We start from the raw sequence: 334,843 nt of genomic DNA on the forward strand, positions 1-334,843 counted from the left end.
GTTCGGACTCCGTACGGAATGACGCGTACCAACGGAGCGCCCCCCCCCCCCCCCCCCCCCCACCCCACCCCCCCCCCCCCCCCCCCCCCCCCCCCCCCCCCCCCCGCCGTCCTGGTCTCAGCCCAGCCGGGCTTCGAGCTCCGCCACGATCTCGTTGACGCCGACGGACGTCTGCTCGCCGGACTCCATGTCCTTGAGCTGGACGACGCCCTCGGCGAGGTCGCGCTCACCGGCGACGATCGCGTAGCGGGCGCCGGAGCGGTTGGCGTTCTTCATCGCGCCCTTGAGGCCCTTGCCGCCGTAGGCGAAGTCCGCCGCGATGCCGACCTTGCGCAGGTCGGTGACCTTGGCGAACAGCACCCGCCGGGCCTCCTCGCCGAGCGGGACGGCGTAGACCGACGTGGTGGACGGGATGTCCAGTTCCACACCCTCGGCCTCCAGGGCGAGGACCGTGCGGTCGACGCCCAGGGCCCAGCCGACGGACGGCAGCGCGGGGCCGCCGATCATCTCGGACAGGCCGTCGTACCGGCCGCCGCCGCCCACCGCGGACTGCGAGCCGAGACCCTCGTGCACGAACTCGAAGGTGGTGCGGGTGTAGTAGTCCAGGCCGCGCACCAGCTTCGGGTCGTCCTCGAAGGAGACGCCCGCGGCGGTGATCAGCTCGCGGACCTCCTCGTGGTACGCCTTGCACGCGTCGCACAGGTAGTCACGCAGCAGCGGCGCGCCGGTCAGCTGCTTCTGGACCGACTCGCGCTTGTCGTCGAGGACCCGCAGCGGGTTGATGTCGACGCGGCGGCGCGTGTCCTCGTCCAGGTCCAGGCCGTGCAGGAACTCCTGCAGTGCCGTCCGGTACACCGGGCGGCACTCCTTGTCGCCGAGGCTGTTCAGCAGGATCCGGAAGTTCCTGAGGCCCAGCGCGCGGTACGCCTGGTCGGCCAGGATGATCAGCTCGGCGTCCAGCGCCGGGTCCTCGGCACCGATCGCCTCGGCACCGACCTGGGAGAAGTGGCGGTAGCGGCCCTTCTGCGGGCGCTCGTAGCGGTAGTAGGAGCCGGAGTACCAGAGCTTGACCGGGAGGTTGCCCGACTTGTGCAGGCTGGCCTCCAGGGCCGCGCGCAGCACGGACGCGGTGCCCTCGGGGCGCAGCGCGAGCCTGTCGCCGCCCTTGGTCTCGAAGGCGTACATCTCCTTGGTCACGATGTCGGTGGACTCGCCGACGCCGCGCGCGAAGAGTTCGACGTTCTCGAAGCCGGGGGTCTCGATGTAGCCGTAGCCGGAGTTGCGCAGCGGTGCGGCGATCGCCTCGCGGACCGCCAGGTACTTCGCCGAATCCGGCGGGATCAGGTCGTAGGTGCCCTTGGGGGCCTTGAAGGTGCTCACGGAAGGTCTCTCGTCACATTCCTCGTCGGGGAGCCTCGGCGGCTCCCTGGCCGGCCGCCACCTGCCGCAGATAGGGGTTGGTGGCGCGCTCCTGGCCGATGGTCGTCTGGGGGCCGTGGCCGGACAGCACCACGGTGGAGTCGTCGAGCGGCAGGCACACACGGGCCAGTGACCGCATCATGTCCTCCATGGATCCGCCCGGCATGTCGGTGCGTCCGATGGAGCCGGCGAACAGCAGATCCCCGGAGAAGAACACCGACGGGACGTCGGCGGTCTCGGGCATCCGGAAGGTCACCGACCCCCTGGTATGGCCCGGTGCGTGCGCGACGGAGAGTTCCAGCCCGGCCAGCTCCAGCTTCGCGCCGTCGGCCAGCTCCTTGACGTCGTCGGGCTCCCCCACGGTCAGCTCGCCCATCAGCGGCATGCCGATGGACCGGCCGAGCGCCTTCTCCGGGTCGCTCATCATGTACCGGTCCTCGGGGTGGATCCAGGCGGGCACGTCGTGCGCCCCGCAGACGGGGACGACCGAGGCCACGTGGTCGATGTGGCCGTGGGTGAGGACGACGGCGACGGGCTTGAGCCGATGCTTCCTCAGCGCTTCCTCGACACCTGGGGCGGCCTGGTGGCCCGGGTCGATGATCACGCACTCCTCACCCGCGGCGGGGGCGACGAGATAACAGTTCGTCCCCCAGGCCCCGGCGGGGAACCCGGCAATGAGCACGATCGTCCTTCGTTGTGTCGGTTACAGGCGGCTTCAGCTGCTGTCGAAGCCTACCGGCGCTGCCGTTTCCTCAGCGAACCCATATACGGTACGGGGCTACACGCAGCGGTCGGATCACGAGGACGCACGCGTACCGCCCGACACACGACACCATGAGGAGAGAACCCGGTGGTCAGCCAGGAGCAGCGGCGGCGTCAGCTCGCCCGGGAGAAGTTCTTGCGGCAGCAGCAGCGGCGCACCGAGGCGCGGCGCAAGGCCCGCCTGCGCAACTCCGTGATCGCGTCGGTACTGGGCGTGGTCGTCATCGGCAGTGTCGCCCTGTACACGACCGGGGTGCTGAAGGACGACGGCGACAAGAAGGAGAACGCGAGCGCCCAGGTCACCCCGAGCGCGACGCCCACCAGCAAGGCCCCGGACCCGTGCCGGAAGCCGGCGGCCGGCTCGGTGGAGAAGCTCAGCTGGAAGAAGGAGCCGGCGATGTCGATCGACACGTCGGCGAAGTACACGCTGAAGCTCGCGACGACGTGCGGGGACATCGGCGTCGCGCTGAAGACGTCGGCGGCCCCGCACACGGTGAACTCGTTCGACTTCCTCGCGGGCAAGGGCTACTTCGACCACACCAAGTGCCACCGCCTGACCACCCGGGGCATCTACGTCCTGCAGTGCGGCGACCCGCAGGGCACCGGCATGGGCGGTCCGGGCTACACGCTCCCGGACGAGAACCTCAAGGACAAGAGCCTGAAGAACAACATCTACCCGGCGGGCACGGTGGCGATGGCCAACACCGGCCAGAAGCACACCGGCGGCAGCCAGTTCTTCCTCGTCTACAAGGACAGCCAGCTGCCGCCCAGCTACACCCCGTTCGGCACGATCGACGCGGCGGGCATGAAGGTGCTGAACAAGATCGCGGCGGCCGGCGAGAGCACGGGAGCCGGTGACGGAGCCCCGAACGCGACCGTTGTGATCGACAAGGCGACGGTCGCCAAATCCTGACGTCACCGGAGGCCCGGGAACGGCCGACTGCCGAATTTCGGTCGCGCTGGATGCGGACAGGCAACCCGCTGGTCGCCTATGTTGGCCGTGACGAAACTGTGGACGATGCCCGGGGGCGCTGAGGCCCCCGCGGGCATCATGTGGAGGAGGCGCTGTGAGCAGCGACCCGTGGGGCCGCGTCGACGAGACGGGGACCGTGTACGTGCGTACAGCCGACGGCGAGCAGGTCGTCGGTTCCTGGCAGGCGGGCTCCCCCGAGGAGGCGTTGGCCTACTTCGAGCGCAAGTACGAGGGCCTGGTTGTCGAGATCGGCCTCCTCGAGAAGCGGGTGCGGACCACCGACCTGTCGGCCAAGGACGCCCAGGCCGCCATCGACCACCTGCGCGAGCAGGTCGACGCACACCACGCGGTCGGTGACCTGGACGCGCTGCGGCAGCGGCTGGACAAGCTGGTGGAGACCGTCGAGGCGCGCCGCGAGGAGCGCAAGGCGCAGCGGGCCAAGCAGTCCGACGAGGCCCGCAAGGCCAAGGAGGCGCTGGTCACCGAGGCGGAGGAGCTGGCGCAGTCCGACCAGTGGCGGGCGGCCGGTGAGCGGCTGCGGTCGCTGGTGGACACCTGGAAGGGCCTGCCGCGGCTGGACCGCAAGTCGGACGACGAGCTGTGGCACCGCTTCTCGCACGCCCGGTCGGCGTTCTCCAAGCGCCGCAAGGCCCACTTCGCGCAGCTGGACGCGCAGCGCGAGGAGGCCCGCCGCATCAAGGAGCGGCTGGTCGCCGAGGCCGAGGCGTTGTCGGGGTCGACGGACTGGGGTCCGACGGCCGCCCGTTACCGCGAGCTGATGGCGGAGTGGAAGGCCGCGGGCCGCGCCCAGCGCGAGCACGAGGACGACCTGTGGAACCGCTTCCGCGGCGCCCAGGACGTCTTCTTCGCCGCCCGCAGCTCGGTGTTCGCCGAGCGGGACGCGGAGCAGTCGGAGAACCTCAAGCTGAAGGAGGAGCTGGCCGAGGAGGCCGAGAAGCTCCTGCCGATCGGCGACCTGAAGGCCGCCCGGGCCGCCTTCCGCTCGATCAACGAGCGCTGGGAGGCCATCGGTCACGTCCCGCGGGACGCCCGGCCGAAGGTCGAGGGCCGGATGCACGCCGTCGAGCGGGCGATCCAGGAGGCCGAGGAGGCCGAGTGGCGCCGGACGAACCCGGAGGCACGCGCGCGTGCCGCGGGTCTGACCGGCCAGCTGCAGGCCGCCGTGGACAAGCTGGAGGCGCAGATCGAGCAGGCGCGCGCCCAGGGCAACAACGCCAAGGCCGACAAGCTGGAGAAGGAGCTGGAGGGCCGCAAGGCGCTTCTGGACCAGGCTCTGAAGGGCCTGCAGGAGTTCGGCGGCTGACCGACGCCGAGCGGCTCCCGCCGTCCCGTCCGGGCGGCCCGGTGGTGTACCGCCCCGGGCCGCCCGGTCGTTTCGGCCCGGCCGGCCCGGGGCGGTGTCCCGGGTTGCCGGGACCCCGGCAGCAGTCCGGACGGGACGCCACGGCAGGGGCCCGGTTCTTGGCGCTCGGGCAGGCTCCGGACGGGACGCCACGGCAGGGGCCCGGTTCTTGGCGCTCGGGCAGGCTCCGGGACCCGGGCACCCTCGGCGTCGCGCACGACGCCGGTGCCGCGCCGTCCGGCGCGCGGGCACCGGTGACGGTCCGCGACCACACGGACCGGCCGTCCGGGACCGCGGCACACGGCCGGCCCGGCCGGCGCCCGCTCCTGCCGCTCCCCCGCCGCCGGCAGCCCTAGGACCGGCTGCGGCCCGAGGTCACACGGTAGACGTCGTACACGCCCTCCACGCCCCGGACGGCCTTCAGGACGTGACCGAGGTGCTTGGGGTCGCCCATCTCGAAGGTGAACCGGGAGGTGGCCACCCGCTCGCGGGAGGTCTGCACGGCCGCCGAGAGGATGTTGACGTGCTGGTCGGACAGGACCCGGGTGACGTCCGAGAGGAGACGGGACCGGTCCAGCGCCTCCACCTGGATGGCGACCAGGAAGACCGAGGACTGGGTGGGCGCCCACTCGACGTCGAGGATGCGCTCGGGCTCGCGGGACAGCGAGTCGACGTTGACGCAGTCGCTGCGGTGCACCGATACGCCGCTGCCGCGGGTGACGAAACCGATGATCGGGTCGCCGGGCACCGGCGTACAGCACCGGGCCAGCTTGACCCACACGTCCTCGACGCCCTTGACCACGACACCCGGGTCGGCGCTGGAACGGCGCTTGCGGCCGCGGGTGCGGGACGGCGGGACCGTCTCGTCGATCTCCTCGGTCGCGGCCTCCTCGCCGCCGAGGGCCTGGACCAGCTTCTGCACGATGTTCTGCGCGGAGACATGGCCCTCGCCGATCGCCGCGTACAGCGCGGAGATGTCCGAGTAGCGCATCTCGTGGGCGAGCGTGACGAGCGAGTCGCCGGTGAGGATCCGCTGGATCGGCAGGTTCTGCTTCCGCATGGCCCGCACGATGGCGTCCTTGCCCTGCTCGATCGCCTCGTCCCGGCGCTCCTTGGAGAACCAGGCGCGGATCTTGTTGCGGGCCCGCGGTGACTTGACGAAGCCGAGCCAGTCGCGGGACGGGCCGGCGCCCGCCGCCTTGGAGGTGAAGACCTCGACCAGGTCGCCGTTGTCCAGGGTGGATTCGAGCGGGACCAGACGGCCGTTGACCCGCGCTCCTATCGTGCGGTGGCCGACCTCCGTGTGGACGGCGTAGGCGAAGTCCACCGGGGTGGCACCGGCCGGCAGCGCGATGACATCGCCCTTGGGGGTGAAGACGAAGACCTCGTTGCGGGACAGGTCGAAGCGCAGGGACTCCAGGAACTCGCCCGGGTCCTCGGTCTCCTTCTGCCAGTCCAGCAGCTGGCGCAGCCACGCCATGTCGTTGAGGTGGTCGTCCTTCTTGCCGGCCTTGGGCACGTCGGTACGGACCTTGGAGGCGCCGGCGACGGCCTCCTGCTTGTACTTCCAGTGCGCGGCGATGCCGTACTCGGCGCGGCGGTGCATGTCGAAGGTGCGGATCTGCAGCTCGACCGGCTTGCCGTTGGGGCCGATGACCGTCGTGTGCAGCGACTGGTACATGTTGAACTTGGGCATCGCGATGTAGTCCTTGAACCGGCCGGGGACCGGGTTCCATCGCGCGTGCACGGTGCCGAGGGCGGCGTAGCAGTCGCGGACCGTGTCGACGAGGACACGGATGCCCACCAGGTCGTAGATCTCGGCGAAGTCCCGGCCTCGCACGATCATCTTCTGGTAGACGCTGTAGTAGTGCTTCGGGCGGCCGGTGACGGTCGCCTTGATCCGGGCGGCCCGGAGATCGGCCTGGACCTCGTCGGTCACTATGGCGAGGTACTCGTCCCGCTTGGGCGCGCGCTCGGCGACGAGCCGTACGATCTCGTCGTACATCTTGGGGTAGAGGATCGCGAAGGCGAGGTCCTCCAGCTCCCACTTGATGGTGTTCATGCCCAGGCGGTGGGCGAGCGGAGCGTAGATCTCCAGCGTCTCGCGCGCCTTCTTCTCCTGCTTCTCGCGCTTCAGGTAGCGCATCGTGCGCATGTTGTGCAGGCGGTCGGCGAGCTTGATGACCAGGACGCGCGGGTCCTTGGCCATGGCCACGACCATCTTGCGCACGGTCTCGGCCTGCGCGGCCTCGCCGAACTTCACCTTGTCCAGCTTGGTGACGCCGTCGACGAGGAGGGCGACGGTGTCGCCGAAGTCACGGCGGAGCTGGTCCAGGCCGTACTCGGTGTCCTCGACGGTGTCGTGCAGCAGGCCGGCCATCAGCGTGGCCGGGTCCATGCCGAGCTCGGCGAGGATCGTGGTGACGGCGAGGGGGTGCGTGATGTACGGGTCGCCGCTCTTGCGCTTCTGCCCGCGGTGCCAGCGCTCGGCGACCTGGTAGGCGCGCTCGATCTGCCGGAGCGTGGAGTTCTCGATCTTCGGGTCGTTGCTGCGCACTATCCGCAGCAGCGGCTCCAGGACCGGGTTGTACGGGTTCGCGCGCTGGACGCCGAGACGGGCGAGGCGGGCCCGGACGCGGTTGGAGGAGCCGGTGCGGGTGGGCGGGGTGGCCGGCTGGCGCACCACGGGGGGCTGGGCGGGGCGCTCGGGCGAGGGGGTGGGGGACGGCTTGGGGCGCGAGGACTCGGCGCTCTTCTCGACGGGCGCCGACTGGGCGTGCTCGACCGTCCCGCGGGGGTCGTTCTTCACGTGGGAAGCGTTCGGCGCGGGTTTCGCCGCGGGGGCCGAGGCGGGCTCGGGCTTGGCGGCGGTCAGTGGCTGGGCCTCGTCTGGCAAGAGGACTCCTCGTGCGCGATCCGGGTCCCCCGGTCAGGCTCCGGAAACCCCAATGGTAGCGATCCTGGGCCCGGTCATCGCCTGCAGGCGCCTGTGAGGACCGTCAAACCGTGAAACGCGGGGGGTGGCCGGGAGATTCCGGCGGGGCTCGGACCGCGGCCTCGGCCGTGCCTGCGCCGGTCCTCTTCGCCGTCGGCGGGTGCGGGTGGCCCCCCAAGGGGCGCGGGCCCCGGGAGCCTGGCGCGGGGGCGGAACGCCGAACGGCCGCCCCGGGCGGGGCGGCCGTTCGGGCGGGTGGGTCAGACCTGGAGGAGGGCTTTCAGGGGGGCTCCGTTCAAGGACGGTTCCAGGCGGGGGCGGCCGGCCAGGAAGGTCAGCTCCATCAGGACCGCGAGGCCGGCGACCTCGGCGCCCGCGCGGTGGATGAGCTGGATCGCGGCCTCGGCGGTGCCGCCCGTGGCCAGGACGTCGTCCACGATCAGGACGCGGTCGCCGTGGGCCAGGTCCTCGGCGTGCACCTCGATCTCCGCCGAGCCGTACTCCAGGTCGTAGGCCTGGCGCAGGGTGGCTCCGGGCAGCTTGCCCGCCTTGCGGACCGGGATGAAGCCCACGCCCGCGCGGACGGCGACCGGGGCGCCGAGGATGAAGCCCCGGGCCTCCAGGCCGACGACCTTGGTGGCGCCGGTGTTCTCGGCGATCCCGGCCAGCTCGTCGGTGAGGGCGGTGAAGGCGGCCGGGTCGGCCAGGAGCGGGGTGATGTCCTTGAACATCACGCCCGGCTCCGGGTAGTCGGCGACGTCACGGATGCGGCTGAGCAGCAGCTCCTGGATGTCGGTCATCGGCGCTTCCCCGAGGGACGGCCGCGGCCCCGGCCGCGGGACGCGGGCTGGTTGCGCGGGCCCACCACGGCGGGCGCGGCCTCGTCGGTGTCGTCGCCGGCGGCGCGGGTCTCCGCGACCTCCTCGTCCGCACCGGTCTGGGCACGCTTGGCCAGGACCCGCTTGCTGAGGGCCTTCATCGCCGGCTCGCGCTCCTTGAGGTCGGCGACGAGCGGCGTGGCGATGAAGATCGACGAGTAGGCACCGGCCGCGAGGCCGACGAACAGCGACAGGGAGATGTCGTTGAGCGTGCCCGCGCCGAGGAAGCCGCCGCCGATGAAGAGCAGACCGGCGACCGGCAGCAGGGCGACGACCGTGGTGTTGATGGAGCGGACCAGGGTGCCGTTGATGGAGCGGTTCGCGATGTCGCTGTACGTCCACCTGGTCTGCTTGGTGATGTCCTTCGTCTGCTCCTTCAGGCTGTCGAAGACGACGACCGTGTCGTAGAGCGAGTAACCGAGGATGGTCAGCAGACCGATGACCGTGCCGGGCGTGACCTCGAAGCCGACCAGCGCGTAGATACCGGTCGTGATGGTGATGTCGTGGATCAGCGCGACCAGCGCCGCGATGGCCATGCGCCACTCGAACGCGATCGCCAGGTAGATCACGACGAGGACCATGAAGATCGCCAGGCCTTCCCAGGCCTTGTTGGCGATCTGCTCGCCCCAGCTCGGTCCGACCAGGTCGGCGGCGAGCTTCTCGGGGTTGAGGTTCAGGTCCTTGGCCAGTTCCTGCTTGATCCGGTCGGACTGGCCGGTGTCGATGCCCGCGATCTGGATGCGCAGGCTGCCGTTGCCGAGCTTCTGCACGACCGCCTGGTGGCCGGAGGCGGCGTTGGCGTACTCCTCGGCCTGGGCGACCGAGGTGCTCATCTTGGTCGGCGTGGTGAAGACCGCGCCGCCCTGGAACTCGATGCCCATGTTCAGGCCGCGCACCGCCAGGCCGACGATGGCCGTGATGGTGATCAGGATCGAGATGCCGTACCAGATCTTGCGCTTGCCGACGAAGTCGTACGAGATCTCGCCGCGGTGCAGTCGAGCGCCGAGGTTGCCGAGTTTCGACATCGCTCAGGCCTCCTTCGGGTCGACAGAGCCGGCGGCAGGACCGGCGGGACGGCGGGTACGGCGCAGCGGCGGCTTGGCACCGAGGCTCTTGGGGTCGAGCCCGGACCACTTGTGGCCGTTCGCGAAGAACTTCCGGCGGGCCAGCAGCGTCATCAGCGGCTTGGTGAAGAAGAAGACCACGACGACGTCGAGCAGGGTGGTCAGGCCGAGCGTGAACGCGAAGCCCTGGACCTTGCCGACGGTCACGATGAACAGCACCGCGGCGGCGAGGAACGACACGAAGTCGGAGACCAGGATGGTGCGCCGGGCGCGCGGCCAGGCCCGCTCCACGGCGGGGCGCAGCGTGCGGCCCTCGCGGATCTCGTCCCGGATGCGTTCGAAGTACACGATGAACGAGTCCGCGGTGATACCGATCGCGACGATGGCACCGCAGACGGCCGGCAGGTTCAGCGCGAAGTGGATGGCCGGACCGAGCAGCGTCATGATCAGGTAGGTGAGCATGGCGGAGACCAGCAGGGACGCCATGGCCACGATGGACAGGCCGCGGTAGTAGACCACCAGGTAGATCACGACGAGGGCGAGGCCGATCGCGCCGGCCAGCAGACCCGCGTGCAGCTGCTCGCCACCGAGCGCGGCCGTCACGGTGGTGACGGACTGCTCCTGGAAGGACAGCGGCAGGGCGCCGTACGACAGCATGTTGGCGAGGCTCTGGGCCTCCTCCTGCTTGAAGCTGCCGGAGATCTCCGCCTGGCCGCCGGTGATGGCCTCGTGCACGACCGGGCTGGAGACGACGTCGCCGTCGAGGACGATGCCGAACTGGTTCTGCGGGTCCGGCTTCTGCGCCAGCTCGCCGGTGATGTCCGCGAACTTCTTGGCGCCGCTGCCGGTGAAGGTCATCTGGACCTGCCAGCCGGCGGCGCTCGTGGTGTTGAAGACGGCCTGGGCCTTCTTCACCTCGGTGCCGTCCACGGCGGCCGGGCCGAGCAGGTACTTGAACCAGGCGCCCTTGTTCTCGCCGCAGGCCACGGTGGTGTCACCGGGCTTGGCGTTCTTGCCGGCCTTGGCGCGGTCGGTGGTCTTGGTGCAGTCCAGGGCCGCGTACTGGGCCTGGAGCTTGGAGTTCCCGGTGGAGCCGCCGGAGGGCGAGGCCGACGGGGTGGACGACGGCTTGCCGCTGCCGGAGGCGGACGGCGAGGGGGTGGAGCCGGCCTTCAGCGCGTCGGTGACGGCGCGGCCCTGGGAGGTGGCCGTGGCCGTGGGGGACGCGGAGCCGGGCGAGGTCGCCTTCTGGCCGGAGGAGGCGGTCGAGGAGGGGCTGCCGCTCGGCTTCGGCGAGGAGCTGCCGCCGGAGGAGGCGCTCGGCGAGGGGCTCTGTGCGGCCGGCCCGCTGGGCTCGGCGGCCAGGACCGGCCGGAAGTACAGCTTCGCGGTGGTGCCGACCTGCTGCTGGGCCTCCTTGGAGTTGGTGCCCTTGGGGATGTTGACGATGATGTTGTCGTTCCCCTGGGTCTGCACCTCCGCCTCGGAGACGCCCAGGCCATTGACACGGCGGTTCATGATGTCGACCGCGGTGTCCATGTTGGCCTTGTTGATCGCGGACCCCTGGTCGGCCTTCGCCTTCAGCGTGATGCTCGTGCCGCCGGCGAGGTCGATGCCGAGACGCGGGGTCGTGTGCCCGGAGAGGAACATCCCTCCGGTGAGCGCCACGATGGCGATCAGGATGAGGGCCAGCGAGCGCCCTGGCTTGCTCTGGGCGCTCGCGCTTCGGCCCCTCTTAGGTGCTGCCACCTTCTCGTACTCCCTCTCGGGCCGCCCCGCGCCCGGTCGGCGCGGTCGGCCATGACATGGAATCGGGCTCCCGTGCGGGAAACGAACGCGCCCGGGATACGCGGGGCGCCATCATGCCGCCGCCGCGCCTCCCGGGGCGTCACTACTTCGCGTCGGAGTCGCCGTCGGTCTTCTTCGGCTCGTCCTGCGCCTTCGCCTCGGCGGCGTCGGCCTTGTCCTCGGCGGCCCGGATCGCGTCCTCGCCGCGCTCGGCGGCGTCCTTCTTACCGAGGTCGATCTTGTCGTCGGAGGCGGCGGCAGCGGCGGCGGATCCGTCGGTCTCGTCGGTCTCGGTGAGGGAGGAGGCGTCGTCGGGGACGAGGTCGCCGTCGGACTTCAGGTCGTGCTCGATGCCGTGGACGATGCGGTTGTACTCGTCGTCGGTGAGGACGGCGCCGATGGCGTTCTTGGCGAAGAGGAGCTCGACGCCCGGTCCGGCGTCGAGGAGGACCGTGTCCTCGTTGACCTCCTTGACCGTCGCGTACATACCCCCGATCGTGCGGACACCGGAGCCGGGCTGCATCTCGTTCCGCATCTGGGCGGCCTGCTGCTGCTTCTTCTTGGCCGAACGCGTCATCAGGAACATCGCCGCGATGAGCACGATGAACGGGAGAAGGGTATAGGCATTCACGGGACGGAATTTCCTTCGCGCGACCGCGCGGGTGAGCGGCCAGTTGGATGGGGGTGTGGTCGGCGCCGCCCGCAAGGGCGGCATCGGCGGAGTCTAAGCGAGTCCGCTCTCATGGAACAACGCTCAGCATGGCACCTGGGTTCCTGCCCGTGCCATTGCCCTCGCCGGGGGGCCGCCCTCACGCCCCGAACAAGTCCTGTTGTCCGTTTCCCGCGGTCTGCGAGCGCGGCGGGGTGAGGCCGAGATGCGCCCATGCGGCCGGCGTGGCGACCCGGCCGCGCGGGGTGCGGGCGAGCAGGCCCTCGCGGACCAGGAAGGGTTCGGCGACCTCCTCGACGGTCTCCCGTTCCTCCCCCACCGCGACGGCGAGGGTGGACAGGCCGACCGGTCCGCCGCCGAACAGCTTCAGCAGGGCCTGGAGCACCGCGCGGTCGAGCCGGTCGAGGCCGCGCGCGTCGACCTCGTACACCGCGAGGGCGGCGGCCGCGATGTCACGGGTGATCAGTCCGTCCGCCTTGACCTGCGCGTAGTCGCGGACCCGGCGCAGCAGGCGGTTGGCGATGCGGGGCGTGCCCCGGGAGCGCCCGGCGATCTCGGCGGCGCCGTCCGGCTCGATCCCGACGTCCAGCAGCTGCGCCGAACGGTGGACGACCCGCTCCAGCTCGTGCGGTTCGTAGAACTCCATGTGCGCGGTGAAGCCGAAGCGGTCCCGCAGCGGCGGCGGCAGCAGGCCCGCGCGCGTGGTGGCGCCGACCAGGGTGAACGGCGGCAGTTCCAGCGGGATCGCGGTGGCGCCGGGGCCCTTGCCGACGATGACGTCGACGCGGAAGTCCTCCATCGCCATGTACAGCATCTCCTCGGCGGGCCGGGACATGCGGTGGATCTCGTCGAGGAAGAGGACCTCGCCCTCCTGGAGGGAGGAGAGGATCGCGGCGAGGTCGCCGGCGTGCTGGATGGCGGGGCCCGAGGTGATGCGGATGGGGGCGCCCATCTCGGCGGCGATGATCATCGACAGCGTGGTCTTGCCGAGGCCGGGGGCGCCGGAGAGCAGCACGTGGTCGGCGGTGGCACCGCGCGCGCGGGCGGCGCGCAGGACGAGGTCGAGCTGCTCGCGGACCTTTTCCTGGCCGATGAACTCGCCGAGGTCCTTGGGGCGCAGAGCGGCCTCGACGGCCTGGTCCTCCCGGTCGGCGACGGAGTCCACCAGCCGCTCGGCGGCGGGGGCGTCGGTCGGGTCGTCCCAGTTCACGAAGATCTCCTAGCGGTGGCGCAGGTCAGCGGGCTCGGTTCAGGGTCTGCAGGGCGGCCTTCAGCAGCTGCCCGACCTGGGGTGCGCCGCCCGCCTGTTCGGCCTGGGGCGCGACGGCGGTCACCGCCTCGTCGGCCTCGCGGGTGGCGTAGCCGAGGCCGATCAGGGCGGCGTGCAGCTGGTCGCGCCAGCCCTGGCTCACGGGCGCGCCGACGGCGGGGGCTCCGACGGGCGCGCCGAGCCGGTCCTTCAGTTCCAGCAGCAGCTTCTGGGCGCCCTTCTTGCCGATGCCGGGGACGGCGGTGAGGGCCTTCTCGTCCGCGGTGGCCACCGCGCGGCGCAGCGCGTCCGGGGTGTGCACGGCGAGCATCGCCTGCGCCAGGCGCGGGCCGACGCCGCTGGCGGTCTGGAGCAGCTCGAAGACCTGGCGCTCGTCGTCGTCCGCGAAGCCGTACAGGGTGAGCGAGTCCTCGCGGACGACGAGGGAGGTGTGCAGCCTGGCCGGCCGGCCGACGCGGAGCGCGGACAGGGTGTTCGGCGTGCACTGGACGGCCATGCCGACGCCGCCGACCTCGACGACCGCCGCGTCGGGGGCGAGTGCGGCGACCGTGCCGCTGACGAAGGCGATCATGCCGTACGGCCTTTCGTTGCGTGGACAGCCTGCCGGGCGACGGCCTGCTGGAGTCGGTTCTGGGCGGGGGCCCGCCAGATGTGGCAGATGGCGAGCGCGAGGGCGTCGGCGGCGTCGGCCGGTTTGGGTGGGGCGGCGAGCCGGAGCAGCCGCGTCACCATGGCTCCGACCTGCGCCTTGTCGGCGCGGCCGCTGCCGGTGACGGCCGCCTTGACCTCGCTGGGAGTGTGCAGGGCGACGGGGATGCCGCGCCGGGCGGCGCACAGCATGGCGACGGCACTGGCCTGGGCGGTGCCCATGACCGTGCGCACGTTGTGCTGGCTGAAGACGCGCTCCACGGCGACGAACTCGGGACGGTGTTCGTCCAGCCACTGCTCGATGCCCTGCTCCACGGCGAGCAGCCGGCGGCTGAGGTCGGCGTCCGCCGGGGTCCGCACGACACCGACGCCGACCATGGTGAGCGGGCGGCCGGCCACTCCCTCGACCACGCCGACGCCGCACCGCGTCAGGCCGGGGTCCACCCCCAGTACGCGCACGCGTCCCTCCCTTCGACGGCCTGTTCGTGCAGGCTATCGGGTGCCACTGACAACGCGACGGGCCGACGGGGTGTGTGTCCCGTCGGCCCGCTCGGTCAGCCGTGCGCGTTACGCGTCGACCTTCTCCATGATCTCGTCGCTCACGTCGAAGTTGGCGAAGACGTTCTGCACGTCGTCGCTGTCCTCCAGCGCGTCGATGAGCTTGAAGATCTTCTTGGCGCCCTCTTCGTCCAGCTCGACCTGCATGGTCGGCACGAAGTTGGCCTCGGCCGACTCGTAGTCGATGCCGGCCTCCTGCAGGGCGGTGCGGACGGCGACGAGGTCGGTCGGCTCGCTGAGGACCTCGAAGTTCTCACCGAGGTCGTTGACTTCCTCGGCACCGGCGTCCAGGACCGCGCCGAGCACGTCGTCCTCGGTCAGCTCGCCCTTGGGGACGATCACCACGCCCTTGCGGTTGAACAGGTACGACACCGAGCCCGGGTCGGCCATGGAGCCGCCGTTGCGGGTCATGGCGACGCGGACCTCGGAGGCGGCGCGGTTGCGGTTGTCGGTGAGGCACTCGATGAGCACCGCGACACCGTTCGGACCGTAACCCTCGTACATGATCGTCTCGTAGTCGGCGCCACCGGCTTCGAGACCGCCGCCCCGCTTGATCGCGGAGTCGATGTTCTTGTTCGGGACCGACGACTTCTTCGCCTTCTGGACGGCGTCGTACAGCGTCGGGTTGCCGTCGAGGTCGACACCGCCCATGCGCGCCGCGACCTCGATGTTCTTGATCAGCTTCGCGAAGAGCTTGCCGCGCTTGGCGTCGATCACGGCCTTCTTGTGCTTCGTCGTGGCCCATTTAGAGTGGCCGGACATCTGCCTGTCTCCTTCGCGTAACCCATCCTGTACGAACGCCCCCTGGTCGAGAGGCCGGGGGGACCCCCGGAGATCCTACAAGGACTCCGGTGCCCGGGTGGCGCGCACCATGTCGACGAAGAGCGCGTGCACGCGGTGGTCGCCGGTCAGTTCCGGGTGGAACGAGGTGGCGAGCGCGTTGCCCTGGCGTACGGCGACGATGTGGCCGTCGTGCTCGGCGAGCACCTCGGCCCCGGCGCCCACGGACTCCACCCAGGGCGCGCGGATGAAGACGCCCTCCACAGGATCGCCCGGGACGCCCCGCACGTCGACCGTGGCCTCGAACGACTCGTTCTGCCGGCCGAAGGCGTTGCGGCGCACGATCATGTCGATGCCGCCGATGGTCTCCTGGCCCGAGCGCGGGTCGAGGATCTTGTCGGCGAGCATGATCATGCCGGCGCAGGTGCCGTAGACGGGCATGCCGTCCCGCACGCGCGCGCGGAGGGGCTCCATCAGGCCGAACAGGACGGCCAGCTTGGAGATGGTGGTGGACTCGCCGCCGGGCAGGACGAGACCGTCGACCTCGGCGAGTTCCTCGGGGCGCCGCACCGGCCTGGCCACGGCGTCGGCCGCGGCCAGGGCGATGAGGTGCTCCCGTACGTCGCCCTGGAGGGCCAGGACGCCTATGACAGGAGTGTTCATGGGGGTGTCGTTACCTGTGTGGGTCACCAGCCGCGGTTGGCGTACCGCTCGGTCTCGGGGAGGGTGTCGCAGTTGATGCCGACCATGGCCTCGCCGAGGTTGCGGGACGCGTCCGCGATGATCTTCGGGTCGTCGTAGAAGGTGGTGGCCTTCACGATGGCGGCGGCGCGCTTGGCGGGGTCGCCGGACTTGAAGATGCCGGAGCCCACGAAGACGCCCTCGGCACCGAGCTGACGCATCAGGGCGGCGTCGGCCGGGGTGGCCACGCCACCGGCGGAGAACAGCACGACGGGGAGCTTGCCCAGCTCGGCGACCTCCTTGACCAGCTCGTACGGGGCGCGCAGCTCCTTGGCGGCGGCGTACAGCTCGTGGTTGTCGAAGCCACGCAGGCGGGCGATCTCGTTCTTGATCTGGCGCAGGTGGCGGACGGCCTCGACGACGTTGCCGGTGCCGGCCTCGCCCTTGGAGCGGATCATCGCGGCGCCCTCGGCGATGCGGCGCAGGGCCTCGCCCAGGTTGGTCGCACCACAGACGAAGGGGGTGGTGAAGGCCCACTTGTCGGAGTGGTTGACCTCGTCGGCCGGGGTGAGCACCTCGGACTCGTCGATGTAGTCGACGCCGAGGGACTGCAGGACCTGGGCCTCGACGAAGTGGCCGATGCGGGACTTGGCCATGACCGGGATCGAGACGGCGTCGATGATGCCCTCGATCATGTCCGGGTCGGACATGCGGGCCACCCCGCCGTCCTTGCGGATGTCGGCCGGGACCCGCTCCAGGGCCATGACGGCGACGGCGCCCGCGTCCTCGGCGATCTTCGCCTGCTCCGGCGTGACGACGTCCATGATCACGCCGCCCTTGAGCTGCTCGGCCATGCCGCGCTTCACGCGGGCGGTACCGGTCTCGGGAGCCTGGTTCTCGATGGTGGACACGGGTGACCTCACTGACGGGAAAGAGGGTTTCTGCACCGATGAGGAAACGCGAATGGACCAGGCCACAGCAAGGGCCAATGGAAACCCTGTGGATCCTTTTGGTTCGGGCCGCGCCCGGTTGCCGCCCCACCGTGCGCGGTTCCCTCCCCCGCGCCGGGTCAGCGATGCGGGTCGTGGGGCACCGGCGGGATGGACATCAGGGTCTTGAAGTGGCCCTTGGGGTGGCCCTCTCCGACGAGCCGGCCCTCGGCCTCGACCCAGGCGTGGGCGGCGAAGGGGTGGGTGCGCACGCCGGTGCACCAGGTGGGCCAGGCTCCGCGCACCCGGCAGAGGAGGGCTGTGGCTATCGAGCGTTGCAGACAGCCCTGTCCGGCACAGCGCAGGCTGACGGACACGACCGCCTCGCGGGCCGAGAGCGCCTGGGCGACCGTCGCCGGCGCCGCACCGCGGCGGGCGAATTCCAGGACCGCGCGCAGCCGGGCGGGCTTGGCTTTGGCCAGCAGCCGGGCGACACCCACGACCAGCAGGGGGACCACACGGCGGTGAGGGGGGAGCCTGCGCCGTTCCTCCAGTACGACGGACATGCTCACGAGATCACCAGCTTCGCGCCGCTCAGCCGCTCGATCACGGCGGTCACGTCGCGCTCGGCCTGCCCGCGGCCGATGCCGTACCGGTCCGCGAGTTCGGCGGCGATACCGGCGGCCTCCTGCCCGTCCAGCAGTCCCTGGAGCACGCGGGCTCCGGTCTTGTTCAACTGCCAGTACCGGCCGGTGCGTTCGTTGAGCAGTACCGTGCCGTCGTCGGTGGCGGTGCTGATCACATCAGGATGAAGACGCACGGGCGTCGGACCTCCAAACAGGGGTGGGTCGGGTGGCGGCACGCAGCCAGGTCTCGCAGCCGATCAGGGGTTCCAACGCGATGCTCGTGGCGTTGTCCGCCTGCGGTGCCAGCAGCCGGGCGCGCAGTTCGCCGGTGTCGATCAGTCCGTGGGCGGCCAGGGCCGAGTCCTCGAACAGCTCCAGGATCCTGGCCATGTTGTGGCGAAGTCCCCGGTTGGCCTCGTCGCTGAACTCGCCCTTGGTGGAGCGGCCCAGCACGGCCTCCGGCACGAGGCCGCGCATCGCCTCTGCCAGCAGCGGCTTGTACCGCCAAGGCCCGGCGTGTTCGTGCACCCGGACCGACAGGACGGCCTCGACCACGCGGTCGTCGAGGAACGGCGAGTCGAGCTGCACGCCGGCGTCGGCGAACACACGGGCCAGCAACCGGTACCAGGGGGCGCTGGTGCGCATCGCGAGGAGCAGCTGGTGCTGGGCCAGGTCGCCGGAGAGCGGCCGCACGGTGCTCGCGGTGTGCCGCAGGGCCTCGCGGGTCGCCTCGATCGCCGCGTCGGTGGCCCACGCCGGTGCCCGCATCGGCCACACGCCCCACCCGAAGGCGGGCCGGCGCCGGGGCGGGGGCGGGGCGGTGAGCCCGTCGGCCTGGGCCCGCCACCAGTCGGCCTCGTCACCGGGGCGTGCCAGCGCGGCGAGGGTGGGCAGCACGGGCCAGCGTTTCAGGGCGGCGTGGCCCCGGACGTGCCTCAGGGCGGTCAGCGGGCGGCGCCGGAGCAGTCCGTGCAGGTATCCGGGGAACGGCGTGAACAGCTCGTCCCCGCCGTGTCCCGCGAGGTGCCGGCGCGAGCCTGTGCCGGCGAGCAACCGCGCCGTGTACCGGGTGCGGGCTACGGTACGGACGAAGGGGTAGGCCTCCTCGGTGTCCACCGGGCGGTCCGCGTCGGTGAACAGCTGCGGGAGTTCGCCGGGGGGTACGACGAGATGCTCGGCGCGGTCCAGAAGACCGATGGCGCGGGCGGCGAAGGCGGCGTCGTCGTTGCCCGCCTCGGCCTCACCCCACCGGAAGGTCACCAGGTCCGGCACGCTGCGCGCGGCGAGGAAACACAGCGACGTCGAGTCCATGCCGCCGGACAGGTCCGAGCTGAGCCGGCCGCGGTCGGGGGCGCGCTCGTCCAGGGCGGCGACGAGGGCCTTGCGGACGGCCGCGGCACCCTCCGCCAGGGACAGTTCCGGAGCCGGCGGCCGCCACCATCGCGCCTCACGCACCCGGTCCCGCTCCCACACCAGGCAGTGGTCCGGCGCCGGCGCGGAGATCCCGGACCACAACGGCCGGTCGGCCAGCGGGGGCGGCAGGAATCCTCCGGTGGCCACACGGAGGGCCAGCGCCGTCTCGTCGATCCCGGCGCCGGTCATCGCCGCGAGCACATCGGCCCGGTCGGCGGCCACGTCCACCTGGCGCAGCCGGGCGTGGAAGACCCGGCGCAGCCCGGTCACGCTGCCCTGGAGGCGGACCTGTCCGTCGACGGACACCGCCACATGGCAGGAACCGGGCAGGGCCGCCGCCACCGCGTCCACGTCGGACACCTGCCGGACCCGGGCGGCGAGTTCGGTGAGCCGGGAGGCGGTGACCGGGCAGACCCCGATCACCGCCAGGCGCACCGGGCCCGCGGTGACCACGGTGATGTCACCGGACGGCCACCGGCCCACCAGCCACGGCCGTCCCGAGGCATGCGAGAACTCCTGCGGCGACTGCCATGGAACGGCCGCGCGAGCCTCGCCCGCGGCCGCCGTGTCAGGCAGGACCACGAACCCGGTGCTACTCATCGCTCAGCTCTCCGAGAACCGACAACCGAGGATCAGAAGCCGCCCGAGTAGTGGCCGAAGATGTCCTTGCCCCAGCCGATGAAGCCCAGGGTGTCCTCGTTGAACTCCCCGACCTCCACCACGGTCGGCGGCTCGTACGGCTCGGAGTTCGAGATCTCGATGTTCTCGTTCATAACGCCCTCCTCAGTCACTTGAAGCAGCTGGTCAGCTACTCGGCAAAATCGTACGTATGACCGAAGGGGGTGATCAATCCGTTTTCCACTCACGTCGCAGGGGCCCCTGGAGACGACCACAGCCACCGGCTGGATCGCCGGTGGCCTGGGGAAATGATCATGGCGGGGTCAGGGGAAGCTTTCGCTCCGCTGTCTTACGGATGGCTTGAAATCGAGGCTCAGGCCCTCGAACGGTCCGTCAGCGCGGCCGGCGGCTCGTCGTCCATCTCGAAGGCCAGGGGGAAGGGGGCGTGGCCGGCCAGCCGGAACCAGCGGACCTTGCGGTGCTCGCGGAGCCTGCGGGCGGCGCCCACGGCGTCGTTGTGGAAGCGGCGGGCCATCGGCACCCTGCGGACCGCCTCGGCCAGCTCACCGGCCGCCTCCTCGCCACCCGGGGCCTCGCGTACGGCCTCCACCTGGGCCGGGTCCCCGAAGACCGCCCTCAGCGTCTGGCTCAGCTCGCTCTCGGCGACCTCCCGGTGCTCCTCCGCGGCCTGCCGGGCCGCGTGCGCGGCCTCGTACAGCACGATCGAGGCGGCCGGGTCCAGCACGCCCGAGGTCGCCAGTTCCTGCGCCACGGAGGCCCGCCGCAGCAGCTGCGCGTCGAGCGCGGCCCGGGCGGCGTCCATCCGCACGTGCAGCCGGTCCAGCCGCCCGGCCGTCCAGCTGAGGTACACGCCGATGGCGACGAGTGCGACGAGGATCCAGATGAGGGTTGCGGTCACGCCGGAAGGCTATCGGCTGCCACCCCACGCCCCCGCGCCGGTCAGCGCCTCGGCGCCGACGGGGGCGGCCGCGGGAGGCACACGCTGTCGGTACCGGGGAAACAGCTCCCCGCTGCCGGGGAAACAGCTCCCCGATGCGGGGGAAACAGCTATCGGCGCACACCCCGGGACCGACGAGACCCGCTGCCGCATGCCGGCCGCAGCCCGCCCGGAGCCCCCTGGTCGGTCCCCCGCCGGCCCCGTCAGTCCCGCGCCAGCCCGAACCGCGCCCGCAGACCCGTCGCCCGCTCGTCCGCGCCGACCGCCGCCGCGCCAGCCGTGACCGTCTCGTAGACGGACAGGATGTCCGCGCCGACGGTGGACCAGTCGAAGCGCCGTACGTGGGCGCTGCCGCGTTCGCGGAGCAGGGCCCGGCGGGCGGGGTCCGCGAGGAGCCGTACGGCCGCCTCGGCCAACGCGTCGGCGTTCTCGTTGGCGAAGACCTCGCCGGCCTCACCCTGGTCGAGGACCTGCACGAACGCGTCCAGGTCGGAGGCGAGCACGGGGGCGCCCGCCGACATCGCCTCGACCAGGATGATGCCGAAGCTCTCGCCGCCCGTGTTGGGCGCGACGTACAGGTCGACGCTGCGCAGGAGGCGCGCCTTGTCCTCGTCGCTGATCATGCCGAGGAACTCCACGCGCGAGCGCAGCTCCGCCGGCAGCTGCTCGAGGGCCGCCTCCTCGTCGCCACGGCCCGCGACCAGCAGACGGGTCTGCGGCCGGGCGGCGAGGATCTTCGGCAGGGCCTGCATCAGCACGGGCAGGCCCTTGCGGGGCTCGTCGATCCGGCCGATGAAGCCGATGGTGTCGCCCTGCCACCGCGGGTCGGGCTCGGCCCTGGCGAAGAAGTCGACGTCGACGCCGTTGGGGATGACCACCGCGTCCCCGCCGAGGTGCTCGACCAGCGTCCGCCGGGCGTACTCGCTGACCGCGATCCGCGCGCTGATCTTCTCCAGGGCGGCCTGCAGGATCGCGTACGCGGCGATCATCGCGCGCGAACGCGGGTTGGAGGTGTGGAACGTGGCCACGATCGGACCGGACGCCGCCCAGCAGGTCAGCAGGCCCAGCGACGGCGACGTCGGCTCGTGGATGTGCACCACGTCGAACTTGCCCTCGTGCAGCCAGCGCCGCACCCGCGCGGCCGACAGGAAGCCGAAGTTCAGGCGGGCCACCGAGCCGTTGTACGGCACCGGGACCGCGCGGCCGGCCGAGACGACGTACGGCGGCAGCGGGGTGTCGTCGTCGGCCGGGGCGAGGACGGAGGCCTCGTGGCCGAGGCGCAGGAAGTACTCGGCGAGGTCGCGGATGTGGAACTGGACGCCACCGGGCACGTCCCAGGAGTACGGGCAGACGATCCCGATTCTCACGCGGGTCCCTTCGCGGGGTCGAGGTCGGCGAGCCAGAGCCGCTGGAGCATGTGCCAGTCCTCCGGGTGCTCGGCGATCCCGGAGGCGAAGGCGTCGGCCAGGGCCTGTGTCATGACGGACGTCTTCTCGGCCCGCCCGCCCGACTCGGGGACGTCGACCGGCGGATGCACCCGGCCCTTCATGACCGGCGAGTCGTCGTACCAGAGGGTGACGGGCAGCAGCAGCGCGCCGGTGTGCTGGGCGAGCAGCGCGGGGCCGGCGGGCATCCGGGCCGTCTCCCCGAAGAAGTCGACCTCGACGCCGGAGGCCGACAGGTCGCGGTCGGCGACCAGGCAGACCAGGCCGCCGTCACGGAGCCTGCGGGCCAGGGTGCCGAAGGCGGAGCCGCCGCTGTGCGGCAGGACCTCCATGCCGAGGCCCTCGCGGTAGGCGACGAAGCGGTCGTAGAGCGTCTCCGGCTTCAGGCGCTCGGCGACCGTCGTGAACGGTGTCCGGAGCTCGGTGGTGACCCAGGCGCCGGCCAGGTCCCAGTTGGCCAGGTGCGGCAGCGCGAGGATCACACCCCGGCCGGAGGCGAGCCCGTCGGTCAGGTGGTGGACGTCCTTCGGGTCGAAGCCCGTCCGCACGCGCTCGGCGCTCCACGCCGGCAGCCGGAAGGACTCCATCCAGTAGCGCAGGTACGAGCGCATGCCCGCGCGGGACAGCTCGGCGAGCCGCTCGGGAGTGGCGTCGGGCACCACGCGCGCGTAGTTGGCCTCCAGGCGCCGCACGCCCTTGCCGCGCCGCTTCCAGGCGAGGTCGGCGATGGTCCGGCCGAGGCGCACCGCGGCCGGCTCGGGCAGCTTCTTGACGGTGCTCCAGCCGGCGCCGTACAGCGCGTCGGTGAATCGGTCGGCGGCGCTCACTGTGCCGCCTCGCTCGCGCCCGCCCGCGCCGCCGCCTCCGCCTCGGCGGACTCGCGGCGGACGGTGACGACCCGCTGGACGAGCGTGACCAGGCTGCCCACGGCGACGATCCACAGCGCGATCGGAAGCAGCCACTGGATGCCCGGCACACCGAACGTGTGCAGACCCGCGAAACCGGCCGCGACCAGCGAGATCACCAGTCGCTCGGCGCGCTCCACGAGCCCGTTGACGGCGACCGGGAGCCCGATCGACTCGCCGCGCGCCTTGGTGTACGACACCACCTGGCCGCTGGCCAGGCAGAAGATCGACACCGCGCACAGCACGTTGTCGTCGCCCCGGCCCGCGTACCAGAGCGCGAACCCGCCGAAGATCGCTCCGTCGGCGACCCGGTCCAGGGTGGAGTCCAGGAACGCGCCCCAGCGGCTGGAGCGGCCCAGCTGGCGGGCCATGTTGCCGTCGACCAGGTCGGAGAAGACGAACAGGGTGATCACGACCGTGCCCCAGAAGAACGCGCCCCGGGGGTAGAAGACCAGCGCGCCCGCGACCACACCGGCCGTGCCGAGGAGTGTGACCGTGTCGGGGCTCACGCCCCGGCGGATGAGAAACGCGGCGAACGGTGTGAGGACACGCGTGAAGAATGCACGCGCGTACTTGTTCAGCATGGCCTTCCCGACGGTCGGTGTCGCCGCGGCCCTGGTGGCCTCCGGCTGGCCCATCGTAGCCACGCGCGTGCGTGCGTGGCTGGCGGGCACCCACAGCCGCGTCGGGAAGCGGAGCGCGTCCCCGCGCGGGACCGCGTGACGCGGACGGTGTCCGGTGCGCACCCTTCGTAGTCCTTCGTATGGACGGCACGTGACGGGAGTGGAAAGCTCGAATAACCGCGGGCGTCGCCGGAGCCGCCTCAGCACGCGGATCCCGCGTGTCCGCGCCCACAGTGACCTCACCGTGCACGGGAGGCAGGATCATGGGCGACAAGGCACAGACACACCACCCCGGGGCCGCCGGCAGGGCTCTGGCGGCCGACCAACCCGCGTCCGTACGCAATGTGGTGCTGGTCGGCCACTCCGGATCGGGAAAGACCACCCTCGTGGAAGCCCTCGCGCTGACCGCGGGGGCCGTGAACCGCGCGGGCCGCGTCGAGGACGGCGCCACCGTCTCCGACTACGACGACATCGAGCACCGGCAGCAGCGCTCCGTGCAGCTCTCCCTCGTGCCGGTCGAGTGGGACGGCATCAAGATCAACCTCCTGGACACCCCCGGCTACGCCGACTTCGTCGGGGAGCTGCGGGCCGGTCTGCGCGCCGCCGACGCGGCCCTGTTCGTCGTCTCGGCCTCGGACGGGATCGACGGCTCCACCCGCATGGTGTGGGAGGAGTGCGCGGCCGTCGGCATGCCCCGCGCGATCGTCGTCACCCACCTGGAGGCCGCGCGCGCCGACTTCGAGGAGATGACCCGGACCTGCGCGGAGGCCTTCGGCGGCGACGACCCCGACGCCGTCCTGCCCCTCTACCTGCCGCTGCGCGGCCCCGAGGGCCCCGACGGGCACGCGCCCGTGACCGGGCTGGTCGGGCTGCTGTCGCAGAAGCTGTTCGACTACGCGACCGGTGAGCGCAAGGAGTCCGAACCCGGCGAGGACCAGCTGCCGGACATCGAGGAGGCCCGTAACCGGCTGATCGAGGGCATCATCGCCGAGAGCGAGGACGAGACCCTGATGGACCGCTACCTCGGCGGCGAGCAGGTCGAGGTCAAGACGCTGATCGAGGATCTGGAGCGGGCCGTGGCACGCGGGTCCTTCTTCCCCGTGCTGGCCGCCGCCCCCGCCGCCGAGGGCGCCCGGCAGGGCCTCGGCACGGTCGAACTGCTCGAACTGATCACGCGCGGTTTCCCCACCCCCTTCGAGCACCCGCTCCCCGGGGTCACCACCGTCGACGGCGCACCCCGCGAGCTGAAGCCGTGCGACACGGCCGGCCCGCTGGTCGCCGAGGTCGTCAAGACCTCCTCCGACCCCTACGTCGGCCGGCTCTCCCTGGTCCGCGTCTTCTCCGGCACCCTGCGCCCCGACCAGACCGTGCACGTCTCCGGGCACGGCCTCGCCGACCGCGGACACGAGGACCACGACGTCGACGAGAAGGTCGGCGCGCTGTCCATGCCCTTCGGCAAGCAGCAGCGCCCGGTCACCCACGCCGTCGCCGGCGACCTGGTCTGCGTGGCCAAACTCGGCCGCGCCGAGACCGGCGACACCCTCTCGGCCAAGGACGACCCGCTCCTGGTGGAGCCCTGGCAGATGCCCGACCCGCTGCTGCCGCTGGCCATCCGCGCGCACAGCAAGGCCGACGAGGACAAGCTCTCCCAGGGCCTGTCCCGGCTGGTCGCCGAGGACCCGACCATGCGCCTGGAGCAGAACCAGGACACCCACCAGGTCGTCCTGTGGTGCCTGGGCGAGGCGCACGCCGACGTCGCCCTGGAACGGCTGCGCAGCCGTTACGGCGTCCAGGTCGACGTCGTCCCGCACAAGGTCTCCCTGAGGGAGACGTTCGCGACCAGGGCCACCGGGCGGGGCCGGCACGTCAAGCAGTCCGGCGGCCACGGCCAGTACGCCATCTGCGAGATCGAGGTCGAACCGCTGCCGGGCGGCTCCGGCATCGAGTTCGTGGACAAGGTGGTCGGCGGCGCGGTGCCCCGCCAGTTCATCCCCTCCGTCGAGAAGGGCGTACGCGCCCAGGCCGCCAAGGGCGTCGCCGCCGGCCACCCCCTGGTCGACGTGCGGATCACGCTGCTGGACGGCAAGGCCCACTCGGTGGACTCCTCCGACGCCGCGTTCCAGACCGCGGGCGCCCTCGCCCTGCGCGAGGCCGCGGCGGACGCGAGGATCCATCTGCTGGAGCCGGTCGCCGAGGTGACCGTCCTGGTCGGCGACGAGTACGTGGGCGCCGTGATGAGCGACCTCTCCAGCCGCCGCGGCCGGCTGCTCGGCACCGAACAGGTCGGCACCGGACGGACCCTGATCCGCGCCGAGGTACCCGAGTTCGAGATCGGCCGGTACTCCGTCGACCTGCGCTCGCTCTCGCACGGCACCGCCCGCTTCGACCGGAGGTACGCCCGGCACGAGCCGATGCCGCCGCAGATCGCCGAACGCGTCCGCGAGCAGGCCGGGGACGACGTGTAGCGCGCAGGCGCGCGACCCGGCGCACAGGCGGGCGGCTTCGGCCGTCCGCCCACGCGTGTCAGTGCCGGCGGATACGCTGATCACCGGATCACGTCGTGCGGCGGCCGTCCGCCGGAACCGGCCGGTGCGGGCACGGCGACCGGTCCAACAGGTGTGCGCAGCAGGGAAGTCGGGAAGGCCGCAGGCACGGCACCGGCGGCGATGGGGGCGGGAATGTCGTTTGGAACGGAGTGGGACGGGCCCCAGGTACCCGTCTCGGGCGACGAGGGGCAGGCGGCGACCGCCGCGCTGGCCTCCGCGGCGTACCGGGACAGCCCGATCGAGGAGATCAAGAAGGCCGACAACGAGTGGCACCAGTCGACCGTGAAGGCCGGCCGGATGAAACTGTTCCGGCCCAATCTCGGCGAGGCGTTCTCCCGTGCCCTCGTGGACCGGATGCTCGCCCCCGGCCGCAAACCGCTCATCCAGTCCTTCGGTTCCGAACCGCAGTTCGTCGTCGAGCACGCCCTGGCCGCCAACAACATCCGCCGGGAGCGCGACAACCGGCTGACCGCCATCACCGTCGTCTGCGGCCTGCTCTTCCTGCCCGGGATGCTGGTGTGGCTGCTCGTCTTCCAGGTGCGCTCCCTCGTCGCCAGACGTGACGACAAACGGGCCGGCCCCCTCGCCACCATGCTCCTCCTGGGCGTCGGCCTGCTCGGCGCGCTGTTCCTGGTCAAGATGCCGTTCAGCGGTTTCTGGGCCTGGTACGCCCGGGCGGCCGTCGTCGTCCCCGTCCTCGGCTGGTACTGGGCCAAGCAGATCTGCGAGCGCACCGCCGGGGACCTCCGGGCCCGCTGGGAGGGCCTGCTCTCCGGCACCAGTGTCGGCGCCAAGGTCCCGGAGGCCGTCCCGCGCGGCCCCAACCAGACCGCCGCCGAGGCGCTGCGCCAGTCCCTGGCCCGGCTGAGCGCCGAGCAGCAGTCGAACTCCGTCTTCTACGCCGGTCCCAAGGGCATACTCGGCATGGGCACCCGCTGGGGCGCCTGGCAGCTCGCCGAGGACCTCGTCCCCGCCGACCCCACCCGGGAGATCCACCCCTTCCGCAGCTGGGACGTCATACGCGCGATCCACGACCAGCTCACCCTCCTGGAGCGCGGCCCGCTCAACACCGGCGGCTTCCCCAAGCCGTCGATACGGCACTGGATCGTCACCCCCATCGGCGAGAAGGCCACGGCGGTCTCCCGGCCCGAGGGCACCGACGTCGAGGCCTTCCAGGTCAAACCGCACGCCATACAGGAGATCTGCAACAAGCAGCAGTTCGGCAGCGGCGACCGGCACTACCTGGGCGTGCAGTGGACCCTCTGGGACGGACAGCTGGTCATCACCATGCTGATCACCGTCACCGTGCTCCACGAGACCCTGCGCATCGAGGTCACCGGACACGCGCTGGGCCCGGTGAACTCCCTGTTCACCAGCAAGCCGGAGGCGCCGACCAAGGAGGTCGCCAAGTCCCTCAAACCCTGGGAGAACCGCACGATCAAGCTGCCCCTGGTCCCCACCGACGAGGTCGTGCGCCTCGCCGTGCGGGCCCCGCTGACCTGGTACCCGCCGCTGCTGAACTGGCTCGGCGGCTCATTGGGCCTGCCCGAGCCGTTCGGTCTGCGCCACGCCTGGGCCGACCAGCCCTGGCGCCACCGCTTCATGGCCGACGACGCGCTCCGCGCGGCCACACCGGTGCTGCGCGTGGTCCACTCCGCCGCGATCAAGGTCCTGGAGGAGAACGGCGTGAACACGGAGAAGTTCGGCGCCCGCTCGGCGTTCCTCAGCGGCAACGTCCAGGACCCGACGCCGAGGAAGGCCGACCTCTACGACGCGTAGGCCGCCGGCGTACGGCCGGCCGGTGCGGGGTCCGGAGGCGCGACGCCCCAGGTCCCCGCACCAGCCGTGGACGGCCGCGTCCTCGCCCGCCGGACGGGGCTGTTCACTCCGCCGTCGGCCAGGCCTCCGCCAGCATCTTCCGGGTGTCCGCCAGCAGCTGCGGCAGTACCCGTGTGTGGCCCACCACCGGCATGAAGTTCGTGTCGCCGCCCCAGCGGGGCACGATGTGCTGGTGCAGGTGCGCCGCGATCCCGGCACCCGCGACCGCGCCCTGGTTCATGCCGATGTTGAAACCCTGCGCCCCGGACGCCGTCCGCAGCGCCGTCATCGCCTGCTTGGTCAGCTCCCCCAGCTCGGCGGTCTCCGGACCGGTCAGATCCGTGTAGTCGGCCACATGACGGTACGGCACGGTCATCAGATGCCCACCGTTGTACGGGTACAGGTTGAGCACCGCGTACACATGCTCACCGCGCCGGACGACCAGCCCGTCCTCGTCCGACTTGGCCGGGATCGAGCAGAACGGGCAGCCGTCGTCGGCCCCCGGGCCGGTCGGCTTGTTCTCGCCCTGGATGTACGCCATCCGGTGGGGCGTCCACAGGCGCTGGAACGCGTCCTGCGTCCCCACTCCGATCTGCTGCTCCGGCTCACTCGTCATGCTAGGCAGCATATGGCTTCACCCCTTCCCGGCGTGTCGCCGGGGCTGCCCGCCGGTACTCTCCGGCCAAGCTTGGCCGGTGGACGCCGACAGCCGCGCACGGCGCTGGGAACGCTGGCAGGGGCGCGCCGCGCTGCCCCTCGGCGTCGCGTCGCTGCTCTACCTCGCCGGCTACGCGACGCACGTGCTCGCGCCCGGCCTGCCCCCGTTCGTACACGACGTCCTGCGGGCCGTCACCGGCGCCGCCTGGGCGGTCTTCGTCATCGACTACGCGGTGCACTGGCGGCTCAGCGGCCGCGGACCCGGCTTCGTCGCCCGCCACTGGCTGGACACGCTCGTCATGCTGCTCCCCCTGCTGTGGCCGCTGCGCATCGTGCGGCTCTACGACGTGGTCCTGCGGCGGCGCGGCCGGCCCCGCCTCACCCTGCACGCGCGCGTGGTGCTCTACGCGGGCCTGTCCGCGCTGCTGCTCGGCTTCTCCGGCGCGCTCGCGGTGTACCAGCAGGAACGCGGGGCCCCGCACGCCACGATCCGCACCTTCGGGGACTCGGTGTGGTGGGCCGCCTCGACCCTGTCGACCGTCGGCTACGGCGACGTCACCCCCGTCACGCCCCGGGGACGCACGATCGCCGTCGGCCTCATGATCTGCGGCCTCGCCCTGCTCGGCGCGGTGACGGGGTCGGCCTCGTCGCTGTTCCTCCAGCGGTTCTCCCTGGAGGATGACGCGGACAGGGAAAAGCCCCCGGGACCGTGATCCCGGGGGCCGTCGGCGGTCAGGCCGTTCAGACCTGGGCCCGCTCCCCGACCACCTTCGCGATCTTCGCGATGGCCTCGTCGAACGGGATGCCGTTCTCCTGCGAGCCGTCGCGGTAGCGGAAGGACACCGAGCCGTTCGACATGTCCTCGTCGCCCGCGATGACCATGAAGGGGACCTTCTGCTTCTGGGCGTTGCGGATCTTCTTCTGCATGCGGTCGGAGGAGGAGTCCACCTCGACGCGCAGGCCCTGCTTCCTGGCCGCCGCCGCGAACTTCTCCAGGTACTCCACGTGCGCGTCGCCGATCGGGATGCCGATCGCCTGGACCGGGGCCAGCCACGCCGGGAAGGCGCCCGCGTAGTGCTCCAGCAGGACGGCGAAGAACCGCTCGATGGAACCGAACAGCGCGCGGTGGATCATGACCGGGCGCTGCTTGGAGCCGTCCGGGCCCGTGTACTCCAGGTTGAACCGCTCGGGCAGGTTGAAGTCGAGCTGGATGGTCGACATCTGCCAGGTCCGGCCGATCGCGTCCTTGGCCTGGACGGAGATCTTCGGGCCGTAGAAGGCGGCGCCGCCCGGGTCGGGCACGAGGGGCAGGCCCTGCTTCTCGGCGACCTGGCGCAGCGTCTCGGTCGCCTCCTCCCAGACCTCGTCGGAGCCGACGAACTTCTCCGGGTCCTTGGTGGACAGCTCCAGGTAGAAGTCGGTCAGACCGTAGTCGCGCAGCAGGCCGAGGACGAAGGTGAGCGTCCGGTCCAGCTCCTCGGACATCTGCTCACGGGTGCAGTAGATGTGCGCGTCGTCCTGCGTGAAGCCGCGGGCGCGGGTCAGGCCGTGCACGACGCCCGACTTCTCGTACCGGTACACGGTCCCGAACTCGAACAGGCGCAGCGGCAGTTCGCGGTAGGACCGGCCGCGCGCGTCGAAGATCAGGTTGTGCATCGGGCAGTTCATGGGCTTGAGGTAGTAGTCCACGCCCTCGTCGAGCTGCATGGGCGGGTACATGCCGTCGGCGTACCAGTCCAGGTGCCCGGACGTCTCGAAGAGCTTCCCCTTCGTCGCGTGCGGGGTGTAGACGAACTCGTAGCCCTCCTCCTCGTGGCGGCGGCGCGAGTAGTCCTCCATCACGCGGCGGACGATGCCGCCCTTGGGGTGGAAGACGGCCAGGCCGGAACCGATCTGCTCGGGGATGGAGAAGAGGTCCAGCTCGCTGCCGAGCTTGCGGTGGTCGCGCTTCTCGGCCTCGGCGAGGAAGTCCAGGTACGCCTTCAGCTCGTCCTTCGACGGCCAGGCGGTGCCGTAGATGCGCTGGAGCATCGGGTTCTTCTCGCTGCCGCGCCAGTAGGCGGCCGCGTTGCGCATCAGCTTGAACGCCGGGATGAGGCGGGTGGAGGGCAGGTGCGGACCGCGGCACAGGTCCTTCCAGCACAGCTCGCCGGTCTTGGCGTCCAGGTTGTCGTAGATCGTCAGCTCGCCGGCGCCGACCTCGACGTCCGCGCCGTCGTCGCTGGAGGCGGAGCCCTTGAGGCCGATCAGCTCCAGCTTGTACGGCTCGTCGGCCAGCTCCTCCCGGGCGGCCTCGTCGGTGACGACGCGGCGGGAGAACTTCTGCCCGCGCTTCTGGATCTCCTGCATCTTCTTCTCGATGGCCTTGAGATCCTCCGGCGTGAACGGCCTCTCGACGTCGAAGTCGTAGTAGAAGCCGTCCTTGACGGGCGGGCCGATGCCCAGCTTGGCCTCGGGGAAGAGCTCCTGCACGGCCTGCGCCATGACGTGCGCGGTGGAGTGGCGCAGGATGTTCAGGCCGTCCTCGGACGCGATCTCGACGCCCTCGACCTCGTCGCCGTCGGACAGCGCGTACGTGAGGTCCTTCAGCTCGCCGCCCACGCGCGCGGCGATGATCGAGCGCTCGCCCGCGAAGAGGTCGGCGGCCGTAGTGCCCGTCGTCACCACGCGTTCTTCCCGCTCGGAATCGCGTTGGATGATCACACGGACGTCTGACACCGGTCTCTCCTGACTGAAGGTGGGGTGCGGCGCCATACCAGGAGCGCGCGCACAGGCGATCGTACCGACCCGACGGCACCGACCGCGAAACGGTCACCCTCGGTCGCCCCTCCCTCACGCTTCCCCGGGCGCCTCCTCGAAGTAGTCGAGGTTCTCCTGCAGGGATTTCAGCAGCCGGTCCCGCTCCCCCTCGTCCACCTGCACGGGGACGACTCCGCAGGCGCCGGTGAGCCTGCGGAAGCCGCCCCGGCGCTCCAGCCGGCCGTTCAGGCGGACGGGGAGTCCGACGAGGTGGGCGTGGCCGGCGATGCGGTAGTCCTCCTCGTCCAGGGTGACGCGCAGGTGCGGGACGTCGGCGCCGGCGAGGACGCGCAGGCGTACGGTGCCCGCGCCGCCGGGTCCGGAGCGGCGCATGCGGACGACGGCGCCGGTGACGCGGACCGGGACCGAGGGTTCGGCGCGGAGGTAGCGGGCGGCGGCCTCGCGGAGGGCGGGCAGGTCACCGGGTGAGAACTCGACGGGTTCGGCGGAGGGGGCGCAGCCGTCGGGTGTGCCGGCGCCGGGTGCCCAGGCGACCGCGACGCGGGCGCCCTCGGTGCCGCGCACGAGGGCGGTGAGCGCCTCCGTCAGCTCGCGGCTGACGCCGGCCTCGACGGCACCGTCGAAGGCGTCCATGCCGCCGGTGGCGCGCCGGTAGTCGATGGCCTCGCGGGCGGCGTGCAGGGCCTGGTGGAGACGGACGGCGAGGGGACGGTGGGTGGGCACGGGTGCGAACGCGGTGAGGGTGCGGCCCTCGGCGGCGGGGCCGACCAGGACGTCGGCCAGGAGAGCGGCGGCGGGGCGGCGGTGGCGGGCGCCGTGGTAGCCGGCACGCGCGTACGTGGCGAGGGCGGCGGCGAGGAGCGTCTGACGTGCGGCGCCGCGCAGCTGGTCGTCGGCGCCCCAGGGGGCGGCGCCGGCGGGTCCGGCGGGGGTGTCGCGCCACCAGCGGATCTCGTCGCTGGGGACGGCGAGGGAGATCAGTACCTCGCGCGCCGAGGGGTCGGGGTCGCGGGTGAGGGCGTCGAGGACCTCGCCGAGCAGGTCGTCGCTGTCGGGGAAGGCGCGGCTCTCGGGGACGAGGAGGCTGGTTCCGGCGCCGCCGGGGCCGGGCGGGGTCCAGCGGCCGTAGCGCCCGGGGGCTCCGCCGCGCCGCTGCCAGCCGTGACGGTGCAGCAGGGCGCCGAGGACGGCGGGGTCGACGTCGGCCGGCCGCGGGGGCCGGTTCCAGGGGAGGTCGCCGGGGTACGGCCGGAGCTGCCGTACCGGCTCCTCGTGGGGACGGTTCCTCATGGTCTGCCTCCCGTCCCGACCCGCGTCATGATCTCGCAGAGCGCCCGGTCGTCGAAGATGCGCGAGGTCGGTATCCGCACGGTGGTCCGGTGCCGGCCGGTGACGGGGTGGCCGGCGAGGTTGGTCCAGTAGCAGCAGTGCCTGAGGTCGAGGCGGTCGTGGCCGGCGCGCAGCCAGTCGTCCTGGACGCGCGGCACGAGCATGACGACGAGGATCTTGTGGACCGAGACGGGGGTGCGGGCGAGCTTGCGCAGGTGGTCGTTGTCGAGGGTGAAGGAGAAGAAGCGCCCCGGTGGGTGGGGGGCGATCTGGTACGTGGCTTTGAGCTGCACCTTGATGGTCACCTCGTCGTCGACGGTGTGTCCGGGTGCGCTGTGGCTGACGTGCCAGTCGATGCCGTTGTCCGGGAAGGGCTGGGACAGCGAGCAGCCGGCCGCGGCGGCGACCGCGTGGAGGTAGCCGACCTGCAGTGTCTCCATGCAGGCGGTGGTGGCGAGCGTGCCGCGAAGGGTGCCCGGGCTTCCGGGCAGCAGCCCGCCCCGCTCGGGCTGCGCAATGGCCATGACCAACAGCCTTCCCAGACAAGGTTTTCCCCGCTGCGGGTCGCTGAACTGCAAAGACCCGTATTCCTGTTGTCTCCTCCCGGCGTACGGCGCAAACGGCCCGGGTATCACCAAACGGGCGGAAGACGGAACGTCATGTCCCGTCGGTGAACGAGGAGTTGGGTTGGAATGACGACCTGGTACGAGGGGCCGCTGGCCGCCTTCGACACGGAGACGACGGGCGTGGACGTCGAGACCGACCGGATCGTGTCGGCCGCCGTCGTCGTCCAGGACGCGCCGGGGACCCGGCCCCGGGTCTCCCGCTGGCTGGTGAATCCGGGGGTGCCGGTGCCGGAGGCGGCGACGGCGGTGCACGGGCTGACGGAGGAGCACCTGCAGCACAACGGGCGCTGGCCGGCTCCGGTGGTGTACGAGATAGCGGAGCAGTTGGCGGAGCACGCGGCGTTGGGGCGGCCGCTGGTGGTGATGAACGCGCCGTTCGATCTGACGCTGCTGGACCGGGAGTTGCGCCGGCACCGGGCGTCGGCACTGGACCGCTGGTTCCAGTCGGTGCCGTTGCGGGTGCTGGACCCGCGGGTGCTGGACAAGCATCTGGACCGCTACCGCAAGGGCCGGCGGACGCTGACGGACCTGTGCGCGCACTACGAGGTGCCGCTCCAGGGCGCGCATGACGCGGCGGCGGACGCGCTGGCGGCGCTGGAGGTCGTACGGGCCGTCGGCCGCCGTTTCGCGACCCGGCTGGAGCGGCTGTCCCCGGCCGAGCTGCACACGTTGCAGGTGAACTGGCACGCGGCGCAGGCGCGGGGGCTGCAGGCGTGGTTCGCGCGCAGTGGTTCGGAGGAGATCGTCAGCACGGAGTGGCCGCTCAGGCCGGAGCTGCCGGCGGCCGCGTGACGTCCCCGGCGGCATGAAGAAGGCCGGTCCGCTGCTGCGGACCGGCCTTTCCCGGTGGGCGATACTGGGTTCGAACCAGTGACCTCTTCGGTGTGAACGAAGCGCTCTCCCACTGAGCTAATCGCCCGGGAACGCACTGAACAATACAGGTCCCGAAGGGGTTCGTTCAAACCGCTTCCAGCCGGCGCAGCAGTCCGCGCCGGCCGGCCCGCATCATCAGCCGGTGGTTGAGGCGGAAGAGCGGCCGTCCGGGTACGGCGAGCCACCGGAGCAGGGGCTTGCGTACACGGACGTCCTGGTCGTACCGGGCGAGCGTGCCGGGGCCGCCGGGGACGACCGTCCAGCGGGCCCAGCCGTCGAGGTCACCGGACAGGACGACCTCCAGGACGCCGGCGGCCGGGTCCCTGCGGACCTCCCGCACGCCGGAGGTGAGGCTGTACGGCAGCGCGGACCGGACGGTGATCACGCCGGTGCCGTCGTCCCGGCGGACCGCCGCCCGCACCTGCGGCCACCAGTGGGGGTAGTCCTCGGCCCGTTCCAGCGCCGCGTAGACGGCGGCCGGCGGGGCGGGCACGGGCCACAGGCTGCGGAAGCGGTAGTGGTTCCAGTCCATGGGACGAGTGTGGCGCGAACCGGTGCATAAATCTGAGTACGCGTACTCATGCGGCGGATCGTGGCCGGCGTCACACTGGGGGCGCGAGCGCCGCCGCCCGTGCAGCGGCGCTCCCCAGTCCCCGTCGGACCGGCATCCGGTCGCCGAGGAGCTGCCGGCGACCAGGGTGGCCGGTCCGGTGAGCTTCTCGGTCTTCCAGGGGAGGACTCCGTGTAGCCGTCGGAGCCGTAGGACTTGGCCCAGAGGCGCTGGGCGGGGGCGGCGAGTTGCAGCCTGCACCTGCGACTTCGGACCGACGGAATTCCTCGCTTGTCGTACTTCCGCAGGAAAGTGACGGCGTATTGGAAAACGTCCGGGGGATTTCCGTCGGTGGCCTGGATCTGGGACTTCTCCCAGAACGACTGGTACGTCTGGAAGTGCGTTCTGACCCTGATCCCGGGGTGCTTCTCCTCGAAGAGCGCAATGGACTGGTTGATTTTCTCGACCCGCTCCCGGCAGCACACCACAAGTGACGGATCGCCACCACCCTGTTTCCGGAACCGCTTTCCCTCCACGGCCGACCGTCGCCGCGAGCCCGAGCGTGGCCGCCGAGACCCCGGCGCGGACCGCCGGCCAGGCAGGCTCAGCAGGGCAGGGACGCCAGCCAGGTGAGCAGGATCCGGTTCGTGTCGTCCGGGCGTTCCTGCTGGACGAAGTGTCCGCATCCGTCGAGGACGTGCGAGCCGCGGAGTCCGGGCAGGGTCTCCGGGTACGCCTCGACAGCGTCGGCCAGCCAGGAGAGGGAAGCGTCCTGGGCACCCCCGACGAAGAGTGACGGCTGCTCGATCGCGGCGCCCGCGAAGCCGGCCAGGTCCGCCCAGTCCCGGTCCATGTTCCGGTACCGGTTCAGGGCCCCGGTCAGCCCCGTCCGCTCGAACTCCCCGGCGAGGACGTCGAGGTCCCGCTCCCCCAGCCAGGACGGCAGCACACCGGCGGGGAAACGTTCGCGCATCGTGCCGCCGGCGCCGACGAAGTGCGGGTCGGGGGCGCCCGGCGCGGGCATGGTGTCGGCGGACAGGGCCGCGTAGAAGCCGGCGAGCCAGCCCCGCACATCCGGTTCCATCTCCGCCTCCGCGCGGCCCGGCCGCTGGAAGTACGACACGTAGAACTCCTCGCCGGTCCCCTCCCCGGCCATCCTCGCGAAGACCTCGCTGGGCCGCGGGCCCCCGGGCGGGGTGTAGGGCACGCCCAGCAGCCCCACCGCCCGGAACACGTCCGGCCTGGTCAGGGCCGATACGGCGGCGATCGTCGCCCCCCAGTCGTGCCCGACGACCACGGCCTGGCGCTCGCCCAGCGCCTCCACCACGGCGACGTTGTCCGCGACCAGGTCGAGCATCCGGTACGCGTCCACGGACCCCGGCCTCGACGAGCGGCCGTACCCCCTGACGTCGATCGCCACCGCCCGGTAACCGGCGGCCGCGAGCAACGGCAACTGGTGCCGCCAGGCGTACCAGGACTCCGGGAAACCGTGCAGGAGCAGCACGAGGGGGCCGTCGTCGGGGCCCTGCTGGACGAGGTGGGTGCGGCCTGCGGGGGTGGGGAGGAGGAGGTGGCGGACGGGGGTGTGCGGGCGGTCGGCGACGAGGGCCTGGTTGCGCTCCAGGGCTGGTGCGTGGTCCGGGGTGGGGATGGGTGCGCGGTCGGGGGCGGGGGCCTGCGTGCGGTCCGGGGTGTGGGGCGACAAGGGGCCTCCTGGGATGGTGGGGGCTGCTGGGTGGTCGCTGGGAGGGGGCCGGGCGGGTTCCGCAGGACGATCATCCCGTGAGCGGACGGGCGGGCACGAGGGTTGTTGCCGGTTCGGCAAAAAGGGGATGCGGTATGGCCCGTCCTGGTGGGGGAGCTTCGCCGGGTCGCCCGAGAGGTGGCCGACGAACCGCTGGGGAGCTGTCGCGGTGGGGCACCGCGGTGAGGCTGCTGCGGTGGCGGGTCGCGGTACGGCCGCCACGGGGGCGGGAGCTGCGTGGAGCCGCCGAGGGTTCCCCATGCGGCGGTACCGCGGTTCAGTCACCGCAGAGGCGCGGATACGCCGACGGCCCACCTGCTTCTCGCAGGTGGGCCGTCGGTCCGGGTGGGCGATACTGGGTTCGAACCAGTGACCTCTTCGGTGTGAACGAAGCGCTCTCCCACTGAGCTAATCGCCCGGGCGCAGGAAGAACATTACCCCATGTCAGGGGGTGCTTCCGACCAGGGGCCGGGCGGCGGACGGCACTCGCGCCCGGGCCGCGTCACTGGTCCTTGATCTTCCAGGGCATGACGAGGCCGAACTTCCACAGGTAGATCCCGGCGAGCACGCCGATGATCACCAGGCCGATCACGGTGAGGGTGATGTTGCGGCGGCGCACCTTGGGGTCGAGGGCCCGCTGGGCCGCCTCGGTGACCTTGCGTTTGGTCCAGCGGAGCACGAGCTGGGCCCAGACGAACTCGGTCGCCCAGATCGCCATGCCGCCGAAGATCACCACCCAGCCGGGACCGGGCAGGGGCAGCATGACGATGCCCGCGCCGACCACGGCGAGGCCGACCACGAAGACCCCGACCTGCCAGCTCAGGTGCAGGAGCCGGCGGGCCTTGACGAACTCCGGCGCGCGTGAGCCGAGCCCGCGCTCGTCGTCCTGCCCGGCCTCGGTCTCGGACCGAGGCGTTCCCGCCTTGTCTGCTGCCACGGCGACCTCGCCCGGCTCGTCACTCCCCGTATTCATACAGACAAACCCTACCCGAGTGAATCCGGTCACCGGAATGGCGGCACGACTGGTACGAGTTCTCGGCCGTAAGAGGTACCTAAAGACACGCAAAACCCTCAGAGGGGTTTACAACGGCACCGTAGGTGGCATGTCGATTTCGCCGACGTGCGAATCCCCGAGCGCACACTGAGCGAAAGGCCCTGGCGCTTATGAACACCACGGTCAGCTGCGAGCTGCACCTGCGCCTCGTTGTGTCGAGCGAGTCCTCCCTGCCTGTCCCCGCAGGCCTGCGGTACGACACGGCCGACCCCTACGCCGTGCACGCCACCTTCCACACCGGAGCCGAGGAGACCGTCGAGTGGGTGTTCGCCCGCGACCTCCTCGCCGAGGGGCTTCACCGGCCCACCGGCACCGGCGACGTCCGCGTCTGGCCATCGCGCAGTCATGGCCAGGGCGTCGTGTGCATCGCCCTCAGCTCCCCGGAGGGGGAGGCGCTGCTGGAGGCCCCGGCGCGGGCCCTGGAGTCCTTCCTGAAGCGAACCGACGCCGCCGTGCCGCCCGGCACGGAGCACCGCCACTTCGATCTGGATCAGGAGCTGTCGCACATCCTGGCGGAGAGCTAGGCCGCGGCCCTTGGAAGCAGCCCGGCGCCGTCCACTCGGGGAGACGGCTCGGGCCAAGACAACCGCATACGGCACAGGCCGTCGCCGTCACCGTGAGTGCTCACGGTGACGGCGTCGGCATGTGACCGAACGCTGCGGAGCGTGTGCGGCCGACTGCGCTCGGTGCGGACCGCGGGGGCGGGAACCCGGGAGGGTTCCGGAGCGTTCTCCCGGCAGGCCGGGCCGGGGGACCCAGGTCGGTCACGGACGGGTGCGGTGGGCGCGGTTGTCGCTACCATCGGCCAGCATCGGCGGGCGCCCGCGCCCGACCCTCAGGCCAGGGAGCGAAACGTGCTGATCACCCACGACACCCGGTGCGCCCTCGACACCGTGGTGGATCTGGTGAACACCGCGCCGGAGGACGACGCGGCGGCGGACGGACTGCCCGATGTCCCGGCCCTCGCGGATTTCGTGCGGAACCACAAGATGAGCGACGTCGGTGTGCTGTCGGAGTTCGACCTCTCGGCCGTCCGCAGGGTCCGGGGACGGTTCGCGTCGATCTTCGCGGCGCCGGACTCCCGGTCCGCGGCCATGATGATCAACGAGTTGGTCGCGGCGGCGGGCACGACGCCGCAGCTGACGGACCACGACGGCTACGACTGGCATGTGCACTACTTCGCGCCGGGCGCGTCCGTGGCCGACCACCTCGCCGCCGACTGCGGGATGGCGCTCGCCTTCTTCGTGGTGGCCGGGGAGCGGGAACGACTGCGGCGCTGTGAGGCACCGGACTGCCGGCGCGCCTTCGTGGACCTGTCCCGCAACCGCTCGCGCCGCTACTGCGACAGCCGCACCTGTGGAAACCGGCTGCATGTCGCCGCCTACCGGGCCCGGCGCAAGGAGGCGGCCGGCTGAGTCGCACGTGCATGCCCGGCCGGTGCGACGTCGGTCCCGGCGGGTGACGCCGGGACGGACGCGTACGGCTCATAGCAACAGCAGATCGTGCAGCGCAGCCATGAGCAGCAGACACCCGATCACCGCCAGGAAGATCATCAGCGGTGGCTGGGAAAGGGCGAAGAGGCACCCGCGCGGCTCGTCCTTCGGCGGCGTGGCCTCGCTCTGTGTCGTGTCCAGCATCTCGCGCAGATCATGACGCACGCCGCACCCCGGCCGCGATCAGCGCACGGGGATCTTGCGGGAGTTCGCCGATACGGCGAGGTCTCGTTCGGCTGGTGAACGATTCCGGACGCCGGGGGACACACTGTGTCGTTTCACCGAGTCATGTGACTGTCATATGCCGTGCTTCTTGAGGATCGCCTCGATGTCGCTGAAGTCCTCGGCGGAGTCGGCGGTCCGGGGAGCGGGAGAGGGCCGCGCGCCGGGGCGGGTGGCGCCGCGGGCGGTCCCGCCCAGGGACGGCGCCGAGGCCGTGGGCGCCACCGCGTCCCGCCCGGCCCGCTCCGCCCGCCCTGCCGCCTTGCGGTCGGCGCCGGCGCCTGCGCGCCGCCGCTCCACGGCGCGCGTGCCGGCGAACAGCAGCCATGCCGCGCCCAGGAGGCCGAAGCCCGCCCAGGCGGTGGGGCTGAGGGCGGTGTCGGCCAGCCAGCCGACGACTCCGGTCATCACCAGGCCGATCGGCACCAGTGAGTAGGCGGCGAGGCGGGCCGCCGCCAGGAAACGCTTGCGGTAGGCCGTGACCACCGCGATACCCAGGCCCGCCGCGGACACGGCGGAGCAGACTGTCTCGGCGATCATCCGGTCCTCCTGGCAGGTCGTCTCGTCGCTTCCATCGTGCACCGCCGGATCCCCTCGATGCCATGCTCCAGCGGGACATCAGGGACATCTCCGGGTCGCCTCCGGGTCGCGTCCACCCGGTGTGCCGACCGCCTCCCCCGCGTGACTGGCCGCGGGTGCTGATCCTCTCCCGAGGGCCGCTCCCCTCCGTAGGCCAGCCTCCTTCCGGCAGGCCGGCCCCCTCCGGCTGACCGGTCCTCCCGAGTGCCGGCCCCTCCGGAGCGCTGCCCCCTTCCAGGGCGCCGGCCCCCTCCGGCGTACCGGCCCTCCCGATTGCCCGCCCTCTTCGACGTACCGGCCCTCCAGACGGCCGGTCCCCTCCGACGTACCGGCTCTCCCGACGGCCGGTCCCCCCGACGTACCGGCCCTCCCGACGGCCGGTCCCCCCGACGTACCGGCCCTCCGACGGCCGGTCCCCCCGACGTACCGGCCCTCCGACGGCCAACCCCTCCGGAGCACATCCCCCTTCCCCCCGAGCACCGCTCACCGTTCGCCCGGAGCGCCGGGCCCCTCCCGGGTGCCGGCCCCGCCCCGCGTGCTGGTCCGGCCCGTCGATGCTGGTCGCGCCCCCGGCCGCCGACGTCTCGATTGGGTCGCCCGCGCCCGGCCTGGAAGACTGGTGGGCATGAGCGACTCCTCCCCCGCACGCACCGATGCCCTCGTCGTCGACGTCTGGTGCGAACTGCAGTGCCCCGACTGCCGCACCGCCCTGGACGACGTCCGCGCCCTGCGCGCCCGCTACGGCGACCGGCTGGAGCTGCGGCTGCGGCACTTCCCGCTGGAGAAGCACAAGCACGCCTTCGCCGCCGCCCAGGCCGCCGAGGAGGCACTGGAGCAGGGCAAGGGCTGGCCGTACGTGGAGGCCGTGCTGGAGCGGGTGGCGGAGCTGGACCGTCAGGGAGAACCCTTCCTGATCGAGGTGGCCCGGGAACTCGGGCTGGACGCCGAGGAGTTCGACACCGCGCTGATCGACGGCCGGCACATCCTGGCCGTGGACGCGGACCAGGCCGAGGGCAAGGCGATCGGTGTGACCGGTACTCCGACGTACGTCATCGACGGCGAACGCCTCGACGGCGGCAAGAGCCAGGAAGGGCTGCGCGCGCGCATCGAGGAGATCGCGGACCGCCTGCTGGCCGACCGCGACGGCCGTTGATCACCGCGAGCACCGAGGGGGCCGACGGGACCGGGAGAGCGGCGAAGGCGGACGACCGGGCCCGGCGCTACAGCAGGGTCTTGCTCAGGGAGCGGGTCACCGTCTCGTAGCCGAGTGACGCGTAGAGCCGCTCGGCCGGGGTGTTGTCCGCGAAGACGTTGAGGCCGAGGACCGGACGGCCGGCCTCGATCGCCTGGCGCTCCGCCAGGAGCATGAGCGTACGGCCGTGTCCCCTGCCGCGGTGGGCCTCGTCGGTCTGGACGTCGAAGACGTACGCCCTGGCCTCCTCCAGGGCCAGCCACAGGGTGCCGACCGGGCCGCCCGCGTGCTCCAGCACGCTGAAGAGCATGCCCTCGGTCGCGAGCCCCTGCGGCAGCAGCCGCGCGTGGTCGCCGCGGGCCTTGGCGCGGGCGACGGCTTCCGGCAGGCCCCGCCCGGTCCACGAGCGCGCGTACCGCTCGGTCTCCGCCTCCCGCCAGGCGTGGAACTCGGCGCCGGTCATGGGCCGCGCCGTACTGTCCGCCGGCAGCGGGGGCGGGGTGGCACCGAGGCGTTTCTCCATGACGCGGTTGCGCAGGGTGTAGCCGAGGGCGTCGAACAGGCGCAGCGCGGCCGCCGCGGAGGCCGGCACCACGGTCTCCAGCTGGGTGCAGCCCCAGCCGCGGGCCACCTCCTCCGCGGCCAGCGCGGCGACGGTGCCCCGGCCGCGCCGCCGGTCCGGCTCGGCGATCCGGAGGTCGATGAGGCGCGCCACCGAGTCGCCGAGCGACGGGGAGGTGCCGAGGTGGATCTCGCCGACGGGACGGCTGTTCACGCACACCGTGTAACGGCGGGAGCGGGTTCCGTCGGGGTGCTGCTGGAGCGGCTCGGCCGGCCGCAGGGTCGTGGTCATCACAGGTGTTCTACCCACGGCGACCGCCCGCGTCAGCCTGTTTTCCGGCTCAGGGGTCCAGGTCCCGGGCGGACCGCTCGGCGAAGATCCGCATGACCTCGGCGGTCACCGGGCCCGGGGTGCCGGGCAGTTCGCGGTCGTCCACCTGGTGCAGCGCCTGTACGTCCCGCAGGGTGGAGGTCAGGAAGACCTCGTCGGCGCGCCGCAGCACGTCCAGCGGCAGGTCGGTCTCCTTCGCGCCGGTCCACTCGACGACCAGGGCGCGGGTGATGCCGGGCAGACAGCCGGAGGTGACCGGCGGGGTGTGGATCTCGCCGTCCAGGACGACGAAGACGTTGGACCCGGTGCCCTCGCAGAGCTGTCCGACCGTGTTGGCGAACAGCGCCTCGGACGCTCCGTGTTGGTGGGCACGGGCCAGAGCGACGACGTTCTCGGCGTACGAGGTGGTCTTCACGCCGGCGAGGGCGCCTCGTTCGTTACGGGTCCACGGGACGGTGATCGCGGCGGTGGAGTCGGGGCGGTGGGCGGTCTCGCCGACGGCGACCACGAGGGTGGGGCCGTGCTCGCCGCGGCCGACGCCGAGGGGGCCGTGGCCGCCCGTGTAGGTGATCCGCAGCCGGCCCAGCGGCACCGGTTCGGCCTCCAGTACGGCCGTACAGGCGCGGCGGACCTCGTCGTGGTCGGGGTCGGGCAGGCCGAGGCCGCGGGCCGAGCGGGTCAGCCGGTCGAGGTGCCGGGTGAGCGCGAACGGTGTGCCGTCCACCGCCTTGACGGTCTCGAAGACGCCGTCGCCCACGGTCAGACCGTGGTCGAGGACGGAGACCCGGGCGGACTCCAGGTCCCGCAGGCCGCCGTCGAGCCAGATCCTCATATGAGCGCCCCCTCGGTCTCCTCGTACGTCCCCGACGCTACCGCGAGCAGCCGGGACGCCTTCAGCTCGGTCTCGTGCCACTCCCCCTCCGGGTCGGAGCCCCAGGTGATGCCGGCGCCGGTGCCGAAGCGCAGGACGCCCGCGGCGCGGTCGATCCAGAAGGTGCGGATGCCGACGGCCAGCTCGGCGGTGCCGCGGTCGGCGTCCACCCAGCCGATGCCGCCGCAGTACGGGCCGCGCGGGACCGTCTCCAGCGCCTCGATGATCCGCAGGGCGCTGGACTTGGGGGCCCCGGTGACCGAGCCGGGCGGGAAGGCCGCGGCCAGCAGCTCCGGCCAGCCGGCGCCCGCGCGCAGCTCGCCTCGGACGGTGGAGACGAGGTGGACGAGCCCGGGGTGCTTCTCCACGGCGCACAGGTCGGGGACGGTCACGCTGCCGGTCGTGCAGACGCGGCCGATGTCGTTGCGGACCAGGTCCACGATCATCACGTTCTCGGCGTAGTCCTTCTCCAGGAGGTCCGCCTCGGTGCGTCCGGTGCCCTTGATCGGTCCGGACTCGACGGTACGGCCGTCCCGGCGCAGGAACAGCTCGGGTGAGGCGGTGGCGATCTCCACGCCGTGCTCCGGCAGCCGAATCGTTCCTGCGTACGGCGCCGGGTTGCCGCGGGCCAGCAGGGCGGTCAGGGCGTCCACGTCCGCGCCGGGGGCGACGGGCGCGCTGAGCACCCGGCACAGGTTGGCCTGGTAGACCTCGCCGGCCGCGATGTGCTCGCGGATCCGGCGGACGGCCGCCGTGTAGGCGGCGCGGTCCAGGGAGGAGGCCCAGTCCCCCACCGCCGGGCCCCGCCAGCGCCCCGGCACCGGGGCGGGCACCGGCTCCTCCCGTACGTCCGCGAAGCGGGCGCAGGTCAGCCGGCCCTCGAAGTCCTGGCAGACGGCCCAGAAGCCGGTGGAGTCCAGGGCGGCCGGATCGCTGGTGACGTCGAGGAGACCGGTGGCGACACGGTCACCGAAACGGGCGAGAGGAGCGTGGTGGAGCACGTGGTCGAGTCTAGGACGGGGTGTCCTCCGGATGGCCCCGGGACGTCCCGGAGGGGGCCCTGACCACCGGGTCCGTCGGGTGCACCGCAGCACGCTGCGCAAACGCGTTTTTGTGCTGGCCCGGGAATCCGCTAGAGTTCAACACGTCGCCGGGACGCGGAAGCGGACCGAAACGACAGGCGGACGTAGCTCAGTTGGTAGAGCGCAACCTTGCCAAGGTTGAGGTCGCGAGTTCGAACCTCGTCGTCCGCTCGCAGGAAGAAGGGGTCATCCCGATCCCCTACACTCCTGGTGGAGTGGCCGAGAGGCGAGGCAACGGCCTGCAAAGCCGTCTACACGGGTTCAAATCCCGTCTCCACCTCCAAGGACGATTAGCTCAGCGGGAGAGCGCTTCCCTGACACGGAAGAGGTCACTGGTTCAATCCCAGTATCGTCCACTGGATCCTCGGATCCTGGATCTTCTCGAAGATCCCACCCGCGCGATTAGCTCAGCGGGAGAGCGCTTCCCTGACACGGAAGAGGTCACTGGTTCAATCCCAGTATCGCGCACTGCCTGTGACTCACGGGTCACGGTCCGCGGACGATTAGCTCAGCGGGAGAGCGCTTCCCTGACACGGAAGAGGTCACTGGTTCAATCCCAGTATCGTCCACACAGCAAGGAGCCCCCGGCCGTCTCGTACGGCCGGGGGCTTCTGCGTGTGCTCGGCGGCCCGGCGGCCCGGCTGGGTGCTCGGCCGCCGTCGGCTCAGCTGGAGAAGAGCATGTGGCCGAAGCTCTTGTGGCGGTGGTGGCCGTAGTGGCCGTGGCCGCCGTGTCCTCCGTGGCCGCCGTGCGGGGCGCCCCAGGCGGGCGCGGGCGGGGCGGCCGGGTAGGCCTGCGGCGCGGCGGGCGGGGGCGGCGGGGCCGGCTGCCACTGGGCCTCCAGGCGGGTCAGCGCCTCCAGCTCGCCGTAGTCGAGGAAGATGCCGCGGCAGCCGCTGCACTGCTCGATCTGGACGCCGTTGCGGTTGTAGGTGTGCATCGGCGCATGGCACTTCGGACACTGCATGGTCGGCTCAACTCCTCGCCGTTCGGTCCTGCTTCGTGTTTCCCCAGGACAGACTCCGTCCAGGCCCGGGCGGTTGCAGCCTAGCCCGGGAATCCCGACGCGGGCCGAGCGGGGCGGGGCACCTGCGGCGGCACGGACGGCATACGGGCACAGGCGTCGACCACGGCCTGCTCCACCTCGTCCAGCGGCCGGTCCGCGGCGAGCGCCTTGGTGACCGCCAGGGCGGCCGTCTGCACGGTGAGCGCGCGGGCCGGGACGTCCAGGGCCGGCCAGGGGTCGCCGTCCGCGGGCACGGCCGGGCCGCCGGCCCGCCGGTAGGCGGTCAGGAAGCGGGTCCACTCGTCGGGCGGGAGGAGTCCGCAGGCGTACCAGGCGGCCGGGCGGGCGAGGTCCCACGCCGGGACGCCGGCGCCGAGGTCGTCGACGTCGATCAGCTTCCACGGACCGTCCGGCGCCGGGTGCCGGACGAGCTGGCCGAGGTGCAGGTCGCCGTGGCACAGGGCCGACGGGCCCGGCATCGGGGCCTCGGCCCGGGCCCAGGCGGGCAGGGTGGCCCAGGCGTCCAGGACGGGGCGGGATGCGGGCCGGGCGGCGGGGCCGGGGGCCGCACGGGGCGGGGTGCGCAGCGCCGCCCGGAGCCGGTCGAGGGCGCGGGCGGCCTTCGCGGGGCCGCGCATCGGGGGGAGGCCGGTGGGGACGGGGGTGCGGTGGAGCCGGGCCAGGAGGGCGGCGGCGGCCTCCCAGGGGGCCGCGTCCGGATCGTCCGGGTCCACCGGGAGGCCGTACGGCCAGAGGGTCACCGGGCGGCCGTGCAGGGCGCCCGGGGTGGGCGTGAGGGGCGGCAGGAGTACGTCCGGGAGGCGGGCGGCCGTGGTGACACGGAGGGTCAGGGCGGCGGGGTCGGTGTCCGGGGCGTGCGCCTTGGCGACCGTGCCGGCGTGCCGGACGACGGTGGCGTCCTGGCGGTCGGCGAGGGTTGCGTGGCCGCACGCGCGGGTGCAGGAGGGAAGGGCGGTGGAGGTGTGGGCGGTGGAGGTGTGGGGGTGGGCAGCGGCCGCGGCCATGGCGGTCAGGGCGGGTACGAGGGCGGGGGGCTCTGCGGTGGGGTGGGGGCCGGTGCTGATGCCGGTGCCGGTGCCGGTGTTCACGTCTGCACCTGTGTCTGCGGTCAAGGCTGCCTCGGGCAAGGTTGGCTGTTCGGCTGAGGGTACTGGGGCGGGCCGGGGGCCGGGGCGCTCGCCCGCGCCGGCGGGGTGCCGCTGCGCCCACCCGTGCCGCCCCTGGCGGCACGACTGCCCGCAGCCAGGACGGCGCGACGCCCACTGTCGGGCGGGCCGCCCGACGGCACGCACGCCACCGGCCACGACGGCACGACAGACACCACCGGGTCGACCGCCCCTCAGCGACACGACTGCCCCCAGCCACGACGGCACGACAGCCATCACCAGGTCGACCGCCTCTCAGCGGCTGCCCCGGCCACGACGGCACGACAGCCACCGCCGGCTCGACCGCCACCCAGCGACACCACCGCCCACGGCCACGACGGCACGTCGCCCGCACGCAGCCGCGGCTCATGGTTGTCCACAGGTCTCGGCACCGCGCAGCCGACGGCGCCGCAGTGCCCCAGGGGCGGTGGGAACCGCGCGACCAGCCCCGAGCCGGCTCGCAGACGACGCACGGCCCACAGTCCGGCGGCGCTGAAACGACCGTCACAGCGGGATCGGACGGCCGAGCGGCCGAGCGGCCGAGGCAGCGCGAGCAGACGACCGGAGCAGTCCGGCCAAACCGCTGGAGCAGCACGACCAGACGACCGGAGCAGTCCGGCCGAACCGCTGAAGCAGCACGACCAGACGGCCGGAGCAGTCCGGCCAAACCGCTGAAGCAGCACGAGCGAACGGTTGAAGCGGCGCGGCCGAACCGCTTCAGCAGTGTGGGAAAACGGCCAATGCCGGCGCAGCTCCCCAGCTGCGCCGGCATTTGTGCCGTCCGCCGCACCCCCGTCCCCACGGGGTTTCATGGATGGATGTCCCCGCCCGGACCGCTCTTCCGGGCCTGGGGTCGCCGCTCAGCGCCCCAGCATCGCACCCACGGACGACGCCTGTGTGGCCACCGTCTCCCAGCCGTCGAAGACGAGCAGGAGCAGGGCCGCCAAGGGAAGGGCCATGAGCGTCGCCACCAAGGGGTGGCGACGGCCCGTCCGGCGCGGGACGAACGCGGTGCGTCGTGGTGCCGTGTGGGCCATGGTCCCTCTCCTGACCGTTCGGTTGTCATCTGCGGCGGCGGGTGCCTGACCTCGGGGGACGAGTGCCGCACCCGCCGCTCGACCTCAAATCTAGGCGCGCGGCGTGCACGGGGCGTCATGCCCTCGTACCGATTGCCGGGCCTCCCGGAGGATGAGCCGTGACCTGCGAAGTACTCCCCTGGGTGGAGACGCGGAGCCGGGTGTCGGGGTCTTCCCGGAGGGGGTGGTCCGCTCTGTCCGGTCATGCCCGAAGCATCCCGGAGCGCGGGAGGAGTGACTTCGATCACTCGGGGCGTGGTCCGGGCGGGTCCGGGGGGCGGGACGAGGTCCGGGGGCCGGCCGGGACTGCGGGTCGCCGCGGGGCGTCGCCGCGACGGGGTGCGGCACCGCGCACCGCTGTCCCGCGTGAGCCCAAATCGCCTGCCCGGATGGCTGGTTGGCATCCTTGGTGACCGGAAGTCGCCGTGGGGCGCGGCTTCCTGACCGGCTTTCACCTCCCCCGGTCGGCCCACACAATCCGTCCGGCCGAGAGGGCGCGGCCTCTGCGCGCAGGCGGCCGTGGAAACGTAAGCTGTGCCACGTCACAGGACCGGGCAGCGGGGATGAACATGGCGATGATGCGCCTGAGGCGCGAGGACCCGCGCGTCGTCGGCTCGTTCAGGCTTCACCGACGGCTCGGCGCGGGCGGGATGGGCGTGGTCTATCTCGGCTCCGACAAGAAGGGGCAGCGGGTCGCACTGAAGGTGATCCGGCCCGACCTGGCGGAGGACCAGGAGTTCCGGTCGCGGTTCGCGCGCGAGGTGTCGGCCGCCCGGCGCATCCGGGGCGGGTGCACGGCCCGGCTGGTCGCCGCGGACCTGGAGGCCGAGCGGCCCTGGTTCGCCACCCAGTACGTACCCGGGCCCTCCCTGCACGACAAGGTCGCCGACGAGGGCGCGCTCGGCGCGGCGGACACCGCGGCGGTCGGCGCCGCTCTGTCCGAGGGCCTGGTCGCCGTGCACGAGGCCGGTGTCGTCCACCGGGACCTGAAGCCCTCCAACATCCTGCTGTCCCCCAAGGGACCGCGGATCATCGACTTCGGCATCGCCTGGGCCACCGGTGCCTCCACGCTCACCCACGTGGGCACCGCGGTCGGCTCCCCCGGCTTCCTCGCCCCGGAGCAGGTGCGCGGCGCCGCGGTCACCCCGGCCACCGACGTGTTCTCCCTGGGCGCGACCCTGGCGTACGCCTCGACCGGCGACTCGCCCTTCGGGCACGGCAGTTCCGAGGTGATGCTGTACCGGGTGGTGCACGAGGAACCGCAGCTGCACGGCGTACCGGACGCGCTCGCCCCGCTGATCCGGGCCTGTCTGGCGAAGGACCCGGACGAACGGCCGAGCACCCTGCAGCTGTCGCTGCGGCTGAAGGAGATCGCCGCCCGGGAGGCGCAGGGCCTGGACGGCGTACGGCCGCCCGCGCCGCGTGCCGCCGAGGCGGACCGGCCCACCGGACGGCTCGTCGACACCTATCCCGAGCAGCAGCGCACCCCGCGGCGTACCTCCCCCGGTACGCCGCTGCCGCGCGGCGGCACCCCGGCTCGGGGCGGGGTGCCGGCGCGCGGCGGGCCGGTCTCGCGCGGTGAGGCGCCGGCCAGGGGCGGGACGTCCTCGCGGGGCGACGTGCCGTCACGGGGCGGGGCCCCCTCGCGCGGCGGCAGCGGTGCGCGCGGGGGCGCCACCGCCTCGTCCCGGCCGGGTACGGCGCGCCCCACCCCGGCACCGCGGGGCCGCGGGCCGCGCTCCGGCGGCGGCCGTCCCGCTCCGCGCGGCGGCTCGGTGCGGCCGGGGCAGCGCCCGGCGCGGACCGGACGGCGGCCCGCCAACCCCCGGCTGCTGCGGCAGCGGCTGTTCGTCTTCGTGGTGGTGACACTGCTGGTCGCCCTCGGCATCGCCGTGGCCCAGGGCTGCCAGGGTCCGGCGCGCGGCCTCGGCGAGGACGGCGGGGCCCAGCGGTTGCGGCACTCGCAGCCCGGCTACCCGCCGGTGATCGACGGGAAGACCATGTCCGACGACCAGCGGTCGAAGCTGAGCCACGACGCCGGGAACTGAGCACGGGCCGGAACGGCGCGGACGCCGGCGGCCGAGCGCTGCCGCAGCGGCGCTGCCGGAACGGTTCGGCCTGCCGGCGCGACCGGAGCAGCCCCGCCGGAACTCCGCGGCCTGAACAGCCGTGGCAGCCCCGCCGGACACCGCGACGTGAACAGCGCCGCCGAAGCAGCCCCGCCGGAACAGCGCGGCGGGAACCGCTCGGTCGGGAACGGCGCGGTCAGGCGGTCGCGTGGTCAGGCGGTCGGCCGGCCCGTCGCCACCGCGTAGAAGGCGACCGCGGCCGCCGCGCCCACGTTGAGCGAGTCGACGCCGTGGGACATCGGGATGCGGACCCATTCGTCGGCGGCGACCAGTGCCTGCGTGGACAGTCCGTCGCCCTCGGCACCGAGCATGAGGGCGACCCGGTCCATGGTGTGCGGGGCGGCCTCGTCCAGGGTGCGGGCCTTGTCGTCCGGGGTGAGCGCGAGCAGGGTGAAGCCGGCCTCGCGGACCGCGTCCAGGTCCCGGGGCCAGGTCTCCAGCCGGGCGTACGGCACGGAGAACACCGCGCCCATGGACACCTTGACGCTCCGCCGGTAGAGCGGGTCCGCGCAGTCGGGCGACAGCAGCACCGCGTCCATGCCGAGGGCCGCCGCCGAGCGGAAGATGGCGCCGATGTTGGTGTGGTCGTTCACCGACTCCATGATGACCACCCGGCGGGCGGAGCGGAGCAGTTCGCCGGCCGTGGGCAGCGGCTTGCGCTGCATGGAGGCGAGGGCGCCGCGGTGCACGTGGTAGCCGGTGACGCGTTCGGCGAGTTCGGGACTGACGGCGTACACCGGGGCCGGGAGCTCGTCGATGACGTCGCGCATGACGTCGATCCACTTGGCGGAGAGCAGCATCGACCGCATCTCGTAGCCGGCTTCCTTGGCCCGGCGGATGACCTTCTCGCCCTCGGCGATGAACAGGCCCTCGGCGGGCTCGCGCTTGCGGCGCAGCTCGACGTCGGTCAGGCCCGTGTAGTCGCTCAGGCGCGGGTCGTCGGGGTCCTCGACGGTGATGAGATCGGCCACAGGGTGATACTGCCTTGTCCTGGGTGTGGTGCCAACGGCTGGGAAGAGATGGGTTACCCCGGGTTACGCGTGATCAGGCCAAGGTCACGCCGGGAGGTGTTCGGGTCCGACGCGTACGACGTCGCCGATGACGATGACCGCCGGCGGCCTGACGTCCTCGGCCCGTACCGTCTCGGCGACCGTGGCCAGGGTGGCGTCCACGCGCCGCTGCGCGGCCGTGGTGCCCTCCTGCACCAGGGCCACCGGCGTCTCGGGGGACTTGCCGTGCGCGACGAGCGTCTCGGCGATCCTGCCGATCTTGTCGACGCCCATGAGGACCACGAGCGTGCCGGTGAGCCTGGCCAGCGACGGCCAGTCGACCAGGGAGCGCTCGTCGTCGGGCGCCACGTGCCCGCTGACCACGGTGAACTCGTGGGCGACGCCCCGGTGTGTGACCGGGATGCCGGCCGCGCCCGGCACCGAGACGGAACTGGAGATGCCCGGCACCACGGTGCACGGGATGCCGGCCTCGGCGAGCGCCTGGACCTCCTCCATGCCCCGGCCGAAGACGTAGGGGTCGCCGCCCTTGAGCCGGACCACCGCCTTGCCCTGCTTGGCGTGCTCGATGAGCGCGTTGTTGATGGCCTCCTGGGCCATGTAGCGGCCGTACGGGATCTTCGCCGCGTCGATGACCTCGACGTGCGGCGGGAGTTCGGCGAGCAGGTCGCGCGGGCCGAGCCGGTCGGCGATGACGACGTCCGCCTCGGCCAGCAGGCGCCGGCCGCGGACCGTGATCAGGTCGGGGTCGCCGGGGCCGCCGCCGACCAGGGCCACACCGGCGGTGCGGGTGCGGTGGTGCGGGGCGACGAGGGTGCCGTCGCGCAGTCCCTCGACCACCGCGTCCCGGATGGCGGCGGTGTGCCGGGGGTCGCGGCCACGCGCGTGCGTGGTGAGTACGGCGACGGTGACGCCCTCGCTGTGACCGGTCGCCGGGGTCCACGCGGTCGCCTGGTCGGCGTCGTCGGAGCGGACGCACCAGACGCGGTGCCGCTCCGCCTCCGCGGAGGCCCGCGTGTTGGCCTCCGGGTCGCTGGTCGCGATGAGGGCGTACCAGGCCTCGGCGAGGTCGCCGTCCTCGTACGCGCGCCTCACCCAGGTGATCTCGCCGGCGTCCGCCATGGCTTCGACCGAGGGGGTCGCCCCGGGGGACACGAGGACGATGTCCGCGCCCGCGGCGATCAGGGCCGGCAGGCGGCGCTGGGCGACCTGGCCGCCGCCGAGGACGACCACGCGGCGGCCGGAGAGGCGGAGGCCTACGGGGTAGGCGGGGTGTTCGGCCATGAGGTACGGCTCCTCGTGCAGCTGTGGCATGGGCACGCTGCACCTTCGGAGCGGCCCTGACGTGCGGATTTTATGCCGTGGACACGGCACACGGCACGGGTGGTCCGGCAGCTGAACACCGGACCGTCCCGTGCCGCGACGGCTACTTCTCCGTGACGCCCGCCGAGTCGAACGTCGCCACCTCGTGCATGGCCCTCGCCGCACTCTGGACCAGGGGCAGGGCCAGCAGGGCGCCCGTTCCCTCGCCGAGGCGGAGGTCGAGGTCGACCAGCGGGCGCAGGCCCAGCTTGTTGAGGGCCGCGACGTGGCCGGGCTCGGCGCTGCGGTGGCCGGCGATGCAGGCCGCGAGGACCTCCGGGGCGATGGCGCGGGCCACGAGGGCCGCGGCACCGGCGCTGACGCCGTCCAGGATCACCGGCGTGCGCAGCGAGGCGCCGCCGAGCAGCAGGCCCACCATGGCCGCGTGTTCGAAGCCGCCGATCGCCGAGAGGACGCCGATCGGGTCGGCCGGGTCCGGCTGGTGGAGCTCCAGGGCCCGGCGGACGACCTCGGTCTTGCGGGCGAGCGTCTCGTCGTTGATGCCGGTGCCCCGCCCGGTCACCTCGGCCGGGTCGGCGCCCGTGAAGACCGAGATGAGGGCGGCCGAGGCCGTGGTGTTGGCGATGCCCATCTCGCCCGTCAGCAGCGCCTTGTTGCCGGCCGCGACCAGGTCGCGGGCGGTCTCGATGCCGACCTCGATGGCCGCCTTGGCCTCCTCGTGGGTCATGGCAGGGCCGGTGGTCATGTCGGACGTGCCGCCGCGGATCTTGCGCGGCAGCAGGCCAGGGGTGGCGGGCAGGTCGGCGGCCACGCCCACGTCCACGACGCACACCTCGGCGCCGACCTGGCCGGCGAAGGCGTTGCAGACGGCTCCCCCCCCGAGGAAGTTGGCCACCATCTGGGCGGTGACCTCCTGCGGCCAGGGGGTGACGCCCTGGGCGTGCACGCCGTGGTCGCCGGCGAAGATGGCGACGGCGGCGGGCTCCGGGATCGGCGGCGGGCACTGCCGGGACAGCCCGGACAGCTGCGCGGAGATGATCTCCAGCATGCCGAGCGCGCCGGCCGGCTTGGTCATGCGCTTCTGGCGCTCCCAGGCCTCACCGAGGGCCTTGGCGTCGAGCGGGCGGATCTGTGCGACGGTCTCGGCGAGCAGGTCGTGGGGTTCCTCTCCGGGCAGGGCGCGGCGGCCGTACGTCTCCTCGTGCACCACCCAGGACAGGGGGCGTCGCTTGGACCAGCCGGCCTGCATCAGCTCCGGCTCGTCCGGGAACTCGTCGACGTACCCGACACACAGGTAGGCGACGACCTCCAGGTGCTCGGGCAGGCCGAGCGCGCGGACCATCTCCCGCTCGTCGAAGAAGCTGACCCAGCCGACGCCGAGGCCTTCGGCGCGGGCGGCGAGCCAGAGGTTCTCCACCGCGAGCGCCGAGGAGTAGGGCGCCATCTGCGGCTGGGTGTGACGGCCGAGCGTGTGCCGGCCGCCGCGGGTGGGGTCGGCGGTGACGACGATGTTGACCGGGGTGTCGAGGATGGCCTCGATCTTCAGTTCCTTGAACTGCTTGGCCCGGCCCTTGGGCAGCGACTTGGCGTAGGCGTCGCGCTGCCGCATCGCCAGTTCGTGCATCGTCCGCCGGGTCTCGGCGGAGCGGATGACGACGAAGTCCCAGGGCTGCGAGTGACCGACGGAGGGCGCGGTGTGCGCGGCCTCCAGGACCCTGAGCAGCACCTCGTGCGGGATGGGGTCGCTGCGGAAGCCGTTGCGGATGTCGCGGCGCTCACGCATGACCTTCAGGACGGCCTCGCGCTCGGCGTCGGCGTAGCCGGGCGCGGCCGGGCCGGTGGACTTCGGTGCATCCTCCACTGCGGCCGTGCTCTCTTCCTGGTCGGCGGCCCTGGTCTGCAGGTCCTCCGCGTGCTGGACGACGTCGGGGCCGGGCGCCGCGTCCGGTACGACGGCCGGCTCGCCCTCGCGCGGTGCGGGCACGACGAGCGGGTGCGGCGGGGTGGGCGCCAGGTGCGGGGTGGTGGGCACCTGGCCCTCCACCGGCACGAACTGCCCGAGCGGCTGCTGGTCCGGCTCCGCGGCAAGGCTGGAGGGAAGCGGCTGCTCCGGGTGCTGCGCACCCGCCGCGTCCGCCACGACGGTGTCCGGCGCCTGCGGCTGGAGCTGCGGACCGGCGACCGGCGCGGGGGCGGCGGTGTCCACGGCCTGCTGCTGCTCGGGTACGGCGGACACGGCCGGGGCGTCGGCGAGCTGCGGCCCCTGGACCTGGAGCACGGCCGGCTGCACCGGCGCGGTCACCTCGGCGGCCGGTGCGACCGGAGCGGCGGCGTCCGGCACGTCCGACGACTCCGGCGTCTCGGGGAGCGCGGATGCCGGAGCCTCGGCGGGGCCGACTGCGACCTGCGCGGGAGCGTGGGGAGCGGCGGGCTGCTGAGGCTCGGCGAGCGTCTGGGGCTGGGCGGTCGTCTGAGGCTCGGCGGGCACATGAGGCTGGGCGGTCGGCTGAGGCAGCTCGGTGGCCGGTCCGGGCTCGGCGGGCACCTGGGACTGCGCAGCGGCGACGGCGTGCGCCTCCTCGGCGGCCTGGAGCGCGGGGGCGGCCGGCTCGACGGGGGCGGCCTGCGGCACCTCGACGGGCTGCACGGGCTCGGCGGGCTGCACGGGCTCGGCGGGCTGCACGGCCTCGCCGGGCGGCGCGGGAGCTGCCGGCTCTGCGGCGACTGCCTCCGGCGCGGTGGCGGCTGCCTCCGGCGCGGGAGCGGCCTGCTCGACGGGGGCGGCCTGCGGCACGTCCACCGGCTCCACGGCGACGGGCTGAGCCGCGTCCACGGGCGGCGCGACCTCGGCGGGCTGCGCGACGACGACCGCCTCCGGCGCGACAGCGACCGGCTCGACGAGGGCGGCCTGCGGCACGTCCACCGGCTCCACGGCGACGGGCTGAGCCGCGTCCACGGGCTGCGCGACCTCGGCGGGCTGCGCGACGACGACCGCCTCCGGCGCGGCAGCGACCGGCTCGACGGGGGCGGCCTGCGGCACGTCCACCGGCTCCACGCCGGCGGGCTGAGCCGCGTCCACGGGCTGCGCGACCTCAGCGGGCTGCGCGGGAACTGCCGTCTGTGCGACGACCGCCTCCGGCGCGGTAGCCGCCGGCTCGACGGCGACCGCCTCCGGCGCTGCGACCGGCTGCGCACCGTCCGTCGCCTGTGCGGCCGCGTCGGCGTGCTCCTCGGCGACCGCCTGCGCGGCCTCGGCCGGCCCGGCGGGTGCCGTCGGCTGAGCCGCGTCCGCCGCCGTCGGGGCCGGTGCCTCGGTCGCCGGGCCGGTCTCCGCGGTGCCCTCGCCGACGGCCTCGACGGGCTCGGCCGGTACGGCCTGCTCCGGCGCGGACGGAACACCCTCGGCCGGAACGCTCTGTTCCGTCACAGGTTCCGCAGGTTCCGCAGGTTCCGGAAGTTCCGCGGGTTCCGCCGCAGGAGCCTCCGGCGTCGGCGCCTCGGAGACCTCCTGCGCCGGTACGGGTGCCTCGGCCACGGGTGCGGGCGGGGTGCCGTCGGCGGCCGGTACGGCCTGCTCCGCCGGCATCTCCCCGGCCACGGCAGTCTCCGCCCCGTCCGTGCCCGGTCCCGCCGGCGCCGTGTACACCCCGTCGTGGGCGTGCATCGGCTGCACCCCGTCGTGGCCGTGCACGACGGGCACCTGGCCGGTGAGGCGGGCCACCGCGGCCTGTGCCGCGTCGGCCGGCTCGGCCTGCGACGGTACGGACGAGGGCGGGCCAACCGTTTCGGCAGCCGGGGCCTCCACGCCGACCTGGGCCGGGGCGGGCGGGGCCGCACCCCAGGGGGCCGCGCTCTGCGGGGCCGTCTGCGGCTGGGCGTCGAGGTACTCGGGACCGGCGGCCGGTGTTCCGGGCTGCCGTACCGGCGTACCCGCGGGGCCGCGGTCGGCGAGGGAGCGGACCGGGCTCGCGGAGGTGTCGGGGATCGGCGGGCCGAGGTGCAGCGGGCGGCGCGGCGGCTGTGGCGCGGCCGCCGGGTCGTGCGGCGCCGAGAGGATGGGTGACGGCGTGACGGAGACGGGCCCCGAGTCGGGCAGCCGTACGCCGTTGAGGTCGACCGAGCCGCTGTCGCGGCCGGCCGTCTCGTGCGGGCCCGGCTCGTGGACGGCTTCCACCACCGGTTCCGGAGCGGGTGGCGGCACCTCGTTGCCCCACGCGCCCTGGGCACCCGGCAGCAGCAGGTCTTCGTCCTCGGCGGGCGCCTCGGAGAGGTAGGTGTACGCGCCGTGCGTGGGAACGCCCGGCTGTTCCACCATGCCTGCGCTCTCCGGCTGCCCCTCGCCCGGGACCTGGCCGGTGTCGGTCATGCGTACCCCTCGCCCATCGGTTAGTGCTCCTACGACCAGCTCACCCGGAACGGCGCACCGACCGCCCCGCAGTGAAGAACGAGCGTCCGTGCCCAGCGGCACGAACGACCCGCCGGAAAAGGCGACAAAGCCATTCAGTGGCATTGTCCCGGTCGTTCCACCGTCGCGACAGCATGATCCGCGACAGCCCGCTGTGGACTGCGCCACGTTGCGCGTCCTCCGGTTCCGCAGTACCACACCCGCCCCAAAACGGGCTTGCGATCCGGACATTGGCGAACGAAGTTCGGGCCACCGGTGCGGTACAACGATCGGCCAGCCTACCGCGCGCGGTACGACAACAGGATCACGGGGCGCGGTCGGGCAGTACCCCACTGAGCAGGAACGCTACGTTCCGCTCGGTCTCGGTCCAGGCCCGTGTGTCGAGTTCGACGGACTGCAGCAGGGCGCACTCGACCCGGTACCCGTGCTCGGTCAGGTCACGGCCGACGCGCTCGGCGGCGTCCCGGGTCGCGGCGTGGGTGACGATGCGCTGCGGGCGCCGGTCGGCGACCGCGGAGACGACCGCCGGTCCCCCGCCGCCCACCCGTACGACGTCCGGTTCGGGCAGGTATTCGAGGACGTGCGGGGCGCTGCCGCGGACGATCTGGAGCTGGACGCCGAAGCGGCGGGCGGCGGCGTCCGTGCGGGCGCAGGCGGCGGGGTCGTGGTCGACGGCGATGACGGCCGCGCCGGCGCGCGCGGCCTCGGTGGCGAACGCGCCGCTGCCGCAGCCGATGTCCCAGACGAGGTCGCCGATCCGGGGCCCGAGCCGGGCGAGTTGAGCGGCGCGCAGCAGCTGCGTCTCCCCCTCGCCGAGCCCTCCGTCCGGTCCGGCTCCCGGCCCGGCGCCGTAGCTCTCGTCGGGCTGGACCCAGCCGCGCGGGCCGGCGCCCGGGTCGCGCCCGGCGATCCAGCCGCCGCTGTCCCCGGCGCCGGCGGGTCCGCCGATGACGATGACGACGTTGGGGTCGCGCCAGGTGTGGTCGGCGGCCTTGTCGGAGGTGACGACGCTGACCTGCTCGCGTTCGGTGCCCAGTTCCTCGCAGATGACGAAGGTGCGGTGGACGCCCTCCAGCAGGAGGCCGAGTTCGGCGGGGCCGGCGCCCGGTGCGGTGAGGACGGCGACCTTGGTGTGGGCGCGGCAGACGTTCACGGCCCGGCGCAGGGTGCGCGGGTGGGCGACGACGACCTGGGCGTCGTCCCAGGGCATGCCCGCGCGGGCGAAGGCCGCGGCGACCGAGGAGACGGCGGGGACGACCTCGACCTCCAGGCCGAACTCCGGTGCGCGCAGGGTCCGTACGATGCCGAAGAAACCGGGGTCACCGTCGGCGAGCACGACCGCGGTGCCGCGGTGGGCGGCGATGCGGCGGGCGGCCAGGGCGAGGCTGCCGAGGCGGATGCGTTCGGCGGCGGGCGGGAGCTCGGGCAGCGCCAGGTGGTGGGCGGCGCCCGCCACGAGGGTGGCGGCGCCGAGCGCGGCCCGTGCCGCCTCGGTCAGCGGCGAGCCGTCCCAGCCGATCACCGTGACCCGGTCGGCCATCGTCGTCAGTCTCCAGGGGTTCTGCGCGGGTCTGCGGGTGGAGTGGGCCCGTAGCGGGCTCCGTGAGAGTACCTGGTGGGGCCCGGGGGCTCAGTTCCAGTCCGAGTACGAGGGGAAACCACCGGTGTCGGACAGGTGCTCGCCGGCTCCGGCGAGGTCCTCCGGCAGCAGGCTCCACACGATGACGTCCGTGCGTACGTCGGTCCAGGTACCGTCCTCGGTCCTGGTCCGCGCTATCCAGGCGTTGCGCAGGACGCCCTCGCTGATGCAGCCGATCTTCTGGGCGACCTGCTGGGCGGCGGTGTTGTCGGCGGCGGTGCGCAGTTCGAGCCGCTCGAACTTCTGGTCGTGGAACAGCCACTGGGCCATGGCGAGGGCGACTTCGGAGGCGTAGCCCTCACCGCGGGCCCAGGGGGCGACGACGTAGGCGATCTCGCTGGAGCGGACCCGCCAGTCGGTGTTCCTCAGGTGGACGATGCCGACGAGCCGCTGGGTGAGGAACTCGGTGACGGCGAGGACGATGCCGCGGCCCCCGGTGCGCTCGTCGGGGGCCAGCCGGCTGACCCACTCACGGGCCTCGGCCTCGCCGTAGGGGTGGGGGACGGTGGTCCAGGCGACGACCTGCTCGTCGTTCATCATCTCGGCCAGGGCGGGCGCGTCGTCCTCGTCGAGGGGGCGCAGCACCAACCGCTCCGTGCTGATGGAGATGTTGGGGAAGGTGCTCGTCATGCGCCGCTCCGTAACCTTCGGAAAATCCTCGGAAGACCGTCAGGGCCGTCAGGCCTGCTGAACTGCCCAGCATGCAGCATGAAACCACCGAACCGCACAACGGGGTCCACACCCGGTGAGGGAGTGGACCCCGTGCGTGGCGGAACGCCGTGTACGTGCCGTCAGCCGTCGGTCACCGGCAGGACGGACCCGTGGTACCTGTCCTTGATGAACGTCCGCACCTGGGGCGAGACGAGCAGCCTGGCGAGCTTCCGCACCCGCGGGTCGTCCTCGTCGCCGCGTCTGACGGCGAGGAGGTTGGCGTAGGGGTTGTGCTTCGCCGACTCCAGGAGGATCGCGTCCTTGGTGGGGCTGAGGCCCGCGTCCTGGGCGTAGTTGTTGTTGATGACCGCGGCGTCCACGTCGTCCAGCGAGCGGGGCAGCTGGGCGGCCTCCAGCTCCTTGAACCTCAGGTGCCGGGGGTTGGCCGTGATGTCCGCGGGGGACGCGTCGGGGCCGGCGCCGGGCTTCAGCCCGACGAGGCCGCCGGCCGCCAGCAGCCTGAGGGCGCGGCCCTCGTTGGTGGTGTCGTTCGGTACGGCGACGGTGGCTCCGTCGGCGAGCCGGGTGACGCGCCGGGCCTTGTGGGAGTAGACGCCCATGGGCGGCAGGTAGGGCTTGACGACCGGGACGAGGTCGGTGCCCCTGGACTTGTTGAAGTCGTCCAGGTAGGGCTGGTTCTGGTAGAGGTTGGCGTCCAGCTCGCCCTCCTGGAGGGCGGTGTTCGGCAGGACGTAGTCCGTGAACTCCTTGATCTCCAGCTTCAGGCCGGCCTTGGCGGCGAGGTGCTCCTTGACGTAGGCGAGCACCTCGCCGGCCGGGACGGCGGTGGCGCCGACGACGAGGGTGTCGTCCGTGCCACCGCCCTTGCCGGAGTCCGTTCCGGAGCCGCAGGCGGTGAGGCCGAGGGCGGCCACCACCGCCGCGGCGACGACGGACGCGCGCATGGTGCCGGTCCTCCTGACGGCTCAGAAGGACGGGATGACCGAGCCCTGGTACTTGTCCTCGATGAACTTCTTGACCTCGGGCGAGGTGAGGAGCTTCGCGAGCTTCTTCACGCGCGGGTCCTTCTCGTTGCCCTTCTTCACGGCGAGGAAGTTGCCGTAGGGGCTGTTCTTCGGGGACTCCAGGACCAGGGCCTCCTTGGCGGGCTTGATGCCGGCCGAGATGGCGTAGTTGCCGTTGACCACGGCCGCGTCCACGTCGTCCAGGGAGCGCACGGTCTGGGCCGCCTCGACCTCCTTGAACTTGAGGTTCTTGGGGTTCTTGGCGATGTCCTGCGGGGTGGCCTCGGAGCCGGCGCCGTCCTTGAGGGTGATGAGCCCCTTGGCGGCGAGCAGCTTCAGGGCGCGGGCCTCGTTGACGGCGTCGTTCGGGACGGCGATGGTCGCACCGCTCTTGAGGGCGTCGGCCTTCTTGACCTTGTGGGAGTACAGGCCGAGCGGCTCCAGGTGCACCGTGACGACGGGCACGATGTGGGTGCCGCGCTTCTTGTTGAAGTCGTCCAGGTACGGCTGGTTCTGGAAGTAGTTGGCGTCCACCGAGCCGTCCTCGGTCGCCGTGTTCGGCGTGATGTAGTCCGTGAACTCCTTGACCTCCAGGTCGAGGCCCGCCTTCTTCGCCAGCTTGTCCTTGACGAAGTTCAGGATCTCGGCGTGCGGGGTCGGGCTGGCGGCGACGACCAGGGCGCCGCTCGTGTCGGAGGAGCCGGAGTCCTTGCCGGAGCCGCAGGCGGTCAGCCCGAGGGTGAGGGCTCCGGTGGCGAGGACGGCGGTGGTGAGCTTGGCGGTGTTACGCACGAAAAGTGCCTTTCCTTCAGGGTGGTGCGACCCCGTGTACGGGTGAACGGGGAGTCCGGGGGGTGTGTCAGGCGACCTTGCTGACGTCGGCCGCCGCAGGCTCCTTGGCCTTGAGGAGGCGGAGCTTGGGGGCGGGGCCGGACCGGCCGCCCCTGCTGTGCAGGAGGCGGGCCGCGAAGTCGCCGGCGAACTGGATGACGGAGATGACGACGGCGAGGATGCCGACGGTGATCCACATCATCTGGGTCTCGAAGCGCTGGTAGCCGTAGCGGATGGCGATGTCGCCGAGGCCGCCGGCGCCGACCGTGCCGGCCATGGCCGAGTAGCCGATGAGGGCGACGATCGTGGTCGTGGCGCTGGCGATCAGGGAGGGCAGCGACTCGGGTACGAGCACCTTGCGGACGATGGTCCAGGTGGAGCCGCCCATCGACTGGACGGCCTCGACGAGCCCGCCGTCCACTTCGCGGACGGCCGTCTCGACCAGGCGCGCGAAGAACGGGATCGCGCCGATGGCGAGCGGCACGATGGCGGCCTCGCGGCCGATGGTCGTCCCGGTGATCGAGCGCGTGACGCCCATCAGCGCGACCATCAGGATGATGAACGGCATGGAGCGGGCGATGTTCACGACCTGCCCGATGACCTTGTTGGCGACCACGTTCTGCAGCAGGCCGCCCCGGTCGGTGAGGACCAGCAGGATGCCGAGCGGAAGGCCGCCGAGGACGGCGATCAGGGTGGACCAGCCGACCATGTAGAGGGTGTCCCAACACGCCTGGGACAGCAGCGGCTGCATCTCCGACCAGGTCACTTGGCACCTTCCTTCACCAGCAGGCCGTCCTGGCCCTCGACGTCGATCTGCAGGCCCTGTTCGCGCAGGAACCCGATCGGCACCACGTTGTCCTCGTAGCGGCCGGGCAGTTCGATGCGCATGCGGCCGATCTGGAGGCCTCCGACGGTGTCGATGGCGGCGCCGAGGATGGAGATGTCGATGTTGTAGGTGCGCGACAGCTGGGAGATGACCGGCTGGGTGGCGGCCTCGCCCTGGAAGGTGACGTCGAGGACGGTCCGGTCGGCGCCGGTGCGCTCGCCGCTGACCGGGAACAGCGCGGCGGCCAGCTCGGAGCCGGGCGTGGCGAGCAGCTCGCTGACCGTGCCGGACTCCACGATCCGGCCCTGCTCCATGAGGGCGGCGGAGTCGCAGACCGACTTCACGACGTCCATCTCGTGGGTGATCAGCAGGACGGTCAGGCCGAGCTGCCGGTTCAGGTCGCGCAGCAGCTGGAGGATGGAGCGGGTGGTCTCCGGGTCGAGGGCGCTGGTGGCCTCGTCGGAGAGCAGCACCTTGGGGTCGCCGGCGAGGGCGCGGGCGATGCCGACGCGCTGCTTCTGGCCGCCGGAGAGCTGGGCGGGGTAGGCCTTGGCCTTGTCGGCGAGGCCGACCAGGTCGAGCAGTTCGAGGGCCTTGCGCGAGCGGGCCCGGCCGGCCTGGCCGAGGATCTCCAGCGGCAGCTCGACGTTGTCCTGGACGGTCCGCGAGGACAGCAGGTTGAAGTGCTGGAAGACCATGCCGATCCGGCTGCGGGCACGGCGCAGCTCCCTGCCGGCGCGGGGGCCGCGGCCGGCCAGGGCGGTGAGGTCCTGCCCGTCGACGGTCACGGTGCCGGAGGTGGGGCGCTCCAGCAGGTTGACGCAGCGGATGAGGGAGGACTTCCCGGCGCCGGACTGGCCGATGACGCCGTAGACCTCGCCTTCGCGGACGTGGAGATCGACGCCGTCGAGGGCGGTGACCTCACGGCCGCGGGAGCGGTAGACCTTGGTCAGGCCCGAGGTGGTGATCACGTGGGTTTCCGTCACTGTCGAGTGCGCGGGCGTGGGTGTGCCCGGGCACGGGTGCATGCGGTTCCGGCATGGAAGGTGGTGCATCGTCGCGTACGGTCTGCGGCGCACGGACGGCCACGGCTCTCGCTTCGGGGCGCGAGGCTCAGCTGATGCGGGGGCCCTCTAGAAGGCGCACATTCGGCACATCAGGCGACACATACAACGAGCACCGGGCGTCATGGTCGCCTCGGTCGCAAGGGTGCGGCAGCTCGTCGTGGTCATGCGATCAGTAAACCAGACGGGCGGTCCTGACCGGACGCCGCTGTCCGCATACTGGACAGCGGCGGACAGGGGCGGACGGCGGTGGCCGGGGCTCAGTCGCGGACGGCGATCTCCACTCCCCCGTCGGTGACCAGTGCCGACAAGGCCGACAGGTCCCGCACCACCAGGTCGGCGTCCAGCTCGTGCGCCCGGTGGGTTGTGGCCAACGCCACGGTGGTCATGCCGGCCGCGCGGCCCGCCCGCAGTCCGGCGGGGGCGTCCTCGAAGACCACGCAGCGCGCGGGGTCCACGCCGAGCTGCCGGGCGGCGAGCAGGTAGGGCTCGGGGTCGGGCTTGCCGCGGGTGACGTCGTCGGCCGAGACCAGGGACTTCGGGCGGATGCCGACGGCGGCCAGGCGGGCCTCGGCCAGCCGCCGGGTGGCGGAGGTGACCACGGCCCAGCGGTCGGCCGGCAGCGCGTCCAGGAGCGCGCGGGTGCCGGGCAGCAGCCGCACCCCGCCGTTCGGCACGTCCTCGACCTCCAGCTGTTCGACCCGGGCCACCGCCTCCGGCACCAGGCGGGCGGGCAGCAGGTCGGCGACGATCTCGACCGCGGTCCGCCCGTGGAGCTCGACGCGTCCGAACTCCTCGGCGGTGATCCCGTACTCCCGGGCCCAGCGGGTCCAGCAGCGCTCGACGGAGTCGAGGGAGGAGACGAGGGTGCCGTCGTTGTCGAACAGGAGGGCGTGCGCGTGGATCGTCATGGTCTAGACCCTACGGTGTACGGCGGGGGCGGCGGCGACGGCCCGTTTCGGCCGTAATAGGGTCACGGCATGCTCAATGCCCTGACGCTGGTGACCGGGGTCGCCGCGCTGTTGCTCGCCGCGTGGTGCGGCTGGGCCGCCTACCGCGACCAGCCGACGAAGGACTGGCACTTCATCGGCATGGCCGTGGTGTCGCTGCTGGCCCTCGTGCAGCTGGTGATCGGGGTCGTGCAGCTGGCGCGGGGCGAGAAGCCGGAGCAGGGTACGACGATCTTCGTGGCGTATCTGCTGGGCGCGTTCGCGTGTGTGCCGGCGGCGGGTCTGATGTCGCTGGCCGAGCGGTCCCGCTGGGGCTCGGTGACAGTGACCGCCGGCGGTGTGGTGCTGGCCGTCCTGGAAGTACGGCTCTACGACATCTGGGGAGGCTGAGGTGACGGCGGTGGAGGAGAAGCCGACCCGGCTGATCAGCGGGCCGGGCATGCTGCTCGTCTGGTTCTACGGCGTGATGGTGGTCGGCGCGGTGTCGCGTTCCGCTTACCAGATCGGCACGGAGTTCGACCGGGCGCCGCTGGCCTATGTGCTGTCGGCGGTGGCCGGCGTGGTGTACGGCTTCATCACGTTCACGCTCGTCCGGGGCGGGGAGACGGCCCGCAGGGCGGCGCTGGTGTGCTGCGCCGCCGAGCTCGCGGGTGTGCTCCTCGTGGGCACCTGGACCCTGGTCGACCGCTCGGCGTTCCCGGACACCACCGTGTGGTCGTACTACGGAGCGGGCTACATCTTCATCCCGGTGCTGCTGCCGGTCTCCGCGATGTACTGGCTGCGGAAGGCACGGAACGCGGGGAAGGCCGGGAACGCCGTCAGGCCGTAGCCGCGTACTGTCCCGCCTGCTTCTCCAGGATGATCAGCTCCACTCCGTCGGCGCCCTTGGCGCGGCCCACCGTCTGGTAGCCCACGCGCCGGTACAGCCGGAGGTTGCCCTCGCTGCGGTGGCCGGTGAGGAGGCGGAATGTCCTGGCGCCGCGCTCCGACTCCAGGGCCGCCTCGGCCGTGCGCAGCAGCCGTGCGCCGATGCCGTGGCCCTGGAGGCGGGGGTGGACGCAGAGCTTGCCGATGGCCGCCGCGCTGTCCTCGGTGACCTTGCCGCGCACCGAGCCGACCACCTCGTCGCCGAGCCGGGCGACGAAGACGCAGTCGGACGCGACCTCCTGACGGACGGAGTCCAGGGTCTGCACGAGCGGGTCGATGCGGTAGTTGCCGTACAGCGCCGCCTCGCTCTGGAAGCACAGGTACTGGAGCCGGAAGATCTGCTCCGCGTCCTGTTCGGTCGCCACCGAGATGGTCACGCTCATGCCCATGTGCGCATGCCTCCCGCTCACCTGATCACCTGTCGTCCCCCACTCCTATCCCCGCGCTTCGCACGCCGCAACCTCCGGTGTGAGCAATCGGCGCAGACATCCGAGACATCTGGAGCGTTCCGGTCCAAGACTGCCCTGTGAGATACCCAACTCCCCCGCGATCTCCCGGTATGTCAGGTCCTCCGGTGAGAGCAGCGCCTCGATGAGGCGGGGACAGCGGCCGGGCAGCCGGCGCACCGCGTCGCGCAGGGCGCGGTACCGGGCGGCGGTGAGGACGTGCTGTTCGGGGCCGGGGCGGAGGTCGTCGGCCGGTTCGGCGTCGTAGGGGCGTTCCAGACGGGTGGTGCGGCGGCTGCGGCGGGCCTCGGCCCGCACGGCCCTGCGCAGCCAGCCCTGCGGGTCCAGCGGTGGTCCCTCGCTCTCCAGCCGTTCCAGGAGGCGGAGCCAGACGGCCTGCTCCAGGTCGCCGGACTCGCCTCCCGTTGCATATGCCTCGGCCGAGGCTTCGGCGGTGAGCAGCGGGTGCAGGGCGGCAACCAGGTCGTGCGTCATATGCGGAACGACGAGCCGCCCCGGCGAGGGGTTGCCGGGGCGGCGCACAGTCACTCCGAACGGGTGCGGACCGGCAGCCGCGGTTGACGCGGCCGGCCCTTCCGGAAGGACCGTCGGCCCTGCGGAGCGGGAGGCCGTCGACCCCGCGGAAAGGCCGTCAGCCCCGTCTGGCGGAAGGCAGCCGGCCCTGCGGACAGGCCGTCAGGCCCCGCCGGGCGGCAGGCCGTCAGTTCTTCAGGAAGTCGGCGCGGGCGAGCAGTCCGGTGTCGGCGTTGTCGGTGAAGACGCCGTCGATACCGGTCGCGAAGTACGCCTTGTAGGCGCCGAAGACATCGCCGTAGGCGTCGGCCGCGCCGCCCTTGCGGTACTCGGCCGGCAGGAAGGGGTTCTCGTTCCGCATGGTGTAGGGGTGCAGGACCAGGCCGACCCGGTGGGCGTCGGAGACGAGCGTGGTCGGCTCGCCCAGGGTGCCGTCCGCCTTCTTCGGGACGACCAGGTCCAGGGTCGGGCCGATGCCCTGGGCGTAGCCGGCGATCTCCCGCAGGCCCCGGGGGGTGACGAGGTCGGCGACCGTGCGCGGGTCGTTCGCCTCGACGAAGTCGTACGGGCGGCTGTTCGCCGAGGAGAGCAGGACGACGAGCGGGTTGTCGACGAGCCGGTTCAGCCGCTGGATGCTGGTGGGCTCGAAGGACTGCAGGATGACCGGCGCGTCGCGGCCGTCCTTGCCGTACTTGCGCAGCAGCTTCGCCACCCGCTCCTCCAGGCCGAGGCCCAGCTTGCGGAAGTAGGTCGGGTGCTTGGTCTCCGGGTAGATCCAGACCTGCCTGCCGCGCCGGCGGGTCTGCTCGTCCTGCCACTTCAGGACCTCTTCGAAGGTGGGGATCTCCCAGCGGCCGTCGTAGAGGGTGTTGTGCGGCCGGTTGGCCGGGATGCGCTCCACGGCGCGCAGCGTCTTCAGCTCGGCGAGCGTGAAGTCCTCGGTGAACCATCCGGTGGTGGGGACCCCGTCGAGCACCTTGGTGGTCCTGCGGTCGGCGAACTCCGGACGGGAGGCGACGTCCGTCGTGCCGCCGATCTCCGGCTCGTGCCGACAGACCAGGTGGCCGTCCCTGGTGGGCACGAGGTCGCCCGCCTCGACCACGTCGGCACCCAGGTCCAGGGCCAGGTCGTACGAGCCGAAGGTGTGCTCGGGGCGGTAGCCGCTGGCACCCCGGTGGCCGATGATCGTCGGCACCGGCAGGCTCTTCAGCCCGCGTCCGCCGTGCCCGGCCGTGCGGCTCCCGGCGGCCCGGGCGGTGCCGGACAGCCCGATGGCCGCCCCGCCCGCGCCGAGCACGGCGGCGCCGAGGAGCGCCCGCCGTCCCGTTCCCTGCGTCCGCCCGTTCCCCTGGTCGCCGTCCATGAGCGCCCTCCTGCCGCGTTCGTTCACCGGTGCGGGCCGATCGTAGGGTCGTACACGTGACCAGGGGGAGGCGCCCGTTCGAACACCCGGGTGATGTCGGGTGTCCTGCGAACGGCGGAAGGTGACGGTCCGTCGGGCCCGGGGCCCCGGCCCGGCGCGATGTCCGTCACACCACGACAAGGCTGTTACCCGCCGTCCTCGGCACGGCACCGCAGGTAAACCCGCGTCAACACTTAGTAAGGCCTCGGTGAACCCGCCGTCCCCGATGTGCGCGCGGACCGGTGCCACGAGTAATGTCCTCACCTGCACAGACTCATATCGCCCCCCTTGACATCGGAGGAAGCGTTGTCCCGCTTCGCGCTCATCAAGGCAGTGCTCGGACCGATCATGCGCCTGATGTTCCGCCCACAGGTGGAAGGCGCGGAGAACATCCCGGGGGACGGCCCGGTGATTCTGGCCGGTAATCACCTGACGTTCATCGACTCCATCGTGCTGCCGGTGGTCACCAAGCGGCAGGTGTGCTTCATCGGCAAGGACGAGTACGTCACCGGCAAGGGGCTCAAGGGCCGGCTGATGGCCTGGTTCTTCACCGGCGTCGGCATGATCCCGGTGGACCGTGACGGGGCGAGCGGCGGTGTGGCCGCGCTGATGACGGGCCGGCGGATCCTGGAGGAGGGCCGGATCTTCGGGATCTACCCGGAGGGCACCCGGTCGCCCGACGGGCGCCTGTACCGGGGCCGCACCGGTATCGCCCGCCTGACCCTGATGACCGGCGCGCCCGTGGTGCCGTTCGCGATGATCGGCACGGACAAGCTGCAGCCGGGCGGCCGGGGCATCCCGCGGCCGGGCCGGGTCACCGTCCGGTTCGGCGAGGCGATGGAGTTCTCCCGCTACGAGGGCATGGACCGCGACCGCTATGTGCTGCGGGCGGTGACGGACTCCGTCATGGCCGAGGTGATGCGCCTGTCGGGCCAGGAGTACGTCGACATGTACGCCACCAAGGCCAAGGCCGCCTGAGCGGGTTGGATCCGCCTGCCGGTGGAATCTGCCACCGACACATCGGGCATTCGGCCGTATGAAAGCGGCCGTATCACCACACAACATGTCTGATTCAGGACATGTACAAACCTTCTCGGCGTACTCTGCTCCGTACCCCGATCGCCGCCGCCGGCGCGGGTCTCCTGGCGTCCTGCACCGGTTCCGGATCCGCGCCCCGTTCCGGTCCCGAACACCCGGGCGACGAGGAGAAGTTCGTCCCACGCGGGCCCCGGGGGTACGTCAACCCGTCGGACCCGGAGGTTCTGGCAACCGAGCGGAAACGGGGGGCCGGCCGCGTGCGCACCTTCCGGTTCACCGCCGCCGAGGCACACGTGGACCTGGGTGGGCGGGCGGTGCACACCTGGGCGTACAACGAGGAGGTGCCGGGCCCGCTGGTGCGGATCACGGCTGGTGACGTACTCGACCTGACCCTGGCCAACCGGCTGCCCGCCACGACCACCCTGCACTCCCACGGGGTGCGGCTGCGCTGCGACATGGACGGCGTGCCGGACCTGACGCAGCGGGCCATCCATTCCGGTTCGGACTTCCGCTACCACTTCGCGGTCGACCATCCGGGCACCTACCTCCTCCACTCGCACGTGGGGATGCAGCCGGACCGGGCGCTGTACGCGCCGCTCGTCGTGGACGACCCCAGGGAGCCCCTCTCCTACGACAAGGAGTGGGTCGTGGTCCTGGACGACTGGCTCGACGGCGTACAGGGGTCCACCCCCGACGGGGTGCTGAGCCAGCTCAAGCCGGGCGGGGCCATGGAGATGGGGTCGATGGCCATGGGTCCCGGACACGACGGATCGGGGCACGACCGGAAGGCGAGCGGCCACCCTTCGCCCTCGCGGAAGTCCTCGGGCCCCGACCGGGTGCTGCACAAGTCCTACAGCCGCATGCTGCACGGGGAGGGCGGCAGCGTCGACTACCCGCACTACCTGGTCAACGGGCGCCTGCCCGACAACCCGTCGGTGTTCCGCTGCCGTCCCGGCGACCGGGTGCGGCTGCGCATCATCAACGCCGGGTCCGAGACCGCCTTCCGGGTCGCGCTGGGCGGGCACGCGATGACCGTCACCCACACCGACGGCTATCCCGTGAAGCACAAGAAGACCGACGCCCTGCTGATCGGCATGGCGGAACGGTACGACGTGCTGATCACCGCGAAGGACGGGGTCTTCCCGCTGGTCGCCTTGGCGGAGGGCAAGAAGGGCAGGGCCCTCGCCGTGCTGCGCACCGCCAAGGGGAGCGGGAAGCTCCCCCCGGCCGACGTCCGCCTGGACGAGCTCGACGGCAACACCGTGCCCGCGCGCCGCCTCCTCCCCGACGACTCCGTGGCCCTGGGCGACCGGCACCCCGACCGCGAGATGCGCATCAGGATCACCGGCTCCATGGCGAAATTCGACTGGGGGTTCGACCACGAGCCGTACTCCCCGCAGCAGCGTCACCCGGTCCGCGCGGGCGAACGGGTGCGGCTGACGCTCATCAACGCCACGAGCATGTGGCACCCGATGCATCTGCACGGGCACACCTTCGCGGTGGTGGGGCTGGACTCGGTGGGAGCCCGCAAGGACACCGCGATCGTGCTGCCGCACCGGAAGCTGGTGATCGACTTCGATGCCGACAATCCGGGGTTGTGGATGCTGCACTGCCACAACCAGTACCACTCGGAGAGCGGGATGATGACGGTGCTGGGATACAAGAAGTGATCCCGGCGTGGTCCGCTCAGCCGGTGCCTTCCAGTTCCTGGTCCTTCAGCAGGAACCACGCCACCGCCGACGCCGCCAGGAGGACCGCCGCTCCTGCCCCGGAGGCCAGGTGGAGGCCGTGGACGAAGGCCTCGCGGGCCGCGGCGAGCAGGGCGTCCGCCTGGTGCGGGGGCAGGTGCGCCGCCGCCTCCGCCGCCGCGCCCAGGGACTCGTGGGCCCCGGAGGGGGTGCCGGCCGGGGCCGGGAAGCCGCGGTAGACGCCGGTCACGATCGAGCCCAGCAGGGCGATGCCCAGGGCCGCGCCCAGCTCGTACGCCGTCTCGGAGACCGCCGAGGCGGCGCCCGCCTGGTCCTTCGGGACGCTGGAGAGGATGACGTCGGCGGTCACCGTGAAGGAGAAGCCCGCGCCGACACCCACCACCAGCAGGGCGGCGCCGAGGACCGGGTAGCCGGTGGACCGGTCGAGCGCGGTCAGGGCGGCCAGGGCGATGCCGACCCCGGCCAGACCGCCGGAGACGACGGCACGGACCGAGAATCGCCGGGCGGCCCGGCCCGCGACCAGACCGGCCGCCACCGCGCCGACGGCGGCGGGCAGTTCGGCCAGGCCCGCCTCGAAGGGGCGCCGGCCCTGGACGAGTTGCAGGTACTGGGAGAGGAAGAACACCAGGCCGGACATGCCGAGGACGGTCAGCAGGTCGGCGAGGACCGCTCCGCTGAAGCCGCGGCGGCGGAACAGCCGCATGTCCAGCAGCGGGACCGGCATGGTCAGCTGGCGGTGGACGAAGCCGTACAGCGCCGCCGCGCCCAGCAGGCCGGTGCCCAGGGTCGTCCCGGTGAGGCCGTGGGTGGCGGCCTCCTTGACGGCGTAGACGAGGGCGATCATGCCGACCAGGGACAGCAGGACGCTGCCGAGGTCCCACGGGCCCGGGTGGGGGTTGCGGGACTCGGGCAGGGTGCGGATGCCGACCAGGACCAGGACGGCCATCACCGGCAGGTTGATCAGGAAGACCGAGCCCCACCAGAAGTGTTCGAGGAGGAATCCGCCGGCGATCGGACCGACGGCCGTGCCGGCGGAGGCGGTGGCGCCCCAGACGCCGACGGCGAGGCTGCGCTCGCGCGGGTCGTGGAAGATGTTCCGGATCAGGGCCAGGGTGGCGGGCATCAGGGTCGCGCCGGCGACGCCGAGCAGCGCCCGGGCGAGGATCAACAGTTCCGGTGTCGTCGCGTAGGCGCCCAGCACGGACAGCGCGCCGAACGCCGTGGCGCCGCCCAGCAGGATCCGCTTGCGGCCGATGCGGTCGCCGAGGCTGCCCATGGAGACGAGCAGACCGGCGATGACGAAGGAGTAGACGTCGCCGATCCACAGCAGCTGGGTGCCGGTGGGGTGGAGGTCTTCGCTGATGTAGGGGGTCGCCAGGCCGAGGACGGTGGCGTCGACGGCCACCAGCAGCACGGCCAGGACGAGGACGGAGAGCGCGAGCCAGCGGCCCGGGCGCTTCACCGCCTCGGTCGCCTGTGCCGGCTGCAGGGTGCTGGTCATGGTTCCTCTCTTCGCAGAGCGCCGCCGAGCAACAGCTCGGCGATCATGGTGGGGAAGTCCCGGGAGGCCACGCGGCCGTCCAGGGTGGCCCAGGCGCAGGAGGCGATCAGGCCGTAGAGGGCCTCGGTGAGCCAGACCGGGCTGAGGTCGATGCGGAACTCGCCGCCGCGCTGTCCCCGCTGGAACAGGCCGCCGATCCGGGCGTCCAGGCGCTGCCAGCCCTCGTTCTGCCGGTCGCCCTCCCAGAGCTGGTTCTCGCCGTAGAGGAACGCGAGGAGTCCGGCGGCCGGCTGGATCTCGCGGACCAGCCGGCGTACGGCCTCGGCGGCGGAGCCCTCCTCCGGCCGGGCCCGGTCCAGTGCGCCCTCGCACTCCGCGATGCCGAGCTGTTCCAGCGCGCGGACGAGCGCGTCCCGGCCGGCGAAGTGCCGGTGCAGCGTGGCCCGGCTGATCCCGGCGGCCTTGGCGACCTCGTCCATGGTCGCGGTGGATCTACGGGTCAGCAGGGCGGCTGCGCTGCGCAGCACGTGGTCACGGTCGAGGGCCATGAGACAAGAGTAGCCCCGATGAGACATTGTTGTCTCATCCAAGCCGTACGTGACTCATTTTCGCTGGTGGTGCGGGGTGCCCGTCGCGCTGGTACGGCCCTGTCGCGGGTCAGTGCCAGGGCAGCTGGCCGCGCCGTTCCCAGTAGGCGCGCGGGTCCTCGGCCAGCGTGGCGAGGCGGGTCGACTGGTCCGGGTCGAGGTCGACGGCGGGGGCGTGGAGGTTGGAGGCGAGCTGGGTGAGGGTGGCGGCGCCGGAGAGGACGACGCCGGCCCAGGGCTGCCGCAGGATCCAGGCGAGGGCGACCGCGTCGCAGCCGAGTCCCGTCTCGGCGGCCACCGTCCGCAGCGCCTCCGGGGCGTGCGGTTCGGCCAGCCGGCCGTTGGCCATGCCCTCCTTGACGATCACGGTGAGCCCGGCGTCGTGCGCCTCGGCGAGGGCGGGGCCGGCGGAGTGCTCCAGGATGTTGTACGTCGACTGGACGGTACGGAAGAGGGGCTCGCCGTCGACCGTGACGGCGAGGGCGGCGCGGATGGCGTCGGCCTGCGCGGGGCCGCTGGTGGAGAAGCCGACGGTGAGGCCCTGGGCGGCGGCTTCCGCGAGCCTCGCGTGGAGGTCCTTGTCGGTGAGGGCCGGGCTGTCCGGGGTCACCGAGTGGATCTGGTAGAGGTCGAGCCGGTCCCCGAGCAGGGCGTCGGTCTCGGCGCGCTGGCGTTCGTAGGCGGCGAGGCTGTGGTCCTTGACCTCGTGCGTCTCGGCGTCCACCGACCAGCCGGCGGTGTAGGTGTAGCCCCATTTGCTGCCGATCACCACGTCGTCGGCGTCGGGGTGGGCGCTCAGCCAGCCGGCGAGGAACTCCTCGGAGCGGCCGTAGGAGCGGGCGGCGTCGAAGTAGCGGACGCCCTGGGCGTAGGCGGCGTCGAGGAGTTCGTGGGTGCGGGTGCGCAGCGCGTCCTCGCCGCGGTCGTCGCCGAGGTCTTCGTCGCGGCCGAGGTTGATGTAGCCGGGGCGGCCCACCGCGGCCAGGCCGAGGCCGATGTGGCAGGTGGGGGTGGTCGCTGCGGCCAGTCGCGCGAAGGGCATCGCGGGCTCCGTTCGGTCGGCTCCTACGGCTCGTGACCAACGTAACCCGCGATGACCTGGTGATCGCGCTACAGCTCGGGACGTGCGCCCGATTCGGCGGGCGCGGGTGCCGGCCGGCTGCTCGCGCCCCCGCGGCCGAGCCGTCCGCCGCGTACGGCCCGCGCCCCTGCCGGTTCGCTCTCCTACCGCTTCTTCCTGGCCGTCGCCCACTGGTGCTGGGCCGCCACGTCCGTCTTCAGCTCCGCCAGCTGGACCGCGACCGCGCTCGGGGCGGTACCGCCCCGGCCGTTGCGGGAGGCGAGGGCGCCGGGGACGTTGAGGACGCCGCGGACCTCCGGGGTGAGGTGGGCGGAGATCTTCGCGAACTGCTCGTCCGTGAGGTCGTCCAGCTCCTTGCCCTCGGCCTCGGCGGCCTTGACGCACTCCCCCGCGACCTCGTGCGCCACGCGGAACGGCACGCCCCGCTTGACCAGCCACTCGGCGATGTCGGTGGCGAGCGAGAAGCCGGCCGGTGCCAGCTCCTCCATGCGCTCGCGGTGGACGGTGAGGGTGGCGATCATGCCGGTGAAGGCGGGGAGCAGGATCTCCAGCTGGTCGCAGGAGTCGAAGACCGGCTCCTTGTCCTCCTGGAGATCGCGGTTGTAGGCGAGGGGCAGGGCCTTGAGGGTGGCCAGGAGCCCGGTCAGGTTGCCGATCAGGCGGCCGCTCTTGCCCCGGGCCAGTTCGGCGATGTCCGGGTTCTTCTTCTGCGGCATGATCGAGGAACCGGTGGAGAAGGCGTCGTGCAGGGTGACGAAGGAGAACTCCTTCGTGTTCCAGATGATGATCTCCTCGGCGATCCGGGAGAGGTTCACGCCGATCATCGCGGTGATGAAGGCGAACTCGGCGACGAAGTCCCGGGAGGCCGTGCCGTCGATGGAGTTGCCGGCGCTGCCGCGTTCGAACCCGAGGTCCTCGGCCACCGCCTCCGGGTCCAGGCCCAGGGAGGAGCCCGCGAGGGCGCCGGAGCCGTAGGGGGAGACCGCCGTACGGTCGTCCCACTGGCGCAGGCGCTCCGCGTCCCGGGACAGGGACTGGACGTGCGCCAGGACGTGGTGGGCGAAGAGCACCGGCTGGGCGTGCTGGAGGTGGGTGCGGCCGGGCATCGCCACGTCCGGGTGGGCCTCGGCCAGGGAGATCAGGGCGTCCTGGAGGTCGGCGATCAGACCGCCGATGATCCGGGCGTGGTCGCGCAGGTACATCCGGAAGAGGGTGGCGACCTGGTCGTTGCGGGAGCGGCCGGCGCGGAGCTTGCCGCCGAGGTCGGGGCCGAGCCGCTCCAGCAGGCCGCGCTCCAGGGCGGTGTGCACGTCCTCGTCGGCGATCGTGCCCGTGAAGGTGCCGGCGGCGACGTCGGCTTCGAGCCGGTCGAGCCCGGCGGTCATGCGCTGCAGCTCGTCCTCGGTGAGCAGCCCCGCCTTGTGCAGCACGCGCGCGTGGGCACGCGAGCCGGCGATGTCGTAGGGGGCGAGCCGCCAGTCGAAGTGGACGGACGCGGACAGCTTCGCCAGGGCCTCGGCCGGACCGTCGGCGAAACGGCCGCCCCAGAGCCGTACGTCACCGGTGTTGCTGCTCACTTGCGTGCTCCTCGAAGCTGTCGATTACAGGCACTGGTACAGGCGCTGATGTGCCACCGCCTCCCCACCCTTCCAGGCGGGGAGGCGGCTGTCAGGCTGATGCGCGTGAGGGGACCCTGCCGGGTTACGCGAGGTCCCGCTTGGCGGCGATCTTCGACGACAGGCTGTAGATGTCGATGAAGCCCTTGGCCGCGGACTGGTCGAAGGTGTCGCCGGTGTCGTAGGTGGCGAGGTTGAAGTCGTACAGCGACTCCTGCGAGCGCCGGCCGGTGACGACGGCACGGCCGCCGTGCAGGGTCATCCGGACGTCGCCGGAGACGTGCTGGTTGGCCTCGTCGATGAAGCCGTCCAGGGCCCGCTTGAGCGGGGAGAACCACTGGCCGTCGTAGACCAGCTCGCCCCAGCGCTGCTCGACCTGCCGCTTGTAGCGGGCGAGTTCACGCTCGACGGTGACGTTCTCCAGCTCCTGGTGGGCGGTGATCAGGGCGATCGCGCCGGGGGCCTCGTAGACCTCGCGGGACTTGATGCCGACCAGGCGGTCCTCGACCATGTCGATCCGGCCGATGCCCTGGGCGCCGGCGCGCTCGTTGAGCTGCTGGATGGCCTGCAGGACCGTGACGGGCTTGCCGTCGATGGCGACGGGGACGCCCTCCTTGAAGGTGATGACCACCTCGTCGGCCTCGCGCGGGAGGGCCGGGTTGGAGGTGTACTCGTAGATGTCCTCGATCGGGGCGTTCCAGATGTCCTCCAGGAAGCCCGTCTCGACGGCGCGCCCGAAGACGTTCTGGTCGATGGAGTACGGGGACTTCTTGGTGGTGGCGATCGGGAGCTGCTTCTCCTCGCAGAAGGCGATCGCCTTGTCGCGGGTCATCGCGTAGTCGCGGACCGGGGCGATGCACTTCAGGTCGGGGGCGAGGGCGACGATGCCGGCCTCGAAGCGGACCTGGTCGTTGCCCTTGCCGGTGCAGCCGTGGGCGACCGTGGTGGCGCCGTGCTTCTTGGCGGCGGCGACGAGGTGCTTGACGATCGTCGGCCGGGAGAGGGCGGAGACCAGGGGGTAGCGGTCCATGTAGAGGGCGTTGGCCTTGATCGCCGGGAGGCAGTACTCGTCGGCGAACTCGTCCTTGGCGTCCGCGACCTCGGCCTCGACGGCGCCGCACGCGAGGGCGCGCTTGCGGATGACGTCCAGGTCCTCGCCGCCCTGGCCGACGTCGACCGCAACGGCGATGACCTCGGCGCCCGTCTCCTCGGCGATCCAGCCGATGGCGACGGAGGTGTCCAGACCGCCTGAGTAGGCGAGTACGACGCGCTCGGTCACGGGTTTCTCCTCACAGTGCATTCGCTGACATGCATGAGTATGCAGAACTCTGCATGATTCGTCAATCTCCCCTGCGGTTGAACGTCCGCAACCGCTTTCCCGTACTCCTGGCCGGACGCAGGCGCCGCGTTCGTCCGACGACGACACCCCCGACCCGAGTGAGGCATTCGCATGTCCAGGGCTCTTCCGAAGTACAACCAGCGCCGCGTGGCGGTCATCGGCGGCGCCGCCGCCGTCGTGCTGTCCGGCGCGGTGATCGCCGGCTCCGCCCTCGCCGGCACCCCGGCCGGGAGCGACGGCGCGACCGGCGCCCGCACCCTGGCCGCCACCGGCACGATCAGCTGCCCGGACGTCGCCTCACGGCTGCCCGCCGTCCCCGCCTCCGCGAAGGCCGAGGTCGACCGCAACCTCGCTCTGCTCCAGACCCAGATCCAGGAGGCGAACAAGCGGCTCAAGGACACGGTCGGCCAGGGCGGCCCCAACTTCGTCGACAACGCGATCCTGGGCCCCCTCAAGGACAAGCGCGTGTCCACCGTCAACCGCATCGCCACGGCGATCGGCCGTACGGCGGCCAAGCCGACCGGTCTGGAGGCGCTGGCGCCCTGCACGCTGAGCGGGGGCGGCAACGCGAACGGGGGAGGCAACGCGGGCACCGGCTCGGCGGCGGGCGGGAACGCGGGCGCGGGTACGGGTACGGGTGCGGGTGCGGGGGCGGGTGCGGGCGGGAAGGCGAACGCGGGCGGCAACGCCAACGGCGGCGGCAAGGGGAACGCGGGCGCCGGCTCGGCGGCGGGCGGGAACAGCGGGGCCGGCACGATCAGCTGCCCGGACGTCGCCTCACGGCTGCCCGCCGTCCCCGCCTCCGCGAAGGCCGAGGTCGACCGCAACCTCGCTCTGCTCCAGACCCAGATCCAGGAGGCGAACAAGCGGCTCAAGGACACGGTCGGCCAGGGCGGCCCGAACTTCGTCAACAACGCGATCCTCGGCCCCCTCAAGGACAAGCGGGCCTCGACCATCGACCGCATCGCCCTCTCCATCGGCCGCACCTCGGCCAGGCCGACGGGCCTCGGCTCGCTGGCCGCCTGCACGCTCACCAAGTGAGGTGACGGCCGGCCGCGTCCGGTGAGGTGACGGACGGCGCAGCCGCCGGATCCGGTGTCGGCCGGATCCGGTGTCGGCCGGATCCGGCAATTACTTAGACAGGCGAAACAGTTGCCGCGATAATCCCTGGACATGGGAAAGACCTATGACCGCATAGACGGCAGGCTGCGCACGTTCATCGAGGAACAGCCCCTCTTCTTCACCGCTACCGCTCCGCTCTCGGGCGACGGCACGGTCAACCTCTCCCCCAAGGGCCTGCGGGGCTCGTTCGCCGTGCTGGACGAACTCACCGTGGCGTATTTGGACTTCGCCGGTTCCAACGCCGAGACCATCGCCCACCTCAGGGAGAACGGCCGGATCACGCTGATGTGGTGCGCCTTCCAGGGCCCGCCCTCCATCGTGCGCGTCCACGGCCGGGGGGAGCCGGTTTTCCGCGACGACCCGCGCTTCCCGGAACTGCTCACCCGCTTCCCGGACATCGACACGAGCCGGCACGGACTGCGCGCGGTCATCCTCGTCCACGCCGAGCTGGTCCGGGACACCTGCGGGTACGCCGTCCCCTACATGGCGTACGAGACGGAGCGCGATCTGCACGCCAGGCGCTTCGCCCGCGAGGACGACGCCTCGCTGGACGCCTACTTCACCAAGAAGGAGCACATCGCGACCAGCCTGGACGGACTGCCCGGGCTGCCGTTGCCGCTGCCGCCCTCTACCGTCTGAGCCATGCGCCCCGGTGTGGTCCTCGCCCTCGTCTCCGCCTGCTCCCTCGCCCTGCTCGGTGCCGCACCCGGCGCCGGACCGGAGCCGCTGCCCGCGAGCCTGGCGGACACGGGCGGCGGCAGCCAGCTGATCATCGCCCGGGCCCCGGACACCGAGGCCACGGCGGGCACGGTCAGCTGGTGGGACCTGCGAGACGGGGAGTGGGTCCAGGCCGGGTCCGCGCCGGCCCGGTTCGGGGCGGGCGGGCTGGTGGACGGCGACACCCGCGTGCAGGGCACGAACACGACGCCGACCGGCCTGTACGACCTGCCCTTCGGCTTCGGGATCGCACCGGCGCCGGCCGGCACGGCGGTCGAGTACCGGGCCGTCAAGGACAGTTCCTGGTGGTGCCAGGACAACGACTCCCGCTCGTACAACCGCTGGACCGACCCGCTGCCCGCCGACTGCCGCGCCGCCGAGTCCGAGCATCTCGTGGACTTCCAGGGGCAGTACGCGTACGCCCTGGTCATCGGCTTCAACTACGACCGGCCCGTGCGGGGACGCGGCGCCGGGATCTTCCTGCACGTCAACGGGCAGGGGGCGACGGCCGGTTGCGTGTCGGTGCCGGCGGACGACATGCGCCGGATCCTCGCCTGGGCGCGCCCGTCCCGGAAGCCGCACATCGCCATCGGCACGGAGCGCGGGGCGACGGCGGTCAGCCGCTACTGACAGCCGGCCGGCGCCTGCCCCGGCGCCCTCCCGGCCCGAACTCCCCCTCATGGTTCTGCCGAGGCAGCGGGGGCAGTCGCCCTCGACGACGCCGTCACCGTAGGCCCGTTAGCCGCGGTTCAGCGAGGGCCGGGTGCGGGAGCGGCCGGCGTCGTACACCGGGCTCTTCCGGCTGGAGCTGTGGCAGGGCCCGTCAGAACGCCAGGGGCAGGCTCACCGTGAACGTCGTGGCCCCTGGCCGGCTCTCCAGCCCCACGCTCCCCCCGTGCGCCTCCGCCACCGCCGCCACGATCGACAGGCCCAGGCCCGCTCCACCCCCGGCGGCGTCCGCGGGGCGGCGGTGTTCGGCTCGGGTGAAGCGTTCGAAGACGGTGGACCGGACGTCGGCGGGGACGCCGGGGCCGTCGTCGCGGACCGAGAGGCGGGCGCCGTCGGCGGCGGTCTGCAGGGTCACCGTGACCTCTGTGCCCACGGGTGTGTGCAAACGCGCGTTGGCCAACAGGTTGGCCACCACCTGGTGGAGGCGGTGCGCGTCGCCCGGGACCGTCACCGGCTCCTCCGGCAGGTCCAGGGTCCAGCGGTGGCCGGGGCCCGCGGCGCGGGCGTCCGTCACCGCGTCCAGGACCAGGTGGGTCAGGTCGACCGGGCGGCGCTCCAGGGGACGGCCCGCGTCGAGGCGGGCGAGGAGGAGCAGGTCGTCGACCATCTCGCCCATCCGGGCGGACTCGGCCGTGATGCGTTCCAGCGCGCGGGTCACCTTCGGCGGCACCGGGCCCGGGTGCAGGAGGGCCAGTTCGGCGTGGCCGCGGACCGAGGCGACCGGGGTGCGCAGTTCGTGGCCGGCGTCGGCGGTGAAGCGGCGCGGCCGCTCCTCGCTCGCGTCGCGCTCGGTCAGGACACCGGTGACGGGTACCGGCAGTCGCTCCAGTCCGCGCTGGACTCGGCCGGTCTCTGAACACTCGGCGCACCCGGCGCGTATCTGTGGGCCAAGGGTCAAGTCCCCACGGAGGAACCGTGACCACCACGCTCGCAGGCGGACGCGCCGCCCGCCGACAGACGATGCGCCGCATCCGTCCGCGCCGCTCCCCGGCCGTCCCGCTGCTGCTCGCCGTCTGGGCGGGCGCGGCGGCCGTGCTGTGGCTCTGGTGGCAGAACACGCCCTCCATCGCCGACGACACCGGCCGGATCCTGGGCGCGGGCCGGATCACCGGTCTGCTCGCCGGCTATCTGATGGCGCTGGTCGTGCTCCAGATGGCGCGCGTGCCGGCACTGGAGCGGCGGGTCGGCTCCGACCGGGTGGCCCGCTGGCACGCCATGAGCGGCCGGTACACGCTCTGCCTGGTCGTCGCGCACGTCTTCCTCACCATGTGGGGTTACGCGCGCCAGGCCGGCAGGTCGCTCGGCGACATCGTCCAGCAGACCGTCGACTCCGTCGGCCAGCTCCCGGACATGGGCAAGGCCGCGCTCGGCACGGGCCTGTTCGTGGTCATCGGGCTGACGTCGGCCGGCCCGGTCCGCCGCCGGCTCCCGTACGACGCCTGGTACCACGTCCACCTGCTGACGTACGCGGCGGTGTTCCTGACGTTCTGGCACCAGATCACCACGGGCAACGACTTCGCGGTGGAGCCGACCGCCCAGACCTTCTGGTACGGCCTGTACGGCGCGGTCACCGCACTGGTGGTCTGGTACCGGATCCTCACCCCGATCCGGCTGAACCTGCGGCACCGCATGTACGTGGAGGCGGTGATCGAGGAGGCGCCGGGCATCGTGTCGGTGCTGATCGGCGGGCGGCGGCTGCACCGGATGGGCGCGGAGGCGGGCCAGTTCTTCCGCTGGCGGTTCCTCGCCCCGGGGATGCGGTTCAGCTCGCACCCGTACTCCCTGTCGGCGGCCCCGCGCCCCGGCATGCTGCGGATCACGGTGAAGGCGATCGGCGACCACAGCGCCCGGCTGCGCGAGCTGGAGCCCGGAACCAAGGTGTGGGCGGAGGGCCCGTACGGCGCGCTCACCGCGCAGCGCCGCAGCCGGGGCAAGGTGCTGCTGGTCGCGGGCGGGGTCGGGATCACGCCGATGCGGGCGCTGTTCGAGACGCTGCCCGGGGGCGCCGGGGACATCACCCTCCTCTACCGGGCCAACACCACCCAGGACCTCGCGCTGTGGGACGAGCTGGCGGCGATCGCCGAGGAGCGGGACGCCCGGCTGATGTACGCGGTGAACAGCCCGGAGGGCGAGCGTCCGGACATCTCGGCGGAGAACCTCCGGGCGAAGATCCCGGACATCGAGACGCACGACGTCTTCATGTGCGGGCCGCCCGGGTTCGCCCAGTCGGTGTTCGAGGCACTGCGGGAGGCGGGGGTGCCCGCCCGCCGTATCCACCACGAGTCGTTCGAGATGTGAGCGGAGCTGCGAAGCGATGAGGAAGAGCCACCCCGTGCGGCGGGTCGTGCTGGCCACCGCCGCGACCGTGTCCGGTGTCGTGCTGCTGCTGTCGCTGAAGCCGGCGTCGGATCCGGCGGCCGCGTCGGCGGCGGGCGCGGTCCCGCAGCAGACGGCGGCCGGGCAGGCGCCGCAGGGCGCCGCGCAGGCCGGCTCCGCCACGCTGACCGGTGACGCGGCGCAGACGCAGTACGGGGCCGTGCAGGTACGGCTGACCGTCAGCGGCGGGAAGATCACCGCGGCGGAGGCGGTGCAGGCGCCCAAGGGCGGCCTCAGCGACCAGAAGACCCAGCTCGCCGTCCCGAAGCTCAACCAGGAAGCCGTGGCCGCGGGGAGCGCGGACATCGACGCCGTCTCCGGGGCGACGTACACGAGCGAGGGCTACAGGAAGTCGCTGCAGTCGGCGCTGGACAAGATGAAGACCTCCGCGCCCCCGGCGTCGTCCTCCGGTTCCTCGTCCTCCGGTTCCTCGTCCTCCGGCTCGGCGCAGGCGCGTACCGTCACCGGGAAGGCCGCGCAGACCTCGTACGGGCCGGTCCAGGTGCGGATCACGGTCAGCGGCGGGAAGATCACCAAGGCCGAGGCGGTGCAGGCGCCCAAGGGCGGCCTCAGCGACCAGAAGACCCAGCTCGCCGTCCCGAAGCTCAACCAGGAAGCCGTGGCCGCGGGGAGCGCGGACATCGACGCCGTCTCCGGCGCCACCTACACCAGCACCGGCTACCGGCAGTCCCTCCAGTCCGCCCTGGACCAGGCCGGTGGCTGACACGGTGGTCGAACCGGCGAGGACTCCGGCCGCGGTGCGTCACGCGGAGGAGGTCATGGGAACGGTCTTCTCCTTCGACGTCCGCGGCGGGGAACCGGCCGCGGTCCGGGCCGCGCTCGCCGAGGCGGTCGCCGGGCTGCACCGGGCGGACGCCCTGTTCAGCACCTACCGCGACGACAGCGAGGTGTCCCGGCTGGCCCGCGGCGAGCTGGACCTGCCGGCGTGCGCCGCCGAGGTCACCGAGGTGCTGGAGCTGGCGGCCGAGGCGGAGCGGATCAGCGAGGGCTGGTTCAGCACCCGGTACCAGGGCTCGCTGGACCCCACCGGCATCGTCAAGGGCTGGGCGGCCGAGCGGGCGGCACGGGCGCTGGCGGCGGTGGCCGGGGTGCACGGGGTGAGCGTGAACGGGGGCGGCGACGTACAGCTGCTCGGCGCGCCGGAGCCGCGGCGGCCCTGGCGGGTGGGGGTGGCCGATCCCCTCCGGCCCGGCGGACTCGCGGCGGTGATCTCGGCCGCCGGCACGGAGGAGTCGGCGGTGGCGACCTCCGGTACGGCGGAGCGGGGCGCGCACATCGTGGACCCGCGGACCGGTCGGCCGGCGGTGACGGACCTGGTGGCCGTGACGGTGGTGGGCCCGCGTCTGACGTTCGTCGACTGCTGGGCCACGGCCGCGTTCGCGATGGGTTCCCGGCAGGGGCTGGCGTGGCTGGAGTCGCTGCCGGACGTCGAGGCCCTGCTGATCACCGCGGGCGACGAGGTGCGGTGCACCGGGGGGCTGGCGGCACGGCTGGGTTGACGCGCCCGGGCGGCGGCCCCGCCTTTTTTCGCCCGGACGCGAAGTTTTTCCTCCGGAACGCCATCCGACACCGGCCCTGGGACGTATCACCGGTGAGGCAAGTTGAAGGAGGAACGACATGGCCATCTTCAGTAGCCTGATGCCGGCGAGTCGGGACCGCGACGACGACTGGTCCGGACACGGCCATGGTGACCACGGCGACCACAGCGGCCACGGTGACCGTCACGGCCACGGCGACCGCCACGGTCACGGCGACCACGGCGATCACGGCGGACACGGCGACCGTCACGGTCACGGTCGCTACTGATCGCACGCGCGGCGGAGCGGACCGGAGGCCGAAAGGACCCCGGTCCGCTCCGCCGGCCCGCGAGGAACGCACGCCATGGCGCATGTCCTGCGGCGTCTGCTCTCGCTCGGCGAGGCCTCCGACGCCGTGGTCGCGGCGGCGCCCCCGGTGCCCCCGCGCGAGGTGTTCCGGCGGTTCTGGCCGTACACCCGCGGCGGCCGGCGCTGGCTCGTGCCCGTCGTCCTGTTCAGCCTGGCCGGTCCCGCCGTCGACGCCGCCGAGCTGTGGCTGTTCAAGATCGTGGTGGACGAGGTGCTCGTCCCCCGGGACCTGCACCCCTTCCTGTGGATCGCACCGGCCTACCTGGGCCTGGTCCTCTGCTCCGGCGTCCTCGGCTTCGCCGACGACGTGACGTCCACCTGGGTCGGCGAGCGCTTCCTGCTCGCCCTGCGCTCCGACGTGTTCCGGCACGTCCAGGGGCTGTCGCTCGGCTTCTTCGAGCGCCGCAGGCTCGGGGACGTGCTGTCCCGGGTCACCGGCGACGTCGACGCGGTGGAGACGTTCCTGCTCTCGGGCGTCGCGGACGCCCTGTACTACGTGGTCCGCCTCGCCGTCTTCCTCGGCCTGCTGCTCTACCTGCGCTGGGACCTGACCCTGCTCGCCCTGGTCATCGTGCCCCTGTTCTGGGGTGCGGCCCGGCACTTCTCGCGGCTGGTCAAGGAGGCGTCGCGGGAGCGCCGTCGCCGCACCGGCTCGCTCAGCGCGATCGCCGAGGAGTCGCTGGGCAACGTCGTGCTGGTGCAGGCGTACAACCGGCAGGGCTGGGAGGCGGGCCGCTTCGAGCGGGAGAACCTGGGGCGGTTCCGGGCGGCGATGGCCTCGGCACGGATCCGCGCCGTGTACGGGCCGGTCGTCGAGTTCATCGAGGTGGCCGGCGGTCTCGCGGTGATGGGCCTGGGCACCTGGAAGCTGACGCAGGGGCAGCTCACGCTGGGCGGACTGCTGGTCTTCCTCGCGCTGATCGGCAAGCTCTACGGCCCGGTCCGGGGCCTGTCCCACCTCGGCACCTCCTTCTACGCGGCCGCCGCCTCGGCGGAACGGATCATCGAGCTGCTGGACCAGCGGCCCCAGGTCACCGAGGCCCCCGACGCCCGGCGCCCCGGACGCGCCCGGGGGGACGTGGAGTTCGACGGGGTGTGGTTCCGCTATCCGGGCGGCCCGTCCTGGGCGCTGTCCGACGTGTCCTTCCACGCGGCGCCCGGGGAGACGCTGGCGCTGGTCGGGGCCAGCGGGGCGGGCAAGTCGACGATCGCCAAGCTCCAGCTGCGCTTCTACGACCCCGACCGGGGCGCGGTCCGCCTCGACGGGAGGGACCTGCGCCGGCTCCGGCTGTCCGACGTGCGGGACAGCGTCGCGGTGGTGCTGCAGGAGACGCTCGTCTTCCACGGCACCGTGCGGGACAACATCGCCTACGGGCGGCCGGGGGCCACGGACGCGGACATCGTCGCGGCGGCGCGGGCGGCGGACGCGCACGAGTTCATCGAGCTGCTCCCGGAGGGCTACGACACGTTCGTCGGCCAGCGCGGCCGGACCCTCTCCGGCGGACAGCGCCAGCGCCTGGCGATCGCCCGGGCGATGATCCGGGACGCGCCCGTACTGCTCCTGGACGAGCCGACGGCGGGGCTGGACGCCCGGTCCGGCCGGCGGATCATGGACCCGCTGCGCCGGCTGATGGCCGGGCGCACCACCGTGGTCATCTCCCACAACCTGCTGACCGTCCGCGACGCGACCCGCATCCTGGTGCTCGACCACGGCCGGATCATTGAGGACGGCACCCACGACGACCTGCTCCGGCACGACGGCGCCTACGCCCGGCTGCACCGGCTGCACACGGGAGCGGTGCCGTCGTGAGCGCCACCGCCGCGCCGGGCACCCCGCCGCTGGCCCCGGGCACGGAACCGGTGCCGGGCTACCGGATCCTGGCGGGGCTCACCCGCACCGGCTGGCTCGACGTCTACGACGCCTGGAGCGAGGAGCGCGACTGCCGGTGCGTGCTCAAGACCGTGCGCACGGACCGGCGGGGCGAACCGCGGCTGGGCGAGCGGCTGCTGAGGGAGGGGCGGTGGCTGCGTGCCTTCACCCATCCCCACCTGGTCCGTGCCTACGACGTCTGCGCCGCGCCCGAGCCGGTCGTCGTCCTGGAGACGCTGACCGGTGAGACGCTGTCCCACCTGCTGCACCGGCTGCGGCGCCGGGCGTCCGCGGCCGATGTCGCGCTGCTCGGGGTGCAGTTGTGCTCCGCCGTCCACTACCTGCACGGCCGGGGCCTGCTCCACCTGGACCTCAAGCCGTCGAACGTGGTGGTGGACCGGGGCCTGGCGAAGGTGCTGGACCTGAGCGTCGCCCGGCCTCCCGGGCCGGCCCCGGCCGGGCTGGGCACCTGCTGCTACCTCGCCCCGGAGCAGGCCCGCGGCGGGCGGCTCACGGCCGCCGCCGACGTGTGGGGCATCGGGGTCACCCTGTACGAGCTCGCGTGCGGTGACCCGCCCTTCGCGTGCCGCACGACCGGCCGGACGGCCGGCGGGAGGGCGCACCGGCCGTACGCCGGGTGCGCCGGTGACGAGCCGGACCTCGTGACCGGCGCGGGTGCCCCGGGCGACTGGTGTCCGCGGCCGGAGCGGGAGGCGCCGCCGATCGGCTCCCGGCGGCGCCTGCCGCCGGCCCTCGCGGCGGCCGTCGACGGCTGTCTGCGCGCCGACCCCTCGGCCCGGCCCGGCGTCGCCGCGCTGGCCGCCGCGCTGAGGACGGCGCTGCCCGTCCCGTGCCGCGGCGGGTGAGCGGCACGGTTCACGTCTCCGGGGTCACCACCTGCCCCTTCCGCAGCTGCGCGGTGGCGAGGACGGTGCCGTCGGACGCGGTCAGACGGGCGCCGGAGTAGCGGTCGAGGCCGACGGGGGCCGCGACTCCCCAGTTGCCGTGCCCGTCGCGCACGGTGAAGTCGCCGATCCGGACGCTCGTGCCGTCGGCGCGCACCAGGAGACAGGTGACCGTTCCGGTGTACCGGGTGCCCGGCCGGGTGAGGGCGACGGACACGAAGATCCAGCCGGGGGTGCCGGGGTGGGCGTAGACCTCGCCGACGGGCGGTCCGTCCTGCCCGGCCGGGGTCATGTCGCCGACCAGCACGGGCTCGGACTCGACGGCGGCCGGCGGCCCGGCGGTGACCTGCTCGACGGCGGTGCCGACGGCCCAGCCGGCGAAGCCGGCGGCGACGGCGAGCGCGGCACCGACCGCGGCGACCCGGACCCGGGCCCGCCGGGCGCCCTGCCGCAGGCCGCGGCGGGCGCGGCCGGGGGCGCGGGCCGGCCGCTGCCCCTCGGGCGTCGCGGTCCGCCGGGCGAGGGCGAGGGCGCGCGCCACCCGGGGCTCGAAACCGGGCGGCGGTTCGCGGTCGGGCAGCAGGCCGACCAGCCGGTCGCCGACTCCGGTCAGTTGCCGGACGTACTCCCGGCAGTCCGCGCACCGGTCCAGATGGGCGACCGCCTCGGCCCGTTCCCGGCCGGGCAGTACGCCCAGCGCCAGCTCGGCGCCGACCTCCCGCAGCCGCTCGCAGTTCGCGTCACTCGACATGGTCGCCTCGTTTCGCCGACGCGACGACGGTGCGCAGTCGTGCCATCGCCGTCCTGATCCGCGTCTTGGCGGTACCCAGCGGTATCCGTTCCGCGTCGGCGACCTGCCGGGCCGTCATGCCGTAGATGCCGGCCATCATCAGCGCCCTGGCCTGCTCCCGTGGCAGCCGGGCCAGGGCGGCCCGGACCTGGGCGGAGGCCTCGTCGGCCAGGGCCCACTCCTCGGGGGTCGCGGTGACGGCGTCCAGCAGATCCTCGAGGTCCTCGGGGGCCATCGGCTCCGTACGCCGGGCACGCACGGCGTCGACGGCCAGGTTGTGCGCGATGGTCGTCAGCCAGGTCATGACCGAGCCGCGGCGCGAGTCGTAGATCTGGGCGTGACGCCATGCGCGCTCGAACGTCTGCTGGGCGACGTCCTCGGCGAGCTGCCGGTCCCTGGTGACGGCCATCGCCACGCCGTAGACCCGGTGCTGGAACCTCCGTACGAAGATCGCGGCCAGCTCCGGATCTCCGGCGGCCAGCCCGGAGAGCAGAGCCTCGTCCGGGAGGCGGCCGACGGGGAACCGGTATCCCGACACACCTCTGTATACGTCCGACGGCCGCCAGGGGATTGCCCGTCCCCCTGCCCGCCCGCCGCGGAAGATCACATGCCCATTCTGCGTCGGGCCGCCGGGCCCCGCACGCGGTCAGTGCCCGTTCTGTGCCAGCCGCAGCAGATGGTCCGCGAGGGCCTGCCCGCCGGTGGGGTTCCGGCTGATGAGCAGCAGCGTGTCGTCGCCGGCGATGGTGCCGAGGATGTCGTGCAGCTCCGCCTGGTCGATGGCGGAGGCGAGGAACTGGGCGGCCCCGGGCGGGGTCCGCAGGACCACCAGGTTCGCCGAGGCCTCCGCGGAGATCAGCAGCTCCTGGGAGAGCCGCCGCATCCGCTCCTCCTTCGCCGACTCCCCCAGCGGCGCGCGCGGCGTGCGGAAGCCGCCCTCGCTCGGCACCGCGTAGATCAGGTCGCCGTCGGTGTTGCGGATCTTCACGGCGTTCAGCTCGTCGAGATCCCGGCTGAGTGTCGCCTGCGTGACGCTCAGCCCGTCGTCGGCGAGCAGCTTCGCCAGCTGGCTCTGCGACCGCACCGGCTGCCGGTTGAGGATGTCCACGATCCGGCGGTGCCGTGCGGTGCGGGTCTGGGGTACGGCCGGCCCGGCACCCGCCGCCGACTCGTGGTCCTGCGCCTGGCTCATCGTCGTCTCATTCTCCGGATCGTCCGTCCCCGTCCACAGGGTTCGCCGTGTCGAGGATGCCGGGCAGCGCCCGGAGCAGCGCACCCGCCTCGTCGTCGTGGAGGTTCAGCGGCGGCATGAGCCGTACGACGTCGGGGGCGGGCGCGTTCACCAGGAACCCGGCCTCCTGGGCCGCCTGCTGCACCTGCGGTGCGCGCGGCCCGGTGAGCACGATACCCAGGAGCAGGCCCGCGCCCCGGACATGGTCGATCAACGGGTGGTCCAGAGCCTCGATCCCGTGCCGCAGCCGCTCGCTCTGCCGCTTGGTGTTGTCGAGCAGGCCCTCGCCCTCGATGGTGTCGAGCACGGCGAGTCCGGCGGCGCAGGCGACCGGGTTGCCGCCGAAGGTGGTTCCGTGCAGGCCGGGCTTGAGCAGGTCGGCGGCCCGGCCGAAGGCGACGGTCGCGCCGAGCGGCAGCCCGCCGCCGAGCTGCTTGGCGAGGGTGACGACGTCGGGCAGCACGCCCTCGTGGGCCTGGTAGGCGAACCAGGTGCCGGTCCGGCCGACGCCGGTCTGCACCTCGTCCAGGACCAGCAGCGCCCCGGTGGCGGCGGTGATCGCGCGGGCCGCCTTGAGGTAGCCGGCCGGGGGCACGACCACGCCGTTCTCGCCCTGGATGGGCTCGATGAACACCGCCGCGGTCTCCTCGGTGACCGCGGCGGCCAGCGCCTGCGCGTCGCCGTAGGGGACGTGGGTGACCTCGCCGGGCAACGGCCGGAAGGGGTCCTGCTTGCCGGGCTGGCCGGTGAGCGCGAGGGCGCCCATCGTACGGCCGTGGAAGCCGCCGTGGGTGGCGACCATGTGGGTGCGCCCGGTGAGCCGGCCGATCTTGAAGGCGGCCTCGTTGGCCTCGGCGCCGGAGTTGCAGAAGAAGACGCGGCCCTCGCGGCCGAACAGCGTCAGCAGCCGCTCGGCGAGCGCGATGGTGGGCTCGGCCATGAAGAGGTTGGAGACGTGGCCGAGGGAGCCGATCTGCCGGGTGACGGCCTCCACGATCGCCGGGTGGGCGTGGCCGAGGGCGTTGGTGGCGATACCGCCGACGAAGTCGAGGTACTCCTTGCCGTCGGCGTCCCACAGCCGAACGCCTTCGCCGCGCACCAGGGGCAGGCGCGGGGTGCCGTAGTTGTTCATGAGCGCCCCCTGCCACCGCTGGGTCAGCTCCTGGTTGCTCATGACTCCCCCTGTCCGTGCGCGGTCCCGTCGGGCACGATCATGGTGCCGATGCCTTCGTCCGTGAAGATCTCCAGCAGGATCGAGTGCTGGACCCGGCCGTCGATGACGCGGGCGGTGGTCACGCCGTTGCGTACGGCGTGCAGGCAGCCCTCCATCTTCGGCACCATGCCGGAACTCAGCTCCGGCAGCAGCTTCTCCAGCTGCGAGGCGGTGAGGCGGCTGATCACCTCGTCGGAGTTCGGCCAGTCCTCGTAGAGGCCCTCGACGTCGGTGAGGACCATGAGGGTCTCGGCGCCCAGTGCCGCAGCGAGTGCCGCAGCCGCCGTATCAGCATTGATGTTGTAGACATGTGCGTCGTCCTGACTGCGGGCGATCGAGGAGACGACCGGGATGCGGCCGTCGGCCAGCAGCGCCTCGATGGCACCCGTGTCGATCGCGGTGATCTCGCCGACCCGCCCGATGTCGACCGGTTCCCCGTCGATCTCGGGCATGCGCTTGGTGGCGGCCATGGTGTGCGCGTCCTCGCCGGTGAGGCCGACGGCGAGCGGGCCGTGCCGGTTGAGCAGGCCGACCAGCTCGCGCTGCACCTGTCCGGCGAGCACCATGCGGACGACGTCCATGGCGTCCTCGGTGGTGACGCGCAGGCCCGCCTTGAACTCGGAGACGATGCCGTGCCGGTCGAGGGCGGCGCTGATCTGCGGGCCGCCGCCGTGCACGACGACCGGTTTGAGGCCGGCGTGGTGCAGGAAGACGACGTCCTGGGCGAAGGCGGCCTTCAGCTCCTCGTTCACCATGGCGTTGCCGCCGAACTTGATGACGACGGTCTTGCCGCGGTGGCGGGTGATCCAGGGCAGCGCCTCGACGAGGATCTGGGCCTTGGGCAGCGCGGTGTGCTTGCGAGTGCTCATGAGGAGTAGGCGCTGTTCTCGTGGACGTAGTCGGCGGTCAGGTCGTTGGTCCAGATGGTCGCGGTCTCGGTGCCCGCGGCGAGGTCGGCGACGATGTGGACCTCGCGGTAGCGCATGTCGACCAGCTCCCGGTCCTCGCCGACGGACCCGTTCTTGCACACCCAGACGCCGTTGATGGCGACGTTGAGCCGGTCCGGCTCGAAGGCGGCGCCGGTGGTGCCGATCGCGGAGAGGACCCGGCCCCAGTTGGGGTCCTCTCCGTGGATCGCGCACTTCAGGAGGGTGTTGCGGGCGATGGAGCGGCCCACCTCGACGGCGTCCTCCTCACTGGCCGCGTTGATCACCTCGACCTTGATGTCCTTGCTGGCGCCCTCGGCGTCGCCGATGAGCTGCCGGCCGAGGTCGTCGCAGACCTGCCGTACGGCCTCGGCGAACTCGGCGTGGTCCGGGCGGATGCCGGAGGCGCCGGAGGCGAGCAGCAGCACGGTGTCGTTGGTGGACATGCAGCCGTCGGAGTCGACGCGGTCGAAGGTGACCCTGGTGGCCGCGCGCAGCGCCTTGTCGAGGTCCTCGTCGCCGAGGTCGGCGTCGGTGGTGAGGACGACGAGCATGGTGGCGAGGCCCGGGGCGAGCATGCCGGCGCCCTTGGCCATCCCGCCGACCGTCCAGCCGTCCCGGGTGACGACGGAGGTCTTGTGGACGGTGTCGGTGGTCTTGATGGCGATGGCGGCCTTCTCGCCGCCGTGCTCGCTCAGGGAGGCGGCGGCCGTCTCCACGCCCTTGAGGACCTTGTCCATGGGGAGCAGGACGCCGATGAGACCGGTGGAGCAGACGGCGACCTCGATGGCGCCGCGGCCGAGCACCTCGGCCGCCTTCTCGGCGGTGGCGTGGGTGTCCTGGAAGCCCTGGGGTCCGGTGCAGGCGTTGGCGCCGCCGGAGTTGAGGACGACGGCCGAGACCTGGCCGCTCCTGAGCACCTGCTCGGACCACAGCACCGGCGCGGCCTTCACGCGGTTGGAGGTGAAGACGCCCGCGGCGGCACGGCGGGGCCCGTTGTTGACCACGAGGGCCAGGTCGGGGTTGCCGTTCTCCTTGATTCCGGCGGCGATGCCCGCCGCCGTGAATCCCTTGGCTGCCGTGACGCTCACTGCATCTCCTCGTTCGCTTCTCCGCCCGCGCAGCGCGCCGGTGCGGCTCTCATCGTCGTCTGCAGCCCGGTGGCTGCGCGCGCTCCCCCAGCTACCGCTGGGCGGTGCCCCCAGCTCACGGTGCGACTCCGATCGTGGAAAGCCCGGTGGTCTCGGGAAGACCCAGGGCGAGGTTCATGCTCTGGACGGCACCGCCCGCCGTGCCCTTGGTCAGGTTGTCGATGGCGCTGATCGCGATGATGCGGTCCACGGCGGCGTCGTACGCGACCTGCACGTGAACGGCGTTGGAACCGTGGACGGACGCCGTCGCGGGCCAGCTGCCCTCGGGGAGCAGGTGGACGAAGGGCTCGTCGGCGTAGGCCTTCTCGTAGGCGGCCCGCAGGGACTCCGCGGTCACCCCCTCGGCGGCGGGCGCGCTGCACGTCGCCAGGATCCCGCGGGGCATCGGCGCGAGGGTCGGCGTGAAGGAGACGGCGACCCGTTCCCCCGCGGCCCCGCTGAGGTTCTGGATCATCTCGGGGGTGTGCCGGTGACCGCCGCCGACGCCGTAGGGCGACATGGAGCCCATGACCTCGCTGCCGAGCAGGTGCGGCTTGGGGGCCTTGCCCGCGCCGGAGGTGCCCGACGCGGCGACGATCACCGCCTCGGGCCCGGCGAGCCGGGCCGCGTAGGCCGGGAACAGGGCGAGGGAGACGGCGGTGGGGTAGCAACCGGGCACCGCGATGCGCCGGGAGCCCGTCAGGGCGGCTCGGGCGCCCGGCAGCTCGGGCAGGCCGTAGGGCCAGGTGCCGGCGTGCGGGGAGCCGTAGAAGGCCTCCCAGTCGGCCGGGTCCTTCAGCCGGAAGTCGGCGCCCATGTCGATCACGAGGACGTCGGTGCCGAGCCGCTCGGCGACGGCGGCGGACTGCCCGTGCGGCAGCGCGAGGAAGACGACGTCGTGCCCGGCGAGCGCCTCGGGCGTGGTCTCGGCCAGCACCCGGTCGGCCAGCGGCAGCAGGTGCGGCTGGAGCGCACCGAGCCGCTGCCCGGCGTTGGAGTTGCCGGTCAGGGCACCGATCTCGACCTCGGGGTGCGCGAGGAGCAGGCGCAGGACCTCTCCGCCCGCGTATCCGCTCGCTCCGGCCACCGCCGCACGTATCGCCATGTCCACCCTCCTCTGGATGGCATGACTATACGTATCGCTGCACTTTTATGCAATGACCTTCGGGAGCATCACCCGGCGCGAGACGACGAAGGTGACCGGGATCGCCGCCGCCGAGGCGAGCAGCGGGGCGAAGCGGCTGCCGGCGTGCAGCAGGTCCACGATCACGTAGACACCCGCCGTCGTGACGAGGAAATTGGTCACGTTCGTCAGCGGGAACAGCAGGAATTTCCGCCAGGTGGGACGCGTCCGGTAGGTGAACCGCGCGTTCAGGAAAAAGGACCCGATCATACTGAGCAGAAAGGCCAGGACGTGCGCGGCGAGATAGGGAAGCCGGGTCAGGAACAACAGGTAAAGACAGTAGTAGGCGGCCGTGTTCACGGCGCCGACCACCGCGAAGGTCAGGATCTGCCTCGGCAGTTGTCTCGACATCAGGGGATGAGATCTTTCGTCCGTTCCACATTGGTCGCCTTCACCAGGAAGTGCGGGCGCCCCTTCACCTCGTAGTAGATGCGGCCGGTGTACTCCCCGATGACTCCCAGCATGACCATCTGGACGCCCGCGAGGGCGGTCACGGCGGTGATGATGGTCACATAGCCGGGAGTCTGGACGCCGTTGACGAGCGCGGCCCCCACGATCCAGCCGGTGTACAGGCCCGCGCACACCAGCAGGCCCACACCGAGCCAGAGCGCGGCGCGCAGCGGGCGGTTGTTGAAGGAGAGCAGCCCGTCGAGGCCGTAGTTGAGCAGTCCGCGCAGGTTCCAGGAGCTGCGGCCGGCCTCGCGCGCGGCGTTGCGGTACGCGAAGGTGGTGCTCGGGAAACCCACCCAGGCGAACAGGCCCTTCGAGAAGCGGTTGTACTCGGTGAGGCCCAGCACCGCGTCCACGACCCGCCGCGACAGCAGCCGGAAGTCCCCGACGCCGTCGACCAGTTCGACGTCGACCAGACGGTTGACGAGCCGGTAGTACAGCCGCGCGGTGAGGGTGCGGGTGAGCCGGTCGCCCGTGCGGGAGCGCTGGGCGATGACCTGGTCGTACCCCTGCTCGTGCAGCTCGACCATGCGCCTGATCAGCGCGGGCGGGTGCTGGAGGTCGGCGTCCATGACGATCACGGAGTCGCCCGAGGCGTGCCGGAGGCCGGCGAGCAGGGCCGCCTCCTTGCCGAAGTTGCGGCTGAAGGAGACGTAGCGCACCCGCGAGTCGAGGTCCGCGAGGTCCTTCAGGACGGCGAGCGTGCGGTCGCGGCTGCCGTCGTCGACGTAGACGAACTCCATGTCGTGGCCGAGGGGCAGCAGTTCCTCGGCGACCTTCTGGACCTCCTCGTGGAAGCGGGCGAGGACGTCCTCCTCGTCGTAGCAGGGCGCGACGATCGATATCAGCATGCGGGGTCCCCCCTGGGCGCGGTCAGGAAGCGGTGGTCGCGCGCTCGCGCGGTGATGTGGTCGTGGGCGGCACCGGGGCGCGCCGGCGGCGGACGGCACCGACGGCGGTGAGCAGGGCGAGGGTGAGCAGCGAGACGGCTGCGACTGCCGTGCCCAGCCGCAGGCCGGGTGGGTGGAAGGTGCAGGTCAGGCTGGTGGCGCCGGCGCCGAGGGGTACGGCGATCAGGCCGTGGAAGTCACCGGCGGGCCGCTCGGGTCCGTCGCCGGCGGCGCACCGCCAGCCGGCGATGCGGGGCGCCGCGACGACCGCCGTGCCCGTGCTGCCGGCGGGCAGTTCGGCCCGTACGGTGCCGTCGGAGACGGTCACCTTGGTGGCACCGGCCGCCTTCAGCCGTGCGGCGGCGCTGTCCAGCCGGCCGGTGTCCAGGCAGCCGACCGCGCCGGGCGGGACGCGGCCGGGCCGGTCCGGGGTCAGCGCGATGCGCAGCCGCCCGGAGGCGGGAGCGGTGCCGAGCGGCTCCATGGCGGCCCGGTTGCGCGGGAAGGCGAACCGGAACCGGGCGGGTGTGCCGCCGCCGAGCCGTGCGGTGCCGGAGAAGTGCGGGGCCCACAGGTATACCTGGGTGCCGGCCGGGCACCGGGCGGTGATCGTGGGCCGGGCCAGGGCGTTCGCGGTGCCGACGCGGCGGCTCGGGAGGGGGTGCCCGCCGTCGTCCTGAACGGTGACGCGAGGGACGGTGTAGACGCGGCTGCCGAGCAGCAGCTCCTGGTTGCGGTACGGCGACGGGCCGAAGGGCCGCCGGTCGGGGCCGGGCCGCACGGTGACCAGGGGCGGCACGTCGCGCCGGCTGACGTGCACCGGCGGCCCGCCGCCCGCGACCTGGTGCTTCTGGTGCGGGTCGGGCGGTGAGTGCACTCGTGCGCCGACGGAGAAGACGACGTCCGTGACGGCGTTGTCCAGGCTCTGGACGCTCCGGCCGCGCGAGGTCCAGCCGTCGCCCAGCGCGGTGAGGGTGCGGCTGAGGACGTCCGGGGTCAGGCTGCTGTAGTACTGGGCGCCCTCGCCGCCCACCAGCAGCGGGTCGTTGCCGACGGTCTGCTCGCGGCCGGGGTCGGTGCGGTAGCGGGGCCAGCCGTCGGCCCCGGCGATCGCCGCCGCCTGCGTCCGCTGCCGCTCGCCCCAGGGCGCGTAGTCGTCCAGGTGCCCCAGGCGCAGCCGGGCCGCCACGGCCGAGGTGGCGGCGGTCTCGCCCACCTGGGCGCCGAGCAGGAGGACGACGGCCAGTCCGGCCAGCCGCCGGCGCGGCCCGGCGCGGCCCAGCAGGACCAGTCCGCCGAGGGCGCCCGCGAGGGCGAGCGGCAGCACGGCCCAGGTGTACGGCCGGACCAGCGTGCTGCGGCTCGCCACGGCGACGGTCAGGAGGAGCAGCGCGGTCGCGGCGCCGAGGGCGCGCCGGTCGGGGAGTCCGTACGCCACGGCGTGCCAGGCGGCGATCACCAGCAGCCCGCACAGCACGAACGCCTGCCGGTAGGGGCTGCCCTGCGGGGTGGCGAAGGCGTGCCAGGCCAGATGGGTGGGGCCCCACTGGAGGGACAGGGCCACCGCGAGCACCAGTGCCGTCCAGCCGGTGCGGACCGGGACCGGGACCGCCCGGTGGAAGGGCAGCGCGAGGGCGAGGAGCAGGGCGGTGAGGCCGACGTACAGGGCCGGGGAGCCGAAGCCGTAGGTGGCGGGCAGCAGCCGGGCGGCGACGTCCTCGGCGGGTACGGGGGCGAACCGGCGTACCCGGCCGGGGTAGGCGTGCCGGGTTCCGGAGTAGACGACGGTCACGAGCGGGGCGGCGAGGCCCACGCCGAGGGCGGTGGTGAGGGCGGCGCGGCCGGCCGCGGTGAACGCCCGCCGGCGGGGCGGCCGGGTGAGCAGCAGGCGCAGCAGCAGCACCAGGGCGGCGCCGAGGGTCGCCATGTAGGCCGTGTAGAAGTTGGCGGTCCAGGCGAGGGCGACGACGAGGACACCGGGCAGCAGCCGGCGCCCGGTGAGCGCCCGTTCGCCGACCAGGCACAGCAGGGGCAGCGCGATCAGGCCGTCGAGCCACATCGGGTTGTAGGAGGCGTCGGCCATGCTCCAGCCGCACAGCGCGTAGGAGACGCCGAGCAGGGCCGCCGCCCAGCGGCGGCCGGGGCGCAGGGTGAGCAGCAGCCAGGCCATGGCCGCGGCGGCGGAGGCGGTCTTCAGCAGGGTGACGGTGTAGACGGCGAGGTCGATCCCGTCGCGCGGGAAGAGGGCGACGAGCAGGGCGAAGGGGCTGCCGAGGTAGGTGCCGAGGTCGGGCAGGAAGCTCGTGCCGTACCCGGACTGCCAGTTGACGAGGAGGCTGCCGTGGGCCCTGCCGTGCAGCAGGTCCCACAGGTGGGCGTGGAAGGGCACGTACTGGTTGCCGAGGTCGTTGACGCTGCGGGTGCGGGGGCCGAAGGGGTAGCTGCGCGCGAGGAGGTCACCGGCGCAGCAGGCGGTGACCGTGACGGCCGCGGCGAGCAGGGCGGCGGCCCGGTGCGGCGCGTCGGGCGCGTTCGAGCGGTTCATTTATCGGCAGGCCCCCATGAATTCACTGCGTTGATTTCGCCGTCTTAGACGGGACGCCTTTCCTGTTGGTTGTGCGCTCACCGAAAAGTGAGGCGGCATCTTCCGAATACGGGAAACGACGCGTGAATTTCATGTCCTGTCGGACAACTTTGTCTTTCGGAAAGGTGTTCTCAAGGTGAACCGGCCTTGCGGGCGGCGTAGGCCCGGGCCGCCCGGACCCGGTTGCCGCACTGGGTGGTGCACCAGCGTCGGGCGCCGTGGGAGCGCAGGAACCAGCGGGCGCAGCCCTGGGCGGCGCACTCGGTCAGCTGGGCCGCGTCGGCGCCGGTGAGCAGGTCGGCGGCGTCCTCGGCGAGCTGGGAGAGCGCGGCGGCGGCCGGATTGCCCGAGTCGGGGAGGTCGTCGCGCCGGGGGCCGTCGGCGCTCCAGGCCAGCCGGGGGGTGGCGGGGGCGGCGGCGAGGGCGGCGTTGAGGGTGTCGAGGGCTTCGGCGGGCGGCCGGGTCCCGCCGGTCCGGGCGGCGAAGAGGGCCCGCAGCGCCTCGCGGAGGACACGGAGCCGGCCGGACTGCCTGCCGTTCAGGGAGACCCGGTCGGGCAGCAGCCCGTGTCGGACCAGCCACAGGTGCGCGGCCTCGGTGTCGTCCAGCAGGTCGACCTGGCCGTGACTGACCGTGAACCGGGTGTTGACCAGCGTCAGCGAGGCGTACCGGTCCTCGCCGGGGACCGGGGGCCGGTGCAGGTAGACGGGTGACTCTTGATCCACGGTTCTCATGGTAATCCTTGCTGTTCTCCGTGAGGAGGGCTTAGCGTTCCTCACGGAGAACCAGGTATGAAACCGTGAGAGGTGAACCGTCGTGGGCTTCGACGTGCACGCGCTGCGCAAGGACTTCCCGATCCTGGAGCGGACGGTGGCGAGCGGCGCCCCGCTCGTCTACCTGGACTCCGGGGCGACCACTCAGAAGCCGCTCCAGGTCCTGGACGCCGAGCGGGACTTCTACCTCACGCGCAACGCGGCCGTGCACCGCGGGGCCCATCAGCTGGCGGGCGAGGCGACGGAGGCGTACGAGCGGGCCCGGCACACGGTCGCCCGTTTCATCGGCGCGGCCGACGACGAGGTGGTCTTCACGAAGAACACCACCGAGGGCGTCAACCTGGTCGCCTACGCCCTGGGCAACGCCGGCCGGCTCGGCCCCGGCGACCGCATCGTGGTCACCGAGATGGAGCACCACGCGAACCTGGTGCCCTGGCAGCAGCTCGCCGAGCGGACCGGCGCGACGCTGGACTGGTTCGGCCTCACCGACGAGGGCCGCCTCGACCTGTCCCGCGCGGAGGAGCTGCTGGACGAGCGCACCAAGGTGCTCGCCCTCACCCATCAGTCCAACGTCCTCGGCACGCTCAACCCGGTCCGCGCGCTCGCCGACCGCGCCCACGCCCACGGCGCCGTCGTCGTCGTGGACGGTGCCCAGTCCGTTCCGCACCGCCCGGTCGACGTGCGCGAGCTCGGCGCGGACTTCCTCGCCTTCTCCGGGCACAAGATGCTCGGCCCGAACGGCATCGGTGTGCTGTGGGGCCGCGCCGAGCTGCTCGCCGGCCTGCCGCCGTTCCTCACCGGCGGCTCGGTGATCGAGATCGTGGAGATGGACCGCACCACCTTCCTGCCGCCGCCGCAGCGCTTCGAGGCGGGCGTGCCGATGGCCGCGCAGGCGGTGGGGCTCGCCGCGGCGGTGGAGTACCTGGAGCGGCTCGGCATGGCGGAGGTGGCGGCGCACGAGGAGAGGCTCACCGCCCGTGCCCTGCGGCTGCTCGCCGAGGTGCCCGGGGTCCGGGTGGTGGGCCCCGCCGGCCATGCCGACCGCGGTTCGGCCGTCTCCTTCACCGTCGACGGCATCCACCCGCACGACGTCGGCCAGGTGCTGGACGAGCGGGGCGTCGCCGTCCGCGTCGGCCATCACTGCGCCCGCCCGATCGTCCGGCGCTACGGCATCCCGGCGACGACCCGGGCGAGCTTCTACGTCTACAACACGCCGGAGGAGGTCGACGCGCTGGTGGAGGGGGTGCGGGCGGCCCAGCGGTACTTCGGCGGCTGACCGGTGCCGCGTGCGGCCCTCCGGAGCGCGCTCCGGCCCGGGCTCTCCGCGCGCGACCGTCGGCCGGCCATCCTGGGCGTGCTCACCGCGCTCGGCGGCTGCGAGGCCCGGCGGGACGTGCACGTGACCGCGGCCCCGGACGCGGGTCTCACGCCCGTGGAGATCACGGAGGCGCTGCCGCACTCCGCCGTCTCCTGCGGGATGCCGACGGCGTTGAACGCCGCCTTCGCCGCGACGGAGGTGTGCGCCGGGCGCGGGCTGCTGCCGGCGGGGCGGCAGCCCGCGCCCTCGGCTACCTCTGCCTGATCCGCAGGAAGGTGACGGAGTGCGCCGGGAAGGTGTACGTGAACTTCCCTGCGACCCCGGTGAACGTGGACGTCCGCGGGGCGACCGCCGTGGACGTCCCGGTGTTCACCGCGTCGGGCGCGGCGGCGAGCGTGGTGACCCGGGCCCTGGACGCCACCTCGGCCCGGCCGAGGTCGACGGCCGTCCGGGCGGCGGCGGACTGGGCGTTGACGACCTTGACGATCAGCTCGCCGGTCCTCGCGTCCCGGGTGACGACCTGGCGGAACGGTTCGGCCGGCTTGTCGTCGGTGAAGCCGCCCCACTCCTCGCCGTCGAGGTACAGGGTCACGTGCCGCCCGCGCACCTTGACGTCGATGTCGTAGGCGCGGCCGGTCTCGACCGACCCGGCCTTGGAGAGCAGGGTGGACTTGCCGCCGTCCACGGCCTGCTCGACCGCCGACCGGGTGTTGTTCCAGCCGCCCAGGTTCCACCAGTAGTAGCTGCCGGTGTCCTTGACGCCGAAGGCGACGAGGAAGCCCTCCTGGCCGGACTGCTTGGTGGCCTTCACGTGCAGGTCGTAGTCGTGCCAGGACGGGTCGCCGGCCTGGACCATGGTGTTCTGGGCGGTGTCGTCCGTCTGGACGTACCGGCCGTCCCGCACGGTCCAGCTGCCGGTGCCGGTGTGGGTCCACTGCGCGGCGTCGCCGGAGAAGTCGTCGCTCAGCAGGGTGCCGCCGCCGGCCGCGGTGACCTTCACGTCGTCGTAGGCGGCGCTGGTGTTCCAGGTGGACAGGCCGACCGCGCCCGTGACGGGCCCGCTCAGGCCCGGGGTGCCGGTGGCGGTGCTCGGGACGACCCGGTCGCCGACGTTGGTCATGAACAGCTTCTGGACCTCGTAGTTCGCCGAGCCCCAGGAGGCGTGGTTGTCGAACCACACCATGTCCGGGCTCCACTGGACGTAGTCCTCGTTGGCGAGGAGCGGGGCGTAGGAGGCGAGTTCGACGACGTCCGCGTTGCGCTCCAGGCCGGTCATGTACGCCGCCTCGGCGAGGGCGTTCTTGAAGGCGTTGCCCTGGGAGGCGTACTCGCCGAGGAAGACCTTCGGACCGGAGCGGTCGTAGGAGTCGTAGCGGTCGTTGTTCTGCAGGAACCACTGGGGGCTGTTGTAGTAGTGCTCGTCGACCATGTCGACCTTGGCGTCCCGGTTGAGTTTCCAGGCCGTGTCGAAGGTCGGGCCGGCGTCGTCGGGGCCGGAGTTGGAGACGACCTGGATGTCCGGGTACTTCGCCTGGACGGCCGCGCGGAACCGCTGGAAGCGGGTGAAGAACTCGTCCGGCAGGTTCTCCTCGTTGCCGACCTCGATGTGGGTGAGGTGGAAGGGCTTGGGGTGGCCCATCCGGGCGCGCACCCTGCCCCACGTCGAGGAGGCGGGCCCGTTGGCGAACTCGACGAGGTCGAGGGTGTCCTGGATGTGCCGCTTCAGCAGGGCGTCGTCGGCGACGGCCTTGTTCTGGCCGCAGCCGGTGACCAGGGCCGGCACGACGGGCAGCGGCATGGCGCCGATGTCCTCGGCGAACCGGAAGTACTCGAAGTAGCCGAGGCCGTAGGACTGGTTGTAGCCCCAGAAGTTGGAGTTGACGGCGCGCTGCTCGACCGGGCCTATGGTGTCCTTCCACTGGTAGGAGCGCTTGCGCTGCCAGCCGGAGGCCTCGCTGTAGTCCTCCATGGAGCCGGTGTTGACCAGGCAGCCGCCGGGGAAGCGGACGAAGCCGGGGTGCAGGGCGGCGATCTTCTCGGCGAGGTCCTCGCGCAGGCCGTTGGGCTCGTGCCTGTAGGTGTCGCGGGGGAAGAGGGACACCATGTCGAGGGCCGTCGCGGCGTCGGCGGCGACGGTGAGGCGGCCGGTGGTGCTGGTACGGGTGGCGGTGAAGGAGGCCTCGTAACGGGCCCAGCCGTTCTTCCTCACGGCGGTCCGCCGGGCGGGAGCGAGCGCGCCGCCGGTGTCCTGGAGGGTGACGGTGAGCGTGCTGCCGGCCTCGGCCCGGGCCCAGACCGAGAAGTCGTAGGTCTTGCCGTCCCGTACGGCGATGCCGGTGTTGTAGCCGGCGTTGGTGACGGACGAGCCGGCGGCCAGGGAGAGGTAGGCGCGGTTGCGGTCGTTCAGCCGGCCGGAGTCGTTCACGACCCGGGCGGTGCCGGAGACCGTCCACGCGGTCAGCGGGGTGTACGCCGTGTTGTCGTCGGCGGAGTACTCGAAGGACCGGTTCTGGACGAGTTCGGCGTACAGGCCGCCGTCGGCGGCACGGTTGATGTCCTCGAAGAAGACGCCGTACATCGTCTTGTCGATCCTGGGCCCGGTGGCGGAGGGGTCGACGGTGATCGCGTAGTCGGTGACGTCCTCGGCGTGGGCGGGGGCGGGGAGGGCGGCCGTGGCGAGCAGGACGGCGCCCGACGCCAGGCCGAGTCTCCAGCGGGCGGTGCGTGACATGGATACTCCGCGGCTCGATGTTCGAAATATCAGACATTGGTCAGCACTTCGAACGCACGATAGGGAAGGGGTAGGGACACGTCAATGGGGCGGACGGAGCGCCCCGTAAGCTCCGGGGTAGGGACGGGTGGGTGCCGTACGTGGCCCTTTTCGCCTTCTCCGCCGCCGTGACGGGCCTTCTCACCCGGCTCGCGCGCCTGATCCGGCGCCGGGGCGCGGCGGGCGGGGGCGTCGGGGCCGCCCCGGCAGCCGCGTACGAGGAGGCGTTTTGCACCACGGAACACGCCGTGTACCGGGAGATCCGGGCCCAGGCGGAGCGGAGGACCCCCGCCGACCCGCCCGACGGCCCGCACCGGCACCCCCGGAGGGCGCGGTGACGGGCGGGGTGTGGCCGGTGCCGGACGTGCTGGCCCATCTGGCCGGGCGCTGGCGGGTCGAGCGGGACGTGCGGGATCTGGCGAGCGGGGCCGAGGGGCACTTCAGCGGGGTCACCGTCTTCAGCGCGCTGGACGGCGGCGGGCTGCTGCACGAGGAGTCCGGGACCTTCACCTGGCAGGGAGTGGCGCGGCCGGCCACGCGGACGCTGAGGTTCCTGCCGCATCCGGTGCCGGGCCGGGCCGACGTGCGGTTCGCGGACGGGCGGCCCTTCCACGAGCTGGACCTGACCACCGGGCGGTACGTCGCCGGTCATCCCTGCGCGGCCGACCTCTACCGGGGCGAGTTCACCGTCCGCGACGCCGACCACTGGCGCACGGTGTGGCGGGTCGCGGGCCCGGCGAAGGACCTCCTGCTGACCACCGACTACGTGCGTGAGCGCTGAGCCGGTATGCCGTCCAGGCGCAGGTTCCAGCGGCCGCCGCGGCCCGTGACCGTGGTCGTGGACAGCGGGCGGACGTCGATGTACCAGTACGTCGAGGGCGGCGCCTTCAGCGCGTAGACCAGGGCCGCCCGGATCACCGACGGCTCGGCCACGGCGACGATCCGGCCGCCGTCCTCCACCGGCCGGGTGTCCAGCCAGCCGCCGACCCGCGAGATGAACGCCAGCAGCGACTCGCCGCCGTGCGGTGTGGAGCGCGGATCGGCGAGCCAGGCGTCCACCGCCTCCGGCTCCCGGGCCATCGCCTCCCCCAGCGTCAGCCCGCGCCAGCGCCCCATGTCGCAGTCGCGCAGCGCGAGCTGGACCAGCGGGGCGTACCCCAGGGCGTCGCCGGTGGCCCGGCTGCGCGGGGTCGGCGAGCAGTAGCGCAGCTCGGCGGCGGCCAGCGGCAGCAGGTCCCCGGCGACGCGCTGCACCTCCTCCCAGCCGCCCTGGTCCAGCGGCCGGTCGTCCTCGAAGCGCTCCGCGAGCGGCGGAGCACCGCGTGCGGCGGCGACGAACGTCACCCTCAGTGGCATGCGGTGATGGTGAGCCGTGCGGGGGTGCGGGTCAAGGGTCGTGACCCGGGACTTGCCCGGAGATGGGCGGATGCTTACCCGAAGCTGTGCGCCATCCACTGGTCCGGGCGGTCCAGGGGCCGGAATCCGAGCCTCTCGTAGACCCCGTGCGCGTCGTCCGTCGCGAGCAGGACGCGGCGCAGCCCGAAGGGCACCAGGTGGTCGCGGACGCGGGCGACGAACGCCGTGCCGATGCCCTTGCCGCGCACCGACGGGTCGACGTACACGTCCGCGAGCCAGGCGAACAGCGCCTGGTCGGTGACCACGCGCGCGTACGCCACCTGCTCGCCCGAGACCGTGTCGTACACCCCGAAGTTCAGCGAGCACGCCATCGCCCGCTCGTGCTTCTCCCGCGAGCGGCCGATCGCCCAGTACGCGTCGGACGACAGCCAGCCGTGCACACGGTCGACGTCGACCCGGGCGGAGTCGGCGGAGAACTCGTACCCCTGCGGGAGGTCAGGTGTGTCGCTCATACGGTGATCCTCACAGGCCGGCCCGGTCGGTGGCGAACGGGTTGCGCACCACCTCGTCGTACGCCGCCCGCAGCCGCCGCACGCCCTCCGTGATCTCCCCGGTGCCGGCGACGGCCGCGAAGCTCAGCCGGACGTGGGCGGCGGGGGGTTCGGCGCTGAAGTAGGGGCGGCCCGGGGCGAGGGCGACGCCCGCGCGGAGGGCCGCCGCGGTCAGGGCCGACTCGTCCGTGCCCTCCGGCAGGCGCAGCCACAGGTGGTAGCCGCCGGACGGGATGTGCGGCAGGGCCGGCTCGGGCAGGTGCCGGGCGAGCGCGCCGGTCATGGCGTCCCGGCGGGACTTCAGCTCGGCCGAGAGCGCCCTCAGGTGGCGGGACCAGGCCGCGGAGCCGACGAGTTCCAGGGCGGCCTCCTGCAGCGGCCGGGGGACGAAGAAGCTGTCCACGACCTGGATGGCGCGCAGCCGTTCCAGCACCGGTCCGCGCGCGGCCAGGGCGCACACCCGGAAGCTGGGCGAGGTGGCCTTGGTCAGGGAGCCGACGTGGACGACGACACCGTCCGGGTCGTCGGCGGCCAGCGGGCGGGGCAGCGGGCCCGCGTCGGCGTGGACGAGCCGGCGGACGAAGTCGTCCTCGACGACGAACGCGCCGGCCTCGCGGGCGATGCGCAGCACCTCCGGGCGCCGGGCGGGGGCCAGCACGGCACCGGTCGGGTTCTGGAACAGCGGCTGGCAGACGAACACCCGGGCGCCGGTGGCGTGGAAGGCGTCCGCGAGCAGGTCCGGGCGGACCCCGTCGGGGTCGACGGGCACCGGGACGGGCCTCAGTCCGGCCGCCCGGGCGAGGGCCAGCATGCCCGGGTAGGTGGGCGACTCCACGAGCACCGGGGCGCCGGGCGGGGCGAGCGCGCGCAGGGCGGTGGCCAGCGCGGCCTGTCCGCCCGCCGCGATCTGCACGTCCGCCGCGGTGACGCCGCCGCCGATACCGCGCGCGAACCACTCCCGCAGCTCCGGCAGCCCCTCCAGCGGAGGCCTCCCCCAGGCACCGGGCCGCCGTCCGGCGCGGGCGAGGGCCGCGGCCATGGCGCGCTCCGGCTGGAGGGAGGGGTGCAGATAGCCGCCGTTGAACTCCAGCACCCCGGGCGGCGGGACGGCGAGCGACACCGTGACACCGCGGGCGTCCACCGTGCGCGGTACGAGGTCGGCGGTGCCGTCGGCGCTCAGCGCGACCTCCTGCCAGGAGGTGTCCCCGGCCGGGGACTCCTTCGGGCGCGGGCGGGCCCGGAAGGCGCCGGCACCCGGGCGGGTCACGACCAGGCCCTCGGCGGCGAGCTGGGCGAGCGCCCGGGAGACGGTCACCGGACTCACCCGGAAGCGCTCGACCAGCGCCCGGCTCGACGGCAGCTTTCCACCTGGAGAGTAGCGCTCCAGCTCGTTCCGCAGCTGTTCCGCCAGTTCACCCACACTGCTACGCTGTTGCATGAGACCACAGAGTAGCGCTACTGCCGCCAGGCCGATAGCAGTCACCGCTCCCCGGGAGGCCCGGGGACTCGGCACCGCCCAGGCCGCACTGGGCGTGGTCGCCTTCTCCCTGACCTTCCCCTCGACCGCCTGGGGCCTGGAGAGCTTCGGCCCCTGGTCCCTGGTGGCACTGCGCGGGGTGCTCGCCGCCCTCGTCGCCGGCTGCTGTCTGCTGGCCGCGGGGGTACGGCCCCCGGCGCGCCGGCACCTGGCCGGGCTGGCCGTGGTCGCCCTCGGCGTGGTGGTGGGATTCCCGATGCTCACCACCCTCGCCCTGCGGACGTCCACCACCGCCCACGCGGCCGTCGTGGTGGGCCTGCTGCCGCTGACCACCGCCGTGTTCTCGGCCCTGCGCACCGGAGCCCGGCCCTCCCGCCGGTTCTGGCTGGCGGCCGTGGCGGGCGCGGCGGCCGTGATCGGCTTCACCGTCGTCCAGAGCGGCGGCGCGCTCACCGCGGCCGACGGCTATCTGTTCGGGGCGCTGCTGGTGTGCGCCGCCGGCTACACCGAGGGCGGCCGGCTGGCCCGGGTGATGCCGGGCTGGCAGGTCATCGGCTGGGCGCTGGTGCTGTGCCTGCCACTGGCCGTGCCGGCCGCGGCGCTGGCGCTCGCCCACGAGCCGGCGCACCCGAGCTTCCACGGGGTGGCGGGCCTGGTGTGGGTGGCGATCGGGTCCACGTTCCTCGGACTGCTCGTCTGGTACCGGGGCATGGCGGCCATCGGCATCCCCCGGGCGAGCCAGTTGCAGTTGGCTCAGCCCCTGCTCACACTGGTGTGGTCGGCGCTGCTGCTGGGCGAGCACTTCACGGTCGCCGCTCCCCTGACCGCCGTGGCCGTGCTCGTGTGCATCGCCGTCACCCAGCGGGCGTGATCGTGAGGAGGGCCGGCAGATGCGCGCATCCAAGGGCGACCAGCTTGTGCAGCACGGCAGGGTGGTGGGCCAGCACGACCAGGTCTCCGAAGTCGTCGAAGTGATGGGCGAGAACGGCAATCCGCCCTACCGCGTCCGCTTCGACGACGGCCACGAGGCGATCATGTCTCCCGGCCCCGACTGCCAGGTCAGGCACCGGGAGCAGCAGCAACGGCAGTAGTCACCGCGGTGGTGTCGCCGGCTCCCGGTAGTGGTCGGCGACCACCCGCGCCATCGCCCCGGCCGGATCCGCGGCCAGGTCCTTGGCGGCGAAGAACACGTGCCCGCGCACCCGCGGGTACCGGGCGGCCAGGGTCAGGTGCCGGGAGAGTTCGGCCGGGTCCTGCCATGCCGCCGGCTGCCCCGCGGCGCCCGCCCGGTACAGCGCCTCGCCGACGTACAGGTGCGTCCTGGTGCCCTCGGCGACCTCCGCCCACCAGGCCACGAGCCGGGCGTAGTCGGCGGCCGCGTAGCCGATGTGCCAGTAGAGCTGCGGCACGATGTAGTCGATCCAGTGGTTGCGCACCCACGTGCGGGTGTCCGCGTACAGGTCGTCGTACGTCTCGACGCCCGCCCGGGTGTCGGAGCCGCGCGGGTCGGTGGCGGCGTTGCGCCACACGCCGAAGGGGCTGATCCCGAACCGGGTGCCGGACCGGGCCCGCTCGATCCCGGCGGCCATCTCCCGCACCAGCTGGTCGGTGTTGTCCCGCCGCCAGGCGGCCCGGCTGGAGAAGGCGCCGCCGTAGCGGTCGTAGGCCTCGTCGTCGTCGAAGGTCTGCCCGGCGACCGGGTAGGGGTAGAAGTAGTCGTCGAAGTGGACCGCGTCGACCGGGTACCGGGCGACCGCGTCGAGCATCGCCCGCTGCACGAAGGCGCGGACCGTGGGCAGGCCCGGGTTGTAGTAGAGCCGGCCGCCGTACGGCACCACCCAGTCGGGGTGTCGGCGCGCGGGGTGCGAGGCGGCGAGCCGGGTGGGGTCGGTGTGGTTCGCGATCCGGTACGGGTTGCACCAGGCGTGCAGTTCCAGACCGCGGGCGTGGGCCTCCTTCACGGCCGTGCCCAGCGGGTCCCAGCCGGGGTCGCGGCCCTGGGTGCCGGTGAGGTACTCCGACCAGGGCTCGTACGGTGACGGCCACAGCGCGTCGGCCGTGGGCCGGACCTGGAGGATCACCGTGTTGAGCCGGTCGCGCACCGCCCGGTCGAGATGGGCGAGCAGCTCCTTGCGCTGCGTGCTCGCCGGGAGCCCGGGCCGCGAGGGCCAGTCGCGGTTGACGACGGTGGCGATCCAGACGCCCCGCATCTCGGCGCTCGCGCGGGGCAGCCTGCCGGGGCCGTGCGCGGTGGGCCGGGCGGGGACGGGAACCGGGTCCAGGACGGACGGAGCAGGCCGCGGACCCGGGGCGGACGCGCCCGGGCCCGGGCCCGCCGCGGAAGGTCCGGCCCCCGCTGCCGTGGCGGCCGCCCCCGGCCCCGGGTGGGGCGCGCTCGCGGCCGTCGCGACGGTCGGAGCCGAGGCCAGCGTGGACAGGGCGGCCCGGGTGAAGGTCCGCCGAGACATGCGCCCCATCGGCACACCCCCATACGCTGTGGATCCGCTCCGTCACGGATCGTTCCGCGCTTCAGGATGCCCCCACCCGGACGATCGATCATCGATACTTGACGGTAACGTGCACGATCGGAGCAGGCGCCGAACCCGGAGGTCTGCCAGCGAGCCGGAGAACCAGCGAAGGGGACGATGTGACCGACATCGAGCGCGTCGGAATCGTGGGCTGCGGCCAGATGGGTGCGGGCATTGCCGAGGTGTGCGCCCGCGCCGGACTGGACGTGAAGGTCGCCGAGACCACCGGCGAGGCCCTGGAGATCGGCCGTACCCGGCTGCTCAACTCCCTGGCCAAGGCCGCCGAGCGCGGCAAGATCACCGAGGAGGAACGGGACGCCACCCAGGCGCGGCTGAGCTTCACCACCGACCTCGGCGAGTTCGCCGACCGGGACCTCGTGATCGAGGCCGTGGTCGAGAACGAGCAGGTGAAGACCGAGATCTTCCAGGTGCTCGACCAGGTGGTCAGCCGCCCGGACGCGATCCTGGCCTCCAACACCTCCTCCATCCCGCTGGTGAAGCTGGCGGTCGCCACCTCCCGCCCCGACCACGTTGTCGGCATTCACTTCTTCAACCCGGCCCCGGTGCAGAAGCTGGTCGAGCTGATCCCGGCGCTCACCACCTCCGAGGGCACCCTGAGCCGCGCCCAGGTCTTCGCCGAGAAGACGCTCGGCAAGCACGCCATCCGCGCCCAGGACCGCTCCGGGTTCGTGGTGAACGCGCTGCTCGTGCCCTACCTGCTGTCCGCGATCCGGATGTTCGAGTCGGGCATCGCGAGCCGCGAGGACATCGACAACGGCATGGAGATGGGCTGCGCCCACCCGATGGGCCCGCTGAAGCTGTCCGACCTGATCGGTCTGGACACCATCGTCTCCATCGCCCAGTCGATGTACGCCGAGTACAAGGAGCCGCTGTACGCCGCTCCCCCGCTGCTCCAGCGCATGGTCGAGGCAGGCCGGCTGGGCCGGAAGACCGGCTCGGGCTTCTACACCTACGGCTGATTACGAAGAGCGACGCCTGCGGGCCCGGCACTCCTGCGAGTGCCGGGCCCGTCCGTTTCACACACCGTGTGCGCGCCGGGCACGCATATGCCCGCCACACACGCTCCCCACGCGCCCACCAGGCGAGTTGACTCATCATGCGCATGCAAGGGATGCGGAACCACCCATTTCGACTACCGAAAGGAGCGGACCCGTGACCGCCGAACCGGAGCATCCCGTGGTCCATGGAGAACTCGCAGAGTTACGCCGCCGCCTCGACGTGGCCTACGCCCGTGTCGAGGGAGGGCTGGCGCTGCTGCGCCACCGTACCGAGGAGACCGCCAAGGAGCTGGACGAGCTGGACACCCGCCTGAACTCGCTGGAACACGCACGCTGGCCGCTGCCCTCGCTCGCCGCGCTCACCTCGCTGGGCGCGCTCCTGGTGACGATCTGGCAGGCGCTGGCCCACTAGCCGTCGGCGAGCCTGAGGTGGTGCAGGAGGAGTAACGCGGCCGCCATGTTGGCGGCCGGGACCTCCCCACGGGCGATCAGGTCGGGGACGAGTTTGAGGGGGACCCATTCCCGCCGGTCCGACTCGAAGTCGTCCACGGGGTGCCCGACGTACTCGCCCCGGTCCGACCAGTAGATGTGGTGCCGGGCGTCGGTGAGGCCGTTGGACGGCTCCACGCTCATGAGGTGGTGCAGGGGTCCCGGCCGCCAGCCGGTCTCCTCCTCCAGTTCCCTGGCCGCCGCGCTCGCGATGTCCTCGCCGTCCTCGACGACGCCCGCGGCCAGCTCCCAGCCCCAGCTGTCGGTGATGAAGCGGTGGCGCCACAGCAGCAGCACCTCGTTCGCCTCGTTCACCACCGTGGCCACCGCCACGGGACGCAGCCGGATCAGGAAGTGGTCCAGGTGCCGGCCGTCCGGCAGCTCGACATCTGCGAGATTGACGCTGAACCAGCGGTTCTCATACACCGTTTGTTCGTTCTGTTTCGTCCACTGCACGGTTCTGCCACCTTCCGCCGAGTAAGTGGCAATATCGCAGCAGGGACGGTGCGCCCACAGTGGGCCTACAGCGGTACGCGCAGTGCTCCGTCGATGAGTTCGGCGGCCTCGGCGGTGCCGGCCGAGCCGCAGCGCACCAGATGCTCGCGTACCGCGCGGAGTCTGTCACGCAGCCGCTGGGACTCCATGCCCCGCGCCTGCTCCGCCATCCGCACGGCGGTGACCACCGCCTTCTCGGCGTTTCCCTGGCGCAGCTCGATGGTGCTCAGCATGGCCAGCCGGTGCACCCGCCCCCGGTCGTGGGCGGGGTTTCCGACGGCCGCCGCCGCGTGCTCCCCGGCGGCGGCGAGTTCACCCAGACTGAGCAGCGCCTCGGCCACCTGGACGTTGACCAGCCCGGGCTGGACGTAGCCGGTCTCGTCCGGCTCGTACCCCCGCCGGATCCGTTCGGCCGCCGTCTCCGCCCGCCGGATGCAGGACAGCGCGCTGCCGCCGTCGCCGAGATGGGCGTACGCCTTGGCCTGCATCGCGTACAGGTCGGAGGCGAGCGCCGGGGTGATGTGCCGGCCGGCGGCGCGCAGCGCGGCCTCCGCGAAGGCGACCGCCTGCCGGAACTCCCGCATGAACAGCGACTGGTTGACCAGCAGTGCGATCACATAGGCGCCGAGTCCCCGGTCCCCGCTGGCCTTCGCGAGCCGCAGCGCCTGGTGGAAGTAGCGCTGGGCGAGTCCGTGGGCGTCGGAGTCGTACGCGCAGATGCCCGCGATCGCCACCAAGCCGCCGGTGGCCCGGTGCAGTTGGCGGCCGGTGGCGTCGGTGTAGCTGCCGCGCAGCAGCGGCGCGGCCTCGGTGTTGAGGAAGCCGACGATCCGCGTCCGGGTCGCGATCCCGCCGGCCTTGCGGTACATCTGCTCGTAGTGCGCCCGGGCGGCCCGCAGCATCTCGATGTCCGCCGCGGTGACCGGGCTCCGGCCGCCGCGGGAGACGTCCACGTCCTCGGGCGGGTTCTCCCACTCCCACACCGGCATCACGGCCGGGGTCCCGGTGACGGCCGGCGCGCCCAGCACATGGGGCCGCTGCTGTTCGTCGGAGCGCCACAGGGCGGTGGCCCGCTCCACGAAACCGCCCAGCGAACCGGCGTGCGGGGTGCTGGGCTCGCCGGGCACGCCCAGGCCGATGTCGTCCAGGGTGACGGGCCGCTGGAGCCGGGCCGCGAGCACCTCGCAGATCAGGTCGGGGACCTGGCCGCGGGGCCGCTGGCCCTTCAACCACCGTGCCACGGCGGTGTGTTCGTACCGCAGGGCGAGACCGCGGGCGCGGCCCGCCTGGTTGACATGGGCGGCGAGGCCGGCATGGGAGATCCCCGCCTCGTCCAGGATGGCGTCGAGCAGAGTGTTGGGCTGCATGGGATGCCCCCCGAGTGGCCTGGTGCGCTCAGCGTAGTGGTTCCGCCTTCACACGGGGTGTGAACGGAGTGCCCGTATCCGCCCGGTACGCGCGCTGTCGCGGAGCGTGCCGGCCCGGTTGACTGCGGTCTCTCGCAAGAGACCGGCCGGGCCGCCGGCTCCCCCTCCGACGACGGCGGCCCGGCCGCGGCCGCGGGGACGGCCGGAGGTTTCGCGGGGACCCGGGCCGGCCCGGACGTGCCCCCCTAGCGTCCGGTGGTGGCCGGTCGCGGGGTACCCGGGCGGGACCGCTCGCCCCTGGTCCGGCCGTTCCGCAGCACCAGGACGGCCACGTCGTCGGTCGGTCTGCCGGCCGTGTGGTGCAGGAGGGCCCGGAAGAGAGTGCGCAGTACCGTCTGCGGTGGCACCGGCTGGTCGCCCACGGCCTCGCGCAGCGCCGCGGACAGCGGGAAGAACCGGCCACGCGGGTCCCGGGCGTCCTCCGCCCCGTCCGTGAAGAGGACCAGCGACTCCCCCGGGTGCAGCCTGCCGCAGGACAGGACCTCCAGCTGCGCCGGAAGCGGAAACGGTCCGAGCGGCGGAAGGGGATCCCCGGTCAGCGGTTCGACCGTCGTTCCGCTGACCAGATACGGCCACGGATGACCGCAGTTGAGGGCGCGCAGCTCGCCTGTCCGGCCGATCTCCAGGAGCAGGACGGTGACGAACTCCTCGGCGACCGGGTTGCCCGGATCGGCGGCGCCGTTCGCGGGATGCTCGGCGCGGGCGCGTTCGCGGAGGTGACGGGCGAGGGCGCGGTCGAGTCTGCGGAGCACCCGGCCCAGTTCCGGCTCGTCGTGGGCGGCCTCGCGGAAACTGCCGAGGAGGGCGGCGACGGTGCCGAGGGCGGCCAGGCCGTGCCCGCGTACGTCTCCCATCACCACCCGGACGCCGTGCTCGGTGGCGATGGCCTCGTACAGGTCACCGCCGACGCTCGCACCCCGGTCGGCCGACAGCTGGGCGGCGGCGACGTCGATCCCGTCGAGTCTGGGCGGCAGCGGGCGCAGTACGACGTTCTGCGCGGCCCGCGCCGCCCGCCGGGCGAGCCGCAGCTCCCGCAGCAGGGTGCGGCGGACGTGGAATATGAGGCCGGTGCCCACGGCGAAGAAGACGGCGCTGGTGGCGATGCGCGCCCCGAGCCCGTCCTGCTGGGAGAGCGGGCAGCCGAACTTGTAGCCGACCGCGACGGCTCCCCAGACCGTGGGCAGTACGACTGCCCGCCCGGTGGGCGCCCGTGCCTTGATGCGGATCATGCCTCTGGTCCCCCATGTGGGCCCTGACAGAGCAGACGGACCGACCCCGAAAGGCCGGTCCGATTCTGTCGACGGCATGACCCGGCTGGGTCAGATCACCCTTACTTCCCACCCGAACGAGTGAGACGACCCGAGCCGACTCGCATTTATGCAGCTGACGGCGGGCCCGGGAACCGGGGGGGGGGGGGGGGGGGGGGGGGGAGGAGGAGGGGAAGGGGGGGGGGGGGGGGCCCCCCCGGCCTGGCCGAACCCCCACAACCAAATCGGCCCAGCCCGCACCAACACCACCCCTGACCCACCCCCCCCCCCCCCCCCTCTCCCTCCCCCCCCCCCCCCCCCCCCCCCCCCCCCCCCCCCCCCCCCCCCCCCCCCCCCCCCCCCCCCCCCGACGCCAACCCCGGCGGCGACTAGCCCCGCAGGACCGCACCGGTCCGCTCGCCCGCGAGGGCGATCGCCGCGTCCCGCGCGGCCGAGGCCTCGTCCACGGTCAGCGTCCGGTCCCCGGCGCGGAAGCGCAGCGCGTACGCCAGCGACTTCCTCCCGTCGCCCAGCTGCTCGGCGTTCTCGTACACGTCGAACAGCCGGATGGACTCCAGGAGTTCCCCCGCGCCCTCACGCAGCGCGGCCTCCACGTCGGCGTGCGGCACGAACTGGTCGACCACGAGGGCGACGTCCTGCGTGGCGACCGGGAACGCGGAGATCCGCGGCGCCCGCGGGACGCCGTCGCCCACCGCCTCCAGGGCGTCCAGGTCCAGCTCCGCCGCGCAGGTGCGCTCCGGCAGGCCCAGGGCCTTGAGGACCCGCGGGTGCAGTTCGCCCGCGTGACCCACGACCTGCTCCGTGCCGTCGGTGACGACGACCAGTTCGGCGCAGCGGCCGGGGTGCCAGGGACCGTACTGCCCCTTGCGCACGACCAGTTCGGCGCCGGCCTCGCGGGCCACGGTGCGCGCCGCCTCGACGGCGTCGGCCCAGTCCGAGGGACGGCCCTTGCCCCACCAGCCGGCCTGCTCGCGAGCGCCGGCGAGGACGACGGCGACGTGCCGCGGCTGCTCGGGCAGCGCGGCGTCCAGCGCGGCGATCTCCTCGTCGCTGGGACGCCGGTCGGCGGGCAGGTGCGCGGCGACGCGCTGCTCCTCGCGCGGGTGGAACACCAGCCCCGTCTCGAACAGCGCCAGGTCGTGCGAGCCCCGGCCGGCGTTGCGCCGCAGCGCGCCGAGCAGGCCCGGCAGCAGCGTGGTGCGCAGCGCGGGCTCCTCGTCGCTGAGCGGGTTGACCAGCTTGACGACCCGGCGGGCCGGGTCGTCGGCCTCCAGGCCGAGCTGGTCGAAGACCTGCTCGCTGACGAAGGGGTAGCTCGGCGCCTCGACGTAGCCCGCGCCGGCCAGTGCGCGGCCGGTCCTGCGGTGCAGCCGCTGGCGGTGGGTGAGACCGCGGCCCGAGGGGGGCTTGGGCAGCGTGGAGGGCAGGTTCTCGTAGCCTTCGAGCCGGATGACCTCTTCGGCGAGGTCGTTCGGGTCGGTCAGGTCGGGCCGCCAGGACGGGACCGTGACGATGAGCTCGTCCTGCCCGTAGACGTCGCAGCCGACCTGCTGGAGGCGGCGGACGACCGTCTCCCGGCCGTACTCGACGCCCGCCACCCGGTCCGGGTGGTCGGCGGGGATGGTGATGGTGTGCGGGGCCGAGGGCGCGATGACCTCGGTGACACCGGCCTCGGCCGTACCGCCGGCGAGCAGGACCAGCAGGTCCACCGTGCGCTGCGCGGCGGCCGCGGCGGCCTGCGGGTCGACGCCGCGCTCGAAGCGGCGGGACGCCTCGGACAGCAGCTTGTGGCGGCGGCCGGTACGGGCGACGGAGACGGGGTCGAAGTGGGCCGCCTCGATCACCACGTCGGTGGTGCCGTTCACGCCGTCCTCGTGGTCGGCGATCTCCGTGTGGGCGCCGCCCATGACACCGGCGAGGCCGATCGGGCCGCGCTCGTCGGTGATGACCAGGTCCTCGGCGTGCAGCGTGCGCTCGACGCCGTCGAGGGTGACGAGCTTCTCGCCCTCCTCGGCCCGGCGCACGCCGATGGTGCCCTGGACCAGCTTGCGGTCGTAGGCGTGCAGGGGCTGGCCCAGCTCCATCATCACGTAGTTCGTGACGTCGACGGCGAGCGAGATCGGGCGCATGCCGACCTTCTGCAGCCGGCGCTGGAGCCAGATCGGGGAGCGGGCCTCGGGGCTCAGGCCGGTGACGGTGCGGGCGGTGAAGCGGTCGCAGCCGAACGGATCGGAGACCTGCACCGGGTAGCCGAAGGCGTTCGGGGCCGGTACGTCGATCAGGGCAGGGTCGCGCAGCGGCAGGCCGTAGGCGATGGCGGTCTCGCGGGCGACGCCGCGGATGGACAGGCAGTCGCCGCGGTTGGCGGTGACGGCGATGTCCAGGACCTCGTCGACCAGTTCGAGCAGCTCGATGGCGTCCTTGCCGACCTCGGTCTCCGGCGGCAGCACGATGATGCCGTGGGTGCCGTCGTCGCCCATGCCCAGCTCGTCGCTGGAGCAGATCATGCCGTGGGACGTCTTGCCGTAGGTCTTGCGGGCGGCGATGGAGAAGCCGCCGGGGAGCGTCGCGCCGGGGAGGACCACGACGACCTTGTCGCCGACCGCGAAGTTGCGGGCGCCGCAGACGATCTCCTGGGGCTCACCGGTGCCGTTGGCCCGGCCGACGTCGACCGTGCAGAAGCGGATCGGCTTCTTGAAGCCCTCCAGCTCCTCGATGGTCAGCACCTGGCCGACGACCAGCGGGCCCTTGAGGTCGGCGCCGAGCTGCTCGACGGTCTCGACCTCCAGGCCGGCCGAAATGAGCTTGGCCTGGACGTCGCGGCCGGTCTCCGTCGCCGGCAGGTCGACGTACTCCCGCAGCCAAGAAAGCGGGACCCGCATCAGATCTCCATCCCGAACGGCCGGGTGAACCGGACGTCACCCTCGACCATGTCTCGCATGTCTTCGACGTTGTGGCGGAACATCAGCATCCGCTCGATGCCGAACCCGAAGGCGAAGCCGCTGTACTTCTCCGGGTCGATGCCGCAGGCCGTGAGGACCCGCGGGTTGACCATGCCGCAGCCGCCCAGCTCGATCCAGCCCTCGCTGGAGCAGGTGCGGCAGGGCCGGTCGGGGTTGCCCACGGACTCGCCCTTGCACACGTAGCAGAGCATGTCCATCTCGGCGCTCGGCTCGGTGAAGGGGAAGAAGTTGGGCCGCAGCCGGGTCTTCATGCCCTCGCCGAACAGCGACTGGACCATGTGGTCCAGGGTGCCCTTGAGGTCGGCCATGGTCAGGCCCTCGTCCACGGCGAGCAGCTCGACCTGGCGGAACACCGGGGTGTGGGTGGCGTCCAGCTCGTCGGTGCGGTAGACGACACCCGGGCAGATCACGTAGACCGGCAGCTCGCGGTCGAGCATCGAGCGGATCTGCACGGGCGAGGTGTGGGTGCGCAGCACCATGCCGGACTCGGTGCCGCCGTCGGGGCCCTGCACGAAGAACGTGTCGGCCTCGCCGCGGGCCGGGTGGTCCGGGCCGATGTTGAGCGCGTCGAAGTTGAACCACTCCGCCTCGACCTGCGGACCCTCGGCCACCTCGTAGCCCATGGCCACGAAGATGTCCTCGATGCGCTCGGAGAGCGTGGTCAGCGGGTGCCGGGCGCCGGCCGGGACGCGGTCGTAGGGCAGCGTGACGTCCACCGCCTCCTCGACCAGCACCCGGGCGTCACGCTCGGCCTCCAGCTCGGCCTGGCGGGCGGCGAGCGCCTTGTTCACGGCGCCGCGGGCCATGCCGACGCGCTTGCCGGCCTCGGCCTTGGCGTGCGGGGGCAGGGCGCCGATCTCGCGGTTGGCGAGGGCCAGCGGGGAGGCCGGGCCGGTGTGGGCGACCTTGGCCTCGTGGAGCGCGTCGAGGGAGTCCGCGGCGGCGAAGGCGGCGAGCGCCTCGTCCCGCATGCGCTCGATCTCTTCCGGTTTCAACGCCTCGACCTCGACAGGGTCGTACGACTTATTGGGTGCCGACATCTCTTCCCGTGCTTCCGATTGGCTGGCGGATGGTCCCCGTCACCGACTCGCGAGGGCCGCGTGAAGGACACAAAGGTGCCAAAGGCCGAGTCTAACGGGGTGGAGGTATGCGAATGCGCCCGTGGGCCGTCAGGCGAGATACGCCGGGGCCGCCACGGGCAAAGTAAATCGGAACTCGGCGCCGCCGCTCGCGGCGCGGCCGACCGTGATGCAGCCGCCGTGGGCCTCCACGATGCCCTTGACGATGTACAGCCCGAGGCCCGTGCCGCCGCGCTTGCTGCCCCGCCAGAAGCGGGTGAAGACGCGGTTCATGGACTCCTCCGGGATGCCGGGCCCCTCGTCGCTCACCGTGACCGACGTGCCTGTTTCCTCGCCCTCGCGCGGGGACGGTGCGGGCGTGACGTCAATGGTGACGGTTCCCTCTCCGTGCCGCACGGCATTTTCGATGAGGTTGCTGAGCACCTGGTCGATCTTGTCGGGGTCGGCCCACAGCGCGGGCAGGGGCTGTTCGATGCGGAGCAGGAAGCGGTCGGCGCGCTGGCCGGCGGCGACGTAGGCCTGGATGTGCCGGGAGACGGCGGCCCCGATGTCGACGGGCTGGCGGCGCACCTCCAGCCGGCCGGAGTCGATCCGGGAGATGTCCAGCAGCTCGGCGATGAGCCGGGTGACCCGGTCGGCGTCGGCGTCGACGGTCTCCAGCATCAGCCGCTTCTGGTCGTCGGTGAAGCGTTCCCACTTGGCGAGCAGGGTGGCGGTGAAGCCCTTCACGGAGGTGAGCGGGGAGCGCAGCTCGTGGGCGACGGTGGCGATCAGCTCGGCGTGGCTGCGCTCGGTACGCCGGCGGGCCTCGGTGTCACGGAGGCAGACGACCACGGACCGGACCGGCCCCAGCGGCTCGTCCCGTACGTAGCGGGCGGTGACGAGCACCTCCCGGCCGCCGGGCAGCAGCAGGTTGCGCTCGGGCTGCCGGACCCGGATCGGCAGCCCGCCGTAGGGGTCGGTGAGCTGCCACCAGCGCCGTCCCTCCAGGTCCTCCAGGGGCAGCACCTTCTCCAGGGGCTGTCCGAGGGCGTCGGCGGGCCGGACCGCGGTGATCCGCGCGGCGGCGGCGTTGAAGCAGGTCACGCGGCCCTTGTCGTCGGCGACGACGAGGCCGTCGGGCAGCTGGTCGGGATCGACGCCCGGGCAGCCGTCGGCGGGCCCGGACGCGGGTGCGCGCCGCGCGTCCCGCCCTTCCGGCGCGGTGCTCGTGCCGGCCACAGTCATCCCCGTACCCCACCTCTCAGACGGCGCAGGGCCCCGCGCTGGTCACCCTACTGGCTCTCGGTGACGGAACGGCACCCTCCGGAGGCGCGCTGTGCGCGGGCCGACGCGTAGAGACATACGGCGGCGGCGGTGGCCAGGTTCAGGCTCTCGGCCTTCCCGTGGATGGGGACGCGGACGACGGCGTCGGTGAGGGCGCGGGTCTCCTCCGGGAGCCCCCACGCCTCGTTGCCGAACACCCAGGCGGTCGGGCCGCCCATCGTCCCCTTGTCCAGCTCCTCGTCCAGGTCGCGGTCGCCGGCACCGTCGGCCGCGAGGATGCGCACCCCGGCCTCCTTCAGCCCGGCCACGGCCCGCTCGACGGGGACGCCCACGGCGACGGGCAGATGGAAGTGGGAGCCGACGGAGGCCCGTACGGCCTTGGGGTTGTACAGGTCCACGGAGGCGTCGGTGAGGATGACGGCCTCGGCGCCGGCGGCGTCGGCGCAGCGCAGCACGGTCCCGGCGTTCCCGGGGTCGCGTACGTGCGCGAGGACGGCGACCAGCCGGGGCCGGCTCCTGAGGATCTCCTCGAAGGGGGTGTCGAGGAACCGGCAGACTCCGACCAGCCCCTGTGGGGTGACGGTGGTGGAGATCTCGGCGATGACCTCTTCGGAGGCCAGGTGCACCCGGGCGCCGGCGTCCCGGGCCTCTCCGACGATGTCGGCGTACCGCTCCGCGGCCTCGACCGTCGCGAACAGCTCGACCAGCGTCGCCTGTCCCCCGGTCCGGTGCCCGGCAGCCTCCCGCACGGCCTGCGGCCCCTCGGCGAGAAACAGCCGGTCCTTGCCCCGGAAGTTCCGCTTGGCGAGCCGTCGGGCGGCGGAGACACGGGCGGAACGGGGGGAGATCAGCTCGGGGCTGACGGGGGCCATCCTCTTCGTCACTTTCAGGAGAGTCTTCTTCTCGGCGGGTCTTCTTGTCCGGCACCGGCGGGAAGCCCACAACAGCAGGACCCGCAAGCCGTGAAGCCTGCGGGTCCTCGAGTGAACGTCGGCTCAGAGCCAGCGCGGCGTCACGCGGCCTTCGGGGCGTTGACGTCCGACGGCAGCGCCTTCTGCGCGACCTCGACGAGCGCCGCGAAGGCGTTCGCGTCGTTCACGGCCAGCTCGGCCAGGATCTTGCGGTCGACCTCGATGTTCGCGGCCTTCAGACCCTGGATGAAGCGGTTGTAGGTGATGCCGTTGGCGCGGGCAGCGGCGTTGATGCGCTGGATCCACAGCTGACGGAAGTCGCCCTTGCGCTTCTTGCGGTCGTTGTAGTTGTAGACCAGCGAGTGGGTGACCTGCTCCTTGGCCTTGCGGTACAGGCGCGAACGCTGACCGCGGTAGCCGGAGGCCTGCTCGAGGATCGCCCGGCGCTTCTTGTGGGCGTTGACTGCCCGCTTGACGCGTGCCACTTGTTAACTCCTTGTAGCGGGGTCGTGGGGGTCTTCACACGACCCGGAAACGATTCGGTCCCGGTCCCGACGCACGGCGCTCAGAGGGCGCCGCGGCGTCACTTGCCGAGAAGCTTCTTGATCTTCGCGGCGTCGCCCGGGGCCATCTCGGCGTTGCCGGTGAGGCGACGCGTGACGCGGGACGACTTGTGCTCGAGCAGGTGGCGCTTGCCGGCGCGCTCACGGAGCACCTTGCCGGAGCCGGTGACCTTGAAGCGCTTGCTGGCACCGCTGTGCGACTTGTTCTTCGGCATAGCGCCGTTATCTCCTCGTCGGTGGCGCTCCGGTGCCCGGTCGTGGAGAACCGGGCACGGTGGAGCGTCGCTCTTCTTTCGGTTACATCCTCGGGGACGTACGTCCCCCGGGATCACGCCTCGGCGGAAGCCTCGGCAGGGGCCTCGTCGCGGCCTTCGGCGTTCACGGCGTCCGGGTCCGCGGCGTTCTGCGACTTGCCGGGGTTCGCCTTCGCCTCGGCCTTGCGGGCCTCCTGCGCCTGGCGGGCCTCGGCCATCGCCTCGGTCTTCTTCTTGTGCGGACCGAGGACCATGATCATGTTTCGGCCGTCCTGCTTCGGGTTCGACTCGACGAAACCGAGGTCCTGGACGTCCTCCGCGAGACGCTGCAGCAGTCGGTAGCCCAGCTCGGGGCGGGACTGCTCGCGGCCACGGAACATGATCGTGATCTTGACCTTGTCGCCCTGCTTGAGGAACCGGACGACGTGACCCTTCTTGGTGTCATAGTCGTGCGGGTCGATCTTCGGCCGGAGCTTCATCTCCTTGATGACCGTGTGCGCCTGGTTCTTGCGCGCCTCACGGGCCTTCATGGCCGACTCGTACTTGAACTTCCCGTAGTCCATGAGCTTGCACACGGGCGGACGGGCGTTCGCCGCGACCTCGACCAGGTCCAGGTCGTACTCCTGCGCAAGCTCCAGTGCCTTCGCGAGCGGGACGATGCCCACCTGCTCGCCACTGGGACCGACAAGTCGCACCTCGGGAACGCGAATCCGGTCGTTGATGCGGGGCTCGGCGCTGATGGATCCTCCTCGGTAGCACCACACGGCGGTCTGGCGGACAGCCGCGTAACGTCTCTTTTCGTTAGACCTAACCGCGCCGAAGCACAAAAAATGCCCCGGACGATCACAGGCGGGGCTCCAAGCACTACCGGAGCACCGCCGCGATGCCGCGGGGCGCGCTTTCGGGCGACTCCATCGTCCGTACGGAACGATGGGGGCCGCCTGACCGGGTGACCCGCCGTCCCGGGGGACGGTCGGGTGGGAGATCGGAGCCTCCACTTGTGGGCCGGACACAGTCATGTCCAGCCGGTCGTCCTCCAGACTAGCAGGCTCCCTTGACAAGGGCTAATTGAGGGGCACCGGGGCCGACCACCTATGGTGTGGGACATGAGTGACACCCCTGCCGAGTCCGCTGAGTCTTCAGAGGTCCCCGACTTCGACGCGATGACCCGGGACATCGCCGAGGTCCCCGCCGTCGAGGTGATCGTGACGGTCGCCGTCAACCTGATGAGCGCCGCCGCCGTGAAGCTCGGGCTGAGCGAGGAGGGCGAGAAGTACAAGGACCTGGACGAGGCCCGCAAGCTGATCACCGCGCTCGCCGGTCTGCTGGACGCGGGCGCGACCGAGATCAGCTCCTTCCACGCGGCCCCGCTGCGCGACGGCCTGAAGTCGCTGCAGCTGGCGTTCCGCGAGGCGTCGATCGTCCCGGACGAGCCGGGCCAGGGGCCGGGCGAGAAGTACACCGGCCCCGTCTACAGCTGATCTACTCCTTCACGTACAAGGGCTCGCCCGGAGGCGTGGTCCCGGCCGGCAGCAGTGCCAGGTCGAGGCCGCGCACCAGGCGGGCCCGCAGTGTCTCGTCGGCGGCCAGCCGCTCGGCGACCGCGCGGGCGGCCTCGGCGGGCGGCGCCGCCGGGTCGAGGACGAGCGCGAGGGTGCCGTCGGCCCGCCCGGGGCCGAGGTGGGCGCGCAGCACGGCGGGCTCGGCCGCCACCGCCGTACGGACGGCCTCCACCACGGCGGGGTCGGCGAGCGGGTCGGTGCTGGTGCGGCCCTCGGCGAGGGCCAGCAGCGCCGGGCCGGTCAGCTCGAACGGCACCGGTCCGGCGAGGTCGAGGACGACCGTGTCGGCCTTCTCGTGCGCGGCGGCCTGGAGCGCCTGGTGCAGGGGCACGGCGACCGGGCGGGCCGCGGGGTCCCAGCGGGCGAGGGATTCGGTGGAGGTGAAGGCGGGCAGCGCGGTGCGGTCGCCGGCCTTCAGGGTGGGGACGGCCATGTCGCTGGTCTTCTCGCGGCGCAGCCCGTTCTCGTCCTCCTCGACCTCGCCGAGCACGGCGACGACGGGGACCAGCAGACGGGCGCCCTTGAGGGCCTCCAGGACGGGCCCCAGGGCGCTGCGGTCCTCGGCCCAGGCGGCGAGCGCGGCGCTCAGCCGGGGGTCGGCGGAGCCGTCGTCGTCGGAGAAGCCGGGGTCGGGAATGTTCTTGTTCGCCACGGTCACCGACCCTATCGGCACGTCTCGGGGCCGCCACAGGCACGTCCCCGGCCCGCGGCCCGCGCGCCCTCAGGGGAATCGCAGGGATGCCCCGGGAAGGCATCAGGTGGGGGGAGGCGGCGGCGAAGGCGGCCGGCGGCGAATGATCCCCGACCCGCCGGTGGCCCGGGAGCCGTCGCGGCCGTCGCCGTTCCCCTGCCGGCTTCCGGATGCGCCCGCTCCCTGCCCACGCACCCCGTAGCCGAGGTCCGTCGGTGGGGCGTCGGCCACTGGGCGTCGCTGTCCGCCGAGCGGCGGGCCTCCCCGGCCGCTCCGGCCGGCCTCGTCGCCGTCGGTCCGGCCGGGTCGCGCCGTCGGGCGCCGTGGAACGCACCTGGTCGGCCGGTCGCGGACCGGCCCCGGGCGCCCGCTGCGCGGTGCTCCGCCGCGCAGCCCGCAGACCGGGTACACCGCCGGACGGCGGCTCAGGCCGGCCGTCTGCGGCTCCGCCACAGGATCACGCCGGCCACCAGCAGGACCCCGCCCAGGCTGCCCGCGAGGGGTGCCGCCCAGTCGGAGGCGCCGCTCGTGGCCGTGGCGTGGTCCGGGCCGGCGCCGAAGTACTCGTCGCCGTACGACGCCGGGCGCAGGCCCCTGGGTTCGAGGCGGGCGGCTGCCTTCAGCGCGGCCGCCGGGTCGATCATGCCGAACCCCCGGGAGTCGTCCCGGCCGCCCACCGGGGCGTCCCGCGCGGTGTCCTCCAGGAGCTTCTTGACCTGGGCCGGGGCCAGGCCGGGATGGGCGGACCTGATCAGGGCGGCGGCGCCGGAGACGAAGGCGGAGGCCGCGCTCGTGCCCCAGCCCGCGTAGTACTTGTGGTCGGGGTCGGCGATGACGACGTCGACTCCCGGTGCGCTGACGGCGGCGTACCAGCGGCGGGTCGAGAAGGCGGCGCGGGTGCCGTACTTGTCGACGGCGGCGGCGGCGATGACGCCCGGGTAGGCGGCCGGGTAGGAGACGTGGTCGCCCTTGTCGCCGCCGTTGCCCGCGGAGGCGACGACGACCACTCCCTTCTTCAGGGCGTACTGCACCGCCTCGTCCTCGCTCGGCTCGGGGTGCGCGGAGTCGGAGTCGTCGCCGAGGGAGAGGTTGATGACGTCGGCGCCGTGGTCGGCGGCCCAGCGGATGCCGTCGGCGAGCGCGTTGCCGCGGGTGGTACGGGCCTTGGCGCGGGCGGGGTCGCCGTCCTCCAGGATCACCCGGACGGGCAGGACGCGGGCCTGGGGGGCGACGCCCATGACGCCCTCGGAGTTCCCGGCTCCGTGGCCGTGCCCGGCGATGATGCCGGCCATGGCGGTGCCGTGCCGGCCCCAGGTGCGGTCGCCGGGTTCGGCACCGAAGCCGATCATGTCCTTGGCGGGCAGGACGTTGCCGGCGAGGTCCGGGTGGTCGGTCTGCACACCGGTGTCCAGGACGGCGACGGTGACGCCGCGGCCCTTCGTGGTCCGCCAGGCCTCGTCCAGGTGGAGCGCGGACAGGCCCCACTGCTGGGCGCGGATGCCGTCGGCGTGGGCGGTGGCGGACGGCAGCAGGGCGAGGGAGCCGGCGAGCAGCAGGCTCACCGCCGCCTTGGCGGCATGCTTCATGAAGGCTTCTCCGTGGCCGTGCCGACGGTTTTCCGCAGGCGCCGCTGGACGCGGTCGGCCAGGCCCTGCGCCTCGTTGCCGAGGCCGGCCTGGGCCGGGTCGGTGGTGGCGCCGGAGCGGACGGCGTCCGCGGCGGGCTGGGGGGCGTCGACGGTACGGCCGTCGGCCCAGCCGGAGACGGCGTAGGCGACGACGGGGGCGTCGGTGAGGACGGAGAGGGTCCAGGAGGCCCGCTGCCGGTCGCCGAACGCGGCGGCGGCCGTGCCGGCGGCGGCGTACGGCCGGGGCATCAAGTCGGCACGGCTGTCGAGGTGTTCGTCGCGGAAGCGGGCGGCGAGCGCGGTCATGGCGGCCGGGTCCGCCTTGGTGAACAGCAGGCCGACGGTGGTGACGTAGCTCTGGGTGGCGTCGGTGTAGGTGGCGCGCAGCAGCCGCTGGCAGCCGACCGGGGCGAGCGCCTTGTACAGCAGCGGGTCGAAGGCGTGGGCGCAGCCGCTGTCGGGGGCCACGGCGATCCGGGTCCAGGTGCGGTCGGCGCCGCCGGGGCCGGCGCCGGTGCCCTGGACGGTGGGCGGGAACAGTTCGTCCACGGGCACGCTGTGCCAGAGCGTCCGGGCGGTGCCGAACGGGTTGCGGGTGCCGTCGGCCCCGTCGTCCCCGGTGAGCCAGCTCCCGGTCGCGGCGCCGCCGATGAGGCCGAGTCCCAGCACGAGGCAGGCGGCGGCAGCGACGGTGCGCGCGCCCACCCGGCGGCGCGTGCGCCCGCCGAACACGTCGGGCTCCGCGAAGGACACCACGGGCCGCCCGCCCGACGCGGCACCCCAGGAGTGCGCCGGATCCGGGCCGGGGCTCGCGGGATGCGCGGGCGCCATCGGGCTCCAGGCGGCACCACGGCCTCCTGCCGGTCCCGCGGGCCGTCCCGCGGGAGCGGGGCGAGGGGGTGCCGAGGGGGTGGGGTGCGTGGGCGCGGGGTGCCGGGGACCGGGTGCCGAGGCGCGCGGGGAGGCGGACGCGGGCCCGGACGCCGGGGACGCCGGACGGATCGGGCGCAACCGGGCCGTGGTCTCCGACCGCGTCTCGGCCGGTGCGCTCTGCCTGCCGGCCCGGAGCCGCGCCGTCGTCGTGTCCCCGGTGCCCTCCCCCGGAACCTGCGCCCCGCCGGGAGCCGTGCCCCTGCCCGGCCCCGCCGCGACCACGCGTGCCGCCGCGCCGGCGGCGGATGCGGGAGATGCCGAAGGTGCCTCAGGTGCCGGAGTGGTCGGCGAGGTGGGAGGTGCGGGACGGGGAGAAGTCGGGGAACTCCCGGCCCGTGCGGGACCGCTGGGGGCGGCGGGGCCCGCCGAGGCCGCGCCACCGCCCGAGCCCACCGGACCCCCCTGGGGCGCCGGTCCGGCCGGACCCGGTCGGCCCACGGGACCCGGTCGGCCCACCGGGCGCGCCGGGTACGCCCCCGTCGCCGAAGCCGCCCCGCTCTCCGCGGTCGCCGCGGCGCCCGGGCCCGCGGGCGTCGCGGGGCCCTGGGCCGGCCGGCCGAGCGGGCCGGTGTCGCCCTGGCGCTCCGCTTCCGTGCCGGCCGGCGGGGCGTCGGGGAAGCGGGCCGAGGCGGGAGGCGGGGGCGGGCTGGTCGGGGCGGGCGGTCCGGGGACGGTCGACGGGCGGGGCCGGTGGGGACGCGTGGGCGGGACGGCCGGCGGGCGGGGGCCGCGCGGGGTGAAGACGGACGGCTCCTCGTCGGGGTCGTCGGCCGGAACCGGGGGCGCGGAGGGCATCGGGGGGTGGGCCGGGGGCGCGGTGTCGGTGTGCCACGCGGGGCCCGCGCTGTCACCGGCCGGGGCGTGTCGCGCTTCCGTGCTCATGCACCCCCCGTTTCCTCATGCCCGGGCCGTTGCCGTACGCGGGCCGTCCTGCTGCTCGGCCGCGCCCGGTGCGACAGGTCCTTCCGGGCACGCATACCCGTACGGCCGGAGCGGCATCCCGGTTCACGTGGGTGCCGGGCGCTTCCGCCGTACGTGCGCGTCACTCTACGGGCTGCCGGGGGTGGGGACGGAACCGGTCCACGACGCCGGGGCATCTGCCCGGAACGTCCCCCTACCCTGCGGTAATCCTGTCTGGCAGGCTTCCGTCATGACTGCGCCTGCCGCCGCCCGGGCCCGTTACGACCGGGCCACCGCCCATCTCGACGCCCCTCTCGCGATCGTGGACCTGGACGCCTTCGACGCCAACGCGGACGACCTGGTCCGGCGCGCCGCGGGCAAGCCCGTGCGGGTCGCCAGCAAGTCGGTCCGCTGCCGGGCCCTGCTGGAGAGGGTCCTGGCCAGGGAGGGCTTCCAGGGCATCATGTCGTTCACCCTGGCGGAGTCCCTGTGGCTCGCGCGCTCGGGGTTCGAGGACGTCCTGCTGGCCTATCCGTCGGCCGACCGGGCCGGGTTCGCGGAGCTGACCGCCGACCCCAAACTGGCCCGTGCCGTCGCGGTGATGGTGGACGATCCGGCGCAGCTCGACCTCATCGACGCCTCCCGCGACGGCGGGCGTGAAGTGGTCCGGGTGTGCCTGGAGCTGGACACCTCGCTGCGGCTGCTCGGCGGCCGGGTGCGGGTCGGCGCGCGGCGCTCCCCGCTGCGCTCGCCGGCGCAACTCGCCGAGCGGGCCCGGTCGGTGGGCCGGCGGCCGGGTTTCCGGCTGGTGGGGATCATGGCGTACGAGGGACACGTCGCCGGAGTCGGGGACGCGGTCGCCGGCCGGCCCCTGCGCTCGCGGGCGATCCGGCTGATGCAGGCCGCCGCCCGGCGGGAGCTGGCAGAGCGGCGGGCCGCCGTGGTGCGGGCGGTGCGGGCGGTCGCGCCGGACCTGGAGTTCGTCAACGGCGGCGGCACCGGCAGTGTGCAGCACACCGCCGCCGAGGAGGCGGTGACCGAGATCGCGGCCGGCTCGGGGCTGTACGTGCCGCGGCTGTTCGACAACTACTCGTCCTTCACCGGCCGTCCGGCGGCCCTCTTCGCCCAGCCGGTCGTCCGGCGGCCCGGGGTGGGTGTCGTCACCGTGCTGGGCGGCGGCTACCCGGCCTCCGGCGTCGCCGGGCCCGACCGGCTGCCGGTGCCGTACCTGCCGGAGGGGCTGGCCTACGACCCGCAGGAGGGGCCCGGCGAGGTGCAGACCCCGCTGCTCGGCTCGCCCGCCGACGACCTGCTCATCGGCGACAAGGTGTGGTTCCGCCACGCCAAGGCGGGCGAGCTGTGCGAGCGGTTCGACGCCCTCCACCTGATCGAGGGGGACACGGTCACCGCGACCGTGCCCACCTACCGGGGTGAGGGGCACACGTTCCTCTGAGGCCCCCCTACAGCGGAGTGACGTACGCACCGGCGATCCCGCCGTCCACCAGGAAGTCGGTGGCGTTGACGAAGGAGGAGTCGTCGCTGGCCAGGAAGGCGACGGCGGCGGCGATCTCCTCGGCCTCGGCGAACCGGCCGAGCGGGATGTGGACGAGCCGGCGGGCCGCCCGCTCCGGGTCCTTGGCGAACAGCTCCTGCAGCAGGGGGGTGTTGACCGGGCCGGGGCACAGTGCGTTGACCCGGATGCCCTCCCGGGCGAACTGCACGCCCAGCTCCCGGGACATGGCGAGGACGCCGCCCTTGGAGGCCGTGTAGGAGATCTGGGAGGTGGCCGCTCCCATCCGCGCCACGAAGGAGGCCGTGTTGATGACGGAGCCCTTTCCCTGCCGGCGCATGTAGGGGATGGCGGCCTTGCAGCACAGGTAGACGGAGGTGAGGTTGACCTCCTGGACCCGCTTCCAGGCCTCCAGGCCGGTGTCGAGGATGGAGTCGTCGTCGGGTGGGGAGATGCCCGCGTTGTTGAAGGCGACGTCGACGCTGCCGTAGGTGTCGTACGCCGCCTTGAACAGCGCCTCCACCTGCTCGGGGTCGGTCACGTCGGTCTTCACGAAGAGTCCGCCGGTCTCCTCCGCGGCGGCCTTGCCGCGGGCCTCGTCGACGTCCGCGCAGACGACGTGGGCGCCCTCGGAGGCGAGCCGGCGGGCGGAGGCGAGTCCGATGCCGCTGCCGGCTCCGGTCACGACGGCGGTACGGCCGACCAGGCGGCGGCAAACACTGTTGTCGGTCACTGTGCGGGGCCCTCCGTGCTGATGAAGACGTTCTTGGTCTCGGTGAAGGCGGTCAGGGCGTCGGGGCCGAGTTCGCGGCCGAGGCCGGACTGCTTGAAGCCGCCGAACGGGGTCCAGTAGCGGACGCTGGAGTGGGAGTTGACGGACAGGTTGCCCGCGCGGACGGCCTGCGACACGCGCAGGGCGCGGCCCACGTCCCGGGTCCAGACGGAGCCGGAGAGGCCGTAGGGGGTGTCGTTGGCGAGGCGGATCGCGTCCTGCTCGTCGGTGAAGGGCAGGAGGACGGCCACGGGCCCGAAGATCTCCTCGCGGGCGGCCGGGCTGTCGGGCCGTTCCCCGGTGAGCACGGTCGGCGGGAACCAGAAGCCGGGCCCGTCGGGTGCGCTGCCGCGCAGGGCCGGGGCGTCCGCGGGGGCGTACGACCGTACGCGCTCCCGCTGCCGGCCGGAGATCAGCGGGCCCATCCGGGTCTTCTCGTCGGCCGGGTCGCCCACGACCACGGCGGCCAGCGCGTCGGCGAGGAAGGCGCGGGCCTCGTCCAGCACCGTCTCCTGGACGAGGATGCGGGTGCGGGCGCAGCAGTCCTGGCCGGCGTTGTCCAGGAAGGAGAAGGGGTCGAGGGCGGATCTCAGGTCGGCGTCGGCGAAGACGATGTTGGGGCTCTTGCCGCCGAGTTCGAGGGTGACCGGTTTGACCAGGCGGGCGCAGCGCTCCATGACCTCGCGGCCGGTGCGGGTGGAGCCGGTGAACACGATCTTGGCGACGTCCGGGTGGTCCACCAGGGCGCGGCCGGCGGTGTGGCCGTAGCCGGGCAGCACCTGGAAGACGTGCTCGGGCAGGCCTGCCTCCAGGGCGAGTTCCGCGAGCCGGAGGGCGGTGAGCGGGGTGGTCTCGGCGGGTTTGAGGAGCACGGCGTTGCCGGCGGCGAGGGCCGGGAAGGAGCCCCAGGCGGCGATCGGCATGGGGAAGTTCCACGGGGCGATCACACCGATCACGCCCAGGGGTTCCTGGAAGGTGACGTTCCAGCCGCCGGGCACCGGGATCTGGTGGCCGAGCAGGCGTTCGGCGCCACCGGCCGCGTAGAGGAGCAGGTCACGGGCGTTGCCCGCCTCCCAGCGGGCGTTCGCGAGCGTGTGGCCGGCCTCGCGGACCTCCAGCAGGGCGAGTTCCTCGGTGTGGGCGTCGACGGTGTCGGCGAAGCGGCGCAGCAGGCGGGCGCGGTCGGCGGGGGCGAGGGCGGCCCACCCGGTCCGGGCGCGGGTGGCCCGTACGACGGCGGCGGCGACGTCCTCCTCGCTCGCGGCGGGGACGGTGGCGAGGGTCTCCTCGGTCGCGGGATTGAGGACGGTCAGCTCGTTCGGGTCGGACACGTGGTGACCTTTCACAGGCGTTCGAAGGAGCGGCGCAGCTCCCAGTCGGTGACCGCGGCGTCGAAGGCCTCCAGCTCGACGCGCGCCATGTTGCGGTAGTGGGCGACGACCTCGTCCCCGAAGGCGGCCCTGGCGATCGCGCTGTTCTCCCACAGCTCGGCGGCCTCGCGCAGGGTGGTCGGGACGTGCTCGAAGCCGGCGGTGTAGGCGTTGCCGGAGCAGGGCTCGGGCAGTTCGAGCTTCTGCTCGACCCCGTACAGGCCGGCCGCGACGAGGCCGGCGACGGCGAGGTGGGGGTTGACGTCTCCGCCGGGGAGGCGGTTCTCGAAGCGCAGGGAGCGGCCGTGGCCGACGACCCGCAGCGCACACGTGCGGTTGTCGTGGCCCCAGGCGACGGCGGTGGGGGCGAAGGAGCCCGGCTGGAACCGCTTGTAGGAGTTGATGTTGGGGGCGTAGAGGAGGGTGAAGTCGCGCAGGGCGGCGAGCTGTCCGGCGAGGAAGTGGCGCATGACGTCGGACATCCCGTCGCCGTCGGCCATGACGTTGCGGCCGTCGGCGTCGGCGAGCGAGAGGTGGATGTGGCAGGAGTTGCCCTCGCGCTCGTTGTACTTGGCCATGAAGGTGAGCGAGACGCCCTCCTGCGCGGCGATCTCCTTGGCACCGGTCTTGTAGAGGGCGTGCTGGTCGCAGGTCCGCAGTGCCTCGTCGTAGCGGAAGGCGATCTCGTGCTGGCCGGGGTTGCACTCGCCCTTGGCGGACTCGACGGTGAGGCCCGCGCCGGCCATGTCGTTGCGCAGGCGGCGCAGCAGGGGCTCGATGCGGCCGGTGCCGAGGATGGAGTAGTCGATGTTGTACTGGTTGACGGGGGTGAGGCCGCGGTAGCCGGTGTCCCAGGCCTGCTCGTAGGTGTCCTTGAAGACGATGAACTCCAGCTCGGTGCCGACCTGGGCGGTGTGGCCCAGTGCGGCGAGCCGGTCGAGCTGGCGGCGCAGGATCTGGCGGGGCGCGGCGGTGACCGGGGAGCCGTCGTTCCAGGCGAGGTCGGCGATGAGCAGGGCGGTGCCGGGGTGCCAGGGGATCCGGCGCAGGGTGGTGAGGTCGGGGCGCATGGCGAAGTCGCCGTAACCGCGCTCCCAGGAGGACATCGCGTAGCCGTCGACGGTGTTCATCTCGGTGTCGACGGCGAGCAGGTAGTTGCAGCCCTCGGTGCCGTGGTGCAGGACCTCGTCGAGGAAGAAGCGGGCGGCGAACCGCTTGCCCTGGAGCCGCCCTTGCATGTCGGGGAAGGCCAGGACGACAGTGTCGATCTCACCGCTCGCGACGAGGGCGTGCAGTTCCTCGACGCTGAGCGGGGGTGTGCGGTCTGCCACGGGAGAGCCTCCTTCGGCGCCATCGCGCTTTTTCGGCCGGGCCGGGAGCCATAAGGTATTGCGGAGAACCATTGCTTGGGAAGGGGGTACGGCGGATGTCGCACGACACGGGTACGAGCGGCCTTCAGGACCGGCTCGCCCCGGTGCTGCGGCCGGTGCGGGCCGGCAACGGTTTCGAGGAGGCGCTGGAACAGATCCTGCAGGTCGTCCGGCTGGGCCTGGTGCCGGGCGGCGAGCGGCTGCCGGCCGAGCGGGAGCTGGCGGAGCGGCTCGGGATCAGCCGGGTGACGCTGCGCGAGGTGCTGAAGGTGCTCCAGGACCAGGGCCTGGTGGAGGCACGGCGCGGGCGGTACGGCGGAACGTTCGTGCTGCCGCGCCCGGACGCGGGCGGCGAGGACGAGCTGCGGCGGCGGATCGCCGAGGTCGACATCGAGGACGTGCTCCGCTTCCGCGAGGTGCTGGAGGTGGGCGCGGCCGGGCTGTGCGCGGCGCACGGGCTGACCGAGGAGCAGGGGCAGCGGCTGCGCGAGGCGCTCGACCGCACCCACGAGGCACCGCTCGCGGAGTACCGGCGGGCGGACACGCTGCTGCACCTGACGCTGGCCGAGCTGTGCGGTTCGCCGTCGCTGACCGCGCAGTACGCGGCGGTCCGGGCCACCGTCAACGACCTGCTGGACTGCATCCCGCTGCTGGTGCGCAACCTGGAGCACTCCCAGCGGCAGCACACCGCGCTGGTCGGGGCGGTGCTGGACGGGGACGCGGACGGGGCGCGGGAGATGATGCGCGAGCACTGCGCGGGGACCGCGGCGCTGCTGCGGGGCTTCCTGGCGTGAGCCGGTTCTGCGAGAGTGGGGGCGACAAAGGTACCGCTGGCTACCTTTACGGTGGGCAGCGTGAGCGCGGGCGTTGACGGAGCCGGGCACCGGTGGAGCCGGGCGCTGACGGAGCCGGCGCTCGGGAAACCGGGCACGCACAGGCCGGGCACGGACGAGGCCGGGCCCGAGCAGGCCGGGCACTGACGAAGCGGGGCGCTTTTTCCAGGGAGGGCAGCATGACCGCACGGCCGCTGATCGGTGTGAGCACGTATCTGGAGTCCGGGGTGCGCTGGGGGGTGTGGGAGCTGGACGCGGTGCTGCTGGCGGCCGGCTACCCGCGGCTGGTCCAGCGGGCGGGCGCGCTCGCGGCGCTGCTGCCGCCGGACGCGCCGGAGCACGCCGAGGCCGCGGTGGCCCGGCTCGACGGGCTGGTCGTCGCGGGTGGCCCGGACGTCGACCCGGCCCGCTACGGCGCCGAGCGCTCACCGCGCACCGGGCCGCCCGCGCCGGAGCGGGACGCCTGGGAGCTGGCGCTGATCGAGGCGGCGCTCGCGGCGGGGGTGCCGTTGCTCGGCGTCTGCCGGGGCATGCAGCTGCTGAACGTCGCCCTCGGCGGCACCCTCGTCCAGCACCTGGACGGGCACGCGGAGGTGGTCGGCGCGTTCGGCGGGCACCCGGTGAAGCCGGTGCCGGGCACGCTGTACGCCGGGATCGTCCCGGAGGAGATGACCGTGCCCACGTACCACCACCAGGCGGTGGAACGGCTCGGCGAGGGCCTCGTGCCGTCGGCCTACGCGGCGGACGGCACCGTGGAGGCCGTGGAACTGCCGGCGGAGCGGGGCTGGGCGCTGGGCGTGCAGTGGCATCCCGAGATGGGCGAGGACCTGCGGGTGATGCGCGCCCTGGTCACCGCCGCCTCCTGAGCCGGGCCGGAGCGGTCCCGCCCGGCGCACGCGGTAAGGGCACGGCCGACGGCCCCGGCCGCAGCCGGACCCGTCACCACCGCCCCCTCAGCCACGCCAGAGCGGCCACCCCCTGCGCGCGCTGGAAGGGGCGCAGGGTGGGCAGGCCCGGCGGGGCCGGCTGGAGGGAGCCGTGCAGGAAGTAGCCCGTGAGGGCGGCCAGCGCCGCGGTCACGGCCTCCGGGTCCGCCGCCCGGCCGAGGGGGTGCGCGGTGAACACCTCCTCGGGGTCGGGGCCGCCCTGGGCCCGCACGCACGGCAGCATGACCAGCAGGTCGAACCAGGGCGCCGCGCGCAGGGCGTGCGGCCAGTCCACGAAGACGACGCCGTCGGCCGTGAGCAGGACGTTGTCCGCCCGGAGGTCGCCGTGGGCCAGGGTGTCCCCGGACGCGCCCTCGGCCCATCCGTCCGCCAGCGCCGCGAGTTCCGGGAGGCGGCCGGCGACCCACGCGCCGAGCCGGCCGCGCACGTCCCCGGCCTCGCCCGCGAGGAGCCGGCGCCAGCCCGAGAAGGCCTCGGCGAGGGCCTCGGCGACGGGCGGGGCGTCGACCGGGGACGGGGTGCCGGTGCGGGCGAGCTCGGTCACGGCGTCGAGCACGCGGTCCAGTTCGGCCCGCTGCCAGGGCACCCGGGGCTGGTGGCCCGCCACCTCCTCGAAGACCAGCGCCACCCAGGTGCCGTCGTCGTACGACCCGAGCAGCCGGGGCGCGGGTACGGCGGCCGGGAGCGCGGCGGCGTTGCGGGCCTCCCTGCGGTGCAGGCCGGGGCTGTGCGGGTTGGTGTCGGCGCTCACCGCCTTGACGAACCCGGTGCGGCCGGCGACCGTGCGCACGCGGGCGGCGACGCCCGGCGAGAAGCCGCCGCTCTGGGTGACGGCCCGCACGACGGGCGCCCCGAGCACCTCCGCGACGGCGTCGCGGACGACGGCCGGGAGGTCGTCCCAGGGGGTGCGGACGCCGGTGGCGGGCGGGGCGGTGAGAGTCATACCGCATGATGACGAGCCGGGCCGCGCCGCAGCCAGGCATTTTCCGCCCCTGGTGGCGACCCGTCACCCCCGTGTGAGCGACAGCAGTTCCCGGGCCGGGCCCGTCGGGCGGTGGCCGGTCGGCCAGACCGCGCGCAGGTCCCGGTGGAGCGATACGCCCTCCACGGGGATGCTGACCAGCCGCCGCATCGACAGCTCCTCCCCCACCGCCAGCTCGCTGAGGACGGAGGGCCCGGCCCCGCTGACCGCGGAGGCCTTCACCGCCGTCGTGGAGGACAGTTCGATCAGCGGGCGGGCCAGGCCGCCGAGCGCCACGTCCAGGACCTGCCGGGTGCCGGAGCCGCGCTCGCGCAGGATGAGCGGGGTCGCGGCCAGCTCCGCCGCCGTCAGGGGCCGCCGGCGGCGGGCCCACGGATGGCCCGGCGCGGTGACGACGATCAGCCGGTCGTGGGCGATGACCGTGGAGTCCAGGCCCGGCGGGACCGACAGGCCCTCCACGAAGCCCAGGTCGGCGTCGCCCGCCAGCAGCAGTTCGGCGACCTTCGCGGAGTTGCCCGCGAGCAGCGACACGGCCGTGTCGGGCCGTTCGGCGTGCAGCGCCAGGAGCCAGCCGGGCAGCAGGTACTCGGCGATGGTCATGCTCGCCGCGACCCTGAGCCGCGAGTCCCGCCGGTCCCGCAGCGCCCGCGCCCCGGCGTCGAAGGCCGCCGCGGCCTCCACCACCCGCCGGGCCCAGTCGGTGACCAGGGCGCCCGCGTCGGTGAGCCGGGAGCCGCGCGGCGAGCGGTCGACGAGGGCGACCCCCAGCTGCCGCTCCATGGAGCGGATCCGGCTGCTCGCGGCCGGCTGTGTGATGCCCACCTCCCGGGCCGCCGCACCGAGACTGCCCAGCCGTGCCACGGCCAGCAGCAGCTCCAGCGCGGCGAGGTCCGGCACCCGGTGCGCCAGGGACGCCGTCCGCTCGTCCTCCGCCTTGGTCATAAGACCAGCTTATGCCCTCATAGGCGGGAACTCCCTGGTCAGGGGTGATCGGTCACGGGATCGTAGGGGCATGGTCACCGCAGTCGAGCCCCTCCGTCTCCCCCGCGCCACCCGGATCCGGCACCTCGGTCCGAACTGGTACGCCGCCGTCATGGGCACCGCTGTCGTCGGCTCGGCCGGCGTGGCGCTGCCGGGGCCGGTGCACGGGCCGCGCGGTGTCTGCGCGGCCTTCTGGGCGCTGTCACTGCTCCTGCTGCTGAGTCTGCTGGCCGCCCGGGCCTGGCACTGGGGCCGCCACCGGGACCAGGCCCGCGCCCACCTCCTCGACCCGGCCATGGCCCCCTTCTACGGCTGCCTGGCGATGGCGCTGCTCTCGGTGGGCGGCGGCGCCGTGACGGCAGGCCGGGAACTGATCGGCACGCGGGCGGCCGTGGCCCTGGACACCGTGCTGTTCCCCGCGGGTACGGTGATCGGGCTCGCGGCCGCGGTGGCCGTGCCCTACCTGATGGCCGTACGGCACCGCGTCGACGCCGCCCAGGCCACCCCGGTGTGGCTGCTGCCGCTCGTCGCGCCCATGGTGTCGGCCTCCGCCGGCCCCCTGCTCGTGCCGCACCTGCCGCCCGGGCAGCCCCGGGAGACCCTGCTGCTGGCCTGCTTCGCGCTGTTCGGGCTGAGCCTGCTGGCCGTGCTGGTGACGCTGCCGCTGATCTTCGCCCGGCTGCTCACCGGCGGGCCGCTGCCGCTCGCGCTGACCCCGACCCTGTTCCTGGTCCTCGGCCCGCTCGGGCAGTCCACCACCGCGGTCGCCCTCGTCGCGGACGCCGCCCCCGGGGTCGTGCCGGCCCCCTACGACCGCGGCCTCGACGTCTTCGCCGTGCTCTACGGGGTGCCGGTCATGGGGTTCGCGCTGCTCTGGCTGGGGCTGGCCACCGCGCACGTGGTGCGGGCCCGGCGCCGGGGCATGGGCTTCGCGCTGACCTGGTGGTCGTTCACCTTCCCGGTGGGCACCTGTGTCACCGGCGCCGCCGCCCTCGCCCGGCACACCGGACTGGTGATGTACGACGCCACGGCCGGCGGTCTGTACGGTGTCCTCGTGGCCGCCTGGCTCGCGGCGGCCTGGGGCACCGTGCGCGGCCTGGTCAGCGGTGAGCTGCCCGCAGCGCCTCGGTCAGCGCTCGTGGCGCCTCCGCCAGTGACGGCCCGTACCAGGTCAGGTGCCGCCCGCTGACCAGGGCACAGGGCAGCCCGGGGAACGCCTCCGGGCCGTCGTCGGCGGTGAACCGGTACGGCTCGTCGGGGAGCACCACCAGCTCCGCTCCCGCCGCCCGCAGCTCCTCCAGCGGGACGCGGGGATAGCGCTCGGGGTGGCCGGCGTACACGTGGTCCACGCCGAGACGGGCCAGGACGTCACCCGCGAAGGTGTCCCGCCCGAGCACCATCCAGGGCCGGCGCCAGACCGGTACGACCGCCCGCGTGCGCTCCGCCGGGCCGGGCAGACCGGCCCAGGCCGCCTCCGCCGCGTCCAGCCACGCGGGCCGCGCCGGCGCACCGCACGCGGTGAGCACCCGGTCCAGTTCCGTGAAGGCCCGCGGCACGCTCCGCACCTCGGTGACCAGCACGTGAACGCCCGCGTCGCGCAGCACGCCGAGGTCCGGGGCGCGGTTCTCCTCCTCGTTGGCGATCACCAGGTCGGGGGCGAGGGCGATGATGCGGTCGACGTCCGGGTTCTTCGTCCCGCCGATCCGGGTGACGTCCAGGTCCGCCGGACGGTCGCACCAGTCGGTGGCGCCGACGAGGACGCCGGGCAGGGTGACGGCCACCGCCTCGGTGAGGGACGGGACCAGGGAGACGACCCGCACCTCTCAGCGGGCCCTGTCCTGCACGGCCTCGATGTGCTCGGCCACCGCCACCACGATGATCCGGGTGTCCGGGACCGTGGCCCGCCACCGGTGCCGTACCCCACCCGTCAGGTACAGCGTGTCCCCGCGCCCGAGGCGGTACGCGCGTCCCTCGGCCTCGATCTCCACCGCGCCGTCGGCGACGTACATCAGCTCGTCGTTGCGGTGCTGGAACTCGCGGCCGGCGTCGTGGTCGCCGGTGAACTCGGAGGCGTGCAGCTGGTGGTGACCGCGCACCAGGGAGCGGGTCCGCGGGTCGAAGTCGCCCTCGGGGAGGGTCTCGGCGCGCACGACGTCCACGCTGGCGGCCGGGTCGGCGGCGGCGAGGAGCTCGACGGCCGTGGTGCGCAGGGCGTCGGCCAGCTTCTCCAGGGACGTACGGCTGGGGCGGGCCTTGTCGTTCTCGACCTGGCTGAGGAACGGCACCGACAGTCCGCTGCGCTCGGCGACGGCGGCGAGGGTCAGTTCCAGCACACGGCGGCGCCGCCGGACGGCCGCGCCCACCCGCACGGGCTGCTGCTCTTTGTGGTCGCCCATCGCTCCGGCTCCCTCCCTCGCTCGTCGTGCCGACGTCCGGGTGCCCGCTGCGGGGCGCATCCCTTCCGATGACTTCTCTGCACCCTACGCATGTTCGGCAAACCGTTTCACGTGCCTGTCGCATCCCCGACATGCCCGTGAGCCCCCACCCCCTCGGTTCGCGCCAGCGCTCGGGGGCCGGTGACCGGTCCGTGACCCGGTCACCCCGGGGGATGAAGATGCCGACCAGCTGGGCGCGACCCCCCGGCGCGGGCCGACGCTCCGCACCGACGGTGATTGGCCGGATCCTTGCCGTAAGGGAAACGACGGGGGGCGGGCAGCGCCGGACGCGTGAGGGCGTCCGGCGGCGCCCGCCCCCCGGGGAGGCGGCCGCGCCGGTCAGGTCACCCGGCCGCCTGGCTGGTGGCGCCGTCCCGGGCGGTGACGGGCGCCCACGCGTCCACCAGGCCGGGGTGCTGCCGCAGCCAGCCGCGCACGGCGTCCTGCTCGCCGCCCTTGCCGGCCTTCTGGATCCGCGCCTCCAGGTCCGTCAGCTGCTCCTCCGTCATCGAGAAGTCCTTGAGCCACCGGCCGACCTGCGGGTTGTCGGCGGCGAAGCCCTTGCGGGCGAGGGTGTGCACGCCGTCGCCCCGGCCCCAGGCGCCCTTGGGGTCCTTGAGCTTCTTCAGGTCGTAGTCGCTGTACGCCCAGTGCGGCGACCACAGGGTGACGACGACCGGCTCCTTGCGGGCGTAGGCGCGCTTCAGCTCGGCGAGCATGGCCGGTGTGGAGCCGTCCACCACGTCGTAGGCGCCGTCGAGCCCGTACTCCTTCAGCACCTTGCTCTTCAGCAGCCCCATCATGCCCGCGCTGGGCTCGATGCCGGTGATCTTCCCGTGGAACTCGGAGGCGTGGTCCTGGAGGTCCGTCAAAGAGTTCACGTCCTCGACATAGGACGGGACGGCCAGCTCCAGGGAGGTGGGGCCGTACCAGGTGCCGAGGTCGTCCAGCTGCCCGCCGTACTTCGTCCAGTACTCGGCGTGGGTGGTGGGCAGCCAGGAGTCGGTCTGGAAGTCGAGCTGGCCGGTGGCGAGGCCGGTGTAGAGGGGGCCGGCCGCGTACTGGGTCGTGGTGACCTTGAAGCCGCGCTCCTCCAGGAGTTCCTTCCACAGGAAGGTGGAGGCGATGCCCTCGTCCCAGGGGATGTAGCCGATCCGGATCTCCTTGCCCTTGCCGACGTCCGTACCGGAGGCCTCGGGGGTGCCGGTGGAGGAGCCGAAGATCCCGAGTCCGCCGGCGACGAGGGCGAGGACGACGGCCCCGGCGACCGCGACGGCCGGGCGCGGCCGGTACGACCACGCGCGCGTGGGGGTCTTCGCGGCGGCCCTGCGGCCCAGCGGGGAGAGCTGGGTGCCGAGTGCGCCGGTGACGCGGTCGAGGTAGATGGCGAGGACGACGATGCCGACGCCGGCCTCGAAGCCGTACCCGATGTCGAGCCGGCCGATGGCCTCGTTGACGGCGCCGCCGAGACCGCCGGTGCCGACCATGCCGGCGATGACGACCATGGACAGGCCGAGCATGATCACCTGGTTGACGCCGGCCATGACGGTCGGCAGGGCGAGCGGCAGCTGGACCCGCCACAGGATGTCGCGCGGGCTGGTGCCGAACGCCTCGGCGGCCTCGACCAGCTCGGCGTCGACCTGGCGGATGCCCAGCTCGGTCATGCGGACGCCCGGGGCGAGCGCGAAGACCAGGGTGGCCACGACACCGGCGGCGGTGCCCAGGCCGAAGAAGAGCATCGCCGGGATCAGCAGCACCATCGAGGGCATGGTCTGGAGCAGGTCCAGGACCGGCCGCACGGCGGCGCTGACCGCTTTGGAGCGGGCGGCCCAGATGCCCAGCGGGATCGAGATCACCAGGGCGATCACGGTCGCCACGAGGACCAGGGCGAGGGTGGACATGGCCCGGTCCCACAGGTCGAGCGAGTCGACGAGGGCGAATCCGGCGAAGGCGAGGACACCGGCGAGCAGCCCGCGCAGCCACCAGGCGAGCACGGCGAGGATGCCGGCCGTCAGCAGCGGCTGGGGGGCGGCGAGTACGGCGTCGATGCCGTCGTACATGCCCTCCATGACCGCCTTGACGGCGTCGAAGAGCCAGGAGAGGTGGCCGACCAGCCAGGAGACGCCGGAGTCGACCCAGTCGCCGAGGTGGATCCTAGGCACGGCTGATCACCGTGCCCTCCGGGTTGTCGCAGGGAGCGGGGCCGGCCGTCTCCTCGCCGAGGAAGCCGACCAGCCGCTGCCGGGGGACGACTCCGACGACGCGGTTCGCCTCGTCCACGACCGAGACGCGGTGGGACAACCGGGCGCTGATCGCGCACAGCTGGGTGAAGGGAGTCTCGCGGGTCGCGGTCTCGCAGCCGCACAGCGGGGCGTCGGCCGTGACCGAGGTGTCCATGAGGGCGCCCGCCGTCAGCACCCGGGAGCGGTCGACGTCCTGGACGAAGGAGGCCACGTAGTCGTTCTCGGGGCGCAGCAGGATGTCCTGCGCGGTGCCGGTCCGGACGATCCGGCCGTCGCGCATGACGGCGATGCGGTCGCCGAGCCGCATGGCCTCGTTGAGGTCGTGGGTGATGAAGACGATGGTCTTCCTCAGGGTCTTCTGCAGTTCCAGCAGCTGGTCCTGCATGTCGCGGCGGATCAGCGGGTCCAGGGCGCTGAAGGACTCGTCCATCAGCAGGACGTCGGCGTCGGTGGCGAGCGCGCGGGCGAGGCCGACACGCTGCTGCATGCCGCCGGACAGCTCGTCGGGCCAGGACGTCTCCCAGCCGGCCAGGCCGCACAGGGCGAGCGCCTCGTCGGCGCGGCGCTCGCGCTCGGCGCGGGGCACGCCCTGCACTTCCAGGCCGTAGGCGGCGTTGTCGCGGACGCTGCGGTGCGGGAACAGCGCGAAGTGCTGGAAGACCATGCTGATCTTGTGGGCGCGCAGCTCGCGCAGCTCCCGGCCGGACAGCACGGTCAGGTCCTGCCCGTCGAAGCGGACGCTGCCCGCGGTCGGCTCCAGCAGCCCGTTGAGCATGCGCAGCAGGGTGGACTTCCCGGAGCCGGACAGCCCCATCACCACGAAGATCTCGCCGGCCGCCACGCGGAAGGACGCGTCGATCACGGCGGCGGTCGTGCCGTCGGCGCGCAGCTCCGCCCGGTCGGCGCCCCCGCACAGGCGTTCCACTGCTTGCTCCGGTCGTCTGCCGAACACCTTGAACAGGTGATCCGCCTCAAGCCTGGCTGATGACACGCGAACCTCTCGTCTGACGGGGACAGGACAGAGGCGGCGCCTCCCCAGGTCAAGCCCGGGCAAACCCGCGAGTGGCCCGGTTCACGGCGGTGCGCGTCACGCAACGCGTTCCGGGAGCCGGGGCCGCTGTCGGTGGCGTGCGGCATGATGCGTGCGTGACCGGACGACTCATGCTTCTCGACACCGCCTCGCTGTACTTCCGCGCCTATTTCGGCGTCCCGGACTCCGTGAAGGCGCCGGACGGCACGCCCGTCAACGCGGTCCGGGGGCTGCTGGACTTCATCGACCGGCTGGTCAAGGACCACCGGCCGGAGCACCTGGTGGCCTGCATGGACGCGGACTGGCGCCCGCAGTGGCGGGTGGACCTCATCCCCACCTACAAGGCGCACCGGGTCGCCGAGGAGCACGAGGGCGCGCCGGACGCGGAGGAGGTGCCGGACACCCTGGCCCCGCAGGTGCCGGTGATCGAGGAGGTGCTGGACGCGGTCGGCATCGCGCGCGTCGGCGTCGCGGGGTACGAGGCGGACGACGTGATCGGCACGTTCACCGCGCGCGCGGAGGGCCCGGTGGACATCGTCACCGGCGACCGCGACCTGTACCAGCTGGTGGACGACGCGCGCGGGGTGCGGGTGCTGTATCCGCTGAAGGGCGTGGGCACGCTGCAGCTGACCGACGAGGCGGTGCTGCGCGAGAAGTATGGCGTCGACGGGCGCGGGTACGCGGATCTGGCGCTGCTGCGCGGCGACCCGAGCGACGGCCTGCCGGGCGTGGCCGGGATCGGCGAGAAGACGGCCGCCAAGCTGCTCGCCGAGTTCGGCGACCTGGCCGGGATCATGGCGGCGGTCGACGACCCGGGGGCGAAGCTCACGCCGTCGCAGCGCAGGCGGCTCACCGAGGCCCGGCCGTACGTCGCGGTCGCGCCGAAGGTGGTGCGGGTGGCCGAGGACGTGCCGCTGCCGGACGTCGGTACGGCCCTGCCGCACGCCCCGCACGACCCGGCGGCGCTGGAGGAGCTGACGCGCAGGTGGGGCCTGGGCGGCTCCCTGCAGCGGCTGCTGACGACGCTGGCGCGGTGAGCCCGACCGGAATATTCAGGTAAAGCGATCACGGAGGGGGCCCGGGAAGAGGTGGCACACCGAAGCGGGATGCTAACTTAGGTAATCCTAACCAACCTCGCAGGAGGCCGTGATGGCAGAACGTCCGGGACGAAAGCCGCGCAAGCCCCAGACCGCCCAGGTGGTGCGCACCGAGCGTCTGACCCCGCACATGCAGCGCGTGGTGCTCGGCGGCGAGGGCCTGGCCGGATTCGCCGCGGACACCTGCACCGACCACTACGTGAAGCTGCTCTTCGGCGCCGACGGGGTCACCTACCCGGAACCCTTCGACCTGGAGCGGATCCGCGCCGAGTTCCCCCGTGAGCAGTGGCCGGTGACCCGGACGTACACCGTGCGCGCCTGGGACCCGGTCCGGCGCGAGCTGACCCTGGACTTCGTCGTCCACGGCGACGAGGGCCTGGCCGGCCCCTGGGCCCTGCGCGCACAGCCCGGCGAAACGGTCCGCTTCATGGGCCCCGGCGGCGCGTACACGCCCGACCCCGCCGCCGACTGGCATCTGCTCGCCGGCGACGAGAGCGCGCTGCCCGCGATCGCCCGCGCCCTGGAGACCCTGCCCGCCGGCGCCCGCGCCCACGCCTTCGTCGAGGTGTCCGGCCCCGAGGAGGAGCAGAAGATCGACACCGGCGTGGAGGTCGTGTGGCTGCACCGCGGGGACCGTCCGGTCGGCGCGGCCCTCCTGGAGGCCGTGCGCGGCCTGGACTTCCCCGAGGGCCGGGTGCACGCGTTCGTCCACGGCGAGGCGGGCTTCGTGAAGGAACTGCGCCGCCTGCTCCGGGTCGAACGGCAGATCCCGCGCGAGGACCTGTCCATCTCCGGCTACTGGCGCCTCGGCCACAACGAGGACGGCTGGCAGGCCTCGAAGCGGGACTGGAACGCCCGCATCGAGGCCGAGCAGGAGGGCGTGGCGGCAGCGGCGGCCTGAGCGCCGCCGGCCCTCAGGGGGCCGTCTGGTTGATCCTGCCGAACGGGATGTGCACGCTGGGCGTGGTCCGGGCCGTGCTCTCCAGGTGGGTCAGCTGGTCGTCGAAGAAGATGTGCGGGTCCAGCACGCTCATCACCGCCCCCTTGTCGACGCCGCCGAGGAAGAAGGCGTCGTTGACCCGCAGGCCCCACTGCTTGAGGCTGTTCACGGCGCGCTCGTGGGCGGGGGCGTTGCGCGCGGTCACGATGGAGACGCGGACCCGGACCGCGTAGTCCGGATCGCTCGCCCGCCGCTCCTCCTCGCGGCGCTGTATGCGGTTCACCCCGGCGAGGAAGTCCCGCAGCGGCCCGGGATCGTGCGGGGTCGTCGCGTTGCGGGCCTCGTGCGCGCGGAACTCCTCCAGCCCGCCGGCCTGGTACACCTGCTCGGCGGCGTCGCCGGCGAGCACCCCGTCGAAGTCGAACGCGACCCGCAGCTCCCGGTCGTCGGGGTCGTCCGCGTACGCCCCGCCGCGGACGTGTCCCGCGGGCAGCCCGGCGGCCACGGCCTCGCGCACGTCGTCGCCGTTCGCCGACAGGAACAGGGACATGTTCAGCGCGGGCATGAACGGGTACGGGGAGCGGCCCTCCATGAAGACGGCGCGCGTGATGGGCAGTCGGCGGTCCTGGATCGACCCCATCACCCGCAGACCGGTGTCCGGGTCGTTGCGGGAGAGGATGATGACCTCGACGAGCGGATCCCCCGGCTCGGCGAGGTCGTTCAGCGACAGCAGCCTGCGGATGAACCCGAAGGCGACACCCGGCTGGAGCGTGTTGTCCCGGTTCTCCTCCTGGTAGGCCCGGTAGGCGTCCTCACCCTGCTCGCGGAAGACGGCGTCCGACTCCCGCAGGTCGAACAGGGCGCTGGAGGCGACACCGACGACGAGTCGGTTCGCGAGGTCATAGGCCGGCATGCCGTCCATCGTCACACCGGCCGGCCCCTACGGTGTCACACCGACCGCTGGTACGAGCGGAAGGTGCGGACGGACAGCCACACCGCCGCGATCGCGAGGACGAGCAGCGCGCCGCCGTGACCGAGCACGTCACCCCGGTCGGGATGCCCGGACAGCGCCGAACGGCCCGCCACCATCGCCCAGTCCAGCGGGTTGAAGTCGGCGATGTGCCGCATCCAGCCGGGCATCTGCGACGGGGCCATGAAGGCGCTGGAGAGGAAGGTCAGCGGCAGCAGCAGGAAGGTGTTGATCCCGATGATCGACTCCCGTTCCCGCACCAGCATGCCGAGTGCGTTGGACAGCGCCCCGAAGACCGTGCCGAGCAGGACCGCGGAGAGCACGAGGACCGCGATCCCGCCGGCACCGCCGGGGTACTCCGCACCGCCGAGCAGCCCGAGCAGCACGATGACCACCGACTGGAGGGCGGTGACCAGGCCGTTGTTGACGACGTTGCCGTTCATCAGCGCGGCCCGGCTGACCGGGGTGGACAGGAAGCGGTCGAGGGTGCCGCGCTGGATCTCCTCCAGGGTGCCCATGCCGGCCCACATGTTGGAGCCGAGGGCGCTCATCACCACCACGCCCGGCACCAGGTAGTCCAGGTAGGAGGTGGTGCCGAAGCCGCCCAGCTCGACGACCTTCCTGAAGAGGCCGCCGAACAGGAACAGCCAGATCACCGGCTGGACCAGGGTGACGGCCGCGTAGGCGGGCTGCCGGGCGAACACCTTCAGCTGGCGTTGCGTCATGTACCAGGTCTGGGTGAGGGCCGGGCTCATCGCACACCCCCGGCGAGCACGCTCGCGGTCCCGTCCCCGGCCTCCGCGTACCGGCGGCCCGCGTGACGGAGGTAGACGTCGTCCAGCGAGGGCCGGGCGACGGTGGCCGAGGCCACGGTGACCCCGGCCCGGTCCAGCGCCGTGAGCAGCGCGGGCACCGTGGCGGCTCCGTCGTCGGCGCGGACGCTGATCCGGCGCCCCTCGCACCACGCCTCGTGCACCCCGGGCAGCGCGGTCAGGGCACCGGTGAGCAGCGTGCGGCCGGCCTCGTCGACCGGCTCACCGAGCTCCAGGTGGACGGCGTCGCCGCGCAGTTCCCCCTTGAGGGCGTCCGGGGTGCCTTCCACCACGGTCCGGCCGCGGTCGACGATCGCGATGCGCTCGGCGAGCCGGTCGGCCTCCTCCAGATGGTGCGTGGTGAGCAGGATCGTCAGTCCCTCCTCGCCGGCCAGCCTGCCGATCTCCTCCCACATCACGGTGCGCGCCTCCGGGTCGAGGCCGGTGGTCGGCTCGTCGAGGAAGAGCACTTCGGGCCGGTGCACCAGCCCGAGCGCCACGTCCAGGCGGCGCCGCATGCCGCCCGAGTAGCCCTTGACCTGCCGGCGGGCGGCCTCGGTGAGCGTGAACCGCTCCAGCAGTTCGTCCACCCGCCGGTTCAGCGCGGCGCCCCCCAGGCCGTAGAGGCGGCCCTGGAGTTGCAGGTTCTCCCGGCCGGTCGCGACCGGATCGGCGCCGGAGTGCTGGGCGACCACGCCGATCGCGCGGCGCACCCGGTCGGGGTGGCGCAGCACGTCGTGCCCGGCGACGGTGGCGGTGCCGGAGTCGGGGAGGGCCAGGGTGGTGAGGATCTTGACGGTGGTGGACTTGCCGGCGCCGTTGGGGCCGAGGAGTCCGAAGACGGTGCCGGGTGTCACGGTGACGTCCAGCCCGTCGAGGGCGGTGACGCCGCCGCGATAGGTCTTGACGAGCCGGCGCGCCTGTACGGCGGGTGCACGGGTGTTCATGCTGGCTGCTCTCCTGAAGGAGCCGACGACGGATCGTCCGTCGGCCCGGGTGGGCGGACGGCGGAGGATCCGCGTGCGGACGGTGGAAGATCCGCGTGAAGAGCGCCGGGCTATCCTGGGTGTGCCGCACCTCGATCGCCCGGAGCCGCCGCACGGCGGATCCGTTTCGGGGTTCGAGACCCCGGTGGGGCTGCTGCAACAGCCGCGCCGGGGTCGTTCTCGTCACAGGGGTTCGGTGAATTCCTCCGGCAGTTCTCCGGTGTCGTGGTAGCGCCGCCAGAGGTCGACCCCGGGCAGCGTGCCCTCCCTGATCTCCTCGAGGAAGCCGCTGACCCATGCGGCCTGCGCCTGGAGCATGTGCAGCTGGTACTCCGTCTCCACGAGGAAGAGCCGCGGCAGGGTCTCGGAGAGCTTCTCCAGCGCGCCGCGCCCGCTGGCCAGCTGCACCCTGAGGGTGCTCAGCCGCTCCTCCAGCAGCCGGACGGCGTCGTCCGGGTGCAGGACCCCCATGACGGACAGGGCGGTCTCGAAGATCGGGTACTCCTTGACCGGGACGGCCATCAGGTCCGACAGCCACTCGGTCAGCTCCTCGCGTCCGGCGCCGGTGAGTCCGTACACCGTGCGCTCGGGGCGGTTGCCCTGCTGCTCCACGCCGGTCACCTCGACGAAACCGTGCTTCTCGAGGTTCTGCACGACCGTGTAGAGCGAACCGTAGTTGATCTTCGTACTGGTGTCCTTGCCCTGGCGGCGCAGGGTCTGGGCGATCTCGTACGGGTGCATCGGCTTCTGCCAGAGGGTCGCCATCACCGCGAGCGCCAGGGGAGCGCCGAGCTTGCGGCGCTTCACGGCCACGACGGTCACCTCGCTTCCGAATATCCGTAGCCGAACATATCGCGTTACGGCTCACCGGCACAAGACCCGCTCACGATGTATCGCGTTTCCGGCGGGGTGTGACGCGGGAACGCGGCCACGCCGGCGCGTGCCGGCGCGGTGGCCGCGTCGTGGGCTCAGTCGCCCCGCACCCTCGCGTGCAGGTGCATGTCGTGCCAGCCGTCCTGGTGGTTGAGGGCGCTGCGCTTGGTGCCCTCCAGGGCGAAACCGGCCTTGCCGGCGACCCGGCAGGAGGCCTCGTTGGCGGTGGCGTGCGTGAGCTCCAGGCGGTGGAAGCCGACCTCCTCGAAGGCCCAGTGGGCCAGGGCCGCCGTGGCGCGCGCGGCGACACCGCGGCCGCGGGCCCGCGCCACCGTCCAGTACGCCACCTCCGCGACACCGTCCCCGAGCAGGATCTGGCGCAGCGCGACCCGGCCCAGCAGCTCGTCCGAGGCACTGTCCACGACGGCCCACTGCGCGTCGCGCTCCTCGGCCCAGCCCCGCTCCCACTGCGCGATCCAGCCGGCGGCCTCCTCGGCGGAGTCACAGGACCTTATGTGCCACTGCCGCAGCACCGGGTCCTGGAAGGCGGCGTGCACGGCGGGCGCGTCCCCGGGCCGCCACGGGCGCAGGACCAGGTCGTCGTCGGCGGGAACGGTGGGCTGGGGGGTACGGGCGAGGGTGCCGGGCGTCATGACCGGTCTGGTGAGGTACGGCATGGTCGCCATCCTGCCGAGTACGGTGACCGGCGGCCCACCCGTTTTCGTCCGCCCCACGGGTGACCGTGCCCCCGTACCCTTGACCCCGATGAGACGCCGTACGCCGCCCCCGCCCGCCCCGCTCCCCCAGCGCCAGGGGGTCGACCCCGTACGGGTACGACTGCCGGTCGACGGGGCCTGGGCCACCGTGCGGGAGCACCTCGTGGAACGGCTCACGGGGGCCGGGCCCGGGACGGTGGACTCCATGTTCGCCGCGGGGCTGGTGGTGGGGGCCGACGGGCGGGCCGTGGCACCGGACGCGCCGTACCGGCCGGGGATGTTCGTGTGGTTCCACCGGGAGCTGCCCGCCGAGGTGCCGGTGCCGTTCCCGGTGGAGGTGGTGTACCGGGACGAGCACATCGTGGTGGCCGACAAGCCGCACTTCCTGGCCACGACCCCGCGCGGCATGCATGTCGCCGAGACCGCGCTGGCCCGGCTCCGGCGCGAGCTGGACATCCCGACGCTCACGGCGGCCCACCGGCTGGACCGGCTCACCGCCGGACTGGTGCTGTTCACGGTACGGCCCGAGGAACGCGGCGCCTACCAGCGGCTGTTCCGGGACCGGCGGGTGCGCAAGGAGTACGAGGCCGTGGCGCCGTACGATCCCGCGCTCGCCCTTCCCCGGACCGTGCGCAGCAGGATCGTGAAGGAGCGCGGGGTGCAGGCCGCCCGGGAGGTCGAGGGCGAACCGAACGCCGAGACCCGGGTGGAACCGGCCGGGCACCGGGCCGGCCTGGCCCGCTACCGCCTCCTCCCGGCGACCGGCCAGACCCACCAGCTCCGAGTCCACCTGAACACCCTGGGCGTCCCCATCCTCGGCGACCCGCTGTACCCGGAGGTCACTCCCCCGGTACCGCCCGGCGACTTCCGGCGCCCCCTGCAACTCCTCGCCCGAAGGCTGGAGTTCACCGACCCGGTCACCGGTACGGCCCACACGTTCACCAGCCGCCGCAGCCTGCGGGCGTGGACGTCGTACGAGGCCTGGGCCACGGACGCCGGACGACCGGACCCACGGACGGCTTGCCCGGGCTCCACGGACGGTTAGCCGGGGTCCGGAGGTGGCTTGCCAGGGTTCCACGGACGGCTGGCAGGGTCCGGCAGTGGCTTGCCCGGACTCCACCGACGGCTGGCAGGGTCCGGGAGTGGCTTGCCCGGACTCCACCGACGGCTAGCAGGGTCCGGGAGTGCCTTGCCCGGACTCCACCGACGGCTAGCAGGGTCCGGGAGTGCCTTGCCCGGACTCCACCGACGGCTGGCAGGGTCCGGGAGTGGCTTGCCCGGACTCCACCGACGGCTGGCAGGGCGAGGGCCGCTTGCCCGGGCTCGCGGGTGGCTAGCCGGAGTCGGGGGGCGCTAGCCGGACGGCGGGCAACCGAGCCGGCGGCCGGGCCAGGTCTGCGGGCCACTGGCCCGGCCCGCAGATGGCTTGCCCCGGCCGCACGGACGGCTGGCCAGGGTGGGGGCCGCTTGCCCGGGCTCGCGGGTGGCTAGCCGGAGTCGGGGGACGGCTAGCCACCCACGAGCGATCGAGCCAGGTCCGCGGGCCACTGGCCCAGCCCACAGATGGCTTGCCCCGGCTCGGGAGCCGCTGGCGGCCCCGCGGGAGCGCGCCCGGCCCACGAGCGGCCGATCCTAACCCGCAGGCCGCTTGTCCGGACCCGCGACCGGCTAGCGGGACCCGCGAGCGACTGCTCCAGGCCCGCCGGCGGTCGGCTCGGTCTCCCGGATGGCGACGGACCGCTGGCGGCCCGTCACCTGACCGAAGGAGTCCGGCTGTTCGCGTACGCGATCCCGGGCTGCTGCTCGACGAGTTCGGCGTGCACGCGGGCTACCGCCTCGTCATCGTCATGCCGTGCTCACCGCGATCACCGTCCCCTACACCTGTCTGGGCGGTATCCAGGCGGTCATCTGGACCGACGCGGCCCGGGTCCGCGAGCGACCACCCCGGACCAGCAGGCGGCTACTCCGGTCCCGCGAGCGTCCGGCGGGACCCGCGAGCCGCCAAGCCGGACCCGCGAGCGATTGCCTCGCGCCCGCCTGCGACCGCCTCGATCCCGCGAGCGGCCGGCCCGCGCTCCCAACTCGTCGGCCCGGACCCGGACGGACGGCCCGGAGCAACCGGACGGCCGGCCCGGGCTCAGGCAGCCGGCCCGGGCTCAGGCAGCCGGCGGACTGCTCAGGCGGCCCGGTCTGCCCTCACTCCCCGCGCCACCACGCCAGCAGGCGGCGCCACGGGCCGCGGGGGCGGAGGGGCTCCGGTGTCGCGGGGGGCGGGGTCGGAGCCGGGGTGGGACGGGGGGCGGGCCGGGGGTCGGCGGGGGGTGTGGGGTCGGTGCTGAGGGTGCCGACCTGCCAGTGGGAGCGCTGCTGTGGCAGGGGCATCGCCTGCGGTGGCAGGTCGACGTCCTGCTGCGGCTTGGGTTCGAAGCGGACCGGCAGGGCCACCAGGTGCCGGGAGGCGATGGACGACCGCCACTGCAGCTCCTCCTCGGCGCAGTCGAGCTGGATGTCGGACAGCCGCGTGAGCAGCGCGTCGACGCCGACGTCCGCGATGGCGCGGCCGATGTCCTGGCCGGGGCACTCGTGCGGGCCGCCGCCGAAGGCGAGGTGCGCGCGGTTGCCCTGCATGCTCGCGGACAGGTCGGGCCGTACCCGCGGGTCGACGTTGCCCGGCGCGGGCGCGAAGAGCAGCCCGTCGCCCTTGCGGATCCGCTGTCCGCCCAGCTCGGTGTCCTGCTTGGCGTAGTACCCGAAGACGGTGCTGAAGGGGGGCTCGTCCCACAGGGACTGCTCGATCGCCTCCGGCACCGTCATCTGCCCGCCGTTGAGCTGGGCGCGGAAGCCCGGCTCGGTGAGGACCATGCGCAGGGCGTTGGCGAGGAGGTTGGCGGTGGCCTCGTAGGCCGCGAAGAGGACGACCCGCAGGTGTTCGCGGACCTCGTCGTCGGTGAGCCGTGCCGGGTGGGTGATCAGGTGGCTGGTGAAGTCGTCCTCGGGCCGGGCGCGCCGCCGGGTGGTGAGCCGGCTCAGCGCGTCCATGACGTAGGTGTGGCTCTGGATGGCGGTCTCGGTGCCCTTGAGGGCGTCCCGGGCGGCGTGCACCATCCGGTCGTTGTACTCCTCGGACATGCCGAGGATCTCGCACATCACGGCCATCGGCAGGTGCTCGGCGAACTGGGAGACCAGGTCGGCCCGGCCGCGCTCGCAGAAGCTGTTGACCAGGATCTGGGTGTAGCGCCCGATGTGGCGGCGCACACTGCGGTGGTCGATGGTCCCCATGGCCGCGGTGACGGCGCCACGCAGCCGCTTGTGCTCCTCGCCCTCGGCGTGGGAGCAGATGGGCTGCCAGGCGATGTGCGGCATGAGCGGGTGGTCGGGCTTGACCCTGCCGTCGAGCAGCGGGGTCCAGATCCGGCTGTCGCGGGTGAACTGGGAGGCCTGGCGCACCATCTGGAGGTTCTCGGCGTGGCCGAGGACCACCCACATCGGTACGTCGTCGTGGAGCAGCACGGGTGCGACGGGGCCGTGCTCCTCGCGCAGGCGCTCGTACAGGTCGCCGAGGTCCTCCGCGTCGGGGCCGTAGAGCCGGCGCGGTCCGGCGGCGCCGGCTCCGTGCGCGGGGCAGCCCGGCGGCGGGCCGGAGAGGGTGTCGTGTGTGCCGGACGGTGAGGGGGATTCAGGCGTCACAGTGGTCGCTCCGGGACGGGAGTACGGGAAAGCGGGAATACGGGAAAGCGGGAATACGGGAATACGGGAATACGGGAATTCTGGGATTCGGGGGAACACGGGGAATGCGGGAGAGCGGGGGAAGGGGCCGGGTCTCGGTCGGGCTGCCGGTCAGGTGAGGGCGCGGGACATGGCGATCGCGTGCAGGAAGCGCATCAGGGTCATCAGCACGTCCTTGCTGGAGGCCCGGCGGCGCACGTCGCACTCGATGATCGGGATCTCCGGGCCCAGGTCGAGCGCGGTACGCAGTTCCTCGACGGGGTAATGGGGGGCGTCGGGGAAGGTGTTGACGGCTACGACGAAGGGCACGCCGCCCTCCTCCAGCCGGCCCATGACGTCGAAGCTGACTTCCAGGCGCCGGGTGTCGACCAGGACGACCGCGCCCAGCGCGCCTTCGAACAGGCCGTTCCACAGGAACCAGAAGCGTTCCTGGCCGGGGGTGCCGAACAGGTAGAGCACCAGTTTCTCGGTGATGCTGATGCGGCCGAAGTCCATGGCCACGGTGGTGGCCGTCTTGGAGTCGGAGCCGTAGTCGTCGTCGACGCCGATGCCGGCCTGGGTCATGGTCTCCTCGGTGGTCAGCGGTCTGATCTCGCTGACCGAACCGACCATGGTGGTCTTGCCGACGCCGAAGCCGCCCACGATCACGATCTTCACCGCGGCCTGCGCCGTGTGCGGCAGGTGGTCCTCGGTACGTGGTCCGGGGAGGGTGTCAGAGCCGTTGAAGTCCATGCATCACCGCTTCGAGGAGGGAACGGTCGGGGAGCGCCTGGCGGACGACGGGGGCGTGCGCCTGCACCAGTTCGGCCGTGATCAGCTCGGTGAGCAGGACGGTCATCGTGCTGAACGGCAGTCGGAGGTAGGCCGACAGCTCCGCCACGGAGAGCGGGGCCTGGCAGAGCCGGAGCACCGCCGCCTGCTCCGGGGTGGCGGAGACCGGTGGCGCGCAGCGCGCCATGATCAGGGTCACCAGGTCGAGTTCGGCGCGGCCGCCCTCGCCGGATCCGGTGACGGAGTACAGCCGTTCCGGGATGGTGCCCGGTCCGCGGCCGGCCGCCGCCGCGGTCTGCGCCGCCTCGGCCGACGGGGGCTGCGGCAGCTCGTACGGCGGTGGGGGCTGGTGCGGTGCCGGAGGCTCCGGGGCCGGCGGAGGCTGCGGCCGGCGCCGCGTGCGTCGTGGAGGGGTCATACGGACTGCCCGTTCCGCCGGGGCGGACTGGTGAGATGGCCGCCGATCCGGACGACGAGGTCGCGCATCATGCCGCTCATCCGCCCCGGCTCGCACGTCACGTCCGAGAGCACGGCGAGGAAGGCGCCGGGGCCGGCGTTCATCAGGTAGAAGTAGCCGCCCTCGATCTCGAAGACGACGGTCTTCATGTCGCCGGCGCCGGGCAGCTCCTGGATGATGGCGCCGGCCAGGCTCTGTACGCCGGCGCAGGCGGCGGCCACCCGGTCGGCGGCGTCGGGGTCGCCGCCGTAGCGGGCGATGCGCAGTCCGTCGGCGGAGAGCACCACGATCATCTCGATGCCCGGCACGCCGTCGTTCAGCTGCTTGAGCATCCAGTCCAGGTTGCCTCGCTGCTGGATCACTTGAGGTCCCCCTCGTCGTCGGCCTCGGTGGCGCCTCCGGCGGAGTCGGCCGAATCGTTGAGCAGATGCAGGTACTTGGTGGGGTGGAGCGTGAAGTCGGTCAGTTCGTGGGTGGGGGTGTCCGGCGGCATGCCCTTGCGCAGGCCGTTCCAGAAGTCCTCCATCCACATGCCCGGCGGCCGTTCCCGGAGCTTCTTGATCTCGGGGTCCATCTCGGGCTCGGGTTCCGGTTCCGGCTTCCGCTGGGTCCAGACGGAGGGCCGGCCCTCGCGTTCGGCGCGTTCGATGGCGGCCTTCTCGGCGTACCGCTGGCTGAGCGGGGTCTTCATCCGGCTGCGGCGCTGCGGCAGGCCGCCCGCGGTCCATTCGGTGACCTCGGGGACGTCGTCCTCCAGCGAGAGGCCGGCGGGGATCTTGGGGCTGGTGGGGCGGCGCTTCTTGGCCGGGCGCTTGGGACCCTCGACGGCGTCCGCCGTGGGGATCTGGGCGGCGGCGGCGCCGATGCCATGGGCCTGCACGGCGCCGACACCGGGCTCGGTGGTCGTCATGACGCGCGGGACGACGAGGATGGCGCGGACGCCGCCGTACGCGGAGGCGCGCAGCGAGACCTCCATGTCGAAGCGCTTGCACAGGCGGCCGACGACGGCGAGGCCGAGGCGCGGGTTCTCGCCGAGGTTGTGCGCGTCCTCGCCGTTCTTGGCGTCCTCGATCATCCGCTCGATGCGGGCGCGGGACTCCTCGCTGAGGCTGACCCCGCAGTCCTCGATCTCGATGACGACGCCCGACTGCACCTCGACGGCGGTGACGTGCACCTTGGTCGTGGGCGGCGAGTAGCGGGTGGCGTTGTCGAGGAGTTCGGCGGCGGCGTGGATGATCGGCTCGACCGAGGTGCCCTTGATGTTGATGTTGACGATCGAGGCGAGGTTGATGCGGCGGTACTCCAGGATGCGCGACATCGCGCCGCGCAGCACGCTGTAGAGGGAGACCGGCTGGGGCCACTGGCGGCCGGGCCGCCCGCCGCCGAGGACGGAGATGGTGTCGGCGAGCCGGCCGATCAGCGAGGTGCCGTGGTCGATGCGCAGCAGGTCGTCGAAGACCTCCGGGTTGCGGCCGTGGTCCTCCTCCATCTCGCGGAGTTCCTGGGCCTGCTGGTGGACGATGGCCTGGACGCGGCGGGCGACGCTCACGAAGGAGCGCTCGGTGGCGTCGCGCATCGAGATCTCCTGGTCGGCGCCGCGCAGCGCGACGCGCACCAGTTCGCGGTAGCTCTCGGGCAGGCCGCGCAGGGAGGGGTCGGCGTCGAAGACGTCGCGTACGGCGTTGCGGAGCACCTGGCCGCGGCGCAGCCGGTAGAAGCCGTTGGGCAGGATCTCGGTGGCGAAGCGCTCCATCAGCGCGTCGTGCGCGGCGAGCCGCTGCTCCAGATACGCCGCGTGACGGGTGTGTTCGGCCTGTGCCTCGCGGAGCAGACGGCCGCGGCGGACGGCCTCCCCGGCCGTACCGAGGACCAGCAGCACCGCCAGCGCTCCGCACACGCCGACGGCGAGCCGGGCCGGGGGCGGTACCAGGGCGACGGCGGTCCCGGCTGCCGCGGCCATCACTATGGCCGGCGGCAACAGCACACGCGCATAGGGCCGTTCACGGCGACCGGGAGGCTTCTGAACACTCACCATGGATGCCTTCTGAGACGAATCGGCTGGGTGTCGGGGGAGCTTTCGGGGGGAAGGTTCAGGTAACTGTCGGGATCTACTGCACTTTTGGGAACAGGCGCGCGAATTGCCTCAACTCGGTGCGCCGCGGGCGAGCTTAGTCCGACCGGATCATCGCCGTGTCATATTCGGCAAGCACCTGAAATCGCCCCACAGGAGGAGTAGCCTCGACTCCTTTTGCACAGCACGCTTCCGTTCGCACACCGTGCGTGACGGGAAACGGGCGTACGAATGTCACTCACCGTGAAGAGTGAAACGGCGGCCGAGGGCGCATCCCCGCGCCCTCGGCCGCCGTTCCCTTCGCCGTGACCGCCATCGCGGTCACGCGCCGGACGTCAGGTCATCCCACCGACGAGTAGGCGACGACACCCCGCAGCAACTGGTCGACCGCCTTGCGCGCGGCCTTGGCGACGGTCGAGCCCTCAGCGGGGGCCGCCGCCGAGATCTGCCCCAGCACGTCGATGACCTGCTTGCACCAGCGCACGAAGTCACCGGCCGGCATCTCCGCCTCGCGCAGCACCTCGTCGAGCGCCGTGCCGGACGCCCACATGTACGCGGCCCAGGCGAACCCGAGATCCGGCTCCCGCTGCCCGACACCCTCGGTCTGGTTGATCCGGAAATCCTCCTCCAGTCCGTCGAGCCGGCCCCAGATCCGGACCATCTCGCCGAGCGCCGCCTTGGCCTTGCCGGAGGGCAGCTTGGGCGCCATGGCGTCGTCGCCGACCCGTGCCTCGTACACCAGGGCCGAGACACAGGCCGCCAGTTCGGCCGGGGAGAGTCCCTCCCAGACCCGCTCGCGCAGGCACTCGCTGGCCAGCAGGTCCAGTTCGCCGTACAGCCGCGCGAGCCGCTTGCCGTGCTCGGTGACCTCGTCCCCGCGCAGGTAGTCCAGCTCGGTCAGCAGTGCCACGATCCGGTCGAAGGTCCGCGCGATCGTGTTGGTACGGCCCTCGATGCGCCGCTCCAGCTGCGAGGTGTCACGCAGCAGCCGGTGGTAGCGCTCGGCCCAGCGGGCGTGGTCCTCGCGGTCGTTGCAGCCGTGGCACGGGTGGGCCCGGATCGCGGTGCGCAGCCGGGCGATCTCGCGGTCGTCGGCGGCCTGGGACCGCTTCTTGCGCGCCCGCTCCGGCGGGATGTGCCCGGCCTTGGTGCGCAGCGCGGACGCGAGGTCCCGGCGGGACTGCGGCGAGCGCGGGTTGAAGGACTTCGGGATCCGCATCCGGTCCAGTGGCTCGACCGGCACCGGGAAGTCCATCGACGCCAGCCGCTTGACCTGCCGTTCGGCGGTCAGCACCAGCGGGCGCGGCCCGTCGTGGTGGTCGAAGCCGCGGTGCCCGTTGGACCGGCCGGCGGGCAGCCCCGGGTCCAGCACCAGGGCGAGGCCCGCGTACTTGCCGGTGGGCACGTGGATGACGTCGCCGGGCTTGAGCTTCTCCAGGGCGACGGCGGCCTCGGCACGGCGCTCGTTGGCGCCCTGCCGGGCCAGCTCGGTCTCCCGGTCCTTCAGCTCCCGGCGCAGCCGCGCGTACTCCTCGAAGTCGCCGAGGTGGCAGGTCATCGAGGCCTGGTAGCCGGCCAGCCCCTCCTCGTTGCGCTGCACCTGGCGGGAGATGCCGACGACCGACTTGTCGGCCTGGAACTGCGCGAAGGAGGTCTCCAGCAGCTCGCGCGAGCGGTGCCGGCCGAACTGCTCGACCAGGTTGACGGCCATGTTGTACGACGGCTTGAAGCTGGAGCGCAGCGGGTAGGTGCGGGTGCCCGCCAGGCCGGCGAGGTGCTCGGGGCTCATGCCGCGCTGCCACAGCACGACCGCGTGGCCCTCGACGTCGATGCCGCGGCGGCCGGCGCGACCGGTCAGCTGGGTGTACTCGCCGGGCGTGATGTCGGCGTGCTGCTCGCCGTTCCACTTGACGAGCTTCTCCAGCACCACCGAGCGGGCGGGCATGTTGATGCCGAGCGCGAGGGTCTCGGTGGCGAACACGGCCTTGACCAGGCCGCGGACGAACAGCTCCTCCACGACCTCCTTGAAGGTCGGCAGCATGCCCGCGTGGTGGGCGGCGATGCCCCGCTCCAGGCCCTCCAGCCATTCGTAGTACCCCAGGACGTGCAGGTCCTCGGGGGCGATGTGGGCGGTGCGCTCCTCGACCAGGGCACGGACCCGGTCCCGCGCCTCCTCGTCGTTGAGCCTGAGACCCGCGTACAGGCACTGCTGGACGGCGGCCTCGCAGGCGGCGCGGCTGAAGATGAAGGTGATGGCCGGGAGCAGGCCCTCGGCGTCGAGACGCTCGATGACCTCCGGCCGGCCCGGGGTCCACACGCGCGAGCGCTGTCGGCGCTCGCGCTCCCGGTCGGCCTCGCGCATGGCCCGGCCGCGCCTGCGGTCCTGGTACGACGGTCTCGTCGCCTCCATGCGGGCGAGGCGGACCAGGTCGGGGTTGACGGCCTTCTTGTGGCCCTCGCCCTCCTCGAACAGGTCGTACATCCGGCGTCCGGCGAGCACGTGCTGGAACAGCGGGACGGGCCGGTGCTCGGAGACGATCACCTCGGTGTCGCCGCGGACGGTGTCCAGCCAGTCACCGAACTCCTCGGCGTTGGAGACGGTGGCGGAGAGCGAGACCAGGGTCACCGACTCCGGCAGGTGGATGATCACCTCCTCCCAGACGGCGCCGCGGAACCGGTCGGAGAGGTAGTGCACCTCGTCCATGACCACGTAGCCGAGGCCGAGGAGGGTCTGCGAGCCGGCGTAGAGCATGTTCCGCAGCACCTCGGTGGTCATCACGACCACCGGGGCGTCGGAGTTCACGCTGTTGTCGCCGGTGAGCAGGCCGACCTTCGCCGTGCCGTAGCGGCGGCACAGGTCGGCGTACTTCTGGTTCGACAGCGCCTTGATGGGTGTCGTGTAGAAGCACTTCTTGCCCTGCTGCAGGGCGAGGTGGACGGCGAACTCGCCGACGATCGTCTTGCCCGAGCCGGTGGGGGCGGCCACCAGAACGCCCTTTCCCGCTTCGAGCGCCTGGCAGGCCTCGATCTGGAAGGGGTCGAGGCCGAAGTCGTACATCTCGCGGAAGGAGGCGAGTGCGGTGGCCTGCTCGGCTGCCCGCCTGCGGGCTGCCGCGTACCGCTCGGCCGGTGAGAGGTCCTCTGTCATCGTACTTTCGAGCGTACCGGGCCCCACTGACAACAGGACGATCATTATCCGGATCGTCGACCGTGCGCGGGGCCGCGCCACGGGCTCGGAAGGACGGACGCCCCCGCACCTGTCGGGTGCGGGGGCATCGCGTACGGCGGTTCGGTGACAGGTCAGGTCACGTCGTCGTAGCCGTTGACCCGGTCGGTGCCCGCCTGCTCGGGCAGGGCCCGGGCGGCCGGGACGGGCTCGATGTCGCCGATGTCCTCGGGGGTGAGGTCCAGCTCGGAGGCCTCGTCGTCGCCGGGACCGCCGGCGTCGCGGCGGGCTCGGCGCCGGTCGTTGAGCAGCGCGATGGCCACGGCCACGAAGTAGAGTCCCCAGATCGGTGCCGCGAGCGCCAGCATCGTCATCGGGTCCGGGCTGGGCGTGGCCACGGCCGCGAAGACGGTGATGCCGATGACCATGCCGCGCCACCAGCCCAGCATGCGCCGCCCGGACAGGACGCCGGTGAGGTTGAGCATGACCAGCAGCAACGGCATCTCGAAGGCGAGACCGAAGACGACGATCATGCGGGTGACCAGGTCCAGCAGGTCGTCCAGCGGCAGCAGGTTCTCGGCACCGGACGGCGTGAGGTCGATCATCACCCGCGCCGTCGTGGGCAACACGTTGAACGCGAGGTAGCCGCCGCCGAGGAAGAGGGGGAAACCGAAACCGACGAACGCGTAGGCGTACTTCTTCTCGTTGCGGTGCAGGCCCGGCGCGACGAACGCCCACAGCTGGTACAGCCAGACCGGCGACGCCAGCACGACACCGGCCATCAGGGCGACCTTCAGGGCCAGGGTGAACGGCGCCAGCAGGCCACTGACGGTGATGTGCGCGCAGTGGGCGTTCTTGGCCTGGGCCAGTTCCCCGAAGGACTGGTGGCAGCCGATCTCGTCGAGCATCGGCCGCGTGATGACATCGATGATGTCCCTGTAGAAGAAGGCCGCGACGATCGTGACGGCAAGGATCGCCAGGACACCCTTCGCGAGCCGGTTGCGCAGCTCACGCAAGTGATCCGCGAGCGGCATCCGCCCCTCGGGATCCCTCTCCTTCTTGCGGGCAGACTTGAGCAACCCACATCCTCATCTCGTACAGCGGACCGGACGCTCCCGGTCCTCGCGTCAGCGCTGGGTCGTGTCCGTCGGCTCGTTGACCGGGCGGGAGCTGGTCACGTCGCCGGGCGCGGCCTGGATCGTACGCTGAGCGGAAGTGGGCTCCTCGGCGGACGGGGCGGTGCCGGTGGGCTGCTTGCCGTCCTCCTTCATCGCCTTCGCCTCGCTCTTCAGAATGCGGGCGGACTTGCCGAGCGAGCGCGCCATGTCCGGCAACTTCTTGGAGCCGAACACGAGGAGGATCACCACAACGAGGATCAGCAGGTGCCACGGCTCGAGTCCGTTGCGGAACATAAATCTTCACCTTCTCATCGAGGCGGGTATGTCCGACAGGTCGGACAGTCATCCGAAACGTCAACCTGGCTGCGATCGTAACGCCTGGGGGTGAACGCCGAACCACCCCGGGACGTACTCCCGCTCCGCGGACCGCGCCTCGTCACCGGGCCGCGACCAGCAGCGTACCTGGCCGCACGGGCAAGGTGACAGGGCGAAGTGACGCAAAGCGCTTGTCCCGTCGGACCCACGGGCCCCGCTCGGCGTGGCTCACAGGGCGTCCACGGCGCGGGCCGCGCCCACGGCCGCCCGCTCCAGGTCCTCGGCGGCCCGGTTGATACGGCGCGCGGAGTCCTCCACCTGCTGCCCCAAGCGCCGCGCCTCCAGGAACACCCGCACGGCGAGCACCCCCAGGACGGCGAGACCCAGGAAACCCACGGCTACCGCGAACATCGGCCAGAACATGACGTCGAGACTAGACCGTCCGCCGCCGCGGGACGCAGCCGGCTACACCGCGGAGTGCAGCCTGAGGGTCCGCACGCCGCCGCCGGTGAGCAGCTCGACGATCCGCTCCCCGGCGGGTTTGCGGACCGCGGCGCCGCAGTCGGGGCAGGTGAAGGAGTAGAACGTGGTCCGGCTGCTGCCGCCGATGGCGAGGCGCAGGGCGCTCGCGGCCAGCTCGAAGCGGCCCCGGCAGTCGGGGCAGCCGGCCCGGAACACCACCGGGACCGCTCCGCGCATCCCGGCGAAGGCGGTCGCCACCGTCATCTCCTGCGGACGCTCGCTCACAGGCCTCGCTCCTCTTCTCTGGTCCGCCGGGCGCGCTGCCGAGAGCGCCGTGTGGTGCCGTCGCGCGTCCGCGGTGCCGTGGCCGCCGGTCGCGCCCGCGCGGCGGAGCCACCACGGCACCGCACCCGCTCGGGCACGCTCACCGCCCGGAGCGCGCCGGTTCCGCCGTGTCGTACGCCGCCAGTGCCTCCGCCGCCGCCCTGCGGGCGCTGTCGGCCAGCTCCGGCGGCGAGACGATCCGGCCGTCGCGGCCGAGCCGCAGGGCGAGCCGGCGCAGGGAGGCCGGGTCGGGGGTGCGCAGAGTGATACGCAGCCCGCCGTCGGGGAGCTCGTCGGCGCTGTCGTGGGGGTAGTACTCGGCGACCCAGCGGCCGCCGGGGCCGACCTCGACCACGACCTCCGGATCCTCGGCGGCCGGCTGCACCAGCCCCTCGGAGAGGTCGCGCAGTTCTATCTCCGGCGGGGCCGAGGGCTCGTCGAGGATGCGGATCTCGGCGACCCGGTCGAGCCGGAAGGTGCGCCGGGCCTCGGAGCGGCGGCACCAGGCCTCCACATAGGTGTGGCCGACGCTGACCAGCCGGATGGGGTCGATCTCCCGCTCGGTGACCTCGTCCCGGGCCGGGGAGTAGTAGCGGATCCACAGCCGTCGGCGCTCGGAGATCGCCCGGTCGACGTCGGCGAAGACACCGCCCTCCGACTCGAAGGTCACCGACAGGCGGGAGCTGGCCCCCGCGGCCTCGCCGGCCGCGGCCTCCACCTTGGCGGTGGCCCGCAGCAGCGCCTGCCGGTCGCCCTCCCGCAGGCCGGGCAGGGTCGAGACCGCGCGGGCGGCGACCAGCAGCGCGGTGGCCTCGTCGGCGGCGAGCCGGAGCGGTTCGGCCGCCTCCTCGCCGAGCGCGGCCGGGTTGTGCCACCAGATGCGCTCGCCGTCGGTGTCGATGTCCAGCAGGTCGCCGCCGCGGAAGCTGGTGCCGCACATGGGCAGCAGGTCGAGGTCGGCGACCAGCTCGTCCTCGGTGATGCCGAAGGCGCGCGCGACGTCGGCGATCCGGGCGCCGGGGCGCTCCCTGAGATAGGTCACCAGGGAGAGCATCCGCCGGGTCTGGTCGATGGCGTTGACGGTTCTGGCCGGTTTGCCTGCCACGGTTCCGCTCCCCCTTCAGCCCTTGGCCACGGCACGCAGCCGGTCCACCACGTCGGCCCGCAGCTCGGCCGGCTCCAGGACCACCACGTCCGGCCCGAACTCCACCAGCCAGGCATCCAGGCCGTGCCCGTACGGAATCTCCAACTCGTCCCAGCCGTCCCCGAGTTCCCGGACCTCGACGGCTTTCGCCCGAAGGGGGTAACCGGCGCCGGAACGCAGCCGGATCAGCGCCGAGCGGTCGGCTATCTCGCCGGCCCAGCTCGCGACGGTCTCCCGCACGGTGACGACGTCGGGCACGGGCGCGGTGAAGCCCGTACCCCGGGAGCGGACCTTGCCGGTGATCCGGGAGAGCCGGAAGACGCGCTCGGCGCCCCGGTCGCGGTCGAAGCCGGCCAGGTACCAGTGGCCGCGCCAGCACTCCAGCGCCCACGGCTCGACGTGCCGGGGCTCGGGGTGGGCGGCGGAGGCCTTGCGGTACTCGAAGACGACGGGGCGGCGGTCGCGGCAGGCCAGCATCAGCGGCTCGAAAGCGGCCTCGTGCACCGGGATGCGCGGCTCCAGCGCGCCGTGCGCCTCGTACGGGTCGACGTCCTCCGGGAGCCCCGCGGCGCGCAGCTTCTGCAGGGCCCCGCTGGCGGCCCCGGCCAGCCGGGCCTGCTGCCAGACCTTGGCGGCCAGGCCCAGGGCGGCGGCCTCCTCGGCGTCCAGGGTGATGGGGGGAAGGCGGTTGCTGTCGCGGCGGGCGAGGTAGCCGACCTCGCCCTCGATGTTCTCGACGGTGGCGATGACCAGGCCCAGCTCGCGCAGGTCGTCCTTGTCCCGCTCGAACATGCGGTTGAAGGAGTCGTCGCTGCCCGCTTCCAGATAGGCCTCGATCGACTCCCGCAGCTCGCGCTTGCTGAGCGGCCGGCGGGTGCCGAGCAGACACAGCGCGAGGTTCATCAGCCGCTCGGCCTTGGCAATGGCCATCGACGCCCTTCGCCTTCCCTATGGTGCTTCTGACCGATGACCGTACCGCTCCGCGGCGCCGTGACAAAAGCCGAGGGCCCATGCCCGAACAGGCATGGGCCCCAGGTGATCGGATCCGGTCGCATCCGGCCGGTCGATCAGGCGTGGATCACACGCCGAGCAGGTCCACCACGAAGATGAGCGTCTCGCCCGGCTTGATCGCCGGGGTCGGGCTCTGGTTGCCGTAGGCGAGGTGGGCGGGGATGGTCAGCTGGCGGCGGCCGCCGACCTTCATGCCCTGCACGCCCTGGTCCCAGCCCTTGATGACCCGGCCCCCGCCCAGCGGGAAGCGGAACGGCGTGCCGCGGTTCCAGCTGGCGTCGAACTCCTCACCAGTGCTGAAGGCGACACCCACGTAGTGGACGGTGACGTTCTGACCGGCCTGCGCGACCGGGCCGTCGCCCTCCCAGATGTCCTTGATCTCAAGGTCCGCCGGAGGCTCGCCGCCCGGGAAGTCGATCTCGGGCTTCTCGATGCTCACGTCAAAAGCTCCTTGTGTACGACACGAAACGCCGACAGTCTTTCATCCCCGCCGCCCTCCCGCCCGCCCGGGCGGCCCCGGAGCGCTACATCGCCGCGAGGATGTCCACCGTGAACACCAGGGTGGAGCCCTTCTTGATCACCCCGCCGGCCGGCGGCTTGTCCCCGTACCCCAGCTCCGGCGGGACCACGATCAGCACCCGGCTGCCCACCTTCTTGCCGGTCAGCCCCTGGGCGAGCCCCTTGACCGCCTGCTGCATCTGCTCCAGCCCGAACTGGCTCAGCCGGCCCGAGCCGTACGTCCGCTGGAAGGTCTTGCCACCGTCCCAGACGAGGCCCTGGAACTGGCACAGCACCGCCTGGTCGCCCTTCAGCTCCGGGCCGTCACCCTCCAGCACGTACTGCGACACGAGCTTCTTCGGCGGGTCCGTCCTCGGCACGGTGACCTTCGGCACCTGCCCGTCGGTGTTGGTGCCCACCTTCGGCAGCGCGGCGTCGTCCTGCGCGACCGCCTTGCCCTTGGCGGAGCTCCTGGAGTTGAACGACTCGATCAGGTCGATGACGAAGACCAGCGTGTCGGTGCCCTTGATGCCCGCCTGCGCGTTGCCCTCCTTGCCGTAGCCCAGCTGCGGCGGGACGGCGATCTCGACACGGCTGCCGGTCTTCTTGCCCGCGAGCGCGTACCGCCAGCCGTCGATGACGCTGCCCTGCGCCAGCTGGATCACGATCGGGCGCTTGCGGTCGTAGGAGTTGTCGAAGACCTTCCCCGTGCTCCAGATCGCACCGAGGTAGTCGGCCTTCACGAAGTCGTTCTCCGCGACCGCACGGCCACCGCCCGCGATCAGCGTCTTCACCGCGAGATCCTTCGACGGCTCCCCCGACCCCTTGGCCAGGGTGGGCTTCTCGCCGAACCTGGTCCCCGCCGTGACCGCCGGCAGCGGCCCGTCCACGATCTTCGGCGGCGGCGCGGAGGACGCCGAGGCCGACGGCGAGGCGCCGGTCCTGCTGGAGTCGGACGTGTCGTCACCGCACCCGGCGACTGTGACCAGTCCTGCGGGTACGGCGGCCAGGAGGAGTGAGCGTCGGCGCACGGAAGAGCCTCGTAATCGGTCGGTCTTTCGGATGGCGTGCGCGCAACTCTACGACCTGAGAAGGGCGCCGTACGGGAAACGTACGGCGCCCGTGTGGCGTTCCGGCACCTGCGCGGCCCCGGCGCCCGGCTCCCGGCCGGCGGCTCTACATTCCGGCGATCAGCTTCTCCACCCGGTCGTCCACCGAACGGAACGGGTCCTTGCACAACACGGTGCGCTGCGCCTGGTCGTTGAGCTTGAGGTGCACCCAGTCGACCGTGAAGTCCCTGCGCTGCTCCTGCGCCCGCCGGATGAAGTCGCCGCGCAGCCGGGCCCGAGTGGTCTGCGGCGGGACCGACTTGCCCTCGAAGATCTTCAAGTCGTTGCAGATCCGGGCCGCCTGGCCCTTCCTCTCCAGCAGGTAGTACAGGCCGCGACGGCGGTGGATGTCGTGGTAGGCGAGGTCTATCTGGGCGACCCGCGGATGCGACATCGTCATGTTGTGCTTGGCCCGGTACCGCTCGATGAGCTTGTACTTCATGACCCAGTCGATCTCGGTCTCGATGCGGTCGAGTTCCTCGTTCTCGATCGCCTCCAGCGTGCGGCCCCACAGGTCCAGCACCTTCGCGACCGTACCGGTGCGGATGCCCCGGCGGTCGCAGAAGTCCAGCGCCTTGTCGAAGTACTCGCGCTGCACCTCCAGCGCCGAGGCCTCCCGGCCGCTGGCGAGGCGCACCTTGCGCCGGCCCGTGATGTCGTGGCTGACCTCGCGGATCGCCCGGATCGGGTTCTCCAGCGTCAGGTCACGCATCACCGTGCCCGCCTCGATCATGCGCAGCACCAGGTCGGTGGCACCGACCTTGAGCAGCATCGTCGTCTCCGACATGTTCGAGTCACCGACGATCACGTGCAGCCGGCGGTACCGCTCCGCGTCCGCGTGCGGCTCGTCACGCGTGTTGATGATCGGACGGGATCGCGTCGTCGCCGAGGAGACGCCCTCCCAGATGTGCTCCGCGCGCTGGCTCACGCAGTACACGGCACCGCGCGGAGTCTGCAGCACCTTCCCGGCACCGCACAGCAGCTGCCGGGTGACCAGGAAGGGGATGAGAATGTCCGCGAGCCGGGAGAACTCCCCGTGCCGCGCCACCAGGTAGTTCTCGTGGCAACCGTACGAGTTGCCCGCCGAGTCGGTGTTGTTCTTGAAGAGGTAGACGTCGCCCGCGATTCCCTCCTCGTGCAGGCGTCGTTCCGCGTCCACCAGGAGACCTTCGAGAATGCGCTCGCCGGCCTTGTCGTGGGTGACCAGTTCGGTCACGTTGTCACACTCGGGTGTCGCGTATTCCGGATGTGAGCCCACGTCGAGATACAGCCGGGCGCCGTTCCGCAGAAAGACATTGCTGCTGCGGCCCCATGACACGACACGGCGGAAGAGGTACCGCGCCACCTCGTCAGGAGACAGGCGCCGCTGTCCCCTGAACGTGCACGTGACGCCGTACTCGTTCTCCAGCCCGAAAATGCGGCGGTCCATGAGGGAACATTACGCCCGATCCCCCGACCTGAAACGGGGTTCGGCGGCACGATTTGGATCATTTTCCGATGAAGCCGCAACAACCCCGCCCCTCGCGGGAGCTGCGAGGACCCGTCCGGTGGCCAGCAGGACCAGCAGCGACACCGCCCCCGCCGCACCCGGCAGCGCGAAACCCCACAGCGCGCCACCGGCCTGGACCACCGGCCCGGCCAGGCCCGTTCCCACCGACGCGCCGACCGTGAACGTCGTCACCAGCCAGGAGAACGCCTCGGTGACCGTCCCGCTCGGCGCGTGCCGGTCCACGATGATGAACGCACAGGCGATGCACGGCGCCAGGAACACACCCGAGACCACGCTCAGCAACACCATGGCCACAGCACCCGGCATCAGCATCAGCGGCAGATAACACACCGCCAGAAGAGCCGTCAGCACCCTCAGTCGCCGCTCCGGAGCACCCGCCCACTCCCGCGCACCGTAGACCGTGCCACCGGCCAGCGCCCCGAGCCCCAGCCCCGCCATCAGCCACCCGTACACCGCGTCACCACCGTGCCCGTCCGCGTACGACACCGACGCCACCGTGATGGAACCCAGCGCGATCCCCACGAACAGGAACGCCGCCAGCAGCGCCAGCAGCCCCGGCGACCGCAGCGCGCCCAGCCAGTGCGCCTCCCGCGGAGCCGACCGCCACGCACGCGACGGCGGCGACACCACCACCGACAACGCGCCCAGCACACCCAGCAGGTTCAGCACCAGCAGGGCCGCGCGCTCGTCCCACACCGACACGCACAGCGTCACCAGCAGGGGGCCGACGGTGAACATCACCTCCTGCGCGATCGCGTCCATGGCGTACGCCGTGTGCACCTGCTCCTCCCGGGCCAGCACCGACGGCCACAGCGCCCGCAGACCGCCCTCCAGCGGCGGCGTGGCCAGCCCGGCCACCGCCACCGCGGCACAGGCCGGGGGCAGCGGATCGGTGCCGCCGAACGCGAACAGCGTCATCGCCAGCGCCGCGACCACCGCGGCGGGCAGCTGCACCCGCGGCTGGCCGTACAGGTCCACCAGCCGGCCCAGCACCGGCTGGCCCACCGCGTTCGCCACCCCGTACACGGCGGCGAGAGCGCCCGCCAGGCCGTACGTACCGCCCTGGGCCCGCACGAACAGCACCAGGGCGATCGCGGCCGTCGCGTTGGGCAGCCGGCCCACCAGGGTCCCCGTCAGCAGCCGCAGGGCGTGCCTCGCCCGCAGGATCTCCAGGTACCCCGTCGCCATGTCCGGCCTCCCGTGTCTCGCCCGGGACGCCGCGACGGCCCGAAGTGTTACGTATAACGTCCCTCTTCATACGTACCATGTGCGCTGTCACACGTCCAGACGACCGGGAGAGAGTCGTGGCCCGCAGCAGCACCCGCCCGACCAGCCGGGACGTCGCCCACGCGGCCGGCGTCTCCCAGGCCGCCGTCTCCCTCGTCCTCGGCGACAAGTGGCGCGGCCGGGTCTCCGAGACCACCGCCGAACGCGTCCGCGAGGCCGCCCGCGAACTCGGCTACCGGCCCAACCTCGCCGCCCGCAACCTCCGCCTCGGCCACACCCGCACCGTCCTCCTCGTCGTCCCCGCCCTCACCACCGAATTCTTCGCCGGCGTCTACACCGGCGCCGCCCGCGTCGCCGCCCGGCACGGCTTCGGCGTCGTCCTCTACCCCTCCCCCGAGGGCATCGGCCCCGCCCGCGACCCCTTCGCCTCCGCACAGGCCGCCCTCGACGGCGTCATCGCCTCCTCCATGGCCGCCGACGCCCTCACCGCCATCCGCGGCGACCAGCTCCCCCTCGTCATGCTCGACAGCGACCCCACCGGCAGCCTCGGCGCCGCCACCGTCAACCTCGACATCGCCGACGGCGTCCGCCAGGTCGCCGACCACCTCCTCGGCCTCGGCCACCGCCGCCTCCTCCACCTCGCCGCCGACGTCCCCTCCTGGACCTTCGACATCCGCGCCAGAGAACTCGCCGCCCGCACCGCCACCGTCCCCGGCACCGAGATCCGCACCGCCCGCGCCCCCATCTCCATAGACGGCGCCCGCACCGCCACCGAGACCGCGCTCACCGCCCCCGGCCCCCGCCCGACCGCCATCGTCTGCGACGACGACAAACTCGCCGCCGGCGCCTACAAGGCCCTCCGCCGCCTCGGCCTCCGCGTCCCCGACGACATGTCGGTCACCGGCCTCGACGACCTCGCCCTCGCCACCGCCATCGACCCCGAACTGACGACCGTACGACTCGACGCCGAAGCCTTCGGGGAACGCGGCATGCAGGCCCTCCTCGCCGTCCTGGACGGCGGCGAACCCGAGAGCGGCGACATCCCCGTCGAACTCGTCGTACGAGGCTCCACGGCGCCACCGCACCCCGCCGGATAAGCCGAGTGCCCCGACCGGATCACCGGCCGGGGCACTCGCACACGTGGGCGAGCAGGATCACTCCTCCTCGGAACCGCCCTCCTCCGAGGTCTCCGCCTCCGTGCTCGCACCGTCCGCCGCCAGCAGACGGGCCAGCTGACGCCCCACGATCCGCTTGAACTTCCGCTTCTGCGGACGCGTACGGTCCAGCACCGCCACCTCCAGGCGCTCCGCCGGAATCTCCCGCTCACTGCCGTTGGTGTCCCGCGACAGCGCCTGGACCGCCAGCTTCAGGGCCTCCGCCAGCGACATCCCGTCACGGTGACGCTGATCGAGGAAACCGCTGATCTGCTCGGCGTTGCCGCCCACCGCGACCGAACCGTGCTCGTCCACGATCGACCCGTCATGCGGCAGCCGATAGATCTGGTCACCCTCCGGGGTCTCCCCCACCTCGGCGACCACCAGCTCCACCTCGTACGGCTTCTCGGCCGCCGACGAGAAGATCGTGCCCAGCGTCTGCGCGTACACGTTCGCCAGACCCCGGGCCGTCACATCATCCCGGTCATAGGTGTAACCCCGCAGGTCGGCGTAGCGCACACCGCCGATCCGCAGGTTCTCGTACTCGTTGTACTTGCCGGCCGCCGCGAAACCGATCCGGTCGTAGATCTCGCTGAACTTGTGCAGCGCGCGGGACGGGTTCTCGCCGACGAACACGATGCCGTCGGCATACTGCAGCACGACCAGGCTGCGGCCACGGGCGATGCCCTTGCGGGCATACTCCGCCCGGTCGGCCATCGCCTGCTGGGGTGAGACATAGAACGGCGTCGACACCGGTTATCCGTCCCTTTCTGTCATGGTCACTGGATCACCTTGAAAAGAACCGGGCCCGCACTCAGAGCAGCGCGGCCTTCGGACCGTCCGGCTCCTCCAGACGCTTCTGGAGCACCGCACGGGACAACTCCGACGCCTCGTCCTCCGTGAGCCGGCGGAAACCGTCCTCGGTGATCACCGTGATGATCGGGTAGATCCGGCGGGCGACATCGGGACCACCGGTCGCCGAGTCGTCGTCAGCCGCGTCGTACAGAGCCTGCACCACCAGCGTGGTCGCCTGCTCCTCGCTCAGGTCGTCACGGAACAGCTTCTTCATCGCACCCCGCGCGAAGATCGAGCCCGAACCCGTCGCCGCGTAGTTGTGCTCCTCCGAACGGCCACCCGTCACGTCGTACGAGAAGATGCGTCCCCGCTCACGGTCCACGTCGTACCCCGCGAACAGGGGCACCACGGCCAGGCCCTGCATGGCCATGCCGAGATTGGAACGGATCATCGTCGACAGCCGGTTCGCCTTGCCCTCCAGCGACAGCTGCGCACCCTCGACCTTCTCGAAGTGCTCCAGCTCCAGCTGGAAGAGCTTCACCATCTCCACGGCGAGACCGGCCGTGCCGGCGATACCCACCGCCGAGTACTCGTCCGCCGGGAACACCTTCTCGATGTCCCGCTGGGCGATGACGTTGCCCATCGTCGCCCTGCGGTCACCGGCGAGCACCACGCCCCCCGGGAACGTCACGGCGACGATCGTGGTCCCGTGCGGCGCCTCGATCACCCCCTGCGTGGGCGGCAGCTGCCGCTTGCCGGGCAGCAGCTCCGGCTGGTGCTCGGCGAGGAAGTCCATGAAGGAGGAGGACCCTGGCGTCAGGAAGGCAGCTGGTAGACGCCCGGTGCCACGAGAGTTGGCTTCCACGAGATTCCTTCCACGTAAGCAGCAGCCCGCCTGATGACGTCGGGCTGATCCCTGAACTGCCCCAGTGCGGCGTTGCAGCTGAAGCACAGTACGCCACGGACCCTACCCGTCTCATGGCAGTGATCCACATGCGCCGGCAGAGCGCTCAGACAGATACAGCAGACGCCCCCTTGGGAGGCGATCAACTCGTCACGCCCGGCTCTGGTGAGGCCGTAGGTGCGCCTCAGGTGGTCCTCCCGCCCGAGCGCCGCCCGGCACGCCTTGCAACGCGTCGACAGCCCGTCGGAAGCCGACGCGTTGCGATGCCATTCGCCGTGCGGCTTGACCTCGCCGCACGTCCGGCAGAGCTTGTACCCGGCCGGGACGTCCACCTTCTCCCGGACCGGCTTCCCCATGGCCTCCCGGCGGCGCCGGTAGTGCGCGGCGCTGTACTCCGCCACGCACTCCCGGCAGTGCACCTGGAGGCCGTCACGCCGATTCCTGTCCTTGGCGAAGGAGGCGAGGGGCAGCTCGCGCCCGCACTTCCTGCATTCCTTCGCGTTCGGCTCCTCAGCCACCCGGTTCCCCCGCGTCCTTCACTTCGAAGGCGAGGCGACCATGTCGCCTTTACTGTCCGCCTTTTTGCACGAAGGACCGAACGAAATCCTCGGCGTTCTCCTCGAGTACGTCGTCGATCTCGTCCAGCACCGAGTCCACGTCGTCGCTCAGCTTCTCGTGCCGTTCCTTGAGGTCCTCCGAGGCCTGCGCGTCCTGCGCCTGCTCCTCGACCTCTTCGGTGGACCGGGTGGCCTTCTGCTGACCGCCGCCGGTGTCCTTGGTTGCCATAACCCTCACCCCGCTCAGTTCGCCTGCCGATCGGTGATGATCAGACCCTATAGGCCGGGTCCGACATCGGCCCCGCAGTTTCCACAACGTGCGGGGGCCACCTCGATGATTCCCGGGCGGTGGGGTTTCCACCCTGTCCGCCCGGGGCGGTACGAGTACCCGCTGATCGTGCTCAGCCGCCGGACAGGACCCTGACCAGGTCTTCCGCCGTTCGGCAGCGGTCCAGCAGCTCCTTGACGTGATTTCGCGTTCCGCGTAGCGGTTCCAGGGTTGGAACACGCTGCAGCGAATCCCGGCCCGGGAGGTCGAAGATCACCGAGTCCCAGCTCGCGGCCGCGACGTCGTCGGCGTACTGCTCCAGGCAGCGGCCGCGGAAGTAGGCACGCGTGTCCTCCGGCGGCTTCGTACGGGCCTCGTCGACCTCGGACTCGTCCAGGAGGCGCTTCATGCGTCCACGGGCCGCCAGGCGGTTGTAGAGGCCCTTCTCGGCGCGTACGTCGGCGTACTGGAGGTCGACCAGGTGGAGCCGGGCGGCGTCCCAGTCGAGGTCGTCGCGGCGGCGGTAGCCCTCCATGAGTTCTCGTTTGGCGACCCAGTCGAGTTCGCCGGCGAGGCTCATGGGGTCGTTCTCCAGCCGGGTGAGGGTGTCCTCCCAGCGGCTGAGGACGTCCTTGGTCTGGTCGTCGGCGTCGGCGCCGAAGCGTTCCTCGACGTACTTGCGGGACAGCTCGTAGTACTCCATCTGGAGCTGGACGGCGGTGAGCGTGCGGCCGCTGCGGAGGGTGACCAGGCGCTTGAGCGAGGGGTCGTGGGAGACCTGGTGGAGGGTGCGTACGGGCTGGTCGACGGCGAGGTCCACGGCGATGAAGCCGTCCTCGATCATGGAGAGGACCAGGGCGGTCGTGCCGAGCTTGAGGTACGTGGAGATCTCGGAGAGGTTGGCGTCGCCGATGATCACGTGGAGGCGGCGGTACTTCTCCGCGTCGGCGTGGGGTTCGTCGCGGGTGTTGATGATGGGGCGCTTGAGGGTGGTTTCGAGGCCTACCTCGACTTCGAAGTAGTCGGCGCGCTGGCTGAGCTGGAAGCCGTGTTCGTGTCCGTCCTGGCCGATGCCGACGCGGCCGGCTCCGGCGAAGACCTGGCGGGAGACGAAGAACGGGGTCAGGTGGCGCACGATGTCGGAGAAGGGGGTTTCCCGCTTCATGAGGTAGTTCTCGTGGGTGCCGTAGCTGGCGCCCTTGTTGTCGGTGTTGTTCTTGTAGAGGTGGATGGGCTGGGCGCCGGGGAGCTGTGCGGCTCGTTCGGCGGCTTCGGCCATGATGCGTTCGCCGGCCTTGTCCCAGAGGACGGCGTCGCGGGGGTTGGTGACCTCCGGGGCGCTGTATTCGGGGTGGGCGTGGTCGACGTAGAGGCGTGCGCCGTTGGTGAGGATCACGTTGGCGAGGCCGATGTCCTCGTCGGTGAGCTGGCTGGAGTCGGCGGCTTCCCGGGCGAGGTCGAAGCCTCGTGCGTCCCGTAGGGGGTTTTCCTCCTCGAAGTCCCAGCGGGCCCGGCGGGCCCGGTGCATCGCCGCCGCGTAGGCGTTGACGATCTGGGATGAGGTGAGCATCGCGTTGGCGTTGGGGTGGCCGGGGACGGAGATCCCGTACTCCGTCTCGATGCCCATTACTCGCCGTACGGTCATGCGGCCCTCCTTGCCCGGCGGCACCCTCGGTGATGGGCGCCGCTCGCGTCCCGCTGGCGCTCCGGTGGGTGTGCGGTGCCCGTGCCCGCACTGCGCGACTCGGCGGTAGGAACGAGCCTAGAACGCCTTTGCGCTGGTGGGGAGATCATTTGCGTCATTGGCTGCTCCGGTCGTGGCCTGGAAAGCACGCGGCTGCGGGTACCCGTGGTGGGCACCCGCAGCCGCCCTGCTTTTACAGGTACTGACCGGTGTTCGCCACCGTGTCGATGGAGCGTCCGGTGTCTGCGCCCTGCTTTCCGGTGATGAGGGTGCGGATGTAGACGATCCGCTCGCCCTTCTTTCCGGAGATCCGGGCCCAGTCGTCCGGGTTGGTGGTGTTGGGGAGGTCCTCGTTCTCCTTGAACTCGTCCACGCAGGCCTGGAGGAGGTGGGAGACGCGGAGGCCCTTCTGGCTCTTTTCGAGGAAGTCCTTGATCGCCATCTTCTTGGCGCGGCCGACGATGTTCTCGATCATGGCGCCGGAGTTGAAGTCCTTGAAGTAGAGGACTTCCTTGTCTCCGTTGGCGTAGGTGACTTCCAGGAAGCGGTTCTCCTCGGATTCGGCGTACATGTGCTCGACCGCCGTCTGGATCATGCTCTGGACGGTGGTGGCCTTGTCGCCGCCGTGTTCGGTGAGGTCGTCGGCGTGGAGCGGGAGGCGCTCGGTGAGGTACTTGCCGAAGATGTCCTTGGCGGCTTCGGCGTCGGGGCGCTCGATCTTGATCTTCACGTCGAGGCGGCCGGGGCGCAGGATGGCCGGGTCGATCATGTCCTCGCGGTTGGAGGCGCCGATGACGACCACGTTCTGCAGGCCTTCGACGCCGTCGATCTCGGCGAGGAGCTGCGGGACGATGGTGTTCTCGACGTCGGAGCTGACGCCGGAGCCGCGGGTGCGGAAGAGGGACTCCATCTCGTCGAAGAAGACGATGACGGGGGTGCCCTCGCTGGCCTTCTCGCGGGCACGCTGGAAGACGAGGCGGATCTGCCGCTCGGTCTCGCCGACGTACTTGTTGAGCAGCTCGGGGCCCTTGATGTTGAGGAAGAAGCTCTTGCCGGCGGCCTGGCCGGTGACCTCGGCGACCTTCTTGGCGAGTGAGTTCGCGACGGCCTTGGCGATGAGGGTCTTGCCGCAGCCGGGGGGGCCGTAGAGCAGGACGCCCTTGGGCGGGCGCAGCTCGTGCTCCTTGAAGAGGTCGGGGTAGAGGTAGGGCAGCTCGACGGCGTCGCGGATGGCTTCGATCTGGTTGCCGAGGCCGCCGATCTGCTCGTAGCCGATGTCGGGGACTTCTTCGAGGACGAGTTCCTCGACCTCGCTCTTGGGGACGACCTCGTAGACGTAGCCGGAGCGGGGTTCGAGGAGGAGGGCGTCGCCGGCGCGGATGGTGGTGCCGAGCAGCGGCTCGGCGAGGCGGACGACGCGTTCCTCGTCGGTGTGGCCCAGCACGAGGGCGCGCTCGCCGTCCTCGAGGATCTCCTTGAGGGTGACGATGTCGCCGACGCTCTCGAACTCCATGGCTTCGACCACGTTGAGCGCTTCGTTGAGCATGACTTCCTGGCCGCGCCGCAGGTCGTCGAGGTCGACGCTGGGGCTGACGTTCACGCGGAGTTTGCGGCCTCCGGTGAAGATGTCCGCGGTGCCGTCCTCGTTGGCCTGCAGGAAGACACCGAAGCCGGCCGGCGGCTGAGCGAGTCGGTCGACCTCCTCCTTGAGGGCCACGATCTGGTCGCGGGCCTCGCGGAGGGTGTTGGCCAGTCGTTCGTTCTGGGCGGACACGCCGGCCAGGTTGGTCTGCAGCTCGACGATCCGCTCTTCGAGAATCCTCGTGTGGCGCGGAGAGTCGGCGAGCTTGCGGCGCAGGACGGCGATCTCCTGCTCAAGGTAGGCAATCTGCCCGGCCGGGTCGTCGGACCCTCGTCCCGGGCGGATGCCGCGGTTCATGTCGTCGTCGTGGGCTGCCACGGTCCTCACCTCCTCCAAGGGGAGCTGGACGTTTCCAGACCCTACCTGGGTGGGTGTCGATTGAAACCCCTAGATCACAAAGACTGTCAAGGTGTGTCGTCGGTCACCCGGTGCGCACTCCCTCGCACGGAGGGGATACCCACTCAACGTGATGGGAAAGCAGGTTGTTCCATGCATGGCGCGGTCGAATCCCTCCGTGGCTGGCCGGAGTTGTCCACGGTGGCCGGTGGGCCGGTGCGCGGGCAGCACTCAGGCCGCTCGTACGATCATCACGCAGAGCGACGGTACCGGCGGGCGGGGTCACCACAGGGGTGGCCTGAAGTGTTCGGTGCGGCCGCCGGGGGGCCGGTGTCCCGGTCCGGCGCTGGTACCCGAGCGGGCGGGGCCGGAAACCCCGGGCCGGTGCGGCGGGGCCGTTGGGCGGGCGGAGGTAGGGTCGGGGGTGTTCAACAGCCGCTGGAGCGGACCCGGCTGGCCCTCGGGGTGCCGGGTCGGTCCGGCGAACCGAGGGCAGGAGAGATGACCGTGCAGCAGGAGGCCGCGGGCGGCGAGGCGCTGGAGGTCTGGATCGACCAGGATCTGTGTACCGGCGACGGGATCTGCGCCCAGTACGCGCCGGAGGTGTTCGAGCTGGACATCGACGGACTGGCCTATGTGAAGGGTGCGGACGAGGAGCTGCTGCAGGCTCCGGGGGCGTCGGTGCCGGTGCCGCTGCCGCTGCTGGCGGACGTGGTGGACTCGGCGAGGGAGTGTCCCGGCGAGTGCATCCATGTGCGCCGGGTTCTGGACAGGGTCGAGGTGTACGGGCCCGACGCGGAGTGAGTCCGGTTCAGACGCTGTGGGCCCCGGCCGGGGTGGTGCGCAGGAAGGCCTTGCCGTTCCAGCGCCACTTGGCCGGGGTTTTCACGTCGGGGCAGCAACTGGGCACGGTGTCCGAGGAGTAACCGAGCAGGGTGGCGGAGACGGCCCGTGCGCGGAGGGTGAAGTCGGTGACCGTGAGCCGTTCCCCGGGTGCGACGAGGGTGGCGACGACGCGGGGGGTGGCGTCGTCCGCGGCGCGGGTGAGGACGTAGACGCCGTCGGGTGGGGTGCCCATGGGGGCGTCGCAGTGGACGACGGCGACGGTTTCCGGCCTGCCGTCGCCGTCCAGGTCTCCGCCGGCCTTCTTGACGACGACGGCTTTGACGGGTCCGCAGTCCAGGGGGAACTTCACGCCCGTCGTGCTGGGCGGGGCGGCGGCCGCGGCGGCGGTCCTGCCGGTGCCGGGGGCGGGCTGGGCGGCGGTGGCCGATCCGGGCTGGACGACGGAGGAGAGGGCGACGACGCCCGCGACGGCTGTGGCGGTGGCGACCCAGTGGATGGGCCGGGTCCGGGTGTGGGCCAGTTCCGGGACGGCGGGTTGCTGCACGAGGAGTGTCTCCTGTGAGGGCTGTGCCGGTGGGATGGGCTGCATGGTGCCACACGTCACAGTGCGGGGGAACGGCGGGGTCCGGGATTCCCGCAGGCGAGAGGCCCGCGCGCGTGGGGGCGGGGCGGCGGCGGGCGGCGCCTACACGGGCGGCGGTGCCGGGTGTCGGAGCTGGTGCTGGTGCCGTGTCAACGGAGCGGCGCCGTGGCGGGGTTCCCGTGGGTGGGTGGGAACTCGGCCACGGCGCCCTTGCGTTGTCCGTGCGGGGGGCCGGTCAGCGGCCGGTGCCGCCGTCGGCGTTGGGTCCGGCGTAGTCCTCGCCGTAGGCGCCCTTGGCGGGGCGGCGGCGGCGCATGGGCGGCTCGACGCCGTCCGCGAGGCGGCGGGCGGTGAGCAGGAAGCCGGTGTGGCCGATCATCCGGTGGTCGGGGCGGACGGCCAGGCCCTCGATGTGCCAGTTGCGGATCATGGTCTCCCAGGCGGTCGGCTCGTTGAAGCAGCCGATCTCCCGGATGGATTCCACGGTCCGGGCGAGCTGGGTGGTGGTGGCGACGTAGCAGCACAGGATGCCGCCGGGGACGAGCGCCTTGGAGACGGCCTCCAGGCATTCCCAGGGGGCGAGCATGTCGAGGATGACGCGGTCGACGTCGGCGTCGGACAGGTTGTCCTGGAGGTCGCCGACGGTGAGCTGCCAGGCGGGGTGCGGGCCGCCGAAGTAGCGCTCGACGTTCTGCCGGGCGATCTCGGCGAAGTCCTCGCGGCGCTCGTAGGAGTGCAGCATGCCCTGGTCGCCGATGGCCCGCAGCAGGAAGCTGCTGAGCGAGCCGGAGCCGACGCCGGCCTCCACGACGCGGGCGCCGGGGAAGATGTCGGCGAAGGCGAGGATCTGCCCCGCGTCCTTCGGGTAGACGACGGCTGCCCCGCGGGGCATGGACAGGACGTAGTCGGGGAGCAGGGGGCGCAGCGCGAGGTAGGCGACGTTGCCGGTGGTGCGGACAACGCTGCCCTCGGGAGCGCCGATCAGTTCGTCGTGCGGGAAGGAACCCTTGTGGGTGTGGAAGTTCTTCCCTGCTTCGAGCGTGAACGTGTAGTGGCGGCCCTTGGGGTCGGTCAGCTGTACCTGGTCCCCGACCTTGAAGGGCCCGCGACGGCGGGCGGCACCGGTCGGTTCGGACATGTGACCAGCCTACCGGTTCCCTGCCGGGGGCTTGACCGACGGCCGGGGCGCCGGGGTCAGGACGGCCGTGCCATCGCCTTGACGAAGGCCCGCTCCACGTCCGCGGCGGACAGGACGCCGTAGATCTCGCCGGTCTCCTCGACCACGAGGTATTCGGTGGCCGGGGTGGCGCGCAGGACGTCCAGGAGTTCCTCTCCGGCCAGCTCGGCGGAGACGCGCATGCCGTCGGTCAGGTCCTGGGCGAGGCCGCTGACGGCCACCCAGGGGCGGCGGTGCTCGGGTACGCCGACGATGGCGGCCTCGCGGACGAGGGAGAGCGGGTGGCCGTCGGCGTCGACGACGACGAGGGCGCGGGCCCCGGCGGCGTTGGCGCGGCGCAGGGCCTCGGAGAGGGGGGTGTCGTTCTCGACCGGTACGGCGCGCCGGGTGAGGGTGCGGGCGCGGAGTTCGGGGAGGTGTTCGCGCAGGCGTGCCATGCGCAGGCTGTTGCCGGCGCCGGTCCAGATGATCGCGGCGAGGATGGCGGCGAGCAGGGCGTCGGTGACGGTGTCCATGCCGCCGGTGTCCTCGCCGCCGCCGCCGAGGGCGCCGGACTGGTTGAGCAGGGGCAGGCCGACGAGGACGGCGACGGCGAGGGCGCGGCCGACCCAGGCGGCGGCGACGGTGCCGGTCATCGGTTTGCCGCTGAGCTTCCAGACGACGGCGCGGAGCATGCGGCCGCCGTCGAGGGGGAGCCCGGGGAGGAGGTTGAAGATCGCCACGATGAGGTTGGAGACCATCAGGCCGGCCAGCAGGACGCCGGGTACGGTGCCGGGTTCCACGGGTTTCATGGCGAGGTAGAAGAGGCCGGCGAGGACGAGGGAGAGCAGGGGGCCGACGAAGGCCAGCACGAACTCGCGGCCGGGGGTCTCGGCCTCCTTCTCGATCTCGGAGACGCCGCCGAAGAACTGGAGCTGGATGCGGCGGACCGGGAGCCTGAAGCGGATCGCGGCGAGGGTGTGGGCGAGCTCGTGGACCAGGACGGAGGCGTAGAAGGCGACCGCGAAGAAGAGGGAGACCAGGTAGCGGGCGGCGCCGAGTTCGGGCAGGACGCGGTCGAGCTGGCCGCCGAAGACCCAGGTGATCAGGGCGGCGACGAGGAACCAGCTCGGTGCGACGTAGACGGGCACGCCGAAGGGGCGGCCCATGAGGATGCCGCCGCCGGGTTCCTTGGGGCGCGGCTCGGGGGGTTCGCCTTTGGCGATGCCGGAGTGGGCGAGGGTGCGGTGGTCGGGGGCGCTGTCCGTGCCGGTTCCGGCGGGGCCGGTTGCGGTGGGGCCGGTTCCGGCCGGGTCGGTTCCGGTGGGGCCGGGGGACGGTTTCGCCGCCGGTGGTCCGGTCTCGTCGCCGGGTGCGTGCTCGGGCCGGGGGCCGGGGTGGCCGGTGGGTCCGTTCGCCGGGGCCGTAGGGTCAGCGTCGTGCTCGGCCGGCTCGTCGTTGCCGGACCGCGGCTGCCCGCTCCCGCCGCTCACGTCCACGGTGTCCCCTCGTTCGAAGCGTCCTCCGCACCTGCCGGGCGGAAGGGTCTCTGGTCGATGGTATGCGGCCTTGGTGGCACGTTCCGCCCCGGCACCCCTTGTGTTTGCCCCGAGGTCGGGTGGTCGACGCGGGCCGTGGGCTGGGTCACTGTCAGTGGCGGGCCGTAAGGTCTGTGGACATGGACAGCAGCATCGAAGAGGCGGCGGCCCGGCCGGGCGGCGCCGACCAGCCGCCCCCGGCCGCCCCGCCCCGGCCGCCGGGCCCCGCGATGCCCGCGCCCACGGAACAGGCCGGGGAGGCGGAGCCGCCCGCGCTCCCGGCACAGTCCACGGGGCCGGCCCCGGACGCCGCCGGACCCTCGGTGACCTCGGTACCCGCGCTACCCGTGCTACCCGCCGACGCGGACGCCTCGGCGACCGGTGTGACGGCCGGCGCCACCGGTGACGGCGGCCCGGGCACGCTCGGCCCGGCGGCCGGCGACGCCGGCCCGCATGGTGACCGGGCAGCCGGCGGCGGTGCCGGGAGCGGCGCCCCCGGCACCGCCGCCCCGGCCTGTGCCGCTGGGGCGGCCCCCGCCGCCGGCGGAGGCGGCGGGTCGCCCGGGGCCGAGGGGGCCGGGGCGGCCGCTTCCGTCGGGCGGAGCGTCAGCGCGCCGACCTCGCTGTCGCCCTCCCGGGCCAGTGACTTCATGCAGTGTCCGTTGCTGTACCGGTTCCGGGTGATCGACCGGCTGCCGGAGAAGCCGAGTCCGGCGGCGACGCGGGGCACGCTGGTGCACGCCGTGCTGGAGCGGCTGTTCGACGCGCCGGCCGGGGAGCGGACCGCGCCGCGGGCGAAGGCGCTGATCCCGGGACAGTGGGACCGGCTCAGGGAGAGCAGGCCGGAGGTGACCGAGCTGTTCGCGGACGATCCGGACGGCGAGCGGCTGGCCGGGTGGCTCGCGGAGGCGGAGCGGCTCGTGGAGCGCTGGTTCACGCTGGAGGATCCGACGCGGCTGGAGCCGGCCGAGCGTGAGCTGTTCGTGGAGGCGGAGCTGGAGTCGGGGCTGCGGCTGCGCGGGATCATCGACCGGGTGGACGTGGCGCCGACCGGCGAGGTGCGGATCGTCGACTACAAGACGGGCAAGGCACCCCGCCCGGAGTACGCCGAGGGCGCGTTGTTCCAGATGAAGTTCTACGCCCTGGTGGTGTGGCGGCTGAAGCGGGTGGTTCCGCGCCGGCTGCAGCTGGTCTACCTGGGCAGCGGGGACGTGCTGACCTACGACCCGGTGCCGGCGGACCTGGAGCGGGTGGAGCGGAAGCTGCACGCGTTGTGGGAGGCCATCAGGCAGGCCACGGAGACGGGGAACTGGCGGCCCCGGCCGACGAAGTTGTGCGGCTGGTGCGACCACCGGGCGCACTGCCCGGAGTTCGGCGGCACTCCCCCGCCCTACCCGCTGCCCGTGACGGCCGCGGAGTCCGGGACCGGGTGAACCGGGAATCCGGGGCAGGGCAGAATGGGCCCGGACTAGCGAAGGAGTGTCACGTGGCCATCCGCGTCCTACTGGTCGACGACCAGCCGCTGCTGCGTACGGGTTTCCGGATGATCCTGGAGGCCGAGCAGGACCTCGCGGTCGTCGGCGAGGCCGGTGACGGCCTCCAGGCCCTGGACCAGGTGCGAGCGCTGCAGCCGGACGTCGTGCTGATGGACATCCGGATGCCGCGGATGGACGGTGTGGAGGCCACCCGGCAGATCACCGGGCCCGGCCGGGACGGCCCGGCCAAGGTGCTGGTGCTGACGACGTTCGACCTGGACGAGTACGTGGTGGAGGCGCTGCGTGCCGGGGCCAGTGGTTTCCTGTTGAAGGACGCGCCCGCCAACGAGCTGGTGCAGGCGATCCGGGTGGTGGCGGCGGGCGAGGCCATGCTGGCACCGAGCATCACGCGGCGGCTGCTGGACAAGTACGCCACGCACCTGCCGTCGGGTGAGGAGGCGGTGCCGGACACCCTGCACACCCTCACCGACCGGGAGGTGGAGGTGCTGAAGCTGGTGGCGCGCGGGCTGTCCAACGCGGAGATCGCGGCGGACCTGTTCGTCAGCGAGACGACGGTGAAGACGCACGTGGGGCACGTGCTCACGAAGCTGGGGCTGAGGGACCGGGTGCAGGCCGCGGTTTACGCGTACGAGAGCGGTCTGGTGCGTCCCGGCGCGCAGTAGGCGGTACGGCGCGTGGGACGCGGCAGGCCGTGAACGGCCGAGGGCGCCCCTCCCCCCGCGGGGGGAGGGGCGCCCTCTCGTGTGTCCGGGGTCAGCTCTTGCTGATCTCCCAGAAGCGGAACACGGTGGAGGCGTCCAGGCAGTACTCCAGGCCGTAGACGCCGTCGCGGACGACGGCGTACTGCTTGGCCTGCCAGACCGGCAGGACGGGCAGTTCGTCGGCGACGATGTCCTGGAGCCTGCCGAAGTCCTTGTCGGTCGCCGTGCGGTCGCTCTGCGCGGCGGTGTGCGGTATCAGGGACTTGGTGATGGTGGTGTTGCCGTAGTTGTTGTTCAGGACGTTGCCCTTGCCGAAGAAGGGCGCGGTGAAGTTGTCGGCGTCCGGGTAGTCCGGCACCCAGCCCTTCACGTAGACGCCGTACTTGCCGGCGGCGATGTCCTTCTCGTACTGGTCGTAGGCGACGGACTGGACGTCGGCCTCGAACAGGCCGCTGGCGTTGAGCTGGCCGGCGATGGCCTTCAGTTCCTGGTCGGTGGCGGGGCCGTAGCGGGACGGCGTGGACCACAGGGTGAGCTTGACCTTGCCGGTGATGCCGTCGGCGCGGAGTGCGGCGGCGGCCTTGTCCCGGGAGGGGCGGGCGCCGTAGGTGTCGAAGAACGCGGTGTTGTGGCCCGCGATGCCCGCCGGGATGATCGAGTACAGCGGGGTGGCGGTGCCCTGGTAGACGTCGTGGATGAGGGCGTCGCGGTCGATGAGGTAGGCCATGGCCTTGCGGACGCCGCTCTTGCCGGCCACCGGGTCCTTCATGTTGAAGACGAGGTGCTGGACTTCGGCGCTGCTGCCGTCGATGACCTCGACGCCCTTGTTGTCGGCCTGCCGGTCGAGGGCGGCGATGTCGGCGGCGGACAGGCCTCGGTAGGCGATGTCGACGTCGCCGTCGAGGAGTGCCTTGCGCAGGGCGGTGCGGTCGCCGTGGAAGAACTTGAGGGTGACGCCGGAGTTCTTCGGCTTGGCCTCGCCCCGGTAGTTGTCGTTGACCGAGAAGACGGCCTGGTCCTTGTCGAAGGAGTCCAGCTTGTAGGGGCCGGAGCCGACGGCCTGGTGGTCGGTGCGCAGGCCGTTCGCGTCGTACTGGCGGTGGTCCACGATGGCGCCGGCGCCGGAGGCGATCTTGCTGGGGAAGGTGGCGTCGGGCACCTTCAGGTGGAAGACCGCGGTCTTGGCGTCCGGTGTCTCGACGCTGTCGAGCATCGGGAAGATGATGGCGGGGCCGGCGGGGTCGTCGATCTTCAGCATGCGGTCGAAGGAGAACTTCACGTCCGCGGAGGTGAGGGCGTCACCGTTGCTGAACTTCAGGCCGTCCTTCAGCTCGCACTTGTAGACCATCGCCCGGGTGTCGGTGAAGAGGCACTGCTTGGCGAGGTCGGGTTGGGGTTCGGTCGCGCCCTTGGGGAAGCTGAGCAGCGACTGGAAGACGTTGTTGAACAACAGCCAGGAGCCGGGGTCATAGCCGGATGCCGGGTCCGTGGCGAGGACGTCGTCGGACATCCCCATCACCACGGAGGAGCCGGTGCCCCCGGAGCCACCGGTCTCGGTGCCGCAGCCGGTCAACAGGCCGGAGGCCAGTCCCGCCACGATGGGCAGAACTGGCCACTGGTTGCGCATGTTCACTTGAATATGTGCCTTGTCGTCGGTTCGTCAGCCCGGGGCCGCCGTCCCTGGTCCCGGGCACCGGGGCCGCATCGTGCTCGGCCCCGGGTGCAAGGAGCCGTCAGCCGCTCACACCGCGGCCCAGCTCCCACAGCTGGAGCGTCGAGGAGGAGTTCAGGGCGTAGGCCACGCCCGTGATGTCGTCCCGTGCGGCGACGTACTGCTTGCCCTGCCACAGCGGCAGGACCGGGACGTCCTCGGCGACGATGTCCTGGATCTCCGTCAGGCTCTTGGAGGCGCCGATCCGGTCGGCCTCGCGACGGGACTGCGGGATCAGGGTGCGCTGGATGGTGCCGTTGTTGTACGGCGATCCGAGGAAGTTGTTCTTGTCGAGGAACGGCGCGAGGAAGTTGTCCGCGTCCGGGAAGTCGGGGAACCAGCCCATGCCGTAGACGTCGTACTCGCCCTTGCGCTCGGCGGGCCGGAAGGTGGACCAGGGGTGGCCCTCGATGGAGACGTCGAACAGGCCGCTGTCGTTGAGCTGCTTCTGCAGGATCTGGAACTCCTGCTTGGTGGCCGAGCCGTAGTGGTCGGTGGTGTAGTGCAGGGTCAGCTTCACCGGGGTGGTGATGCCGGCCTTGCCGAGCAGGCTCTTGGCCTTGTCGACGCTGGGGTTGCCGTACTTGTTGAAGAACGAGTTGGAGTGGCCGGTGACGGTGGCCGGGACCATCGAGTACAGCGGCTCGGCCTGGGTGCCGTAGACCTTGGAGACCAGTTCGCCGCGGTTGATGAGCTGGGCCATGGCCTGGCGTACGGCCTTGGACTTGACGCTGGTGGCGTCGGTGTTGAAGGCGAGGTAGCGGATCTCCAGGCCCGGCATGTCGACCAGGTCGGCGTTCTCGTCGCTGCCGGCGTCGAGCTTCTGGATCTGCGCGGGCGCCATGGTGCGGGTCATCACGTCGATGTCGCCCTTGTCGATGGCGGCGCCCATGGCGTCGGCGTCGGTGAAGGAGCGCAGCACGACCTTGTCGTTGTTCACCTTCATGCTGCCCTCGTAGGAGGAGTTCTTGGTGAAGGTGGCGCTGACGATCGCGTCGTTCTTGACGTCGGCCTTGAAGGTGTACGGGCCGGAGCCGTCGATCTCGAAGCCGTCGCGGAGCTTGTCCTTCTCGTAGTCCTTCGGGTTGACGATGCCCGCGACCGGAGTGGACAGCTTGTACGGGAAGGTGGCGTCGGCGGTCTTCAGGTGGAAGACGACCTCGCGGTCGCCCTGCGTCTCGATGGTGTCGATGGTGTTCAGCAGGGCGGAGACACCGCTGTCGGAGTTGATGCGGAGCGCACGCTCGATGGAGTACTTGACGTCCTTGGCGGTCACCGGGTCGCCGCTGGCGAACTTCAGGCCGTCGCGCAGCTTGCAGGCGTAGCGCTCACTGCCGCTGTCGGTGAAGGAGCAGCTCTCGGCGGCCTCGGGGACGGGCTCGCCCTCACCCCTGGGCTGGGCCATCAGGGTCTGCACGGACTGGCGCAGGATGTTCCAGGTGCCGACGTCGTAGGCGTAGGCCGGGTCGAGGGGCGCGGGGGCGTCCTTGGTGGCCGTGAACTGGTCCGTGGTACCGACGACGATGGCGTCACCGCTCTTGCTCCCGCTGTCGGATCCGCCGCACGCGGCGAGAACCGGGGTGAGCAGGCCGGCCACCGCCGGCAGCACCAAAGTCTTGCGGTTCATGCGGGGGTTTCTCCAGAGCTGTTCGGGTCCGTGTATCCGGCATGCAGGGGTGGTGCGGCGGATCACAGGGGTTCGCGGCGATGTTCTCGCGACGAGATTAGTCCGCGCCCGCAGCCCGCCTCGCAGCCGCGTGAGTTGACCTCTCATCACGCAGGGGAACCAGCTGTGGACGCACCGAAAACCCGACAGCGGCATGTTTAGTGCAGCGTCCCCCCAATCGGGACACAACGTGCCGCCGTTTCCGCCCATCCAGGGCGGCTCAGCACACTTGGCCAACGTTGTCGAGCCGCTCCGGCGTGGGGAACGTCACACTCCCAACTGTGCCGCCGGTCAGCAGAATTCGGCCGGGCGGTCCACTCTGAATTCTCCTCGGGGGTGGTTCCCCGGAAATGCGTCCGGCGCGGTCATCGGGCTTCGCACGCTGGGTGAACGGTCAGCGCATTTCCGTCATCAGGCTCCGGAGAAATGCCAGGTCGACCTCTTCCAGAGAGGTGACGACGGTGCGCCCGGCGGCGGGGCCGATGGGCGCGACGGAGGGGACGGCGACGACCCGGCAGCCGGCGGCCTCGGCGGCGGCGACACCGGTCGCGGTGTCCTCCACGACGGCGCATCTGGCCGGATCCGCACCGAGGCCCGCGGCGGCGAGCAGGTACGGGTCGGGGAAGGGCTTGGTGCGGGAGACCTCGTCACCGGCAATGGAGAGGGTGAAGTGGTGCGGGCCCAGCACGGACAGCACCCGGTCGATGATGCGCCGGTGGGAGGCGGAGACCAGGGCGGTCGGGGTCTCGGACTCGTACAGCTCGGCGAGGAGCCGGGCGGCGCCCGGCATCAGGGGCAGGGCCCGGCCGATGCGCTCCTCGAAACCCTCGTTGAGGAGCACGGTGAGTTCGGCGAGGGTGATGTCGGCGCCGGTCGCCTCGATGAGGAAGCCGGCGCTGCGGGTCATGGGACCGCCGACGACGACGTGCCGCCAGGTGTCGTCCAGGGTGTGCCCGAGGGAGGCGAAGACCTCCACCTCGACGTCCCACCAGAACCCCTCGGTGTCGACGAGGGTGCCGTCCATGTCGAGGAGCACCGCCTGCAGGGCGGAGCCTTCGACCGTTCTGGTTCCGAGCGCGGGGACCGTGCTGGTCATCCGGGCGCACCTCCTTGAGGGACGGCCAGGCCGGCTCCCCGGCGGGGAACCGGCCTGCGGTGGACCGACCAGTGTACGACTTATCCGATCAGGATGCCGGGTGGGACACGCCTCACCGCGCGTTGAAGTACTTGGCCTCCGGGTGGTGGATCACGATGGCGTCCGTGGACTGCTCGGGGTGCAGCTGGAACTCCTCGGACAGGTGGACGCCGATCCGCTCGGGCCGCAGCAGCTCGGCGATCTTGGCGCGGTCCTCCAGGTCGGGGCAGGCGCCGTAGCCGAGGGAGAAGCGGGCGCCGCGGTACTTCAGGTCGAACATGTCCGTGATGTCGGCGGGGTCCTCGCCGGCGAAGCCGAGTTCGGCGCGGACGCGCGCGTGCCAGTACTCGGCCAGGGCCTCGGCCAACTGGACGGACAGGCCGTGCAGTTCGAGGTAGTCGCGGTAGGCGTTGGCCTCGAAGAGCTTGGCGGTCTCCTCGCCGATGCGGGAGCCGACGGTGACGACCTGCAAGCCGACGACGTCGGTCTCGCCGGACTCCTCCGGGCGGAAGAAGTCGGCCAGGCACAGGCGCCGGCCGCGGCGCTGGCGGGGGAAGGTGAAGCGGGTGCGCTCGTTGCCCTGCTCGTCCAGGATGATCAGGTCGTCGTCCTTGGAGACGCAGGGGAAGTAGCCGTAGACGACGGCCGCTTCCAGGAGGTTGTCGGTCTGGAGCCGGTCGAGCAGGCCGCGCAGCCGGGGCCGGCCCTCGGTCTCGACCAGTTCCTCGTACGTCGGTCCCTCGCCGGTGCGGGCCTGCTTCAGTCCCCACTGGCCCTTGAACAGGGCGCCCTCGTCGAGCCAGCTCGCGTACTCCTTGAGCTGGATACCCTTGACGACGCGGGTGTCCCAGAAGGGCGGGGTGGGCACGGGGTTGTCGGTGGCGACGTCGGAGCGGACGTGCCCCTCCTCGGGCCGCTCCTCGACCTGGACGGCGGCGGTCGCGCGGACCCGGCGCTGGCGCAGCTCGGGCAGCTTCGCCCCGGGCACGCCCCGCTTGACGCCGATCAGGGCGTCCATGAGGTGCAGGCCCTCGAAGGCGTCGCGGGCGTAGCGGACCTCGCCCTGGTAGATCTCGTGCAGGTCCTGCTCGACGTAGGCGCGGGTGAGGGCCGCGCCGCCGAGGATGACCGGGAAGCGGGCGGCGAGGCCGCGCTGGTTCAGCTCCTCCAGGTTCTCCTTCATGATCACCGTGGACTTCACCAGCAGTCCGGACATGCCGATCACGTCGGCCCGGTGCTCCTCGGCGGCCTCCAGGATGGCGGAGACCGGCTGCTTGATGCCCAGGTTGACGACGTTGTAGCCGTTGTTGGACAGGATGATGTCGACGAGGTTCTTGCCGATGTCGTGGACGTCGCCGCGCACGGTGGCGAGCACGATCGTGCCCTTGCCGTCGGCGTCCGACTTCTCCATGTGCGGTTCGAGGTAGGCGACGGCGGCCTTCATGACCTCGGCGGACTGCAGGACGAACGGCAGCTGCATCTGGCCGGAGCCGAACAGCTCGCCGACGACCTTCATGCCGTCGAGCAGGGTCTCGTTGACGATGTCCAGGGCGGGCCGCTCGGCCAGCGCGAGGTCCAGGTCGGCTTCCAGCCCGTTGCGCTCGCCGTCGATGATCCGGCGCTTGAGCCGCTCCTCCAGGGGCAGCGCGGCCAGCTCCTCGGCCTTGCCGGCCTTGAGGGACTTCGCCGTGGCGCCCTCGAAGAGCTGCATGAGCTTCTGCAGGGGGTCGTAGCCCTCGGCTCGGCGGTCGTGGATCAGGTCGAGGGCGGTCCGCACCTCTTCCTCGCTGAACCGGGCGATGGGGAGGATCTTGGAGGCGTGGACGATCGCGGAGTCCAGGCCTGCCTTGACGCACTCGTCCAGGAAGACGGAGTTGAGCAGGATGCGGGCGGCCGGGTTGAGGCCGAAGGAGATGTTCGACAGGCCCAGCGTGGTCTGCACGGCCGGGTGGCGCTTCTTCAGCTCGCGGATGGCCTCGATGGTGGCGACGCCGTCCTTGCGGGACTCCTCCTGACCGGTGCAGATGGTGAAGGTCAGGGTGTCGATGAGGATGTCCTCCTCGCGGATGCCCCAGTTCCCGGTCAGGTCGTCGATCAGGCGTTCGGCGATCTCGACCTTCTTCTCCGGGGTGCGGGCCTGGCCCTCCTCGTCGATGGTCAGCGCGATCAGGGCGGCGCCGTGCTCGCGCGCCAGCTGGGCGACCTTCGCGAACCGGGAGTCGGGGCCGTCGCCGTCCTCGTAGTTCACGGAGTTGATCACCGCGCGGCCGCCGAGCTTCTCCAGGCCGGCCCGGATGACGTCGACCTCGGTGGAGTCCAGCACGATCGGCAGGGTGGAGGCGGTGGCGAAGCGGCCGGCCAGTTCCTCCATGTCGGCGACGCCGTCCCGGCCGACGTAGTCCACGCACAGGTCGAGCATGTGCGCGCCCTCGCGGATCTGCTCCCGGGCCATCTCCACGCAGTCGTCCCAGCGGGCCTCCAGCATGGCCTCGCGGAACTTCTTGGAGCCGTTGGCGTTGGTGCGCTCGCCGATGGCCAGGTAGGAGGTGTCCTGCCGGAACGGGACCGACTGGTAGAGGGAGGCGGCGCCCGGCTCGGGGCGCGGGGCGCGCTCGGCCGGGGTGAGGTCGTGGACGCGCTCCACGACCTGGCGCAGGTGCTCGGGGGTGGTGCCGCAGCAGCCGCCGATGAGGGAGAGGCCGTAGTCCCGTACGAAGTTCTCCTGGGCGTCGGCCAGGCCCTCGGGGCCGAGGGGGAAGTGGGCGCCGTCCTTGGTGAGGACGGGCAGGCCGGCGTTGGGCATGCACAGCAGCGGGATGCGGGAGTGCCGGGTGAGGTAGCGCAGGTGCTCGCTCATCTCGGCGGGGCCGGTGGAGCAGTTCAGGCCGATCATGTCGATGCCGAGCGGCTCCAGCGCGGTCAGCGCGGCGCCGATCTCGGAGCCGAGCAGCATGGTGCCGGTGGTCTCGAAGGCCATCGACACCAGCAGGGGGACCTCGCTGCCGAGGCGTTCCATGGCGCGCCGGGCGCCCAGGACGGAGGCCTTGGTCTGCAGCAGGTCCTGGGTGGTCTCGACGATCAGGGCGTCGGCGCCGCCGGTGAGCAGGCCCTCGGCGTTGGCCTGGAAGCCGTCGCGGAGGGTGGTGAACCCGATGTGGCCGAGGGTGGGCAGCTTGGTGCCGGGGCCGATCGAGCCGAGGACCCAGCGGGGGCGGCCGTCCCGGGCGGAGTAGGCGTCGGCGGTCTCGCGGGCGATGCGGGCGCCCGCCTCGGACAGCTCGTACACGCGGTCGGCGATGTCGTACTCCGCCATGGCCGCGTGGTTGGCCCCGAAGGTGTTGGTCTCGACGCAGTCGACGCCCACGGAGAGGTACGCCTCGTGGACGGAGCGGACGATGTCGGGGCGGGTGAGGTTGAGGATCTCGTTGCACCCTTCGAGGTTCTGGAAGTCCTCGAGGGTGGGCTCCTGCGCCTGGAGCATCGTGCCCATGGCTCCGTCGGCGACCACCACGCGGGTGGCAAGCGCCTCTCGGAGCGCGGACACGCGGGTCCGGCTGTCGGCGGAAGGGGACGTCGGCGACGAGGCCATGTAGGGGCTCCCTGTGGTGCGACGGCTGTCGGCTATGCGGCTCCCCGGGCGCGCCGGAGGTGCCGCACGGCGCCAGAGTAACCGGGAGTCGGCTTGGATGGGCACATCCGTCCACGGGGCGGACGCGGGTGACCCCGATGCGACGCTCGGGTCACCGGTGATGTAACAGGTGCCGTCCGACCATTAGCGGGACGTCGGCATGGACCGGTAGTGTTCGACATTGCCGAACGGTGGTTTCCGCACCGGGGCAGGTCGAGGGACGGAGGCAGAACGGCGATGGCACGGAACATCCAGTCGCTCGAACGGGCGGCGGCGATGCTGCGGCTGCTCGCGGGCGGCGAGCGGCGACTCGGCCTCTCGGACATCGCCTCGTCACTGGGCCTCGCCAAGGGCACCGCCCACGGGATCCTGCGCACCCTCCAGCAGGAGGGCTTCGTCGAGCAGGACGACGCCTCCGGCCGCTACCAGCTCGGCGCGGAACTGCTCCGGCTCGGGACCACCTATCTCGACGTGCACGAGCTGCGGGCGCGGGCCCTGGTGTGGGCCGACGACCTGGCCCGGTCCAGCGGGGAGAGCGTGTACCTGGGGGTCCTGCACCAGCAGGGCGTGCTCATCGTGCACCACGTGTTCCGGCCCGACGACAGCCGGCAGGTGCTGGAGATCGGGGCCATGCAGCCGCTGCACTCGACGGCCCTGGGCAAGGTGCTCTCGGCGTACGACCCGGTGGCGCACAGCGAGGCGCTGGAGACGGACCGGAAGGCCTTCACCGACCGCACGGTGTGCGATCCCGGCGACTTCGAGCACCTCCTCGACATCACGCGCGCGCGTGGGTACGCGGCGGACGTGGAGGAGACCTGGGAGGGCGTGGCGTCGATCGCGGCGCCCATCCACGACCGGCGCCGGATGCCGGTGGGCGCGGTCGGCATCACGGGGGCGGTGGAGCGGCTGTGCCGGGACGGCGAGCTGCGCCCCGAGCTGATCGCGGCGGTACGGGACTGTGCCCGCGCGGTCTCCCGGGACCTGGGCGCGGGACGGTTCTGACCGGCGGGCCGGAGCGGGAGGCGACCGGCGGTCGGGAGCGGCTGACCACGGCGCCGTTGACGCCAAGGGGCCGACGAACGGCGGGCCGGAACCGCTGACCACCGGCTCGGCCGGAGCGGGTAACGGCCCGCAGCCCGGGACCGCTGACCACCGGCAGCCACAGCTCGGCTGATGAGCGGCGGGCCGGAACGACTGACCACCGGCCGCCAAGGGGTTGGCGACCGGCGGGCCCGACCGGCGATCTGGGACCGCTGACCACCGGCTGCCGCACCTCGGTCGATGACCGGCGGGCTGGAGCGGCTGACAAGCGGTGGGCCGGAGCGGGTAACGGCCCACAGCCCGGAACGACTGACGACCGGCTGCCGAAGCGGCCGATGACCGGTGGGCCGGAGCGACTGAAGACCAGCAGCCCAAGCCGCCGACCACCAGCAGCCCGGAACAGATGACCGCCCACACCCCGGAGCGACTGTAGACCGGCGGCCCAAGCCGCCAGCCACCAGCAGCCCGGAACAAGTGACCACCCACGCTCGGAAGCGGCCGGCGACCGGTGGCCCGGAACAGGTGACCGCCCACGCCCCGGAGCGGCCGACGGCCGGCGAGTCCGCGGCAGGAATCGACCGGCCCGTAGCAGGGGATCGACCGGGGACCGATGGCACGGAACGACCCGGGACGCCAGGCGGCGTTCCGGTCCTCGCCCTACCCTGAAAGCGACAAACAGGGTGATAAGGACTAGAACGCACGGCCGTACACGAAGGTCGATGACCAGCGACGATGATCGATAGCCCGCAGCGATCAATAACGATCCTGCTTTCGATAACAGAACTCTTGACGCACGCGTAACGCCGAACAAGACTCCCGTCCATCGGTCGGCATTGTCGAACACCTACCGGCAATACGCGCTAGAGTGTGACAACGCCAAGGGCCGGCATCGCTCTCACCCCCGAGGGCGCCAGAACCCCCGGTGGGACCCGGGGTTCGGCTATCCCTGGACGAAGGACAAAGGAGTCGCGGGTGTCCAGCTCCGACATCTTCATCGGCGAGACCATCGGTACCGCCATACTCATCCTGCTCGGCGGCGGCGTCTGTGCCGCCGTCACGCTGAAGGCCTCCAAGGCCCGTAACGCCGGTTGGCTCGCCATCGCCTTCGGGTGGGGCTTCGCCGTCATGACGGCCGTGTACATCTCCGGACCGCTGTCCGGCGCCCACCTCAACCCGGCCGTCACCGTCGCCCTGGCCATCAAGGACAGCGACTGGAGCAACGTTCCGACCTACTTCGCCGGCCAGCTGCTCGGCGCGATGATCGGCGCGGCCCTGGTCTGGGTCGCCTACTACGGCCAGTTCCAGGCGCACCTGACCGACCACGAGATCGTGGGCGGCCCCGGTGCGCAGGCCACCTCGGCCAAGGCGGTGGAGGCCCAGGAGAAGGGGGCCGGTCCGGTCCTCGGCGTCTTCTCCACCGGCCCGGAGATCCGGAACGCGGTGCAGAACCTCGCCACGGAGATCATCGGCACCGTGGTGCTGATCCTCGCGGTCCTCACCCAGGGCCTGAACGACAAGGGCAACGGTCTCGGTGTCCTCGGCGGTCTGATCACCGCGTTCGTGGTGGTGTCGATCGGTCTCTCGCTCGGCGGCCCGACGGGCTACGCGATCAACCCGGCCCGCGACCTGGGCCCGCGCATCGTGCACGCCCTGCTGCCGCTGCCCAACAAGGGTGGCTCCGACTGGGCCTACGCCTGGATCCCGGTGGTCGGTCCGCTGGTCGGCGGTGCCATCGCGGCAGGCATCTACAACGTCGCCTTCGCCTAGAAAGCTCGCCGACCGCACCGAGTCTTCGAGCACGCGCCGTACGTACGCCCCCTCACCACGGACCTTTCAGGAGCACACAGTGACCGACGCTCACACCGCAGGCCCCTTCATCGCGGCGATCGACCAGGGCACGACCTCCTCGCGCTGCATCGTCTTCGACCGGGACGGCCGCATCGTCTCCGTCGACCAGAAGGAGCACGAGCAGATCTTCCCGAAGCCGGGCTGGGTCGAGCACGACGCCAACGAGATCTGGACCAACGTCCAGGAAGTCGTCGCCGGAGCCATCGAGAAGGCCGGCATCACCCGTGACGACATCAAGGCCATCGGCATCACCAACCAGCGCGAGACCACCGTGCTGTGGGACAAGAACACCGGTGAGCCCGTCCACAACGCCATCGTCTGGCAGGACACCCGTACCGACGCTCTCTGCCGGGAGCTGGGCCGCAACGTCGGCCAGGACCGCTTCCGCCGGGAGACCGGCCTGCCGCTCGCGTCCTACTTCGCCGGGCCCAAGGCCCGCTGGCTGCTCGACAACGTCGAGGGCCTGAAGGAGCGCGCCGAGGCCGGCGACATCCTCTTCGGCACCATGGACACCTGGGTCATCTGGAACCTGACCGGCGGTGCCGAGGGCGGCAGGCACGTCACCGACGTGACCAACGCCTCCCGGACCCTCCTCATGAACCTGCACACCATGCAGTGGGACGAGAAGATCGCCGAATCCATCGGCGTGCCGCTGCAGATCCTCCCCGAGATCCGGTCCTCCGCCGAGGTCTACGGCGAGGTCACCGGCGGCAGGCTGGGCGACCTGCTGGGCGGCATCCCGGTCGCCTCCGCGCTCGGCGACCAGCAGGCGGCCCTGTTCGGCCAGACCTGCTTCTCCGAGGGCGAGACCAAGTCGACCTACGGCACCGGCACCTTCATGGTGATGAACACCGGCGAGAAGATCATCAACTCCTACGCCGGTCTGCTCACCACCGTCGGCTACAAGATCGGCGACCAGCCGACCGTGTACGCCCTGGAGGGGTCCATCGCCGTCACCGGCTCGCTGGTGCAGTGGATGCGCGACCAGATGGGCCTGATCTCCACCGCCGCCGAGATCGAGACGCTCGCGCTCTCGGTCGAGGACAACGGCGGAGCCTACTTCGTGCCGGCCTTCTCCGGCCTGTTCGCCCCGCACTGGCGCTCCGACGCCCGCGGTGTGATCGCCGGTCTGACCCGGTACGTCACCAAGGCGCACCTCGCGCGCGCCGTCCTTGAGGCCACCGCCTGGCAGACGCGGGAGATCGCCGACGCCATGGTCAAGGACTCCGGCGACGAGCTGGTGACCCTCAAGGTCGACGGCGGCATGACCGCCAACAACCTGCTGATGCAGACCCTCGCCGACGTCCTGGACGCACCCGTGGTGCGCCCGATGGTCGCCGAGACCACCTGCCTCGGCGCCGCCTACGCCGCCGGTCTCGCCGTCGGCTTCTGGTCCAGCACCGACGAACTGCGCGCCAACTGGCGCCGGGCCGCCGAGTGGACCCCCCGCATGGACGCGGAGACCCGCGACCGTGAGTACAAGAACTGGCTCAAGGCCGTCGACCGGACCATGGGCTGGATCGAGGACGAGAGCTGAGCGGCCGTAGCCGTCTCGGACAGTCTGACGAGGAGTAAGTACCCGACATGACCAGTCAGTCCACCCTGCAGTCCGTACCTGCCCTGGGGACGCACCCGGCCTCCGGCTCCAACCCGAGCCGCGCCGAGACCAGGGAGCAGCTCGCCAAGGCGTCGTACGACCTTCTTGTGATCGGCGGCGGCATCCTGGGCATCTCCACCGCCTGGCACGCCGCGCAGTCCGGGCTCAGGGTGGCGCTGGTCGACGCCGGCGACTTCGCCGGCGCCACCTCCTCCGCCTCCTCCAAGCTCCTCCACGGCGGCCTGCGCTACCTGCAGACCGGCGCGGTGAAGCTGGTGGCGGAGAACCACTTCGAGCGCCGTGCGGTCTCCCGTCAGGTGGCCCCCCACCTGGCGAACCCGCTCACCTTCTACCTCCCCGTGTACAAGGGCGGGCCGCACGGCGCGGCGAAGCTCGGCGCGGGCGTCTTCGCCTACTCCGCGCTCTCCGCGTTCGGCGACGGCGTCGGCCACCTGCTGTCGCCCGCCAAGGCGGCGCAGGACGTGCCCGAGCTGCGCACCGAGAACCTCAAGGCCGTGGCCGTGTACGGCGACGACCAGATGAACGACGCGCGCATGGCGCTGATGACGGTCCGCGCGGCCGTCGAGGCGGGCGCGGTCGTCCTCAACCACGCCGAGGTGACGGGCCTGCGCTTCACCAAGGGCCGGGTCACCGGCGCCGACCTCAAGGACCGGACCACCGGTGACGAGTTCGGGGTCAACGCCCGCCTGGTGCTGAACGCGACCGGCCCCTGGGTCGACCACCTGCGCCGGATGGAGGACCCGAACGCGGCGCCGTCCATCCGCCTGTCCAAGGGCGCGCACCTGGTCCTGAAGCGGACCTCCCCGTGGAAGGCCGCGCTCGCGACCCCCATCGACAAGTACCGCATCACCTTCGCCCTCCCCTGGGAGGACATGCTGCTGCTCGGCACCACCGACGAGGAGTACGAGGGCGACCCGGCGGACGTGTCCGTCAACGACAAGGACATAGCCCAGATCCTGGACGAGGCCGCGTTCTCCGTCCGGGACCAGCAGCTGAAGCGGGACCTCATCACCTACGCGTTCGCCGGTCTGCGGGTGCTGCCGGGCGGCCCCGGCGACACCGCCAAGGCCAAGCGCGAGACCGTGGTGACCGAGGGCCGGGGCGGCATGCTGTCCGTGGCGGGCGGCAAGTGGACGACGTTCCGCCACATCGGCCGGACGATCATGAAGAAGCTGGAGGCGCTGCCGGGTCACCCGCTCGGCGACGACTTCGAGCCGATCTCCTCGCTGCCGAAGAAGCTGCCGCTGCCGGGTGTCGCCAACCCGCGCGCGGTCGCCCACCGGCTGCTGGTCGACGGTCCGGCGCCGGGCCCGCGCATGGCCGCCGACACCGCGAAGCACCTGGCCACCCACTACGGCTCCCTGGCCTTCGACATCGCCCGCCTGGCGAACGACAACCCGGAGCTGGCCGAGCGCGTCCACCCCGACGCCCCGGAGATCTGGGCGCAGGTCGTGTGGGCCCGCGACCACGAGTGGGCCGAGACGCCGGACGACGTGCTGCGCCGCCGCACCACCCTGACCATCCGCGGCCTGGCCACGGACGAGGTCAGGGCCAGGGTCCAGGACCTGCTGGACAAGAAGTAGACCCGCGCGGCGGCCGGTCCTCCCCCGACCCGAGCCCGACCGCCGCCGGCACTCCGGCCCCCGCCGCACCGGGTCCGGAACACCGAGGGGCGGCTCCCGTCGAGGGAGCCGCCCCTTCGGCCCGTCCGGCTCGCGCCCGCCGCGGTGGCCCTCCCGGTCCCGGCGAGACCGGTCCCCTGGGACCGGCGGGTGCCGGCGCCCCGCGGGGTGTCGTCCCGCGGGACCCGAGATCCCGGTGGGGTGGCTGGTGGAGCCGGAGCCTGTGGGGAGGCGGGCCCGGACCGTCCCCGCGTACTGTGCGGAGGCATCCGATGTCTGGGCGACAGGAGACCGGCCGTGGCAGTCACCGACGAGGCGATCGAGAAGATCAAGGGCATGATCGTCTCCGGTGCGCTGCGGCCGGGCGACCGGCTGCCCAAGGAGAGCGAACTCGCCGCCGGACTGGGTCTGTCCCGCAACTCCCTGCGGGAGGCCGTACGGGCGCTGTCGCTGATCCGGATCCTCGACGTCCGGCAGGGCGACGGCACGTACGTCACCAGCCTCGACCCGCAGCTGCTGCTGGAGGCGATGAGCTTCGTCGTGGACTACCACCGCGACGACACCGTGCTGGAGTTCCTGGCGGTGCGCCGGATCCTGGAGCCGGCCGCGACCGCGCTGGCGGCCTCCCGGATCGGCGAGGACCAACTGGACGCGCTGGCGGCGCGGTTGGACGCGCTGGGCCCGCGGCCCTCGGTGGAGCAACTGGTCTTGGCCGACCTGGAGTTCCACCGGAGCATCGTGCGGAGCGCCGGGAACTCGGTGCTGTGCTCACTGCTGGACGGGCTGTCCGGGCCCGCCACGCGGGCGCGGATCTGGCGGGGCCTCACCCAGGAGGACGCGGTCGGCCGCACGCTGCGCGAGCACCGGGCGATCCTGGACGCGCTGCGCGACCGGGACGCGGAGGCGGCGCGTTCCTGGGCGACGGTGCACGTCGCGAGCGTGGAACGGTGGCTGCGCGGCACCCTGTGAGCGCGGGCCGGGGAGGCGGGGCCTCGCCGCTGACCGGGGGTGTTCGGGGCCCGGGAACGGGGCAGTGATCCGTTCACTCCCCCGTGCAAGGGGGCTGCGGGCGCCCCCGCCGGACGCCGTAAGGTTGGTGAGTCAAGCGAGGGCACGTCGGAAGGAGGCACTGGGTGATCGAGCTGGAGGGGGTTCCCGAGCTGATCGACCCAGTCATGGTGGCCGCGTTCGAGGGCTGGAACGATGCCGGCGACGCCGCCTCCACGGCGGTCGCGCATCTGGAACGCGAGTGGAAGGGCGAGGTGTTCGCGGCGCTGGACGCCGAGGACTACTACGACTTCCAGGTGAACCGCCCCACGGTGTTCATGGACGGCGGTGTGCGCAAGATCACGTGGCCGACGACGAGGCTGTCGGTGGTCCGTGTCGGCGGGGAGAAGCCCCGCGATCTGGTGCTGGTCCGCGGTATCGAACCGTCCATGCGCTGGCGTTCGTTCTGCAACGAGCTGCTCGGCTTCGCGCACGAGCTGGGCGTGGAGCTGGTGGTCGTCCTGGGCGCCCTGCTCGGAGACACCCCGCACACGCGTCCGGTGCCGGTCAGCGGGGTCACGTCCGACCCGGACCTGGCCCGCCGGATGGACCTGGAGGAGACCAAGTACGAGGGGCCGACGGGCATCGTCGGCGTCCTGCAGGAGGCGTGCACGCACGCGGGCGTCCCGGCGGTGTCGCTGTGGGCGGCCGTACCGCACTACGTCTCCCAGCCGCCCAACCCGAAGGCGACGCTGGCGCTGCTCAACCGGCTGGAGGACCTGCTGGACCTGCGGATCCCGCAGGGTGAGCTGCCGGAGGACGCGCGGGCCTGGCAGGTGGGCGTGGACCAGCTGGCCGCGGAGGACAGCGAGGTCGCCGAGTACGTCCAGACGCTGGAGGAGGCGCGGGACACCGCGGAGCTGCCGGAGGCGTCCGGCGAGGCGATCGCGCGGGAGTTCGAGCGGTATCTGCGGCGCCGGGACGTGGGCCCTCCGGGCGGGAAGCAGAGGCCTCCGGCCGGTGGCGGCGGCGGCCCCAGGGAGGATGACGAGGACGGCCCGGAGGACTGAGGCCGTACACGCCTGAGGGTACGGAGAAGGGGCGCTTCCCGGTGGGAAGCGCCCCTTGTCCGTGTCGCCGTCGGTTCCCGGCGCCCCGGACGGGGCGCCGCCGCTCCTCGCGGTGCCTAGAGGGCCACTCCCAGCAACGCGTCCACGGCACGCGTGACCAGGCCCGGCGCGCCCGTGTCCGTGCCGCCCTCCTGCTCCTGGCGGGCCGCCCAGCGGTCCACCGCCGCGAGCGCGGCGGGGGCGTCGAGGTCGTGGGACAGGGCCTCGCGGACCTCCTCGACCAGGGCGTCCGCCGTCGGGCCGTCGGGGCGGGAGACGGCCGCGCGCCACCGGGCCAGGCGGGCCTCGGCGTCCTGGAGGACCTGGTCGGTCCACTCCCAGTCGGCGCGGTAGTGGTGGGCCAGCAGGGCCAGGCGGACGGCGGCGGGGTCGACGCCGTCGCGGCGCAGCGCGGAGACGAAGACGAGGTTGCCCTTGGACTTGGACATCTTCTCGCCGTGCAGGGCGACCATGCCGGCGTGCACGTACGCCTTGGCCATGGGGAACTCGCCGGTGAGCACCTGGGCGTGCGAGGCGCCCATCTCGTGGTGCGGGAAGGCGAGGTCGGAGCCGCCGCCCTGGACGTCGAAGCCCATGCCGAGGTGGTCGAGGGCGATGGCCACGCACTCGATGTGCCAGCCGGGCCGGCCCCGGCCGAGGGTGCCGCCGTCCCAGCTGGGCTCGCCGGGCCGCGCCGCCATCCACAGCATCGGGTCGAGCGGGTTCTTCTTGCCCGGGCGGTCCGGGTCGCCGCCCCGCTCGGCGGACAGCAGCCGCATCGCGGCGGCGTCCAGGCGCGAGACCTTGCCGAAGTTCGGGTCGGACTCGACGGAGAAGTAGACGTCGCCTTCCAGCTCGTAGGCCGCGCCGAGTTCACGCAGCCGCTCCACGAGCGGGACGATGCCGGGTATCGCCTCGACGGCGCCTATGTAGTGCTGCGGCGGGAGCATCCGCAGGGCGGTCATGTCCTCGCGGAAGAGGGCGGTCTCCTTCTCGGCGAGGGCGACCCAGTCGACGCCGTCCCGGTCCGCCCGCTGCAGCAGGGGATCGTCGACGTCGGTGACGTTCTGGACGTAGTGGACCTGCCGCTTGGTGTCGAGCCACACGCGCTGGACGAGGTCGAACGCGTTGTAGGTCGCCGCGTGACCGATGTGGGTCGCGTCGTACGGCGTGATGCCGCAGACGTAGATGCGGGCGACGGGACCGGGGTCGAGGGTGACCAGACCGCCGGTCGCGGTGTCGTGGATCCTCAGGTCGCGGCCCTGACCAGGCAGGGCGGGGACCTCGGAAGCGGGCCAGGCATGCATGTACATGAGCCTAACCGGCGCCGAGCTGCGGGTACGAACGGGATCGGGCCGGATGGCCGGATTCGCGTTCTTGTACCTCGGCGCCGGATGTGCTTACACGGGCGGCCAGGGGATGGCGGGCCACTCCCCGCTCGGTTCCGGGTGCAGGCCGGAGGTGAGCAGCGCGTCGACACGCGCGCGCGTGGCGTCGATCTCGGCCGCCGTGATCAGTGCGGCCAACCGCTCGCCCAGCGCCCCGCGCAGGCCGTCCCGCAGCCTCTTGAGGACGTCCACGGCGTCCGGGGCGAGGGGTTCCCCGGCCCAGCCCCACAGCAGCGTGCGCAGCTTGTTCTCGACGTTGAAGGTGACGCCGTGGTCGATGCCGTAGAGCCGGCCGTCGGCGGTCGGCAGCAGATGGCCGCCCTTGCGGTCGGCGTTGTTGATCACGGCGTCCAGGACGGCGAGCCGGCGCAGCCGCTCGTCGTCGGCGTGCACGAGGAGCGCGGTGCGCCCCTCGCCGACCTCCGCGAACCCGATGGCCTTCCAGCCGGGCTCCGGTTCCTCGCCGTCGACCAGGGCGAGCAGCTCGGCCTCGGCGTGGACGTCGATCCACAGCTGGCACATGCCCTCGCCGTAGGGCCCGTCGCGCAGCACGGTGGGCGGCACGAGCCCCCAGCCGGTGGCCTCGGAGACCTCGTAGGCGGCCACCTCGCGGCCGGCGAGGGTGCCGTCGGGGAAGTCCCACAGGGGGCGCTCGCCGGCCACGGGCTTGTAGACGCAGGAGGCTTCCCGGCCGTCCAGGGCGACCGTGCAGAACAGGGCCGCGTTGGACGCCTCGCGGATCCGGCCGCGTACGGTCAGCTCACCTCGCGCGAGCAGCTCGGCGGGGGGCGGGCCGGCCGCGGCGGGGGCGGCCGTCACGCCCCGCGGCGGTATCCGTTCTGGCGCGGACATACGTGTCCTTCCGGATCGAGCGGGAGGCTGCACAGCGGGCACGGCGGCCGCCCGGCGTTGACGACGTCGAGGGCGCGCTTGGCGAAGGCCCGGGCCTGCGCGCCGGTCAGCCGGACCCGCAGCATCGGGGGTCCGTTCTCCTCGTCCTGGAGCAGCCGCTCCTCGGCCTCCGCGAGGTCCTCCTCGGTGTCGGCGTCCAGCTCCACCAGGGCCTGGGCCTCGACGATCATGCGTTCGTCCTCGCCGTCCCAGGCCAGCGCCATGGTGCCGACGCGGAACTCCTCCTCGACGGGGGTCTGGAGGGGCTCTGTGTCGGCGATCTCCGAGGGGGCCACGGCGGGAACCGCGGCGCTGCCGCCACTACGGCGTACGACCTCGTCCAGCAGTTCGTCCATGCGCTCGGCGAGCGCGGCGACCTGGGTCTTCTCCAGGACCACACTGGTCACCCGGGGGCCTGCGGTGGCCTGGAGGAAGAACGTACGGCGCCCGGGCAGTCCGACCGTGCCGGCCACGAAGCGGTCCGGCTGGTCGTAGAGGAACACCTGACGGGACACGTCCTGTCTCCATTGATTTCGTGGTTTCGAGCGGTTCGGCGGTGCGGATGCGCGACGGGGTGGGTCGCTTCACCCTACTGCGGCCGACGATCACGGTGCGCCCGCACCGCCCCCGACCGGTGCGTCGCCGTCACCGGGTTCCTCGCGCGGGGCGAGCGAAGCGAAGTCCCCGGTGTCCCCGAGGCGGACGAGGAACGGCCGCAGGCGGGTGTGGCGGATGACGGTGACGGAGCAGGGCTCGACGGAGATCCGCTGGAAGAGGTCGAGGTGGAGACCGAGGGCGTCGGCGACGAGCGCCTTGATGATGTCGCCGTGGGAACACATCAGGTAGACGGCGTCGGCACCGTGCTCCCGCTCCACGCGCGCGTTCCACTCGCGTACGGCCTCGGCGGCGCGGGTCTGCATGGCCCGCATGGACTCCCCGCCGGGGAAGGCGGCGGCGGACGGGTGGGCCTGGACGACCTCCATCAGCGGCTCGTCCTTCAGCTCGGCGAGCTTGCGGCCGGACCAGTCGCCGTAGTCGCACTCCCCGATCCGCTCGTCGGTGTGGGAGCGCAGGCCGGGGCGGGCCTGGAGCAGCGGCTGTACGGTCTCCTGGCAGCGCTGGAGGGGGCTGGTGACGACCTCGGAGATCGGCAGGGCGGCGAGCCGTGCGGGCAGGGCGGCGGCCTGCCGGGCGCCGCGCTCGTCCAGGGCGACGCCGGGCGTCCGCCCGGCGAGCACTCCGGAGGTGTTGGCGGTGGACCGTCCGTGCCTGACGAGGATCAGCGTGGGCATGCGGACCAGGGTAGGCGCACCGTCCGGTGCGCCGGTGGTCGGGCGAAGGGAGAATGCGCAGCGTGATCATGGACTGCGCCGTCTACCGGCATGGACACCGCACCGAGGGGCCGGAGGACCTGTCGGACGCGCTCGCCGAGGCACGAGCGGCGGGCGGCTTCGTGTGGATCGGGCTGTACGAACCGTCGGAGCGGGAGTTCGACCTGGTCACCGACGAGTTCGGGCTGCATCCGCTGGCCGTGGAGGACGCCCTGAAGGCGCATCAGCGGCCGAAGCTGGAGGTGTACGACGACTCCCTGTTCATGGTGCTGAAACCGGTCGTGTACGAGCCCGACAGCGACACCGTCTCGGCAGGCGAGGTGATGGTCTTCGTCGGTGACTCCTTCGTGGTGACCGTCCGGCACGGCGAGGGTTCGCCCCTGGCGGACGTGCGGCGCCGGCTGGAGGAGGAGCCGGAGATGCTCGACAAGGGGCCCACCGCCGTGCTGTACGCGATCGCCGACGCCACCGTGGACCACTACCTGGAGGTGGCGACGGAGCTGCAGACCGACCTGGACGAGCTGGAGGCGGAGGTGTTCCAGCCGGAGACCGGCGCCTCCCGCAACATCGCGTCCCGGATCTACACCTTCAAGCGGCAGGTCCTGGAGTTCCGCCGGGCCACCGGGCCGCTGACGGTGCCGCTGACCCGGCTGGCCGGCAACGGCCCGCTCGGCGGCGCGGTGCCCTACGTGCACGACGAGGCGCGGCCCTTCTTCCGGGACGTGGGCGACCACCTCACGCGCGTGAACGAGTCCGTGGAGGGCCTGGACCGGCTGGTGTCGGACATCCTGTCGGCGCACCTGGCGCAGATGAGCGTGCGGCAGAACGACGACATGCGGAAGATCTCGGCGTGGGCGGCGATGGCCGCGGTGCCCACGATGATCGCGGGGATCTACGGCATGAACTTCGACCACATGCCGGAGCTGCACTGGGTGGCGTCGTACCCGGCGGTGATCGTGCTGATGGCGGTGCTGGAGGTGCTGCTGTACCGGCTGTTCAAGCGGCGCGGCTGGCTGTGAGGGGCCCTGTGCGCGGCCGGGACCCTGCGCGCCACCCGGAGCCGGGGTCGCCGGTCCGCCGAGGGCGTCCGCGGTGCCCGGGCATGCGCAGGCCGGCCGTGCGGTGCCGGCCGGCGAGGCGGTTCGCGGGCGTGGACGGCGCGGATGCCGGCCGCGAGCGGCACCGGCCCTGCCCGGCCCCGCCCGGGTCCGGCCGGGGACGCGGCCCGTGCGGGCCGTGACGGCGAGGCTGATGTCCCGGTGGACGCGGATCCCGGCGAGCGCGCAGGCACGCAGGGTGCGCTGGATCAGCCGGCCGTGCGCGAGGCGGGCGACGGCGTCCCGCTCGGTGAGCGGCTCGTCCCGCCCGAGCCTGTCGTGGGCGATACCGATGCCGTCGCGTTCCGGGAGCATGTCCTCCGCCGGCGACGGAGCGGCGGAGCCGGAGGGACTCGTCGTGGGCGAGGATCAGCTGGAAAGGGCCCTTGACCGGCAGCATGGCCGCCGCCTCTTCGCTCAGATTCCGCGGGTTTCCGCAAGGAAGGCGTCGATTGCGGACGGCCGTGAGCCCCAACGGGGGTGCGGGGCGGCTCGGCCGGAAGAAGGACGGCGGGGGGTCGTAACCGCGCGGCTCCGGGCGCGTTGTTCCCTGTGACGGCCGTGGCGGGGAAGACCCCCGAGCCCCCACCACGGCCGTGGAAACCCCCCTTTACGCGAGCCCGGCGCGCTCCAGGGCCTCGCTGCCCGCGCGCAGGGAGGCGAGCCGCTCCTCCAGCGTGAAGCCGGCCGGGGACAGGCTGAGGGTGGTGACGCCGGCGTCGGCGTAGGCCTTCATCCGGTCGGCGATCCGGTCCACGGAACCCAGCAGGGTGGTGCGGTCGATGAGGTCGTGCGGGATCGCGGCGGCGGCTCCCTCCTTGTCCCCGGACAGGTACTTCCGCTGGATGTCGGCGGCCTCCTTCTCGTACCCCATGCGCTGCGCGAGCTGGTTGTAGAAGTTCTGCTTGGCGCTGCCCATGCCGCCGACGTACAGCGCGGTGTAGGGGCGGAAGGTGTCGGCGAGCCGGGAGACGTCCTTGTCGTCGCCGAGGGCGATCGGCAGGGTCGGGCACACGTCGAAGCCGTCGAGCGTCAGGCCGGCCTTCTCACGGCCCGCGCGCAGGTGCTTCATGGTGGTCTCCTCCAGGTGCTCGGCGGAGGGGAAGATGAGCAGGGCGCCGTCGGCGACCTCGCCGGTCTGCTCCAGGTTCTTCGGGCCGATCGCGGCGATGTACAGCGGGATGTGCTCGCGCTGCGGGTGCACGGTCAGCTTGATCGGCTTGCCCGGGCCGCCGGGCAGCGGCAGCGTCCAGTGCTCGCCCTCGTACGACAGCCGCTCCCGGGTCATCGCCCGGCGGACGATCTCCACGTACTCGCGGGTGCGGGACAGCGGCTTGTCGAACTTGACGCCGTACCAGCCCTCGGAGACCTGCGGGCCCGAGACGCCGAGGCCGAGCCGGAAGCGGCCGCCGGAGAGCGAGTCGAGCGTGGCCGCGGTCATCGCGGTCATGGCGGGCTGGCGGGCCGGGATCTGGAAGATCGCCGAGCCGACGTCGATGCGCTCGGTCTGGGCCGCGACCCAGCTGAGCACGGTGGCCGCGTCGGAGCCGTAGGCCTCGGCGGCCCAGCACACCGCGTAGCCCAGCCGGTCGGCCTCCTGCGCCACGGCCAGGTTGTCGCCGTCCATTCCGGCACCCCAGTAGCCGAGGTTGATCCCGAGCTGCATGGCCGAATCCCCTTACCCATGAGTAACGTGCCTGTGGGGCCGACCTTAGCGCGGGGGCGGGCGCGTGGGCACCCACCCGGCGTGGCCGCGTCACCCCGCCCCCACCAGCCGGTCCGGTTGTCCACAGGCAACCCACCGCACCGGTTCTGGCCAGTAATCTCGCGCACATGGAGCAGAGGCATCTCGGCCGGACCGGCCTGCGCGTGTCCCGGATCGGACTCGGCACCCTCACCTGGGGGCGGGACACCGACGAGCACGACGCGGCGGACATGCTGAAGGCGTTCTGGGAGGCCGGCGGCACCCTGGTCGACACGGCCGACGTGTACGGCCACGGGGAGGCGGAGTACCTGCTCGGGCGGCTCATGGACGGTCTGGTACCGCGCCGTGACCTGGTCGTCTCCACGAAGGCGGGCAGCATCCCCGACCCGGACCGCCGCTTCGACGGCTCCCGCGGCCATCTGCTCGCCGCGCTCGACGCCTCCCTGGCCCGCCTGGGCACGGACTACGTCGACGTGTGGCACATCCACGCCTACGACCCCGACACCCCGCTGGAGGAGACGCTGCACGCCCTCGACCTCGCGGTGAGCAGCGGCCGGGCCCGGTACGCGGGCGTCTCCAACTTCTGCGGCTGGCAGCTGGCCAAGGCGGCCACCTGGCAGCTCGCCGCGCCGGGCGCCCGCACCCGGCTGGCCAGCACGCAGATGGAGTACTCGCTGCTGCAGCGGGGCGTGGAGCGGGAGGTGCTGCCGGCCGCGCTCGACCTCGGTGTGGGCCTGCTGCCCTCCTCCCCGCTCGGCCGGGGCGTGCTGACCGGGAAGTACCGGCACGCCACTCCCCCGGACTCGCGCGGCGCGTCCGAGCACCTGGCGCCGTTCGTGGAGCCGTACCTGGACGACACGGCGACCCGGATCGTGGACGCGGTGACCACGGCCGCCGACGGGCTCGCCGTGACCCCGCTGCAGGTGGCCCTCGCCTGGGTCCGGGACCGGCCCGGAGTGGCCGCGCCGATCGTCGGCGCGCGCAACGCGCGGCAGCTCACGGCGGCGTTGTCAGTGGAGGCCCTTAGTCTTCCTGACGAGATCTGCCGGGCGCTGGACGATGTGTCGGCGCCCGTGCACCGCTATCCCGATCACGACTGGAGCACGCTGTGAGCACGGAGCCGGAGACCACGGAGAAAGCCGGGCCGGGGACGCCGGACACCCGTGAGCCCCACGGGGCCCCGGGCGGGGGGCCCGAAGGGGGCGCCGCGGCCGAGGGTGCGGGGGCCGCCGGGGGCGCGGAGGCCTCCGGGGCCGCTGTCGAGGGCAGGGCTGCTGCCGAAGGCGCGGGGGCCACCAAGGCCGGGGGAACTGCCGAGAGCGCCGGGACGGCTGAGGGCGCGGGCGCTGCCGACGGGGCCGCAGTGGTCGGCGCCGAGGGCGTGGAAACCCCCGGCGCCGCCGGGGACGCCGATACCGCGGCCACCACGGACGCCACCGGCGACGCGGCGGACGCCGACGGCCCGGGCACCGCCGAGGGCGCGGAGAGCCCGGGGGGTGCGGACGCCGCCGAAGGCGCGGCGGGTGCCGGCGGGGGCGAAGGGGGTGGCTCCGACGGTGCGGCCGGGGAGCTGTCCGAGGCGGAGGCCGAGTTGGCTGCGCAGCGGCTGGAGCGGGAGCGGATCGAGCGGCGCAAGGCGGAGAAGCAGGGCCCGATCGACGCCGGCGGGAAGCTGAGCGGCAAGGCCGCCGACCTGCTCGCGGCGATCCGGGCCGTGGAGAGCGGCGAGAAGCCGGTGGCCGCGGTGTTCACGGAGCCCGCGCCCGCCCCGCGCCGCGCCGCCCCGGAACCGGCGCCCAAGCCCCGGCCCGCCCCCGCGCCGGCCGTGCCCAGCGGCCCCGCACCGCGGACCGTCGACGCCGTACGCCGTGTGCTGGCCGAGGGCGGCGCCCCCGAAGCCCTGGCCGCCCAGGTCGCCGCGGTCCTCGGCGAGGGCGCCGACACCGCGCTCCGGGAGGACCCCTGGCAGTTGCTCCGGGTCGGCGGCGTACGGCCGGAGCAGGCCGACGGCTTCGCGCGGGCGCTGCTCGGCGCCGCCTGCGGCCCGGACGACGAGCGGCGGGGCCGCGCGATGACCGTCTGGCTGCTGGAGCAGGCGGCCGTGGCCGGGCACACCGCACTGGACCTGCCCGCGCTCACCGCGGCGCTGGGCCGGCAGGGCGTGCCGGACCCGGACGCGGCCGTGCAGGGCGCGCTCGCCGAGGGCGAGGCACTCGTCTTCCAGGACGCCCTGGAGGAGCCCGGCGCCCCCGCGGCCCAGGACACCGACGAGGAGGAACAGGAACGGCCGGTCCGGGTCCTCGTCGGCCTGGAGCGGTACGCACTGGCCGAGGAGAGCCTCGCCGACGGCCTGGCCCGCCTGGTCAACTCCCCGGTCGGGGAGGCCGGGCAGGCCTGGGAGACGGTCGCCGCCGGCCTGTCCGGCGGCGCGGCCGAGCTGGCGCGCGCGGTCGCCGGGCACGCCCTGGTGCTGCACACCGGCGGGGAGGCGGCCCGCACCGAACCGGCCGCGCTGCTCGGGGCCGCCCGCGCCGCGGGCCTGCGGGCCTTCGCCGCCTGCCACGCGCCGGACGGGAGCCGGCGCCTGGCCGAGCGGCTGGGCGGCGAACCGGCGGAGCAGGGCGTGGGCACGGTCGCCGGGCTGCTGTCCGGCGCCGAGGGGCCGGGCCGGGACGCGGACGGCGCCCTGGAACTCGACCTGCTGATCGTGCTGGACGCGCCCCAGCTGGACGTGGAGAGCGCCGCGATGGTGGTGGAGTCGCTGCCCGACGGGGCCCGGCTGGTGCTCAGCGGCGACCCCGGCGTGCTGTGGTCGGCCGGTCCGGGCCGGGTCTTCGCCGACCTGCTCGCGGCCCGGGTCTGCCCGCAGACCGCCTCCCGCGTCCCGGACCCCGGTCCGCTGGGCGAGCTGGTCTCCGGCATCGGCATCGGCGAGCTGACCCAGGTCGACGCCCCCGGCAAGGAGCTCGTCATCGTGCCGGTGCGGGACGCGGCCGAGGCCGTGCACCGCACGGTGCAGCTGGTCGCGGACTCGGTGCCGCGGGCGCTGGGCGTCCCGGCCGACCAGACCGTGGTGATCACCCCGGGCCACGGCGGTGCCGCGGGCACCCGCGCCCTCAACTCCGCCCTGAAGGAGCGCCTCAACCCCGGCCCCGGCCGGTTCGGCGGCTTCGACCCCGGCGACCGGGTCGCCCACTCCCCCGCGCCGGGGCGCACGGTCCCCGGTGTGGTGGTGAAGGCCGACGCCGACGGGCTGCACCTGTCGTGCGCCGGCGCCCCCGTCGTCGTCCCCCGGGAGCGGGTGGAGGGCAGCGTCCGGCACGGGTGGGCGCTGACCGCGCACCAGGCGGTGGGCGCCCGCTGGCCCGCGGCGGTCGTGGTCCTGCCCGGCGACGCGGCGCAGGTGCTCAGCCGGCCCTGGGTGTACACGGCGTTCGGCCGGGCGGAGCGGCACCTGTCCGTGGTGCACGGCGTGGAACAGGCCCTGCCGAAGGCGGTCGCGGAGATCCCGGCCAAGCCCCGCACGACCCGTCTGCAGACGCTTCTGCACGCGCAGGGCGCCTGACCCTTTCCGCTTCCGCCACCGCGCGGCCGCGTCCGGCGGTGCCGTAACGGCCCCAGGGCCCCTACGGCACCGCCGTCGCCCTCACTTCTCGGCTACTTCCGGGCGTCGAGGGGCTCCCCGTCCTCGTCCTCGACGTCCTCCGACTCCGCTTCCTCGCCGTCCTCGCCGTCTTCGTCGTCCTCGCCGTCTTCGTCGTCCTCGACGAACTCCAGGTCGTCGTCCCCGTCCTCACCGTCGGAGACGTCGTCGTCGAAGACCGCGCTCACGTCGAACCGGCACACCACCTGCTGCGCATCGACGTGCTCGAACGGTGCCTCCAGCCACTCCCCGGCCTCGGGCGGTTCCTCCGCCGCGGTGACCCAGAGCGTGGAGTCGCCCTCCTCCAGGCCGAACTCCTTGTGCCGGGAGGCGATCTCGTCCGGTTCGAACTCGCCGAAGAGGATGCCGAGCGCCCCGGGGACGGTCCCGGCGACAGCGTCCTCGTCCGGGCCGTCGTCGTACTCCGCCGCCTCCACGCGCTGGGCCTGCGCCAGCAGGCGCTGGGGTTCGGTGACGGTGTAGTCCCGGCGGATCAACACACTGATCGCGTGGGGTTCCTCCGGGCCCGCGTACGGCGGCAGGGTGTCCTCCGCACCGGGGATCTCGAAGGGGGTGACCTCGTCGTAACGGTCGTAGAGCAGCTCGTCGTACGCCTCGGCGGCAGCGGCCAGCTGGTTGAACGCCTCGGAGACGGCCGGGTCGTCCTCCCCCGACCTGCGTTCGACCGCGGCCAGATGACGGTCGAGCGCGGTCTTGACGGCCTCGGCGGCGGCGCGTACCTCGGCAGCGGTGGGCTGCGCAGCATCAGACATAGTGCAGACGCTATCCGTACCGGGCACCAGCCCGCACAATAGATGCGATGCCGGAATACGAATTTGTCGACGTGTACGTGCCTCGCGGGGTCTCCCGCAAGGAGGCCACACGTCTGCTGACGGACCATGCCGAGTACGGACACTGGGAGTTGGACCGACTGAGCCTGTTGCGCGACGGCAGCCGCAGGGTGCGGTTGCGCCGGCGGATCATCCGCCAGGTGCGTGCCACGTGGTGAGTCCGGGCAGTGACCGGACGTGACGGAGCGGGCCCCGCCGGCATGGCAGGGCCCGCTCCGTCGTCCGGTCAGGCCGCGGCCCGGGCCTTGCGGTAGATCACCGCGCCCGCGAGCAGCGCGCCCGCGCCGGCCGGCAGCGCGAGGCCGAGCGGCACCTCACTGCCCGTGTGGGCGAGCTGGGCGGAGCTGCCCGTCCGCGCCGTGACGTGGGACGACGCGTGGCCGGCGGAGCCGGTGCCGGCGTGGGTGCCGGTGCCGGGGTGAGTACCAGGGTGGCCCGGGTGGCCGGGCGTGCCGGAGTCGCCCGGGTGACCGGGATTGCCCGGCTTGCCGGGGTGGCCCGGGGTTCCGGGAGTGCCCGGCTTGCCAGGCTGACCGGGGTGACCCGGGTGCCCGGGCTCGCCCGGGTGGCCAGGGTGTCCGGGGTGTCCGGGGTGGCCGGGGTGGCCGGGGTGGCCCGGCTTCCCCGGATGGTTGCCGTACCCGCCCTCGTCGGCGCAGTCGTTCCCCGTCGTGGCGTTGCCCGCGCCGACGACGTCGACGCTGTTGCCGCACACGTTCACCGGGACGTCGATCGGCACCTGGACGGTGTTGCCGGAGCCGACGCCGGGCGAACCGCCGGTGTGGCCGCCCGCGTGGGCGCCGCCGGAGCCGCTGTGGCCGCCCCCCGTGGAGGCTCCCGAAGTGCCGCCGTGGTGGGCGCACGTGTTGCCCACCGACGGGTTGAGCAGCCCGACCACGTTCACGGTGTTGCCGCAGATGTTCACGGGTGCGTGCACCGGCGCCTGCACCGTGTTGCCGGACAGTACGCCGGGCGAACCCCCGGCGCTGCCCGCCGCGCCGGAGTCGGCGTGGGCGTAACCGCCCGCCGCGGCGATCACACCGGTCGCCGCCGCCATGGTCATCAGGCTCTTGCGCGTTCCCTGTCGCATGCTGAAATCCCCCCTGCCTTCCATCTCTTCGCTCGTGAAAGACCGGTCGGCCTCGGAGCGCATGGCGCGCGCTCCGAGGCCGACGGCTCGTAAAAAAGACGCCCCTCAGGGAGCCTGCGTCACTTGTTGACGCAGGCGTTGCCGAAGGCGGGGTTCAGGAGCCCGATCACGTTGATCGTGTTGCCGCACACGTTCACCGGGACGTGCACGGGCACCTGGATGACGTTGCCGGACACCACGCCCGGGGAGCCCACGGCGGCACCCTGGGCACCGGAGTCGGCGACGGCAAGGCCCGCACCCGCGAGAACCAGCCCACCGGTGGCAGCCGCGGCAGCGACGATCTTCTTGATCATTCTTCCTCCTAGTTGGCAATGCGACCCCAAGGCGCGGGATCACATCAGCTGTAACGAGGAGGGACTGATGAAGCTACGAACCGATCGTCGCATTCACCCTTCTCAGGAGGTGTCGTACGACTGCCCGAATGGCCGGAACGGAACGTCACGACGCGTCGATGAACCGGTCGAGCACCCGCACGCCGAACTGCAGCCCGTCCACCGGGACGCGCTCGTCCACACCGTGGAACATGCCGGCGAAGTCCAGCTCCGGGGGCAGCTTCAGCGGGGCGAAGCCGAAGCCGCGGATGCCGAGGTCGTCGAAGGACTTGGCGTCGGTGCCGCCGGAGAGCATGTACGGGATGGCCTTGGCGGTCGGGTCCTCGGCGAGCAGCGCGGACTGCATGGCCTCGACCAGGGCGCCGTCGAAGCTGGTCTCCAGGGCCTTGTCGGCGTGCACGTCCTCGCGGCGCACGTGCGGGCCGAGCAGCCGGTCGAGGTCGGCGAGGAACTCCTCCTCGTGGCCGGGCAGGAAGCGGCCGTCGATGTGGGCGGTGGCCTCGCCCGGGATGACGTTGACCTTGTAGCCGGCGTTCAGCTGGGTGGGGTTGGCGGTGTTGCTCAGGGTGGCGCCGATGAGCTTGGCGATACCGCCGAGCTTGGCGATGGTGGCCTCCATGTCCTCCGGGTCCAGCTCGGTGCCGAGCGCGTCGCCCAGTTCGTCGAGGAAGGCGCGGGTGGTCTTGGTGACCCGCACCGGGAACCGGTGACGGCCGACCCGGGCGACGGCCTCGGACAGCTCGGTGATGGCGTTGTCCCGGTGGATCATCGAGCCGTGCCCGGCGGTGCCGGCCACGGTCAGCTTCATCCAGTGCATGCCCTTCTCGGCCGTCTGGATGAGGTAGAGCCGCCGCTGGTCGTTCACGGTGAAGGAGAAGCCGCCGACCTCGCTGATCGCCTCGGTGACGCCCTCGAACAGCTCGGGGTGGCGGTCGACCAGGTAGCGGGCGCCGTAGGTGCCGCCGGCCTCCTCGTCGGCGAGGAAGGCGACCACGATGTCCCGCGGGGGCCGGCGCCCGCTGCGCAGCCGGTCCCGGACGACCGCCAGCGTCATGGCGTCCATGTCCTTCATGTCGACGGCCCCGCGTCCCCACACGCAGCCGTCCGCGATCTCCCCGGAGAAGGGGTCGTGGGTCCAGTCGACCGCGTTGGCCGGTACGACGTCCAGGTGGCCGTGGATGAGCAGCGCGGGCCGGGACGGGTCCTCGCCCTCGATGCGGGCCACCGTGGAGGCGCGGCCGGGGTGCGACTCGTAGATCTTCGGCTCCAGGCCGACCTCGGCGAGCTTCTCGGCGACCCACTCGGCGGCCCCCCGCTCGCCGGGGCCGGAGTGGTCGCCGTAGTTGCTGGTGTCGAACCGGATCAGCTCGCGGCAGAGGTCCACGACCTCGTCCTCGCCGGTGACGCTCCTGGCCGTGTCCGTCTCGCTCACGTGCTTCCTCCCGCTGTCACTGCCGATGGTCCCGCCACTGCTGGGGGGTCCTTCTCATCCTCTCTCCGGCCCCGCCCCGGGCCCAAGACCGGGCCCGGCCTGTGACACGCCGTTCACGCGCGTCCGGCTCCGGGGACGGGGGGTGATCAGCCACCCCGGAAAGCCTGGTAATGTTTCCTTCGTCGCCGCGAGGGAAACCCCGCCGAAAAGGGAAACCTCGCACGACAGACACCTTGTCCGGGTGGCGGAATGGCAGACGCGCTAGCTTGAGGTGCTAGTGCCCTTTATCGGGCGTGGGGGTTCAAGTCCCCCCTCGGACACCAGCAAGGCCCCTGCTTCGGCAGGGGCCTTTCGCGTGCCCGGGTCCGGCTTCCTAGACTTGTGGGGTGGCCCGGGCCAACGACGAGGTCGAGGCGATCCTGCGGGAGTACGCCGACCTCATCGCGATCACCGGAGGCGATGCCTTCAAGGCACGCGCCTACGAGAAGGCGGCGCGGGCGATCGGGGGGTATCCGGCGGACGTCTCGACGCTGGACGCCGAGGGGCTGCGGGAGATCCCGCACGTGGGCCGGTCGATCGCCGACAAGGTGGCCGAGTACCTGCGCACCGGGAAGATGGCGGCGGTCGAGGAGCGCCGGGCGAGGATCCCCGCCGGGGTGCGGGAGCTGATCACGATCCCGACCCTGGGGCCGAAGAAGGCGCTGCGGATCTACGAGGACCTGCACATCTCGTCGGTGGGCGAGCTGGCCGCGGCCGTCGAGGCGGACGCGCTGGCCGATCTGAAGGGCTTCGGCGAGAAGACGCAGGACAACATCCGGCACGGCATCGAGCTGCTGCGGCGGGCGGGCGCGCGGCTGCCGCTGGCGCCGGCGCTGGACACCGCCGAGGAGATCGTCGCGCAGCTGTCCGGGGTGTCGGGCTGCGAGCGCTGCGCGTACGCGGGTTCGCTGCGCCGGATGCGGGAGACCGTGGGCGATCTGGACGTGCTGGTCGCGGCGCGGCGGTCGGCGCCGTTCATGGACGCGCTGTGCGGGCTGCCGGTCACCGCGGAGGTGATCGCGCGGGGCACGAAGAAGACGTCGGTGCGCACCGGCACGGGGCTCCAGGTCGATCTGCGGGTGGTGCCGCCGGAGTCGTGGGGCGCGGCGATGCAGTACTTCACCGGGTCGAAGGCGCACAACATCCGCACCCGGGCCCTCGCGGTCCGTCAGGGGCTGAAACTGTCCGAGTACGGCGTGTTCGACAGCGGGAGCGGGGAGACGGTCGCGTCCCGCGGGGAGGAGGAGGTGTACGCGCGGCTCGGACTGCCGTGGATCCCGCCGACCCTGCGGGAGGACCGCGGGGAGATCGAGGCGGCGCTGCACGGCGGGCTGCCGGAGGTGGTGCGCGAGCGGGACATCCGGGGCGACCTGCACACGCACACCGATCTCACGGACGGTCTGGCCTCGCTGGAGGCGATGGTGGAGGCGGCCGCCGAGCGTGGTCACGCGTACTACGCGGTCACCGACCACGCGCCCCGCCTGTACATGCAGCGCATGACGGACGAGAAGATCCTCGCCCAGCGGGAGCGGCTGCGGGAGCTGGACGGCACCCGGCGCCGGATGCGGCTGCTGCACGGCACGGAGCTGAACATCGGCCCGGACGGGGAGGTGGACTGGCCGGAGGAGTTCCTGGCGGGGTTCGACCTGTGCGTGGCCTCGCTGCACTCGCACTTCGACCTGGGCCGCGAGGCGATGACGCGGCGGCTGGTGCGGGCCTGCGAGAACCCGTACGTCAACATCCTCGGCCACCCCACGACCCGGCTGATCGGGAGGCGGCCGGGGGTCGACGCGGACTGGGACGAGGTGTTCGCGGCGTGCGCGCGCACCGGTACCGCGCTGGAGGTCAACGCCCAGCCGGACCGGCTGGACCTGTGCGACGAGGACATCCTGCGGGCCCGGCGGCACGGGGCGAGGTTCGCGGTGAACACCGACGCGCACTCCGTCCCGCACCTCGCGCAGCTGCGCTACGGGGTGGGGACGGCGCAGCGCGGCTGGCTCACCGCGGAGGACGTGATCAACACCTGGCCGCTGACCCGGCTGCGCCGGTTCCTGCGCAAGGGCGGACGGGCCTGAGGGGCCGGGTTCACGGTGCGGGCCGTACCGTCAGCGTGCCGTCGTCGGCGGGTACGACCCGGGTGCCGAGGGGGCGGGCGTGTCCGTCGAGGACGGTGCACAGCCAGGCGGTGTCCTCGGCCGGTGCGTGTTCCAGGCGCAGCCGGCGGGCCCGGAGCGGCACCATCCGCAGGCCGGTCAGCCGGCCGGTGCCGGGTTCGACGGACGCCAGGTACAGCAGGCGCAGGTCGTCGCGGTAGCGCTCGTGGCCGCCGATGCCCTCGTAGTCGTCGACGAGGTCGCCGCAGCCGTACAGGACGAGCCGGTCCCGGTAGATCTCGGGCGGGCGCGGATGGTGGGAGGAGTGCCCGTGGACGAGGTCGGCGCCCGCGTCGACGAGCGCGTGGGCGAAGCGGACCTCGGCGCGGGAGGGGGTGTGACCCCAGTTGGGGCCCCAGTGGACGGAGGCGACGACGAGGTCGCCGGGCTGCCGTTCGGTCCGCCGCAGGCGGTCGGCGAAGTCGGTGGCGGCGGCCGTGGTGGGCGCGGTGACGAGGGCGACACCGGGCCGTCCGGCGGTGGCGGCCCAGTCGTGCGGGATGCCGCTGGAGGGCATCCCGAAGGCGAGGACGAGGACGCGTCCGTCCGGCCGCAGCGGGACGGCCGCCGGGCGCCACGCCTCCTGTGCGTCCCGGCCGGCGCCGGCGGTGCGCAGCCCGGCAGCGGCGAGGGAGTCCAGCGTCTCCCGCAGGCCGGTGGGGCCGAAGTCGAGGACGTGGTTGTTGGCGAGGACGCACACGTCGGGGCGGGCCGCGGCGAGGCAGGGCAGGTTGTCGGGGTGCATCCGGTAGTGGACGGCCTTGCCCGGGGCGAAGGTGCCGTCGCGGGTGACGGCGGTCTCCAGGTTGATCACCCGTACGTCCGGTGCGGCCCGCTCCAGGACGGTGAGTGCCTCGCCCCAGGGCCAGGCGGGGTCCGCGGGCCGGGGGACGGGTCCGTTCGCGGCCTCGGCCAGGGCGACGTAGTCCCGGGCGTCGCGGACGTGGTCCTCCCGCAGGCCCGGGTCGCCGGGGTGCGGGAGGATCTGGTCGACGCCCCGGCCGAGCATGACGTCGCCGGCGAGGAACACGGTGACGGTCTTCCGGCGCATGGCCGCGGGACTACACGTGCGCGGGTGCCATGTGGTCCGTGAACCAGTCACGTGCCAGGTCGGTCACCCGCTCCAGCGCGCCGGGCTCCTCGAAGAGGTGGCCGGCGCGAGGGACGATCTCCAGCCGGTTCTCGCACGGCAGCCGGGTCTGTGCCTCCCGGTTGAGTTCGAGGACCAGCGGGTCGGCGCCGCCGACGACGAGCAGGGTGGGTGCCCTCACCTCGGCGAGCCGGGGTCCGGCGAGGTCGGGCCGGCCGCCGCGGGAGACGACGGCGGCGGGTCGCGCGTCGGGCTCGGCGGCGGCCCAGAGCGCGGCGGCGGCGCCGGTGCTGGCGCCGAAGTAGCCGAGGGCGAGCCCCTCGGCGTCGGGTTCCTCGCGCAGCAGGCGGGTGGCGGCGAGCAGGCGGCCGGCCAGCAGGGCGATGTCGAAGACGTTGCCCCGGTCGGCCTCCTCGGCGTCGGTGAGCAGGTCGAACAGCAGGGTGCCGAGCCCGGCCCGGTGCAGTCCCCCGGCGACGAACCGGTTGCGTGGGCTGTGCCGGCTGCTGCCGCTGCCGTGGGCGAACACGACGACGCCGGTGGCGCCGTCGGGCAGGGTGAGCCGTCCGCCCAGCCGGGTGCCGCCGGCGGTCACGGTCACCTCGCGGTCGGTGGAGCGGGCGCCGGCGGTGTGCCGGTGGCGGCTCGCGGCCCGGCGCAGGCAGGCGGTGACCTCCTCGTCCTCGACCTGGGTGAAGTCGCCGTAGAACTGGCCGACGGCGGCGAAGTCCCACGGGTTCTCCAGGCTGACCAGGTCGTCGGCGTCCCCGCCGAGGCGCCGGGCGAGGTCGCGGGGGGCCACGGGGACGGCCAGGACGATGCGGGCCGCGCCGCGGGCGCGGGCGATCCGGCAGGCGGCCCGTGCGGTGGAGCCGGTGGCGACGCCGTCGTCCACGACCACGGCGGTCCGGCCGGCGACGGAGACCGGGGGTGTCGCGCCGCGGTAGCGCGCGGCCCGGTCGTGCAGCACCCGGCGCTCGCGTTCCTCGACCAGGTGGAGGTCGTCCGGTGAGACGCCGGTCCCGCGCAGCACCTGCTGGTTGATGACGCGGACGCCGTCCTCGCCGATCGCCCCCATGCCGAGTTCGGGCTGGTAGGGCACGCCGAGTTTCCGTACCAGGCAGACGTCCAGGGGGGCGTCGAGCGCCGCGGCGACCTCGGCGGCGACGGGCACGCCTCCCCGGGGCAGTCCGAGCACCACCACGTCCTGGCCCCTGAGGTACTCCAGGCGTTCGCCCAACCGCCGTCCTGCTTCGAGGCGGTTCGTGAACACGGCGGCCTCCCTCACTCCCGGGGCAGCCAGAGCGGTGCCGGGCCGTCCGTGTCGGCGGCTCCCGTCGCCTTCATGTCGCCGTCGGCGGCGCGCAGCAGCATGCGCCCCATGGCGATGAGGGCGCGTCCGGCGGCGAGTTCGTCGCCGATCTCCGGGATCGCCTGGTCGTAGGGGTTGCGGCGGGCCTCCGCGTGGCTCTCCATGACGTTGTCCCCGGTGTCGAGGATGATCCGGGCGGTGGTGTCCGGATCGTGCTCGGACAGGTACAGGTTCAGCCGCCACTCCTTGACGGCGGGAGGACGGCCGCTCATCGGTCCGGTCATCGTCCGTCTCACCTCCCGGGCTGCGCCGCGCTGCTCTTCCACTGTGCACCCGGCCCGGGACGGACGCCTCCCCTGCTCCGGGCAGAATGGGGGGATGACCTCGCGCACCTGCCCCTGCGGGCTCCCCCTGACCTACGACGCCTGCTGCGGGCGTCTCCATGCGGGGACCGCCGCCGCGCCGACCGCGGAGCTGCTGATGCGGTCGCGGTACAGCGCGTTCGTGCGGGGGGACGCGGGGTATCTGCTGCGCACCTGGCATCCGCGGACCCGGCCGGAGCGGCTGGACCTGGACCCGCGGATGCGGTGGACGGGGCTGGAGATCCTGGACACCCGCGACGGGTCCGCCTTCCACGGCACGGGCACGGTGACGTTCCGCGCCTCCTACCGGGGCGGCTCGCTGCACGAGCGCAGCCGGTTCGAGCGGGTGGACGGGGCGTGGGTGTACGTGGACGGGGAGTTCCTCGACTAGTTCCGGGCGCGGTCAGATGGCGTACGGCCAGACGGTGAGCATGTAGGCGCCGTACCAGCAGCCGAAGAGCGCGCCGCCGCCGAGGGCGATGACGGCGGTGCGGGTGCGCGCGCGGGCGAGGGCGCGGGCGGCGGGGACCAGGAAGAGCAGGGCGGGCAGGACCAGACGCAGCTTGGAGTGGTAGAAGCTGCTCTGCCCGAGGGCCAAGACCAGGATGCCGGCGCCGTAGACGAGCAGGGGCGGCCAGGTGCTGCGGTGGCAGGTGACGAGGGTGGCGTCGACGACGGCGAGCAGCAGGACCGCCGTGCTCACGGCGACCCAGCCGTCACCGCTGGTCAGTGTCTGGACGAGGAAGCGCAGGAAGGACCTGCCACCGTCCCAATGGGTGTCCCAGCCGGCTCGCTGGATGGCGAACCAGGCGTCGGGCCGGCCGGTCCTGCGGGCCACCCACCACAGATAGCCGGGTGTCCCCGTGCAGGCGAGCGCGACGGCCGCGAGGGGGCGCGGGGCGAGACGGCGGGTCCGGACCAGGCGGAGGGCGGCGGCGACGGCGAGGGCGGCCGCGGTCGCCACTCCGGCCGGCCGTGTCAGTCCGGCCAGCATGGCGAGGGCGCCCGCGGTGAGCCAGGATCCCCGGCGGACGGCCAGCAGGGTGCCCGCGGACAGGGCGAGGAACAGCGACTCGCTGTAGGCCATGACGAAGACGAGGGACATGGGCTGCACCGCGGCCAGCAGCAGGACGGTGACGAGGGCCGTACGGCGGCCGTACAGCCGGGTCATCAGGAGGTGGACGACGACCAGCGCGGCGGCGAAGGCCAGGTTCGCGGTGACGATCGCGGCGGTGCCGGGGTCGAGGCGGGTGACGGTGTGGACGGCGCGGACGAGCAGCGGGAACAGGGGGAAGAAGGCGAGGTTGTTGCCGGCGGGCCGGGCCGGGAGCGTCTCGGTGAAGCCGGTGGGATAGCCGTGCGCGGCGATCTCCGTGTACAGGCGGCCGTCCCAGGCGAGCAGCCGGTCCCGCAGGCCGGGCCCGCCCGGCGGGATCATGACCGCGAGGACGGCGAGGTGCAGCAGCGTGGTGGCGCCGTAGACCATGAGTGCCGGGCGTACCGCCCGCAGGGTCCGGGGGCCGGGCAGGCGGATGGGCTTCTTCGGCAGCGCCTCCTGGAACCGGCGCGGGACGCTCCGGGGCAGGCGATGTCTCACCTCGTTCCTCACCGCCTCGGGTCGTGGGCGGCCGTGTTTCGATACTGCGCCCGGCCCGCGCCCGCGGCGACTTCTCCACCGTGGGTCCGGTGGACGAGCGGGTGGGGCCTTGCCCGCGCCGCCCCGCGCGGGCCCGGCGGCCGCCGCGGGCGGTGGCTTTGAGTGGTAGCCGGGGCGCGGCGGTAGGACCCTGTGGGAATGGGCCTCGTCGGAGAGGCGGCCCGGCGATGAGCTGGCTGTCCCAGCTCAATCCCGAGGTCGCGCACGTGATCGGGGGGTTCGTCGGCGTCGCGCTGCCGTGCGTGTACGCGGGGCTGGTGATGCTGGTCCGCAAGCTCCGCGGGAGGCCGGTCGGCGGCCTGCCGCGGAAGGACGGCTAGGGCGCCAGGATGTCCAGTTCCTGCAGGGCGCCCACGGTGATCTGCCGGGTCAGTTCCTCGGCGCGGGCGGCGTCGCCGGCGCGGACCGCCTCGGCGACCCGGACGTGCAGGGTGACGGCCGCGGGGTCGGGTTCCTCGAACATGACCTCGTGGTGGGTGCGGCCGGCCAGTACCTCGGCGACGACGTCGCCGAGCCGGGCGAACATCTCGTTGCCCGACGCGGTGAGGACGACCCGGTGGAAGGCGATGTCGTGGACCAGGTACTGCTGCAGCCTGTGGCCGCGTGAGTTGGCCACCATGCCGAGCGCGCACTCGGTGAGTTCGGCGCACTGCTCGGCGGTGGCGTGCTGCGCGGCGAGGCCGGCCGCGACGGGTTCGACGGCGGAGCGCAGCACGGTGAGCGAGCGCAGCTGGTGCGGTCGGTCGGCGCCGGCCAGGCGCCAGCGGATGACCTGCGGGTCGTAGACGTTCCACTCGGCCTTGGGGCGCACGGTGACGCCCACGCGGCGGCGGGACTCGACCAGGTGCATGGATTCCAGGACGCGGACCGCCTCGCGCATCACGGAGCGGGACACCTCGAAGTGCTGTGCCAGCTCGTCGGTGCGCAGGACGCTGCCCGGCGGGTACTCGCCCGCCGTGATCGCGGGGCCGAGGGTGTCCAGTACATGGCCGTGCAGCCCCCGGCCCGGTGTGCTCATGCACTCAGAGTACGGCGTGGATCACAGGCGCAAAAAGTCAGACTTATATGTCACAGACTCTTGAATTAGTCGTACCTAATGGGTTTCAGTGTGGCGACGCCGCAGTGGCGTCGGATGTCGAGGAAGACAGCGAGGCAGTGATGCGAACCCCCCAGGTCGTCGTCGTGATGGGCGTCGCGGGGACGGGCAAGACCACGATCGGTCCCCTGCTCGCCGCGCGGCTGGGCGTCCCGTACGCCGAGGGCGACGACTTCCACCCGCAGGCCAACATCGACAAGATGTCGGCCGGGATCCCGCTCGACGACGCCGACCGGTGGCCGTGGCTCGACGCCATCGGGCACTGGGCGCACGGCCGGGCCGGACTGGGCGGGGTGGTCAGCAGCTCGGCGCTGAAGCGGTCGTACCGCGACCGGCTTCGGGCCGTGGCCCCCGGAATCGTGTTCGTGCACCTCACGGGCGACCGGCAGCTGATCGAGGACCGGATGCGGCAGCGGCAGGGCCACTTCATGCCCACCGCGCTGCTGGACTCGCAGTTCGCCACGCTCCAGCCGCTCCAGCCGGACGAGGCGGGCGTCGCCGTGGACGTCAGCGGCAGCCCGCAGGAGATCGCCGAGCGTGCCGTCCGGGCCCTCGCCCCGCTTCCCGACACCGCGGGCAGCGCTCAGTAGCGCCCGTCAGTACACCCCCGTCACCGCAAGGGAACCCCCGTGACCAGACTCAGCGTCGAGATGCTGGCAGCGGACGCACCTGCGCCGATCACCTCCGCCGGACACGCCCAGCTGGGCATCGCCGTGCTGGTGGGCATCGCCGTCATCGTCCTGCTCATCACCAAGTTCAAGCTCCATGCCTTCCTGGCACTGACCATCGGCTCGCTGACCCTCGGTGCGGTCGCCGGGGCACCGCTGGACAAGGCCATCACCAGCTTCACCACCGGGCTCGGCTCCACCGTGGCCGGCGTCGGCGTCCTGATCGCGCTCGGGGCGATCCTGGGCAAGCTGCTCGCCGACTCCGGCGGCGCCGACCAGATCGTGGACACGATCCTCGCCAGGGCCGGTGGCCGGGCGATGCCCTGGGCGATGGTGCTGATCGCCTCCGTGATCGGCCTGCCGCTGTTCTTCGAGGTCGGCATCGTGCTGCTGATCCCGGTGGTGCTGATGGTCGCCAAGCGCGGCAACTACTCCCTGATGCGCATCGGCATCCCGGCGCTGGCCGGGCTGTCCGTGATGCACGGCCTGATCCCGCCGCACCCCGGCCCGCTGGTCGCCATCGACGCGGTCAAGGCCAACCTGGGCGTCACCCTGGCGCTCGGCATCCTCGTCGCCGTTCCGACGGTGATCATCGCCGGCCCGCTGTTCTCGAAGGTCGCGGCCCGCTGGGTCGACGTGCCGGCACCCGACCGGATGCTGCCGCAGCGCGCCTCGGAGGAGCTCGAGCGCCGTCCGGGCTTCGGCGCGACGCTCGCCACCGTGCTGCTGCCGGTGGTGCTGATGCTGGCCAAGGCACTGGTGGACATCGTCGTCGACGACCCCGCGCACACGACCCAGCGGGTCTTCGACGTCGTCGGCTCCCCGCTGATCGCGCTGCTCGCCGCCGTGATCGTCGGCTTCTTCACGCTGGGCCGGCCCGCCGGGTTCACCAGGGACCGGCTCCAGCAGACCGTCGAGAAGGGCCTGATGCCCATCGCCGGCATCCTGCTGATCGTGGGCGCGGGCGGCGGCTTCAAGCAGACGCTGATCGACTCCGGCGTGGGCCAGATGATCCTGGACGTCTCCCGGGACTGGTCGATCCCGGCGCTGCTGCTGGCCTGGCTGATCGCGGTGGCGATCCGGCTGGCGACCGGCTCGGCGACGGTGGCGACGGTCTCGGCGGCCGGTCTGGTCGCGCCGCTCGCGGCCGACATGTCGACCACGCACGCGGCGCTCCTCGTCCTGGCCATCGGCGCGGGCTCCCTCTTCTTCAGCCATGTCAACGACGCCGGCTTCTGGCTGGTGAAGGAGTACTTCGGACTGAGCGTCGGGCAGACCGTGAAGACCTGGTCGCTGATGGAGACGATCATCTCGGTGGTCGCCGGCGGTCTGGTCCTGCTCCTCTCCCTGATCATCTAGGGGTACGGCGGAGACGGCTCACCCCCTCTGCGGCGTCAGCGGCCGTCCGGCCCCGGTCGCCACAAGGGGTGGTGCCGCTCCGCCCACTCCGTCGTCACCGACCCCGTGCGCAGACCCCTTCTCGCCTCGGGGTCCCCCAGGGCCATGCCGACGTGGCCCGCGAGAACCACGCCGATGGTCAGGGCCAGCCAGTCGTGGACGAAGGTCGCCGAGGTGCGCCACATCAGCGGGGTGAGGTGGGTGAACCACATCATCAGGCCGGTGCCGAGCATGACCAGGGTCGCGCCGGCGATCCAGGCGGCGTAGATCTTCTGGCCGGCGTTGAACTTGCCGGCGGGCCGCGACGCCCGGCGCCGGTCGCGGCGCAGGGCGGCGCGCAGCCAGACCCGGTCGTGCGGGCCGAAGCGGTTGAGGAACCGCAGGTCGGCGCGGAAGGCACGGGAGGCCAGGCCCAGCAGGACCGGCACCGGCAGGGCGAGGCCCGCGTACTGGTGGATCCGTACGACCAGTTCGCGGCGGCCGACCAGGACCGCCAGCTGCGGGATGTACAGGGCGGCGGCGGTCAGGACGCACACGCCCATCAGCGCGGCCGTGGTCCGGTGCACCCACCGTTCGGCGCGGCTGAAGCGGGGGACGCGGGTGTTCGGCGGGGCCGGGGTCTCAGCTCGTAGGGTCATCGGTCCGTCCGTTCGAGCGGCCGACCCAGGCGTCGACGTCGTAGCCGAGGTCCTCCCAGTAGCCGGGCCGGACCCGGTCGGTGACGGTGATCCCGGAGAGCCACTTGGCGGACTTGTAGAAGTACATGGGGGCGACGTAGAGGCGGACCGGGCCGCCGTGGTCGTGGCCGATGTCCTTGTCCTGCATGCGCAGGGCGACCAGGACGTCCGGGCGGCGGGCCTGGTCGAGGGTGAGGCTCTCGGTGTAGGTGCCGTCGAAGCAGGTGAAGCGGAGGGCCTTGGCGGAGGGGCGGACGCCGGCCGCGTCGAGCAGGTGGGAGAGCCGTACGCCCTCGAAGGGGGTGCCGGGGACCCGCCAGCCGGTGACGCACTGGACGTCCCTGACCAGCCGGGTCCGCGGCAGGGCGCGCAGCTCGGCGAGGGTGTAGCCGCGTGGCCGGTCGACGAGGCCGTCGATGGTGAGGCGGTAGTCGGCGGCGGTCCGGTGCGGGACGGAGGCCGCGACGGAGTAGTAGCGGAAGCCGCCGCCGTTGGGCAGCAGACCGGTCAGGCCGGTCGGGTCCCGGCCGGCGACGCCACCGAGGAGGCCTTCCAGGCCGCGTTGCAGCCCGGGCGCCGTGACCACGCCGAGGGCGCCCAGGCCGAGGGTGCCGAGGAAGACGCGGCGGCCGATGGGCCGGCCGTCCTGCTCGCGGTCCGGCTCCTCGGCGTGTCCAGGGTTCACGTCCCCCGGTCGTTCAGGGGTCATGTCCCCGGATTGTTCAGGGTTCACGTAGTCATTCGAGCACTCGGGGCCGCGCGGGGCCAGATGGTCGGGTCACCGGTCAGAATTCCGTAATCACTCGCTCCCCCCTTGGTACGTCCCGCGGGGCCCCGTGTCTCACTGCCCGAGCGCGCGGGTGCGGGCCGCGTGGAAGGCGGCCGCCGGGTCGGGGTACGCGTACGCCCAGGGTTCCCGGGTGGCGTGGTCGCCGATGCGCTGGAACAGGGCCGCCGCCTCGGCCGGTCGGCCCGCGCAGGTGAGGGCGAAGGCGAGGTGGTTGAGGTCGATGTGGCGGCGGGGGTGTTCGTCGTGCTCCCACTCCAGCCACCAGTCGAAACAGGCACGCAGGACGTGCCGGGCGCGCGGGCCGGACCAGTGGCCAAAGGCGGCGGGGCCGGCCGGGGCCAGGCCGGTGGCGGCGAGCACCCGGTAGCGCTCGGCATGGGCGACCACGGGCAGGACGGCCAGCGGGGAGTCGGCGGGGGCGTCGGCGGCGGCGCGTTCGGCGAGGTCGTACACCTCGTGGGCCTCGCCGCGGCCGGCCGCCGGCCGTTCGGCGAGGCGGGCGATCAGCAGGTGGTGGGCGTGGTGGTGCTCGGGGTGGCGGTGGCGCAGTTCGGTGAAGGCGCCGAGCACCTCCCGCTCGGGGCCGAGGGCGCGGGCGAGCAGCAGCCGGCCGAGCCAGGGGGTCGGGTCGGCGGGGGCGAGTGCGGCGGCCGTGTCACAGGCCTCGCGGGCCCGGCCGGGCTCCTCCTTGCCGCGCAGGGCCCGGTGGACCAGGGCCAGGGCGAGGAGCGCGGTGGCGTCGGCCGAGCCGGGCTCGGCGGCCAGCCAGTCGGACGCCCAGGCGGCGGCGTAGGGGGCCTGGGCGAGCACGGTGAGGCGGTGGCCGCGACGGTCCCAGTCGTCACCGGTGTGCACGAGCAGGGAGCGGGCGGCCTGCCGTCGGCCCTGGGCCAGGGCGGCCCGGGCGGTGCGCAGTTCGGCGTCGTCGAGGGCGGCGTCGAAGGCGCCGGAGTCGTCCTGGGCGGTGTCGCCGGACGGATCCGTGAGGGCCCGGCGCGCGCCGAGCAGAGGCGGGAGAGAAGGCACCGCGGGACTTCCTGTTTCTCGGGCTGCCATCGACCGATCACGCACAGCAAACCCGCAGCCAAGGGTGGCGTCAAGCGGAACGGAGGTCTTACCAGCTTCAACCTCCGCGCCGGCAGCGGCACTTGGGGGACACGGCGCAGGTGGGCGAGGCCGTGGGGCGACCGGGGCCGGGAATTTCCCCCTGGCCTATGCCACCGCTTTCCGGGCCGACCGCCCCGACTTCCGGAACGTACGGCAGGACTCCGCCCGGGCCGGTGCGGCAGGACTCCCGCCGGGCCCGTGCGGCGGCCACGGGCCGCTGTGGCGTGCGGCGGACACGGGCCGCTGTGGCGTGCGCCATGCCCGCGCCGTCTGTGGCGTACACCATGGCGCCGCGCGTCCCGGCACCACACCATGGCGAGTCAACCGCCCGGTTCCGGGTACTTTCGGGGCGATACCGTGCCCGGGGCGCTACAGTCGGCCACTACCCGCCCGTGGTCCGGCCGGATGATCGAGGTACACATTGTCCGTACTGGTTCTCCTGCTCGCCGTGAGCGCGGCCTGCTGCCTGGGCTTCGGCTTCGTCCTCCAGCAGAACGCGGCGCAGCGGGCACCGCTCGGGGACTTCCTCTCCTTCCGGCTGCTGCTCGACCTGATGCGGATGCCGCGCTGGCTGGGCGGGCTCGGGCTGATGGTGGCGGGCATGGTGCTCGGCGCGGTCGCCCTCGGCAAGGGCGAGATCTCCCTGGTCGAGCCGCTGCTCGCGACCAACCTGCTGTTCGCCCTGGCCCTGTCCCGGCTCCAGACCAAGCAGGCCCTCGGCCGCCAGGGCTGGACCGGTCTGCTGCTGCTCGCGGGCGGGGTGAGCGCGTTCATCATGGCGGGCGAGCCGCGCGGCGGCTCGGCCGTCGCCGATCCGCTGCGGCACTGGCTGATCATCGGGGCGGTGGTGGGCGCGGCCCTGCTGCTCACGACGTACGCCAAGCGCTCCCGGCTGAGCTGGGGCCCGGTGCTGCTGGCCCTGGCGGCCGGGTTGCTGTACGGCGTCCAGGACGCGCTGACCCGGGTGAGCGGCACTCTCTTCTCCGACGGCGGCCTCACCGAGCTGCTCACCGGCTGGCAGCCGTACGGCGTGGTGGCGTGCGGGGTGACCGGTCTCGTCCTGGTGCAGAGCGCGTTCGAGACGGCCCCGCTGCGCATGTCGCTGCCCGCGCTCACGGCGGCCGAGCCGCTCGCCGGGATCCTGTGCGGGGTGGGCTTCATGGGCGACCGGCTGCGCACCGACACCGGGGCGCTGGCCTGGGAGGCGGCCGGGCTCGCGGCTGTGGTGGCGGGCATCGTGCTGCTCGGGCTGCATCCCGCGATGCCCTGCGGCACGGCGGAGGCGGAGCGTGCGCAGACCCTCCAGCGCCGCTGAGTCGGCCGCCCTGCTTGGATACCCGCATGAACCCTGCTGACGAGATCCTCGACATCGTCGACGAGCACGACCGGGTCGTCGGCCAGTGCCCGCGCGGCGAGGCCTACGCGCGCGGGCTGCGCCACCGCTGCGTGTTCGTCCAGGCCCGGGACGCGGCCGGCCGGCTCTTCGTGCACCGGCGCACCGCCACCAAGCTCGTCTTCCCCTCCCTGTACGACGTGTTCGTCGGCGGGGTGGTCGGCGCGGGCGAGTCGTACGACGAGGCGGCGCTGCGGGAGGCCGAGGAGGAGCTGGGCGTGACCGGGCTGCCCCGGCCGACGCACCTGTTCACGTTCCTGTATGACGACGGCGCCGGGAACAGCTGGTGGTCGGCGGTGTACGAGGTGCGCTGCGAGCTGCCCGTGCGCCCGCAGCCGGAGGAGGTCCAGTGGCACGCCTTCCTGCCGGAGGAGGAGGTCGAGCGGCGGCTCCGCGAGTGGGAGTGGGTGCCGGACGGGCTGGCGGCGTACGAGCGGCTGCGGGCGTTCCGGGCGGCCCGGTGACCGCCCGGTAGGGTCGGCCGCGTGAGCGAATTCGTACGGAACATCCGGCTGTGGTTCGCGCCGGAGCGGGTGCGGGACGAGGGCGGTACACCCGACTACCGCTTCTCGCTGGCCAACGAGCGCACCTTCCTCGCCTGGCTGCGCACCGCGCTGGCGCTGATCGGCGGCGGATTCGCGGTGGACCAGTTCCTGCCGGACCTGCGCTGGGCGTGGCGGGTGGGCCTCGCCCTCGCCCTGCTCGCGGCCGGCGTGCTCTGCTCCCTGCGCGCGGTGAACCACTGGGTGCGCTGCGAGCGGGCCATGCGACGCGGCGAGGACCTGCCCGCGTCCCGCTTCCCGGCCCTGCTGAGCCTGGTCGTGGCGGTGGTGGCCGTCGCGATGGTCGTGGTGGTGCTGGTCGGGTGGGCGGGGTGAGCCACCGTGAGGCGGCCGCCGAGCGGGACCCGGGACTCCAGCCGGAGCGCACCCGGCTGGCCTGGCGGCGTACGACCCTCTCGGCGACCGTGGCCGCGGTGCTCGCCGTGAAGACCGCGCTGCACGGGCGGGTGCCGGCCGCCGGGATCGTCGCGTGCGCGGTGTGCGGCGCGCTGTGGCTCGGCTTCCTGTGGGTGGCCCAGCACCGCGTCCGCGCCCTGACGGCCGGCCCCCGCCCGCCCGCGCTGGCGCCCCGGCACGCGACGGCGACGGCGCTGTGCGCGGTGGCGCTGGCGGTGTGCGCGGCGGTGCTCGTCGTCTAGGGCCTCTCGCGTCGACGCGATGGGGGTGCCCGCGCGAGCGACGTCGAGCGTGGGGAGTCGACAACCGACGACAACGCGCGGAGGTGCGTGCCAGACCCCGCGACCCCGGCAAGATCCGGAAGGGAGGCCCTGGGGCCGCCCCTCCTCCGGCTCCCCGCCCACCGTGACGACGATCTTGCCGCGGGTGCGGCCCTCCTGGTTCGGCCGGTACGCGCCCGCCGCGCGCTCCAGCGGGAACGTCTGCTCGACGTGGACGGAGAGGGCTCCCTGGTCGGCCAGTTCCGACAGGTGGCGCAGGTCCTCGGCGTCCGGGCGGACGAAGCAGTACCGGCCGCCGTGGCCGAGCACCGCGGGGTCGGCGATCGACGCCGGCCGGCCCCCCGGGGCGAGCAGGCCGGCCGAGGTCTTCAGGGTGTCGCCGCCGATGGTGTCGAAGACGGCCGCCACGCCCCCGGGCGCGATCCCGCGGACCCGTTCGGCCAGGCCCTCGCCGTACGCCACGGGCTCGCCGCCGAGCGTGCGGACGTAGTCGTGGTTGCGTTCGCCGGCCGTGCCGATCACGCGGGCGCCGAGGTGGGCGGCGATCTGGACGGCGAGCGAGCCGACCCCGCCGGCCGCCGCGTGCACCAGGACGGTCTCGCCCCGCCTCACCTGCAGGGCCTTCACCAGCACCTGGTAGGCGGTGAGCCCGGCCGGCGGGAGCCCGGCGGCCTCCTCGAAGGACAGGGTGCGCGGCTCGCGGGCCAGGGTGCGCACGGGCGCGGCGACGTACTCGGCGAAGGTGCCCCGGGAGAGGAAGTCCTCGCGGACGTAGCCGATGACCTCGTCGCCGGCGGCGAACTTGGTGACGGCGGGGCCGGGCTGGACGACCACCCCGCTGACGTCCCAGCCGGGGATCACGGGGAAGACGGCGTCGAGGACGGGGTCCAGGTGGCCCTCGCGGCACTTCCAGTCGACGGGGTTGACGGCCGCCGCGCGCACCCTGACCAGGACCTGGTCGGGGCCGACCTTGGGGTCGCGCAGCTCGCCGTACTCCGGCACCTCCGGCCCGCCGTAGCGGCGGTAGCTGATGCCCTTCATGCCCTCGACCCTCCGGGGTACTCGCGCGCCACACGATCGGGATGCCCTGGTACGCGGCTTTCGCGTGGCAGTCTTCCGACGTCAGGGACCCCGCACCCCCCGAAGGTGAGCACCATGACCACCCCTCACCAGGAACACGCCGAGCACGGGACGCACCGCCACGGGCCGGACTGCGGGCACAGCGCCGTACCGCACGGCGACCACGTGGACTACGCGCACGACGGCCATCTGCACCGGGAGCACGCGGGCCACTGGGACGAGTGCGAACCGGCCGGGCACGCCGTGCACGAGGCCCATGAGCACGTGCACCACGACGAGTGCGGGCACGCGCAGGTGCCGCACGGCGACCACGTGGACTACCTGCACGGCGGGCACCGGCACGCCGAGCACGGGGACCACTGGGACGACCACTGACCCCGCGGAGACGGGACGACCACCAAGACGGCCACCGGCCCGGCGGAGGCGAGGGCCGACGGCTCCCCGGCAGCGCGCCGGGGGGCCGTCGGCCTATCGTGGCTCCGGTCACGTTCGGCCGGATCTTCGCCGCGCGCACTGGACGACATACCGACCGGTCGGCATCATGAGTCGGGTCCTGTTCACCCTGTCGTAGGAGTGATGTATGAGCGCCGACCACCCGCCCGGACTCGACCTGGACCGGCTGCGCGCCCTGCTCGACCGCGAGCGTCCCGGTCTGGTGAACGGCCCCCTGACCGGACGGCTGATCGAGGGCGGACGGTCGAACCTCACCTACGCGCTCTCCGACGGCACGTCGAAGTGGGTCGTCCGCCGGCCCCCGCTCGGCCACGTCCTGGCCACCGCGCACGACATGAAGCGCGAGCACCGGGTCATCGACGCGCTGTACCCGACCCGGGTGCCGGTTCCCCGCCCGCTGCTGCTCTGCGAGGACGAGGAGGTGCTCGGGGCGCCCTTCTACGTCATGGAGTTCGTCGAGGGCACGCCGTACCGCACCGCCGGCCAGCTCGCGCCGCTCGGCGCCGAGCGCACCCGGAACGCGGTGCTGTCCCTCGTGGACACGCTGGTCGAGCTGCACGCGGTGGACCCCGCCGAGGTGGGCCTCGCCGACTTCGGCCGCCCGGAGGGCTTCCTCGACCGGCAGCTGCGCCGCTGGGGCAAGCAGCTGGACGCCTCCCGCAACCGCGACCTGGCCGGCATCGACGAGCTGCACGCGGCCCTCGGCCGTGCCCTGCCCGCCTCCCCCGCCCCCACCGTCGTGCACGGCGACTACCGGCTCGACAACGTCCTCATCGGGGACGACGACCGGATCAAGGCGATCCTCGACTGGGAGATGTCGACGCTCGGCGACCCGCTCACCGACCTCGGTCTGCTGGTGATGTACAGCCGGCCGCTGGACATGGCCGACTCCCCCGTCTCCACCACCGCCGAGGCCCCGGGGCACCCGTCCCCCCGGGAGCTGGTCGAGCGGTACGCCGAGCGCTCGGGGCGCGACGTCTCGGCCGTCTCCTGGTACACGGCGTTCGCCTGGTTCAAGCTCGCCGTGATCCTGGAGGGCATCCACTACCGGTACACGCTCGGCCAGACGGTCGGCCGCGGCTTCGACCGCATCGGCGACCTCGTACCCGTCTTCATCCACCACGGACTGACCACGCTTCAGGAAGGCTGACGGCACATGGACTTCGCGTTCGACGCGCGCACCGAGGAACTGCGCGCCAGGCTCCTCGCCTTCATGGACGAGCACGTCTACCCGGCCGAGGCGGTCGCGGAGGAGCAGCGGGCCGCCCTCGCCTCCCCCTGGGACACCCCGGCCGTGGTGGAGGAGCTGAAGGCCGAGGCCCGCCGGCAGGGCCTGTGGAACCTCTTCCTCCCGGACGCCGAGTACGGCGCGGGGCTGACCAACCTCCAGTACGCGCCGCTCGCGGAGATCACCGGCCGCTCCCCGCACCTCGCGCCCACCGCGACCAACTGCGCCGCGCCCGACACCGGGAACATGGAGGTGCTGGCGCAGTTCGGCACCGAGGAGCAGAAGAAGCAGTGGCTTCAGCCGCTGCTGGCCGGCGAGATCCGGTCGGCGTTCGCGATGACCGAGCCGGAGGTGGCCTCCTCGGACGCCACCAACATCACGACACTCATCGAACGGGACGGCGACGAGTACGTCGTCACCGGGCGCAAGTGGTACATCTCCGGGGCGATGAACCCGGACTGCGGGATCTTCATCGTGATGGGCAAGACGGACCCGGACGGGGCGGACATCCGCCGCCAGCAGTCCATGGTCCTCGTCCCGCGCGACACCCCCGGCGTCACGGTCGAGCGGGCCATGCGGGTCTTCGGTTACGAGGACCACTCCCACGGCGGCCACGCCGAGGTCGTCTTCGACCACGTGCGCGTGCCGGTGGCGAACCTCGTCGGCGAGGAGGGCGGCGGCTTCGCGATCGCCCAGGCCCGGCTCGGCCCCGGCCGGATCCACCACTGCATGCGGCTGATCGGCATGGCCGAGCGGGCGATCGAGCTGATGTGCCGGCGGGCCGTGGGCCGTACCGCGTTCGGCAAGGCGCTGGCCCAGCAGGGAGTCGTGCAGAACTGGATCGCCGACGCCCGGGTCACCGTGGAGCAGCTGCGGCTGCTGGTGCTGAAGACGGCCTGGCTGATGGACACCGTCGGCAACAAGGGCGCCCACACGGAGATCCAGGCCATCAAGATCGCCACCCCGCGCGCGGTGGTCGGCATCCTGGACCGGGCGATCCAGCTGCACGGCGCGGGCGGGGTGAGCCAGGACTTCCCGCTGGCGGAGCTGTACGCGAGCGCCCGGACCCTGATGCTCGCCGACGGCCCCGACGAGGTGCACCAGCGGTCGCTGGCCCGCCGGGAGCTGAAGAAGTACCTCTGAGGCGTCGGGCACCTCGCAGGCCGGCCGGCCTCCGAGGTGCCCCGGCCTGTGAGGCCGGCCGGCCTCCGGGTCCGCTACGGCCGCAGGGCGCGCAGGAGCAGGTCGGCCAGGTGGTCGGCCACCTCCTGCGGGCCCATCGGGCCGTCGGGCCGGTACCAGGTCGACAGGTGGTGGACCGAGCCGAAGTGGTAGTCCACGATCAGGTCGGCCGGGGTCGCCGTGGAGAAGACGCCCGCCTTCTGCCCCTCCTCCACCAGCGCCCGGAAGCGCTCGTGGTAGCGCCGGCGCTCGGCCCGGACCTGCTTGTTCTTCTCCGGGCTCAGGTGGTGCATCGACCGGAAGAAGATCATCGCGTCGTCGAGGTTCTCGATCGTCGTGACGACGACGTCCGCCGCCGCGTCCCTGAGCCGCTTCTCCACGGGCTCGTCGGCGTTCGCGAAGGTGTCCAGCCGCTCCTGCTGGAGGCGCAGCACGCGCGCGTACACCTCGTGCAGCAGGTCGTCCTTGGAGCCGAAGTAGTGGTACAGCGCCCCCTTGGTGACGCCGGCCGCCTCCACGATCTCCTGCACGGAGGTCCGGTCGTAGCCCTGCTCGGCGAAGAGCCGGGTGGCGGCGGCCAGCAGCCGCTGCGGGACGGGCGTACCGTCTCCGTCCGTCGTCCTGGGCACTGCCGCCACCTGCCTTTCCGTGATGTTCACTCGGTGTTCCGGGAACGCAGTTCCCGACGGAGGATCTTCCCACTCGCCGTCTTGGGCAAGTCGGGCAGGACCTCGACCTGCCGGGGGTACTTGTAGGCGGCCAGTCTCTCCTTGCAGTACCCGGCGAGTTCGTCCGGGTCCGCCTCCGCGCCCGGACGGAGGCTGATATAGGCCTTGACGGTCTCGCCACGGTACCCGTCGGGCACGCCCACGACGGCCGCCTCGCGCACCGCCGGGTGCGTGTAGAGGACGTCCTCGACCTCGCGCGGCCACACCTTGAAGCCGGACGCGTTGATCATGTCCTTCTTGCGGTCCACGACGTACAGCCAGCCCTGCTCGTCCATGAACCCGATGTCGCCGGTGCGCAGCTCGCCGTCCGGGAAAGTCTCCACGGTGGCGTCCGGGCGCCGCCAGTAGCCGGGCACCACCTGCGGTCCGCGGACGGCGATCTCGCCCTGCTCGCCCAGGGGCACCTCCGCGCCCTGTTCGTCCAGGATCCGCACGAGCGTGTCGGCGCCGGGCAGGCCGACGGAGAGGGTCCCGGAGCCCGGGTCGACGGGGGCCTCCAGGTGGGGCGGGACGGCGGCGCAGGGGGCGGTGCACTCGGTGAGGCCGTAGCCGACCCGGATGTACGGCCCGAAGCGCTCCCGGAACCTCCGCACCAGGGCCGGCGGCACGGGCGCGCCGCCCGAGGCGAGGTCCACGAAGGAGGCGAAGTGCTCGGGGGCGGCGTCCGGGTGGGCGGCGAGCGCCATGTAGGCGGTGGAGGGGCCGACGGTGTAGTGCGGGCGGTGCTCGGCGAAGGCCTCCAGCACGACGCCGGGGTCGAAGCGGTAGGTGAGCACCAGGGTGCCCGCGCTGCTCAGACAGGCGCCGAACTGGCAGACCATGCCGGTGATGTGGAAGAGCGGGGCGAGCGCGTGGAAGACGGGCGCCTCGGGCAGGCCGAGCCCGGTGGCCAGCCGCTCGGCGTTGTGCATGATGTTGGCGTGTGTGTTGGTGGCGCCCTTGGGCGTGCCGCTGGTGCCGGAGGTGTAGCTGATCAGCGCGATGTCGTCCGGGCGCGGCAGGAGGCCGTCGGGGGCCCGGCCGCCCTGCCGGGCGACGGCCACCAGGTCCTCGGTGTCCGGGGGCTGGGGCAGCCGCTCGAAGCCCAGCACGCGCGCATCGTTACGGTTCTGGAAGTCCCGCTCGCACGCGGTGAGCACGATCCGTACCGGCGAGCCAGCGACCGTCTCCCTCAGGTACGACTCCCAGGCCCGGTCGGAGCAGATCAGCGCGGCCACCTCGCCGTCCCGCAGGACGTGCGCCACCTCGGCCGACTTGTACATGGGGTTGACCGGGACGACGGTCGCGCCCGCCTTCCAGGCGCCGAGCACGGCCAGGACGAAGTGCGGGGAGTTCTGCAGCAGGACGGCCACCCGGTCGCCGCGTTCCAGGCCGCGCGCGACGAGGCGGGCGGCGACGGAGTCGCTCAGCTCGTCGACCTCGCGGTAGTCGAGCCGGGCGTCGAAGTAGGCGAGGCAGGGCCGGTCGGGGGCCTCGGCGACGGCGTCGCGCAGGGCGTGCACGAGGGAGTCGGCGGGGTCGAGCGGGGCCCGCTGGGCCTCCGTCAGCAGGGCGAGCCAGGGGCGGGCGGCGTAGGGGGAGGCGGTCACCGGGCGGCCTCCCACTTCTGCTGGATGTGGTTCATGGTGGCGAGCCAGCGGTCGGGTTCGCCGGCCCGCGCCTGGTAGAAGCCGGCGACCTCCGGGTGCGGCAGGATCAGGAAGCGGTCCTCGGCGATGCCCTCGAACAGGGCGTCGGCGACCTCCTCCGGCGCGATCGCGGTCGGCTGGAGCACCAGGTCGCCGGCGCTGCCGGTGGCGGCCAGCATGTCGGTGCGCACGCCCTGCGGGCAGATCGCGTGGACCCTGACCCCGCGGTGCCGGTACGTCAGCGACAGCCACTCGGCGAAGGCGTAGGCGCCGTGCTTGGTCACGCTGTAGGAGGGGGCGCCGATCATCGTCAGCAGCCCGGCGGCGGAGACGGTGGAGACGAACCGTCCGCGGCCCCGCTCCAGCCAGTCGGGCAGCAGTGCGTGGGCCGCGCGGACGTGGGCCATCAGGTTGACGTCCCAGGAGGTCGCCCAGGTCCTCTCGTCCAGGGTGCCGTCGAGGCCGCCGTCCTCGAAGGCGACGCCCGCGTTGGCGCAGTAGACGTCCACCGTGCCGCCGAGCGCGTCCCGGGCCTCGGCGACGATCGCGGAGGCGTCCCCGGGGACGGCGGTCCCGCCGATCTCCTCGGCCACCGCCTTCGCCTTCGCGGCGTCCAGGTCGTTGACCACGACCCGGGCCCCCTCGGCGGCGAACCGCCGGGCCAGCGCGGCCCCGATCCCACCGCCCGCTCCGGTGACGACCACTCCGGCATCCTGCACGGCTTCCACCATCGGTCTCCTTCGACACGACTTTCGCGCGGCGCGCGTCGGCTCTGGTCGGCCCAGACTAACCGGTCGGTATGTGTGAAGGAAGGGGAACTGCCTCAACCTGAGGGCGCGGGGAACCGCGCGACCAGCCGCACACGGCCCGCACGTGCCCACCCACCGGAGGACCCCATGCACCTGTCCCGACGGACCCTTCTCGCATCGACGACGACAGCGGCCCTCCCGGCCGCCCCCCGGCACCGCGGCCGTCTCCGCACCGGCTTCGAGAGACTCGCGGCCGACGGTTACGCGGTACTGCGCGGCCAGCGCGTCGGCGTCGTCACCAACCCGACCGGCATCACCCGGGCGACCGAGCACATCGTCGACGTGATGCACCACGACGGCCGGGTCGAGCTGACGGCGGTCTTCGGCCCCGAGCACGGCTTCCGGGGCACCGCGCAGGCGGGCGGCTCCGAGGGCCGCTACGACGACCCCGCGACCGGCCTGCCGGTGTACGACACGTACCTGAAGAGCGGTCGGCCGCTCGCCGACGTCTTCACCGCCTCCGGTGTCGACACCGTCGTCTTCGACATCCAGGACGTCGGCGCCCGCTTCTACACGTACATCTGGACCCTGTACGACTGCATGGAGGCGGCCCAGCTCGCCGGGAAGCGCTTCGTCGTGCTGGACCGGCCGAACCCGGTGACCGGACGCGAGGCCCAGGGACCGGTGCTGCACAAGGAGTTCGCCACCTTCGTGGGCCGGCAGCCGGTCGCACAGGCGCACGGGATGACCGTCGCGGAGCTGGCCCGCCTGTTCAACGGGGAGTTCCTGACCACGCCGGTCCCCCTGGAGACCGTGACCATGACCGGCTGGAGCCGCTCCGCGTTCTACGACGCCTCGGGCCTGCCCTGGGTGCCGCCGAGCCCGAACATGCCCACCGCGGACACCGCGCTGGTGTACTCCGGCACCTGCATGTTCGAGGGCACCAACCTCTCCGAGGGGCGCGGCACGACCCGGCCGTTCGAACTCCTCGGTGCCGAGGGGCTGGACGGCCGCTGGGCCGCCGCCGCGAACGGTCTGGGGCTGCCCGGGGTGCGGTTCCGGGAGGCGTACTTCACACCCACGTTCTCCAAGTTCCAGGGCAGGACCGTCGGCGGGGTCCAGATCCACGTGACCGACCGGGCCGCCTACGACCCCGTGCGCACCGGTGTCGCGCTGCTGGTGACCGCCCGGAAGGTGTGGAGCGGCTTCGCCTGGCGGTCCGACCACTGGATCGACAAGCTCACCGGTTCCGACCGGGTGCGCACGATGATCGACGCGGGCGCCGGCACCGACGAGGTGACGGGGGCCTGGCAGGAGGAGCTGGCCGCGTTCCGGCGGGTGCGGAAGGGGTATCTCCTGTACACGTAGCGCACCTCCTCCGGGACTTGGAGGCCTGGCATGGCGGATCCTGGGACGAGTGTGGCTCCTTACTGGGAGCTGACCTTCGACGCGGACGGGGACGTGGACGGCCCCGAACGCGACCGGCTGCTGGCGCGGGTCGCGGACCACGGCGTCCGTGACCTGATCGTCTTCTCGCACGGCTGGAACAACGACCGCTCGGGCGCGACCGCGCTCTACCGCCGTTTCCTCGCCCCGGTCCCGAAGCTGGCGCCGCAGGCCCGGCTCGGGTACGTCGGGGTGGTCTGGCCGTCGATGCGGTTCAGCGACGAGCCGATCCCGGACTTCCCGAGGTCCGTGGCGGCCGTGGAGGCGGGGGCGGAGCCGCGTCCGGTGCTGGACAAGGACACCCGGCGCGCCCTGCTGGAGGCCTTCCCGGGCCGGACGACGGTGCTGGACCGGCTGGCCCGGATGCTGGACGAGCGGCCGGACGGCACCGCGGGGCTGGCGGAGTTCGGGCGGCTGGTGCGGCTGCTGCTGGACGGCGGCGGACCGGGAGCGGCTGCCGACACCGACGAGGACGGCGAACCCGCCGTGTTCGGTGGCGACCCGGTGGCCGCCTGCGAGCAGTTCGCCGAGGCGCTGGCCTCGCTCGACTCCTTGGGCGCGCCGCGGTTCACCGTCCCGAACCCGTGGGACGGTGCCAAGGAACTGCTGCGGCAGGCGACGTACTACCAGATGAAACGGCGGGCCGGGACGGTCGGCGAGCGGGGACTCGGCCCGTTGCTGGGGCGGTTGGCGCAGGCGGCGCCCGGGGTGCGGGTGCACCTCGTCGGGCACAGTTTCGGCGGCCGGCTGGTGGCGTTCGCGCTGCGCGGGCTGCCCGGGGGCGTGGACACGGTGAAGTCGGTGACCCTGCTCCAGGGCGCCTTCTCGCACTACGCGTTCGCGGCCCGGCTGCCGCACGCCCCGGACCGGTCGGGGGCGCTCAGGGACCTGCAGCGGCGCGTCGACGGCCCGCTGGTGTGCTGCTACTCGCACTTCGACGCGGCCCTCGGCACGTTCTACCCGCTGGCCTCCCGGCTCGCCGGGGACGACCGGTCCTGCGCGGGCGTCGAGATCGCGGCCGTGCTCGGGCCGCGGTGGGGGGCCATGGGGCACGACGGGGTGCAGGCGGTGCAGGGCACGGCCCGTCTGGACCTCGCGGCGGCGCTGGACGGCCGGCTGCCCGCGTCGGGGTGCGTGAACGTGGACGCGGCGGCCGTGGTGCGGCGCGGGGGCGCGCCGACCGGGGCGCACAGCGACATCGTGCACCCCGAACTGGCGCGGCTGGTGGTGGCGGCGGGCCGTATCGCGTGACCCGCCGCCCGTGTCACCTCAGCGGTGCGAGGTGTACTCCACGACCTGCTGGAAGGTCGGCCGGTTCTGCCAGCTGATCTTCCCGTGCTTGATGCCGCCCAGGGTGTGCTGGACGATCGAGTCGGCGCACCACTGGTCGCCCGCCGCGCACTGGTCGTCGCCGGGGTAGACCTGGGCGGCGGTCCTGCCCGCAGCGTCCTTCAGGGTGCCGACGAGGAGGTCCCGGCAGGCGGTGAGGCTGCCGCCGCCGCAGTACGTCCGGGCGAGGCCGCCCTGCACGGGCTCCCCGAGCACGGCCCGCACGTCCTTGTCGACGTAGGACCACCAGCCGTACTGGAAGGAGCTGCCGGCGTGCGAGCCGGTGGGTCCGTGTCCGGCGGAGGGCGCCTCGTCCACCGGCAGGCCGGCGGTGACCGCCGCGTAGAGGTCGCTGCCGAGGCCGGGCTCGAACTCGGCCTTGACCAGCAGCGGCCACCAGGCGTCCAGGATGCGGATCGCGTCGGCGTCGGCGTACTTCTTCGAACCGGCCGACGTCTCGGTGCGCTTGGCGCCCGCCGCGACCCACGCCTGGAGCTTGCTCACCGCCGCGGCGGCCGTGGAGTCGGTCACCGGTGAGGAGGTGACCACCTTGAGCAGCCTGGGCAGCACGTCCTCGGCGCGCAGGTCGGCGAGGCCCGCGTCCGCCATGGCCTGCACCAGCTTGGCACGGGTCACCCCGCCGGCCGCGACCAGCTTCTTCACCCGGTCGTCCAGCAGGTTGCCGCGGTGCACGGAGCCGTCGCCCCAGGACGCGGTCGTGTAGTCGGCGGCCTGCTTGTTGTTCCAGGAGATGTAGTAGTCCTGGTCGACGGAGTGGGGGTGGGCGGAGGCCGGGGTGTAGTCGGCGGTGTTGGTGGCCGGGTCCCAGTTCCGCCACTCGTACGCGGGCCGCCCCCACACCGGGAACTCGCTGTCGACACCGCTCGCCCGCTCCGGGTTGTCACCGCTGTTGTAGTAGGCGGTGTGCCGGGAGTCGGCGTAGAACCAGTTGAAGGTGTAGTTGATGTGCTGCGCCGCGCTCTGGAAGTCCTGCGGGCCCTTGACGTAGTCGGGGTCGTTGAGCATCTGGAAGCCGATGATGGAGTCGGCCTCGTGCAGGTAGGAGGAGCGCAGGGTGGTGTAGGCGACCTTCTTGCCGCCTACGGTCGCCCGGTACTCCACGGGGCCGTACCGGGTCCGCCACACGCGCATGGTGTACGACCCCTCCGCCGTGCCGTCGGCGGTGGTCGGCTTCCAGGCGTTCTTCTGCTCGATCTTCTCCATGGCCGTGCAGGTGCCGTGGTACAGGTAGTGGTAGTCGTCCTGGCACAGCTCGACCGCGTAGCTGTCGATGATGTCCTGGCCGGAGGTGGTGGCGCTCCAGGAGTAGTCCTGGCCGCGGCCGAGTTCGACGTACATGCTCAGGCCCGCGAAGGAGGCGCCGCGGGCGCTGAGGCCGGGGCCCTGGATCTCCTGGAGCATGAGCAGCTGCGGTGCGAAGTAGCCGGTCTGCGGCCCGAAGACGGCGATGGGGTGGCCGCCGGCGGTGTGCTCGCCGCTGACCACGAGGGCGTTGGACATACCGCGCCGGGCGGAGCCGAGGGCGGTCTTCGCCGCGGTGGCGGTGGTGCTCTTCGCGGCCGCGGTGCCCGCGCTGCCCGTACGGTCGTACACGAGCGGTTCCCGGACGACCGAGCCGGTGTCGGGCAGGGCCTCGCCCTGGGCGTCGGCGGGTCTGGCGCCGTAGGGGAAGCTCTCGCCGTCGTGGACGGTGAGGACGGCCTCGGGGTCGTTGCGTTCACGGAAGGACTCCCAGACCCGGGTGCCCTCCTCGACGCCGTACCTGGCCTGGGCGGCGAGCAGGGACAGCGCGTTGTCCACCTCGCCGCCACCGCCGGAGCCGAACAGCGAGCCGATCACGGAGGCCAGCGCCACCAGGTCGGTGACCTTGAAGTGTTCTATGGTGCCGGCGTTGGTGATGGAGTCCTTGTGGCCGGTCAGGACGTACTCGCCGGGGAAGTAGCGGCCGCTGTCGGAGGCGTCGATGTAGGCGTTGACGCCGTCGATGTAGGCCTTGACGTCGGCGAGCGCCTGCTGGCCGCGGGCGCCGTTGCGGGCGACCGCGTTGTCGATCTGCGCCTGGAGGTCGGCCTCGGTGTAGGGGGCGTTGCGGTAGAACTGCTGCTCCAGGCCCTGGTTGGCGGGGGCACCGCCGGCGAAGGAGGTCAGCCGGCCGCGGCCGACGTGCCGGAAGACGTCCATCAGCCACAGGCGGTCCTCGGCCGCCGCGTAGCCGGCGCCGAACTCGGTGCCGTACCGGGTGGTGCCCGTGATGTGCGGCACACCGGCCTTCTTGTCGCGGACGATCGTCACGTCGCCGCGGCCGGCCGGCTTCTCGGTGGAGGCGACCTGGTCGGCGGGGACGCCGAAGGAGGCGTCGTTGAAGAAGGTGTTGACCGTGGCGTCGGTCAGGCCCTTGTAGCCGCCGGCCAGGTTGGCGTACGGGCCGAGCTGGTCCTCGGCGTGCCCGGGCTGGGTGCCGAAGGCCTGGTTGAGCAGGATCTGGGCGAGGGTCGCGTTGCCGTTCTCGCCGGGCGGCAGGATGTCCGAACACCGGCCGCCGCAGTAGTCGTTGGCGGCCGCTGTCCCGGTCGCCGCGACCGCGGACTGTGTGAGGGGTGAGAGAAGACCGGCGACGAGGACGCATACCGACGCGGTCTTCAGGAACCCGGGGAGTCGGCGGAACGTTCTCAGTCTGTCGAGCTTGGTACGTGGGGTTCGCCGTGGCATGGCAGCTCCTAGCGACAGGGGTGGCCGAACGTTACCGCCGGTATCCCCCCGTTCAAAGATGAACATGCGTCACTTTCCGGAGTACGCAAGGAGATCCCGAGAAGAGATGGAGCCGAATCGCCTGTCGATACGTCTATTCGGCGACGTCCTTGCGACGACGCCGAAGTGACCGAAGTGCAGGTGCAGGTGTGACGGAGGTGCAGGGCGATGGCCGGTTTCCGGAGTCTGGCGAGACAGGTACGCGACCCGGAGTGCGATCTGGCGCTACGGCGGTACTCACTGCGCAAGTGCCTGGAGAAGTTCGCCCCTTACGGGCATCGGGCGACCTGGGACCATCTGTGTTCCCGGGCGGGTTTCGGCCCCGAGGACCGCTCACCCGATCCGGCGCGGCTCGTGGCCGCGCTGGAGGAGCTGGAGGAGGCTCGTGACGTCTGGCTCGCCTACGAGACCGACTTCACCGAGCGACGCAGGAAGGAGAAGCACGACGGGCTGCGCCGGCCCGGCAGCGTGGACGACTGGCACCGGCTGACCTGGGGCGGGTTCGGGGTCGCCTGGTGTGACGACCCGCGGGTGCATCCGGACGAGCCGCTGGCGGTGGTGCTGCGCCGGCTGATCGCCGCGCTGGAGCGGGAGCCGGGCTCGTCCTGCCCGGTGTGCGGCGGGGAGCGCCTGGTCTGGAAGTACGGCCTGGACCACGAGCCGTCGTCCGGGCCGGTCTGCACGGACTGCGGGATCCTGGTGCCGCGGCCCGTCCTCGACCCGCGGGCCCTCGAGTACGCCCGACGGGGACGCCTGCTGATGTCGGCCTGAGGACCTGCGCGAACGACCGGCACCGATGCGGGGGTGCGTAGGGGATGCCGCACCCTTTCCGCGGGGTGGCGCGACCGTGACGGCCTCGTGGAGCCGACCGCGCCCGTGTGCGCGACCTCCCAGCGGCGCGGGTGACCGCGCGGCCGGCCCCCACGCGACCGCGCCCGGCGCCGAACCCTCGTCCGGCCCGGTCGCCCCCGGCCCGGGGGTCGCCCCCGGCCCGGCCGTCACCCGGCCCGGTCGCCCCTCAGCGCCGCTCCGCCATGAGACGCGACCCCGTGAGGCGCTCGCCGAACACGTCGTCCGGGTTGGACAGCACACACGTCTCCAGGGACAGGCACCCGCACCCGATGCAGTCGGTGAGGTGGTCCCGCAGACGGTTCAGCTGCTGGATCCGCTCCTCCAGTTCCGCACGCCACTTCTCCGACAGCCGCGCCCAGTCCTCCCTCGTCGGTGTGCGCTCCTCGGGCAGTTCGGCCAGGGCCTCGCGAATCGTGGCGAGCGGGATGCCGACCCGCTGGGCCGCGCGGACGAAGGCCACCCGGCGCAGGGTGTCACGGCTGTAGCGCCGCTGGTTGCCGGGGGTGCGCCGACTGGAGATCAGGCCTTTGGACTCGTAGAAGTGCAGGGCGGACACCGCTGCTCCGCTGCGCGCGGACAACTGGCCGACGGTCAGCTCGTGGATCTTCTCGGGAATCTGTGGCACCTCTCAGAGACTACCCACCGGGCCGGTCCCCCCGTCGTTGACATCGCCCCCTCACCCGACCATGCTAAGCAGTTGCTTAGAGACGCGAGCGAGAGGCCGGGAACATGGCAGAACCGAGGACCTTCACCTCCCCCGACGAGCTGAGGGCGGCCGTGGGCGAGCAGCTGGGCCACACCGACTGGCTGGAGGTCGACCAGAAGCGGATCGACCTGTTCGCCGAGGCGACCGGGGACCACCAGTGGATCCACGTGGACCCGGAGAAGGCCGCCACGGGACCGTTCGGGACCACCATCGCGCACGGCTACCTCACGCTGTCCCTGCTCCCGCTCTTCGGGCCGCAGCTCATCCGGGTCGAGGGCGTGAAGATGGGCGTCAACTACGGGACGAACAAGGTGCGTTTCCCCTCCCCCGTCCCGGTCGGCTCCCGGCTGCGCGCCACCGGCCGGATCACCGGCGTCGAGGACGTCACCGGCGGCGTGCAGGTGACGGTCGCCTTCACCGTGGAGCGCGAGGGCGGCGACAAGCCGGTGTGCGTCGCGGAGTCGGTCTCCCGGTACTACCTGTAGAGCCCGGGCCTACCGGGCCCCGACCATGCGCAGCACGAGGTCGGCGTAGAGCGCGCCGACCTCCTCGGGGGTGCGCGGGCCGTTCACGTCGAACCAGCGGGCCACGTCGATGCACAGCGACAGCACGGCGAGGGTGGTGCCCTTGACGTCCAGCACGTCGAACTCGCCCGAGGCCACGCCGTCCTCGATGATCCCGCGCACCTCCGCGTCGACCTGCCGGCGCAGCGCGACGATCTCGGCGCGCGCCTCGGGGCCGAGGGCGTCGAGTTCGTACTGCACGACCCGCGCGGTGGTGCGCCGCCCCGCGTGCCAGCGGACGAAGGAGCTCACGGCGTCGGCCAGCCGCTCCGTGGCGCTGCCCTCGCGGCGGGCCGCCGTGCGCAGGATGTCCAGGGCCCGGTCGTGGCCGATCCGGCTGATCCGGTGGAGCAGCTCTTCCTTGGTCTTGTAGTGGATGTAGAGCGCGGCCGGGCTCATGCCGGCGCGGCCCGCGATGTCGCGGGTCGTCGTCGCGTGGTACCCACGCTCGGCGAAGGCCTCCACGGCGGCGACGAGCAGCCGCCGGGCCGCGTCAGGGGTGACCTCTTCCCACGGCTCCACTTCGCCGCCGGTCGTCTCCTCCGCCGTACTCATCGCTCGCTCGCCCCTCTCGGTGACAGGAGCACCACCATACCGCCGACGGTGAGCGAGCGCTTAGCGTAGCCGCTCAGAGCTTCTCGAAGGGATCGTGGTCGGCGAGCAGTTTCTCCAGGCGGGCCTGGTCGACGCGGCTGACGAGCTGCCCGGCCTCCTGCCGGTCACGGATGACCTTGGCGAGGGTGAAGGCGGAGGTGACGAGGTACAGGACGGCGATCGCCATGAACCCGCGCACCCAGGCACTGGCGTCGAGCCGGACGATGCCGACGGCGGTGGCCGCCATGGCGACCGCGAAGGAGGCGACGGCCTGACCGTAGAACGCGGCCGTACCCTGCTGCTTGACCGGTGTGTCACTCATGGACAGAGCATCGGCGGACACGGTCCGCGCCACATCCGCCGGAATACCCAGATCGGTACTCAGAAGGCCGAGACACCCGTCAGCGAACGCCCGATGAGCAGCTTCTGGATCTGGCTGGTGCCCTCGTACAGGGTCATCACGCGGGCATCGCGCAGCAGCTTGCCCGCGGGGTACTCGTCGATGTAGCCGTAGCCGCCGAAGACCTGGAGGGCGTTGTTGGCGGCGCGCACGGCGGCCTCGGAGGCGAACAGCTTGGCCTTGGAGGACTCGACGGCGAAGGGCTCGCCGCGGTCGACGAGGTCGGCGACCCGCCAGGTCAGCAGCCGGGCCGCGTCCACGTCGACGGCGATGTCGCTGATCAGCTCCTGCACCAGCTGGTGCCGGGCGATGGGCTTGCCGAACTGCTCCCGCTCACCGGCGTACCGCACGGCCGCGTCCAGCGCGGCCTGGGCTATCCCGACGCAGCCGGCGGCCACCGACATCCGCCCCTTGGCGAGGGCGGACATGGCGACGGAGAAGCCCTTGCCCTCCTCGCCGAGCATCGCCGAGGCGGGGACGCGCACGTCCTCCAGGACGAGTTCGGCGGTGGCCTGGCCGCGCAGGCCGAGCTTGCCGTGGAGGGGGCGACGGGTCAGGCCGGGGGTGTCGGCGGGGACCAGGAAGGCGGACACGCCCTTGTGGCCGGGGGCGTCGGTGGAGCGGGCGAAGAGCAGGACGACGTCGGCCCAGGTTCCGTTGGTGATGAACATCTTGGTGCCGTTCACCACGTAGTCGTCGCCGTCGCGCACCGCCCGGGTGGTGAGGCTGCCCGCGTCGGAGCCGGTGCCGGGCTCGGTGAGGCCGAAGCAGCCGACGTACGCGCCGGAGGTCAGTCCCGGCAGCCAGCGCCGCTTCTGCTCCTCGTCGCCCCAGGCGGCGATCGTCTTGGCGACGAGTCCGAGGGAGACCGAGACGATGCCGCGGACCGAGGAGTCCCCGCGCCCCAGTTCCTCGGTGACGAGGCAGTAGGAGAGGTGGTCGCCGCCGGAGCCGCCGTACTCCTCGCCGACGGTCAGCCCCAGGAAGCCGACCTCGCCGAGCTTCCCGACGATGTCCCGGTCGACCTCCTCGGCGCGGTCCCAGGCGACCACGTGCGGGGCGATCTCGCGTTCCACGAAGTCCCGGGCGAGCTGCCGTACGGCCGTCTGCTCCTCGCTGAGACCCAGGTTCACCACGAGATCACCCCATAACCGATGGTTCTTGAAAGACGTACATTTAAATTAGCACTGCTAGTTTCCACTGCGCAGCCCTACTATGTGCGCCATGGCCCGACCGCGCAAGCCCCTCCTCAGCCCCGACCGGATCGTCGCGACGGCCCGGGACCTCGTGGACCGGGAGGGCCTGGCCGCGGTCTCCACGCGGCGGCTGGCCGCGGAGCTGGGGGTGAGCGGGCCCTCGCTCTACAACCACTTCCGCACCAAGGACGACATCCTGGAGGCGGTCGCGGACTCGGTCAGCGCGCTGGTCGACCTGTCGATGTTCGAGGACGGCCGGGACTGGCGGACCGCGCTGCACGACTGGGCCGTCTCCTACCGCGCCGCCCTGCGCGACCACCCGAACATCGTCCCGGTCCTCGCCCGCGGCCCCGGCCGCCGCCCGGCCGCACTGCGCCTGGCCGACGCGGTCTACGGCGCGATGGTGGAGGCGGGCTGGCCCCCGGCGCAGGCCACCTCGATCGGCGCGCTGATGCGGTACTTCATCATGGGCTCGGCGCTCGGCTCGTTCGCCGGCGGTTTCGTGGACGACGCGAGCGCGTACGACCCCGCCGACTACCCCCACCTGGGGCAGGCCCACCTGCTCGCCGAGCAGCAGGAGAAGATCGACGAGCGGGCCTTCGAGGCGGGCCTGAGCGCGCTGCTGGACGGGCTGGCGCAGCAGTACGAGCGGGTACGGGTGTGAGGACGCTTCGGCCGGCGCCGAACCGAGGGTGCCGCATGCTGGGGGCATGACCACCGAGGACCCCCGGGCGGCGGGCCTGGCCGCGCTGGCCGGGCTGATCGCCGACCGCACCCGGGCCGCGTGCCTGCTGGCACTGCTGGACGGACGGGCGTGGACGGCCGGCGAGCTGGCCCGGCACGCCGGTGTCGCGGCGTCCACGCTGAGCGAGCACCTGGGGAAGCTGGTGGCCGGCGGCCTGCTCGCGGAGGAGCGGCAGGGCCGGCACCGGTACGTCCGGCTGGCCGACGCGCGGGTGGCGCAGCTGGTCGAGGATCTCGCCGCGCAGGTGCCTGCGACGGCGGTACGGCAGGCTCCGCGCACCCTGCGCGCGGCGAGCGCCGGGGCGGCCATGGCACGCGGGCGTACCTGCTACGACCACTTGGCCGGGCGGCTGGGAACCGTACTGACCGATGCGCTGACCGGGCGGGGGCTGCTGCGGCAGGACACCGGGTTCGCGCTGACCGACGCCGGGGTGGAGTGGTTCGGCGCGGCCGGCATCCCGCTGGACCTCACCGGCCGGCGCCCTCCGGCCCGGGCGTGCCTGGACTGGACCGAGCGGCGCCCCCACCTCGCGGGGGCGGCGGGGGCGGCGCTGTGCCGGCGGGCGCTGGAGGCGGGGTGGTGTGTGCGGGTGGGGAGCGGGCGGGCGGTGAAGGTGACTCCGTCCGGGGAGCGGGTGTTCCGCGACCTGCTCGGCATCTCCTCCGGTGACCTGCGCTGAACTCCCCGCCTCCCTTCCGGACCGCTCACTCTCAGAACACGACCAGCGCCCGGCCTCCCTTGCCCGCCAGCATGTTCTCGAAGGCCGTCGGGATGTCCTCCAGGCCGATCCGTTCGGTGACCAGCGCGGACAGGTCCAGGCGGCCCTCCCGGACGTGCTCGGCCAGCAGCGGTACGTCGCGGGCCGGGTCGCTGTTTCCGTAGACGCAGCCGGAGAGGGTGCGGCCCCAGTGGAAGATCTCCAGGGCGTTGAAGGCGACCTGTTCCTCCTTGCCGCCGATGCCGACGACCGTCGTACGACCGCCCCGGCGGGTGGACTCCCAGGCCGCGCGGATGGAGACCGCGCGGCCCACGCACTCCACGGAGACGTCGACGCCCTGCTTCCCGGTGAGGGCGCGGATCTCGCGGGGGGTGTTCTCCGAGGCGAGGACGTAGTCCGTGGCGCCGGCCGCGCGGGCCAGTTCCTCCTTGCCCGGCGAGACGTCGACCGCGATGATCCGGGACGCGCCCGCGATGCGGGCGGACTGGAGGGTGGCCAGGCCGACTCCCCCGGCGCCGAAGACGGCCACGGTCTCGCCGGACCGGACCCGCGCCGCATGGTGGACGGCGCCGTACCCGGTGAGCACGGCGCAACCCAGCAGGGCGGCGTCCACCAGCGGCACCCCCTCCGGCAGCGGCAGCACGCAGGACGCGGCGACCACCGTCTCCTCGGCGAACGCGGCCACGTTCAGCCCGGGGTGCAGTTCGGTGCCGTCGGCGGTGCGGGCGTGGACGCCGGCGGCGCCGTTCAGCGCGTTGGCGCACAGCCACACCTCGCCCAGCGTGCAGGCGTGACAGGTGCCGCAGGACGGTGCCCAGTTGAGGACGACCGGGGTGCCCGGCGCGACGTGGTCCACGCCCTCGCCGACCGCGACGACCGTGCCGGCGCCCTCGTGGCCGAGGACGGCCGGGACCGGCACCCGCATGGTGCCGTTGGACAGGGACAGGTCGGAGTGGCAGACGCCGGCGGCGGCGAGGCGGACCCGGACCTGTCCGGGGCCCGGGTCGGGCAGCTCGATGCCGGTGATCTCCAGCGGGGCGCCGATGGCGGGCAGGACGGCGGCTCGTACGGCCATGGGTGTCGGACTCCTCAGAACTGCAGGGACTTGGTCTGGAGGTACTCGGCGAGTCCGTGCGCGCCGAGTTCCCGGCCGACCCCGGACTGCTTGTAGCCGCCGAAGGGCGCGAGGGGGTTGAACCGGCCGCCGTTGATGTCGACCTGTCCGGTCTCCATGCGGCGGGCGAAGGCCACCGCCTCGGCCTCGTCGGCGGCCCAGACGGCGCCCGCGAGACCGTACACCGTGCCGTTGGCGATGCGCAGGGCGTCCTCCTCGTCCTCGTACCTCAGGATCGACAGGACCGGGCCGAAGATCTCCTCCTGGGCGACGGTCATCTCGGGGGTGACGTCCGCGAAGACCGTCGGGCTGACGAAGTAGCCGCGCTCGCGCGGGGATGCGGGGCCGCCGGCGACGAGGCGGGCGCCCTCGGCGACGCCCTTCTCGATGTACCCGCGCACCCGGGCCCGCTGCCTGGCGCTGACCAGCGGGCCGATGCGGTCGGCGTACTTGTCGGCGGCGGTCCGGGCGAGTTCGACGGCCTCGGCGTACTGGTCGCGGTGGACCAGCATCCGGGTCCAGGCGCTGCACGTCTGGCCGGAGTTGGACATCACGTTGGCGACGCCGACGTTCACGGCCCTGGCGAGGTCGGCGCCGGGCAGGATGACGTTGGCGGACTTGCCGCCGAGTTCGAGGGCGACCTTCTTCACGGCCGCGCCGGCCACCGCGCCGATCTGCCGGCCGACCGCCGTGGAGCCGGTGAAGGAGACCAGGTCGACGCCCGGGTGCTCGGCGAGGGCCTGTCCGGCGACCGGGCCGAGGCCGGTGACCAGGTTGAACACGCCCGCGGGCAGGCCCGCCTCGTGCACCGCCTCGGCGAAGAGCTGGGCGGTGAGCGGGGTGTCCTCGGCGGGCTTGAGGACGACCGTGCAGCCGGCGGCGAGGGCCGGGGCGACCTTGGCGACGATCTGGTGGAGCGGGTAGTTCCAGGGGGTGATCGCGCCGACCACGCCGATCGGCTCGTGCAGGACGGTGGAGTTGCCGACCTTCTCCTCGAAGGCGTGCGTCGCGGCCAGCTCGGCGTAGGAGCTCGCGACCGCGATCGGCACGGCCGCGTGCACGGCCTGGGAGAACGCGAGGGGCGAGCCCAGTTCCGCGGTGACCGTCTCGGCGATCTCGTCCTTGCGGGCCACGAGGGCGTCCCGGAGGGCGGTCAGGCGCCCGGCGCGTTCGGCCGGGGGCGTGGCGGCCCAGCCGGGCAGGGCGGCGCGGGCGGCCCGTACGGCGGTGTCGACGTCCAGGGCGCCGCCCGCCGGGACACGGCCGATGACCTGCTCGTCGGCGGGATTGACGACCTCGATCACGTCCCGGCTCCCGGCGGGGCGCCAGGCGCCGTCGATGTACAGGGCGTCGTGTGCCTTCATGTGTGTCCTCCCGGCGGGTCCGCGTCGTCCGGCACACAAACTAGCGGTGATAGTTTTCGCGCGCCAGACATTCCCGGGCCACGGACGTTCCGGGACATCATCGCGAACGGACCGGCCGGTGCGGGCAGGGCGTCCGCACCGGCCGGTCCGCCGGTCATCGGGTGGCGGTCAGATGGGCGAAGACCACCACGTTGCTGGTGTAGCCGGTCCGCCGGCTGAAGAGGCCGCCGCAGGTGATCACCCGCAGCTCCGGGCGGCCGGTGGGGCCGTAGACCTCCCTGTCGGGGAAGCCGGCCTTGTCGAAGACCTTCACCCCGTCCACCGAGTAGACGGCGGTACGGCCGTCCGCCCGCCGGGCCTCGATGCGCCTGCCGGGCTTGACCTGGGCGAGTCCGGCGAAGACGGCCGGCCCGGTCCGGGTGTCGCGGTGTCCCACGGCCACGGCGGTGCCGGCCTCGCCGGGCGTGGGGCCGCCCTCGTACCAGCCGACCAGGCGGGGCGCGTCGACGGGCGGCGTCTCCAGTTCGTGGTTGCGGTCGAGGCGGAGCGGGGTGACCGGGGCGTCGATGCCCAGGGAGGGCACGCGGAAGGACGTCGGCCGGGACCGGGGCAGCGGACGGGGCGGCGGGGTGTCGGCGGGGGGCGGGTCCTCGTCCGGGCCGGCGTCCGCTCCGCCGCCCCCTCCGTCGTGCCGGGAGGAGTCCGCGCCGGAGGCCGCCGGGGCACCCCGGCCGGTCCCGGCCGTCCCGCCGTCCGGCCCGCACCGGGCCACCACCGTCACCAGGACGACCGCCAGCAGGGCCGTCCTGGCCAGACGGTAGGCGCGGGTCCGGTACCAGGGCCTGCGTCGGTACCTACGCGGCACCATGGGGCCGCCGGCGGATCAGCCGGACGTACACGACACCGCAGACGGCGACCAGACCCACGGCGGCCGCGGCGGCCACCGGGGAGTACGCGGCGGCCGTGTCGATGAGGCCGCCGCCGCCCGCGTGGACCCCGCCCTTGGGACCGTCGTGGTCGTTCTTGCCCCAGCCGCCGCCGTTGTTCTGCTGGTCGTCGGCGATCTGCCCGTTCGGACCGTGCTCCCCGTGCTCCTCCTGCTCCCCCTCGTGGCGCCCTTCCTTGCAGCTGACCCGGAAGACCTTCTCCTTCACGGCCGCGGGGGTCCCCACGATCCAGCTGATCTTGTACTGCCCGTCCGACAGGCCCAGCGGGTCGGTGTGCCCGGCACCCCCGGCGAGCTGGATGACCCCGGAGACGGTGGCGGCGGTGGGCAGCGGGGGCTGGGGGGTGATGGTGTAGGCGATGCTGGTCAGGGTGTCGAAGTTGACCGCCTCGAGATAGAACCTGCAGACCACCGGATCGTCCTTGGCCGATCCGACGAGCGACGTTCCGCGGAGGTGACGCTCGTCATGGATCCGGATGTCGCCGTTCTCCCCCTGGGCCACCGCGCTCGGCGCCGCCACCCATGACGCGCCCGCCGCGGCGAGGGCGGTGAGGACGACTGTGGCGCCCGCGCGGGAGCCGACGGCACGTGGGAGTGTCAGGGTGGGCATGCGCAATCCTCCGAGTTCAGACGATTTTCATACAAATCGCTCTTTCGCCTGGACTCTCCGTCATGGGCCGCGTGGCCCCGGGGACCGACGCCCGACGCGCCGTCAGAGATCGCTCGTGCGGCGCAATCCCGGGCGCTTCGGCCGCTTCCCGTTCACCCGCCCGGACGGCTCCCCGGACCGTCCCGGCGAGCGCAGCGCCACCCCCGACGACAGCAGCAGCAGTGCCCCCAGCATCACGAACGGCGCCGCCACCCCGGCCACACCGGCGACCAGACCCGCGGCGGCGGGCGCGGCGACCTGGCCGAGCCGGTTGCCGGTCAGCCGCAGCGCGAGGGCGGTGGAGCGGGCCCGGTCGGGCGCGGCCCGCACCACCGTCGTCATCGACAGCGGCTGGCCGACGCCCAGGCAGAAACCGAGGGCCGTGAGCATCGCGCCGAGCACCGGGACCGGCACCGGCAGCGCCACCCCCGCGCACAGCAGGGCGGCCAGCAGGCAGGTCACGGTGAGCAGGGCGGGCCGCCCGAGCAGCCGCAGCAGCGGGGTGAGGACCAGCCGGCAGGCGATGGTGGCACCGGCCCGCAGACTGAGCAGGACACCGATCACCGACGGCGCGATGCCCCGGTGCTCGCCGACCACGGGGAGGTAGGCGGTGAGGATGTCGGTCGCCGACAGCACCGACAGGCTGATGAGCATGCCCGCGGGCACGCCCCGGGCGCGCAGGATCCCGGCGACCGGCACGCGTTCGCCCCGCGGCGAGCGGTAACCGACGGCCGTACGGTCCTCGATGCGCCACAGCGACGTGAACGCCACGGCCGCGCCCGCCCCCGCGACGACGAGGGCGAGCGCGCTGCTGTGCGCCATGTCCGGACCGCCGACGAGGGCACCGGCGGCGACGGGCCCGATCAGCTGGCCGAGGGAGGCGCCGATGGTGAAGTGGCCGAAGTTGCGGTCCTGTTCGTGCGGTGCGGACTGGCGGGCCACCAGGGACTGGGCGCCGATCACGAAACAGAGGTGTCCGAGGCCCATCACCCCGCTCCACAGGGCCATCGCCCCCAGGGAGCCGGCGAGCCCGCTGAGCGCGCAGCCGGCGGCGACGAGGAGCACACCCACCGGCAGCAGGGGCGCGCAGCGGCCGTGGTCGGTACGGCGGCCGAGCGGTACGGCGGCGAACAGCGGCAGCAGCGCGTACACACCGGCGACGACACCGACCGCGCGCTCGTCGGCGCCCAGCGCGAGGGCCCGGTAGGAGACGGCGGGCCGGGCCATCGACACCGCCCCCTGCGCGAAGGAGAAGGCGATGACGAGGCGGAGCAGCCAGCCGCGGTTCCCACCGGGCGCCATGGGGACGACCTCCGTCGCGTGGTCAGATGATGCCGAACAGGATCGCCGCGCCGAGCACCACCACGGAGGTGAGCGCGGCCCACTTGACCACGAACCGGGTGTGGTCGCCGAACTCGACCCTGGCCATGCCGACCAGGACGTACACGGCGGGGACGAGCGGGCTGGACATGTGCAGGGGCTGGCCGACGATCGAGGCGCGGGCGATCTCCACCGCGGAGACGCCGTGCGCCTGGCCTGCCTCGGCGAGCACCGGCAGGACGCCGAAGTAGAAGCCGTCGTTGGACATGAAGTACGTGAGCGGGATGCTCAGCACGCCGGTGACGAAGGCCATGTGCGGGCCCATGCCGTCGGGGATGTTGTCCACCAGCCACTTCGCCATGTGGTCGACCATCCCGGTGCCCTGCAGCACGCCGGTGAAGACGGCGGCGGCGAAGACCATGCCGGAGACGTTGAGGACGTTCTCCGCGTGGGCGGCGATCCGGGCCTTCTGGTCGGGCATGTGCGGGAAGTTGACGGTCAGGGCGAGGGCCGCGCCGAGCAGGAACAGCACCGGGATCGGCAGCCACTCCATGATCATGGCGGTGAGCAGGGCGACGGTGAGCAGCGCGTTGAACCAGTACAGCCCGGGGCGCAGGGTGGCGCGGTCCGGGTCGAGGACCTGGAGGCTCTTGTCCTCGGGCTCGTCGGGCAGGTCCGCGCCCGAGCCGGAACCGCCCGCCTTCTTCGCGTCCTTGCCGGCTCCGGCGCCGACCAGCACCGTCTCGGTCTCCTCCACCAGCACCTCGTCCAGCGTCAGCACGCCGAGCCGCCTCCGCTCGCGGCGGCCGAGGACGTAGGCGAGGGCGAAGACGAACAGCAGGCCCATGGCGAGGGCCGGGATCATCGGCACGAAGATGTCGCCGGCGTCGAGCTTCAGCGCGGTGGCGGCGCGGGCGGTGGGGCCTCCCCACGGCAGCGTGTTCATCACGCCGTTGGCCATGGCGGCGACACCGGTCATCACGACCAGGGACATCTTCAGGCGCTTGTACAGCGGGTACATCGCCGAGACGGTGATCATGAAGGTGGTGGAGCCGTCGCCGTCCAGGGAGACGATCGCGGCGAGGACGGCCGTACCGATCACGATCCGCAGCGGGTCGGCCTTGCAGAACTTCAGGATGCCCCGCACGACGGGGTCGAAGAGACCGACGTCGATCATCACACCGAAGTAGACGATCGCGAACATGAGCATCGCCGCGGTGGGGGCGAGGCCGGTGATGCCGTCGATGACGTAGTCGCCGAGCTTCGCGCCCTTGCCCACGAACACGCAGAAGAGCGCGGGTATGAGCACGAGCGCCGCGATCGGCGACATCTTCTTCAGCATGATCAGGACCAGGAAGGTCGCGATCATGGCGAAGCCGAGGATGGTCAGCATGAGTGGGTACCTAACGTTCGCCCTTGAACATCCACCTGGGGGTCGGCGGTGCGATGACGTTAGGTCCGTCCAAACGGCGTTAACAAGACGTTGACGTGCGAGCAATACGCGCAAAAGTCCAGGTCACAGCAGTGTGACGACCTCGACGGGTACGCCGTTGAGCACCGCGTTGCCCGACAGCGGGTCCAGCAGACTGCCGTCGAGGAGCTGGTTGACGTTGACGCCGGGGGCGGCGGAGGCGTGGTGCAGCCGGGTGCCGGGCCGGTCGTGGCCCCAGCCGTGCGGCAGGCTCACCACGCCGGGCCGGATGCCGTCGGTGACCTCGGCGGGGGCCACCACCGCTCCCCCGGCGCCCTTGACGCGGACGTCGGCGCCGTCCCGGACGCCGAGCCGGGCGGCGTCCTGGGGGTGGATCTGCAGGGTGCAGCGGTTGCTGCCGCCGGTGAGGGCGGGCACGTTGTGCATCCAGCTGTTGTTGGAGCGCAGGTGGCGGCGGCCGACGAGGACGAGTCCCGCCGGCCTCTCGTCCAGCGCCCGGCGCAGCCGGGGCAGGTCGCCGGCGATCGGTTCGGGCAGCAGCTCGACCTTGCCGCTGCGGGTCTTCAGCGGCTGGGGCAGCCGCGGGCGCAGCGGGCCGAGGTCGATGCCGTGCGGGTGGGCGAGCAGTTTCTCCAGGGTGAGCCCGTCGGGGCGGGCGCCGAAGCCGTCGCCGTACGGGCCGAGGCGGAGCATCATGTCGAGCCGCCGCTCGGGGCCGTTGTCGCCGGTGAGCCCGGCGGCGAGCTCGCGCGGGTCGCGGCCGTGCACCGGCCCGTGCGGGTCCTGGACGGCCCTGCCGAGGGTCTCCTCGACGACCATCGTGTCGACGGCCGCCGAATCGGCGCCGTGCATGCCCGTGACGGCCAGGACCAGCCGGGCGAGGATCTCGGTCTCGGCCATGCGGCCGGGCTCCAGCGGGACGGCGGGGCGGCTGTAGCGGACCTGGTTGCGCACGGCGAGGGTGTTGAAGGCGAAGTCGTGGTGCGGGCTCTGGGAGGGCGGGGGCGGGGGCAGCACGACGTGGGCGTGGCGCGAGGTCTCGTTCAGGTACGGGTCGACGCTGACCATGAAGTCCAGGGAGGCGAGGGCCTTGTCGAGCCGGTCGCCGTCGGGCGCGGAGAGCACGGGGTTGGTGGCGACGGCGATCAGCGCGCGGACGGGGGTGCCCTCGTCGGTCGCGGTGTCGATCTCCTCGGCGAGGGCGGAGAGCGGCAACTCGCCCTTCGCCTCCGGGTACCCGCTCACCCGGGAGTGCCAGCGGCCGAGCCGGAAGCCGCGGCCGGGGCCCGCCGGGCGGGGTGTCCGGTCGGTGGCGGCCTGGGGGAAGAGGGCGCCGCCGGGACGGTCCAGGTTGCCGGTGAGGATGTTGAGGACGTCGACCAGCCAGCTCGCCAGGGTGCCGTGCGGGACGGTGCAGCTGCCGATGCGGGCGTAGACGGCGGCGGTGTCGGCCGCGGCGAGTTCCCTGGCCAGGGTGCGGATGACACCGGCGTCCAGGTCGCAGGCGGGTGCCACGGCTTCGGGAGTGAAGTCGGCGAGGGCGTCCCGGAGTTCGCCGAGACCCTGGACGTGCGGGGCGAGGTGCCCGAGGGCGACCAGGTCCTCGGCGAAGAGGGTGTGCGCCGTCGCGGCCAGCAGCAGGGCGTCGGTACCGGGCCGGACGGCCAGGTGGCGGTCGGCGAGCCGGGCGGTGCGGGTGCGGCGCGGGTCCACCACGGTGAGCCGGCCGCCGCGGGCCTTGAGAGCCTTGAGCCGGCCGGGGAAGTCGGGGGCGGTGCACAGACTGCCGTTGGACTCCAGCGGGTTGGCGCCGATGAGCAGCAGATGGGAGGTGCGGTCGAGGTCGGGCACCGGGATCGCGTGGGCGTCGCCGAACAGCAGCCCGCTGGAGACGTGCTTGGGCATCTGGTCGACCGTGGAGGCGGTGAACAGGCTGCGGGTGCGCAGGGCACCGACCAGGACCGACGGGTAGAGGCCGCCGGCCACGGTGTGCACGTTGGGGTTGCCGAGGACCACGCCGACGGCGTCGGGGCCGTACCGCTCCACGACCGGGCGGACACCGGCGGCGACCGCGTCGAAGGCCTCCTCCCAGGTGGCCTCGCGCAGGACGCCGTCCCTGCGGACGAGCGGGGTGCGCAGCCGGTCGGGGTCGCCGTCGACGGCCCCGAAGGCGGCGCCCTTGGGGCAGATGAAGCCCTTGCTGAAGACGTCCTCCCGGTCGCCGCGGGCGCCGGTGACGCGGGTGCCCTCGACGGTCAGGGCCAGCCCGCAGGTGGCCTCGCACAAGGAGCAGATTCGCAGGGCGGTGCGGGACACGGGTCCTCCCGTAAGGGTCGGCGCAGGCGGGTCCGAGCGAGCATACCGACCGGTAGGCATGGAGGGGAGTCCCTTTCCCGGAGGCTTCTTCACGACCCCCGCGCCGCCCCCGGCTCAGTCGAGGACGCGCCCCAGGTACGCCCGCAGCAGCTCCCGCGTCTCCCGGACGACCGCCTCGTCCCCCTGGGGGTCGACCCGGAAGGCGAGCTGGACCAGGGTGTCCGCGGTCTCCACGGCGACCAGGAAGACGCGGCGCAGGTCCTCGTCGGGGCTGCGGCCGAGGTAGCCGGAGAGCAGGTGGATGAGCCGGTCGGCGACCCGTGTGTTGGGTTCGGCCTGCCGGACGCCCACCGGGATCTGGTTGCCGAAGTCGACCAGCGAGAAGCCGGGCGCCGTGCGCTTCATGCCGATGTACTCGTCCAGGACGGCGTCCATCGCGGCCCGCCAGTCGCCCTCGCGGGCCCCCTTCAGCCGCTCGGTGACGCGCTCGACGTACCGCTCCAGGTTGCGCTGGGCGAGGGCGTCGGCCATCTGCCGTTTGTTGCCGAAGAAGCGGTAGACCGAGCCGATGGGCACTCCGGCGCGCTCGGCGACCGCGCGGGTGCTCAGGTCGTCGTAGCCGACCTCGTCGAGGAGTTCGGCGCAGGCGTCCAGGATCCTGGTCAGCCGTTCGGCGCTGCGCCGCTGGACGGGCGCGCGGCGGAGCGATGTCGCGTGGGGCACGGGCTTCATGATGCCTTTCCGCCGGGATCCGGTGAACCTCCCCCCACAGTACGAAGGCGGGTGGCCGGTGCACTCATCCGCGGGCGGGGCTCATCCGCGGCCGGCGGGCGACGCGGCACCGGCGGGCGCCTTCGCCGCGTCCGTGCCGGCCGTGCCCGCGCGGGCCGATTCCGTGGCCGCCGTGCCGGTACCGGCCGATTCCGTATCCGCCGTGCCGGTACCGGTCGCGTCCGGGACCGCCGTGCCCGTGCCGCTCGCGCCCGCACCGGTCGTGTCCGTCTCCGCGTCCGACACCGTGATGTCGGCGCCGCTCTCGACCGGCTTGCCGCGGACCGCCCACACCGTGCCGTCGTCGGCGTACAGGCGCGCGGTGATCCGGTGGGTGCCGTGCGGGACGGAACCGGCGCCCAGATGGCGGGTGGGACCCTGCATCCGGGCGGCCCGCCGGCCGTCCACGAAGAGGCGGACGAAGCCGCGGCCGGTGACCGCCACCGGCCGGGCGCCGGGAGCGGAGAGGGCGAAGTGCCGGAAGGACAGCCGGACGTCCCAGCCGCCGGCCGGGTCCTCGGTGACCTCCACGGCGACCTCGGGGGCGTCCTTCCGGGGCACTTCCCGCAGGTTCCGGCCGGTGGTGTCGGTCTCGTCCAGCACCTTGCCCACCGGCGCGGACGAGACCGCGCCCTCGTGCGCCTCACCGGCGGTGCAGGCCACCGCTCCGAGCGGCAGCAGGACGCACACCGCGAGCGCGGCGAGCGTCCCGTGCTTCCCCTTCGTCCATGACATGAGCGGGAGCGTAGAACAGCGGCCGGGCGGCCCGGATCCCCCTCAGGTCTGGTTCGGCCCCTACCTCCGGGGGAGGACCCGGACCCTCTTGCGCGGACCCGCGCTCATTCCTACGGTGATGCATAGGAATCGGGAACACGAGGAGCGATGATGAGCGGGGACGCACGGAAGACCGCCGAGGGGCTGTCGTATCTGACCGGGTTCGGCAACGAACACGCCTCGGAGGCGGTGCCGGGCGCCCTGCCCGAGGGCCGCAACGCGCCGCAGCGCGCGCCGCTCGGCCTGTACGCCGAGCAGCTGAGCGGTACGGCCTTCACCGAGCCGCGGGCGCACAACCGGCGCTCCTGGCTGTACCGCATCCGCCCCTCGGCCGCGCACCCCGCGTTCACCCGCGCCGACAACGGCGCGATCCGCACGGCCCCCTTCACCGAGACGGTGCCCGACCCCAACCGGCTGCGCTGGAACCCGCTGCCGCAGCCCCCGGCCGGCACCGACTTCCTCGCGGGCCTGTGGACGCTGGGCGGCAACGGCGACGCGACCCAGCGCTCCGGCATGGCCGTGCACCTGTACCACGCCAACGCCTCGATGGAGCGCGTCTTCTCCGACGCCGACGGTGAGCTGCTGATCGTGCCCGAGCGGGGCGGGCTGCTGCTGCACACCGAGTTCGGGCGCCTGCATGTGGAGCCTTCCCATGTAGCGCTGATCCCACGTGGGGTGCGCTTCCGTGTGGAGCTGCTCGACGAGTCGGCCCGAGGGTATGTGTGCGAGAACTATGGGGCGCCGTTCCAACTGCCCGATCTCGGGCCGATCGGCGCCAACGGACTCGCCAATCCCCGGGACTTCCGTGCGCCCGTCGCGGCGTACGAGGACGTCGAGGGCCCGGTGGAGGTGGTGAACAAGTTCTGCGGCAACCTCTGGACGGCCACCTACGACCACAGCCCGCTGGACGTGGTCGCCTGGCACGGCAACCATGTGCCGTACGCCTATGACCTGCGCCGGTTCAATGTGATCGGCACCATCTCCTACGACCACCCCGACCCGTCCATCTTCACGGTCCTGACCTCGCCCTCGGACACCCCGGGACTGGCCGGCGTGGACTTCGTGGTCTTCGCGCCGCGCTGGCTGGTGGGCGAGGACACCTTCCGGCCGCCGTACTTCCACCGGAACGTGATGAGCGAGTACATGGGCCTGGTCGAGGGCGCGTACGACGCCAAGGCGGAGGGCTTCGTGCCGGGCGGCGGCTCGCTGCACAACATGATGTCGGCGCACGGCCCGGACCGGGAGACCTTCGACCGGGCGAGCGCGGCCGAGCTGCGGCCGCAGAAGATCGACGACGGGCTGGCGTTCATGTTCGAGACCCGCTGGCCGGTCACCCTCACCCCGCACGCGGCGGGCGCCGAACACCTCCAGCAGCGCTACGACGACGTGTGGCAGGGGCTGGAACGGCACTTCCGGGGGTGACCGCCGCCGTTGCGCCGAACGTTCTCCGCCAGGTACGGATAGCCGCGTGACCTCCTTCGCTCCGGATTCGATCGTCCTGAACCGCAAGCTGCCGCTGTGGTACCAGGTGTCGCAGTCGCTGCGCGCCTCGATACTGGGCCGCTCGCCCGAGGACCCGCTGCGGCTGCCCACCGAGGAGCGGCTGGCGGAGCACTACGGCGTGAGCGTGCTGACCATGCGGCAGGCGCTGAAGGAGCTGGAGGACGAGGGCCTGATCAGCCGGCACCGGCGGCGCGGCACGTTCATCGAGCCGGGCGTCCGGCGCGGGGCCCCGGTCCGGCTGCTGGGCTCGGTGGACGCCATCGTGGCCCAGCAGTCCGGGATGACGACCGAGCTGCTCGGCCACGGGCGGGTGCCGGTGCCGGGCGGACTCGCCGAGCACTTCCCGGACTGCGCGGAGGTGGCGTCGTACCACCGTCTGCGCCGCGACGAGAAGACGGGCGAGCCGACCAACCACGCCGTCAACCACATCCGTCCCGAACTGGCCGAGCGCGTCGACGTGGACGACCTGGTCCGCTGGCCGATGACCAAGGTGCTGCGGGACGTGGTGAAGGCGGACATCAGCCGGATCACGGACACCGTGGAGGCCCGGCTCGCCGACCCGGAGACCGCCCGCCTGCTCCAGGTCCCGCTGCTCAGCCCGATCCTGCACTACACGGGCGTGACGTACGACAGCGCGGGGCGGGTGCTGGACGTGGCCGTCATCCACTACCGGGGGGACAGGTTCTCGTTCACCGTGACGCTGGACGCGTAGGCGCGCCGCCGGTTCCGCGGCCGCCGGCCGCCGGTCCTCCGCGGGGCCGGCGCGGCCGGCCGTGCCCGCGCGGCGGAGCCGGTGCCGGGTGCGGCCGGCGCCCCTTCGGGGGCTGCGGGACTGCCGTACCATGCCCAGCGTGACGCACGACGACGCTCCGCTGCTGGCGGACCTCATGCCGTGGTCCGTCGCACCGATGCGGCCGGGCCGTGCCTGGCCGGCGGCGCCCGATCCGGTCTCGCTGAGGGCCCGCTGGGACGCCCTGCTGAAGGCCGAGGGGCCGGACCGGGAGGCCCTGTTCGAGCCGAGCCGCGCCCGTACGCTCCAGTCGGCGGTGGGCCAGCTGCCCGGGCAGACCACCGGCACGGAGCGGCTCGCGCGCGCGGAGGGGCCCTGCGCGGAGCCGGTGCGGGTCCTGGCCGCCCCCTTCGACGAGCAGTGGCTGATCCCGGACCACCGGCTGCTCGACACGGCCCGCCCGGAGCTGTGGCGGGTCGCGGACGGGCGGCAGGTGTTCGCCGTCGAGACGGGCGACCCGGACACCCCGCTGCTGGCGACCTCCCACCTGCCGGTCCTGCGCACCGGCCGTGTCCGCCCGCTGTACCGCCGCCCCGGCGGCACGGAACCCAACCTGGCCCCCGGCCTGCTGGACCACCTGTCGGCCCGGCTGGGCGCCCGCCCCTCTGCGCCGGACGTACTGGCCTGGATCCTCGCGGCGGCCCGCCCCGGCCTCACCGTCCCGCTCACCGAGGACCCCGACGTGTGGGCGGCCGGCGTGGACGTGGGCCGCCGGACGCTGTGGCTGCTGCGGCGCGACGGCGAGCGCCCCAAGCTGCCGGGCGGGCGCCGCCCGTACGTCCGCGCGCCCCTGCCGGCCCGGCCGCTCGGCCTGTGCTACGACCGCGACGAGGAGACCCTGCACCTGGACGAGGGCCGCATCTCCCCCGTCCCGCCCGAGGCCTGGGACCACGAGGTGGCCGGGGTCCGGGTCCTGGAGGCCTGGTTCACGGCCCGCACCGCACCCGCCCAGCCGGGTACGCTCGCCGCGATCCGTCCGGCGAGCTGGCCGCAGGCCTGGACGTCGGAGCTGCTGGAGCTCGTCACGGTCCTCGCCCTGCTGGCCGACGTGCGGGCGCTGCGGGCCGGGCTGAAGGTGACGTCACCGGTCACGGCGGCGGAGCTGCGCCGGGCGGGCGTTCTGCCGGTGCCCGCGCCCGCCCGCCGTCCCGCCTCGGTCCTCGACCATCACGAGGAGGGCCCGGACGGGCAGTTCGCGCTGCTCTAGCCGCCGGCCCGTCCGCCCAGGGCGGCCTCCAGCCGGGCGATGTCCTCCGCGTCCTTGGGCCGGCGGGGCCGGGAGGGGTCCCAGACGGGCATCATGCGCTTGATCTCGATCTGCACGCGCGGGTCGACGATCGGCGCCCGGAGCGCACCGATGCGGCCGGGCTCCTCGCCGAGCAGTCCGTCCGGCCAGGGGGTGCCGGCCCAGGGGCCGCCGGCCACCGTCACCCGGCCCGCCGCGTCCCTGTCGATCAGGGTGAAGCTGCTCTCCAGGCCGTCCTTCACGAAGTCGAGCTGGAGTCCGGCGGGCGGCCCGGGGACCGGTGCGTGGCCGAGCCGGACCAGCGCCCCGCCGAGGGACTCCGCGTCCTTGGCCCAGGCGAACCAGTCGACGTCCCCGTGGTCCCGGGTGACCTCCCCGAGGAAGAAGTCCATCGCCCAGCCGCCCCGCAGCCAGAGCGGGATGCCGTCGCCCCGGGCCGCCTCCAGCACCTCCGCGATCAAGCGGAGCTGACGCCGCGCCCGCCCCTGGTCCACTTCGGCCCCCGCCTCCGGCTAGCGCGGCGCGAACGCGTCGATGACGCGTTCCACCGCTCGTTCGAACACCGCTTCCAGATCGATCGGCCCGGCGTCCTCCGTGAAGGCCGCCGCCATACGCGGGTACGCGCCGGTGGCGATCCGGCTGCCCAGGTAGGCGATGCGGGCCGCGTTCTCCTCGTCCTCCGACCAGGGCAGGGCCCGGACCCGCTCGGCGGTGTCGAGTTCGTTGCGGACGTAGGTCGTGACCATGCCGTTGAGCATCGCGATCAGCTCCAGCTTGGTGCCGTACCGCTCCTCCAGCGGGTCGAGGCAGGCCAGGCAGTGCTCCAGGTAGCGCAGGGCGTTGGGGCTGAAGCCGTAGACGGGGGACATCAGGCGGGGCAGCCACGGGTGCCGGCGCATCAGCTCACGGGTCTGCCGGGCCACGCGGCGCATGTCGGCCCGCCAGTCCCCGCTCGGCTCCCAGAGGGCGTGCTCCCCGCCGGCCGCGTCCACCATCAGCTCGTACAGGTCCTCCTTGCGGGGGACGTAGTTGTACAGCGACATGGTGCCGCAGCCCAGTTCGGCGGCGACGTGCCGCATCGACACCGCGTCGAGCCCCTCGGCGTCGGCGATCCGGACGGCGGCGGCGGCGATGTCGTCGCGCGTGTACGCCGGCCTCGGACCCCGGCCGGTGCGTTCGGGGCGCGCCCAGATCACCCCGGGGACGGCCCCTCGGACTGCCATCGTTCGATCACCTCGGCACCATCCTAGTTACGTACGGCGTACGTAGTGCGGTATGGTCCCGGCATGACTACTACGTACGCTGTACTTAGTGAAGGTCTGGAGAAGCGCTTCGGCGCCGTCCGCGCCCTGCGCGGGCTGGACCTGGCCGTCGCCGAGGGCACGGTCTGCGGACTGCTGGGCCCGAACGGGGCGGGGAAGACGACGGCGGTGCGGCTGCTGACCACGCTGCTGCGCCCGGACGGGGGCTCGGCCCGGATCGCCGGGCACGACCTCGTGCGGGAGGAGGCGGCGGTGCGGCGCCGGATCGGGGTCACCGGGCAGTACGCCTCGGTGGACGGGGACCTCACCGGCCGGGAGAACCTGCGGCTGTTCGCCCGGCTGCACCGGGTGCGCGGGCCGGCCGCCCGGGCCGCCGAACTGCTGGAGCGCTTCGGTCTGACCGAGGCGGCGGACCGCAGGGTGTCCGCGTACTCCGGCGGCATGCGGCGCCGCCTCGACCTCGCCGCGAGCCTGGTCCGCCGTCCGGACGTGCTGTTCCTGGACGAGCCGACCACTGGGCTCGACCCGGCCAGCCGTGCCCGCGTCTGGCAGGCGGTGCGCGAACTGAAGGCGGACGGCACCACCGTGCTGCTGACCACGCAGTACCTGGAGGAGGCCGATCAGCTCGCCGACGACATCGCCCTGGTGGACCGGGGCCGGGTCGCCCACACCGGCTCGCCCGCCGCGCTCAAGGCGGTCATCGGCTCGTACGCGGAGGCGGTGGTCGCGGACGCCGGCGCGCTCGCCCGGGCGGCGGCCGTGCTCGACCGGCTGACCGGCCGGGAGCCCGTGTTCGACCGGGACCGGAACGCGGTCGGCGCGGTCACCACCGACCCGACGCTGACCCTGCCCCGGCTGGTGCGCGAACTGGACGCGGCCGGTGTGCCGTTGCTGGACGCGGGCATCCGGCCGCCCACCCTCGACGACGTCTTCCTGCGGCTCACCGGGGAGTCCTCCGGCGAGCCCGCCGACGGCCCCACCGACCGCTCCACCGACAAGGGCTTCACCGACGGCAAGGAGCGTGCCGCGTGAGGGCGTTCGCGTACGACGGGCTGGCGATGACCGGCCGGCAGCTGCGCCGGGTCCGCAACAACCCGGGGCTGGCGGTCCTGACCCAGGTCATGCCGGTCAACATGCTGCTGTTCTTCGGCTTCGTGTTCGGCAGCGCCCTGGCCGTGCCCGGCCGTGAGTACCGCGCCTTCCTGGTGCCCGGGCTGCTCGTCGCGACGGCCGCCGGCGGGCTGATGACCGGCATGTTCCAGGCGGCCCAGGACACCCACCGGGGCGTGGCGGACCGGTTCCGCACGATGCCGGTGAGCCGGGCCGCCGTACCGCTCGGGCAGGCCGTCGCGGACCTCGTGGTCACGGCGGCCGGGGCGGTGCCGCTGCTGCTGACCGGTCTCGCGGTGGGCTGGCGGATCGAGGGGTCGGCGGCCGGGGCGGCCGGCGCCGTGGGGCTGCTGCTGTTCTTCCGGTTCGCCTGCACCTGCGCCGGGATCCTCCTCGGGCTGCTCACCCGCAGCGAGGAGGCGGCCGGACAGCTCGGCGCCTCCTCCTTCGTGCTGCCGTTGCTGTCCAACGCCTACATCCCGACGGACAACCTGCCGGGCTGGCTGCGCACGCTCGCCGAGTGGAACCCGATCAGCGCGGTGACCACGGCCCTGCGCGACCTCTTCGGCAACGCGCCGGTCCCGGAGGACGCCGCCTGGCCGGTGGCCCACCCGGTGGCCGGGTCGCTGATCTGGTGCCTGCTGCTCACCGCGGTGTTCCTGCCGCTCGCGGTGAGCCGGTACGCGCGGACCGGGTGAACCCGCACTGCTGACAAAGCCGCCGGCCGGGGGAGATCATCCACCCCATGGATCATCTCCCCCTGCCCCTGGAGGGCATCACCGTCGTCGCCGTCGAGCAGGCCGTGTCCGCACCCTTCGCCACCCGGCAGCTCGCCGACCTCGGCGCCAGGGTCGTCAAGGTGGAACGGGTCGACGGCGGCGACTTCGCGCGCGGCTACGACACCGCGGCCCGCGGTCTCGCCTCGCACTTCGTGTGGTGCAACCGCGGCAAGGAATCCATCGCGCTGGACCTGAAGGACCCGCGCGGCCTGGACGTCGTACGGCGGCTGGTCGCGGACGCCGACGTGTTCGTGCAGAACCTCGCGCACGGCGCGGCGGCCCGGCTCGGCCTGGACGCGGCCACGCTGTGCGCCGCGCACCCGCGGCTGGTCGCCGTGGACATCTCGGGCTACGGCGGCTCGGGGCCGTACGCGGACAAGCGGGCGTACGACATGCTCGTGCAGTGCGAGGCGGGGCTGGTGTCGGTGACCGGGACGCCGGAGCAGCCGGTGAAGGCGGGCATCCCGGCCGCGGACATCGCGGCGGCGATGTACGCGTTCTCCGGTGTGCTGGCGGCGCTCGTGCGGCGCGGGACGACCGGGCGGGGCGGGCCGGTGGAGGTGTCGATGCTGGAGGCGCTCGCCGAGTGGATGGGGCATCCGCTGCACCACGCGATGCACGGGGGTGAGCCGCCGGCGCGTACGGGACTCGCGCACGCCGTGATCGCGCCGTACGACGCCTATCCGACGGCGGACGGCGGGCGGGTGCTGCTGTCGGTGCAGAACGACCGGGAGTGGCGGCGGCTGGCCGAGCAGGTCATGGGCCGCCCGGAGCTGGGCACGGACCCGGCGTACGCGACGAACGCCGCGCGGGTGGCGCACCGGGAGTCGACCGACGCCCTGGTCGGGGGCGCGCTGGCGGTGCTGGACGCCGAGGAGGCGCTGGCACGGCTGGAGAAGGCGGGCATCGCCTGCGCCCGGCTGCGGGACCTGCACGAACTGGCGGGGCATCCGCAGCTGGCGGCCCGGGAGCGCTGGCGTCAGGTGGGTACGCCGGCCGGACCGCTGAAGGCGCTGCTGCCTCCCATCACGCTGCCGGGCGGGGGCGAGGCACGGATGGGTGACGTGCCCGCACTCGGTCAGCACACCGGAGCGCTGCTGCGTGCCGTGGGGATGACGGACGACGAGATCGCAGCGCTGCGCCGGGACGGTGTGGCGGCCTGAGCGCGGGCACCCCTGCTCGGGGTCAGGGGCCCTGCGACGCGGTCAGTGACCGCCGAACAGCGAACGGCGCAGTCGGCGCAGCGGCGCGAAGAGGGAGACGCGGCTGACCCGCGCACCCCGGTCACTGCGCCGGTGCGTGGTGTCACGCGCCGTGAGTTCGCGCATCAGCGAGGTCGCCTCGACCGTCTCCCGCTGCGGTATGGCGGGACCCGCCAGCACCGACAGATGGCGGTCGAGGCGCGAACTGGTCGCGCTGCTCCCGCAGGTGATCGCAGGGACCCTGGCCCTGCTGCGCATCGTTATCTGTTCCATGTCACTCCCCACCCGTACGAGTCCACCCGGCCCGGGCAGGGTAACCCTATCGCCCCGGTGGGGCACGCGTGTATCTCGGCCACAGGATTCACCTTCCCTGTAAGGGGGTTGACCACCCCTCTTTGACTACTCTCCGAATCCGACCGATTTCAGGGTGAGTTGGACAATCGGCTGACCGGTGGGCTGCGCTGACCCACCGTCAGGTTCGACGGTTACGGCGAGTGACGTCGAGGAGGTGTCGAGGCCCTTCGCGACCAAGGGCGTGTCGCCCGCCAGGAGGCCGAGGGAGCGGGGTTGTACCCGGGGGCGCACGAGCCAGAGCTGGTGGACGCGTCCGGCGGGCGGGGTGCCGTATCCGCTGAGGGTGACGACGGCCTCCCGCTCGGAGGCGGAAGCGATCACTCCGATACTGCGGCCCCGCGCGTCCTCGCTGTTGGCGGCGCGGGCGTCGGTCGCGGCCAGAACGTGGGCGATCTCACGTGCCCGGGCCTGCTCCGCGTCGAGCCGGTCCTCGGCGCGGTGCGCCTGGACGGCGAAGAGCGAGGCGACGACGAGGGCCGCGGCGGCGGTGGCCGTGGCGAGCGGGGCGAACAGGGGGCGCCGCCGGGGCGTGCGGGCGCGGCCCGGCGGGGGCTGGGTGCCCCAGACGTGCGGCGGCAGCTGGGGCGTGCGCTCCCGGGCCGGCGCCCGGTCCCGCGCGGCCGCGTGACCGCGCGCCGGCTCCTGCGGGGTGCTGCGGACGGCGGCCAGGACCCGGTCGCGCAGGGCGGCGGGCGCGGGGGCCGCCGTGGACCAGGCGAGCCGGACCGCGTCCTCGGCCAGGTCCCGCACCTCGGCGGCGCAGCGGTCGCAGCCCGCCAGGTGCTTCTCGAAGCGGCGCCGCTCGCCCGGTTCGAGGGCGTCGAGCGCGTAGGGCGCGGCGAGGGAGTGCGGGTCCTCGCGGCGCAGCAGCCTGCCGAGGATGCTCATGCGGCGCCTCCCAGGCAGTCGCGCAGCCGGGTGAGTCCGTCGCGCATCCGTGTCTTGACCGTGCCGAGCGGCAGCTTCAGCCGCTCGGCCACCTCACGGTAGGTGTACCCGTCGTAGTAGGCGAGGGTCACCGACTGGCGTTGCAGGGCCGTGAGCCGGTGCAGGCAGCGGCGCACCCACTCGCGTTCGAGGCCGGCCTCCACCTCCTCGGCGACCTGGTCGAACGCGGGTTCCCCGGCGCGCAGGGCCTCGCGCTGCTCGCGCTCCCCGGCCGCGCGGGCGCTGCGCACCCGGTCGACGGCGCGGCGGTGGGCGAGGGTGAGGACCCAGGACAGGGCGCTGCCCCGGCCGGGGTCGAACCGGGCGGCGGAGCGCCACACTTCGAGCAGCACCTCCTGGGCGACCTCCTCGGACTGGGCGGGGTCGCGCACCACCCGCCGGACGAGCCCGTACACCGGCCCGGACACGAGCCCGTACAACTGCTCGAACGCCCTCTGGTCGCCGCCCGCCACGAGCACCAGCAGCTCGTCCGCCTGCATGCGGGCCCCCTCTCCGTGGCCGCAGCCGGCTCTTCCCCGCGCACCGCGCATCCGCACCGAGACACACCTCCCCGAGAACTTACGGATCAGCGGGCCGAAAACGCGGGTCCCGGAGCGGGAAAAAGTTTTTCGCTCCCCGACCAAACCGATCGGCGGTTCCGCTCCGTATACCCGTCCGTCAAAGGCAAGTCGGCACTGAGGACGGACGGCATGACACCTCTCTTCTCCAGGGGCGGTACGGGACGCAAGGGCCTGGCCACGCTCATCAGCGGCGCGCTGGCCGCCGGAGGGCTCGCAGCCGCCGGCGTCGCCACGCTGGCACCCGGGGCGGCCTCCGCCTCCTCCCACCGGGAGGCCCCGCTGATCTCGGGCACCCCGCAGTACGACAACACCGACCTGTACGCGTTCGTCAGCCCGGACAAGCCCGACACGACGACGATCGTGGCGAACTGGATCCCCTTCGAGGAACCGGCCGGCGGACCGAACTTCTACACCTTCGCCGACGACGCCCAGTACGACCTCCACATCGACAACAACGGCGACGCGCAGGGCGAGTTGGTCTTCCGCTACACCTTCAAGACGCACACGAGGAACGGGAACACGTTCCTCTACAACACCGGTCCCGTCACCAGCCTGGACGACCCGGACCTCAACATCACCCAGACCTACGACATCGACCTCATCAAGGTCCGCGGCGGGCACGAGATGTCGAAGACCAAGCTGGCCGACGACGTGCCGGTGGCGCCGTCGAACGTCGGCAAGGCGTCCATGCCGGACTACGGCAAGCTGCGGGCGCAGGCGGTCCACAAGACGGCCGGGGGCGCCGCGACCTTCGCCGGACAGGCGGACGACCCGTTCTTCGCGGACCTGCGCGTCTTCGACCTGCTGTACGGCGGGAACCTCAGCGAGGTCGGCCGGGACACCCTCAAGGGCTACAACGTCAACACCATCGCCCTCCAGGTCCCGAACGACCTGATCCGCGAGTCCGCCCACCAGCCCGTGGTCGGCATCTGGTCCACCACCCAGCGCCGCAACGCCCAGGGCTACTACAGCCAGGTCTCGCGCCTCGGCAACCCGTTGGTCAACGAGGTCGTCAACCCGCAGAAGGACAAGGACAGGTTCAACGCGTCGCAGCCCGCGTACGACGCCCAGTTCCTGAAGAACGTCACCAACCCCGAGCTGCCGAAGCTCATCGAGTCCATCTACAAGATCAAGGCACCCGCGGAGCCGCGCAACGACCTGGTCGACGTCTTCCTGAAGGGCGTCAAGGGCCTCAACCAGCCGCCGAACGTCAAGCCGGCGGAGGAGCTGCGGCTGAACACCTCGGTCAAGCCGAGCATGCACCCGAAGCGGCTGGGCGTGCTGGACGGCGACAACGCGGGCTTCCCGAACGGGCGCCGGCTCGGCGACGACGTGATCGACGCGGCGCTGCAGGTCGTGGAGGGCGAACTGGTCGGCTCGAAGAACGACCTGGGGGACGCGGTCGACAAGAACGACAGGAAGTTCGAGAGCTACTTCCCGTACGTCGCCCAGCCCACGGCCGGTTCCCGCGGCGCCCTCGCCAAGGGCACGACGGCGGGGACGGACGTGCGCAGCCAGCTCGGGGACGCCCTCCAGCCGGCCGGTTCCTCTTCCGGCGGCTCCGGCAACACCGTGCTGATCGCCGGGTCGGCGGCCGCCGGCGCGGCCGGGATCCTGCTGCTGGGCACCGTCTTCGCCTGGTGGCGCCGGCGGATGCAGCGCGCGTACTGACCCCCCCGACCCACCGAGACCGGCGCGGCCCGTACTCCCCCTCCCCCACGGCGGGCCGCGCCTCAGCACACGACCGACGGAGGACAAGGCATGGTCCCGCGCGGGCAGGACGAAGAGAAGAGGGCGCAGAGGGCCGAGGCCCGGACGGCCGAGGAGCCGACGGCCGAGAAGCGGACCGCCGCTGAGCGGACGGCCGAAGTCCGGACGGCGCAAGAGCCGGGGACCGATGAGCGGACGGCCGCCGTGCAGACGGGCGAGGAGCGGACGGCCGAAGTCCGGACGGCGCAAGAGCCGGGGACCGAGAAGCGGACGGCCGACATGCAGACGGCCGAGGAGCCGACGGCCGAGGCCCGGACGGCCGACGTGCAGGCGGCCGAGGAGCAGACGGCCGAAGCCCGGACGGCGCAGGAGCCGGGGACCGAGGAGCCGACGGCCGCCGTGCAGACGGCCGAGGAGCAGACGGCCGAAGCCCGGACGACGCAGGAGCCAGGGACCGAGGAGCCGACGGCCGCCGTGCAGACGGCCGAGGAGCAGACGGCCGAAGCCCGGACGGCGCAGGAGCCGGGGGCCGAGAAGCGGACGGCCGACATGCAGGCGGCCGAGGCCCGGACGGCCGCCGTGCAGACGGCCGAGGAGCAGACGGCCGAAGCCCGGACGGCGCAAGAGCCATGGACCGAGAAGCGGACGGCCGACGTGCAGACGGCCGAGGAGCAGACGGCCGAAGTCCGCACGGCGCAAGAGCCGGGGGCCGAGGAGTCGCCGGTCTCCGGCCCGGGCGGGCACGCCGGTGGCGAGGAGCGGGTCGCCGCCGTGCGGCGGGTCGCGGCCGTCGTGCGGCGCCGGCGGTCCCTGCACCTGGTCTGCTCCGCCGCGCTGCTGGCGGTCGCCATGACCGGCGGGGCCATCGCGCTCGGCGCCGGCCGGACGCCGGCGTCCGTGCCGGTCGCCGCCGGTGCCGTGGAGCCGGGAGTGCCGGGCGGCGGGGACCTGGACGCGAGCATCACCGCGCTCCAGGCGCAGTTGCGGGCGCAGCCGAAGGACCAGGGCGGCTGGGCCACCCTCGGACTGGCCTACGTCGAGCAGGCGCGGACCAGGGCGGACCCGTCCCGGTACCCGCAGGCGGAACGGGCGCTGAAGCGGTCCCTGTCGCTGGCGCCGGACGACGACCGGGCCCTGGCCGGCCGCGCCGCCCTCGCCGCCGCCCGGCACGACTTCAAGGACGCCCTGGCCTTCGCGGACGCGGCCCTGCGCCGGAACCCGTACAGCGAGCGCGCGCTGTCCTCCCGGATCGACGCCCTGGTGGAACTCGGCCGGTACGCCGAGGCGGAGCAGGCCGCGCGGACCGCCGACAGCCGCCGGCCGGGCGTCCCGGTCTTCACCCGGTACGCCTACGTGCACGAACTGCGCGGGGACGTGGGCACCGCACGCCGGGTGCTGCGCCAGGCCCTGTCCGCCGCCGCCTCTCCCGGCGACACCGCGTACGTCGCCACCCAGCTCGGCCAGCTCGCCTGGAACCAGGGCGACTACCGGACCGCCCTCACCTTCTACGCCCGCGCCCTCGCCGCCGACGACGGCTACCTCCCGGCGCTGGAGGGCCGGGCCCGCGCCCGGGCCGCGAGCGGTGACCGGGCCGCGGCGATCAAGGACATGGAGGCGGTGGTGGCCCGCTCCCCGCTGCCCGGTCCGCTGGTCGCGCTGGGCGAGCTGTACGAGGCGCGGGGCGCGGCCGGCGACCGGGCACGCGCCCGCCGGCAGTACGCGCTGGTCGACGCCTGGACCGCGCTGGCCCGCGCCAACGGCGTCAACGCCGACCTGGACACCGCGCTGGCCGCCGCCGACCACGGCGACAAGGCCGCCGCCCTGCGCGCGGCCCGCGCCGAGTGGGCCCGCCGGCACACCGTGCACACCGCGGACGCGCTCGCCTGGGCCCTGCACGTCAACGGCCATGACGCGGAGGCCCTGCCCTACGCCCGCCGGGCCACCGCCACCGGCTACCGCAACGCCGCCTTCCGCTACCACCGCGGCATGATCGAACTGGCCACGGGCCACGCGCGGGACGGCCGTGCCTCCCTCAGGTCGGCCCTGAGGCTGAACCCCGGCTTCTCCCCGCTGGGCGCCGCCGAGGCCCGTACGGCACTGGAGGCCGCGAAGTGAAGCTGCGTCTGCCGTTCGTCCTCGTCGCCACCGGCGCCCTCGCGCTCCTCCCGGCCGGCACCGCGAGCGCGCACCCGCTCGGCAACTTCACCGTCAACCGCTACGACGGTCTCGTCGCCGCCCCCGGCCGGCTCCGTGTCGACCATGTGGAGGACCTCGCCGAGATCCCGGCGACCCAGGCCAAGCCCGACATCCAGCGGCTGGGCCTCACCGCGTGGGCCGAACAGCGCTGTGCCGGGGCCGCGCGGGGCAGCGGGCTCACCGTCGAGGGGCGCCCCGCCGCGCTGTCGCCCGGTTCCGCACGGGCCGAGCTGCGCCCCGGGCAGGCCGGGCTGAACACCCTGCGGCTGGAGTGCCGGTTCACCGCGCCGCTTCCCCGGGGGAAGTCCGTCACCCTCGGCTTCCACGGCGCGGGGGCCGCCGGCGGGCCCGGCTGGCGGGAGATCACCGCGCGCGGCGACCGTATGACGCTCACCTCCACGGACGTACCCCGCACGTCCGTGTCGCACGAACTGACCACGTACCCCAAGGACCTGCTGTCCTCCCCGGCCGACACCGCCACCGCCTCGGTGCGCGTGCGCCCGGGCGGTCCGGCGCTCGCCGAGGAGCGGCAGGACGCCCCGGGGGCCGCGGTGCTGCCCCGGGGCGCCGACCGCTGGACCCGTGCCCTGGACGACCTCGTGGCCCGGCACGACCTCACGCTCGGCTTCGCCGCGCTGGCCCTGCTCGTCGCCGTCGTCCTCGGCGCGATGCACGCCCTGGCGCCGGGCCACGGCAAGACGCTGATGGCCGCGACGGCGGCTGCGCGCGGGGGCCGGGCACGGCCGCGGGACGTACTGCCCCTGGCCGCCTCGGTCACCGTGACCCACACCCTCGGCGTGGTCGCCCTGGGTCTCCTCGTCACGGCCGGCTCCGCCGCCACGCCCGCGGTGATCTCCTGGCTGGGCATCGCCAGCGGCGCGCTGGTGCTCGGGGCGGGCGTCACCCTCGTACGCCGGGCCTGGCACAGTCGTGCACGGGCCGCCGGCCCTCCCCACGAGCGCGTCCGGCCAAGGGAGTTGGCGACTGTGGGCGCCGAACACGGTGCCGATCACCATCATCACGGTGGTGAGCACACCCATGGGGACCACACACACTCGCACGCTCATACGCACGGGGACCACGCACACGGCGGCCACCCACACGGGGACCACACACATGGGGACCACGCACATGGGGACCACGCACATGGAGGCCACACCCACACCCACGGCGGTCACACCCACACCCATGCCGTCGCCCCCACCCTCCGCGGCACGATCCTGCTCGGATTCGCCGGAGGGCTCGTGCCCAGTCCGTCCGCCGTGGTCGTCCTCGTCGGTGCCGCCGCGCTCGGCAAGGCCTGGTTCGGGCTGCTGCTCGTCGTGGCGTACGGGGCGGGTCTCGCGCTGACGCTCACCGCCGCCGGCTTCGCCGTCGTACGGCTGGGCGCGGGGGCGGCCCGGGTGCTGGAGCGGCGCCCGCGCTGGACGGCCCACCCGCTGGCCGCGCTGGTGCGCCGGACCCTGCCGCTGGCGTCGGCGCTGGCCGTACTGGCGCTGGGCATGGGGCTGGTGCTCAAGGGAGCCGCGTCCGCCTTCGGCTGAGAGACCCCGTCGGGCGGGGCCTCCCCGTCGCCGCCGGGCTCGCCCCGAGCGGATTCACTCGGAGGGGCGAGCCCGTACGGGTCCGTCGTGCCTCGGGCCGTGCGTCAGGCCGCGTTCGTGAAGACCGGCAGGTAGCCGCCGGACTGGCCGGACGCGGTGGGGTGGTACGACTCGCCGATGTCGAGCCAGTTGACGCTGTGCAGCCAGGAGCTGCCGGAGCAGATCTCGTGGCCGGAGAACGTGGTGCGGACGTCGCCGAAGACGAAGTTGTGGGCGGTGGCGCGGGCCTTGATGGCGGTGTCGATGTAGTCGGCGGCACCGTTGATCGCGGACCGCTTGGTCTCGGACAGGCCGAGGCACGCCTGGCCGAGCAGGTAGAAGCGGGGGTAGCCGATGACGACGACCCGGGCGGACGGGGCTTTGGCGCTGATCGCGTTGTAGACGGCGTCGAGCTTGCCGGGGAGCGTGTTGGCGACGTACGCCTTGGCGGTGTCGATGCGGGACAGGCAGGTGCTGTCGGAGCTGGTCACGCAGGTCGTCATGACGTCGGCGAAGCCCGCGTCGTTGCCGCCGACGGTGAGGGACACCAGCGAGGTGGAGGAGTTGAGCGAGCCGAGCTGGCCCGCGAGCACGTCGTCCGTCGTGGCGCCGGAGCAGGCGTTGAAGGCGAACGAGGCGGGGCTGTGGGCGGCGTTCCACAGGTACGGGTACGCCTTCGTGCTGCGGTCGCAGCTGCCGCTGGAGCTGATGTAGCTGCCGGCGCCCACTCCGGAGGAGTAGGAGTCGCCGAGCGCGACGTAGCCGCCGGCCGCGGCCGTCGAGGAAGCCTGCGCCGAAGCGGCCCCGGTGAGACCGAGGCCTGCGGCGAGGAGGAGCGAGGTCACGAATCCGGTAAGTCGGGAACGTCTCATGGAACCTCCCTTTAGCAGGATCTCTGCCTCAACCGTGGTAGCAGCTACGCGTGTTGACAGGAAGTGTCCATGCCAAAACTGTTGAGATCCCAACGAGATCAACCGGAAACATTCACCGCTCATCTATTGCCTGTGAACGCCCCGCCTGTTGACGGACGGTCAGCTGCGGAACGGCGCACGGGCGCCGGGCGGGCGACGGGCGCGCAGGGGAACACCCGGACTCGGGGAGGGAAATGCCGTGCACGGAACACACCTGTGACGGATCATGGCGGCATGTCTGCCAACCCACACGACGCTCTGCCGATCCGGCTCCACGTCGACGACTCCGACTCGCCGTCCGACGTCGTCGACGCGCTGTTCCTCGGCCGCTTCGCGACGGGCGAGCAGCCGTACTCGCACGCCGCGAACATCGACCGGGTGCGCTCGGGCGCGACCCTGCTGCCGGAGGGCGCCCGTGTCCTGCGGACGGCCCGCGACGACGACCGCAGCGCGACCCTCGCCGAGGGGGACGGCTGGACCCTGCTGGTCTCCCGCTGGAACCGGGGCGCGGACGTCACGGTCACCGCGACCAGCGCCGAACTGGCCGAGCGGATCCTCGGCCAGGCCACGGACGGCGCGGCCGACGAGCCGGAACCGCAGCCGGAGAACGTGACGATGGGGTTCTGGTACGTCTCCCCCCGGCGCGGCCCGCACCGCACCACCCGCCAGATCTCCGCGGGCACCTGGCAGGAGATCCGGCCCAACTACACGGCTCCGGTGGCCGATGCCATGGACCGCCTGATGAAGACGACCCCGGAGGACATCGCGGGCCGGCTGCTCCTCCTCCACGGTCCGCCGGGCACCGGCAAGACCTCCGCGCTGCGCACCCTGGCCCGCTCCTGGCGGGACTGGTGCCAGGTCGACTGCGTGCTGGACCCGGAGCGGCTCTTCTCCGACGTCGGCTATCTGATGGACATCGCGATCGGCGAGGACGACGGCGCGGGCAAGGGCCGCTGGCGGCTGCTGCTGCTGGAGGACTGCGACGAGCTGATCCGCGGCGAGGCCCGGCACACGGCGGGCCAGGCGCTGTCCCGGCTGCTGAACCTGACCGACGGTCTGCTCGGCCAGGGCCGCAACGTGCTGGTCGGCGTCACCACCAACGAGGACCTGGAGCGGCTGCACCCGGCCGTGGTCCGCCCCGGCCGCTGCCTGGCCCGGATCGAGGTGGGCCCGCTGACCCGCACGGAGGCGGTGAACTGGCTCGGCACCGAGGAGGGCGTGGGCCGTGAGGGGGCGACCCTGGCCGAGCTGTACGCGCTGCGCCGGGGCACCGCGCCGACTTCGGTGCCCGGTGCGCGGGAGGGCGCGGACGCGGGGCTGTACCTGTAGTGCTTTCATGAGGGTATGACCCTGCTCGTCGGCACGTCGGGGTGGCAGTACAAGGACTGGCGGGACCTCGTCTACCCGGCCGGGGTGCCGGCGCGGCTGTGGCTGGAGGAGTACACCCGGCTGTTCGCGACGGTGGAGGTCAACAACGCGTTCTACCGGCTGCCGTCGTACGACACGTTCGCCGCCTGGCGTGAGCGGGTGCCGCCGGAGTTCGTGGTCGCGGTCAAGGCCAGCCGGTACCTCACCCACATCAAGCGGCTCAGGGAGCCGCAGGAACCGGTGCACCGCCTGATGAGCCACGCGGCGGGCCTCGGCGACCGGCTGGGCCCGGTCCTCCTCCAGCTCCCGCCCACCCTGCGCGCCGACCCGCACCTGCTGGACGCCTGCCTGGCCTGTTTCCCCCCGGGTACGCGGGTCGCCGTCGAGCCCCGCCACGACTCCTGGTGGTCGCCACGGGTACGGCAGGTGCTGGAGTCCCGGAAGGCCGCCCTGTGCTGGGCGGACGTCCTGGCCCGCCCGGTCACCCCGCTGTGGCGCACCGCCGACTGGGGCTACGTCCGCTTCCACCAGGGCCGCGCCCGGCCCTGGCCGCGCTACGGCCGCCGCTCCCTGGACACCTGGGTGGACCGCATCGCGACCACCTGGTCCGACGGGGACGACGTCTACGCGTACTTCAACAACGACCCCGGGGGCGCGGCGGTGCGGGACGCGGTGACGTTCGGCAGGGCGGCGAGGAGGGCGGGCCTGACGGTGACGAGGACACCGGAGCCGACGAGCCCCGGACGACGTCCGGCGGGATGATCTCCGGCGGCGCCGAGCCCTGCTCAGTCCTCCGCGTACGCCGCCCGCAGGGCGTCCCGCGCGGCGCCCAGCGCCTCGTCCTCCTCCAGCCCCAGCCGCCGCACACGCTCGGCGTAGGCCTGCGCGGCGGCGGCAGCCTCCCGCTGGGCGGCCGGGCCGGCGGCAGCCACGAACGTGCCGTTGCGCCCCCGCGTCTCGATCACCCCGTCGCTCTCCAGCGCCCGGTACGCCTTGGCCACCGTGTTCACCGCGAGCCCCAGGGACTCGGCCAGCCCGCGTACGGTCGGCAGCCGGTACCCGACCGGGAGCGTCCCGGACCGCGCCTGCTCGGAGATCTGCGCCCGCACCTGCTCGTACGGGGGCGCGCTGTCATCGATGCGGATCTTCAGGCTCACACGGCCGATTGTCCCGCACCCGCGGGAAAATGAGAGGCAGCCCCGTCGTCCCGCCCCGTACGGTGCCTCCTCATGACAGTGTTCGTGCGCCCTCTGCGCCCCGACGTGCCGTCCGACGCCGAGGGCTTCGCCCATGTTCGCCGGCTGGCCCTGCCCTACATGCTGTACACCGCGGACTCGGTCCGGCACACGGTCGCCCACGTCCACCCCGACGCCCGGTTCCGGCCGCTGGTCGCGGAGGAGGACGGCGAGATCATCGGCACGGCACAGGTCCACCTGATCCACGACAGCCCCGACCCGGGACAGGGCGCCCTGAACGTCTACGTCCGCCCGGACCGGACCCACCGCGGCGCCGGCCGGCTGCTGGTCCGGGCCGCCGAGGAGTACCTCACGGACCTGGGCGCGAGCAGGCTGCTGGCCTGGGCGCTGGACGAACCGGCCAACCGGGCGTTCGCCGAGCGGCGCGGCTACCGGCGGGGCCGCAGCGCGCACTTCCTCCGGCTCGACCTGGCGCACGGCACCCTCCCTCCGCTCCCGGAGGTCCCGCCGGGCGTGGAGCTGCGGACGGCCGCCGACTTCGCGGACGACCCCCGGCCGCTGTTCGAGCTGGACGCGGAGACGGTGCGCGACGAACCGAGCGACGTGGACCACGCGTTCACGGACTACGACGCCTGGCTCGCGGAGACCTGGAACCATCCGCTGCTGAACCGGGAGCTGACCACCGCCGCCTGCGTCGACGGCCGGCCGGTCGCCTTCACCGTGGCCTACACCGACGGCGGCTCCCGCTACTCCTCGGCGATGACCGGCACGGCACGCGCCCACCGCGGCCGCGGCCTCGCCGCGCTCGCCAAGACCCACTCCCTGCACCGGGCCCGCGCCGCCGGTGTCACCGAGGCCTTCACCGGCAACGACACCGGCAACGATCCGATGATCGCGATCAACAAGCGGCTCGGCTACGAGATCTGCGCGACGGAGGTGCGCTATGTCCGTGAATCCGGCTGAGCCGGCCGCACGGCTGGAGGTCGTCCTGGTCAAGGCGGGCCGTACGAAGATCCGTTACCCGGCGGAGCTGCTCCAGGACGACGGCGACCGGATCGCCGTACGCGCCCCGTGGGCGGGCGCCGGGGTCCGGGACTTCGGGTTCGTGCGGTTCGAGCCCGGTGACGTGTTCACCGAGTACTACTGGCGGGACCGGTGGTACTCGGTGAAGGAGGTGCGGGCCGCCGACGGCTCGGTCAAGGGCTGGTACTGCGACATCACGCGCCCTGCGGTCCGACGGGGCTCGGACCTCGTCGTGGAGGACCTGGACCTGGACCTGTGGCGCTCCGCGGACGGGCGGGACGTGCGGCGCCTCGACGAGGACGAGTTCGCCGAGAGCGGGCTCGCACGGACCGATCCGGAGGCCGCGTCCGCGGCGGTGGCCGCGCTCGACACGCTGGAGGCGCTGGCGTCCCGCGCCGGCGGCTTCGAGGAACTGCTGTCCTGAGCCGCCCCGCCGTCACACCCGGGCCACGACCGCGTACCGCTCGTCGTCCACCTCCTTGCCCCACAGCAGGGCGTGCCCGGACAGGTGCTCCAGGTGCACGTCCCGGGCGAGCGGCTCCAGCAGGGCGGTGAGCCGCGCGGCCGGTACGCCGACCGGGGCGAGGGTGCCCCAGACGCCCTCGACCAGCACGAACCGGCCTCCGGGGCGGAGCAGGCCGCGCCAGTGCCGGAGGGCCGCGGCGGGGTCGGGCAGGGCCCACAGCACATGTCGTACGAGCACCGCGTCGAAGCGCCGGTCCCCCACCGGCGGGGCCCCGGCGTCCCCGCACAGGATCTCCGCGGGGTGCCCGGCGAGCTTGGTCCGGGCGCGCTCGGCCATCGCCGGGGACCGGTCGACCCCGGTCACCCGGTGCCCCTGCTCGGCGGCGAGGAGTGACAGGCTGCCGGTGCCGCAGCCGAGGTCGAGGACGTCGGCGGGGGGTTCGGGCAGCCAGGCGCGGATCCGGTCCGCCCAGGCCGCGCGGACCTCCGCGTCGCGCAGGCCGTGGTCGGGTTCGTCATCGAAGGCGGCGGCCTGTGCATCCCAGTCCGTTTCCTGGGCAGCCGCAACCGCGTACGTGTTCTCCCTCGTCATCCCCAGAGAGTGACACACGCCACTGACAGTGCGGACGTGACAGCCGCCACTGACAACCCGGCACCGATGAGGAACTCTCCCCGCAAGCGTCTGCCTCCGTGACAACGCGGAACCCGGCAGGCACTGAAGGAGGCAGCAGTCATGCGCCGTGCAACCGTGCAGAAGCCCCTGAAGAGGACGGACAGCCGCCGGATCCGCGAAGAGGCGGACGAACGCCCGGCGGGCCGCCCGGAGGTCCGCAAGGACATCGCCCGGACCTGGTGGCCGGACGGCTGACGCGGGCACGGCCCGGCCGGGGTCAGCTCAGCAGCTTGCGGTAGTGGACGCGGTCGTACGGACCGTCGACCCGACGCGCCACGACCTCGTAGCCGTACCTCGGGTAGATCTTCTGGTTCTCCCACATCATCGCGTTCGTGTAGAGCCTGATCTCACCGAGCCCCAGTTCCCGCGCGCGGGCGTCGACGAAGTGCAGCAGCCGGCGTCCGACGCCCGTGCCGCGGGCACTGGGGTGGACGGCGATGCTGTCCAGGAAGAGATGGTCGGCGTGCGACTCGACCACCACCAGCCCGACGACGGGCTCCCCCGTGACGAACACCCTGCCCGCGGCCACGTCGGCCGCGTGGTCCGCCTCCATGGGCTGGGGCACCACGCCGATGCGCTCGACGTAGGGGTGATAGGCCGCGTCCGTCACCGCCTTCACCGCCGCCGTGTCCTCGGGTCCGGCGGGCCGGACCCCTCCCGTGTCGTTGTCGTCCCGTTCGGTCATGCCCGCACGCTATCCGCCCGGGCATCTGCCTGAGCGCAGCCTGAGCCCTCCCTTAAGAGCGCCATAAGGATCTCCTCCGCCCGCTCCCGGCAGGGGATTTCGCGGTCGTCCGGGGCTAGTTTCTGATCACCCCCGCGGGATTCGGCCCGCCCCCGGGACCGTTCCGAGGAGCTCCCCATGTCAGCACGCCGCAAGGCCGCCACCGCGACCGCGCTCGGTCTCCCCGCGGCCGCCCTCCGTGCCGTCCCCGCGGCCGGGCGCGGTTCCATGGGCGACCCGGCCGGCCGCGTCGCGCAGTGCCACGCGGAGGGTCCGGAGAGCCCGCGGTCGGCGGGGTGCGAGGCGGCCGTGGCGGCGGGCGGCGCCCAGGCCCTGGACGACTGGAACGGCATCCGGATCGGTGACGCGGCCGGGCGGCTCCGGCAGCCGATCCGGGACGGCGCGCCGTGCAGCGCGGGCGACCCGGGGTCCGAGGGGCTCCACCCGGCCCCCGCCGGCCGGCCGGCGACGAGCGTGCACGCGGGGTCGTATACCTTCCGGTACCGCGTGACCGACCGGGTCCCGTCCGGCGGTTCCCACACGTTCACCGGCACCCGGCCCGAGCGGTCCGGCCGGCACCTGCCGTACGCGGTCTGGCAGTACTCGGACAGCCCGGAGGCCTTCCACTCCTGTTCGGACGTCGGCTTCGGCGGCCGTACGGCGTCCGCGCCGAGCGTCTCCGCGCCCTCGGCGGAGCCGTCCGCGACGGGCGCGTCCGACCGGCCGGAGGCGGCCGGGGCTCCGGCGGACCTCGCCGGGACGGGCGCGTCCGCCGGCACCTCCTTGCTCCCGGTCGGCGGTGCCGCGGCGCCGGCGGCCGGTTCCGCGGTGCTGTTCCCGTCCGCGCGGCGGCGCGCGGCGGGTGGCGGCCGCCGCCGGTGAGGGGTTCCGGGGCCTGTCCGGCGGCTCAGGCCGGACAGGCCCCGGCGGCGTCTCAGCTGAACGCGGAGGCGCAGGTGGTGGCGGTGGCGTGGGCCGGGTCGAGGGAATTGGCCACCTCGTGGAAGGCGATCCGGTCGAACAGGCCGATCGCGAGGTGTTCGGAGAGGTCGAGCGGGCACAGGTCCTGGAGGTGGACGTTGCGGACGTCGGAACCGCTCAGGTACTGGGTGCGCCAGGGGGTGACCACCTCGTCGTGCTGGGTGGCGATGACCGTGTAGCGGACCCCGGGGACGGTGTCGCCGCCCGTGTTGAGCTTGGTGAGGAAGGCGGAGCCGGTGATCTGGTCGGCGAGGCCGGGGGTGGTGGCCTTGAGCAGGTCCTCGGCGCCGGGGAAGTACGGCAGCAGGTGGGTGAGACCGTCCAGGTCGGTGCCGTGGTTGTCGGGGGCGATGCCGACGAGGGCGTTCACCTTGGCGGCTCCGCCGAGGAACTTCAGGTAGTAGCGGGGCATCATGCCGCCCTGGGAGTGGCCGACCAGGTCGGCCTTGGCGGCTCCGGTGGCGGCGAGCACCTTGTCGACGAAGGCGGACAGCTGCTCGGCCGACTCGTCGATGGGGCCGAGGCCGTGGAAGAGGGGGACGCCGGGCAGTTGGCCGTAGTCGAGCGAGTAGACGCAGTATCCGCGGCTCGTCAGGTAGGGGGCGAGACCGAGCCAGTTGTCGACCGCGTTGCCGAAGGTGCCGTGGACGAGGACGACGGGGCGGGGGTGGGCGGTGGAGGGCTTGCAGGAGTAGTCGTTCCAGCCGGAGGTGGGGGCGGCGGAGTCGGAAGCGCTGGCCGCGGCGGCCGGTACGACGGCGACGGCGGCGGTGAGGAGGAGTGCGGTGAGGGGTCTGAGCACTCGCTTCCAAGGCAGCATCGTGTGATCTCCTTGCGGCTCAAGGGAGGTGGGGGCCTAACCCTGTGATCCGGATCACGAGGATGCTGTTCATCTGTCAAGTTACGGGCGGGTAGCCGAAGTGAGAAGTTACGCGTCAGTAAAACTTCCCGTCACCACCGGAGCCCCCGCGAGCCCCCGGGGCGTCATGCCGCGAGGCTGCCCGGGAACACCGCCCGCGGCCCGAACTTCGCCCGCGCGCGGTCCGCGACCTCCTCGATGCGGCGGGCCTTCTCGTCCACGGGGTCGAAGGTGAGCTGGTGGGACGCCTGGTCGGCGGGGGTCAGCCCCTCGGCGCGCAGGGTGAGGGCGCGGACCCGGGCGCGCTGGAGGCCGAGCGCCTCGTACATCCCGTAGGCCGCCCGGGTCAGGGCCGCCGAGTGCGCGGTCGGCTCCCTCAGGGTGCGGCTGCGGGTGGTGGCGGACCGGTCGGCGTAGCGCACGGTGAGGGTCAGGGTGCGGCAGACCTTCTCCACCGCGCGCAGCCGGGCGCCGATCTCCTCGGCGGCCGACAGCAGTGCCCTGCGGTGCCGGGCGGGGTCCAGCTCGTCGATGTCGAAGGCCCGTTCCGTCGTCAGGGAGCGCGCCACGCCGTTCGGGACGACCCGGCCGCGGTCGATGCCGGCCGCCTTCTCGCGCAGCTCACGGCCCGCCTTCGCGCCGATCAGCCGCTGGAGCGTGGAGAGCGGCGCGGCGGCGACCCGGCCCAGGGTGTCCAGGCCGTACTCGTCCAGGGTGCGGGCGGTCGCCGTGCCGACGCCGGGCAGCGCGGCGACGGGCTGGTCGGCGAGGAACTCGGCGGCGGCGTCCTCGGGCACCGCGCAGGTCACCCCGGGCCGGGCGGCACGCAGCGCCATGCGGGCCAGCAGGGGGCCCGGCCCGGCACCGATCACGCAGTCGACGCCGTACCGCGCGAGGGCCCGCACCCGGATCACCGAGGCCAGCTCCACCGCGCTGCGCCCGAAGTACCGTTCGGCGCCGCGCAGATCGGCCAGCGCCCCGTCCGGCGGCAGCGCCTCCACGACCGGGGTGAACTCCTCCAGCAGCCCGAGCAGTCCCGGCAGGGCCGCCTCGTACACCGGCGGCAGCCGGAAACGTACGCAGAGAATGGTCATCCCGCACTCCCCGGACTCTGGTGCCACAACTTCCGTATCGCCGCGGGCCCTTGTGCGGCGTCCTGGCCGGCGGGCCGCAGATCGGCCCAGGGGTGCATCTCGTACCCCGTGGGCATGCGGATCGTCCGGTCCGTCATCGGGTCGCGGGCCGCGGAGCCGGCCGGCGCGGGCAACCCCTCGGAACCGGCGAGCCGGGCCCGGAGCGCACCGCCGTCGTCCCCGGCCGGGGAGCCGTCCGTGCCGGACGGCCCGGCCAGCCGGGCCGCGACCCCGTCGAGTCCCTCCGCGTGCCGCACCTCCGCCAGGTCGGCGAGGTTCCAGGCGGCGGAGCCGACCACGCTCAGGCTGCGCGGGCCGCGCCGCTGCACCACTCCGCGCACCAGCAGCAGCCAGGAGTGGAAGACGGTGTGGGCGCAGGCGTCGTGCGAGTCGTCGAAGAACGCCAGGTCGACCAGGCCCGTGCCGTCGTCCAGGGTGGAGAAGATGACCCGCTTGCCGGAGCGGATCGGCGGGGTCTGGGTGGCCGCCTTGGCTCCCGCGACCAGCACGGTCTCACCGTGCCGGGCCTCGCGCAGCCGGCGCGCGGAGACCACGCCCAGCTCCGTGAGGAACTCCCGGTGGTCGTCCATCAGGTTGCGCGAGGCGTCCATGGACAGCACGCCCAGCTCGGCGCTGAGCCGCTCCGCCGAGGTCAGGTCCGGCAGTCCGGCCGGCGCGGTCTTCCGCCCGCCCGCCAGCGGGAGCTGGCCTCCGCCGCCGCCCCGGGCACCCCGGTGCAGCTCGGTCAGGTGCAGTTGGAGATCCCGCCGGTTGGCACCGAAGGCGTCCAGCGCGCCCACCTGCGCGAGTCGCTGGGCCAGCGGCCGGCTCGGCCGGGCCCGCTCCCAGAAGTCCACCAGCGAGGAGTACGGCTGCCCGTCCGCGATCCGCTCCGCCTCGGCCTCGCTGATGCCGTGGACGTCACAGAGGGCGAGCCGCAGCCCCCACACCGCCGGTGATTCGGACACCAGTTCGATCCTGTGTGCGACCCCGGAGGCGTTCACGTCCAACGGCAGGATCGGCACCCCGCGCCGCCGGGCGTCCGCCAGCAGCAGCCGCTTCGGGTACATCCCGGGGTCGTGCGTGAGCAGCCCGGCGTAGAAGGCGGCCGGGTGGTGCGCCTTCAGCCACGCCGACTGGTAGGTGGGCACGGCGAAGGCGACGGCGTGCGCCTTGCAGAAGCCGTACGACCCGAAGGCCTCCACGATCTCCCAGGTCCGCCGGATCGTCTCCGCGTCGTACCCCCTGGCCGCCGCCTGCTGGGCGAACCACACCCGGATCCGCCCCTGCGACTCCGGCTCGGACAGCCCGCGCCGCACCCGGTCGGCCTCGCCCCGCCCGCAGCCGGTCATGATCGCCAGGATGTCGATGACCTGCTCGTGGAAGACGACGACCCCGTACGTCCCCTTCAGGGGCCCCTCCAGGTCCGGGTGCGGATAGCGCACCGGCGCCCGCCCGTGCCGCGCCTCGATGAACGGCCGCACCATGTCGGCGGCGACGGGACCGGGCCGGAACAGCGAGATGTCCACGACCAGGTCGTGGAAGGTGCTCGGCTGGAGCCGCCCCACCAGGTCCCGCTGGCCGGGCGACTCGATCTGGAAGCAGCCCAGCGTCTCGGTGGAGCGGATCAGCCGGTACGTCTCCGGGTCCCCCGGCTCCACCGCGTCCAGGTCGATCCGCTCCCCGCTCGCCCGCTCCACCTCGGCGACCGCGTGCGCCATCGCCGACTGCATCCGCACGCCCAGCACATCCAGCTTGAGCAGCCCGAGGTCCTCCACGTCCTCCTTGTCGAACTGCGACATGGGCAGCCCCTCGCCGCTGGTCGGCACCACCGGCGTACGGGCGAGCAGGGAGGCGTCCGACAGCAGCACCCCGCACGGGTGCATGGCGATCCCGCGCGGCAGGGCGTCGAGCGCCTCGACCAGGTCCCAGAACCTGCCGTACTTCTCCCCGTCCCGCCGGAGCTCCCTCGCGAGCCGTTTCAGCTCGGGCAGTTCCTCCAGCGCCGCACGGGCGTCGCGCGCCCGGATGTGCGGGAAGGACTTGGCGATCCGGTCGGTCTCGGCCGGGTCCATGGACAGCGCGGCGCCCACGTCCCGGATCGCGTGCCGGACCCGGTAGGTCTCCGGCATCGAGACGGTGGCGACCCGTTCGCCGCCGAACCGGCCGATGATCGCCCGGTAGACCTCCAGCCGCCGGGCGGACTCCACGTCGATGTCGATGTCGGGCAGCACGACGCGTTCCCTGGACAGGAAGCGCTCCATCAGCAGCCCGTGCTCGACGGGGTCGGCGTGCGCGATCCCGAGCAGGTGGTTGACGAGCGACCCGGCGCCGGAGCCGCGGGCGGCCACCCGGATCCCCATCTCCCGTACGTCGTCCACGACCTGGGCGACCGTCAGGAAGTAGGAGGCGAAGCCGTGGTGGGCGATGATGTCCAGCTCGTCGTGCATCCGCTCCCAGTACGCGCGCCGTCCGCCGTACCCGAGCCGCAGCATGCCCGCCGCCGCCCGCGAGGCGAGCGCCCGCTGCGCGGTGCGCCGCCCGGCGCCGACGAGGTGCGCCTCGGGGAAGTACACGCCCCCCATGCCCAGGTCGGCCTCGGGGTCGACCCGGCACTCGGCGGCCGTGGCCCCGGTCTGCTCCAGCAGCCGCAGGGCGGTGTCCCGCCGGTACCCCGCCGCCTCCACGATCCGCTCGGCCACGTCCAGCATGGCCGGCACGTCCTTCAGCCAGGCCTCGCCCGGGTCCAGCTCGCCCCGGGGGTCGATCGGCACCAGGCGCCGTGCGGCGTCCAGCACGTCGGCGACCGGGCCCTGTCCGGGGTCGGCGTACCGGACGGCGTTGCTGAGCACCGGCCGCACCCCCTGCTCGGCGGCGAACCCGACGGTACGGGCCGCCAGCCGCAGGGACCCTTCCCCCGTGCCCGTCCGCCCGTGCCAGACGGCCTCCAGCCGCAGCGCGTCGCCGTAGGCCTCGCGCCACGGGACCAGCAGCGCCGCCGCCCGGTCGGGCCGCCCGGCGGCGAGCGCCCGTCCCACGTCCGACCCCGGGCCGAGCAGCACGACCAGGCCCGCGCCCCGGTGCGCGGCCCAGGGGAGCAGCGGGGCCCCCTCCCCCGCGTGCGCCTGCGTGACGAGCCGGCACAGCTCGGCCCAGCCCCGGGCGCCGTCCCGGGCGAGGAAGGTCACCCGGGGGGCCGATTCGTCCACGAAAGCGCCCCCGCGCACCGGCGTCCGCCGCCGGTCACGCGGTACGGCCTCCCGCGCCTCCACCGCCAGGTCCACCCCGAACAGCGGACGGACGCCCGCCCCGGCACACGCCTTGGCGAAGCGCACGGCACCGGCGAGGGTGTCGCGGTCGGTCAGGGCGAGGGCGTCCATGCCCCGTTCCGAGGCACGCTCCGCCAGCCGCTCCGGGTGGGAGGCCCCGTACCTCAGGGAGAACCCGGAGACGGTGTGGAGATGCGCGAAGCCCGGCACACACACCTCCCGTACTCGTGAGCCCCGAACGGCTCTCGAACATCAGTTCCCAATCCCACCTCCACCATACCCCCATTCCCGAACATGTGTACGACAGCCGTTCACCCGCCCCCCACCTGCGCAAACGCGCCACCGGGACCCCCGTGACCAGCCGGTGACGACCCTCGTCTCCCTGGCCGGGAGCGCCCTCTCGAACACCCCGGTCGGCGCGCACGGCGAAGCCCCCGCACACCCAGGGCGTGCGGGGGCCGGACCGCCGGAGAAGGGGTCGCTCAGTCGCTCAGTAGACGTGCACCCCGTAGGCGCTCAGCGCCTCGGTGACCGGCTGGAAGAAGGTCGTACCGCCGGAGGTGCAGTCGCCGCTGCCGCCCGAGGTCAGGCCGTAGGCCGTCGTACCGCCGTACAGCGGGCCGCCGGAGTCGCCGGGCTCGGCGCAGACGGTGGTCTGGATCAGGCCGGAGACGATGTCGCCGCCGCCGTAGTTGACCGTGGCGTTGAGCGCGGTGACCCGGCCGCTGTGCGTACCGGTGGTCGAGCCGCGGCGGTAGACGGTCGTGCCCACGGAGGGCGTGGCCGCGCTGGTGATGTCCTGGCTGCCCACGGCACCCGACTTGGTCACCGAGCTGTTGGTGTAGCGCACGATGCCGTAGTCGTTGCCGGGGAAGCTCGAGCCGGCCGTGGTGCCGAGCGTGGTGGAGTGGGACGAGTTCGACCACCAGGTGCCCGCGCCGTCGGTGCAGTGCCCGGCGGTCAGGAAGTAGTAGTTGCCGCTGGAGTCCTGGACGTTGAAGCCGAGCGAGCAGCGCCAGCTGTTGGCGTAGATGGCGTCGCCGCCGGAGATCAGCTTGTTGAACTTGCCCGGCGTGCGCTTGACGACCAGGGCGTCCGCGGTGGCGCCGGCCTGCTTCTTGATCTTGGCGATCTCGGCCTGGGACACCGTGCTGTCGACGGTGACGACGACGCGGTGCGTCGTGGCGTCCACCGCCCAGGCGGTACCGGGGACGTCGGCCTTCAGGACGGAGTCGCTCGCCTGGGTGAGCTGGGTGGCGCTGAACGTGTGGGCATCACTGGCGTTCGCGGTGGGGGCGGCGAACGCGGCTGCGGCCAGGAAGCCGGTGGCCACGGCGGTCAGCCGGGTCCGTCTCGCCGTGCCGGCGCGGGGAGTGGTGCGCTTGATCCTCACGTTTCGTTCCCTCCAAGGGAAGTCGGGGGCCCGCGTGGGGTCGGGGCCCGTGAGGCGCAGCCAGGGGCCGACCGGAATACACATGCGCATGCCCCTGACAAGCGCTGGGGGGAGTATTCGGCCGAACGGCCGGTCGGCACAAGGGTGCCTTTCGGCCGTCGACCCGTCACCGGAAGGGGAACTGAGGCTAACTCAGACGGCGCTCCCCCGCCTCGACCGCCACCTCCAGCGTGTTGCCGGGCGCCGGGAAGGGGCAGATGAAGTGGTCGGCGAAGGCGCAGGGAGGGAGCTGGGCGCGGTTGAAGTCGACGGTCGTGCGCCCCTCGGCGTCCGGGGACGGCGCGAAGAGGAAGCGGAACCGGAAGCTCGTGTCGCCGCTGGTGGCGTCGGCGAACACCGCCCACAGCCGCCCGTCCTCCTGTTGCGCCACCTTCAGGGTCCGCTCCTGTCCGACCAGGGTGAAGGCGACTTCCCCGGCGAGGTCGAACCCGCGCTCGCGGCCGTCGGCGTTGGCCAGCCGGACGGTGCGCGTGCCCTCGTACGGCGTGAACCGGCCCGGCACCGACCAGCGGGGCTCGTAGGGGCCGGCCTCGATGCCGCGGAAGGCCTGCCGGGCGGCGGAGCCGGGGTCGTAGACCCGCACTCCCCAGACCCCCTCGCGGACCAGCACCACCAGCCGCTTCTCGCCCAGCGCCACCCGCGACCCGGCCTCCGGACCGCGGTCGGCGGACAGCCGTACCTCACCCGCCAGGGGCCTGCCGTCCACGGTCAGGCCGTCGGCCCCTGCGGCCCTCAGCACGACCCCGTCCTCGTCCGCCACCCAGTTCCCGGGAATGTCCGGAAGTCGCCCCTCCGGATAGTCCGCGATCCAGTGCGTCGCGGTCAGCGCGAGCGGCCCGTAGGGGTCCGCGACCCCCTCCACGCGCTGCTCGTGCCACTGCTTCCAGGCGTCGGACGCGTCCGTCGTCATCTCGTCGGTTCCTCTCTCCCCTGCGTTCCCGCAGCACTCCGTGTCCTCACAGGACCTTCGCCAGAAAGCCCCGGGTCCGTTCCTCGCGCGGAGCGCCCAGCACCTGCTCCGGCGGCCCCTGCTCCACGATCCGCCCGTCGGCCATGAACACCACCGTGTCGGCGACCTCCCGGGCGAACGCGATCTCGTGCGTGACGACGATCATCGTCGTCCCCTGCGCCGCCAGGTCCCGGATGACGTCCAGGACCTCCCCGACCAGCTCGGGGTCGAGCGCGGACGTCGGCTCGTCGAACAGCAGCAGCTTCGGCTCCAGGGCGAGCGCCCGCGCGATGGCCACCCGCTGCTGCTGCCCACCGGACAGCTGCCGCGGGTAGGCGCGGGCCTTGTCCCCGAGCCCCACCCGCTCCAGCAGCCGGTGCGCGCGCTCCTCCACCGCCTTCCGGGGCCGCTTCAGCGCGGACACCGGCGCCTCGACGATGTTCTCCAGGACGGTGAGGTGCGGGAAGAGACCGAAGTTCTGGAAGACGAACCCGATCCGGGTCCGCTGCCGGAGCACCTCGCGCTCGGGCAGCTCGTGCAGCTTGTCCCCGGCCCGCCGGTAGCCCATCAGCGCGCCGTCCACGCTGATCTCGCCCCGGTCCACCTTCTCCAGGTGGTTGATGGTGCGCAGCAGCGTGGACTTGCCGGAGCCGGACGGTCCGAGCACGACGGTGACCTCGCCGGCGCGCACCTGGAGGTCGATGCCCCTGAGCACGTCGAGCGGGCCGAAGCTCTTGTGCACCGACCGGATGTCGACCATGACACTCATCGCACGAGTTCCTTCGTGAGGGAGCCGCTCAGAAAGGCCAGCACCGCCCGGGCGGTCGCGTCGTTCTGGCGGAAGGCGGGACCGCCGGTGCGGGGACGGGTGAACGCCCCGGCGGTACGGGTTTCGGTGTGCGGGCCGAGCGCGAACCGCCGGGGGTGCGGGCGTCCGGCGCGGTCGAGGACGCGGCCGTCGCCGGGGTCGACCCGGAGCAGCCCGTCGGGGGTCTCGGCGGCGCCGTCGGCGTACAGCTCGCGCAGCAGGCTGTCGCGGGCGCGTCCCACGGCGGGCGCGGGCAGCCGCGCCTCCACCAGCGCCCGGGCCTCGACGGAGAAGCCCGGCACGGTGGGGGCGGCGGCCCGGAACACCCCGTCCTCGGCGGTGACGGTCATGCCGGCCCCGACGAACCGGAGCAGTCCGGCCCGGGACAGCGCGAGCATCTGCCGCAGCCGGGGCCCGGGCGGCCCGGAGGCCAGGTAGCTGAAGAACCCGTGCCACCAGGGCCCGGTGTCCCCGAGCCGCACCAGCTGCCCGTAGACGGAGAGCAGCCCGAAGAAGACGCTCAGGTCCTGGCTGTGGGCGGGGTCGTGGCGGCGTGCGAGGTCCGCCTCGACGTAGTTCCTGAGCCCTTCCTGGAAGTCGTCGTGCGAGGCGTACCGCACCCCGTCCAGCGGGTGGTCGAGGGCGGCGAGGTCGAGCCGGTCGGCCGGGTCGGGTACGGCGGCGGCGACCAGCGCCCGGGTCTCGGCGGGGTCGTCCGCCGCAGCGTACTTCTCCTCGAAGTCGGCCCAGGCCATCGCCGTACGCCCGGGGTGGGCGGTGAACAGCCGGTGGTAGTGGGCGAAGCCCAGCTCCTTCTCGACCAGCGGCCACACATCGCGCCGGAAGTCGAAGCCCCCCGGCCGGGCCAGCAGCGCCTCCACCTCGGCGGGACCGAAGAAGCGGGGCAGCGGGGGCCGGTCGCCGGTCCAGTCGTAGCCGATCTTCGAGTGGTACGGCACTCCGCGCCGCGAACCGACGTACAGCACCGGCTCCCGCCCCGAGGGGACGTACACCTCCCCGTCCCGGCCTCCCGCCTCGTAGCGCCCGCCGCGTCCCTCGGTGAGCAGCACCATCAGGTCGACGAAGGCCAGTCCGAAGCCGCGGACGAGGACGGGCTCTCCGGGCTTCAGCGAGGACAGGTCGGTGTCGGCGGTGAAGTCGGGCGGCAGGTGCACCAGGCCGTGCCTTCGGGCGTACTCGGCCAACGCGACCTGCTCGGCGTCGAGTTCGGTGTCCTGGTGACCGAGGGCGAGGATCACCAGGTCGGCCGCGAGCGGGCGCGTGCGGCCCTCCAGCCAGACCTGTTGACGGCCCTCGCGCGGTCCGGCGACCCGGAGGGCGCGGTGCGGATGGTGGTGGACGGTGACGTTCGCGGGCAGGTCGGCGCAGGCCTGTTCGTACACCCAGCGCAGGTACCGGCCCTGGAGCCGCCGGTCGGGGAAGGTGCGGCCGTCCAGCCCGGCCCACTCGTGCAGGGTGGGGCCCTCGCGCACCGGGCCGGCCATGACCACCGTGTCGTCGGTGAACATGGTGACGTCCTCGGCCTGCGAGTTCATCCACAGCAGCGGTGACTGCGCCTGGCGCCAGATGCGTCCGCCGCCCGGCGGATGGGGGTCGACCAGATGGATGTCGAGGCCCGGACCGGCGTACAGCTCCGGTGCGTTGGCGGCCAGCCGTTCGAGGATGCCGGTCCCCCGCGGCCCGGCTCCGACGATCACCAGCTGCTGCCTCATCGGACGGTCCCCGTGCCGCGCGCGTAGCGCCTCTCCACGTAGTACTGGCCGATGCCGAGCAGCGAGGTGACCACGGCGTACCAGAGGGTGGCGACCATCAGCAGCGGGATCACCTGGTAGGTGCGGTGGTAGACCAACTGGGCGGAGAACAACAGGTCGTTGACGGCGATGACGCTGACGATCGAGGTGCCCTTGAGGGTGCCGATCAGCATGTTGCCGGCGGGCGGCACGATGGCGCGCATCGCCTGCGGCAGCACGATCCGCCACCAGCGCCGCCAGGGGCTCAGGCCGAGCGCCTGGGCGGCCTCGATCTGGGCGCGGTCGACGGAGAGGATGCCGCCGCGGACGACCTCGGCGGCGTAGGCGGCCTCGTGCAGGGTGAGGCCGACGATCGCGACGGCGACCGGGCTGAGCAGGTCGACGGTCTTCACGCCGAGCACCTGCGGGTACAGCGCCCCGATGTTGAACCACAGCAGCAGCTGCACCAGGATCGGTATGGACCGGAACAGCCACACGTACCCCCAGCCGACCGCGCGCAGCACGGGGTTGGCGGACAGCCGGAACGCGGCGAGCAGGGTGCCGAGGGCGAAGCCGAGGACCATCACCACGGCGGTCAGCCACAGCGTGAGCCACAGCCCGCGCAGGATGGAGTCCGAGGTGAAGTAGTCGGCGACGACGTCCCACTGGAACGCCTTGTTGCGCAGGACGGAGTTGACGGCGAGGCCGAGCAGCGCGAGGACGACGACGGCCGCCGCCCACTGACCGTACCGGCGCTGCGGGACGATCCGCGGGGCGTCCGCGGGCTGGGGGGTCCCCGACGCGGCGGGGACTTTGGCGAGGGTGTCGGATGACATGCGAAGGCTCCGTGACGCGGTGGTCGAACACGGGTGGTGCCTTCACACGGACGCGCCCGGGGGCGCGCTACGGCCGAGCCCCTCAGCAGGGCCGTGCACCGAGAGTACGGGTGCGCTTCCGTCCGCTGTCAAGGCCGTCCGGACTGTGAGCCGTACGTCTCACGTCAGTTGACGCGGAACCGAATGCCTGTTCCACTTGGCCCATGCATCCACAGCAGTGGCTGGTCACCCGCTCCCACATCGACTTCGGTCGCGTGTGGTCTTCTTCCTGTTGAGCTGACCCCCTGCGCAGGCCCGCCCCCCGGGCGGCCGCATTCGCGTTCTCCCGCTTTCGCTTTCCCTTCTGCTGCTCGCGCCGCCTTTCCCTGCCTTCACACGCGCACCCCTCCCCTCGCGCTCTGCACGCCTTCTGCTGCCAGGAGACCGCTACCCCATGCGTAAGCACCTTTTGATGCCTTTTGCCGCCATCACCTCGGCCACTCTGCTCCTCACCGCCTGCGGTTCCGGCGACACGGGCACCGCCTCGGTGGCTGCCAAGTCCGTGAAAGTGCCCACCACGGACGTCGTCTCCGCCGTGCGCAAGGACGACGCCGCCGCGAAGCTGCTGCCCGCCGGCACCACCCGCCTCACCGTCGCGGTGAGCGTCGGCGGTACCCCGCCCGGCACCACCTACCTCTCCGACGGCAAGACCCTGACCGGCCAGGACGTCGACTTCACCAAGGCGGTCGCCCGGGTGCTCGGCATCCGGCTGAAGGTGGAGCAGGCCGGCTTCGAGGCGATCCTGCCCGCCCTGGACAGCGGCAAGTACGACGTCGGCGCGAGCAACTTCGGCGTCACGGACGAGCGTCGGAAGACGATCGACTTCGTCACCTACATCAACGACGGCCAGGGCTTCGCCACCCGCAAGGACAGCAGGCTCGGGAAGATCACCGACCTGAAACAGCTGTGCGGCCTGGACGTCGCGACCGGCGCCGGCACGACCTTCGAGGCCACGCTGGAGGAGAACAAGCACCTGTGCACCGACGCCGGCAAGAAGGCGTACCAGGTGCAGACGTACGCCGAGCAGAGCGCGATCTGGTCCTCGCTGCAACAGGGCCGCAGCGACGTCGTGATGTCCACGATCAACGGCCTGCGCTATGCCGTCGCCCACCAGCAGGGCCTGAAGTTCCTCAACGAGTATCACCGGCTCGACGTCGGTTTCGCCTTCAAGAAGGGCACGAAACTGGCGCCGGCCTTCCAGGCGGCGGTGAACAAGCTCCTGTCCGACGGGACCTACGACCGGATTCTGAAGAAGTGGGGCACCACGGGTTCGGCGATCGAGCGGTCGCGGATCAGCCCGCCGGAACTGAGGAACTGACGTCAGCAGCCGTCGCAGGGGCAGCAGCAGTCGCAGCCGTCGCAGCCACCGGGGCAGGAGCAGTCGCACCACTGGCAGCAGCCGTTGCGCTTCTTGCGGGACCACGGGCCCTCGTACTCCTCGGCGCAGCACATCCGGCAGCTGCAGAACAGCGCGAGGAACATCCCGCAGCCCGCCCAGAAACCGCGCCGGCCCGGGGCGGCGGGCTCGGGCGGCGGCCCGAAACCGCCCCCGCCGAAACCGCCGCCGCCCCCGCCGTGGCCACCGGTTCCGCCGTGGCCGCCGCTGCCGCCGGGAAACCCGCCGCCGGCATACGGATTGCCCGCGACCGGAACACCGGCGCCCTGCGCGTGCCCAGCGCCGTACAGCCCCTGCGCCTGCCCACCGCCGTACGGTCCCTGCGGCGCCCCACCGCCGTACGGTCCGTCCCGGTGGGCCGCGCACACCGGTGCCGTGCCGAAGGCGCGGTCCACCGAGCGGCGCAGCTCGTGGACGAAGAGGAGGTGGGCGAGCCCGCCGTCGCGGAACTCGGCCTCCTTCAGGGCGAGCCGGATGCCGTGCAGGGCGTCGTCGGCGAGCCGACGGGCCTCGGTGAGCGACGTGCCGGTGGCGGTGAGGGGGTTCCAGGCACCCGACAGGGCGTCGGCCCGCCGGTCCTCCACGGCGTCCAGCAGGTGCGCGAGCCGGCCGAAGAGCCGGCCCGCCTCCGCCAGGGGCGCCGCGTTGCCGGGCCGTCCGGCCAGCACCGCGGTGTGCGCGAAGGCCGCCGCGGTCGCGGTCTCGGTCGGCTCGGTGACCGTGAGGACCGGGGTGCCGGGCCCGGCCAGGGTCTCGACGGCGAGCTGCCGGTCGACGGCGTCGACCAGGACGCCGGTGTCGAACCCGACCGCGGCCCCGCTGTGCTCCCCCGCCCGGCCCCAGCCCGCGGCGACCCGGCGCGCGGCGGCGGCGACCGGCCTGCGGGCCAGCAGTCCGTCCCGGTCGGCGACGTGGTCGCGCACCTTCGCGGCGGCGAGCACCAGGGAGACGGCGGCGGCGAGCCGCGCGCCCCCGCCCTGGGCGACGGACGCCGTCCGCATGCCACGCAGCGCACACGGCCCGGCGGTGCGACGGCCGCCGCTCACCGGACCGGTCTGAGCCTCTGTCAGAACTGATATGAGAAGACCGTCATAGTTCGTCACGACCCGCGCGAACTGACCGTGGTCGCGGCGCAGGGCGAGACAGAGCCCGCACAAGTGCGCCATCCACTCGGCCTTGAGACTCTCCCCGAGCCGGTGAGAGCAGGGCCTGACGATCCCGAACACGATATCCCCCGTACTGTGATACGACGTTGGCGTTCACCCGTACGCACCGCGCATCACCCGTCCGCCGCAGACAATCATATTTCACTCTCAGTCAGCACCCGTATGAGTCGCGGCCCTTGGGGCACAAGGACTCTCGACGGATCGGCTGTGCACCAGTACCGTCACAAACCCCCCGCGCGGCGTCTGTCCACTTGGCGAGGCGTCCGCATCATGGATGACCATAGGGATGCGGAAAGCAAGAGAGACCGCTGTGAGAGGAGGCGTCCATGGGATCGGTACGCAAGGCGAGTGCGTGGCTCGGCCTCGTCGACGACAACGATGACGAGCGCTACTACGACGACGACTACTCCGAGGGCACCGAGTCCGGGGACGCCTGGGTCACCGACCCGCGGGTGAAGGTGGCCACGGACACGGCCGAGGAGAAGGGCCGCCGGATCGGCACGGTCACCCCGGACAGCTTCCGGGACGCCCGGGCCATCGGCGAGCTGTTCCGGGACGGCGTCCCGGTCATCATGAACCTCACCAACATGGAGCCCGGCGACGCCAAGCGGGTCGTGGACTTCGCCGCGGGGCTCATCTTCGGTCTGCGCGGCTCGATCGACCGGGTCTCCAACCGTGTGTTCCTGCTCACCCCGGCCGACACGGAGATCATCAGCGGCGAGGCGTCCGCCCACCGCTCGGACGGCTTCTTCAACCAGAGCTGAGGCAGGGCCGCCGCACCGGCCCCGCCTCCCGCCCGGCTCACCGGAAGGCGTCCAGCCCGGTGAGCGCCTTGCCCAGCACGAGCTGGTGCATCTCGACGGTGCCCTCGTAGGTGAGCACCGATTCCAGGTTGGTCGCGTGCCGCATCACCGGGTATTCCAGGGAGATCCCGTTGGCACCGAGGATCGTCCGCGCCGTACGGCAGATCTCGATGGCCTCGCGGACGTTGTTGAGCTTGCCGAAGCTGACCTGCTCGGGGCGCAGCCGGCCGGCGTCCATCCGCCGCCCCAGATGGTGGGCGAGCAGGATCCCCTTGTGCAGTTCCACCGCCATGTCGGCGAGCTTGGCCTGGGTGAGCTGGAAGCCGCCGATGGGCCGCCCGAACTGCTCCCGTGACTTCGCGTAGTCGAGGGCCGCCTCGAAGCTGCTGCGCGCGGCGCCCATCGCGCCCCAGACGATGCCGTACCGGGCGTGCGAGAGGCAGCTGAGCGGTCCGCGCAGCCCGGTGACCCCCGGCAGCACGGCAGTGGCGGGCAGGCGTACGTCGTCCAGGACGAGTTCGCTGGTGACGGAGGCGCGCAGGGACCACTTGTGCTTGATCTCCGGCGCGGAGAACCCGGGGGTGTCGGCGGGGACCACGAAACCGCGGATGCCCTCCTCGGTCTGCGCCCAGACGACGGCCACCCCGGCGACCGAGCCGTTGGTGATCCACATCTTGCGGCCGTTCAGCACCCAGTCGTCGCCGTCGCGCTTGGCGTGGGTGCGCATGGCGGCGGGGTCGGAACCGTGGTCGGGCTCGGTCAGCCCGAAGCAGCCGATCACCTCGCCGGCCGCCATGCGCGGCAGCCACTGCTGCTTCTGCTCCTCGCTGCCGAACCGGTGGACGGCGTACATCGCGAGGGAGCCCTGCACGGAGACGAGCGAGCGGATGCCCGAGTCGGCCGCCTCCAGCTCCAGGCAGGCCAGACCGTACTGCACCGCGCTCGCGCCCGCGCAGCCGTACCCGGTGAGGGACATGCCGAGCGCGCCGAGCGACCCCAGTTCGCGGGCGAGGTCCCGGATCCCGGGCAGCTCCCCCTTCTCGTACCAGTCGGCGACGTACGGCAGCACGCGGTCGGCCGCCCAGGTGCGGACGGTGTCCCGGACGGCCCGGTCCTCCGGCTCCAGCAGGTCGTCGATCCCGAGCGGGTCGGCGGCATCGAACGGGGGCAGCTTCGCGGACGCGGACATGGGACACCCTCCGGACACGGGACATCGGCAAAACTAGCAGCGCTAGTTACGGCTCTCGGGCCGACGTTACGGTGCAGTGTCCCGCACGTCCAGAGGAGGTCAGGCGCTGACCCGCGGCTTCCGGGCCGCCGCCCCCGCCTCCCGCGGCGCCGGCAGCCCGACCTCGGCCCCGGCCCGCTCCTCGACGCCGGTCTGCTCCTCACCGGCCCGTTCCTCGACGCCGGTGTGCTCCTCGACGCCGTTCTGCTCCTCGCCGCACTGCATGACCCACGGCAGCCGCAGTGCCATCACCGCGCCCAGCAGCAACAGCCCCGCGCTGACCAGCAGGGTCAGGTGGAGCCCGTGGACGAAGGAGTCCCGCGCCGCCCGGCGCAGCGCCGCCCCGGCGGTGCCGCCGAGCCGGCCGGCGACCTCGTAGGCCTCGCCGAGGGAGTGGCCCGCCGCGTCCGACGCGCGCCGCGGCACGCCCGGCACCGCGCGCAGCCCCGGCGTGTAGGCCGCGTTCATCACGCTCCCCAGCAGCGCGATGCCGATCCCGGCGCCGAGCTGGTACGAGGTCTCGCCGATGGCCGCCGCGCCGCCGGCCTGGTCGGCCGGGGCCTCGCTGAGCATCGACTCGTACGCCCCGAACAGCGTGGTCTCCAGGCCGAAGCCGAGCAGCACGAAACCGGCCAGCAGCAGCGCGGGATCGTCGGTACCGCCCATCGCCGTCAGCGTCAGCACCGCCGCGGCCGTCAGGCAGAAGCCGAAGCACACCATCCGGCGCGGCCCGAAGCGGCGCAGCATGCGCGCGCCCGCGAGGCCCGCCGCCATGGCGGCCACGGTCAGCGGCAGCAGCCGGAGCCCGGTCTGGAGCGGGGACAGCCCGAGGACCAGCTGGAGGTACTGGGCGGCGATCAGCTCCAGGCCGACCAGCGCGAGCATGGCCAGCACGATGCAGCCCACCGAGGTGCTGAACGCGGGCCGCCGGAACATCCGCAGGTCCACCAGCGGGTGCGGGAGCCGGCGCTGGCGCCGGACGAAGAGGAGGAGGAGGGCGCCGCCGATCAGCAGCGGCAGCAGGGTGAAGGGGCTCGCCGCCGCCTCCCCGCCGCCGAGCCGCTTCACACCGAGGACCACGCCGAAGAGCCCGGCCGCCGCCATCAGCGCGCCGGTCACGTCCCAGGGGCCGTCGCCCCCGCCCCGGGACTCGGGCAGCAGGGCCCGGCCCACGGGGAGGCTGACCAGCATCAGCGGGATGTTGACCAGGAAGACCGCACCCCACCAGAAGTGCTCCAGCAGGAAGCCGCCGAGCAGTGGTCCGACGGCCGCGCCGACCGCGGCCACCGCGCTCCAGATGCCGATGGCGAGGGCGCGCTCGCGCCGGTCGGGGAAGACCTGGCGGAGGAGCGACAGGGTCGCGGGCATGATCATCGCGCCGCCGACGCCGAGCAGCGCGCGGGCCAGGATGAGCATCTCGGCGGTCTGCGCGAAGGCGGCCACGGCGGAGGCGACGCCGAAGAGGCCGTAGCCGAGCAGCAGCACGCGTCTGCGGCCGACCCGGTCGCCGAGGGTGCCGAAGAGGATCAGCAGCGAGGCGCAGACCAGCGGATAGACGTCGACGATCCAGAGCAGCTCGATGGCCCCGGGCCGGAGGTCCTCGGTGACGGCGGGGACCGCCACGTGCAGCACGGTCGCGTCGAGCGCGACGAGCAGCAGGCTGACGCAGAGGACGACGAGGACGACCCAGCGGTTGGCACCGGCCCCGGGCGTCCGACGGCGCGGCCGTACGGCAGCCGTGGTCGTCCCGGACATGTACGTACCTCCCAGATGATCCCTCGCGGGGGGGGCGGACCGACGGGGTGGGGACTCCCTGTCGTACGGCCGGAGAGGAGCGGTGTCTCCGGCCCGCGCGAACCCTCGCGGGTGACTCGCCAGCGTACGCGAGTTCACCGCGGGGGCACGTGGCGGACCTCTCACACGCACGACGGAACCCGTGTGGCGTACGCCACGTGATCGTCTCTTGACCGGGACCCGGCGACGGGTCCGGTGAGGTGCGCGGTCGATAATCGAGCCCGTGACCGATCTTGACACGCGCGTGGCCCCGCCCCACGCCCCTCTGCTGCGCCGGGCGGCCCCGGCGCTCCTGGGCTACGCGGCGGTCCGCGCCCTGGGGCTGCTGGTGCTGGTGGTGTGGAGCGCCGCGCGCGGCAAGAACGCGTACACCTTGCTGACCGCCCGCTGGGACTCGCTGTGGTACACGCGGGTCGCCGAGCTGGGCTACGGCTACCAGGTGCGGCTGCCGAACGGGGACGTCCACTCCAACCTGGCGTTCTTCCCGCTGCTGCCGTGGCTGGAGCGGCTGGGGCACGCGGTCACCCCGCTGTCGTACGCGGGCGCCGGGTTCGTGGTGAGCCTGCTGGCCTCCCTCGCCGCGGCGGCCGGGATCTTCGCGGTCGCGGACCGGGTGTACGGGCCCCGGGTCGGGGTCTGCGCCGTGCTGCTGTGGGCGGTGCTGCCGGTCGGGGTGGTGCAGTCGATGGCGTACAGCGAGTCGCTGTTCACGGCGCTGGCGGCCTGGTCGCTGTACGCGGTGCTCACCGGGCGGTGGCTGAGCGCGGGCACGCTGGCGGCGCTGGCGGGGCTGACCCGGCCGGTGGGGGTGGCGGTGGTCGCCGCGGTGTGGACGGCGGCCGTGGTCTCGTTCGTGCGAGAGCGTGGCGCGCGGCACACGCCGGGCGCGCACCACGCCGAGCACACCCCCGACGCGCGCTCCGCTCCCCACGCCTCCGCCCCCGGCGCCCACTCCGACACGCGCGCCCCCGCCCCCGGCGCACTCGCCTCCCCGGGGGCTCCCGCGCCCGCCCCCGGCGCGTCGGTCACCTCGTGCGCCCCTGTCTGGCGGCGCGCGCTCGGCATGCTGATCGCGCCGCTCGGTGCCGCCGGGTACGTCCTCTGGGTCGGCCACCGGACCGGCACGGGCCCGCTCGGTTATCTGGACGTCCAGGCCGGATGGCGCAACGGCTTCGACGGCGGCTACGCCTTCGCCCGCTTCGTGGGCGACAAGTTCACGTCATTTCCGTCCACGCTCGCGGGCCTGGGCCTGGTCATCGGGGTCGCCCTGCTGATCTGGCTGTACGTCACCGGCGTCCGCGGGCGCCAGCCCGTCGCCCTGCTGGTGTACACGGGCGTCGTGCTCGTGCTCGCCCTGTGCGCCTCCAGCTATTTCGGCTCCAAGCCGCGGCTGCTGATGCCGGCCTTCCCGGTACTGCTGCCGCTCGCCGGTGCCCTGGCCCGGCTGCGCGTCCCCCGATCGGCCCTGGTCGTCGCCGGGTTGACGGTGGCGGCGGCGGTCTACGGGGCCTTCTGGCTGAACGGCTCCGGTCCGCCGTGATCGACCGGCCCCTCCGATGACACCCCGGAAAATTCCGTACCAGGGCCGGGTTAACGCATTGATAAGCGCGACATAAACAACACCCGGAACGATCAAAGGAATTGGCCCGAACGGTCTCACCGGATTGCGGAATCCTCGGAATTCGGGCCGCCCTTGAGAGGTTTCCCACATCACATCGTCATCACAAAGCCCCTGTTTCGACCGGGAACACCGCTCACTCGCTGTAACGTCGATTGGGTGCGTACCGAACGAAACCTCACCCGGCGTCTGGACCGGGTGTTCGCCAGACTGGACCGGGAGCCGGAACGACCGGCCCACATCGACGTGCCGAGGATGAGCCGGCACAGGGTCGTTCTGTTCTCCGCGACCCTGGCTTTCTACCTGGCGATCGTGTGGGCCGTGGTGACGACCTCGTGGCTGGTCCGGCTGGACTGGCAGGTCATGTTCTTCCGGCCGTACCAGCAGTGGCCCGAGATCCACGCGTTCCTCGACTACTACGTGGTGCTGGGCCAGCGCGGTCCCACCGCCGTGATGGTCGCGGCCTGGCTCGGCTGGCGCTCCTGGCGGCAGCACACCCTGCGTCCGCTGCTCACCCTGGCCACCTCGCTGCTGCTGCTGAACATCACGGTCGGCGCCGCCAAGCTCGGCATGGGGCGGCTCGGACCGCACTACGCCACCGTGATCGGCTCGAACGAGATGGGCCTGGGCGGCGATATATTCCCCAGCGGCCACACCGCCAACGCGGTGGTGACCTGGGGAATCCTGGCGTATCTGGCCTCCACCCCGAGAGCCCGCCGCTGGCTGTCGGCCCTCTCCGCGGTCACCTCGCTCGGTGTCGGCCTCACCACCGTCTACCTCGGTACGCACTGGCTGAGCGACGTGCTGCTGGGCTGGGCCGCGGGCCTGCTGATCCTGCTCGCCCTGCCCTGGTTCGAGCCGCTGATCGCCAGGGCCGAGCTGGTCCTCTTCGGCCTGCGCGACCGCTGGCGCGCGCGGCACGGCCGGCCCGCGACCGTGCCGGCCGTCCCGGTCGCCCCGGTCCTGCTCACCGCGCGCGGCACGCCGGCCGAACCGCAGGCACTGGCCGAGCAGCCGGCGGTGTCGGAGCAGCCGGCACCGGCCGGACCGGCGGTACCGGCCCGCGAGCCGGTCTCCCTGACCCGGAGCTCCCGGGGCCTGGCGCACCTGGCGCCCGGACCGCACACGACCCGTTCGGAGCGCACCCCGGTCACCCCGGCGGGCAGTCGCCGCCCGCCGCACGCCGACCGGCTCCCGCACACCGAGCGGCTCCCGCGCGGCACCTCCCAGCCGGCCCGCCCCTGACCGGCGGCTGACGGCGGCACAGGGCGCGGGGTCCCGGTACGCACCACCACCCCCGCGCACGACGAAGGCCCCGCTCCTCTTCCGGAGCGGGGCCTTCGTCGTCCACGTGTCCGAAGCGCGCCGGCGGTCAGCCTTTCCAGCAGCGGGACACCCTGCCGTCCCGCACCTCGAAGTTCAGCCGCCCGGCCCGGTACTCCATGGTGATGATCGCGCCCGGCGGCAGCGACCGTACCGTCGACCAGCCGCGCTCCCGCGCGAGCCGCTCGGCGTGCACGGCGTCGAGGCCGACGTACCCGTCCGGACTGTCCTGGGGCTCCGCTGGCGGAGTGGGAATCGGTGCCATACGGCCACGCTAGTCCCGCACGTCGGGGCAGGTGAAGCGCCCGCCCCCGTCACACTTCTGTCACAGCCCGCGAAGCCGCGTTTTACTCGAACTCCGTCACACGTACGGGGGTTTCCGTTCGGCCCACCGGGGTAATCGAACAGAATTCACGCGTGCCGGGAAGCCGCTCGGAATTCCCCGGCGGAAAGTGCCGCAGCGGGGACCGGGGCGGGGCGGGGACGCGATTCCCGCGCAATCCGCCGGTGCGTCAGGGCAGCTGACGCCACATAGGAATTTCACGGATTCAGCACACAACCACCGGGCGGCGGCCCGGCCGGAGCGGTCGGGCAGGGGTGGACCGGCTCGCCTGCCCTGACGACGTCCGGGGCTGCGGCCGCCGCCAGGAGTGGGTGTGGGCGGCCTCCGGCCCGCCGCCGCGGCACGGCTTCGTGACGCCGCCCCGGACCCGCTCGGAGGCCCCGTGCTCGGCCTGCGCTTCCTGACGGCTCGTCCGGGACGCGGACAGCCGCCGCCCGCGTCGGGGCGGCGGCTGTCCGCCGTGGTGTGCCGGGATCAGAGCGCGAGGCGCTGGCCGGGCACGATCAGGTTCGGGTCGTCGCCGATGACGGCCTTGTTGGCGGCGAAGATCCGCTGCCAGGTGGTCCCGTGCCGGGCGGCGATGATGCTCAGGGTGTCGCCCTCGCGGACGGTGTAGTCACCGCGGGAGGTGCCGCGGGACGTGGGGGCCGCGGTGCGTTCCGGCGTCTTCGACGGGACGGACGTGGCCGGCGCGGACTTCGCCGGGGCGGACCTCGTCGTCGCGCCGCCGCCGGAGGACGCCGTTCCGGAGGACCCGGTGCGGGCCGCGGCCGGAGCGGCTCCGGAGGCTCCGGCCCGGGCCGAGCAGACCGGCCAGGCGCCCCAGCCCTGGGCCTGCTGGACCTTGGTGGCGACGGCGACCTGTGCGCTTCTGGAGGCCTGGTCGGCCGTCGGGGCGTAGGCGGAGCCGCCGTACGCGCGCCAGGTCGAGGCGGAGAACTGGAGTCCGCCGTAGTAGCCGTTGCCGGTGTTGATGTGCCAGTTGCCGCCGCTCTCGCACTGGGCGATGCGGTCCCACACTCCGTTGTCCGCCGCGGTGGCGTCGCCGGTCGCGGCCAGCAGTCCCAGCGGGGCCAGCAGGGCGGCTCCGGCGAGTGCGGCCGCCGTACGGCCCCTGCGGGATCCGTCGGGACGGGCGCTCACGGGACGGGCGGTGTCGCGGGTGGTATCGGCACAGTCGGACATGTAGTTCCCTCTCCACGAACCCGGGCTCCCCCAAGGCGGAGCGCGTCTCGCCGCGTAGGACCGCGGTTCCTCGCGCCCGCCCCGCCCACCGTGACCGGAGTCGGCGATACAGCTCTGCCTGTGCCGGCCGGCGGACGTACCCGAGCGGTGCTCGTTGCACACGGCGGAGGAATGTAGGGAGGACGAGCGGCCCGGATCAATCAACTCACCGTCCTGGCAGGCCAGTTGCGCGTTACCGCCGGTATCGGCGATTTCCGGACACCCACTACATGCGTGGATTTCCTGATTTTTCAGCCACCCTCCACGGCGTCCTGTGACCCACTTCACTCGCTCAAGTTCCTTGACTGCGCGCGCAATTGACAGCGGGTGTCCGATTGCGCACCCAAGGTGACCGGATGTGGTGGCCGATGCGAACCGGTCGGCGCCGGGGCGTGACCCCCACCACAGGACGCCCGTTGTCTTCTTCATGAGCCCGGAACCCCGGGGCTCATCGGCCGGGAGCCACCCGGCCGACCCCAGCACCGCATCCCGAGGGAGCCACCCGTGCCGCGCATGCTCGACGTCAGCGACGCCGTACGCGCCGAGATCGGCGACGAAGAAGCCGACCGGCTGCTCGCCGGAGAGAACGCCCCGGGCAGTTACGACTGCACGTCCTGTCGCACCCCGGGCGACTCCGAGCAGGAGCGCACCAGCACCGTCCTGTTCGTCGGCGACGAGACCGCCGTCCTCGCCTTCGCCCACGCCAGCTGCCTGCCCTCGCAGGTCGTCCAGGTGACGGAGGAGCAGTTGCAGGGCGCCGTCCGGTCCATCGGGGGCGCCGGCGGCGACCTGCACCAGGGCGAGCCGCAGAAGGCCGTGCCCGAGCAGGCGGTGCTCGGCGTGACCAGCGGACTCGTCCTGCTCGACAACGAGTTGCATCCCGCGCTCGTCGTCGAACCGACCTCGCCGATCGTCCGTCCGGGCACCACCGGCACCGGCGACGACTTCCTGCCGCTCCTCATCGAGCAGGGCTTCATGCCGGTGACCGAGCTGGCCTCCGTCCCGCCCGTGCTGCACGGCTGGTCCGTCCTGCTGGCCATGGGCCGGCTGCACGCGGTGCTGCAGCCGTCCGCCGCCGGGGGCCAGCCGGTGGCCTGGTGGCAGGCGCACCAGCCGCTCCAGGTGACGGACAGCTGGCGGGCCGCGGCCAACAAGCACCAGCAGGTGCTGCTGTTCGCTGCGCCGGTGGGGTCCATCGGCCGTCAGCCGCGGGAGGACCTGCTGCGGGACGCGCTGGACAAGGCCGCGGCGGGCGGCAAGCTGGTCGCCGCGGCGCTTCCCCTCGCCGGCACCTGAGCCGGGTGAGCCCGCCGACCGCATCTCTTTGGAGATCCGGTCGTTTGGACATACGTGCACGCATACGACACTTCTCCCCGCCGGTCCTTCTCGTCCGTGCCGTCCGCCCGGACGGCGCACGAGCCGTCCGGCGGGCCGTCGGCCACGCCGATCTACGACACGCTCTACGCGGAGTGGGTCAAGACCTTCCGCACACTGCCGGGTGACCGCAGCGGCGAGGAGGACCTGGGGTTCAGCGCGTTCGGGGACCTCCCGGACGGCACGGGCACGTACGGCGGCCACCGGCCGGGGTCGTTCAGCAGCTCGTACAGCGCCTACAGCGCGGGGGCCTACAGCGCCCGGCAGCAGTCGCAGTGGCAGCGCGTCGGCACCATCGCGGCCGCCCTGCCGCCGGGACCGCGCCGCGGCGCCTGACCCACGAACGCCTCAGGGCGGCCCTGGATCACCAGGACCGCCCTGAGGCGTCGTGCCGCCGTTACTTCTTCTTCGCGCCGCGCTTCTCGCGCACCCGCACCGAGATGTGGATCGGGGTGCCCTCGAAGCCGAACTCCTCGCGCAGCCGGCGCTCGATGAAGCGCCGGTAGCCGGCCTCGATGAAGCCGGAGGCGAAGAGCACGAACCGCGGGGGCTTGGTGCCGGCCTGGGTGCCGAACAGGATGCGCGGCTGCTTGCCGCCCCGGATGGGGTGCGGGTGGGCCGAGACCAGCTCGCCGAGGAAGGCGTTCAGGCGGCCGGTGGGGACACGCGTCTCCCAGCCCGCCAGCGCCGTCTCGATCGCCGGGACCAGCTTCTCCATGTGCCGGCCGGTGCGGGCCGAGACGTTGACCCGGGGCGCCCAGGCGACCTGGCCCAGCTCGGTCTCGATCTCCCGCTCCAGGTAGTAGCGGCGCTCCTCGTCGAGGGTGTCCCACTTGTTGAAGGCCAGGACGACCGCGCGGCCCGCCTCGACGGCCATGGTGACGATCCGCTGGTCCTGCACCGAGATGTTCTCGGAGGCGTCGAGCAGGATGACCGCGACCTCCGCCTTCTCCACCGCGGCCGCCGTGCGCAGGGAGGCGTAGTAGTCGGCGCCCTGCTGGAGGTGGACCCGCTTGCGGATACCGGCGGTGTCCACGAACTTCCAGGTCTTGCCGCCGAGTTCGATCATCTCGTCGACCGGGTCGCGGGTGGTGCCCGCCAGCTCGTTGACGACGACGCGCTCCTCCCCGGCCACCTTGTTCAGCAGCGAGGACTTGCCGACGTTGGGGCGGCCGATGAGGGCGATGCGGCGGGGGCCGCCGATCGCGGTGCCGAAGGACTGCTCGGGGGCGTCCGGCAGGACCTCCAGGACGGCGTCGAGCATGTCGCCGGTGCCACGGCCGTGCAGGGCCGAGACCGGGTGGGGCTCGCCGAGGCCCAGGTTCCACAGGTAGGCCGCGTCGGCCTCGCCGCTCGGGCCGTCGACCTTGTTGGCGCACAGGACGACCGGCTTGCCGGCCTTGCGCAGCAGCCGGACCACCGCCTCGTCGGTGTCGGTCGCGCCGACCTTGGCGTCGACCACGAAGACGACCGCGTCGGCGGCCTCGATCGCGTACTCGGCCTGCGCGGCCACGGAGGCGTCGATGCCGAGGACGTCCTGCTCCCAGCCGCCGGTGTCGACGACCTTGAAGCGGCGGCCGGCCCATTCGGCCTCGTAGGTGACGCGGTCGCGGGTGACGCCCGGCCGGTCCTCCACGACCGCCTCACGGCGGCCGATCATCCGGTTCACCAGGGTCGACTTGCCGACATTGGGGCGGCCGACGACGGCGAGCACGGGCAGCGGGCCGTGGCCCGCCGCCTCGATGGCGCCCTCGACGTCCTCGACGTCGAAGCCCTCTTCCGCGGCGAGCTCCATGAACTCCGCGTACTCGGCGTCGCCGAGAGCCCCGTGCTCGTACTCGTGCTCAGCCGAGTCGCCGGGCTGGATGTCGTCGTTCATGAAGTCCGTACCTCGTCGTTCATTCGTGGTGATCGGTGGAGAAGCCCCGCGTGGGCTGATCCACTACTCAAGTGTCGCCTGTCGCCCGGTCAGGCGCCTGGCGTTTTCCAGGTGGCTGGTGAGCTGCTTCTGGATGCGCGCGGTCGCCTCGTCCAGCGCCCCGCGCGTACGCCGCCCGGAGCCGTCGCCCGCCTCGAACGGGTCGCCGAAGACGACGTCGACGCGGGAGCGCAGCGGCGGCAGCGCCTTGGTCAGCCGTCCGGGCCGCTCGGTGCTTCCCAGGACGGCCACGGGGACGATCGGCGCCCCGCCGCGGACCGCGAAGTAGGCGAGCCCGGCGCGCAGCGAGGCGAAGTCGCCCTCGCCCCGGGTGCCCTCCGGGAAGATGCCCAGCACTCCCCCGGCCGCCAGCACGCCGAGGGCGTCGGTGATCGCGGTGCGGTCGGCCGTGGTGCGGTCCACCTTCAGCTGGCCGATGCCGGTCAGGAAGGCGCCCAGCGGGCCGACGAAGGCTTCCTTCTTGATCAGGAAGTGCGTGGGCCGGGGTGCCACGCCCATGACCATGGGGCCGTCGATGTTGTGGGAGTGGTTCACGGCGAGGATCACCGGGCCGGTGGCCGGCACCTTCCAGGCACCGAGCACACGCGGCCGCCACAGGCCGTACATCAGGCCGACGCCGATGCGCCGCCCGACCTCGGCACCCCGCTGCGATGCGACCGGCGTACGGCTCACTTCCCGGCCCGCTTCTCCTCGACCAGGGTGACGACGCACTCGATGACCTGGGCGAGGGTCAGCTCGGTGGTGTCCACCTCGACCGCGTCGTCCGCCTTGGCGAGCGGCGAGGTCTTGCGGCTGGAGTCGGCCGCGTCCCGCTTGATGAGGGCCTCGCGGGTGGCGTGGACGTCGGCGCCCTTCAGCTCACCGCTGCGGCGGGCCGCACGCGCCTCCGGGGAGGCCGTGAGGAAGATCTTCAGGTCGGCGTCCGGGAGGACGGTCGTACCGATGTCGCGGCCCTCGACCACGATGCCCTGCTCCGCGCCGGCGGCCAGCGAGCGCTGCAGCTCGGTGATCCGGGCGCGCACCTCGGGCACCGCGCTGACCGCGCTGACCTTGGAGGTGACCTCCTGGGTGCGGATCGGGGCGGCGACGTCGACGCCGTCGACCGTGATGGTCGGGGCGGCCGGGTCGGTGCCGGAGACGATCTCCGGCTTGCCGGCGACCGCGGCGATGGCGGTCGGGTCCTCCAGGTCGATGCCGTTGGTCACCATCCACCAGGTGATGGCCCGGTACTGGGCACCGGTGTCCAGGTAGCTCAGGCCGAGCTGCGCGGCCACGGCCTTCGACGTGCTCGACTTGCCCGTGCCGGAGGGACCGTCGATCGCGACGATCACGGGCTTGGCGGTCGGGGCGGCGCCGTTTTCCACGGGAGGGCACCTTCCTGGTGAAGGGTGGTGAGCGGGGTCCGGGGCGCGAGGGCGCCCCGGACAAGGTTACTGGCTCGCGGGAGCCGCCCTCGCCGGGTGTTACTGGCGCAGTGCCCAGCCCCGCTCGCGCAGCGCCTCCTTCAGGGTCGTGGTGGCCTTCGGTTCGACCATGAGCTGTACCAGACCGGCCTGCTGCCCGGTCGCGTGCTCGATCCGGACGTCCTCGATGTTGACGCCGGCCCGGCCCGCGTCCGCGAAGATGCGGGCCAGCTGGCCGGGCTGGTCGTCGATGAGGACGACGACGGTCTCGTACACGCGCGGGGCGCTGCCGTGCTTGCCGGGCACCCGCACCTGGCCGGCGTTCCCGCGGCGCAGCACGTCCTCGATGCCGGCGGTGCCCTCGGTCCGCTTGTCCTCCTCGGAGGACTGCAGGGCGCGCAGCGCGCGGACCGTCTCGTCCAGGTCGGAGGCGACGTCGGAGAGCAGGTCGGCGACCGGGCCGGGGTTCGCGGACAGGATGTCGATCCACATGCGGGGGTCGGAGGCGGCGATCCGGGTCACGTCCCGGATGCCCTGCCCGCACAGCCGTACGGCGGCCTCCTCGGCGTGCTCCAGGCGCGCGGCGACCAGGCTGGACACCAGGTGGGGCATGTGGGAGACGAGGGCCACGGCGCGGTCGTGGGCGTCGGCGTCCATGACGACCGGGACGGCCCGGCAGTGCGAGACCAGCTCCAGGGCGAGGTTGAGCACCTCGGTGTCGGTGTCCCGGGTGGGGGTGAGCACCCAGGGGCGGCCCTCGAAGAGGTCGCCGGTGGCGGCCAGCGGGCCGGACTTCTCCCGGCCGGACATGGGGTGGGTGCCGATGTACGCGGTGAGGTCCAGGCCGAGCGCCTCCAGCTCGCGGCGGGGGCCGCCCTTGACGCTGGCGACGTCCAGGTAGCCGCGGGCCACGCCCCGGCGCATCGCGTCGGCGAGCACCCGGGCCACGTGGGCGGGCGGGGCGGCGACGACGGCCAGGTCGACCGGGCCCTCAGGGGCCTCGTCGGTGCCGGCGCCGAGCGCGGCGGCCGTGCGGGCCTGCTCGGGGTCGTGGTCGGCGAGGTGGACGGTGACGCCGCGCTGGGCGAGGGCCAGGGCGGCGGAGGTGCCGATGAGGCCGGTTCCGATGACGAGTGCGGTTCTCACTGGGCGATGTCCTTGCGCAGGGCCGCGGCGGCGCCGAGGTAGACGTGGCTGATGTCGGCGCGGGGCCTGTCGGACTCGATGTGCGCGAGGACCCGGACGACCCGGGGCATGGCGCCCTCGACGTCCAGTTCCTGGGCGCAGATGAGGGGGACGTCCACGATGCCGAGCTTGCGGGCCGCCGCGGCCGGGAAGTCGCTGTGCAGGTCGGGGGTGGCCGTGAACCAGATGCTGATCAGGTCGTCGGCGGTCAGCCCGTTCCGTTCCAGGACGGCGGTGAGCAGGGCCCCCACCTGCTCCTCCATGTGTCCGGCCTCGTCCCGCTCCAGTTGGACGGCCCCCCGGACCGCTCGTACCGCCACGGCGCTGCTCCTCGCTGACATGCGTGTTCCGTTCTTGGTCCGTCCAGCCTAGTCAGCCCGCGCGGGACGGGCGTGCGCCGCTCGCTCGCTGAGACGATGCGGGTGTCCCGGTATCCACCGCTGTGCACTGCGGTGTCCACCGATATGCACGTCTGTACGGAGGTCTGACATGCCCCAGCCAGCGACACGGCGAACAGTCCTCGCCACCGGGGCCGGTGCGCTCGCCCTGGGATGCGTGGGGTGCGGCGGCAACGGCGGCGAGGCCGCGCCGGCGACGGACGTCTCCTCGGCGCCCCCCGCCGCCGCCGAGGAGACGTCCCCCGTCGCGGAGGCGGCGTCCCCCGCGGGGAGGGCGCTGGCGCGGACCAGCGACATCCCGGAGGGCGGCGGCAAGGTCTTCAAGAAGGAGAAGGTGGTGGTCACCCAGCCGGAGAAGGGGAGGTTCAAGGCCTTCTCGGCGGTCTGCACCCACCAGGGCTGCACGGTGAGCGAGGTGGCGGACGGCACCATCGACTGCCCCTGCCACGGCAGCAGGTTCCGGATCGCCGACGGTTCGGTGGCCCACGGCCCCGCGACCAGGCCGCTGGAGAAGCGGTCGGTCACGGTGGACGGAAACTCGATCCACGTGGACTGAGGGGGCCGCGTACGCTCCGGGGATGCAGCCGCAGGACCTGGTACGCCACCACACGATCTACGCCTGTGTCATGGGCTCCCGCGCCTTCGGTCTGGCGACGGACGCCAGCGACACCGACCGGCGCGGGGTGTTCCTCGCCCCGACCCCGCTGTTCTGGCGGTTCGAGAAGCCGCCGACGCATGTGGAGGGGCCGGGCGAGGAGCGGTTCTCCTGGGAGCTGGAGCGCTTCTGCGAGCTTGGGCTGCGCGGCAACCCGAACATCCTGGAGTGCCTGCACTCCCCGCTGGTGGAGCACGTGGACGACACCGGCCGCGAGCTGCTGTCCCTGCGCGGTGCCTTCCTGTCCCGCCACGCGTACGACGCCTTCACGCGGTACGCCCTCGGCCAGCGCAGGAAGCTCGACGCCGACGTCCGCGCGACGGGCGCCCCGCGCTGGAAGCACGCGATGCACCTGCTGCGCCTGCTGATGAGCGCCCGGGACCTGCTGCGCACCGGCGAGCTGGTGATCGACGTCGGTGAGCAGCGCGAGCCCCTGCTGGCGGTGAGACGCGGCGAGGTGCCGTGGGCCGGGGTCGAGGCGTGGATGGTCCAGCTGGCGGCCGAGGCAGAGGAGGCCCTGCGGGGCAGCCCGCTGCCGCCGGAGCCGGACCACGCGCGCGTGGCCGGCTTCCTGCACCGGGTGCGCCGGGCCTCAGCCCGCCAGGCGGAGCCGGACCACGAGGTCGTGCAGGGCGTCGTGGGCGCCGGCGGTGTCGGGCAGGGCTGAGCCGGCCTGCGCCTCGTCGAGCACGTCGTGCAGCCGCTCCACGTCGGCCTCGACGCGCTCGCGGTCGACGTCGGCCGTGCCGTGCTCCCGCTCCTGCTTGGCGGCTATCAGGTCGGACAGGTAGCGGGGCCCGCCGACCTGCTCCAGCAGGGTGGGCAGATGGGCCTGCACCTCGCCGCTGCGCATGAGGTGGATGCCGGTGAGCAGCACGCGGAAGGTGTAGAGCAGCGGCTTGAGTTCGCCGGTCTTCTCGAACAGCCGCCACTGGGTCACCGCGAACCCGCGGTAGTGGTGGGCGTGGTGGCTGGTGAGGACGCCGGGGGCCAGGGCGGCCAGCTCCCGGTGGGCGTCGGTGGTGTGCACGACCAGCGGGGAGAGCAGCTGCTCCAGCACATAGCCGTTGCGGCGCAGCATCAGACGGACGAACTTGCGCAGGTCGTGCGTGACGAGGTCCAGCTCGACGCCGTACCGGACCCAGGTCCGCGAGCGGGTCTCCTCCGGCTCGCGCAGTCCGAGGAGGTCGGCGGCGGGGAGCAGGTGGACGCCGCGCAGGTCCACGTCGGAGTCCTGCGAGGGGAAGCCGTACAGGTGGGCGCCGGAGACGGTGGCGAACAGCAGCGGGTCGGGCTGTTCCGCGACCACCGGGGTCAGGTCGATGTCGAGGTCGTCGATCATGGACTAAGCGTCCCAGAGCGCTCCGAGGGCCAACAGGTCCCCTCGGTACTCGATCCGGCCGGTCCAGTCGGCGGGCCAGGCGTCCGCGCCCAGCCAGGCGCCCGCGAAGGCACCGGTGAGGCAGGCGATGGAGTCGGAGTCGCCGGCGGTGCAGGCGGCCCGGCGCAGGGCGGTGACGGGCTCGCCGGGGAAGAGCAGGAAGCACAGCAGCCCGGTGGCGAGGGCCTCCTCGGCGATCCAGCCCTCGCCGGTGGCCAGGCACGGGTCGGTCTCCGGGGAGGCGGTCCGCACGGCCTCCCGGAGCCGGCCGAGGATCTCCAGGCACTCGTCCCAGCCGCGCGCGATGAACTGCTCGGGGCCGGGGTCCTGGGACCGGGTCCACAGGTCGCCGAGCCAGGTGTGGTGGTAGCGGGTGCGGTTGTCCAGGGCGTACGAGCGCAGCTGCCCGACCAGCCCGGCGGGGTCGGTGCCCCGGGCGAGCAGGTGGACGGCGTGGGCGGTGAGGTCGGAGGCGGCCAGCGCGGTGGGGTGGCCGTGGGTGAGCGCGGACTGCAACTGGGCGGCCCCGGCCCGCTGTTCCTCGCTCAGGCCCGGCGCGAGTCCGATCGGGGCGACCCGCATGTTGGCACCGCAGCCCTTGGAGCCGATCTGGCTGGCGTCCTGCCAGGCGCGGCCCTCCGCCTTGAGCAGCTCGCAGGCCCGCAGACACGTGTTGCCCGGGGCGCGGTTGTTCTCCGGCGACTGGTACCAGTCCACGAACTCCTCGCGCAGGGGCCGCTCCAGCCGCTTCGGAGTGAGCTGTCCGCGCTCCATGGCCGTACGCAGGGCCCGCCCGACGGCGAGTGTCATCTGGGTGTCGTCGGAGACGCGTGCGCGCTCCGACAGTTCGAGCTTTCGCCAGGGCCCGAACATCGACTCGATCAACGGCACGGTCTTGAACTCGGTCGGGTAACCGAGGGCGTCCCCCAGGGCGAGGCCGAGAAGCGCTCCGGTCGCCGGCTGCTTGGGCATATGCACGTCCCCCTTTATCGTCACCATGACAATAAAGGGGGACGGTGATCACGGCAAGCCGCTTTAGAGGTCGACTTCCTTCATCAGCATGCCGACCTCGGTGTTCGACAGACGGCGCAGCCAGCCCGACTTCTGGTCGCCCAGCGTGATCGGGCCGAAGGAGGTGCGCACCAGCTTCTCGACCGGGAAGCCCGCCTCCGCCAGCATGCGGCGCACGATGTGCTTGCGGCCCTCGTGCAGGGTCACCTCGACCAGGTAGTTCTTGCCGGTCTGCTCGACCACCCGGAAGTGGTCCGCGCGCGCGTAGCCGTCCTCCAGCTGGATGCCGTCCTTCAGGCGCTTGCCCAGGTCGCGCGGGATCGGCCCGACGATCGCGGCGAGATAGGTCTTCTTCACGCCGTACTTCGGGTGGGTGAGGCGGTGCGCCAGCTCGCCGTGGTTGGTGAGCAGGATGACGCCCTCGGTCTCGGTGTCCAGCCGCCCGACGTGGAAGAGCCGGGTCTCGCGGTTGGTGACGTAGTCACCGAGGCACTGCCGGCCCTCCGGGTCCTCCATGGTGGAGACGACACCGGCGGGCTTGTTCAGCGAGAAGAACTGGTACGACTGGGTCGCGACCGTCAGGCCGTCGACCTTGACCTCGTCCCTCTCCGGGTCGACCCGCTTGCCCTGCTCGGTGACGATCTCGCCGTTCACCTCGACCCGGGCCTGGTCGATCAGCTCCTCGCAGGCCCGCCGGGAGCCGTAGCCCGCGCGCGCGAGGACCTTCTGCAGCCGCTCGCCCTCCTGCTCGGCGCCGGGGAAGGTCTTGGGCAGCCTGATGTCCTTCCTGCCCGCGTACCGCTCCCGGTTGCGCTCCTCGACCCGGGTCTCGTACTCGCGGGAGCGCGCCGGGGCCGTGCGACCGTCCTGCTGGGGCCGCTTCGGGCCGCCCTTGGAGCCGCCGCGGGCCGCCCCGCCGCGTCCGGCCTTGGGGCCGTCCTTGGTGGCCCCGGGGCCCACGTCGTAGCGGCGCTCCTCGGGGCGGGGCTTGCGGGGCCGGCCCTGCCCCTGCTTCTGGTCCCTGTCGTTGCCGGCACCGCGGTAGTTACCGCGCCCGCCGCTCTTGCCGCTGCCGCTGCTTCGCATCTAGGTTTCCGTCTTAGTCGTCTGCGTCCTGACCGCCGGGCGCGTCGGGCGCGTCCGGGTCGAACGACGGGACCCCCTCCTGGGTCTCGGCCTCGATCGCCTCCGCCTCGGGGAGGAAGGGCGCGAGTTCCGGAAGCTCGTCCAGGCCGCGCAGGCCCATCCGCTCCAGGAAGTAGTTCGTCGTCCTGTACAGGATCGCACCTGTTTCGGGTTCCGTGCCCGCCTCCTGGACCAGACCGCGCTGCAGGAGGGTGCGCATGACCCCGTCGCAGTTCACCCCGCGCACGGCGGAGACGCGACTGCGGCTGACCGGCTGGCGGTAGGCGACGACCGCGAGGGTCTCCAGCGCGGCCTGGGTGAGGCGGGCGGTCTGGCCGTCCAGGACCAGCCGCTCGACGGCCGGCGCGTAGGCGGCGCGGGTGTAGAAGCGCCAGCCGCCGGCGACGAACCGCAGCTCGAAGCCGCGGCCCTGCACGGTGTACTCGTCGGCCAGCTCGCGCAGCGCGTCCGCGATCTGCCGCTCTGGCCGTTCCAGGATCCTCGCCAGGTGCTCCTCGGTCGCGGGCTCGTCCACGACCATGAGCATCGCCTCCAGGGCGGGCTTGAGGTCGAGGCCGGCGGTCTCGCTCATGCCTTCTTCTCCTCCTTGGCCTTCTCCTCCTTGGGCACCTGGGGCGGCCGGTCGAACTCGTCCGTGACCCTCGGCGCCCCGTCCCCGTCCCCGCCGGTCCAGCGCACCAGCAGCTCGCCGAGGGCGGTCTCCTGGTCCAGGGCGACGGCCTTCTCCCGGTACAGCTCCAGCAGCGCCAGGAACCTCGCCACGACGGTGAGGGTGTCGCCGGTGTCCTCCACCAGCACCCGGAAGCTGACCTCGCCCAGCTCCCGCAACCGGGCGACCACGATCCCGGCCTGCTCCTGCACGCTGACCAGCGGGGCGTGGATGTGCTCGACGTAGACCTGCGGCCTGGGCCGCGGCTGCATCGCCTTGACCGCGAGCTTCGCGAACCCCTCGGGGCCGATGCTGATGACGACCTCGGGCAGCAGCTCGGCGTGCTCGGGTTCCAGGCCGACGGTACGGGGGTACCGCCGGGCCTCCTCGTCGAGCCGCTGGTTGAAGATGTCGGCGACCTGTTTGTACGCGCGGTACTGGAGCAGGCGCGCGAACAGCAGGTCCCGGGCCTCCAGCAGCGCCAGGTCGGCCTCGTCCTCCACCTCGGCGGCGGGCAGCAGCCGGGCGGCCTTCAGGTCGAGCAGCGTGGCGGCCACGACGAGGAACTCCGTCGTCTGGTCCAGGTCCCAGTCGGGTCCCATGGCCCGGATGTGCGCCATGAACTCGTCGGTGACCTTCGACAGGGCGACCTCGGTGACGTCCAGCTTGTGCTTGGAGATCAGCTGGAGGAGCAGGTCGAAGGGACCCTCGAAGTTCGAGAGACGCACCTTGAAGACACCGCCGGAAGCGGGCTCCGGCTCGGCGGGCTCCGGCTCGGCGGGCTCGGCTCCGGCGGGCTCAGTGGGCTCCGGCTCGGCGGGCTCGGGCTCAGTGGGCTCCGACTCGGCGGCCTCGGCTCTAACAGGCTCGGGCTCGGCGGGCTCCGACTCGGCGGGCACGGGCTCGGCGGGCTCCGACTCGGCGGGCACGGGCTCGGCCGGCTCCGGCTCGGCGGGCTCGGGCTCAGTGGGCTCCGACAGGTCCGGTCCCGGGGGCTCGGCGGATACGGCGACCGGCTCGGGCTCAGCGGGCTCCGACTCGGCGGGCTCGGGCTCGGCTGGCTCCGGCTCGGCCGGCTCCGGCTCAGTGGGCTCCGGCTCGGCTGGCTCGGCTCCGACGGGCTCGGGCTCAGTGGGCTCCGGCAGCTCCGGTCCCGGGGACTCGGCGGGTACGGCGACCGGCTCGGCGGGTACGGCGACCGGCTCGGCGGGTACGGCGACCGGCTCGGCGGGTACGGCGACCGGCTCGGCGGGTACGGCGACCGGCTCGGCCGGCGCGGCGCCCGGCCCTCGCCCCAGCGCACGCCGACGGCCGGCGGATGCGCCGGGGGCAGGGGCTCCGTTCGAGGTCATAGCCCCCGCAGGCTACCGTTACCGCCCGCGCAGCCGTCGCACGAGGATGCTCGCGTCCCCGCGGGACTCCAGGTCGGCCAGGACCACGGCCACCGCCTCGCGGACGATCCGCCCGCGGTCCACCGCGAGCCCGTGCTCGCCGCGGAGCACCAGACGCGCGTGCTCCAGGTCCATCAGCTCCTCGGCGGAGACGTAGACGGTGATCTTCTCGTCGTGCCGCTCGCGCCCGCTGGGCCGCCGCGCCGCCGCCCGGCCGCGCTTGCGCGGCTGCTCCGCGGCAGAACCTTCCTGCGCCGCCTGGCGCCGGGCCGGCCGGGTGCGGGACTCGCCGGCGTCGGCCGGCTCGGCCTCCGCGGCCGCGTGCTCCGCTCCCTCTCCGTCCCCGCCCCGGACGGGCACCGACTGCGGTGCGTCCTCGGCGGCGGCCGCCTCGTCGCTCTCCCCCGCGGGAGCCGGCACCCGGGCCTCACCGTTGGCCGCGCGGCGGGGCGTGGACGGCTGGAGCGCCATCCCCCCGGTCGTGCGGAACAGTTCGTCGGCCCCGGGCAGACTCACTCGGCGTGACACCGGGCGAGCACCTCCCTGGCGAGCTGGCGGTAGGCGGCGGCACCGACGGAGTTGGAGGCGTACGTGGTGATCGGCTCACCGGCGACCGTGGTCTCCGGGAAGCGGACCGTGCGGCCGATGACCGTGTGGTAGACGTGGTCGTCGAACGCCTCGACCACGCGGGCCAGCACCTCGCGGCTGTGCACCGTGCGCGAGTCGTACATCGTGGCGAGGATGCCGTCCAGCTCCAGCTCGGGGTTGAGCCGCTCCTGGACCTTCTCGATGGTCTCGGTCAGCAGGGCCACACCGCGCAGGGCGAAGAACTCGCACTCCAGCGGCACGATCACCTTGTGAGCGGCCGTCAGGGCGTTGACCGTGAGCAGGCCGAGCGAGGGCTGGCAGTCGATCACGATGTAGTCGTAGTCGGGCAGCAGGGGCTTCAGCGCCCGCTGGAGCGTCGACTCGCGCGCGACCTCGGAGACCAGCTGGACCTCGGCGGCCGACAGGTCGATGTTGGAGGGCAGCAGGTCCATGTTGGGGACCGCCGTCTTCAGCAGGACCTCGTCCGCGGACATGCCCCGCTCCATGAGCAGGTTGTAGACGGTGAGGTCCAGCTCCATCGGGTTGACGCCGAGACCGACCGACAGCGCGCCCTGCGGGTCGAAGTCCACGAGCAGCACGCGCCGGCCGTACTCCGCGAGCGCGGCACCCAGGTTGATGGTCGACGTCGTCTTGCCGACGCCGCCCTTCTGGTTGCACATCGCGATGATCGTCGCGGGGCCGTGGTCGGTCAGCGGGCCCGGGATCGGGAAGTACGGCAGCGGGCGTCCGGTCGGGCCGATGCGCTCACGGCGCTGGCGGGCCGCGTCGGGCGCGAGCGTGGCCGCGTACTCGGGATCGGGCTCGTACTCGGCGTCGGGGTCGTAGAAGTGCCCCTCGGGCAGTTCGTCGTAGTCGGCGAATTGGTTGTGGGGCGCGCCACTTCCGTCGCCGGCCATGGCGTTCACGTGATGGCCATCCATGCTCTGGTGTGCTGTCCCGGCCGCCTGCGGACCGGAACTCTGGTGGGCTGCGAAGGTGCGCACAGCTACGGAGCCGACAGCCTCGAATCCCGCGGGGCCCTGGCCCCGTGCAGGCATTCCTGGTTGACCACCCCCGGGAGAAAATGTCGACTCATTCACAAGTCGTCTTACCTCCTTGGTGACCAGGAAACTTCTAGACAAGGTCAGCGTGGCACCATGCCGACGGTTGGCGACTCTATGGCGTGTCGGCGGTCCGCAGCAACACAATCCGCCGGACCCGGCCGGATGTGTCGGCAATGAAACATCCCTCTGTCAAGGGCGTACGGCCGTCGCACAGCAGGTTTCACGGGTGTGCGAATCGGTCGAAGGGTTACGTTCGAGGCGAGTTGACCGAGCGTCGCAAAGTGACCATACACACATCCGGCCGGACCTTGTCGGGCAAGGTCCGGCCGGGTGCGCGGGGTTGACGAGACGTGTTGACGAATCGCCTTTTGCCGGTGGGCGACTTAACGGCTCACCAGGTCACGGGTCAGCCGAGCAGGGAGTCCAGCTCGACGTGGTCCAGGCCGTGCGCCTCGGCGACCTCCTTGTAAACGACCTTGCCGTCATGGGTGTTGAGACCCTTGGCGAGCGCGGCGTCACGGCGCAGCGCCTCCGCCCAGCCGTTGTTGGCCAGCGAGACGATGTACGGCAGCGTGGCGTTGGTGAGGGCGTTGGTGGAGGTGTTGGGCACGCCGCCCGGCATGTTGGCCACGCAGTAGAAGACCGAGTTGTGGACCTGGAAGGTCGGCTCGGCGTGCGTGGTGGGGCGGGAGTCCTCGAAGCAGCCGCCCTGGTCGATCGCGATGTCGACAAGGACACTTCCCGGCTTCATGCGGGACACCATCTCGTTGGTGACCAGCTTCGGGGCCTTGGCGCCCGGGATGAGGACCGCGCCGATGACGAGGTCGGCGTCGAGGACGGCCTTCTCCAGCTCGAAGGAGTTGGACATGATCGCCTTGACCTTGGTGCCGAAGATCCGGTCGGCCTCGCGCAGCTTGTTGATGTCGCGGTCGAGCAGGGTCACGTCGAAGCCCATGCCGACGGCGATCTGGGTGGCGTTCCAGCCGGAGACACCGCCGCCGATGACGACGCACTTGGCCGGGGTCACACCCGGGACACCGCCCGGCAGCACGCCACGGCCGCCGGCCGCGCGCATCAGGTGGTAGGCGCCGACCTGCGGGGCCAGCCGGCCCGCGACCTCGGACATCGGGGCGAGCAGCGGCAGGGCGCGGTTCGGCAGCTCGACGGTCTCGTAGGCGATGGCCGTGGTGCCGGACTCCAGCAGCGCGTCCGTGCACTCCTTGGAGGCGGCCAGGTGCAGGTAGGTGAAGAGGGTCTGGTCCTTGCGGAGGCGGTGGTACTCCTCCGCGATCGGCTCCTTGACCTTGAGCAGCAGGTCGGCGGAGGCCCAGACCTCGTCCGCGGTGTCGAGGATGGCGGCACCGGCGGAGACGTACTCCTCGTCCGTGATCGAGGAGCCGAGGCCGGCGCCCCGCTCGATGACGACCTGGTGGCCGTTGCGCACCAGCTCGTGCACACCGGCGGGGGTGATGGCCACCCGGAACTCGTTGTTCTTGACCTCGCGGGGGATGCCGACCTTCACGTCGATCACGGTCCTTGGCTCAGAGGGTATGGGGGTGCAATACAGACGTACCCAGACATGCGGGGGCATACCGGGAGACACCGCAGGAGAACGAGCGGCAGAGCCAGTCTAATGAAGGTGTTCCTGCTGTCTAGCCTTCCATTGCATCAATCTTCACTGGATGCAGTACGGATTTCGCAGGCGTTAGCGGCCTGATCCGGCCTTGTTTCCTCCTCCGGGGGCTCCTCAGCCAGCATGCGCTCGGCCGCCGCGCGGTGCAGGCGGGCCGCCGCCGGGTCGCCGAGCCGGTCGAGGGTGTCGGCGAGCCGCAGCTGGAGTGCGGCCTGCAACCGGCGGTCCTCGGCCCGCCGCGCCCACTCCACGGCCTCCTGGCAGGTGCGCAGCGACTCCCCGGGCCGGCCCGCGTACTCCTGCACCCGGGCGATCTCGCTCAACGCCCGTGCGCTGGCGGCGACATCGCCGCTCCTGCGGTAGCCGGCCAGGGCGGCCCGCCAGTTCCTGAGCGCCTCGCCGTAGCGCCCCGCGTAGGTGTACGCGGTGCCGATACGGCCGTACAGCCGGGCGGCCTCCGGGTGCTGCCCGCGGGCCAGCCGCTCGGCCAGCGCCCGGCCGAACCAGTCGGCGGCCCGGTCGTGATCACCCAGCTCCTGGTAGGCGCCGCCTACGGATTCCATCGCGCGGCCGGTCGCGTACGAGTCGTTCGCCTCGCGTCCGGCGTCCAGGGCGGCCCGGAAGCGGGCCAGCGCCTCCCGGGTGCGGCCGGTCTGCGCGTCCAGGTCACCCAGGTTCAGCAGCGCCGCGGCCTTCTCCCGGGGCAGCCCGCGCCGCTCGGCGACGTCCAGGACGAGGCCGTGGACGCCGTACAGATCAGGGGCGGCGGCCTGCGTGCCGACATGCGCCGCCAGGGCCCTGACCAGCTGGGACATCAGCCGGCGGGCGAGGGTGTCCAGCTCGCCGTCGGCCACCGCGAGGCGCGCGGACGCCAGCAGGGCGGGGCGCCGGATGCGCAGCCAGTCGGCGGCGGCCCGGGGGCTCGGGAAGCGCAGCGCGGGCGGCATGCCGTTCAGCTTCTCCCGGGCCTGCGGGCTGTCCGTCTCGGTGATCGCCCGGCAGGACTGGAGCAGCCGTACCGTCCGCTCCAGCATCCGGGCCCGGGCCAGCTGCAGCTCGGCCGGCCGCTCCTGGCTCTCGGCGAGGCCGCGCAGCAGGGGGTGCAGGCAGCCGGGGACCTCGTACTGGGGCAGCGGGGTGTCCGCCGCGCGGAGCAGACCGAGGGCGACGAGTTCGTCCAGGGTGGAGCGGGCGGCGTCGACCGAGCAGCCGGCCAGCGCCGAGGCGGTGTGCGGGTCGGCGAGGCCGGCCGGGGCCAGGCAGAGCAGCCGCAGTGTCCGGGCGGCCGGTGCGGGCAGCTGCTCGTACACGAGCCGGAAGACACGGGAGAGCGGGGTGCCGTCACTGCCGTCCGCCCCGCCCTCGGGGTACGTGTGCATCCGCTTGGCGAGGTCGGAGACGGCGGCCTGGGGCCGGGCGGCGAGCCAGCCCCCGGCCAGCACCAGCGCGGCCGGGTGGCCCTGGCAGGCCTCCACCAGGCTCTCCGCGGAGCGCGGGTCGACCGTGATGCGGACCGAGCCGGTGTACCCGGTGAGCAGCTGCAGCGCGGACTTGGTGTCGAGGCCGCCGAGCGTGCAGGGGCGGACGTCCGCGATACCGGTGAGCGGGCCCTGGGAGACGGCGACCACCAGGCAGTCGGGGGCGTCCGGGAGCAGCACGTCGACCTGCTCGGCACCGGCCGCGTCGTCCAGCAGGAGCAGCATCCGCTTGCCGGCGAGGGCCGCGCGCAGGGCCGCGGCGAGGTCTTCCTCGGCGGCTCCGGCGGGGGCCGGCAGTCCCAGCGCGGCCAGCAGGTCACGGGCGGCCTGCTCGACGGGCACCGGGGTGCCGCCGGGCTCGCTGAGCCGGGCCCGCAGCACCCCGTCGGGGTAACGCTCGGCGACCTGCCGGACGAGTTCCTCGGCGAGCCGGGTACGGCCGGAACCGGGGCGGCCGGCGATGAGGAGCACGCGCGCGCGGGGGGCCTTGCGGCCCGAGAGGGTGTCCAGGCCCGCGCGCTCGATGTCGGCGCGCAACTCCTTCAACTCCCGGGTACGGCCCAGGAATCGGTCCTCCGCGGCCGGGTGCGCGGACAGTCCCGCACCGTCTGGGTCCACCGCCTGATCCGTCACGGGCCACACTCCCGTCCCACCGCACGCGCAAGCCCGCCGGTGTCTTCCGGTACGGGCGTTGAAGAGCCTAGTTCACGCTCTGCGACGTTCCCGGAGGAGCGCGGCGGACGGATCGCCCGATCGGATCAGGCGATCGTCACACCAGTAGCCCGGACGGGTCCGGCCCACCCCGCGGTCAGGACTGGAAGGGGCGCGCGGGCCAGGGGGCGTCCGCCGGGCGCAGCGCGTCCAGCCCGTCCCCGCCGCGCGCGGCGACCAGGGAGAGCACGCCGACGACGAGGCAGTTGTTGTGCACGTCACCGGCCAGGACGCGGCGCACCAGCTCCTCGACCGGCACGCGCGCGTGCTGCATGTCGGTCTCCTCGTGCTCCGCCGCGAAGCGCTCCCCCTCCACGTCGGACAGGCCGCGGGCCAGAAAGATCCGTACGGCCTCGTCGCAGCCGCCGGGGGTGGTGTACACGTCGGTCAGCACCCGCCAGTCCTCGGCCTTGACGTGTGCCTCCTCGTACAGCTCGCGCTGGGCGGCGTGCAGCGGGTTCTCGCCGGGCACGTCCAGCAGTCCGGCCGGGATCTCCCACAGCTTGTGCCGCACCGGGTGCCGGTACTGGTTGATCAGCAGCACCCGGTCCTCCTCGTCGAGGGCGAGGACGGCCACGGATCCGGGGTGGACCTGGTAGTCACGGCGGGCCACCGAGCCGTCGGGCATGACCACGTCGTCCGTGCGGACGGAGGTCTTGTTGCCCGTGAAGGGGGTGTCCGTCGCCCGGATCTCCCACTCCTCGGGGGTGTCCTTGATCGTCATGCCCTGTCCCTCCACACGCACGTTCACGAAAAGACCGGTCCCCGGCGGGCCGGACGGCGCGCCGGAAGAACGAAACCGGGGTGCCCACCTTTGAAGGTATGCACCCCGGCCACCGTACAACTGGTGTGTTACTTCGAGATCTTCCGCTCGACCGCGGCCTTCACCAGCCCGGCGAAGAGCGGGTTCGCACGGGTCGGCCGGGAGCGCAGCTCCGGGTGCGCCTGCGTGGCGACCAGGTAGGGGTGGACGTCACGCGGGTACTCCACGTACTCCACGAGCTTGCCGTCGGGGGAGGTGCCGGAGAAGACGATGCCGGCCTTCTTCTCCAGTTCCGCGCGGTAGGCGTTGTTGACCTCGTAGCGGTGGCGGTGGCGCTCCTCGACGTACTCCTTGCCGTCGTAGACCTCGCGGACGATGGAGCCCTCGGCGAGCTTGGCCGGGTGCATGCCCAGGCGCATGGTGCCGCCCAGGTCGCCCTCGCCGGCGACGATGTCCATCTGCTCGGCCATGGTGGAGATCACCGGGTGGGCGGTGGCGGGGTCGAACTCGGTGGAGTTGGCGTCCGGGATGTCCGCCAGGTTCCGCGCGGCCTCGACGACGATGCACTGCAGGCCCAGGCAGAGACCGAGCAGCGGGATCCTGTTCTCACGGGCGTACCGGATGGCGCCGACCTTGCCGTTGACACCGCGCTCGCCGAAACCGCCGGGGATGCAGATGCCGTCCACGTCCGCGAGCTGGGCCTCGGCGCCGGCCGGGGTCTTGCAGTCGTCCGAGGTCACCCACTTGATCTTCACCCGGGCGCGGTTGGCGAACCCGCCCGCGCGCAGCGCCTCGGTCACCGACAGGTAGGCGTCGGGCAGGTCGATGTACTTGCCGACCAGCGCCAGGGTGACCTCGTGGTCGGGGTTGTGGACCCGGTCCAGCAGGTCGTCCCAGGTCGTCCAGTCCACGTCCCGGAAGGGCAGGTCGAGCTTGCGCACCACGTAGGCGTCCAGGCCCTCGGCGTGCACGACCTTGGGGATGTCGTAGATCGAGCGGGCGTCGGGGCAGGCCACCACCGCGGCCTCGTCCACGTCGCACATCAGGGAGATCTTCCGCTTGATCGCGGTCGGGACCTCGCGGTCGCAGCGCAGCACGATCGCGTCGGGCTGGATACCGATGTTCCGCAGCGCGGCCACCGAGTGCTGGGTCGGCTTCGTCTTCAGCTCACCCGACGGGCCGATGTAGGGCAGCAGCGAGATGTGCACCACGAAGACGTTGTCCCGGCCCACCTCGTGGCGGACCTGGCGGACGGTCTCCAGGAACGGCAGCGACTCGATGTCGCCGACCGTGCCGCCGACCTCGGTGATGACCACGTCGACCTCGTCGGTGGCCATGCGGCGGATGCGGTGCTTGATCTCGTTGGTGATGTGCGGGATGACCTGCACCGTGTCGCCCAGGTACTCGCCGCGCCGCTCCTTGGCGATCACGGTGGAGTAGACCTGGCCGGTGGTCACGTTGGCGGAGCCGTCCAGGTCACGGTCGAGGAACCGCTCGTAGTGGCCGATGTCCAGGTCGGTCTCGGCGCCGTCGTTGGTGACGAACACCTCACCGTGCTGGAAGGGGTTCATCGTGCCCGGGTCGACGTTCAGGTACGGGTCCAGCTTCTGCATCACGACACGCAGGCCCCGCGCCTTGAGCAGCATGCCCAGGCTGGAGGCGGTCAGACCCTTGCCGAGCGAGGAGGCGACACCCCCGGTGACGAAGATGTGCTTGGTCGTCGTGGTTTTGGGCGGCATGGCCAAAGGGGGGCTCCCGTGGTCGCGGTCTGGGGGGTGCGGTACGGCGTCCCTCCCGGGCGTTTCCGGGGGGTGCCGTCGCTGCGGTTCGGGGGTTTTTCTCCCACCGGTCCACGGGCTACCAGCGTATCAGCGCCTGGCCGGAATGGCGTCCGAGCACGTTCCGTGCCCGTACGGACGCGGGCCGCGGTCACACAGGTCACTCGTGTCGGCACGGACCCGCCCCTGACACACCGTTCTCACCGGATGGTCACTCGTTCGGCCCACATGGGTTGCCCGGAGCGGCACGCACATCATCTACGTGCGTCGTATCCTGCTCGGACATTCGCTGCCGAGCCCGGCCGGAACGACGGCACACCCCCGCCAACATCACCCGGAACAACGAGAGCGCGGCAGTTCGTTGAGCAAAGACTGTCGTGTTGCCCCAGGGCTCTGCGGGCTGCTTTGCTTCACCGCTCAACGACGCACAACAACGATCCCTTGACCGCACTAGCGACAGCCCCCTGCGCGGGGGTGTGACGTGGCCGTTCGACTGGAGTTGCACGTGGCCGGGCGCATCGAAGACTACGCACTCATCGGAGACATGCAGACCGCGGCGCTGGTCTGCCGGGACGGCACAGTGGACTGGCTGTGCCTGCCCCGCTTCGACTCGCATGCCATCTTCGCCGGCCTGCTGGGCACCGAGGAGCACGGCTTCTGGCGGCTCGGCCCGGCGCACGCCGCCGACGCCCAGCCGCCCACGGCCGCCCGGCGCAGCTACCGCGGCGACTCGCTGATCCTGGAATCCGAGTGGGACACCCCGCGCGGCACGGTCCGCGTGACCGATTTCATGCCCCCGCGTGACGGCGCCCCGCAGCTGATCCGGATCGTGGAGGGCGTCACCGGCCGGGTGCCGATGCGCTCGGCCCTCAGGATGCGGTTCTCCTACGGCCGTGTGGTGCCGTGGGTGCACAGGCACGAGGGCCGTACGGTCGCGGTCGCCGGGCCGGACTCGGTGTGGTTCGACACGGAGGCCGAGACCTACGGCAAGGCGCTCACCACGTACGCCGACTTCACGGTCGCCCCGGGTGACCGGATCGCGTTCACGATCTCGTGGCAGCCCTCCCACAAGGAGCCGCCGCCGCTGCCGGAGCCGGAGGCCTCGCTGGAGGCGACGGAGGACTTCTGGCGCGAGTGGGTCGAGCACTGTACGTACCACGGGCCGTACCGCGAGGCGGTGGTCCGCTCGCTGATCACCCTGAAGGCGCTGACGTACGCCCCGACCGGCGGCATCGTCGCCGCCCCCACCACCTCCCTGCCGGAGGACATCGGGGGCGTACGCAACTGGGACTACCGCTACACCTGGCTGCGGGACGCGGCGATCACCCTGTCCTCGCTGCTGCGCACGGGCTACCGCGAGGAGGCCCGCGCCTGGCGCGAGTGGCTGCTGCGCGCGGTCGCGGGCGACCCGGAGAACCTGCAGATCATGTACGGCATCGCCGGCGAGCGCGAGCTGGGCGAGGCGGAGCTGGACTGGCTGCCGGGCTACGAGGGCTCGGCCCCCGTCCGGGTCGGCAACGGCGCCGCGCACCAGCTCCAGCTGGACGTCTACGGCGAGGTCACCGAGGCCCTGCACCTGGGCCACATGACCGGCCTGGCCCGCAACGACTACGCCTCGCTCCTCCAGCTGAAGCTGATCCGCTACCTGGAGGACCACTGGCAGGAGCCGGACGAGGGCATCTGGGAGGTGCGCGGCCCGCGCCGGCACTTCGTGCACTCCAAGGTGATGGCGTGGGTCGCGGTGGACCGCACGATCAAGCTCATCGAGTCCGGGGACGCGGACGGCCCGCTGGAGCGCTGGCGCGAGCTGCGCGACGACATCCACCGGGACGTGTGCGAGAAGGGCTACGACAAGGAGCGCAACACCTTCACCCAGTCCTACGGCTCGCAGGAGCTGGACGCCTCCCTGCTGCTCATCCCGCAGATGGGCTTCCTGCCGCCGGACGACAAGCGGGTGATCGGCACGATCGAGGCGATCCAGCGCGAGCTGTCCACCTCGGACGGGTTCATCCTGCGCTACCCGACGGAGGGCGACAGCGCGGGCGTCGACGGCCTGCCGGGCGACGAGGGCGCCTTCCTGGCCTGCTCGTTCTGGATGGCGGACGACCTGGCGATGATCGGCCGGGTCGACGAGGCCCGCAGGCTGTTCGAGAAGCTCCTCGCGCTGCGCAACGACCTCGGTCTGCTCGCCGAGGAGTGGGACCCGCGTCTGAAGCGCCAGGTGGGCAACTTCCCGCAGGCCTTCAGCCACGTGCCCCTGATCGACACGGCCCTGCGCCTGACGGCCTCGGGGGCGTACGGCGGCTAGCCCGGCCGCCCCGGCCTACGCTGGAAGCCGGACCTCCGCTCCACGGGCCTGCAAGGGGGCGGCCATGGCTTCCAAGGCGTACACCGCCCTCGCGGCGCTCCGTGCGGACCTGGCCGGCGAGGTGTTCGCGCCGGGGGACCCGGGGTACGACGACGCGCGGGCGGTTGCCAACGCCAGGACGGAGCGCCGTCCGGCCGTGATCGCCCGGTGCGCGCACGTGACGGATGTGGTGCGGGCGGTGCGCTTCGCGCGGGAGCTGGACCTGCACGTCGCGGTGCGCGGCGGCGGACTGGGCCTGGCGGGCACCCGGGTGGACGGCGCGCTGGAGGTGGACCTGCGCCGGATGCACGGGGTGAGGGTCGACCCGGCGGCCGAGGCGGCCCGGGTGGGCGGCGGGGCCACGGTGGGGCACCTCGACCGGGCCACGCGGCCGTACGGCCGCGCGGCGACCGTCGCCCGGGACCCGGGCGTCGGGGTCGCCGGCTGTCTCCTGGGCGGTGGCACCGGCCCGCTGGACCGCGCCGTCGGATCCGCCGCGGACCATCTCGTCGGAGTCGAACTGGTGACCGCCGACGCCGAGCGGGTGCACGCCAACCCCGACGAGAACCCGGAGCTGTTCCGGGCCCTGCACGGCGGAGGCGGCAACTTCGGCATCGCGACCGCGCTGACCCTGACGCTGCACGAGGTGCCCCGGCTCGCCACCGTCACGGTGCTGTACCCGCCGGAGTCCGGGCCGGCCGCGGTACGCGCGTTCCGCGAGGTCGTCGGCGCCGGTCCGGGCGAGGCGGACGGGACGGCGCTGTACCTGTCCGGGCGGCCCGCGCCGAGGTGCGCCGCGCAGGTGACGTACGCGGGCGGCGAGGAGGAGCTGCGCGCGCTGGCCGGGCCGCTGACGGCGCTCCCGCACGAGGCGGAGGTGTGGGGTGCGCGGGCACCGGGGCTGCCGTACCCGCCCGGCGGGACGCGCGCCCACTGGTCGGCCCGGTGCCTGACCGCTCTGCCCGACGCGGCCGTGGACGCCGTCTGCGCCCTCGCGGCGGACCTCCCGGCGCCGGGTTCCCGGCTCATGCTCCTGCCCCTCGGCGCGGCGGTCGCCACCGCGGCCGCCGGAGCCGGCGGTCCTCCGCTGCCCTACCGGCGGGCGGCCTGGATCGTGCACCCCTTCGCCTGCTGGGCGGACCCGGCCGACGACGAGCGGGCCCTCGCCGGGGTGCGGGACGCGTGCGCCGGCGTACGCCCCTGGAGCACGGACGCCGTCCCCCTCACCCTCATCGGCGACGAGGGTCCCGAGCGGGTCCGGGCGGGCCTGGGCGAGGGGAACCTGCCGCGCCTGGAGAAGGTGAAGCGGCGGTACGACCCCGACAACGTGTTCCGCTTCAACCACAACATCCGGCCGCTGTAGGCGGGAGCTGTCCTGAGGACGTTCCCGCAGGTAGCGTCCGCTGCATGGACAGCCGTACGGACCACCGACTCGACACCCAGGGCGCCGGCATCACTGTGCAGCGGGCGCTGGAACTGCCCGGCCTGCGCAGCGGGCTGCCGGAGGTCCTGGCGGGCGCCGACCGGCTCGGCCGCACCGTGCGCTGGGTGCACGCCGGCGAGGTCCCGAACATTGCCTCGCTGCTGAAGGGCGGCGAGCTGCTGCTCACCACCGGCTACGGCCTCGGTACCCGGCCGGCCGAGCAGCGGGCGTTCGTCCGGACGCTCGCCGAGCGCGGGATCGCCGCCCTGGTGGTCGAGCTGGGCCCGCGTTTCGCCCGGCTGCCGGCGGCCCTGGTGGACACGGCCCGGGCGGCCGGTCTGCCGCTGGTCCAGCTGCACCGCGAGGTGCCGTTCGTGACGGTGACCGAGGAGGTCCACACCGAGATCGTCAACGGTCACTACGCACTGCTCCAGCGCGCGGAGGAGGTGCACCGGCGCTGCACGGAGGCGCTGCTGGGCGGCGGCGGGGTGCCGCAGGTGCTGGGCATCCTGGCCGACTTCAGCGGCAACCCGGTGTTCCTGGAGACCGCCGACGCGCGGCTGCTGTACGCCGCCGGGGCCGGACCGGAGGGCGCGGACCCCCTGCAGGTGTGGGAGGGGCTGCGCGGCCCGCACAAGGAGGCCCCGCCGCCGGCCGGTTCGGTGCTGGTGGACGTGCCCGGTGGCGGGCCCGGGGCGGCCGGTTCCGTGCGTGCTCGGCTGGTGCTGCTGCCGGTGCGGTCCCCGCTGGCCCCGGTGCACCGGATCGCCGCCGAGCGGGCCGCGGGCATCCTGGCCGTGGTGCTGATGCAGGCCCGGCAGGAGGAGGAGCTGGCGGCGCGCGGGCGCGGTGACTTCCTCACCGATCTCGCCGAGGGCCGGATCGCGGCGGAGGACGCCCCGGCGCAGGCCCGGGTGCTGGGCTTCAAGCCCGGCGGCAGCCCGCTGCTGCCCGTGGTGATGCGGATCGGGGACACCCTCTCCCCCGGCGGTGGCTGGGCGGTGCTGGCCCGGGCGGTCTCCGAGGAGCTGGCCGCGGTGGGGGTGCCGGTGCTGCTGGGGGTGCGGCCGGTGGAGGGCCGGGTGCTGGTGCTGCTGGGGCTGCGGTCCGAGTCGGAGCGGGCGGCGGTCGCGGACCGGGTGGCGGCGGCGCTGCGCGCGGGGGTGGAGCGGGCCGGGATGCGCCGGCCGGGCTCGCCGCCGCCGGTGGTGGTCGTCGGGGTGGCGGGCGGCTGGGCGGCGGCCTCGGCGGGGCTGCGGCACGCGGCGGAGACGGCGACGGCGGCCCAGGGGCTGACCGACCGGCCCTGGTACGACGCCCGGCGCCTGGACATCGACCTGCTGCTGTGGCGGCTGCGCGACCACCCGGACCTGGCGGCCTTCGTGGACCGCGCGATCGGCCCGCTGCGCGACCACGACCACCGCGCCAAGCCGCCGTTGCTGCCGACCCTGGAGACCTATCTGGCACACGCCGGGCGCAAGGCGGAGACGGCCCGCGAGCTGCATCTGAACCGGCAGACGCTGTACAACCGGCTGGCCCGGATCGGGGAGTTGCTGGGCACCGATCTGGACGACCCGCAGACGGTCCTGGCGTTGAGCCTGGCCCTGCGGGCGCGCCGGCACGTGCCCTGAGGCCGTCAGACCAGCGGTCTCGGCTGGGTCAACTCGTCGTAGACACTGAGCACTTGGGCGACGGTCTCGTCCTCGCTCGGCCAGCTGGCGGCCTGCCGGGTGCCGCGCTCGCGCAGCAGTTCCCGGCGGCCGGGGTCGGCGAGCAGCCGTACGACGGTCTCTGCGAGGGCTCCCGGGTCGCCGTACGGGACGAGTTCGGCCGCGTCGCCGACGAGGTCGGGGATCCCGCCGACCCGGGTGGCGACGAGCGGTACGCGCGCGTGCAGCGCCTCCTGGGCGAGGACGGAGCGTGACTCCCACCTGCTGGTCAGCAGCGCCACATCGGCGGCGGAGAGCAGTTCGGACACGTCCTCGCGGTGCCCGATCAGCCGCACCGGCAGCTCCTCGTCCTCGATGCGCCGCTGCAGCACCGGCCGCAGCGGCCCCTCCCCCGCGACGACCACCAGCGGTGCCGGGTCCAGGTCGCGCCAGGCGCGGGCGGCGTCGAGCAGGACGTCGTAGCCGCGCTGCCGGTCCAGGGAGCCGACCGCGATGAGCAACGGGCGGCCGGTGGCGCCGAGTTCGGCCCGGAGCTTGGGCCGCATCCGGTCGGGGTCGTCCGGGTCCACGAGGTCGTCCGGCCGACGCCGGCCCGGCAGGGCGACGGCGGCCAGCCGGGCGTCCCGCGCACCGCTGCGCCGGGCCAGGTCGACCAGGTCGGGGCTGGTGCCGAGGACCACGGCCGCGGTCTTCACCACCCGCCGCTCCAGCAGCCGCAGCAGATGCGCCCGCGGGCCCTCGGCGTGGGCCCGGTTGTGCCAGGTGACCACGAGCGGGGTGGTGCGCCCGCCGAGCGCGAGCACGGCCCGGAAGGAGGCGTGCAGCCCGTGCGCGTGCACCAGGTCGGCGTGCGCGCAGGCGGTGCGGAGCGCGGCCACGGAGACGGGGTCGCTGCTGCGGGGCACGTGCACGTGTTCGGCGCCGGCTCCGGTGAAGTCGTAGGCGTGGTCGGCCTCGAAGGGGGCGCACACCGTGACGCGCACGCCTCTCGCCACGAGCCCCGCGGCCAGGGAACGCACATGCGCGCTGCTGCCGGCGTTGCCTCCGCCGAGCACCTGCACGGTGCGCAGCGGCGACTGGCCGTGCGGTGCGTTGCTGCTCAGGGGGCTCACGGGGCCGGGGCTCCTGGTTCACGGGGGCGGTCACGAGCGAACGTACAGAAGGTAGCGGGCTCCGGGGGGCGGACGGACGCACCTCGCGCGCCTCCCGCACGGACCGTCCGGACCGGCTGCCCGCCCCGCGTTCCCTGCCAAGCATGCCAGGCCGTACGGCCGTTCAGGGACATCCGTGAGGGCGCACTGTGCGGCGGGCCGGGGCAATGCGCCGGAGCACATCACCCACACGGGTGATGGGGTCCCCGCCGCGGCCGAGCGGGGCGGCCGGGCATACGGCGAGGTCAGCCGCTCCCACCGCGCGGGCCCACGCTCTCACCCGGTCTCCGTACCGGACGCGGCGACCCGAGCCACGGCGTACGCGAGCAGTCCCGCGCGCCGGTTCCCCACCACGACGAGCGCCCCCGGTGCGGCACCGGGGGCGTGCGCCGGGGACACCGGCTCGGGGGGGCCGGCTGCTACAGGTCCGCCCTGGCCGTGGCCAGCAGTTCCTCCGCGTGCGCGCGGGCCGTCTCGGAGTCCTCCTGGCCGGCGAGCATGCGGGACAGCTCGCGGACGCGCTCCTCGCCCTCCAGGACCTTCACGCCGGAGCGGGTGACGGAGCCGTCGCTGGTCTTCTCCACCAGCAGCTGGCGGTCGGCGAACGCGGCGACCTGGGGCAGGTGGGTGACCACGACGACCTGCGCGGTCCTGGCGAGCTTCGCCAGGCGCCGTCCGATCTCGACGGCCGCCTTGCCGCCGACACCGGCGTCGACCTCGTCGAAGAGGTACGTCGGCACGGGGTCGGTGCCCGCGAAGACCACCTCCACGGCCAGCATCACGCGGGACAGCTCACCGCCGGACGCGCCCTTGGCGATGGGCCGCGGCGGGGCGCCCGGGTGGGGGGCGAGGAGCAGCTCGACCTCGTCCACGCCGGAGGGGCCGTAGGCGACCGTCCGGCCGCCGACCTCGACGCCCTCGGGATCCTCGGTCTGCCGGATGTCGAAGGACACGCGCGCGTGGGGCATCGCCAGCGAGGCCAGCTCGGCGGTCACCGCGGCGGCGAACCGCTCGGCGGCCTCCGTCCGCGCGTCCGACAGGGCCTGCGCGAGGCCGCCCAGCTCGGTGCGCAGCGCGTCCCGCTCGGCGGTCAGCTCCTCGGTCCGCTCGTCGTCGCCGTCCAGCTCGGTGAGCCGGGCCGCGCTCCGCTCCGCCCAGGCCAGGACGGCGGCGACGTCGTCGCCGTACTTGCGGGTCAGCGCGTTCAGGGCGGCCCGGCGCTCCTCCACCGCGGCCAGCCGCAGCGGATCGGCGTCGAGATCGTCGGCGTAGCCGGCCAGCTCGCCGGCCACGTCGCCGAGCAGGATGCCGATCTCCCCGATCCGGTCGGCGAGCGCGGCCAGCGCCGGGTCGTGCGCGCGCACGGCCTCCAGCGCCCGGTGGGCGCCCGCGACCAGCGTGGAGGCGTCGATGCCCTCGGGGTCCTCCGGATTGCCCGCGAGAGCGGCGTGCGCGGCCGTCGCGGCGGACGCCAGGGCCTCGGCGTGCCCCAGCCGCTCGGCCTCGTCGGCCAGCTCGGCGTCCTCACCGGGCCGGGGCTCCACGGCGGCGATCTCGTCCAGCCCGTACCGCAGCATGTCGGCTTCCTGCGCCCGCTCACGCGCGCGCGTGGTGATCTCCTCCAGCTCGGCGGAGACGGCCCGCAGCCGCTTGTAGGCCTCGGCGTACTTGGCGAGCGGCACGGCGACGGCGTCGCCCGCGTACCGGTCGAGCGCCTGCCGCTGCCGGGACAGCTTCAGCAGCCCCTGCTGATCCGTCTGCCCGTGCACGGCCACCAGGTCGTCGGCCAGCTCGGCGAGCAGCCCGACGGGCACGCTGCGCCCGCCCAGATGCGCCCGGGAGCGGCCCTCGGCGGACACGGTCCGGCTGATCAGCAGGGCGCCGTCGTCCAGCTCGGCCCCGGCCTCCTCGGCGCGTACGACGGCGGCCGCGCCGGCGGGTACGGCGACCCGCCCCTCCACGACCGCCTTCTCGGCCCCGATCCGCACGAGCGCCGGGTCCGCCCGGCCCCCGAGCAGCAGACCCAGGCTGGTGACCACCATGGTCTTGCCCGCGCCGGTCTCACCGGTGACCGCGGTGAACCCGGGCGACAGCTCGACGACGGCGTCGTCGATGACCCCGAGTGACCGTATCCGCATCTCCTCCAACACGGAACAGACCATACGAGGTCCGGGGCGGGGAGTGCACACAGGCCGCTCTTTCTAGTGAGGCGCCCCGCGCCAGCCGGTGGTCGGCAGCGCGAACTTCGCCACCAGCCGGTCCGTGAAGGAGGAGTGGTGCAGCCGGGCCAGCCGCACCGGCACGGCACCGCGCCGCACCTCCACCCGCGCCCCGGGCGGCAGCTCCACGGTCCGCCGCCCGTCGCACCACAGCACACCCGGCGGGATGTGCGGCAGCACCTCCACCGCCAGCACCGAGTCCGGCGAGGTCACCAGCGGCTTCGCGAACAGCGCGTGCGCGCTGATCGGCACCATCAGCAGCGCCTCCACCTCCGGCCACACCACGGGGCCGCCCGCGGAGAACGCGTACGCGGTGGATCCGGTGGGCGTCGACAGGACGACCCCGTCGCAGCCGAACCCGGTCACCGGCCGTCCGTCGATCTCCAGCACGACCTCCAGCAGCTTCTCCGCGCCGGCCTTCTGCACGGCCGCCTCGTTCAGCGCCCAGTCGGTGTGCACGATGTCCCCGTTGCGGTGCACCACGACGTCGACGGTCATCCGCTCCTCGACCTCGTACGACCGCGCCACCACCCGGTCCACCACCCGGTCGAGGTCGTCGCGCTCGGCCTCGGCGAGGAAGCCGACGCGGCCCAGGTTGACGCCGAGCATCGGCACCCCGGAGGCACGCGCGAACTCCGCGCCGCGCAGCAGCGTGCCGTCGCCGCCGAGCACGATGAGCAGCTCGCACCCGTCCAGGCACTGCGGCGTCGCCTCCTTGACGAGGGCCACCTCGTCCGGCAGCGGCAGGTCGCGCGCCTCCTCCTCCAGCACCCGCACCCCGATGCCATGCCGCAGCAGCCCCTTGACGACGAGTTCCGCACTGCGGATCGCCGCGGGCCGCCCGGTGTGGGCGAGCAGGAAAACAGTACGCGCCAGGTTCTGTGTCAACGCGGCCCCTCCGCCACTGCACGGTCGACGTCGGCCGGGTCCACCTGGGGTGCGCCCGACCGCAGCCAGAGAAAGTACTCGACGTTCCCCGAGGGGCCGGGCAGCGGACTGGCGGTGACACCCTGCACCCCGAGCCCCAGTTCCCAGCCCTTCTCGGCCACTCCTCGCACGGCCTCCGCCCGCAGCTGCGGACTCCGTACGACACCCCCGCTGCCGAGCCGCTCCTTCCCGACCTCGAACTGCGGCTTGACCATCATCACCAGGTCGGCGTCCGGCGCCGCGCACCGCTTCAGGGCGGGCAGCACCAGCCCGAGCGGGATGAAGGACAGATCGCCCACGACAAGATCCACAGGTTTCCCATCGATCGCCTCAAGCGTCAACTCGCGTACGTTCGTACGGTCCTTGACGGTGACGCGTTCATCGTTCCGCAGGGACCAGGCCAGCTGTCCGTAGCCGACGTCCACCGCGACGACGTGGGCGGCGCCCGCGCGCAGCAGGACGTCGGTGAAGCCGCCGGTGGACGCGCCGGCGTCCAGCGCGCGCCGGCCCTCGACCACGAGCCCCCGCGGCACGAAGGCCTCCAGCGCGCCGGCGAGCTTGTGGCCGCCCCGGGAGACGTAGTCCGGGTCGCCCTCGTCGGACCGGACCACGATCGCGGCGGCGGTCTCCACCTGGGTGGCCGGCTTGGTCGCCACGGTCTTGCCGACGGTGACCCGGCCGGCGGCGATCAGCTGGCTGGCGTGCTCGCGCGAGCGGGCGAGCTTCCGGCGGACCAGCTCCGCGTCGAGACGGCGGCGTGCGACTCCTGCCACGTTCGGTTCAGCTCCTGTGTTGGTACGACGGTGCGGGGCCCGCAGGGCCCGGGCGGGCGTCGAGCGCGGTGAGCGCGTCGCGCAGACCCCGGTGTACATCCTCGTACACCTCGGCATGGCCGTCGGTGGCGAGGTGGTCGGCGTCGGCCAGCCGGTCGAGCTGGGCGTCGACCTCGGCGTTGCCGGTGGGGGTGCGGGGGACGTCCAGGGGGGCGGGCGCCGCGGGGTCGTACGCGGGCGCCGCCTGGGTGTCGATGTCGGTCTCGGACACGGGCTCGCTCATGCCCAGACGCTACCGCGAAGCGCTGGGGTACCGTCGTGGGCGATGGCCACGATCGAGGAGTGCCGCGCCGCACTGGGGAAGCTCTCGGACAACATGCAGGGCGCCGAGGGCGAGGTCCGCGCGGCCGCCGCGCTGGACCGCTCGGTGAGCTGCCACATCACGGACCTGGACGTCACCTTCGCGGGCCGGCTGACCGGCGGCCGGATCGAGGTGGACGGGACGCACCCCGGTCCGCCCCGTGAGCGGGCGCAGATCAGGCTCGCCATGGCCGGCGACGACCTGGTGGCCCTGGTGGGCGGCGGACTGAACTTCGCGACCGCCTGGGGCTCGGGCCGGGTGCGGCTGGAGGCGAGCCTGCTGGACCTGTTCCGGCTGCGGAAGCTGCTGTAGGCGCCCGTCCTCAGGAGGCCGGCACCTTCTCCGCGCGCGTCCTGCGGGCCGCCGGCACCACCAGCGGGGTCCCCGTCTCCGGGTCCTCGATGACCTGGCAACGCAGCCCGAAGACCTCCTCGACCAGTTCGGCCGTGACGATGTCGCTGGGGGCGCCCTCGGCGATCACCGTGCCGCCGCGCAGGGCGATGAGGTGGGTGGCGTACCGGGCGGCGTGGTTGAGGTCGTGCAGGACCGCCACCAGCGTCCGGCCCTGTTCCTCGTGCAGCTCGGCGCACAGGTCGAGGACGTCGATCTGGTGCTGGATGTCGAGGTAGGTGGTGGGCTCGTCGAGGAGCAGCAGCGGGGTCTGCTGGGCGAGCGCCATGGCGATCCACACCCGCTGCCGCTGCCCGCCGGACAGCTCGTCCACGTACCGCTCGGCCAGCTCGGCGACCCCGGTCTGCCGCATCGACTCCGACACGACCCGCTCGTCCTCGGCCGACCACTGGCGCAGCAGGCCCTGGTGCGGGTAGCGGCCCCGGCCGACGAGGTCGGCGACCGTGATGCCGTCGGGCGCGACGGACGACTGCGGCAGCAGGCCGAGGGTCCGTGCGACCTTCTTCGCGGGCATCGACTGGATGGCCTGCCCGTCCAGCAGCACCCGCCCCTGGCTGGGCCTGAGCATCCGCGACAGCGCCCGCAGCAGCGTCGACTTGCCGCACGCGTTCGGGCCGACGATCACCGTGAAGGAGTTGTCGGGGATCTCCACCGAGAGCTGCTCGGCGATGACGCGCTGGTCGTAGGCGAGGGTGACGTTCTCGGCGGACAGGCGGTTCACAGTGCTCCTTGGGCTCCTTGGGCTCTTCGCCGCGGGACGGTTCGCCGCGGGACGGTTCGTCGCGCCCGCGGTCGTGGCGGTGGCGGTCATACCCGGCCCGCCCGGCGCTCGGCGACCAGCAGCCACAGCAGGTAGGCACCGCCGAGGACGCCGGTGACCACGCCGACGGGCAGCTGGTCGGCGCCGAAGGCACGCTGGGAGGCCCAGTCGGCGGCGACCAGCAGGGTCGCCCCCATGCAGAGGGAGGGCACCAGGTTGGGCCCCGGCGAGCGGGTGAGGCGGCGGGCGAGCTGCGGCGCGGTCAGCGCGACGAAGCTGACGGGGCCGGCGGCGGCCGTGGCGGCGGCGGTGAGCAGGACGGCGGAGGCCATCAGCAGCAGCCGTACGCGCTGCACACGCACACCGAGGGCGTTCGAGACGTCGTCGCCCATCTCCATCATCCGCAGACCGCGTGCGTGGGCGAGCACCAGGGGGAAGAGCACGGCGCACAGCCCGAGCAGCGGCCAGACCTGCTCCCAGTCGCGGCCGCTCAGCGAACCGGTCATCCACACCACCGCCCGGGTCGCGTCGACCAGGTCGGCCTTGGTGAGCAGATAGCCGTTGACCGCCGTCATGACGGCGTTGACGCCGATCCCGACCAGCACGAGCCGGTAGCCGTGCACGCCCTGCTTCCACGCGAGCGCGTAGAGGGCGAAGCCGGTGACCAGGCCGCCGGCCAGCGCGCCCAGGGTGACCTGGGTGGCGCCGCCGGACAGCAGCACGATCACGACCAGCGCGCCGGCCGTCGAGGCCTGCGAGAGGCCGAGCAGGTCCGGGCTGCCGAGCGGGTTGCGGGAAACGGACTGGAAGAGCGCGCCGCCGAGCCCTAGCGACGCTCCGACCAGCAGACCGACGAGGACCCGCGGCAGCCGCAGTTCGTTGACGATGAAGTCCTGGTAGGCGGTGCCGTTCCCGGCGAGCGTCCGCAGCACGTCGGCCGCCGGTATCCTCGCGTCGCCGGTGCCGATCAGGGCGACACCCGCGGCGCACGCGGCGGCCAGCAGCAGGACGACGACGATCAGGGCCCGCGGTTCCAGACGCAGGGAGAGCCCGCCGGGAGTGCGTACGGCCCGGCTCCTGGGATGTGTCTTCACAGCTGGGCCGTCCTCCGCCGTCGTACGAGAAAGATGAAGACCGGGCCGCCGATCACGGCGGTGACGATGCCGACCTGGAGCTCGGCGGGGCGCGCCACGACCCGGCCGAGGACATCGGCGCCGAGCAGCAGCACGGGCGCCAGGACCGTGGCGTACGGCAGGATCCAGCGCAGGTCCGGGCCGGTGAAGGAGCGCACGACGTGCGGGACCATCAGGCCGACGAAGACGATCGGGCCGCAGGCGGCGGTCGCGGCGCCGCACAGCAGCACGGCGGCCAGCATGGCCAGCGCCCGGGTGCGGTTCAGATCGGCGCCGAGGGCACGGGCGGTGTCGTCGCCCATCTCCACGGCGTTCAGCGGGCGGGCCAGGGCGAGCGCGAGGACCGTGCCCACCGCGAGGAACGGCAGCACCTGGGTGATGGTCGAGGAGCCGGCCGACGCGAGGGAACCCACCGTCCAGAACCGCATCCTGGCCAGGGCCGCGCCGTCGATGATCATCACGGCCTGGAGGTAGCCGTACAGGGCCGCGCTGATCGCCGTACCGGCGAGCGCGAGACGTACCGGCGTGGCACCCCTGCTGCCGCCGAGGAACCACACCAGCGCGCCGACCGCCGAGGCGCCCAGGAACGCGAACCACACGTAACCCGTCAGGCTGGTGACGCCGGCGTAGGTGATGGCCGTGACGACGGCGGCGGAGGCGCCGGCGTTGATGCCGAGCAGGCCGGGGTCGGCGAGCGGGTTGCGGGTCAGCGCCTGGAGGACCGCGCCGGACAGGCCGAGCGCGGCGCCCACCAGCAGGCCGAGGACCGTACGCGAGAGCCGCTCGTCCACGACCACGTCGCCGTACGTCCCCGTGTCGTGGAACAGGCCGTGCCAGACCTGGTCCGGCGACAGCGCTTTGGCCCCGATCGCGATGCTCGCCAGAGCGACGAGCACCAGGAGCAGGACCGAGAGCAGGAGCCCAAGGGCCCGCGCCGCCCGGCGGGTTGGGGGCGCGGGGGCGGTCTCCGCGCGCTGTACCGGAGGACTGTCGACCAACACGAGGTTAGGTTAGCCTACCCTCGCATCCGATCTCGATCCCCGGTGGCCGGGCACCGCGCCGGAGGCCTGCCGGACCTGGTCGACGCAGGCGACGTAGGCGACGTAGGCGAGGGTGGTCGACGTGGGCGACGACGGTCGACGTGGGGCACGTGGACGACCTGAGGACCCGTCAGAGCCCCAGCCTGGCCAGCGCCTTCTCCGCCTCCAGCGTGCAGGAGCCCTCCCCCGCCGCCGTCCAGGCCGCCGCACACAGCGCCCGCAGCCCGTCCAGCGCCTCACCGTCGCCGGTCAGCTCCAGCCGGTCGGTCCCGGCCGCCGCCGTCCACCCGCCGCACCGGAAACCGTCACCCTCCCGGGCGATTTCCGGCTGGCCGGTGAGCAGCCCGCGCAGATCGGCGTCCACATACGTCGGCCGGTGCGGCGGCGGCGCGGCAAGCAGCTGCGCGCCGTCGGTCACCCCGGTCAGCACCAGCAGCGAGTCGACCCCGCCGTTGAAGGCGCCCTCGATGTCCGTGTCCAGCCGGTCCCCGACCACCAGCGGCCGCTCGGCACCGGTCCGGATGATCGTCTCCCGGTGCATCGGGGGCAGCGGCTTGCCCGCGACCTGCGGCTCGGCACCCGTCGCGATCCGGACGACCTCCACCGCCGCCCCGTTGCCCGGCGCGATGCCCCGCCCGCTCGGGATCGTCAGATCGGTGTTGGACGCGAACCACGGCACCCCGCGCCGGATCGCGTACGACGCCTCCGCGAACCGCCCCCAGGGCAGCTCCGGCCCGCCGTACCCCTGCACGACCGCCGCAGGATCGTCGTCCGCCGACTCCACCGGCGCAAGACCCCGCTCGCGCAGCGCCACCCGCAGCCCTTCACCGCCGATCACCAGCACCCGCGCCCCGGCCGGCACCTGCTCGCTGATCAGCCGCGCGACGGCCTGCGCCGAGGTGATGACGTCGTCCGCCCCCGACGGTATGCCCAGCTCCGTCAGATGCCCGGCCACCGCGTCCGGCGTGCGCAGCGCGTTGTTCGTGACGTAGGCCAGACGCATCCCGCCCGCCCGGGCCGCCGCCAGCGAGTCGACCGCGTGCGCGATCGCGTTCCCGCCCGCGTACACCACCCCGTCCAGATCGAGCAGCGCCGTGTCGTACGCCTCGCTCAAGGGCTGCCCACTGCCCTCGGGGCTCGTCCTGACGTCCTGGCTCATGTCCGCATCGCTCCTCGTTCACTCGCTTTCCCCCGATCATCCCGTACGCCACCGGCACACGTACGATGCCGGGATGGACACAGCAGGTCACTCGGAGGCAACGGCGCGTCGCGGTCTGGAACTCACCCCGTTCCGAGGCCTTCGGTACGACCCCGACCGGGTCGGCAGCCTCGCCTCCGTCACCTCCCCGCCCTACGACGTCGTCGTGCGCCCCGACGGCCTGCACCACCTCCAGTCGGCCGACCCGCACAACATCGTCCGGCTGATCCTCCCGGAGGCCGGCACGCCCAGCGCCCGCACCGAGCAGGCCGCCGACACGCTGCGCCGCTGGCTGGACGAGGGCATCCTCACCGCCGACCCGGAGCCGGGCCTGTACGTGTACGAGCAGCGGGACGGCGACGGCATGCTCCAGCGCGGCATCATCGGCGCCCTGCGGGTGACGGAGCCCGCGGAGGGCGTGGTGCTGCCCCACGAGGACGTCATGCCGCCCGTGGTGGCCGACCGGGCGGCGCTGATGCGCGCCACCCGCGCGAACCTGGAGCCGCTGCTGCTGACCTACCGGGGAGACGGAGAGGCGGCCGAGGTCGTCGAGCGTACGGCGGACCGGCCGCCCCTGCTGGCCACGACCACCGAGGACGGCTTCCACCACCGCCTGTGGTCCGTGACCGACCCGGAGGAGCTGGCCCGCATCCGGACCGACCTCGCCGGCCGCCAGGCCCTGATCGCCGACGGCCACCATCGCTGGGCCACCTACCGGCGTCTGCGCACCGAGCACCCCTCCCCCAGCCCCTGGGACTACGGCCTGGTCCTGCTGGTCGACACCGTGCGCTACCCGCTGCGCGTCCGTGCCATCCACCGGCTGCTGCACGGCCTGCCGGTCACCGGCGCGCTGGCGGCGGTGGAGGGCCTCTTCCGGGTACGCCACCTCGACGTGCCCCTGCCAGAGGCGCTGGAGGTGCTCGCCGACGCCTCCTGTGCGGGCAACTCCTTCCTGCTGGCCGGAGACGGCGCCTTCCACCTGCTCGACCGTCCCGACCCGGACCTGCTGGCCCGGACGATCCCGGCGGACCGCCCGGCCGCCTGGCGCTCCCTGGACGCCGCGGTCCTGCACGCCACGCTCCTGGAGCACGTCTGGCGCATCCCGGAGGACTCCCCCGCCCACATCGCCTACATCCACGACGCGGCCGCGACCGTGGAGAAGGCGGAACGCGACGGCAGTACCGCCGTCCTGATGCACCCGGTCCGCGAGGAGGTCGTCCGCGACCTGGCCCGGCAAGGCGTACGGATGCCCCGGAAGTCGACGTCGTTCGGCCCGAAACCCGCCTCCGGGCTGGTGTTGCGGGCAGTGGAGATCTGAGCCGGCACCACGCGAAAAAGGGCAGACCCCGTGGGGGGCCTGCCCTCTTCTTTGTGACAGAGGTCAGTCCTGTCGGTCCTTGTCGCCGTCCACGCCGTCCTCCGAGGAGGTGTCGGCCTGCTTGGCCGGCTCGGGGGACTGAGCGGACTCACCGGGGTCGCCGGACTCGTCGGCGTCGTCCTCGGACAGGGCGTCGACGAACTCCACGCCGTCCAGCTCGGCGAGCCGGTCGGAGGCGTCCGTGCTGCCGTCCCGGTCGGCCTCGACGGCCTTCGCGAACCACTCCCGCGCCTCGCGCTCCCGGCCGGCCGCCAGCAGGGCGTCGGCGTAGGCGTAGCGCAGGCGGGCGGTCCACGGCTGCACCGAGTTGGAGGCCAGCTCCGGGCTCTGCAGGGTCACGATGGCCGCGTCCAGCTGGCCCATGTCCCGTCGGGCTCCGGCCGCGACGAGGCGCATCTCGACCTGACCGGCCTTGTCCAGCTTGTGCACCTCCGGGGCACCGGCCATGTCCAGCGCCTTCTCCGGCCGGCCGAGCCCGCGCTCGCAGTCGGCCATCACCGGCCACAGCTCCACGGAGCCGGTCATCCGCCGGGCGGCCCGGAACTCGGCGAGGGCCTCGCTGTACTTCTGGTTCGCGTACGCGGCGAACCCGGCGGCCTCGCGCACGGCGGCCACACGGGACGCCAGGCGCAGGGCCACCCTGGAGTAGCCGTAGGCGCCCTCGGGGTCCTCGTCGATGAGCCGGGCGACCATCACCAGGTTCTTGGCGACGTCCTCCGCGAGCGTCTTGGGCAGGCTCTGCAGCTCCTGCCGGACGTCCTTGTCGATCTCCTCGCCGGTGACGTCCTCCGGGATCGGCAGCCGCTTGATCGGCTCACGGTCCCGGTCACGCTCGTCGCGGAACCGGCCACCGCCACGGCGGTCGTCCCGTCCGTCGCGGCGGTCGTCCCGCCCGTCACGGCCCCGGAACCCACCGGGCCGCCCACCGCGGTCTCCCCGGTCGTCGCGCCGGTCGTCCCTGCGCGGCCCACGGGCCCCACGGTCGTCCCGCCCCCGGAAGCCACCGCGCTCACCACGGCTGTCGTCCCGGCGGAATCCGCCCCGGTCGTCACGGCTGTCGTCCCGCCGGAAACCACCCCGGTCGTCACGGCTGTCGTCCCGCCGGAAACCACCCCGGTCGTCACGGTCATCGCGACGGAAGCCACCACGGTCGTCGTCACGCCGGTCGTCACGACGCGGGAAGCCGCCACGGTTGTCGTCACGGCGGCCGTAGCCGGCGCGGTCGTCGTCACGGCGGTAGGAGGGACGGTCACCGCCCCGGTCACCGCGGTCGTCGCGACGGAACCCACGGTCCCCACGGTCATCACGACGGTCGTCACGACGATCGTCCCGCCGGTCGTCACGGCGGAACGCCGGGCGCGCACCGCGGTCGCCCTCACGACGGAAGCCACCGCGGTCACCGCGGCTGTCGTCCCGCCGGAAACCGCCCCGGTCGTCGCGACGGTCGTCACGCCGGTCGTCACGCCGGTCGTAGTCCCGGCGGAAGCCGCCGCGGTCACCACGGTCCCGGTCGTCACGGCGGTCGTCACGCCGGTCGTCACGACGCGGGAAGCCACCACGGTTGTCGTCACGGCGGCCGTAGCCGGCGCGGTCGTCGTCACGGCGGTAGGAGGGACGGTCACCGCCCCGGTCACCGCGGTCGTCGCGACGGAACCCACGGTCCCCACGGTCGTCGCGGCGGTCGTCGCGGCGGAAGCCGCCACGGTCACCCCGGTCGCGGTCGTCCCGCTGGAACCCGGGACGCGCAGCACTCCGGTCGCCCTCGCGACGGAAGCCGCCACCACGGCGGTCGTCGCGGCGGTCGTCACGCCGGTCGTCACGCCGGTCGTCGCGGCGGCCGTAGCCGCCCCGGTCCCCACCGCGCCGGTCGTTGTCGCGGCGGTCGTTGTCGCGGCGGAAGCCGCCACGGTCACCGCGGTCACCACTGTCCCGTCGCCGCTGGTCGCGCTCCGGTCGGTCGTCGGGAGAGTTGGTGGACATGGTGACTCCTGTCTTCGGTACCACAAGCATTGTAAAAACAAAAGGACCCCTGGTCCCAGCTGAACGCTGGTGACCAGGGGTCCTCCAAAGATTGTTCGGCGGCGTCCTACTCTCCCACAGGGTCCCCCCTGCAGTACCATCGGCGCTGTGAGGCTTAGCTTCCGGGTTCGGAATGTAAC

Annotated in this window: 308 protein-coding genes, 8 tRNA genes, 1 rRNA gene and 3 pseudogenes; 105 read left to right on the forward strand and 215 right to left on the reverse strand. The window is 72.9% G+C overall.

The features are described 5' to 3' along the window. Window positions 1–117: 117 nt before the first annotated feature. A complete protein-coding gene (gene hisS, locus ACZ4VF_RS25525; protein ID WP_467928788.1) occupies window positions 118–1,380 on the reverse strand; it encodes a histidine--tRNA ligase in 1,263 nt (420 codons plus the stop codon). 13 nt (window positions 1,381–1,393) lie between these two features. Continuing rightward, window positions 1,394–2,101, reverse strand: a complete 708-nt coding sequence (locus ACZ4VF_RS25530; protein WP_467928789.1) for an MBL fold metallo-hydrolase — start codon at window positions 2,099–2,101, stop codon at window positions 1,394–1,396. Window positions 2,102–2,269: 168 nt separating this feature from the next. Between ACZ4VF_RS25530 and ACZ4VF_RS25535 the strand changes: the two genes are divergently transcribed. Both ACZ4VF_RS25535 and ACZ4VF_RS25540 read left to right on the forward strand, forming a co-directional pair. After that, window positions 2,270–3,094: a peptidylprolyl isomerase gene (locus ACZ4VF_RS25535; RefSeq protein ID WP_467928791.1), complete on the forward strand. Its 825-nt coding sequence runs from the start codon at window positions 2,270–2,272 to the stop codon at window positions 3,092–3,094. Between the two features lie 154 nt (window positions 3,095–3,248). Further along, complete coding sequence (locus ACZ4VF_RS25540; RefSeq protein ID WP_467928792.1) at window positions 3,249–4,478, forward strand: DUF349 domain-containing protein; 1,230 nt, start codon at window positions 3,249–3,251, stop codon at window positions 4,476–4,478. A gap of 391 nt (window positions 4,479–4,869) precedes the next feature. Here ACZ4VF_RS25540 and ACZ4VF_RS25545 read toward each other — a convergent pair whose 3' ends face one another. The 19 genes from ACZ4VF_RS25545 to pgsA all read right to left on the reverse strand — a co-directional run bounded on the left by ACZ4VF_RS25545 (window position 4,870) and on the right by pgsA (window position 23,321). Further along, complete coding sequence (locus tag ACZ4VF_RS25545; protein WP_467928793.1) at window positions 4,870–7,413, reverse strand: RelA/SpoT family protein; 2,544 nt, start codon at window positions 7,411–7,413, stop codon at window positions 4,870–4,872. A 299-nt stretch (window positions 7,414–7,712) separates the two neighbouring features. Next, complete coding sequence (locus ACZ4VF_RS25550) at window positions 7,713–8,252, reverse strand: adenine phosphoribosyltransferase (protein ID WP_467928794.1); 540 nt, start codon at window positions 8,250–8,252, stop codon at window positions 7,713–7,715. After that, on the reverse strand, window positions 8,249–9,355 hold the full coding sequence (gene secF / locus ACZ4VF_RS25555; RefSeq protein WP_467928796.1) for a protein translocase subunit SecF: 1,107 nt from the start codon (window positions 9,353–9,355) through the stop codon (window positions 8,249–8,251). Before secF ends, ACZ4VF_RS25550 begins: the two co-directional genes overlap by 4 nt. A gap of 3 nt (window positions 9,356–9,358) precedes the next feature. Next, window positions 9,359–11,143: a protein translocase subunit SecD gene (gene secD, locus ACZ4VF_RS25560; RefSeq protein ID WP_467928797.1), complete on the reverse strand. Its 1,785-nt coding sequence runs from the start codon at window positions 11,141–11,143 to the stop codon at window positions 9,359–9,361. 142 nt (window positions 11,144–11,285) lie between these two features. Continuing rightward, window positions 11,286–11,813 (reverse strand): preprotein translocase subunit YajC, encoded by a 528-nt coding sequence (gene yajC, locus ACZ4VF_RS25565; RefSeq protein ID WP_467928798.1) that lies wholly within the window; start codon window positions 11,811–11,813, stop codon window positions 11,286–11,288. A 178-nt stretch (window positions 11,814–11,991) separates the two neighbouring features. Then, the gene (ruvB, locus tag ACZ4VF_RS25570) at window positions 11,992–13,062 is read right to left on the reverse strand and encodes a Holliday junction branch migration DNA helicase RuvB (protein WP_467928799.1); all 1,071 of its coding nucleotides are present in this window, start codon (window positions 13,060–13,062) and stop codon (window positions 11,992–11,994) included. Window positions 13,063–13,087: 25 nt separating this feature from the next. Continuing rightward, window positions 13,088–13,693: a Holliday junction branch migration protein RuvA gene (gene ruvA / locus ACZ4VF_RS25575; protein WP_467928801.1), complete on the reverse strand. Its 606-nt coding sequence runs from the start codon at window positions 13,691–13,693 to the stop codon at window positions 13,088–13,090. Beyond that, window positions 13,690–14,229 (reverse strand): crossover junction endodeoxyribonuclease RuvC, encoded by a 540-nt coding sequence (gene ruvC / locus ACZ4VF_RS25580; protein WP_467928802.1) that lies wholly within the window; start codon window positions 14,227–14,229, stop codon window positions 13,690–13,692. Before ruvC ends, ruvA begins: the two co-directional genes overlap by 4 nt. Before the next feature lie 108 nt (window positions 14,230–14,337). Further along, entirely contained in the window at window positions 14,338–15,090 is a 753-nt protein-coding gene (locus ACZ4VF_RS25585; RefSeq protein WP_467928803.1) for a YebC/PmpR family DNA-binding transcriptional regulator, read from the reverse strand. Window positions 15,091–15,165: 75 nt separating this feature from the next. Next, on the reverse strand, window positions 15,166–15,771 hold the full coding sequence (pdxT, locus tag ACZ4VF_RS25590) for a pyridoxal 5'-phosphate synthase glutaminase subunit PdxT (RefSeq protein WP_467928804.1): 606 nt from the start codon (window positions 15,769–15,771) through the stop codon (window positions 15,166–15,168). A 23-nt stretch (window positions 15,772–15,794) separates the two neighbouring features. After that, window positions 15,795–16,700 carry a pyridoxal 5'-phosphate synthase lyase subunit PdxS gene (gene pdxS / locus ACZ4VF_RS25595; RefSeq protein WP_014671557.1) on the reverse strand — a complete coding sequence of 302 codons (906 nt, stop codon included), beginning with the start codon at window positions 16,698–16,700 and terminating at the stop codon, window positions 15,795–15,797. A 158-nt stretch (window positions 16,701–16,858) separates the two neighbouring features. Further along, the gene (locus tag ACZ4VF_RS25600) at window positions 16,859–17,290 is read right to left on the reverse strand and encodes a lasso peptide biosynthesis B2 protein (protein ID WP_467928806.1); all 432 of its coding nucleotides are present in this window, start codon (window positions 17,288–17,290) and stop codon (window positions 16,859–16,861) included. Beyond that, complete coding sequence (locus ACZ4VF_RS25605) at window positions 17,287–17,520, reverse strand: lasso peptide biosynthesis PqqD family chaperone (RefSeq protein ID WP_467928807.1); 234 nt, start codon at window positions 17,518–17,520, stop codon at window positions 17,287–17,289. Before ACZ4VF_RS25605 ends, ACZ4VF_RS25600 begins: the two co-directional genes overlap by 4 nt. Window position 17,521: 1 nt before the next feature. Then, window positions 17,522–19,357, reverse strand: a complete 1,836-nt coding sequence (locus tag ACZ4VF_RS25610; protein WP_467928808.1) for a lasso peptide isopeptide bond-forming cyclase — start codon at window positions 19,355–19,357, stop codon at window positions 17,522–17,524. 32 nt (window positions 19,358–19,389) lie between these two features. Continuing rightward, complete coding sequence (locus ACZ4VF_RS25615) at window positions 19,390–19,530, reverse strand: lasso RiPP family leader peptide-containing protein (protein ID WP_107117974.1); 141 nt, start codon at window positions 19,528–19,530, stop codon at window positions 19,390–19,392. A gap of 218 nt (window positions 19,531–19,748) precedes the next feature. Beyond that, complete coding sequence (locus ACZ4VF_RS25620; RefSeq protein ID WP_467928810.1) at window positions 19,749–20,294, reverse strand: hypothetical protein; 546 nt, start codon at window positions 20,292–20,294, stop codon at window positions 19,749–19,751. A 242-nt stretch (window positions 20,295–20,536) separates the two neighbouring features. Further along, on the reverse strand, window positions 20,537–21,700 hold the full coding sequence (locus ACZ4VF_RS25625; protein ID WP_467928811.1) for a glycosyltransferase family 4 protein: 1,164 nt from the start codon (window positions 21,698–21,700) through the stop codon (window positions 20,537–20,539). After that, complete coding sequence (locus ACZ4VF_RS25630; protein WP_467928812.1) at window positions 21,697–22,605, reverse strand: phosphatidylinositol mannoside acyltransferase; 909 nt, start codon at window positions 22,603–22,605, stop codon at window positions 21,697–21,699. Before ACZ4VF_RS25630 ends, ACZ4VF_RS25625 begins: the two co-directional genes overlap by 4 nt. Continuing rightward, entirely contained in the window at window positions 22,602–23,321 is a 720-nt protein-coding gene (gene pgsA / locus ACZ4VF_RS25635; RefSeq protein ID WP_467929170.1) for a phosphatidylinositol phosphate synthase, read from the reverse strand. The genes ACZ4VF_RS25630 and pgsA overlap by 4 nt, the downstream gene beginning before the upstream one ends. A 248-nt stretch (window positions 23,322–23,569) precedes the next feature. On the opposite strand from pgsA, the gene ACZ4VF_RS25640 reads away from it, so the two are divergent. Then, window positions 23,570–25,771, forward strand: coding sequence for an elongation factor G-like protein EF-G2 (locus ACZ4VF_RS25640; RefSeq protein ID WP_467928813.1), 2,202 nt, complete (start codon window positions 23,570–23,572; stop codon window positions 25,769–25,771). A gap of 213 nt (window positions 25,772–25,984) precedes the next feature. Beyond that, complete coding sequence (locus ACZ4VF_RS25645; RefSeq protein ID WP_467928815.1) at window positions 25,985–27,631, forward strand: hypothetical protein; 1,647 nt, start codon at window positions 25,985–25,987, stop codon at window positions 27,629–27,631. A gap of 103 nt (window positions 27,632–27,734) precedes the next feature. Here the strand turns inward: ACZ4VF_RS25645 and ACZ4VF_RS25650 are convergent, their stop codons facing one another. Beyond that, window positions 27,735–28,298: an HIT family protein gene (locus ACZ4VF_RS25650; RefSeq protein WP_467928816.1), complete on the reverse strand. Its 564-nt coding sequence runs from the start codon at window positions 28,296–28,298 to the stop codon at window positions 27,735–27,737. Between the two features lie 67 nt (window positions 28,299–28,365). Between ACZ4VF_RS25650 and ACZ4VF_RS25655 the strand changes: the two genes are divergently transcribed. Beyond that, window positions 28,366–29,040, forward strand: coding sequence for a potassium channel family protein (locus tag ACZ4VF_RS25655; RefSeq protein ID WP_467928817.1), 675 nt, complete (start codon window positions 28,366–28,368; stop codon window positions 29,038–29,040). 28 nt (window positions 29,041–29,068) lie between these two features. Here ACZ4VF_RS25655 and thrS read toward each other — a convergent pair whose 3' ends face one another. The 3 genes from thrS to ACZ4VF_RS25670 form a co-directional block, all read right to left on the reverse strand. Then, window positions 29,069–31,045, reverse strand: a complete 1,977-nt coding sequence (gene thrS / locus ACZ4VF_RS25660; RefSeq protein ID WP_467928819.1) for a threonine--tRNA ligase — start codon at window positions 31,043–31,045, stop codon at window positions 29,069–29,071. A gap of 114 nt (window positions 31,046–31,159) precedes the next feature. Further along, window positions 31,160–32,377 carry a serine/threonine-protein kinase gene (locus ACZ4VF_RS25665; protein ID WP_467928820.1) on the reverse strand — a complete coding sequence of 406 codons (1,218 nt, stop codon included), beginning with the start codon at window positions 32,375–32,377 and terminating at the stop codon, window positions 31,160–31,162. Beyond that, window positions 32,374–32,940: a DUF4365 domain-containing protein gene (locus ACZ4VF_RS25670; protein WP_467928821.1), complete on the reverse strand. Its 567-nt coding sequence runs from the start codon at window positions 32,938–32,940 to the stop codon at window positions 32,374–32,376. Before ACZ4VF_RS25670 ends, ACZ4VF_RS25665 begins: the two co-directional genes overlap by 4 nt. A 168-nt stretch (window positions 32,941–33,108) precedes the next feature. Between ACZ4VF_RS25670 and ACZ4VF_RS25675 the strand changes: the two genes are divergently transcribed. After that, a complete protein-coding gene (locus tag ACZ4VF_RS25675; RefSeq protein WP_467928823.1) occupies window positions 33,109–33,834 on the forward strand; it encodes an exonuclease domain-containing protein in 726 nt (241 codons plus the stop codon). A 55-nt stretch (window positions 33,835–33,889) separates the two neighbouring features. Here ACZ4VF_RS25675 and ACZ4VF_RS25680 read toward each other — a convergent pair. From ACZ4VF_RS25680 to ACZ4VF_RS25705, 6 genes are all read right to left on the reverse strand, one after another. Continuing rightward, window positions 33,890–33,961: transfer RNA gene (locus tag ACZ4VF_RS25680), tRNA-Val, on the reverse strand. A gap of 39 nt (window positions 33,962–34,000) precedes the next feature. Continuing rightward, window positions 34,001–34,408, reverse strand: coding sequence for an SRPBCC family protein (locus tag ACZ4VF_RS25685; RefSeq protein ID WP_467928824.1), 408 nt, complete (start codon window positions 34,406–34,408; stop codon window positions 34,001–34,003). Beyond that, complete coding sequence (locus tag ACZ4VF_RS25690) at window positions 34,297–35,151, reverse strand: extracellular solute-binding protein (protein WP_467928825.1); 855 nt, start codon at window positions 35,149–35,151, stop codon at window positions 34,297–34,299. The genes ACZ4VF_RS25685 and ACZ4VF_RS25690 overlap by 112 nt, the downstream gene beginning before the upstream one ends. Beyond that, complete coding sequence (locus tag ACZ4VF_RS25695; protein ID WP_467929171.1) at window positions 35,070–36,089, reverse strand: alpha/beta hydrolase; 1,020 nt, start codon at window positions 36,087–36,089, stop codon at window positions 35,070–35,072. The genes ACZ4VF_RS25690 and ACZ4VF_RS25695 overlap by 82 nt, the downstream gene beginning before the upstream one ends. Window positions 36,090–36,555: 466 nt before the next feature. Beyond that, window positions 36,556–36,627, reverse strand: a tRNA-Val gene (locus tag ACZ4VF_RS25700). Window positions 36,628–36,711: 84 nt separating this feature from the next. Continuing rightward, a complete protein-coding gene (locus tag ACZ4VF_RS25705) occupies window positions 36,712–37,182 on the reverse strand; it encodes a TIGR02611 family protein (protein ID WP_467928827.1) in 471 nt (156 codons plus the stop codon). 191 nt (window positions 37,183–37,373) lie between these two features. Between ACZ4VF_RS25705 and ACZ4VF_RS25710 the strand changes: the two genes are divergently transcribed. Continuing rightward, a complete protein-coding gene (locus ACZ4VF_RS25710; protein ID WP_004002642.1) occupies window positions 37,374–37,787 on the forward strand; it encodes an SsgA family sporulation/cell division regulator in 414 nt (137 codons plus the stop codon). Window positions 37,788–38,117: 330 nt separating this feature from the next. Further along, window positions 38,118–38,678 (forward strand): CGNR zinc finger domain-containing protein, encoded by a 561-nt coding sequence (locus ACZ4VF_RS25715; protein WP_467928828.1) that lies wholly within the window; start codon window positions 38,118–38,120, stop codon window positions 38,676–38,678. 69 nt (window positions 38,679–38,747) lie between these two features. Here the strand turns inward: ACZ4VF_RS25715 and ACZ4VF_RS25720 are convergent, their stop codons facing one another. Continuing rightward, entirely contained in the window at window positions 38,748–38,921 is a 174-nt protein-coding gene (locus ACZ4VF_RS25720; protein ID WP_467929192.1) for a hypothetical protein, read from the reverse strand. Window positions 38,922–39,053: 132 nt separating this feature from the next. Continuing rightward, window positions 39,054–39,518, reverse strand: a complete 465-nt coding sequence (locus ACZ4VF_RS25725; protein ID WP_467928830.1) for a hypothetical protein — start codon at window positions 39,516–39,518, stop codon at window positions 39,054–39,056. Window positions 39,519–40,182: 664 nt separating this feature from the next. Between ACZ4VF_RS25725 and ACZ4VF_RS25730 the strand changes: the two genes are divergently transcribed. Further along, entirely contained in the window at window positions 40,183–40,710 is a 528-nt protein-coding gene (locus ACZ4VF_RS25730) for a DsbA family protein (protein WP_467928832.1), read from the forward strand. A 67-nt stretch (window positions 40,711–40,777) separates the two neighbouring features. On the opposite strand, the gene ACZ4VF_RS25735 is transcribed toward ACZ4VF_RS25730, so the two are convergent. The 3 genes from ACZ4VF_RS25735 to ACZ4VF_RS25745 are packed head-to-tail and all read right to left on the reverse strand — an operon-like array spanning window position 40,778 to window position 43,513. Continuing rightward, window positions 40,778–41,602: a GNAT family N-acetyltransferase gene (locus ACZ4VF_RS25735; protein WP_467928833.1), complete on the reverse strand. Its 825-nt coding sequence runs from the start codon at window positions 41,600–41,602 to the stop codon at window positions 40,778–40,780. Window positions 41,603–41,651: 49 nt separating this feature from the next. Further along, window positions 41,652–42,473, reverse strand: a complete 822-nt coding sequence (locus ACZ4VF_RS25740; protein ID WP_467928834.1) for an aminotransferase class IV — start codon at window positions 42,471–42,473, stop codon at window positions 41,652–41,654. Further along, entirely contained in the window at window positions 42,470–43,513 is a 1,044-nt protein-coding gene (locus ACZ4VF_RS25745; RefSeq protein WP_467928836.1) for a chorismate-binding protein, read from the reverse strand. Before ACZ4VF_RS25745 ends, ACZ4VF_RS25740 begins: the two co-directional genes overlap by 4 nt. Window positions 43,514–43,692: 179 nt before the next feature. Between ACZ4VF_RS25745 and ACZ4VF_RS25750 the strand changes: the two genes are divergently transcribed. The 5 genes from ACZ4VF_RS25750 (at window position 43,693) to ACZ4VF_RS25770 (ending at window position 44,163) form a co-directional block, all read left to right on the forward strand. Further along, window positions 43,693–43,765, forward strand: a tRNA-Gly gene (locus tag ACZ4VF_RS25750). A gap of 38 nt (window positions 43,766–43,803) precedes the next feature. After that, window positions 43,804–43,877 (forward strand) — tRNA-Cys (locus ACZ4VF_RS25755). A gap of 1 nt (window position 43,878) precedes the next feature. Next, window positions 43,879–43,950 (forward strand) — tRNA-Val (locus ACZ4VF_RS25760). A gap of 40 nt (window positions 43,951–43,990) precedes the next feature. Next, window positions 43,991–44,062: transfer RNA gene (locus ACZ4VF_RS25765), tRNA-Val, on the forward strand. 29 nt (window positions 44,063–44,091) lie between these two features. Further along, window positions 44,092–44,163, forward strand: a tRNA-Val gene (locus tag ACZ4VF_RS25770). Between the two features lie 95 nt (window positions 44,164–44,258). Here the strand turns inward: ACZ4VF_RS25770 and ACZ4VF_RS25775 are convergent. The 3 genes from ACZ4VF_RS25775 to ACZ4VF_RS25785 form a co-directional block, all read right to left on the reverse strand. Beyond that, window positions 44,259–44,561: a TFIIB-type zinc ribbon-containing protein gene (locus tag ACZ4VF_RS25775; protein WP_467928837.1), complete on the reverse strand. Its 303-nt coding sequence runs from the start codon at window positions 44,559–44,561 to the stop codon at window positions 44,259–44,261. An 80-nt stretch (window positions 44,562–44,641) separates the two neighbouring features. Next, window positions 44,642–45,625: a phosphotransferase gene (locus ACZ4VF_RS25780; RefSeq protein ID WP_467929172.1), complete on the reverse strand. Its 984-nt coding sequence runs from the start codon at window positions 45,623–45,625 to the stop codon at window positions 44,642–44,644. A 1,001-nt stretch (window positions 45,626–46,626) separates the two neighbouring features. Further along, window positions 46,627–46,803, reverse strand: coding sequence for a hypothetical protein (locus ACZ4VF_RS25785; protein ID WP_467908803.1), 177 nt, complete (start codon window positions 46,801–46,803; stop codon window positions 46,627–46,629). Window positions 46,804–47,405: 602 nt separating this feature from the next. Between ACZ4VF_RS25785 and ACZ4VF_RS25790 the strand changes: the two genes are divergently transcribed. Beyond that, window positions 47,406–48,890, forward strand: coding sequence for a serine/threonine-protein kinase (locus ACZ4VF_RS25790; protein ID WP_467928840.1), 1,485 nt, complete (start codon window positions 47,406–47,408; stop codon window positions 48,888–48,890). A 233-nt stretch (window positions 48,891–49,123) separates the two neighbouring features. Here ACZ4VF_RS25790 and ACZ4VF_RS25795 read toward each other — a convergent pair whose 3' ends face one another. The 10 genes from ACZ4VF_RS25795 to ACZ4VF_RS25840 form a co-directional block, all read right to left on the reverse strand. After that, complete coding sequence (locus tag ACZ4VF_RS25795; protein ID WP_467928841.1) at window positions 49,124–49,942, reverse strand: TrmH family RNA methyltransferase; 819 nt, start codon at window positions 49,940–49,942, stop codon at window positions 49,124–49,126. 84 nt (window positions 49,943–50,026) lie between these two features. Continuing rightward, window positions 50,027–51,262 (reverse strand): uroporphyrinogen-III C-methyltransferase, encoded by a 1,236-nt coding sequence (gene cobA / locus ACZ4VF_RS25800; RefSeq protein WP_467929173.1) that lies wholly within the window; start codon window positions 51,260–51,262, stop codon window positions 50,027–50,029. Window positions 51,263–51,404: 142 nt separating this feature from the next. Further along, the gene (cobT, locus tag ACZ4VF_RS25805) at window positions 51,405–55,667 is read right to left on the reverse strand and encodes a nicotinate-nucleotide--dimethylbenzimidazole phosphoribosyltransferase (RefSeq protein ID WP_467928842.1); all 4,263 of its coding nucleotides are present in this window, start codon (window positions 55,665–55,667) and stop codon (window positions 51,405–51,407) included. Window positions 55,668–56,010: 343 nt separating this feature from the next. Beyond that, window positions 56,011–57,246, reverse strand: a complete 1,236-nt coding sequence (gene cbiE, locus ACZ4VF_RS25810) for a precorrin-6y C5,15-methyltransferase (decarboxylating) subunit CbiE (protein ID WP_467928844.1) — start codon at window positions 57,244–57,246, stop codon at window positions 56,011–56,013. 90 nt (window positions 57,247–57,336) lie between these two features. Continuing rightward, entirely contained in the window at window positions 57,337–57,975 is a 639-nt protein-coding gene (locus ACZ4VF_RS25815) for a GNAT family N-acetyltransferase (protein ID WP_467928845.1), read from the reverse strand. Window positions 57,976–58,136: 161 nt separating this feature from the next. Further along, entirely contained in the window at window positions 58,137–58,961 is an 825-nt protein-coding gene (locus ACZ4VF_RS25820) for a MetQ/NlpA family ABC transporter substrate-binding protein (RefSeq protein ID WP_467928847.1), read from the reverse strand. Between the two features lie 21 nt (window positions 58,962–58,982). Next, window positions 58,983–59,813: a MetQ/NlpA family ABC transporter substrate-binding protein gene (locus tag ACZ4VF_RS25825; protein ID WP_467928849.1), complete on the reverse strand. Its 831-nt coding sequence runs from the start codon at window positions 59,811–59,813 to the stop codon at window positions 58,983–58,985. Window positions 59,814–59,880: 67 nt separating this feature from the next. Further along, a complete protein-coding gene (locus ACZ4VF_RS25830) occupies window positions 59,881–60,618 on the reverse strand; it encodes a methionine ABC transporter permease (protein WP_467928851.1) in 738 nt (245 codons plus the stop codon). After that, window positions 60,615–61,706, reverse strand: a complete 1,092-nt coding sequence (locus ACZ4VF_RS25835) for a methionine ABC transporter ATP-binding protein (protein WP_467928852.1) — start codon at window positions 61,704–61,706, stop codon at window positions 60,615–60,617. Before ACZ4VF_RS25835 ends, ACZ4VF_RS25830 begins: the two co-directional genes overlap by 4 nt. 296 nt (window positions 61,707–62,002) lie before the next feature. Continuing rightward, complete coding sequence (locus ACZ4VF_RS25840; RefSeq protein ID WP_467928853.1) at window positions 62,003–62,653, reverse strand: HAD family hydrolase; 651 nt, start codon at window positions 62,651–62,653, stop codon at window positions 62,003–62,005. Between the two features lie 69 nt (window positions 62,654–62,722). Here ACZ4VF_RS25840 and ACZ4VF_RS25845 point away from each other — a divergent pair, with 69 nt between their 5' ends. After that, entirely contained in the window at window positions 62,723–63,082 is a 360-nt protein-coding gene (locus tag ACZ4VF_RS25845) for a hypothetical protein (protein WP_467928854.1), read from the forward strand. A gap of 1 nt (window position 63,083) precedes the next feature. Then, window positions 63,084–63,521 carry a hypothetical protein gene (locus tag ACZ4VF_RS25850; protein WP_467928856.1) on the forward strand — a complete coding sequence of 146 codons (438 nt, stop codon included), beginning with the start codon at window positions 63,084–63,086 and terminating at the stop codon, window positions 63,519–63,521. On the opposite strand, the gene ACZ4VF_RS25855 is transcribed toward ACZ4VF_RS25850, so the two are convergent. From ACZ4VF_RS25855 to ACZ4VF_RS25865, 3 genes are all read right to left on the reverse strand, one after another. Beyond that, window positions 63,511–64,008 (reverse strand): GNAT family N-acetyltransferase, encoded by a 498-nt coding sequence (locus ACZ4VF_RS25855; RefSeq protein WP_467929175.1) that lies wholly within the window; start codon window positions 64,006–64,008, stop codon window positions 63,511–63,513. The genes ACZ4VF_RS25850 and ACZ4VF_RS25855 overlap by 11 nt on opposite strands. 45 nt (window positions 64,009–64,053) lie before the next feature. Then, window positions 64,054–64,560 carry a sigma-70 family RNA polymerase sigma factor gene (locus ACZ4VF_RS25860; RefSeq protein WP_467928857.1) on the reverse strand — a complete coding sequence of 169 codons (507 nt, stop codon included), beginning with the start codon at window positions 64,558–64,560 and terminating at the stop codon, window positions 64,054–64,056. Window positions 64,561–64,786: 226 nt separating this feature from the next. Next, window positions 64,787–65,962, reverse strand: a complete 1,176-nt coding sequence (locus tag ACZ4VF_RS25865; protein WP_467928858.1) for a glycerophosphodiester phosphodiesterase — start codon at window positions 65,960–65,962, stop codon at window positions 64,787–64,789. A 345-nt stretch (window positions 65,963–66,307) separates the two neighbouring features. Here ACZ4VF_RS25865 and ACZ4VF_RS25870 point away from each other — a divergent pair, with 345 nt between their 5' ends. Next, complete coding sequence (locus ACZ4VF_RS25870) at window positions 66,308–66,979, forward strand: lysophospholipid acyltransferase family protein (protein WP_467929176.1); 672 nt, start codon at window positions 66,308–66,310, stop codon at window positions 66,977–66,979. A 101-nt stretch (window positions 66,980–67,080) separates the two neighbouring features. After that, entirely contained in the window at window positions 67,081–68,709 is a 1,629-nt protein-coding gene (locus ACZ4VF_RS25875) for a multicopper oxidase family protein (protein ID WP_467928860.1), read from the forward strand. Window positions 68,710–68,725: 16 nt separating this feature from the next. On the opposite strand, the gene ACZ4VF_RS25880 is transcribed toward ACZ4VF_RS25875, so the two are convergent. From ACZ4VF_RS25880 to ACZ4VF_RS25900, 5 genes are all read right to left on the reverse strand, one after another. Then, window positions 68,726–70,249 carry an MFS transporter gene (locus tag ACZ4VF_RS25880; protein WP_467928861.1) on the reverse strand — a complete coding sequence of 508 codons (1,524 nt, stop codon included), beginning with the start codon at window positions 70,247–70,249 and terminating at the stop codon, window positions 68,726–68,728. Further along, window positions 70,246–70,797, reverse strand: a complete 552-nt coding sequence (locus ACZ4VF_RS25885) for a TetR/AcrR family transcriptional regulator (protein ID WP_467928862.1) — start codon at window positions 70,795–70,797, stop codon at window positions 70,246–70,248. Before ACZ4VF_RS25885 ends, ACZ4VF_RS25880 begins: the two co-directional genes overlap by 4 nt. A gap of 109 nt (window positions 70,798–70,906) precedes the next feature. Next, window positions 70,907–71,878, reverse strand: coding sequence for an aldo/keto reductase (locus ACZ4VF_RS25890; RefSeq protein ID WP_467928863.1), 972 nt, complete (start codon window positions 71,876–71,878; stop codon window positions 70,907–70,909). 182 nt (window positions 71,879–72,060) lie between these two features. Beyond that, a complete protein-coding gene (gene argH, locus ACZ4VF_RS25895) occupies window positions 72,061–73,494 on the reverse strand; it encodes an argininosuccinate lyase (protein ID WP_467928865.1) in 1,434 nt (477 codons plus the stop codon). Between the two features lie 124 nt (window positions 73,495–73,618). Then, window positions 73,619–74,812, reverse strand: coding sequence for an argininosuccinate synthase (locus tag ACZ4VF_RS25900; protein WP_467928866.1), 1,194 nt, complete (start codon window positions 74,810–74,812; stop codon window positions 73,619–73,621). Window positions 74,813–74,983: 171 nt separating this feature from the next. Between ACZ4VF_RS25900 and ACZ4VF_RS25905 the strand changes: the two genes are divergently transcribed. The 3 genes from ACZ4VF_RS25905 to ACZ4VF_RS25915 all read left to right on the forward strand — a co-directional run bounded on the left by ACZ4VF_RS25905 (window position 74,984) and on the right by ACZ4VF_RS25915 (window position 77,341). Beyond that, complete coding sequence (locus ACZ4VF_RS25905) at window positions 74,984–75,913, forward strand: hypothetical protein (protein ID WP_467928867.1); 930 nt, start codon at window positions 74,984–74,986, stop codon at window positions 75,911–75,913. 132 nt (window positions 75,914–76,045) lie between these two features. Further along, window positions 76,046–76,633, forward strand: a complete 588-nt coding sequence (locus ACZ4VF_RS25910) for a pyridoxamine 5'-phosphate oxidase family protein (protein WP_467928869.1) — start codon at window positions 76,046–76,048, stop codon at window positions 76,631–76,633. A 3-nt stretch (window positions 76,634–76,636) separates the two neighbouring features. Continuing rightward, a complete protein-coding gene (locus ACZ4VF_RS25915) occupies window positions 76,637–77,341 on the forward strand; it encodes a L,D-transpeptidase family protein (RefSeq protein WP_467928870.1) in 705 nt (234 codons plus the stop codon). A 193-nt stretch (window positions 77,342–77,534) separates the two neighbouring features. On the opposite strand, the pseudogene ACZ4VF_RS25920 reads toward ACZ4VF_RS25915, so the two are convergent. Continuing rightward, window positions 77,535–78,242: pseudogene (locus tag ACZ4VF_RS25920) on the reverse strand (sensor histidine kinase); the annotation flags it as partial. A gap of 113 nt (window positions 78,243–78,355) precedes the next feature. Between ACZ4VF_RS25920 and ACZ4VF_RS25925 the strand changes: the two are divergent. From ACZ4VF_RS25925 to ACZ4VF_RS25950, 6 genes are all read left to right on the forward strand, one after another. Continuing rightward, window positions 78,356–79,738, forward strand: coding sequence for a ferredoxin reductase family protein (locus ACZ4VF_RS25925; protein WP_467928871.1), 1,383 nt, complete (start codon window positions 78,356–78,358; stop codon window positions 79,736–79,738). 16 nt (window positions 79,739–79,754) lie between these two features. Further along, the gene (locus ACZ4VF_RS25930) at window positions 79,755–80,540 is read left to right on the forward strand and encodes an FMN-binding protein (RefSeq protein ID WP_467928873.1); all 786 of its coding nucleotides are present in this window, start codon (window positions 79,755–79,757) and stop codon (window positions 80,538–80,540) included. 55 nt (window positions 80,541–80,595) lie between these two features. Beyond that, window positions 80,596–81,336: an FAD:protein FMN transferase gene (locus ACZ4VF_RS25935; RefSeq protein ID WP_467928874.1), complete on the forward strand. Its 741-nt coding sequence runs from the start codon at window positions 80,596–80,598 to the stop codon at window positions 81,334–81,336. A 118-nt stretch (window positions 81,337–81,454) separates the two neighbouring features. Next, entirely contained in the window at window positions 81,455–81,643 is a 189-nt protein-coding gene (locus tag ACZ4VF_RS25940) for a hypothetical protein (protein WP_467928875.1), read from the forward strand. Window positions 81,644–81,718: 75 nt separating this feature from the next. Further along, entirely contained in the window at window positions 81,719–83,533 is a 1,815-nt protein-coding gene (locus tag ACZ4VF_RS25945; RefSeq protein WP_467928877.1) for an ABC transporter ATP-binding protein, read from the forward strand. Continuing rightward, window positions 83,530–84,459, forward strand: coding sequence for a serine/threonine-protein kinase (locus ACZ4VF_RS25950; protein WP_467928878.1), 930 nt, complete (start codon window positions 83,530–83,532; stop codon window positions 84,457–84,459). Before ACZ4VF_RS25945 ends, ACZ4VF_RS25950 begins: the two co-directional genes overlap by 4 nt. Window positions 84,460–84,469: 10 nt before the next feature. Here the strand turns inward: ACZ4VF_RS25950 and ACZ4VF_RS25955 are convergent, their stop codons facing one another. From ACZ4VF_RS25955 to ACZ4VF_RS26005, 11 genes are all read right to left on the reverse strand, one after another. Then, a complete protein-coding gene (locus ACZ4VF_RS25955; RefSeq protein WP_467928879.1) occupies window positions 84,470–85,249 on the reverse strand; it encodes a hypothetical protein in 780 nt (259 codons plus the stop codon). Then, window positions 85,239–85,826, reverse strand: coding sequence for an RNA polymerase sigma factor (locus ACZ4VF_RS25960; protein WP_467928881.1), 588 nt, complete (start codon window positions 85,824–85,826; stop codon window positions 85,239–85,241). The genes ACZ4VF_RS25955 and ACZ4VF_RS25960 overlap by 11 nt, the downstream gene beginning before the upstream one ends. Before the next feature lie 108 nt (window positions 85,827–85,934). After that, window positions 85,935–86,480, reverse strand: a complete 546-nt coding sequence (locus ACZ4VF_RS25965; RefSeq protein ID WP_467928882.1) for an arginine repressor — start codon at window positions 86,478–86,480, stop codon at window positions 85,935–85,937. 7 nt (window positions 86,481–86,487) lie between these two features. Beyond that, a complete protein-coding gene (locus tag ACZ4VF_RS25970) occupies window positions 86,488–87,693 on the reverse strand; it encodes an acetylornithine transaminase (protein ID WP_467928883.1) in 1,206 nt (401 codons plus the stop codon). Beyond that, window positions 87,690–88,601, reverse strand: a complete 912-nt coding sequence (gene argB, locus ACZ4VF_RS25975; protein WP_467928885.1) for an acetylglutamate kinase — start codon at window positions 88,599–88,601, stop codon at window positions 87,690–87,692. The genes ACZ4VF_RS25970 and argB overlap by 4 nt, the downstream gene beginning before the upstream one ends. Then, window positions 88,598–89,749: a bifunctional glutamate N-acetyltransferase/amino-acid acetyltransferase ArgJ gene (gene argJ, locus ACZ4VF_RS25980; protein ID WP_467928886.1), complete on the reverse strand. Its 1,152-nt coding sequence runs from the start codon at window positions 89,747–89,749 to the stop codon at window positions 88,598–88,600. The genes argB and argJ overlap by 4 nt, the downstream gene beginning before the upstream one ends. A gap of 115 nt (window positions 89,750–89,864) precedes the next feature. Further along, the gene (gene argC / locus ACZ4VF_RS25985; protein WP_467928888.1) at window positions 89,865–90,893 is read right to left on the reverse strand and encodes an N-acetyl-gamma-glutamyl-phosphate reductase; all 1,029 of its coding nucleotides are present in this window, start codon (window positions 90,891–90,893) and stop codon (window positions 89,865–89,867) included. Between the two features lie 45 nt (window positions 90,894–90,938). Next, window positions 90,939–91,322: a GtrA family protein gene (locus tag ACZ4VF_RS25990; RefSeq protein WP_467928890.1), complete on the reverse strand. Its 384-nt coding sequence runs from the start codon at window positions 91,320–91,322 to the stop codon at window positions 90,939–90,941. Beyond that, window positions 91,322–92,272: a glycosyltransferase family 2 protein gene (locus ACZ4VF_RS25995; RefSeq protein ID WP_467928892.1), complete on the reverse strand. Its 951-nt coding sequence runs from the start codon at window positions 92,270–92,272 to the stop codon at window positions 91,322–91,324. The genes ACZ4VF_RS25990 and ACZ4VF_RS25995 overlap by 1 nt, the downstream gene beginning before the upstream one ends. Before the next feature lie 22 nt (window positions 92,273–92,294). After that, entirely contained in the window at window positions 92,295–94,856 is a 2,562-nt protein-coding gene (locus ACZ4VF_RS26000; protein WP_467928893.1) for a YfhO family protein, read from the reverse strand. A gap of 170 nt (window positions 94,857–95,026) precedes the next feature. After that, on the reverse strand, window positions 95,027–95,629 hold the full coding sequence (locus tag ACZ4VF_RS26005) for an ABATE domain-containing protein (RefSeq protein WP_467928894.1): 603 nt from the start codon (window positions 95,627–95,629) through the stop codon (window positions 95,027–95,029). Between the two features lie 82 nt (window positions 95,630–95,711). Between ACZ4VF_RS26005 and ACZ4VF_RS26010 the strand changes: the two genes are divergently transcribed. Both ACZ4VF_RS26010 and ACZ4VF_RS26015 read left to right on the forward strand, forming a co-directional pair. Then, window positions 95,712–96,944, forward strand: coding sequence for a cysteine desulfurase (locus ACZ4VF_RS26010; protein ID WP_467928896.1), 1,233 nt, complete (start codon window positions 95,712–95,714; stop codon window positions 96,942–96,944). Window positions 96,945–96,947: 3 nt separating this feature from the next. After that, window positions 96,948–97,250: a carboxymuconolactone decarboxylase family protein gene (locus ACZ4VF_RS26015; protein ID WP_467928897.1), complete on the forward strand. Its 303-nt coding sequence runs from the start codon at window positions 96,948–96,950 to the stop codon at window positions 97,248–97,250. On the opposite strand, the gene ACZ4VF_RS26020 is transcribed toward ACZ4VF_RS26015, so the two are convergent. Beyond that, on the reverse strand, window positions 97,237–99,717 hold the full coding sequence (locus ACZ4VF_RS26020) for an alpha-L-arabinofuranosidase C-terminal domain-containing protein (protein WP_467928898.1): 2,481 nt from the start codon (window positions 99,715–99,717) through the stop codon (window positions 97,237–97,239). The genes ACZ4VF_RS26015 and ACZ4VF_RS26020 overlap by 14 nt on opposite strands. Before the next feature lie 140 nt (window positions 99,718–99,857). Between ACZ4VF_RS26020 and ACZ4VF_RS26025 the strand changes: the two genes are divergently transcribed. Both ACZ4VF_RS26025 and ACZ4VF_RS26030 read left to right on the forward strand, forming a co-directional pair. Beyond that, window positions 99,858–100,094 (forward strand): hypothetical protein, encoded by a 237-nt coding sequence (locus ACZ4VF_RS26025; protein WP_467928900.1) that lies wholly within the window; start codon window positions 99,858–99,860, stop codon window positions 100,092–100,094. After that, a complete protein-coding gene (locus ACZ4VF_RS26030; protein ID WP_467928901.1) occupies window positions 100,091–100,537 on the forward strand; it encodes a DUF6314 family protein in 447 nt (148 codons plus the stop codon). Before ACZ4VF_RS26025 ends, ACZ4VF_RS26030 begins: the two co-directional genes overlap by 4 nt. Here the strand turns inward: ACZ4VF_RS26030 and ACZ4VF_RS26035 are convergent. From ACZ4VF_RS26035 to ACZ4VF_RS26045, 3 genes are all read right to left on the reverse strand, one after another. Next, on the reverse strand, window positions 100,519–101,112 hold the full coding sequence (locus tag ACZ4VF_RS26035) for a histidine phosphatase family protein (protein ID WP_467928902.1): 594 nt from the start codon (window positions 101,110–101,112) through the stop codon (window positions 100,519–100,521). The genes ACZ4VF_RS26030 and ACZ4VF_RS26035 overlap by 19 nt on opposite strands. Before the next feature lie 74 nt (window positions 101,113–101,186). Then, window positions 101,187–101,624: a GNAT family N-acetyltransferase gene (locus tag ACZ4VF_RS26040; protein WP_467928903.1), complete on the reverse strand. Its 438-nt coding sequence runs from the start codon at window positions 101,622–101,624 to the stop codon at window positions 101,187–101,189. A gap of 10 nt (window positions 101,625–101,634) precedes the next feature. Then, window positions 101,635–103,101, reverse strand: coding sequence for an aminotransferase-like domain-containing protein (locus ACZ4VF_RS26045; RefSeq protein WP_467928905.1), 1,467 nt, complete (start codon window positions 103,099–103,101; stop codon window positions 101,635–101,637). On the opposite strand from ACZ4VF_RS26045, the gene ACZ4VF_RS26050 reads away from it, so the two are divergent. Beyond that, window positions 103,100–104,011, forward strand: a complete 912-nt coding sequence (locus ACZ4VF_RS26050; RefSeq protein WP_467928906.1) for a DMT family transporter — start codon at window positions 103,100–103,102, stop codon at window positions 104,009–104,011. The two genes, ACZ4VF_RS26045 and ACZ4VF_RS26050, sit on opposite strands and share 2 nt — an antisense overlap. A 19-nt stretch (window positions 104,012–104,030) precedes the next feature. Further along, window positions 104,031–104,231 (forward strand): DUF1918 domain-containing protein, encoded by a 201-nt coding sequence (locus ACZ4VF_RS26055; RefSeq protein ID WP_467928907.1) that lies wholly within the window; start codon window positions 104,031–104,033, stop codon window positions 104,229–104,231. On the opposite strand, the gene ACZ4VF_RS26060 is transcribed toward ACZ4VF_RS26055, so the two are convergent. Continuing rightward, window positions 104,232–105,617, reverse strand: coding sequence for a glycoside hydrolase family 10-like protein (locus ACZ4VF_RS26060; protein WP_467928909.1), 1,386 nt, complete (start codon window positions 105,615–105,617; stop codon window positions 104,232–104,234). A gap of 170 nt (window positions 105,618–105,787) precedes the next feature. Between ACZ4VF_RS26060 and ACZ4VF_RS26065 the strand changes: the two genes are divergently transcribed. Both ACZ4VF_RS26065 and ACZ4VF_RS26070 read left to right on the forward strand, forming a co-directional pair. Next, complete coding sequence (locus ACZ4VF_RS26065; protein ID WP_467928910.1) at window positions 105,788–106,648, forward strand: 3-hydroxybutyryl-CoA dehydrogenase; 861 nt, start codon at window positions 105,788–105,790, stop codon at window positions 106,646–106,648. 193 nt (window positions 106,649–106,841) lie between these two features. After that, window positions 106,842–107,099, forward strand: a complete 258-nt coding sequence (locus tag ACZ4VF_RS26070; RefSeq protein ID WP_189300292.1) for a hypothetical protein — start codon at window positions 106,842–106,844, stop codon at window positions 107,097–107,099. Here ACZ4VF_RS26070 and ACZ4VF_RS26075 read toward each other — a convergent pair. From ACZ4VF_RS26075 to infC, 10 genes are all read right to left on the reverse strand, one after another. Next, a complete protein-coding gene (locus ACZ4VF_RS26075) occupies window positions 107,096–107,632 on the reverse strand; it encodes an NUDIX hydrolase (RefSeq protein WP_189300290.1) in 537 nt (178 codons plus the stop codon). The genes ACZ4VF_RS26070 and ACZ4VF_RS26075 overlap by 4 nt on opposite strands. A gap of 65 nt (window positions 107,633–107,697) precedes the next feature. Continuing rightward, window positions 107,698–109,038: a transcriptional regulator gene (locus tag ACZ4VF_RS26080; protein WP_467928911.1), complete on the reverse strand. Its 1,341-nt coding sequence runs from the start codon at window positions 109,036–109,038 to the stop codon at window positions 107,698–107,700. A 245-nt stretch (window positions 109,039–109,283) separates the two neighbouring features. Continuing rightward, window positions 109,284–110,327, reverse strand: a complete 1,044-nt coding sequence (locus ACZ4VF_RS26085; protein WP_467928912.1) for a PP2C family protein-serine/threonine phosphatase — start codon at window positions 110,325–110,327, stop codon at window positions 109,284–109,286. Window positions 110,328–110,734: 407 nt separating this feature from the next. Next, window positions 110,735–113,248: a phenylalanine--tRNA ligase subunit beta gene (gene pheT, locus ACZ4VF_RS26090; RefSeq protein WP_467928914.1), complete on the reverse strand. Its 2,514-nt coding sequence runs from the start codon at window positions 113,246–113,248 to the stop codon at window positions 110,735–110,737. Beyond that, entirely contained in the window at window positions 113,248–114,369 is a 1,122-nt protein-coding gene (gene pheS, locus ACZ4VF_RS26095; protein WP_388324508.1) for a phenylalanine--tRNA ligase subunit alpha, read from the reverse strand. The genes pheT and pheS overlap by 1 nt, the downstream gene beginning before the upstream one ends. Before the next feature lie 129 nt (window positions 114,370–114,498). Beyond that, window positions 114,499–115,635 (reverse strand): sensor histidine kinase, encoded by a 1,137-nt coding sequence (locus ACZ4VF_RS26100; protein WP_467928915.1) that lies wholly within the window; start codon window positions 115,633–115,635, stop codon window positions 114,499–114,501. A gap of 47 nt (window positions 115,636–115,682) precedes the next feature. After that, window positions 115,683–116,546 carry a TrmH family RNA methyltransferase gene (locus tag ACZ4VF_RS26105; RefSeq protein WP_467929177.1) on the reverse strand — a complete coding sequence of 288 codons (864 nt, stop codon included), beginning with the start codon at window positions 116,544–116,546 and terminating at the stop codon, window positions 115,683–115,685. A gap of 140 nt (window positions 116,547–116,686) precedes the next feature. Beyond that, window positions 116,687–117,070, reverse strand: coding sequence for a 50S ribosomal protein L20 (rplT, locus tag ACZ4VF_RS26110; RefSeq protein ID WP_016642495.1), 384 nt, complete (start codon window positions 117,068–117,070; stop codon window positions 116,687–116,689). Between the two features lie 98 nt (window positions 117,071–117,168). Beyond that, window positions 117,169–117,363, reverse strand: a complete 195-nt coding sequence (rpmI, locus tag ACZ4VF_RS26115) for a 50S ribosomal protein L35 (RefSeq protein ID WP_004933563.1) — start codon at window positions 117,361–117,363, stop codon at window positions 117,169–117,171. 113 nt (window positions 117,364–117,476) lie between these two features. Beyond that, window positions 117,477–118,166, reverse strand: a complete 690-nt coding sequence (gene infC / locus ACZ4VF_RS26120) for a translation initiation factor IF-3 (RefSeq protein ID WP_467928917.1) — start codon at window positions 118,164–118,166, stop codon at window positions 117,477–117,479. Window positions 118,167–118,508: 342 nt separating this feature from the next. On the opposite strand from infC, the gene ACZ4VF_RS26125 reads away from it, so the two are divergent. Further along, a complete protein-coding gene (locus tag ACZ4VF_RS26125; RefSeq protein ID WP_467928918.1) occupies window positions 118,509–118,883 on the forward strand; it encodes a DUF1844 domain-containing protein in 375 nt (124 codons plus the stop codon). Window position 118,884: 1 nt separating this feature from the next. Here the strand turns inward: ACZ4VF_RS26125 and ACZ4VF_RS26130 are convergent, their stop codons facing one another. The 3 genes from ACZ4VF_RS26130 to ACZ4VF_RS26140 form a co-directional block, all read right to left on the reverse strand. Continuing rightward, entirely contained in the window at window positions 118,885–119,616 is a 732-nt protein-coding gene (locus ACZ4VF_RS26130) for an SseB family protein (RefSeq protein ID WP_467928919.1), read from the reverse strand. 464 nt (window positions 119,617–120,080) lie between these two features. Further along, on the reverse strand, window positions 120,081–121,241 hold the full coding sequence (mycP, locus tag ACZ4VF_RS26135) for a type VII secretion-associated serine protease mycosin (RefSeq protein ID WP_467928921.1): 1,161 nt from the start codon (window positions 121,239–121,241) through the stop codon (window positions 120,081–120,083). After that, window positions 121,238–122,113 (reverse strand): hypothetical protein, encoded by an 876-nt coding sequence (locus tag ACZ4VF_RS26140; protein ID WP_467928922.1) that lies wholly within the window; start codon window positions 122,111–122,113, stop codon window positions 121,238–121,240. Before ACZ4VF_RS26140 ends, mycP begins: the two co-directional genes overlap by 4 nt. A gap of 1,252 nt (window positions 122,114–123,365) precedes the next feature. Between ACZ4VF_RS26140 and ACZ4VF_RS26145 the strand changes: the two genes are divergently transcribed. Then, complete coding sequence (locus ACZ4VF_RS26145; RefSeq protein WP_467928923.1) at window positions 123,366–124,568, forward strand: amino acid deaminase/aldolase; 1,203 nt, start codon at window positions 123,366–123,368, stop codon at window positions 124,566–124,568. A 7-nt stretch (window positions 124,569–124,575) separates the two neighbouring features. Here the strand turns inward: ACZ4VF_RS26145 and ACZ4VF_RS26150 are convergent, their stop codons facing one another. Genes ACZ4VF_RS26150 through ACZ4VF_RS26160 form a run of 3 tightly spaced genes read right to left on the reverse strand, consistent with a single transcriptional unit; the run spans window position 124,576 to window position 128,098 of the window. Next, window positions 124,576–125,358 carry a 3-oxoacyl-ACP reductase gene (locus tag ACZ4VF_RS26150; RefSeq protein ID WP_467928924.1) on the reverse strand — a complete coding sequence of 261 codons (783 nt, stop codon included), beginning with the start codon at window positions 125,356–125,358 and terminating at the stop codon, window positions 124,576–124,578. Then, entirely contained in the window at window positions 125,355–126,728 is a 1,374-nt protein-coding gene (locus ACZ4VF_RS26155) for an aldehyde dehydrogenase family protein (RefSeq protein WP_467928926.1), read from the reverse strand. Before ACZ4VF_RS26155 ends, ACZ4VF_RS26150 begins: the two co-directional genes overlap by 4 nt. Before the next feature lie 11 nt (window positions 126,729–126,739). Further along, a complete protein-coding gene (locus ACZ4VF_RS26160) occupies window positions 126,740–128,098 on the reverse strand; it encodes a glutamine synthetase family protein (RefSeq protein WP_467928927.1) in 1,359 nt (452 codons plus the stop codon). A gap of 95 nt (window positions 128,099–128,193) precedes the next feature. Between ACZ4VF_RS26160 and ACZ4VF_RS26165 the strand changes: the two genes are divergently transcribed. Both ACZ4VF_RS26165 and ACZ4VF_RS26170 read left to right on the forward strand, forming a co-directional pair. Next, the gene (locus ACZ4VF_RS26165) at window positions 128,194–128,931 is read left to right on the forward strand and encodes a FadR/GntR family transcriptional regulator (RefSeq protein WP_467928928.1); all 738 of its coding nucleotides are present in this window, start codon (window positions 128,194–128,196) and stop codon (window positions 128,929–128,931) included. 218 nt (window positions 128,932–129,149) lie between these two features. After that, complete coding sequence (locus ACZ4VF_RS26170) at window positions 129,150–129,836, forward strand: gamma-glutamyl-gamma-aminobutyrate hydrolase family protein (RefSeq protein ID WP_467928929.1); 687 nt, start codon at window positions 129,150–129,152, stop codon at window positions 129,834–129,836. 73 nt (window positions 129,837–129,909) lie between these two features. On the opposite strand, the gene ACZ4VF_RS26175 is transcribed toward ACZ4VF_RS26170, so the two are convergent. After that, complete coding sequence (locus tag ACZ4VF_RS26175) at window positions 129,910–130,860, reverse strand: phosphotransferase (RefSeq protein WP_467928931.1); 951 nt, start codon at window positions 130,858–130,860, stop codon at window positions 129,910–129,912. Window positions 130,861–130,923: 63 nt separating this feature from the next. Next, window positions 130,924–131,841, reverse strand: coding sequence for a LysR family transcriptional regulator (locus tag ACZ4VF_RS26180; RefSeq protein ID WP_467928932.1), 918 nt, complete (start codon window positions 131,839–131,841; stop codon window positions 130,924–130,926). 70 nt (window positions 131,842–131,911) lie between these two features. Between ACZ4VF_RS26180 and ACZ4VF_RS26185 the strand changes: the two genes are divergently transcribed. After that, window positions 131,912–133,069 carry a TDT family transporter gene (locus ACZ4VF_RS26185; RefSeq protein WP_467928933.1) on the forward strand — a complete coding sequence of 386 codons (1,158 nt, stop codon included), beginning with the start codon at window positions 131,912–131,914 and terminating at the stop codon, window positions 133,067–133,069. On the opposite strand, the gene ACZ4VF_RS26190 is transcribed toward ACZ4VF_RS26185, so the two are convergent. The 4 genes from ACZ4VF_RS26190 to ACZ4VF_RS26205 all read right to left on the reverse strand — a co-directional run bounded on the left by ACZ4VF_RS26190 (window position 132,981) and on the right by ACZ4VF_RS26205 (window position 137,549). Next, complete coding sequence (locus ACZ4VF_RS26190) at window positions 132,981–133,700, reverse strand: helical backbone metal receptor (protein WP_467928935.1); 720 nt, start codon at window positions 133,698–133,700, stop codon at window positions 132,981–132,983. The genes ACZ4VF_RS26185 and ACZ4VF_RS26190 overlap by 89 nt on opposite strands. 3 nt (window positions 133,701–133,703) lie before the next feature. Then, window positions 133,704–134,276 (reverse strand): helix-turn-helix domain-containing protein, encoded by a 573-nt coding sequence (locus tag ACZ4VF_RS26195; protein ID WP_467928936.1) that lies wholly within the window; start codon window positions 134,274–134,276, stop codon window positions 133,704–133,706. 383 nt (window positions 134,277–134,659) lie between these two features. Continuing rightward, window positions 134,660–136,477: an ABC transporter permease/substrate binding protein gene (locus ACZ4VF_RS26200; RefSeq protein ID WP_467928938.1), complete on the reverse strand. Its 1,818-nt coding sequence runs from the start codon at window positions 136,475–136,477 to the stop codon at window positions 134,660–134,662. Further along, window positions 136,470–137,549: a quaternary amine ABC transporter ATP-binding protein gene (locus tag ACZ4VF_RS26205; RefSeq protein ID WP_467928939.1), complete on the reverse strand. Its 1,080-nt coding sequence runs from the start codon at window positions 137,547–137,549 to the stop codon at window positions 136,470–136,472. Before ACZ4VF_RS26205 ends, ACZ4VF_RS26200 begins: the two co-directional genes overlap by 8 nt. Window positions 137,550–137,704: 155 nt before the next feature. Here ACZ4VF_RS26205 and ACZ4VF_RS26210 point away from each other — a divergent pair, with 155 nt between their 5' ends. Next, the gene (locus ACZ4VF_RS26210) at window positions 137,705–138,625 is read left to right on the forward strand and encodes a 5'-3' exonuclease (RefSeq protein WP_467928940.1); all 921 of its coding nucleotides are present in this window, start codon (window positions 137,705–137,707) and stop codon (window positions 138,623–138,625) included. A 112-nt stretch (window positions 138,626–138,737) separates the two neighbouring features. Beyond that, window positions 138,738–139,586, forward strand: a complete 849-nt coding sequence (locus ACZ4VF_RS26215) for a siderophore-interacting protein (RefSeq protein ID WP_467928942.1) — start codon at window positions 138,738–138,740, stop codon at window positions 139,584–139,586. Between the two features lie 13 nt (window positions 139,587–139,599). On the opposite strand, the gene ACZ4VF_RS26220 is transcribed toward ACZ4VF_RS26215, so the two are convergent. The 5 genes from ACZ4VF_RS26220 to ACZ4VF_RS26240 form a co-directional block, all read right to left on the reverse strand. Further along, entirely contained in the window at window positions 139,600–140,538 is a 939-nt protein-coding gene (locus tag ACZ4VF_RS26220) for a 5'-nucleotidase (RefSeq protein ID WP_467928943.1), read from the reverse strand. A 35-nt stretch (window positions 140,539–140,573) separates the two neighbouring features. Continuing rightward, entirely contained in the window at window positions 140,574–141,350 is a 777-nt protein-coding gene (locus ACZ4VF_RS26225; protein WP_467928944.1) for an ABC transporter permease, read from the reverse strand. Further along, window positions 141,347–142,354 (reverse strand): ATP-binding cassette domain-containing protein, encoded by a 1,008-nt coding sequence (locus ACZ4VF_RS26230; protein WP_467928945.1) that lies wholly within the window; start codon window positions 142,352–142,354, stop codon window positions 141,347–141,349. Before ACZ4VF_RS26230 ends, ACZ4VF_RS26225 begins: the two co-directional genes overlap by 4 nt. A gap of 222 nt (window positions 142,355–142,576) precedes the next feature. Beyond that, window positions 142,577–143,206 (reverse strand): PadR family transcriptional regulator, encoded by a 630-nt coding sequence (locus ACZ4VF_RS26235; RefSeq protein WP_467928947.1) that lies wholly within the window; start codon window positions 143,204–143,206, stop codon window positions 142,577–142,579. Window positions 143,207–143,361: 155 nt separating this feature from the next. After that, window positions 143,362–143,943 carry a GNAT family N-acetyltransferase gene (locus tag ACZ4VF_RS26240; RefSeq protein ID WP_467928948.1) on the reverse strand — a complete coding sequence of 194 codons (582 nt, stop codon included), beginning with the start codon at window positions 143,941–143,943 and terminating at the stop codon, window positions 143,362–143,364. An 88-nt stretch (window positions 143,944–144,031) separates the two neighbouring features. Here ACZ4VF_RS26240 and ACZ4VF_RS26245 point away from each other — a divergent pair, with 88 nt between their 5' ends. Then, window positions 144,032–145,027, forward strand: coding sequence for an RluA family pseudouridine synthase (locus ACZ4VF_RS26245; protein ID WP_467928949.1), 996 nt, complete (start codon window positions 144,032–144,034; stop codon window positions 145,025–145,027). Between the two features lie 1,151 nt (window positions 145,028–146,178). Here the strand turns inward: ACZ4VF_RS26245 and ACZ4VF_RS26250 are convergent. From ACZ4VF_RS26250 to ACZ4VF_RS26325, 16 genes are all read right to left on the reverse strand, one after another. Then, window positions 146,179–147,669, reverse strand: coding sequence for a cytochrome P450 (locus tag ACZ4VF_RS26250; RefSeq protein WP_467928951.1), 1,491 nt, complete (start codon window positions 147,667–147,669; stop codon window positions 146,179–146,181). Window positions 147,670–147,819: 150 nt separating this feature from the next. Next, window positions 147,820–148,440, reverse strand: a complete 621-nt coding sequence (locus tag ACZ4VF_RS26255) for a GTP-binding protein (protein ID WP_467928952.1) — start codon at window positions 148,438–148,440, stop codon at window positions 147,820–147,822. Continuing rightward, entirely contained in the window at window positions 148,421–148,897 is a 477-nt protein-coding gene (locus ACZ4VF_RS26260; RefSeq protein WP_467928953.1) for a DUF742 domain-containing protein, read from the reverse strand. Before ACZ4VF_RS26260 ends, ACZ4VF_RS26255 begins: the two co-directional genes overlap by 20 nt. Continuing rightward, window positions 148,894–149,298: a roadblock/LC7 domain-containing protein gene (locus tag ACZ4VF_RS26265; RefSeq protein WP_467928955.1), complete on the reverse strand. Its 405-nt coding sequence runs from the start codon at window positions 149,296–149,298 to the stop codon at window positions 148,894–148,896. The genes ACZ4VF_RS26260 and ACZ4VF_RS26265 overlap by 4 nt, the downstream gene beginning before the upstream one ends. Continuing rightward, complete coding sequence (locus tag ACZ4VF_RS26270; protein ID WP_467928956.1) at window positions 149,295–150,971, reverse strand: sensor histidine kinase; 1,677 nt, start codon at window positions 150,969–150,971, stop codon at window positions 149,295–149,297. The genes ACZ4VF_RS26265 and ACZ4VF_RS26270 overlap by 4 nt, the downstream gene beginning before the upstream one ends. A 376-nt stretch (window positions 150,972–151,347) precedes the next feature. Beyond that, entirely contained in the window at window positions 151,348–154,200 is a 2,853-nt protein-coding gene (locus tag ACZ4VF_RS26275; protein WP_467928957.1) for a DEAD/DEAH box helicase, read from the reverse strand. 107 nt (window positions 154,201–154,307) lie between these two features. Further along, window positions 154,308–155,252 (reverse strand): twin-arginine translocase subunit TatC, encoded by a 945-nt coding sequence (gene tatC, locus ACZ4VF_RS26280; protein WP_467928959.1) that lies wholly within the window; start codon window positions 155,250–155,252, stop codon window positions 154,308–154,310. 48 nt (window positions 155,253–155,300) lie between these two features. Then, window positions 155,301–155,585 carry a Sec-independent protein translocase subunit TatA gene (gene tatA, locus ACZ4VF_RS26285; protein ID WP_467928960.1) on the reverse strand — a complete coding sequence of 95 codons (285 nt, stop codon included), beginning with the start codon at window positions 155,583–155,585 and terminating at the stop codon, window positions 155,301–155,303. A 249-nt stretch (window positions 155,586–155,834) separates the two neighbouring features. Continuing rightward, window positions 155,835–156,029 (reverse strand): hypothetical protein, encoded by a 195-nt coding sequence (locus tag ACZ4VF_RS26290; protein WP_467928961.1) that lies wholly within the window; start codon window positions 156,027–156,029, stop codon window positions 155,835–155,837. Window positions 156,030–156,071: 42 nt separating this feature from the next. Beyond that, entirely contained in the window at window positions 156,072–156,332 is a 261-nt protein-coding gene (locus ACZ4VF_RS26295) for a hypothetical protein (protein ID WP_467929178.1), read from the reverse strand. A gap of 160 nt (window positions 156,333–156,492) precedes the next feature. After that, window positions 156,493–157,497, reverse strand: coding sequence for a helix-turn-helix transcriptional regulator (locus ACZ4VF_RS26300; protein ID WP_467928962.1), 1,005 nt, complete (start codon window positions 157,495–157,497; stop codon window positions 156,493–156,495). A 15-nt stretch (window positions 157,498–157,512) separates the two neighbouring features. Then, entirely contained in the window at window positions 157,513–158,466 is a 954-nt protein-coding gene (locus ACZ4VF_RS26305) for a helix-turn-helix transcriptional regulator (RefSeq protein ID WP_467928964.1), read from the reverse strand. Window positions 158,467–158,614: 148 nt separating this feature from the next. Continuing rightward, the gene (locus ACZ4VF_RS26310) at window positions 158,615–158,986 is read right to left on the reverse strand and encodes an FKBP-type peptidyl-prolyl cis-trans isomerase (protein ID WP_360745168.1); all 372 of its coding nucleotides are present in this window, start codon (window positions 158,984–158,986) and stop codon (window positions 158,615–158,617) included. Window positions 158,987–159,071: 85 nt separating this feature from the next. Further along, complete coding sequence (locus ACZ4VF_RS26315) at window positions 159,072–160,076, reverse strand: FKBP-type peptidyl-prolyl cis-trans isomerase (RefSeq protein WP_467928965.1); 1,005 nt, start codon at window positions 160,074–160,076, stop codon at window positions 159,072–159,074. Between the two features lie 145 nt (window positions 160,077–160,221). Further along, a complete protein-coding gene (gene pafA / locus ACZ4VF_RS26320; RefSeq protein ID WP_467928966.1) occupies window positions 160,222–161,583 on the reverse strand; it encodes a Pup--protein ligase in 1,362 nt (453 codons plus the stop codon). A 9-nt stretch (window positions 161,584–161,592) separates the two neighbouring features. Beyond that, on the reverse strand, window positions 161,593–162,852 hold the full coding sequence (locus ACZ4VF_RS26325; RefSeq protein ID WP_467928969.1) for an MFS transporter: 1,260 nt from the start codon (window positions 162,850–162,852) through the stop codon (window positions 161,593–161,595). A gap of 116 nt (window positions 162,853–162,968) precedes the next feature. Between ACZ4VF_RS26325 and ACZ4VF_RS26330 the strand changes: the two genes are divergently transcribed. Then, window positions 162,969–163,988, forward strand: coding sequence for a LacI family DNA-binding transcriptional regulator (locus ACZ4VF_RS26330; RefSeq protein WP_467928970.1), 1,020 nt, complete (start codon window positions 162,969–162,971; stop codon window positions 163,986–163,988). 57 nt (window positions 163,989–164,045) lie between these two features. Here ACZ4VF_RS26330 and prcA read toward each other — a convergent pair whose 3' ends face one another. The 6 genes from prcA to arc all read right to left on the reverse strand — a co-directional run bounded on the left by prcA (window position 164,046) and on the right by arc (window position 170,213). Continuing rightward, window positions 164,046–164,798: a proteasome subunit alpha gene (prcA, locus tag ACZ4VF_RS26335; RefSeq protein WP_467928971.1), complete on the reverse strand. Its 753-nt coding sequence runs from the start codon at window positions 164,796–164,798 to the stop codon at window positions 164,046–164,048. 61 nt (window positions 164,799–164,859) lie between these two features. After that, a complete protein-coding gene (gene prcB, locus ACZ4VF_RS26340) occupies window positions 164,860–165,705 on the reverse strand; it encodes a proteasome subunit beta (RefSeq protein ID WP_467928973.1) in 846 nt (281 codons plus the stop codon). Next, the gene (locus tag ACZ4VF_RS26345) at window positions 165,657–166,262 is read right to left on the reverse strand and encodes an endonuclease VII domain-containing protein (RefSeq protein WP_467928974.1); all 606 of its coding nucleotides are present in this window, start codon (window positions 166,260–166,262) and stop codon (window positions 165,657–165,659) included. The genes prcB and ACZ4VF_RS26345 overlap by 49 nt, the downstream gene beginning before the upstream one ends. 49 nt (window positions 166,263–166,311) lie before the next feature. Beyond that, on the reverse strand, window positions 166,312–166,530 hold the full coding sequence (locus ACZ4VF_RS26350; RefSeq protein WP_030608326.1) for a ubiquitin-like protein Pup: 219 nt from the start codon (window positions 166,528–166,530) through the stop codon (window positions 166,312–166,314). Between the two features lie 172 nt (window positions 166,531–166,702). Next, window positions 166,703–168,214 (reverse strand): depupylase/deamidase Dop, encoded by a 1,512-nt coding sequence (gene dop, locus ACZ4VF_RS26355; RefSeq protein ID WP_467928976.1) that lies wholly within the window; start codon window positions 168,212–168,214, stop codon window positions 166,703–166,705. Between the two features lie 232 nt (window positions 168,215–168,446). Then, window positions 168,447–170,213, reverse strand: coding sequence for a proteasome ATPase (gene arc, locus ACZ4VF_RS26360; protein WP_467928977.1), 1,767 nt, complete (start codon window positions 170,211–170,213; stop codon window positions 168,447–168,449). A gap of 519 nt (window positions 170,214–170,732) precedes the next feature. Here arc and ACZ4VF_RS26365 point away from each other — a divergent pair. Continuing rightward, the gene (locus ACZ4VF_RS26365; protein WP_467928978.1) at window positions 170,733–171,035 is read left to right on the forward strand and encodes a ferredoxin; all 303 of its coding nucleotides are present in this window, start codon (window positions 170,733–170,735) and stop codon (window positions 171,033–171,035) included. Window positions 171,036–171,042: 7 nt separating this feature from the next. Here ACZ4VF_RS26365 and ACZ4VF_RS26370 read toward each other — a convergent pair whose 3' ends face one another. From ACZ4VF_RS26370 to ACZ4VF_RS26380, 3 genes are all read right to left on the reverse strand, one after another. Next, window positions 171,043–171,621 carry a hypothetical protein gene (locus ACZ4VF_RS26370; protein WP_467928980.1) on the reverse strand — a complete coding sequence of 193 codons (579 nt, stop codon included), beginning with the start codon at window positions 171,619–171,621 and terminating at the stop codon, window positions 171,043–171,045. Window positions 171,622–171,895: 274 nt separating this feature from the next. Further along, window positions 171,896–172,798 (reverse strand): tRNA (adenine-N1)-methyltransferase, encoded by a 903-nt coding sequence (locus ACZ4VF_RS26375; protein ID WP_467928982.1) that lies wholly within the window; start codon window positions 172,796–172,798, stop codon window positions 171,896–171,898. A 56-nt stretch (window positions 172,799–172,854) separates the two neighbouring features. After that, window positions 172,855–174,315 carry a site-2 protease family protein gene (locus tag ACZ4VF_RS26380; protein ID WP_467928983.1) on the reverse strand — a complete coding sequence of 487 codons (1,461 nt, stop codon included), beginning with the start codon at window positions 174,313–174,315 and terminating at the stop codon, window positions 172,855–172,857. 269 nt (window positions 174,316–174,584) lie between these two features. On the opposite strand from ACZ4VF_RS26380, the gene ACZ4VF_RS26385 reads away from it, so the two are divergent. Then, a complete protein-coding gene (locus ACZ4VF_RS26385) occupies window positions 174,585–175,787 on the forward strand; it encodes a RecB family exonuclease (RefSeq protein ID WP_467929180.1) in 1,203 nt (400 codons plus the stop codon). A gap of 53 nt (window positions 175,788–175,840) precedes the next feature. Next, window positions 175,841–176,512, forward strand: a complete 672-nt coding sequence (locus tag ACZ4VF_RS26390; protein WP_467928984.1) for a response regulator — start codon at window positions 175,841–175,843, stop codon at window positions 176,510–176,512. A gap of 91 nt (window positions 176,513–176,603) precedes the next feature. Here the strand turns inward: ACZ4VF_RS26390 and ACZ4VF_RS26395 are convergent, their stop codons facing one another. The 4 genes from ACZ4VF_RS26395 to metH all read right to left on the reverse strand — a co-directional run bounded on the left by ACZ4VF_RS26395 (window position 176,604) and on the right by metH (window position 184,652). Next, a complete protein-coding gene (locus tag ACZ4VF_RS26395; RefSeq protein ID WP_467928986.1) occupies window positions 176,604–178,184 on the reverse strand; it encodes an ABC transporter substrate-binding protein in 1,581 nt (526 codons plus the stop codon). A gap of 100 nt (window positions 178,185–178,284) precedes the next feature. After that, window positions 178,285–179,889, reverse strand: coding sequence for an ABC transporter substrate-binding protein (locus ACZ4VF_RS26400; protein WP_467928987.1), 1,605 nt, complete (start codon window positions 179,887–179,889; stop codon window positions 178,285–178,287). 433 nt (window positions 179,890–180,322) lie between these two features. Beyond that, entirely contained in the window at window positions 180,323–181,024 is a 702-nt protein-coding gene (locus ACZ4VF_RS26405; RefSeq protein ID WP_467928988.1) for an HAD family hydrolase, read from the reverse strand. Window positions 181,025–181,136: 112 nt separating this feature from the next. Then, window positions 181,137–184,652, reverse strand: coding sequence for a methionine synthase (gene metH / locus ACZ4VF_RS26410; protein WP_467928989.1), 3,516 nt, complete (start codon window positions 184,650–184,652; stop codon window positions 181,137–181,139). Between the two features lie 276 nt (window positions 184,653–184,928). On the opposite strand from metH, the gene ACZ4VF_RS26415 reads away from it, so the two are divergent. From ACZ4VF_RS26415 to ACZ4VF_RS26440, 6 genes are all read left to right on the forward strand, one after another. Then, a complete protein-coding gene (locus tag ACZ4VF_RS26415; RefSeq protein ID WP_467928991.1) occupies window positions 184,929–185,693 on the forward strand; it encodes an IclR family transcriptional regulator in 765 nt (254 codons plus the stop codon). 1,011 nt (window positions 185,694–186,704) lie between these two features. After that, entirely contained in the window at window positions 186,705–187,499 is a 795-nt protein-coding gene (locus ACZ4VF_RS26420) for an MIP/aquaporin family protein (protein WP_467928993.1), read from the forward strand. A 79-nt stretch (window positions 187,500–187,578) separates the two neighbouring features. Then, window positions 187,579–189,117: a glycerol kinase GlpK gene (gene glpK / locus ACZ4VF_RS26425; protein WP_467928994.1), complete on the forward strand. Its 1,539-nt coding sequence runs from the start codon at window positions 187,579–187,581 to the stop codon at window positions 189,115–189,117. Between the two features lie 47 nt (window positions 189,118–189,164). Further along, the gene (locus ACZ4VF_RS26430; RefSeq protein ID WP_467928995.1) at window positions 189,165–190,781 is read left to right on the forward strand and encodes a glycerol-3-phosphate dehydrogenase/oxidase; all 1,617 of its coding nucleotides are present in this window, start codon (window positions 189,165–189,167) and stop codon (window positions 190,779–190,781) included. Between the two features lie 336 nt (window positions 190,782–191,117). After that, window positions 191,118–191,789 (forward strand): FadR/GntR family transcriptional regulator, encoded by a 672-nt coding sequence (locus ACZ4VF_RS26435; RefSeq protein WP_467928996.1) that lies wholly within the window; start codon window positions 191,118–191,120, stop codon window positions 191,787–191,789. Window positions 191,790–191,953: 164 nt separating this feature from the next. After that, the gene (locus ACZ4VF_RS26440; RefSeq protein WP_467928998.1) at window positions 191,954–192,877 is read left to right on the forward strand and encodes a PAC2 family protein; all 924 of its coding nucleotides are present in this window, start codon (window positions 191,954–191,956) and stop codon (window positions 192,875–192,877) included. A gap of 116 nt (window positions 192,878–192,993) precedes the next feature. Here ACZ4VF_RS26440 and mshC read toward each other — a convergent pair whose 3' ends face one another. The 4 genes from mshC to ACZ4VF_RS26460 form a co-directional block, all read right to left on the reverse strand. Next, window positions 192,994–194,223, reverse strand: a complete 1,230-nt coding sequence (gene mshC, locus ACZ4VF_RS26445) for a cysteine--1-D-myo-inosityl 2-amino-2-deoxy-alpha-D-glucopyranoside ligase (protein ID WP_467928999.1) — start codon at window positions 194,221–194,223, stop codon at window positions 192,994–192,996. Between the two features lie 93 nt (window positions 194,224–194,316). After that, window positions 194,317–195,156, reverse strand: coding sequence for an SCO1664 family protein (locus ACZ4VF_RS26450; protein WP_467929000.1), 840 nt, complete (start codon window positions 195,154–195,156; stop codon window positions 194,317–194,319). Continuing rightward, complete coding sequence (locus ACZ4VF_RS26455; RefSeq protein WP_467929002.1) at window positions 195,120–195,710, reverse strand: DUF3090 domain-containing protein; 591 nt, start codon at window positions 195,708–195,710, stop codon at window positions 195,120–195,122. The genes ACZ4VF_RS26450 and ACZ4VF_RS26455 overlap by 37 nt, the downstream gene beginning before the upstream one ends. A gap of 90 nt (window positions 195,711–195,800) precedes the next feature. Then, complete coding sequence (locus ACZ4VF_RS26460) at window positions 195,801–196,487, reverse strand: histidine phosphatase family protein (RefSeq protein WP_467929003.1); 687 nt, start codon at window positions 196,485–196,487, stop codon at window positions 195,801–195,803. A 62-nt stretch (window positions 196,488–196,549) separates the two neighbouring features. On the opposite strand from ACZ4VF_RS26460, the gene corA reads away from it, so the two are divergent. Further along, complete coding sequence (corA, locus tag ACZ4VF_RS26465) at window positions 196,550–197,545, forward strand: magnesium/cobalt transporter CorA (RefSeq protein ID WP_467929181.1); 996 nt, start codon at window positions 196,550–196,552, stop codon at window positions 197,543–197,545. 36 nt (window positions 197,546–197,581) lie between these two features. Here corA and ACZ4VF_RS26470 read toward each other — a convergent pair. Further along, window positions 197,582–197,956 (reverse strand): annotated as a pseudogene (locus ACZ4VF_RS26470) (ferritin-like domain-containing protein); the annotation flags it as partial. A gap of 277 nt (window positions 197,957–198,233) precedes the next feature. Then, a complete protein-coding gene (locus tag ACZ4VF_RS26475) occupies window positions 198,234–199,289 on the reverse strand; it encodes an LLM class F420-dependent oxidoreductase (RefSeq protein ID WP_467929004.1) in 1,056 nt (351 codons plus the stop codon). Between the two features lie 167 nt (window positions 199,290–199,456). On the opposite strand from ACZ4VF_RS26475, the gene ACZ4VF_RS26480 reads away from it, so the two are divergent. Together ACZ4VF_RS26480 and ACZ4VF_RS26485 are read left to right on the forward strand one after the other, a co-directional pair. Then, on the forward strand, window positions 199,457–200,440 hold the full coding sequence (locus tag ACZ4VF_RS26480) for an aldo/keto reductase (protein WP_467929006.1): 984 nt from the start codon (window positions 199,457–199,459) through the stop codon (window positions 200,438–200,440). Further along, window positions 200,437–202,893: a helix-hairpin-helix domain-containing protein gene (locus ACZ4VF_RS26485; protein WP_467929008.1), complete on the forward strand. Its 2,457-nt coding sequence runs from the start codon at window positions 200,437–200,439 to the stop codon at window positions 202,891–202,893. Before ACZ4VF_RS26480 ends, ACZ4VF_RS26485 begins: the two co-directional genes overlap by 4 nt. A gap of 92 nt (window positions 202,894–202,985) precedes the next feature. Here ACZ4VF_RS26485 and ACZ4VF_RS26490 read toward each other — a convergent pair whose 3' ends face one another. Further along, a complete protein-coding gene (locus ACZ4VF_RS26490; protein ID WP_467929010.1) occupies window positions 202,986–203,744 on the reverse strand; it encodes a hypothetical protein in 759 nt (252 codons plus the stop codon). Window positions 203,745–203,791: 47 nt separating this feature from the next. Here ACZ4VF_RS26490 and ACZ4VF_RS26495 point away from each other — a divergent pair, with 47 nt between their 5' ends. Continuing rightward, complete coding sequence (locus ACZ4VF_RS26495; RefSeq protein ID WP_014671721.1) at window positions 203,792–203,980, forward strand: DUF5703 family protein; 189 nt, start codon at window positions 203,792–203,794, stop codon at window positions 203,978–203,980. Between the two features lie 68 nt (window positions 203,981–204,048). Here the strand turns inward: ACZ4VF_RS26495 and ACZ4VF_RS26500 are convergent, their stop codons facing one another. From ACZ4VF_RS26500 to ACZ4VF_RS26510, 3 genes are all read right to left on the reverse strand, one after another. Next, window positions 204,049–204,912, reverse strand: a complete 864-nt coding sequence (locus ACZ4VF_RS26500) for a chaplin family protein (protein WP_467929011.1) — start codon at window positions 204,910–204,912, stop codon at window positions 204,049–204,051. Window positions 204,913–205,031: 119 nt separating this feature from the next. After that, the gene (gene chpH, locus ACZ4VF_RS26505; protein WP_467929012.1) at window positions 205,032–205,265 is read right to left on the reverse strand and encodes a chaplin ChpH; all 234 of its coding nucleotides are present in this window, start codon (window positions 205,263–205,265) and stop codon (window positions 205,032–205,034) included. A 145-nt stretch (window positions 205,266–205,410) separates the two neighbouring features. After that, window positions 205,411–206,736 (reverse strand): M20/M25/M40 family metallo-hydrolase, encoded by a 1,326-nt coding sequence (locus tag ACZ4VF_RS26510; RefSeq protein WP_467929013.1) that lies wholly within the window; start codon window positions 206,734–206,736, stop codon window positions 205,411–205,413. 235 nt (window positions 206,737–206,971) lie between these two features. Here ACZ4VF_RS26510 and ACZ4VF_RS26515 point away from each other — a divergent pair. Both ACZ4VF_RS26515 and polX read left to right on the forward strand, forming a co-directional pair. After that, window positions 206,972–207,059 (forward strand) — tRNA-Leu (locus ACZ4VF_RS26515). Window positions 207,060–207,122: 63 nt separating this feature from the next. Continuing rightward, entirely contained in the window at window positions 207,123–208,850 is a 1,728-nt protein-coding gene (polX, locus tag ACZ4VF_RS26520; RefSeq protein ID WP_467929014.1) for a DNA polymerase/3'-5' exonuclease PolX, read from the forward strand. A 10-nt stretch (window positions 208,851–208,860) separates the two neighbouring features. On the opposite strand, the gene ACZ4VF_RS26525 is transcribed toward polX, so the two are convergent. From ACZ4VF_RS26525 to ACZ4VF_RS26535, 3 genes are read right to left on the reverse strand one after another with little or no spacing between them, the layout of a single operon-like run. Continuing rightward, entirely contained in the window at window positions 208,861–209,979 is a 1,119-nt protein-coding gene (locus tag ACZ4VF_RS26525) for a CapA family protein (protein WP_467929016.1), read from the reverse strand. 10 nt (window positions 209,980–209,989) lie between these two features. After that, window positions 209,990–211,291, reverse strand: a complete 1,302-nt coding sequence (locus ACZ4VF_RS26530) for a phosphoribosyltransferase family protein (protein ID WP_467929017.1) — start codon at window positions 211,289–211,291, stop codon at window positions 209,990–209,992. An 11-nt stretch (window positions 211,292–211,302) separates the two neighbouring features. Continuing rightward, window positions 211,303–211,614 (reverse strand): dsRBD fold-containing protein, encoded by a 312-nt coding sequence (locus ACZ4VF_RS26535; RefSeq protein WP_467929018.1) that lies wholly within the window; start codon window positions 211,612–211,614, stop codon window positions 211,303–211,305. A 94-nt stretch (window positions 211,615–211,708) separates the two neighbouring features. On the opposite strand from ACZ4VF_RS26535, the gene ACZ4VF_RS26540 reads away from it, so the two are divergent. Then, on the forward strand, window positions 211,709–212,083 hold the full coding sequence (locus tag ACZ4VF_RS26540) for a YchJ family protein (RefSeq protein WP_467929019.1): 375 nt from the start codon (window positions 211,709–211,711) through the stop codon (window positions 212,081–212,083). Window positions 212,084–212,095: 12 nt separating this feature from the next. On the opposite strand, the gene ACZ4VF_RS26545 is transcribed toward ACZ4VF_RS26540, so the two are convergent. Continuing rightward, window positions 212,096–213,289, reverse strand: a complete 1,194-nt coding sequence (locus ACZ4VF_RS26545; RefSeq protein WP_467929021.1) for a hypothetical protein — start codon at window positions 213,287–213,289, stop codon at window positions 212,096–212,098. Between the two features lie 227 nt (window positions 213,290–213,516). Here ACZ4VF_RS26545 and ACZ4VF_RS26550 point away from each other — a divergent pair, with 227 nt between their 5' ends. Continuing rightward, window positions 213,517–213,669: a hypothetical protein gene (locus ACZ4VF_RS26550; RefSeq protein ID WP_467929022.1), complete on the forward strand. Its 153-nt coding sequence runs from the start codon at window positions 213,517–213,519 to the stop codon at window positions 213,667–213,669. Here the strand turns inward: ACZ4VF_RS26550 and ACZ4VF_RS26555 are convergent. Continuing rightward, window positions 213,666–214,367: a FadR/GntR family transcriptional regulator gene (locus ACZ4VF_RS26555; RefSeq protein ID WP_467929023.1), complete on the reverse strand. Its 702-nt coding sequence runs from the start codon at window positions 214,365–214,367 to the stop codon at window positions 213,666–213,668. The two genes, ACZ4VF_RS26550 and ACZ4VF_RS26555, sit on opposite strands and share 4 nt — an antisense overlap. Window positions 214,368–214,507: 140 nt before the next feature. Here ACZ4VF_RS26555 and ACZ4VF_RS26560 point away from each other — a divergent pair, with 140 nt between their 5' ends. Next, entirely contained in the window at window positions 214,508–215,035 is a 528-nt protein-coding gene (locus tag ACZ4VF_RS26560) for a gluconokinase (RefSeq protein ID WP_467929024.1), read from the forward strand. Window positions 215,036–215,074: 39 nt separating this feature from the next. After that, complete coding sequence (locus ACZ4VF_RS26565; protein ID WP_467929026.1) at window positions 215,075–216,472, forward strand: GntP family permease; 1,398 nt, start codon at window positions 215,075–215,077, stop codon at window positions 216,470–216,472. 35 nt (window positions 216,473–216,507) lie between these two features. Here ACZ4VF_RS26565 and ACZ4VF_RS26570 read toward each other — a convergent pair whose 3' ends face one another. From ACZ4VF_RS26570 to ACZ4VF_RS26580, 3 genes are all read right to left on the reverse strand, one after another. Then, a complete protein-coding gene (locus tag ACZ4VF_RS26570) occupies window positions 216,508–217,149 on the reverse strand; it encodes a cytochrome b/b6 domain-containing protein (protein ID WP_467929027.1) in 642 nt (213 codons plus the stop codon). After that, window positions 217,133–217,897 (reverse strand): molybdopterin-dependent oxidoreductase, encoded by a 765-nt coding sequence (locus ACZ4VF_RS26575; RefSeq protein ID WP_467929028.1) that lies wholly within the window; start codon window positions 217,895–217,897, stop codon window positions 217,133–217,135. Before ACZ4VF_RS26575 ends, ACZ4VF_RS26570 begins: the two co-directional genes overlap by 17 nt. A 132-nt stretch (window positions 217,898–218,029) precedes the next feature. Then, complete coding sequence (locus tag ACZ4VF_RS26580) at window positions 218,030–219,004, reverse strand: hypothetical protein (protein WP_467929030.1); 975 nt, start codon at window positions 219,002–219,004, stop codon at window positions 218,030–218,032. A 502-nt stretch (window positions 219,005–219,506) separates the two neighbouring features. Between ACZ4VF_RS26580 and ACZ4VF_RS26585 the strand changes: the two genes are divergently transcribed. Genes ACZ4VF_RS26585 through ACZ4VF_RS26600 form a run of 4 tightly spaced genes read left to right on the forward strand, consistent with a single transcriptional unit; the run spans window position 219,507 to window position 221,679 of the window. Continuing rightward, window positions 219,507–220,400, forward strand: coding sequence for a DMT family transporter (locus ACZ4VF_RS26585; RefSeq protein WP_467929032.1), 894 nt, complete (start codon window positions 219,507–219,509; stop codon window positions 220,398–220,400). 26 nt (window positions 220,401–220,426) lie between these two features. Beyond that, entirely contained in the window at window positions 220,427–220,942 is a 516-nt protein-coding gene (locus tag ACZ4VF_RS26590; protein ID WP_467929033.1) for an NUDIX domain-containing protein, read from the forward strand. A gap of 21 nt (window positions 220,943–220,963) precedes the next feature. Continuing rightward, window positions 220,964–221,356, forward strand: a complete 393-nt coding sequence (locus tag ACZ4VF_RS26595; RefSeq protein ID WP_467929034.1) for a YidH family protein — start codon at window positions 220,964–220,966, stop codon at window positions 221,354–221,356. Then, window positions 221,353–221,679, forward strand: a complete 327-nt coding sequence (locus ACZ4VF_RS26600; protein ID WP_467929035.1) for a DUF202 domain-containing protein — start codon at window positions 221,353–221,355, stop codon at window positions 221,677–221,679. The genes ACZ4VF_RS26595 and ACZ4VF_RS26600 overlap by 4 nt, the downstream gene beginning before the upstream one ends. Before the next feature lie 150 nt (window positions 221,680–221,829). Here ACZ4VF_RS26600 and ACZ4VF_RS26605 read toward each other — a convergent pair. After that, a pseudogene (locus ACZ4VF_RS26605) lies at window positions 221,830–222,759 on the reverse strand (NADP-dependent oxidoreductase); the annotation flags it as partial. 114 nt (window positions 222,760–222,873) lie between these two features. Between ACZ4VF_RS26605 and ACZ4VF_RS26610 the strand changes: the two are divergent. The 3 genes from ACZ4VF_RS26610 (at window position 222,874) to ACZ4VF_RS26620 (ending at window position 225,622) form a co-directional block, all read left to right on the forward strand. Then, a complete protein-coding gene (locus ACZ4VF_RS26610; protein ID WP_467929037.1) occupies window positions 222,874–223,173 on the forward strand; it encodes a hypothetical protein in 300 nt (99 codons plus the stop codon). 205 nt (window positions 223,174–223,378) lie between these two features. Next, the gene (locus ACZ4VF_RS26615) at window positions 223,379–224,401 is read left to right on the forward strand and encodes a phosphotransferase family protein (protein WP_467929038.1); all 1,023 of its coding nucleotides are present in this window, start codon (window positions 223,379–223,381) and stop codon (window positions 224,399–224,401) included. Between the two features lie 6 nt (window positions 224,402–224,407). Further along, entirely contained in the window at window positions 224,408–225,622 is a 1,215-nt protein-coding gene (locus ACZ4VF_RS26620; protein WP_467929039.1) for an acyl-CoA dehydrogenase family protein, read from the forward strand. A gap of 74 nt (window positions 225,623–225,696) precedes the next feature. On the opposite strand, the gene ACZ4VF_RS26625 is transcribed toward ACZ4VF_RS26620, so the two are convergent. Genes ACZ4VF_RS26625 through ACZ4VF_RS26635 form a run of 3 tightly spaced genes read right to left on the reverse strand, consistent with a single transcriptional unit; the run spans window position 225,697 to window position 228,748 of the window. Beyond that, a complete protein-coding gene (locus ACZ4VF_RS26625) occupies window positions 225,697–226,290 on the reverse strand; it encodes a TetR/AcrR family transcriptional regulator (RefSeq protein WP_467929041.1) in 594 nt (197 codons plus the stop codon). Window positions 226,291–226,316: 26 nt separating this feature from the next. Then, the gene (locus ACZ4VF_RS26630) at window positions 226,317–227,978 is read right to left on the reverse strand and encodes a class I adenylate-forming enzyme family protein (protein ID WP_467929042.1); all 1,662 of its coding nucleotides are present in this window, start codon (window positions 227,976–227,978) and stop codon (window positions 226,317–226,319) included. Next, entirely contained in the window at window positions 227,975–228,748 is a 774-nt protein-coding gene (locus ACZ4VF_RS26635; RefSeq protein WP_467929043.1) for an SDR family oxidoreductase, read from the reverse strand. The genes ACZ4VF_RS26630 and ACZ4VF_RS26635 overlap by 4 nt, the downstream gene beginning before the upstream one ends. A 165-nt stretch (window positions 228,749–228,913) precedes the next feature. Between ACZ4VF_RS26635 and ACZ4VF_RS26640 the strand changes: the two genes are divergently transcribed. Both ACZ4VF_RS26640 and ACZ4VF_RS26645 read left to right on the forward strand, forming a co-directional pair. Beyond that, entirely contained in the window at window positions 228,914–230,134 is a 1,221-nt protein-coding gene (locus ACZ4VF_RS26640; protein WP_467929045.1) for an exo-beta-N-acetylmuramidase NamZ family protein, read from the forward strand. A 30-nt stretch (window positions 230,135–230,164) separates the two neighbouring features. Next, entirely contained in the window at window positions 230,165–231,463 is a 1,299-nt protein-coding gene (locus ACZ4VF_RS26645; protein ID WP_467929046.1) for a serine-threonine protein kinase, read from the forward strand. Window positions 231,464–231,481: 18 nt separating this feature from the next. Here the strand turns inward: ACZ4VF_RS26645 and ACZ4VF_RS26650 are convergent, their stop codons facing one another. Then, window positions 231,482–234,271 carry a penicillin acylase family protein gene (locus tag ACZ4VF_RS26650; RefSeq protein ID WP_467929047.1) on the reverse strand — a complete coding sequence of 930 codons (2,790 nt, stop codon included), beginning with the start codon at window positions 234,269–234,271 and terminating at the stop codon, window positions 231,482–231,484. 207 nt (window positions 234,272–234,478) lie between these two features. Between ACZ4VF_RS26650 and ACZ4VF_RS26655 the strand changes: the two genes are divergently transcribed. Next, on the forward strand, window positions 234,479–235,081 hold the full coding sequence (locus ACZ4VF_RS26655; RefSeq protein WP_467929049.1) for a hypothetical protein: 603 nt from the start codon (window positions 234,479–234,481) through the stop codon (window positions 235,079–235,081). 247 nt (window positions 235,082–235,328) lie between these two features. On the opposite strand, the gene soxR is transcribed toward ACZ4VF_RS26655, so the two are convergent. Then, window positions 235,329–235,787: a redox-sensitive transcriptional activator SoxR gene (soxR, locus tag ACZ4VF_RS26660; RefSeq protein WP_467929050.1), complete on the reverse strand. Its 459-nt coding sequence runs from the start codon at window positions 235,785–235,787 to the stop codon at window positions 235,329–235,331. A 104-nt stretch (window positions 235,788–235,891) separates the two neighbouring features. Between soxR and ACZ4VF_RS26665 the strand changes: the two genes are divergently transcribed. After that, a complete protein-coding gene (locus ACZ4VF_RS26665) occupies window positions 235,892–236,353 on the forward strand; it encodes a MaoC family dehydratase (RefSeq protein ID WP_467929052.1) in 462 nt (153 codons plus the stop codon). Between the two features lie 9 nt (window positions 236,354–236,362). Here ACZ4VF_RS26665 and ACZ4VF_RS26670 read toward each other — a convergent pair whose 3' ends face one another. The 3 genes from ACZ4VF_RS26670 to ACZ4VF_RS26680 form a co-directional block, all read right to left on the reverse strand. Then, a complete protein-coding gene (locus ACZ4VF_RS26670) occupies window positions 236,363–236,986 on the reverse strand; it encodes a TetR/AcrR family transcriptional regulator (RefSeq protein WP_467929054.1) in 624 nt (207 codons plus the stop codon). 73 nt (window positions 236,987–237,059) lie between these two features. Further along, window positions 237,060–237,347 (reverse strand): YiaA/YiaB family inner membrane protein, encoded by a 288-nt coding sequence (locus tag ACZ4VF_RS26675; protein ID WP_467929055.1) that lies wholly within the window; start codon window positions 237,345–237,347, stop codon window positions 237,060–237,062. A gap of 59 nt (window positions 237,348–237,406) precedes the next feature. After that, entirely contained in the window at window positions 237,407–238,558 is a 1,152-nt protein-coding gene (locus ACZ4VF_RS26680; RefSeq protein WP_467929182.1) for an acyl-CoA dehydrogenase family protein, read from the reverse strand. Between the two features lie 91 nt (window positions 238,559–238,649). On the opposite strand from ACZ4VF_RS26680, the gene ACZ4VF_RS26685 reads away from it, so the two are divergent. Continuing rightward, entirely contained in the window at window positions 238,650–239,285 is a 636-nt protein-coding gene (locus ACZ4VF_RS26685) for a TetR/AcrR family transcriptional regulator (protein WP_467929056.1), read from the forward strand. A 46-nt stretch (window positions 239,286–239,331) separates the two neighbouring features. After that, window positions 239,332–240,045, forward strand: coding sequence for an ArsR/SmtB family transcription factor (locus ACZ4VF_RS26690; protein WP_467929058.1), 714 nt, complete (start codon window positions 239,332–239,334; stop codon window positions 240,043–240,045). Window positions 240,046–240,076: 31 nt separating this feature from the next. On the opposite strand, the gene ACZ4VF_RS26695 is transcribed toward ACZ4VF_RS26690, so the two are convergent. The 9 genes from ACZ4VF_RS26695 to ACZ4VF_RS26735 form a co-directional block, all read right to left on the reverse strand. Further along, window positions 240,077–241,159: a Zn-dependent alcohol dehydrogenase gene (locus ACZ4VF_RS26695; RefSeq protein ID WP_467929059.1), complete on the reverse strand. Its 1,083-nt coding sequence runs from the start codon at window positions 241,157–241,159 to the stop codon at window positions 240,077–240,079. A gap of 14 nt (window positions 241,160–241,173) precedes the next feature. Further along, on the reverse strand, window positions 241,174–242,562 hold the full coding sequence (locus tag ACZ4VF_RS26700; RefSeq protein ID WP_467929060.1) for an aldehyde dehydrogenase family protein: 1,389 nt from the start codon (window positions 242,560–242,562) through the stop codon (window positions 241,174–241,176). A gap of 154 nt (window positions 242,563–242,716) precedes the next feature. Next, window positions 242,717–243,430, reverse strand: a complete 714-nt coding sequence (locus ACZ4VF_RS26705) for a class F sortase (protein WP_467929061.1) — start codon at window positions 243,428–243,430, stop codon at window positions 242,717–242,719. After that, window positions 243,417–244,118: a hypothetical protein gene (locus tag ACZ4VF_RS26710; protein WP_467929063.1), complete on the reverse strand. Its 702-nt coding sequence runs from the start codon at window positions 244,116–244,118 to the stop codon at window positions 243,417–243,419. The genes ACZ4VF_RS26705 and ACZ4VF_RS26710 overlap by 14 nt, the downstream gene beginning before the upstream one ends. Before the next feature lie 102 nt (window positions 244,119–244,220). After that, window positions 244,221–245,459 carry an MFS transporter gene (locus ACZ4VF_RS26715; RefSeq protein ID WP_467929065.1) on the reverse strand — a complete coding sequence of 413 codons (1,239 nt, stop codon included), beginning with the start codon at window positions 245,457–245,459 and terminating at the stop codon, window positions 244,221–244,223. Window positions 245,460–245,481: 22 nt separating this feature from the next. Then, a complete protein-coding gene (locus tag ACZ4VF_RS26720) occupies window positions 245,482–246,870 on the reverse strand; it encodes a CitMHS family transporter (RefSeq protein WP_467929066.1) in 1,389 nt (462 codons plus the stop codon). A gap of 123 nt (window positions 246,871–246,993) precedes the next feature. After that, a complete protein-coding gene (locus ACZ4VF_RS26725) occupies window positions 246,994–249,225 on the reverse strand; it encodes a molybdopterin oxidoreductase family protein (protein WP_467929068.1) in 2,232 nt (743 codons plus the stop codon). Window positions 249,226–249,339: 114 nt separating this feature from the next. After that, the gene (locus tag ACZ4VF_RS26730) at window positions 249,340–249,957 is read right to left on the reverse strand and encodes a TetR/AcrR family transcriptional regulator (protein ID WP_467929069.1); all 618 of its coding nucleotides are present in this window, start codon (window positions 249,955–249,957) and stop codon (window positions 249,340–249,342) included. A gap of 81 nt (window positions 249,958–250,038) precedes the next feature. Continuing rightward, a complete protein-coding gene (locus ACZ4VF_RS26735; protein ID WP_467929070.1) occupies window positions 250,039–250,731 on the reverse strand; it encodes a hypothetical protein in 693 nt (230 codons plus the stop codon). 150 nt (window positions 250,732–250,881) lie between these two features. Between ACZ4VF_RS26735 and hmgA the strand changes: the two genes are divergently transcribed. The 3 genes from hmgA to ACZ4VF_RS26750 all read left to right on the forward strand — a co-directional run bounded on the left by hmgA (window position 250,882) and on the right by ACZ4VF_RS26750 (window position 254,270). Then, a complete protein-coding gene (hmgA, locus tag ACZ4VF_RS26740; protein WP_467929072.1) occupies window positions 250,882–252,192 on the forward strand; it encodes a homogentisate 1,2-dioxygenase in 1,311 nt (436 codons plus the stop codon). A 46-nt stretch (window positions 252,193–252,238) separates the two neighbouring features. After that, on the forward strand, window positions 252,239–252,985 hold the full coding sequence (locus ACZ4VF_RS26745; RefSeq protein WP_467929073.1) for a GntR family transcriptional regulator: 747 nt from the start codon (window positions 252,239–252,241) through the stop codon (window positions 252,983–252,985). Window positions 252,986–253,115: 130 nt separating this feature from the next. Beyond that, window positions 253,116–254,270, forward strand: a complete 1,155-nt coding sequence (locus ACZ4VF_RS26750) for a type ISP restriction/modification enzyme (protein WP_467929075.1) — start codon at window positions 253,116–253,118, stop codon at window positions 254,268–254,270. Here ACZ4VF_RS26750 and ACZ4VF_RS26755 read toward each other — a convergent pair. Together ACZ4VF_RS26755 and ACZ4VF_RS26760 are read right to left on the reverse strand one after the other, a co-directional pair. Continuing rightward, window positions 254,267–254,803 carry a nucleotidyltransferase domain-containing protein gene (locus ACZ4VF_RS26755; RefSeq protein ID WP_467929076.1) on the reverse strand — a complete coding sequence of 179 codons (537 nt, stop codon included), beginning with the start codon at window positions 254,801–254,803 and terminating at the stop codon, window positions 254,267–254,269. The two genes, ACZ4VF_RS26750 and ACZ4VF_RS26755, sit on opposite strands and share 4 nt — an antisense overlap. A gap of 18 nt (window positions 254,804–254,821) precedes the next feature. Continuing rightward, window positions 254,822–255,532 (reverse strand): TetR/AcrR family transcriptional regulator, encoded by a 711-nt coding sequence (locus ACZ4VF_RS26760; protein ID WP_467929078.1) that lies wholly within the window; start codon window positions 255,530–255,532, stop codon window positions 254,822–254,824. A 63-nt stretch (window positions 255,533–255,595) separates the two neighbouring features. On the opposite strand from ACZ4VF_RS26760, the gene ACZ4VF_RS26765 reads away from it, so the two are divergent. Genes ACZ4VF_RS26765 through ACZ4VF_RS26775 form a run of 3 tightly spaced genes read left to right on the forward strand, consistent with a single transcriptional unit; the run spans window position 255,596 to window position 258,623 of the window. After that, the gene (locus tag ACZ4VF_RS26765; RefSeq protein WP_467929079.1) at window positions 255,596–256,603 is read left to right on the forward strand and encodes an ATP-binding cassette domain-containing protein; all 1,008 of its coding nucleotides are present in this window, start codon (window positions 255,596–255,598) and stop codon (window positions 256,601–256,603) included. Window positions 256,604–256,629: 26 nt separating this feature from the next. Further along, window positions 256,630–257,379 (forward strand): ABC transporter permease, encoded by a 750-nt coding sequence (locus ACZ4VF_RS26770; RefSeq protein WP_467929184.1) that lies wholly within the window; start codon window positions 256,630–256,632, stop codon window positions 257,377–257,379. 47 nt (window positions 257,380–257,426) lie between these two features. Beyond that, a complete protein-coding gene (locus tag ACZ4VF_RS26775) occupies window positions 257,427–258,623 on the forward strand; it encodes a CaiB/BaiF CoA transferase family protein (RefSeq protein ID WP_467929080.1) in 1,197 nt (398 codons plus the stop codon). A gap of 42 nt (window positions 258,624–258,665) precedes the next feature. On the opposite strand, the gene ACZ4VF_RS26780 is transcribed toward ACZ4VF_RS26775, so the two are convergent. From ACZ4VF_RS26780 to ACZ4VF_RS26790, 3 genes are all read right to left on the reverse strand, one after another. Further along, window positions 258,666–258,935, reverse strand: a complete 270-nt coding sequence (locus tag ACZ4VF_RS26780; protein ID WP_467929081.1) for a hypothetical protein — start codon at window positions 258,933–258,935, stop codon at window positions 258,666–258,668. Between the two features lie 126 nt (window positions 258,936–259,061). Continuing rightward, entirely contained in the window at window positions 259,062–259,904 is an 843-nt protein-coding gene (locus ACZ4VF_RS26785; protein WP_467929083.1) for an anti-sigma factor, read from the reverse strand. Continuing rightward, window positions 259,901–260,443, reverse strand: coding sequence for a sigma-70 family RNA polymerase sigma factor (locus tag ACZ4VF_RS26790; protein WP_467929084.1), 543 nt, complete (start codon window positions 260,441–260,443; stop codon window positions 259,901–259,903). The genes ACZ4VF_RS26785 and ACZ4VF_RS26790 overlap by 4 nt, the downstream gene beginning before the upstream one ends. Before the next feature lie 210 nt (window positions 260,444–260,653). Here ACZ4VF_RS26790 and ACZ4VF_RS26795 point away from each other — a divergent pair, with 210 nt between their 5' ends. From ACZ4VF_RS26795 to ACZ4VF_RS26805, 3 genes are all read left to right on the forward strand, one after another. Next, window positions 260,654–262,195, forward strand: a complete 1,542-nt coding sequence (locus tag ACZ4VF_RS26795) for a DUF4331 domain-containing protein (RefSeq protein ID WP_467929085.1) — start codon at window positions 260,654–260,656, stop codon at window positions 262,193–262,195. A 90-nt stretch (window positions 262,196–262,285) separates the two neighbouring features. Further along, a complete protein-coding gene (locus ACZ4VF_RS26800; protein WP_467929087.1) occupies window positions 262,286–264,349 on the forward strand; it encodes a tetratricopeptide repeat protein in 2,064 nt (687 codons plus the stop codon). Beyond that, on the forward strand, window positions 264,346–265,974 hold the full coding sequence (locus ACZ4VF_RS26805; RefSeq protein ID WP_467929088.1) for a HoxN/HupN/NixA family nickel/cobalt transporter: 1,629 nt from the start codon (window positions 264,346–264,348) through the stop codon (window positions 265,972–265,974). Before ACZ4VF_RS26800 ends, ACZ4VF_RS26805 begins: the two co-directional genes overlap by 4 nt. Window positions 265,975–266,078: 104 nt before the next feature. Here the strand turns inward: ACZ4VF_RS26805 and ACZ4VF_RS26810 are convergent, their stop codons facing one another. Continuing rightward, complete coding sequence (locus ACZ4VF_RS26810; RefSeq protein WP_467929090.1) at window positions 266,079–266,885, reverse strand: SGNH/GDSL hydrolase family protein; 807 nt, start codon at window positions 266,883–266,885, stop codon at window positions 266,079–266,081. A gap of 273 nt (window positions 266,886–267,158) precedes the next feature. Between ACZ4VF_RS26810 and ACZ4VF_RS26815 the strand changes: the two genes are divergently transcribed. Next, window positions 267,159–268,253, forward strand: a complete 1,095-nt coding sequence (locus tag ACZ4VF_RS26815; RefSeq protein ID WP_467929091.1) for a DUF5925 domain-containing protein — start codon at window positions 267,159–267,161, stop codon at window positions 268,251–268,253. A 15-nt stretch (window positions 268,254–268,268) separates the two neighbouring features. After that, window positions 268,269–269,054 carry a DUF72 domain-containing protein gene (locus tag ACZ4VF_RS26820; RefSeq protein WP_467929093.1) on the forward strand — a complete coding sequence of 262 codons (786 nt, stop codon included), beginning with the start codon at window positions 268,269–268,271 and terminating at the stop codon, window positions 269,052–269,054. 23 nt (window positions 269,055–269,077) lie between these two features. On the opposite strand, the gene ACZ4VF_RS26825 is transcribed toward ACZ4VF_RS26820, so the two are convergent. Further along, window positions 269,078–269,449 carry a GntR family transcriptional regulator gene (locus tag ACZ4VF_RS26825; RefSeq protein WP_467929094.1) on the reverse strand — a complete coding sequence of 124 codons (372 nt, stop codon included), beginning with the start codon at window positions 269,447–269,449 and terminating at the stop codon, window positions 269,078–269,080. Between the two features lie 72 nt (window positions 269,450–269,521). On the opposite strand from ACZ4VF_RS26825, the gene ACZ4VF_RS26830 reads away from it, so the two are divergent. Beyond that, window positions 269,522–270,451 carry a GNAT family N-acetyltransferase gene (locus ACZ4VF_RS26830; protein ID WP_467929095.1) on the forward strand — a complete coding sequence of 310 codons (930 nt, stop codon included), beginning with the start codon at window positions 269,522–269,524 and terminating at the stop codon, window positions 270,449–270,451. Continuing rightward, window positions 270,432–270,935 carry a ribonuclease FAU-1 family protein gene (locus ACZ4VF_RS26835; RefSeq protein ID WP_467929096.1) on the forward strand — a complete coding sequence of 168 codons (504 nt, stop codon included), beginning with the start codon at window positions 270,432–270,434 and terminating at the stop codon, window positions 270,933–270,935. The genes ACZ4VF_RS26830 and ACZ4VF_RS26835 overlap by 20 nt, the downstream gene beginning before the upstream one ends. 12 nt (window positions 270,936–270,947) lie before the next feature. On the opposite strand, the gene ACZ4VF_RS26840 is transcribed toward ACZ4VF_RS26835, so the two are convergent. Further along, on the reverse strand, window positions 270,948–271,568 hold the full coding sequence (locus ACZ4VF_RS26840) for a class I SAM-dependent methyltransferase (RefSeq protein ID WP_467929098.1): 621 nt from the start codon (window positions 271,566–271,568) through the stop codon (window positions 270,948–270,950). 141 nt (window positions 271,569–271,709) lie between these two features. Here ACZ4VF_RS26840 and ACZ4VF_RS26845 point away from each other — a divergent pair, with 141 nt between their 5' ends. Continuing rightward, window positions 271,710–271,844, forward strand: coding sequence for a hypothetical protein (locus tag ACZ4VF_RS26845; protein ID WP_358977410.1), 135 nt, complete (start codon window positions 271,710–271,712; stop codon window positions 271,842–271,844). A 22-nt stretch (window positions 271,845–271,866) separates the two neighbouring features. On the opposite strand, the gene ACZ4VF_RS26850 is transcribed toward ACZ4VF_RS26845, so the two are convergent. Beyond that, window positions 271,867–272,334: a GNAT family N-acetyltransferase gene (locus tag ACZ4VF_RS26850; RefSeq protein WP_467929099.1), complete on the reverse strand. Its 468-nt coding sequence runs from the start codon at window positions 272,332–272,334 to the stop codon at window positions 271,867–271,869. Window positions 272,335–272,511: 177 nt separating this feature from the next. On the opposite strand from ACZ4VF_RS26850, the gene ACZ4VF_RS26855 reads away from it, so the two are divergent. Next, on the forward strand, window positions 272,512–273,255 hold the full coding sequence (locus ACZ4VF_RS26855; RefSeq protein WP_467929100.1) for a lytic polysaccharide monooxygenase: 744 nt from the start codon (window positions 272,512–272,514) through the stop codon (window positions 273,253–273,255). Window positions 273,256–273,307: 52 nt separating this feature from the next. Here ACZ4VF_RS26855 and ACZ4VF_RS26860 read toward each other — a convergent pair whose 3' ends face one another. From ACZ4VF_RS26860 to ACZ4VF_RS26895, 8 genes are all read right to left on the reverse strand, one after another. Continuing rightward, entirely contained in the window at window positions 273,308–274,174 is an 867-nt protein-coding gene (locus ACZ4VF_RS26860) for an esterase/lipase family protein (protein ID WP_467929101.1), read from the reverse strand. Window positions 274,175–274,338: 164 nt separating this feature from the next. Next, complete coding sequence (locus ACZ4VF_RS26865) at window positions 274,339–275,307, reverse strand: DNA polymerase Y family protein (RefSeq protein ID WP_467929103.1); 969 nt, start codon at window positions 275,305–275,307, stop codon at window positions 274,339–274,341. Next, window positions 275,304–278,825, reverse strand: a complete 3,522-nt coding sequence (locus tag ACZ4VF_RS26870; protein WP_467929104.1) for a DNA polymerase III subunit alpha — start codon at window positions 278,823–278,825, stop codon at window positions 275,304–275,306. Before ACZ4VF_RS26870 ends, ACZ4VF_RS26865 begins: the two co-directional genes overlap by 4 nt. A 280-nt stretch (window positions 278,826–279,105) precedes the next feature. Next, complete coding sequence (locus ACZ4VF_RS26875) at window positions 279,106–280,008, reverse strand: S1 family peptidase (protein WP_467929106.1); 903 nt, start codon at window positions 280,006–280,008, stop codon at window positions 279,106–279,108. Window positions 280,009–280,195: 187 nt separating this feature from the next. Then, a complete protein-coding gene (locus tag ACZ4VF_RS26880; RefSeq protein ID WP_467929107.1) occupies window positions 280,196–280,978 on the reverse strand; it encodes a DUF1684 domain-containing protein in 783 nt (260 codons plus the stop codon). 46 nt (window positions 280,979–281,024) lie between these two features. After that, window positions 281,025–281,786, reverse strand: a complete 762-nt coding sequence (locus ACZ4VF_RS26885) for an amino acid ABC transporter ATP-binding protein (protein ID WP_467929108.1) — start codon at window positions 281,784–281,786, stop codon at window positions 281,025–281,027. Then, window positions 281,783–283,558, reverse strand: a complete 1,776-nt coding sequence (locus tag ACZ4VF_RS26890) for an FAD/NAD(P)-binding protein (protein ID WP_467929110.1) — start codon at window positions 283,556–283,558, stop codon at window positions 281,783–281,785. The genes ACZ4VF_RS26885 and ACZ4VF_RS26890 overlap by 4 nt, the downstream gene beginning before the upstream one ends. Further along, on the reverse strand, window positions 283,555–284,412 hold the full coding sequence (locus tag ACZ4VF_RS26895) for an amino acid ABC transporter permease (protein ID WP_467929111.1): 858 nt from the start codon (window positions 284,410–284,412) through the stop codon (window positions 283,555–283,557). Before ACZ4VF_RS26895 ends, ACZ4VF_RS26890 begins: the two co-directional genes overlap by 4 nt. A 451-nt stretch (window positions 284,413–284,863) precedes the next feature. Between ACZ4VF_RS26895 and ACZ4VF_RS26900 the strand changes: the two genes are divergently transcribed. After that, window positions 284,864–285,769, forward strand: coding sequence for an ABC transporter substrate-binding protein (locus ACZ4VF_RS26900; protein ID WP_467929112.1), 906 nt, complete (start codon window positions 284,864–284,866; stop codon window positions 285,767–285,769). Between the two features lie 2 nt (window positions 285,770–285,771). On the opposite strand, the gene ACZ4VF_RS26905 is transcribed toward ACZ4VF_RS26900, so the two are convergent. Further along, the gene (locus ACZ4VF_RS26905; protein ID WP_467929113.1) at window positions 285,772–287,073 is read right to left on the reverse strand and encodes a DUF5685 family protein; all 1,302 of its coding nucleotides are present in this window, start codon (window positions 287,071–287,073) and stop codon (window positions 285,772–285,774) included. Window positions 287,074–287,339: 266 nt separating this feature from the next. On the opposite strand from ACZ4VF_RS26905, the gene ACZ4VF_RS26910 reads away from it, so the two are divergent. Beyond that, window positions 287,340–287,777 (forward strand): cell division protein SepF, encoded by a 438-nt coding sequence (locus tag ACZ4VF_RS26910; protein ID WP_059248508.1) that lies wholly within the window; start codon window positions 287,340–287,342, stop codon window positions 287,775–287,777. A gap of 37 nt (window positions 287,778–287,814) precedes the next feature. Here ACZ4VF_RS26910 and ACZ4VF_RS26915 read toward each other — a convergent pair whose 3' ends face one another. Together ACZ4VF_RS26915 and ACZ4VF_RS26920 are read right to left on the reverse strand one after the other, a co-directional pair. Next, a complete protein-coding gene (locus ACZ4VF_RS26915; RefSeq protein WP_467929115.1) occupies window positions 287,815–289,005 on the reverse strand; it encodes an acyl-CoA dehydrogenase family protein in 1,191 nt (396 codons plus the stop codon). A 99-nt stretch (window positions 289,006–289,104) separates the two neighbouring features. After that, window positions 289,105–290,799 carry an MFS transporter gene (locus ACZ4VF_RS26920; RefSeq protein ID WP_467929116.1) on the reverse strand — a complete coding sequence of 565 codons (1,695 nt, stop codon included), beginning with the start codon at window positions 290,797–290,799 and terminating at the stop codon, window positions 289,105–289,107. A gap of 262 nt (window positions 290,800–291,061) precedes the next feature. On the opposite strand from ACZ4VF_RS26920, the gene ACZ4VF_RS26925 reads away from it, so the two are divergent. Further along, a complete protein-coding gene (locus ACZ4VF_RS26925; protein WP_467929118.1) occupies window positions 291,062–292,378 on the forward strand; it encodes a glycosyltransferase family 39 protein in 1,317 nt (438 codons plus the stop codon). Between the two features lie 237 nt (window positions 292,379–292,615). Next, window positions 292,616–293,701, forward strand: coding sequence for a phosphatase PAP2 family protein (locus tag ACZ4VF_RS26930; RefSeq protein WP_467929119.1), 1,086 nt, complete (start codon window positions 292,616–292,618; stop codon window positions 293,699–293,701). A gap of 127 nt (window positions 293,702–293,828) precedes the next feature. On the opposite strand, the gene ACZ4VF_RS26935 is transcribed toward ACZ4VF_RS26930, so the two are convergent. Beyond that, complete coding sequence (locus tag ACZ4VF_RS26935; protein ID WP_189299971.1) at window positions 293,829–294,044, reverse strand: I78 family peptidase inhibitor; 216 nt, start codon at window positions 294,042–294,044, stop codon at window positions 293,829–293,831. Between the two features lie 552 nt (window positions 294,045–294,596). Continuing rightward, window positions 294,597–295,307 carry a LysM peptidoglycan-binding domain-containing protein gene (locus tag ACZ4VF_RS26940; RefSeq protein WP_467929120.1) on the reverse strand — a complete coding sequence of 237 codons (711 nt, stop codon included), beginning with the start codon at window positions 295,305–295,307 and terminating at the stop codon, window positions 294,597–294,599. A 543-nt stretch (window positions 295,308–295,850) separates the two neighbouring features. Here ACZ4VF_RS26940 and ACZ4VF_RS26945 point away from each other — a divergent pair. Further along, window positions 295,851–296,642, forward strand: coding sequence for a hypothetical protein (locus tag ACZ4VF_RS26945; protein ID WP_467929122.1), 792 nt, complete (start codon window positions 295,851–295,853; stop codon window positions 296,640–296,642). Between the two features lie 54 nt (window positions 296,643–296,696). After that, on the forward strand, window positions 296,697–297,056 hold the full coding sequence (locus ACZ4VF_RS26950; protein WP_467929123.1) for a hypothetical protein: 360 nt from the start codon (window positions 296,697–296,699) through the stop codon (window positions 297,054–297,056). Window positions 297,057–297,117: 61 nt separating this feature from the next. Here ACZ4VF_RS26950 and der read toward each other — a convergent pair whose 3' ends face one another. The 5 genes from der to aroH form a co-directional block, all read right to left on the reverse strand. Next, window positions 297,118–298,599: a ribosome biogenesis GTPase Der gene (gene der / locus ACZ4VF_RS26955; protein WP_467929125.1), complete on the reverse strand. Its 1,482-nt coding sequence runs from the start codon at window positions 298,597–298,599 to the stop codon at window positions 297,118–297,120. Between the two features lie 63 nt (window positions 298,600–298,662). Beyond that, entirely contained in the window at window positions 298,663–299,265 is a 603-nt protein-coding gene (locus ACZ4VF_RS26960; RefSeq protein WP_467929185.1) for a lysophospholipid acyltransferase family protein, read from the reverse strand. Between the two features lie 62 nt (window positions 299,266–299,327). Next, complete coding sequence (cmk, locus tag ACZ4VF_RS26965) at window positions 299,328–300,023, reverse strand: (d)CMP kinase (protein WP_467929126.1); 696 nt, start codon at window positions 300,021–300,023, stop codon at window positions 299,328–299,330. 99 nt (window positions 300,024–300,122) lie between these two features. After that, window positions 300,123–301,208, reverse strand: a complete 1,086-nt coding sequence (locus tag ACZ4VF_RS26970) for a prephenate dehydrogenase (protein ID WP_467929127.1) — start codon at window positions 301,206–301,208, stop codon at window positions 300,123–300,125. Further along, the gene (gene aroH, locus ACZ4VF_RS26975) at window positions 301,205–301,567 is read right to left on the reverse strand and encodes a chorismate mutase (RefSeq protein WP_467929129.1); all 363 of its coding nucleotides are present in this window, start codon (window positions 301,565–301,567) and stop codon (window positions 301,205–301,207) included. The genes ACZ4VF_RS26970 and aroH overlap by 4 nt, the downstream gene beginning before the upstream one ends. A gap of 169 nt (window positions 301,568–301,736) precedes the next feature. Here aroH and ACZ4VF_RS26980 point away from each other — a divergent pair, with 169 nt between their 5' ends. Together ACZ4VF_RS26980 and ACZ4VF_RS26985 are read left to right on the forward strand one after the other, a co-directional pair. Continuing rightward, window positions 301,737–302,201 (forward strand): Rieske (2Fe-2S) protein, encoded by a 465-nt coding sequence (locus tag ACZ4VF_RS26980; protein ID WP_467929130.1) that lies wholly within the window; start codon window positions 301,737–301,739, stop codon window positions 302,199–302,201. Between the two features lie 22 nt (window positions 302,202–302,223). After that, on the forward strand, window positions 302,224–302,967 hold the full coding sequence (locus tag ACZ4VF_RS26985; RefSeq protein WP_467929131.1) for a nucleotidyltransferase domain-containing protein: 744 nt from the start codon (window positions 302,224–302,226) through the stop codon (window positions 302,965–302,967). Here the strand turns inward: ACZ4VF_RS26985 and ACZ4VF_RS26990 are convergent. The 11 genes from ACZ4VF_RS26990 to ACZ4VF_RS27040 all read right to left on the reverse strand — a co-directional run bounded on the left by ACZ4VF_RS26990 (window position 302,893) and on the right by ACZ4VF_RS27040 (window position 315,854). Further along, window positions 302,893–303,642 carry a nucleotidyltransferase domain-containing protein gene (locus ACZ4VF_RS26990; RefSeq protein ID WP_467929133.1) on the reverse strand — a complete coding sequence of 250 codons (750 nt, stop codon included), beginning with the start codon at window positions 303,640–303,642 and terminating at the stop codon, window positions 302,893–302,895. The genes ACZ4VF_RS26985 and ACZ4VF_RS26990 overlap by 75 nt on opposite strands. Window positions 303,643–303,645: 3 nt before the next feature. Beyond that, window positions 303,646–304,653: an ADP-ribosylglycohydrolase family protein gene (locus ACZ4VF_RS26995; protein WP_467929134.1), complete on the reverse strand. Its 1,008-nt coding sequence runs from the start codon at window positions 304,651–304,653 to the stop codon at window positions 303,646–303,648. Between the two features lie 63 nt (window positions 304,654–304,716). Then, entirely contained in the window at window positions 304,717–305,778 is a 1,062-nt protein-coding gene (locus ACZ4VF_RS27000) for a pseudouridine synthase (protein WP_467929135.1), read from the reverse strand. Between the two features lie 13 nt (window positions 305,779–305,791). After that, a complete protein-coding gene (gene scpB, locus ACZ4VF_RS27005) occupies window positions 305,792–306,409 on the reverse strand; it encodes an SMC-Scp complex subunit ScpB (protein WP_467929137.1) in 618 nt (205 codons plus the stop codon). Then, the gene (locus ACZ4VF_RS27010; RefSeq protein WP_467929186.1) at window positions 306,406–307,416 is read right to left on the reverse strand and encodes a segregation and condensation protein A; all 1,011 of its coding nucleotides are present in this window, start codon (window positions 307,414–307,416) and stop codon (window positions 306,406–306,408) included. Before ACZ4VF_RS27010 ends, scpB begins: the two co-directional genes overlap by 4 nt. A 441-nt stretch (window positions 307,417–307,857) precedes the next feature. Beyond that, a complete protein-coding gene (locus tag ACZ4VF_RS27015) occupies window positions 307,858–308,406 on the reverse strand; it encodes a hypothetical protein (protein ID WP_467929138.1) in 549 nt (182 codons plus the stop codon). After that, entirely contained in the window at window positions 308,391–309,524 is a 1,134-nt protein-coding gene (locus ACZ4VF_RS27020) for a ParA family protein (protein ID WP_078611716.1), read from the reverse strand. The genes ACZ4VF_RS27015 and ACZ4VF_RS27020 overlap by 16 nt, the downstream gene beginning before the upstream one ends. A gap of 412 nt (window positions 309,525–309,936) precedes the next feature. After that, window positions 309,937–311,052, reverse strand: a complete 1,116-nt coding sequence (gene ald, locus ACZ4VF_RS27025; protein ID WP_467929187.1) for an alanine dehydrogenase — start codon at window positions 311,050–311,052, stop codon at window positions 309,937–309,939. 146 nt (window positions 311,053–311,198) lie between these two features. Beyond that, a complete protein-coding gene (locus ACZ4VF_RS27030) occupies window positions 311,199–313,274 on the reverse strand; it encodes a tetratricopeptide repeat protein (RefSeq protein ID WP_467929139.1) in 2,076 nt (691 codons plus the stop codon). Between the two features lie 175 nt (window positions 313,275–313,449). Then, a complete protein-coding gene (locus tag ACZ4VF_RS27035; RefSeq protein ID WP_467929140.1) occupies window positions 313,450–314,076 on the reverse strand; it encodes an NUDIX domain-containing protein in 627 nt (208 codons plus the stop codon). Window positions 314,077–314,204: 128 nt separating this feature from the next. Further along, a complete protein-coding gene (locus ACZ4VF_RS27040; protein WP_467929142.1) occupies window positions 314,205–315,854 on the reverse strand; it encodes a CTP synthase in 1,650 nt (549 codons plus the stop codon). A 544-nt stretch (window positions 315,855–316,398) separates the two neighbouring features. Between ACZ4VF_RS27040 and ACZ4VF_RS27045 the strand changes: the two genes are divergently transcribed. The 3 genes from ACZ4VF_RS27045 (at window position 316,399) to ACZ4VF_RS27055 (ending at window position 321,294) form a co-directional block, all read left to right on the forward strand. Continuing rightward, a complete protein-coding gene (locus ACZ4VF_RS27045; protein ID WP_467929189.1) occupies window positions 316,399–318,201 on the forward strand; it encodes a glycoside hydrolase family 15 protein in 1,803 nt (600 codons plus the stop codon). A 64-nt stretch (window positions 318,202–318,265) separates the two neighbouring features. Beyond that, window positions 318,266–319,603: an FAD-binding oxidoreductase gene (locus ACZ4VF_RS27050; RefSeq protein WP_467929143.1), complete on the forward strand. Its 1,338-nt coding sequence runs from the start codon at window positions 318,266–318,268 to the stop codon at window positions 319,601–319,603. Window positions 319,604–319,647: 44 nt separating this feature from the next. Next, the gene (locus ACZ4VF_RS27055; RefSeq protein ID WP_467929144.1) at window positions 319,648–321,294 is read left to right on the forward strand and encodes a PucR family transcriptional regulator; all 1,647 of its coding nucleotides are present in this window, start codon (window positions 319,648–319,650) and stop codon (window positions 321,292–321,294) included. A 5-nt stretch (window positions 321,295–321,299) separates the two neighbouring features. On the opposite strand, the gene ACZ4VF_RS27060 is transcribed toward ACZ4VF_RS27055, so the two are convergent. From ACZ4VF_RS27060 to ACZ4VF_RS27080, 5 genes are all read right to left on the reverse strand, one after another. Then, window positions 321,300–322,445, reverse strand: coding sequence for a glycosyltransferase family 4 protein (locus ACZ4VF_RS27060; RefSeq protein ID WP_467929146.1), 1,146 nt, complete (start codon window positions 322,443–322,445; stop codon window positions 321,300–321,302). A 458-nt stretch (window positions 322,446–322,903) separates the two neighbouring features. Next, a complete protein-coding gene (gene recN, locus ACZ4VF_RS27065; RefSeq protein WP_467929147.1) occupies window positions 322,904–324,646 on the reverse strand; it encodes a DNA repair protein RecN in 1,743 nt (580 codons plus the stop codon). A 39-nt stretch (window positions 324,647–324,685) separates the two neighbouring features. Beyond that, a complete protein-coding gene (locus ACZ4VF_RS27070; RefSeq protein ID WP_039651641.1) occupies window positions 324,686–325,591 on the reverse strand; it encodes an NAD kinase in 906 nt (301 codons plus the stop codon). Continuing rightward, the gene (locus ACZ4VF_RS27075) at window positions 325,588–326,403 is read right to left on the reverse strand and encodes a TlyA family RNA methyltransferase (protein WP_467929149.1); all 816 of its coding nucleotides are present in this window, start codon (window positions 326,401–326,403) and stop codon (window positions 325,588–325,590) included. The genes ACZ4VF_RS27070 and ACZ4VF_RS27075 overlap by 4 nt, the downstream gene beginning before the upstream one ends. A gap of 7 nt (window positions 326,404–326,410) precedes the next feature. Beyond that, window positions 326,411–326,686 carry a hypothetical protein gene (locus ACZ4VF_RS27080; RefSeq protein WP_467929151.1) on the reverse strand — a complete coding sequence of 92 codons (276 nt, stop codon included), beginning with the start codon at window positions 326,684–326,686 and terminating at the stop codon, window positions 326,411–326,413. Between the two features lie 42 nt (window positions 326,687–326,728). Here ACZ4VF_RS27080 and ACZ4VF_RS27085 point away from each other — a divergent pair, with 42 nt between their 5' ends. Beyond that, window positions 326,729–327,076, forward strand: coding sequence for a sterol-binding protein (locus tag ACZ4VF_RS27085; protein WP_467929152.1), 348 nt, complete (start codon window positions 326,729–326,731; stop codon window positions 327,074–327,076). 10 nt (window positions 327,077–327,086) lie between these two features. Here ACZ4VF_RS27085 and ACZ4VF_RS27090 read toward each other — a convergent pair whose 3' ends face one another. From ACZ4VF_RS27090 to ACZ4VF_RS27105, 4 genes are all read right to left on the reverse strand, one after another. Further along, entirely contained in the window at window positions 327,087–327,896 is an 810-nt protein-coding gene (locus tag ACZ4VF_RS27090; RefSeq protein WP_467929154.1) for an ABC transporter ATP-binding protein, read from the reverse strand. Between the two features lie 86 nt (window positions 327,897–327,982). Further along, window positions 327,983–329,029, reverse strand: a complete 1,047-nt coding sequence (locus ACZ4VF_RS27095) for a FecCD family ABC transporter permease (protein ID WP_467929155.1) — start codon at window positions 329,027–329,029, stop codon at window positions 327,983–327,985. Next, window positions 329,026–330,069 carry a FecCD family ABC transporter permease gene (locus ACZ4VF_RS27100; RefSeq protein ID WP_467929156.1) on the reverse strand — a complete coding sequence of 348 codons (1,044 nt, stop codon included), beginning with the start codon at window positions 330,067–330,069 and terminating at the stop codon, window positions 329,026–329,028. Before ACZ4VF_RS27100 ends, ACZ4VF_RS27095 begins: the two co-directional genes overlap by 4 nt. A gap of 169 nt (window positions 330,070–330,238) precedes the next feature. Then, window positions 330,239–331,267, reverse strand: coding sequence for an HAD hydrolase-like protein (locus ACZ4VF_RS27105; protein ID WP_467929158.1), 1,029 nt, complete (start codon window positions 331,265–331,267; stop codon window positions 330,239–330,241). A gap of 73 nt (window positions 331,268–331,340) precedes the next feature. On the opposite strand from ACZ4VF_RS27105, the gene ACZ4VF_RS27110 reads away from it, so the two are divergent. Beyond that, window positions 331,341–332,624 carry a DUF1015 domain-containing protein gene (locus tag ACZ4VF_RS27110; protein ID WP_467929159.1) on the forward strand — a complete coding sequence of 428 codons (1,284 nt, stop codon included), beginning with the start codon at window positions 331,341–331,343 and terminating at the stop codon, window positions 332,622–332,624. 63 nt (window positions 332,625–332,687) lie between these two features. Here ACZ4VF_RS27110 and ACZ4VF_RS27115 read toward each other — a convergent pair whose 3' ends face one another. Together ACZ4VF_RS27115 and rrf are read right to left on the reverse strand one after the other, a co-directional pair. Next, window positions 332,688–333,485, reverse strand: a complete 798-nt coding sequence (locus ACZ4VF_RS27115) for a tetratricopeptide repeat protein (RefSeq protein ID WP_467929190.1) — start codon at window positions 333,483–333,485, stop codon at window positions 332,688–332,690. 1,272 nt (window positions 333,486–334,757) lie between these two features. Then, window positions 334,758–334,843: ribosomal RNA gene (gene rrf / locus ACZ4VF_RS27120) — 5S ribosomal RNA — on the reverse strand; the annotation flags it as partial.

The organism is Streptomyces sp. NPDC029151 (assembly GCF_055564315.1).

Bases quoted from the DNA above. Each gene is read 5' to 3' on its own strand.
- ACZ4VF_RS25550 (WP_467928794.1), bottom strand. From the start codon at position 8,252: ATGACCGACATCCAGGAGCTGCTGCTCAGCCGCATCCGTGACGTCGCC.
- secF (WP_467928796.1), bottom strand. From the start codon at position 9,355: ATGTCGAAACTCGGCAACCTCGGCGCTCGACTGCACCGCGGCGAGATC.
- ruvA (WP_467928801.1), bottom strand. From the start codon at position 13,693: ATGATCGCCTTCGTCAGCGGCACGGTCGCCGCACTCGCCCCCGACGCG.
- ACZ4VF_RS25585 (WP_467928803.1), bottom strand. From the start codon at position 15,090: ATGTCCGGCCACTCTAAATGGGCCACGACGAAGCACAAGAAGGCCGTG.
- pdxT (WP_467928804.1), bottom strand. From the start codon at position 15,771: ATGAACACTCCTGTCATAGGCGTCCTGGCCCTCCAGGGCGACGTACGG.
- ACZ4VF_RS25610 (WP_467928808.1), bottom strand. From the start codon at position 19,357: ATGAGTAGCACCGGGTTCGTGGTCCTGCCTGACACGGCGGCCGCGGGC.
- ACZ4VF_RS25615 (WP_107117974.1), bottom strand. From the start codon at position 19,530: ATGAACGAGAACATCGAGATCTCGAACTCCGAGCCGTACGAGCCGCCG.
- pgsA (WP_467929170.1), bottom strand. From the start codon at position 23,321: ATGGGCCAGCCGGAGGCCACCAGGGCCGCGGCGACACCGACCGTCGGG.
- ACZ4VF_RS25640 (WP_467928813.1), top strand. From the start codon at position 23,570: ATGGGCGACAAGGCACAGACACACCACCCCGGGGCCGCCGGCAGGGCT.
- ACZ4VF_RS25645 (WP_467928815.1), top strand. From the start codon at position 25,985: ATGTCGTTTGGAACGGAGTGGGACGGGCCCCAGGTACCCGTCTCGGGC.
- ACZ4VF_RS25650 (WP_467928816.1), bottom strand. From the start codon at position 28,298: ATGCTGCCTAGCATGACGAGTGAGCCGGAGCAGCAGATCGGAGTGGGG.
- ACZ4VF_RS25665 (WP_467928820.1), bottom strand. From the start codon at position 32,377: ATGAGGAACCGTCCCCACGAGGAGCCGGTACGGCAGCTCCGGCCGTAC.
- ACZ4VF_RS25670 (WP_467928821.1), bottom strand. From the start codon at position 32,940: ATGGCCATTGCGCAGCCCGAGCGGGGCGGGCTGCTGCCCGGAAGCCCG.
- ACZ4VF_RS25675 (WP_467928823.1), top strand. From the start codon at position 33,109: ATGACGACCTGGTACGAGGGGCCGCTGGCCGCCTTCGACACGGAGACG.
- ACZ4VF_RS25690 (WP_467928825.1), bottom strand. From the start codon at position 35,151: ATGCGGACACTTCGTCCAGCAGGAACGCCCGGACGACACGAACCGGAT.
- ACZ4VF_RS25705 (WP_467928827.1), bottom strand. From the start codon at position 37,182: ATGAATACGGGGAGTGACGAGCCGGGCGAGGTCGCCGTGGCAGCAGAC.
- ACZ4VF_RS25710 (WP_004002642.1), top strand. From the start codon at position 37,374: ATGAACACCACGGTCAGCTGCGAGCTGCACCTGCGCCTCGTTGTGTCG.
- ACZ4VF_RS25725 (WP_467928830.1), bottom strand. From the start codon at position 39,518: ATGATCGCCGAGACAGTCTGCTCCGCCGTGTCCGCGGCGGGCCTGGGT.
- ACZ4VF_RS25730 (WP_467928832.1), top strand. From the start codon at position 40,183: ATGAGCGACTCCTCCCCCGCACGCACCGATGCCCTCGTCGTCGACGTC.
- ACZ4VF_RS25735 (WP_467928833.1), bottom strand. From the start codon at position 41,602: ATGACCACGACCCTGCGGCCGGCCGAGCCGCTCCAGCAGCACCCCGAC.
- ACZ4VF_RS25740 (WP_467928834.1), bottom strand. From the start codon at position 42,473: ATGAGGATCTGGCTCGACGGCGGCCTGCGGGACCTGGAGTCCGCCCGG.
- ACZ4VF_RS25775 (WP_467928837.1), bottom strand. From the start codon at position 44,561: ATGCAGTGTCCGAAGTGCCATGCGCCGATGCACACCTACAACCGCAAC.
- ACZ4VF_RS25780 (WP_467929172.1), bottom strand. From the start codon at position 45,625: ATGGCCGCGGCCGCTGCCCACCCCCACACCTCCACCGCCCACACCTCC.
- ACZ4VF_RS25785 (WP_467908803.1), bottom strand. From the start codon at position 46,803: ATGGCCCACACGGCACCACGACGCACCGCGTTCGTCCCGCGCCGGACG.
- ACZ4VF_RS25790 (WP_467928840.1), top strand. From the start codon at position 47,406: ATGAACATGGCGATGATGCGCCTGAGGCGCGAGGACCCGCGCGTCGTC.
- cobA (WP_467929173.1), bottom strand. From the start codon at position 51,262: ATGGCCGAACACCCCGCCTACCCCGTAGGCCTCCGCCTCTCCGGCCGC.
- cobT (WP_467928842.1), bottom strand. From the start codon at position 55,667: ATGACCGACACCGGCCAGGTCCCGGGCGAGGGGCAGCCGGAGAGCGCA.
- cbiE (WP_467928844.1), bottom strand. From the start codon at position 57,246: ATGGCCGACCGGGTCACGGTGATCGGCTGGGACGGCTCGCCGCTGACC.
- ACZ4VF_RS25815 (WP_467928845.1), bottom strand. From the start codon at position 57,975: ATGACGAGCACCTTCCCCAACATCTCCATCAGCACGGAGCGGTTGGTG.
- ACZ4VF_RS25820 (WP_467928847.1), bottom strand. From the start codon at position 58,961: ATGCGCGCGTCCGTCGTCGCCGCGGCGGTGGTGGCCGCCCTCGGCCTC.
- ACZ4VF_RS25835 (WP_467928852.1), bottom strand. From the start codon at position 61,706: ATGCACCCGTGCCCGGGCACACCCACGCCCGCGCACTCGACAGTGACG.
- ACZ4VF_RS25840 (WP_467928853.1), bottom strand. From the start codon at position 62,653: ATGACGATCCACGCGCACGCCCTCCTGTTCGACAACGACGGCACCCTC.
- ACZ4VF_RS25845 (WP_467928854.1), top strand. From the start codon at position 62,723: ATGCTCAATGCCCTGACGCTGGTGACCGGGGTCGCCGCGCTGTTGCTC.
- ACZ4VF_RS25855 (WP_467929175.1), bottom strand. From the start codon at position 64,008: ATGGGCATGAGCGTGACCATCTCGGTGGCGACCGAACAGGACGCGGAG.
- ACZ4VF_RS25860 (WP_467928857.1), bottom strand. From the start codon at position 64,560: ATGACGCACGACCTGGTTGCCGCCCTGCACCCGCTGCTCACCGCCGAA.
- ACZ4VF_RS25865 (WP_467928858.1), bottom strand. From the start codon at position 65,962: ATGGACGGCGACCAGGGGAACGGGCGGACGCAGGGAACGGGACGGCGG.
- ACZ4VF_RS25875 (WP_467928860.1), top strand. From the start codon at position 67,081: ATGTACAAACCTTCTCGGCGTACTCTGCTCCGTACCCCGATCGCCGCC.
- ACZ4VF_RS25880 (WP_467928861.1), bottom strand. From the start codon at position 70,249: ATGACCAGCACCCTGCAGCCGGCACAGGCGACCGAGGCGGTGAAGCGC.
- ACZ4VF_RS25885 (WP_467928862.1), bottom strand. From the start codon at position 70,797: ATGGCCCTCGACCGTGACCACGTGCTGCGCAGCGCAGCCGCCCTGCTG.
- ACZ4VF_RS25890 (WP_467928863.1), bottom strand. From the start codon at position 71,878: ATGCCCTTCGCGCGACTGGCCGCAGCGACCACCCCCACCTGCCACATC.
- ACZ4VF_RS25905 (WP_467928867.1), top strand. From the start codon at position 74,984: ATGTCCAGGGCTCTTCCGAAGTACAACCAGCGCCGCGTGGCGGTCATC.
- ACZ4VF_RS25910 (WP_467928869.1), top strand. From the start codon at position 76,046: ATGGGAAAGACCTATGACCGCATAGACGGCAGGCTGCGCACGTTCATC.
- ACZ4VF_RS25915 (WP_467928870.1), top strand. From the start codon at position 76,637: ATGCGCCCCGGTGTGGTCCTCGCCCTCGTCTCCGCCTGCTCCCTCGCC.
- ACZ4VF_RS25930 (WP_467928873.1), top strand. From the start codon at position 79,755: ATGAGGAAGAGCCACCCCGTGCGGCGGGTCGTGCTGGCCACCGCCGCG.
- ACZ4VF_RS25935 (WP_467928874.1), top strand. From the start codon at position 80,596: ATGGGAACGGTCTTCTCCTTCGACGTCCGCGGCGGGGAACCGGCCGCG.
- ACZ4VF_RS25940 (WP_467928875.1), top strand. From the start codon at position 81,455: ATGGCCATCTTCAGTAGCCTGATGCCGGCGAGTCGGGACCGCGACGAC.
- ACZ4VF_RS25945 (WP_467928877.1), top strand. From the start codon at position 81,719: ATGGCGCATGTCCTGCGGCGTCTGCTCTCGCTCGGCGAGGCCTCCGAC.
- ACZ4VF_RS25955 (WP_467928879.1), bottom strand. From the start codon at position 85,249: ATGTCGAGTGACGCGAACTGCGAGCGGCTGCGGGAGGTCGGCGCCGAG.
- ACZ4VF_RS25965 (WP_467928882.1), bottom strand. From the start codon at position 86,480: ATGAGCCAGGCGCAGGACCACGAGTCGGCGGCGGGTGCCGGGCCGGCC.
- ACZ4VF_RS25970 (WP_467928883.1), bottom strand. From the start codon at position 87,693: ATGAGCAACCAGGAGCTGACCCAGCGGTGGCAGGGGGCGCTCATGAAC.
- argB (WP_467928885.1), bottom strand. From the start codon at position 88,601: ATGAGCACTCGCAAGCACACCGCGCTGCCCAAGGCCCAGATCCTCGTC.
- argC (WP_467928888.1), bottom strand. From the start codon at position 90,893: ATGGCGATACGTGCGGCGGTGGCCGGAGCGAGCGGATACGCGGGCGGA.
- ACZ4VF_RS25990 (WP_467928890.1), bottom strand. From the start codon at position 91,322: ATGTCGAGACAACTGCCGAGGCAGATCCTGACCTTCGCGGTGGTCGGC.
- ACZ4VF_RS25995 (WP_467928892.1), bottom strand. From the start codon at position 92,272: ATGCTGATATCGATCGTCGCGCCCTGCTACGACGAGGAGGACGTCCTC.
- ACZ4VF_RS26000 (WP_467928893.1), bottom strand. From the start codon at position 94,856: ATGAACCGCTCGAACGCGCCCGACGCGCCGCACCGGGCCGCCGCCCTG.
- ACZ4VF_RS26005 (WP_467928894.1), bottom strand. From the start codon at position 95,629: ATGAGAACCGTGGATCAAGAGTCACCCGTCTACCTGCACCGGCCCCCG.
- ACZ4VF_RS26020 (WP_467928898.1), bottom strand. From the start codon at position 99,717: ATGTCACGCACCGCCCGCTGGAGACTCGGCCTGGCGTCGGGCGCCGTC.
- ACZ4VF_RS26035 (WP_467928902.1), bottom strand. From the start codon at position 101,112: ATGCCACTGAGGGTGACGTTCGTCGCCGCCGCACGCGGTGCTCCGCCG.
- ACZ4VF_RS26040 (WP_467928903.1), bottom strand. From the start codon at position 101,624: ATGAGCGACACACCTGACCTCCCGCAGGGGTACGAGTTCTCCGCCGAC.
- ACZ4VF_RS26050 (WP_467928906.1), top strand. From the start codon at position 103,100: ATGAGACCACAGAGTAGCGCTACTGCCGCCAGGCCGATAGCAGTCACC.
- ACZ4VF_RS26045 (WP_467928905.1), bottom strand. From the start codon at position 103,101: ATGCAACAGCGTAGCAGTGTGGGTGAACTGGCGGAACAGCTGCGGAAC.
- ACZ4VF_RS26055 (WP_467928907.1), top strand. From the start codon at position 104,031: ATGCGCGCATCCAAGGGCGACCAGCTTGTGCAGCACGGCAGGGTGGTG.
- ACZ4VF_RS26060 (WP_467928909.1), bottom strand. From the start codon at position 105,617: ATGGGGCGCATGTCTCGGCGGACCTTCACCCGGGCCGCCCTGTCCACG.
- ACZ4VF_RS26080 (WP_467928911.1), bottom strand. From the start codon at position 109,038: ATGCAGCCCAACACTCTGCTCGACGCCATCCTGGACGAGGCGGGGATC.
- ACZ4VF_RS26085 (WP_467928912.1), bottom strand. From the start codon at position 110,327: ATGATCCGCATCAAGGCACGGGCGCCCACCGGGCGGGCAGTCGTACTG.
- pheT (WP_467928914.1), bottom strand. From the start codon at position 113,248: ATGCGGGTCCCGCTTTCTTGGCTGCGGGAGTACGTCGACCTGCCGGCG.
- pheS (WP_388324508.1), bottom strand. From the start codon at position 114,369: ATGTCGGCACCCAATAAGTCGTACGACCCTGTCGAGGTCGAGGCGTTG.
- ACZ4VF_RS26100 (WP_467928915.1), bottom strand. From the start codon at position 115,635: ATGACTGTGGCCGGCACGAGCACCGCGCCGGAAGGGCGGGACGCGCGG.
- ACZ4VF_RS26105 (WP_467929177.1), bottom strand. From the start codon at position 116,546: ATGGCCCCCGTCAGCCCCGAGCTGATCTCCCCCCGTTCCGCCCGTGTC.
- rpmI (WP_004933563.1), bottom strand. From the start codon at position 117,363: ATGCCGAAGAACAAGTCGCACAGCGGTGCCAGCAAGCGCTTCAAGGTC.
- ACZ4VF_RS26125 (WP_467928918.1), top strand. From the start codon at position 118,509: ATGAGTGACACCCCTGCCGAGTCCGCTGAGTCTTCAGAGGTCCCCGAC.
- mycP (WP_467928921.1), bottom strand. From the start codon at position 121,241: ATGAAGCATGCCGCCAAGGCGGCGGTGAGCCTGCTGCTCGCCGGCTCC.
- ACZ4VF_RS26140 (WP_467928922.1), bottom strand. From the start codon at position 122,113: ATGGCGCCCGCGCATCCCGCGAGCCCCGGCCCGGATCCGGCGCACTCC.
- ACZ4VF_RS26145 (WP_467928923.1), top strand. From the start codon at position 123,366: ATGACTGCGCCTGCCGCCGCCCGGGCCCGTTACGACCGGGCCACCGCC.
- ACZ4VF_RS26165 (WP_467928928.1), top strand. From the start codon at position 128,194: ATGTCGCACGACACGGGTACGAGCGGCCTTCAGGACCGGCTCGCCCCG.
- ACZ4VF_RS26170 (WP_467928929.1), top strand. From the start codon at position 129,150: ATGACCGCACGGCCGCTGATCGGTGTGAGCACGTATCTGGAGTCCGGG.
- ACZ4VF_RS26175 (WP_467928931.1), bottom strand. From the start codon at position 130,860: ATGACTCTCACCGCCCCGCCCGCCACCGGCGTCCGCACCCCCTGGGAC.
- ACZ4VF_RS26180 (WP_467928932.1), bottom strand. From the start codon at position 131,841: ATGACCAAGGCGGAGGACGAGCGGACGGCGTCCCTGGCGCACCGGGTG.
- ACZ4VF_RS26185 (WP_467928933.1), top strand. From the start codon at position 131,912: ATGGTCACCGCAGTCGAGCCCCTCCGTCTCCCCCGCGCCACCCGGATC.
- ACZ4VF_RS26195 (WP_467928936.1), bottom strand. From the start codon at position 134,276: ATGGGCGACCACAAAGAGCAGCAGCCCGTGCGGGTGGGCGCGGCCGTC.
- ACZ4VF_RS26215 (WP_467928942.1), top strand. From the start codon at position 138,738: ATGGCAGAACGTCCGGGACGAAAGCCGCGCAAGCCCCAGACCGCCCAG.
- ACZ4VF_RS26220 (WP_467928943.1), bottom strand. From the start codon at position 140,538: ATGCCGGCCTATGACCTCGCGAACCGACTCGTCGTCGGTGTCGCCTCC.
- ACZ4VF_RS26225 (WP_467928944.1), bottom strand. From the start codon at position 141,350: ATGAGCCCGGCCCTCACCCAGACCTGGTACATGACGCAACGCCAGCTG.
- ACZ4VF_RS26230 (WP_467928945.1), bottom strand. From the start codon at position 142,354: ATGAACACCCGTGCACCCGCCGTACAGGCGCGCCGGCTCGTCAAGACC.
- ACZ4VF_RS26240 (WP_467928948.1), bottom strand. From the start codon at position 143,943: ATGCCGTACCTCACCAGACCGGTCATGACGCCCGGCACCCTCGCCCGT.
- ACZ4VF_RS26245 (WP_467928949.1), top strand. From the start codon at position 144,032: ATGAGACGCCGTACGCCGCCCCCGCCCGCCCCGCTCCCCCAGCGCCAG.
- ACZ4VF_RS26255 (WP_467928952.1), bottom strand. From the start codon at position 148,440: ATGGACTTCAACGGCTCTGACACCCTCCCCGGACCACGTACCGAGGAC.
- ACZ4VF_RS26260 (WP_467928953.1), bottom strand. From the start codon at position 148,897: ATGACCCCTCCACGACGCACGCGGCGCCGGCCGCAGCCTCCGCCGGCC.
- ACZ4VF_RS26270 (WP_467928956.1), bottom strand. From the start codon at position 150,971: ATGGTGAGTGTTCAGAAGCCTCCCGGTCGCCGTGAACGGCCCTATGCG.
- ACZ4VF_RS26275 (WP_467928957.1), bottom strand. From the start codon at position 154,200: ATGATCGTCCTGTTGTCAGTGGGGCCCGGTACGCTCGAAAGTACGATG.
- tatA (WP_467928960.1), bottom strand. From the start codon at position 155,585: ATGTTCCGCAACGGACTCGAGCCGTGGCACCTGCTGATCCTCGTTGTG.
- ACZ4VF_RS26290 (WP_467928961.1), bottom strand. From the start codon at position 156,029: ATGTTCTGGCCGATGTTCGCGGTAGCCGTGGGTTTCCTGGGTCTCGCC.
- ACZ4VF_RS26295 (WP_467929178.1), bottom strand. From the start codon at position 156,332: ATGACGGTGGCGACCGCCTTCGCCGGGATGCGCGGAGCGGTCCCGGTG.
- ACZ4VF_RS26305 (WP_467928964.1), bottom strand. From the start codon at position 158,466: ATGGCCATTGCCAAGGCCGAGCGGCTGATGAACCTCGCGCTGTGTCTG.
- pafA (WP_467928966.1), bottom strand. From the start codon at position 161,583: ATGGACCGCCGCATTTTCGGGCTGGAGAACGAGTACGGCGTCACGTGC.
- ACZ4VF_RS26325 (WP_467928969.1), bottom strand. From the start codon at position 162,852: ATGGCGACGGGGTACCTGGAGATCCTGCGGGCGAGGCACGCCCTGCGG.
- ACZ4VF_RS26350 (WP_030608326.1), bottom strand. From the start codon at position 166,530: ATGGCAACCAAGGACACCGGCGGCGGTCAGCAGAAGGCCACCCGGTCC.
- dop (WP_467928976.1), bottom strand. From the start codon at position 168,214: ATGACCGTACGGCGAGTAATGGGCATCGAGACGGAGTACGGGATCTCC.
- ACZ4VF_RS26365 (WP_467928978.1), top strand. From the start codon at position 170,733: ATGACCGTGCAGCAGGAGGCCGCGGGCGGCGAGGCGCTGGAGGTCTGG.
- ACZ4VF_RS26375 (WP_467928982.1), bottom strand. From the start codon at position 172,798: ATGTCCGAACCGACCGGTGCCGCCCGCCGTCGCGGGCCCTTCAAGGTC.
- ACZ4VF_RS26385 (WP_467929180.1), top strand. From the start codon at position 174,585: ATGCCCGCGCCCACGGAACAGGCCGGGGAGGCGGAGCCGCCCGCGCTC.
- ACZ4VF_RS26400 (WP_467928987.1), bottom strand. From the start codon at position 179,889: ATGAACCGCAAGACTTTGGTGCTGCCGGCGGTGGCCGGCCTGCTCACC.
- ACZ4VF_RS26405 (WP_467928988.1), bottom strand. From the start codon at position 181,024: ATGACCAGCACGGTCCCCGCGCTCGGAACCAGAACGGTCGAAGGCTCC.
- metH (WP_467928989.1), bottom strand. From the start codon at position 184,652: ATGGCCTCGTCGCCGACGTCCCCTTCCGCCGACAGCCGGACCCGCGTG.
- ACZ4VF_RS26415 (WP_467928991.1), top strand. From the start codon at position 184,929: ATGGCACGGAACATCCAGTCGCTCGAACGGGCGGCGGCGATGCTGCGG.
- ACZ4VF_RS26430 (WP_467928995.1), top strand. From the start codon at position 189,165: ATGACCAGTCAGTCCACCCTGCAGTCCGTACCTGCCCTGGGGACGCAC.
- mshC (WP_467928999.1), bottom strand. From the start codon at position 194,223: ATGCATGCCTGGCCCGCTTCCGAGGTCCCCGCCCTGCCTGGTCAGGGC.
- ACZ4VF_RS26450 (WP_467929000.1), bottom strand. From the start codon at position 195,156: ATGTCCGCGCCAGAACGGATACCGCCGCGGGGCGTGACGGCCGCCCCC.
- ACZ4VF_RS26460 (WP_467929003.1), bottom strand. From the start codon at position 196,487: ATGCCCACGCTGATCCTCGTCAGGCACGGACGGTCCACCGCCAACACC.
- ACZ4VF_RS26475 (WP_467929004.1), bottom strand. From the start codon at position 199,289: ATGCAGCTCGGGATCAACCTCGGCTACTGGGGTGCCGGAATGGACGGC.
- ACZ4VF_RS26480 (WP_467929006.1), top strand. From the start codon at position 199,457: ATGGAGCAGAGGCATCTCGGCCGGACCGGCCTGCGCGTGTCCCGGATC.
- ACZ4VF_RS26490 (WP_467929010.1), bottom strand. From the start codon at position 203,744: ATGTCTGATGCTGCGCAGCCCACCGCTGCCGAGGTACGCGCCGCCGCC.
- ACZ4VF_RS26495 (WP_014671721.1), top strand. From the start codon at position 203,792: ATGCCGGAATACGAATTTGTCGACGTGTACGTGCCTCGCGGGGTCTCC.
- ACZ4VF_RS26500 (WP_467929011.1), bottom strand. From the start codon at position 204,912: ATGCGACAGGGAACGCGCAAGAGCCTGATGACCATGGCGGCGGCGACC.
- chpH (WP_467929012.1), bottom strand. From the start codon at position 205,265: ATGATCAAGAAGATCGTCGCTGCCGCGGCTGCCACCGGTGGGCTGGTT.
- ACZ4VF_RS26525 (WP_467929016.1), bottom strand. From the start codon at position 209,979: ATGCGCCGGAAGACCGTCACCGTGTTCCTCGCCGGCGACGTCATGCTC.
- ACZ4VF_RS26535 (WP_467929018.1), bottom strand. From the start codon at position 211,614: ATGACCGGACCGATGAGCGGCCGTCCTCCCGCCGTCAAGGAGTGGCGG.
- ACZ4VF_RS26540 (WP_467929019.1), top strand. From the start codon at position 211,709: ATGACCTCGCGCACCTGCCCCTGCGGGCTCCCCCTGACCTACGACGCC.
- ACZ4VF_RS26550 (WP_467929022.1), top strand. From the start codon at position 213,517: ATGAGCTGGCTGTCCCAGCTCAATCCCGAGGTCGCGCACGTGATCGGG.
- ACZ4VF_RS26555 (WP_467929023.1), bottom strand. From the start codon at position 214,367: ATGAGCACACCGGGCCGGGGGCTGCACGGCCATGTACTGGACACCCTC.
- ACZ4VF_RS26560 (WP_467929024.1), top strand. From the start codon at position 214,508: ATGCGAACCCCCCAGGTCGTCGTCGTGATGGGCGTCGCGGGGACGGGC.
- ACZ4VF_RS26570 (WP_467929027.1), bottom strand. From the start codon at position 217,149: ATGACCCTACGAGCTGAGACCCCGGCCCCGCCGAACACCCGCGTCCCC.
- ACZ4VF_RS26575 (WP_467929028.1), bottom strand. From the start codon at position 217,897: ATGACCCCTGAACGACCGGGGGACGTGAACCCTGGACACGCCGAGGAG.
- ACZ4VF_RS26590 (WP_467929033.1), top strand. From the start codon at position 220,427: ATGAACCCTGCTGACGAGATCCTCGACATCGTCGACGAGCACGACCGG.
- ACZ4VF_RS26610 (WP_467929037.1), top strand. From the start codon at position 222,874: ATGACCACCCCTCACCAGGAACACGCCGAGCACGGGACGCACCGCCAC.
- ACZ4VF_RS26615 (WP_467929038.1), top strand. From the start codon at position 223,379: ATGAGCGCCGACCACCCGCCCGGACTCGACCTGGACCGGCTGCGCGCC.
- ACZ4VF_RS26620 (WP_467929039.1), top strand. From the start codon at position 224,408: ATGGACTTCGCGTTCGACGCGCGCACCGAGGAACTGCGCGCCAGGCTC.
- ACZ4VF_RS26635 (WP_467929043.1), bottom strand. From the start codon at position 228,748: ATGGTGGAAGCCGTGCAGGATGCCGGAGTGGTCGTCACCGGAGCGGGC.
- ACZ4VF_RS26640 (WP_467929045.1), top strand. From the start codon at position 228,914: ATGCACCTGTCCCGACGGACCCTTCTCGCATCGACGACGACAGCGGCC.
- ACZ4VF_RS26645 (WP_467929046.1), top strand. From the start codon at position 230,165: ATGGCGGATCCTGGGACGAGTGTGGCTCCTTACTGGGAGCTGACCTTC.
- ACZ4VF_RS26650 (WP_467929047.1), bottom strand. From the start codon at position 234,271: ATGCCACGGCGAACCCCACGTACCAAGCTCGACAGACTGAGAACGTTC.
- ACZ4VF_RS26655 (WP_467929049.1), top strand. From the start codon at position 234,479: ATGGCCGGTTTCCGGAGTCTGGCGAGACAGGTACGCGACCCGGAGTGC.
- ACZ4VF_RS26665 (WP_467929052.1), top strand. From the start codon at position 235,892: ATGGCAGAACCGAGGACCTTCACCTCCCCCGACGAGCTGAGGGCGGCC.
- ACZ4VF_RS26670 (WP_467929054.1), bottom strand. From the start codon at position 236,986: ATGAGTACGGCGGAGGAGACGACCGGCGGCGAAGTGGAGCCGTGGGAA.
- ACZ4VF_RS26675 (WP_467929055.1), bottom strand. From the start codon at position 237,347: ATGAGTGACACACCGGTCAAGCAGCAGGGTACGGCCGCGTTCTACGGT.
- ACZ4VF_RS26685 (WP_467929056.1), top strand. From the start codon at position 238,650: ATGGCCCGACCGCGCAAGCCCCTCCTCAGCCCCGACCGGATCGTCGCG.
- ACZ4VF_RS26690 (WP_467929058.1), top strand. From the start codon at position 239,332: ATGACCACCGAGGACCCCCGGGCGGCGGGCCTGGCCGCGCTGGCCGGG.
- ACZ4VF_RS26695 (WP_467929059.1), bottom strand. From the start codon at position 241,159: ATGGCCGTACGAGCCGCCGTCCTGCCCGCCATCGGCGCCCCGCTGGAG.
- ACZ4VF_RS26700 (WP_467929060.1), bottom strand. From the start codon at position 242,562: ATGAAGGCACACGACGCCCTGTACATCGACGGCGCCTGGCGCCCCGCC.
- ACZ4VF_RS26705 (WP_467929061.1), bottom strand. From the start codon at position 243,430: ATGGTGCCGCGTAGGTACCGACGCAGGCCCTGGTACCGGACCCGCGCC.
- ACZ4VF_RS26710 (WP_467929063.1), bottom strand. From the start codon at position 244,118: ATGCCCACCCTGACACTCCCACGTGCCGTCGGCTCCCGCGCGGGCGCC.
- ACZ4VF_RS26715 (WP_467929065.1), bottom strand. From the start codon at position 245,459: ATGGCGCCCGGTGGGAACCGCGGCTGGCTGCTCCGCCTCGTCATCGCC.
- ACZ4VF_RS26720 (WP_467929066.1), bottom strand. From the start codon at position 246,870: ATGCTGACCATCCTCGGCTTCGCCATGATCGCGACCTTCCTGGTCCTG.
- ACZ4VF_RS26730 (WP_467929069.1), bottom strand. From the start codon at position 249,957: ATGAAGCCCGTGCCCCACGCGACATCGCTCCGCCGCGCGCCCGTCCAG.
- ACZ4VF_RS26735 (WP_467929070.1), bottom strand. From the start codon at position 250,731: ATGTCATGGACGAAGGGGAAGCACGGGACGCTCGCCGCGCTCGCGGTG.
- hmgA (WP_467929072.1), top strand. From the start codon at position 250,882: ATGAGCGGGGACGCACGGAAGACCGCCGAGGGGCTGTCGTATCTGACC.
- ACZ4VF_RS26750 (WP_467929075.1), top strand. From the start codon at position 253,116: ATGCCCAGCGTGACGCACGACGACGCTCCGCTGCTGGCGGACCTCATG.
- ACZ4VF_RS26760 (WP_467929078.1), bottom strand. From the start codon at position 255,532: ATGGCAGTCCGAGGGGCCGTCCCCGGGGTGATCTGGGCGCGCCCCGAA.
- ACZ4VF_RS26765 (WP_467929079.1), top strand. From the start codon at position 255,596: ATGACTACTACGTACGCTGTACTTAGTGAAGGTCTGGAGAAGCGCTTC.
- ACZ4VF_RS26770 (WP_467929184.1), top strand. From the start codon at position 256,630: ATGACCGGCCGGCAGCTGCGCCGGGTCCGCAACAACCCGGGGCTGGCG.
- ACZ4VF_RS26775 (WP_467929080.1), top strand. From the start codon at position 257,427: ATGGATCATCTCCCCCTGCCCCTGGAGGGCATCACCGTCGTCGCCGTC.
- ACZ4VF_RS26780 (WP_467929081.1), bottom strand. From the start codon at position 258,935: ATGGAACAGATAACGATGCGCAGCAGGGCCAGGGTCCCTGCGATCACC.
- ACZ4VF_RS26785 (WP_467929083.1), bottom strand. From the start codon at position 259,904: ATGAGCATCCTCGGCAGGCTGCTGCGCCGCGAGGACCCGCACTCCCTC.
- ACZ4VF_RS26790 (WP_467929084.1), bottom strand. From the start codon at position 260,443: ATGCAGGCGGACGAGCTGCTGGTGCTCGTGGCGGGCGGCGACCAGAGG.
- ACZ4VF_RS26795 (WP_467929085.1), top strand. From the start codon at position 260,654: ATGACACCTCTCTTCTCCAGGGGCGGTACGGGACGCAAGGGCCTGGCC.
- ACZ4VF_RS26800 (WP_467929087.1), top strand. From the start codon at position 262,286: ATGGTCCCGCGCGGGCAGGACGAAGAGAAGAGGGCGCAGAGGGCCGAG.
- ACZ4VF_RS26810 (WP_467929090.1), bottom strand. From the start codon at position 266,885: ATGAGACGTTCCCGACTTACCGGATTCGTGACCTCGCTCCTCCTCGCC.
- ACZ4VF_RS26815 (WP_467929091.1), top strand. From the start codon at position 267,159: ATGTCTGCCAACCCACACGACGCTCTGCCGATCCGGCTCCACGTCGAC.
- ACZ4VF_RS26820 (WP_467929093.1), top strand. From the start codon at position 268,269: ATGACCCTGCTCGTCGGCACGTCGGGGTGGCAGTACAAGGACTGGCGG.
- ACZ4VF_RS26830 (WP_467929095.1), top strand. From the start codon at position 269,522: ATGACAGTGTTCGTGCGCCCTCTGCGCCCCGACGTGCCGTCCGACGCC.
- ACZ4VF_RS26835 (WP_467929096.1), top strand. From the start codon at position 270,432: ATGTCCGTGAATCCGGCTGAGCCGGCCGCACGGCTGGAGGTCGTCCTG.
- ACZ4VF_RS26840 (WP_467929098.1), bottom strand. From the start codon at position 271,568: ATGACGAGGGAGAACACGTACGCGGTTGCGGCTGCCCAGGAAACGGAC.
- ACZ4VF_RS26845 (WP_358977410.1), top strand. From the start codon at position 271,710: ATGCGCCGTGCAACCGTGCAGAAGCCCCTGAAGAGGACGGACAGCCGC.
- ACZ4VF_RS26850 (WP_467929099.1), bottom strand. From the start codon at position 272,334: ATGACCGAACGGGACGACAACGACACGGGAGGGGTCCGGCCCGCCGGA.
- ACZ4VF_RS26855 (WP_467929100.1), top strand. From the start codon at position 272,512: ATGTCAGCACGCCGCAAGGCCGCCACCGCGACCGCGCTCGGTCTCCCC.
- ACZ4VF_RS26860 (WP_467929101.1), bottom strand. From the start codon at position 274,174: ATGCTGCCTTGGAAGCGAGTGCTCAGACCCCTCACCGCACTCCTCCTC.
- ACZ4VF_RS26865 (WP_467929103.1), bottom strand. From the start codon at position 275,307: ATGACCATTCTCTGCGTACGTTTCCGGCTGCCGCCGGTGTACGAGGCG.
- ACZ4VF_RS26880 (WP_467929107.1), bottom strand. From the start codon at position 280,978: ATGACGACGGACGCGTCCGACGCCTGGAAGCAGTGGCACGAGCAGCGC.
- ACZ4VF_RS26885 (WP_467929108.1), bottom strand. From the start codon at position 281,786: ATGAGTGTCATGGTCGACATCCGGTCGGTGCACAAGAGCTTCGGCCCG.
- ACZ4VF_RS26890 (WP_467929110.1), bottom strand. From the start codon at position 283,558: ATGAGGCAGCAGCTGGTGATCGTCGGAGCCGGGCCGCGGGGGACCGGC.
- ACZ4VF_RS26895 (WP_467929111.1), bottom strand. From the start codon at position 284,412: ATGTCATCCGACACCCTCGCCAAAGTCCCCGCCGCGTCGGGGACCCCC.
- ACZ4VF_RS26900 (WP_467929112.1), top strand. From the start codon at position 284,864: ATGCCTTTTGCCGCCATCACCTCGGCCACTCTGCTCCTCACCGCCTGC.
- ACZ4VF_RS26910 (WP_059248508.1), top strand. From the start codon at position 287,340: ATGGGATCGGTACGCAAGGCGAGTGCGTGGCTCGGCCTCGTCGACGAC.
- ACZ4VF_RS26915 (WP_467929115.1), bottom strand. From the start codon at position 289,005: ATGTCCGCGTCCGCGAAGCTGCCCCCGTTCGATGCCGCCGACCCGCTC.
- ACZ4VF_RS26920 (WP_467929116.1), bottom strand. From the start codon at position 290,799: ATGTCCGGGACGACCACGGCTGCCGTACGGCCGCGCCGTCGGACGCCC.
- ACZ4VF_RS26935 (WP_189299971.1), bottom strand. From the start codon at position 294,044: ATGGCACCGATTCCCACTCCGCCAGCGGAGCCCCAGGACAGTCCGGAC.
- ACZ4VF_RS26940 (WP_467929120.1), bottom strand. From the start codon at position 295,307: ATGTCCGACTGTGCCGATACCACCCGCGACACCGCCCGTCCCGTGAGC.
- der (WP_467929125.1), bottom strand. From the start codon at position 298,599: ATGAACGACGACATCCAGCCCGGCGACTCGGCTGAGCACGAGTACGAG.
- ACZ4VF_RS26960 (WP_467929185.1), bottom strand. From the start codon at position 299,265: ATGTACGGCCTGTGGCGGCCGCGTGTGCTCGGTGCCTGGAAGGTGCCG.
- ACZ4VF_RS26980 (WP_467929130.1), top strand. From the start codon at position 301,737: ATGCCCCAGCCAGCGACACGGCGAACAGTCCTCGCCACCGGGGCCGGT.
- ACZ4VF_RS26985 (WP_467929131.1), top strand. From the start codon at position 302,224: ATGCAGCCGCAGGACCTGGTACGCCACCACACGATCTACGCCTGTGTC.
- ACZ4VF_RS26990 (WP_467929133.1), bottom strand. From the start codon at position 303,642: ATGATCGACGACCTCGACATCGACCTGACCCCGGTGGTCGCGGAACAG.
- ACZ4VF_RS26995 (WP_467929134.1), bottom strand. From the start codon at position 304,653: ATGCCCAAGCAGCCGGCGACCGGAGCGCTTCTCGGCCTCGCCCTGGGG.
- ACZ4VF_RS27000 (WP_467929135.1), bottom strand. From the start codon at position 305,778: ATGCGAAGCAGCGGCAGCGGCAAGAGCGGCGGGCGCGGTAACTACCGC.
- scpB (WP_467929137.1), bottom strand. From the start codon at position 306,409: ATGAGCGAGACCGCCGGCCTCGACCTCAAGCCCGCCCTGGAGGCGATG.
- ACZ4VF_RS27020 (WP_078611716.1), bottom strand. From the start codon at position 309,524: ATGCCTGCACGGGGCCAGGGCCCCGCGGGATTCGAGGCTGTCGGCTCC.
- ACZ4VF_RS27035 (WP_467929140.1), bottom strand. From the start codon at position 314,076: ATGACGATCAAGGACACCCCCGAGGAGTGGGAGATCCGGGCGACGGAC.
- ACZ4VF_RS27040 (WP_467929142.1), bottom strand. From the start codon at position 315,854: ATGCCGCCCAAAACCACGACGACCAAGCACATCTTCGTCACCGGGGGT.
- ACZ4VF_RS27050 (WP_467929143.1), top strand. From the start codon at position 318,266: ATGGCTTCCAAGGCGTACACCGCCCTCGCGGCGCTCCGTGCGGACCTG.
- ACZ4VF_RS27055 (WP_467929144.1), top strand. From the start codon at position 319,648: ATGGACAGCCGTACGGACCACCGACTCGACACCCAGGGCGCCGGCATC.
- recN (WP_467929147.1), bottom strand. From the start codon at position 324,646: ATGGTCTGTTCCGTGTTGGAGGAGATGCGGATACGGTCACTCGGGGTC.
- ACZ4VF_RS27080 (WP_467929151.1), bottom strand. From the start codon at position 326,686: ATGAGCGAGCCCGTGTCCGAGACCGACATCGACACCCAGGCGGCGCCC.
- ACZ4VF_RS27085 (WP_467929152.1), top strand. From the start codon at position 326,729: ATGGCCACGATCGAGGAGTGCCGCGCCGCACTGGGGAAGCTCTCGGAC.
- ACZ4VF_RS27105 (WP_467929158.1), bottom strand. From the start codon at position 331,267: ATGAGCCAGGACGTCAGGACGAGCCCCGAGGGCAGTGGGCAGCCCTTG.
- ACZ4VF_RS27110 (WP_467929159.1), top strand. From the start codon at position 331,341: ATGGACACAGCAGGTCACTCGGAGGCAACGGCGCGTCGCGGTCTGGAA.